At 39.8% G+C, this 461,373-nt stretch carries 408 protein-coding genes, 12 tRNA genes, 3 pseudogenes, 2 CRISPR repeat arrays, 1 riboswitch and 1 other annotated feature; of the genes and pseudogenes, 187 read left to right on the top strand and 236 right to left on the bottom strand.

The features are described 5' to 3' along the window. Positions 1 to 152: 152 nt before the first annotated feature. From ACHB7C_RS02115 to sapF, 6 genes are all read left to right on the top strand, one after another. Positions 153 to 758 (top strand): hypothetical protein, encoded by a 606-nt coding sequence (locus tag ACHB7C_RS02115; RefSeq protein WP_042844006.1) that lies wholly within the window; start codon positions 153 to 155, stop codon positions 756 to 758. A gap of 376 nt (positions 759 to 1,134) precedes the next feature. Continuing rightward, the gene (gene sapA, locus ACHB7C_RS02110) at positions 1,135 to 2,820 is read left to right on the top strand and encodes an ABC transporter substrate-binding protein SapA (RefSeq protein ID WP_048607026.1); all 1,686 of its coding nucleotides are present in this window, start codon (positions 1,135 to 1,137) and stop codon (positions 2,818 to 2,820) included. Then, positions 2,817 to 3,782: a putrescine export ABC transporter permease SapB gene (gene sapB, locus ACHB7C_RS02105; protein ID WP_042844008.1), complete on the top strand. Its 966-nt coding sequence runs from the start codon at positions 2,817 to 2,819 to the stop codon at positions 3,780 to 3,782. The genes sapA and sapB overlap by 4 nt, the downstream gene beginning before the upstream one ends. Then, the gene (gene sapC / locus ACHB7C_RS02100; RefSeq protein WP_042844010.1) at positions 3,769 to 4,659 is read left to right on the top strand and encodes a putrescine export ABC transporter permease SapC; all 891 of its coding nucleotides are present in this window, start codon (positions 3,769 to 3,771) and stop codon (positions 4,657 to 4,659) included. Before sapB ends, sapC begins: the two co-directional genes overlap by 14 nt. Beyond that, positions 4,659 to 5,654, top strand: a complete 996-nt coding sequence (gene sapD / locus ACHB7C_RS02095; protein WP_042844011.1) for a putrescine export ABC transporter ATP-binding protein SapD — start codon at positions 4,659 to 4,661, stop codon at positions 5,652 to 5,654. Before sapC ends, sapD begins: the two co-directional genes overlap by 1 nt. After that, positions 5,654 to 6,460 (top strand): putrescine export ABC transporter ATP-binding protein SapF, encoded by an 807-nt coding sequence (gene sapF, locus ACHB7C_RS02090; RefSeq protein WP_042844012.1) that lies wholly within the window; start codon positions 5,654 to 5,656, stop codon positions 6,458 to 6,460. The genes sapD and sapF overlap by 1 nt, the downstream gene beginning before the upstream one ends. Positions 6,461 to 6,481: 21 nt before the next feature. Here the strand turns inward: sapF and ACHB7C_RS02085 are convergent, their stop codons facing one another. Then, positions 6,482 to 7,348, bottom strand: coding sequence for a DUF817 domain-containing protein (locus ACHB7C_RS02085; RefSeq protein ID WP_048607024.1), 867 nt, complete (start codon positions 7,346 to 7,348; stop codon positions 6,482 to 6,484). Positions 7,349 to 7,640: 292 nt separating this feature from the next. Here ACHB7C_RS02085 and gstA point away from each other — a divergent pair, with 292 nt between their 5' ends. Beyond that, positions 7,641 to 8,246, top strand: coding sequence for a glutathione transferase GstA (gene gstA, locus ACHB7C_RS02080; RefSeq protein WP_042844014.1), 606 nt, complete (start codon positions 7,641 to 7,643; stop codon positions 8,244 to 8,246). A 55-nt stretch (positions 8,247 to 8,301) separates the two neighbouring features. On the opposite strand, the gene pdxY is transcribed toward gstA, so the two are convergent. The 4 genes from pdxY to anmK all read right to left on the bottom strand — a co-directional run bounded on the left by pdxY (position 8,302) and on the right by anmK (position 12,628). Further along, on the bottom strand, positions 8,302 to 9,165 hold the full coding sequence (gene pdxY / locus ACHB7C_RS02075) for a pyridoxal kinase PdxY (protein WP_129465839.1): 864 nt from the start codon (positions 9,163 to 9,165) through the stop codon (positions 8,302 to 8,304). Positions 9,166 to 9,398: 233 nt separating this feature from the next. Continuing rightward, positions 9,399 to 10,673 carry a tyrosine--tRNA ligase gene (gene tyrS / locus ACHB7C_RS02070; protein ID WP_042844016.1) on the bottom strand — a complete coding sequence of 425 codons (1,275 nt, stop codon included), beginning with the start codon at positions 10,671 to 10,673 and terminating at the stop codon, positions 9,399 to 9,401. Between the two features lie 160 nt (positions 10,674 to 10,833). Beyond that, positions 10,834 to 11,487 carry a pyridoxamine 5'-phosphate oxidase gene (gene pdxH, locus ACHB7C_RS02065; protein WP_042844017.1) on the bottom strand — a complete coding sequence of 218 codons (654 nt, stop codon included), beginning with the start codon at positions 11,485 to 11,487 and terminating at the stop codon, positions 10,834 to 10,836. Between the two features lie 19 nt (positions 11,488 to 11,506). Beyond that, the gene (gene anmK, locus ACHB7C_RS02060; protein ID WP_042844019.1) at positions 11,507 to 12,628 is read right to left on the bottom strand and encodes an anhydro-N-acetylmuramic acid kinase; all 1,122 of its coding nucleotides are present in this window, start codon (positions 12,626 to 12,628) and stop codon (positions 11,507 to 11,509) included. Positions 12,629 to 13,147: 519 nt separating this feature from the next. Here anmK and ACHB7C_RS02055 point away from each other — a divergent pair. Continuing rightward, complete coding sequence (locus tag ACHB7C_RS02055) at positions 13,148 to 13,615, top strand: glycine zipper 2TM domain-containing protein (protein WP_042844020.1); 468 nt, start codon at positions 13,148 to 13,150, stop codon at positions 13,613 to 13,615. A 483-nt stretch (positions 13,616 to 14,098) separates the two neighbouring features. On the opposite strand, the gene slyA is transcribed toward ACHB7C_RS02055, so the two are convergent. Further along, positions 14,099 to 14,533, bottom strand: a complete 435-nt coding sequence (slyA, locus tag ACHB7C_RS02050) for a transcriptional regulator SlyA (RefSeq protein ID WP_042844021.1) — start codon at positions 14,531 to 14,533, stop codon at positions 14,099 to 14,101. 538 nt (positions 14,534 to 15,071) lie between these two features. Continuing rightward, on the bottom strand, positions 15,072 to 15,311 hold the full coding sequence (locus ACHB7C_RS02045) for a DUF1289 domain-containing protein (protein WP_042844023.1): 240 nt from the start codon (positions 15,309 to 15,311) through the stop codon (positions 15,072 to 15,074). A gap of 176 nt (positions 15,312 to 15,487) precedes the next feature. Here ACHB7C_RS02045 and gloA point away from each other — a divergent pair, with 176 nt between their 5' ends. Together gloA and rnt are read left to right on the top strand one after the other, a co-directional pair. Beyond that, complete coding sequence (gloA, locus tag ACHB7C_RS02040; protein WP_129465838.1) at positions 15,488 to 15,895, top strand: lactoylglutathione lyase; 408 nt, start codon at positions 15,488 to 15,490, stop codon at positions 15,893 to 15,895. A 127-nt stretch (positions 15,896 to 16,022) separates the two neighbouring features. Then, positions 16,023 to 16,667 (top strand): ribonuclease T, encoded by a 645-nt coding sequence (gene rnt / locus ACHB7C_RS02035; RefSeq protein WP_042844024.1) that lies wholly within the window; start codon positions 16,023 to 16,025, stop codon positions 16,665 to 16,667. An 81-nt stretch (positions 16,668 to 16,748) separates the two neighbouring features. Here the strand turns inward: rnt and ACHB7C_RS02030 are convergent, their stop codons facing one another. Beyond that, positions 16,749 to 17,096, bottom strand: coding sequence for a Grx4 family monothiol glutaredoxin (locus ACHB7C_RS02030; RefSeq protein WP_042844025.1), 348 nt, complete (start codon positions 17,094 to 17,096; stop codon positions 16,749 to 16,751). A 470-nt stretch (positions 17,097 to 17,566) separates the two neighbouring features. On the opposite strand from ACHB7C_RS02030, the gene sodB reads away from it, so the two are divergent. Together sodB and purR are read left to right on the top strand one after the other, a co-directional pair. Beyond that, positions 17,567 to 18,145 carry a superoxide dismutase [Fe] gene (sodB, locus tag ACHB7C_RS02025; protein ID WP_042844026.1) on the top strand — a complete coding sequence of 193 codons (579 nt, stop codon included), beginning with the start codon at positions 17,567 to 17,569 and terminating at the stop codon, positions 18,143 to 18,145. A gap of 435 nt (positions 18,146 to 18,580) precedes the next feature. Continuing rightward, positions 18,581 to 19,606: an HTH-type transcriptional repressor PurR gene (gene purR, locus ACHB7C_RS02020; protein WP_042844027.1), complete on the top strand. Its 1,026-nt coding sequence runs from the start codon at positions 18,581 to 18,583 to the stop codon at positions 19,604 to 19,606. A 9-nt stretch (positions 19,607 to 19,615) separates the two neighbouring features. Here the strand turns inward: purR and punR are convergent, their stop codons facing one another. Further along, positions 19,616 to 20,521 carry a DNA-binding transcriptional activator PunR gene (punR, locus tag ACHB7C_RS02015; protein WP_042844028.1) on the bottom strand — a complete coding sequence of 302 codons (906 nt, stop codon included), beginning with the start codon at positions 20,519 to 20,521 and terminating at the stop codon, positions 19,616 to 19,618. A gap of 122 nt (positions 20,522 to 20,643) precedes the next feature. On the opposite strand from punR, the gene punC reads away from it, so the two are divergent. The 3 genes from punC (at position 20,644) to ACHB7C_RS02000 (ending at position 23,231) form a co-directional block, all read left to right on the top strand. Next, positions 20,644 to 21,867 carry a purine nucleoside transporter PunC gene (gene punC, locus ACHB7C_RS02010; RefSeq protein ID WP_048607018.1) on the top strand — a complete coding sequence of 408 codons (1,224 nt, stop codon included), beginning with the start codon at positions 20,644 to 20,646 and terminating at the stop codon, positions 21,865 to 21,867. A 308-nt stretch (positions 21,868 to 22,175) separates the two neighbouring features. Further along, positions 22,176 to 22,934 carry a helix-turn-helix transcriptional regulator gene (locus tag ACHB7C_RS02005; protein WP_395346254.1) on the top strand — a complete coding sequence of 253 codons (759 nt, stop codon included), beginning with the start codon at positions 22,176 to 22,178 and terminating at the stop codon, positions 22,932 to 22,934. 24 nt (positions 22,935 to 22,958) lie between these two features. Beyond that, positions 22,959 to 23,231, top strand: a complete 273-nt coding sequence (locus ACHB7C_RS02000) for a putative quinol monooxygenase (protein WP_048607016.1) — start codon at positions 22,959 to 22,961, stop codon at positions 23,229 to 23,231. Between the two features lie 229 nt (positions 23,232 to 23,460). Here the strand turns inward: ACHB7C_RS02000 and ACHB7C_RS01995 are convergent, their stop codons facing one another. Further along, positions 23,461 to 24,123, bottom strand: coding sequence for a riboflavin synthase (locus ACHB7C_RS01995; protein WP_042844031.1), 663 nt, complete (start codon positions 24,121 to 24,123; stop codon positions 23,461 to 23,463). Between the two features lie 283 nt (positions 24,124 to 24,406). Here ACHB7C_RS01995 and ACHB7C_RS01990 point away from each other — a divergent pair, with 283 nt between their 5' ends. From ACHB7C_RS01990 to ACHB7C_RS01965, 6 genes are all read left to right on the top strand, one after another. Beyond that, complete coding sequence (locus ACHB7C_RS01990; RefSeq protein WP_048607015.1) at positions 24,407 to 25,780, top strand: MATE family efflux transporter; 1,374 nt, start codon at positions 24,407 to 24,409, stop codon at positions 25,778 to 25,780. Between the two features lie 158 nt (positions 25,781 to 25,938). After that, positions 25,939 to 26,015: transfer RNA gene (locus ACHB7C_RS01985), tRNA-Val, on the top strand. Positions 26,016 to 26,047: 32 nt separating this feature from the next. After that, a tRNA-Val gene (locus ACHB7C_RS01980) sits at positions 26,048 to 26,124 on the top strand. Positions 26,125 to 26,156: 32 nt separating this feature from the next. Further along, a tRNA-Val gene (locus tag ACHB7C_RS01975) sits at positions 26,157 to 26,233 on the top strand. Between the two features lie 405 nt (positions 26,234 to 26,638). Beyond that, a complete protein-coding gene (gene pykF, locus ACHB7C_RS01970; RefSeq protein WP_042844034.1) occupies positions 26,639 to 28,051 on the top strand; it encodes a pyruvate kinase PykF in 1,413 nt (470 codons plus the stop codon). 421 nt (positions 28,052 to 28,472) lie between these two features. Further along, positions 28,473 to 28,709, top strand: a complete 237-nt coding sequence (locus ACHB7C_RS01965; protein WP_004263789.1) for a major outer membrane lipoprotein — start codon at positions 28,473 to 28,475, stop codon at positions 28,707 to 28,709. Between the two features lie 94 nt (positions 28,710 to 28,803). Here ACHB7C_RS01965 and ACHB7C_RS01960 read toward each other — a convergent pair whose 3' ends face one another. From ACHB7C_RS01960 to ACHB7C_RS01920, 9 genes are all read right to left on the bottom strand, one after another. Beyond that, a complete protein-coding gene (locus ACHB7C_RS01960) occupies positions 28,804 to 29,871 on the bottom strand; it encodes a L,D-transpeptidase family protein (RefSeq protein ID WP_048607013.1) in 1,068 nt (355 codons plus the stop codon). A gap of 237 nt (positions 29,872 to 30,108) precedes the next feature. Then, the gene (gene sufE, locus ACHB7C_RS01955; RefSeq protein WP_042844037.1) at positions 30,109 to 30,525 is read right to left on the bottom strand and encodes a cysteine desulfuration protein SufE; all 417 of its coding nucleotides are present in this window, start codon (positions 30,523 to 30,525) and stop codon (positions 30,109 to 30,111) included. 36 nt (positions 30,526 to 30,561) lie between these two features. After that, a complete protein-coding gene (gene sufS, locus ACHB7C_RS01950) occupies positions 30,562 to 31,800 on the bottom strand; it encodes a cysteine desulfurase SufS (protein ID WP_042844038.1) in 1,239 nt (412 codons plus the stop codon). 5 nt (positions 31,801 to 31,805) lie between these two features. Further along, on the bottom strand, positions 31,806 to 33,113 hold the full coding sequence (sufD, locus tag ACHB7C_RS01945; protein WP_042844039.1) for a Fe-S cluster assembly protein SufD: 1,308 nt from the start codon (positions 33,111 to 33,113) through the stop codon (positions 31,806 to 31,808). Beyond that, positions 33,088 to 33,834 (bottom strand): Fe-S cluster assembly ATPase SufC, encoded by a 747-nt coding sequence (gene sufC / locus ACHB7C_RS01940; protein WP_042844040.1) that lies wholly within the window; start codon positions 33,832 to 33,834, stop codon positions 33,088 to 33,090. The genes sufD and sufC overlap by 26 nt, the downstream gene beginning before the upstream one ends. A 46-nt stretch (positions 33,835 to 33,880) precedes the next feature. Continuing rightward, on the bottom strand, positions 33,881 to 35,380 hold the full coding sequence (gene sufB, locus ACHB7C_RS01935) for a Fe-S cluster assembly protein SufB (protein WP_042844041.1): 1,500 nt from the start codon (positions 35,378 to 35,380) through the stop codon (positions 33,881 to 33,883). Positions 35,381 to 35,396: 16 nt separating this feature from the next. Then, on the bottom strand, positions 35,397 to 35,765 hold the full coding sequence (gene sufA / locus ACHB7C_RS01930; protein WP_042844042.1) for a Fe-S cluster assembly scaffold SufA: 369 nt from the start codon (positions 35,763 to 35,765) through the stop codon (positions 35,397 to 35,399). A gap of 410 nt (positions 35,766 to 36,175) precedes the next feature. Further along, positions 36,176 to 36,592 (bottom strand): 1,4-dihydroxy-2-naphthoyl-CoA hydrolase, encoded by a 417-nt coding sequence (gene menI, locus ACHB7C_RS01925; protein WP_042844043.1) that lies wholly within the window; start codon positions 36,590 to 36,592, stop codon positions 36,176 to 36,178. Further along, positions 36,592 to 39,645 (bottom strand): FAD-binding and (Fe-S)-binding domain-containing protein, encoded by a 3,054-nt coding sequence (locus ACHB7C_RS01920; RefSeq protein WP_042844044.1) that lies wholly within the window; start codon positions 39,643 to 39,645, stop codon positions 36,592 to 36,594. Before ACHB7C_RS01920 ends, menI begins: the two co-directional genes overlap by 1 nt. Before the next feature lie 256 nt (positions 39,646 to 39,901). On the opposite strand from ACHB7C_RS01920, the gene ydiK reads away from it, so the two are divergent. Continuing rightward, a complete protein-coding gene (gene ydiK, locus ACHB7C_RS01915; protein ID WP_042844045.1) occupies positions 39,902 to 41,017 on the top strand; it encodes an AI-2E family transporter YdiK in 1,116 nt (371 codons plus the stop codon). Positions 41,018 to 41,724: 707 nt separating this feature from the next. Here ydiK and ppsA read toward each other — a convergent pair. Continuing rightward, complete coding sequence (gene ppsA / locus ACHB7C_RS01910; protein WP_042844046.1) at positions 41,725 to 44,103, bottom strand: phosphoenolpyruvate synthase; 2,379 nt, start codon at positions 44,101 to 44,103, stop codon at positions 41,725 to 41,727. A 295-nt stretch (positions 44,104 to 44,398) separates the two neighbouring features. Here ppsA and ACHB7C_RS01905 point away from each other — a divergent pair, with 295 nt between their 5' ends. The 5 genes from ACHB7C_RS01905 to ACHB7C_RS01885 all read left to right on the top strand — a co-directional run bounded on the left by ACHB7C_RS01905 (position 44,399) and on the right by ACHB7C_RS01885 (position 51,256). Continuing rightward, positions 44,399 to 45,220, top strand: a complete 822-nt coding sequence (locus ACHB7C_RS01905; RefSeq protein ID WP_269466240.1) for a pyruvate, water dikinase regulatory protein — start codon at positions 44,399 to 44,401, stop codon at positions 45,218 to 45,220. A 119-nt stretch (positions 45,221 to 45,339) separates the two neighbouring features. Continuing rightward, the gene (locus ACHB7C_RS01900) at positions 45,340 to 46,389 is read left to right on the top strand and encodes a 3-deoxy-7-phosphoheptulonate synthase (RefSeq protein ID WP_042844048.1); all 1,050 of its coding nucleotides are present in this window, start codon (positions 45,340 to 45,342) and stop codon (positions 46,387 to 46,389) included. A 531-nt stretch (positions 46,390 to 46,920) separates the two neighbouring features. After that, positions 46,921 to 49,080: a TonB-dependent hemoglobin/transferrin/lactoferrin family receptor gene (locus tag ACHB7C_RS01895; protein ID WP_395346246.1), complete on the top strand. Its 2,160-nt coding sequence runs from the start codon at positions 46,921 to 46,923 to the stop codon at positions 49,078 to 49,080. 128 nt (positions 49,081 to 49,208) lie between these two features. Then, entirely contained in the window at positions 49,209 to 50,258 is a 1,050-nt protein-coding gene (locus ACHB7C_RS01890; RefSeq protein WP_272677894.1) for a hemin-degrading factor, read from the top strand. A 626-nt stretch (positions 50,259 to 50,884) separates the two neighbouring features. Then, entirely contained in the window at positions 50,885 to 51,256 is a 372-nt protein-coding gene (locus ACHB7C_RS01885) for a helix-turn-helix domain-containing protein (protein WP_042844051.1), read from the top strand. Positions 51,257 to 51,334: 78 nt separating this feature from the next. On the opposite strand, the gene ACHB7C_RS01880 is transcribed toward ACHB7C_RS01885, so the two are convergent. From ACHB7C_RS01880 to btuC, 11 genes are all read right to left on the bottom strand, one after another. Beyond that, on the bottom strand, positions 51,335 to 52,351 hold the full coding sequence (locus ACHB7C_RS01880; protein ID WP_042844052.1) for a lipoate--protein ligase: 1,017 nt from the start codon (positions 52,349 to 52,351) through the stop codon (positions 51,335 to 51,337). A 65-nt stretch (positions 52,352 to 52,416) separates the two neighbouring features. Then, positions 52,417 to 52,905 (bottom strand): C40 family peptidase, encoded by a 489-nt coding sequence (locus ACHB7C_RS01875; protein WP_042844053.1) that lies wholly within the window; start codon positions 52,903 to 52,905, stop codon positions 52,417 to 52,419. A gap of 75 nt (positions 52,906 to 52,980) precedes the next feature. After that, a complete protein-coding gene (gene arnF / locus ACHB7C_RS01870; protein WP_166685394.1) occupies positions 52,981 to 53,400 on the bottom strand; it encodes a 4-amino-4-deoxy-L-arabinose-phosphoundecaprenol flippase subunit ArnF in 420 nt (139 codons plus the stop codon). Then, positions 53,397 to 53,744 carry a 4-amino-4-deoxy-L-arabinose-phosphoundecaprenol flippase subunit ArnE gene (gene arnE, locus ACHB7C_RS01865; protein WP_129465834.1) on the bottom strand — a complete coding sequence of 116 codons (348 nt, stop codon included), beginning with the start codon at positions 53,742 to 53,744 and terminating at the stop codon, positions 53,397 to 53,399. Before arnE ends, arnF begins: the two co-directional genes overlap by 4 nt. Beyond that, positions 53,741 to 55,399: a lipid IV(A) 4-amino-4-deoxy-L-arabinosyltransferase gene (gene arnT, locus ACHB7C_RS01860; protein WP_042844056.1), complete on the bottom strand. Its 1,659-nt coding sequence runs from the start codon at positions 55,397 to 55,399 to the stop codon at positions 53,741 to 53,743. Before arnT ends, arnE begins: the two co-directional genes overlap by 4 nt. A 7-nt stretch (positions 55,400 to 55,406) precedes the next feature. Beyond that, entirely contained in the window at positions 55,407 to 56,300 is an 894-nt protein-coding gene (gene arnD, locus ACHB7C_RS01855; protein ID WP_129465833.1) for a 4-deoxy-4-formamido-L-arabinose-phosphoundecaprenol deformylase, read from the bottom strand. After that, on the bottom strand, positions 56,300 to 58,285 hold the full coding sequence (gene arnA / locus ACHB7C_RS01850) for a bifunctional UDP-4-amino-4-deoxy-L-arabinose formyltransferase/UDP-glucuronic acid oxidase ArnA (protein WP_042844058.1): 1,986 nt from the start codon (positions 58,283 to 58,285) through the stop codon (positions 56,300 to 56,302). Before arnA ends, arnD begins: the two co-directional genes overlap by 1 nt. Further along, positions 58,285 to 59,277 carry an undecaprenyl-phosphate 4-deoxy-4-formamido-L-arabinose transferase gene (arnC, locus tag ACHB7C_RS01845; RefSeq protein ID WP_349488597.1) on the bottom strand — a complete coding sequence of 331 codons (993 nt, stop codon included), beginning with the start codon at positions 59,275 to 59,277 and terminating at the stop codon, positions 58,285 to 58,287. The genes arnA and arnC overlap by 1 nt, the downstream gene beginning before the upstream one ends. Further along, on the bottom strand, positions 59,277 to 60,422 hold the full coding sequence (gene arnB, locus ACHB7C_RS01840; protein WP_042844061.1) for a UDP-4-amino-4-deoxy-L-arabinose aminotransferase: 1,146 nt from the start codon (positions 60,420 to 60,422) through the stop codon (positions 59,277 to 59,279). The genes arnC and arnB overlap by 1 nt, the downstream gene beginning before the upstream one ends. Positions 60,423 to 60,550: 128 nt before the next feature. Next, on the bottom strand, positions 60,551 to 61,318 hold the full coding sequence (locus ACHB7C_RS01835; protein ID WP_166687187.1) for an ATP-binding cassette domain-containing protein: 768 nt from the start codon (positions 61,316 to 61,318) through the stop codon (positions 60,551 to 60,553). 5 nt (positions 61,319 to 61,323) lie between these two features. Continuing rightward, on the bottom strand, positions 61,324 to 62,325 hold the full coding sequence (gene btuC / locus ACHB7C_RS01830) for a vitamin B12 ABC transporter permease BtuC (protein ID WP_048606996.1): 1,002 nt from the start codon (positions 62,323 to 62,325) through the stop codon (positions 61,324 to 61,326). 115 nt (positions 62,326 to 62,440) lie between these two features. On the opposite strand from btuC, the gene ACHB7C_RS01825 reads away from it, so the two are divergent. After that, a complete protein-coding gene (locus ACHB7C_RS01825; protein ID WP_198861323.1) occupies positions 62,441 to 63,379 on the top strand; it encodes a RhoGAP domain-containing protein in 939 nt (312 codons plus the stop codon). A 76-nt stretch (positions 63,380 to 63,455) separates the two neighbouring features. On the opposite strand, the gene ihfA is transcribed toward ACHB7C_RS01825, so the two are convergent. The 12 genes from ihfA to fos form a co-directional block, all read right to left on the bottom strand. Next, positions 63,456 to 63,752 carry an integration host factor subunit alpha gene (gene ihfA, locus ACHB7C_RS01820; protein WP_004263721.1) on the bottom strand — a complete coding sequence of 99 codons (297 nt, stop codon included), beginning with the start codon at positions 63,750 to 63,752 and terminating at the stop codon, positions 63,456 to 63,458. A gap of 4 nt (positions 63,753 to 63,756) precedes the next feature. Next, entirely contained in the window at positions 63,757 to 66,144 is a 2,388-nt protein-coding gene (gene pheT, locus ACHB7C_RS01815) for a phenylalanine--tRNA ligase subunit beta (RefSeq protein ID WP_131679947.1), read from the bottom strand. Positions 66,145 to 66,158: 14 nt separating this feature from the next. Beyond that, positions 66,159 to 67,142, bottom strand: coding sequence for a phenylalanine--tRNA ligase subunit alpha (gene pheS, locus ACHB7C_RS01810; protein ID WP_048606990.1), 984 nt, complete (start codon positions 67,140 to 67,142; stop codon positions 66,159 to 66,161). 120 nt (positions 67,143 to 67,262) lie between these two features. Next, positions 67,263 to 67,394, bottom strand: a sequence feature (Phe leader region). An 88-nt stretch (positions 67,395 to 67,482) separates the two neighbouring features. Beyond that, a complete protein-coding gene (gene rplT / locus ACHB7C_RS01805; protein ID WP_004263714.1) occupies positions 67,483 to 67,839 on the bottom strand; it encodes a 50S ribosomal protein L20 in 357 nt (118 codons plus the stop codon). A 45-nt stretch (positions 67,840 to 67,884) separates the two neighbouring features. Next, positions 67,885 to 68,082: a 50S ribosomal protein L35 gene (rpmI, locus tag ACHB7C_RS01800; protein WP_004263702.1), complete on the bottom strand. Its 198-nt coding sequence runs from the start codon at positions 68,080 to 68,082 to the stop codon at positions 67,885 to 67,887. An 81-nt stretch (positions 68,083 to 68,163) separates the two neighbouring features. Further along, positions 68,164 to 68,703, bottom strand: coding sequence for a translation initiation factor IF-3 (gene infC, locus ACHB7C_RS01795; RefSeq protein WP_071548019.1), 540 nt, complete (start codon positions 68,701 to 68,703; stop codon positions 68,164 to 68,166). Positions 68,704 to 69,075: 372 nt separating this feature from the next. Beyond that, the gene (gene infC / locus ACHB7C_RS01790; RefSeq protein ID WP_071548018.1) at positions 69,076 to 69,615 is read right to left on the bottom strand and encodes a translation initiation factor IF-3; all 540 of its coding nucleotides are present in this window, start codon (positions 69,613 to 69,615) and stop codon (positions 69,076 to 69,078) included. A 3-nt stretch (positions 69,616 to 69,618) separates the two neighbouring features. Further along, positions 69,619 to 71,547, bottom strand: coding sequence for a threonine--tRNA ligase (thrS, locus tag ACHB7C_RS01785; protein ID WP_042844073.1), 1,929 nt, complete (start codon positions 71,545 to 71,547; stop codon positions 69,619 to 69,621). A 257-nt stretch (positions 71,548 to 71,804) separates the two neighbouring features. Then, positions 71,805 to 72,392, bottom strand: coding sequence for a hypothetical protein (locus ACHB7C_RS01780; protein WP_210831663.1), 588 nt, complete (start codon positions 72,390 to 72,392; stop codon positions 71,805 to 71,807). Positions 72,393 to 72,465: 73 nt separating this feature from the next. After that, positions 72,466 to 72,915: a methyltransferase family protein gene (locus ACHB7C_RS01775; protein ID WP_395346234.1), complete on the bottom strand. Its 450-nt coding sequence runs from the start codon at positions 72,913 to 72,915 to the stop codon at positions 72,466 to 72,468. A 100-nt stretch (positions 72,916 to 73,015) separates the two neighbouring features. Then, the gene (locus tag ACHB7C_RS01770) at positions 73,016 to 73,414 is read right to left on the bottom strand and encodes a hypothetical protein (protein ID WP_042844076.1); all 399 of its coding nucleotides are present in this window, start codon (positions 73,412 to 73,414) and stop codon (positions 73,016 to 73,018) included. Positions 73,415 to 73,519: 105 nt separating this feature from the next. Beyond that, the gene (fos, locus tag ACHB7C_RS01765; RefSeq protein WP_042844077.1) at positions 73,520 to 73,933 is read right to left on the bottom strand and encodes a fosfomycin resistance glutathione transferase; all 414 of its coding nucleotides are present in this window, start codon (positions 73,931 to 73,933) and stop codon (positions 73,520 to 73,522) included. Positions 73,934 to 74,387: 454 nt separating this feature from the next. Here fos and ACHB7C_RS01760 point away from each other — a divergent pair, with 454 nt between their 5' ends. Next, on the top strand, positions 74,388 to 75,092 hold the full coding sequence (locus ACHB7C_RS01760; protein ID WP_042844079.1) for a MarC family NAAT transporter: 705 nt from the start codon (positions 74,388 to 74,390) through the stop codon (positions 75,090 to 75,092). On the opposite strand, the gene ACHB7C_RS01755 is transcribed toward ACHB7C_RS01760, so the two are convergent. Next, positions 75,086 to 75,745, bottom strand: coding sequence for a transglycosylase SLT domain-containing protein (locus ACHB7C_RS01755; protein WP_166685391.1), 660 nt, complete (start codon positions 75,743 to 75,745; stop codon positions 75,086 to 75,088). The two genes, ACHB7C_RS01760 and ACHB7C_RS01755, sit on opposite strands and share 7 nt — an antisense overlap. 284 nt (positions 75,746 to 76,029) lie before the next feature. Here ACHB7C_RS01755 and ACHB7C_RS01750 point away from each other — a divergent pair, with 284 nt between their 5' ends. From ACHB7C_RS01750 to ACHB7C_RS01730, 5 genes are all read left to right on the top strand, one after another. Further along, on the top strand, positions 76,030 to 76,941 hold the full coding sequence (locus ACHB7C_RS01750) for a metal ABC transporter substrate-binding protein (RefSeq protein ID WP_071548016.1): 912 nt from the start codon (positions 76,030 to 76,032) through the stop codon (positions 76,939 to 76,941). 1 nt (position 76,942) lies between these two features. Further along, the gene (locus tag ACHB7C_RS01745; protein ID WP_042844082.1) at positions 76,943 to 77,833 is read left to right on the top strand and encodes a manganese/iron ABC transporter ATP-binding protein; all 891 of its coding nucleotides are present in this window, start codon (positions 76,943 to 76,945) and stop codon (positions 77,831 to 77,833) included. Next, complete coding sequence (locus ACHB7C_RS01740) at positions 77,830 to 78,720, top strand: metal ABC transporter permease (RefSeq protein WP_042844083.1); 891 nt, start codon at positions 77,830 to 77,832, stop codon at positions 78,718 to 78,720. Before ACHB7C_RS01745 ends, ACHB7C_RS01740 begins: the two co-directional genes overlap by 4 nt. Then, a complete protein-coding gene (locus ACHB7C_RS01735; protein ID WP_395346229.1) occupies positions 78,713 to 79,579 on the top strand; it encodes a metal ABC transporter permease in 867 nt (288 codons plus the stop codon). Before ACHB7C_RS01740 ends, ACHB7C_RS01735 begins: the two co-directional genes overlap by 8 nt. Before the next feature lie 362 nt (positions 79,580 to 79,941). Further along, positions 79,942 to 80,811 (top strand): fructosamine kinase family protein, encoded by an 870-nt coding sequence (locus ACHB7C_RS01730; RefSeq protein WP_042844086.1) that lies wholly within the window; start codon positions 79,942 to 79,944, stop codon positions 80,809 to 80,811. Positions 80,812 to 80,962: 151 nt separating this feature from the next. Here the strand turns inward: ACHB7C_RS01730 and ACHB7C_RS01725 are convergent, their stop codons facing one another. After that, entirely contained in the window at positions 80,963 to 81,502 is a 540-nt protein-coding gene (locus tag ACHB7C_RS01725) for a YniB family protein (protein WP_042844087.1), read from the bottom strand. Positions 81,503 to 81,784: 282 nt separating this feature from the next. On the opposite strand from ACHB7C_RS01725, the gene hxpB reads away from it, so the two are divergent. The 3 genes from hxpB (at position 81,785) to ACHB7C_RS01710 (ending at position 84,790) form a co-directional block, all read left to right on the top strand. Beyond that, on the top strand, positions 81,785 to 82,450 hold the full coding sequence (hxpB, locus tag ACHB7C_RS01720) for a hexitol phosphatase HxpB (protein ID WP_042844088.1): 666 nt from the start codon (positions 81,785 to 81,787) through the stop codon (positions 82,448 to 82,450). Between the two features lie 191 nt (positions 82,451 to 82,641). Further along, positions 82,642 to 83,217, top strand: a complete 576-nt coding sequence (locus ACHB7C_RS01715; RefSeq protein WP_042844089.1) for a metal-dependent hydrolase — start codon at positions 82,642 to 82,644, stop codon at positions 83,215 to 83,217. A gap of 181 nt (positions 83,218 to 83,398) precedes the next feature. Further along, the gene (locus ACHB7C_RS01710; protein WP_042844090.1) at positions 83,399 to 84,790 is read left to right on the top strand and encodes an L-cystine transporter; all 1,392 of its coding nucleotides are present in this window, start codon (positions 83,399 to 83,401) and stop codon (positions 84,788 to 84,790) included. 654 nt (positions 84,791 to 85,444) lie between these two features. Here the strand turns inward: ACHB7C_RS01710 and ACHB7C_RS01705 are convergent. The 7 genes from ACHB7C_RS01705 to ACHB7C_RS01675 form a co-directional block, all read right to left on the bottom strand. Next, a complete protein-coding gene (locus tag ACHB7C_RS01705) occupies positions 85,445 to 85,768 on the bottom strand; it encodes a helix-turn-helix domain-containing protein (protein WP_166685389.1) in 324 nt (107 codons plus the stop codon). 27 nt (positions 85,769 to 85,795) lie between these two features. Next, on the bottom strand, positions 85,796 to 86,101 hold the full coding sequence (locus ACHB7C_RS01700) for a hypothetical protein (RefSeq protein ID WP_166685388.1): 306 nt from the start codon (positions 86,099 to 86,101) through the stop codon (positions 85,796 to 85,798). 290 nt (positions 86,102 to 86,391) lie between these two features. Then, complete coding sequence (locus ACHB7C_RS01695) at positions 86,392 to 86,640, bottom strand: hypothetical protein (protein WP_166685387.1); 249 nt, start codon at positions 86,638 to 86,640, stop codon at positions 86,392 to 86,394. Between the two features lie 240 nt (positions 86,641 to 86,880). Beyond that, positions 86,881 to 87,369, bottom strand: a complete 489-nt coding sequence (locus ACHB7C_RS01690) for a hypothetical protein (RefSeq protein ID WP_166685386.1) — start codon at positions 87,367 to 87,369, stop codon at positions 86,881 to 86,883. Between the two features lie 131 nt (positions 87,370 to 87,500). Continuing rightward, positions 87,501 to 89,030: a DUF4041 domain-containing protein gene (locus ACHB7C_RS01685; protein ID WP_166685385.1), complete on the bottom strand. Its 1,530-nt coding sequence runs from the start codon at positions 89,028 to 89,030 to the stop codon at positions 87,501 to 87,503. 550 nt (positions 89,031 to 89,580) lie between these two features. Beyond that, a complete protein-coding gene (locus ACHB7C_RS01680; protein WP_166685382.1) occupies positions 89,581 to 89,916 on the bottom strand; it encodes a hypothetical protein in 336 nt (111 codons plus the stop codon). A 375-nt stretch (positions 89,917 to 90,291) separates the two neighbouring features. Continuing rightward, positions 90,292 to 90,471 carry a S24 family peptidase gene (locus tag ACHB7C_RS01675; protein ID WP_306804048.1) on the bottom strand — a complete coding sequence of 60 codons (180 nt, stop codon included), beginning with the start codon at positions 90,469 to 90,471 and terminating at the stop codon, positions 90,292 to 90,294. A gap of 65 nt (positions 90,472 to 90,536) precedes the next feature. Here ACHB7C_RS01675 and ACHB7C_RS01670 point away from each other — a divergent pair. Further along, positions 90,537 to 91,266: pseudogene (locus tag ACHB7C_RS01670) on the top strand (tyrosine-type recombinase/integrase); the annotation flags it as partial. Positions 91,267 to 91,506: 240 nt separating this feature from the next. Further along, positions 91,507 to 91,893, top strand: a complete 387-nt coding sequence (locus tag ACHB7C_RS01665) for a YkgJ family cysteine cluster protein (protein ID WP_042844092.1) — start codon at positions 91,507 to 91,509, stop codon at positions 91,891 to 91,893. Between the two features lie 94 nt (positions 91,894 to 91,987). Here the strand turns inward: ACHB7C_RS01665 and ACHB7C_RS01660 are convergent, their stop codons facing one another. Further along, positions 91,988 to 92,992 (bottom strand): LLM class flavin-dependent oxidoreductase, encoded by a 1,005-nt coding sequence (locus ACHB7C_RS01660; protein ID WP_042844093.1) that lies wholly within the window; start codon positions 92,990 to 92,992, stop codon positions 91,988 to 91,990. Between the two features lie 274 nt (positions 92,993 to 93,266). Here ACHB7C_RS01660 and ACHB7C_RS01655 point away from each other — a divergent pair, with 274 nt between their 5' ends. Beyond that, positions 93,267 to 93,590, top strand: coding sequence for a hypothetical protein (locus ACHB7C_RS01655; RefSeq protein WP_042844094.1), 324 nt, complete (start codon positions 93,267 to 93,269; stop codon positions 93,588 to 93,590). A 298-nt stretch (positions 93,591 to 93,888) separates the two neighbouring features. Beyond that, positions 93,889 to 94,077, top strand: a complete 189-nt coding sequence (locus ACHB7C_RS01650; RefSeq protein ID WP_042844096.1) for a YegP family protein — start codon at positions 93,889 to 93,891, stop codon at positions 94,075 to 94,077. Between the two features lie 61 nt (positions 94,078 to 94,138). Here ACHB7C_RS01650 and ACHB7C_RS01645 read toward each other — a convergent pair whose 3' ends face one another. Then, complete coding sequence (locus ACHB7C_RS01645) at positions 94,139 to 94,456, bottom strand: AzlD domain-containing protein (RefSeq protein ID WP_042844097.1); 318 nt, start codon at positions 94,454 to 94,456, stop codon at positions 94,139 to 94,141. 2 nt (positions 94,457 to 94,458) lie between these two features. Further along, the gene (locus ACHB7C_RS01640; protein WP_395346223.1) at positions 94,459 to 95,115 is read right to left on the bottom strand and encodes an AzlC family ABC transporter permease; all 657 of its coding nucleotides are present in this window, start codon (positions 95,113 to 95,115) and stop codon (positions 94,459 to 94,461) included. Between the two features lie 150 nt (positions 95,116 to 95,265). Here ACHB7C_RS01640 and ACHB7C_RS01635 point away from each other — a divergent pair, with 150 nt between their 5' ends. After that, positions 95,266 to 95,826: a helix-turn-helix domain-containing protein gene (locus ACHB7C_RS01635; RefSeq protein ID WP_395346221.1), complete on the top strand. Its 561-nt coding sequence runs from the start codon at positions 95,266 to 95,268 to the stop codon at positions 95,824 to 95,826. Between the two features lie 59 nt (positions 95,827 to 95,885). Continuing rightward, positions 95,886 to 96,062 (top strand): DUF2526 family protein, encoded by a 177-nt coding sequence (locus ACHB7C_RS01630; RefSeq protein ID WP_071548014.1) that lies wholly within the window; start codon positions 95,886 to 95,888, stop codon positions 96,060 to 96,062. Positions 96,063 to 96,179: 117 nt separating this feature from the next. Here ACHB7C_RS01630 and ACHB7C_RS01625 read toward each other — a convergent pair whose 3' ends face one another. The 6 genes from ACHB7C_RS01625 to dalD form a co-directional block, all read right to left on the bottom strand. Next, on the bottom strand, positions 96,180 to 97,364 hold the full coding sequence (locus ACHB7C_RS01625) for an amidohydrolase (RefSeq protein ID WP_048606980.1): 1,185 nt from the start codon (positions 97,362 to 97,364) through the stop codon (positions 96,180 to 96,182). 58 nt (positions 97,365 to 97,422) lie between these two features. After that, entirely contained in the window at positions 97,423 to 98,658 is a 1,236-nt protein-coding gene (locus ACHB7C_RS01620; RefSeq protein ID WP_166687144.1) for a Zn-dependent hydrolase, read from the bottom strand. An 8-nt stretch (positions 98,659 to 98,666) separates the two neighbouring features. Then, complete coding sequence (locus ACHB7C_RS01615) at positions 98,667 to 99,890, bottom strand: hypothetical protein (RefSeq protein WP_042844104.1); 1,224 nt, start codon at positions 99,888 to 99,890, stop codon at positions 98,667 to 98,669. Between the two features lie 637 nt (positions 99,891 to 100,527). Further along, on the bottom strand, positions 100,528 to 101,817 hold the full coding sequence (locus tag ACHB7C_RS01610) for an MFS transporter (protein ID WP_042844105.1): 1,290 nt from the start codon (positions 101,815 to 101,817) through the stop codon (positions 100,528 to 100,530). An 89-nt stretch (positions 101,818 to 101,906) separates the two neighbouring features. Continuing rightward, a complete protein-coding gene (gene xylB / locus ACHB7C_RS01605) occupies positions 101,907 to 103,376 on the bottom strand; it encodes a xylulokinase (RefSeq protein WP_198861318.1) in 1,470 nt (489 codons plus the stop codon). A gap of 11 nt (positions 103,377 to 103,387) precedes the next feature. Further along, positions 103,388 to 104,776 (bottom strand): D-arabinitol 4-dehydrogenase, encoded by a 1,389-nt coding sequence (gene dalD, locus ACHB7C_RS01600; protein ID WP_395346216.1) that lies wholly within the window; start codon positions 104,774 to 104,776, stop codon positions 103,388 to 103,390. Between the two features lie 176 nt (positions 104,777 to 104,952). Here dalD and ACHB7C_RS01595 point away from each other — a divergent pair, with 176 nt between their 5' ends. Continuing rightward, positions 104,953 to 105,903 (top strand): sugar-binding transcriptional regulator, encoded by a 951-nt coding sequence (locus ACHB7C_RS01595; RefSeq protein ID WP_042844108.1) that lies wholly within the window; start codon positions 104,953 to 104,955, stop codon positions 105,901 to 105,903. A 97-nt stretch (positions 105,904 to 106,000) separates the two neighbouring features. Here ACHB7C_RS01595 and crcB read toward each other — a convergent pair whose 3' ends face one another. Continuing rightward, positions 106,001 to 106,381, bottom strand: a complete 381-nt coding sequence (gene crcB / locus ACHB7C_RS01590) for a fluoride efflux transporter CrcB (protein ID WP_129465824.1) — start codon at positions 106,379 to 106,381, stop codon at positions 106,001 to 106,003. Positions 106,382 to 106,492: 111 nt separating this feature from the next. Beyond that, a riboswitch (Fluoride riboswitch) is annotated at positions 106,493 to 106,562 on the bottom strand. 117 nt (positions 106,563 to 106,679) lie between these two features. Then, positions 106,680 to 107,465, bottom strand: coding sequence for a helix-turn-helix transcriptional regulator (locus ACHB7C_RS01585; protein WP_198861317.1), 786 nt, complete (start codon positions 107,463 to 107,465; stop codon positions 106,680 to 106,682). Positions 107,466 to 107,563: 98 nt separating this feature from the next. On the opposite strand from ACHB7C_RS01585, the gene ACHB7C_RS01580 reads away from it, so the two are divergent. Next, the gene (locus ACHB7C_RS01580) at positions 107,564 to 108,976 is read left to right on the top strand and encodes an MFS transporter (RefSeq protein WP_395346214.1); all 1,413 of its coding nucleotides are present in this window, start codon (positions 107,564 to 107,566) and stop codon (positions 108,974 to 108,976) included. Positions 108,977 to 109,141: 165 nt separating this feature from the next. On the opposite strand, the gene ACHB7C_RS01575 is transcribed toward ACHB7C_RS01580, so the two are convergent. The 5 genes from ACHB7C_RS01575 to ACHB7C_RS01555 all read right to left on the bottom strand — a co-directional run bounded on the left by ACHB7C_RS01575 (position 109,142) and on the right by ACHB7C_RS01555 (position 114,458). Next, positions 109,142 to 110,104, bottom strand: coding sequence for a sugar-binding transcriptional regulator (locus tag ACHB7C_RS01575; protein ID WP_042844114.1), 963 nt, complete (start codon positions 110,102 to 110,104; stop codon positions 109,142 to 109,144). Between the two features lie 162 nt (positions 110,105 to 110,266). After that, positions 110,267 to 110,920 carry a dihydroxyacetone kinase subunit DhaL gene (gene dhaL, locus ACHB7C_RS01570; protein ID WP_042844115.1) on the bottom strand — a complete coding sequence of 218 codons (654 nt, stop codon included), beginning with the start codon at positions 110,918 to 110,920 and terminating at the stop codon, positions 110,267 to 110,269. Between the two features lie 11 nt (positions 110,921 to 110,931). Continuing rightward, on the bottom strand, positions 110,932 to 111,933 hold the full coding sequence (locus tag ACHB7C_RS01565) for a dihydroxyacetone kinase subunit DhaK (RefSeq protein ID WP_042844116.1): 1,002 nt from the start codon (positions 111,931 to 111,933) through the stop codon (positions 110,932 to 110,934). Between the two features lie 12 nt (positions 111,934 to 111,945). Continuing rightward, complete coding sequence (locus ACHB7C_RS01560; RefSeq protein WP_042844117.1) at positions 111,946 to 113,217, bottom strand: MFS transporter; 1,272 nt, start codon at positions 113,215 to 113,217, stop codon at positions 111,946 to 111,948. A 128-nt stretch (positions 113,218 to 113,345) separates the two neighbouring features. Then, positions 113,346 to 114,458, bottom strand: coding sequence for an alcohol dehydrogenase catalytic domain-containing protein (locus ACHB7C_RS01555; RefSeq protein WP_042844118.1), 1,113 nt, complete (start codon positions 114,456 to 114,458; stop codon positions 113,346 to 113,348). A 323-nt stretch (positions 114,459 to 114,781) separates the two neighbouring features. Here ACHB7C_RS01555 and rpiB point away from each other — a divergent pair, with 323 nt between their 5' ends. Then, positions 114,782 to 115,234 carry a ribose 5-phosphate isomerase B gene (gene rpiB, locus ACHB7C_RS01550; RefSeq protein ID WP_042844119.1) on the top strand — a complete coding sequence of 151 codons (453 nt, stop codon included), beginning with the start codon at positions 114,782 to 114,784 and terminating at the stop codon, positions 115,232 to 115,234. Positions 115,235 to 115,255: 21 nt separating this feature from the next. Then, positions 115,256 to 117,265 (top strand): transketolase, encoded by a 2,010-nt coding sequence (tkt, locus tag ACHB7C_RS01545; protein ID WP_395346210.1) that lies wholly within the window; start codon positions 115,256 to 115,258, stop codon positions 117,263 to 117,265. Positions 117,266 to 117,363: 98 nt separating this feature from the next. On the opposite strand, the gene ACHB7C_RS01540 is transcribed toward tkt, so the two are convergent. Beyond that, positions 117,364 to 118,128 (bottom strand): SDR family oxidoreductase, encoded by a 765-nt coding sequence (locus tag ACHB7C_RS01540; protein ID WP_395346579.1) that lies wholly within the window; start codon positions 118,126 to 118,128, stop codon positions 117,364 to 117,366. 493 nt (positions 118,129 to 118,621) lie between these two features. Here ACHB7C_RS01540 and fetA point away from each other — a divergent pair, with 493 nt between their 5' ends. Both fetA and fetB read left to right on the top strand, forming a co-directional pair. After that, the gene (gene fetA, locus ACHB7C_RS01535) at positions 118,622 to 119,272 is read left to right on the top strand and encodes an iron efflux ABC transporter ATP-binding subunit FetA (protein ID WP_042844123.1); all 651 of its coding nucleotides are present in this window, start codon (positions 118,622 to 118,624) and stop codon (positions 119,270 to 119,272) included. A gap of 12 nt (positions 119,273 to 119,284) precedes the next feature. Further along, on the top strand, positions 119,285 to 120,061 hold the full coding sequence (gene fetB / locus ACHB7C_RS01530) for an iron efflux ABC transporter permease subunit FetB (protein ID WP_042844124.1): 777 nt from the start codon (positions 119,285 to 119,287) through the stop codon (positions 120,059 to 120,061). Positions 120,062 to 120,126: 65 nt separating this feature from the next. Here the strand turns inward: fetB and ACHB7C_RS01525 are convergent, their stop codons facing one another. Continuing rightward, positions 120,127 to 121,155: a LacI family DNA-binding transcriptional regulator gene (locus ACHB7C_RS01525; RefSeq protein ID WP_042844126.1), complete on the bottom strand. Its 1,029-nt coding sequence runs from the start codon at positions 121,153 to 121,155 to the stop codon at positions 120,127 to 120,129. 237 nt (positions 121,156 to 121,392) lie between these two features. Between ACHB7C_RS01525 and ACHB7C_RS01520 the strand changes: the two genes are divergently transcribed. Both ACHB7C_RS01520 and ACHB7C_RS01515 read left to right on the top strand, forming a co-directional pair. Next, positions 121,393 to 122,121 (top strand): SDR family oxidoreductase, encoded by a 729-nt coding sequence (locus ACHB7C_RS01520; protein ID WP_042844127.1) that lies wholly within the window; start codon positions 121,393 to 121,395, stop codon positions 122,119 to 122,121. Between the two features lie 45 nt (positions 122,122 to 122,166). Beyond that, positions 122,167 to 123,795, top strand: coding sequence for an FGGY-family carbohydrate kinase (locus ACHB7C_RS01515; RefSeq protein WP_349483584.1), 1,629 nt, complete (start codon positions 122,167 to 122,169; stop codon positions 123,793 to 123,795). 117 nt (positions 123,796 to 123,912) lie between these two features. On the opposite strand, the gene ACHB7C_RS01510 is transcribed toward ACHB7C_RS01515, so the two are convergent. Continuing rightward, complete coding sequence (locus tag ACHB7C_RS01510; RefSeq protein WP_225832900.1) at positions 123,913 to 124,236, bottom strand: hypothetical protein; 324 nt, start codon at positions 124,234 to 124,236, stop codon at positions 123,913 to 123,915. A 1,122-nt stretch (positions 124,237 to 125,358) separates the two neighbouring features. On the opposite strand from ACHB7C_RS01510, the gene ACHB7C_RS01505 reads away from it, so the two are divergent. Then, entirely contained in the window at positions 125,359 to 125,649 is a 291-nt protein-coding gene (locus tag ACHB7C_RS01505) for a hypothetical protein (RefSeq protein ID WP_048606965.1), read from the top strand. 66 nt (positions 125,650 to 125,715) lie between these two features. Here ACHB7C_RS01505 and ACHB7C_RS01500 read toward each other — a convergent pair whose 3' ends face one another. After that, the gene (locus ACHB7C_RS01500; RefSeq protein WP_071548006.1) at positions 125,716 to 126,609 is read right to left on the bottom strand and encodes an endonuclease/exonuclease/phosphatase family protein; all 894 of its coding nucleotides are present in this window, start codon (positions 126,607 to 126,609) and stop codon (positions 125,716 to 125,718) included. Positions 126,610 to 126,862: 253 nt separating this feature from the next. Further along, positions 126,863 to 127,897 carry a LacI family DNA-binding transcriptional regulator gene (locus tag ACHB7C_RS01495; protein WP_042844132.1) on the bottom strand — a complete coding sequence of 345 codons (1,035 nt, stop codon included), beginning with the start codon at positions 127,895 to 127,897 and terminating at the stop codon, positions 126,863 to 126,865. Positions 127,898 to 128,127: 230 nt separating this feature from the next. On the opposite strand from ACHB7C_RS01495, the gene ACHB7C_RS01490 reads away from it, so the two are divergent. The 3 genes from ACHB7C_RS01490 to ACHB7C_RS01480 are packed head-to-tail and all read left to right on the top strand — an operon-like array spanning position 128,128 to position 130,151. After that, on the top strand, positions 128,128 to 128,574 hold the full coding sequence (locus tag ACHB7C_RS01490; RefSeq protein ID WP_042844133.1) for a PTS sugar transporter subunit IIA: 447 nt from the start codon (positions 128,128 to 128,130) through the stop codon (positions 128,572 to 128,574). Between the two features lie 21 nt (positions 128,575 to 128,595). Continuing rightward, positions 128,596 to 128,883: a PTS sugar transporter subunit IIB gene (locus ACHB7C_RS01485; RefSeq protein WP_042844135.1), complete on the top strand. Its 288-nt coding sequence runs from the start codon at positions 128,596 to 128,598 to the stop codon at positions 128,881 to 128,883. Between the two features lie 11 nt (positions 128,884 to 128,894). Continuing rightward, entirely contained in the window at positions 128,895 to 130,151 is a 1,257-nt protein-coding gene (locus ACHB7C_RS01480) for a PTS ascorbate transporter subunit IIC (protein WP_036958647.1), read from the top strand. 169 nt (positions 130,152 to 130,320) lie between these two features. Here ACHB7C_RS01480 and ACHB7C_RS01475 read toward each other — a convergent pair whose 3' ends face one another. From ACHB7C_RS01475 to ACHB7C_RS01465, 3 genes are all read right to left on the bottom strand, one after another. Continuing rightward, positions 130,321 to 130,770, bottom strand: a complete 450-nt coding sequence (locus tag ACHB7C_RS01475) for a GNAT family N-acetyltransferase (RefSeq protein WP_210831878.1) — start codon at positions 130,768 to 130,770, stop codon at positions 130,321 to 130,323. 186 nt (positions 130,771 to 130,956) lie between these two features. After that, positions 130,957 to 131,901, bottom strand: coding sequence for an SPFH domain-containing protein (locus ACHB7C_RS01470; RefSeq protein WP_042844138.1), 945 nt, complete (start codon positions 131,899 to 131,901; stop codon positions 130,957 to 130,959). A 261-nt stretch (positions 131,902 to 132,162) separates the two neighbouring features. After that, complete coding sequence (locus tag ACHB7C_RS01465; RefSeq protein WP_071548005.1) at positions 132,163 to 132,906, bottom strand: aspartate/glutamate racemase family protein; 744 nt, start codon at positions 132,904 to 132,906, stop codon at positions 132,163 to 132,165. A 121-nt stretch (positions 132,907 to 133,027) separates the two neighbouring features. On the opposite strand from ACHB7C_RS01465, the gene ACHB7C_RS01460 reads away from it, so the two are divergent. Then, on the top strand, positions 133,028 to 133,915 hold the full coding sequence (locus ACHB7C_RS01460) for a LysR substrate-binding domain-containing protein (protein ID WP_349483585.1): 888 nt from the start codon (positions 133,028 to 133,030) through the stop codon (positions 133,913 to 133,915). Between the two features lie 66 nt (positions 133,916 to 133,981). On the opposite strand, the gene ACHB7C_RS01455 is transcribed toward ACHB7C_RS01460, so the two are convergent. After that, the gene (locus ACHB7C_RS01455; RefSeq protein ID WP_042844141.1) at positions 133,982 to 135,265 is read right to left on the bottom strand and encodes a dicarboxylate/amino acid:cation symporter; all 1,284 of its coding nucleotides are present in this window, start codon (positions 135,263 to 135,265) and stop codon (positions 133,982 to 133,984) included. A gap of 826 nt (positions 135,266 to 136,091) precedes the next feature. Here ACHB7C_RS01455 and ACHB7C_RS01450 point away from each other — a divergent pair. From ACHB7C_RS01450 to ACHB7C_RS01430, 5 genes are all read left to right on the top strand, one after another. Beyond that, the gene (locus ACHB7C_RS01450) at positions 136,092 to 137,045 is read left to right on the top strand and encodes a 2-keto-3-deoxygluconate permease 1 (protein WP_042844142.1); all 954 of its coding nucleotides are present in this window, start codon (positions 136,092 to 136,094) and stop codon (positions 137,043 to 137,045) included. Between the two features lie 10 nt (positions 137,046 to 137,055). Next, positions 137,056 to 138,330, top strand: coding sequence for a four-carbon acid sugar kinase family protein (locus ACHB7C_RS01445; RefSeq protein WP_042844144.1), 1,275 nt, complete (start codon positions 137,056 to 137,058; stop codon positions 138,328 to 138,330). 16 nt (positions 138,331 to 138,346) lie between these two features. Continuing rightward, a complete protein-coding gene (locus tag ACHB7C_RS01440) occupies positions 138,347 to 139,303 on the top strand; it encodes a D-threonate 4-phosphate dehydrogenase (protein ID WP_042844362.1) in 957 nt (318 codons plus the stop codon). 3 nt (positions 139,304 to 139,306) lie between these two features. Further along, positions 139,307 to 140,077 carry a DeoR/GlpR family DNA-binding transcription regulator gene (locus tag ACHB7C_RS01435; RefSeq protein ID WP_395346200.1) on the top strand — a complete coding sequence of 257 codons (771 nt, stop codon included), beginning with the start codon at positions 139,307 to 139,309 and terminating at the stop codon, positions 140,075 to 140,077. Positions 140,078 to 140,243: 166 nt separating this feature from the next. Beyond that, entirely contained in the window at positions 140,244 to 140,675 is a 432-nt protein-coding gene (locus ACHB7C_RS01430; RefSeq protein WP_048606953.1) for a carboxymuconolactone decarboxylase family protein, read from the top strand. 79 nt (positions 140,676 to 140,754) lie between these two features. On the opposite strand, the gene map is transcribed toward ACHB7C_RS01430, so the two are convergent. Both map and ACHB7C_RS01420 read right to left on the bottom strand, forming a co-directional pair. After that, complete coding sequence (gene map / locus ACHB7C_RS01425; protein ID WP_042844148.1) at positions 140,755 to 141,525, bottom strand: type I methionyl aminopeptidase; 771 nt, start codon at positions 141,523 to 141,525, stop codon at positions 140,755 to 140,757. Beyond that, positions 141,518 to 141,724: a ParD-like family protein gene (locus ACHB7C_RS01420; protein WP_048606948.1), complete on the bottom strand. Its 207-nt coding sequence runs from the start codon at positions 141,722 to 141,724 to the stop codon at positions 141,518 to 141,520. Before ACHB7C_RS01420 ends, map begins: the two co-directional genes overlap by 8 nt. Before the next feature lie 302 nt (positions 141,725 to 142,026). Here ACHB7C_RS01420 and ACHB7C_RS01415 point away from each other — a divergent pair, with 302 nt between their 5' ends. Both ACHB7C_RS01415 and ACHB7C_RS01410 read left to right on the top strand, forming a co-directional pair. Continuing rightward, a complete protein-coding gene (locus tag ACHB7C_RS01415; protein ID WP_042844149.1) occupies positions 142,027 to 142,452 on the top strand; it encodes a universal stress protein in 426 nt (141 codons plus the stop codon). Positions 142,453 to 142,592: 140 nt separating this feature from the next. Further along, complete coding sequence (locus ACHB7C_RS01410) at positions 142,593 to 143,021, top strand: hypothetical protein (RefSeq protein WP_395346197.1); 429 nt, start codon at positions 142,593 to 142,595, stop codon at positions 143,019 to 143,021. Between the two features lie 5 nt (positions 143,022 to 143,026). Here the strand turns inward: ACHB7C_RS01410 and ACHB7C_RS01405 are convergent, their stop codons facing one another. Continuing rightward, positions 143,027 to 143,800, bottom strand: coding sequence for a nucleotidyltransferase domain-containing protein (locus ACHB7C_RS01405; protein WP_198861309.1), 774 nt, complete (start codon positions 143,798 to 143,800; stop codon positions 143,027 to 143,029). After that, positions 143,781 to 145,010, bottom strand: coding sequence for a nicotinamide mononucleotide deamidase-related protein YfaY (locus ACHB7C_RS01400; protein WP_166685375.1), 1,230 nt, complete (start codon positions 145,008 to 145,010; stop codon positions 143,781 to 143,783). The genes ACHB7C_RS01405 and ACHB7C_RS01400 overlap by 20 nt, the downstream gene beginning before the upstream one ends. A gap of 230 nt (positions 145,011 to 145,240) precedes the next feature. On the opposite strand from ACHB7C_RS01400, the gene ACHB7C_RS01395 reads away from it, so the two are divergent. Both ACHB7C_RS01395 and ACHB7C_RS01390 read left to right on the top strand, forming a co-directional pair. Further along, positions 145,241 to 145,786 (top strand): toxin-antitoxin system YwqK family antitoxin, encoded by a 546-nt coding sequence (locus tag ACHB7C_RS01395; protein ID WP_166685374.1) that lies wholly within the window; start codon positions 145,241 to 145,243, stop codon positions 145,784 to 145,786. 173 nt (positions 145,787 to 145,959) lie between these two features. Further along, positions 145,960 to 146,427, top strand: coding sequence for a YcxB family protein (locus ACHB7C_RS01390; protein ID WP_164975490.1), 468 nt, complete (start codon positions 145,960 to 145,962; stop codon positions 146,425 to 146,427). A gap of 66 nt (positions 146,428 to 146,493) precedes the next feature. On the opposite strand, the gene fabV is transcribed toward ACHB7C_RS01390, so the two are convergent. Next, positions 146,494 to 147,693 carry an enoyl-ACP reductase FabV gene (fabV, locus tag ACHB7C_RS01385; protein ID WP_042844155.1) on the bottom strand — a complete coding sequence of 400 codons (1,200 nt, stop codon included), beginning with the start codon at positions 147,691 to 147,693 and terminating at the stop codon, positions 146,494 to 146,496. A gap of 126 nt (positions 147,694 to 147,819) precedes the next feature. Beyond that, positions 147,820 to 148,134 carry a DUF1090 family protein gene (locus ACHB7C_RS01380; RefSeq protein ID WP_048606937.1) on the bottom strand — a complete coding sequence of 105 codons (315 nt, stop codon included), beginning with the start codon at positions 148,132 to 148,134 and terminating at the stop codon, positions 147,820 to 147,822. A gap of 163 nt (positions 148,135 to 148,297) precedes the next feature. Here ACHB7C_RS01380 and ACHB7C_RS01375 point away from each other — a divergent pair, with 163 nt between their 5' ends. After that, positions 148,298 to 148,852 carry an SMI1/KNR4 family protein gene (locus tag ACHB7C_RS01375; protein WP_210831934.1) on the top strand — a complete coding sequence of 185 codons (555 nt, stop codon included), beginning with the start codon at positions 148,298 to 148,300 and terminating at the stop codon, positions 148,850 to 148,852. Positions 148,853 to 148,885: 33 nt separating this feature from the next. On the opposite strand, the gene ACHB7C_RS01370 is transcribed toward ACHB7C_RS01375, so the two are convergent. The 16 genes from ACHB7C_RS01370 to ACHB7C_RS01295 all read right to left on the bottom strand — a co-directional run bounded on the left by ACHB7C_RS01370 (position 148,886) and on the right by ACHB7C_RS01295 (position 163,034). After that, entirely contained in the window at positions 148,886 to 149,446 is a 561-nt protein-coding gene (locus ACHB7C_RS01370; RefSeq protein WP_042844159.1) for a hypothetical protein, read from the bottom strand. Positions 149,447 to 149,567: 121 nt separating this feature from the next. Continuing rightward, the gene (locus tag ACHB7C_RS01365) at positions 149,568 to 149,720 is read right to left on the bottom strand and encodes a hypothetical protein (protein WP_042844161.1); all 153 of its coding nucleotides are present in this window, start codon (positions 149,718 to 149,720) and stop codon (positions 149,568 to 149,570) included. 270 nt (positions 149,721 to 149,990) lie between these two features. Continuing rightward, positions 149,991 to 150,077, bottom strand: a tRNA-Leu gene (locus ACHB7C_RS01360). Positions 150,078 to 150,209: 132 nt separating this feature from the next. Continuing rightward, positions 150,210 to 150,296 (bottom strand) — tRNA-Leu (locus tag ACHB7C_RS01355). A 6-nt stretch (positions 150,297 to 150,302) separates the two neighbouring features. Further along, positions 150,303 to 150,376 (bottom strand) — tRNA-Cys (locus ACHB7C_RS01350). 23 nt (positions 150,377 to 150,399) lie between these two features. Continuing rightward, positions 150,400 to 150,475: transfer RNA gene (locus ACHB7C_RS01345), tRNA-Gly, on the bottom strand. 166 nt (positions 150,476 to 150,641) lie between these two features. Then, positions 150,642 to 151,190, bottom strand: a complete 549-nt coding sequence (gene pgsA, locus ACHB7C_RS01340; protein WP_042844162.1) for a CDP-diacylglycerol--glycerol-3-phosphate 3-phosphatidyltransferase — start codon at positions 151,188 to 151,190, stop codon at positions 150,642 to 150,644. A 57-nt stretch (positions 151,191 to 151,247) separates the two neighbouring features. Beyond that, positions 151,248 to 153,080 carry an excinuclease ABC subunit UvrC gene (uvrC, locus tag ACHB7C_RS01335; protein ID WP_042844163.1) on the bottom strand — a complete coding sequence of 611 codons (1,833 nt, stop codon included), beginning with the start codon at positions 153,078 to 153,080 and terminating at the stop codon, positions 151,248 to 151,250. Next, positions 153,047 to 153,733, bottom strand: coding sequence for a LuxR C-terminal-related transcriptional regulator (locus ACHB7C_RS01330; protein ID WP_395346191.1), 687 nt, complete (start codon positions 153,731 to 153,733; stop codon positions 153,047 to 153,049). The genes uvrC and ACHB7C_RS01330 overlap by 34 nt, the downstream gene beginning before the upstream one ends. Before the next feature lie 202 nt (positions 153,734 to 153,935). Further along, entirely contained in the window at positions 153,936 to 155,168 is a 1,233-nt protein-coding gene (gene pepT / locus ACHB7C_RS01325; RefSeq protein ID WP_042844165.1) for a peptidase T, read from the bottom strand. Positions 155,169 to 155,231: 63 nt separating this feature from the next. Beyond that, the gene (locus tag ACHB7C_RS01320) at positions 155,232 to 156,785 is read right to left on the bottom strand and encodes an AbgT family transporter (RefSeq protein ID WP_042844166.1); all 1,554 of its coding nucleotides are present in this window, start codon (positions 156,783 to 156,785) and stop codon (positions 155,232 to 155,234) included. Between the two features lie 292 nt (positions 156,786 to 157,077). After that, positions 157,078 to 157,485 (bottom strand): phosphate-starvation-inducible protein PsiE, encoded by a 408-nt coding sequence (psiE, locus tag ACHB7C_RS01315; protein WP_370661220.1) that lies wholly within the window; start codon positions 157,483 to 157,485, stop codon positions 157,078 to 157,080. A 245-nt stretch (positions 157,486 to 157,730) separates the two neighbouring features. After that, positions 157,731 to 158,144, bottom strand: coding sequence for a GFA family protein (locus ACHB7C_RS01310; protein ID WP_042844168.1), 414 nt, complete (start codon positions 158,142 to 158,144; stop codon positions 157,731 to 157,733). Positions 158,145 to 158,241: 97 nt separating this feature from the next. Then, entirely contained in the window at positions 158,242 to 158,502 is a 261-nt protein-coding gene (locus tag ACHB7C_RS01305; RefSeq protein WP_042844169.1) for a hypothetical protein, read from the bottom strand. 171 nt (positions 158,503 to 158,673) lie between these two features. Further along, positions 158,674 to 160,161 carry a DUF3999 family protein gene (locus tag ACHB7C_RS01300; RefSeq protein WP_042844170.1) on the bottom strand — a complete coding sequence of 496 codons (1,488 nt, stop codon included), beginning with the start codon at positions 160,159 to 160,161 and terminating at the stop codon, positions 158,674 to 158,676. Further along, positions 160,158 to 163,034, bottom strand: a complete 2,877-nt coding sequence (locus tag ACHB7C_RS01295; protein WP_198861305.1) for a DUF2339 domain-containing protein — start codon at positions 163,032 to 163,034, stop codon at positions 160,158 to 160,160. The genes ACHB7C_RS01300 and ACHB7C_RS01295 overlap by 4 nt, the downstream gene beginning before the upstream one ends. Before the next feature lie 607 nt (positions 163,035 to 163,641). Here ACHB7C_RS01295 and ACHB7C_RS01290 point away from each other — a divergent pair. Together ACHB7C_RS01290 and glpX are read left to right on the top strand one after the other, a co-directional pair. Beyond that, entirely contained in the window at positions 163,642 to 164,565 is a 924-nt protein-coding gene (locus ACHB7C_RS01290; RefSeq protein ID WP_048606927.1) for an AEC family transporter, read from the top strand. A gap of 148 nt (positions 164,566 to 164,713) precedes the next feature. After that, positions 164,714 to 165,691, top strand: a complete 978-nt coding sequence (glpX, locus tag ACHB7C_RS01285) for a class II fructose-bisphosphatase (protein WP_395346575.1) — start codon at positions 164,714 to 164,716, stop codon at positions 165,689 to 165,691. Between the two features lie 47 nt (positions 165,692 to 165,738). Here glpX and dtpA read toward each other — a convergent pair whose 3' ends face one another. Next, positions 165,739 to 167,211 carry a dipeptide/tripeptide permease DtpA gene (dtpA, locus tag ACHB7C_RS01280; RefSeq protein ID WP_042844175.1) on the bottom strand — a complete coding sequence of 491 codons (1,473 nt, stop codon included), beginning with the start codon at positions 167,209 to 167,211 and terminating at the stop codon, positions 165,739 to 165,741. A 927-nt stretch (positions 167,212 to 168,138) separates the two neighbouring features. On the opposite strand from dtpA, the gene ACHB7C_RS01275 reads away from it, so the two are divergent. Then, entirely contained in the window at positions 168,139 to 169,167 is a 1,029-nt protein-coding gene (locus ACHB7C_RS01275) for an SEL1-like repeat protein (RefSeq protein ID WP_272692961.1), read from the top strand. 240 nt (positions 169,168 to 169,407) lie between these two features. Here the strand turns inward: ACHB7C_RS01275 and dpiA are convergent, their stop codons facing one another. After that, positions 169,408 to 170,088, bottom strand: coding sequence for a two-component response regulator DpiA (gene dpiA, locus ACHB7C_RS01270; RefSeq protein WP_042844177.1), 681 nt, complete (start codon positions 170,086 to 170,088; stop codon positions 169,408 to 169,410). Position 170,089: 1 nt separating this feature from the next. Further along, positions 170,090 to 171,718 (bottom strand): sensor histidine kinase DpiB, encoded by a 1,629-nt coding sequence (gene dpiB / locus ACHB7C_RS01265; RefSeq protein WP_048606926.1) that lies wholly within the window; start codon positions 171,716 to 171,718, stop codon positions 170,090 to 170,092. A 368-nt stretch (positions 171,719 to 172,086) separates the two neighbouring features. On the opposite strand from dpiB, the gene citC reads away from it, so the two are divergent. From citC to ACHB7C_RS01225, 8 genes are all read left to right on the top strand, one after another. Continuing rightward, complete coding sequence (citC, locus tag ACHB7C_RS01260; RefSeq protein WP_240133354.1) at positions 172,087 to 173,163, top strand: [citrate (pro-3S)-lyase] ligase; 1,077 nt, start codon at positions 172,087 to 172,089, stop codon at positions 173,161 to 173,163. Then, positions 173,160 to 173,456 (top strand): citrate lyase acyl carrier protein, encoded by a 297-nt coding sequence (gene citD, locus ACHB7C_RS01255; protein ID WP_042844180.1) that lies wholly within the window; start codon positions 173,160 to 173,162, stop codon positions 173,454 to 173,456. The genes citC and citD overlap by 4 nt, the downstream gene beginning before the upstream one ends. Beyond that, the gene (gene citE, locus ACHB7C_RS01250; protein WP_048606922.1) at positions 173,456 to 174,352 is read left to right on the top strand and encodes a citrate (pro-3S)-lyase subunit beta; all 897 of its coding nucleotides are present in this window, start codon (positions 173,456 to 173,458) and stop codon (positions 174,350 to 174,352) included. The genes citD and citE overlap by 1 nt, the downstream gene beginning before the upstream one ends. A 10-nt stretch (positions 174,353 to 174,362) precedes the next feature. Further along, positions 174,363 to 175,889 carry a citrate lyase subunit alpha gene (citF, locus tag ACHB7C_RS01245; protein ID WP_395346184.1) on the top strand — a complete coding sequence of 509 codons (1,527 nt, stop codon included), beginning with the start codon at positions 174,363 to 174,365 and terminating at the stop codon, positions 175,887 to 175,889. Positions 175,890 to 175,891: 2 nt separating this feature from the next. Next, a complete protein-coding gene (gene citX, locus ACHB7C_RS01240) occupies positions 175,892 to 176,431 on the top strand; it encodes a citrate lyase holo-[acyl-carrier protein] synthase (protein WP_042844183.1) in 540 nt (179 codons plus the stop codon). Continuing rightward, positions 176,418 to 177,350 carry a triphosphoribosyl-dephospho-CoA synthase CitG gene (citG, locus tag ACHB7C_RS01235; RefSeq protein ID WP_129465808.1) on the top strand — a complete coding sequence of 311 codons (933 nt, stop codon included), beginning with the start codon at positions 176,418 to 176,420 and terminating at the stop codon, positions 177,348 to 177,350. The genes citX and citG overlap by 14 nt, the downstream gene beginning before the upstream one ends. 205 nt (positions 177,351 to 177,555) lie before the next feature. After that, positions 177,556 to 178,989, top strand: coding sequence for an anion permease (locus ACHB7C_RS01230; protein ID WP_048606916.1), 1,434 nt, complete (start codon positions 177,556 to 177,558; stop codon positions 178,987 to 178,989). A gap of 500 nt (positions 178,990 to 179,489) precedes the next feature. Beyond that, on the top strand, positions 179,490 to 180,542 hold the full coding sequence (locus ACHB7C_RS01225; protein ID WP_166686068.1) for a 4-oxalomesaconate tautomerase: 1,053 nt from the start codon (positions 179,490 to 179,492) through the stop codon (positions 180,540 to 180,542). A gap of 45 nt (positions 180,543 to 180,587) precedes the next feature. Here the strand turns inward: ACHB7C_RS01225 and ACHB7C_RS01220 are convergent, their stop codons facing one another. From ACHB7C_RS01220 to ACHB7C_RS01205, 4 genes are all read right to left on the bottom strand, one after another. Next, the gene (locus tag ACHB7C_RS01220; protein WP_042844186.1) at positions 180,588 to 181,727 is read right to left on the bottom strand and encodes an AAA family ATPase; all 1,140 of its coding nucleotides are present in this window, start codon (positions 181,725 to 181,727) and stop codon (positions 180,588 to 180,590) included. Further along, on the bottom strand, positions 181,727 to 182,434 hold the full coding sequence (locus ACHB7C_RS01215; protein ID WP_071548838.1) for an RNA ligase family protein: 708 nt from the start codon (positions 182,432 to 182,434) through the stop codon (positions 181,727 to 181,729). Before ACHB7C_RS01215 ends, ACHB7C_RS01220 begins: the two co-directional genes overlap by 1 nt. Positions 182,435 to 182,661: 227 nt before the next feature. Beyond that, complete coding sequence (locus ACHB7C_RS01210; protein ID WP_042844187.1) at positions 182,662 to 183,480, bottom strand: VanW family protein; 819 nt, start codon at positions 183,478 to 183,480, stop codon at positions 182,662 to 182,664. Positions 183,481 to 183,745: 265 nt separating this feature from the next. Beyond that, entirely contained in the window at positions 183,746 to 185,062 is a 1,317-nt protein-coding gene (locus tag ACHB7C_RS01205; RefSeq protein WP_042844188.1) for a CitMHS family transporter, read from the bottom strand. Between the two features lie 594 nt (positions 185,063 to 185,656). Between ACHB7C_RS01205 and ACHB7C_RS01200 the strand changes: the two genes are divergently transcribed. After that, entirely contained in the window at positions 185,657 to 186,748 is a 1,092-nt protein-coding gene (locus ACHB7C_RS01200; protein WP_042844189.1) for an NADH:flavin oxidoreductase/NADH oxidase, read from the top strand. Positions 186,749 to 186,808: 60 nt separating this feature from the next. Here ACHB7C_RS01200 and ACHB7C_RS01195 read toward each other — a convergent pair whose 3' ends face one another. Together ACHB7C_RS01195 and ACHB7C_RS01190 are read right to left on the bottom strand one after the other, a co-directional pair. Then, positions 186,809 to 187,129: a hypothetical protein gene (locus tag ACHB7C_RS01195; protein ID WP_042844190.1), complete on the bottom strand. Its 321-nt coding sequence runs from the start codon at positions 187,127 to 187,129 to the stop codon at positions 186,809 to 186,811. Between the two features lie 236 nt (positions 187,130 to 187,365). Next, positions 187,366 to 188,238, bottom strand: a complete 873-nt coding sequence (locus tag ACHB7C_RS01190; protein WP_048606911.1) for a DMT family transporter — start codon at positions 188,236 to 188,238, stop codon at positions 187,366 to 187,368. Positions 188,239 to 188,581: 343 nt separating this feature from the next. Between ACHB7C_RS01190 and ACHB7C_RS01185 the strand changes: the two genes are divergently transcribed. Then, the gene (locus tag ACHB7C_RS01185; RefSeq protein ID WP_042844192.1) at positions 188,582 to 188,794 is read left to right on the top strand and encodes a hypothetical protein; all 213 of its coding nucleotides are present in this window, start codon (positions 188,582 to 188,584) and stop codon (positions 188,792 to 188,794) included. Between the two features lie 70 nt (positions 188,795 to 188,864). On the opposite strand, the gene ACHB7C_RS01180 is transcribed toward ACHB7C_RS01185, so the two are convergent. Next, entirely contained in the window at positions 188,865 to 190,337 is a 1,473-nt protein-coding gene (locus tag ACHB7C_RS01180) for an anion permease (RefSeq protein ID WP_042844193.1), read from the bottom strand. A gap of 687 nt (positions 190,338 to 191,024) precedes the next feature. On the opposite strand from ACHB7C_RS01180, the gene cutA reads away from it, so the two are divergent. Both cutA and ACHB7C_RS01170 read left to right on the top strand, forming a co-directional pair. Then, positions 191,025 to 191,375 (top strand): divalent-cation tolerance protein CutA, encoded by a 351-nt coding sequence (gene cutA, locus ACHB7C_RS01175; RefSeq protein ID WP_042844194.1) that lies wholly within the window; start codon positions 191,025 to 191,027, stop codon positions 191,373 to 191,375. Between the two features lie 350 nt (positions 191,376 to 191,725). Continuing rightward, positions 191,726 to 192,067 (top strand): carboxymuconolactone decarboxylase family protein, encoded by a 342-nt coding sequence (locus tag ACHB7C_RS01170; protein WP_042844196.1) that lies wholly within the window; start codon positions 191,726 to 191,728, stop codon positions 192,065 to 192,067. A 57-nt stretch (positions 192,068 to 192,124) separates the two neighbouring features. Here the strand turns inward: ACHB7C_RS01170 and ACHB7C_RS01165 are convergent, their stop codons facing one another. The 4 genes from ACHB7C_RS01165 to betI form a co-directional block, all read right to left on the bottom strand. Next, positions 192,125 to 194,386: a TonB-dependent receptor domain-containing protein gene (locus ACHB7C_RS01165; RefSeq protein WP_198861304.1), complete on the bottom strand. Its 2,262-nt coding sequence runs from the start codon at positions 194,384 to 194,386 to the stop codon at positions 192,125 to 192,127. 384 nt (positions 194,387 to 194,770) lie between these two features. Continuing rightward, entirely contained in the window at positions 194,771 to 196,450 is a 1,680-nt protein-coding gene (gene betA / locus ACHB7C_RS01160; protein WP_210855794.1) for a choline dehydrogenase, read from the bottom strand. A 39-nt stretch (positions 196,451 to 196,489) separates the two neighbouring features. After that, positions 196,490 to 197,968, bottom strand: a complete 1,479-nt coding sequence (gene betB / locus ACHB7C_RS01155; RefSeq protein ID WP_048606903.1) for a betaine-aldehyde dehydrogenase — start codon at positions 197,966 to 197,968, stop codon at positions 196,490 to 196,492. Positions 197,969 to 197,990: 22 nt separating this feature from the next. Next, positions 197,991 to 198,593, bottom strand: coding sequence for a transcriptional regulator BetI (gene betI / locus ACHB7C_RS01150; RefSeq protein WP_042844367.1), 603 nt, complete (start codon positions 198,591 to 198,593; stop codon positions 197,991 to 197,993). Positions 198,594 to 198,802: 209 nt separating this feature from the next. Here betI and ACHB7C_RS01145 point away from each other — a divergent pair, with 209 nt between their 5' ends. Beyond that, positions 198,803 to 200,845 (top strand): choline transporter, encoded by a 2,043-nt coding sequence (locus ACHB7C_RS01145; RefSeq protein ID WP_042844202.1) that lies wholly within the window; start codon positions 198,803 to 198,805, stop codon positions 200,843 to 200,845. Between the two features lie 54 nt (positions 200,846 to 200,899). On the opposite strand, the gene ACHB7C_RS01140 is transcribed toward ACHB7C_RS01145, so the two are convergent. Further along, entirely contained in the window at positions 200,900 to 201,256 is a 357-nt protein-coding gene (locus tag ACHB7C_RS01140; protein ID WP_272677871.1) for a hypothetical protein, read from the bottom strand. 502 nt (positions 201,257 to 201,758) lie between these two features. On the opposite strand from ACHB7C_RS01140, the gene ACHB7C_RS01135 reads away from it, so the two are divergent. Next, positions 201,759 to 202,679, top strand: a complete 921-nt coding sequence (locus tag ACHB7C_RS01135; RefSeq protein WP_129465796.1) for a chitinase — start codon at positions 201,759 to 201,761, stop codon at positions 202,677 to 202,679. A gap of 20 nt (positions 202,680 to 202,699) precedes the next feature. Here ACHB7C_RS01135 and kdgR read toward each other — a convergent pair whose 3' ends face one another. Next, positions 202,700 to 203,479 carry a DNA-binding transcriptional regulator KdgR gene (kdgR, locus tag ACHB7C_RS01130; RefSeq protein WP_198861303.1) on the bottom strand — a complete coding sequence of 260 codons (780 nt, stop codon included), beginning with the start codon at positions 203,477 to 203,479 and terminating at the stop codon, positions 202,700 to 202,702. Positions 203,480 to 203,705: 226 nt separating this feature from the next. On the opposite strand from kdgR, the gene ACHB7C_RS01125 reads away from it, so the two are divergent. The 3 genes from ACHB7C_RS01125 to ACHB7C_RS01115 all read left to right on the top strand — a co-directional run bounded on the left by ACHB7C_RS01125 (position 203,706) and on the right by ACHB7C_RS01115 (position 205,923). Further along, a complete protein-coding gene (locus tag ACHB7C_RS01125; RefSeq protein WP_042844206.1) occupies positions 203,706 to 204,659 on the top strand; it encodes a sugar kinase in 954 nt (317 codons plus the stop codon). Positions 204,660 to 204,661: 2 nt separating this feature from the next. Further along, on the top strand, positions 204,662 to 205,279 hold the full coding sequence (locus tag ACHB7C_RS01120; protein WP_131679929.1) for a bifunctional 4-hydroxy-2-oxoglutarate aldolase/2-dehydro-3-deoxy-phosphogluconate aldolase: 618 nt from the start codon (positions 204,662 to 204,664) through the stop codon (positions 205,277 to 205,279). 194 nt (positions 205,280 to 205,473) lie between these two features. Beyond that, positions 205,474 to 205,923 carry a GNAT family N-acetyltransferase gene (locus ACHB7C_RS01115; protein WP_166686061.1) on the top strand — a complete coding sequence of 150 codons (450 nt, stop codon included), beginning with the start codon at positions 205,474 to 205,476 and terminating at the stop codon, positions 205,921 to 205,923. 146 nt (positions 205,924 to 206,069) lie between these two features. On the opposite strand, the gene ACHB7C_RS01110 is transcribed toward ACHB7C_RS01115, so the two are convergent. Next, positions 206,070 to 206,363 (bottom strand): chaperone modulator CbpM, encoded by a 294-nt coding sequence (locus ACHB7C_RS01110; protein ID WP_042844210.1) that lies wholly within the window; start codon positions 206,361 to 206,363, stop codon positions 206,070 to 206,072. Then, positions 206,363 to 207,304, bottom strand: a complete 942-nt coding sequence (gene cbpA, locus ACHB7C_RS01105; protein WP_071548837.1) for a curved DNA-binding protein — start codon at positions 207,302 to 207,304, stop codon at positions 206,363 to 206,365. The genes ACHB7C_RS01110 and cbpA overlap by 1 nt, the downstream gene beginning before the upstream one ends. A gap of 259 nt (positions 207,305 to 207,563) precedes the next feature. On the opposite strand from cbpA, the gene ACHB7C_RS01100 reads away from it, so the two are divergent. Together ACHB7C_RS01100 and ACHB7C_RS01095 are read left to right on the top strand one after the other, a co-directional pair. Further along, positions 207,564 to 208,010, top strand: coding sequence for a GNAT family N-acetyltransferase (locus ACHB7C_RS01100; protein ID WP_272677869.1), 447 nt, complete (start codon positions 207,564 to 207,566; stop codon positions 208,008 to 208,010). A 137-nt stretch (positions 208,011 to 208,147) separates the two neighbouring features. Then, positions 208,148 to 208,867, top strand: a complete 720-nt coding sequence (locus ACHB7C_RS01095) for a DNA-binding protein (RefSeq protein WP_187550470.1) — start codon at positions 208,148 to 208,150, stop codon at positions 208,865 to 208,867. A 422-nt stretch (positions 208,868 to 209,289) separates the two neighbouring features. On the opposite strand, the gene ACHB7C_RS01090 is transcribed toward ACHB7C_RS01095, so the two are convergent. Both ACHB7C_RS01090 and ACHB7C_RS01085 read right to left on the bottom strand, forming a co-directional pair. After that, complete coding sequence (locus ACHB7C_RS01090) at positions 209,290 to 210,003, bottom strand: RNA polymerase sigma factor FliA (protein WP_042844212.1); 714 nt, start codon at positions 210,001 to 210,003, stop codon at positions 209,290 to 209,292. A gap of 449 nt (positions 210,004 to 210,452) precedes the next feature. Beyond that, complete coding sequence (locus tag ACHB7C_RS01085; protein WP_226693701.1) at positions 210,453 to 211,739, bottom strand: FliC/FljB family flagellin; 1,287 nt, start codon at positions 211,737 to 211,739, stop codon at positions 210,453 to 210,455. A 366-nt stretch (positions 211,740 to 212,105) separates the two neighbouring features. On the opposite strand from ACHB7C_RS01085, the gene fliD reads away from it, so the two are divergent. From fliD to fliT, 3 genes are read left to right on the top strand one after another with little or no spacing between them, the layout of a single operon-like run. Continuing rightward, positions 212,106 to 213,542, top strand: a complete 1,437-nt coding sequence (gene fliD / locus ACHB7C_RS01080) for a flagellar filament capping protein FliD (RefSeq protein ID WP_042844215.1) — start codon at positions 212,106 to 212,108, stop codon at positions 213,540 to 213,542. 18 nt (positions 213,543 to 213,560) lie between these two features. After that, positions 213,561 to 213,959 carry a flagellar export chaperone FliS gene (fliS, locus tag ACHB7C_RS01075; RefSeq protein WP_004909969.1) on the top strand — a complete coding sequence of 133 codons (399 nt, stop codon included), beginning with the start codon at positions 213,561 to 213,563 and terminating at the stop codon, positions 213,957 to 213,959. Next, positions 213,949 to 214,338: a flagellar protein FliT gene (gene fliT, locus ACHB7C_RS01070; RefSeq protein WP_042844217.1), complete on the top strand. Its 390-nt coding sequence runs from the start codon at positions 213,949 to 213,951 to the stop codon at positions 214,336 to 214,338. The genes fliS and fliT overlap by 11 nt, the downstream gene beginning before the upstream one ends. A 65-nt stretch (positions 214,339 to 214,403) precedes the next feature. Here the strand turns inward: fliT and def are convergent, their stop codons facing one another. After that, a complete protein-coding gene (gene def, locus ACHB7C_RS01065) occupies positions 214,404 to 214,913 on the bottom strand; it encodes a peptide deformylase (RefSeq protein WP_166685265.1) in 510 nt (169 codons plus the stop codon). Positions 214,914 to 215,650: 737 nt separating this feature from the next. Here def and ACHB7C_RS01060 point away from each other — a divergent pair. Continuing rightward, on the top strand, positions 215,651 to 216,103 hold the full coding sequence (locus ACHB7C_RS01060) for a DUF1097 domain-containing protein (RefSeq protein ID WP_166685264.1): 453 nt from the start codon (positions 215,651 to 215,653) through the stop codon (positions 216,101 to 216,103). Between the two features lie 447 nt (positions 216,104 to 216,550). Here the strand turns inward: ACHB7C_RS01060 and ACHB7C_RS01055 are convergent, their stop codons facing one another. From ACHB7C_RS01055 to ACHB7C_RS01045, 3 genes are all read right to left on the bottom strand, one after another. Then, positions 216,551 to 217,048 (bottom strand): hypothetical protein, encoded by a 498-nt coding sequence (locus ACHB7C_RS01055; protein WP_048606812.1) that lies wholly within the window; start codon positions 217,046 to 217,048, stop codon positions 216,551 to 216,553. Positions 217,049 to 217,156: 108 nt separating this feature from the next. After that, positions 217,157 to 217,516, bottom strand: a complete 360-nt coding sequence (locus tag ACHB7C_RS01050; RefSeq protein WP_042844222.1) for an MmcQ/YjbR family DNA-binding protein — start codon at positions 217,514 to 217,516, stop codon at positions 217,157 to 217,159. A gap of 431 nt (positions 217,517 to 217,947) precedes the next feature. Beyond that, entirely contained in the window at positions 217,948 to 218,265 is a 318-nt protein-coding gene (locus ACHB7C_RS01045) for a hypothetical protein (RefSeq protein ID WP_129465787.1), read from the bottom strand. Between the two features lie 556 nt (positions 218,266 to 218,821). Here ACHB7C_RS01045 and ACHB7C_RS01040 point away from each other — a divergent pair. After that, complete coding sequence (locus ACHB7C_RS01040) at positions 218,822 to 218,953, top strand: entericidin A/B family lipoprotein (RefSeq protein WP_048606810.1); 132 nt, start codon at positions 218,822 to 218,824, stop codon at positions 218,951 to 218,953. 240 nt (positions 218,954 to 219,193) lie between these two features. On the opposite strand, the pseudogene ACHB7C_RS01035 reads toward ACHB7C_RS01040, so the two are convergent. The 4 genes and pseudogenes from ACHB7C_RS01035 to fliE form a co-directional block, all read right to left on the bottom strand. Next, positions 219,194 to 219,316: pseudogene (locus ACHB7C_RS01035) on the bottom strand (cold-shock protein); the annotation flags it as partial. Positions 219,317 to 219,323: 7 nt separating this feature from the next. Further along, positions 219,324 to 219,536 (bottom strand): RNA chaperone/antiterminator CspA, encoded by a 213-nt coding sequence (gene cspA, locus ACHB7C_RS01030; protein WP_042844225.1) that lies wholly within the window; start codon positions 219,534 to 219,536, stop codon positions 219,324 to 219,326. A 347-nt stretch (positions 219,537 to 219,883) separates the two neighbouring features. Beyond that, positions 219,884 to 220,291, bottom strand: coding sequence for an ASCH domain-containing protein (locus ACHB7C_RS01025; RefSeq protein WP_131679924.1), 408 nt, complete (start codon positions 220,289 to 220,291; stop codon positions 219,884 to 219,886). A gap of 868 nt (positions 220,292 to 221,159) precedes the next feature. Beyond that, entirely contained in the window at positions 221,160 to 221,471 is a 312-nt protein-coding gene (gene fliE / locus ACHB7C_RS01020; protein ID WP_042844236.1) for a flagellar hook-basal body complex protein FliE, read from the bottom strand. 244 nt (positions 221,472 to 221,715) lie between these two features. On the opposite strand from fliE, the gene fliF reads away from it, so the two are divergent. The 13 genes from fliF to fliR all read left to right on the top strand — a co-directional run bounded on the left by fliF (position 221,716) and on the right by fliR (position 232,655). Then, on the top strand, positions 221,716 to 223,401 hold the full coding sequence (gene fliF, locus ACHB7C_RS01015) for a flagellar basal-body MS-ring/collar protein FliF (protein WP_042844238.1): 1,686 nt from the start codon (positions 221,716 to 221,718) through the stop codon (positions 223,399 to 223,401). After that, positions 223,398 to 224,390 (top strand): flagellar motor switch protein FliG, encoded by a 993-nt coding sequence (gene fliG / locus ACHB7C_RS01010; protein ID WP_042844239.1) that lies wholly within the window; start codon positions 223,398 to 223,400, stop codon positions 224,388 to 224,390. The genes fliF and fliG overlap by 4 nt, the downstream gene beginning before the upstream one ends. Continuing rightward, positions 224,383 to 225,102, top strand: a complete 720-nt coding sequence (gene fliH / locus ACHB7C_RS01005; RefSeq protein WP_042844240.1) for a flagellar assembly protein FliH — start codon at positions 224,383 to 224,385, stop codon at positions 225,100 to 225,102. The genes fliG and fliH overlap by 8 nt, the downstream gene beginning before the upstream one ends. Next, positions 225,099 to 226,463: a flagellar protein export ATPase FliI gene (gene fliI / locus ACHB7C_RS01000; RefSeq protein ID WP_048606797.1), complete on the top strand. Its 1,365-nt coding sequence runs from the start codon at positions 225,099 to 225,101 to the stop codon at positions 226,461 to 226,463. The genes fliH and fliI overlap by 4 nt, the downstream gene beginning before the upstream one ends. A gap of 11 nt (positions 226,464 to 226,474) precedes the next feature. Next, complete coding sequence (fliJ, locus tag ACHB7C_RS00995; protein ID WP_042844242.1) at positions 226,475 to 226,918, top strand: flagellar export protein FliJ; 444 nt, start codon at positions 226,475 to 226,477, stop codon at positions 226,916 to 226,918. Beyond that, a complete protein-coding gene (locus ACHB7C_RS00990) occupies positions 226,919 to 228,292 on the top strand; it encodes a flagellar hook-length control protein FliK (protein WP_210787180.1) in 1,374 nt (457 codons plus the stop codon). It abuts the gene before it with no gap. A gap of 164 nt (positions 228,293 to 228,456) precedes the next feature. Beyond that, positions 228,457 to 228,936: a flagellar basal body-associated protein FliL gene (fliL, locus tag ACHB7C_RS00985; protein WP_042844245.1), complete on the top strand. Its 480-nt coding sequence runs from the start codon at positions 228,457 to 228,459 to the stop codon at positions 228,934 to 228,936. 5 nt (positions 228,937 to 228,941) lie between these two features. Further along, positions 228,942 to 229,949, top strand: coding sequence for a flagellar motor switch protein FliM (gene fliM, locus ACHB7C_RS00980; protein ID WP_042844246.1), 1,008 nt, complete (start codon positions 228,942 to 228,944; stop codon positions 229,947 to 229,949). Beyond that, positions 229,942 to 230,358: a flagellar motor switch protein FliN gene (gene fliN / locus ACHB7C_RS00975; protein ID WP_042844248.1), complete on the top strand. Its 417-nt coding sequence runs from the start codon at positions 229,942 to 229,944 to the stop codon at positions 230,356 to 230,358. The genes fliM and fliN overlap by 8 nt, the downstream gene beginning before the upstream one ends. Positions 230,359 to 230,380: 22 nt before the next feature. Continuing rightward, entirely contained in the window at positions 230,381 to 230,839 is a 459-nt protein-coding gene (gene fliO / locus ACHB7C_RS00970; protein ID WP_198861297.1) for a flagellar biosynthetic protein FliO, read from the top strand. 36 nt (positions 230,840 to 230,875) lie between these two features. Continuing rightward, complete coding sequence (fliP, locus tag ACHB7C_RS00965) at positions 230,876 to 231,595, top strand: flagellar type III secretion system pore protein FliP (RefSeq protein WP_173424801.1); 720 nt, start codon at positions 230,876 to 230,878, stop codon at positions 231,593 to 231,595. Positions 231,596 to 231,603: 8 nt separating this feature from the next. Next, on the top strand, positions 231,604 to 231,873 hold the full coding sequence (fliQ, locus tag ACHB7C_RS00960; protein WP_042844250.1) for a flagellar biosynthesis protein FliQ: 270 nt from the start codon (positions 231,604 to 231,606) through the stop codon (positions 231,871 to 231,873). A 2-nt stretch (positions 231,874 to 231,875) separates the two neighbouring features. After that, on the top strand, positions 231,876 to 232,655 hold the full coding sequence (gene fliR, locus ACHB7C_RS00955; RefSeq protein ID WP_042844251.1) for a flagellar biosynthetic protein FliR: 780 nt from the start codon (positions 231,876 to 231,878) through the stop codon (positions 232,653 to 232,655). 379 nt (positions 232,656 to 233,034) lie between these two features. Next, positions 233,035 to 234,022: a CRISPR direct-repeat array (repeat unit 28 nt; unit sequence TTTCTAAGCTGCCTATACGGCAGTGAAC). A 130-nt stretch (positions 234,023 to 234,152) separates the two neighbouring features. Here the strand turns inward: fliR and cas6f are convergent. From cas6f to flgB, 17 genes are all read right to left on the bottom strand, one after another. Further along, positions 234,153 to 234,788, bottom strand: coding sequence for a type I-F CRISPR-associated endoribonuclease Cas6/Csy4 (cas6f, locus tag ACHB7C_RS00950; RefSeq protein ID WP_166685259.1), 636 nt, complete (start codon positions 234,786 to 234,788; stop codon positions 234,153 to 234,155). An 8-nt stretch (positions 234,789 to 234,796) separates the two neighbouring features. Further along, positions 234,797 to 235,819, bottom strand: a complete 1,023-nt coding sequence (gene csy3, locus ACHB7C_RS00945; protein ID WP_042844253.1) for a type I-F CRISPR-associated protein Csy3 — start codon at positions 235,817 to 235,819, stop codon at positions 234,797 to 234,799. Between the two features lie 3 nt (positions 235,820 to 235,822). Beyond that, the gene (gene csy2, locus ACHB7C_RS00940) at positions 235,823 to 236,767 is read right to left on the bottom strand and encodes a type I-F CRISPR-associated protein Csy2 (RefSeq protein WP_395346165.1); all 945 of its coding nucleotides are present in this window, start codon (positions 236,765 to 236,767) and stop codon (positions 235,823 to 235,825) included. Continuing rightward, positions 236,764 to 238,032, bottom strand: a complete 1,269-nt coding sequence (csy1, locus tag ACHB7C_RS00935) for a type I-F CRISPR-associated protein Csy1 (RefSeq protein WP_210855509.1) — start codon at positions 238,030 to 238,032, stop codon at positions 236,764 to 236,766. The genes csy2 and csy1 overlap by 4 nt, the downstream gene beginning before the upstream one ends. Before the next feature lie 27 nt (positions 238,033 to 238,059). Then, complete coding sequence (gene cas3f / locus ACHB7C_RS00930; RefSeq protein WP_395346163.1) at positions 238,060 to 241,539, bottom strand: type I-F CRISPR-associated helicase Cas3f; 3,480 nt, start codon at positions 241,537 to 241,539, stop codon at positions 238,060 to 238,062. Next, positions 241,536 to 242,510, bottom strand: a complete 975-nt coding sequence (gene cas1f, locus ACHB7C_RS00925) for a type I-F CRISPR-associated endonuclease Cas1f (protein ID WP_042844257.1) — start codon at positions 242,508 to 242,510, stop codon at positions 241,536 to 241,538. The genes cas3f and cas1f overlap by 4 nt, the downstream gene beginning before the upstream one ends. A 149-nt stretch (positions 242,511 to 242,659) precedes the next feature. Beyond that, positions 242,660 to 243,589: direct repeats of the CRISPR family, unit length 28 nt; unit sequence TTTCTAAGCTGCCTGTATGGCAGTGAAC. 269 nt (positions 243,590 to 243,858) lie between these two features. Then, positions 243,859 to 244,794, bottom strand: coding sequence for a flagellar hook-associated protein FlgL (flgL, locus tag ACHB7C_RS00920; RefSeq protein ID WP_042844258.1), 936 nt, complete (start codon positions 244,792 to 244,794; stop codon positions 243,859 to 243,861). 28 nt (positions 244,795 to 244,822) lie between these two features. Next, on the bottom strand, positions 244,823 to 246,466 hold the full coding sequence (gene flgK / locus ACHB7C_RS00915) for a flagellar hook-associated protein FlgK (RefSeq protein ID WP_272678816.1): 1,644 nt from the start codon (positions 246,464 to 246,466) through the stop codon (positions 244,823 to 244,825). A gap of 142 nt (positions 246,467 to 246,608) precedes the next feature. Beyond that, positions 246,609 to 247,589, bottom strand: a complete 981-nt coding sequence (flgJ, locus tag ACHB7C_RS00910; protein ID WP_048606792.1) for a flagellar assembly peptidoglycan hydrolase FlgJ — start codon at positions 247,587 to 247,589, stop codon at positions 246,609 to 246,611. Further along, positions 247,589 to 248,692, bottom strand: a complete 1,104-nt coding sequence (locus ACHB7C_RS00905; RefSeq protein WP_042844261.1) for a flagellar basal body P-ring protein FlgI — start codon at positions 248,690 to 248,692, stop codon at positions 247,589 to 247,591. Before ACHB7C_RS00905 ends, flgJ begins: the two co-directional genes overlap by 1 nt. A 33-nt stretch (positions 248,693 to 248,725) precedes the next feature. Further along, positions 248,726 to 249,508 (bottom strand): flagellar basal body L-ring protein FlgH, encoded by a 783-nt coding sequence (locus ACHB7C_RS00900; RefSeq protein WP_173424802.1) that lies wholly within the window; start codon positions 249,506 to 249,508, stop codon positions 248,726 to 248,728. Between the two features lie 81 nt (positions 249,509 to 249,589). Continuing rightward, complete coding sequence (flgG, locus tag ACHB7C_RS00895; RefSeq protein WP_042844262.1) at positions 249,590 to 250,372, bottom strand: flagellar basal-body rod protein FlgG; 783 nt, start codon at positions 250,370 to 250,372, stop codon at positions 249,590 to 249,592. Positions 250,373 to 250,390: 18 nt separating this feature from the next. Next, positions 250,391 to 251,146 (bottom strand): flagellar basal body rod protein FlgF, encoded by a 756-nt coding sequence (locus tag ACHB7C_RS00890; protein WP_042844263.1) that lies wholly within the window; start codon positions 251,144 to 251,146, stop codon positions 250,391 to 250,393. A gap of 15 nt (positions 251,147 to 251,161) precedes the next feature. Then, positions 251,162 to 252,382, bottom strand: coding sequence for a flagellar hook protein FlgE (gene flgE, locus ACHB7C_RS00885; protein WP_048606790.1), 1,221 nt, complete (start codon positions 252,380 to 252,382; stop codon positions 251,162 to 251,164). Between the two features lie 27 nt (positions 252,383 to 252,409). Beyond that, positions 252,410 to 253,267 (bottom strand): flagellar hook assembly protein FlgD, encoded by an 858-nt coding sequence (locus ACHB7C_RS00880; protein ID WP_048606788.1) that lies wholly within the window; start codon positions 253,265 to 253,267, stop codon positions 252,410 to 252,412. 12 nt (positions 253,268 to 253,279) lie between these two features. Beyond that, on the bottom strand, positions 253,280 to 253,684 hold the full coding sequence (flgC, locus tag ACHB7C_RS00875; RefSeq protein ID WP_042844266.1) for a flagellar basal body rod protein FlgC: 405 nt from the start codon (positions 253,682 to 253,684) through the stop codon (positions 253,280 to 253,282). A gap of 5 nt (positions 253,685 to 253,689) precedes the next feature. Next, positions 253,690 to 254,103 (bottom strand): flagellar basal body rod protein FlgB, encoded by a 414-nt coding sequence (gene flgB, locus ACHB7C_RS00870; RefSeq protein ID WP_042844268.1) that lies wholly within the window; start codon positions 254,101 to 254,103, stop codon positions 253,690 to 253,692. 208 nt (positions 254,104 to 254,311) lie between these two features. On the opposite strand from flgB, the gene flgA reads away from it, so the two are divergent. The 3 genes from flgA to ACHB7C_RS00855 all read left to right on the top strand — a co-directional run bounded on the left by flgA (position 254,312) and on the right by ACHB7C_RS00855 (position 256,013). After that, positions 254,312 to 254,980, top strand: coding sequence for a flagellar basal body P-ring formation chaperone FlgA (gene flgA, locus ACHB7C_RS00865; RefSeq protein WP_395346157.1), 669 nt, complete (start codon positions 254,312 to 254,314; stop codon positions 254,978 to 254,980). A gap of 280 nt (positions 254,981 to 255,260) precedes the next feature. Beyond that, positions 255,261 to 255,563 (top strand): flagellar biosynthesis anti-sigma factor FlgM, encoded by a 303-nt coding sequence (gene flgM, locus ACHB7C_RS00860; RefSeq protein ID WP_042844270.1) that lies wholly within the window; start codon positions 255,261 to 255,263, stop codon positions 255,561 to 255,563. A 9-nt stretch (positions 255,564 to 255,572) separates the two neighbouring features. Then, the gene (locus ACHB7C_RS00855; protein WP_042844271.1) at positions 255,573 to 256,013 is read left to right on the top strand and encodes a flagella synthesis protein FlgN; all 441 of its coding nucleotides are present in this window, start codon (positions 255,573 to 255,575) and stop codon (positions 256,011 to 256,013) included. 370 nt (positions 256,014 to 256,383) lie between these two features. On the opposite strand, the gene flhA is transcribed toward ACHB7C_RS00855, so the two are convergent. Continuing rightward, positions 256,384 to 258,483: a flagellar biosynthesis protein FlhA gene (gene flhA / locus ACHB7C_RS00850; protein WP_042844272.1), complete on the bottom strand. Its 2,100-nt coding sequence runs from the start codon at positions 258,481 to 258,483 to the stop codon at positions 256,384 to 256,386. Further along, positions 258,476 to 259,627 (bottom strand): flagellar biosynthesis protein FlhB, encoded by a 1,152-nt coding sequence (gene flhB / locus ACHB7C_RS00845; RefSeq protein WP_042844273.1) that lies wholly within the window; start codon positions 259,625 to 259,627, stop codon positions 258,476 to 258,478. The genes flhA and flhB overlap by 8 nt, the downstream gene beginning before the upstream one ends. A 198-nt stretch (positions 259,628 to 259,825) precedes the next feature. Here flhB and ACHB7C_RS00840 point away from each other — a divergent pair, with 198 nt between their 5' ends. The 3 genes from ACHB7C_RS00840 to ACHB7C_RS00830 are packed head-to-tail and all read left to right on the top strand — an operon-like array spanning position 259,826 to position 260,913. Continuing rightward, a complete protein-coding gene (locus ACHB7C_RS00840) occupies positions 259,826 to 260,032 on the top strand; it encodes a type II toxin-antitoxin system CcdA family antitoxin (RefSeq protein ID WP_316927704.1) in 207 nt (68 codons plus the stop codon). After that, positions 260,032 to 260,340 (top strand): CcdB family protein, encoded by a 309-nt coding sequence (locus tag ACHB7C_RS00835; RefSeq protein WP_048606785.1) that lies wholly within the window; start codon positions 260,032 to 260,034, stop codon positions 260,338 to 260,340. Before ACHB7C_RS00840 ends, ACHB7C_RS00835 begins: the two co-directional genes overlap by 1 nt. A 15-nt stretch (positions 260,341 to 260,355) precedes the next feature. Continuing rightward, the gene (locus ACHB7C_RS00830) at positions 260,356 to 260,913 is read left to right on the top strand and encodes a hypothetical protein (RefSeq protein ID WP_071547928.1); all 558 of its coding nucleotides are present in this window, start codon (positions 260,356 to 260,358) and stop codon (positions 260,911 to 260,913) included. Between the two features lie 20 nt (positions 260,914 to 260,933). On the opposite strand, the gene ACHB7C_RS00825 is transcribed toward ACHB7C_RS00830, so the two are convergent. The 13 genes from ACHB7C_RS00825 to flhD all read right to left on the bottom strand — a co-directional run bounded on the left by ACHB7C_RS00825 (position 260,934) and on the right by flhD (position 273,604). Continuing rightward, positions 260,934 to 261,233, bottom strand: coding sequence for a helix-turn-helix transcriptional regulator (locus tag ACHB7C_RS00825; RefSeq protein ID WP_042844276.1), 300 nt, complete (start codon positions 261,231 to 261,233; stop codon positions 260,934 to 260,936). Between the two features lie 216 nt (positions 261,234 to 261,449). Beyond that, positions 261,450 to 262,088: a protein phosphatase CheZ gene (locus ACHB7C_RS00820; protein ID WP_042844277.1), complete on the bottom strand. Its 639-nt coding sequence runs from the start codon at positions 262,086 to 262,088 to the stop codon at positions 261,450 to 261,452. A 24-nt stretch (positions 262,089 to 262,112) separates the two neighbouring features. Continuing rightward, entirely contained in the window at positions 262,113 to 262,505 is a 393-nt protein-coding gene (gene cheY / locus ACHB7C_RS00815; RefSeq protein ID WP_034782834.1) for a chemotaxis response regulator CheY, read from the bottom strand. Between the two features lie 39 nt (positions 262,506 to 262,544). Further along, the gene (locus ACHB7C_RS00810) at positions 262,545 to 263,612 is read right to left on the bottom strand and encodes a chemotaxis response regulator protein-glutamate methylesterase (protein ID WP_042844278.1); all 1,068 of its coding nucleotides are present in this window, start codon (positions 263,610 to 263,612) and stop codon (positions 262,545 to 262,547) included. After that, positions 263,612 to 264,448, bottom strand: a complete 837-nt coding sequence (locus tag ACHB7C_RS00805; RefSeq protein ID WP_042844279.1) for a CheR family methyltransferase — start codon at positions 264,446 to 264,448, stop codon at positions 263,612 to 263,614. Before ACHB7C_RS00805 ends, ACHB7C_RS00810 begins: the two co-directional genes overlap by 1 nt. Positions 264,449 to 264,598: 150 nt before the next feature. Beyond that, positions 264,599 to 266,167, bottom strand: a complete 1,569-nt coding sequence (locus ACHB7C_RS00800; RefSeq protein WP_395346152.1) for a methyl-accepting chemotaxis protein — start codon at positions 266,165 to 266,167, stop codon at positions 264,599 to 264,601. 116 nt (positions 266,168 to 266,283) lie between these two features. After that, entirely contained in the window at positions 266,284 to 267,969 is a 1,686-nt protein-coding gene (locus ACHB7C_RS00795) for a methyl-accepting chemotaxis protein (protein WP_131679911.1), read from the bottom strand. Positions 267,970 to 268,073: 104 nt separating this feature from the next. Continuing rightward, on the bottom strand, positions 268,074 to 268,571 hold the full coding sequence (gene cheW / locus ACHB7C_RS00790; RefSeq protein WP_042844283.1) for a chemotaxis protein CheW: 498 nt from the start codon (positions 268,569 to 268,571) through the stop codon (positions 268,074 to 268,076). A 16-nt stretch (positions 268,572 to 268,587) separates the two neighbouring features. Continuing rightward, positions 268,588 to 270,654, bottom strand: coding sequence for a chemotaxis protein CheA (cheA, locus tag ACHB7C_RS00785; RefSeq protein WP_210831755.1), 2,067 nt, complete (start codon positions 270,652 to 270,654; stop codon positions 268,588 to 268,590). A 103-nt stretch (positions 270,655 to 270,757) separates the two neighbouring features. Beyond that, entirely contained in the window at positions 270,758 to 271,675 is a 918-nt protein-coding gene (gene motB / locus ACHB7C_RS00780) for a flagellar motor protein MotB (RefSeq protein WP_042844285.1), read from the bottom strand. 7 nt (positions 271,676 to 271,682) lie between these two features. Further along, positions 271,683 to 272,570, bottom strand: coding sequence for a flagellar motor stator protein MotA (gene motA / locus ACHB7C_RS00775; protein ID WP_042844286.1), 888 nt, complete (start codon positions 272,568 to 272,570; stop codon positions 271,683 to 271,685). A gap of 96 nt (positions 272,571 to 272,666) precedes the next feature. Continuing rightward, positions 272,667 to 273,257, bottom strand: a complete 591-nt coding sequence (flhC, locus tag ACHB7C_RS00770; protein ID WP_042844287.1) for a flagellar transcriptional regulator FlhC — start codon at positions 273,255 to 273,257, stop codon at positions 272,667 to 272,669. Further along, complete coding sequence (gene flhD / locus ACHB7C_RS00765) at positions 273,254 to 273,604, bottom strand: flagellar transcriptional regulator FlhD (RefSeq protein ID WP_042844288.1); 351 nt, start codon at positions 273,602 to 273,604, stop codon at positions 273,254 to 273,256. Before flhD ends, flhC begins: the two co-directional genes overlap by 4 nt. A gap of 1,653 nt (positions 273,605 to 275,257) precedes the next feature. Here flhD and ACHB7C_RS00760 point away from each other — a divergent pair. After that, positions 275,258 to 275,686 (top strand): antitoxin HicB, encoded by a 429-nt coding sequence (locus tag ACHB7C_RS00760; RefSeq protein ID WP_042844289.1) that lies wholly within the window; start codon positions 275,258 to 275,260, stop codon positions 275,684 to 275,686. A 138-nt stretch (positions 275,687 to 275,824) separates the two neighbouring features. Here the strand turns inward: ACHB7C_RS00760 and ACHB7C_RS00755 are convergent, their stop codons facing one another. Continuing rightward, complete coding sequence (locus ACHB7C_RS00755) at positions 275,825 to 276,037, bottom strand: AAA family ATPase (RefSeq protein WP_129465768.1); 213 nt, start codon at positions 276,035 to 276,037, stop codon at positions 275,825 to 275,827. A gap of 92 nt (positions 276,038 to 276,129) precedes the next feature. Beyond that, a complete protein-coding gene (locus ACHB7C_RS00750; protein ID WP_042844291.1) occupies positions 276,130 to 276,486 on the bottom strand; it encodes a hypothetical protein in 357 nt (118 codons plus the stop codon). Between the two features lie 2,363 nt (positions 276,487 to 278,849). On the opposite strand from ACHB7C_RS00750, the gene ACHB7C_RS00745 reads away from it, so the two are divergent. Next, the gene (locus ACHB7C_RS00745) at positions 278,850 to 279,536 is read left to right on the top strand and encodes an outer membrane protein (RefSeq protein ID WP_166685249.1); all 687 of its coding nucleotides are present in this window, start codon (positions 278,850 to 278,852) and stop codon (positions 279,534 to 279,536) included. A gap of 271 nt (positions 279,537 to 279,807) precedes the next feature. Here ACHB7C_RS00745 and ACHB7C_RS00740 read toward each other — a convergent pair whose 3' ends face one another. After that, entirely contained in the window at positions 279,808 to 280,305 is a 498-nt protein-coding gene (locus ACHB7C_RS00740) for a hypothetical protein (RefSeq protein WP_349483602.1), read from the bottom strand. A 135-nt stretch (positions 280,306 to 280,440) separates the two neighbouring features. On the opposite strand from ACHB7C_RS00740, the gene ACHB7C_RS00735 reads away from it, so the two are divergent. After that, complete coding sequence (locus tag ACHB7C_RS00735; protein ID WP_395346145.1) at positions 280,441 to 280,977, top strand: hypothetical protein; 537 nt, start codon at positions 280,441 to 280,443, stop codon at positions 280,975 to 280,977. A gap of 15 nt (positions 280,978 to 280,992) precedes the next feature. Then, a complete protein-coding gene (locus ACHB7C_RS00730) occupies positions 280,993 to 281,454 on the top strand; it encodes a tyrosine-type recombinase/integrase (RefSeq protein ID WP_395346143.1) in 462 nt (153 codons plus the stop codon). Positions 281,455 to 281,468: 14 nt separating this feature from the next. Here the strand turns inward: ACHB7C_RS00730 and ACHB7C_RS00725 are convergent. Then, positions 281,469 to 281,544: transfer RNA gene (locus ACHB7C_RS00725), tRNA-Lys, on the bottom strand. Positions 281,545 to 281,798: 254 nt separating this feature from the next. Here ACHB7C_RS00725 and cycA point away from each other — a divergent pair. Next, entirely contained in the window at positions 281,799 to 283,199 is a 1,401-nt protein-coding gene (cycA, locus tag ACHB7C_RS00720) for a D-serine/D-alanine/glycine transporter (RefSeq protein ID WP_395346566.1), read from the top strand. Positions 283,200 to 283,293: 94 nt separating this feature from the next. Here the strand turns inward: cycA and putP are convergent, their stop codons facing one another. Beyond that, positions 283,294 to 284,778, bottom strand: a complete 1,485-nt coding sequence (gene putP, locus ACHB7C_RS00715) for a sodium/proline symporter PutP (RefSeq protein WP_042847939.1) — start codon at positions 284,776 to 284,778, stop codon at positions 283,294 to 283,296. Between the two features lie 500 nt (positions 284,779 to 285,278). Here putP and putA point away from each other — a divergent pair, with 500 nt between their 5' ends. Then, a complete protein-coding gene (putA, locus tag ACHB7C_RS00710) occupies positions 285,279 to 289,262 on the top strand; it encodes a trifunctional transcriptional regulator/proline dehydrogenase/L-glutamate gamma-semialdehyde dehydrogenase (protein ID WP_042847940.1) in 3,984 nt (1,327 codons plus the stop codon). A gap of 260 nt (positions 289,263 to 289,522) precedes the next feature. Here the strand turns inward: putA and fliZ are convergent, their stop codons facing one another. Further along, positions 289,523 to 290,038, bottom strand: coding sequence for a flagella biosynthesis regulatory protein FliZ (gene fliZ, locus ACHB7C_RS00705; protein WP_042847941.1), 516 nt, complete (start codon positions 290,036 to 290,038; stop codon positions 289,523 to 289,525). A gap of 1,019 nt (positions 290,039 to 291,057) precedes the next feature. Here fliZ and ACHB7C_RS00700 point away from each other — a divergent pair. Together ACHB7C_RS00700 and ACHB7C_RS00695 are read left to right on the top strand one after the other, a co-directional pair. Continuing rightward, positions 291,058 to 291,366 carry a DUF5339 domain-containing protein gene (locus ACHB7C_RS00700; protein WP_042847942.1) on the top strand — a complete coding sequence of 103 codons (309 nt, stop codon included), beginning with the start codon at positions 291,058 to 291,060 and terminating at the stop codon, positions 291,364 to 291,366. Positions 291,367 to 291,546: 180 nt separating this feature from the next. Beyond that, positions 291,547 to 292,242 carry a hypothetical protein gene (locus ACHB7C_RS00695; protein WP_131680685.1) on the top strand — a complete coding sequence of 232 codons (696 nt, stop codon included), beginning with the start codon at positions 291,547 to 291,549 and terminating at the stop codon, positions 292,240 to 292,242. A gap of 58 nt (positions 292,243 to 292,300) precedes the next feature. On the opposite strand, the gene mgtA is transcribed toward ACHB7C_RS00695, so the two are convergent. The 4 genes from mgtA to cspE all read right to left on the bottom strand — a co-directional run bounded on the left by mgtA (position 292,301) and on the right by cspE (position 296,787). Further along, the gene (mgtA, locus tag ACHB7C_RS00690) at positions 292,301 to 295,006 is read right to left on the bottom strand and encodes a magnesium-translocating P-type ATPase (protein WP_071547924.1); all 2,706 of its coding nucleotides are present in this window, start codon (positions 295,004 to 295,006) and stop codon (positions 292,301 to 292,303) included. Positions 295,007 to 295,154: 148 nt separating this feature from the next. Further along, entirely contained in the window at positions 295,155 to 295,853 is a 699-nt protein-coding gene (locus ACHB7C_RS00685; protein ID WP_042847948.1) for an MgtC family protein, read from the bottom strand. Positions 295,854 to 296,278: 425 nt separating this feature from the next. Then, positions 296,279 to 296,470, bottom strand: coding sequence for a protein DsrB (gene dsrB / locus ACHB7C_RS00680; protein ID WP_166686753.1), 192 nt, complete (start codon positions 296,468 to 296,470; stop codon positions 296,279 to 296,281). Between the two features lie 104 nt (positions 296,471 to 296,574). Next, positions 296,575 to 296,787, bottom strand: a complete 213-nt coding sequence (cspE, locus tag ACHB7C_RS00675; RefSeq protein WP_008911725.1) for a transcription antiterminator/RNA stability regulator CspE — start codon at positions 296,785 to 296,787, stop codon at positions 296,575 to 296,577. 480 nt (positions 296,788 to 297,267) lie between these two features. Between cspE and ACHB7C_RS00670 the strand changes: the two genes are divergently transcribed. From ACHB7C_RS00670 to ACHB7C_RS00640, 7 genes are all read left to right on the top strand, one after another. Beyond that, positions 297,268 to 297,771 (top strand): YlaC family protein, encoded by a 504-nt coding sequence (locus ACHB7C_RS00670; RefSeq protein WP_042847955.1) that lies wholly within the window; start codon positions 297,268 to 297,270, stop codon positions 297,769 to 297,771. 135 nt (positions 297,772 to 297,906) lie between these two features. Then, positions 297,907 to 297,982: transfer RNA gene (locus tag ACHB7C_RS00665), tRNA-Asn, on the top strand. A 336-nt stretch (positions 297,983 to 298,318) separates the two neighbouring features. Next, positions 298,319 to 298,394 (top strand) — tRNA-Asn (locus tag ACHB7C_RS00660). A gap of 600 nt (positions 298,395 to 298,994) precedes the next feature. Next, positions 298,995 to 299,070 (top strand) — tRNA-Asn (locus tag ACHB7C_RS00655). 191 nt (positions 299,071 to 299,261) lie between these two features. Beyond that, positions 299,262 to 300,311, top strand: coding sequence for a dihydroorotase (pyrC, locus tag ACHB7C_RS00650; RefSeq protein ID WP_129466686.1), 1,050 nt, complete (start codon positions 299,262 to 299,264; stop codon positions 300,309 to 300,311). Positions 300,312 to 300,528: 217 nt separating this feature from the next. Then, positions 300,529 to 300,783, top strand: coding sequence for a biofilm formation regulator BssS (gene bssS / locus ACHB7C_RS00645; RefSeq protein ID WP_042847959.1), 255 nt, complete (start codon positions 300,529 to 300,531; stop codon positions 300,781 to 300,783). A gap of 215 nt (positions 300,784 to 300,998) precedes the next feature. After that, positions 300,999 to 301,592 (top strand): LuxR C-terminal-related transcriptional regulator, encoded by a 594-nt coding sequence (locus ACHB7C_RS00640; RefSeq protein WP_042847961.1) that lies wholly within the window; start codon positions 300,999 to 301,001, stop codon positions 301,590 to 301,592. 35 nt (positions 301,593 to 301,627) lie between these two features. Here ACHB7C_RS00640 and ACHB7C_RS00635 read toward each other — a convergent pair whose 3' ends face one another. Continuing rightward, a complete protein-coding gene (locus ACHB7C_RS00635) occupies positions 301,628 to 302,671 on the bottom strand; it encodes a rhodanese-related sulfurtransferase (RefSeq protein WP_042847962.1) in 1,044 nt (347 codons plus the stop codon). 228 nt (positions 302,672 to 302,899) lie between these two features. Here ACHB7C_RS00635 and ACHB7C_RS00630 point away from each other — a divergent pair, with 228 nt between their 5' ends. Further along, positions 302,900 to 303,535: a DUF1007 family protein gene (locus tag ACHB7C_RS00630; protein WP_395346135.1), complete on the top strand. Its 636-nt coding sequence runs from the start codon at positions 302,900 to 302,902 to the stop codon at positions 303,533 to 303,535. A 35-nt stretch (positions 303,536 to 303,570) separates the two neighbouring features. After that, entirely contained in the window at positions 303,571 to 304,545 is a 975-nt protein-coding gene (locus ACHB7C_RS00625; protein WP_042848073.1) for a nickel/cobalt transporter, read from the top strand. Between the two features lie 155 nt (positions 304,546 to 304,700). Here the strand turns inward: ACHB7C_RS00625 and ttrA are convergent, their stop codons facing one another. Genes ttrA through ttrB form a run of 3 tightly spaced genes read right to left on the bottom strand, consistent with a single transcriptional unit; the run spans position 304,701 to position 309,533 of the window. Then, entirely contained in the window at positions 304,701 to 307,775 is a 3,075-nt protein-coding gene (gene ttrA, locus ACHB7C_RS00620; protein WP_071547922.1) for a tetrathionate reductase subunit TtrA, read from the bottom strand. Further along, positions 307,768 to 308,814, bottom strand: coding sequence for a tetrathionate reductase subunit TtrC (ttrC, locus tag ACHB7C_RS00615; protein WP_131680688.1), 1,047 nt, complete (start codon positions 308,812 to 308,814; stop codon positions 307,768 to 307,770). The genes ttrA and ttrC overlap by 8 nt, the downstream gene beginning before the upstream one ends. After that, positions 308,796 to 309,533, bottom strand: a complete 738-nt coding sequence (gene ttrB / locus ACHB7C_RS00610) for a tetrathionate reductase subunit TtrB (protein ID WP_042847974.1) — start codon at positions 309,531 to 309,533, stop codon at positions 308,796 to 308,798. The genes ttrC and ttrB overlap by 19 nt, the downstream gene beginning before the upstream one ends. 254 nt (positions 309,534 to 309,787) lie before the next feature. On the opposite strand from ttrB, the gene ttrS reads away from it, so the two are divergent. The 11 genes from ttrS to ACHB7C_RS00555 all read left to right on the top strand — a co-directional run bounded on the left by ttrS (position 309,788) and on the right by ACHB7C_RS00555 (position 322,079). Then, positions 309,788 to 311,545 (top strand): tetrathionate respiration histidine kinase TtrS, encoded by a 1,758-nt coding sequence (gene ttrS / locus ACHB7C_RS00605; protein WP_071547921.1) that lies wholly within the window; start codon positions 309,788 to 309,790, stop codon positions 311,543 to 311,545. A 126-nt stretch (positions 311,546 to 311,671) separates the two neighbouring features. Beyond that, positions 311,672 to 312,268: a tetrathionate respiration response regulator TtrR gene (ttrR, locus tag ACHB7C_RS00600; protein WP_048606760.1), complete on the top strand. Its 597-nt coding sequence runs from the start codon at positions 311,672 to 311,674 to the stop codon at positions 312,266 to 312,268. Positions 312,269 to 312,333: 65 nt separating this feature from the next. Further along, complete coding sequence (locus tag ACHB7C_RS00595) at positions 312,334 to 313,278, top strand: Kdo(2)-lipid IV(A) acyltransferase (RefSeq protein WP_042847977.1); 945 nt, start codon at positions 312,334 to 312,336, stop codon at positions 313,276 to 313,278. 141 nt (positions 313,279 to 313,419) lie between these two features. Beyond that, positions 313,420 to 314,646, top strand: coding sequence for a multidrug efflux MFS transporter MdtG (mdtG, locus tag ACHB7C_RS00590; RefSeq protein ID WP_217008172.1), 1,227 nt, complete (start codon positions 313,420 to 313,422; stop codon positions 314,644 to 314,646). A gap of 382 nt (positions 314,647 to 315,028) precedes the next feature. Continuing rightward, positions 315,029 to 316,558 (top strand): peptide MFS transporter, encoded by a 1,530-nt coding sequence (locus ACHB7C_RS00585; RefSeq protein ID WP_198861288.1) that lies wholly within the window; start codon positions 315,029 to 315,031, stop codon positions 316,556 to 316,558. 156 nt (positions 316,559 to 316,714) lie between these two features. Further along, on the top strand, positions 316,715 to 317,503 hold the full coding sequence (locus ACHB7C_RS00580; protein WP_129466689.1) for a PhzF family phenazine biosynthesis protein: 789 nt from the start codon (positions 316,715 to 316,717) through the stop codon (positions 317,501 to 317,503). 273 nt (positions 317,504 to 317,776) lie between these two features. Continuing rightward, positions 317,777 to 319,195: an FAD-binding oxidoreductase gene (locus ACHB7C_RS00575; RefSeq protein WP_042847981.1), complete on the top strand. Its 1,419-nt coding sequence runs from the start codon at positions 317,777 to 317,779 to the stop codon at positions 319,193 to 319,195. 106 nt (positions 319,196 to 319,301) lie between these two features. After that, complete coding sequence (locus ACHB7C_RS00570; protein ID WP_042847982.1) at positions 319,302 to 319,655, top strand: hypothetical protein; 354 nt, start codon at positions 319,302 to 319,304, stop codon at positions 319,653 to 319,655. 202 nt (positions 319,656 to 319,857) lie between these two features. Further along, on the top strand, positions 319,858 to 320,265 hold the full coding sequence (locus ACHB7C_RS00565; RefSeq protein ID WP_042847983.1) for an acyl-CoA thioesterase: 408 nt from the start codon (positions 319,858 to 319,860) through the stop codon (positions 320,263 to 320,265). A 588-nt stretch (positions 320,266 to 320,853) separates the two neighbouring features. Continuing rightward, entirely contained in the window at positions 320,854 to 321,423 is a 570-nt protein-coding gene (locus ACHB7C_RS00560) for a tetratricopeptide repeat protein (protein WP_042847984.1), read from the top strand. A gap of 218 nt (positions 321,424 to 321,641) precedes the next feature. Further along, positions 321,642 to 322,079, top strand: a complete 438-nt coding sequence (locus ACHB7C_RS00555) for a universal stress protein (RefSeq protein ID WP_042847987.1) — start codon at positions 321,642 to 321,644, stop codon at positions 322,077 to 322,079. Between the two features lie 205 nt (positions 322,080 to 322,284). Here ACHB7C_RS00555 and ACHB7C_RS00550 read toward each other — a convergent pair whose 3' ends face one another. Continuing rightward, positions 322,285 to 322,752 (bottom strand): GNAT family N-acetyltransferase, encoded by a 468-nt coding sequence (locus ACHB7C_RS00550; RefSeq protein WP_042847989.1) that lies wholly within the window; start codon positions 322,750 to 322,752, stop codon positions 322,285 to 322,287. Positions 322,753 to 322,882: 130 nt separating this feature from the next. Beyond that, positions 322,883 to 324,136, bottom strand: coding sequence for a bifunctional glucose-1-phosphatase/inositol phosphatase (agp, locus tag ACHB7C_RS00545; RefSeq protein WP_206226821.1), 1,254 nt, complete (start codon positions 324,134 to 324,136; stop codon positions 322,883 to 322,885). Between the two features lie 223 nt (positions 324,137 to 324,359). Here agp and ACHB7C_RS00540 point away from each other — a divergent pair, with 223 nt between their 5' ends. After that, a complete protein-coding gene (locus ACHB7C_RS00540; RefSeq protein WP_042847992.1) occupies positions 324,360 to 324,806 on the top strand; it encodes a GNAT family N-acetyltransferase in 447 nt (148 codons plus the stop codon). A 2-nt stretch (positions 324,807 to 324,808) separates the two neighbouring features. Then, complete coding sequence (locus ACHB7C_RS00535; RefSeq protein ID WP_080750926.1) at positions 324,809 to 325,354, top strand: GNAT family N-acetyltransferase; 546 nt, start codon at positions 324,809 to 324,811, stop codon at positions 325,352 to 325,354. Here the strand turns inward: ACHB7C_RS00535 and ACHB7C_RS00530 are convergent, their stop codons facing one another. The 6 genes from ACHB7C_RS00530 to ACHB7C_RS00505 all read right to left on the bottom strand — a co-directional run bounded on the left by ACHB7C_RS00530 (position 325,355) and on the right by ACHB7C_RS00505 (position 332,009). Then, entirely contained in the window at positions 325,355 to 325,813 is a 459-nt protein-coding gene (locus ACHB7C_RS00530) for a YbaK/EbsC family protein (RefSeq protein ID WP_042847995.1), read from the bottom strand. Between the two features lie 197 nt (positions 325,814 to 326,010). Further along, complete coding sequence (fdnI, locus tag ACHB7C_RS00525; RefSeq protein ID WP_198861286.1) at positions 326,011 to 326,667, bottom strand: formate dehydrogenase-N subunit gamma; 657 nt, start codon at positions 326,665 to 326,667, stop codon at positions 326,011 to 326,013. After that, the gene (fdxH, locus tag ACHB7C_RS00520) at positions 326,660 to 327,547 is read right to left on the bottom strand and encodes a formate dehydrogenase subunit beta (protein WP_164975524.1); all 888 of its coding nucleotides are present in this window, start codon (positions 327,545 to 327,547) and stop codon (positions 326,660 to 326,662) included. The genes fdnI and fdxH overlap by 8 nt, the downstream gene beginning before the upstream one ends. 11 nt (positions 327,548 to 327,558) lie before the next feature. After that, on the bottom strand, positions 327,559 to 330,606 hold the full coding sequence (gene fdnG, locus ACHB7C_RS00515) for a formate dehydrogenase-N subunit alpha (protein WP_395346124.1): 3,048 nt from the start codon (positions 330,604 to 330,606) through the stop codon (positions 327,559 to 327,561). Between the two features lie 736 nt (positions 330,607 to 331,342). After that, positions 331,343 to 331,666, bottom strand: coding sequence for a YnfA family protein (locus ACHB7C_RS00510; RefSeq protein ID WP_131680692.1), 324 nt, complete (start codon positions 331,664 to 331,666; stop codon positions 331,343 to 331,345). A 76-nt stretch (positions 331,667 to 331,742) separates the two neighbouring features. Next, positions 331,743 to 332,009, bottom strand: coding sequence for a DUF2798 domain-containing protein (locus ACHB7C_RS00505; protein ID WP_042848005.1), 267 nt, complete (start codon positions 332,007 to 332,009; stop codon positions 331,743 to 331,745). Positions 332,010 to 332,240: 231 nt separating this feature from the next. On the opposite strand from ACHB7C_RS00505, the gene ACHB7C_RS00500 reads away from it, so the two are divergent. Beyond that, positions 332,241 to 332,777: a dihydrofolate reductase family protein gene (locus ACHB7C_RS00500; protein WP_042848007.1), complete on the top strand. Its 537-nt coding sequence runs from the start codon at positions 332,241 to 332,243 to the stop codon at positions 332,775 to 332,777. After that, positions 332,774 to 333,355: a TetR/AcrR family transcriptional regulator gene (locus tag ACHB7C_RS00495; protein ID WP_052219432.1), complete on the top strand. Its 582-nt coding sequence runs from the start codon at positions 332,774 to 332,776 to the stop codon at positions 333,353 to 333,355. The genes ACHB7C_RS00500 and ACHB7C_RS00495 overlap by 4 nt, the downstream gene beginning before the upstream one ends. A gap of 8 nt (positions 333,356 to 333,363) precedes the next feature. Here the strand turns inward: ACHB7C_RS00495 and ACHB7C_RS00490 are convergent, their stop codons facing one another. After that, positions 333,364 to 333,654 carry a putative quinol monooxygenase gene (locus ACHB7C_RS00490; RefSeq protein ID WP_042848009.1) on the bottom strand — a complete coding sequence of 97 codons (291 nt, stop codon included), beginning with the start codon at positions 333,652 to 333,654 and terminating at the stop codon, positions 333,364 to 333,366. Positions 333,655 to 333,855: 201 nt separating this feature from the next. Further along, positions 333,856 to 334,422, bottom strand: coding sequence for an NAD(P)H-dependent oxidoreductase (locus ACHB7C_RS00485; protein WP_198861284.1), 567 nt, complete (start codon positions 334,420 to 334,422; stop codon positions 333,856 to 333,858). A gap of 172 nt (positions 334,423 to 334,594) precedes the next feature. Between ACHB7C_RS00485 and ACHB7C_RS00480 the strand changes: the two genes are divergently transcribed. Beyond that, positions 334,595 to 335,035: a hypothetical protein gene (locus ACHB7C_RS00480; protein ID WP_247606725.1), complete on the top strand. Its 441-nt coding sequence runs from the start codon at positions 334,595 to 334,597 to the stop codon at positions 335,033 to 335,035. A 67-nt stretch (positions 335,036 to 335,102) separates the two neighbouring features. On the opposite strand, the gene ACHB7C_RS00475 is transcribed toward ACHB7C_RS00480, so the two are convergent. The 22 genes from ACHB7C_RS00475 to ACHB7C_RS00370 all read right to left on the bottom strand — a co-directional run bounded on the left by ACHB7C_RS00475 (position 335,103) and on the right by ACHB7C_RS00370 (position 358,995). Beyond that, positions 335,103 to 335,531: a molybdopterin-binding protein gene (locus ACHB7C_RS00475; protein ID WP_131680695.1), complete on the bottom strand. Its 429-nt coding sequence runs from the start codon at positions 335,529 to 335,531 to the stop codon at positions 335,103 to 335,105. Positions 335,532 to 335,621: 90 nt separating this feature from the next. Continuing rightward, on the bottom strand, positions 335,622 to 336,140 hold the full coding sequence (locus ACHB7C_RS00470) for a hypothetical protein (protein ID WP_048606642.1): 519 nt from the start codon (positions 336,138 to 336,140) through the stop codon (positions 335,622 to 335,624). Positions 336,141 to 336,644: 504 nt separating this feature from the next. Then, positions 336,645 to 337,586 carry a hypothetical protein gene (locus tag ACHB7C_RS00465; protein WP_198861283.1) on the bottom strand — a complete coding sequence of 314 codons (942 nt, stop codon included), beginning with the start codon at positions 337,584 to 337,586 and terminating at the stop codon, positions 336,645 to 336,647. 21 nt (positions 337,587 to 337,607) lie between these two features. Then, the gene (locus tag ACHB7C_RS00460; protein ID WP_210831776.1) at positions 337,608 to 338,390 is read right to left on the bottom strand and encodes a hypothetical protein; all 783 of its coding nucleotides are present in this window, start codon (positions 338,388 to 338,390) and stop codon (positions 337,608 to 337,610) included. Between the two features lie 71 nt (positions 338,391 to 338,461). Continuing rightward, entirely contained in the window at positions 338,462 to 339,055 is a 594-nt protein-coding gene (locus ACHB7C_RS00455) for a DUF5462 family protein (RefSeq protein ID WP_198861281.1), read from the bottom strand. A 29-nt stretch (positions 339,056 to 339,084) separates the two neighbouring features. Continuing rightward, positions 339,085 to 339,801, bottom strand: a complete 717-nt coding sequence (locus ACHB7C_RS00450; protein ID WP_198861280.1) for a fimbria/pilus periplasmic chaperone — start codon at positions 339,799 to 339,801, stop codon at positions 339,085 to 339,087. Positions 339,802 to 339,895: 94 nt separating this feature from the next. Beyond that, the gene (locus tag ACHB7C_RS00445) at positions 339,896 to 342,343 is read right to left on the bottom strand and encodes a fimbria/pilus outer membrane usher protein (protein WP_395346117.1); all 2,448 of its coding nucleotides are present in this window, start codon (positions 342,341 to 342,343) and stop codon (positions 339,896 to 339,898) included. 10 nt (positions 342,344 to 342,353) lie between these two features. After that, positions 342,354 to 342,941, bottom strand: a complete 588-nt coding sequence (locus ACHB7C_RS00440) for a hypothetical protein (RefSeq protein WP_198861278.1) — start codon at positions 342,939 to 342,941, stop codon at positions 342,354 to 342,356. A 1,844-nt stretch (positions 342,942 to 344,785) separates the two neighbouring features. Continuing rightward, entirely contained in the window at positions 344,786 to 346,432 is a 1,647-nt protein-coding gene (locus ACHB7C_RS00435; protein ID WP_198861277.1) for a hypothetical protein, read from the bottom strand. 88 nt (positions 346,433 to 346,520) lie between these two features. Next, the gene (locus tag ACHB7C_RS00430) at positions 346,521 to 349,088 is read right to left on the bottom strand and encodes a fimbria/pilus outer membrane usher protein (protein ID WP_395346114.1); all 2,568 of its coding nucleotides are present in this window, start codon (positions 349,086 to 349,088) and stop codon (positions 346,521 to 346,523) included. Positions 349,089 to 349,272: 184 nt separating this feature from the next. Then, the gene (locus ACHB7C_RS00425; protein WP_198861275.1) at positions 349,273 to 350,103 is read right to left on the bottom strand and encodes a molecular chaperone; all 831 of its coding nucleotides are present in this window, start codon (positions 350,101 to 350,103) and stop codon (positions 349,273 to 349,275) included. Between the two features lies 1 nt (position 350,104). Further along, positions 350,105 to 350,842, bottom strand: a complete 738-nt coding sequence (locus tag ACHB7C_RS00420; protein ID WP_198861274.1) for a molecular chaperone — start codon at positions 350,840 to 350,842, stop codon at positions 350,105 to 350,107. A gap of 7 nt (positions 350,843 to 350,849) precedes the next feature. Next, the gene (locus ACHB7C_RS00415) at positions 350,850 to 351,434 is read right to left on the bottom strand and encodes a fimbrial protein (protein ID WP_198861273.1); all 585 of its coding nucleotides are present in this window, start codon (positions 351,432 to 351,434) and stop codon (positions 350,850 to 350,852) included. A gap of 12 nt (positions 351,435 to 351,446) precedes the next feature. Next, a complete protein-coding gene (locus ACHB7C_RS00410) occupies positions 351,447 to 352,001 on the bottom strand; it encodes a fimbrial protein (RefSeq protein WP_198861272.1) in 555 nt (184 codons plus the stop codon). A gap of 107 nt (positions 352,002 to 352,108) precedes the next feature. After that, a complete protein-coding gene (locus ACHB7C_RS00405) occupies positions 352,109 to 352,663 on the bottom strand; it encodes a fimbrial protein (RefSeq protein ID WP_395346111.1) in 555 nt (184 codons plus the stop codon). Positions 352,664 to 352,886: 223 nt separating this feature from the next. Then, on the bottom strand, positions 352,887 to 353,450 hold the full coding sequence (locus ACHB7C_RS00400; RefSeq protein WP_349483610.1) for a fimbrial protein: 564 nt from the start codon (positions 353,448 to 353,450) through the stop codon (positions 352,887 to 352,889). Between the two features lie 77 nt (positions 353,451 to 353,527). Then, positions 353,528 to 354,091, bottom strand: a complete 564-nt coding sequence (locus ACHB7C_RS00395) for a hypothetical protein (RefSeq protein ID WP_349483611.1) — start codon at positions 354,089 to 354,091, stop codon at positions 353,528 to 353,530. A gap of 107 nt (positions 354,092 to 354,198) precedes the next feature. Then, positions 354,199 to 354,921 carry a molecular chaperone gene (locus ACHB7C_RS00390; RefSeq protein ID WP_198861268.1) on the bottom strand — a complete coding sequence of 241 codons (723 nt, stop codon included), beginning with the start codon at positions 354,919 to 354,921 and terminating at the stop codon, positions 354,199 to 354,201. A gap of 66 nt (positions 354,922 to 354,987) precedes the next feature. Beyond that, a complete protein-coding gene (locus ACHB7C_RS00385; protein WP_349483612.1) occupies positions 354,988 to 355,539 on the bottom strand; it encodes a hypothetical protein in 552 nt (183 codons plus the stop codon). A gap of 290 nt (positions 355,540 to 355,829) precedes the next feature. Continuing rightward, positions 355,830 to 356,183: a helix-turn-helix domain-containing protein gene (locus ACHB7C_RS00380; protein WP_198861266.1), complete on the bottom strand. Its 354-nt coding sequence runs from the start codon at positions 356,181 to 356,183 to the stop codon at positions 355,830 to 355,832. Positions 356,184 to 357,798: 1,615 nt separating this feature from the next. Continuing rightward, on the bottom strand, positions 357,799 to 358,692 hold the full coding sequence (locus ACHB7C_RS00375; protein ID WP_210831985.1) for a pirin family protein: 894 nt from the start codon (positions 358,690 to 358,692) through the stop codon (positions 357,799 to 357,801). A gap of 27 nt (positions 358,693 to 358,719) precedes the next feature. Next, positions 358,720 to 358,995, bottom strand: a complete 276-nt coding sequence (locus ACHB7C_RS00370) for a GNAT family N-acetyltransferase (RefSeq protein WP_042848080.1) — start codon at positions 358,993 to 358,995, stop codon at positions 358,720 to 358,722. A 673-nt stretch (positions 358,996 to 359,668) separates the two neighbouring features. On the opposite strand from ACHB7C_RS00370, the gene ACHB7C_RS00365 reads away from it, so the two are divergent. The 27 genes from ACHB7C_RS00365 (at position 359,669) to ACHB7C_RS00235 (ending at position 393,765) form a co-directional block, all read left to right on the top strand. Beyond that, positions 359,669 to 360,562, top strand: a complete 894-nt coding sequence (locus ACHB7C_RS00365) for a hypothetical protein (RefSeq protein ID WP_166685827.1) — start codon at positions 359,669 to 359,671, stop codon at positions 360,560 to 360,562. A 934-nt stretch (positions 360,563 to 361,496) separates the two neighbouring features. Next, the gene (gene tssB / locus ACHB7C_RS00360) at positions 361,497 to 361,994 is read left to right on the top strand and encodes a type VI secretion system contractile sheath small subunit (RefSeq protein WP_042848028.1); all 498 of its coding nucleotides are present in this window, start codon (positions 361,497 to 361,499) and stop codon (positions 361,992 to 361,994) included. 19 nt (positions 361,995 to 362,013) lie between these two features. Next, on the top strand, positions 362,014 to 363,558 hold the full coding sequence (gene tssC / locus ACHB7C_RS00355; protein WP_198861264.1) for a type VI secretion system contractile sheath large subunit: 1,545 nt from the start codon (positions 362,014 to 362,016) through the stop codon (positions 363,556 to 363,558). A 22-nt stretch (positions 363,559 to 363,580) separates the two neighbouring features. Continuing rightward, a complete protein-coding gene (gene tssK / locus ACHB7C_RS00350; protein WP_048606638.1) occupies positions 363,581 to 364,918 on the top strand; it encodes a type VI secretion system baseplate subunit TssK in 1,338 nt (445 codons plus the stop codon). Next, entirely contained in the window at positions 364,915 to 365,574 is a 660-nt protein-coding gene (tssL, locus tag ACHB7C_RS00345; RefSeq protein WP_048606636.1) for a type VI secretion system protein TssL, short form, read from the top strand. Before tssK ends, tssL begins: the two co-directional genes overlap by 4 nt. A 2-nt stretch (positions 365,575 to 365,576) precedes the next feature. Beyond that, complete coding sequence (locus tag ACHB7C_RS00340; protein WP_042848034.1) at positions 365,577 to 367,313, top strand: OmpA family protein; 1,737 nt, start codon at positions 365,577 to 365,579, stop codon at positions 367,311 to 367,313. A gap of 2 nt (positions 367,314 to 367,315) precedes the next feature. Then, positions 367,316 to 367,807 (top strand): Hcp family type VI secretion system effector, encoded by a 492-nt coding sequence (locus tag ACHB7C_RS00335; protein WP_004912469.1) that lies wholly within the window; start codon positions 367,316 to 367,318, stop codon positions 367,805 to 367,807. Between the two features lie 184 nt (positions 367,808 to 367,991). Beyond that, positions 367,992 to 370,655, top strand: a complete 2,664-nt coding sequence (tssH, locus tag ACHB7C_RS00330; RefSeq protein WP_395346103.1) for a type VI secretion system ATPase TssH — start codon at positions 367,992 to 367,994, stop codon at positions 370,653 to 370,655. Further along, the gene (locus ACHB7C_RS00325; RefSeq protein WP_395346101.1) at positions 370,652 to 373,174 is read left to right on the top strand and encodes a type VI secretion system Vgr family protein; all 2,523 of its coding nucleotides are present in this window, start codon (positions 370,652 to 370,654) and stop codon (positions 373,172 to 373,174) included. The genes tssH and ACHB7C_RS00325 overlap by 4 nt, the downstream gene beginning before the upstream one ends. 40 nt (positions 373,175 to 373,214) lie before the next feature. Next, positions 373,215 to 374,876, top strand: coding sequence for a hypothetical protein (locus ACHB7C_RS00320; protein ID WP_071547916.1), 1,662 nt, complete (start codon positions 373,215 to 373,217; stop codon positions 374,874 to 374,876). Further along, positions 374,863 to 375,972 carry a T6SS immunity protein Tli4 family protein gene (locus tag ACHB7C_RS00315; protein ID WP_071547915.1) on the top strand — a complete coding sequence of 370 codons (1,110 nt, stop codon included), beginning with the start codon at positions 374,863 to 374,865 and terminating at the stop codon, positions 375,970 to 375,972. Before ACHB7C_RS00320 ends, ACHB7C_RS00315 begins: the two co-directional genes overlap by 14 nt. Before the next feature lie 190 nt (positions 375,973 to 376,162). After that, positions 376,163 to 376,387 (top strand): PAAR domain-containing protein, encoded by a 225-nt coding sequence (locus ACHB7C_RS00310; RefSeq protein WP_071547914.1) that lies wholly within the window; start codon positions 376,163 to 376,165, stop codon positions 376,385 to 376,387. Next, positions 376,366 to 376,839, top strand: a complete 474-nt coding sequence (locus tag ACHB7C_RS00305; RefSeq protein ID WP_369106875.1) for a hypothetical protein — start codon at positions 376,366 to 376,368, stop codon at positions 376,837 to 376,839. The genes ACHB7C_RS00310 and ACHB7C_RS00305 overlap by 22 nt, the downstream gene beginning before the upstream one ends. Before the next feature lie 150 nt (positions 376,840 to 376,989). Further along, complete coding sequence (locus ACHB7C_RS00300; protein WP_145927299.1) at positions 376,990 to 377,181, top strand: hypothetical protein; 192 nt, start codon at positions 376,990 to 376,992, stop codon at positions 377,179 to 377,181. A gap of 112 nt (positions 377,182 to 377,293) precedes the next feature. Then, positions 377,294 to 378,289, top strand: a complete 996-nt coding sequence (locus ACHB7C_RS00295) for a T6SS immunity protein Tli4 family protein (RefSeq protein WP_244058175.1) — start codon at positions 377,294 to 377,296, stop codon at positions 378,287 to 378,289. Between the two features lie 230 nt (positions 378,290 to 378,519). Continuing rightward, positions 378,520 to 378,816 (top strand): hypothetical protein, encoded by a 297-nt coding sequence (locus ACHB7C_RS00290; RefSeq protein ID WP_166685832.1) that lies wholly within the window; start codon positions 378,520 to 378,522, stop codon positions 378,814 to 378,816. A 61-nt stretch (positions 378,817 to 378,877) separates the two neighbouring features. Continuing rightward, a complete protein-coding gene (locus tag ACHB7C_RS00285; RefSeq protein WP_071547911.1) occupies positions 378,878 to 379,135 on the top strand; it encodes a PAAR domain-containing protein in 258 nt (85 codons plus the stop codon). A gap of 21 nt (positions 379,136 to 379,156) precedes the next feature. Next, complete coding sequence (locus tag ACHB7C_RS00280) at positions 379,157 to 380,239, top strand: hypothetical protein (protein ID WP_071547910.1); 1,083 nt, start codon at positions 379,157 to 379,159, stop codon at positions 380,237 to 380,239. A gap of 1 nt (position 380,240) precedes the next feature. Then, the gene (locus tag ACHB7C_RS00275) at positions 380,241 to 383,597 is read left to right on the top strand and encodes an ImcF-related family protein (RefSeq protein WP_395346095.1); all 3,357 of its coding nucleotides are present in this window, start codon (positions 380,241 to 380,243) and stop codon (positions 383,595 to 383,597) included. A gap of 304 nt (positions 383,598 to 383,901) precedes the next feature. Continuing rightward, entirely contained in the window at positions 383,902 to 385,626 is a 1,725-nt protein-coding gene (locus ACHB7C_RS00270) for a lipase family alpha/beta hydrolase (RefSeq protein WP_395346093.1), read from the top strand. Continuing rightward, complete coding sequence (locus tag ACHB7C_RS00265; protein WP_210789018.1) at positions 385,620 to 386,690, top strand: T6SS immunity protein Tli4 family protein; 1,071 nt, start codon at positions 385,620 to 385,622, stop codon at positions 386,688 to 386,690. Before ACHB7C_RS00270 ends, ACHB7C_RS00265 begins: the two co-directional genes overlap by 7 nt. 270 nt (positions 386,691 to 386,960) lie before the next feature. Continuing rightward, positions 386,961 to 388,571, top strand: coding sequence for a type VI secretion system protein TssA (tssA, locus tag ACHB7C_RS00260; protein ID WP_349483796.1), 1,611 nt, complete (start codon positions 386,961 to 386,963; stop codon positions 388,569 to 388,571). Positions 388,572 to 388,594: 23 nt separating this feature from the next. After that, complete coding sequence (gene tssF / locus ACHB7C_RS00255) at positions 388,595 to 390,346, top strand: type VI secretion system baseplate subunit TssF (RefSeq protein WP_048606626.1); 1,752 nt, start codon at positions 388,595 to 388,597, stop codon at positions 390,344 to 390,346. Then, entirely contained in the window at positions 390,322 to 391,413 is a 1,092-nt protein-coding gene (gene tssG / locus ACHB7C_RS00250) for a type VI secretion system baseplate subunit TssG (protein ID WP_048606625.1), read from the top strand. Before tssF ends, tssG begins: the two co-directional genes overlap by 25 nt. A 15-nt stretch (positions 391,414 to 391,428) precedes the next feature. Beyond that, the gene (gene tssJ / locus ACHB7C_RS00245; protein ID WP_042846428.1) at positions 391,429 to 391,968 is read left to right on the top strand and encodes a type VI secretion system lipoprotein TssJ; all 540 of its coding nucleotides are present in this window, start codon (positions 391,429 to 391,431) and stop codon (positions 391,966 to 391,968) included. Between the two features lies 1 nt (position 391,969). After that, a complete protein-coding gene (tssE, locus tag ACHB7C_RS00240) occupies positions 391,970 to 392,398 on the top strand; it encodes a type VI secretion system baseplate subunit TssE (RefSeq protein WP_042846429.1) in 429 nt (142 codons plus the stop codon). Between the two features lie 23 nt (positions 392,399 to 392,421). Then, positions 392,422 to 393,765: a VasL domain-containing protein gene (locus ACHB7C_RS00235; protein WP_131680705.1), complete on the top strand. Its 1,344-nt coding sequence runs from the start codon at positions 392,422 to 392,424 to the stop codon at positions 393,763 to 393,765. Between the two features lie 121 nt (positions 393,766 to 393,886). Here the strand turns inward: ACHB7C_RS00235 and ACHB7C_RS00230 are convergent. Together ACHB7C_RS00230 and ACHB7C_RS00225 are read right to left on the bottom strand one after the other, a co-directional pair. Then, positions 393,887 to 394,189 (bottom strand): annotated as a pseudogene (locus ACHB7C_RS00230) (Arm DNA-binding domain-containing protein); the annotation flags it as partial. Positions 394,190 to 394,352: 163 nt separating this feature from the next. Next, positions 394,353 to 394,440 (bottom strand) — tRNA-Ser (locus ACHB7C_RS00225). A 183-nt stretch (positions 394,441 to 394,623) separates the two neighbouring features. On the opposite strand from ACHB7C_RS00225, the gene tusE reads away from it, so the two are divergent. Beyond that, the gene (tusE, locus tag ACHB7C_RS00220; protein WP_395346562.1) at positions 394,624 to 394,953 is read left to right on the top strand and encodes a sulfurtransferase TusE; all 330 of its coding nucleotides are present in this window, start codon (positions 394,624 to 394,626) and stop codon (positions 394,951 to 394,953) included. A 7-nt stretch (positions 394,954 to 394,960) separates the two neighbouring features. Here tusE and ACHB7C_RS00215 read toward each other — a convergent pair whose 3' ends face one another. Next, entirely contained in the window at positions 394,961 to 395,239 is a 279-nt protein-coding gene (locus ACHB7C_RS00215) for an acylphosphatase (RefSeq protein ID WP_173424816.1), read from the bottom strand. Positions 395,240 to 395,457: 218 nt separating this feature from the next. Here ACHB7C_RS00215 and hspQ point away from each other — a divergent pair, with 218 nt between their 5' ends. Beyond that, positions 395,458 to 395,778, top strand: coding sequence for a heat shock protein HspQ (hspQ, locus tag ACHB7C_RS00210; protein ID WP_173424817.1), 321 nt, complete (start codon positions 395,458 to 395,460; stop codon positions 395,776 to 395,778). A 70-nt stretch (positions 395,779 to 395,848) separates the two neighbouring features. Here hspQ and ACHB7C_RS00205 read toward each other — a convergent pair whose 3' ends face one another. After that, complete coding sequence (locus ACHB7C_RS00205) at positions 395,849 to 396,262, bottom strand: CoA-binding protein (RefSeq protein ID WP_129466706.1); 414 nt, start codon at positions 396,260 to 396,262, stop codon at positions 395,849 to 395,851. 113 nt (positions 396,263 to 396,375) lie between these two features. On the opposite strand from ACHB7C_RS00205, the gene ACHB7C_RS00200 reads away from it, so the two are divergent. After that, positions 396,376 to 396,834 (top strand): methylglyoxal synthase, encoded by a 459-nt coding sequence (locus ACHB7C_RS00200; RefSeq protein ID WP_042846434.1) that lies wholly within the window; start codon positions 396,376 to 396,378, stop codon positions 396,832 to 396,834. Between the two features lie 30 nt (positions 396,835 to 396,864). Here the strand turns inward: ACHB7C_RS00200 and helD are convergent, their stop codons facing one another. Beyond that, positions 396,865 to 398,916: a DNA helicase IV gene (gene helD, locus ACHB7C_RS00195; protein ID WP_395346087.1), complete on the bottom strand. Its 2,052-nt coding sequence runs from the start codon at positions 398,914 to 398,916 to the stop codon at positions 396,865 to 396,867. A 123-nt stretch (positions 398,917 to 399,039) separates the two neighbouring features. On the opposite strand from helD, the gene yccS reads away from it, so the two are divergent. Continuing rightward, positions 399,040 to 401,187: a YccS family putative transporter gene (gene yccS, locus ACHB7C_RS00190; protein WP_210831818.1), complete on the top strand. Its 2,148-nt coding sequence runs from the start codon at positions 399,040 to 399,042 to the stop codon at positions 401,185 to 401,187. Positions 401,188 to 401,313: 126 nt separating this feature from the next. On the opposite strand, the gene ACHB7C_RS00185 is transcribed toward yccS, so the two are convergent. Beyond that, positions 401,314 to 401,928 (bottom strand): TfoX/Sxy family DNA transformation protein, encoded by a 615-nt coding sequence (locus ACHB7C_RS00185; protein ID WP_129466709.1) that lies wholly within the window; start codon positions 401,926 to 401,928, stop codon positions 401,314 to 401,316. Between the two features lie 236 nt (positions 401,929 to 402,164). On the opposite strand from ACHB7C_RS00185, the gene sulA reads away from it, so the two are divergent. Both sulA and ompA read left to right on the top strand, forming a co-directional pair. Then, positions 402,165 to 402,686, top strand: coding sequence for an SOS-induced cell division inhibitor SulA (gene sulA, locus ACHB7C_RS00180; RefSeq protein ID WP_042846437.1), 522 nt, complete (start codon positions 402,165 to 402,167; stop codon positions 402,684 to 402,686). 353 nt (positions 402,687 to 403,039) lie between these two features. Continuing rightward, the gene (gene ompA / locus ACHB7C_RS00175; protein WP_042846438.1) at positions 403,040 to 404,128 is read left to right on the top strand and encodes a porin OmpA; all 1,089 of its coding nucleotides are present in this window, start codon (positions 403,040 to 403,042) and stop codon (positions 404,126 to 404,128) included. Positions 404,129 to 404,311: 183 nt separating this feature from the next. On the opposite strand, the gene matP is transcribed toward ompA, so the two are convergent. Further along, complete coding sequence (matP, locus tag ACHB7C_RS00170; protein ID WP_042846439.1) at positions 404,312 to 404,779, bottom strand: macrodomain Ter protein MatP; 468 nt, start codon at positions 404,777 to 404,779, stop codon at positions 404,312 to 404,314. Positions 404,780 to 404,952: 173 nt separating this feature from the next. On the opposite strand from matP, the gene ACHB7C_RS00165 reads away from it, so the two are divergent. The 3 genes from ACHB7C_RS00165 to fabA all read left to right on the top strand — a co-directional run bounded on the left by ACHB7C_RS00165 (position 404,953) and on the right by fabA (position 407,688). Next, the gene (locus ACHB7C_RS00165; RefSeq protein ID WP_071547903.1) at positions 404,953 to 405,129 is read left to right on the top strand and encodes a GhoT/OrtT family toxin; all 177 of its coding nucleotides are present in this window, start codon (positions 404,953 to 404,955) and stop codon (positions 405,127 to 405,129) included. 207 nt (positions 405,130 to 405,336) lie between these two features. Next, the gene (locus ACHB7C_RS00160; protein ID WP_129466710.1) at positions 405,337 to 407,073 is read left to right on the top strand and encodes a Lon protease family protein; all 1,737 of its coding nucleotides are present in this window, start codon (positions 405,337 to 405,339) and stop codon (positions 407,071 to 407,073) included. 96 nt (positions 407,074 to 407,169) lie between these two features. Next, complete coding sequence (gene fabA / locus ACHB7C_RS00155; RefSeq protein WP_042846441.1) at positions 407,170 to 407,688, top strand: bifunctional 3-hydroxydecanoyl-ACP dehydratase/trans-2-decenoyl-ACP isomerase; 519 nt, start codon at positions 407,170 to 407,172, stop codon at positions 407,686 to 407,688. A gap of 145 nt (positions 407,689 to 407,833) precedes the next feature. On the opposite strand, the gene rmf is transcribed toward fabA, so the two are convergent. From rmf to rlmKL, 6 genes are all read right to left on the bottom strand, one after another. After that, positions 407,834 to 408,004 (bottom strand): ribosome modulation factor, encoded by a 171-nt coding sequence (gene rmf / locus ACHB7C_RS00150; protein ID WP_004909639.1) that lies wholly within the window; start codon positions 408,002 to 408,004, stop codon positions 407,834 to 407,836. 352 nt (positions 408,005 to 408,356) lie between these two features. Further along, positions 408,357 to 408,911 carry a membrane integrity-associated transporter subunit PqiC gene (gene pqiC, locus ACHB7C_RS00145; protein WP_042846443.1) on the bottom strand — a complete coding sequence of 185 codons (555 nt, stop codon included), beginning with the start codon at positions 408,909 to 408,911 and terminating at the stop codon, positions 408,357 to 408,359. After that, entirely contained in the window at positions 408,911 to 410,560 is a 1,650-nt protein-coding gene (gene pqiB / locus ACHB7C_RS00140; RefSeq protein ID WP_042846445.1) for an intermembrane transport protein PqiB, read from the bottom strand. Before pqiB ends, pqiC begins: the two co-directional genes overlap by 1 nt. Next, positions 410,557 to 411,837, bottom strand: a complete 1,281-nt coding sequence (gene pqiA / locus ACHB7C_RS00135) for a membrane integrity-associated transporter subunit PqiA (protein ID WP_071547901.1) — start codon at positions 411,835 to 411,837, stop codon at positions 410,557 to 410,559. Before pqiA ends, pqiB begins: the two co-directional genes overlap by 4 nt. 30 nt (positions 411,838 to 411,867) lie before the next feature. Beyond that, entirely contained in the window at positions 411,868 to 413,775 is a 1,908-nt protein-coding gene (locus ACHB7C_RS00130; protein WP_042846447.1) for an ABC transporter ATP-binding protein, read from the bottom strand. 12 nt (positions 413,776 to 413,787) lie between these two features. Continuing rightward, positions 413,788 to 415,896, bottom strand: a complete 2,109-nt coding sequence (rlmKL, locus tag ACHB7C_RS00125) for a bifunctional 23S rRNA (guanine(2069)-N(7))-methyltransferase RlmK/23S rRNA (guanine(2445)-N(2))-methyltransferase RlmL (protein WP_129466711.1) — start codon at positions 415,894 to 415,896, stop codon at positions 413,788 to 413,790. A 99-nt stretch (positions 415,897 to 415,995) separates the two neighbouring features. Between rlmKL and ACHB7C_RS00120 the strand changes: the two genes are divergently transcribed. Beyond that, on the top strand, positions 415,996 to 417,111 hold the full coding sequence (locus ACHB7C_RS00120) for a YcbX family protein (protein WP_071547899.1): 1,116 nt from the start codon (positions 415,996 to 415,998) through the stop codon (positions 417,109 to 417,111). A 136-nt stretch (positions 417,112 to 417,247) separates the two neighbouring features. Here the strand turns inward: ACHB7C_RS00120 and ACHB7C_RS00115 are convergent, their stop codons facing one another. The 3 genes from ACHB7C_RS00115 to pepN form a co-directional block, all read right to left on the bottom strand. Then, on the bottom strand, positions 417,248 to 417,793 hold the full coding sequence (locus tag ACHB7C_RS00115; RefSeq protein ID WP_042846450.1) for a cell division protein ZapC: 546 nt from the start codon (positions 417,791 to 417,793) through the stop codon (positions 417,248 to 417,250). A 281-nt stretch (positions 417,794 to 418,074) separates the two neighbouring features. Further along, on the bottom strand, positions 418,075 to 419,085 hold the full coding sequence (gene pyrD / locus ACHB7C_RS00110) for a quinone-dependent dihydroorotate dehydrogenase (protein WP_042846451.1): 1,011 nt from the start codon (positions 419,083 to 419,085) through the stop codon (positions 418,075 to 418,077). A 657-nt stretch (positions 419,086 to 419,742) separates the two neighbouring features. Beyond that, positions 419,743 to 422,361: an aminopeptidase N gene (gene pepN, locus ACHB7C_RS00105; protein ID WP_131680710.1), complete on the bottom strand. Its 2,619-nt coding sequence runs from the start codon at positions 422,359 to 422,361 to the stop codon at positions 419,743 to 419,745. 552 nt (positions 422,362 to 422,913) lie between these two features. Here pepN and pncB point away from each other — a divergent pair. From pncB to ACHB7C_RS00085, 4 genes are all read left to right on the top strand, one after another. Next, positions 422,914 to 424,119 (top strand): nicotinate phosphoribosyltransferase, encoded by a 1,206-nt coding sequence (gene pncB / locus ACHB7C_RS00100; RefSeq protein WP_042846454.1) that lies wholly within the window; start codon positions 422,914 to 422,916, stop codon positions 424,117 to 424,119. A 490-nt stretch (positions 424,120 to 424,609) separates the two neighbouring features. Then, positions 424,610 to 426,010: an asparagine--tRNA ligase gene (gene asnS / locus ACHB7C_RS00095; protein ID WP_071547897.1), complete on the top strand. Its 1,401-nt coding sequence runs from the start codon at positions 424,610 to 424,612 to the stop codon at positions 426,008 to 426,010. A gap of 571 nt (positions 426,011 to 426,581) precedes the next feature. After that, positions 426,582 to 427,709 (top strand): porin, encoded by a 1,128-nt coding sequence (locus ACHB7C_RS00090; protein WP_349483824.1) that lies wholly within the window; start codon positions 426,582 to 426,584, stop codon positions 427,707 to 427,709. A 408-nt stretch (positions 427,710 to 428,117) separates the two neighbouring features. Beyond that, positions 428,118 to 429,308, top strand: coding sequence for an amino acid aminotransferase (locus ACHB7C_RS00085; protein ID WP_042846458.1), 1,191 nt, complete (start codon positions 428,118 to 428,120; stop codon positions 429,306 to 429,308). A 132-nt stretch (positions 429,309 to 429,440) separates the two neighbouring features. Here the strand turns inward: ACHB7C_RS00085 and ACHB7C_RS00080 are convergent, their stop codons facing one another. The 9 genes from ACHB7C_RS00080 to cmoM form a co-directional block, all read right to left on the bottom strand. Beyond that, the gene (locus tag ACHB7C_RS00080; RefSeq protein WP_395346077.1) at positions 429,441 to 439,910 is read right to left on the bottom strand and encodes an anthrax toxin-like adenylyl cyclase domain-containing protein; all 10,470 of its coding nucleotides are present in this window, start codon (positions 439,908 to 439,910) and stop codon (positions 429,441 to 429,443) included. 225 nt (positions 439,911 to 440,135) lie between these two features. Further along, positions 440,136 to 440,780 (bottom strand): MBL fold metallo-hydrolase, encoded by a 645-nt coding sequence (locus tag ACHB7C_RS00075; RefSeq protein ID WP_395346075.1) that lies wholly within the window; start codon positions 440,778 to 440,780, stop codon positions 440,136 to 440,138. Positions 440,781 to 440,819: 39 nt separating this feature from the next. Next, positions 440,820 to 441,368 (bottom strand): YcbK family protein, encoded by a 549-nt coding sequence (locus tag ACHB7C_RS00070; RefSeq protein WP_042846461.1) that lies wholly within the window; start codon positions 441,366 to 441,368, stop codon positions 440,820 to 440,822. A gap of 366 nt (positions 441,369 to 441,734) precedes the next feature. Beyond that, complete coding sequence (ldtD, locus tag ACHB7C_RS00065) at positions 441,735 to 443,492, bottom strand: L,D-transpeptidase (protein WP_166685409.1); 1,758 nt, start codon at positions 443,490 to 443,492, stop codon at positions 441,735 to 441,737. A 391-nt stretch (positions 443,493 to 443,883) separates the two neighbouring features. Then, positions 443,884 to 444,795 (bottom strand): YadA C-terminal domain-containing protein, encoded by a 912-nt coding sequence (locus ACHB7C_RS00060; protein WP_395346072.1) that lies wholly within the window; start codon positions 444,793 to 444,795, stop codon positions 443,884 to 443,886. A gap of 717 nt (positions 444,796 to 445,512) precedes the next feature. Continuing rightward, positions 445,513 to 449,952: a chromosome partition protein MukB gene (gene mukB, locus ACHB7C_RS00055; RefSeq protein WP_395346070.1), complete on the bottom strand. Its 4,440-nt coding sequence runs from the start codon at positions 449,950 to 449,952 to the stop codon at positions 445,513 to 445,515. Further along, the gene (gene mukE / locus ACHB7C_RS00050; RefSeq protein WP_042846466.1) at positions 449,952 to 450,677 is read right to left on the bottom strand and encodes a chromosome partition protein MukE; all 726 of its coding nucleotides are present in this window, start codon (positions 450,675 to 450,677) and stop codon (positions 449,952 to 449,954) included. Before mukE ends, mukB begins: the two co-directional genes overlap by 1 nt. Beyond that, positions 450,658 to 451,983, bottom strand: coding sequence for a chromosome partition protein MukF (gene mukF, locus ACHB7C_RS00045; protein WP_042846467.1), 1,326 nt, complete (start codon positions 451,981 to 451,983; stop codon positions 450,658 to 450,660). The genes mukE and mukF overlap by 20 nt, the downstream gene beginning before the upstream one ends. Further along, positions 451,980 to 452,768: a tRNA uridine 5-oxyacetic acid(34) methyltransferase CmoM gene (cmoM, locus tag ACHB7C_RS00040; protein WP_048606597.1), complete on the bottom strand. Its 789-nt coding sequence runs from the start codon at positions 452,766 to 452,768 to the stop codon at positions 451,980 to 451,982. The genes mukF and cmoM overlap by 4 nt, the downstream gene beginning before the upstream one ends. Positions 452,769 to 453,124: 356 nt before the next feature. On the opposite strand from cmoM, the gene elyC reads away from it, so the two are divergent. After that, positions 453,125 to 453,952, top strand: coding sequence for an envelope biogenesis factor ElyC (gene elyC / locus ACHB7C_RS00035; RefSeq protein ID WP_042846469.1), 828 nt, complete (start codon positions 453,125 to 453,127; stop codon positions 453,950 to 453,952). A gap of 97 nt (positions 453,953 to 454,049) precedes the next feature. Here elyC and kdsB read toward each other — a convergent pair whose 3' ends face one another. From kdsB to ACHB7C_RS00005, 6 genes are all read right to left on the bottom strand, one after another. Further along, the gene (kdsB, locus tag ACHB7C_RS00030) at positions 454,050 to 454,796 is read right to left on the bottom strand and encodes a 3-deoxy-manno-octulosonate cytidylyltransferase (protein ID WP_042846470.1); all 747 of its coding nucleotides are present in this window, start codon (positions 454,794 to 454,796) and stop codon (positions 454,050 to 454,052) included. Positions 454,797 to 454,801: 5 nt separating this feature from the next. After that, a complete protein-coding gene (locus tag ACHB7C_RS00025; protein WP_042846471.1) occupies positions 454,802 to 454,981 on the bottom strand; it encodes a Trm112 family protein in 180 nt (59 codons plus the stop codon). Between the two features lie 152 nt (positions 454,982 to 455,133). Continuing rightward, a complete protein-coding gene (locus tag ACHB7C_RS00020) occupies positions 455,134 to 455,349 on the bottom strand; it encodes a cold-shock protein (RefSeq protein ID WP_004256206.1) in 216 nt (71 codons plus the stop codon). Positions 455,350 to 455,752: 403 nt separating this feature from the next. Continuing rightward, positions 455,753 to 456,751 carry a tetraacyldisaccharide 4'-kinase gene (lpxK, locus tag ACHB7C_RS00015; RefSeq protein WP_395346065.1) on the bottom strand — a complete coding sequence of 333 codons (999 nt, stop codon included), beginning with the start codon at positions 456,749 to 456,751 and terminating at the stop codon, positions 455,753 to 455,755. Continuing rightward, positions 456,748 to 458,493 (bottom strand): lipid A ABC transporter ATP-binding protein/permease MsbA, encoded by a 1,746-nt coding sequence (gene msbA, locus ACHB7C_RS00010; protein ID WP_042846473.1) that lies wholly within the window; start codon positions 458,491 to 458,493, stop codon positions 456,748 to 456,750. The genes lpxK and msbA overlap by 4 nt, the downstream gene beginning before the upstream one ends. A 36-nt stretch (positions 458,494 to 458,529) precedes the next feature. Further along, the gene (locus ACHB7C_RS00005; RefSeq protein WP_395346062.1) at positions 458,530 to 460,914 is read right to left on the bottom strand and encodes a DNA internalization-related competence protein ComEC/Rec2; all 2,385 of its coding nucleotides are present in this window, start codon (positions 460,912 to 460,914) and stop codon (positions 458,530 to 458,532) included. Positions 460,915 to 461,373: the final 459 nt, after the last annotated feature.

Raw genomic sequence — 461,373 nt, 5'->3', positions numbered from 1 at the left:
TCTTATCATTATAATTTTTTACTATTCTCAGAACACTCTTTAATAAATTAAATTATTTCTTTATTTTACAAATTGTCATATTTATCTACTGTGCGAAATGTATTTATGTGATATCTCTAGACCATAACTTTATTTACTAAAAGGAGACTATTATGAAAAATATAAACATTTTAGCTGTAACATTTTTTATTCTAGCTTTATCTCCTATCACCAATGCTGAGTCATTAATGAGAACTTTTTCTTATTGTGACTCATCCTTTTTTGAGAAAATTAAAGAAAGCCCTGCCTTACAAGATGTCTCTGACATTTTAAATAAATCACAGCTTAGTGATGGTAAGCAAATTTCTGTCAATATCAATTTTTCCCCGACAAATAAAGTCACTTTTAACCGTTTTATTGCTAGTCATAGTGATTTTGACAAATATGATGACTTTTCTTATATGGGAATGCGTGGACAGTATTATTTTTGGGGGTTCGAAACAACACAAAGCCTTGAAGAAGTGATCCGCCATACTACATCAAGGATTAGCATTATCAAGATTGGTAATAGTTATATATATTCCCCCATGATTAGGCATAATTTACAAGATCACTGGGTATTTAACGAAAATGCAGCTCAACGTTACAACCTTGACAAGAATGCCGCTGAAAAAATGCTGATTATTGAAAAGGATGAGCAAAGAGGTGTCGTTCGCTTTTTGTGTACCCTTCAAGGCAAAGTGACAAAAGATGATTTAAAATATGTTGGTTTAGAATAAATTCGCTTTTTATTACTGCCGTCTGTGCCAATTGACTGCTTATGTTTGGATAAAAAAAAGCCAGCACCCATGCTGGCTATCAAATAAAACACTGGAAGCAATGTGAGCAATGTCATGCCTTGTCTACATAAGCGTTTGCTTAATCGACAAAACGAATGATAATCGTTATCAATGTCGTTTGTAAAGCTTTTTAATGAGATTTTTTCTCATTAAGACATAGTTCAATGATAAACCTAATAATTTAAAGTTAGATTATTAGGTTTACTCCATTAATTACGCCTATTCATTCCTATTTTTTTGATTAAAATTTTGCTTATACCCAGAGCCCCTATTTTTACGCTACAATAGGCTCATTCAGGTTAACGATATCAGTGTTATGCGCCAACTAACTTTTTGGTTTTTACTTATCATTTCTTTATCTGCCCGTGCACTTGCTAACCAAGGGCATTACCCAGACATCGTGGCAAACGAGGTCCCAGCTGATATACGCCAAAAAGGTTTTATTTATTGTGTAAATGGCATCGTCACAACATTTAACCCTCAGTTGGTCAGCAGTGGGCTCATTGTCGACCCTCTTGGCGCACAAATTTATGACCGCCTATTAGATGTCGACCCTTTTACCTATCGTTTAATTCCCGAACTGGCATCACGTTGGGAGGTTCTTGATAACGGCGCAACTTACCGTTTACACCTACGTAAAGACGTAAAATTCCAAAATACGCCTTGGTTTTCACCGACCCGCAACATGAATGCAAATGACGTTGTGTTTAGCTTCGCCCGTATGTTTGAGGTAAATCATCCTTACCATTATATTAATGGTGGCCGTTACCCTTATTTTGATAGTTTGCAATTTGCGAGTAGCGTACAAAGTATACAAAAAATTAATAACTATACGGTTGAGTTCCGTTTGAACTCACCGGATGCCTCCTTCTTATGGCACTTAGCGACTCACTATGCCCCTATCCTGTCGGCTGAATATGCAGACTACCTTTCGAGTATTAACCGCCAAGAGTTGATTGACTGGCGTCCTGTTGGCACAGGGCCATTTAATTTAGATGACTACCAAGCTGGGCAATTTGTTCGTTTACTTAGAAATGACCAATATTGGAAAGGTCAACCTCGTATGGAAGAAGTCGTCGTCGATATGGGTGCCGGTGGAACTGGGCGTATTTCAAAATTACTCACAGGGGAATGCGACGTTTTAGCTTACCCCGCGGCAAGCCAACTAAAAGTGTTACGTGATGACCCACGCTTACGGATTTCCATGCGCTCGGGTATGAATATCGCTTATTTATCATTTAATACCAGTAAACCGCCATTAGATAAGCTAAAAGTACGCCAAGCTATTGCTTATGCGATCAATAATGAAAGGCTAATGCAGTCTATTTATTATGGTACCGCTGAAACAGCGGCATCAATCCTACCTAGGGCTTCGTGGGCATATGATAACCAAGCCAAAATAACAGATTACAATCCAGAACTCTCAAAGCAAATGCTACAAGAAATGGGGTTAGAAAACCTCAAGTTAGACTTATGGGTGCCAATTGCTTCACAATCATACAACCCCAGCCCATTGAAAATGGCTGAGCTTATCCAAGCTGATTTAGCACAAGTCGGAGTTATTATGAATATCCGTTCTGTTGAAGGCCGCTTTCAAGAAAACCAATTAATGGATAGGTCTCATGATATGACACTCGCAGGATGGACAACAGACAGTAATGACCCTGACAGTTTCTTTCGTCCTTTGCTTAGCTGTGCAGCAATAGGTTCACAGACCAACTTGAGCCACTGGTGCAACCCTTCATTTGATGAGATTTTGCATAAAGCATTGCTGACACAACAACTCGCTGCTCGTATCGATTATTACCATCAAGCGCAGCAAATTTTAGGGGAAGAACTTCCCGTTTTACCCCTAGCCTATTCTTTACGTTTACAAGCATATCGTTATGATATTAAGGGCTTAATGATCAGTGCCTTTGGTAACACATCCTTTGCTGGGGTGTATCGTGAAATGGAGCAAAAAATTAAAGTTGCACCTAAAAAGCCGAGTTCGCAACCATGATAATTTATTCTCTGCGTCGTTTTTTATTGCTACTAGTTACCGTATTCTTTTTATCATTAGTGAGCTTTAGCTTAAGTTATTTTACACCTAACGCGCCGTTAAGTGGTGCGTCACTCATTGATGCTTATATTTTCTATTTCGATGGTTTACTTCATTTTGATTTTGGTGTTTCTAGTATCAATGGTGAGCCCATAACCGAACAGCTAAAAGATACCTTCCCTGCAACAATGGAGCTGTGTATTTTAGCCTTTATCTTTGCATTAACCACAGGGATCCCGCTTGGAATTATAGCGGCTTTTTGGCGTAACAAACCTGCCGATATTGTTATCAGTATTTTTGCTTTATTGGGCTTTTCTGTGCCTGTCTTTGTACTAGCGCTTGTTTTAACTTTATTCTTCTCATTACATCTTGGGTGGCTCCCCGTCTCTGGTCGTATTGACCTTTTATATAATCTTAAACCGGTGACAGGGTTTGCTTTAATTGATGCATGGCTTTCAGATTCGCCCTATCGTAAGGATATGATAATTAACGTACTTGAGCATATGATGCTGCCAGTGCTAACCCTAGCACTCGCTCCCACGACAGAAGTTATACGTTTGGTGAGGAACAGTACCGAAGAAATTGCTAGTGAAAACTATATAAAAGCCGCAGCTATCCGCGGTCTCTCAAGAATTAAAATTATTCAGCGCCATATTTTTCACAATGCTATTCCACCTATCATCCCTAAACTTGGGTTACAGTTCTCAACAATGCTAACTCTCACAATGGTAACCGAGCTAGTCTTTAACTGGCCGGGGCTTGGCCGTTGGTTAGTCACTGCGATCCGTCAAGAAGACTATTCGGCGATTTCAGCCGGGGTAATGCTAATCGGTGCATTAGTCATTACAGTAAATGTACTTTCTGATATTTTAGGCGCTATGATGGACCCATTAAAGCATAAGGATTGGTATGTCCTCAGATAATTTTTATCGTGAACAAAAAATGCCATCCCCAACACGTGTGGTATGGAATTTATTTTCATCAGATGTTATTTCAATGGTGGGGTTTATTGGCGTCCTAATTTTGTTGGCTCTATGCTTTACAGGTTCTTATCTTGCTCCTTACGCATTAGATCAACAGTTTTTAGGTTATCAATTAACACCACCCTCTTGGTCGCACTACGGTGAGGTCGCATTCTTCTTCGGGACTGACGATCTTGGTCGCGATATTCTTAGCCGGCTATTAATCGGTACTAAATCAACTTTTGGCTCTGCTATTTTAGTGACCTTCATTGCGACAATTATCGGGTTGGTTTTAGGTTGTTTAGCCGGAATGACTCGTGGATTAAAATCGGCAGTGTTTAACCATATACTTGATACCCTATTGTCTATTCCCTCATTATTATTAGCCATTATTGTTGTGGCATTTATGGGGGCTAGTTTGCAAAATGCTATGCTAGCTATTTGTCTTGCATTGATTCCTCGAATGGTGAGAACTATTTATGTTGCAGTGCATGATGAATTAGATAAAGAATATATTGTCGCCGCACGCCTTGATGGGGCGTCAAATATTTTTATTTTATGGTATACCGTACTTCCTAACATCACACCAATTTTGGTTACTGAGCTGACTCGCGCGCTATCAATTGCCATATTAGACATTGCCGCTTTAGGCTTTCTTGATTTAGGTGCACAACTCCCTTCCTCTGAATGGGGGGCAATGCTTGGTGATACTTTAGAACTTATCTATGTCGCACCTTGGACCGTGATCCTTCCTGGTATTGCTATCATGATAAGCGTGCTCTTTGTTAACCTTTTAGGCGATGGGTTACACCGAGCGATTAATGCGGGAGTTGAATAATGCCACTATTAGACATCCGCAATTTAACCATCGAATTTATGACGGCGAATGGCCCTGTTAAAGCGGTTGACCGTGTATCCATGACTCTATCTGAAGGTGAAATACGCGGTTTAGTCGGCGAATCAGGTTCAGGTAAGAGCCTAATCGCCAAAGCAATTTGTGGGGTAACTAAAGATAATATTAGGGTAACAGCCGACCGCTTTCGTTTTCAAGATATCGACTTATTAAAACTCAGTCCTCGTAAACGCCGCCGGTTAATTGGCCATAATATTTCAATGATATTTCAAGAGCCCCAGTCTTGTCTCGACCCTGCGGCAGATATTGGTAAACAGCTAATTCAATCTATTCCCAGTTGGACCTATAAGGGCCGTTGGTGGCAACGCTTTAATTGGCGAAAACGCCGAGCGATAGAGTTATTACACCGGGTTGGTATTAAAGACCATAAAGATATTATGCGTAGCTATCCCTATGAACTCACTGACGGTGAATGCCAAAAAGTGATGATAGCTATCGCCATTGCTAACCAACCCCGTTTATTGATTGCGGATGAGCCGACCAACGCAATGGAGTCCACCACGCAAGCTCAAATATTTCGTTTACTTGATAAGTTAAATCAAAACAATAACATGGGTATTCTACTGATTAGCCATGATTTGGAAATGATGTCAAAATTAGTTGACCGTATTAATGTACTTTATTGTGGTCAAACCGTTGAAAGTGCAACTCCTGAAGATATGTTACAGCGCCCACGGCACCCATATACACAAGCCCTAATTCGTTCAATTCCTGATTTTGAAAGCCCAATTCCTCACAAAGGGCGGTTGAATACCTTACCCGGTGCAATTCCTTCACTGGAACATTTGCCTATTGGTTGCCGCCTTGGTCCACGTTGCCCTTATGCGCAGCGTACTTGTATCATTGCGCCTCAATTACGTAGTATTAAAGGCCATCTCGTTGCTTGTCACTATCCGTTAAACACCGAGGAACAGCCATAATGGAAACCTTACTTGAAGTACGTAACCTCACTAAGACTTTCCGTTTCCGTGAAGGGCTATTTCATCGCCATGAGTTACAAGCCGTAAAACCTGTCAGTTTTAACTTACAAGCGGGCCAAACCTTAGCCATTATTGGCGCCAACGGTTCAGGGAAGTCGACACTTGCACGTATGTTATCAGGTGTTGTCGAGCCCACTAGTGGCGATATTTTTATCCGTGGGCAGCACCTCAAATTTGGTGATTACAGTTACCGTTGTCAACGGGTTCGCATGATATTCCAAGACCCCAGCACCTCATTAAACCCAAGGCAGCGTATTGGCCAGACCCTTGAGCTTCCTTTAAAGCTAAACACTGATTTAACAGGAATTGAGCGTGAAAGGCGTATAATTCAAACACTTCGCCAAGTAGGTTTACTTGCTGACCATGCAGAATATTACCCTCATATGTTAGCATCAGGGCAGAAACAACGCATCGCATTGGCTAGAGCACTTATCCTACAGCCGGAAATTATTGTTGCGGATGAAGCATTGGCTTCTTTAGATATGTCGATGCGTTCGCAAATCATTAATCTAATGTTGGATTTACAAGCAAAGCAAGATATTGCTTTTATTTATGTCACCCAACATTTAGGCATGATGAAACATATTAGCGATAAAATGCTAGTGATGGATAAAGGAGAAGTTGTCGAGCGAGGCAATACTGCTGAAGTTTTAGCCGCCCCTCTGCATGATGTCACTCGCCGCCTAATTGAAAGCCATTTTGGTGAGCCTTTATCTATCGATGCATGGCGGCAAGATTTATCATAATTAATTCCGCTATTTGTGCTATTAGCGTGAGATTGTCACATTTGCCTTAATATGTTTGAGATGTACAACAATTGTGAAGGTAACAATCACTAACAGTGACCATGCTCCCCATTTGCCCGCATGCACCATTGACCAAGCACCAATTTGGTTTGGGTATTGCCAAACACCAAAAAATGTCCCAAAGTTTTCAGCTAACCAAATAAAAAAACCAATCAACATAAAAGCTAGTAATAAAGGCATTCTGCGTTCTTTATCTAATGGGGTATAAAAAACGACACTACGTGCATACAAGCCAAAAATAAAAGCTGTCAAATACCAACGGTAATCATCAATATAATGGTGGCTAAAAAAATTCACATAAATGGCAAGAGCAACAAGTGTCGCCATCCAATAAGGTGGGTAATGTTCAATTCTAACGTTAAAAAACCGCCAAGACTGAATGATATAGCTCCCTACCGCCGCATACATAAAACCAGTAAACAAAGGAACGCCCCAAAGCTTGGAATAAGCCTCATCGGGGTATTGCCATGAACCAATAGTTGCAGAGGTTTTAAATAACTCCATCATAAAACCGACTAAATGAAAAACACAGATTGCTTTTAATTCATCCCATGTTTCTAGTTTTGACCATACCAATAAAGCTTGAAATGTGACGGCAAAAATTAATAGGGCATCATAGCGAGGAAGCCCCATTACCCCTTTCGCTGGCACTAAAAACAAGGCCAAAAAGAAAAAACCAGCAAATAAACAAGAACGTGCATTGATGATACCAAAGAACCAGAACTCTAAAATAAAACGTTTAATCCCTTGGCTATTATTTGGCGTGTGCGCCATCAAAATTTTATCTAGCTTCCCTAAGATATTTAATTTTTGACACCCGTTGGTCATTTATTTACTCGCTAATTTCAATTGTGCGACTGTATTTTTATATACAAAGTAAGCTGTAGATTTTAGCAAAGCATAGCGAATACACCTAAGGCAACTATCTTAATTTTATGGCTTTTTTTCTTTTACCTTAACATTCTCATTTTTACTCTTGGGCCCTATTTTTGTTTAAATTTTAATTTTTGTATGTATCTCGCACCTGATGGCAATTCGTTAACAGAAAGTAATGATATACTTAAGTGATATGTGTTTATTTGCTATATGAATGCCCACTTAATAACTTAGGAGTTTTATCATGAAATTGTATTACGCTCCCGGTGCTTGCTCGCTGTCCCCTCATATTATTCTGCGTGAGACTGGATTAGACTTCAGTATTGAACGAGTTAATATCAAAGAGAAAAAAACAGAGAAAGGCGAGGATTATTTAGCAATAAACCCTAAAGGACAAGTTCCAACTTTAGTGCTAGATAATGGTGAGCAGTTAACAGAAGGTGCTGTTATTGTTCAATATATTGCTGATCAAAAACCTGATCGTAACCTAATCGCACTACCAGGGTCGATGAAACGTTATCACCAACTCGAAGCCCTTAATTTTATTTCGACAGAATTACATAAAAATTTCTCGCCGTTATTTACCCCCGGTACACCAGAAGAATATAAAGACACCGCTCGTGGCATATTATTTAATAAGTTTAAATATGTCGACAACGTACTATCAAAACAGGCTTTCTTTGCTGGTGATAGCTTTAGTGTTGCCGATGCTTATTTATTTACCGTTAGTGGTTGGGCGAAACATGTCGGGCTGGATTTAGCTAGCCTAACCCACCTACAAGATTACATGGCTAAAATTGCCAAACGCCCTAATGTCCAAGATGCATTAAAAGCTGAAGGACTGATTTAATCCGTAAGATAGCGCTCAACCAACGGGCGCTATCTATTTTATTAACTCATTAAATTTAATCTAACTGCGTCGCACAGAATTTATGTTCAGGATTGACCATTTTGTCTTGGGCTGCAACCAGTTGTAATTCGTATTCACCCATTTCTTTGGTTTTTATCATCACTTCGTATACTGCGGCTGCAACATGCTCAAGCCCTTTATCAAGAGGCTCCCCTTTCAATAAATTGACTAACATTAAACCACTCGTTAAGTCACCGACGCCTACTGGTTGTTTTTCACCAAAATCTACAAGTGGACGACTCACATGCCAGCTATGCTCTGCCGTCACTAAGATCATTTCAAAACGATCAGCCCGATAGCCTGCTCGGCTTAAATGCTTCACCAGCACAATTTTCGGCCCTTTGTGACATAATTCACGAGCGGCTTGTGCTGCTTCATCTACTGTTTTAATACTTCTACCAACTAAAGTTTCTAACTCAAGTAGATTTGGGGCGATGACATCGCTTACTGCTAATGCACGGTGACAAAGAAACTCAGCAACACCTGGTGCAACGATACAGCCTTTTTCAGGATGCCCCATGACAGGGTCACAAAAATAAAGTGCTTGTGGATTTGCCGCTTTAACTTTTTGTACAATCGCAAGGATATCATCCCCTTGCTCTGCGGAACCGATATAACCACTTAAAACCGCATCACAAACTTCTAATTTATGGATTTTTGCTAAGCCTTCAACGATATCGGTTAAGTGCTGAGCTGAAAAAACATTCCCTGTCCACTGTGGATATTGCGTGTGATTCGAAAACTGTACGGTATTAAGTGGCCACACATCTACGCCCATTCGGCACATAGGAAATGCAGCGGCACTGTTTCCTGCATGGCCGAAAACAACATGGGATTGAATTGATAATACGCTTTTCATTAAGAACCCAAAGAATTGTTATGTCGAATGAAGAGAAATCAGTGATTCGCCATTGCTAATATGAATATACTCCAAATAATTCGAGTTGCATGGAGGCGACAAGAGAAGAGAGTCCTATGAGTATACTTGACTCTATACTCGGCTAACTGGACACAATCAACACCTATGCAAATTGAAATATGACGAGTATAGCCTGGGGAACCCCAGGCTAATATTACAAAGGTTAGTCAGAGCTATTTCCAATTAATTAAACAGTCGTTTTTCTTACCACGACGGATTAAAGTATAACGACCAAATAAACGGTCTGCATCACTAAATACATACATAGGGTCTGTTTGTTTTTGACCGTTAATGGATACTGCATTAGAACTGATTGCAGTTCTTGCTTGTCCACGAGATGGCGTTAATTCTGAATCAACTAGAGCTTGTTGTAAGTCAGCTCCCGCATCTAGTGTAATACAAGGCATGCCGTCTTGTGCTAATTGCTCAAAATCAGCTTCTGTTAAATCAGATACCGCACCTGAGAACAAACTATCAGTAATACGTTTTGCTGCGGCTAACCCGCTTTCACCATGCACCAGTTTAGTCACTAACTCAGCTAAAACATATTGAGCACGAGGTGCTTTACCGCTATTTTTATCTTCTTCTTCCAATGCTTGAATTTCTTCTAATTCCATAAAAGTGAAGAATTTTAAGAAACGATAAACGTCAGCATCAGCGGTGTTAATCCAGAATTGATAGAATTTATATTGGCTAGTTTTCTTAGAATCTAACCATACTGCACCACCCTCGGTTTTACCAAATTTAGTACCGTCCGCTTTTGTAATTAGAGGAACTGTCATACCAAACACTTGATTTTGATGTAAGCGACGAGTTAAGTCGATACCGGAGGTAATGTTACCCCATTGGTCTGAACCCCCAATTTGCAGTTCAACACCCATCTCTTTATTCATATTGGCAAAGTCATAACCCTGTAGCAGGTTATAAGCAAACTCGGTGAACGAGATCCCTACATCATCACGGTTTAAACGTTGCTTAACAGATTCACGGTTGATCATTTGGTTAACGGAGAAATGTTTACCAATATCACGTAAGAATGTCAGCACATCCATTTTACCAAACCAATCATAATTGTTAGCAAGGCGTGCGCTGTTATCACCACAATCAAAACTTAAAAATGGTGATACTTGGTTGCGTATTTTTTCTACCCACTCTTGAACGGTTTCTGTGGTGTTTAATTTACGTTCAGTAGCTTTAAAGCTCGGATCGCCAATTAGGCCCGTTGCGCCACCCACCAACGCCACAGGCTTGTGCCCGGCTAGTTGGAATCGTTTTAAACACAGCAAAGGAACCAGATGTCCCAAGTGCAAGCTGTCAGCGGTAGGGTCGAAGCCGCAATAGAGGGAGATAGGCCCTTGCGCCAGTCTCTCTGCTAACGCATCCTCATCCGTTACCTGGGCAACGAGGCCCCGCTCTTGCAATTGTTTAATCAGGTTATTGCTAGACATCAATGACTCCATCGGTTGAATTTTGTCTATCTATTTAGGGTTAAAAAACCAACGATTTTGAGACTCATATCAAAAGCTCGTCAGTTTAATTTGTCAATTTTATTAAATGAGTCTATAGCATAAAGCGCATATCAATTAAGTGCCAGTTAAAAAACTATAATTAAGGGGCTAATCTGTCAATTTTCCAGCCATCCCCTTCGCGTTGATATAAAAAGCGGTCATGAAGGCGGTGAGCGCCCCCTTGCCAAAACTCAACGCTATTAAAAACCACTCGGAACCCACCCCAAAAACTGGGTAATGGAACCTCGCCATTTTTGAATTTTTGTTTTAGCTCTAAAAACTTGCCTTCTAAAATCCCTCGAGCAGAGATTTTAGATGATTGCGCAGAGGCCCACGCAGCAATTTGGCTGTCTTTAGGCCTACTATGAAAATACTTAACAACTTCAATTGGATTTAATCGCTCAGCGACACCCGTAAAATTGACTTGGCGCTCTAGCGGGTACCATGGAAAGTGCAAACTTATTTTGTTATTTTTTTCTAAATGTTGCGCCTTTCTGCTACCTAAATTGGTATAAAAAATTAAACCGTTATCATCAAAATGCTTTAACAATACAATACGTTGATAGGGCTGCCCTGTTTCATCAACTGTAGCAACCGACATTGCTGTTGGGTCACTTAAACGAGCCTCGCACGCTTGCTTCATCCACAATTCAAACAGTGTTAATGGGTTTGGTGTTAAATCATTACGTCTTAAACCACCTTTTGTGTATTCACGACGTACCGATGCGAGGTCTATTTCATCTAGCTCGTTCATTTTTATATCCTTAATACGGTTATTTTTTAGCGATATTTTTAGGGTATATCGCACCGAGAACAGTTTCTTCACTTGCCCCTGTTACAGAAGCAAGATTTCCTGATAAACCGGCTACAGTTCGAGCCGCTAACCACGCAAAAGCTAACGCTTCCATATCGTCACCACTTAACCCAAATTTATCACTGGGAGCGACCTCAATCCCCGGTAACAAAGCCGCTAAACGCTGCATTAGAAAGTGATTCTTTGCGCCACCACCACAAACAATTAAGCGCTCACAGCCGCCACATAATAAAACTTGGTCAGTAATCGATGTTGCCGTCAGCTCACAAAGCGTTGCTTGAACATCCTCAGCAGAAATTAATGGAAACTTATCTAAGTGTTTCTCTAACCATTGCATATTAAAATATTCACGCCCTGTGCTTTTAGGGGATGAGCGTCTAAAATATGGGTCGCTTAGCATGGATTTTAATAATGTGTTATCGACCTTGCCACTACTCGCCCATTGACCGTCTTTATCATATGCTTTCTGTTTATTACGCCAAGTCCATGTATCCATTAACATATTCCCAGGACCTGTATCGTAGCCTTTAACATAAGCACCGGGTAATAAAGCTGTCACATTCGCAATTCCACCAATATTTAATACAATGCGTTTCTCAGTAGGATGCCCTAATACAGCAAGGTGAAATGCAGGCACCAATGGTGCACCTTGCCCGCCATATGCCATGTCCCTACGACGAAAATCCCCAACAGTGGTAATCCCCGTTAAAGCGGCAACTCTGTTGTTATCACCTAATTGCATGGTAAAAGGCTGTTCACCATCAGGTTCATGCCAAACAGTTTGACCATGGCAGCCAATAGCGATGATATCTTCAGACGTTAAACTGGTTTGTACCAACAGCTGATTAATAGCATCTGCATACAATGACCCTAACTGCCGATCAATTTTGCCAACCTCTGACAATGTTGTTGTTTGCCCTTGGCAAATATTTAAAATTTTTTTCTTTAATTCAATTGGGAATGTGACACTCAAACTAGATTGTTCAGCAACAAACTTATCACTGATTGCTGCAAGCACCACATCAACACCGTCTAAACTCGTTCCCGACATGACACCTATGTAACGACCGGACTTAATCATTATGCTTGTTCCTTCAGTGTGCACATTAACTTGACTAAATATCACTATAAAAGATTGTGCTTTGATGAAGATTTTTGTCAACAATTCGATGCAATTTCTCGGGCAGCTTCGCAGGAATAATAAATAATCACCTTTAAGTTAAAAATAACTAGACAAACTAAATAAAAAAGGCACTTTTTAATATCACGATTTCTCTTTTTGTTTACAATGGTTCATAATAAAATTATAAACCAAGCACTAGTTACAGGGTCTTGACTAAGATGATAAGGCGTCCTATTTAGCTATAGATGCGAAATCATACTCATAACTTGACATCCCTTTAACAAACAGTGCCTTTGTCAGTGAAATAATCCTGAATTTGAGATATTTTACCTAGTGTTTACACTCTATTTAAACCAAAATAAGTAATCTAACCTTCGCTTTTTAATACCATTATTTTGATAATTGTTGTGTTTATGGTGAAAACAAATATACGATGCTATGTTAGTGCCACAGACAGCAAATCTCATAGGAGTTATTATGCTTAAGAAAGTTTTTGTAGGTGTTGTTGCAGTTGCAGCGTTATCAGGCTGTGTCAATACCAGTACGCTTTCTGGTGATACTATTTCAGCCAAGGATGCGAAACAGGTACAGACTGTAACCTATGGTACCGTTTTGAATGCCCGCCCTGTGACAATTCAAGCTGGTGAAGATGGTAACGTTATTGGCGCAATTGGTGGTGCTGTGCTCGGTGGTTTATTAGGTAACACTATTGGTGGTGGTACTGGTAATACACTAGCAACTGCAGCAGGCGCAATAGCAGGTGGCTTAGCAGGTCAGCAAGCACAAGGCGCATTGAATAAAAGCCAAGGGGTTCAGTTAGAAATTCGCTTAGATAGCGGCAAAAATATCGTGGTTGTTCAAAAACAAGACCCAAGCACTTTCCGTAACGGTCAACGCGTTATGATTGCAAATAGCGGCAATACAGTCACTGTATCTCCTCGCTAACTTTACTATTCTAAATTAAAATATGTTCACCGGCTCATGGTCGGTGAACATACTTAGTGTTAATTAACTAATATTTAGTTATTAATAACCTCTATTAATTAATTATTTTCCTATATTTTTATCTTTAATATCATGTGTAGTATTCTAGTTAGTCATCCCTCTAGTTATACATATAGATATTTCATTATTCAATGTGAAATAGTTATTTAAGTTATCATTTTTTAGTGAAGGTTTTATTGCTGAGTATTCTACAAGCCGTGTATCATCACTAACTAATGATTGCAGAATAATGTTAAAGAAATTATTTTAACTCAAACCATACACTACAAAAATAACTGCAATACAATATATATTTCACAGAAATAATTTGCCATCTATAAAGATCATTTTATTTAAAATCAATTTGAATAATTATTGTCTTTATAATAATCACCATAATAATAGTTGGTGTTATATTTATTCACATGCTAAATTATACCAAATTCAAGAGTCATTCTGTAACTGTATAATGTTTCTTTCAAGTTTAAGAAGTAACTGAGACAGTTGCTCAAGCTCTTCTTCACTAATATTATTCAATATTTCTAGCCGTGTATTATTAATTACTTGGTCTACTGTCTTAATAAATGGTTCAGACTCTTCTGTCAATTTTATTCTTTTAGCTCTCCTATCATTTGCACATATATGCCTAGAAATGAGTTTTTTTTCCTCTAATTGGTCAAGGGTTCTCACTAGTGATGGTTGTTCTATTCCTATTGCCTTTGCCAGTTGTATTTGCGATTGTTCCGGTGGTAACTGGCTAATATTATGTAATGTAACCCAATGTGTTTGCGTAAGTTTAAGGGGTTTTAAACGATGATCGATTAATGCTCTCCACATACGGACTACACGTGATAATTCTGTTCCAATTTGTGATTCCAATTTACCCTCCTTTATATAATTATAATGTCTAAAAAATATACCAGACTCATATTATTTTTTAAATTATATATTAATTTCCTTTTATATTTACAACTTTTTATTGATGCATAGGACAACAAATACCTATTTATAGTGATGACAAACTCTTCATGAGACGATGTACCTCTAACTAATACCTTGCGACTCATGCCTTTTCAAATTAGTAGGCTTAATAAAGCAACCTATCAATTATCTTATTAATAAGAATAGCCTTACTCTCCTTTCGGATCTATCTATTTTAACCCTTATAGTAATTACAACTAACAATAAAAAAAGCAATACCAAATAAATGGTTTAAAAACAAAAGTATATAGTTAATCTTAAAAATATGTTATTTATGGTTGTTTTTATAGAATCTATAGCTATTTTGAATAAATAAAATTTTATTGAAAGATAAACAACGAAATTAATTAAAATAAAATAATTAAAAAAGAACTAGTTACTTTAATTAACAAAGCAATTGATTGAATTATAAAAATAGATTCATTTGTATAACACTTTAAAAAAGCTGTTGTTGGGGATCGGGTAAATCTTTTGCAGTCGCCTGTTTACTCAGTGACCTTAAGTACCGTTGACGGCATAATCGAATAATATTTCGTTTTTCAGGATCAGAAAATTTTAACCAGTTAAAACGCTCATCTCGTGTACGATAACAACCTCGGCAGTAACCTTGTTCATTTACTTGGCAAATACCACGGCAAGGGCTTGGAATATCAAAGAACTCGAGTTGCTCAGCCATATAGGTATCCCCTTAAAAGAAAAAACACAATAAATGTATGATATACTATGAAAATAAGCATCACTGCCGTTCGATTAAAAAATATACTACAACCATTGTATTTATCAATATAGACACGTTATATTAATAAATACAACGATTCAGGTTTTTTCTGGAAATTTTAAGAGGTTTATAATATGCGCTTACTTCATACTATGTTGCGTGTTACAGATATGCAGCGTTCAATCGATTTTTACACCAAAGTACTGGGCATGCGCCTGTTAAGAACCAGTGAAAATACTGAGTATAAATATTCTCTTGCTTTTGTTGGTTATAGTGATGAAAGCGAAGGCGCAGTCATTGAGCTAACCTATAATTGGGGTGTTGATCACTACGATATGGGGAATGCTTATGGTCATATTGCACTAGGTGTCGATGACGTTGCAAAAACTTGTGATGATATCCGCAATGCAGGTGGTAATGTTACTCGTGAAGCCGGCCCTGTAAAAGGGGGAACAACTGTTATCGCATTTGTTGAAGACCCTGATGGCTATAAAATTGAATTAATTGAAAACAAAAGTGCAAGTAAAGGCTTAGGTCACTAATTGACCTTTCAATTACAAAATTAAGGCTGCCAATTGGCTGCCTTAATTTTCTTCTATGTTTACCTACAAATTTTTACTGGTTTTGGCATAATACGAGCCAATCAGAAACTTATAATCGAAAGTCCTAATGTCTGAAAAAAATAATCCTAATGCCCTGGTTAACCGTTTCAGGGGTTATTACCCTGTTGTTATTGATGTTGAAACCGGTGGGTTTAATGCCAAAACTGACGGGCTGTTAGAAATCGCCGCGATTACCTTAAAAATGGATAAAGACGGCTGGCTGTCTATGGATGAAACATTGCATTTTCATATAGAGCCATTTGAGGGTGCAAACCTTGAGCCATCTGCGCTCGCCTTTACTGGCATTGACCCTACTAATCCATTACGTGGGGCCGTAAGTGAATACGAAGCATTACACGCAATATTTAAAGTGATCCGCAAAGGAATGAAGAACACGGATTGTAACCGCGCAATTATTGTTGCTCATAATGCAAATTTTGATCACAGCTTTGTTATGAATGCCGCAGAACGCGCGAGTTTAAAACGTAACCCATTCCACCCATTTGCAACCTTCGATACTGCAGCATTAAGTGGTTTAGTGTACGGCCAAACTATTTTAGCAAAAGCATGTGTCGCTGCAGGTATTCCATTTGATGGGAAACAAGCCCACGGTGCTCTGTATGATACTAACCGTACTGCCCTATTGTTTTGTGAGATTGTCAACAAATGGAAAAAGCTTGGTGGCTGGCCTATCGTTGAGAACGAAGAGTAATTGAATTACATATAAAAAAACCGTATTTGCTAAAATACCACTACGTTAGCTAAATACGGTTTTTTGTTATCTATCGCAATATTATTCTGCGCTAGTTTCGTCTGTTGGGCGATATTTATCCGCAGTTTCTTTAATCAATGATTGAAGTTCACCGCGCTGGAACATTTCCATGATAATATCACAGCCCCCAACCAGTTCCCCATCAACCCACAGTTGAGGAAAAGTTGGCCAATTTGCATATTTTGGCAGTTCTGCACGAATATCTGGGTTTTGTAGGATATCAACATAAGCAAAGCGTTCACCACAAGAAGACAGAGCTTGGACTGCTTGAGCAGAAAAACCACAGCTCGGAAGTTTTGGAGAGCCTTTCATGTATAATAAAATTGGGTTTTCTTTGATTTGGCGCTCGATTCTTTCAATTGTCGTCATTTTTACTTCCTTAGAACAAAGATGCTGGTTTTGCAGTCAGCCGACAAGCATGATTTACTGCGACTTAATAGAATGCATTGACCATTATAATGTGAAACTTAATTGTTTCATACAATATGCCAGTTTTACAGGGGCATTACTATAACATCCAAAAAACCAAAAAGGCACCTTTTCTATCTTCTGCTCACCTAAGTCAAACAAATAACTCGCTATTGTTTAAATTCGAAAAACTGGCGTTCTTCCTCACAAATACCCATACAATATAAATAGTTAATGATTTTGTTTTTTGCTAACATATAAGTAACATGATTACCGTTACCCTTTGTAAGGTTTATCGTGTTATCATTAATATATTAAATACCATCTCGCCAATGAGCGAAATGTTGATAACAAATTGCCATCTTTTAATTAGCTCATTTTAAGAGCAAACACCCGAAGTATTTTATACAAAAGCAATCAAGGAGTACGCAATGTCTTTTGAACTACCCGCTCTACCGTATGCTAAAGATGCTTTAGAACCATATATCTCTGCTGAAACCTTAGAATATCACTATGGCAAGCACCACAACACTTATGTTGTTAACTTAAACAACCTCATCAAAGGCACTAACTTCGAAGGTAAATCTCTAGAAGAGATCATCAAAACTTCTGACGCTGGGGTTTTTAACAATGCTGCTCAAGTTTGGAACCACACATTCTATTGGCATTGTTTAGCGCCAAATGCAGGTGGAGAACCAACAGGCAAAGTTGCTGATGCGATTAATAAAGCATTCGGTTCTTTCGCTGAGTTTAAAGCGCAATTTACTGACGCTGCGACCAAAAACTTTGGCGCAGGTTGGACATGGCTAGTGAAAAAAACCGATGGTAGCTTAGCTATCGTTAATACATCTAATGCTGCAACGCCAATTTCTGGTGAAGATAAGCCTGTATTAACAGTTGATATTTGGGAGCATGCTTACTATATCGATTACCGTAACGCGCGTCCTAAATACTTAGAAAACTTCTGGGCGCTAGTCAATTGGAAGTTTGTTGAAGAAAATTTAGCGTAGTGATATCTGTTGATTTCTAAATAGCTAAGGGCGAGATATCTCGCCCTTATTTTTTACGCACATTGCTATGAGTAAAAATAAAATCAAAAAATATGTGCAGCAATAAAAATAATCATTGCTAATGAACCCAACGCAGCCAGTAATCCATATTTAACATCTGTATCCATGAGTTCCTCTCATCTAAACGTAATTGAATTAGCGAATAACCATATTAACACAAAGGTTATTAAGTATATATATCCAAAAAAACAAAACTCGTGCCTATATCACATGTTATAACATCAATTATTTCTTTCGTTTTTGCGCTAGATCAGACAAAATCGACAACAAATCGCTAAATTATTGCCAGCAAAGGATCAATGCATCAATATGCTGGTAATTTTTTAACAAGAATGCTTATAGAGACCTATTGTTGGTCAGGAGTTTTTTTCCCCCATGGCAACGATTAAAGATGTGGCGAAACGCGCTGGCGTATCTACCACAACCGTATCCCATGTTATTAATAAAACGCGCTTTGTGGCTGATGATACTAAGGCTGCGGTCTGGGCTGCAATTAAAGAGCTCAATTATTCACCAAGTGCGGTTGCCCGTAGTCTAAAAGTTAATCACACTAAGTCGATTGGTTTGCTGGCAACCTCCAGTGAAGCACCCTATTTTGCTGAGGTAATAGAATCAGTTGAAAATAGCTGCTATGAAAAAGGCTATACACTAATCCTCTGTAATTCCCATAATAATTTGGGTAAACAAAAAGCCTATCTACAAATGCTTGCGCAAAAACGCGTGGATGGTTTACTCGTTATGTGCTCTGAATACCCAGATACTTTAATCAGTATGTTAGAAGATTATCGTAATATTCCAATGGTCGTTATGGATTGGGGTACGTCACGAGGTGATTTTACTGACAGTATTATCGACAACTCATTCCATGGCGGCTACCTTGCAGGGCGTTATTTGATTGACCGTGGCCACCGTGATATCGGTGTCATTCCTGGTTCACTCGAAAGAAATACAGGCATTGGTCGTTTAACTGGTTTCCAAAAAGCGATGGAAGAGGCCAAAATTACGTTAAAAGATGAGTGGATCGTCCAAGGGGATTTTGAGCCTGAATCAGGCTACAAAGCAATGATGCAAATCCTTAGCCATAAACAGCGCCCTACCGCGGTCTTCTGTGGTGGTGATATTATGGCAATGGGAGCGATTTGCGCCGCAGATGAGATGGGCCTGCGTGTACCGCAAGATATTTCAGTGATTGGCTATGATAATGTGCGTAATGCGCGCTATTTTACCCCTGCTCTAACGACTATCCACCAGCCAAAAGAGCGTTTAGGGCAAATGGCCTTTACAATGTTACTCGATAGAATTGTGAATAAGCGCGAAGATGCGCAAACTATCGAGGTACATCCACGGCTGGTTGAACGCCGCTCTGTTGCTGATGGGCCATTTATTGATTACCGCCGATAACTTAGCAACCTAAGTTGAAAGCCATTCCGCGTTAAGTGTTTCAGTATCACCGAGGTAATCTAATAACCAACTTAACGCTGGAGATGTGTTTTTTTCAACCCAAGTTAGGCAGCAAGGGCTTGGTGGAAATGGTTGTACTAATGCCAATTCCACTAACTTCCCTTCCTCGCATAAAGGGGTTGCGCGGTGTTCGGGCACCATGCCCACACATAGCCCATTGACTAAACATGCCAAACCATTTTCCCAATAAGGCACAACAAGACGCCGCTGGTTATCAAGGGCCCATGTGTCTCTTTTGGGTAAATTACGGGAGGTATCTTCTAAGCATAAACTGGGGTATTCACGCATTTGTTCATCCACCAACTTACCTTCTATTTTGGCTAATGGGTGCTCAGGGCTCGCAACACACATCCAAGACATGAAACCCATATCACGAAAACTGTATCTTTCACCAATGGGGGAAGCACGTGTTGCGCCAATCGCCACATCAACACGACCATCAGCTAAAGCATCCCAAACACCATTAAACACTTCAGGGTGAATATACAGTTCAATATCAGGAAAATGACGATAGAAATCTAGAATGAGTTGTTCTGTGCGCTGCGGTTTGACAATGCAGTCAACTGCGATACTAAATTGACCACGCCAACCATTTGCGACTTGTTGGCATTGATGTCTGGTATCTGTCATTTTTTTGATAACAGAACGACTTTGTTTAATAAATATTGCCCCCGCCTCGGTAAGAACTACATCACGATGGCGACGTTCAAATAAAGGGACAGCAAGCCATTCCTCAATTTGTTTTACCGTATAGCTAATCGCAGATGGAACACGGTGCAACTCATCGGCAGCACCACTAAAACTTCCCGTACGAGCCACTGCATCAATGACTTCGAGCGCATGAGCTGACCACATAACATCTCCTTTCAAAAATTTTGATAGCAAGATCCAAATATTACCGTTTCACAACATAAAAAAATAGCCTATACAATAGAACTACTGTTAACATTTTTTTAAATATCAAATAAGTAATAATTATGACGAATACTGTGAAAAAAAATTCCCCTGGGTTTATGATTTACCTTGCAGGGTTAAGCATGCTGGGGTTTTTAGCGATTGATATGTATCTACCTGCTTTTGGGGCAATGCAAAACTCACTGCATACCACAGAAGGGGCTATCAGCGCTTCTCTCAGTATATTTTTAGCTGGTTTTGCTTTTGCTCAGCTTCTATGGGGACCATTATCAGACAAACTTGGTCGTAAACCTGTGCTTATCGTTGGGTTGGCTATTTTCATTTTAAGCAGCCTAGCTATTTTTTGGGTTGAAACTGCGACACAACTCTTAACTTTGCGTTTTCTACAAGCTGTCGGTGTCTGTTCTGCGGCCGTTTTATGGCAAGCTCTCGTTATTGACCGCTATGATGAAGCAAGCACGCAAAAAGTTTTTGCCTCTATTATGCCATTAGTCGCTTTATCCCCTGCTTTGGCGCCTTTATTAGGTGCTTGGGTTTTAGAACACCAAACTTGGGAAGCCATTTTTCTGATCCTCATGGCCGTAGGTATATTACTTTTATTACCAACGTTATTTTTGAAGAATGTTTCTGTCAAAAACATCACGGATGAAAAACAACCCAAAACTAAAGTCTCTTTTGCTAACTTGTTAAGTTCACCTATTTTTAGTGGTAATGTACTTGTTTATGCCTCTTGTAGTGCTGGCTTTTTCGCTTGGTTAACGGGCTCGCCATTTATTTTGCGGAATATGGGGTTTAACCCAGCAGATATAGGCTTAAGTTATATCCCTCAAACCTTAGCTTTCATTGTTGGTGGCTATGGCTGTCGTATTGTATTAGCAAAAGTTCGCGCTGAAACTTTATTCCCTCTATTATTGACGGGTTATGCAGTAAGCATGGCAATCTTATTCATTATAGCTATCTACAGTACTCCGTCACTAACTATGATTTTGATCCCATTTTGCTTTATGGCGGCGATGAATGGGGCTTCCTATCCAATCGCTGTTTCGAAAGCATTAAATGCATTCCCGAGTGCAAGTGGTAAAGCGGCGGCATTACAAAATGCCTTGCAATTAGGGTTATGTTTTTTAGCCAGCTTGCTCGTTTCTGCTCTTACTTTCGACCCACTTCTGGCAACAACGGGGGTAATGGCTGCAACCATCATTCCAATGACGATTGGTTATTTTATGCAACGTTGTTCCAGCAATAGTGAAAAAGCGCTAAAACATGCCGATTGCCAAGCCGATTGATAACAACATATGATTCACTTTAAACCATGCCGCAAGCTTAGCGGCATGGTTTTCGTTTATTAACCAATAAAAATACTCCCAACTTCTCACCGCGAATATTCAGTTATTCATGACAAATAATCTTATCTGTTATTTAGATACTCAAAGACTAAAAACTGTATCTACTTCATATATTTCTAATATTTAAAGCGTATTTCACTAAAATAGAGGGATTTTATTTTTTTATCTACTAAGATATAGATTTTCTATAGTTAATTTTCTTGTTAGAAAGCGTTATCATTGCCATATCAAATAATGAGTGCTCAAGAATGATGTTGAAACAGTATTATCCACCAGATGAATTAAAATCCTTTGTTAGTTCAATTTTGATCATTAAAGAATTTTCAGGAACAATTAAAATTTTTCCAGGAACTGGTGCTGAAATTTGGGTTTCATCAGATTCTTTTTGCATGTCAACAGAAAAACATTCAACAACAGACTCTTTCCAATTAATTATTCCTAGAGTCAATACATTCACGGCTAATCCTAACCATTCAAAAGTAATGGTGTTGCGTATACGCCATGATGCACTGCGCTTTTTACTTCCCCTTAGTACGTTTAATTACACTGATAGGCCTATGGCTCTGAGTGAAATATGGCAAGATCGCTGGTTTGAGTCCTTAGTCAACTCATCATTTAAAGAACTTTTAGATTGCTTCAATCGAACTAAAGCCAATAAAAAGCCTCATTTTATCGATGACATTTTAGAATTGCTGTATCGCAACCCTACAAAAAAAATAACAGAACTTGCTGAAGAAACAGGATTACATGTACGGGTTATTCAAAAAGAGTTTTTAAAAGAGTATGGCATTACCCCAAAACGTTATCAGATCAATTGCCGCTTAGAGCATGTTTTGAAGAGTATGGTAGTAGAACAAGATACATACCGATGGTTTGAAACAGGCTATTATGATCAGTCCCACTTTTATCGCGATTTTAAAAGATACTTTACTATGACCCCGTCGGCATTTTTAAAATCAGAGTATTCGCTTTTTTACAATACAAAAACTAAGTACCCATTAAGATAGTTCTTAATACATAAGGAGAAAGGAATGAGTATTGTTGTGTATGCCCAAATTACGACGGAAAAATCAGATGGGTATTTGACGCGAGAAATCGTTCGTGACTTAGCAAAATTAAGTCGCCGAGAGAAAGGATGCATTCAATATGATCTTATGGCTAAAGAAAATGGTTACATTGTTTTCGAAGAGTGGGAAAATACTCAAGCGCTAGAGATGCATAAAAATAGTCCACATTTCAAACGTCTAGTCGATGCAATTGAGCGTGATAACGCTAGTTTTTCAGTCAACTTCAGTGAAAAATAACTAGTTGACGTTTAAGGTTAGCCATTAATAAAAATTTCACCCTCTTTTATTAATTTTAACTTATTGTAATTAGCAGAATTGTAGAATTAGATTATTAAACACGCCCGATAAATTAATTCCCCCTTCGTAATTGACCTTGGCTATAGCACCATAAACCGCTGCTATAGCCTAATTAGATAAAGTAATCAAACCTAACTAACAGCTTAAGACCCCTTAAAGGTAATATTTACTAAGGCTCATTAGCTTCTATTGTTTCATTAGTTTGTTGTAAAAACTTTTCTTGTTCTTTTTGGTTCAAAACACGTTCAACCGTATCAACGATTGCCTGAGTCTGAGGATCGATTTCAATATTCACTTTGTCCCCTAAACGTTTTTGACCTAATGTAGTTCGCTCCAAAGTCTCTGGGATCAAATGCACACAAAAACGATTATTGATGACATCACCTACAGTTAAGCTGATACCATCTATGGCAACAAACCCTTTATGTAAAATATATTTCATCAATGATTTATCGTGAATCGCCAACCAAATTTGATGGTTATCTTCTGAGGTGAAAATTTTACTGATTTCTGCAGTTGTCATAATATGACCAGAAACAACATGCCCCCCAATTTCATCACCGTATTTAGCAGCACGTTCAATATTAACCACATCCCCTTCTTTTAGTGCGCCAAGGTTGGTTAAACGTAATGTTTCTTTAATGAGATCAAAGCTAACCTTTTCACCATCAATTTTTGTCACTGTAAGGCAACAGCCGTTATGTGCAACAGATGCCCCTGTTTCTAAGCCGACTAATAATTCAGGGGTAAATTTCATTACATGAGTACGAAAATTAGCTCTTTCAGTGATTTCTATAATAGGAGCTGTAGCTTGGACAATGCCTGTAAACATAATAAATCTCAGTGTAGTGAATTAATGACTTCAGTTTACATAAGAATTCTTAGAGATCTATCTTATTTGAGTGATAAGCGACAGACCAATTCACTGGCAAACTAGCGATATAACCAGCACCTAGGTTTAAAAATGCTTTTTTATTACATTCAATTATATCATTATTGGATTCTCTCTAGAAAAGGGATAGAATGAGCGGTTTTTATTAAAGCTTATACTTTAAGTAAATCATTTATTTTTCTAGTTTTTTTCCTATTACTCGTTTTATTATGAAGGTGTATGCGTGCAGAAATATTTTACAGAAGCGCGTAGCTTGCTGGCACTCGGTATTCCTATTGTTTTAGCTCAATTTTCACAAACTGCAATGGGGTTTGTGGATACTATTATGGCTGGAAGCGTTAGTGAAATAGAGATGTCCGCAGTTGCAGTTGGGGTTTCAATCTGGCTGCCCGCTATTCTTTTTGGGCAAGGGCTATTGATGGCATTGACGCCTATTGTCGCTCAAATGAATGGGTCAGGTCGCCGAAATTTAATTGGCGATCAGGTTCAGCAAGGTCTATGGCTTGCATTGTTCTTAGCGTTGGGCATTATGTGTTTGCTCTATAATAGCCAGTTAATCATTCATAACATGCCGCACATTGATGCTGAATTAGCCGATAAATCAGTGCGATTCTTACATGCAATCATGTGGGGAGCGCCAGGATACCTATTTTATCAAGTCTATCGTAGCCAATGTGAAGGTTTATCGAAAACGAAACCGGGGATGGTTATTGGTTTTCTTGGTTTGATGGTGAATATTCCTATCAATTATATCTTTATTTATGGGCACTTTGGAGCACCTGCACTAGGTGGTGTCGGTTGTGGTGTTGCGACAGCTACAGTGTATTGGGCTATGTGCATAATGATGAGATGGTATGTGAAACGAGCGCATTCTCAGCGTGATATTCGCCCTACTCTAGTTTTTACATCGCCAAATCCATTAATTTTAAAGCGCATCATTGTATTAGGTACTCCTATTGGTTTAGCTCTGTTCTTTGAAGTCACATTATTTGCTGTTGTTGCACTATTAGTTGCACCGTTAGGTGTCATAGCCGTTGCCGGTCACCAAGTTGCTCTTAATTTTAGCTCAGTGATGTTTATGTTCCCATTATCATTAGGGATCGCTGCAACAATCCGGGTTGGTTATAATTTAGGGCAAAAATCTACCGAGGCCGCTAAAGTTTCATCTTACACTAGCTTAGCGGTTGGCTTAATGGTGGCTTGTATTACTGCTATTTTAACTATCGTATTCCGTGAGCCAATTGCGATGATGTATAACAAAAACCCGGAAGTTGTGGCTTTAGCGTCTAGTTTGATGCTATATGCCGCAATTTATCAATTATCAGATTCCGTACAAGTTATTGGTGCTGGTATCCTACGGGGTTATAAAGATACACGTTCTATTTTCTTTATTACTTTTACTGCTTACTGGCTACTAGGATTACCTGCAGGCTATATCTTAGCCTTAACCGATATTGTTGCTCCAGCCATGGGGCCTAAAGGGTTTTGGATTGGTTTTATAATTGGCTTAAGCGCAGCAGCCATTGGTATGGCAACACGGATTATGTGGCTTCATAAACAATCTGAAGAGTTTATTTTAGTTCGTTCGACTCGCTAATTGACGGTTTTTTAAGCTTTTAACTGTACGGGAAGATGTATTTCGCATCAGATAGTTTTAAATACGAGCAAACTATCGCAAAAATACATTTTCCCCTTGCCAGATGCGCATCATAACGTTAATATTCGTTCCCGTTGTCAGCTAGATAATTTTTCAATGCGTCCGTAGCTCAGTTGGTTAGAGCACCACCTTGACATGGTGGGGGTCGGTAGTTCGAGTCTACTCGGACGCACCATTTCTAGTGAACAACGCTTGTTAATTTTCAATGCGTCCGTAGCTCAGTTGGTTAGAGCACCACCTTGACATGGTGGGGGTCGGTAGTTCGAGTCTACTCGGACGCACCATTTCAAGTTAACTCAAAGCATACTCTTTCAGTGCGTCCGTAGCTCAGTTGGTTAGAGCACCACCTTGACATGGTGGGGGTCGGTAGTTCGAGTCTACTCGGACGCACCATTTTGCTAACCTCCTCCTATTGATTCTAATATTTTCCTTGATTGTCTGTCGATCTTCCCTTACTTTGTTGCGCAACAAAATAAATCGCAAACTATTTACTGAGTATTTGATCTGAGTGACGACTTCTTTCAATTTAAGAAAATTTGATTTGTCTCACAGTTTTTTGTTGTCTATAATACTCATGCTGGCTGAAAGGTTTCAACAGCAATAAATCAGTGTGTTAGCTTTAATTGAATTTGTCATCTACACTATAATAAGAATCAAAATGAGATAAATTTTAGCGTAAAATGAATTAACCACCAGACTGTCGCCTATTCTTATAAATGAGTTGCGCAACACATTTTATCATGCGCACTAAGCATCGGCGACAATACCGATTTCCTTTATAACCTTAGATAGACTGCCATGAAAAAAACCAAAATTGTTTGTACTATCGGTCCAAAAACCGAATCAGAAGAAAAACTGACCCAACTCCTTGATGCTGGCATGAACGTTATGCGCCTCAACTTCTCTCACGGTGACTATGAAGAACATGGTCAACGTATCAACAATCTTCGCTCTGTGTGCGCAAAAACTGGTAAACAAGCAGCTATCCTGCTGGACACAAAAGGTCCTGAAATTCGTACCATGAAATTAGAAGGTGGTAACGACGTCTCTCTTGTTGCCGGTCAAACCTTTACTTTTACGACAGATACTTCCGTTATCGGCAATAAAGATAAAGTTGCTGTCACTTATGCAGGGTTAACTTCTGATTTAGAAGTAGGCAATACTGTATTAGTCGATGATGGCTTAATTGGCATGAAAGTCACTAGCATCACTGCTACTGAAGTTATTTGCGAAGTCTTAAATAACGGTGACCTCGGTGAGAAAAAAGGGGTTAATCTACCCGGCGTTTCAATTGGCTTACCCGCATTAGCCGAAAAAGATAAAGAAGACTTAGTTTTTGGTTGCCAACAAGGTGTGGATTTTGTAGCTGCCTCTTTTATCCGTAAACGTTCTGATGTAGAAGAAATTCGTGCTCACCTGAAAAAACACGGCGGCGAAAACATTCAAATTATCTCTAAAATTGAAAATCAAGAAGGTCTAAATAATTTTGATGAAATTTTAGAAGCATCTGATGGCATCATGGTTGCACGTGGTGATTTAGGGGTAGAGATCCCTGTTGAAGAAGTTATTTTCGCGCAAAAAATGATGATTGAGAAATGTGTTGCAGCACGTAAAGTGGTTATTACTGCGACCCAAATGTTAGACTCAATGATCAAAAACCCGCGCCCGACTCGTGCAGAAGCAGGGGATGTTGCAAACGCGATTTTAGATGGTACCGATGCAGTGATGCTATCAGGTGAAAGTGCAAAAGGTAAATATCCTGTAGAAGCTGTCACTATTATGGCAACGATTTGTGAGCGCACTGATAGTGTGATGCAAACTCGCATCGATAACCAAAAACCAAGCCAGCGTTTACGTGTTACTGAAGCGGTATGCCGTGGCGCAGTAGAAATGTCTGAAAAATTAGATGTTCCTCTGATTGTTGTTGCAACATACGGCGGTAAATCAGCAAAATCGGTTCGTAAATATTTCCCAACCGCACCTATTCTTGCATTAACAACTAACGAAGAAACTGCTCGTCAGTTATTATTAGTCAAAGGCGTGATCCCGATGATTGTTGGTGGGTTTACTTCTACTGACGACTTCTATCGTGAAGGTAAACGTGCAGCGTTAGAAAGTGGTTTAGCGGTTTCAGGTGATGCTGTTGTTATGGTATCCGGCGCATTAGTACAAAGCGGTACGACCAATACTTCATCTGTTCATGTGCTCTAAATAAACTCTCATAAGTTGTATGCAAAAAGGCCGATGGTAATTAATTTAACCATCGGCCTTCTTATTTAAAGTTAACATTTTGTGCTGTCCTGAAGTAACTATTTACTTATTTTGTACCCCCAAGTAAATATTCTCTTATCATTATTAGTGTAAAATCAAAAAAAGCCCTTAAATTGGTCAAATAACCGCCATCATTGTTCTTGATTTAAATTTTTCTTCTTTTTCCTAGTACTAATATTAAAGTATTTCTAGCAAAACTTTATATTTAGTACTAGCATAAGACTAAGTAAGTGCCATACCCTAATTTTCATTAGGTTGTTTTAAAGGGATATAGCAAGCTTTAAGATAACAGTCTTGGCTCTATTGTTTGGTGACTTGCTTTTTTATATTTTCAAGATAAATCAATCTAGAGGGTAAAATAATGATTCGTACTAAAATTGTACTGGGCTCTATCGTATTAGCTTCAGCATTACTAGCGGGTTGTTCTAACAGCACTGAAGTGCAAAAACTCTCTTCAGACGTACAAACTCTGAATGGTAAAGTTGATCAACTGAGCAACGACGTTCAGTCTCTGCGTTCTGACGTACAGACAGCTCAAGAAGAAGCAGCTCGCGCTAACCAGCGCTTGGACAACCAAGTTCGCACTTACAAAAAATAAGTTCGATTTGGTCGTTATTTAGTCGAAAAGACGCTTCTTTGAAGCTAGTAGCATTTATGAGGGCCTATGAAAATAGGCCCTTATTTTATTGAAATTATTGCGTTATTGCAGAAGAGCGGTACTTAGCCGGTAGCAATGCACCAACTTTACCATCATAGATAGGTTCAGGTTGTGAGATACTAAAGGGTTCAATAGGAACTAAACCTTGCTGTGTTTGGCTTTCAGTATCAGGAATACTATTGCCTTGATCATTATTGACCCTCACAGGCATACCAGAACGCCTTGCCAGTTCTTTTTCTACTAAGCCCTTGTCAACCCCTTCATTTTCTAAAAAACGCTTGAAATCGTCAGACAATTTGATTGGCATCGTTTGTGGGTCATCACTGCTTGTCCGAGATAACGGTTGATGTACTTCAATATAATAGCTTCCATCCGCTTCTTTAGAATATTTCACCGGTTGGTCAATAACTTGGACCCGTGTTCCTTTTGGTACCGTTTTGAATAATGCTTCAATATCATCAGGCCGTAAGCGAATGCATCCCGAACTAACTCTCATGCCAATACCAAAATCTGCATTAGTACCATGAATTAAATATTCACCTCGACCATAAGATAACCGTAACGCATATAGCCCCATCGGATTTTCTGGTCCCGCAGGAACTACCGCAGGCAAAGTTATCCCCTCTTTGGCATAATTTTTACGAATGTTTGCTGTTGGTGTCCATGTAGGGTCTTTAATTGATTGGCTGACAGATGTCACCATTTCAGGCGTGTCACGCCCCAATTGACCAATACCTATTGGGTAAACAATAACATTTTCACTATTCGCAGGGTAATAATATAAACGAAGCTCAGCGAGGTTAATGACAATCCCCGTTCTTGGTGTAGCGGGTAATAGCATTTGTGCGGGGATGATCAGTTCCTTGCCCGCTTCAGGAAGGTAAGGGTCTGTCCCAGGGTTTGCTTCTAACATACCCAATAAGCCTATTTGGTAATCACTGGCGATAGCTTCTAACGGGCGCCCATCATTTGGTACAACATACGTCAGGTTTTCCCCGATTAGGCGTGTATTACTGTCAGGTAATGGATACTCTTTTGCCTGAGCCGGAGCCAACAAGGCACTCATGACAAACAAACTTGCCGCCGTCAAAACTCTTTTCATACCTACTCCAAGGAAAATGGTGTTCTTACAATAATGCAATGATTATTGCTCATAATAGCAACTATCTTGCATATCTTTAATACTAAATAAATATTTTAGTTAATAATTAGCACTGAGCTAATCCATAATAATTAGTCTAATAATAATAACTTAATTAAATACATGAGTTTAGAGTAGCATAGAAAAGAAAAAAGATTGGCGAGGAGAAAGGGAGCAAACTGTACTCCCCTGATATTATTATGCTAATTGACCTGCACGAGCTAAAATTGAGCGGATCATGGCATTTAAGCCTTGTGTACGTGAAGGGGTTAAATGCTGCTCCAATGCTAATTGCTCAAAAAAAGACTTAACATCGAGCCCTAATATTTGTTGCGCGGTTTTGCCTTGAAAAAGAATAATGACAATTGCCACTAGCCCTTTAACTATTGCTGCATCGCTGTCACCAGCAAACATAATAGCCCCGTCCGATTGCTTTTGCATGTCAATCCAAACCTGACTTTGGCAACCTGCAATCAAATTATTATCACTTCTTTGTGCTTCAGTTAAGTCAGGTAAACGTCCACCAAGTTCAATCATATATAAATAGCGTTCTTCCCAATCCTGACAACGGGAAAAGTTACGTAATAACTTATGTTCATCGGGTAATGCGGGCATACTGATTTCCTTTACCAAAACAATCTGTTTTATGTGCTAGCCTAACAATTTTTTAATTCGCTGTAACGCACTGAATAAAGAATCGATTTCTTCTTTGGTCGTGTAAATCCCCACAGAAGCTCGGCACATAGCAGGAACATGATAGTGTTCCATTAATGGTAAAGCACAATGGTGCCCTGTACGTATCGCTATTCCATATCTATCAAGAAAAGACCCGACATCATAAGCATGGTGTTGCCCTAAATTAAATGCCAGTACCCCTTCCCGTTTATCATTACCATATAATGTGACTGACGGTATTTCTTGCAGTTTTTCCGATGCGTATGCCATCACTTGAGCTTCATGAGCAAATACATCCGCCAAATTTAGTGCATTCAAATAATCAAATGCCGCCCCTAAACCTATAATGGCACTAACATTCGGGGTACCTGCTTCAAAACGCCATGGGGCATCAGCAAATGTGATACCTTTGGTCAAGCTGACTTGGCGGATCATCGCCCCACCGCCTTCCCATGGTGGCATATTATCAAGGACCGCTTTTTTACCGTAAAGTACCCCAATCCCTGTCGGCCCATATAATTTATGGCCGGAAAAAACGTAAAAATCACAGTCTAAGGCTTGTACATCAACTTGCTGATGCATAGCACCCTGCGCACCATCAACAAGAATGGCAATCTCACTCCCTTTCGAAGCCGCAATAGCCCTTGCTTGTTTGATGATATCTTGTACAGGGTTAACCGTTCCTAATACATTGGAAATATGCGCAAAACTCAATAAACGAGTGCGAGCATCAATAAATTCATTGAGTGAATCTAGCTGCAACCTTCCATCATCAGAAATCGGAATAACACGGATCTCGAAACCGATTTCTTCAGCCAACATATACCAAGGAACAATATTCGCATGATGTTCCATTTCCGTGATAACTATATTATCCCCTTCATGGAAATACTTGCGGCCAAAGCTATTTGCAACAAGATTAATGCCTTCCGTGGTGCCTTTTACAAAGACAATTTCTTCATTTGATGCAGCATGGATAAAATTAGCCGCTTTTTGGCGCACTTCTTCCATCATCGTGGTTGCATTAGCACTGAGAGTATGAATTCCACGGTGTACCGCAGCATAGTGATGCAACGTGAACTCACTTTCTTTCTCAATAACTTGCAGCGGTTTCTGTGCACTAGCGGCAGTATCTAAATACACCAAAGGATGATTATTGATTAGTTGAGATAAGGCAGGAAAGTCCTGCCTTACTGAAGCTACATTGAACAGCATAGGTATTAAACCTCCGCTAAGCGCTGGCGGATGTTTGCCATCACAGCGTGTTTTAATTCTTCCGATTCAATAGATTCTGTTAATTCAGCAGCAAATGCGATAATAATCATATGTTTTGCTGCTTTGCCATCGATTCCCCTTGAACGCAGATAAAATAATTGCTCATCATCGATTCGACCAACTGTTGCACCGTGACCGCATTTTACATCATCAGCATAAATTTCAAGTTGTGGCTTAGTATCAATTTCTGCTTTTTCCCCTAACAATAATGTATTGTTAGTCATTTGACCGTCTGTTTTCAACGCATTTGGCGCAACTTTAATCATACCATTAAACACGGCCTTGCTATTGTCCATAGCAATGACTTTATGCCACTGCTGGCTGTTACAGTAGCCTTTGTTATGCTCAAGATAGGTTCGAGTATCTGCAATTTCACTGCCCTTCGGTAATAGCAAACTATTAAGTTCGAAATCGCTATTTTCCCCATCAAGACGTGCGCTAGTATGGTTACGGGTTAATGAGGCACCGAGTAAAAAACTACTGCTTTTTACTCTGCTATCGCGCCCAACAATAATATCATTGTGCGCAAAATGCTGGGCTTGTTCATTTTCTACATTCAATTTGAAATGGCTAAAATCAGCATTATCACCCACTTCAACGGTTAAACGACTTCCCGTCATGTGAGCTTGACCATTTAAGCTTACAAAATGTTCAATTACCTGTGCTTTACTATTGGCTTCTAAACTTAAGTGGTAACGATATTGGCTAAGATTTGTTGCTTGTGTACCTTGATTACCACTAGAGATATTCAATAAATAAAGTGGTTTTTCAGCAATTTTATTCGCCGATAAAGAAATTACCAACGGTTGCACCGCTAAACTTTCGGTTAAATGTAAAAAAATTTCACTATTAACTGGAGATGGCAGCAAATCTTGGTTATCGAGTAAAGCGACTTGGAATGGCCCCATATCGATAGAACTTAACGCAGAACTATAACGACCATCAACTAACACAATGCGGTATGCATCAATGTGTAGAGCTAAGGCTTCGCATTCCGCTGCAGCAACATCTGCTTCACTAAAACGATACTCCGTTTCTAATACACTATTTAATGGCGTGTAATGCCAGTCTTCATGACGAAATGTAGGTAAACCGACATGCTTTGCCATTTCCCAATGGGTTTTAGCATGTTGTGAGTTCGCCCCATGACGCTGTTCATATAATGTCGCAAAACGTGACATTGCGCGCTCATTGAGCGCAGCAACTTGAGCACGTTTCTCTGCTTTCTCACTGTTGGTCAATAAGCCAGCCATAACCTTGCTCCTCAAGTTTTTTCGCTAAACTGAAATCACCCGATTTGATGATTTTCCCTTGATAAAGCACATGGACAAAATCTGGCTTCACATAATCCAAAATACGCTGATAGTGAGTCACAATTATGAATGAGCGATCAGGCGAACGCAGAGAGTTAACCCCATTTGCCACAATTTTCAACGCATCGATATCCAAGCCTGAATCCGTTTCATCTAAGATACACAGTTGCGGCTCAAGTGCTGCCATTTGCAAGATATCATTACGTTTTTTCTCACCACCAGAGAAGCCTACATTCACTGAACGCGCCAGTAAGTCTTCGGGCATTTCCAATAGTTTGATTTTATCTTCGATAAAGTCTTGGAAATCAAAGCGATCTAAAGCTTCTTGCTGACGATATTCTCTTACCGCATTCACCGCCGTTTGTAGGAAAAACTGATTACTTACACCAGGAATTTCAACGGGATATTGAAAGGCTAAAAAGACGCCCTCACCTGCACGCTCTTCAGGGTCTAGCTCAAACAGGTCTTTACCTTTAAATGTCACTTCACCACTGTCAACTTCATATTCTTCACGGCCTGCGAGAGTGGCTGACAATGTACTTTTACCAGAACCATTCGGCCCCATGATGGCGTGGACTTCCCCTGGTTTTACTTCCAGAGATAACCCTTTTAAAATCTCATTCCCTTCTACACTCACGTGTAAGTTTTTAACACTTAACATATTCACATGCCTTTAGCGCTTAAGCGCAAATAAACTCATATTAGGATCAGCCAACGCTGTGTTCTAAGCTGATCGCCAGCAATTTTTGTGCTTCTACGGCAAATTCCAACGGAAGCTCCGAGAACACATCCTTACAGAAACCATTTACAATCATTGAAATGGCATCATCTTCGCTAATGCCACGTTGTAAACAGTAAAACAGCTGGTCTTCCCCTATACGTGAGGTTGTTGCTTCATGTTCTAATTGTGCCGTATTATTTTTTACTTCCACATAGGGAAAAGTATGTGCTCCGCATTGTGTCCCTATTAACATAGAGTCACACTGGGTAAAGTTACGCGCGTTATGAGCACTCGGTAAAATTTTCACTAATCCGCGATAACTGTTCTGACTTTTACCTGCTGAAATCCCCTTGGAAATAATTGTAGAACGCGTATTTTTCCCAATATGGATCATTTTCGTTCCAGTATCAGCTTGTTGATTACCATTGGTTAATGCAACGGAGAAAAATTCACCTACTGAGTTATCACCTTTGAGAATAACACTTGGGTATTTCCATGTAATAGCAGAACCGGTCTCAGACTGTGTCCATGACATTTTAGAATTTTCACCTTCGCATAATGCACGTTTAGTCACGAAGTTTAAAATCCCACCCGTTTCGCTATCACCACCAGAAAACCAATTTTGCACCGTTGAATACTTCACTTCTGCATCTTTGTGAATAATCACTTCAACCACAGCAGCATGGAGCTGGTAGCTATCACGGACAGGCGCTGAACACCCTTCGATATAACTCACGTAGCTCCCTTCATCAGCGATGAGAATAGTACGTTCAAATTGGCCTGTTTTCGCCGCATTAATCCTAAAATAGGTTGAAAGCTCCATAGGACAATGCACCCCTTTCGGGACATAAACAAACGTACCATCTGATGCAACCGCAGCATTGAGTGCCGCAAAAAAGTTGTCATGACTTGATACAACAGTACCTAGGTATTTTTGTACCAGTTCTGGATATTCTTGGATCGCTTCACTAAACGAACAAAAAATAACGCCATGTTTGGCAAGGTCATCACGATATGTCGTCGAAACGGAAACCGAGTCAAAAATAGCATCAACCGCGACGGCTTTCCCTTCACGAACCGGAACACCTAGTTGATTAAACGCTTCTTCAACTTCTGCCGTTAAATAACTATTGGTTTCAGCAACACCAGTACCTTGAGTTGCACCTGATTGAGAACCGCACGTATCATCACACGCACCACATGATGGTGCAGAGTAATAGCTATAATCTTGATAATCTAAGCTTGGATAATTCGCCTTAAGCCAATGTGGCTCCTCCATGCCTTTCCAATGATTAAAAGCATCGAGGCGGAATTGTAGCATCCACTCTGGTTCATTACGTTTTGCTGAAATGGCGCGGATCACATCTTCGTTGATCCCTTTTTCCATTTCATCCGTTGCGACTTCAGTAAAGAAGCCTTCTTTATAACGCTGGTCATCAAGCCAGCTTTGAACATCATCGCCAACTTCTACATTGCTCTGTGACATAATCTGACTTCACATGTTAAACGCCGAAGCTTTCACCACACCCACAGGCATGTTGTGCTTTCGGGTTATTGAATTTGAAAATTTGATTCAGCCCTTCTTGGACAAAATCAACGACTGTACCATCAATAAATGGCATTGCTTCTTTTGGCACATAAAGACGTGCGCCATCGAGTTCAAATAACAGGTGTTGGTCTGTTGGGTTTTCGATCATTTCAAATACATAACCGAAACCTGCGCAGCCAGACTGTTTTACGCCCAGTGAAAGCCCTTTCGTATTTGGGTTTTGCACCATCAATTTTTTGATTTGTTTTGCAGCGCTTTGTGTCAGGCTAACTCCCTGCCAACTGTTTTCATCAAATGAAAATGTCTCTACACCGTCAGTCATATTGACCCCACATTTCTTATGGCTTTTCAGCCTGTTATCAGGAGATTAACTCTGTCTACCCTATGGTAATGATTAGCTATTCTACTTCAACCATTTGTTTTAAGAGGTTATAGCTATTTTAGTTCTTTTTTTATTCATTATGAGCTTATCGAATCACCAATAATGTCTTTCTTATCACTTAACTTATTGAAATAAGAAAAATAAAATAGAACTATTTTTTTATTTGATTTTGTACTGAATAATACAATTAAATGACACAAATTAATAAAGATGTATTTATTATACAACTTTATTAATGCGATAAAAAACGAATTTACGGATAAAACAGCAGATAAAAACACTACTAATAGGAAGGTTATTGGTGGCTTTTAGCTACTCAAAGCCTACAAGCCACCTAAGCATAGCTGTGATTATTCAAATAATACCGCAGTCGTTAGACGGGAAGTACAACACAGTTTTCCTTGTTCATTGAATATTTCAATATTCCAAACTTGCTGGCGACGCCCTAAGTGAATAGGTTTGCAAATGCCTTTAACAACCCCCGAACGCGCTGCACGGACATGGTTTGCATTAATTTCTAGACCAACCACTCTTTGCTCACCTTCCGTACATAAATAACCCGCTATTGACCCTAAAGACTCAGCAAGCACCACTGAAGCGCCACCATGAAGTAAACCAAACGGTTGTTTAGTTCGCTCATCAACAGGCATTGTTCCCTCTAAATAATCATCACCAAATGCTGTGATCTCAATACCAATATGCCCTAACATGCACGTTTTTGACATTTCAGCTAATTGTTGCAAATTAAATTGACGTTTCCAAATCATTAAACTATCTCCAACAGTGCTTGAATCGGGTGTTTTATAACTGTATTTTCCATACGCTTCACTTGGCTACGGCAAGAATAACCGGGGCTTAAGCAACGCTCTTTTGGTAAAGAGGCCATCGCTCCTTTCCAAGATAAGTTATAAATTCCTTTGGAATTTTCAAGGTTTGCCACTTCATGACCGTAAGTTCCCGCCATTCCACAGCAACCCACACTGACATTATTCAGTTTGTGGCCAAAACGTGCAAATAAGCTTGCCCATTGGCTCGCACTATTTGGTAAAGCCGTTGATTCCGTACAATGCCCAAAAAAGTACCAAGGCTCAGCTGCATTTACTTTGGCATTTTGTGGTGCAGGTAAACTCACTAACCATTCATGAGCCAACATTACAGTAAACTGGCACTGTTCTTTTCCTAAAATTTCATGGTATTCATCGCGATAACATAAAACTAATGCAGGGTCGACGCCAACCATGGGTAACTTTAATTTTGCTACGCGATTTAAAAAGTCTGCGGTTCTACGTGCTGTTTTCGCAAATTTTGCCAAAAAACCCTTAATATGCTGCGCCTTACCATTCGGTGAAAATGGTAATAAAACAGGTTTATAGCCCAATTTTTCAATTAATCGCACAAAATCTGCGACCACTTTCGCATCGTAATAGCTGGTGAAAGGGTCTTGTACTACCAACACGTATTTTTCGCGCTGAGCAGCCCCCATACCTTCTAGTTGCTCGAGTGTTACTGACACCGCAGTATGCCCCAAAAGCTCTTGTTTCAATGTAGGCTGAGAAAATAAGGGTAAATCAACCATACCTATCGTGTGTTGGCTAAGCTTTTGCACTATTGGCTGACGTAAAAAGAAATTAAATACACCTGGTACCTTAGAGAATAATGGTGCACTGCTCTCTACGTTAGCAACAATATGATCACGCACAGGGCGTAAGTAGCGACCGTGATATAAGGCTAAAAATTTCGCTCTAAATGAAGGTACATCAATTTTGATTGGGCACTGTGTTGAGCAGGCTTTGCAAGCAAGGCACCCGGCCATTGATGCTTTTACTTCGTGAGAAAAATCGTAATCTCCTTGCTTTGCCCGCCAAGTATTACGCGTTTTCTCAATTAAACCGCGTAAGGAAGGTGAGTCTTGCTTAATGCCCTTTTCGAGGTAGTCCGGAGTCACTCCTTGATCTGCTAATAGCCTTAACCATTCTCGAACAAGTGTTGCACGACCTTTAGGTGAATGAATGCGCTGACCACTCACTTTCATCGACGGGCACATAGGGCTTTTAACATCAAAATTAAAACATAGCCCATTCCCATTACACTCCATGGCTCCCCGAAATTGCTCGCGAACCTGAACAGGGATTTGCCTATCATAAGTGCCTCGTTTGATATCATCGACCTGTTTCATTGGAGCATCAAGCCCTGCTGGAGGGCAAATCTTCCCAGGGTTCAAACGGTTGTCTGGGTCAAATGCCGCTTTGATGTTACGTAATTCGCTATACAGTACGTCCCCAAAAAACTCAGGGCTATATTGTGCGCGAAAACCTTTACCATGCTCTCCCCACAGCAACCCACCATATTTAGCTGTTAATGCAACAATTTCATCAGAAATTTGTTTCATCAATATTTCTTGTTGTGGATCACACATATCTAGAGCTGGCCGAACATGTAATACCCCCGCATCGACATGACCAAACATGCCATAATTCAGATTATGGCCATCGAGTAGCGCTCGGAACTCAACAATATAATCAGCTAGATGCTCTGGTGGTACACAAGTATCTTCTACAAATGGAATTGGTTTTGCCGCACCTTTACTATTACCTAACAAGCCAACTGCCTTTTTACGCATATTATAAATGCGAGTTATATCATCAAGGTCATGACAAGTTTGATAGCCAATCACACCCGCTTGATTATTTGCCATTAACTCATCAAGTCGTTGGCACAAACTGTCTGTCAGCTGGTTAATTTCACTTTCATCATCGCCACTAAATTCAACGATATTAAGACCTAACATTTCTTTATTAGGAATATCAGTAATTAATGCTTTTACAGAGTGCCAAACGATATCTTCACGGGCTAGATTCAGCACTTTAGAATCGACGGTTTCAACAGATAATGCTTTAGCATCAACCATAAAAGGGGCATTACGCAGTGCTGACTCAAAAGAGTCATATTTTACGTTAACCAGCCTGCGTACTTTTGGCAATGGCGTGATATCAAGGGTGGCTTCAGTAATAAACGCTAAAGACCCCTCTGAACCCGTCAAAATGCGGGTAAGGTCAAATTCAGTTAATTCATCATTAAAAACATGACGTAAGTCGTAGCCTGTCAGAAAACGATTTAACTTTGGGAACTTTTCTTCAATTAATGGCCGCTGTTCTAAGCAGCGTTCTAGTACCGTTTTATAAATACGCCCGACAATAGAATCCTCGGACGCAATCGATTGGGCGAGTTCGATAGGCATAGCACGAGTATCAATGCACTCCCCCCCTAATACCATGGCTTTAACACCTAAAACGTGGTCGGATGTTTTACCGTAGACTAATGAACCTTGCCCTGATGCATCGGTGTTGATCATTCCCCCCAAGGTTGCACGGTTACTGGTCGATAGCTCAGGAGAGAAGAAATAACCATAAGGTTTTAAAAATTGGTTTAACTGATCTTTGATTACGCCAGCTTCAACTTTGACCCAACCTTGCTCGGGGTTTATTTCTAAAATACGATTCATATAGCGGGACATATCCACGACAATCCCTTCTGTTAAGGATTGCCCGTTAGTCCCTGTACCACCACCTCTTGGCGTAAAGCTAAGTTCACGATATTTGGATTGCCCGGCTACGCGTGTAATAATTTGTACATCTGCACTAGAACGCGGGAAAACAACCGCTTGAGGCAATAGTTGATAAATACTGTTGTCTGTCGCCATGGATAACCGTTCAGCGTAGCTGGTACCGTTATCACCAGTAAAACCTTGTTCTTGTAGCTCATGCAAGAACTCAATGACTAATTGACTAAGATGAGGAGCTTCTGATATACGCGGGATCATTATTAACGATGACTCTTGTTGTTTAGTGTTCGCATTACTCGTTATGTACTATCTTTACTTTAAGTTGCACAATAGCGTCTCAGGTTTATGACTTATTACCTTCACAGCTAGTAAAAACGGTACAGCCGCTGATGACATTGTCATAATGAACCATATCACAATATTGTTTTTTTTAATCGTGAAAAATAATTTCGTTATTTTCACCTAAAAATTTGCCGTATAAGCAGAATTTTCATTTATTAAGGATCAATCATTAATGGAAAAATCGCAAAAACGTTTGGATCTCCCCAAACTTATTTTCGGCCTATTGTCCATCATCTTAATGATAGCCGCCTGTTTTTGGGTACTTAATCCCTTTATTCTTGGCTTTGTATGGGCAGGGATGATGGTTATTGCAACATGGCCACTATTATTACGGCTAGAAGCGCGCTTATGGCGTAAGCGTTGGCTAGCTGCATTAGTGATGGTTCTTCTTATATTACTGTTGTTTGTTATCCCATTAGGGGTTTTGATTGGAAGTATTATTGATAATAGCACTCCATTGATTGATTTAGCCAAGTCCCCTTCAAGCCTGACATTACCAGAGCTAGAATGGCTAAATACCATACCGATGGTAGGCGAAAAAATTTATTACGCATGGCATAGCCTTGTAGCGAGTGGTGGTAACGCCCTACTCGCAAAAATCCAACCTTACTTTGGTCAAGCCGCGGGGTGGTTCGCCACACAAGCGATCAGCGCAGGGCGCTTTGTGTTTCATCTAATCTTAATGTTACTGTTTAGCGGCTTACTTTACCTTAAAGGTGAATCTGTCATGTTAGGCATACGTCACTTTGCTGTGCGCCTTGCAGGCATGCGTGGTGATGCAGCTGTTTTATTAGCAGCTCAATCAATAAGAGCGGTGGCATTGGGCGTCGTCGTGACAGCGTTAATCCAAGCTATTGTCGGTGGGATTGGCCTTGCACTTTCTGGCATTGGTTATGCTGCAATCCTCACTGTTTTACTGTTTATCTGCTGTGTTGCTCAAATAGGGCCGCTGTTGATTATGGTGCCATCTGTTATATGGTTATTTTGGACTGGTGATACCACTTGGGGAATTATTCTCGCCATTTGGGCTGCGGTTGTGGCAACAATGGACGGTGTTCTTCGTCCTTGGTTGATTAAAATGGGTGCCGATTTGCCGATGGTACTAATCTTAGTTGGGGTTATCGGGGGTATCTTATCATTCGGGATGATAGGCCTATTTATCGGTCCCGTTGTATTAGCTGTTTCATATAGTTTATTAAAAGCATGGATGAATGAGGTAGCTATGCCTAATGAGAACTTAGCTGAAACAGAGAAATTTCTTGAAGATGTGTTCATGATTAAGAAATAGTTGCAATTAATTGAAACAGGCATGTTGTCGATATACATGTCTGCTTCATTAATGATTTCATTTCTCATTAATATTTAGAAACAATATTTAACATTCTAATGTTAGTATTTAGCCTAATTTATGTTAACATAATTCTATTGGAATAATTCTCTTAAGTAACAACAAGTAAGTTTATTATTGAGAGTGTTCTTAATGCTTGTATAATATGAATACTTTATTATCTAGCCATTGAATCAAACAAACATGAAAAGCCATGCTAACCCCTTAAAGCACGGTTTTATTAACCAAATTGCTGTGTGTAGTCTTTGCCTGTCAGCCCATGATAGGCTTTTTTTTTTATCTAGTTCCTCAATATGAAAATTATTCACATCAAAATTAAATCATCTGTTTTATAAGTATTGATAAGAATCAACTTCTGGTACCAAACATAAGTAAACATACTCCTTTAGCGTTATACATAACCCGCACTATTATTACTTTCATGAGCTTTATAATTAAAGTACATTTAATTACTCATTATACGCGTGATTGATTTGGAATAATTATGTTTATGTACGCAAAAAGAATTGCATAATCATTCAATCGAGTTATTTAGTATGAAATAACTCAATAATAACTATTAACTATTGTAATAATAGATAATTTAAATTAATAAAAAAAGCCGAAAGGTTTTCACCTCTCGACTTTCATTATTAGCTCAGTAATGATTACTGATTTTCAGCGATCGTTAACCAAGTTTGCACGACAGTGTCTGGGTTTAAAGATAAACTATCAATACCTTCATCAACTAACCACTGAGCGAAGTCTTGGTGATCTGAAGGACCTTGCCCACAAATACCAACATATTTATTTTGGCGTTTAGCTGCTTGTATTGCCATCGATAGCATTGCCTTAACCGCGTCGTTTCGCTCATCGAATAGCTCAGAAACAACACCAGAATCCCTATCAAGGCCTAATGTTAATTGAGTCATATCGTTTGAACCAATAGAGAACCCATCAAAGTGCTCAAGGAATTGGTCAGCCAGCAAAGCATTCGATGGTATTTCACACATCATAATCACTTTTAAGCCGTTCTCTCCGCGCTTAAGGTCATGTTTTGCCATCTCCGCAATGACAGCCTCAGCTTGTGCGACAGTACGCACAAACGGGATCATTACCTCAACGTTCGTGAGCCCCATAGTATTACGCACGCGCTTAACGGCTTCGCATTCCAACGCAAAACATGCACGGAAGCTATCAGAAACATAACGCCCTGCACCACGGAAACCAAGCATAGGGTTTTCTTCTTCAGGCTCATAAATATCCCCACCGACTAAATTGGCATATTCATTTGATTTGAAGTCTGATAAACGCACAATAACGCGTTTTGGCCAGAAGGCTGCTGCTAACGTTGAAATACCCTCGGTTAATTTGCCCACATAGAACTCGATTGGGTCGTCATAACCGGCCATCATTTCGCGGATTTCAGTTTGTAATTCAGGAGACTGTTCATCAAATTCTAACAATGCTCTTGGGTGAACACCAATCATGCGATTGATGATAAACTCCAGTCTCGCTAAACCAACACCTTCATTTGGCAAACAAGCAAAATCAAATGCACGGTCAGGATTACCCACATTCATCATGATTTTGACACCAAGGCTTGGCATTTCACTCACTTCAGAACTGTGAATTTCAAATTCCAACTTGCCTTGGTAAACAAAGCCAGTATCACCTTCCGAGCAGGAAACAGTGACTTCTTGACCTTCTTGTAAACGGTCAGTTGCATCACCACAACCAACGACAGCAGGTATCCCTAGCTCACGAGCGATGATAGCGGCATGGCAAGTACGCCCACCACGATTAGTGACAATCGCAGCAGCTTTTTTCATGATTGGCTCCCAGTCAGGGTCTGTCATGTCTGTAACTAAGACATCACCAGCCTGAATGCGATCCATCTCACTTAAATTATGAATCACTTTTACTACACCGGAACCAATGCGGTGACCAATAGCACGCCCTTCAACTAAAACCTGTCCTTGCTCTTTGAGTTGATAGCGTTCCATGACTTGTTGATTTGAACGCACTGTTTCTGGTCTTGCTTGGACAATATATAAACGCCCATTGTGGCCATCTTTAGCCCACTCAATATCCATTGGACGACCATAATGCTTTTCAATCTGTAAAGCTTGACGAGCGAGCTCTTCAACTTCATGGTCAGCCAGAGAGAAACGATTGCGTAGGGTTTCTGGCACATCTTCAATCTGAACTTGTTTACCGTGCTCTTTACTATCGGCATACACCATTTGTAGTTTTTTAGAGCCTAGAGTACGGCGTACAATCGCAGGGCGGTTATTTTTCAAGGTTGGTTTATGGACATAAAACTCATCCGGATTTACCGCCCCTTGTACCACCATTTCACCTAGACCATAAGCTGAGGTAATGAAAACTACCTGATCAAAACCAGATTCGGTATCAATAGTAAACATCACGCCCGAAGATGCTAAATCAGAACGTACCATTCTTTGCACACCCGCCGACAGAGCTACTCCACGGTGATCGTAACCTTGGTGAACACGATACGAAATAGCGCGGTCATTAAACAACGAAGCAAAAACATGTTTAATCGCCACTAATACAGCATCAATCCCTTGAACATTAAGGAATGTCTCCTGTTGCCCCGCAAATGAAGCATCAGGCATATCCTCTGCGGTTGCTGATGAGCGAACAGCAAATGATGCTTCTGCTTCCCCTTCTGAAAGTTGAGCGAACGCGTCACGAATATCTTGTTCCAACTCCTTCGTCAATGGCGTATCAATCACCCATTGACGGATCTGAGCACCTGCAACAGCCAGTTGGTTCACATCATCAATATCCGTTTCATCTAGCAGGTTATAAATGCGTTGATTTACACCGCTCTGCTCCAGAAAATCATTAAACGCCTGTGCGGTTGTCGCGAAACCGTTAGGTACGGATACACCCAGATCAGATAAGTTTGTGATCATTTCACCTAAGGAGGCATTTTTACCGCCAACCCGGTCAACATCATTCATCCCTAATTGGTTATACCAAAGTACATTACACGGAGTAAGGCCATTTGTGGACATTGAAAGTGATCCTTTTATAGCAATTTAGTGACAGAGTACAAATCGTAAAAAATCTCATTGGCGAAAATTCGCCTCGTGAAATAGACTAGCACAGACATTAATAGAAGATGGACTGGTGAATCGTTCCATCAAATAAGAAAAATGTTTTGTTCTAAAAATCGCTCAAATAATGGCTATACTTTCCCTTATAAACTAATTTTTAAACTTTAAACAAAGATAATATCTCTATAAAACTAGTGATAAATACAATAAAAGATAAATAACAATGAATAAATTAGATTCGATGAACAACCCAATACAAAGAACTGTTTTCTTTATTTCAGATGGTACAGCTATCACAGCTGAAACTCTGGGGCATGCTGTCCTTTCACAATTTCCACTAGCTTTTATTTCTTATACCCTGCCTTTCGTTACCACGCCGGCCCGCGCACAAGAAATAAAACAAAAAATTGATACCATATTTGAAGAAACACAACTTCGCCCATTAGTGTTCTATTCGATTATTTCCCCTGAAGTTAGGCAAATCATCACGCAAAGTTCTGGTTTTTGCCAAGATATTGTCCAAAGTTTAGTTGCTCCAATCCAAAAAGAAGTTGGCCTTGAACCAGAACCTAAGCTCAATCGTACGCACGGCTTGTCAATGCAAAATATGATCCAATACGATGCTCGTATTGCAGCCATTGAATATACACTCGCACATGATGATGGTATTTCTCTGCGTAATTTAGACCAAGCTCAAGTCATTCTTATCGGTGTTTCTCGCTGTGGCAAAACCCCTACCAGCTTATATTTAGCTATGCAATTTGGCATTCAAGCCGCCAATTATCCATTTACTGCTGATGATATGGACAATCTAAAGCTCCCCGTGGCTCTTCGCCCTTATACCCACAAATTATTTGGCTTAACGATTAGCCCTGAACGTTTAGCTGCTATCCGTGAAGAACGCCGTGAAAATAGCCGTTATGCATCGATAAGGCAGTGCCGTATTGAAATTGCTGAAGTCGAAGCATTATTTAGGCAGAATAAAATCAACTACTTAAATACAACTAACTACTCAGTGGAAGAAATTTCAGCAAAAGTGATTGATACAATGGGTTTACAGAGACGTATATTTTGATAAAAAATATAAAATATAATTGATACAAATTACTTTGTAGGTTGAAATTAAGCCATTTTCGTTTATTGTGATCTTTATCACTGATACGGCATCTGCCTATTAAAGTTTTGAGAACCAAAATGCAAAAAACTGATGAATTACGCACTGCAAGAGTGGACAGTTTAATTACACCACAAACTCTCGCTGATGAATTTCCTATTTCCCAAAAGGTTGCCAATAACGTGACAGCGTCACGTAAGCGCATAGAACAGATCTTATCGGGGGAAGACCCGCGTTTACTTGTTATCGTCGGTCCTTGCTCAATTCATGATATTGACGCGGCAATTGAATACGCGACAAAGCTGAATGTATTAAGGGAACGTCATCAAAACCGCTTAGAAATTGTTATGCGGACTTATTTTGAAAAACCGCGCACCGTTGTTGGCTGGAAAGGACTAATTTCTGACCCAAATTTAGATAACTCCTGCCAAGTCAATACAGGAATACGCCTCGCGCGAAAATTACTAATAGAAGTTAACCAGCTTGGTTTAGCAACAGCAACTGAGTTTCTCGACATGGTTACGGGCCAATATATTGCTGACCTTATTAGTTGGGGGGCTATTGGTGCGCGAACGACAGAAAGCCAAATTCACCGCGAAATGGCTTCTGCGCTCTCCTGCCCTGTTGGTTTTAAAAATGGTACAGATGGCAATATTAATATTGCTATTGATGCAATTAGAGCCGCAAAAGCACAACATATGTTTTTGTCCCCAGATAAAAACGGTCAAATGACCATCTACCAAACCAGCGGTAACCCACATGGCCATATTATTATGCGCGGGGGGAAACAACCGAATTATTCTGCTGGGGACTTAGCCGCAGCCTGCGATAAGCTTCGCAAATTTGAACTGCCAGAGCATTTAGTCGTCGACTTTAGTCATGGTAATTGCCAAAAAATTCACCGCCGTCAATTAGAAGTCGCTCGGGATATTGCAGAGCAAATAAAGGATGGCTCTACCGCGATAAGCGGTGTAATGGCTGAAAGCTTTTTAATTGAAGGCACACAGAAAGTCATCGCTGACCAAGCTTTAGTTTATGGTCAATCGATTACTGACCCATGCCTTGGCTGGGAAGATACTGAACAACTCATTGAAATCCTTTCTCAAGCGGTTGATTCTCGCTTCAAATAGCCTAGCTTAGTATCAAACATTTCCATCACGCCCTTTAGTTATATTCTAATTAAAGGGCTTTTTAATATAAAATAACAATAACACTCAATTAAATATAATTTATTTATATTAATAACTGTTTATTTAAATTAAAAGCACAGATTAAATCAAAAAACTCTTGACCACCCAAACCTTAACGATAATAATTCTCACTACAGCTCGTTTTATCTATTAGCTCACTGTAAAACAACGCCATTATTTCTATTAATGACTATAAAAGACGATAAACAATAGGTTAAGTCCCCATAAAAATTCGGGTATGTATTCATCTAAGGTGCTTACTAAATTGAAATGGAGCTCTTTGCTTATTGGCAATAAATAGTAAATATAACAATGGATTGTTTTATATCGCTATCAAATTTATCAACCAAAAGGCGGGGTTGATAATAAACGCTAATAAATAAAAACGTTATATAAAATACTTTTAGCATGCCACCCAGATAATCTATCCAGGCAGCCAGCGTAACCTAAAATATAAGGAAAGGACTTCCTATGCAGTTTAAACCGATGCCTGCATCTATATTCCAAGAAAAAAAATTCCCTATTTCAACACTCACCATCGCTATTACTTTAGCCGGGTTGAGCCATTCCGTATTAGCTCAAGATGTTATCCAAGTTTCAGCCTCCCCCTTCGGTTTTGAAGAAATTGCCGTGGCTGAGCAAGTTGATGTGATTGACGCCCAAGCGCCTGAACAACAATCTGCAACTTCTGCCTTGGATTTACTAAAAGGCCAACCCGGCGTATTTGTCTCTGGGTCTAATAGCACTTATGGCCAAGGCATTCAAATGCGAGGGTATGACTCTCGGGGGGTAAAAGTCACAATCGATAACATCACTCAAGATTTTAACTCAGGGTTATATGATGCCACTTTTATCGACCCGACTTTGATTAACAAAGTGTATATCCACAAAGGCTCCGCATCAGTTCATCATGGTGGAGGTGCTCTCGCTGGGGTGGTCGCATTCAAAACATTAAATGCCGCCGATATTTTAAAACCGGGGCAAAAATTAGGTGGGCGAGCGTTTAGCGGCATTAACCGTAATGACCATAGTTACTATGCAGGCGCAACTTTATTAGGTCGTTCTGAGTCATTTGACACATTGCTCAGTTACAGTCAGCGTAAAAAGCATATTATGGGTTCTCCCGAATTTGAGCTGGCACATAATGTTGAAAAAATCCATAACTGGATGCTCAAAACTACTTGGCTACCACACCCATCTTACAACCTAACATTACAGTTAAAAGAATATCGAAACGATAGCCTGAGCTTAAAACAACCGGCAAAACCCACGGAAAAAACTAAGTATCCGAACGCCCCCCATGAAAGGCAAAGCCACCAGCGGGATATTGCAATTAATCAGTATTTTAAGCCGCAAAACAGCTTAAATTGGCAAGCTGAATGGAGCGTTTATTATACCGACTTGTATTTAGACCAAACTGATACCATCAAAATTATCAAAAAGCCTGATGAATATGGCCCTGAGGAACGCAACCAATACACCTATGGGACTAAATTTTCTAATAGCGTCTCTTTACCGATGTATAACTGGGTAAACCACTATATTCAAAGTGGTTTTGAATATTACCAACAGAAACAAACATCAAATCAATATGCAATCAGCTATCCGCCATCAGAATTGTCTAACATGTCTGGCTGGCTGGTAAATGATATGACTTTGCATCATTTACCCATCACTTTCTCCGCAGGGACACGTTTCACCCAGTACCAAACTTCTAGAGAGAATTTCCCTGAAAACAAGCATACTAACTGGTCATCTCGCTTTGCTGTAAGTGCAACCCCTACTAGCTGGTTAAATCTTCATTCATCATACGCTGAAGCATACCGTACTCCAAGAATGTCGGAGCTTTATAACAATTCAAACCATTTCACTATTCCACTTTTTTTTGGCGCCTCTATTAAATCTGATTTCCGTCCATCACCAGATTTACAGCCTGAAACCAATAAAACATGGGAGACAGGTTTGAAACTCAGTTTTGACGAGCTTTATTTTAAAAATGACTCCCTTCAATTTGGTTCGACTTATTTTCACACTAAAGCAAAAAACTACATAACTGTCGATGGCGAGTACCCCTTATCCTTCAATCCAAGAGCTCGAGATGGTAATAAAGTTGGTCGAATGGAATACTTCCCGAAGAAAATATTTTTTATAAATATTCCATCCGCAACTATTCATGGATTTGACAGTTTTGTTCACTATAAAACACATTGGTTTGATATCGCTGTTAACCATAATCACACGATGGGAAGAGAAGATGGTACAAATTATTCTTTATCATCTATTCGCCCCCAAACGTTGACAGCCAGAATTAATGCTCCAGTTGCAACAACAGGAATTCAAATTGGCTGGATTGGTGAGTTTTCAGCCAAAACCAAGTTCCAAGGCAACGCTAAATATCAACGTCCCCATCACAAATCTGATAAAGGCTTAGATCGCTATCATAAAGAAGTCATTCAATACGCAGGATATGGAGTTCATGATTTTTATGTGAATTATCAAGCTGATGAATTCATTAAAGGGCTAAGTTCCACGCTTACTATGAAAAATGCCTTTGATAAACAGTATATCTCTTCCATGGGGGTCCCACAGGAAGGTAGGAATTTTTACTTTAACGTAAATTATAACTGGTAATTTAGTAACAAATAATAGTTAACAACCAATAAGTTATGTTATCAGCTAATTTCATAGCGCAAATTACTATGTCCTTATACGAAATTAGTTGATAACACTTTACTCTACTTAACCTTAAGGAAATTATTTTGAATTCAAATAGCTATAGTGATTACCAAAAAATACGAAAAGAGCATAAGGGTATATATGCGCGCGAAATAGCAGCACAACTAAATATTTCAGAAGCACAGCTTCTTCATTGCCGCGTTGGTCAAGATAACGTGCAAAGGTTATCTGGAAAAATGCCTGATATCTTGCAAAGTTTAGCATCCATCGGGGTGGCAAAAGGGGTTACCCGTAATGAGTACGCCGTTAATATTCAAATTGGTCAATATGATAATGCAAGGCTCAGCTCACATGCGGGTTTATTTCTCAATCCTCGAGCTCTTGACCTTAGAATGTTCTTTGCTCAATGGCGTTCAGCATTCTCATTAGTAGAAGAAACAACTGAAGGCCTACGTCATAGCATTCAGTTTTTTGACAAACATGGTGATGCCTTACACAAAGTTTTTACCACAAAGTCGACGAATCTCGATGCATGGCAAACATTGATTAAACAATATATTACATCAGAAAACCGCCCTCTCACCATCCATGAAGTCAAACCGTTTTCTGAACGGTCGATTGATCGTGAACTTGCACAAAAACTAGAACAAGAATGGCGCAATATGACAGATGTCCACCAATTTTTCACCATCTTAAAAAATAATAATCTAAGCAGACAGCAAGTCTTCCGCGTTGTTAGCCGTAAACTAGCATGGCAAGTCCCTCGCAGTGCATTATCAGGTTTACTGTCACTCGCCCACCAAGCACAAAATGAAATTATGCTTTTCGTTGGTAATCGTGGCTGTGTACAAATTTTCACTGGTAAAATCAGTGAAATAACATCATTAACCGTAGAAAATACCCAAACTCACTGGTTAAACATTATTGGTCCTAATTGCAAACTGCACATTATTGAAAATGGTATCGCTGAATGTTGGGTGACAAGAAAACCGACTAAAGATGGCTTTGTAACAAGCTTGGAGGTTTTTGATACCCAAGGCAATCAGATTATACAAATGTATGGTCAGCGTACTGAAGGCACACCTGAGCAAGATGAATGGTGTAAGCAAGTTTTAGCTTTACCCCATATTTAATAGGGGTAAATAACATGAAACATTGGCTTCTAATCGCCATTTTCCTTGATGTGACAGCCTCATGAAAACATAAAACTCAGTGGGAGTAGGTTTAGTTAAATACGCCAAAAGCTATGTCACAGACCCAGCATCTACAGCGTTTTGGCAAAAAAGAGGTAAAATTCATTAACGGAGTATTATGTTGATAATAAAACCAATCACCATAATTCTCCCTATAACTGCCAATCATTTAGTGTTTTTCTCTAAAAAAATCAACTCGGAATTTCCTGTTTATCGTTATAGAACTGTCTTTAAATGTAGTGCGATAATTTTTCAATTATTTACTTGGTTAATAAAATCGAACAGCTTGAACAATTAATTTGAATATATAGTAAATCCACCAGAATAACCTATCATAAAAATCAAAGTTAAAACACAACCCATTGATTTTTTATATATTTAAACATACAATGATGTATGTTTAAAATGTTAAATTTATCAACATCTATCGTAGTGATAGGTATTCTCATTAAAAAACCGCACGTTTAGCCTATCGATATATCGGAAAAACAGGAAGAATAGATCCTAATTTCGTGAGTTATTATTAGTTATTAATGAACAATAGCCTACTTGAGTAGGAGGTAAATATGTCAGAAAGTGTAGTCAATGATATTGTTAAGTGGCTAGAAAGCCAGTTGCAACGCAATGAAGGCATCAAAATCGACACAATAGCCGATAAAAGTGGTTATTCGAAATGGCATTTACAGCGTGTTTTCAAAGAAATGAAAGGATGCACGCTTGGCGAGTATGTGCGTAAACGCCGCTTGTTAGAAGCCGCTAAATCATTACGTGAAGGCAACTTACCTATTCTTGATATTGCGTTACAATATGGCTTCAGCTCACAAGCTACATTTACTCGTATATTTAAAAAACATTTTGATACAACGCCGGCAAAATTCCGCCAAACTGGTGAAATGCCGGAATGTAAAAGCTTTATGACTTGTAACTGTCATAGTTAATTATTTTATTCAATAAGTCCCTTTTCCTATTCGTTATTTTAATGTCTATGTCTGAGCCGACAACTGTCGGCTCTTTTTTTAACTTAACTCTAAAACCAACCAGTTTTCTAAATCAGCCAATTGTTCCTGTAATTGAGGCCATTTCTGCATCATTTGTTTACTTAATAAACGAATAGTCTCTGTTTGATAGACCTTACCAACTAGCTGTTCACTGAGCCACTCTAATGGCGAAGGGTCTAAGCTATCAGTAAAAAATTGACAACGGTTAATCACACCTTTTTCAATATCAAAATGAAATTCAATTCCCCCCCACGGGAATCGAGTATCAGAGTAATGTGAAAAGGCAGGCGCCTGCCCAAAATTCCATTCCCAGCTACTTTGTTTAGCAAAAGTTTCCTTGAAATTGGGTAGATCAGGTAACTTCTCAGGGGAAATATATTCGGGGTCAACCGTCTCACCGAAATGCTCGAAAAAGCTTTTAATAATGCCTTCGCATACTTTTTCGTGGGAAATATTAGGGACTAATTCAGATAAATTTGCGACCCGAGAGCGTACCGAGGTGATCCCCTTTGCTTGCAACTTTTTAGGGTCTGGGTTCAAATAGTTTGCTAGACGACTTAAATCAGCATTTATTAACAAGGTTCCATGATGAAAACCCCTGTCTTTTGTTTCACGATAAGCAGAGCCAGAGATTTTTCTTAGGCCATTTTCAGTGTCTAAAACCAAATCATTACGCCCAGAAATTTGTGCAGCGATACCCACTTGAGCTAAACCATCAACGATAATTTGTGTAGAAACTGTTTTATCGTATTCAGGTTTCCCCGCCATAAACGTAAAACATGTATTTCCCAGATCATGGAATACTGCGCCACCGCCACTACTACGACGTGCTAAGCGAACATTGTCCTCATCCATCCTTCTGGTATTACATTCTTTCCAAGGATTTTGAGCTCGACCAATAACCACCGTGTCCGCATTACGCCATAAAAACATAACACGTTGATCTGCTGACATTTGTCGAAAAATAGTTTCTTCAACCGCAAGGTTAAACCAAGGATCAAAAGATTCGGAGATAAGTAAACGTAACCTAGACATTAAAAACTACCCTTAAAACAAAAATTGCTTCTAAGATAGCATAATCACTGAAAAAAATAGCGAGTTTAGATGCGCCTTGCTTGCCAGAACACTTTTCGCCAATAAACGTTATCCATTGAGGAACGGATCACCCCTTTACTGGTTGAAGCATGAATAAAAGTATTATCGGTATCATAAATACCCACATGTAACCCATTTTCCCCTGAACCAGTCTTAAAGAAAACCAAATCCCCTGGCATCAAATCCGATTTATCAATTCGCGTCCCTAACTGAGTTTGGTCCACCGTCGTTCGGGGCAGCTGGATAGCAAAACGATCGTTAAAGGTGCGATAAACAAAACCTGAACAATCCACACCACTTTGGTTCATTCCACCATAGTGATAAGGCGTCCCATACCATTGTTCTAATTGGTCTTTTAACTGTGCTATTGTCATTATTGGGTCGGACAACTGTGTTTTTAGCGGCGGCGGCGGTGTCCTTTTAACTGTCGTTGATGAACAGCCGATTAAAACTAGACACAAAAGTAATGGTAGGTGTTGTATTTTTATAAGCATAAAGCACCTTATTCATCGTTCTTATTACAATATTTAACTGAGATTATAGTGCGTGAAGAATAAAAAATAAACAACTTAGATTTTACCCCCCTTATTATTATTTTTCATTTGTTTTGTTGGTCGGCTAATCAACCAAACGCCTAATAAAATAAAGGCAATTCCCGCTGCTTTTAACCATGTCGCAGGTTCATTAAACCAAGGTAACAAAACAGCGAGAATATAGACGAATACGTAACTAAGGCTGATAAGGGGGTAGGCTTTATTTAATGCGATATATTTTAATGCAAATAACCAACATAGCATCGATAATGCGTAGCAAACTAACCCTATAAAAATAATACTTAGGCTAACAAAATTTGCCAATAACCAATCTGCTTGTAACCAGTGCCAGCCAAGTGTAAATGAGGGTAACTCAACCACACCGGCTTTCAAGCTCAGTTGGGCCACAGTCACTAGTAGTGCACTGCCAAGTACCCATAAATATCCTTTATTCATACACTGATACTCATTAGCAAAATACCCAACATGATCGCTGCGACCCCTAGCCAATGACTAAGCCCTGTTTGTTCTTTATAGATAAACTGGCCAATCAAAGTAATTAATACAAAGTTAATACTTAGCATTGGGTAAGCAATACTGAGAGGCATGGTTTCCAATAACTTCAGCCAAAACAACATGCCAAGACCCAACATGAAAACCGCCAGCACCAGCCACCGAAGTGCTGATGCTGTTTTATTGGTTTTTTCACTCTGCCAATTTACCACTGCTTGTTTTTGAGCCACTTGCCCCATGCAAGTTAATACGCTAACAAGTAATAATAGTAATAGTTGAGCTATCATTGTTGATGATAAACCACAATCGCCATACGCGAATTTTTAATGACTTCATCTGGTTTAGGTATATCCGGTAACCCTTCTTTACGACCTAATAAAAAGACCACCGTTACCTGCCCTTCTTGACGTGCTTTTGCTAACCATTGTGCAAATTGGTCTGGTTTAACTAACCGATGTTGGCTGTCAGGGTATTTCAAACCGTAGGTCAACTCACCACTACTATTATATAAATAAATATTTGAGTTTTTAGTTTCCCAAGCAAGACCAGCCGCAACACCAACATTACTCGCCATTAAATAACGGCTATTCATCAACAAGTCATGGTTTTGATGAATAAAGTTTTGCGGCAATTTCGAATCAATGGTGTTGTTTGGTAAGGCACTACCAATACATAAGCTAACCGCCAATGAACATGACGCAGCCCAAAGCCAATATTTGGCATTAAGCACGGTGCAAAGGTAACCGATGATCGCCCAGATAGAGAAAGCAACGACACCTAAAACCATTTTTGACCATTCATCTGGTTCATATAACGGTTTCTTTATCACTGTGCTTATCACAATCACAGCAATCACTGCAGCAATGCCCAATACAATATTAATAATACCATTAACTTTTAGCGCTCTCATCGTGCCATTACGCACGCAATCAACCCCATACTTTGCCATTAAGAGAGCTAAAGGCGCCATAAACGGCAACATATAGGTTGGTAACTTACCGCGAGAAATACTAAAAAAGATAACTGGCACTATAAACCAACACAGTAAAAAGAACATATCAGGGCTAGATTTACGTTCTTTCCACCCTTTGATTATTGCGCCGGGTAGTAAACCTGCCCAAGGGATGGCACCGAGCAATATAATGGGGATATAATACCAAAAAGGTGCAATATGCTGAGCATCATCCGCAGTAAAACGTTTAATATGCTCTATCCAGAAAAAATAATTCCAATAATCAGGTTCTTGTTTAGCAATCGCCAATGCCCATGGAAGGCTAATAATGACCGCTGAAATTATCGCAAGTGGCCCATACTTTACTAATTCAAGAAAACGCCTTTGATACAGTGTGACTGGAAGCATGACGATCACGGGTATAGCAAGGGCTAAAAAACCCTTAGTCATAAATGCCATACCACAAGCTAACCCAAGGCAAACCCATGCCCCAAGTTTAGATTTGACTTCTCTGGCTTTCATCGCCCATAAACAACAAAACATACTCGCCGCTATCCATAAAGATAACATTGGGTCAAGTACACTGTATGTCCCGATGGAAAAAACTAAAAACATCGAGATGTAAATCAGGCTTGCAACATAAGCAACGTGGCTATTACGCCACATCATTTTTGCCATGCGATAAACCAGTAATGCACTAAGAAGAATACAAAAAACAGAACCGAAACGAACTGCAAAGTTAGTATCACCAAAGATCATTTGGCTGATATTGTTTATCCAATAACCTGCAACTGGTTTTTCAAAATAACGCACATCCAACATATAAGGGACAATCCAGTCCCCCCGCTGTAGCATCTCGCGGCTGATTTCTGCATAGCGTGTTTCATCGGGTTGCCAAAGTAAACGGCTGTTCAACGGCAATAAATAGGTCAGGATAAAAAAAAGAGCCAGCAGAGAGGCTCCTACTTTGCTCGCTCGGTTATTCAACATAGATTGCTTATACCTCTTCTTGGCAGCCTAGCCAGCCTTCACGCCCAGGGAATGGTGCTCTGACCACACGCCCTTTTGGCAATGAATTTAAATCCTCTGGCAGTAATTCACTCAATGTACAGAATTGGATTTCTTCTTGTGTGATTCGTTCCAATAATTGTAAAAATTGTTCCGATTTTGACATTCCTTCCACTTCTGTGTGGATAGTATAAACTGGAACGCCTTGATCTTCTTTAATTGCTTGAAGAATAAAATCATTAAATGCTTCATCACTCACGACAGTCCCTACGACTTCATCGTAAGTTGGTAATGTTACAGGAATTTGAACTGTCCCAAGAGAACCATCCGCCATAATCGGTCGAAATGGATATTTGCCACGACAATCACTATTGTAGTCAAAATTAAACGTTTGTTTAACTTCTAATACTCGCTCATCACCTCGCCAGCCAGCAACAGCCGAGCATGTTACACGTTGACCAATGGCACATTCTAATGCATCAACACCTAACTTCACTTGTTCGGTAAGTTGTGACTTACTCCATTTTGCAACTTTAGCTTGCCAACCTTGATGATCCCATGCATGTAGACCAACTTCATGGCCTTCATCCAACGTTTGTTTCATCAAGTAGCCTAAATCTTTAGCAATCTTTTTACCCGGCCAAGCGGTGCCTGCGAGTAAAATATCTAACCCATAAAGAGACGCTGCATTCGACCTGAGCATTTTCCACAGAAATTTAGGACGCAAAAGGCGCCATAAATGGCGCCCCATGTTATCTGGTCCTACACTGAAGAAAAAGCTGGCCTGAATGTTGTGCTGTTTAAGCACTTTGAGTAATTGTGGAACCCCTTTTAATGTACCTTGGTAGGTATCCACATCAATTCTCAAGCCAACTTTTTTCATTAGTCTTTATTACCTAGTTCTTCAACTGCACCTTGCAAGAAGAAATCTAATGTTTCTTCAATAGTATCTTTCATGTCGATAGTTGGAACCCAATCTAATAAGCGGCGTGCGTTTTCAACACTTGGCTTACGATGCTCGACATCTTGATAGCCTTGACCATAGTAGCTACTGCTTTCAATTTCACGGAAGCCAGCAAACGGAGGGAACTTATCGCGTTGTGGGTGATTTTCAAAGCTTTCTAACAACATTTCAGCCAGTTCACGAATACTTGCTTCGTTCGTAGGGTTACCAATGTTGATGATTTGGCCATCACATTTACCGTCTTTGTTTTCAATAATGCGGAACAACGCTTCGATACCATCTTTTATATCAGTAAAGCAACGTTTCTGCGCACCACCATCAACAAGTTTGATTGGCGAACCTTCAACTAAGTTTAAAATTAGCTGAGTAATCGCGCGTGAACTACCAATACGTGCAGAGTTTAGGCTATCTAAACGAGGTCCCATCCAGTTAAATGGACGGAATAAGGTAAATTTCAGACCTTCTTTTGCACCATATGCCCAAATTACTCGGTCAAGTAACTGTTTAGAGACAGAGTAAATCCAACGCTGCTTATTGATAGGACCGACGATCAAGCGTGATTCGTCTTCATCAAACTCTTTATCATCACACATACCATAAACTTCAGAAGTTGATGGGAAGATGATGCGCTTGTTGTATTTCACGCAATAGCGAACAACTTTTAAGTTTTCTTCAAAGTCTAATTCGAAAACACGCAGCGGATTACGGGTGTATTCGATTGGTGTTGCAATCGCAACCAATGGCAGAATAACGTCACATTTTTTAATGTGATATTCAATCCACTCAGTATGGATGCTTACATCACCTTCAATAAAGTGGAAACGAGGGTTACCAATAAAACGCTCAATTGCTGATGAACCGATATCCATACCATAGATATCGTAATTTCCATCTTTTAATAAACGTTCAGTTAAATGGTTACCAATAAAGCCATTTACACCCAAAATAAGAACACGAGTACGACGTTTAACTTGTGCAGTTGGTTTCGCACCTACACGAACATCAGTCACGATACCCATTTCGGTAGCAAGGCGGTTACCTTGCATATATAAACCTGCTTCACTTTGCCCACTAACAACTTCAATCGCACCTTGACCACAAGCAATACGCAGAGGGTCATTAGAAAGTACAGTCCCCGCAGCTTTACCTTGATTGTCATCTAGAACACGTGCACGCCAAATAACCATTTTGCGTGCGCCTAAATAAGTAAACGCGCCTGGATATGGCTCAGTCACCGCACGGATAAGACAATCAATTTCTTTTGCGCTACGGTTCCAGTCAATTTGACCATCTTCCGCTGTACGACGCCCAAAATACGTTGCTTGACTTTCGTCTTGAGCAACCGCTTTATAGGTACCCGCTTCGATTAGTGGTAGTGTTTTATCTAATAAAACTTCTGCCGCCTCACGAACTTTTGCATGTAAGGTTAAACCCGTATCAGTTTCAGTGATTACCACTTTTTCTTGCGCAATGATATCGCCAGCATCAGCTTTAGCCACCATCTTGTGCAAGGTTACACCCGTTTCATTTTCACCTTTTAATAGTGCCCAATTGATAGGCGCACGACCACGATATTTAGGCAGTAATGAACCATGTAAGTTAAAAGCCCCTTTAGGTGCAATTGACAGCAGTTCTTCACTTAGCATATCACGGTAGTAAAAAGAGAAAATCACATCAGGTTTCATTTCGCGAATACGTTCAATCCACAGTGGATGATTAACGTTTTCAGGTGCGAAAACAGGAAGCTCCATGTCAGCGCTTAAGCGTGCAACTGAAGAGTAAAAGTGGTTTTCATTTGGGTCATCAGTGTGAGTAAACACTGCTTGAATATCAAAACCCGCTTTTTCAAGCGCTTTTAGCCCTACGCAGCCAATATCATGATAGGCAAAAACAATAGCTTTCATTAGTCTTCTTCCTGATTTTTGTCGGATTTAAGGTCTGCTCCGACGACTTTTTGAATAAAATAACGAGGTCTCGCGCGCACATCATTGTAAATTCTACCGATGTATTCACCTAATAAACCCATAGCAACAAACTGCGCACCAATAAACATAAAGAGTACTGCAAACAGGGTAAATACGCCATCTGCTGCCCACTCTGCGCCAAAAATTAAACGTAGTGCAATCAATAAAACCGCCAGCAGGAAACCACCGACAGCAATAACACTACCCACAACGCTTAATAAACGCAGTGGCGCAGTAGTTAGGCAAGTCAACAAGTCATACATTAAGTTAATCAGCTTCATAAAGCTGTATTTAGAATCACCAAACTCACGTTCCGCATGCGCAACATCAATTTCAATCGTTCTACGCGCAAACGTATTCGCAAGAATAGGAATAAATGTACTTCTTTCATGACATTGCAACATAGCTTGAATGATATGGCGGCGGTAAGCACGTAACATGCAACCGTAATCCCCCATTGAACGCCCTGTTGCTTGAGTGATCATCGCATTAATCATCTTAGATGCCGTTTTACGGAACCAAGAATCTTGGCGATTAGCACGACGCGTGCCTACTACATCATAACCTTGCGACGCTGTTTGCACTAAACGTGGGATTTCCTCAGGTGGATTTTGTAAATCCGCATCCAAGGTAATAACTAAATCCCCATCTGCTTGATTAAAGCCCGCCATAATAGCAGAGTGCTGACCATAGTTACGATTAAGGATAATAGCAATCACATGGTTATCAAGGTTTTCTGCTGCATCCGTTAACATTTGTGCTGAGCGGTCACTACTACCATCATCGACCAAAATTAACTCATAAGATTGAGTCAGTTGTTTACATGATTTGATAGTACGTTCTAATAATTGTGGCAAGCTCTGTTCTTCATTATAGACAGGGATTACCACTGAGACTTTTTTTATCTCATCAAATTCATCTGCGTATGACACTATTTAGACTCCAAAAGAACTGCTTCTACTGCTTTTACAACCCGTTTAACATCATCATCCGTCATATCTGGAAACAGCGGTAACGAACATAATGTCGCACTATTCCATGTCGATTCAGGTAACGTTAATTCAGGATATTTTTCACGGTAATATTTTTGTGTATGGGCTGCGCGAAAATGTAGCCCCGTTCCAATATCGTGCTCTTTCAATTTTTCCATGAAAGTGTCACGGTCAATACCACATTCGTTTTTATCAACACGAACCATAAATAAATGATTAGCATGCAAATGAGGGTAATTAGGAACACTAAGCATCTGTAATGGAGAGTCTTTTAGCAATTCACGATACTGTGCTGTCAGTTCAGCTCGACGTTGATTTAATTGCTCAACACGAGATAACTGCACTACCGCTATTGCGGCATGGATATCCGATAAATTGTATTTAAAACCGGGTTCTACAACTTCAGCTTGTGGCTTGCGGCCTTGCATTTGCCTATCAAACGCATCAACCCCTAAACCATGAAATTTAAGTGTGCGTACGCGCTGAGCAAGTTCGTCGTCATCTGTTGCGACTAACCCCCCTTCTGCACAAGTAACATTTTTAATAGCATGGAATGAGAAAATAGACGTGCCTTTCTCGCCAATCCACTCATTTTTATAACGCGTACCAACAGCATGTGCAGCATCTTCAATCAATACAACGCCCGCTTTTTGCGCAATTAAACGCAACGCGTCTAAATCACAAGGAGCTCCTGCGTAATGTACAGGAATAATTGCTTTAGTTTTTGTTGTTAGCGCTTTTTCTACCGCTTCGGGTTGGATCATCAATGTATCGCGGTCAACATCAATCATTACAGGTGTAGCACCCAGTAATTCAATCATATTAATGGTTGAAACCCATGTTTGTGATGGTGTAATCACCTCATCACCTGGGCCGATACCTAATGCCATTAAGACAACATGCATACCCGCAGTAGCAGATGAAAGTGCTATCGCATGCTTACAACCATAGCGTTTACAGAAATCCTCTTCTAACTGGTGATTCTGTGGGCCTGTTGTAATCCAGCCTGAACGCAGAACTTTTTCAACTGCCTTGACCTCTTCATCACCAATTGCTGGTTTTGAAAATGGTAAGAAATTGCTCATATTGTTTATAGCCTAGTTTTCATTGTGAATAGAATATTCTAGTTAATTATACTTTAACCGAACCTCAACACTTGCGAATCTTGCTGTATTATCCCGCATAAAAATAAGTGATTAAATCAACTTTTCGATTAATCCGCTAATTTTATAATTTGCCACATTCTATTCGATGTGTTTTGACTTAGCTTAATTTCAGACATAAAAATGTCAGATAAATTTTTTTCGGTCATCACCTCATCAGGTTTTCCTATCGCCATTAGCCTTCCTTGTTTCATCAGCCAAATACCAGACGCATTTTTATAAGAATGGTTGAGGTCGTGTCCACTCATTATAACGGTTCCTAGGCAATCACAAAAATATTTAATCCATTTATCTAACGTTGCCTGTTGGATAATGTCTAAATTGCTCATTGGTTCATCAAATAATATGAATTTTCCCGCCAATGACTGTTCATCCCAAACCTGTAAAAATGCTGCGGTAAGTCTAACTCGTTGCCACTCACCTCCAGAAAGTTGTGTAATCCGTTTTCGAAGTAAGGGCATTAATTGAAAATCAGTACATAAACGTTCAAAAATACCTATTAGTCGCGAGTTTTTAGGTGAAAATAACTCAAGATATTGAAAAACTTTCAAGATAGGCATGGTATTGACGAACTGAGGAAAATACGCACGTTGGTTAGCTAATTGAGAAACACGATACTGTTGTAGATTAATACCATTAATGTGGATATCCCCCGCTACAGGCAAATAACCACTTATCGCACCTAATAACGAACTTTTCCCTGAGCCATTTGCGCCTAATAAATGAATTTGCTCACCGGGAAAAGCCTGAGCTGAAATATTAATTAACCGTTTATTAACGTTAATATTTTTAATATCAATTATTGGTTGATCATTCATCGTATTTACCGCCATTGTTGATGACGAATTAATAATACGATAAATATTGGTGCACCCAATGTGGCAGTGACCACACCAATTGGTATTTCTGCATTCGCGATTAATAAGCGAGAAAGTAAGTCTGCAACCAATAAGCCCAACCCGCCGGCAACCGCACAACCCAGTAATAATAAACGATTATCCGTGATACCACTTAACCGCAATATATGTGGAACAACTAAACCAATGAAACTAATAGCACCGGCAATGGCAACGCTAAGCCCAATCAAGACTCCACTAATAACAATTAAAATAATTCGCCATTTATGTATTGAGATACCTAACTGATAAGCTTGAACGGCCCCCAATGAAATATAATTCAACACATTCCCTTGAAAAAGAGCCCAAAATAAAAAGGGTAAACATGCAGCCACTAAGCCCATTTGGCGCCAATCAACCCCACTAAAACTCCCCATCATCCAATAGAGTAATTGGCGTAAATCCAAATTACTGCTCATATACACCATCCATGTCATACAAGCCCCACTAATCACACCAAGTGCAACCCCAACAAGCAATAAACTGGAATTATTCATGTCCTTACGACGAGCAAAGTAAAGCAATATAGAGGTAAACAGTAAAGCACCTATAATCGCGCTAACACTTAATAGCCAGTAATGTGTCATGCCTGACGATAGTAATACAGTCAATACTACAGCAACACCTGCGCCATTACTCACACCTAATAAGCCAGGTTCTGCTAATGGGTTTTCAAATAAGGCTTGCATTATTGCCCCTGTGACAGCAAGAGCTGCACCAATCACAATGACCGTAAGTGTGCGAGGAAAACGAATTTGCCAAACAAAAAGTTGTGCTGTGTCATTCATCCATTGGCTAGGCCAATACCAAATCTCCCCTGCACTAAGCGATAATATTGCAATGATAAAAAGGGAGAAAAACAAAAACACGATTAAACGTATGTCTGATTTATTTTGTTGTTTTTGTAATCCAAGCAAAGAATAAGTCATATATATATTTACTTATTTATTATTGAGTTAGAAAATTACCGTTTTTTATGCAAGATATATTATCACCATAGATTTAAATTAATTTTTAATTTTAACATAATCTCTATGGAAACCTATGAAAGTTAGAAACAATGCACTCAAATCATCACTGATAACAAATCCTCACGAAAATATGCGTCCCTCTAGTGAGAAGAAGAAAGGGTTTATAAATTCAATCAGAAAAATCAATGTTCTGTCTAGTATAAAAAACTATATCTTACACAAGTTTCAATCAAATACGGTCAAACACTATCCCACCTTCTCTACTGAAATGCCCCCAACCTCACCAATTTGTGAAAAAAACAAATTAGCTGCGAAAAAGATAGAGCAAGAAAACATAAAGGCTATCGGTTACTGTAAAGAGCTCACTAGCGATGAAAAAATGAATTATCTTCAGCTTAATAAACTGGGTAGCGCCATTTTAACTCACCCAAACTACAGTGAAACAATTGGTATTTTTCGCACATCAGCAAATGCGCTTGAACGTGATAAGTTAGTCTCACACCTGCTCGCAGGCAAACCACTTAAAGAATATCTTTTAAACAAAGATATTGTTGATATTAAAATTTATACTTCAGCTTACAAAAGGATTGCTGCTAATCTAATAGAAAAAAATATTCATTCATTAGAAACCCCTCCAGAATCCATTCATAAATTAGCCGATGCAATACAACAAAAATCTGCGTTATTAAAGGAAATTTCCACTCAAAACTCAACCAATCAGGACAAAAGAGAGCTACAGAAAGAACTAGATAAAAATGCTCAACATGCATTTTTATCTCTTGAAAAAACACCGTTAACACTACAATTAGTCATTCCTCTATTCGCTGAAATCACAAAAAATAAGGAAATAAATAAAATGGGTGCTTATAACTTAGCAACTTGTTTTGCACCTAGTTTGGTCACTAGATCAGATCTACCTCCTGATTCTCAGTTTAAATTAAATAGTGACGCACAAATTTACATAGAAGCTCTAATTAATCACGATTTAAAATTGCAATCCTATGATGTCTAATCAACTCTCAACTACTATCACAGTTTCCAAAAACAAAAGACCGCCTAGGCGGTCTTTTCTATATCAATTGATATGATTACTCTTTAGGTGTTGCTTTTTCCACGCGGCTTTTTAATTTTTGGCCTGGACGGAAAGTAACAACACGGCGTGCAGTAATTGGAATATCTTCCCCAGTTTTTGGGTTACGTCCGGGACGTTGATTTTTATCACGTAAATCAAAGTTACCGAATCCAGATAATTTTACTTGCTCACCATTTTCTAAGGAAAGGCGAACCTCTTCAAAGAAAGTTTCGACAAGGTCTTTAGCATCACGTTTGCTAACACCCAGTTTTTCAAACAAATTTTCTGACATTTCAGCTTTAGTAAGCGCCATAGGTTTAGTCCCTCAAGGAGGCTTGGAATCGCTGTTTTAACGCAGCAACACACAGATCAACGGTCGCGGTAATCTCTTCTTCTTCCATCGTACGTTGAGTATCTTGGAAGATAAGACTGATAGCTAGGCTCTTATAACCCTCTGCTATTCCCTCACCACAATACACATCAAATAAGTTTATGCCAACTATATGATTTATGCCAACTTTTTTACACTCTGCTAAAACTTCTGCAGCAGCTACATGTTCTGGCACGACCACAGCGATGTCACGGCGGTTCGACGGATAGCGTGAAATCGCCTTAGCTTCAGGGATGACACGTTGTGCTATCGCATCACTACGAACCTCAAACACCACCGTACGACCATTTAAATCGAGTTTACGTTCTAATTCTGGATGAACCACACCAATAAAGCCAATGTGTTCATTTTCCAGATAAATCCCAGCACTTTGACCTGGATGCAATGCAGGATGTGCCTCAGATTTAAATGTAATTTGATTTAGTTTCCCAGTCAATTCAAAAACAGCTTCAAGATCACCTTTTAAGTCAAAGAAGTCAACAACTTGTTTATCTAATGACCAATGTTCTTCAAATCTGTTACCTGTAATGACCCCCGCCAACATAGGTTCTTGGCGAATTCCATATTCTGCTTGATTATCAGGAATAAAGCGTAGACCTGTTTCAAATAAACGAATTCTATTTTGTTGACGATTTTGATTATAGACAACCGTTGTCAATAAACCAGTCCATAGAGACAAACGCATCGCCGACATATCCGCAGAAATTGGGTTCGGCAACATTAATGCATCTTGTTGTGGGTGCAATAATGCCTGAACTTTCGGGTCCACAAAGCTATACGTAATCGCTTCTTGATATCCACGGTCAACTAACATCGCTTTAAGACGTTTTAATGGTAAGTTAGCTTCTTTATGATTAGTCATAACCAGATCGGCGCGTAACGGCACATCAGGAATATTGTTGTAGCCATAAACACGTGCGACCTCTTCTACTAAGTCCTCTTCGATTTGCATATCGAAACGCCAGCTTGGTGCCACTACATCCCAACACCCTGCTGAAACCACGACTTGGCAACCTAAACGCGTTAAAATGTCGGTAACTAATTCATCTTCAATAACATGGCCAATCAAACGGTCTAATTTATTGCGCGTCAGCTTAATATTGGCTGCTTTTGGTAAGTGTTGCTCACTCGTAGCATCAATAATTTCGCCGACTTCACCACCACAAATTTCAACGATTAACGCTGTCGCACGTTCAATAGCTTTAAATTGTAGTTGTGGGTCAACACCACGCTCAAAGCGGTGAGAGGCATCAGTATGCAAGCCGTAATTACGTGCGCGACCTGTGATTGATAGAGGGTCGAAAAATGCACACTCTAGCAGGATATTTTTCGTCTCAGCATTAACACCTGAATGTTCACCACCAAAAATACCTGCAATTCCCAATGCTTTAGATTCATCAGCAATAACAAGTGTATCTGATTTCAATGTGGCTTCACTACCATCAAGAAGAACCAGTTTTTCCTCTTCTTTTGCCATACGTACAACAATAGCGCCATCTAAACGGTCTAAGTCATACGCATGCTGAGGTTGCCCTAGTTCTAGTAATACATAGTTGGTAATATCAACAACAGCATCGATAGAACGCACACCACCACGACGCAGCTTTTCTTTCATCCACATCGGTGTCGGTGCAGACACATCGATATTTTTGATTACACGGCCTAAAAAGCGCGGACAGGCCTTAGGAGCTTCAACACGGATAGGAAATGTGTCTTTGGTCGTAACAGGGGCCACATTGATAGCAGGCTCAGTTAGCGCTAATTTATTAATAACAGCAACATCACGAGCCACACCAAGAATACTTAAGCAATCTGCACGGTTTGGCGTAATGCTGATTTCAATTGCGTTATCATTAAGTTTTAAATATTCGCGGATGTCGGTTCCAACAACAGCGTCTAACGGTAATTCTATAATCCCGCTATGGTCATCAGAAATACCCAGTTCCGAATAAGAACACAGCATGCCTTCTGATGGCTCACCGCGTAATTTTGCCGCTTTGATTTTGAAATCACCCGGCAGTTCTGCGCCTACCGTTGCAACTGCAACTTTCAACCCTTGACGACAATTTGGAGCACCACAGACAATATCTAATAAGCGATCGCCACCAACATTCACTTTGGTAACACGTAATTTGTCTGCATTGGGATGTTGACCACATTCAACCACTTCACCAACAACAACACCGTGAAATTGACCAGCAACAGCTTCAACCCCATCAACTTCAAGACCAGCCATAGTGATTTGGTCTGATAATGCGTCACTATTGATCGCCGGGTTCACCCATTCGCGTAACCATAGTTCACTGAATTTCATGAGATAAACCCGCCTTATTTAAACTGTTTGAGGAAACGAAGATCATTTTCGAAGAATGCACGTAAGTCAGAAACACCATAACGCAACATTGTTAAGCGTTCCATTCCCATACCAAATGCAAAACCTGAGTAGACCTCTGGGTCAATCCCAACATTGCGAAGTACATTCGGGTGTACCATGCCACAACCTAACACTTCTAGCCATTTACCATTTTTTCCCATGACATCAACTTCAGCTGAAGGTTCTGTGAATGGGAAATATGATGGGCGAAAACGTACCTGTACTTCTTCTTCAAAAAAGTTATTCAGGAAGTCATGCAATGTGCCTTTTAAATTAGTAAAGCTGATGTCTTTATCAACAATCAGACCTTCTGTTTGGTGGAACATTGGAGTATGTGTTTGGTCATAGTCGTTACGATATACACGACCTGGTGCAATGATACGAATTGGAGGTTGTTGACCATTCATAGTACGAATTTGTACCCCAGAGGTTTGGGTACGTAACAAACGCTTAGCATCAAACCAAAAAGTATCATGATCTGCACGTGCTGGGTGGTGAGCAGGAATGTTTAGCGCATCAAAGTTATGATAGTCATCTTCAATTTCAGGGCCAGTCTCAACAGAGAAACCTAATTCACCAAAAAATTCTTCAATTCGCTGGATCGTGCGGGTCACTGGATGTAGTCCACCGTTTTCCATACGACGCCCAGGTAATGATACATCCACTTTTTCTGAAGCGAGACGCGCATTGAGGATCTCAGCTTGCATGGCATCTTTACGGGCATTTAGTGCATCTTGAACCTGTACTTTGGCTTCATTTATTACGGCCCCTGCTGCTGGACGTTCATCGGCAGGCAGATCACGCAACGTTTTCATCTGTAGTGTGAAGTGGCCGCTTTTGCCTAAAAATTCAACACGCACTGACTCCAACGTAGCAACATCTTGGGCCTGTTCAATGGCTGCTTTTGCCTGTGCAACCAACTCAGCGAGATGTGGCATTGTTTCCCCTTTATGACCACTCGGTCTTTTTGCTAGTTATTCACTAAATTATTAAACCCACATTCCATTTAAGATGGCGGGGTAGTTAACTGATTTTACTGTATTTAATCCTAAACCAGAAACAAAAAAGCCTCCCTAAGGAGGCTTTAGCGTAACTTTTCGTTTATTCTTTCTATCTTTACGCGCAAAAGCCCCCGAGAATCAGGTGCTAAAGTAAAAAAAGAAACGAAAAATAACAAAACACATGCAATGATTTCTCAAAAAAATGGGCTATTAAAGTATTAACACAAATAGTTATAAATGAAAAGAGGAAGTTACCTTCCTCTCTTCAAGCAAACAATTAAGCTAAAGCGCCTTTTGCTTTTTCAACTAAAGCAGTGAATGCTGCTTTATCGAAAACTGCGATGTCTGCTAAGATCTTACGGTCGATTTCAATCGAAGCTTTTTTCAAGCCATTGATGAAACGGCTATAAGACAGACCGTTCTGACGAGCCGCTGCGTTAATACGCGCGATCCACAGTTGACGGAACTGACGTTTACGTTGACGGCGGTCACGGTAAGCGTATTGACCAGCTTTGATTACCGCCTGAAACGCTACGCGGTAAACACGTGAACGTGCACCATAGTAACCTTTCGCCTGCTTCAGAATTTTTTTGTGACGTGCACGGGCGATTACACCACGTTTTGCGCGAGCCATAGCTATCTCCTATCGTCTTTTATCTTAATTAACTAAATTGTTTACTTATGCGTAAGGCAGGCAGGCTACTACCAGACCCAGATCGCCCTTAGATACCATTCCTTTCGGACGTAAATGGCGTTTACGCTTAGTTGACTTTTTAGTCAGGATATGACGAAGGTTTGCATGCTTGCGCTTAAAGCCACCGCCTGCAGTTTTTTTAAAGCGCTTTGCTGCGCCACGTACAGTTTTAATCTTTGGCATTTCTTTTATTTCCAACTTCGCATTGTGATAAACTACGAATTAATTAGGCGAATAACTTTCGCTATTACTTGCAAGGCCTAATTATTTCTTCTTCGGTGCCAACACCATAATCATCTGACGTCCTTCAATTCTTGAAGGGAATGACTCCACTGACGCCAGTTCTTCCAGATCAGCTTTGATGCGATTAAGCACTTCCAGACCAATCTGTTGGTGAGCCATTTCACGACCACGAAAACGCAGCGTAACTTTAGCTTTGTCACCATCTTCTAGAAAGCGAACCAGGTTGCGTAGTTTGACCTGATAATCACCTTCATCTGTACCAGGGCGGAATTTAATTTCCTTCACCTGAACAACTTTTTGTTTCTTTTTCTGTTCTTTTTGAGATTTGCTCTTCTCATAAAGGAATTTGCCGTAATCCATGATACGACAAACTGGCGGTTCAGCATTTGGGCTGATTTCCACAAGATCTACACCTGCTTCTTCAGCTTTTTCAAGCGCTTCGCGTGCGCTCATAATGCCTAACTGTTCACCGTCTAAACCTGTTAAACGGACTTCAGGAACACGGATTTCATCGTTAATACGATTTGGACGTGTTGTTGGGATTCTTTTTCCGCCTTTAATACTTCATTCCTCCAACTGGATAAAGAGATTTGCATACTCTCTAAAGCAATACGCAGAACTATTATTGCTTAATACAACATCTGCGTACAAGATTCTTTGGCTTGTCTGCTTATTATTTAAAAACTGACAAAGCGATTCGACCGCGGATTTTAATGCTTATTGCCCGATTACTCAAGTAAATCTTGAAATAAATCACGTTAACTTATTTAAAAATTTAGTTTTACCGTGTTTATTTCTATCAGTCAGTCTATTTTAATTAGTTATTAATTTAGCTTATTACTGAATAAGCACGACATTTGCTCACATTACTGACAATACAAGATAAGCAGTGCCCATAACGAGCACTGCTTAGCTATACCAATACTGGCTTAATTATTTTTTCTTTGGTGCCAATACCATGATCATCTGGCGCCCTTCAATTCTTGAAGGAAATGATTCCACTGACGCCAGTTCATCCAGATCAGCTTTGATGCGATTAAGCACTTCCAGACCAATCTGTTGGTGAGCCATTTCACGACCACGAAAACGTAGTGTGACTTTAGCCTTGTCACCTTCTTCCAAAAAGCGAATTAAACTACGTAATTTAACTTGGTAGTCGCCTTCGTCTGTTCCTGGACGGAATTTAATTTCCTTCACTTGAACAACTTTTTGTTTCTTTTTCTGTTCTTTCTGAGACTTACTCTTCTCATAAAGATACTTACCGTAGTCCATAATACGACAAACGGGTGGCTCAGCATTTGGGCTGATTTCGACTAAGTCGACACCTGCTTCTTCAGCCTTAAAGAGTGCTTCACGCACACTCATAACACCGAGTTGCTCACCGTCTAGACCTGTGACACGGATTTCTGTAGCACGGATCTCTTCGTTAATACGATTAGGACGTGCTGTTGGGAGTTTTTTTCCGCCTTTAATACCTTATTCCTCCATCTGATTGAGTTGACGACTGCGGATCTCTTCAAGCAGTTTAGTCATGAATTCGTTGACATCAAGGCTACCTAAATCTTTACCACGACGGGTACGTACAGCAACTTTGCCTGATTCAACTTCTTTATCACCACATACTAGCATGTAAGGGACTCGACGCAGCGTGTGTTCGCGGATTTTAAAGCCAATTTTCTCATTACGTAAATCTGCTTTCGCGCGAATGCCAACACTTTGCAGCTTGCTAACTAATTCTTGAACATAATCAGCTTGGCTATCCGTTATGTTCATTACAACCACTTGTTGTGGTGCTAACCATGTTGGGAAAAAGCCTGCGTATTCTTCTGTTAAAATACCAATAAAGCGCTCAAGTGAACCCAATACAGCACGGTGGATCATAACAGGAACGATACGTTCGTTATTTTCGCCTACATAGGAAGCGGTTAAACGGCCCGGCAAGAAGAAGTCTAACTGGACGGTACCGCATTGCCATGCGCGGTCAAGGCAGTCATACAGTGTAAATTCAATTTTAGGACCATAGAATGCGCCTTCGCCTGGTTGGTATTCGAATTCAATACCTTTTGATTTCAGAGCGTTAGCTAAGTCTTCTTCCGCTCTGTCCCACATCTCGTCAGTACCGATACGTTTTTCAGGGCGAGTTGATAGTTTCACAACAATCTTTTCAAAACCAAAAGTTGCGTAAACATCATAAATCATTTCAATACAGCTGGTTACTTCACTTAAAATTTGTTCTTCTGTACAGAAGATATGTGCATCATCTTGAGTAAAGCCACGCACACGCATCAAACCATGTAAAGCACCTGATGGCTCATTACGGTGACAGCTACCAAATTCTGCCATACGTAATGGTAAGTCACGATAAGATTTCAAACCTTGGTTAAAGATTTGTACGTGACCAGGGCAGTTCATTGGTTTTACACAATACTCACGGTTTTCTGATGAAGTCGTGAACATTGCATCTTTATAGTTATCCCAGTGACCTGTTTTTTCCCACAGTACGCGATCCATCATGAATGGACCTTTAACTTCTTGATAGTTATAAGCTTTCAGTTTCGTACGTACAAAAGTTTCCAGTTCACGGAAAATTGTCCAACCATCATTATGCCAGAACGCCATACCTGGCGCTTCTTCTTGCATATGATATAAATCTAATTGTTTACCGATTTTACGATGGTCACGCTTAGCGGCTTCTTCTAAACGCAATAAATAGGCTGCCAATTGTTTCTTATCAGCCCATGCGGTACCGTAGATACGCTGCAACATTTTATTGTCGCTGTTACCACGCCAATACGCGCCAGCCACTTTTTGCAATTTGAAGTGGTGACAAAAACGCATATTAGGTACATGTGGACCACGACACATATCAACATATTCTTCATGGTGATATAAACCAGGGCGATCATCTTGGCTAATATTTTGATCCAAGATTTCAACTTTATAGTCTTCGCCGCGGGCAACAAATGTCTCACGAGCTTCGCTCCAAGAAACACGTTTTTTCACCACATCATAATCTGTTTTGGCAAGCTCAAGCATACGCTTCTCTAGCTTTTCCAAATCTTCCTGCGTCAGCGTATGGTCTAAATCGACATCATAATAAAAACCGTTGTCGATAGTTGGACCGATTGCCATTTTGGTGTTTGGCCATAATTGCTTGATGGCATGACCTAACAAGTGAGCACAAGAGTGACGAATAATTTCGAGTCCGTCGTCATCTTTACTCGTAATAATTGACACATTAGCATCATGTTCAATCATTTCACACGCATCAACACGTTCGCCATTAATGCGACCGGCGATACACGCTTTTGCTAGACCCGCGCCAATATCGCGAGCCACGTCCATCACAGAAACAGGATGGTCAAACTGACGCTGACTTCCATCAGGAAGAGTAATAACAGGCATTAAAAAATCCTTATCAGCAGTGGTGACCCACACGCCAGATCACTTGCTTGATTATTCCAAAATTATAAATCAATACGTTACTAACGATTTCTCACTTCACTATGCGAGATATGTACACAATTCTAGTTAAATTAAGATAACATAAATTGATACATCGCGAGTAACTCAACTATCAATGATAACACAGACATAATTTATGGCGATAGCGCAAAGCCGTTTATTGTTCTTCTTCATAAGAAAAATCAATACCTTCCCGATTAAATGGCGAATAATCCATCCAAAGCAGGAAATAGTTTTTCTTTTTCTTTGAAATACACCCTATACCAAAGAGATCCACTAGGCGCCGTTAATTCTTCAATGATTAAGTTACCTTGTTTAAGAGTAATATATCGCTGAATTGATACCCATAACGTATACCCAAGATATACCACTCCAATCAAGGTAAGTATTTGTGCATTGATATTATCTAATCCCCATATTTGCCAAAGAATATAGCTACAAAATATAACTTGAATTAAAACCCTAATCATAAATGCATTGCTGAAAAATGACTGGGCGTGCTGTAATGTTGCAAAACAGGGGTTAGCTAATGTCTGCCTTTTCTCTTCAACAGGAATACCTTGGATATAAACCATCCAATCTGATGTATCACTGTTTTTTAGTATTACTCCCTTTTCTTTCATTGCATGTATTTTGAACGATACCAATACTGCCCATCCCACACCAATAACCAGTAAATATGCGATAAAAGTACTTACAGAAAAAAATGCAAGGAACAAACTAATAACAATCAAACACGCTAACTTACCTGAATTAATCCAAAATGGAGCCACTTGATAATTCATTAATTACCTTAGCCTGTGCGTTATAGAAAAATAGACTCAATCATAGATGAGAATAAGTCTCATTAATATGATTTTATAACCAACGCCTCGTTTGTTTGTGATAACTATCCCATTCTGCTTTAAAGGATTTAGCTAAAAAGTTTTCTTCTTGCGGAATTGTATATAAATCGGTTACTAGCCAGAATACTAAGCCAGAAACTAAGAAATATGGGGAATGTGTTAATAGAGCCAGTGCCAAACTCATGGAAGTAAAAGCCAGATACATGGGGTTGCGGGATAATCGATATGGGCCATTTGTGATGAGGTGCGTTGCCCGCACACTCGGATTAGGCGATGTTTTATGTTTATAAAAATAAAATAAACTTGTTGTCACCCAACTGACACTTTCTAGAGCAACTAAAATCCCTAAAACCCCCAGCCAGCCAGAAAAATACCAATCTAACGCACCTTGTTTAAAAAGAAAATAAACTGCAACGCCATTCGCAATTAGCCAATTCAACAATGGAAATTTTAGAATTTTCATTATGCTGCCTTAAACTCAAAAATAAGGTAATCAGCATATTATAAAACAATAGAAAGGCTTTGTATGGGATATTACCAAGCAAAATAACTAACCCAAAAAATTAATTATTAGGCCCTAAAGAGAATACACTTTTTAACCCTTCTAATTTGCTATACTCCTGCTGGCATACAAGGTCACGAACATCTGACGGCATTGCATCAATCCTTGCTTGGATATTCGTCAGTTGCTCATCTAAGCTATTCATACCCTTAATATCTACAATGTCTTGGTTAACTTTAAGGTAGCTTGCAAAGTTTTGCAGATTATCCTCTAAGCTATCACAGACATTATTGCTCACTAAACTTTTAGGTAAAATTGTACTAAGCGATGTTGGCAATAGTTGAGATATAGTTGGATAAATATTTTGTTTCCACTGCTGAGGGAAAACAATCAAAATCATTGCGGTAGCCAAAACCAACAACATTGACGCCCCTGCGAATGTCGCTATGAGTTTTTTCATACCTATTCCTATTTCTTTAATAATTCATTAAAAATAGGATATATCACTCTACGTAAAGCTATTTTTAAAATTAAAAATCATTTGTAAAGAAATTCTCAGGCTTATTTAATAAAATTTCATACCCTCATAAGGGGCTTCTTGGCAGCTTTTTAAACGTTGCAATAAGCCACCCACATGCAGTTCTAATTTGTGCCCATCAGGGTCAAGAAAATAAAATGATTTCCCCTCACTCTTATTTTCTTTCCAAACAATGACATTAGCCTGTTTTAGTTTGGCAACACAGATAGGAAAATCTGCCTCACTAACTGTAAAAGCATAATGAGTGTAATCTGTTTCGGTATGTGAAAAAGATAAGCGTGTTTTATCTAACGATAAACATAACCATAAATCCCCACAGGAGATATACGCTCCATTTTTCCAACTTGCATGTAGCTTCATACCAAGTAATGATTGATAAAAGAAGATGCTTTTCTCAACATCAGTCACTGCAATGGTTAAATGGTTAATTCCAACTAACATACTATTTTTCATCCTATATGAACGCTAAACGATTTCTTTTAATGAATTTACATAAACTACCAGTAAATAACATTGTAACCGTTACAATCTATAACACATCAACATTAAGACAACCTGTTAATAGATGCCCTTAACCTTTTTATGACCCCCATAAAAAGGTTTTTTTTTGCCTATTATAATTGAATACTTTTAGCTCATCCACATATGTCCATGTTATTGATAAAGTTAATTGAGTTATTCACAAAGGAAACTGAGGGTTATCCACAGTTAATGTGAACAACTTTTTCGTCCCAGTACTCATTTGTAGTTTACATAAATTCTTAATCGTATTTTGTTTTAATATTAAAACATTAATCTAGGTAGATATGCTAAGGTACAGATCTATAACAAATTTTGTTATCATCTAAGATAAGGGTACTCATCTATCTAAACTGGGAGCTTGTATTTAATCACTATGACAAATTTCCTCGAGCTATTTCAAGCTGTTGGTATTGGCCTTGTTTTATTGCTTCCACTCGCTAACCCTTTAACAGCGATTGCGGTCATGCTCAGTATTTCCGCAAATATGACCAAAGAGCAACGTGATCACCAATCGTTACTCGCTTCTATTTATGTATTCGCAATTATGACTATAGCCTTTTATGCAGGCCAATTAGTGATGAATACATTTGGTATATCAATACCTGGGCTTCGTATTGCAGGTGGGTTAATTGTTGCATTTATTGGTTTTGGTATGTTATTTCCCAGTAATGATTCAGGAGAAGACCAAACAGCAGCAGCTCTTGATGACCCTAATGTCCCTAAAAAACGCCAAGAGTCACCCAGTATTGCCTTTGTTCCATTAGCAATGCCAAGTACTGCGGGGCCAGGTACTATTGCGATGATCATCAGCTCAACGGCCTCATTGCAAGGGAATGTCAGCTTTGCTCCTTGGGTATTAAAAGTAGCGCCAGTACTCACCTTTTTAATTGCGAGTCTAATCGTGTGGATTGGTTTGAGAGGTGCGACATCAATTATGCGATGGTTAGGAAATAGCGGTATTGATGCAATAGCCCGTGTAATGGGTTTCTTATTAATCTGTATGGGAGTGCAATTTGTTATCAACGGTATTGTTGAGATTGTCGCGCAACTCCCACACTTATTGAAGGAATATCAGTAAGACATCGCTAATGCATTGTATGCATTTTTAACTTTCCACAAATAGCGCGGAGCTTGTGGTGCGGGATGCTTAGTTTGAACGTGTTGATAAAACTCTTCAGGTGATAAACTATTAATCATAGCTATTGCCCTACTTTTATCATTATCAAACGTTCTTAATAGTGCCCCTGCGCCATTCACATAAGCCACAACTGTTGCGTAATATAACGTTTGCGGGTGGCTAATACCTGCAAGCTGCTGCTCCCTCAAAATTCGAATATACGCAGTGCCTATATCAATATTTTTTTGAGGGTCTTTTAAATCGCTAGAACTAGGTTCACCGGACTTTCCTTGATAACGATAAGCGTCTCTCCCCGCAGTTGATGCTTTAATTTGCATCAAACCAATCGCATTTGATTTGCTTACAACTTCCGGCCTGAAATTCGACTCTACCTCAATGATGGCCCTAATTAAAGTTTCATCAATACTGTAGCGGGCTGCTGAGTCCCGAATAAATTCATCAAAAGGAGTGCGAGGGAATACACCATTTTGTGTCGTCGCTGGCAAGGTGTTAGGGTTATCCAACATTCGTTGCTTCGCCACTGGTCTATCTGGTTCACTAGAACAACCAGCAAGTAGCAGTAACAGAATAGCCCCGCTAATCATTTTCTTCACTATTATAATCCTCTGCTACTTAAGCCGATGGAAGAATAACTAATCCTAGGAAAAATAAAATTATTTTTACTTAACTTTTACTTCAGGACGTGTTTTAGTCATACAAAATAACAATAAAAACCAGCATTTCATAATGGGTATGTATGTTATTCCACAATATTTGTGTTTATTTACTCAAACGATATTGATTATCATTATCAGTTGAGTTATAAAATGTAATTGTTATAAACCTTAACAACTATATGCTAGAAAACGCTAAACCAATAATGTCAGGGTCAATTTTTATGAAGAAGAATTTATCTCGTTTATCTGCACCTCTAATAACAACCTTATTTGTGCTAACAGCAATTATATTTGCTAGCCAACCCGCCTTTGCGAAAAAGTTTAAAGTTGTTACTACTTTTACAATTATTCAAGACATAGCACAAAATGTAGCTGGTGATGCCGCAATTGTCGAGTCAATAACCAAACCGGGTGCTGAAATTCACGGATATCAGCCAACCCCTAAAGACATAATGAAAGCCTACGATGCGGATTTAATCCTATGGAATGGTATGAATTTAGAAGTTTGGTTCCAACGTTTCTTTGAAAACTTCAAAAATGTCCCTGCTGTCGTGGTAACCGAAGGGATTGAACCCATGCCAATCCGTGAGGGTGAATATAAAGATAACCCGAACCCTCATGCATGGATGTCACCCGCTAACGCTAAAATATATATAGAAAATATCCGTGAAGCCTTAGTGAAATATGATCCTGAAAATGCTGAAGTATATAATGCAAATGCCAAAAAATATGCGGCGCAAATTGCAGCACTTGACGCTCCGCTTCGCGAACGTTTAAACCGTATCCCAGAAAACGAACGTTGGTTGGTGTCAAGTGAAGGGGCATTTAGCTATTTAACTAAAGATTATGGCTTTAAAGAGGTTTATTTGTGGCCGATTAATGCTGAAGAGCAAGGTTCTCCACAGCAAGTTAAAAAAGTCATTGATACTGTACGCAAATATAAGATCCCTGTCGTATTTAGCGAAAGTACGATTTCTGATAAGCCAGCTCGTCAGGTCAGTAAAGAAACAGGGGCAAAATATGGCGGTGTATTATATGTAGACTCATTATCCACTGCTGATGGTCCTGTACCCACTTATATTGACCTGTTAAATACGACTGTAGACACGATAGCGAAAGGATTTTCACAGTAATATGAATCACTCTAATCAATTCGAACACCCGAATCTTATCGTCGATGATGCAACTGTAACCTATAACAATGGCCATACAGCTATCTATGACGCAAGCTTCAATATCTCAGGTGGCTCTATTTGTGCTCTCGTTGGCGTAAATGGGAGTGGTAAATCGACGCTGTTTAAAACGATTATGGGGCTAGTCACCCCATCTTCTGGCAGTGTAATGTTAAACGAACAACCCATCAAAGCTGCCTTAAAAGAAAACGTCATTGCTTATGTTCCACAAACAGAAGAAGTTGACTGGAATTTTCCCGTTTTAGTTTCAGATGTTGTGATGATGGGGCGTTACGGAAAAATGGGTTTTTTCCGTATTCCCAAACAAGCAGATAAAGATGCCGTAAAAATGGCGCTAGATAGAGTTGACCTTACAGGGCTTGAGCATCGTCAGATAGGCGAACTCTCCGGTGGTCAAAAGAAACGGGTTTTTCTCGCTCGGGCTCTCGCACAAGAAGGTAAAGTTCTATTACTTGATGAACCGTTTACCGGTGTTGATGTTAAAACAGAAAATGCCATTATCGACCTATTACGCAGTTTGCGGGATGAAGGGCACCTGATTTTAGTTTCAACCCATAATTTAGGGAGTGTTCCTGAATTTTGTGATCATGTGATTTTAATTAATCGCACTGTGTTGGCGAGTGGTCCGACCGAAACCACATTTACACAACGAAATTTACAACAAGCCTTTGGTGGGGTCTTGCGCCATATCAACTTGTCAGGTCAAGAACTTCATGACGACGATGACCCGCGTTCTGTTACTGTTATTACCGATGATGAAAGAGCTGCTGTCTTCTATGGTCATGACCATGATGCGCCAGTTCGAAAAAATCAAACTAAGGGTTCCGAATGATTGAAATGTTATTACAGCCCTTTCAATATGACTTTATGGTAAAAGCCATTTGGGTAAGCGCCATTGTCGGTGCAGTCTGTGCTTTTTTATCTGCATATTTGATGTTAAAGGGCTGGTCATTAATGGGAGACGCACTTTCCCACTCCGTTGTTCCAGGCGTGGCTGGTGCTTATGCGTTAGGTTTACCTTATGCTGCGGGGGCTTTCTTTACTGGTATCCTTGCGGCACTTGCCATGACATTAATAAAACATTTAACGCGGTTACGTGAAGATGCTGTCATAGGCTTTATTTTTTCCACATTTTTCGCTGCAGGTTTATTGATTGTTTCTTTAAACCCGACTTCAGTAAATGTGCAAAGTATTATTTTCGGTAATATTTTAGGCATTGCTGATGCTGATGTCTTACAAGTAGAAATTATTATCGGTGTTTCATTCATCGTTTTACTATGTCTATGGAAAGATTTATTAGCCGTCTTCTTCGATGAAAGCCATGCTCGTTCTATTGGGTTAAACCCGTTACGTCTGAAAATTATTTTCTTCACGTTATTAAGTGCTTGTACGGTCGCAGCATTACAAACTGTTGGCGCTATATTAGTTATTGCCATGGTAGTTACCCCAGGAGCAACCGCATATTTATTAACTGATCAGTTTAAGCGCTTACTTATAATTTCAGTTACCATTGGCACAGTCACGAGCGCAGTTGGTGCTTATATCAGCTATTTCCTTAATGGTGCTACTGGTGGTCTTATCGTCACATTACAAACCATTATTTTCCTGCTGGCATTCTTCTTTGCACCTAAACACGGTATTTTTGCTTCACGCCGTAAGGCAAGGAAAGAAGTCGCCCAGCTCCACCAATCACACCAACAAGGAGCATCTCATGAGTGATTTTATTGACGTATTGATGGCTCCGTTTGCATTTCCATTTATGCAAAAAGCACTCGTTACCGCAATAGTCACTGGGACCGTCTGTGCTATTCTCTCGTGTTTTTTGGTGTTAAAGGGCTGGTCACTAATGGGGGATGCTATTTCCCATGCTGTTTTGCCGGGTATTATTATCGCTTCAGTATTAGGTATCCCTCTCGCTATTGGGGCATTTGCTTCGGGTTTATTCTGTGCTGTTGCAACAGGTTATTTAAAAGAAAATAGCCGAATAAAAGAAGATACAGTTATGGGGATCGTTTTCTCAGGTATGTTTGCCATTGGTTTGGTTATGTTTGCCAAAATCGATACTGAGCAGCACCTCACACATATTCTTTTTGGTGATATTTTAGGGATAACCAATAGTGAGTTTAAACAGATTTTACTGTTTGCCGGAATCACCATCGCAATTATTTTACTGAAGCGTAAAGACTTTATGCTTTATTGTTTTGATCCAAACCAAGCCCGTGTGATTGGCCTACCCGTCAAGCTGATTCATTATGGTTTACTGTCTTTACTTGCATTAACCATTGTCGCTTCACTGCAAGCTGTTGGGATCATTCTGGTTATTGCCATGCTGATCTCACCGGGAATTATTGCGTTTGTTCTGTGTCGGAGCTTCGGGAAAATGCTCGTTGTCGCGATTATCGCTTCGGTAACATCAAGTGTGATAGGAACTATTCTAAGCTTCCATATCAACGCTACCACTGGGCCAACAATTGTAGTGACTCAAGCAGTTTATTTTGTAATTGCTCTGTTATATAGCAAATTAGTGTTAGCTCGAAAAAGAAACCAAACTAACCATCAAAGTATGCATACCGCATAATGCATTGAGAGAAAAAATAAAAGCTGAGCCGCTGTATGATAAGTTCAGCTTTTTCCTTTCTGAATAAAGATAACATACAAACACTTTGGCATACTGATATCCCTCCTCTTTTATTGATAAAATTATTAACTAACAACACCATTAAAATGGTTAATTATTTTCTCCAGCAGACCTCGAGGTTAATTAATAAAAAACAAGTAAACCGAACCGCCTCTACAATAACCTAGATTTAGGTTTTATACCTGATAATTATTCAGTTTTTTCGTGATACCCTCTTATTTTTAAACAATTATCACTGTTAATTCCTAAATTATCACTATAGTATTGTATTAATGAATACCAAAGCAGAGGCGAGGTGAGTCATGTGGCAAGCAATGTGTCGTTTATTAAGTGAACACTTAGGTGAGGCAGAGCTACGTAACAAAGTCATTCTCTCTGGTGGTGATATTCACCATACGCTACGAATTGACTACGGCGACCATACCGTGTTCATTAAGCAAAATCGGCGTGAATTTTTACCTTTGTTCAAGCAAGAAGCCGAACAACTTGAAATGCTCGCTAAAAGCCAAACCATAACTGTACCAAAGGTTTATGGTGTAGGTAGTAACAAACACCACAGCTTTCTTCTTCTCGAATATTTTCCTCTTAAACCCTTTGATAGCACCAACGCTTGGCACTTTGGTCAACAATTAGCAAGGTTACATCAATGGGAAGAGCAACCCAGCTATGGGTTTGATTTTGATACCATGCTAAGCACTGTGGTTCAGCCCAATGGTTGGGAAAAGCGCTGGAATTCATTCTTTGCAGAAAAGCGGATTGGCTTACAATTACAACTTGCCTCAGAAAAAGGGATGGTTTTTGCCGATATTCAGCAAATTGTCGATATTGTTAAACACAAGCTAGCAGGTCACCAACCCCAACCCTCTCTTTTACACGGCGATTTATGGCCTGCTAACTGCTCTATCACCCATCAAATTGATGGCGTACTTTATGACCCAGCATGTTATTGGGGAGATAGAGAATGTGATATTGCTATGCTCCCACTATATAAAGAATTACCAATACAAATTATTGATGGCTACCAAAGCGTTTGGCCACTTCCAAATGGTTTTTTAGATAGGCAACCCATTTACCAGTTGTATTATTTAATCAATCAAGCCCATATTTTTGGTAATGAACAAAGTTATCAATTAGCACGTACTATTGTAGATAACCTACTCAACGAAAAATAACTTTTTAGCAACTCTAATCACAAAGTATCAACCAGCCAAATAAGTTGCGTTATGAATTAGCGGTAAATACTGATATCTCGGGGAGCATACCTAAGTATGTGCCCCGAGTCGCTAAACACAGCCAACACTCTCATAACGTAAAATTTGAAAATCACCAGTTCAAGAAACGTAATAGAAAATACAAGGCAATTCCTAAAACAATAGGCCAAAAATAAAGAATAAAAAATTGTGTAAAAATAGTGTGCCGTGGAATAGTCACTTTTGCTTCGAGTTCTTCTTTGGAAATTTCTAACCCCTTCGCTTTTTCTATAATCACGTGGTCTTCTAAGCTTTCGCGAATAAATTTAATTTGCCGGTACATACGTAAACCTGAAGCACTAAGCGCTAGCCCAACAAAAATAAAGATAAAAATAATGATAAAACCGATATTGCTACCTGAAAAGCCATTCGCGACTTGAGGCACTGGTGAGTTATTCCAAAAGAAATTTAAAAACGGTGTCGTTTGACGTACCATTTCAGCCATTAATTTAATAAAGTCATTGGCAACCGCATTAATGCCTTCACCTGCAAGCCCTTTCATGCCAGCAAGTTTAATTAAAGACGCTAACGTCGAAATTAATGCTACCAGAAAAACAACCCACCCAAAAATACGTTTGCCGATCGCGACATAATTGGCATTGTGGTAATTCATTACTGCTTTTCCTCAGAGTTATTATTCTTGATAAACTTTCATGGCTAATAATAGCTGAAATAATGAAATGCCTCCAAATTTCAATTCATTATTGATAGTAATAATTCGACTTTCAGAATGTTCAACATACTAACATCCTGGGTTCAAGGCGATTTATCGCGCAGAATGCCTAATTATCTTGCCATAAAGCTGATAATACTGATGTCAATTAATACGAATATTAGCCCTTTGCTGGTACTATAGTTGGCTCGTTAATTAATACGACCTGAATGGAGTTTTGATATGTACCATAACCTTCCCATCCAATCGGTTATTTTTGATATGGATGGTTTATTGATCGACTCGGAACCTTTCTGGGCACAGGCTGAACTTGAAGTTTTTTCACAACTTGGTGTCGACGTTTCAATTGCAGATACCCTGCCTGATACACTGGGTTTACGTATTGACCATGTGGTTGAACTTTGGTACCACGCTTCCCCTTGGCAAGGATGTAGCCAAGAAGAAGCCAAACAACGAATTATTGACCGAGTTGTTGGCTTAGTTGAAGAAACTCGCCCCATTTTGCCAGGCGTACAACATGCGATGGAACTTTGCCGCTCGATGGATCTAAAAATTGCCCTCGCTTCGGCTTCCCCCCTGTACATGTTAGAAAAAGTGTTAAACTTACTGGATATTCGTGACTACTTTTCTGCCGTCGTTTCCGCAGCGGATTTACCGATGAGTAAACCACACCCAGAAGTTTACCTTAAAGCAGCCTCTGAATTATCAACTAAACCAATTAATTGTGTTTCATTGGAAGACTCTTTTAACGGTATGATTTCTGCGAAGGCTGCAAGAATGCGCTCTATTGTTGTGCCTGATAGCCAGCATTTTAATGACCCTCGCTTTGGCTTAGCCGATATCAAGCTCACCTCTTTGAATGAGTTAAAGGCTGAGCATTTACGTTAAGAATCAGTATGTTGATTAATTATCACTCACCCCTGCCTACTTAGGTAGGGGATTTGCTTAAAAATATAAAATCCTTTCCTTATTTGCTAATAAATAAGAGTTTTTTTACCTTTCTGCCTCTATCATATTCTTTTCAAACACTTTATACTGCCAATTAACTGTATAGATAAACAGATGGTATTTTATCCACCATGACTGCTGAAGGGCATCTGCTTTTTTCCGTCGCCTCTTTAATAATGGCCCATAAACTTCAACTCACCCCTGAGCTTGCTCAAGGTGATTGGCTACACATGGTTCCGGGTGCATTATTAGGCGCGTTATTGCCCGATATTGACCACCCTTCATCTCTTCCCGGCAGGTTGCTACGCATTTTTTCATTACCAATTTCTAAACTCTGCGGTCACCGGGGTTTTACTCATAGCTTAGTTGCATGGTTACTAGTAATGGCAGCTTGTTATCAATGGATGCCAGTAGAATGGCAAGTGCCAAATGACCTTATTCAAGCCTTTTTATTAGGTTACCTCAGCCACCTAATCGCCGATATGCTTACACCATCTGGTGTACCGTTTTTATGGCCATTACCTCAACGTTTTTGTTTTCCCATTATTCGAGGGAAAAATAGCAAACGAACAGAGCGTTTTATTGCTGTTATTTTGACGGTTTGTGCCTGTTTTTTGCCTATTGGATACCAACTGGATTTTTATAGCCAAATTGAGAATGTGATAAAATACATTCATTATCAGTTAGATACTCACTTTGCTATCTAAATTAAAGTTTTGTCATATACTGTAAGTATGAATAATACTATCTTATTACCATTTGATATAAGAAAAGTGCTTTTTCTATTGATAACATATAACCAGTTGTTTGAAGCAACTAAATCCTTATAACCATTAAGGATTAAAGGGCAAGTAACATACCTTATAAAAATATGATTTGGAGTTCGGAATGAATATTCCTCTAATTATTAATGTGCTCGGCTTTGTAGCACTGCTAATACTGTTGGCAAAACTGGGAGCTAAAGGCTGGAGCCTATCTAAAAAAGTGTTAGTAGGTCTGGTTTTTGGTGTCGCCTATGGCGTTATACTGCACCTAGTTTATGGCAGTGGTCATCAAACGGTAAAAGACTCCATTCTATGGTTTAATATTGTTGGTAATGGTTATGTTCAGCTATTACAAATGGTAATTATGCCATTAGTGTTTGCTTCAATTTTAAGCGCAGTAGCAAGGCTACATAAAGCGTCATCACTGGGTAAAATTAGTTTTTTAACCATTGGTACATTGTTGTTTACCACGGCTATTGCCGCATTAGTTGGTATTTTAATTGCTAACGTATTTGGTTTGACTGCTGAAGGCCTAGTCCAAGGCCAGTCAGAAACAGCTCGCCTATCCGCTATTGAAAGTAACTACATTGGTAAAGTCTCTGACTTAACTGTACCTCAGTTAATCTTATCCTTTATCCCTAAAAACCCATTCGCAGATTTAACCGGTGCTAATCCAACATCGATAATCAGTGTCGTTATCTTTGCTGCCTTTTTAGGGGTAGCCGCTTTACAACTGTTTAAAGATGACAAAGAGCGCGGTGAAAAAGCATTAGCAGCAATTGATGTATTACAAGCATGGGCGATGAAGTTAGTTCGCTTAGTGATGCGTTTAACCCCTTATGGTGTTATGGCGCTAATGATTAAAGTGGTTGCGAGTTCGAATCTTCACGACATTATTAACTTGGGTACTTTCGTTGTCGCATCCTATGTGGCACTAGCCATCATGTTTGTTGTACACGGTATATTGGTTACCTCTACCGGCTTAAACCCAATTAAATTCTTTAAGAAGGCAGGCCCTGTATTAACATTTGCATTTACGAGCCGTTCGAGCGCAGCAAGTATTCCATTAAATATTGAAACACAAACTCGTCGTTTCGGTATTCCTGAATCTATTGCCAGTTTCTCGGCCTCTTTTGGGGCAACCATTGGTCAAAATGGTTGTGCCGGTATTTACCCTGCTATGTTAGCCGTCATGGTGGCACCAACAATGGGGATTAACCCATTCGATCCCCTCTGGATCGCAACGTTAGTTGGTATTGTCACAATCAGTTCAGCAGGGGTTGCTGGTGTCGGTGGTGGCGCAACATTCGCAGCATTAATTGTGTTGCCAGCAATGGGGCTACCCGTCACTTTAGTCGCACTATTAATCTCTGTTGAACCATTAATTGATATGGGTCGTACCGCATTAAACGTCAGTGGTTCAATGACCGCCGGTACGGTGACGAGCCAACTTATGGGAGAAACGGATAAAACCGTATTTAACCAAGACGATGATGGCGAATTAAAACATGTCTAGTTTTTAAACATTCATCGATACAAAAACCTGCTTATTAGCAGGTTTTTTATTGCTGTAAATTTATGATTAATCACATTAACCCTGCATTTAGTAATAAAACACGGGCTTTTATACTGAAAATCATTGCCATCAACTAACATAACATTAGATAATAAAATCTGAGCAACGTTTTCTTGAGCTTCCTGCTTGTGTTGCGTCATCCCATGTTCTATGGGAATTCTATCAACATTTATTTGTGGTTTTTAATATGACTAATGTTCACAGCATGAAAAGTAATGCAACCGATTAATATTAAAGAAATAAATAATCAAAATACGTCCAAATTAACGCTTTCAAGTGATTCATTTAACCACATGATAGATCAAGATTATTTAAATAGTTTTGGGGAACTGCTTTTAACCTCTTGTTGAGTCTGATTAATAAAATTTCTTGATTTACATCCCATATTACTGCATATAAACTCAGCAAAAAGAAAACTTATATTGAAGAAACACTGGAAGAGATATTTAACTATGGTGATTGGCTTCCGGAAACCCAAGAAGCCGAAATGGAATATTTTGACAAGTGATCTAAGTGCGCCAACTACTCGAGCTGGCGCATCTTAATTATGGTAGGTTATCTATCCGTTAGTATTATCCCCCTAACCTCTAATTACTAATAAGTATTGGAAGAAGGGTCAATTATCATCTGAGTCTCGATATAATGCTTTTCTTTATCAATATCCACAAACTCATCAGTAGCTAAGCTTTCCTTATCTATCTGTTCGAAAAAGTCACCAATACTAATGTCCAGAGCCTTCAAAGCGGCTACTAACTCATCTATACCTATTTTGTTAACTCCTCGTTCATAACGATATAGTTGCTGTTCGCTTTTTATACCTACCAATTTAGCAAATTGAAAAGCGGTGAAACCAGCGTCACATCTTAACTTCTTAAGATTAAGTCCCACTTGGCTGGAAATTGAGTTAGTACTATTCATGTTATTCCCCTTGGTGTAATTAACATCTTACTGCAAATGCCTTAACATAATATTTACATATTTACGAAACAGATGGCAATATATTGCAATAATATTTTTACATTTTGCTTTTTCAGCAACACGTTTAGCTTCTTCTTGCTCTAATTGCTCTGCTTCTAGCTTAGCGAGTCTCTCTACTTCAGCTTGCTTTTGATTGTAGATAGAGTTAGATGGCATGTTTACACGAACATCGATCCAGTGACCATTCGGAATGTCATAAGGCTCTCCTGGTGTTAATTCAACTTTTCCATCAAAGCCTGGTATTGATTCTTCATCTTCTGTTGCATCACGCAAAAACTCAAGATAAAGCTTGAATCACTCATACTGTATGTTTTGTGGTAAATCATGCTGACGATAGGATGTATAAAGAACAATATCACCATCCTCATCGGGCTCGACAATACGGCCGTCAAATGGATGTGGTTTGCCTTTCTCAAGCACATCATAAAGCGCATACACAAGTGGAAGTTGGTTAATGCCGCATGGGATCGTAATACCAGCGTTAATGCCCCTCCAACTCGTATCAGAGTGTAGGCCAAGAACACCGTGTAACTGGTAAATACCTGTATGCAGTTTTTTGAGTATTACACCATCTGCGTCTTTGTTTGGGTCGATATGGTCAGCAAATACTCGAATATAGACGATGTCATTATTTCATTAGGGTGTGATATTTCAGACTCTTCATTACCTACCTGAATTGAAATTTCTTTTATATCCTGCTTAAAAATATTTTTATCTTCATCATATGTCCATAATGAGCTTTGTTTTACTTTTATTGCTTCACTATCATTTTTACCAATCATAGCATCTATCGCCGTTCCATCTTTATTCACATAAATAAAGATCACCCCTGAAGTATCCTTTTCATTACTACTAGTATACCAAAGCTCATAGAGGTCACTTTTTTATATTTAGCTATATCTATTTGCTACGTATTCGCTGGCAAGCACTGGGCAAATCCCAATAGCCAAAACAGTCAGTGACAATAAAAATAATTGAAGAATTCTTCTCATCTCACCCTCACATTCAGTTTTTTATCAGTCTAGTTTCTTAGTGCCGAAATTGGGAGAAAATTAACTGGCTATAACCTTTTTAACACTTTGATTGCACTCACTTGGTTTAATTTCAACCTTCATAGCCTCGTTGCTATCAATATAATATAGGTGTCTTATCCCCGATGAAAATACCACTCTCCATAAATTCATATTGGATTCATCTTGGCAATAATTTGCTGTAAGAATCTTCTTTGCATTATCTACGGCAATATCACTCTTAAACACCTCAATTGGAATGCCTTTAATCTCATATGTCATAACAATATAATCGTCATCTTGAGATACTTTTGTAACCATCGTATGACTATCAACTAAAAGTGGTAATCCTTTATTTTCATTTTCAATAATCTTCTCTTTTAATTCCCTAAAATCATTACTTTGCTTTTGTTTAAATTCTTTGATTTTATCTGTGGTTGTGCTTCCCTTTGTATTATTCCCTAAAGTATTAGCTGAAAAAACACCAACAAATGGAAAGAGTAAATACAGATAAAATTTACTGATTTTCATCCCTCTGCACCTATATTAGATTAATTTACCTCAATAGTAGCTTGAGGTTGGCACAATTCCTAGCAAACATTAGGTGTAAAAAAACCTGCAGAGGCAGGCTTGTAATATTTATTTCGACTTAGAGTAAAATTCTATACCATTAACGGATATTCGTCTTCTACCTTCTCCGCTAGAGTTTCTTCTTTATTTTGTCCATGCTTCGCAATTGATAATAACTTTTGAGTTTCTCTATATTCCTTTGCCACTGCATATTCATCAAAACTAGCGTCATACCCTAGAGCTCTAACTTTTTCCTCTATTGAGGATAGTGGGATATTAAAAAACTCTTTCCTATTATTCATCATATTGACACGATGGCTAACAAATTCTTGATGTAAGCTTGTCTCTAATGCAGGTGCATCATCGGAATAAATTAGGGCGTGAATATCGAATTTAAATGGCACCGATGCTGATCCTAATTCGTTCACCCTCTCTTCTGGCTCTAATCTACGCGTTAAACCAATTTTATAAACATCCTCACCAAATGCACCAATATTAGAGATGACATAAACATGTCCACTTCTAGTTAATTGGGCTTGTGATTTTGCTCTTTCCGATAGCGCTTGAGCCTCTGCTAATTTATTTTCCAATTCTGCTATTCTAGCCTCGATTTTTTCCTTTTCTTCTGCATTTGCCTTTTCTAGTTCTTTTCTTGCCTTATCCATTGCTTTTTGAAAATCTTTTTCTGCTTTCTGTTCTTCTTTTATTGCTTTTTCATATTCTCGCTGAGCTTTTTCCTCTTCACGCTGTAATTCTCTTTCTTCACGTAAGATATCTTTTTCATCCTGAATTTTTTGTTCTTTTTCATGTGCTAATAAAATTTCATCCAGTCTAATTGCGAGATATTCACCTGTAATTTTGATTCCGACTGTTTGCCCAAATTTATTTAAAGCCTCAAATGCATTTTCTACACGCTTAATTAATTGCTCAACATTACTGGCTTTAACTTTTGCTAAAGCAGCATCACACTCACTATTAAACGCCCTCACCAAAAGCTTTACATACTGCTTAGTCATACGTCGACCTTCAGTTTCACTGCCATTCACAGTCCAACCAGACTGGGTATAACAAGCTTGGTCATTCCGTATTAATTTTTTTTGTTTCTCTTTGTTTTTTACGATTGCTTCTTGATATGCCTTAGAGTCATGGTAGTCAAAACGAGGCTTATATATCCCATAATCTAACATTTCAACGCTATCATTCACTAATGTCAGTTTTTCGGTCAGAGCAACCAGTTGTTTGCGTTTTTCGTTATAATCCTCTTTTAAAAGAACTAACGCCTCTTTTTGCTCTTCAATAGCTCTTTGTGATTGGTACTCTTTACTTTCGATTTCATTAGTTTTTTCTTTAACCTCCTCGTCTATTGCTTTTCTTTTTTTTAAAACTTCAGCATCGACGGCTCTTCTCAATTTTTGTTCTTCTTTTTCTAAATTTTTTAATCTGTCTTTTTCCTCCTTTGAGGTCGCCTCTAGAATTTTTTTCGCTTCTTTTTCGGCGTCAATGATTGGTTTGTATCGTATTAATTGAGCTTCATAATTTTTCTTTTCTTTTTGCTTAATTACTAAAAGAATAATAAGCACAATAAATAAAAAACCTGCAATACCTATTGATACTAAATCCATTACCGAATCCTCAATATATTAGTTAAGCATATTTAACCATTTGTTTTAGGGAAGGCGTTACTGATTTTATTTACAGCAAAGCAAAAAACCTCAATCAAGAGGCGTAATGTGTGATCTAGATTACAAGCACAAGGACGGGCTAGATTATCCATTGAACATAACTGTGTTATTTATAGTCTAGTGTTAACGACAGAGCGACTATAGTCATAACGAAAGCTCCAATGCAGACAAGCACAATAAAGCATTCTATTGCCTTTTCAGTTTTATTTTCCTTCTCACTACTCCACTATTTAATTTAGGTTATGTTAGCTTAGCGGGAGTGCAAATTGAAGAAATCATTGTCAGTGCAATTAACTTTTATTATTTCTATGTAAAAGTCGTGATCTCCACCATTGAGTAGATACTCAACTACCTCTAATAAATCACCTGCTGATGATAAATGATAGAATCTATCAATTTCTGTTTCTGATATGCTTACTGGCTTAACCTTGAGATTTTTTGAATAAGAGTCGACTAAGTCAGGCGCCATTAACTATGCTTCCATACTAAATTACTGAAATTTATTTATGAAACCAAAGACTGATTTTTCTATAGCGCTATTTATGTTGTTAAACATATCCTTCAATGATGGATACTGTTTTGAAGGATTCACTATAAATTTCATTTGATCTTTAATAACCATGACCTCTGCATACGGTGCTACTTTGAAGTCACTACTATTAAATTCATCATCTATGATAACAATAAATAACTGACGATTTGGATCTGTCCTTTCACTTAAACGGCGAACAGAGAATCTTTTTTCTGAGGAATCATCAAAAAATGTGTTAACAAGTTCTGTTCCATGGCTAATTGTTTTTGTAGATCTGGTATGTTCAGTTCTCATATAGCCCCCTTGTTAGTTTAAATTAATGACATTTTGACTGGTAATTAAGCAATATGCTTAAAATAACTATGACCATATTAAAGTGTTTAAGCTAACTTAACAACCCCAGTTGTGAAGATAGACTACCCATAACACTTCGAATACTATCGCTCAAACTATCAAAAGAGACATAGCTAGACTCTTGCAATACTCTACGTAATCGACACTTATCACTTTTTCACTACATATTAGCCATGGGAAACCCATAAAAATTAGCACTGTACTTAGGTAACAACACTCACATAGCTTTGTGAATAATGTAAGTTACAACCCCAAATATTTGAAGGTCTTGCATGTCACCAATCAAAATAGGCGAATACTCAGGATTCATAGGCATTAACATAGAACGCTAGCAATCACTATGTCATCATCCCTTGCCACCAGTGCGCTATCGACAATAATAACATCACCATCATTAATGTTTGCATCAATCATCAAATTACCCTCGACGCGCAGCATATACGTACTGTCAGGATGCTTAATCAGCGTACTGTTAAGGTTTATCCTCTCTTCCATATAATCAGTAATATTATTTTTTTAGTTCAATTATTATTTACCTCTATGGATATCAATATGTCTTTTTAGAAATAGCTAGGATCATTGATGAAGTAAAAGCACTAGGGCACAACAGAATGGCACAAGTTGTGCGTTTTGTTCTTATCGATATTTTAAAGAAGCACAGCACATGGGCCATGTTCCTCCTGGTTATAATCCTGCTCAGGCCACCAAAAAACCAAGAAACAAGGTCAAGCGTGAGCGTTTATCATTTGAAGAATGGGAAGAAATTTATAAGCAATCCGCAAACCACCAACATTATTTACGTTGCGGGATGCTATTAGCGGTTATAACAGGACTACGGCTTGGCGACATTACAAAGATGAAATTCTCAGATATTTGGGATGGAATGTTACATGTACAACAAGAAAAAAAACAGGGACCAAGCTAGCAATACCGCTGTCATTGAAGTGTGATGCATTAAACCTAACGCTAGGTGATGTTATTTCTATCTGTCGAGATCTCGTTGTTAACCCATACCTACTACATTACAAACACACATCAGGTAATGCAAAAATTGGAGGGCAGGTATCAAATGCATCATTAACTACATCATTTAAGAATGCACGAAACAAATGTGGGCTGGAATGGGAAGATGGCGCTGCACCATCTTTCCATGAACTTAGATCATTATCTGAAAGATTGTACAGAGAACAAGGGATAGATACACAAAAATTACTTGGTCATCGAACCCAAATAATGACAGATAAATATAATGATGATCGTGGAAAAGAATGGCAAATTGTTGTAATTTAATCGACTCGGTTTCCATACTATTTTGGGGATAAATTTTGGTGGGGTTTTGGGGAAGTTTTTTAAAGCACTAAAAACAACCCCAAATGCAGTACCATTTCTTATGTGATTTCAACATTGCATATGTCTACCATCAATACATATTACTTCAATACAATGAATTACCAAGTTTAATTCAATATCTATATTTCGATTAACATTAACATTTCTAATCGTTTTAAATATTTGGAGTTTTATCTTTATATGACTAATGTCCATATACTAAAAACTGATCCTTCAGATAACCCCTGTATAAGCTGCGGTGCTTGTTGCGCCTATTTTCGTGTCTCATTTTATTGGGCTGAAGCCGAAAGCGGCGGCGGTGTTGTTCCCCAACATTTAACTGAGCAGATTACGCCGTTTATGAGCTGTATGCAGGGTACTAACCAAAAACAAAACACCCGTTGTACCGCCCTAGAAGGTACAATAGGTAAATGTGTATCTTGTTCCATTTATGCTCAAAGGCCTACGCCGTGTCGTGAATTTGAGCAATCTTGGCAGGATGGAATATATAATGAAGCCTGTGACAGAGCGCGAGCAGCGCATGGTTTACCGCCTTTAGAGCCTCACCACCCGCAAATCGCTTGCTAACCGTCAATGACCCAGAGTTCTCTGGGTTATCTTTTCTGGTTATGAATAAAAGTTGATTGCCCGCGCTCTTGCAAACAAATGCTATGAAGCTAATTTAAACAATTTCATTCATGACTTGCATAGCTAACTCGAAGGAATATAAACGTGCTTGATGATCGAAAATTTGACCATTTACCATGATTTCATCGGCTTGAGTTTGGCGTAAAATGGTTTGTAAACCGTAACCCACCTTAGTTTTATCCCCCACTAATGACATCCCCAATGCTTGTTGCACACCAAATTCCTCTGCTGGCGACCAAATGTTTTCCATACTTTCAACAGGGGCGGGAAGCTGCGATGGCTGACCTCGGCGTAACATAACGAAAGCTTGTTGCATCGACGTAAATAAAAACTCGGCCTCGCGCTGAGTGTCTGCCGCAATAATATTAATGCAGACCATGGCATAAGGTTTTGACAACCGTGATGATGGCTTAAAGTTAGCACGATAAACCTCAAGTGCTTGCAGCAGCAAGTCCGGTGCAAAATGTGAAGCAAACGCAAATGGCAACCCCATTTGAGCCGCTAACCTCGCACTGTATAAGCTTGAGCCGAGTAGCCATACGGGGATTTTCTCACCATACCCAGGAACCGGGCGTACCGCAGGCTCTGGGTTAGTTGCATCAAACCAACTCACGATTTGTGCTACATCTTGCGGGAAATTATCAATATCCGTATTCATATGACGACGTAATGCTTGCATTGTCCTTTGGTCACTTCCAGGAGCTCGCCCAATACCTAAATCAATTCGCTCAGGATACAACGTATTAAGTGTGCCAAATTGCTCGGCTATCACCAATGGTGAATGGTTCGGTAACATGACGCCCCCAGAACCAAGTCTCAAAGTGTGTGTATTCGCGGCAAGGTAGCCAATTAACACTGAAGTCGCTGCACTAGCTATCCCTGTCATATTATGGTGCTCTGCCAACCAATAACGGTGATAACCTAATTTTTCCGCTAATTTTGCGATATCAAGGGAATGAGCGAAAGCCTCCTTGGCTGTGGAACCTTGAATAATTGGTGCTAAATCAAGCAAAGAAAGGGGTGTTTTTTTATCAGACATATACGCTCACTTTGTTAGGGTTTTATTGATATAGAACCTAACTTACCATCGTAGACTATCCGATTTGATGTCTCCAGTGCTTAAGTTCCCATTAGCACAAGAGGTCTAAAAATGTAAAAAAAGTCTACTAACCCACTGTTTTCTCATGAATATGAATTAAGATTGAACAAAAAGTGCAGTAATTAAGGAGCTTCAGTCAGCGGAGGTAAAAGCGATTGCGGATGGAAATCAATTGGTTAACTATTGGTTCATCACCAATATAAAGGAAATCGCAATGAAAAAAATAACTACCAGTTTATTCGCCCTAACGTTAATGTCTATCGGCTTTGCTGCGACAGCAGCAAACATCGGCAATGGAGGGAATAACCACATGCCACGTCAACATATGGGAAATGGCAATCACCATAATATGGTTTATAACGTGGCGGAACAGACAACTACCCCAAATGAAACAATAAAAAAGCTGGCGGATAATACACCTAAAATTGAAGATGGCAAACGCTACATGGTTAAAGTAACCGTGATGGAAGTCCCTGAATTTAAGAACATAACTCCAATGCCGATGCCTAAAGCTAACAATACACCAGTAACCCAGTAGTAAGCTATATCAGTTAACTTACATGGCGTTATCGGCAAAACCTTTTTTATCGATAACTATAATCGACTAGCCTTATAAGATAGAAGCCGATATCTTAGCCACATAATAAAGAGTTCTATATATCCTACGATTGCCTCTGTTTATCAGGGGCTTTTTTTTGAACTTTTTCTGAATTTTATCCCCTCTTCTAGTAATAATACCTAATAGCGACTAACCTTATTTAAGCAGATATTTATTTGCTGCTTATGATTTATTCCTCGGTTTTCATATTTTTAACCACAAAAGTCAGGAGCCTACCATGGGGTATTATGAATTAAAAAAATCTACCAAAGATGTTGCTCAGCCTTATTATTTCGTTTTAAAAGCAGCTAACCATGAGATCATTGCGACAAGTGAAATGTATGCATCTAAACAATCTGCATTAAAAGGTATTGCGTCAGTACAAACCAATGGCCCTTCTGAGACGATTAAAGACTTAACCGCTTAATTGATAGCCCCTACTTTCTTTAGGTAGGGGCTTTATCGCGCTAATTACAATTAGTTGTATTCTAAATTAACCGAAGTAGCGCAGTGACAATTGCCGCAGACAAAACTATGACAATAAATGGTTTTTTATACCATGTAAGTACGCCTGCAACTAACACCCCTACTATTTTTTGCCAATCCGACAACTGTTCTCCTGAAAATAATGTAGAGGTTACGGCCACAGAAAACAAAATAATAATTGCTGCCGCTGAAAAAAGGGCTTTGCTATTTTCCGATAAAATCACCCGGCCTCTAAGTAATGCACCAGATGCGCGCATTAAATAAGTACCGACCGCTAGTAGTAAAACCCCGCAAAATATTAACCATGGGCTGTTTGTCATGACTATTTCCTTATATAAATAACTAGGCTCAATAATGCGAGTAAAACAGGTATCCCAGCAGGTAAGACGGGGGTTACCAAAACAGCAATAACGGCGCCCACAATGGCCGTAATCCGTAAGCGTTTATCCGTGAGCGCAGGCAATGAAAGCGCTAAAATAATCGCAGGAAACATAGCATCCATGCCATAGACATGTGTGTCACTGATTAAACTGCCTAATACTTCCCCAATCAGTACACCTATAGGCCAACAAAGTAAAATCCCGACCCCACACAGCCAAAATGCGGCGCATTTTTCTGTATTTGTTTCTTGTGCTAAGCCAAATACAACGCTTTCATCGTTCATGATGTGGTAACCCAATAGCGCTTTTGCCCCCTTGCCTGTTAGGTCACTAACCGCAAAACTAAAAGGAATATGCCTTGAATTAACCAGTAGACCCGCTAAGGCAGCTGAAATGGGGCTTCCCCCTGAAAAAATAACCCCAATAAATAAAAATTCAGAGGCTCCAGCAAGTACTAAAATAGATAACGTCAGAGGGACCCACCAATCAAAACCTTGAGAAAGGGCAAGTGCACCATATGAAATACCGACAATTAAGTCCGCAATACAAACGAGAGCGATATTTTTCACTGTGCTATTATTAAGTGTTGAAGTTAGCATTTCCCAATCGTTCGATATAAAATACATTTGTTCATTATGTCGATCTTTACTATAAAGTGCAATCAATACTCAGAAAAATTCAAGTTGCAGGTAGGTGACAAATGCGTAAGCCTCATCATCTGTAGCGAGTATTATAAATAGGATAAAAAATTGAACTTATCTTCGCCCCCCATTGAGTTGATCTCCAAAGCACTGGCTCGTGAAAGGCAAAAAAATGGGTTATCGTTGTCCGAGTTATCTCGTAAAGCAGGTATTGCGAAGTCGACCTTATCGCAATTGGAATCTGGTACTGGTAACCCAAGTATCGAAACCTTATGGGCGCTTTGTGTTGCGTTAGATATCCCTTTTGCTCGTTTAATTGAAGAAAAACAAGATGCTGTCACTGTGATACGCCACGGGGAAGCCCTTCCCGTCAGTGCGGAACATGCTAATTATTTAGCATTTTTATTATCATCTGCACCTAATGATTCACGACGTGATATTTATACTGTTATTGCCCAACCGGGTCGTGACCGTATTTCAGAACCACATATGCATGGTGTAAGTGAACATATCATTATTATGGCCGGTAGGGCTTTGGTTGGCCCATTAGATAACCCTGTCGAGTTAAAAGTTGGGGATTATATTCATTATCCAGGAGATGAGCCGCATATCATGCGAGCCTTAGAACCCAATACGATGGCCGTTATGGTCATAGAGAAACAAAATTGACATCATAAATACCTATAACACTCTAATAGCCATAGACTATATTAATTGGAGCTTAAAACATGCCCTACTATGATGAAATTATCGAAAAAGTTGACCGGCTCATTGGTGAAAACTCTGTTCACCATATGAATGAAATGCTAATGCAGTTATCCCATGACCCACAACTCAATGAAGACCAACGTTTTACACAACAACAGCGTCTAAGGGAGGCTATATTTGCCCATCATAATGTATAGCGACCAAATACTTAGCCGCTATACTGAGTGTTAATAAACAAAATAAATAGGCAACAAAGTCAAAGGAAGGCCCGGTATAGGTAGAATAACGAGCCCTAAGAGCATTAACATACTCAATTAAAATGCCTGCTGCTGTAAATAGGCCCATGCATATTGTGCATGTAACTCAGCCCCCGTCGCCATCGTATCTTCATCGATATTAAAACAGCCGTGGTGATGTGCCCATTGCGTATCCTTCTCAGCATTCCCGGTACCTAGCAACGCAAAACACCCCGGAATATCTTCAATGTAGAAGCTGAAGTCCTCGCCCCCTGGGGTTGGCCTTTCGTTGATCAATGCTTGCTCACCAAAGGCTTGCGAAATAACTGACTGAGCAAGCAGTGCGCTGCGCTCTTCATTGATCACAGGTAAAGTCCCATAAATATAATCGACTTGTGCTGTTGCACCATAAATCGCTGCAGTATGTTCTGCATAACGGCGGATAGCGGCTTCAATACGATTACGCGTTTCAATATCGAAACACCGTACCGTTCCGTCCAATACCGCATTTTCAGCGATAACATTAAAGCGAGTTCCCACTTCCATTTTACCAATCGTTACCACTGCTGAATCTAATGATGAGGTTTCACGAGAAACAATAGCTTGTAAATTCATCACAAAAGCCGAAGCAACAACCGCAGCGTCTATTGTCGCCTCTGGCATAGAACCGTGCCCACCTCGCCCTTTAAAGGTGACTTTTAATAAATCCGCAGACGCAAATGAACCGCCAACATTACAAGAAACTTTGCCTGATGGCGTCGTTGTCCAAATGTGCATACCAAACACGTTATCCACATTTTCGATAGCCCCTTGTTTGATCATCGCTAATGCACCCTGAGCAATCTCTTCCGCAGGTTGAAAAATCAAACGCACATTGCCGGCTAACTCTTCACGTACCTCGTATAGCGCTTTGGCTGCGGTTAACAACATGGCTGTGTGTGCATCATGACCGCAGGCATGCATTTTCCCTGCTGTAGTGGATTTATATTCTAACGAATCGTTTAATTCCAATACGGGTAACGCATCAATATCAGCACGTAATGCAACGGTTTTGCCTGGCTTCGCCCCCTTGATTTCAGCGATAACCCCTGTTGGCTCAGTTAAGCGATATTCTATGCCTATTTTGTCTAATTCTTCGGCAATACGTTTTGTTGTACGTACTTCTTCAAATGGCAATTCAGGATGAGCATGTAAATCACGTCGAAATGCAATCATTTCTTGAGTATGTTTTTTGATTGCGGCTGTAATAGTTTTGCTGATCATTTTTCTACCTTTTACCCCATCACAAAATAACGTTTTGCATGGCTTATATAATTAATAATTAACATTCTATGAGTGACTTAACGGTTTCAAACATCACATCAACACCGCGTGCAATTTGTGCATAATCAGTCCATTCATCCGGATGATGACTAAGCCCATTGCGACTTGGGACAAATATCAGTCCCGTTTGGGTGATCTGTGCAAAAATCATCGTATCATGCCCTGCACCACTGACCATGCTACGAAAACGTAGCTTTTGAGCGCTGGCATGTTCTTGCATTAGAGTATGAATCTCGCTATTTAGCTCAGTCGGTTGAACATATAATGGCTGAATAATGTCACTGCTTATTCCCGCTTCAGTACTTTCTTGCTCTGTTAAAGCCATAATTTGAGCGATGACTTTTCTAAGGGCTTCATCGTTTTTAGAACGAATATCAACACTGAAGGTGACTTCACTTGGGATCACGTTAGCCCCATTTGGTAAAACCGCCAACCGTCCCACTGTCGCGACAGTATTATCCCCCGCAGCTTCTGCAAGCTTAGGGATTTGGCTGATAATTCGGCTAGCGCAAACAAGGGCATCTGCGCGCATATTCATCGGTGTTGTGCCAGCATGCCCTGCTTTACCTGTGAGTTTTATTTCTAACTGGCTAATACCAACAATTGTTTCGACGATGCCAACATCTTCATTCGCCTGTTCTAATACGGGGCCTTGCTCAATATGTAATTCTAAAAAGGCTTTCACTTTTTTAGGGTCAAGCACAGCTTCTGACGCTTTGTCGGCATTAAAACCCGCAGCAGCCATTCGCTCAGCGGCACTTACCCCTTGCCTATCTTTTAATTGGTGCAATTCTTTGGTGCCAATTAGCCCCGTGATCACACTTGAAGCCATCAAACCACGGCCAAAACTGGTTCCTTCTTCTTCCACCAGCGCAATCACCTCTAATGGGTACTTTGGTGTTAAGTTTTGTTCGCGTATCCGAGCAACAACATCTAACCCCGTGACTATCCCCGCTGGTCCATCAAATGCACCACCGTGAGGAACTGAATCAAAGTGAGAACCAATAATAACTGCCGGTAAATCAGGCTGTTGACCTTCCAAACGCCCATAAATATTCCCGATCGCATCTTCGCGAACGTGTAAACCTAACGCGGTCATTTCCTGCTTTAAATAATCACGAGCTTGTTTATCTTGCTCGCTATAGCTCATCCGCGTTGTACCTTGACCTGGTGTCGCAGTATATTCTGCCAATTGTTCTAAATGGCGCTGAATTCTTGAAGTACTTGTTTCCATTGTTTTATTTACCCCGCTACTGGAACAATATACGCAACCATAATGCCCGCTAATACCACAGAAACCATAGTGACAGAAATAAAACCACCCACTAACATTGGCCCTAACATATGGCTAGTTAATACTTGGCGCTCTTTTTCATCTTTTGTTAATGCATTAATCGCTTCATTGGTAATGATGTAATCTGCAGGGAAACCATACAATGCAGTGAGCGCAACAGCAAAAGCCATTTCTTTAGTCACGCCTAGAATTTTGCCAACAATCCATGATGCGATAAACATTCCAATCACTGCAGCACAAATTAATACCACCATCGGATAAACTAGGCGTAATAACATATCTGGGGTGGCATGGTTTAATGTATCAAAAATAAACAACATTAACGCCATAATAGCAAAGCCAAAGCCATTAGCCTTTTGCAATGGCTGCCTTTCTAAAAAGCCTAATGAAGATGCAATTACACCGAATAATAAGCACAGTACAAAAGGGCTAATACTAACAAAAGGTGCGGCAAAACTGGACGCTAAATATGCTAAATACCCTACGAAAGCTAGACGTAAGAATTTGAAATAGCTTGTATTATAGTGGCTAGGAATTTTTTTAAACATACGAGGCATTTCGTCTTCAGAAACGAGTGTTTTGACTTCAACCTCTTTTGTTTCTCCAGTAGCTAATGTTTCTTTCCATTGACCATTACGGTATTTTTCCAGAACTCGGCGCCCTTCTTTTTTTAACATTATTGCGGTTAACGGATAACCCGCAAAACCTTGCATAACATAAATTAAAATAGCGAAAACCGATAAATCAACCAAACCAGCTTCCGCTGCACCTTTTGACATAATTAGTGAAGAGACAATACCACCAACTAATGGAGGTACAGCAACCAATACTGTATTTAAATCGAATAGCATTACGCCAATAATTAAGGTAAAAATGATAATCCCTAAAATACCCGCTAATGAAACTAAAATAGTTTTCCACTGACGCAATAATTCTTTTAAAGATAACAGTGTTCCCATATTGGTAATTAGCAAATACATTAAGGCAATTGCCACCACTTGAGGAATACCCGCAATACTGACAATATCTTTTGGGAAAATAGTCCAATAACCGATTAAAAATAATACCGCACACACGAAAACAGAAGGAACCCACGCTTTCGTTCTAACCGCAATAGCATCCCCGATATATAATATCCCCACAATCAGAAACAGAGCTAACATCTGTGACATAACTTTTTCCCCGCATTTATCTTTTTTTATTAGATTATTTTTTGGTGTTATAAGCTTTTAATTTATCTTTTAACTTTATTAAAAAATTTATTTTGTTTGATAAAACATCAGTATTAAGAGCAATTCGCTGCAAAAATACAAAATTGCAACAAAAATCATAATAACACCGAAAATACAGATGTATAGATAACAAAACAGGAATTAAGTAGGTTAGAATAAAGGTAATAATCTTGTTCAATAGTCAGATATAACAACAGAAAGCATCGTCTCCTTAATATCATCTTAATGATAGTTCAGATATTAATATTTAATCTCACTTATTAGCTTATTTATAACAAGATCGACTATAGACTAAATTTTAATCTATGAAATTATATTCTATTGCTTCAGGATGTATTTTCAATAAATCTCGCGATAACAGCAGAAACAGCCTTACAAATATGACTAATATTTCCATTTGCGTGGAATATTATACTTTATTTAACCGTTAATCTGTTTCTCTTTATATTGCCACTGTAAAGGAGGATATACCTTTCGCTTTTTTTGCCTTTTCTAATACCTTATTTACTCTCTAAATGAGAAAAGCCCTATAACCATAATATGGCCATAGGGCTCGATTTGAGTTTAATAAAATAAGTTAATTACTCGTTTGCTGCTCTACTACAGACTTAGTGGTTTTTACCTTACGATTATTTTCAAAACCCGGTTGTGGGACTTTAATAAAGAATGTCAGAACACCTGCAAAAATATACAACCCTGTATACGCCCAAACCACGCCAACAATATCAAAGAAAGGTAAGACCAAACTGGCGATCGCAGGCGCAGCAAAGTTACTTAACCCAGCCGAAAGATTATAAATAGAAACCGCTGCGCCTTTATGGTTAGGCTCAATACTTGGGAAAACCGCAGTCATAGGTACAAAGGCAGCGACAAAAATCCCTAATAAAATGGCAGGTATTAAAGCAATCGCAAAGTTATGCCCAAAATAGACCGGTAAGTAGTAAAACATCAGGCTTGAGATAGCCATGCCTAAACAGCCAAACCACCTGACTTGGCGTATCCAACCTATATGCTCCCCAACAATCCCCCAGAAAATATTAGTAAAAATAGTCACAAAGAAGAACACGGCCCAAATTTGTAACCATTCTGAGATGGTAAACCCTAAGCGGTCAACAAATAGCAATGGCATGATGATCGCAAAACCAAACAGAGAAATCGTGTTAATGATGCGAATCAAACTGGCCATAAAGATATCTTTATTGGTGAATAAAATGGTCGCAGCACGCGACAATTCCGCCATTTTATCCTTCATGGGTAAGTTTACTTTTGAACGGTCTACTGGAACATGGCGTAAGCTAAAATAAGCAATCGCACCACCAACTGCGACCCAGCCGATTGCCATCCATAATGTGCCAGTTTCCCCTATCATTGGAATAGAAAAACTAGGTAAATAGCTACCAATTACACCTATCCCAACAGAATACATCGCCCAAAACCACCCAGTTGCGGCAGCAAGGTGAGCTCGGGGGATCACCTGTACTAACATCATCATAAATGAGTAAATAAATAGCGGGTAAGCCAACCCACGAATACCGTAAAATAATAACATTAGAGTATAGCTTTTCAGGCCTAAACCAAAAGCCATAAATAAGGCATGCATCACTATCCACAGAATAAACCCAATCATCATCGCTTTAAGTGGAGTAATAATTTCAGCCACCACACCCGATGCCCATGCGGCAACCGCTGCCATTAAGCCATATACCGTAAATACCATAGCGGATTGCGTCGGTGTAAAACCTAAGTCAGTAATATGTTTGGATAAAAAAGCCATTTCAAAACCATCACCACTCATAAAAATAGCGATAGCGATGAACCCCCAGAACAAATGCTTAGGTAAACCAAGCCAATACTGCTTCTGTTCCATTGCAGTTTCCTCATTGTCATTTTGTTATTTTAATCAATCGCGAAGAGTTAACAGTAATGGCGGTGTGTAGGGAACACCGCCATACTGACTTACTGTGGCAGTAATTCCCTTGCTTGTTTTTGCTGTTGGTACAATAAACGGAATACATCAAGCCGTTGATGTAACCAAGTTTGGTATTGTTCTTGCGGTGAATAAGTGTCTAACACATCAGGTTTTTGGCATACTGTTTCGGTATCTCCGCCATCCGCCAGCCACGCTAGGCGTGCTGCACCTAACGCACCGGATGAACTTGCAGGGTGTGTAACAATCGGTATATCAATCACATCGGCAATTAATTGTGCCCAGATAGGGCTACGAGCTCCCCCGCCAGTTAAACTACAACGGCTAATTTGTGTGCCCGTTTCAGTTAGAACTTTCATGCCATCTGCAAGGGCAAACGTCACTCCTTCTATCACCGCATAACCAAGTTGAGCACGTGTTGTTTCATTCCTTAAGGCGAAAAAAGACCCCATTGCGTAAGGATCATTATGCGGTGTTCGTTCTCCAGAAAGGTAAGGTAAAAACACGGGAGATTGTTTTTTTTGCTGTTCAGTCAATTGGCCTACTTCATCCATCAATTGGTTTTCCGTTGTAGACAACAACTGGCAAAGCCAACGTAAACAGTTGGCGGCGCTTAGCATCACACTCATTTGATGCCAACGGTCTGGTAAAGCATGAGCAAATGCATGCACGCCTTGATGTGGTGCCGCCTGCAATTGATTGTTCACGACAAAAATGACACCTGACGTGCCAAGAGAGATTAATGCATCCCCTTCATTAACGGCACCAACTCCCACAGCGGAGGCGGCGTTATCCCCACCGCCTCCCGCCACAATAACATCTGCACTGAGCCCCCATTGGGAAGCTAAATCTGCACGAAGTACACTGCTTTTCTCTGCACCTTCCACTAAAGTAGGCATATGTTCGCGAGTTAAATTTGTTGCAGCCAATAGTTCATCAGACCAATCACGCTTTGCGACATCGAGCCATAGGGTTCCTGAAGCATCTGACATATCACTGATAAACTGTTCAGTCATTTTCCAGCGCAAATAGTCCTTTGGTAGCAATACCTTAGCAACTTGATTAAATACCTCAGGTTCATTACGTGCTACCCATAATAATTTGGGCGCAGTGAAACCGGGCATGACAAGGTTGGCACCTATTGTCAAAAACTCGGGGTGGTTTTCCATCAGCCATTCACATTCATTCGCGCTTCGGGTGTCATTCCATAAAATACAATCCCGTAGCACTTGATGATGATTATCAAGTAATACCGCACCATGCATTTGCCCAGATAAACCTATCGCTTTTACTGCTGCCCATGCTTCTGGTGCTTTTTGACGAAGTGTGGCTACCACCGAATTAGTCGCTTCCCACCAGCTATCTGGCGATTGTTCCGCCCACTGAGGGTGGGGCCTTTGCACGGTTAATGCCATATGGCTAGAGGAGACAATTTCTCCCTGCCCATTAATTAAAACTGCCTTCAATTCTGAAGTGCCGAGGTCTATTCCAAGGTACATCGACTTTCTCCTTACAGAGGTTGATGTGGTGATTTCAACCAGCGTTCAACATCTACCACTGTATTTTTCATTAATTCATGAAACTGCGTTGAATGCGCTAATGTGCTAAATAGCATTTCACTGGAAACGAATTTTTCCAATGCATCACTGGCATTCATCAAGGGTAGATAATATGCAGCATCAAGCACGCCATCTTGGTATTCATACGGTAATTTGCCTTGTGCCCAACGCTGTAAAAAGACAAAAAATAGTGCGGGAAGTACTGCTGTTGCTGCAGGAACTTGGCCTCGTTGATAGCATTCTTGTAGTGTTGGAGTGATAAAGCCTGGAATTTTTGATAAACCATCAGCGGCAACTCGCTGATTAGTATCTTTTATGTAAGGATTACTAAAACGAGCTAAAACGACATCGCGGTATTGCTCAAGATCTAGCGGGCTTGGTGATAACGAAGGGATGACATCTTGCGTTACATAGTTCCAAGCCATCTGTTTAATAGCCGCTTCACGGGTGCTATCATCAATAAAATTCAAACCAATGAGTGTTCCCGCCCAAGCAATACAGCTATGGCTTGCATTCAAAATACGGATTTTGGCTTCTTCCCACGGTAATACTGAATCCACCATTTCAACATCGACATTTTCTAGTGCTGGACGCCCATTAATAAAGTCATCTTCAATTACCCACTGAATGAATGCTTCCCCCATTACCGGAGCTTTGTCATCCCAGCCTGTATGTTGTTTTACACGTTCAGCCACATCTGGTGTTGGCCGAGGTGTTATCCTATCTACCATGGTATTTGGTGAGCGAGTACTTTCTTTTACCCACTGATATAATTCTGTTTCACCTTTTAATTGTAAAAAAGATAAAAAACCATGCCTGAAACGCTCACCGTTATGACGTAAATTATCACAGTTTAATAAGGTTACCGGCTCACCATGTGCGGCTAAGCGTGCCCGTAAAATATGGGTCAATGCACCATAAATAGTACACATTGCGCCTGCCAAATCAGCCTTGATATCTGGTTGCTCAGCATCCAGCTCATGCTGTGGAGTCAAATAATAACCTGCTTCTGTTACGGTAAATGCGATCACTCGAGTCGCTTTATCACAACCTTGTTCAACGAGTTGGCTTAAATTAGAGTCCCAATGAAGTATTTTACGCACCGAGGTAATTTTTTCGTACTGACGTTCCCCTTCAGGGGAAACCGTTTCGAGTGTGTATTCTCCATTTTGTTTAGCTAAGTTATCAAGCAATGTATTAGCATCATTGCGGATATTCCCTAATGCGATTGACCAACTATCATCACCTTGTTGAATTAAGCGGTGTAAGTACCAAGCTTGATGAGCACGATGAAATGACCCAGCACCGATGTGCATCCACACTGATTTTTGCTTTAACATTGTGACCCCTTAACTTAGAATAAATATTTGCTACAAGTTTGGGCATATGCCCGTTTGTTATATTTTAGTTTCAACTTGATCACAATTACTGCGATAATGCTCACAATATTGACTTTTGCCCTTTTAATAAGCAATTGCCCAGAATTACAATGTCGTAAAAAAGCAGGAGACAGTCCATGCAGAAAGAATTAAAAAAAATGGAGCAAGCAGCGCGTGCAGCATGGTTATATTTTGTGGCAGGCAAAACTCAACAAGAAATTGCTCATGAACTTGGTTTATCACGACAAGTAGCACAACGCCTTATTTCACTAGCCAAAGAACAAGGCATGGTCCATGTTCAGATCACTCACCCAATTACTGAGTGCCTTAAGCTCGCCAATGAAATTCAACAGAAATACCAACTAACACATTGTTGTGTGGTTCCATCAGGCCAGCTTGATACAGGCTCAACCCTCGATATGATTTCAGTGGCTGGCGCTGAATTAATGGAACAATTAATTGAACAAGACAACCCCCAAGTGATCGGTATTGGTTCAGGCCGAACATTACGAAGTATTATTGATGCCCTTCCTTACCTAGAAACCCCGCAACATCAATGTGTTTCATTGATTGGCGCTATCGCTCGGGACAGTTCGGCAACACGTTATGATATTCCACTGCGTTTTGCAGAAAAGCTGCAATGTCGCCATTATATCTTACCTGCCCCGCTATATGCAGATAGCCCAGAAGATAAGGCCATGTGGTGCCAACACCGTGTGTATAAGGAAGTAACAGAAAAAGCCTTAAATGCAGACATAACTTTTATTGGTATTGGTGAGGTGGGAAAAGGCTGCCCGCTGAATTCGGAAGGCTTTGTCACCGATGAACAACTGGAAATGTTACTTGAGAAAGGCGTAGCCGCTGAGCTATTAGGCCATTTTATTCAAGCCAATGGGGAAAGGCTATCGACAGCGTTAGATGACACACACACCAGCGTCCCTCTATTTGCACCACCGAATAAACCTGTTATTGCTTTTGCTGGGGGTTCCCATAAAACTCACGCGATACAAGCGGTATTAAATGGCGGTTGGGTCACAGGGTTAGTAACCGATGAAGCCACAGCTCATCATTTATTAGAAAATAATTAAAACAGAAACTCAGGCGATAATGCATCGCTTGAGTTTCTTCTTTTTTATAACGAATCATTCCATTAAAAAATGGTTTGTTCAGTTTATAAGGTTAATATTACCCCTGTGCTAACCAGTGATGACACAGCATACCGAGCAAAGTAAAGACCAACGCGCCAATAACATGGATGGCAATGGTGCTGATGGCAAAGCCAAATTTCCCCTCTTGAATTAAAACGAGCACTTCAAGTGAAAATGTGGAGAAAGTGGTGAATGCACCACAAAAGCCCGTCACAATAAATAACTTATAGGCGGGGCTAATATTGGCGTTGGCAAAATAAGAAATAGCAAAACCAATAACAAAGCCACCCACTAAGTTGACAACAACAGTACCAAGGGGAATATTGGGATAAAAGTGATTAAGTTTCAGGCTAACAAACCACCTTAACCACCCACCGAGAACAGAACCCAGCGCTATTGCAAATAAAGAGGCATACATAGAAACTTCCTTTAATGTCTGGCGGGATAAATGAAAGGAAAGTTTCCTATTAGATCATTCATGCCCTAAATTCAGGGCACATAATACCTACGTACCCTATCTTTTGAAAAGGTTAACGTAGGCATCATCAGCCCTACATGGGCGGTTTTGTAACAGGAGGAATGCCATCTCCCATAGTTCTACATAAAATCATAATGTTATTTATTATATTATGTGAACTCTTTTTAAAAACATACTCCTAAATAATTCAAGTTGCAACTCGTCAAGGCGAGAGATTAAAAAGAAGTAAGTATATGATTTATTTAGGAATATAAACTAATAGTCGATTCCCTTTTTCAATATCAAACGTCAGTGATGTGTAGTCATAATGTTCTAAATTTCCTTGATAAACCAATTCACGGACACCAGTACAAGGCTGATAAATCTCATGCTTATTCCATAATTGATTAAATAGCGCAGATTGCCCCACCAGCGTTTTTACTAATGTTTTGATATTAGGGTCATTTTTAGTCAAAGCATAATCACGACGAAAACTTGCGAGTAACTGTTTAGCGACTAACTGCCAATCCGCAAACCGTTCTTGATAGCGAAGGTCGGTGAATAATAAATAAAGAAAATTACATAAATACGGTTCAGCTTCGGAAAAATGAAAATAATCATCAGCACGTGAATTATAAGCCAGTACATCCCAATGCAAATTAAGCACATAACATAAATAGTTATCTGGAAAATCAGTGATCATTTTTGAAATTGCCGAAGGCACACAGTGTTCTGTATTTCCAGTCGCTATAGGTTCTCTGTTATGCGTAAGTAGATAAAGATGCTGGCGTTCAGCCGTATTTAAATTAAGTGCATTTGACAGGTTATCAAGAAATTGCGTTGAAACCCCTATCTCTCGGCCCTGTTCAAGCCATGTGTACCACGTCAAACCAACACCAGCGAGTGCGGCAACTTCTTCTCGGCGCAATCCTGGCGTTCGACGGCGAGTTGTGCGTGGTAAACCGACTGATTCAGGAGAGACACTTTCACGTTTTTGCTTTAAAAAATCAGCCAACTCAGGGCGGTTACGTTCTCTATTTTTCATAGCCTATTGCTTTTAGTAATAGTATAACTAGTTAAATTGTATCAGGATAATGCATTCATTATAGTCCCCATTTATTTGTCTGTCTAAATGGGAAAAATATGAACCGACACCAAAGTATTGCGCTATTTGTTTTATTACTGGCAGGTTTTGTGACAATTTTTGATTTGTTTGTTGTCAATGTAGCCATTGTAAGTATCCAGCAATCATTGAATGCCAATCTGACACAAATCACACTCATCATTGTCGGCTATGAATTAGCATTTGGGCTGCTGCTGATCACGGGGGGACGATTGGGCGATATTTATGGCAAAAAAAGCTTATATCGTGTCGGAATGACGCTGTTTACAATCACCTCTCTACTTTGCGCTTTAGCACCAACGGCATCTTTATTAGTCACTTCTCGGTTTCTACAAGGGTTATCTGCTGCCTTATTGTTCCCTCAAGTCTATTCCAGTATCCGCATTAATTTTAATGAGCAGACAGCTAAAAAAGCCTTTGGCTATCTGGGAATGAGTTTAGGATTGGCCGCTATTGCTGGGCAAGCTTTAGGGGGTTGGTTAATTACACTCGACCTGTTTGGCTTAGGCTGGCGGACAATTTTTCTAGTCAACCTCCCCATTGGTGCGGTAGCTGTTTTTTTATCGGGTTTTCTACTTGAAGGCCATCGAATGAAAGTGAATTTAGATTGGTATGGTGTATTCCTGTCCAGTAGCGGTATTTGTTGCGCATTATTTCCATTACTCATGCTACCCGTCTGGGGATGGTCAACGATAGGCACAGTATTACTCATTAGTGGGATTATGCTTCTTACCTTATTCGTCTATCAAGAAAAACGATTAGAAAAGCAAGGAAAAGCACCGTTATTTACCCTATCCATTTTAACCCATCGTGACTTTGTCATTGGGCTTTTGGTTGTCATGAGCGTGTACGCAACATCATCTGCTTTCCCTTTGATGCTATCGTTGCTACTGCAAAAAGGCATGGGCTTAACCCCTTTTTTATCCGGTTTAATATTTGTTCCTTCAAGTATTGGTTTTGTTATCTCATCAATTATAACGCCATATTGGACTCGTCGTTATGGTGACCGAGTCATATTTTGGGGGGCCATATTCTACGCAATAAGTTATGTGCTACTCCTGATAGCATTGTATGCTTTTTCATTAAACAGCCCAGTGGAATGGCTATCTCCAATATTATTCTTCATCGGCTTTACACAAGGCATGATTATGACGCCAATGTTAAATCTCGTGTTAGCAAAAGTCACCCCTGAGCTTGTCGGCCAAGCATCAGGTTTTACCGCAACACTACAACAAATTGGCGCGGCGATGGGGGCGACAAGTGTTTCGGTCATTATGCAATATGCATTGGCGGCTATGCCAAAACAATTACCATTTGAACAATTAAAATGGGCCATCAGTTGGGGGCTAGGGTTTAATGTATTGATGGCAATCTGTGCCGCTGTTTTGTTATTGATGATCACTGGGTGGTTGACCTTGCTGTATAAAAAATAGCTTGCAGCACGGTTTCGCTATCAACGTAGCTCTCGGCATGGTGGTTTGCTTTTACAGCATCACCATGCCGCTTAAAAAAGACAAAATCAATCACCCTTAGGAAGATTGTCATGTGCCATAGGCTCACCAACAGGGTTATTGCTTATTTAAGATAGGTGTCGTCCATTATTGGGACATTTTTAAAATCGTCCGCACATTGCTGGCACTAGTGGCGATAATATCAATCGCCCCAGTACGTAAGGCCCCCATGATCGCCATCGCTTTTGATGACTCAGATGCAATCGCAATTACACAGGGGATTTTTCTCAGCTCATCAATACTTAAACCAATCACCCGGTCATTCATGACAGTGTCTACATGTTGCCCTTGTGCATTAAAAAAATCATAACCCGCAATATCCCCAATAACCCCTTGATTTAAGCTGGCATCAACAATTTCACGAGGCGTAAACCAACCTAGCTTAACCATATAGCTGTCTTCATTCATGTCACCAATACCAATCAACGCTATATCCGCTTTACGGGCGCGATCTAAGGTTTCCTTGATGGTACCGTTTTTCATGAATGACTGTTTTAATTCGTTATTTTCAACATAGGCTGGTGCATATAAGGTTTCACTGGTTCCACCAAATTTTTTCGCTAATCGGCGGCTGATATGGTCTGCATTAATCGAATCACCAGGGCGATGAGTCCCGCCTATCCCACAGATAAAACGGCAATCTTTTTCAGGTACAGCTCCTCCGCTGTCTGCCACAACCGCCACATTGCGCCCTTGCCCTACAGTAACAATCATATTGTCGCGTAATGTGGTTGATAAATAATTGGCAACCAACGTTCCAACTTGATAGCGTTGCTCTTCTTCATCTGGATGGTCTAATGCGATTAATGCACGGGATATTGGAAAACGAGAGAGTAATTGTTGCTCTAACTGAGTACTAAAAATAGGATGATAGCGTACGTTGATCTCAACAATGCCTTCCTCTTTGGCACGCTTTAATAGGCGCCCCACCTTAATCCGCGATATACCAAACTTATTGGCGATCTCTTCCTGAGTAATTTCATCACGATAATACGCTATCGCAATTTCAGTGAGTAGCTCGATATCGGAAGATGTTTGTGATCTATCCATAAGATAGTGGTTTCCTCTTTATTGGTGTTAATCGCAACAAGGATAATAAGGTTTTAGTATAGCGTTTCTAGTGGCAATTAATAAGTAAGTTGTAAAATAGAGTGGATATATACGCCTAAACAACGGTGACGTATATATCCATATAATGACTAGGTTAGGTAATCAGGCATTAGCTAGAGCAGCTTGTTTTTCGACACTTTGAGCCAATTGACATAACAAGAGACAGCAAGAGGTTGCTCCCGCATCTAACACGCCTCTTGAACGCTCACCTAAACGGCTTGCACGACCAATTTTTGCCACTAAATCCAATGTGGAATCACGCCCTGCAATCGCAGCTTCTTGCATTGCGTCAAGCGCTTGTTTAAAGCTTTTACCTGATGTTGTCGCTTCTTCGAATGCTTGGGTCGCGGGGATCAACGTGTCCATTAAACACTTATCACCAACAGTGGCACTGCTGATATCTTGTAATTCAGATAACCCATTTTGTAGCATGGCGAGAAAATCTTGTTGCGTTAGCTCTGTTTTACCTGAAATGCTGTCAGACATGCCCATAAAGAAGCTACCATACAACGGCCCCATTGACCCGCCAATACCTTCCATCAACGCATCTGAAATTTCTTCAAACCCTTCACTCAATGATAGTTGACGACCTTCAATTGCCTTGGCACATAAATTGAAACCTTTTGCCATATTGATCCCATGGTCACCATCACCAATAGCACCATCAATTTCGCTCAGGTATTCACGGTTTGTCACAATAATATTCACTAAATCAAGGGTTACTTCACTGCCACAATCCGTTGATATAACTTGCATAACTGGCTCCTTTACTTAACCTGAGTTAAACCTAATGAATACGCAGGTACATCCATCAGTGTTTTTAATTCATCATCTACCTTCATTAAGGTTAGAGTAACGCCCATCATTTCTAATGAAGTAAAGTAATTACCTACGTAATTGCGAACAATGCGCACACCTTTCTCACTCAATTGTTTTTCAACTTCTGCGTAGTAAATATACAGTTCCATTACGGGAGTCGCGCCCAATCCAGAAACTAGCACCACGACTTCATCCCCTTGTTTTGCCTGCATATCATCTAAGATTGGCGTTAACATGGTTTGAGCCATTTGTGCAGCAGATTGAATTGGCATGATTTCAATACCCGGCTCACCATGGTGCCCAATGCCTAATTCCATCATGCCATCTTCAATATGAAAATTAGGATGCCCTACCGCTGGAATGGTGCAAGACGTTAGACCGACACCAATAGAATGGCAGTTATTAATAGCTTTTTGCGCTGCGCCAATCACGCCATCTAGGTCATAACCTTTACTGGCGGCGGCGGCACCAACTTTCCACATTAAAATTTCACCGGCTACACCACGACGCTTTTCTTTTTCGCTGGCGGGTGCTGAGGCAACATCATCGGTTGCCACCACCGTTTTAATTTTCATGCCCGCTTTTTCAGCTTTTTTCATCGCCATTTTGACGTTCATGTTATCGCCTGCATAGTTGCCATATAAGCAAGCAACACCAGCGCCACTGTCAGCCGCTTTAAAGGCATCTAAGAATGCGCCTGCGGTTGGTGAGGAAAAAATTTCGCCAATCGCCACCGCATCTAGCATATTTTCGCCAACATAACCTAAAAATGCAGGTTCATGACCAGAACCCCCGCCGGTGACAATCCCTACTTTTCCTGGTACTGGCGCTTGTGGATATTTTAAAACCCGAGCGTTCTCCGTTTGCGCAAAATATTCAGGGTGCGCTTTCAAATAGCCTTGAATCGCATCTTCAACAACAAGATCAGGTTCATTAATGATTCTATTCATAATTCCCTCAATTTACTTATTTTCTGGTGTTAGCTGCATCTTTGCTGACTGTTCAAGCAGTTCTTGCGGTACAGTGATAAATTTCATCAGTATCGCACTAAATAAATAAAGCCCTGAGAAGATCCAAATCACGCCCAATGCCCCAACACTACTAATGAATATCCCTACTAATGCTGGACCAACAAAGGTACTTAACCCAGCACCTAAGTTAAGTACTGACATTGCGGCACCTTTGTTTTCAGGAGCTAGCGTTGGCATGATAGCTGAAAGTGGCACATATCCTGCCAAGCATGCGCCAAACAAACCGGCGGCAATCATCATCAGGGTATAACTGTGACCGAAATAGTACGGTACGTAATAAAACATTAGGGTACAAATCATACAACCGACACAACCGAACCAAATCACAATATTGCGCCAACCAATTCGGTCACTCACAACACCAAAAATAAGGTTAAAGGCAATATTGACAGTCCAAAGTGCGGCATAGATATGTAACCATTCTGTTCGAGAAAAACCAAAGTCAGCGAGAAACATTGGCATGAAGATCACAAAACCATATGCCGCTGATGTGTTAATGGTTCTTACAATGCCCCCTAAACCGATTTTAGGGTTTTCAAATGCGATGGTAATTCCTTTAAATAAATAGCTGAGCGAAACTTTTTCTTTTGGTTTGTCTTGTACATCGCCCGCTTTATTGCGATTGAGCGCTATCGCTATAAATGCCCCAATAGTGACAAATATCAGCCCACTCCATAACGTCGCCATTTCACCGAGAATAGGTAATGCATAACTTGAATACATCACGCCTAATACACCTAGCCCGCCACTATAAACGAACCAGAAAATTCCGACGGCTGAACCTAATTTTTTAATAGGTGCTTCATACGCTACCCAAACTAAAAAACCATAAGCAAACATTGGATAACCAAACCCGCGTAAGGCATAAGTTGGGACCATGATAGATAAACTATTGCTTGGCAGCCCGACGGATAAGAAAATAACCGAGCCAATCACAAACATCACAAAGCCAAAAATCATCACTCGACGCGCCGTATAAATCTCAGCAAGCACCCCTGATAACCATGCGGCAACCGCTGCAAAAAAACCATATACACTAAAAAGTAATGAAGATTCTTCAATACTCATTCCACGGCTAATAATAAAAGGCGATAGCCAACCTTGTTCTAGCCCTTCCCCCATCATAAAGATAAGGACGCCAAAATAGCCAAGTAGTAACTTTGGTGAAAAACCCGTTACTTTAGACAATTTATTGATTATCATATCGTTAACCTCAGTGCTTGTTCGCTGGGTTAGGACCTGAATAACAAGCCTTGGTAGGGTGACATTTATTCAGGTCCAATTTTTATCGTTATTTTTTATTTCGCGTTTAATTTGAACCGGCTACAGCATTATAGGTTCGGGTCTAAGACCACTTTAATATGCGGGTCACCTTTCGCCATCATAGAAAAGCCTTCTGCGAATTTTTCTAATGGTAAGATATCAGTGACGACACCTTTTGTTGGGAAATCACCATTACCGATACCTTCAATGACTAACGGGTAGCAATATGGGCCTAGGTGAGAACCTAATAAGTCCAGTTCCTTACGGTCGCTAATAATGCTCCAATCAACGGTCACTGGGTCTTTAAATACAGAGAACTCGACAAATGTTCCAAGTTTACGGATCATTTTCAGCCCCTGTTCTACAGATTTTGGTGCGCCTGTCGCTTCAATGTAGATATCGCAACCGTAGCCTTCCGTCATGTCTTTAACGATTTTATCCACATCATCACGTTTCGGATTCAATACGATATCCGCGCCAAATTCTTTTGCTAGTTCAAGGCGTTTATCAAAGAGGTCTAAAACAACCAGTTTTCCAGCACCAGACTTTTTAATCGCACCAATCATTCCTAAGCCTAATGTTCCTGCGCCTGAAAGTACTACCACATCCCCCAATTTGACATTGGCGCGCTGCACTGCATGTAAGGAGCAAGCATAAGGCTCAATCAAAATGGCATCTTCAATTGGCATATCAACAGGAACATGGTAGTTAATCGCTTCTTTAGTGAATTTCATGTATTGAGCCATACCGCCATTCACATTTTTTTGGAAGCCATACAGGTCATGTTTTTCACACATCCAATATTCACCACGTTTACAAAAACGGCACTCCCAACATGGGACGATTTGTTCGGAAATAACACGGTCGCCCAATGCAAAACCTTCTACCTTTGAACCAAAACCAACAACATGACCAATAAACTCATGCCCTGGGATCATCGGCGCTTTAATATACGCAGGTTGTTCATCATCCCCCCAAAAACTTGGGGCACCTTCGAAGGCTTTCACATCACCTGCACAAATACCGCAAGCTTCTACACGCACTAGAATTTCTTCTTCACTAATTTTTGGCACATCCACCGTTTCTAAACGGTAATCTTTCGGTGCATAAGCAACCACGGCTTGCATTTTTTCTGGGATGCCTGCGCTCATCGTTGCTTTTGAATCACAGTGTTCACACATAGTTCTATCCTCGGCGGTTTATAAAATGAACATAAGTTCAATGAAGATACAAATTAACCATACCTTCTTTTCTTTATCCTTGCCCATAACCAGATTGTCAAAGTGTGATTTAGAGCAAATATTCTTATAAAATAGCTTTTAAACGACTACTTTTCGCTATTTATCGAAAAAAAATGTAATTTAAAGCCCTAGATCACAGAATCAAGCATACCAAAAATAAAAACATATGTTCACCTATTGATTATTTGTTCATAAGATCCTATTTTCTATTAAGTACAATTGAATAGTTAATGAACATTTGTTCAACCATAAGGATCTCTATCATGCTATCTATTGCCATTGGTGCTGATGACGCTGCATTTGAAATGAAAGATTTAATTAAAGCTCATTTAAAAGAGCTAAATATTGAAGTGACAGATTACTGCTTAAAGACTGGGGTTGAAGATGAAATGTACCCCGACGTTGCTCATGCCGTCGCCACCGCCATCACACAAGGTAAACACCAACGCGGAATTTTAATTTGTGGCACGGGTATTGGGATGTCTATCGTAGCCAATAAAGTTGCGGGGATACGTGCAGCGCTTTGCCATGATACTTACTCAGCAGAGCGGGCACAAAAAAGCAATGACGCGCAAATTATCACTTTCGGAGCACGGGTAATAGGCCCCGAATTAGCCAAAATAATCGTCGACACATGGCTAGCTTCCCATTATGAAGGGGGACGTTCAGCACCCAAAGTAGCCCGTATTAGTGAATATGAAAATGGGGAACGTTAGTTTTAATTTGGGAGTTTTGTTATGTGCACACAAACACAAAATAAATTAGCAAATGCAATCCGCTTTCTTTCAATCGATGCTGTACAACAGGCAAATTCGGGTCACCCAGGTGCCCCTATGGGGATGGCAGACATTGCTGAAGTATTATGGAGAGACTACTTACAACATAACCCAGCCGACCCCTGCTGGCCTAATCGCGACCGTTTTGTGTTATCAAATGGCCACGCCTCAATGTTGCTATACAGTTTGCTTCATTTAACGGGCTATGATGTTTCTATCGAGGACTTAAAGCAGTTTAGACAATTACATTCAAAAACGCCTGGTCATCCTGAATTAGGCTACACACCGGGAGTTGAAACCACCACAGGCCCTCTGGGACAAGGTATTGCTAATGCTGTAGGAATGGCTATCGCGGAAAAAACACTAGCGGCTACCTTTAACCGCTCAGGTTTCCCTGTTGTCGATCATTTTACTTATACTTTCCTCGGTGATGGCTGTTTGATGGAAGGGATTTCCCATGAGGTTTGCTCTTTAGCAGGGACTCTTAAGCTCAATAAGCTGATTGCTTTTTATGACGATAACCAGATCTCTATCGATGGTGATGTACAAGGCTGGTTCACCGATGATACCGCACAACGCTTTGAAGCCTATGGTTGGCATGTTATTAGAGCCATTGATGGGCATTCGCGTCCTGCAATTAAAGCCGCGATTGAGCAAGCCCATCAACAAACCTCTAAACCAACATTGATTATTTGTCGCACCACTATCGGATATGGCTCCCCCAATAAAGCGGGAACAGCGAGTTCACATGGTGCTCCCCTTGGGAACGATGAAATTGCATTAACGCGTCAACAATTAGGCTGGGAGTACCCACCTTTTGAAATCCCTGAAGAGATTTACCAACCATGGAATGCAATAGAGCGTGGTGCTGAACAGCAATTACGTTGGGAACAGGCTCTACGGGAATATGCCAAGCAATATCCCGAATTAGCCCTTCAATTAAACCAGCGCTTATCAAACCAACCCACCGGATCATTTAGTTCAGTTATCAATGAGTACATTCAGCACCTGAATAATAACCCAGCAGAAATTGCCACTCGTCAGGCTTCACAAAATGCTCTCAATATTATCGGCCCTGTTTTACCTGAGCTAATGGGTGGCTCGGCAGATTTAGCGCCGAGTAACCTGACTTACTGGTCAGGCTCAAAACCTATCAATGAATATCCTGCGGGTAATTATATTCATTATGGTGTACGGGAATTTGGCATGACTGCCATTGCCAATGGTATTGCATTACACGGAGGGTTTCGCCCTTACACCGCAACCTTTTTGATGTTCTGTGAATATGCTCAAAATGCGGTACGCATGGCCGCCTTAATGAAATTACCGCAAATTCTGATTTACACCCATGATTCGATTGGCTTAGGTGAAGATGGACCGACTCATCAACCGGTCGAACAATTAGCCGCATTGCGGGCTACTCCCAACCTTTCCGTATGGCGGCCCTGTTGCCAAGTAGAAACCGCAGTTGCTTGGCAACAAGCCATACTGCAACAAAATAAGCCGACGGCCTTAGTCCTTTCAAGGCAAAATCTCCATCAGCACTCACGTACCTCTGAGCAACTTACCTGTATCCAGCGTGGGGGGTATATTTTACGAAGTAATAGCCAATCACCTGAGTTATTGTTAATTGCGACGGGCTCTGAGGTCACCTTGGCGGTTGAAGCCTGGCAGGTTTTAACCGCACAGGGTTTTAACGTCAATGTTATATCAATGCCATCCACTGATACTTTTGATAAACAACCTGATGAATATAAACAACAGGTTTTACCTAATCATGTTCGTCAACGTATTGCCATTGAAGCTAGCATTGATGATTACTGGCGTAAATATGTTGGCTTGGATGGGTTAATAATGGGAATGAATAGCTTTGGCGAATCTGCACCTGCTAAGCAGTTATTTGACTATTTTGGTTTCACTGTTGAAAAGCTAATTAGTATGTCACTTTCATTATTACAGGCCGATAAATAATTAAAGCTAAGTTTTATTAAAATTCGTTATCCTACTTTGTAATTATTATTACAAGCCAAATAATAACATTATTATTTGGCTTATTTTTAATTAGATAATTATTGAATACTATATCCACCATCAATAACTAAATTATGTCCAGTGATCATATCAGATGCATCACTGGCTAAAAATAACGCACATGCCGCAATTTCTGACGGTTCAGCAAAACGTCTAGCAGGAATTTTTTCTTTCATTTCATCACCTTTCTCCCCTTCCCATGCTTTTTTACCTAATTCCGTCATCACAATAGTTGGAGAAATTGCATTAGTTTGTATCCCTTTAGGGCTCCACTCCAGCGCTAATACTTGAGTTAAGCCAATGATCGCTGCTTTACTGGCACAATATGCGGCATGCTGATCTAAAGCAATGACCCCTGCTTGGGAAGCCATATTAATTATCTTCCCTTTTCCTTGTTTAATCATGATATTACCAACTGCCTGACAAACAAGAAAGGTACCTTTTAAGTTTACATTCATGGTTAAGTCCCAATCAGACTCTGCTAAATCTTCCGCTGGAGCTAATGCCACAATCCCCGCACTATTTACAGCAATATCCAATGAGCCATAATGCTGTAAAACCTGTTGAACCATTTGTGAAACTGACTCAGAATTTGTGATATCACATTGAATACCTAAGCTATTTCCTAGCGTTTTAGCTACCTCAGTAACCTTTTCTGATTTATCAACTAAGGCAACTTTAGCCCCTTTCTCGGCATATAACTGAGCAATGGCGAGCCCAATACCTGCGGCTCCCCCTGTGATCACGGCCACTTTACCATCAAGAGAAAAGTTGGTGTTATATCCACTAAATTTTTTCATTATAATTCCTTAACATCATGATGTGATATTTAATAAAAATATAATATGAATACGATGGTGAAACTGAAACACCATGATATTCGATGAGAGTTAATTAATATTTAGTTTTACTAATATAATAGTGTTACAGGTTTAAATCTATATTTATAATTTATAAAAATGAGCCACTTCTCATATTATTAGAAATGAAAAATATGATTAAGAACATTTGTTCATAATTAAATTCAAACTGATTATTTGTTTATATTAACATGAGTATTTAATCCATTTTTTCGATAGCACAATGACAGATTATAAAACAATCATAGTCCCCTATTGATAGTCCTTTAACCACTATCTGCATAATACAGTATAAATTTAGCAATAACTGGCGCATAATATTAGTTATATCTAAATTGATATTGAACAACGTAAATGTACTGTCATCAGATAAAATAATGGAATGGGTATCATTCGCGTTAAACTGCGTATTTTAGTTAAATAGGTCATTGATAATATGGAACAAAACCATTTACTGCTACAGTTGAAGGATATTGGTTATACCATTGATGGGAAAACAATTCTCGATAATGTGCAGATTAACCTACAAGCAGGTGATTTCAAATTAATCACAGGGCCTTCCGGTTGTGGAAAAAGCACCTTATTAAAAATAGTGGCATCTTTAATTTCCCCCACTCAAGGTTCGATCACCTTCAAGGGAAAAGATATCAATACTATTTTACCAGAAACCTATCGCCAACAAGTTTCATACTGTACGCAAACGCCTGCTTTATTTGGCACAACAGTATATGATAATTTGGCATTTCCATACCAAATAAGAAAGTTACCTTTCAATAAAGATAAGATAATAAGTGACTTAAACTATTTCTCACTGCATGAAACTATTTTAGAAAAAGGTATCAATGAGCTTTCTGGTGGGGAAAAACAACGTATTTCTCTTATCCGTAACTTACAATTTTTACCGCAAATTTTGCTATTAGATGAAATAACCAGTGCCCTTGATGAAGAAAATAAAATCAAAGTAAATGAATTTATTCACCACCTTACCACTGATAAAAAAATCGGGGTGTTGTGGGTAACCCATGACCAAGATGAAATATCTCATACCAATGAGGTTATTACCCTTCCCATTCATCATGAAGAATAATAGGATATTACTGTGCACCAACCAGCCATCTCCAATGAATCACTAACATTTTCGGTCATGTTAGTTTTAGTGGCTATTTTTATTAGCCATAAAGAAAAACTTTCCCTAGAAAAAGATATAATTTGGAGTACCTGTCGAGCTATCATCCAGCTACTAATAGCGGGTTATATCTTAAAATACATCTTCAATGTTGATCATAAACTGCTCACCATCGCCTTAGTCATGTTTATTTGCGTTAATGCTGCGTGGAATGCCAAAAAAAGAAGTAAGTATATTGATAAAGTTTATGTTACGGCATTAATAGCGATTACATCTGGTACATTCCTAACGCTGCTTATCCTAATATTATCCAACGCAATAGAATTTACGCCTATGCAAGTCATCCCTATAACGGGCATGATAGCCGGGAATGCGATGATAGCCGTAGGATTATGCTTTAATAACCTTGGTCAACGTTTTGCCAGCCAACAGCAACAAATCCAAGAAATGCTGAGCTTGGGAGCAACACCGAAAGTGGCTTCTGCTTCCATAATCCGCGATAGTATTCGCGCATCATTAATCCCCACGGTTGATTCAGCTAAAACAGTTGGAATTGTTAGCCTTCCCGGCATGATGTCGGGGTTAATTTTTGCAGGCGTTGACCCACTGCAAGCGGTCAAATACCAAATTATGGTGACATTTATGCTACTGGGAACCGCCAGCCTTTCAACTATCTTGGCCGGTTATATGACTTATACCAAGTTTTATAATCAACGGCATCAACTCTTAGTCACAACACTCAATAAGTAATTCGCCATAGCCCGCCTGTAAGTTAATTTTGTGCAGGCGGTTTCAATCATCATTATTAGCGTGGATTAGCTTATTCCTACTGGCAAGACTTCAATCAGTTGAGCTTGGCTATTTTCGTTATCAATTAAATTAAAAATATGATTAAGCATAGTAGGCACATCTTGTTTAACCATTTCAATATCATTACCTAGCAATGCAACAAATGGGTCCCAGTCGAAACAACCTAAATTAGGTTGTTGTAACCCAGTATACCCTTTATGCCCTAACCAACGCATCACTCCTTCTAATGAAATTGTTGAATTAATAAATAAGCCACATTCCGCTATCTTTTGCGGGTCATTATTATGCTGCTTAAAGAAAACAGAGAGCGCTTTTTCTGCTTTTTCAGGCGCATAGCCACAAGCCAAAATATTTTCACTGGGGACATCTATGCTTAGCTCGCGATGGGCATCAATAAACCCGCGAATACGCTCGCGAGTATTATGATCATGCTCACGTCCACCAATAAAAATTAGAGCGGCGCCCTGTATAAGTGGCGTTTTTTGTTTGCGCAAAATACGTTGGGTTAGCGTTTTCGCCCCGAGATAATTGTCTGAAATGACCGAAGGCGCCAATGTGCCCGGCAAGTCTAAATTCAAAGTAGGCACGCCGGAGACTTGGCAGATTTCCGTAATTTTATCGGGGTTGGTTGCCCCTGTCGAAATCAACCAATCCACCTGATATGAAAGCATAGCGCGTGCCGCTTCAATTTCGAGTTTAGGATCACGTCGCGTACAGGTGATAATAGGAAATAGCCCTCTTTCACGTGCCATTTCCTCAAAATGCTCAACAATTGAACCGAAATAACGGTTGTCATATTTGGGTACTAACATGCCGATAATTTTAGACTTATTGCTGCGTAATAAGCTGGCCTGCTTATTTACAGAATAATTTTGTTCTTCCGCGATACGCATTACTTTCTGTGCAAGCTGTGCGCTAATCCGCCTTTTTTGCCAATTTCCATTGAGTACAGCACTCACCGCACTGGCTGAAACCCCCGCTAATTCTGCAAGGTCGTAGATCGTTGTTTTCTTATTTTGTCTGATCTTTGTCACAGATTCATATCTCCATTTTTTACTAGCTTGACACCAAAGTAGAAAAGTCGCAATACTGCTACATCGATTGAGCAGAACTGAAATTGATGAATTCTGAGCTGATATAAAACAAAAAAATATTATCAGTCTTTCATATGTAGCCACCTGTCCGTTCCTGTGACTCATTGTCATTTCATTGATTTCACAATGCTTTTTATTCTTATATTTCCGCTAAAATACCCAATTGGAGTAAAAATTATGGCTATTTCCATTGAAAACAAAGTCGCAGCAATCACAGGTGCCGCTTCTGGTATCGGTCTTGAGTGTGCTCGTACACTGATCAAAGCAGGCGCTAAAGTCGTTTTGATAGACCGTGCTGAAGAAAGATTGAATCAACTCGTGGCTGAACTTGGCGAAAACGCTATTCCATTAGTCATCGATTTGATGAACCCCAAACAAGTTGATGGGATGTTAGATGAAATCCTAAAAAAAGCAGGTCGTTTAGATATCTTCCATGCCAATGCGGGTGCCTATATTGGTGGGCCCGTTGCTGAAGGCGACCCCGATGTATGGGATAAGGTATTGAATTTAAATATTAATGCAGCTTTTCGTAGTGTTCGTGCCGTATTACCACATTTTATTGCTCAAAAGTCTGGCGATGTATTATTCACCAGTTCAATCGCTGGGGTCGTTCCTGTGATCTGGGAACCAATTTACACTGCATCAAAATTTGCCGTTCAAGCGTTTGTCCATTCTACGCGCCGCCAAGTCTCTGAGCATGGTGTGCGTGTTGGTGCAGTATTACCAGGCCCTGTTGTCACCGCACTACTCGACGATTGGCCGCAGGAAAAAATGGATGAGGCATTAGCTAATGGCAGTTTAATGCAACCGATTGAAGTGGCTGAAGCCGTTTTATTCATGTTGACGCGCCCCAAAAATGTCACTATCCGTGATTTAGTTATCGTTCCAAATAGCGTCGACCTCTAACCTACCAACTTGTCATAGATTACAGCACACATCTTGGAGGAAAAAATGAGTAATCCAACGACCTCATTAAATAATAATGACAATGTCGTTATTGGTATTGATGTTGGCACCGGTAGCGCGCGTGCCGGTGTTTTTGATATGGCTGGTAATATGCTAGCCTCAGCCAAACATGATATTTCACTTTTTCGCGATAGCGCTAATTTTGCGGAACAGTCGAGTAATGAAATATGGAAAGCAGTTTGTTACTGTGTCAAACAAGCGATCACCTCTTCTAATGTAAAACCACAACAAGTGGTTGGAGTCGGTTTTGATGCAACCTGCTCACTCGTCGTCATTGGACACGATAAGCACCCGATCACTGTTAGCCCGTCGAATGACCCTGAACGTAACATCATTGTGTGGATGGATCATCGAGCGACTGAACAAGCAGAGCGTATTAACCAGTTAAAACACCCAGTTTTAAATTATGTGGGCGGCAAAATTTCTCCAGAAATGGAAACACCAAAGATATTGTGGTTAAAAGAAAATTTACGCCAAACCTATGATAACGCATGGCAGTTTTTTGATTTAGCTGATTTTTTGACATGGAAATCAACGGGTTCACTGGCACGCTCAACCTGCACCGTCACCTGCAAATGGACCTACCTTGCCCATGAAAAACGTTGGGATGCTGATTATTTCCAACAAGCTGGTTTATCTGAACTGGTCGAAGAAAATTTCTCCCGCATTGGGCAACAAATCGTTGAGCCGGGCACGCCTTGTGGTTCAGGGTTAACAGAACAGGCCGCACAGCAAATGGGCTTACTCGCAGGCACTCCTGTTGCTGCCGGTATGATTGATGCTCATGCAGGAGGGATTGGGACTGTAGGTGTGAACGGTGATGCAACTGCAAATATGGCCTATGTATTTGGTACCTCTTCATGCACCATGACAACCACCAAAGAACCTGTTTTTATACCTGGGGTCTGGGGGCCTTATTATAGCGCTATGGTTCCTGGTATGTGGTTAAACGAAGGGGGGCAAAGTGCCGCTGGTGCTGCAATAGACCAACTGCTTTCATTACACCCAGCCTCAGCGCAAGCTCAAATAACAGCCAAAGGACAAGGGAAATCATTACCTGTCATGCTAGCAGATTTCGTTCTAGAAAAAGCTGATTCTCCTTCTCAATCCGTTGAACTAGCACAAAAAATACATGTTGTCCCAGAATTTCTAGGTAACCGAGCGCCTTTTGCCGATCCACATGCAAGAGCTGTGATTGCAGGTTTAACAATGGATAACAGCATGGAAAATTTACTGTCTTTCTATGTTGCCGGTGTTTGTGGTATTGGGTATGGTTTGAGGCAAATAATTGAAGCACAAGCTAAATCAGGTGCTTCAATCGAAAATATCGTTGTTAGTGGTGGAGCGGGTCAACACCCACTAATCCGCCAATTACTTGCAGACGCATGTGGTGTGCCAGTTATTTCAACCCGAGCAAGTGAACCTGTATTGCTGGGTTCCGCTATCCTAGGTGCTGTTGCAGGAAAAGTCTGTAATGATGTCGCACAGGCTATGAATAAGTTTAGTGCGATTGATTTAACTTACCACCCGAATAAGGCCTATAAAGCGCATCACGATATACGGTTTGCGTCTTTTTTACACTTACAGAAATGCGCTAGAGAGTTAAAAGGTTAAATAACTATTAGCTAGCCTTATCTAGCCTTATAATGAAGAAAGCCGCTTTATGGCTTTCTTCTCTCTGTTCCTGTTTATTTGTATGTTGAACGGATAAAAAGCCCTTACCGACTAATCTCAAAAGCAATATTTTTGCCATAATGCATTTACCATCTCCATCGGTAATAAGTCATAGTCCCCTTCAACCATTGGAATAGACATTGTGACTCTACCATCATTATAGGTATACGCTTTCACAATAAATTTTTTGTACCCTTCTAACTTAGCATTTTTTACGCGAAAAACTTCGCCACAAACATAGCCTAAGTCTCCCTTGTCTGCTGTTTGCCGAATAAAATTATATTTCACGCCTTTAAATGACGCAGATTCAGGATAAGACAAGTAATCTTCCACACTACTTTTTGCCATTTTTACCAAATCAGGTGTTGGAGCATAATTCATCGTTACTCCTAAAATAAAAGAGCACCCAGTTAACAATAAGATTGTGAGCAACTTTATGATATTCATGTTTTTAAGCTCTCATAAACGCAATGACACAGCCAATTGACCAAAATGACACAACAGTACTTCTCTCAAAAATACCTGAGTAGTTATTTTTAGCTAATTGTAAGTAAATAAGAATTAATTTAATAATAAATGGCGCCACCTACTTAAGAATACCTTATTAGATAGCCACATTTGTCCTAATCACTATTTTTTGTAATAGTAATAATCTACGTAAATAGACACAACTAGTTTCATATAGGTTATTCGTATTTATACTTTATTTTACCCATCACATGAGTAAGTATACCAGCATTAAGCTAAAAATATAAATAGTACCCGAAAGATTAACTGTTTCAATTTGTATTTTTTTCACAAAAAGCGTTTCTCTTTTATATGACAGAAACAATAATTGGACTTAATTGTTAATTATCATTTAATAATAATCACTTCAAATATATTATTAAACAATTCGAATTAAGAATTACTGTGTCTAATTGTTAATAAACTCATATAATGCGTATATAGACTCAGTATATGAGTAAATTATTTATTTATTTTATTATTGAGTAATTTTATAAATAAGATTATCTCTTCCAAGAAAAACACAAAAAAAATAAAAGTAAATATAAATCAATAGATTACAATCAAAAGGAAAGTTAGGTTATCTTCTTCTACTAGTTTCATAAGTAGCGTCATTACCTTTCCATTATCAATATTATTTTACATCCCATATTGCCCACAGCCCAAAAAAACAAAACAAAAAATATCGTAATAGATTGATTAATAATTAAAAATTATAGATAATGAGATTACAATGAGCATTTTGAAAGTGATAAAAAACAGATTAATACAATTATTTAACAAATAAACCATAAGAATATTTAACGATATCATTATGATTTAAATCTTGTATGTACCTCAAACATATCCCAATTCGTCTAGTTAAACTAACCCAAATTACAGAATATTCCTATAAAAACACCCTATTAAACTAATACATAAAATTTTCCGACTAAAAATGACAAATTTAAATTTCAAATTCAGGTAGCATTGCCTTCCAAAGAAAAAGGGTATGCCATGACACAAATTCAATTACTTTTGCTTGCAACCAACAATATAAAAAACAATACAGACCTAAGCCATTCTCAAGAATCTTATGTTTACCAATACTATTATGCTAATGTGGCTAATCAGTTTGGTTGTATTAAAAGCTATATTGCTGAGTTTATTAAACAAACCTCTTCCGCCTTAGATAATGACCCACAGTTATCGGAACAACGTCAACAAATATATTCAACCGTTGAACGTTATTTGGAAATAGCTGAAAAACGTTATATTCAGAGACAGAAATTGCTTCAGAAACAATGAAAGTACAGATGTAACAAAGGCCTGCAAATGAGGCCTTTACCGATACAACTCCGTTTACCTACCTATCTACTGCTCTTGTAACTCCAATTCCGCTATCACTGGCAGATGGTCACTGACACTTGACCATTGAAACTCTTCGCTATCCGTTGGTATTTGCATTTCATTTACATTCCACACTTGCCCTTTAAATGTAAAAATGTGGTCTATGTCAATCGCTGGATTAACTGCTGGCCAACTACGATAATCCGTCCCTTTTTTCTCAACGGGCTGCCACATATAACGGATTTCTTGAATAGGTTGTTCATTAGCCGTTGAGTTAAAGTCACCAGCTAATATTTTTATTGATGCAGCTATATTATCAAAACCAGTGTCTGTATCCCCAATGCTCGCATCTAAAATATGACGAACCTGCCCAATACGCACTGTTGGGTCTTTTTGCCAATCAAGATGAGTCCCCATTATAATAATTGGCGCATCAAAACCCGGTTTTGTTATCTGAGATAATAATACAACACGTTGCTCCGCATCGCCTGAAGGCAAGTTAATGACTTTTGATTTTTCAATTTTATATTTTGATAAAATTCCTACGCCATATTCACCACCATCAAAATCTAATGCTTTACCAAATGCAAAGTGCATCTTGTTAGCCTTAGCGATTTCCTCCAGTTGATTAACATGTTTACTGCGCGCCGTTTTGTTATCAATTTCGGTTAAAACAATGACATCTGCATCAATTCTCGCAATTGCTTTATTTAAAGCATCGAAATTTTTCACATCTGATGCCAACTCGTTCTTTCCGATATTATAAGTTGCAACTTTAATCGTAGGCTTATTCGCGGTATAGACCTTATTCGGCGTACCTCCGTCTTGCACCTTAAGTACTTCAGACCCCGTGGTTGTTGCTAATGCACCGCAAGAAACTAAAATTGCGGTAGAAATAACTGTTTTTAATAATTTCATTATATTTCCCCTGCTATTGTCTAAAGCTATAAAGAGGTCAATACCCGTCAAAAGTCTAAACTTAAGTACAGGTGAAATATGACCTACTAATATACTGTAGCAAGGAATAAGAATGATGCAGTGACCAAGTCGACAATCTTATTTTGAGAGGCAAAAAAACAATCTTTTTTAGAACAAAAAAGTGACTTCTTATAGAATTTCTTGTTTAAGAGACAGTTAAATAACAAAATAGTGTGACTAAATCGATCCCCCCCTATGCACTTTGCCTAGCTTCGAACTTATAAGGGAAAATGACTTCTTCTTGTCTCTGTGAAAGATCACCGTCAGTATCCGCTAACCATCTTTGCAACTTCTTGGCAGCTTCTCTCGCCATTTTGCTATAATCAATGCGTACCGAAGTCAAGGATGGGTGAATATGGTCGCAATTTGCGGACCCTTCAACACAAGCAACAGCCAACATTTTCGGCACTTTAATCAAGCGCCTTTGACATTCAAAAATAACCCCTAACGCAATCATTTCGTGGCTACAAATCACAGCCTCAAGTTCAGGCTGACGAGTTAGCATTTCGCTAATCGCCTGACGTCCAAAATCCATGGTAGCAACATAAGGAGTCGTAATGCTTTGATCTGCACTTTGGTTATATTCGAGCATGGCCTTATTCCAGCCACTTAGTTGCTGGCTTTGCATTTTATTATCCATTTGAGCCCCAATATAGCCTATCTTCTTATACCCTTTTTGTAACATATAATGTGTTAAAAAATTAACCGCTTCCCCTATATTACTTTTAATATTTAATGTAAATGGATGACTCCCTCCCCCAGCAACACTGATAACAGGTATATCTACATTTTTAAGGTAGGTGTATACCCCCTCTGAATTAATCGCACCAAAAATGATCAAGGCCGCAGGGTTACTCTGTAATAATGTAGATAAAACTTCAGATTCTTTTTTCTGCTGATAATCATGACTACCAATGACAACTTGATAATTATTTTTATTCAAAACCTCTTGTAATGATTGCAGAAATACTGAACTAGCATTATCACGTAACGACGGAATTAAAACGGCGACTGTTCGGCTTTGGCCTGACGCCAAAATACCCGCAGCTGAATTTGGAATATAACCCAGTTCTTCAACTGCCTCGTTGATTTTTTCACGTAATTTGTCTGAAACCAATTCAGGCGTACGAAGCGCTCGGGATACTGTCATTGACCCAACACCTGCATATTTTGCAACATCTTGCAGCGTGACTCGCCCTGTATTTTTTCTTTTTCGTGTTTTTTCCATAAAATACTTTTAATTAGCCTAAACTTATTATTAACCCGAGTAACTTACCATAGGTTGAATTTGTTAATCAGCCAACAAGTGTCCTGAATTAGTATTTGTTCGCTATTTTTATTCAAAATGATAGCGCTATCACGAAAATGAAAGTTTAAGCTAGATAGCGCTACCATAGATCACTACTATTCATTCAACCATTAAAAAAGATAAAAATTCAGCATACCAGGAGTAACTCTATGCTAACGACATTACTGACCCCTAACGTCATTCAGGTCGTCGAAAGCGCCACTGATTGGCAAGATGCGATAAAAATCGCCTGTAGCCCTTTGGTTAATAATAAATTCATCGAACCAAGATATATTGATGCCATTATTAAATCACATGAGAAAATTGGCCCTTATTATGTATTAGGACCTGGCATTGCGATGCCACACGCACGCCCAGAAGATGGCGTAAATCAATTATCACTAGGTTTAACTGTTATTAAACAAGGTGTTGAATTTGGCTCTGAAGGCAACGACCCAGTTAAGTTATTAATTGTTCTCGCAGCAACAGATAGCAACAGCCACATTGGCGCTATCGCAAAGTTGGCGGAGCTTTTTGATAATCAAGAAGATATAGACAGCATCATGCAATCAGAAAACGTAGATGACATTCTTAGCATCATCGCTAAATATGAATAATTAAATATTAAGGTAAATATTATGAAAATCACTGTTGTTTGTGGAAATGGTTTAGGCACAAGTTTGATGATGGAAATGAGCATCAAAAATATTTTGAAAGACTTACAAGTAAGTGCTGATGTAGATCACGTCGATTTAGGCTCAGCAAAAGGAACTGTAAGCGATATTTTTGTAGGAACAACTGACATTGCAGAGCAATTGGTTGCCCAACAAGTCGGTGGCGAAATCGTAGCGCTCGATAACATGATTGACAAAGTCGCGATGAAAGAACGCCTGTCTGTTGCTTTACAAAAACTTGGTGCAATGTAAGCGGAGGCACTATGTCATTTTTTCGTTTTCTGATGCAGGATGTTTTATCTGAACCTGCTATTTTAGTCGGTTTAATCGCCCTTATCGGTTTAATAGCGCAGAAAAAACCGGTGACTGAATGTATTAAAGGCACCATTAAAACCATCATGGGTTTTGTCATTTTAGGTGCAGGTGCTGGTCTAGTCGTAAGCTCATTAGGTGATTTTTCAGCTATTTTCCAACATGCATTTGGTATAAATGGTGTTGTACCGAATAACGAAGCAATTGTTTCCATTGCACAAAAAAGCTTCGGCCGTGAAATGGCAATGATTATGTTCTTTGCGATGTTAATCAATATTTTGATTGCTCGTTTGACGCCTTGGAAATTCATTTTCTTAACCGGTCATCATACCCTATTCATGTCAATGATGATTGCAGTGATCTTAGCTACAGCAGGAATGGAAGGAACCTTACTGGTTACTGTAGGCTCACTGATTGTTGGTTTCTGTATGGTCTTTTTCCCAGCAATCGCTCACCCCTACATGAAGAAAGTCACGGGCTCAGATGATGTTGCAATCGGCCATTTCTCGACAATTTCTTATGTATTGGCCGGCTTTATTGGTAGCAAATTCGGTAATAAAGAACACTCTACCGAAGATATGAATGTACCAAAAAGCTTATTATTCCTACGTGATACTCCAGTCGCCATTTCATTTACCATGTTCATTATCTTCATTATTACTTGCTTATTTGCAGGTGGTGATTTTGTACGTGAAGTCAGTGGCGGTAAAAATTGGTTCATGTTCTCATTGATGCAATCTATTACATTCGCTGCGGGCGTCTATATTATTCTGCAAGGTGTGCGTATGGTTATTGCCGAGATAGTTCCTGCATTTAAAGGGATTTCTGACAAATTAGTACCAAATGCAAAACCCGCTTTAGACTGCCCAGTAGTATTCCCATATGCCCCAAATGCTGTATTAGTAGGCTTTTTAAGTAGTTTTGCAGCAGGTGTTTTAGGCATGTTTGTATTGTATGCATTAAACATGACCGTCATTATTCCTGGTGTTGTCCCACATTTCTTCGTCGGTGCAGCCGCTGGGGTATTCGGTAACGCAACAGGCGGCCGTCGCGGGGCTATTTTAGGTGCGTTTGCTCAAGGCTTGTTGATTACTTTCTTACCTGTATTCCTATTACCTGTTCTGGGTGATATTGGTATTGCTAACACTACATTCAGTGATGCTGACTTTGGTGCAATCGGAATTTTATTAGGTATTATTGTTCGTTAAAACACATAAACTCCCCAATATTGTTATACTATTGGGGAGTCATTGATTAATCCAGAAACATTAAGCATCACAGCAACTCCTTGATTACGATATAGCACAACTATCAAATAACTATCACAAAAATACAAATTCGAGCTACCACCTTAGCGATAAAGCCTGACTTTAATGCCTATAGGTTCAAAGCATATATATGCTCACCATCAATAATCTCACCAGTAAAGCTGAACCCATGACTGCAATATATTTTTTTAGCAATCATATTTTCCTCATCTAACCCAAGAGAGATTTTTCGTATTTCTAAGCTATTTAAATACACCAAAATTGCAGAAAAAGACTGTTTTCCTAAACCTTTACCAAGGTATTTATAATCCAACATAAAACGACAAATAAAAGCATGAGTTGGCTGTTCATCAACTATTTTGTACATAAAAAAGCCAATTAATTTATCATCCCAATAAAGTGCTTTGGGGATATATTCCGGATAATAGTGAGACTCCGCTATTGAGTATGCATTGCAACATACGTGCTCTTCTAATACGGTAGCAATACCATTTTTATTTGATGTAAGTTCACATACATCCCAAAAATTGAGTTTTGTTATTTCTTCAATATGAACCATAGATATTTTACCTAATTTTTAATACCGCTAAATACCGGTTAATTTCTGTTGTTAAATAATCGGGGAAGCTTATTAGACAACAAGTCGTTGGTCGATTTCGCGTCAATTGTGCTCAGTAAAATAAAAAACCAGCCCTAAATGAATAGAGCTGGTTTCAATAATATAATTTTTGTTAATCAGTGTTGATTATTGGCTATTTCGCATATCCATAATCATTTTACCGTCATAATCTGCGCCAACAACAATGTTAGGCACTTCACCTTTATATTTATGTGCTTTAATTTGTTCAATTTCTAACTGTTTCCAGTTAATCATTTCACGGGTGATTGTGCGTTGTAATATCGCATTAGCCTCTGCTTCCTTCTGAGCCGCATATAATTTTGCATCAGCCTCTTGACGCATCGCAAAAGAACTTGCTTGCGCATTACGTTCCCTCGCTATCGCTTGCTGTTCCGCTGATTCCCTTTCAGCTTCAGCAATCACCACTTTTTTCTGTGCTAACTCACGCTCTTTTTCGGCTTCTGCTTTCGCTTGGTTGATCTGCTCTTGGCGCATTTTAGTGTTGACCACTTGTTCCTGAACAACTTCTGGTAGAGTAATATCTTGGATCATGATTTCTTTTATCGTATACCCATATGGGGATGCATACCCTTGAATTGCATCACGGATAGACTCTTGAAGCTTCCTTTGTGTATCAGCCGTATACAGGTCTTGTGCATTAGCGACGTCTTTACCAAATTCGAGAATGGTTGAGATAAGCTTTTGGCGTACATATTTATCCAATGCCTCACTTTCAGTACCACCGTTAATACGCAATACTGGTGCTTTAGCACCATCAAACTGTAGCATTACAGTAATATCGACAATCGATTTTAGCTTATCCTGTGAAGGCACTCTTAATTCCTTTAATGAAACACGAATGTCTTTCGTCGAATATGTATCGAAAGTAGTAAATGGGTTAATAGGGAAATGCAAACCTGCATCATAAGCGACAGGGTCTACTTTACCTAGAAATGTTCCCACTTTAACAGAACCGTCTTGCACAATTGTATATGAATTAATACCAATAATACCGATTACAAATAGCAATACTGCACCAACAACCAATTTAACCATTGATTTAAATTGCATGAGTTAATCCCTATCTAACAATATTAGTCATTATAATAAACCGACTATTGTCACTACTTATCGGACAACTACAAGTCTAATATTCCTAAAGTTAAAGGCTAACCCATCTATCCAACAAGATAAAACAGCTCAAATTACAGTCAATTAAAAATTGAATGCAAAAAAATCACAATTACATGTTATACAATGCATTATTATATATTTATTATTTAATAGTTTTTATGTTTATCAGATTACCCCAGTGATGGCGAATGATAATTTTCAATGAAATTCAATTAATTTATTTGTTTTTTCTTCATCTACCTCTCTTTTCTCATCGATAGTATACCAATTAATAGCTTCTTTTATTAATGCTTCTGTTGCATCAATAAAATCCTCAGGGTTATTTTTTGAAAGCTCTTCTAATATTAAAGGAATTTCAGTGCAACCCATGACAAACTTATCAATACCACGTGATTTTAGTTGGCTAATATAAGGATAGAGCAACTCTCTTGCTTTAGCTAAATCACCCGATTTATATAAAATAATACTCTGCATTATTTTATATTGATTAACCTCATCGGGAACAATACATTCAATATTGTTCACATTTAGTTTTTCTTGATATAATTTAGTATGAATGGTTGCTGTCGTCGCCAATAGTGCTACCTTTTTAACATTATCCTCAATTATTTTTTTACATGCTGCATCAATAATGCTGATAAAATTAATATTAATTTCTTTCTTTAAGTCCTCATACCAATAATGTGCCGTATTACATGGCATAATAATGCAAGATACACCTGCACTTTCAAGTATTTTAAGTGAGTGTATCATTGCTGGTAATGGTGATGGCCCATTATAAATAATATTTTCTGTTCTATCTGGAATATCAGGCAATGACACAATAATAATAGGAATATGTTCTTGGTCCTTACTTGCATGTGTATTATTGATTAATTTAATAAAAGCATCCGCGGTTGCTCCGGGTCCCATTCCCCCTAACATACCTAATATTTTTTTCATAAGCCCTCCATCAAATTAATGATATCATGACATATTGTTAGCATTAGGTAATTGCAGAGTTTCTATAAGTCATGCTAAATTTGCATAGTAGATTAATAACTAAAAACCATTAGAGGACACAATGATCAGTAATCTTGAAATTAAATGGTTGCACGATATTGTTGTACTAGAAGAATGTAGAAGTTTTACGTTAGCTGCAGAAAAAAGAAATATATCACAGTCTTCTTTCAGCCGAAGAATTCAATCAATTGAATCATCGGTTGGCTTTGAAATATTTGATAGAAATACCAACCCATTACAACTTACCACACAAGGAAAAAGCTTTATTGTTTATGCCAGAAATTTACTTGATGACATTTATTTTCAAATAAACCGAATTAAAGGTATAGATAATGACAAGCAAAAAATTAATATTTCGGCTGCGCATTCACTTTCAGTATTTTTACTTCCTGACTTTATTTCACAATTTTCAAAAAATGTAGATAAGATTTTTTTTGTAGAGTCAATAAATGTTGATGAAGCAGTACATAAACTCAAAGAAGGGCAAAGTGATTTTATATTATCATTTTATAACGAAGAGTTAATGTCATCACCATTCTTACACACGAAAATACTAGAAAGCCGGCTACATCTTGTCTCTCCCTGCGACGAAAAAAAACGCCCTATTTTCAATATTGATAGCTCAACATTGCCTTTAATGAAGTATACAGATGAAAGCTATATGGGGAGGCAAGTCAACCAATTAATCAATAAATCAGATAACCTTCCCTTTGAACTTTCTTTTGTTTCATCTATGAGCGATGTATTAAAACGCATGATACTAACAGGTAGCGGCGTTGGTTGGTTACCTGATTACTCAATTAAAAATGAACTTAAAAAAAATGAATTAGCTATTTTAGACCCAAAATTATCAGTCACTATGGGGGTTTATATCTATCGAACCGAAGCTAGGTTAAATATCTCATCAGAACGCTTTTGGCAGTTTATGAGAAACCAAACCGCGCAATAACTACCAATGCTTAAAGAAATAGCCCTTCTGATAAGAAGGGCGTTAACTAGATAATAGTGACCATCACTATAAAGTTGTGGGTGTTTTTTCGCTCATCACTATTTCAGACTCCTCATTTACACGCCCTTTTCTCTCTTCTAAACGTGATATAACCGCGGTAGAGATACTGTTACCAACAACATTTGTTGCCGTTCTTCCCATATCAAGAAATTGATCGATGGCAAGTAATAGTAAAATCCCAGCTTCAGGTAAACTAAACATAGGTAATGTCGCGGCAACAACCACAATAGATGCCCTTGCTACACCAGCCATACCTTTACTTGTTACCATTAAGGTTAACAAAATAAGTATTTGCTCTGTGATACTCAAGTCAATCCCATAGGCATTCGCAATAAACAATACGGCAAAAGACTGGTACATCATTGAACCATCAAGGTTGAAGGAATAACCAAGAGGCAATACAAAACTTGTCACTTTTTTAGGGACACCATACTGATTTAAAGCTTCCATTGTTTTTGGATAAGCTGATTCACTACTTGCAGTTGCGAAAGCGAGAGCGACAGGCTCACGAATTAATTTCCCCAAACTAAAGACAGATTTTCCTAAGAAAACATAGCCAGCAAAGAAAAGTACTGCCCACAATACCGCTAAAGCAATATAGAAAAGCCCAATTAATTTCCCATAGTCATAAAGTAAACCTAAACCTTCAACCGTCACGGCTGAAGCAATTGCAGCAAATACCGCAATCGGTGCAAAGCTCATCACATAATCGGTAATACGGAACATGATGCGAGATAAGTCTTCAATTAAAGTCACTATGGGGCTTTTTTTGTCTTTACAAATAAATGCAAGACCAGAGCCAAAAAAGATTGAGAAAACTAATATCTGTAAAATTTCATTGTTCGCCATTGCTTCCGCAAAGCTTTTAGGGAAAATATGTGTGATGAAAGCTTTCAGAGTAAACCCTGATGTATTTAAACCACTATCTACCGCAGCCGCTGGAACTGTTAAGTTTAAACCTACACCTAATTGGAATACATTGACAAAAACCATTCCAATTAATAATGAAATTACAGCTGCTGAAATAAACCATACCATCGCTTTAATTGTAATACTACCAACAGAAGAAGAGCCTCCCATTGATACAATCCCTGACACGATTGTTGCAAATACAAGTGGTGCAATAATCATTTTTATTAAACGTAAAAAAACATCAGTAATAATATTCATATAAGATGCGATATTTTTTGCTTCTTCTACTGATGCGGCATAATTATGAAACCCCCATCCTAATATAATACCTAGAATAATAGCTATCATAATTTGTTTCATGAGTTTGTGTCTGTTCATTCGTACCCCTATTTTATTTATTTAAAGTCATAGTTATCACCTATAACCTTTTATTGGATGCGACTCTTGAGCCTGAAATCGATAGTTACATTTTTTTAACTTAAAGAGAAATGCAAATGGGCGAAATACCATGCAAAAAATGCATAAGGCAACAATTTAATTTAACACACTGATATATAAGGCTTTAAATAGAATAGACCTTACAATAAACCTAACATTATATTTTAAAAATTATCCTTTTTATTTAAAAAATTTATTTTTTTCAATGTTGATAAAAATAATTCTGTATTAGATTAAATACTGTTTGAATAAAAATAAGTTTAAAGACCGCTATCTACTTAACTAAAGCAAGTATGACTTATATAATGTTTGATACTTCTGATCCTTTCTTGTGGTCCTTTCTTCTGCTGCATTTATTCATCTGGAAATTAGCCATAAAATAGAAGTGGTAATGCTAATTATTATAGTCAGTGAACAGTTAAATTTAGCAACGCTTATTATCTCACCTATTCAACTCCTCCTTTAAAATACGACTTTTATCCCGCTAAATTTGAACCAAGAAATGTTAGCTAATATGCCATCAATAAGCTTATGGGCATGATTGCAGTCATTAAATAGTCAAAATGATCGATTTCAATCAAAGTATCGGTGCACTCCATACGCCCTATTTCTGAAGTTATCTCACTATATTTAACGATAAAAAGGCTATTTATGAGTGAAAATGATACTTCTCCACTAAAAATCATTAATGAGATCTAGGTCACGGCTGTTTTATTTTGATTGAATATAATCATTATGACTAAAATAAATCATGGCGGAGAAAACCATGCAAATAAAAAAATCGATAGAACGTATACCTGGCGGCATGATGGTTGTGCCATTAGTCATCGGTGCTCTGATCAATACCTTTGCACCCCAGTCTCTCGAAATAGGAGGCTTTACCACTTCACTATTTAAAAATGGCGCTCCCGCACTGATAGGGGCGTTTTTACTGTGCATGGGGGCAGGCATTAGCTTCAAAGCAGCCCCTCAAGCCCTATTACAAGGCGGTACAATCACATTAACAAAATTAATTGTCGCTATCGCTCTCGGGCTCGGTGTCGATTACCTGTTTGGTATGGACGGCATCTTTGGTTTAACTGGCGTTGCAATTATTGCTGCTATGAGTAATTCAAATGGTGGCTTATACGCTGCGTTAGTGGGGGAATTTGGTAACAAACGGGATGTCGGTGCTATCTCAATTTTATCTCTCAATGATGGCCCTTTCTTTACCATGATCGCATTAGGTGCCGCAGGGATGGCAAATATTCCTTTAATGGCCTTAGTTGCAGTTCTCGTCCCACTGATTGTTGGTATGATTTTAGGTAACTTAGATCCGCATATGCGTGACTTCCTGACAAAAGGCGGGCCAATATTAATCCCTTTCTTTGCTTTCGCATTAGGTGCAGGGATCAACTTAGAAATGCTATTACAAGGGGGCTTAGCGGGAATTTTATTAGGTGCCCTCACCACATTTGTTGGAGGTTGGTTCAATATCAGAGCTGACCGTTTAGTTGGCGGCTCAGGTATTGCTGGCGCAGCCGCATCAAGTACCGCTGGCAATGCCGTTGCAACGCCACTGGCAATCGCCCAAGCAGACCCATCCCTTGAAGCAATTGCGCTATCTGCAGCCCCATTGATTGCAGCCTCGGTGATCACAACGGCCATTTTAACCCCAGTTCTGACGTCTTGGGTCGCTAAACGTCAACAAGCTAAACAGCCTCAAGCTGCCGAAGAGTGAGGAATTAGTCATGAAACTACTCGTTATTGCGGACGATTTTACAGGCGCCAATGATACTGGCGTCCAGTTTGCAAAAAAACAGGCTCGAACTGAGATATTACTCGATAGCACACAAAAACATTCGTGGTTTGCTGATGTCGTGGTGCTCAACACCGAAAGCCGTGCACTAAATGCAGAAACTGCCTCGGATAATCTCCGAGGTAGCTTAAAACCCTTTTTATCACAAACTGAAAAGCCTTTAATTTATAAGAAAATTGATTCAACATTCCGCGGTAATATCGGCATAGAAATTGAAACGGTTATGTCTGAAGCCAATCTTAAACTCGCTATTGTTGCCGCAGCTATTCCTGCTGCTGGACGAGTAACCTTAAACGGTGAGTGCTTAGTTAATGGAAAACCACTGATAGAAACTGAGTTCGCATCTGACCCAAAAACACCCGTAGTTTCATCACGTATACAAACGATAATTCATCAGCAAACTGCTCTTCCCGTGATCGAGATCTCTTTAGAACAAATACGTTCAGGGCAGTTCGCAACATGGCTACAAACACAAGCGCCTACACAAGCAACTATTATTGTTACCGATGCCGAAAATGAGCGTGATTTAACCTTAATCGCTGAGGCCGTTTCCTCATTAGTTGAACCTTGCCTATTAGTCGGAGCCGCTGGGTTTGCAAATGCCTTACCTGAAGATAATTTTATGAGTAAAAGGCGAGGATTACCGCTATTTATCGTTGCAGGCTCCATGAGTAGCGCGACCATTGAGCAAGTAAATTATGCACAAACACACTGTAATGCCAGCGTCATTGATATTGATGTAACACAGATCCTTGCATCCAATACACAAAATGACTACATGGCTGCACTCATTAAAGAAGTTAGTCATACATTAAACCAACAAAAACACACCATCATACGTAGTAGTCGAGATGTGCAAGATAGGCATCATATTGATGAGCTATGCATAACCTATGGCATGACGCGTAATGAATTGGGAAAAACAATCAGCGACTTTATTAGTTTGCTGACATTAAACACGCTGTCTGTTGCCAGCATCGGGGGACTTTTTTTAACTGGTGGTGATATCGCTATTGCGGTTGCCAATACTTTGGGAGCAAAAGGTTATCGAATCCAATCTGAGGTTATGCCATGTATACCTTGTGGCACCTTTATTGATAGTGAAATCGATGACTTGCCCGTCATAACAAAAGCGGGAGGGTTTGGCCAAATAACCACTTTATGCGAAGCCATCAAATATATTGAGGAAATTTATTGTGAAAAATAATGTCGTTGCTATTACTATGGGTGACCCTGCGGGAATTGGCCCTGAGATTATCGTTAAATCCCTTGCCGAAGGTGAATTAGCAGGAGCTCCCGCTGTTGTTATTGGTTGTGCAGCAACAATGCAACGTTTAATTACATCGGGTTTGGTTCCTCAAGTAAAACTTAATATCATAAACAATATCAATGAAGCCCAGTTTTCGGCCGATACTATCAATATCATTGATGAACCTTTAGCTGCCCCTGATGAACTTGTCGCGGGCAAAGTTCAAGCACAAGCCGGTGACTTAGCATTTCGCTGTATCAAACGAGCAACTGAGCTTGCGCTGGCTGGTGACGTTAAAGCAATTGCTACTGCGCCATTAAATAAAGAAGCTTTGCACCTTGCAGGGCATAATTATCCTGGGCATACCGAACTCCTTGCCCAGCTAACGAATACTAAAGATTATGCCATGGTGCTTTACACTGAAAAATTAAAAGTCATTCATGTCACAACCCATATCGCATTACGAAAATTTTTAGACACATTAAACAGCGAACGTGTTGTTACTGTGACTCGCATTGCATCGGATTTTTTAAAACGAGTTGGCATTGAAAAACCACGTATTGCTATTGCAGGGGTTAATCCCCATGCTGGAGAAAACGGTTTATTTGGTGACGAAGAAATCGTATATTTACAACCTGCTATAGAACAGGTAAGGTCTGAAGGCATCGATGCGTATGGTCCTTGTCCCCCAGACACTGTATTTTTACAAGCTTATCAAGGGCAGTACGATATGGTTGTTGCAATGTACCATGACCAAGGCCATATCCCATTAAAATTATTAGGTTTTTATGATGGTGTTAATATCACTGCTGGCCTTCCATTCTTACGCACATCTGCGGATCATGGAACCGCATTTGATATTGCTTGGACAGGCAAAGCAAACCCTGAAAGCATGGCTATTTCCCTTAAACTTGCAATGAATGTAGTGTAATCAATGAGCACAATGGATAGATTGGATTTAATACTTGAGTACCTTAAACAGCATAACCTTGTGACTGTTGATGAGCTTGTACAAGCATTATCTGTTTCTGCGGCCACTATCCGGCGTGATTTAATTAAACTAGATGAAACTGGGGTTATATCTCGCACTCATGGTGGGGTAACGCTAAATCGTTTTATTCCAGTGCAACCCACGACTGTCGAAAAAAACCAACGTAACCTAAGAGAAAAGCGGGCTATTGCAAAAGCAGCAGCCCGTTTAATTGAACCGGGAAACACTGTCCTTCTTGATGCTGGGACTACTATGCTTGAGCTAGCTCGCGAGCTAACGCATATGCCGCTGCGCGTTGTGACCGCCGACCTTCACATTGCCCTTTTCCTTTGCGAGTTTAAACAGATAGAAGTAACCATTATTGGTGGGCGTATTGATGATAGCAGCCAATCCTGCATCGGTGAGCATGGACGAAGCCTTCTTCGTAGTATCTACCCTGACATTGCATTTATTAGTTGCAACTCTTGGAGCTTGAGTAAAGGGATCACGACACCAACTGAAGAAAAAGTAGGTCTAAAACGTGATCTTATTAAAAATGCAACACAATCTGTTATGTTAGCGGATAGCAGCAAGTACGGGAAATGGTCATTATTTCGCGTTGCCCAAATGGATGAACTGACTCATATTATTACAGACAATCACCTTCCTCCCGATGTTCAACAGCAATTTAGTCACTCTTGTAGCGCTAAACTATTACTGGTCCCCAGTAATTAATCTGTTAAGCAGCCTATACAACCATCACTCCTCTTCGTCGGCGAATAAGTATATACTCACTTAAAATTAGTATAAAAATATGACTAAAAGCCCGACTAATAAAAGATTCATAAAAATATTTTTAATATTGTATTTATCTAATAACGGAACTTACGAGGAATTATCCATGAGTGCACTAAGACTGGCTTATCCGACATTATCCCCTGATGCCTATAAAGGGCTTATTGATTGTAAAAATGCACTCAATAAAAGTGGATTAGGCAAAGAACTTGTTGAACTTGTTTACTTAAGGGTTTCTCAAATCAATGGCTGCGCTTTTTGCCTAGATATGCATGCCAATTCCTTACGCTCTTCGGGGGTTAGCAATAAAAAAATTGACACGCTAGCAGGTTGGCAAGTTAGCCATCATTTCGACCCGAAAGAACGAGCCGCATTAGCTTGGACTGAAGCGGTTGTGAATATCGCCACAAGTGGTACATCGGATGAGCTATTTGAAACACTAAAAACCCATTTTACCGATGTACAAATTTCAGACCTTACTATAGCCATTGGGTTAATGAGTGCATTTAATCGCATAGCAATCGCACTAAGGCAATAATTAATAACAATCAGCCAGTTTGCCATCGATTACTGATCACAAACTGGTATTTTAGTTTTATCTAATAATTTATAAGGGGCTATTTTTCTTCATCTCGTAATGTCAGCACTTCATAACCGTCTTTAGTCACTAATACTGTATGCTCTGATTGCGCTGATAATTTTTTGTCTCGAGTCACTACCGTCCAACCATCTTTTTTGGTTTTAATTTTCATTCCACCTTGGTTAATCATCGGTTCTATCGTAAATGTCATGCCTTCTTTTAATTCAATTCCTTTACCGCGTACACCATAATGCAGCACTTGTGGATCTTCATGCATTTCACGCCCAATCCCATGTCCGCAATATTCCCTAACGACACTATACCCATGAGACTCCGCATAATGTTGGATTGCTGAACCAATATCACCCAATGTGGCACCTGGTTTAACTTGTTTAATTCCTTCCCACATCGCAGCATAAGTATCTTTAACTAGCTTACGTGCTAAAGGGGAGGCTTCTGGCATAACATACATTTTGCTAGAATCAGCAATAAAGCCATTTTTTTCTAATGTGATATCAACATTAATAATATCTTTTGCTTTTACTATTTCATCTGTTTTAGGAACGCCGTGGCAAACAACTTCATTCAATGAAGTATTCAAAACATACTGGTAACCATATTGCCCTTTACTTGCAGGACGTGCCTGCAATTCATTAACAATGTAACTCTCAACTTTGTCGTTAATTTCCATCGTCGAAATACCCGGAACCATAATAGAATCGAGCATCTTAAATACGCTAGCTAAGAGCCTTCCTGACTCACGCATGAGTTCAATTTCATCTGCTGTTTTAATTTTAATGTTATTCATGAACTTTTCCTTTTGATTCAATAGACTCTTTTTCTAGCATTTCGCTGATTAGCATAGTAAATGTTTTATGCGGATTTAATTCAGCTTGCATACCAACTTTGATCCAAAACTCTGCCTGTGAGTTAATTGAACGAGACATTACTTGGCTTGCATGACGTAAATAATCATGTAATTCATCTGAAATTTTAACAATCCCCAAAATACCCTCACAATACAAAATAGATACAAACCATATACGGATCATATAACATTGAATTAACCGATAAAAGAGCGATAACGGTCAATAGCACAAACCGCATTAAAATTTTTGATTGCGTATTGAGTAAGTTATTGAGATTGAATACTTCATCAAAGTATTTGCCTAATTAACATGCTAACCTTAGTTTTAGAGGCATATTTTATTCTATAATTAGCTATGTCTATTTTATCGGTTTACCGCCCTATTTTTGTAAAAATAAAGCTTAATGGTTGCATGTTCACAAGATGATAGCTGGAGAAAAAATGTACACTAAAATCTTAGTCCCCATTGATATTACAGAAAAAAGCTTAGCTCATTTAGTCATGCCTCATATTCAGCACCTATCTGAGTATGAAAAATCGCAAGTTCATTTTTTAGCGGTTATCCCTACCATTCCCTTTTATACAACAATGGGTTTTGGTTTTGCAGAAAAAGCCGATAGCGAACAAGAGAGCGTAACCAAAAAACTAGCAGAGATTATTAAAGAATTTAAAATTCCCGCTGATAAATATAGTGCACAAGTTCTGATGGGTACCCCAAGGGATGAAATCTTACGAGTTGCAGAAGAAATTAATGCAGATTTAATTGTTATCGGCTCACGTCGACCAAGTATGTCCACTTATTTCTTGGGGTCGACCGCCTCAATGGTTATTCAAAACTCTAAAGTTTCTGTTCTCACAGTACGATAAAACCCTTATCAAAAATAATAAAATGCGGCTCCAGCCAAGTTAGCTTACGTTTAATCATTTATCCTAAATATATTTAAAATAAACCTAGTTAACTTATAATCAATACAAATAAAACTTTATCTTTTTACTTAAGGGATTTAATGAAAAAGTATCTACTCGGGGTCAGTATTACTATAAATGTTATTTTAGCTATTGCTTTAATTACTACTATTATGATGTTTTTCAACATAAAAAGTAAAATTAATACCATGGTTGAACAGATAAAATCAGGGGAATATATTGAGCTGGTTAAGCAAAACTCACAACAACTCTTACCTGATTCACTAAAAGAACTGAGCACCATAGAAATCACTGACAACCCATGTGGGTATTTCTACCAAAAAGTTGACAGTACAGTAGAATATTTAAACAACAACCCTGACATAATTGGCGCTGAAACTTATGCAAGCCAGCTAACAAGCCTAAAAGGTGCAATCGATAAAATACCATCAGTTTTAAAAGAGAAAGCCTGTAGAAAAGGCATTTCAAGCTTCAATTACATAATTGAATCAATACAATCAGAAAAATAATAAGCTTAACCCGCTATATTTCTTTCATGATCTAACCAATTAATAAAGGCTATTAAATTATCTATAAATTGGTTAGCATCAGCTGAAGGATGTAAACTCTGAGTAAAAAAATAATCTAATCGACTTTTTTGCTCAGGGTATCTACCCGTAAATTTTTGCATATAATCCTTTAAACTACTTGGCCAATCCCGATCAGTATCTAACCTTAATACATCTGTTGAACGTATTAATTTCCTTGCAGCCGCTCTTTGTAATAACTTTAATTCATCGAAATTATTGCAAATTTTTATTTTCTGTATATAGCCATTTAGCACCTCAACAAAATCACCATTCACCGCTTCAGCAATCTGCCGTGAAGGCATAAAAGGATTAAATTGGGTAGACAAATCCGCCCCGCAAATACAACGGCATTGGTGCTTTATCCAATACCCCCAGCTATATAAATTATCTTTATCAATAACTTCAGAGTATAAACCTATATCAAAATCTATTTTACTAACGTTGCTGTACTGAGTGACTAATTGTAGTTGCATTTCAGTTAGCCCAGCATTCTCTTGTACAGTCGCTGGTTGCAATAAAATGACACAAAGGTCGAGATCCGATTGCTGAGGCGTTGCGCTTCCCCTCGCAACGCTTCCATATACATAAACACTATGTAATTTCGTTTTGAATAGCCAAGCGAGTTGCTCCACTGTTTCAGTAATTATTTCCTGAAATTCCGATTGGATTGGAACCTCTTCTAGCATTGGAATATAACCATTAAGATTTAACGTCATCATTTAGCTCATTATCCAGAACCAAAGTCTCAACTTGAACTAACCACTCATAATAACCAATAACTTCTCGAGCATTTAACCAGCGCGACAGCATATCTAACATTAACATGACGCTCACTTCTTGTTTTTCTTTTTGGCTATGATTATTAGGTAAGTAGTGTATCCGCTGTGCATAGCTTCCTGTTGGTGTTGATAGCGCTACATTTAAGTATTGGTCATGATAATCACCAATTGCGAGCCCAATCTGTACGGATTGTTGAGCTGCATTATCTTTGGCTTGTTGCAATAGGCTTATTAAGCTTTGTTCCGACTGCGGAACAATAACTTGACCATGATGCACTAAGATATTAGCCGCATTTAATGTCCAATTTAATAAACCTGCGCTAAATTGTTCACTCAGCGCTATTTGGAGCCCCCTATCTTGTAATTGTTTAGCAATTTTCTGAGCAAAACCTTCCGTCCCCTCAAAAATCATATTATCGCCAACACCTTGTTTAATCGTATGCCAGCATTTCTCCATTTGTTGGCGTCGTGATGCAGGCCCTGTCAGTTTTAATTCAATAATTGGCATTGAAGAACGATATCCAAGCACACAATCATCCGGTAAAGAGATACTATCAAACTGTTTTGCCAAACTACTTTCGCTACGCCCAAAACTAGTTAAACGCAAACAAACTGGCGGTTCCGGTAATGTAAATTTCTCACGTATTTGAGGTAAGATTTGTTCAGTAATCATGACCTTAAATTCTGAAGGAACCCCAGGCGTGAAAAAAAGCACACAATCATTTAGTTTTAATGAAAAACCACAAGCAGTTCCAACGGGGTTATCAATTAATTCTGCATTTTCAGGTAATAATGCCTGCTTGCGATTCGTTTCAGGCATGACTCGCCCTCTCGCAATAAAATAGTTTTCCATAACCGTAACCCACTGTGAGTGTTCTACCAGAGGAACTCCCACAGCTTTAGCCGCTGCTAATGCACTTAAATCATCGCTTGTTGGGCCGAGCCCTCCATTAACAATCAGAATGTCTGCATGTAAGCTGCGTTCAAGAAAAGTAGAGATTAAACTCTCTAAATCATCCCCAACTGTCGTTCTGCTAGATAAAGGAAGCCCTTGCTGAAAGAAATAATCCGCCAACCAAGCCGCATTTGTATCGATTATTTGCCCATGTAAAACTTCATCGCCGGTACTTAACATTTCAACAACTAACATCCATGACTCCCTTTTTTACAAAATCACTTAACTTCATTAAATTACCTTATAATCGTCCTGACTAAAATCAGTTATTTAAAAATGTTCAAATAAACGATAAAAACAAATGCTGGGCTTATAACTAAAAATGAATAAATTAAGATAATTCTCACAACACGCCGTTATAAAAAGGCTATAGTCATATAGTTATTTGAATCAATTATTTTTTCACAGCAAATAATAGGGTTTATATGTTAATGCTAAATCGTTTTAAATCAGTTGTATTATGTTCTCTAGTTTTATTTATCTCAGGGTGCCAACTCGCTACTTCCTCAAAATCAGAATCCAAATTTTCATCCTTAGATGAACTTAAAAATATTGAATTTCCGTCCACAAAAGCACCAAAAGGTATTTCGGATGGGCCATTTGGAATGGAATATGATAATGGTAAACCAGAATTCAAAACATGGATAAAAAAAGGATGTTTCGACAAATACATCAAAACCTATTATGAAAATGGGAATCCAGAATCTGACATTCAACTTAAAGATTGTTTAGTCAACGGAACTGTACGTAATTATCATAAGAATGGGCGTATTGATCTTGAGATGACGGTAAACAAAGGTAAATTATCAGGTCCATTTACAATTTTCCATGATACCGCAAGCAATAAACCTAATATTACAGGTACATTTAATAATGGTGTACTCGTAGGTACGGTAACAGAATTTGATGAAAACGGTACAGTCACTGGCAGAGCCGTCATTCGAAATGGCGAAGTTTTTATAGAACAATAATCACTTAGCTTATTTTTTGAAGAAACTAATCTGATTGTTTATTTTATATAAGCGATCAGATTTACACCACCCACAATTATCGTTACTATCCTCACTATAACCACTCTATAAAACAACCTAAAAACCTGATTATGATAGATCCAATTTCTGTAATACTTAATCGTGCAGATTATATGAAATTCAGTCGTTACAGCCATAAAAACCATTATTTCACTAAAGATAAGACCAATAATTTACCTTTTTTAGTTTTAGTCATGATTTTTGTCGTTGCCTGTGTTTTCACTTTTCGGTATTTTAATGCGACCTTACCAATTATATTCACTTCATTTTTACTAGCAGTACTGCTGTTTATCACTTTTGCATTACGTCTTGTTCAGGTCCTAAATAAAGCAATTCCTGATGATAATGGTTTTTTATTTACTGAACGAGAATATTGTATTGATGAAGAAGGTATACATGAGAAAAGTATCCATGGAACTTCTTTAATAAAATGGAGCGCTGTACAATTTATTAGAACCGATGGTGATTTATTATATCTGTACTTGGATAGAATCTACGCAATTATTATCCCCGCTCGTAGTTTCGCATCAGAACAAGCCAGCCAACAATTCATCCAATATGTGAAAAGTAAAATAGATTAATAGATAATATAAAACCCGCATTGATAAATGCGGGTTTTAATCACAGCTTTTATGATATTAAAGCAATTAAATGAGTTCTTTTACTTCAAAGTTAACTTCACCGCTTAAATCAGCATCATAATCAACACCATCTAAGCCGAAACCAAATAAGCGTAAAAATTCAGCTTTATACCCTTGGTAATCTGTTAATTCATTGATGTTATTATCATTAAGCTGCTGCCAAATTTCGCGACATGTACTTTGTACATCATCACGCAGCTCCCAATCATCTAAGCGCAAACGGTGCTTTTCATCTGTTTCAGGTGACGTGCCTGTAAACAATTTAGTTGCGAATAAACGTTGGATTTGTTCGATGCAGCCTTCATGTATCCCCTGCTCTTTCATGATCTTAAATACAATTGAGATATAAAGAGGCATCACAGGAATAGCTGAAGACGCTTGAGTAACGACAGATTTTAATACTGCGACGTACGCAGCCCCACCCTTCGCTTGCAATTTTTGGTTGATTGCATACGCAGCGCGGTCTAAATCTTCTTTAGCTTTACCTAACGTCCCATGCCAGTATATTGGCCAAGTCAAATCTGTACCGATATAAGAATAAGCCACAGACTGTGCATTGTCTGCCAGAACACCGGCTTCATCTAATGCGTTCATCCACAGTTCCCAGTCTTGCCCGCCCATCACCTTAACGGTATCAGCAATTTCTTGTTCATTTGCAGGTTCAACAACGGCTTCAATCAGCACATCTTTGTTGGTATCCAACGCAACTGATTTATACGGTTCACCGATAGGTTTTAACGCAGAACGTACCACTTCACCTGTCTCTGGCATTTTACGAACGGGTGATGCAAGTGAATAAACAACAAGGTCAATTTGGCCTAAATCTTGTTTGATTAAATCAATGACGGTTTGACGGCATTCATTCGAGAAGGCATCACCATTGATGCTTTTTGCATATAGCCCCTCTTCTTTTGCTGCTTTATCAAAACCGGCTGAGTTATACCAACCTGCAGAGCCTGTCTTACTTTCACTGCCTGGTTTTTCAAAAAAAACGCCGATAGTAGCCGCACCGCTGCCAAATGCAGCATTGATACGAGATGCTAGACCATAACCGGTGGATGCCCCAATAACTAGAACTTTTTTAGGGCCATTTTTCAGCTCGCCGCGTGATTTCACGTAGGCTATTTGCTCACGTACATTGGCTTCACAGCCTGCTGGATGAGCTGTAGTACAGATAAAACCACGAATTTTAGGTTTGATAATCATAATAATTTTTTCTTGGTAGCTAACAATCAGGTTCTAATATACCTGATATTATCCATTTACTTAAGACAGAGTGAGCATAAACATAGTGAACAGACCAGTTTATTTCTCATTTTGCCAATAATATGTCTATTTTAAGTCGTTCAAAGCTTCAAGAACACGCCTCAGTGAATCCAGTTCTCTCTCAAGCTCACTGGCTTTTCCTCTAGGATAATAATCATATCCCCTTGTTGCTCCTGAATAACTGTCATAACATTTATCACCCAGCTTATGGATTTTTTTCTTTATTTTATAAATTTTATGTTTATTACCATGAGATACAGCACTACGAAACTCTTTCTCTAATTTTATCAGTTTTTTCTCACAACTATAATAACTAGAACCCGCTTGTGACGATAAGGGTATCAACATGACAAATAATGTAAGTAATACGGCTTTTTTCATTATATTTTCTCAGTCTACTTAATAAAATATTTATCATTAGTCCATCACCTAATGATATTTTCATCTACAAGACTTTTCTTAGTTGGAAAACGATCGCAATTTATGTAAAAAATCCGGAAAATAACGCACTTTATATACCCATCAGATTAAGGAGTATTTCACTATGCCCCCAGAACAATTTCATGAACTGATTTGGGAAACTCTGCAGCAAATAAATAAAAAAGATTTTCACGTCGTTGCGGCACATTCACCGACTGAGGAAGCAATTCGTGATTTAGAGAATGTAACAGGCATTACGCTACCCGAAGATTTTTTGCGCTTTTCGCAACGTACTAATGGGCTATGTGTCTTAGCTCAAGAAGACGCTTGGCCAGAAGCAAAGCTGTTTGATGTTGGCCCTGCGTGGACATTTCATCGTGGTTTAGTCATTTTAGGCATCGAAACTGAAGAACTACCTGAGTGGGCAAGTATTAAAACTGCTTATAACAGTCTAAGGGAAATTTATGAGGTTACTGATGTCTTACCATTATTAAAAATCATTGGGGACGGCAACCATTACTGGGGAATTAAACAAGATGGTAGCTATGTTGAAGTCTTCGATGGGGAAGCAATTTCTTTAGAATGTCATTTCACTGATATCTACCACGCGGAGATTGAGTCACTTATTCAAAGGCAGAAAGATATGAGCGAGCTGATTAAAAAACGCAAAAGCAAATAAATCTAAGAAATTGCGTACTTGCTTAGAAGCCGCCTATTGCGGCTTATTTGGAATTAAACTATGAATAACCATAACTGAATAAATAATGTCCTTTTTGTCTTGTATCTTTCTGAAATGGGAGTTACTCACAATCCCGACCATAATTCGCATATCACCTTGTTCATATACTCGCTTAAATGGTGTCGTTTCATCATCTGAGATTTTATCTAAGAAAAACACGTCTCGCTTATAACGTTCAATGGTTTGTTTTGGCAAGCCATATGATTCAAACATTCTCTGGTTAATTTCATCATATTCATTAAGGATCACCATCTGGTCACGACTAGCATTTCCCTGTGCTGAAATTAACATCAATGTATTATTTTCCCGTGAAAATATTAATAGAAAGGGTTTATTATGAAATTCAGGAGAACCTACAACAGAGCATAGCGCCCCGCCTTCTTGAAACCCAGTGCACTGGGTTTCTTTTAACCGTAATTTTTTTAAATCACTTGGTTGTAGCCCCCACTGAAAACCATAAGGGGCACTCTGTTTATTTGTCATGCAACCAGAGGTTAATACAACCAAAATAGAAATCAAAATTCCCTTTATCATTGCTTGTAGCATCCTAATTAAATTATCTCATTGGATACTAACAAAAGTAGTCGATTAATCAAAAGGTAACCTTCCTTTTATCAAATAAAATAACCTCGCATAATAAAGGTAATTTACAACTTTATGCTTCTTTATTTTTTCGTTGTTTTGCCTCAGCCATTGCAATTTCTTTCAACCAGTCAGCTAATAGCGGCTTTGTTTTCACCGTATCTAATAGCGCTCGTTCGTGTTTAGTTAACCGTACAACGACAACTTCTGTTTTCATGTTAGACATAGTCAGGTCCTCTTTTAAAGTTAGAATACTGACATAAAACACTGGCGGAACGGTCTGACTTACGGTTTTTTACACCAATTTAGTGTTAATTTACATGGCATACCCATGTGCTTTCTTTTGGTGGGTGATATATGAGTGGGAAGCGAAAAATGGCTGGGCAGTTAAAGCATCACGTAACACTAACTTTGTTAAGCCAAAATTTAGATACAAAAAAACCACCTCAAGGTGGTTAAATGTTAAACTTAAAGAGTAACCTCAATTAAGTTTAGATGGTGCCCAGGGCGGGACTTGAACCCGCACAGCCTAAAGGCCGAGGGATTTTAAATCCCTTGTGTCTACCGATTTCACCACCTGGGCCAAATTGTCTTTCTTACAACATCTAGGTAAATTACTCATTTACCCACTAATCAATATATTGTGGTAGACAATATATATTGACCAGTTATAACTTAAAATAAAACACACCATTGAGGCTTGTTTACTTCAAGATGGTGCCCAGGGCGGGACTTGAACCCGCACAGCCTAAAGGCCGAGGGATTTTAAATCCCTTGTGTCTACCGATTTCACCACCTGGGCTAAATTTGGAGGCGCGTCCCGGAGTCGAACCGAGCTACACGGATTTGCAATCCGGTGCATAACCGCTTTGCTAACGCGCCTTATCCTAATTTCTTGCGAAATTTGGAGCGGGAAACGAGACTCGAACTCGCGACCCCGACCTTGGCAAGGTCGTGCTCTACCAACTGAGCTATTCCCGCTTAAAGCTTTACTTTTCAGCTTATGCTTTTCAAACTGGCTGATTTACTTATTTATTTTGGTAAACCATGTTGCCGTTCGATGCGATGCATTCTACTGATTTCACCTTTCGAGTCAATACAATTATTGAAATAATTGGATCGTTCGCTGTTTTTTCAATCATTTCGATCACGCTTCGCTCAAATCAGCCCAAGCAGCCTTTAAATATTGGAACATTGACCAAAATGTTAAGATAGCCGCGATGTACATTAATGCAATTGAAAGGTTTTCAATTAATGGCGTTGGACGCCACAATAGCCCCACTAGTGACATCATTTGTGCTGTCGTCTTAAATTTACCAATCCAAGAAACAGCCACACTGCTACGTTTACCAATTTCAGCCATCCATTCGCGTAAAGAAGAGATGATAATTTCACGAGCTATCATCGTTGCTGCAGGTAAAGTCACATACCAGACATCATAGCTTTCCGTGACTAATACTAATGCCGTAGCAACCATAACCTTATCAGCGACAGGGTCTAAAAACGCACCAAACTTGGTGGTTTGCTTCCATAGCCTTGCTAAAAAGCCATCAAACCAGTCAGTAACCGCCGCGATGACAAAAATAAGCGCGCATGCGAAAGGCCCCCAACTGACAGGGAGATAAAAAGCTAATACAAAGAATGGTATTAGGATGACGCGAAATAATGTCAGCCACGTTGGTATGTTTAATTTCATCACGCTCACTAACTTTTTGACCAAGTTGGATATTATGAATATGTTGCCCTAAGACACTCACTGTTTCAATGCATTATAGATCTTTTCTGCTAGTGCGTATGAGATCGAGGGCACTTTTGCGATTTCTTCTATACTTGCATTACGTAATGGCTGCAAGCCACCCATATATTTTAATAACATCTGTCGGCGTTTCGGCCCAACACCTTCAATCGATTCTAGTGCGCTGGTATTCTTTACTTTTGCCCGTCGCTGGCGATGCCCTGTAATTGCATGATTATGTGACTCATCACGAATATGTTGGATCACATGTAATGCTGGCGAATCCGGAGGTAATACAAACCCTTCCCCTTCCGGTTTTAAAAATAATGTTTCCAGCCCTGCTTTACGGTCGGTACCTTTAGCCACCCCGATTAATAACGGGTGGTTTTTATCCCAATCCACCTCAAGTGAAGCAAAAACATCTTTGGCTTGCCCAAGTTGCCCCTTTCCGCCATCAATAAAAATGATATCCGGTACTTTACTTTCATCAATATGTTTACCATACCGACGGGTCAACACTTGATGCATTGCGGCATAATCATCCCCAGGCGTGATCCCAGTAATATTATAGCGCCGATATTCTGATTTCACTGGCCCTGTTTTATCAAACACAACGCAAGAAGCGACCGTTTGCTCCCCCATGGTATGAGAGATATCAAAACATTCCATTCGGTTGATCGACGTTAAGTTAACAACTTTCCCAAGTGAATCCAGACGTTGCTGTATTGTTGAGTGTTGAGCTAACCGTGTAGAAAGCGCTATTGATGCATTCGTACGTGCTAATTTCAAATAACGCGCTCTTGCTCCACGTGGTTGGCTTTGAATATTAATTTTTCGCCCTGCTAGTTCAGACAATGATTGTGCTAATAGGTCTTTTTCTGTTAATGCGAAATCAAGCAGAATTTCACCTGGCAAGGTTCGATTTTCGCTGCCTTGTAGATAAAATTGCCCTAAAAATGTTTGGACGACCTCTTCAAGTTGAGTATCTGTTGGCACTTTAGGAAAATAGCTTCGGCTGCCAAGCACTTTACCTTGGCGGATAAAAAGAACATGGACACAAGCCAAACCCGATTCAAAAGAAACGCCGATGACATCGAGGTCATCACTATCACCAGAAACATATTGCTCTTCCGTCACTGCGCGCACCGCTTGAATTTGATCTCGAAAACGAGCAGCCTCTTCAAAACGCAATGCTTGGCTGGCTTGTTCCATTCGTTCAACTAACCCAGCTAGAACTTGTTTATCTTTTCCCGTTAAAAATAGGCGTACATAATCAACTTGTTGCTGATAATCTTCATCAGACACTAACCCTTTTACACAAGGGCCTAAGCAGCGACCAATTTGATATTGCAAACACGGCCTTGAGCGGTTTTTATAAACACTGTCCTCACATTGGCGAATAGGGAACAGTTTCTGCATTAAGGCTAATGTTTCCCTAACCGCGTAAGAACTTGGGAAGGGGCCAAAATACTCCCCTTTCGCATGTTTAGCGCCTCGATGCATTGAAATACGCGGGTGGGCTTCTTTGCTTAAAAAAAGATAAGGATATGATTTATCGTCTCGTAACAACACGTTATAACGAGGTTGGTATAATTTAATATAGTTATGTTCAAGGAGTAATGCTTCCGTTTCAGTATGGGTCACAGTGACATCAATAGAAGCAATATGCTTAACGAGCTGCTCTGTTTTACGGCTGCCCACATTTTCACGGAAGTAGCTTGATAAGCGTTTTTTAAGATCTTTCGCTTTACCAACATAGATAACAGTGCCCCCAGTGTCATACATTCGATAAACACCCGGTTGATTCGTTACTGTTTTTAAGAACGCTTTTGACTCGAACTGTTCTGCCACTCGGATAAACCCTGTTTTGCTGTAATTAAACCATAACCAATAGCTATATGTGTTAATTCTACATCACTACCGATATTAAGTTTACTAAACATTCTATATCGATAAGTATTTACTGTTTTTGGGCTTAGAGATAGAGCCTCCGCCACGACCTTAATCGGCATACCTTTGGTGATCATCAACATGATTTCGAGTTCACGTCCCGATAATAAATCACATAAATCTTTCTGGTGACTATAATCTAACCGGTGCAGAGCAAGGTCTTGGGCTATATCTGGAGAAATAATTCGGCGCTTTACATTAACCACCCGTATCGCCTCTATCAGGTCTTCTTCTGTGACATGAACACTCAACAAACCAAAAATACCTATATCTAATGCTTTTAAAAAAAAGGCATAATTATTTCTTACATTATAAATAATTATCCCAACATCTGGTTGAGTTCGTCGAAGTGTTTGTAATGTTTTCAATGAATCATATTGTAATTTAACACTACTGATTAAAATAATATTCGCTTTTTGGTTTCGATTCCATGTAATCACTTGCTGAATAGATGGAAATGAAGCGATAGTTTTGTAACGTGAATGCCGAGAAAATATAGCTTCAAAACCGCGAATAGTAATATTATTATTATCAATGATTATAATATTAATCAATTACTCCCCCTGTGTTTATTTAGAGATAACAGTTAGAATAATAAATTAAATAGTTACAAAGTCATATATTCTTTTTCATTTATCTTATTTTAAAGTTAAAAAAACTATAACTACAAAGTATTCACCAAGTAAATAATATTAACTATTCAATAAAAAAGGCCACTTTATAACATGGCCTTTTACGCATAATATCAATACTAAACTATTTTTGCCCAACTAAACGGCAAATAGTCTCTGATACCAAATAACTTTTCTCAAAAGAACTCACAGGTAAAAATTCAAAACAGGAGTGGAAATTGAGTGCCCCTGTGAAATAGTTTGGTGTTAAGATGCCTCGAGCCGATAAAGCAGAGCCATCAGTCCCTCCACGCATAGGGATTACATTTGCTTCAACACCTTGAATTTTCAGTGCATCAAAAATCAAATCGATAGCAGTACGGTCATCCCCTAGAGAATCACTTATATTGCTATAAACATCATCAATTCTAAATTCAATTTTAGCTTTAGGGTGACGGGCTCGGATCAACTCAATACTTTGTTCAATAAAACGCTTACGCGCTTCATAGCTATTGCGATCAAAATCACGAATAGCCATTTTGATTTTTGCGTTATCGGGGTTTGCTACTAAATCTGTCACATAGAAATACCCTTCGCGCTGTTCCGTATGTTCCGGTGTATCAAAACGATCAAAACAGCCAATAAAATCATGCGCAACACGAATAGGGTTTAATAATACATTCTTAGCTGACATAGGATGCGCAGTAATACCTTTAATTGATACCTCAATAGAGGCCGCATTAAAGGTTTCAAAAACAACTTCACCTAATGCACAACAATCAATAGTGTAAGCAAAATCTACCTGAAAACGGGATAAATCCATGATTTTCGAACCACGTAAACCGATTTCTTCATCAGGTACAAACGCGACATAAATATCCCCGCAATCAAAATCAGCATGTTGCAGTTTATTCATTAATTCCATCACAACGGTAATCGCTGCTTTGTTATCTGCACCAAGTACACTGGTTCCATCACTGAAAATAATATTTTCACCTACATAAGGTGCCGCTTCAGGATGCTCTGCCGTTTTGAACCAGATATTTTCATTGGCATTTAAACATAAGTCTTTCCCCTCATATTTTAATGTCTGTGGTTTAATCACGGGTGATAAGCCAACATCAACGGTATCTAAATGGGTGACGAAGCCGATTTTTGGCGCAGTAGGCTTATTGCCTGGTCGCATCGCATATAATATGGCGTGCTCATCAATATAAATATCTTTTAAGCCGTAACTTTCAAGTTCTTCCGCTAACAGTTTAGCTAATTCACGCTGCCCTTCTGTACTTGGTACAATAGTACTTGCTGCATCACTTTGGCTTTCAATTGCGAGGTAGCGATAAAAACGCTGCTCTAATTGTTTACCTAACTCATTCATTTTATATTCCTTAACTTTTTTATATCTACCCGACATATCAAGTATGTCGGGTATTAAGCCCGCTTATTGTGCAGGATGCCATGTATAACCACTGTCAAAACCGATTGGGATATCGAATGCCCAGAAAAGATATAACGTACTCGTCAGAATAATTAATAACCCGATGGTAAATGGGATCATCATAGAGCACAACGTCCCTATCCCTGCATTTTTATAGTATTTCTGGCAATACATCAGTATCAAAGGATAGAAAGGGAACATCGGTGTGCTTACGTTCATCGCTGAATCACTCACACGGAACGCAGCTTGAGTTAATTCTGGCGAAATTCCTACTGCCATAAGCATTGGTACTAATACTGGCGCCATAATTGCCCATTTAGATGTCGCTGATGTGATCATGATATTTAATATCGCGGTCAACAAAATAACACCAAAAACAGTCATGCCAGAAGGCATATCTAATGTCCGCAATAATTCAGCACCTGATAGTGCTAATAATGTACCTAAATTAGAATGCTGAAATGAATATAGGAATTGAGCGGCAAAAAAAGCAAAAACAATAAATGGGATCAATGATTTAGTAATGTTTTCCATTGCCTTAACGACATCTCTTGTTGATGTAAAAGATTTCGTCATATACCCATAAACAATCCCTGGTAACGCAAAGAAAATGAATAACAATGGCACAACGATTTGCATAATCGGGGCTTTCGGGCTGGTTAAACTGCCATCAGGGCCACGTAATGGAGAAGAATCTGGCCATAACAACGCAAATAAGCCAATACCTAAAGCAATCAGAACTAACCCTGAAATACGAAAAGCACGATGTTCAACTGCGGTAATCATCCCTAATTTTTTCTCAGAGTCAGTATCAACATCGCTTGAAGTAATCGGGCAATTTTTATTTAACCAAGGCTCAACAATTTTTTCAGTAATAAACCAACAGGTGAAAATAACACCAAATGTTCCACCCAAACTAAAAAAATAGTTACATAGCACATTAACGCTATAACCGGGGGCCAACATTTGTGCGGCATCCTGCGTAAAACTCTGCATAATTGGGTCAATAATAGAAGGCGTATAACTTGCAGTAAATCCACCAGCTAACCCCGCAAAGGCTGCTGCAATACCAGCTAATGGATGACGTCCACTGGCATAGAACATCATAGCAGCAACTGGCATTAGAATGACATAAGCAGAATCAGAGGCAATGTGAGAAACAATACCCACAAAGACCACGGTTGGAGTCAACATTCTTGGGGAAATAAACGATAGCATTTTTTTCAATGCCGTATTAATAAACCCACTACTTTCTGCAATGCCAATACCTAGTGTGGCAACAATTGTTATACCAAGCGGAGGGAAATTAATGAAGTTTTTAACTGCCGCTGTAATAAATAGTATTATTTCCTCATACTGAAACATATTAACAATAGAGATTTTATCTTTTGATATTGGGTGGTAATAATTGAAATCTACAAATGAAAGTAGATAAGATAAAAACCAACATATAATAAGGGCATAAACGAACAGCATGGTAACATCTGGCATAACATTACCGATCCGTTCGACACGGTTTAAAAACCCTTTTTTCTTAGAGAGTGTATTAGTTGTCATATTTACAAGTTACTTATGTTATTAGAATTGGGACTTTATAACAGTAAATAACCTATATTCAAAAGTAAAACACTTTCGTTATTAGTTTTTATAGGATAAACCAGATAAATTCAATTTCATTAATAACATTTAAGTTTATTAGTTTTTAGCTAATTTACCGTATCTTAAATTTTATTAATTTATAGTATGACATCCAATATATATTGCTTAAGTATCCACCAGAATCATCTATAGACAAAAAAGAAATCAAATCTACTCTTTTTTGCCTATGGATAAATTAGCTTAATTAATATTACTCTCGTTTTAGTTTTTCAGTGTTTGCAATAAAAAGGGCAATGACAAGAACCAGAATTGCACCAGCATGCAATAAAGTTGTCATTGGGTCACTATGATCGACAATGATAAGGCGAATGATTGCCGTTATACCGATATAGATAAAATACCTTAGTGGGAAGTGATAACCTGACATAAAATACTTGATTATTAAGGCAATAAACTCAAAATACAGAAAATATATGACAATGCCTTCTAATAATTCATACGCTGTTGCCCCATTGGTACTTCCAAACATCAATGAAGCCATCGTAACGGTTTCTTTTGCTAAAAAGAAAACAAGCACCGCGGCTAATGCTATCAAACCAAGGTTTAATATCCACTGCAGTACCCACGCGATATTGCTAGCGTGACGCATTCCTTTCATACTGTTCATTTATTTTCCCTCAAAACAACCTGCGGATGATTTCAATAATGCAATGCCCGACGACTAATGAGCAATATTTAAACTAACTTGCCGAGGCGAGCCCATGCCCTTAATTATAAATCAAATTTAATGCACACGCATAACATACAAATTAAATTTAACAAAAGAAATAGAAAACAAAATACGAAATGAGGCTTTTTGCCCTGTTGTTTATAGCATATAGTTTAATCCATAAGCTGTGCAACTTAATCCGATACCCCTCCCATTAGTTTTATGATGTCTTGCTCTGTAAGCATAGGGGTTTTTTCAACGAAATTATAATACTTTGGCTTACTTTCAATATAAATCTGCATACTCATTTGCGCATTTTTACTTTCTTCGAATAAAGCTGCGGACACATAATAAGTGGATGGGGAAATTAAGTGATAAAAAAGATGGGTACCGCAATGTTTACAAAATGCTCTTTCTCCCCAAGACGATGAAGCGAATACCGTTATTGCCTCCTTTCCTTCGATAGTTAAATTACTTCCCCCATCAATGCTGAAACCCGGGCCCCCGTTCCATTTTTGACACATACCACAATGACAAACACTAATTTGATCAACAGACTTAGACACGCTGATTGTTACAGCACCACATAAACATAAACCCTTGTACATGTTTTATCCTCATACTGATTGAGATTGTTTTTTTTCGTTATCAATACGGATTTTAGTGATTAGTTATCTTTAAAAACATCATAGATACTTATTTAACTTATATTTCAAACTGCCGTCCAGTAAATCGTTTATCATTCGTGATGCTACGCAACTGGGCACTATCTAACTCTTTAGTTTCACGTTCTGACTCAATATCAGCTTCGTTTTGAGTGATATTTAACACACTGTATTCATAAGCCGTTGTCTTATGTAATGCTAACTCCGTTAATACTGTGTTATCTGCTGCCTGAGCGAATATTGAAGTCCCCGTAAAAAAAATGATTGCAACAAATAGACGTGTTAGTAATGATTTTTTCATAATTCATCCTCCCTTTAACCACAGTTTTAGCGCAAATGCTTGTCAACGAATACAGATTTTAAGTAATTGTTCTCATGATAAGGTAAAGGGATGTCAGGTTTATTTTATTTAAATTTTATTAGCAAAAAGGGAGCAAAAGCTCCCCCTTTAAGTTAGTGAACAAAAAACTATTTAGAGTTCATCATTATTGGTTTTATTTGTCGAATTCACTTCTTTTAAAAGGTACCAGCAGAAGTACAATAACGCGAGTATCCCTAAAAATAATAAGACCCATAACGAAACTGTTATCCAATTAGAGGTATCATCGACTTGTTTGGCTACGGTTAACCTTTCAGCACCACCGAGCTCAATCACTTCATTATTAGGATATAACTGGGGATAATGCGACATTAACTCGTCAACACTATAAGCCTGCCCAACTAGTTGGTTATATGTTAATTTATCAAGCTCTGCTTGCTTATTCCCCCACACTAGCAAGTAAGGTGCAGCGCCTTGTAAATTAACGATAAGATTATACCCATCACGCTTACCGATAAGCCGCGGCGGCTGATCTTCCCAACTACCTTTAAGTGCAGATACTCTAACTTTATTAACCATTTCCCCATAAAGATTGATGCTTGGATTACTGACTAGTTCCCCATCTATTGTTTGGTTATAAGCAACAAGATTAGCTAATGGTTTCCAAACATCCCCTTTATCTGATGAATATTCAACCTTTAATGGAATAACTCGATTTGATTGCTGTAAATGAATTTGCAATTCACCTAATGGTTGGGTCGTGGGTAATTGATATATAATATGGTCTTTTGAAACCCCATCATTTGTCATTTCAAAATTGAATATTTCTTGTCGGCGAGTTGAGTTCAGTGTGTTAGATAGCGCCTTGACCTTCACTAACTCAGGTAGCGTTACATCTGGCGCACTGACAATAACGGCCATTAGATATGGCGCGCTTAGCGCTTTAGAATTGCCATTTAACAACTCAATATTATTACTCGCAATTGTTTCTGAATTTAATTTCAAATTCATGATAGGTTGATTAGTTGCGATATTTAACCATTTTTCTTTATCATCACTTGCAAAAACAAAGACTTTTCCTTGCCACTCTTCCTCCGTTTTTGCCCACTCCAATGTTAATTTTTGAACTGGCGTATTTTGGGCTTGGCTTTGATCTCGCGTTAATAAATAAGCATGATAAGCAGCATTATCTTTTAGTTGTATATTTGGTAATTCAATACGATCGACTTTACCTGGTACCGTCTCAACAAGCAGATGCTGCTTTTCTCTACGGATGTCCTCACGAGAATTTACATTATCCAGTTGAGTCACTAAGCGCTGAGGAGCAAATGAGACTTTATTGCTAGAAATAGACTTTTCAGCATCATAAAAAAGTACAGAAGGTATTTCATCCCCCGTACCATTAAATACCCGAACATCTTGCAATGTATTTGGATATGCTGAATTTATATAAGCACTTGTAGGAACTTCTAACCAATAAAATGGCTCTGATGTATCTGGAATATCAATTTCCATCCCTTGGTAAAAACTATAAGGCGTATTTTCTTTCGGTGTTCCAGCATTAAGGTAGCTAGAAAACAATGATGACAACAAGAAGACAGCAAATAGCCCTCCTAGCCTTTTACTTTTTATTTGTCTCATGATTGCGTCTCCTGTTCGACTTTCTCTTTTATATCCTTTGGCGGTAATGGTGAAAAATACCCAACAATTAATATCAATAATGCAACACCGATAAAGGAGATAGCGCGAGATATCCCCCCTTGTCCATGAATATCCACTAAGAATAATTTAGCGATAACACATGCGAAAATACTGGCCCCCATAAACCACCAGATACGACTTTTTTTCATCGCTGCAATAACAATGCAAAGCAATGCAGCAAGCGCCCAGCTAATGGATAAAACAGTTTGAATCAAACGAGAATCATAAAGCACCGCATAATTCCAACTTAGCCCAGCAAAATCAGCTACTGCGCGAATTAAAATACCGTTAAACCAAAATGCTGATAATAGAATAATTGAGACCAATAAACCTCGGATTATCCAATAATCTACCTCTGTAGCCTTACGTATTTTTTGCACAAAACCTTTTTGCATCAGAATAAGGGCAGCAATACTGAATAAGCCCGCCTCATCTAATGGATTAATTAATGGAATATAATTCCAGAATGTTAATTTGCCATCTTCTAAATTAGCGTAAGCAGATAATATAATTAACCCGATAGCAACAGGAAGCATCCAATACCAATACATTAACCCATTACGTTTCATTGGTGGCATTTTATTTTGCTGTAACCAATACAGGGCTAAGATAGTTAAGGTTATCGCCATCACATAAATAAAATAGCCCATCTCATGCATACCCCAAGGTAAAATAGAGACAAACCAATTTACTTGGGTCAAAATAAATACAAGGATTAACCACAAGTTAGCGCCATGGAGGGTCCATTGCATCCATTGATTACGAAGTTTATACGCATGAATAACAAACAAAATTGAGCTACCGAGTATCACCGCCCATATTAATGAGTTTTCCCCGCGCCCCATTGGGTTTTTATCATATAAGAAATCTAAACCAAGGTAATAGTAACCAGCAACCCATAAAATTGATTGGCAAAATAACAAAGGTATCCAGTTAATTCGAATAGCATATAGACGCCATAACCAGACGGAGATCACCACTAACACTAATATTATAAAGCCTTCAGACTCCCGACTCCACGATAAAATATCAGTAAATAGTGGTAACCAGCAGAGCCATGTAAGCAAACCTAAAAATAAAAAACCATAACTAAATAGGGCAAAGTTACTGTTTTCTTTGCGGCGAATATGAAATAACCCACCAGCACCAAAACAAGCTACCAATAATAATGGCACCATATAAGTACTGCTTCGGCTCCAATATACGTAAGGGTAGTCCATTAGTAACGTAATCGCACTGATTACAATTAATAATGAACCAACCGTAGCCATTTTTTTCTGCCCCTGTTGTAAACCAAGCCAGAGTAGTAATAACCCTTCTAATGACCAAACAATTGATGTCCATTCAAGTGTCAATGCCAATGGGATAGCCAGTGTTACAAAACCTGCACCAATAAGAATATTTGCTAAAGCCATATTCTTACCGACCTCTTTATAGCGCTTATGTACCTGCAACCCAGCAACCAAGTACAATAAACCAATTAACAGAGAAATAAATGCAGGCAATAAACCTACATCATCCGCAATAAAGAATTGAAGGGCAATACTGATTAATGGCGGTACAAACAACAATGTATTATCAACAATTAATTGCTTATCGTGCTCAAAGCGGAGTGAAAATAATTGTGTTAACGCATTAAATACTACTAAATTAGCAATGATAAATAATTGACAGGAGATGTAATAATCAGATTGGTAATTGCTCAAACCCCATAAAATAGCGACACCATAGGTCATCACCATACCAACTAAATTCAGAGGGCGCCAAGCTTGCCATACACTAATAATTAAAATCCCAATCGACAACATTAGGTAATAAGAAAACAAAATTACATGGCTACCCCCTCCCGTCGAAAGTAAAACAGGAGCCAAATAACCACCAAGAGAAGCAAGAATAGCCAAGCTAATCGTACGTTGTAATAATGCTAAGGCAATACTCGCTGCACAAATCAACAACATAAACACAAATGCCATGCTATAAGGCAACATGGTATATAACTTAAAGGCAGCAAAAATGGTGATATATAAACAGCCTACCCCTCCACCTTGAAGGATAAGCCCAAATAATGGTTTCTTATTACGTAATCGCCAGCCAATTCCTAATAAAACTAAACAACCTACCGCGCTAAAAATTAAGCGTATTTGGGGGGAAATAATCTCATTTTGCACACTGTAATTTAATAAATACGCGACCCCTAGGAATAATAATAGTATCCCTATTTTGGCAACTGGGTTCCCTTTTAGTAACCAACTAAAGAAATGCCCAAATATAGACTCATTATTTCCCGTCGTTTTTTGATTAAATTGACCCTGAGTAGATGTATCTACTTCCTGATCATTAAAACGATTTGGTTTAGTCGCTTTATTAAACCGATTTGGGTCCACCCCGCTACGTGCTTGAGAGCCTACAATTGCTGATTGCGTATATGCCGGCACTGGAATGGTTTGGTTTGTAGAATCAGCTGCTTTTTCAGATTGCTGATATGCAGTATCGCCGGATAAGGGTTTAAATGATGGTTCAGGCTCACTTACTGGACTAGATTGGATTGGTACGTTTGTAACTGCCTGTTCTAGCTCATCTGTTACCCCAAAAATGCCTTGTTGGTCATCAGACGAACTGGCAACATTTTTCGAAGGCGTAACATTCGATTGCTGATATTGGCCTAAACGAGTTTCTAGAGAGAAAACTTTCTGGTTTAATTCAGAAATTTGGTACTGCATACGGCCCGTTCGGCTGATTGCTATGATAGCCAATATTGGTGCTAACACAAGCAAACATACTAATACGACTCCTACTAGTATCCAAGTATCCACAAATAGGTTTCCTCAAAATAAATTTCACAATCTAAAATACAGCTAGAATAGGGTTTTGTGATTACCGCTAGTGTAGATAGCATTGATTATCTTGCCAACTCAATGTAATAAACTGTTACAAAATAACCCTTATACTACGTATTTAGTTGAAAAAATACGCTTCCTACCCTTTCAATCTCAGTTACTAATACCCCCATTGAAAGTTTTAGTAACTAAGAAAATCCTTAATCATCATTTAATGATGATTTGACATATTAAATTAACACTTACCTATTTATTTTTAGTTCCTCTAATTATAATTAGAGTTGCTCTAAATAACAAAATTAGTCTAATTATGATATTTATATCATGCTTCCATGCTTCAAATATTCATACAGAAAAACACCATCTTTAAACTATGGTAGTTATTTATTATTTTATCAATTATGATTTCCATCAATTATAAGTTTATCTATTGATGGAGGTTAAATATCTACCACTTCCAACGTGAAATGAGTTTATTTAAACCACAGTAATATGAGAGATATTCGATACCGCTTTAGTATGAACAGGCTCATAACTAATTATTTACACATCAAAATCTGACGAATAGTTTAAGGAAAATATAATGCTACTCCACATTATTCTAGCCGCCCTTGGTCCTATCGTTTTAGGGTTAGCTGTTGGTTGGTTATCAGGTAAATACGGTTTTATTAAAAGAGAATATTCACAAGCATTCGCTGACTTTGTTGTCAAAATAGCCTTACCATTTGCATTATTTTTAGCCGCCGCACAAGCACCACCCTCTGTACTCTTAAATATTGATTATTTGTTAGCATTGGCCGTCGGTTTAATCGCTACATACGTTATTGGTTTCATTTTCGGTAAGTTTATCTTCCGACACAATAAAAAAGATGCAGCAATGCAAGCGCTATCTGTTTCTTTTCCGGATATGGCTTATTGTGGACCACCAGTCTTACTAGCTACTGTCGGTTCATCAGGTTTAATTGCTATGGTGCTAGGAAACCTTATTTATACGGTGATTATTATTCCATTTACTTTGCTGATGATCAGTGGCTCGCAACAAGGGCATAGCGTGATTAAATCAATCGGTAAAGCTATTGCCCAACCTTTAGTATTCCTTCCTATTTTAGGCGCCTTGCTCGCTATTTTTGGTGTTAAGTTACCTGAAATCTTACAGAATTCAGTCAATGAGCTTGGTAAAACGGCAGGAGGTGTTGCTTTATTTTTCCTTGGTTTATTGCTATCCGGTATTAAGTTAACTATTAGCAAAGAAATTATATTTAACGTTTTTATTAAAAATTTTGTTCAAGCCGCGTTGATTTTGGCAACAGGTCTTGCAGTAGGTTTACAAGATGACCTCCTAAAAGCCGCCTTTATCATTGGCGTATTACCCACCGCCACTGCGGTTCCCGCCTTAGCAATCAGTAATCAAGCTTATACTGAAACCTCCGCAGGCACCGTGTTATTAAGTACACTTGCCGCTTTAATCTCCATTATCGGTGGAATCGCTATTGTTGAAATGCTTTAAATTGAGCGGCGGGTTTATATTCACCCGCCGCCCCTCAACTTTTCCCCGTTGATTTAATCACCAATTATTTGCCAGATAGATCACAAAAAACGTATCATATCCCTAAGTACTTTTCTTTTATGCACCTGGGATATTTATAAAAATGAAAATTAGTGATGAGTTAGCTGTTGCTATTGCTTCCGTCACCGAAGTTGCCGCTGTTGCTGCCTTCGATTGGGTTGGTAAACAAGATAAAAATGCAGCCGATAAAGCCGCTGTAGAAGCCATGAGAAATCGTCTTAATGAAATTGATTTTCATGGTAAAATTGTGATTGGTGAAGGTGAAATTGATGATGCTCCGATGCTTTATATCGGCGAGCAAGTAGGTAAAAAATCAGGCACCCAAGGGCTCGATATTGCGGTTGACCCCATTGATGGCACTCGTATGGTTGCGTGTAATGAACACAATGCCATAGCCGTACTGGCTGCTGCTCCAACAGGTTCATTACTCCAAGCACCAGACATGTACATGGAAAAACTCGTCGTTGGTGCCGCTGCAAAAGGGGCTGTTCATCTCGCTAATCCCCTCGAAAAAAATTTAGAATTCCTTTCCGCTGCATTGAATAAACCCATTTCAAACTTATCAGTCGCAGTATTAGATAAACCACGCCATCAGCATATCATCAAAACCATTCGTAATTTTGGTGCTAACGTGATTGCCATTCCTGATGGTGATGTATTGGCATCATTGCTGGCAATACTACCCGAGCATTCAATTGATATGATGTATGGCACTGGTGGCGCACCTGAAGGCATTATTAGTGCGGCCATCGCTCGTGCATTAGGCGGTGATATGCAAGCAAGATTGGTCCCTCGTGACAAAGCAAAGGGGGATAGCGAAGAAAATAAACTACTCGCCGCTCAAGAAGCCATTCGATGCCAGCAAATGGGCATTGAGATTGGGGAAATTTTATCATTAGAGCAAATGGTAAATACAGATGATGTGATTTTTGCCGCAACGGCAATTACGCCAACAGTGTTAATGGGCGGAATTTCAACAGATGCTTATAGCCGTTTTTCAAATACCCTTTTAGTTAACGGCCGTGACCGCTCATTAAAAATCATTAATAACCGCTTATTTAATTAGCCTTTCCATGATATTAAAAAAGGGCCTTTCGGCCCTTTTTTGAATCATTATTCTGCGCGTTCCAGCGTCATACGATTTAACAATGGTGCAGTTAACACCATGACTATCGCAATAGCCCCTGTCACTAAACCAATCTTCAAGAATACATCACTGTACACCGCTAATGACTCAAGCTTACTGGTCAGCTCCCCTTCTGGCGCTGCTGCCATAGAAGCGACATAACCCGCAATAAATGCAGCCGCTGAGTTAGTTAAGAACCACGCGCCCATAATAAAGCCCATTAAACGCTGTGGAACTAACTGAGCTACCATTGCCAGCCCAAGACCAGAGATCATCAGTTCACCAATGCTTTGAAAACCATAACAGATAATCAACCATTCAACAGAAACAATCCCCGCTTCGTTTGCAAATTTGGCGCCAAGCGGTAGTACTAAGAATGCCGCAGAGCATAACACCATACCAATCGCGAATTTATGCGGCATGGGTAAGTTATCACCCATTTTATTATAAATTGCGGCTAATATTGGGCTACCAATCATAATCCATAATGGGTTTAGTGCTTGATACTGTGCAGGTTCGATAGAAAAACCAAACACTTCATGCTCTACGTTATGTAATGCAAAGAAGTTGAGTGAGGTTGGCATTTGGCTATACAAAACAAAAAAGACAATTGCTTCGAGCATCAAGATCAGAGCCACCACCATGCGCCGACGTGCAATCCCCTGAAGAGCTAGCGTTTCTTTAATAAAGATAACCAAAATACCTAAAGAAATAACCGCTAATGCTGTACGCGCTACCCCTAGGTTATGCAATAACCAAGTTGAAATTGCAATCAAGGCAATAACACCCGCGACAGTTGCAACTAACCGTGAAATAATGACCGGAGCAAAGTCAGGTTTTGACCCATGTTGGGAAACCCACTTCTTACACATATAGAAGTTAATCAGCGTAATAATAAGGCCAACAACACTGAGTGAGAATGCAACATCCCAACCATAGTGTTTTGCTAACCACGGTGTTGCAAGCATAGAAAAGAATGAACCAATATTCACGGACATATAGTACATGGTAAATGCACCATCTAACCGCGGGTCATCTTTATCATAACAGGTTGATAACAGTGATGAAGGGTTCGCTTTAAAGAGGCCGTTACCAACGGCAATAGTCGCTAAACCTACATACACCATTGAGACATCATGCCCTGAGAAGGCAACAAACGCATACCCCGCAATCAACGTTAATGTTCCAAGAACAATAACCCGTTTTGTACCAAGTATTTTATCGCCTAACCAACCACCAATTGCAACAAAGCCGTAAACTAATGCCGCAAATGCAGAGAATAAAGTGATGGATTCAGTTTCTGACATACCAAGAACTTGGCTAAGATATATAGGTAGAATACCTTGTAAACCGTAGTAACCAAAACGTTCCCAGAGTTCGATGGAAAAGATGAGATAGAATGAGCGAGGTTGCTTAAACGCGTTAAGACTGACTTCCTCTTTGTTATTTGTTGTGGACACAAGTTACCTCTAGTACAACCTGTAGATATGCAAAAAAAACCACGGAACGCTCTATGCGCTCTCGCATTGTTATTACCCCAAGAATTCAACGTCGGAAAGATTCACTTTTGGTAGGAGGAGCATCATTCCTTGATCTCAAAACAAACAAAACTGTGTGCAAACTTGTTTCTGGATCTCAAGCATAAATTCAATGAGTTAAAGCACATTTGATTATTTATTCAACGTTGACTGGTAGATAACCCGCCAAGAACGCAATAATCAATTAAGCCATATACGCTATTTATGCACCAAAATTAAAGAATTAGCTAGTATTAATTACTGCATGGATAAAATCTTATCGTGATTTACTTCAATTTTTAACAAAATAGCGAAACTATCAACGCCCACTATTTAATCACTTGTATACTTAATGTTAAGAATATTATTCTACCATGAAACTATCGCACCACCGATTATTAACATTAGTGATATGAACGAAAAGCATAATTCAAATAAATAAAAACCAAGAATATATTGAGTGCAAGAAAATGGTTCGAGGGTTTAATGAGTGGGGAAAATACGTAAAATTTTGACAAAAAAAAGCCCAGTAACAAACTGGGCACAATGCATTCTACTCAAGGATCTTTTTACTAAATCAAACTATCACTACGTAGGTGCATTATTACATTACTTCGTGTAAAGAAATGAATGATGAGGGTAAATATATGAATGTTTACGCAAGCAAACAGTATATAGATACTAGTAAGACATGCTAATTTCAGAAAAAGTTCATATTTTTTCTCTTTTTTTATTTTTTCACTTTTTAGCAATATTTAACCATTTGATTTGATAATCATAATGTACAATTTGCTTTAACCCTTGCAGGTCTGAACAAAACCAAATAAGTTACCCGCTAAACTGTGACAAAACCAACATTGAGGTCGCCTTGTGAAAAAAAAACTTCTTCCTTTAATTATCATCGGCAGCCTCTTTGCACACTTAGCTTTTTCTGAGCCTACGCCAACCCCTCTAGATGAAAAAACATTATTAGGGTTAGCAAATGAAGGGCAAGCCGAAGCCCAATTCAATTTGGGCATGTTTTATCAATCCAATAAGCAATTTGAAAATGCAATAAATTGGTACCTCTTATCAGCCCAACAGGGGTTTACAAAAGCGCAAATTAACCTTGCGCTCATGTACCAACAAGGAACTGGCATCCCAAAAGATGAAAAACAAATGCTGCACTGGATGAAGATAGCCGCTGAAAACGGCGACCCTATTGGCCAGATGAATATGGCAGAATACACCTTATATGGTATCGATAAGGCTCTTGAGAAAAACCCAGCAGAAGCAGAAAAATGGTTAAAAAAAGCGGCCGAACAGCAATTTCCAGCGGCTATGTTAACCCTTGCTTACTGGTATGAAGAAGGTAAAGCAGTAACTAAAGACCCGCAGAAAGCACAAAAAATATACCTTGAACTTGCTGAGAAAAACCATCCACAAGCCCTCTACTTGCTTGGCTATCAATCCGCAACAGGTATGTATGACAAAGTCAATTACCCACAAGCTTTCCAATATTTTACTCGCGCAGCGGAGCAAGGCTTTTCCCCTGCTCAAAATAGTTTAGGTATGCTGTACCTAACCGGGCAAGGCACCGAAAAAGATCCCCAAGCGGCAATAAAATGGCTAACTTTGGCGGCCGAGCAAGGTGAGGTTTCCGCACAATTTAATATTGCGCTTATCTATGCTCGCGGTGATGGCATTAAAACTGACCAGACTAAAGCCTGTCACTGGTTTATCAAAGCGGCGCAGCAAAATAGTGCTGATGCCCAATATGCAGCAGGGGCATGCTACCAGTATGGGATGGGGGTTGAAGCCGATGATAAAAAAGCGCTACGTTGGTATAAGCTTGCCGCCGCTAAAGGTGATAAACGAGCTGCAAAAAAAGTATTAATTTTGGAAAACCAGCGCAAATAACTTAATGAGGATGCAATTTATGTGCAGCGATAATTGGATGGGGCGAACAAACGTTTTTATAGGCATTTCGCTTTACTCTCATAATGCAATTTAATCTACATGCCCCCCATTTAACTCCCTTTTATATCATGACGTTATCGTTACCCATTGAGCCAAAGTGGTGCTATATACAAGAAGTTCTGCATTGAATATATACCCCATGCAGAACTTTTATCGATATGCGCAGATTAATACAAACATTCACATTTTTCTACGGTAGACTCGCTGTGGTCGCCCCACTTTCCCGTATTCAATTTCAGCCTCAATTTTATTTTTTGCCAAACAATATTCCAAATAACGCCTTGCTGTTGTGCGGCTCAATTTTATTGTTTCAGCGATACTTTCAGCTGTATATTCTGCTTCTGAATCAGCAAATAGCGCTAATATTTTTTCTAATGTAATGATGTCAATCCCCGTCGGTAGCTCTTCTTTCGATTCACCACGCGCATAAGTATTAAACATATCATCAATTTTACTTTGGTTAGTTTTACTATTCGCTTGCAGAACAGATTTACGTTGAATATACCTATCTAATGTTTGCCCTAAACGCTCATAAGCGATAGGTTTCACTAAGTAGTCAAAAACCCCTAAGCGAATTGCCTCAGAGACCGTTTCCATGTCGCTTGCTGCGGTTGTGAAAACAATATCTGCGTTGTTTCTTTCTTGTATTAATTCATGAACCAAATCAATACCTTTACCATCAGGTAAATAGTTATCTAATAAAATTAGATCGGGTTTCATATATTCAATCATTTTCCTAGCTTCAGCTAGGTTCCCCGCAAGCCACACTTTGTCACATGCAGGGTACGTTTTTATATACTCGCCATGCATTTCTGCCAGAAGTAACTCATCTTCCACAATGAGGATTTTTATCTTAATCATTTTATATCTTCACTTTCGGAATAAAAATTGAGAATACTGTACCATGCGGTTGATTTTCTTCAATAATCACCGCGCCATTACAGCGCTTAACATAAGATGCAACTAAATAGAGCCCAATACCATGGCCATCTGTTGCATCTGTCTTGGTTGTCACTCCACGTTCAAACCATTTATTTTGAAGCTCTTCGGGGAAACCACAACCTTGATCCACAACTTCAATAACTATTTCCTTTCCTTCATCAGAAAGGTATAACTCGACCTGCTTATTCCCTTGGTTGCTTTTCAAACTTGCTTCAAAAGCATTATCCAATAAATTACCCAAGACAGCACAAAATTCAGTACTGTTTAATGAATCAGGTAAGTCGCGCAGTTGGCTACCCGCCGTAAACTTTAATTGTAACCCTAGCTCTTTGGCTCGATGATACTTACCAAATAATAAGCCAGCAACTTGCTTATCAAAAAATTGCCTGCGTAACGTATCAATCAATTGTTGTTGGGACTCTGATTCACCTTTAATTAGAGCCAAAGCTTGGTCATACTCTTTCATCTGCAATAAACCACTTAATGTTGACATCCAATTAAGGTGTTCATGGCGTAGTGTGCGTAAATTTTCAACATACTGACGCACTTGTGTTAACTGAGAATTTAAGGATTCAATATCATTTTGACTACGAAAGCTGATTACAGCCCCCACAAGTTGCTCACTATCACGAATAGCTACTCGATTTGCAATCACATTTAGCCCATTAAATTCACAAATCACATCATGCCGAGTTGTCGCAATATCGGTCATAAAAAAATCAGCGGGCGATATTCTTTCTGAAACGCGCATACCCGTTAGTTGCCCTAATGGCTCACTCAACATGAGCATTTTTCTAGCATTCGAATTGATATTGATAATCTGCCCTTGGGTATTAACAGCGATGACCCCTTCAAAAACGGCATCAAATATCCCTTTTTGTACTAACACTAATTGTGTAATTTCCTCTGGCTCCATGCCTAACATTTGTTTCTGTATTAGGCGTGAGAATGCCCAAGATAAAAACAATAAAATAATCAATATACCGAGAAACGTAGCGCCAGTTTGTACAAATAGTTCACTGCGGGAGGTGTCAATTTTATTGGTTAAATAACCAATAGAAACCACCCCGATAACTTTACCCTGCTCATCAAAAATGGGCGTTTTTGCTCGTACCGCATTTCCCATCGAACCTTCACCATTGATGAAGTAACTTTCGCCCCGCTCCAATGCACCTGGTTTGTTCCATTGCATTTTGTAGCCAATTTTCTGGCTGTTTGGGTGATATAGGCGAATCGAGTTTTCATCACCAATCACCACATAATCATAATTCGAATCTTGATTGAGTTTATCTGCAATAATTTTCAGTCTTGGGATATCTTTATTTTTTACAGATTGCACCACCCCTTCAATTGAAGCGATTAGCTTCGCTTGGCTCATCGCTAGAGACCTAATATTCGCAATCAACCGGCTTTCCGCAGTATCTGTAAAATATTTACCCAACCCAAACGTCAAAAAGACAGAGACAAGTAATAGAAGAAAGAATACTCGTACTGAAAACGAAATCGAGCTTACTTTTTTCAGTGAGGAGAATGCATATTCTTTTTTCATGTTAAATCTCGTTACACTATGAAAAGTAAAAAATTTGTTAAATACAAAGATAACAATATAACGGATAACTCAGGTTAAAGCCAAAGGTATAATACACATATTAATAATTAAACACATAAAAACCAAGCAATAAAAAACATATCCAATAATTAAAAACTTTAAAACCATTAAACAAATACAAACTCATTTAAGAAACATGAAATAGGTCAAGTATATTAAATACAGCTTCTTTAATATTAATATTGAAAAGGGAAATTAAATAATTACTTATATTAAGCGCACTAAAAAATTCTAAAAATAATTATTTAATTAACTTTAACATTAGCAACATTTTAAAAACATCTCTAAATGAGATGCAGGATACTATTATGTTCGAAAACATAACGTTTAATCAGGTAAAACGTCATGAGAACAGGAAACTTGCTGAAATTACTCAGTTTTTAAAGGAAAACGATTTAGAGCTTGATTCAAGTATCGACGTTTTTATTACTATAACCCGTAATGAAAAATTAATTGCATGCGGGGGATTAGCTAAAAACGTGATTAAATGCGTTGCAATTAGCGATGATGTTCGTGGCGAAGGCCTCGCATTAAAGTTAGCAACAGAACTTGTTAATCTCGCTTATGAAAATAACACAACACATTTATTTATTTATACCAAATTTCAGAACGAAAGCCTATTCCAACAATGTGGTTTTCATACTATTGCAACTGTCCCTGATGTCATGGTGCTGATGGAAAACAGTTGCTGTTATCTAAAACGCTATATTGAAAGCTTAAAAGCACAGCGTAAAGATGGGAAAAAAATTGGCGCCATTGTGATGAATGCCAATCCATTTACCCTTGGACACCGTTATTTGATAGAACAAGCGGCAAAAGCGTGCGATTGGCTACATTTATTTGTCGTCAAAGAAGATACCTCGCGCTTTTCTTATAAAGTTAGGCTTAATTTGATTGAGGCGGGCACAAAAGGGATAGACAATCTCACTATCCATAAAGGCTCTGAATATATTATTTCTCGAGCGACTTTCCCTTGCTACTTTATAAAAGATAAAACGGTTGCCAATAACTGTTATACCGAGATCGATATTAAGATTTTTCGTCAATATATCGCCCCAGCTCTTGGGATCACCCATCGATTTGTAGGTTCTGAGCCTTTTTGCCAAGTCACTAATCAATATAACCAAGACATGCGCTTCTGGCTGGAAACGGACGCTATGAATTATCCACCTATAGAACTCATTGAATTTCCGCGAATAGTCATCAATGGCACGGCGGTTTCCGCCTCGCAAGTTAGAAGACTGCTCGCTAAAAAAGATCTTGCGGCAATTAAAGCGATTGTGCCTGAAGCGACATATCAATATTTACAAGAAATGCTCGCTAACCAAGTAACAACCACAATAAACCGCACCGAAAGTTCTGAATTAGCCATAGGTGAAATATGAAGATTAAACACGCAGCAATAGCTGGCACGCTTGAATCAAGTGATGTCATGGTTCGCATAGAACCTTTAGAAGATACTCAAGAAGTTTCAGTGCAAGTAACCAGCAGTGTCGAAAAACAATTCGGTGATGCCATCACGCAGATCGTACAAGAAATGATACAGCGGCATGAAATCCAAGGTGCACAAATCATCGTTGATGATAAAGGTGCATTGGAATGCGTACTCAGAGCACGTCTTGAAGCATTATTCGCTCGCGCTTGTGATATCGACTACCTACCTTGGGAGGAAAAATAATGACTCCACAACAAAAATCACGGACACGCAGAAGCATGCTTTTTGTCCCTGGCTCAAACGCAGCGATGCTAAGCAACTCCTTTATTTATAAAGCAGATGCGCTGATGTTTGACCTTGAAGACTCCGTTACACTGCGTGAAAAAGACACAGCTCGACGTTTAGTTTACCACGCATTACAACACCCGCTTTATCAAGATATTGAAACTATTGTTCGTGTCAATGCATTGGATTCCGCATTTGGTGTCGCCGATCTTGAGGCCGTCGTTCGCGGTGGCGCCGATATTGTTCGCTTGCCAAAAACCGATACTGCGCAAGACGTTATTGATATTGAAAATGAAATTCTACGTATTGAAAAAAGTTGTGGTCGTGAGGAAGGCAGTACTGGATTACTGGCCGCCATTGAATCCCCTATGGGGATCACCCAAGCTGTTAATATTGCACATTCATCACAACGACTTATTGGCATCGCACTAGGTGCCGAGGACTATGTCCGCAATTTGCGCACCGAGCGGTCTCCTGACGGCGTTGAACTCCTCTATGCTCGGTGCGCCATTTTACAAGCCGCACGCTCAGCAGGTATCCAAGCTTTCGATACCGTTTATTCTGACGCTAATAATGAAGAAGGCTTTCTACGCGAAGCCGCTCACATTAAACAACTCGGCTTTGATGGCAAGTCATTGATAAATCCAAGACAAATTGAGTTACTTCATAACCTGTATGCACCTACTCAAAAAGAAGTCGACCATGCTCAACGTGTTGTTGAAGCAGCTGATTCAGCTGCCCTTGAAGGTAAAGGTGTTGTGTCTTTAAACGGAAAAATGGTCGATGGCCCAGTGATTGATAGAGCCCGTCTTGTATTATCACGCGCAGCATTATCAGGCATTCGGGAAGAGTGAGGCAAATAAAATGACAAATAATACTCAGCGTCAGGCTCGCGTATCAGCCTACCTACAACCAAATACGGATGAAACTCAGCAAGAATTCCAAGATATTGGCAAAATACAACAGCAGGTACAAAAACCGAGAAATCGCAAACTGTGCGATGATTTACAAGTTGCTATCCGTCGTTCTGGCCTCAAAGACGGTATGACGATTTCATTCCATCACGCATTTCGTGGTGGCGACCTTACCGTTAATATGGTGATGCAAGTGATTGCCGAAATGGGTTTTCGTAACCTTACCCTTGCTTCTAGTTCATTAAGTGCATGTCACTCCCCCTTAGTTGAACATATTCGCCACGGCGTTATTCGTAAAATTTATACCTCAGGTATTCGGGGGCCATTAGCTGAGGCTATTTCACGTGGAGAATTGGATGAGCCAGTACAAATCCATTCACATGGCGGACGAGCAAACTTAATACATAGCGGTGAGCTATCAATCGATGTAGCCTTTATTGGTGTTCCTTCTTGTGATGAGTACGGTAATTCCAATGGCTATACAGGAACTGCAAGCTGTGGTTCTTTAGGTTATGCCAAAATTGACGCAGAAACAGCTAAAAAAGTGGTCATGCTGACAGAAGAATTATTGGATTACCCACATAACCCATCCAGTATTAAACAAGATGAAGTTGACTACATTGTGAAAGTAAAACGCGTAGGCGACGCAGATAAAATTGGCGCCGATGCGACCCGTATGACATCTAACCCTCGGGAACTTCTCATTGCCCGTACCGCCGCGGATGTGATCGAAAAATCCGGTTATTTTAAAGATGGTTTTTCATTGCAAACAGGGACTGGCGGTGCATCTCTGGCAGTAACTCGTTTTCTTGAAGATAAAATGAGACGTCACAATATTACCGCAGGCTTTGCATTGGGCGGGATCACGTCAACCATTGTTGATTTACATGAGAAAGGCTTAATTCGCAAATTATTAGATGTACAAAGTTTTGATAAAGCCGCCGCAGAATCATTAGGCCGCAACCCTAATCATATTGAAATCAGTGCGAATCAATATGCTTGCTTTGATTCTAAAGGGGCCTCCGTTGATATGCTTGATGTGGTGGTACTCAGTGCGCTAGAAATCGATACTCGCTTTAATGTCAATGTATTAACCGGCTCTGACGGTGTCATTCGTGGAGCTTCAGGTGGTCATAGTGATACAGCGGTGGCCTCAAAACTCTCCATCATTGTGGCACCATTAGTTCGCGGGCGCATCCCAACCTTAGTTGATGAAGTATTAACTTGTGTTACTCCAGGCTCAAGCGTTGATATTCTCGTGACGGACCATGGTATTACAGTAAACCCAGCTCGTCCTGAATTAAAACAACAACTTGAAAGCCAAGGGATTAAAACTGTTTCAATGGACTGGTTAAGAGAACGAGCACAACTCTTAACTGGTACTCCTAATCCAATTGAATTTACCGATAAGGTCGTGGCCGTTGTTCGCTACCGCGATGGTTCGGTCATTGATATTGTTCATCAAGTGAAGGAGTAACTATGTTTTACCCACTGCCTGATACTCAAGAGCAATTTGAAATTTCCTTACCTGAACTGCTAGATAGCCGTGATGCCCGTCAGGCTCGTCAGCAACAATGGATTGGTCTCCATCAGGTAACCTTGATTTCATTTACTGTCGTTTTCCCGGGAGCGGTTAAAGATAACTCCCTTGTTAGACATGTTTTTAATCAAGGACTAAATGCGCTTAAACAAATTGCTTCACGCAGGCAGTGGGTGTTTTTATCACAACAATCATGGGCATTAAAAACAGGACCGGAATGTTTGGCTGCTGTTGATGTCGATGCAATTGAAATTAAAAAAGCGTTAATTGAAATTGAAGAGTTATCGCCAGTGGGACGGCTATGGGATTTTGACGTTTTTGATGCGAACGGACAGCAGTATTCTCGCTCACAATTAAACCTCTCTTCAAGGCGTTGTTTGGTTTGTGAGAATGAAGCTAAGGTGTGTGCTCGACATCGAACACACCCACTTGGTGAGATCCTTAACCGTATTGAGGAGTTAGCTAATGCAACACGCTAAACAGTTAAACTCTATCACTGAAGAACAAGTTCAGCATTACAGCCAATTAGCTTGGCAAGCTTTGCTCGCTGAAGTGAATTTAACCCCTAAACCGGGGTTAGTCGATAAACATAACACAGGTGCCCATAAAGATATGGCACTGACCGATTTTCACTTAAGTGCCAATGCAATTGCAAAATATTTCCCTTATTTTCTACTCGCAGGGGCTCAGCATAAAGATTTACCGATAGAAAACGTTTTAATCAATATCCGTAGTATTGGTATTAATTGTGAAACGGCCATGTTCCGTGCAACTCAAGGTGTAAATACGCATAAAGGCAGTATTTTTTCCCTAGGGTTGGTGTTAACTGCAATCGGCCGTTTAATTGCCTTACAGCAACCCGTGCTGCCTCAATATATTAGTCAGTTAGTGGCAGGAATGTGTGTTGGAATTACCGATGAATTAAAAAAACCAACTGATACCCCAACGGCAGGGCACCGCCTATATCAGCAATATGGGCTAACAGGTGCTCGAGGTGAAGCGCAAAATGGTTACGCGTTAGTCACTCAACATGCACTCCCTTACTATTTACAACAACTCGCAAAAGATAAAGCAGACGATATTGCCCTACTTGATACCTTAATTTTATTAATGAGCCTGAATGATGACACTAATATTGTTAATCGTGGAGGTATTCAAGGGTTAGAGTGGGTAAAACAACGCGCTACACAATTATTACATCAAGGGATTAATACCCACAATGATTTAATTTTTGTAAAAAATTTCGATAATGAATGTATTCAACAGAATGTCAGCCCCGGTGGCAGCGCAGACTTATTAATATTGACTTGGTTTTTTGCCCGATTAGCAAATCAACATCACGGTTTAACATTACAAAAATTCAACATTATTAATATAGGAAGAAATAAGAAAAATTAAATTAATTAAGTAAATAAAAACCAATTAAATATTTATTAATAAAAAACATCCGCTTTAGAATGAATTACTAATAAAACCAATTTATTATTTTCATTCAAGATGCAGCCATATTAAAAATTGTTATTTTAACAAATTCCTAATATTAAAGTTCATTCAATTTAATATTAAATAAATTTAATATTGATTTAATCAAGGAAATTGGCTTATGCAAAAAGAAAAAATATGGAAGCTATTTATATTAATAGCAATTCCAATTATCATTGCTTTAATACCAACACCAACTGGGCTCCCACATATTGCTTGGTTATTATTTGGTCTTTATCTTGCCGCCATTGTAGGGTTAGTATTAAAACCCTATTCAGAACCCGTTATTTTATTAGCCACTATTGCAGCAAGTGCTGTCATTATTGGTATTACAGGTACTAAAGATGTCAAAGCAAGTGAAGTGCTCAGCGGTTATGCGTCTGGGACCACATGGTTAGTATTTGCTGCATTTACACTGAGTGCCGCATTTGTAATTACCGGTCTCGGGAAACGTCTCTCGTATATATTAATAGGTAAGCTAGGCGGAACAACGCTTGGGTTAGGATATGTCACTGCTATTCTGGATTTAATTATTGCTCCTGCTACCCCATCGAATACTGCACGAGCTGGGGGAATTGTTTTTCCTATCATCAATAGTGTCGCGGTTGCTTTAGGGTCAGATCCAGAAAAAAGCCCTCGTAAAGCAGGTCACTATTTACTGGTTAACGTATATATGGTGACTAAAACCACCAGCTATATGTTTTTAACTGCCATGGCACCGAATGCTTTAGCATTAGCGATGATGACCGACATCATGGGGATCCATTTAAGTTGGGGTGGATGGGCACTCGCCGCTTCAGTTCCCGGCTTAATCATGCTGATTTTAACTCCCTTAATGATTTATAAGCTTTACCCACCAGAATTAAAAAAAGTAAATAACAAAGAGATCGCGGCAAAAGGCCTTGAAGAATTAGGCCCGATGACTATGCGTGAAAAATTACTCAGCATTGTATTTATTATTGCGCTTTGTGGCTGGATTTTTTCCGACTTAATCGGCGTAAGCGCATCCAGTGTTGCTATTGCCGTCATGGCATTAACCCTGATCCTTGGTGTTGTTACTTGGGATGATGTCTTAAAAAACAAAGGCGGCTGGAACACGCTGATTTGGTACGGTGGGATCATCAGTATGTCTGGCGTACTGACTAAAGCGGGTTTCTTTAAATGGCTAGCTGATACCATGAGCCAATACCTTTCTTTCGGCGACCAAGCCATGCTTGCCTTCTTCGTCATCATGTTTATCAGTGTCGCGATACGTTACTTATTTGCCTCTGGTGGTGCATATGTCGCCGCGATGGTTCCAGTATTCGCGACAGTCGGTATGGTAGCTGGTGCACCTCCAATGCTACTGGCTCTAGGCTTACTTTTCTCTAATGCCTACGGTGGTAGTGTAACTCACTATGGTGGTGCGGCTGCGCCTATCGTATTCGGGGCGGGTTATAACGATATTCGCTCTTGGTGGATTATTGGTGGCCTTGTCGCATTCATTAGCTTACTTGTTCATATGACTATCGGTTTAGGTTGGTGGGAAATTTTAATTAACACTGGGTTAATTTAATCCTCACTCCTTTATATAACGGTATGGGCACAATGATTATTGTGCCCAATTTAACTAAACATTATTTCTCACGCTTCTATGGTTATTTGCAGCCTTTAAGCTATCGCGTAAATATTTATCGTCTTCCCCTAAATAGTTCTCGTTGTGGCTAGGCGGCAAATGAAGGCATCCCAAGGCGCATACAAAGGTATGTGACTCGGGTAACTGAGTGTAGCCAACACCGCCACAGCGGGAAACATCAACGGGTTTACCCTAAATAGTTCTCGTTGTGGCTAGGCGGCAAATGAAGGCATCCCAAGGAGCATACAAAGGTATGTGACTTGGGTAACTGAGTGTAGCCAACACCGTCACAGCGGGAAACATCAACGGGTTTACCCTAAATAGTTCTCGTTGTGGCTAGGCGGCAAATGAAGGCATCCCAAGGCGCATACAAAGGTATGTGACTTGGGTAACTGAGTGTAGCCAACACCGCCACAGCGGGAAATATAACGGGTAAACAGATGAAAAAGATCCCTTGCACATTAATGCGTGGCGGCACCTCGAAAGGTGTATTCCTACTCGCAGATTCTCTTCCCAACGATATTCAACAGCGCGATAAACTCATTCTTGCATTGATGGGTTCTGGTCATGCTTTACAAATTGATGGCATTGGAGGTGGTAGCCCACAAACCAGTAAAGTCGCCATTATTGGCCCCTCTTCTCACCCTGACGCTGATATAGACTATTTATTTGCACAAGTTTCTATGATGGAAGCGATTGTCGATACTGCGCCGAACTGCGGTAATATCCTGTGTGCGGTTGGCCCTTTTGCCATTGAAAAAGGCTTAGTCCCTATTCATCATGACACGACCACGGTAAGAATTCGTAATGTGAATACCAATACCTTTATTAATTCAACAGTACAAACACCTAATGGCGAAGTGAATTACCTTGGTGAAACCTCAATTGCTGGTGTACCTGGGTATGCAGCACCTGTTGCGCTAACATTTTTAAATGCCTGCGGTACTAAAACTGGGAAACTTCTGCCAACTGGGCACTCAATTGATACCTTTGACGGTGTTGAGGTGAGTTGCATCGATATGGCAACGCCTGTGGTACTCATTGATGCCCCTCAGATGAATAAAACCGGTTATGAGACGGCTGAACAATTAGAAACAGATAGCGAATTTATGCAGAAATTGGAAGCTATTCGCATTAAAGCGGGGGCAGCAATGGGTTTAGGTGACGTGAGCAAAAAAGTGATCCCCAAACCTATTTTGGTCTCTCCTGCTATCCATGGTGGTACCATCAACGTACGCTATTTTATGCCTCATAAATGTCATGGTGCCCTTGCTGTAACCGGCGCTATTGCTATTGCCACCAGTACCCTTTTACCTGACAGTATCGTGAAACAATATATTGATTCTGTGGATATGAAAAATATCGCTATTGAGCATCTCAGTGGAATGTTTGAAGTCTCATTAACTCCAAAAAGTGACTTTCCTGAGGGGCTACAGGCATCAATTATCCGTACAGCAAGGAAGTTATTTGAAGGTGATGCGTTTATTCCATAATACAAAATGAGAACCTGCCTCTTACCTAGAGGCAGGTAAACCATGCTATATCTCCCCGAACAACTCAACAAACTCACTATTAATATAATAAGAAACTTGGTGCGCTTCATCGGGAGTGGGTAATTCCAACTTGCCTGCCATTCTTTCCATAATATTATCTGGAACAGCATATTGCCGTTGTTGATTTTGTTGCCGCCATTGCTTGAATGGCACTTCCAAGTAAACTAAATGAACTTTTGCTTGATAACGTTCAAATAGGCTGATCATACTGGCTCGCAAAGAAGCGCTTAACGAAGTCGCATTCCAAATAAAATCCGTTTTAGTGCGCAGTAAACCTTTAGCTTGCTCTTTCGCTTGTTGAGCCACCCACCCTTGTGCATTTTTATCTGCAGGGTTAATTTTATGTTCTCGGCGAATATCATCGAGGCAAATTATTTGAGTTTGTGGATAAAACTGTTTTACAAAGTGATCCTTCCCCATACCGGGTAAACCGCATAACATAATCACTTCGCTACCAAACTCCTCAAAAGGGAGGTAATCTGCCGTGCCCTTCTGGTAGTGAAAATATTGGAAACGGCCCGCTAAAGAGGCAAATGATTTAGGCTTATCCCAACAATCTTGCTCACGACAAAATAATTCAAACAGCTCAATTCTAGCGAGTAAATCAGCTTTATCTTCACAAGTTCGGCCTATTGCATCCGCTTTCGCCAACATACACAACAACGGCATTTCGACACGTAAAGAGGCGGCAAATAAAGTACGCTCAGGGTCTGGTTTTTCCATTATCCATAACGGTAAGCCGTGAAAACGCACTAATGCAGCAATATGTTCACGAATGGCAAAAGGTGTTTCTATTTGACGAAATAATATATTCCGTACAGATAACTCACCTTTTTTAGCGTGCCCCGGTGAATGAATTCGCCCCTCTTCATCTTCACGTGTGGTACTGCGCTTTTCTACGTCATGCAATAATGCCGCAGTCCAAACCACCTGCTGCTTAAACGGTGATAGTTGCTGATATTCAGGCAAACTTTCAAGCGCGGCTAACACCATTTGGGTATGAATAGCCACATTACCCTCTGCATGGTGTAAGCTATCTTGTGGTACATTTTGCATGTCGCGGATAAAATCAAATTGAGCTTCAAGCTGCGACCAATCGCGGTTTTTTGTCAATTGCCAGCTCATCATTGCCCTCCTTGATATTCAAAAGCCAGTTTGGCTCTTTGCCAATTACGCTTCCAGTGGATATCTGTTTTGACATGATTTTTACGCACATATTTAAATACATGCGACATAAAATCATCTACTGGGAAGGCTTGGCTATCACGGCTAACAATACCTTCCATGCTACATGCTTTGCCTATATGTGTATCATAGGCAATAAATTGGCTATCTTGGGATGCGGCTTCTATTAATCCACGGGTATATTCTTGCTCAGACATATTCTTATTCAATGATAAATCCAACTGAGGCACCGTAGGGAAATCAAATAATGCTGCATAAAATTGCACTTCTTCCCAACTAAGCCAATAACCCCCTTGCCTAACGGCAAACAGATAAAAATAGTCTTCAATATGCTGATACTCAATGGAATGCACAGCATAAAGATTTTCACCGAATAGTTCGATATCACCTAAATCATCTTTAATTAACTGCCAACGCTGACGTATCTGTTGGCTCCATGCAGATTGTGTTGGCGCGCCATGAGAGCGTGCAAACACACCATAGCGATTTAAACAATTGTTTTCGCCATCGAGTTTTTCTGTGTGAATTAATTGCCCAATATTTTGGATGTGCGACCACCAATCGCTATTGATGCGATCGTCACTAGTCGTACCGGGTGAGAACGGATAATGATACGTTCTACCATACTTTCTTGATTGCATATTCATCATGCTTTCTCTAAAGAATAGAAATCACAACAAATCTTTTGCAAGATTTGCTTCTTTTATTGTTGAGAAATCAAGTGTTGGTATTACATATCTAGTCCGAGTGTCGGCCTCATATTGATACTGCCTAGCGTTTTCTCTAGGCCTGTTTGTGTTATATTCAGTGAGATCCTAACTTAACTGTCAAGGAAAAAACTATCAATTTATTCCTAAACTCATAAAAAACGCAGTTATTCGATAACAATTCGGCTTTCATCAATAGGGTATTTCACTACGACTTTATTGCAGTACAAACAATTATCTTGCAAAGTGACTGGTTCTTGCCCTTTAGTCGTCACTTTTTGCCAAATTTCATTGTGGCGATAAATCACCCCTTTTTCACGGGTAAATTTATGGTTTTTCTCATAAATATGGTATTTCGCCTCTCGCGGATCACTGCATAACAACTCCCCTTCAAGTTGGTGCTCAGCAATATTAAAAACCAATTGAAATGCACTTTGAGTTGGGTTGTAAAAGACAAGGTCGATGTAATTATAAAAAATGGCAGCGCCTGAGCCAAACGGCAATACTCTGCCCTCATCAGGAAAAGGGTCAAAACTATGATTAGCACGCTCAACCACCTGTAATGGTGAGTGCAAAATCATCCAGTGTATTAGGTTGCTGAGCTGGCAAATTCCACCACCAATACCACTACGAGCTTCGCCAAATGATAATTCCATCCCCTCAAGAAACCCCCTACGCGCTGTGGGCTTTCCCACTAATCGACAAAAGGAAAAATACTCCCCAGGGTATATCGTAATACCATTCATGGCTTTAATGGCTATGCGCAAGTTAGTCACTTTGTTGTACTGCAAACGTAAATCCGACTCACCTAATTTGCGGATTAATTTGGATGTGTGCTTATTGTAGCGATATTCAAGACGTTCAGAAGATTTCGCTTTCGCATAATATTGAGAGGAAAATGCCCAATGCAGTCTTCGAGCTAGACGTTTTTGAGTCACACGCAGCCAATAGAGGATAGGATGATAAGAAGAAAGTGGCCGACGCATAACAAAACCTTATTGATAATAATTAACCAATAAATCATGTCATAACCGTAAATTTTACGACATAGTAACTATCTGATAATTCGCAATATAGCTATTCAATCACCTTGGTACCTGTACCGACTACAGATTACAAACCAAAAAATAAACTGGATGTATTCTAATCTGATGCTATTGCAACTAGGCGACAAAAAGTAACCCCTAGAACATACCAATGTATGACTAGGGGTTACTTTTAAAGCCAACAACACTGCGGCGCGAAAGCCAATTAGTAGAGACCGAGTACCGCACCAGCGCCAAGTAAAAATAGACTAAATAGCCAAATCCACCCAAATGAATAACGCAGGTGACGCCCCATATCAATCCCCGCTAGCCCCATGGCTAACCAAGCTGCCGGTGAAAATGGGCTAACAAAAGTCCCTGCATTATTACCAATAGCCATAGAGTAAACAACAGCAGATGGGTCTACCCCTACAGTGGCTGCAATTTGTTGAATTATCGGTAATAAAGCAAAATAATAAGCATCTGTACTGGTGAATATATCCATCGGCACACCCAAAATACCAACAAAGATATGCACTTTTGATACCCATTCCATTGGTAAAATAGCAGTTAAATCTTTTGCTATCGACTCAAGCATTCCCCCTTCAGATAAAATCCCCAAAAATGCTCCAGCTGCAAGTATAATCGCGACCATACCGAGTGCTTGTGGCGCATGAGCAGATAAGACCTTCATTTGGTCTCTAGGGTTAGGGAAGTTCACCATCAGTGCGATTGATAGTGCTATCATAAATACATATGGAGCTGATAATAAACCAAATGCCAGACACACCACCGATGCAACAATTAAACCACCATTAATTAATGGCTTTTTAGGCTTTTGGATAGTTTCATTGATTTCGCCAATTTCTTCACTCGCAGGTAATAATGAATCCATCTCATACGGCGTCGTCCCTTTCAACCGTGCGGAAGCTATGCGGCGTTTCTCGCGCAAACCCATAATAATAGCGAATACCACAGCGCCACCCATACCAATTAATTGAACAGGTATAAGTTGCTGCCATAAAGTTGATGCGTCAATTCCAGTGACTGCAGAGGCGCGCCCTAAAGGCCCTCCCCAAGGCACCATATTCATCACCCCCATGCTTGCACACATCAGTAATAACATTAAATATGGGCTCATACCTAGCTGTCGATATAAAGGTAATAATGCAGGGATAATAATTAAAAATGTTGCTGCTCCTGAGCCATCTAAATGGACAATACCCGCGATTAGGGTAGTCATAATACAAACAACAACAATATTTCCACGAGTCATTTTGACCATTATCCGAATTAATGGGTCAAAAATATGGAGATCTTTCATCAAGCTAAAAAACAAGATGGCAAATAAAAACATTGCAGCGACTTTCGAGACTTTATTAATCCCACTCTCGAAGAAAACTGAAATTTCCGCTACAGAATATCCTGCAAATAATGCACCAATAAATGGTATACAGGACATTGCGATAATAGGGCTCACTTTTCCCATCATGAGCAATGTCACGATAGATACAATGATTAAAATACCAATAATTGTTAACACATCGACTTCCTTCTTAGAATTATATTTTTCAGGTGAAATAAGCTTTAATTAACTAGCCTAATTATTTAATGCTATTTTACGACTATGCAAATTGCGTAATTAAATTGTCTATTTGATTCAATATCAGTATGTTGCTTATATAAACCATTAGAAACAAGTGCAAGGCTATTTTTATATTTTTGCTGCGATAACAACTTGTTCACACTAATTAAAATCACTATTTAAAATAAAAAACCAGTGTATTTTTCTATTACAACCATTAAAACCATAAGGTGAAATTAAAACCATTATATATTGGTGATTATTTATTTAATTTATAAGTGACAGAATTATAAATACCAAGATAATATATTTACTCTACTATTTTATTTTTTATGCTATTTTTTTAAGTATTTCAGCTATTTTTTAGCCATCAACACAGGGATTTATACTTTTTTTTATGTTTTTCAAAGATCCAAAAAACTACTTGCTTTTTAGTTTCAACTTTATGTAAAGGTAAGGTTGATTTGCAATATCACACCATCTCACAAAAAGACCAAAATAAACTAGGTATAATATAAGAATAACTAAAGTTATCTAAAAAGGAATGTTCCTATGAGTCATCTTTTTTCATCCGCATCAATAGGCCAAGTTTCACTAGAAAATAGAATTATCGTTCCACCTATGTGTCAATATTCAGCAGACAATGGGATGCCAACGCCGTGGCACAAGGCGCATTATATGAACCTCGCTTTGTCTGGTGCTTCATTAGTCATTATGGAAGCTAGTGCAGTTACGCCCGAAGGACGTATTACACACAAGGATTTAGGGCTGTGGAATGATGAACAAATGGCCGCCATGCAGCAAATGCTGGTAGATATTAGGCAATATTCGAATGCACGTTTAGGAGTGCAAATAGCCCATGCAGGTAGAAAAGCCTCTACTGATTTACCTTGGTTTGGTGGAAAAAGCCTTCAAGCAACTGACCCTCATGGGTGGCAAACCGTTGCACCATCCGCGCTTGCTTTTGGTGATAACTACCTACCACGTGAGTTAACTATTGAACAAATTATTGAAATCAAAAAACAATTTATTGATGCAGCAAAACGAGCAGAACAAGCTGGATTTGACGTCATTGAAATTCACGCAGCTCATGGGTATTTATTGCATGAATTCCTATCCCCAGTTTCAAATCAACGCCAAGATGAATATGGGGGGAGCTTCGAGAACCGAAGTCGCTTATTAGTGAATATTTTTCATGAAATTAGAGAAACAATTAGCCCAAATATTGCAGTTGGCGTACGGATTTCCGCAACTGACTGGCTTGAACACGGATGGAGCGTTCCCGAATCTATCGAGCTTACTGAAATATTAGAAGATTTAGGCTGTGACTATATCCATGTCTCCTCAGGTGGCCTATCTGCGGAACAACAAATTCCTTTAAGCCCTAATTACCAAGTTCCATTGGCTCAAGCAATTAATGAACATACTATGATGCCTGTTATTGCTGTTGGCCTTATTACAGAGCCATTACAAGCAGAGGCTATTCTGGCGACTCATCAAGCGGATTTTGTCGCTATTGGGCGGGGGATTTTATTTGAGCCACGCTGGCCATGGAGAGCTGCTTGTGAATTAAATCAGCAAGTTAATGTTGCGCCACAATATTTACGTTGTGCACCACATCAGTTTAAAAATTTATTTAAATAGAAATAAAAAACCCGCAGCACTTATACGATGAATAGCCATCAAACTGCGGGTTTAAAGCGACTAACGTGCGTTTTGCGAACACTGCTGAACAAATTCGATCATGGATTTTTGGAATTCAGGTTCTGCATCACCTGACTTAGCCAATTCACCATCAATACGTTTAAATTCAGCTAAGCCATATTTCTCAATTGTTTTGTCATAGGCACATCCGCATATCGCTGAAACAGCATTTGCTGTTTCGCCCTGTGGATTCCCTGACCCTGCAACACAAGTATTCACAAAGTTAGTTTTATATTCAGCAATTTCTGCCTTTTCATCAGAACATGCAGATAACACAGCTACTGCCCCAACCATACCCAATATTAATGCTAATTTTTTCATCTTATGCCCATTTTCTCATTAAGCGCTTGACCCAAGAAGACAACAATAAACAAATTATCGTCTTAGTACTTCGCTATTTTGGATAGATAATTTATATTTACAACACCATTAATCTTAATATACAAAATAAGAACTTCTAATTTAGATAAATATTCCTATCTATGATTGTTACTATTAATCATAGACGTTTTCCTATAAAAGATCTGCAATCATTAAGTTATTTTTATAATTTAATTTCACTTAGGTAGCGAATTTGAACAACGCCAACGATAATAAAATAAAGCACATAAAATCAATATACAACCCACGATTTGAATCAAAGGCATCCGTTCGTGATACCAAATAGCCGCAACAAATACTGTCATAACAGGCTCTAGGATCATAATAATTGCAGCATTTGCAGCTGTTGTGTTTTTCTGGCCAATAAGCTGTAAAATAAACCGTAAACTCGTCGCTATCACCACACTTGCAATAAACCACATCATCGTCGGTGCAGTAATACTGGCAGGCCACTCTTCCAAAAAGATGGATAGCACCAATCCTACAGTACCTGTGCAAGCTAATTGTATTGTCGTTAAAGGTAAAAGCGGCACGGTTCTGGTATATAAGCTGGTATAACAAAAATAAATAGCTTGGACGATAGCAGCACAAAGAAACCATAGTTGGCTCGCCTTAAATTCAAGTTGTGCCTTAAATAAAGTTAAGCACGCCAAACCCACTACAGCAACAGGAAGGGCTTGCCAAAAATAACGCACTGGCTTATTTTTTAAAATGACCCACGCAACTAAAGGAACAAATAGCATGGCTAGGCTCATAATGAATGCCCCTTCCCCTATCGAATCCGTTGTTGCCACTGCGTAGATCCATAACACCATATTCAATGCCATCCAACCGCCTGTCATTAATATTTTTGGCAGTTGTTGAAGAGTTACTTTATTTTTCTTTCCGCGACAAAATGGCAGTAAAATTATGGCGGCTAATAAGAAGCGGCTGCCAAGAAAGGCGAATATAGGCATTCCCTGTACAGCTTCGCGAGAAAAAACCCACCCCCAAGCTGCAATTATCGTGGTCAGCACTAAGAAAAATTCTGCCTTTCTTTGCGAATACATGTGTTCCTCTAAATAAATTCACCCTCAAGCACTTACATCATACTGGCTTTTGTAGGCAAACCAATCATATTTATTCGCTTTGTTAATTCATTTTCCAAATAAAAAAATACTTATCCAAAAAGCATAAATATGACCTTAGATGAGTAACCATTTCCTCTTAATGAAGCTAATTTAGCGCTTAAACTTCCTTTTCCCTTATTTATTTAACTGAAACCGAGTTTTATCGTAAAAAAGGAGGAAGTTTGTATAAAACCCCATCAATTTTTCTGACTTTACATATCTGAAATAATCACAGCAGACAAAATAAGCCACATATCATTACCTTAATAAAAGGCAAGTAATCATGATGATGCAAAAAAATGCCGACACTACCACCGATATAGTTAATAACGTTAAAAATGCCATTAATACTCGCAAATATGCACATGCTGATGAAATAAGCTTATTATGGCAACATGCAATGAAATCCCCCTATATGATCAGTTGGGGGCATGTGATGTTAATTGCGCTAATCGTCGCGGCTATCATTACTGTGATTAGCACATTATTTTTTTAAGTTAAAAACACCAATAAAAAATCGGGCTGTTCGCCCGATTTTTTATTCTAACTAGATAAATTTTTCACTATTACCAGTAACCTAAGAATTTCCACCAAATGCTACCGATAAAGAACCAAACGGCTAAATTTACAACACTCATGACAAAACCCGTTTTCCACCATTCGCCTAACGTCGCATAACCCGAACCAAAAATAATCGGCGCTGTCCCTGTACCATAATGCGTTAATGACATCATTAGTGAAGATGAGAAAGCTAACGTTAAAGCTAATAACATTGGCGGGGCACCAAGCGCTAAACCTGCGGAGAAAAATGCCGCATACATTGCTGTAATGTGCGCTGTGGTACTTGCAAAGAAGTAATGTGAATAAACATAAATTAAAACAAGGATTAGCATCCCCCACACCCAGCTTATTCCCATACTGTCAATCGTGCTACCAACAGTCACTGACATCCATTTAATTAAGCCTAGTTTGCCTAAGAAGGTCGCCATCATAACCAAAGCAGAGAACCATACTACCGTATCCCAAGCCCCTTTATTTTTCAGCACATCATCCCAATTAATAACCCCTGTTGCTAATAAAATACTCAAACCAATAAAAGCAGCAGTGGTAGCATTAACACTATAGGCTGGACCAAAAACCATGGCGGGCACACCAGCCCACATCAATAATAGCAGCCCGAAAACAGCAAGGGTTATTTTTTCGGGTAATGAAACCGCACCCAACTGTTTCAAACGCTCTTTAGCAAAATTCGGGGCATCAGGTGTTGAGGTAATTTCTGGTTTATACATAAAATAGATCACCAAAGGCATTAAGATTAATGACACAATGGCAGGTACAAATGCAGCTATTGCCCACATACCCCAAGTCAATTCATTACTTTGACTAGTTTCACTAATGATCAAACTTACTATCAATGGGTTTGGTGCAGTGGCAGTAATAAACATCGCAGAGGTAATGGGGTTAATATTGTAATTAACCAGCGATAAATAACGCCCTATTTTACTTGAGGTCCCATCTTCAGCTTTTGACCCAAAGCTATCCGAAATAGAACGCATAATGGGGTGAATAATCCCCCCGCCCCGAGCGGTATTACTTGGCGTTACTGGTGCAAGAATGGTTTCTGCAATTGCTAATGAATAAGCTATACCGAGTGTTTTTTTACCGAATAGGGAAATCACATAATAACCTATCCGAGCCCCAAGACCTGTCTTATTTAGGCTCATGGAAACCATAATAGAAATACCAATCAACCAAATTAAGTCATTGGAAAAACCACTTAATGCGTCAGCAATAGCGCCTTTGGTTGATTCTGGATTAGTGACTCCGGTTACAGCAACTAAAGAAATAGCCACAATAGAAACACCACCAATAGGTAATGCTTTACCTATAATGGCGGCAATTGTGCCAACAAATAATGCTAAAAGGTGCCAAGCATTTGGATTAACCCCTTCAGGTACAGGGATCAAGAACCAAATTATTAGCGTAATGGCAACTGCGATTAAGGTCGGTACAGGCTTTAAAGGTGTTAACTTATTCATAAGGTTATCCATGTACGTATAAAGATGGAAATACAGATTAATTTCAGTTATATATTCTGATTTTTATCATTATGTTAACAATACAGCTCAAAAACTTTGATCATTATCAGTGAGTAGCTTGGTTTTATTAAAAATAGCCAGACTATTTTGTAACAATAAGTAATATATAATTATAAGGTTATATTGACTCATTTTTAAAAAAAATAGAGGACCACACTCTTATTTTAAAGAGTGAACCTATACAGCGAATTAATAATTCTCACATTTGATGATGTCAATACAGTTAACTATTCATTGTAATCAGTAAATTATTTCGATATTACCTAATATACTAAAATTTCAATTTTATTTATGTTTTTTCCTCTATTTTTGCAGGCTGAATCGAATTAATAAAATAAAAATAGTAAATAGTGTTATTTTTTTTGAGTGGATAAAAATACCACACCACGCACAATTGATTAAAAAAAAACCAAAATGAACAGTAATAATACTTACACCGCCTAAAAACAAACCAGATAACCGAATTAAACCAATATGACTCTCTTTATTAAAAGTATTGTTACCTAACATAATAATTCCAATTAGAAATAACTATAAATATTATGCCTTGTTTCCATACACAGTGTGAATATTTAATCTAACATTAATAGTAGTTTCATTTCTAAATATGACTAATAAGGAAATTAAATGTCTACCATGAACACTTATACCACTAGTAATCATCAACCTTGCATTGTGCTATGTACAACGAATAGCCATGAAAGTGCAATTAAAATTGCACAACATATTTTAGCGAATCGCCTTGCAGCCTGTGTTTCACTATTACCAGAAGTGGTATCTATATATCTTTGGCAAGGTAACATTACACAAGATAAAGAAATTTTGCTTTTGATTAAGACAACACACGATAATCAGCTCAGTTTATTTAATGCAATAAAAGAAATTCACCCATACGAAACACCAGAACTTATTCGTCTTGACCCAAGCCAAGTCGAAGATAATTATTTACAATGGTTAATTAATTCCGTTAAAAAATAGCTATCTACATGAATTAATAAACATTATTTTATAGCTCAGCGGCTTATTTATTTTTTTACAAAATTATTTTACTGGTCGGGTATGGTTTATACATAATTAGTGGTATACCAATAGGCTCGCTTTATATTTATTTTCCCTCCTTAATGTTTGGAGGGTTTTTTTTACCTAAAATTCCAGAACACTTTTCTATACGCCTTAAACTCACCACTAAACCCAAAAACCCAACATAAGCTAAATTTAACATATTTTAATTCATTGTTTATATTTCACGCAAATACCAGTTGATCATTTACATGATTACATTATATTAAATTATATAATATAAATAACATAAATATAGTGAGGAAAAAATGTCAGACTTCAAACAAATAACAACTCATATCAGCCAAAATTTGCCTGAACTCGCTAAGCATATTCCTGATGTGATGAAAAATTTTTCTAACCTAGTTAGTTCAGGTAGCCAAGATGGTGCATTAGATAAAAAAACAAAGGAATTGATTGCTATCGGTATTGCTGTGGCAAATCGTTGTGATGGCTGTATTGGTTTTCACACCAAAATACTGGTTGATTTAGGTGTTACCGAACAAGAGTTAGCAGAAGCACTCGGTGTGGCCATTTTTATGGGGGGTGGGCCTTCTGCAATGTACGCAGCAGAGACCATGAGTGCATACAAGCAATTTACAAGTAAATAAATATATTAATGTTGTCTCTGAACCTACTGGCTCAGAGACAACTAAATTGATTGCAATTTAAAAAGTCGCTTCTAACCCAAGCCTGAAGGTTCTTCCTGGAATCGGCATATAAATAACGGTTCCTGGGTCAAATGCATAACGATTCGTCAAGTTATCAATATTAAAATTCACATGGATATTTTTCTGAATAGAGTATTTACCTAACAAATCAAATGTTGTCGTGGAATACAGCTTGGTAACAGGTGCTGCAGCTGTTCCAGCAAGCCATTCTTGTGGGTAATCTTTCCCTGAGTTATAACGTACACGTAAACCTGTTTGTAATTTTTGATCAAACATTTTTACCCCAACAATTCCGGTGACAACTTTCTTGGGTGGAATACGTGAAGGTGATAACCCCCATGCAAAACCAACCGAATTACAAGCAGATGGTAAACTCCCTAGCGCCATTTCATCCCGAGAGCAAAGTTCTGCATTGTTATAAAAAGTGGCATCAACGGAACCAAATGCATAATTTGAATTGTATTTTAATTCAACCTCATAACCTGAAAGATTAAACCTGTCATAGTTTTTGGTTATGACGTAAGGTGATGACCAATCCTCCAATTTAGGATTCACACCTTGTGAAAGATAATCTTTGATATCATTATTAAAATACGCCACCCGCAACTCGGCAACATCTTCATCGGCAATCAAGTTATTTTTTTCAAGGTTCATGCCAACCTCAAACGACTTGGCATGCTCAGGTTTTAGTGGGGAGTTAGGGCTATAAGAGTAAGTCTGACCGGATGCCGTTGTTTCAAATAAACTAGGTTCTCTATAACTATCTGAATATTTAGTATAAATATCCAATTCATTCGTCATATGAAAACGCAATTCACCGAATAAATCATTCTTTGGCCCGTAATGAAGGCTTTTCCCTTGAACATGGTCATCAACATCAAACGAGTGGATGCGCCAACCCGCCAGCACCGTGACCCAATCACCTTGGTACTCAACGTTAGTAAATGCGGATGTATTAATACCTTTCGCATTACGTGTTACCGGCGTCAGTTCGTCCCCCTCTAGTGTTCCGTCGGGTGTCCATATCGGCTGATAAGTCTTACTAAGTGGCTTTGATTTCTGCTGCATATATTCCACACCATATGTAATCCCGATGGGATACGCGGCAAGCTCGGAAGTATTTTCTAAATTAAATCCAAGCCGCTCATCGGTATAACGGTGTTTATATTGATCACCATAATGAGCATTTACATTATCCGATGTACCATTACGTTGCTTAAACTTACCTTTCGTCCACCATACTCCTAAATTCATATCAACCCATAAAGAATCAGGTTTATACGAGTAGTTTAATGACGCGGTATCTATATTTGCGGTTCCTAACGACCACTGTGGCATTTTATTATCATACTGATACCAATAAGCAGCTAAAACTTCGCCAGCTTGCTGTTCGTGGCGACGATAATTTAATTCAATACTAGAATATGGGTTAAGATAAATATTCGTCTTTAATAATGTTGACTGACTTTCATAACTCGTATTAACCACTTCTTGCCCGGGTTTTATCGGTGCATCTGTGGATGAATATTTATGATAACCATTTTTCCCTGCAAAAAAATTGCCTTGTTTTCTGTCACTATGCGCAATTAACACGTCAAACTTATCATTTCTATAGGCAATACCAGTGGTTATGGAACCATTATTAAAATGACTATTTTTAACCCCATTAGATAACCGATACTCTGACTCCCGCCCTTCCTCTGATGCTATAGAAGGCCGTCGGTTATTGTTATAAATATTTCCTTTAAATAAAAACCCGAACTGCTCTCCTTGGGGGATAATACTATTAGCAGATAACGTTTTTAATTTAACTGTTCCACCGATAGCACCGCCGGAGAATTTACTCATCGATGCTCCTTTTTCGATCTCTATGGTATCAACCAAATCCATATCAATATAGGTTCTATCGGTGCTACCTTGATAACCTCGCCATGTATTCGTCGATTGCAAACTACCATCGATAATAATAGGCACTCGGCCATTACCTTGTAGACCTCGAATACCAATATCTAAAGCACCTGCTTCATTTCTGGCATTATTTATTTGAAGAGAGGTCTCATTAGCAAATATATCCGAATTAGTTGTGCCTCTTACTACCGAAATATCTTTAGTCTCTATTCGCTTACTATTTGACTTTATTTTACTCGCAGTAACGAGAAGTTTATCTTTCTGCTGTGCTGTATTGGCTTCATCCGCTAAAACCGTCCCTGAAGAACATATAACAAGTAAGCTAATTATATTTTTATTTTGAAATATCATTTAAGTAATGCCTTCATTAATTAATGAATATTTAATACAAATGAAGAAATATCGTACAAGCAGCTTGAAAATATCCCCTGCTATACTTTAATTCGTCAATTAAAAGTGAGATGTAAGTGCAATTAGATAAATACAGCTAACACCAAAAACCTTATTTATTGAATGGTTAAGGGCGATTTTTTCCTCGTATTAATCAATTATCCTGAAATATACACCAATAATAACAATGATCAAGATCATAATGAATATCATTTGCATTCTCATTAATATAACTATTGTTTATTAATTCCTTTATGATTTCACCCCATAAAAAAAGCGGCTGATATAACTATCAACCGCTGTTGAATAACCAAAAACCGGGTTTAATAATATGCTAGTGCCTTATTACCCCCTTAAAGGCGTTTTTCTAACCGGCGTATTCCCCGCCACAAAATAATCCGCTTGACTGACAGGTAGTGGTGCCCGATTACGTATTTTATCTGCTATTTTTTCAGCAATCATAATCGTCGTTGCATTCAAATTACCGGTAATAATTAATGGCATTATTGATGCATCAATCACCCTTAACCCTTCAATACCGTGTACCTGCCCTGCACCATTAACAACTGCCATTTCATCATTACCCATTTTACAAGTACCACAGGGGTGAAATGCGGTTTCAGCGCGCTCTCGGACAAAAGCATCCAGTTCTTCATCGGTATTCACCTGTTTACCGGGGCTTATCTCTGCACCACGATATGGGTCGAGCGCTGGCTGAGCCATAATTTCACGGGTAATACGGATAGCTGCACGAAACTCTTCCCAGTCCTGTTCCGATGACATGTAGTTGAATAAAATACTCGGGTGTTGCCTAGGGTCTAATGATTTTAAACGTACTCGCCCACGGCTAGGAGAACGCATTGAGCCGACATGAGCTTGGAAACCGTGCATATTAACTGCATTACTACCATTATAATTAATTGCAACTGGTAAGAAATGAAACTGAATATTCGGCCACGTAAACTTATCACTAGTACGAATAAAACCGCCCGCTTCAAACTGATTACTGGCACCAATTCCCGTCCCTTTGAACAGCCACTGAGCACCAATCATCGGTTGATTATACCACTTTAATGCTGGGTATAATGAAACTGGCTGTTTGCATTCATACTGCAAATACATCTCAAGATGATCTTGTAAGTTTTGCCCAACACCGGGCAAAACATGTACTTTAGGGATATTAAACTCCGCCAATACATCTTCAGGACCAACCCCTGAGCGTTGTAATATTTGTGGCGATGCAATCGCCCCTGCACATAATAACACCTCTTTACGCGCTTTTATCACCGTTGCAGTTGTACTGTTACCTGGGTAATACTTCACACCAACCGCTTTTTTTCCTTCGAACTCAATAGTATCAGTGGTTGCATGAGTCACAATCGTTAAATTTTTTCGCCCTTTCGCTTGGTCTAAATAACCACGCCCCGTACTTGCTCGACGTCCTTGAGGGGTTACTGTGCGATCCATAGGACCAAACCCCTCCTGTTGATAGCCATTTAAATCATCAGTTTGCGGGTAGCCTGCTTGAACCCCAGCCTCAACCATTGCATGAAATAGCACATTATTGCCATTTTTAGGCGTAGCTACACTTACGGGCCCATCACCACCATGGTAATCATTTGGACCAATATCCCGCGTCTCCGCTTTTCTAAAATACGGTAAGCAATCTAAATAGCGCCAATCTTCTAGACCAGGAGCTTCAGCCCAGCCATCAAAGTCCATCGCATTTCCACGGATATAACACATCCCATTAATCAGTGATGAGCCGCCAAGCCCTTTTCCTCGACCACACTCCATACGGCGGTTATTCATATGTGGCTCGGGGTCAGTCTCATAGGCCCAATTATAACGTCGACCTTGTAATGGATACGCTAATGCCGCTGGCATTTGTGTGCGAAAGTCGAACCGATAATCCGGTCCTCCTGCTTCAAGGAGCAGCACAGTAACTTCAGGATCTTCTGTCAGGCGGGTAGCAAGAACGTTACCGGCTGAACCAGCACCGATAATAATATAGTCATAGACCATTGTTATCTCCTCTGTTTCAGTCAAATTAAAATGATGTGATTAAAAAACCGATGAAAACTCCCCAAGTTCAACTTGAATAGATTTGATTTGTGTATAATTTTGCAGCGTTATCACGCCATTTTCACGACCAACACCTGAATGTTTATAGCCACCAACGGGCATTTGTGCAGGAGATTCGCCCCATGTATTAACCCAGCAAATACCTGCTTCTAATTGATTAATTACACTATGCGCTCGCGTTAAATCTTGAGTGATAACCCCCGCAGCCAACCCATACACACTGTTGTTGGCACGAGCAATGACTTCCTCTTCCGATTGATAACCTAAAATACTCATTACTGGACCAAAAATTTCTTCCTGAGTAATTTGCATTTCATCATCACAATCTGTAAATACCGTAGGAGCAACATAAGCGCCATCAGCAAAGTGACCATCCACTAAACGCTGCCCACCACATAACAAACGAGCCCCTTGCTGCTTCCCTAATTCGATATAACGCAGTACATTTTCCATATGCGCAAAACTGACTAATGGCCCAAAATTCGTGTCCTCTTCAACAGGAGAACCGATTTTAATCCGCGCAACACGCTCAACAATTTTATGTTCAAATTGTGATTTAAGAGAATTAGGCACAAATACCCGTGTACCGTTCGTACAGACTTGGCCTGAGCTATAAAAATTAGCCATCATAGCGATATCAGCAGCTTTATCTAAATCTGCATCATCACAAATAATTAATGGTGACTTACCACCAAGCTCCATGGTGACTTCTTTCAATGATGAAGCAGATGCATTGGCCATGACTTTTTTACCCGTAGCTATCCCACCCGTAAATGAGATTTTAGCAATATCTGGATGCTCTGTTAGCCATTGGCCGACTTCCCCGCCTGCTCCAGTGACCACATTGAACACCCCAGCTGGTAAACCTGCTTCGGTATATATTTCAGCCAGTTTTAAAGCCGTTAACGAAGTCACTTCACTCGGTTTGAACACCATCGCGTTTCCAGCTGCAAGCGCTGGCGCCGACTTCCATAAAGCGATTTGAATTGGGTAATTCCATGCACCAATACCAGCAACAACACCTAATGGCTCACGACGGGTATAAACCAATGCGCTATCACGTAACGGAATTTGTTGCCCTTCCAGCATCGGTGCTAGCCCAGCATAATATTCAAGGACATCAGCCCCTGTCACAATATCGACATAACGAGTTTCAGATAACGGTTTACCGGTATCCAAGGTTTCAAGATAAGCCAGCTCATCATTACGTTCGCGTAAAATATCAACAGCGCGGCGTAAAATTCGTGAACGCTCCATCGCTGTCATTGCCGCCCACACCTTTTGGCCTTGTTTGGCGCTTTCTACTGCCCATTGAATATCTTCGAGGCTAGCAGATTGTAACTTGGCAATGACCTCCCCATTTGCGGGGTTGATTGCCGAAAATTGACTGCATTCTGGTTGTGAGCTATCGACGTAACCACCATGAATATAAAGCTTATGGATTGGTGGATGTTGCATATTATCTCCTTTGAATTGATATTTAGGTTTTTGTTACCTCTGCCCGATGAAGTTGCATATCGATATATTCATTAGTGATTTTCAGTGCCTCTAGGACTGGGAATACTTCATTACTTAAAGCACTCCGTAACCATAAACCATCAATTAGCGCCGCAAGCCCTTTTGCAGCCATCCGCGCATCGGATTTGCTTAATACCCGCCCAAATTCATAACTTAAATTCGAATAAAGCCGCCTATCATTCACCTGTTGTAGTCGGTTTAAGTTAGGCTGGTGCATACTACTAGCCCAAAATGCTAACCACGTTTTCATCGCGGCTTCGCTAGTCTGTGTTGGGTCAAAGTTACCTTCAACAATCGCCTGTATTCGCAATTTTGGCTCTGCATCCGGTAGCATTCTTAAGCGCATCGCAACTGCAAGCCCAAGTTGGTATTGAATATGGCGCATAGCCGCTTCAAGTAACCCGTTTTTATCTCGAAAATAATGGCTAATAATACCTGTAGACACCCCAGCTTTACGGGCGATTAACACAAAGCTAGCTTCTTGCATTCCAACTTCGTTAATCACAGCCAAAGTGGCCTGAATTAACTGCTGTTTACGTATCGACTTAATTCCTACCTTCGGCATAGTATTTAAACCTAAAAAATACACTGTTCCCTTTTATTAAACGTTTTTTTAATTGAATGTTCAATCAATATTCTCTATTGTATTTTACAATTAATTCACAATATATGCAGGAGGGATATGGAGGAAAACCAAATTCACACTAATTAATCAATTAGTTAGAGTGAAAAGTAATTTTAACCTGTTAAATAAATAAAAATGTGGAACTGCCGATGACAACTCAACATAGTTCGAAAAATCAGCAGAAAGACAAATTAAATTCTGTGGTTTTTTTCACTTCCGCTGGTCTTATTCTAGCGTTTTCTTTTTTTACAATTCTGATGACCGAAACAGCAAATCAGTGGATCGTCGCCACCTTAGGTTGGGTATCAAAAACCTTTGGTTGGTATTACCTATTAGCGGCAACCTTGTACATTGTTTTTGTTATTTTTATTGCAACATCACGCTTTGGGAATATCAAACTCGGTCCTGAGCAATCCAAACCTGAATTTAGCGTTCTTAGCTGGTCTGCAATGCTATTCGCTGCGGGGATTGGTATTGATTTAATGTTTTTCTCTGTAGCTGAACCCGTCACTCAATATATGCTTCCGCCAACAGGCGATGGAGAAACCTTAGAAGCAGCCCGTCAGTCGATGGTGTGGACACTATTCCACTATGGCCTAACGGGCTGGTCTATGTATGCATTAATGGGTATAGCTTTAGGGTACTTTAGCTATCGTTATAATTTACCTCTGACCATTCGGTCTGCACTTTACCCTATTTTTGGTAAACGCATTGAGGGGCCTATCGGCCATACCGTTGATATTGCTGCAGTACTGGGGACTATCTTTGGTATCGCAACGACACTTGGTATTGGGGTAGTACAACTCAATTATGGGCTAAAAGTGTTGTTTGACTTACCGCAAGGCTTAACGGTACAAACTGGCTTGATCTTTCTATCCGTTGTCATGGCGGTGATTTCAGCGACCTCAGGGGTTAATAAGGGTATCCGTATACTCTCCGAGCTCAATGTGCTTCTAGCTTTAGGCTTGATTTTATTCATATTATTTGTCGGTGATACTGAGTTCTTGCTCAATGCGTTAGTGCTCAATGTAGGGGATTACGTCAACCGCTTTATGGGGATGACACTCAATAGCTTCGCATTTGACCGCCCAACTGATTGGATGAATAGCTGGACATTGTTCTTCTGGGCTTGGTGGGTGGCATGGTCGCCATTCGTTGGGTTATTCCTCGCCCGCATCTCTCGTGGCCGAACGATCCGTCAATTTGTGATTGGTACTTTAATTATTCCTTTTGTTTTCACTTTATTGTGGCTATCCATTTTCGGAAATAGTGCTTTATATGAAATCATTCATGGCAATAGTGAGTTAGCACAAACTGTACTCGAAGCCCCTGAAAAAGGGTTTTATTCCCTACTTGAGCTCTATCCTGGCTTTGGTTTAACCGCCTCAATCGCCACCATCACAGGGTTACTTTTTTATGTTACTTCTGCGGATTCCGGCTCATTAGTATTAGGGAATTTCACCTCGAAACTCAGTGATATCAATAATGATGCACCTAATTGGTTGCGTATATTTTGGTCCGTCGCGATTGGCTTACTAACTCTAGGAATGCTAATGACTGATGGAGTTGCTGCCTTACAAAATACCACGGTGATCATGGGGCTACCTTTTAGCTTCGTCATTTTCTTCATTATGGCAGGGTTATATAAGTCATTAAAAGTCGAAGATTTTAGGCGCGTTAGCTCATTAAACACCAATGCACCCGCACCACTGTATGGCAATGGTACCCTCAATTGGAAACAACGTTTAGGCCGTGTGATGAACTTCCCCGGTACGACTTATACGCAACGGATGCTTGATTTAGTTTGTATCCCTGCGATGCAAGAAGTGGCGAAAGAGTTATCTTTAAGGGGAGCAAAAGTGGAGTTTAATACGATGCCACCAATTGCAGATGAACGGTTAGAACATTTAGAGCTGACCGTTGACCTTGATGATGAACAAAGCTTTATCTATCAAGTCTGGCCGCAACGCTATTCTGTTCCTGGCTTTACTTATCGCGCCCGCTCGGGGAAATCCCATTATTACCGTTTAGAAACCTTCTTATGGGAGGGTTCCCAAGGGAATGATTTAATGGATTATACCAAAGAGCAGGTAATTAGCGATATTCTCGACCAATATGAAAAACATATGAATTTCATTCACTTAAGCCGTGAAGCTCCAGGAGCAACATTGACTTTCCCTGAATCAAGTTAACTTAAAATCAATAAGGGAGCCTATTGCTCCCTTATTTCTCAGTAAACCTGCTTATCAGTAGCGCCCCGCTTGCTCCAACATTTTCTTCATTTGTTGTCGGTCATTCACCCAAGGCCTAGAGTTTGGGCACCCTGCTCCCGTAGGGTTGGCATCACAAGCATTAAACTGATGTAGTATTGAATTTTCATCCGCATTACGTTGGTCTAATAAAGCTTGATAACTTTGTTCCTCTGCTGGAAGTTTCTTCTTGGGATCAAAGACAAACTTTTGTTGTGCCTGTAATTTTTTAGCACCTTGGTAGTCTTGATTAAACTCGCGATCAGCGGGTGATTTTTCTTTAAAGGTAAAATCGCTGGCAAAGCCGTAAGTAGTGAAACTAAGAAAAATAGCAAAAATAATCTTTTTAAACATATGAATATCCTACTGTGCCTGTAAGTCAGTATTATATAACGCAGAATTATCACATCCAAAAACGATTAAAATAAAATATAATAAAATCTTATTATTCAATATGTTAATTATAATAAAACATCAAATCAATTGATTGATATAGATACTATTAGTAATGAACTATTAGCATGACATTAATCATGCATCAGAAATATAAATACAGTTCATCTTAATCATAACCATTTGTTTTTAAATAATTAACACTCACATGAAAGACCAATGGCGTGATGATATTAAATAAGCCAATATGCAAAAAAGGCTAACTACCGTCATTCAAATTAGCCAAATAATTTGTATCGAATTACCTCCATTATCATGATCATAATAGAACTGTAACTTATCAGATTACTAATAATTTTTAGTCTTGTTCCTAAGCCTATTTTCTATAAAAGTGACTTTGCCCTATTAGTTAGTATTGGGCACCAATTTCACTTTATCTAACTCATTAGACTAGGAATATACAATGAATAAAACCTATTTTGGTCCTTATATCGATGTCAGTGTCGATGCCACTTGGAACGATTGGCAAAACTACCCTGATGGCAGGCCAAATGCTAAATACAGCCAAGCTGCAATCCAATATGGGGTTGATATACTTTACCTTGGTTTTTTAACTGCGGACCGAAATAGACAAGCGGCATGGTCCGCCCAACCCACAATGCCAATAAGCTGGGCTAAACCCTTGTGTGACGAACTTATTGCTGGCGGGGTAAAAATTGCAGTGTCATTCGGAGGAGCCGCTAATCAAGATGTCTCATTGGTACAGACACAAGAAGAACTGATCAAAACCTATCAAGAAGCTATCGATAAACTAAACGCATCGCATATAGATTTAGACTTCGAAAATGGCCTCTATGATGCTGATAATGCATTTTCTGCTTTAAAAGTGATTGTCGACAATAACCCAAAAATCACCTTGAGCCTAACCCTACCCACCCTACCGACAGGGTTAACAAATACTGGATTAGCATTAGTGAAAAAATCTGTAGAAGCAGGTTTGGTCATGAAAGTTAATGGAATGGCAATGGATTATTATGACCCAAACATCATTAGCTTGGGCGATGCCGCTATCAAGGCTGCCATCAGTATTAAAAACCAATTAAAACCTTTCTACCCATCGGTAGAAGATAAGGAAATGTATAATTACGTTCAAATTACCCCGATGATTGGCCTAAATGATGACCATGCTATGTTCAGTTTCCATGATGCCGACATTCTAAGCGAATTCGCAAAAAAAATAGGTTTGAACCTCGTGTCGATGTGGAGCTTAACCCGTGACCGTCCTGGTAATAAACCCTACCCAGAAGCAACAAGCTCAGGTAACCCAGAACAAACCTATGATTTTCAATATACAGAACTATTTACTCAAAAACTTAACTCATAGATAACCCGTTATCACCAATATTATAGGTATTGGTGATAACCCATTTTTTCTGAAATATTGCGCCCCGCCGTTTTTAGTAATTCAACATAATCATCAATACATTGTTCATCAAAGCGGATCGTTGGAAATGAAATGGATAGCCCTGCAATCACATGCCCTAACCGGTCATATACTGGGACAGCGATACAACGTAAACCAAGCTCTTGTTCTTCCCTATCCTGCGCATAATGACATTCGCGAACAGTGGCTAATTCCGCCAGCAAATCATCCAACGTTAAAATCGTGGTATTGGTTTTTTTGGTAAATAATTCATCTTTTAATGCACAGCGAATAGCGTCTTCACTTTGCCAAGCCAATAAAATTTTACCTATCGCGGTACAATACAACGGGTTACGGCGACCGACCCGTGAATACATACGTAAATTATAACTAGAATCTATTTTGTGAATATAAATGATAGCGTCTTCATCTAATGCGCCTAAATGCACGGCCTCATTGGTGAGTCGGCCAATCTGGCGCATTTCTTTATCTGCAATTTCAATCAGGTCAACGTACTCGAGGGATTTCGCCCCTAATTCGAAAAGCTTCAATGTCAGTGAGTATTTATCTGCCTCACCTTCTTGCTCCACATACCCCAGCTGTTTCATGGTTTGTAAGAAACGAAATGTTGTCGCTTTTGACATCAGCAAACGCTGGGAAAGCTCCGATACACCGATTTCCTTTTGTTCACCAAGAGCGCTAAGTATGCTAAATACTTTGACTACAGCTGAAACGGCGTCCGTTTGAGTCGTCTTATCCATTGCTTTTCCATCATCCAATTCAATTGATAGCGATATTATAGCGAAACCAGCCAATACCACTCTAGGCTAAATAGCATAATAGGCAGGTCACAGAAAAACAAGAACAGTGATTCAATATTTTTAAAACAGCGTTTCATTTTTATTTGAAGTTATGAATAAAATGAGTTTTAATAGCTCTATCAGGTCAGTATTAGTTTACTAAGTCGTAATCGCGCAGGTGGTAAATATGAGTACACATCCGCAAGTTGCCGTCATTGGCGAATGCATGGTTGAATTACAAAAATCGGGTGAGCTTTACAGCCAAACTTTTGGTGGGGACACGCTAAATACCGCGTTATACCTCTCACGTTTAACTCAGAAACACGGAGTGACAACCCGATATATTACTGGTTTAGGGAAAGACCCATTTAGCCAACAAATGCTTACCCGCTGGCAGCAAGAAGGGATCAATACCGATGATGTGTTTATTTCTGATACACGGTTACCGGGTATGTATTTAATTGAAACCGCCCCCAATGGTGAACGCCGTTTTTTCTACTGGCGTGATAACGCAGCAGCAAAATTTTGGTTAGATGAAAATAGCAAAGCACACACACAGCAACAGCTTAATGCACAACAATTCATCTATTTAAGTGGCATTAGTTTAGCTATTTTACCTGACGCCACACGCCAATTGTTATTAGAAATTTTACAGCAAGCCAAACAGCATGGCGCAAAAATTGTATTTGATAATAACTACCGCCCAGCTCTTTGGCCTTCAAAACAAGCGGCACAGCAAGCTTACCAGCAAATTTTAAGCCTAACCGATATCGCTTTTTTGACCTTTGATGACGAACAATTGCTATACGGTGACAATCACGAAACCGATGCAATTCTTCGCACTCAACAATATGGCGTTAATGAAATCGTGATAAAACGCGGGGCTGATGCTTGTTTTGTGGTTATTGATAACCAACGCTTTGAAATTCCTGCAAATAAAATTAGCCATGTTGTTGATACAACTGCCGCAGGGGATTCCTTTAGTGCCGGCTACCTAGCTTGCCGCATTTTAGGTGGCAGCCCTTGCGATGCGGCAAAAACAGGTCATTTACTGGCTGGAAGCGTCATCCAACACCGGGGAGCGATTATTCCATCCGAGGCCATGCCAACCATTACTTTAGCCCCCATAGAAAAGGTTTAATCATGAATCAATTAATTGAAAAAATTAAGCAGCTGAAAGTTGTCCCTGTGATCACCATTAACCACGCAGAACATGGGGCGCCACTAGCTAAAGTGTTGGTGGAAAATGGCCTACCGTGCGCAGAAGTCACTTTCCGCACCCCAGCCGCGGTACAAGCTATCAAAAACATGCGCGCTGCCTACCCTGAGTTGCTGATCGCAGCAGGTACCGTATTAACCACACAGCAAGTTGACCAAGCCATTGAAGCAGGCGTGGACTTTATTGTCAGCCCAGGCTTTAACCCGAAAATTGTTGCCTACTGCCAACAAAAAAATGTGATTATCATTCCGGGCGTCAATAACCCAAGCTTGGTAGAGCAAGCCCTTGAGTTTAACCTCACCACCTTAAAATTCTTCCCTGCAGAAGCCTCTGGTGGGGTTGCGATGCTCAAAGCACTCGGCGCCGTTTACCCTGTTAAATTTATGCCAACAGGTGGTATCGGTATGAAAAATATTAAAGAATACACCGCATTACCGTCTGTATTAGTGTGCGGCGGTTCGTGGATGGTACCAAATGCATTAATTGACAGTGAAAACTGGGATGAACTTGCAAAATTAGTTGCTGAAGCAGCAAGTCTCTAATTAAAAAATAAAATCTCGTTGTCGTTATGTTGCCCTTGCCTAATGGTAAGGGTATTTTTTTGGCTATTACATATAAAAGCCATTAAACCAAGTCATTACTTTTATTTAATACCCATTTATTTCCCATAAAAACAGGAAAGTTTAGCTATTTAAAGCTAAACCTATAAGAATACATTTTATTATAGGGAATAAAGATGAGTACTATCGCTAATAACCTGACTTATAAAGTTAATGCGGCAATTTCCGTTGATAATTTTCGTTCGCTGATTAAGCAATCTCCACTAAATTCAATTGTCCCTACTGATGATACAAAACAACTTAGAAGCATGATAGAAAATGCCAATTTGTTAATTAGCGTTTGGTTAGACCAACGATTTATTGCTTATATTCGGGCCATAACTGATTTTAGTTTCTGCTGTTATATATCTGAAATGATAATCCACAATGACTACCAAAATAACGGGATTGGGACACAGTTAATTCAAATGATAGCAACTGAGCTTCCAACGAAATGCAGTATTATTTTCCTTTCTACTGAAGAGACTCAAGACTATTATCTCAAACAAGGGTTTAACCCCTTTACTCTTGCATGGCATACCCGAGTTCAAGACTTGTTAGATAAACAAAATATTAGCACCCCATAAAATGGGGCGGCTCATTATCATGATGAATCAATAAACAGCGTTTAATCAAGAGCTAAAATACTCACATAAATAACCACCACAAGCCTAATTTCACTGAACAAGGCTTATGGTGGTTAGTGACTAACTCATTGACAACACTAACTAAGCTAACCAATAAAACGCTGCAACTGTAAACGCAACATCTCATTTTCGCGCCGTAGCCTTTCATTTTGGTCCATCAGGCTCATTGCCATTGCGATGCCCGGCCAGTCAATCTCTAATTCATGATAAAGGCGTACCGCCCTTCTCACGACCACCACGGCTTGGTCGTCAAATAACCATTCATCTCTAATTTCAATAGGTTGTACAATCCCAAGCCCGACGATTTCCTGTAATTCATCTTCAGCAATCCCCGTATGAAAGCAGAAATCAATAACGGTTAATGTAGTTAACTGTTCCATTATTTACCTCCCCAATTTTTACGTGGGTCAAAATGCGTTTGAGCCTCCGCCAACTTCTGCCACAATGCTTTCGATTCCGCATCATTACTATCGGGCATTACAATTTTTATAATGGCGTATAAATCCCCTGCACTATCTTTATGTTTCAGCCCTTTACCTTTAAGTCGCAATTTTTGCCCCGCTTGGCTATTGGCGGGAACCGTAATAACAATCGGGTCCTTTAAGGTTGGTATAGTAACTTTAGTTCCGAGCGCCGCCTCCCAAGGGGCTAATGGCACAACCACTTCTAGGTCATAGCCTTTAATATCGAATAAGGGGTGTGGCGCAATACGGATGGTTATCCATAAGTCACCATTTTCACCGCCATTTTCTCCCGCGGTCCCTTGCCCTTTTAAGCGAATGCGTTGCCCATCAATTACCCCCGCAGGGATGGTCACATTGAGTGTTTTAGGGATTTCATTTTCGATAAAACCAAAAGCGTTGTAGACCGGTAAGTTATAACTGATAGTGCGTTTATGTGACTCTTGGCTTTCTTCAAGGAAAACGGCTAATTCAACCTCTAAGTCATGGCCACGATGGCTGCGTGCTTGCCTTGTACTGCCGCCACGTGCGCGTTGGGAAAACATCGATGAAAAAATATCATCAAAGCCCCCCGCATCAAACCCTTGTTGGGAATAGCCTTGGCTTTGTTGACCTTGGTGCCTTTGATTAAAATAAGGGTCATTTCGATGTTCCCACATTTCATCGTATTCGGCGCGTTTTTCTTTGTCACTTAATACCGCCCACGCTTCTGCTATCTCCTTAAAGCGGGCTTCGGCATCCGATTCTTTACTGACGTCGGGGTGATATTTTCGCGCTAAACGGCGATACGCGGTCTTAATGGTTTTTAAATCATCGGTGCGTTTTACACCCATGATGCTGTAATAATCCTTTAGTTCCATAGTCATATCTCGTTCACTTATCTGTTGAATAGAATTCATATGGTGTTTAGCTTTACTGCTTAAATGGGCTAAACATAACGACTTACCTTGAATTTAACTTAAGACATTTATATGGCAATTGGAATAGTAGAACAATGATAAATATTAAATATATTGGCAAATAATGAAGATGCAAATCGATAACATCCCACAAAAACAGGAAATTTTCGCTATTTAGAGCTAAACCTATAAGAGAGCTCACGTCTTGCAAGGGGAATTTATGGATGCCATCGCCAACCGATTGACCTATAAAATGAATTTTGCCATTAACATTGAGGATTTTATTCGCTTAATCCATCAGTCATCATTTAAAGAAACCGTACCTACCGATAACCTAACCAAATTAGATGCAATGCTAAATAATGCGGACTTATTAATTAGTGCATGGGATGAAGAGCAAGTTGTGGGTTTTGTAAGAGCGGTCACCGATTTTAGTTCTTGCTGCTATATCTGTGAGCTTACCATAGATACCAATTATCAAAAGCACGGTATCGACCGTCATTTAATGCGCCTTGCCGCTGAAGAACTGCCTTCTGAATGCAACCTTTTATTTTTTTCGACCGACAGTAACCTCACCGAGTACCTAAGACTGGGGTTTACTCAATCCCCAAGAGCGTGGCACACCACGGCAGAGAATTTTTTGGCTAAATTAATAGAAGGGGAATGATAAATAGACTATCTACATAGCCTTTCTTTTGCGTCGAGATCAGTAAATAGCGTATAATATTTCACTTATGTCACCTAGCCGCCTGTGTGGCGTAGTGAGTTTGCGATAGCGCGTACACCTTTTAGTCAGGATGCAATATGTATTATTTTTTAGCTGTCTTACTCCTTATCTTTAGTATTATCCTTTTAAGAATACGCGCCGTTAAAGCAGCAAATAAAAGCCAAGTTATTCCTTTTAAAACCTTTAGAGAATATGAAGGCATTGATGATTATGAAAAAGCGGTAAAACATGCTGTTTATGCCATATCGAAATGCCACACAGTCATGGATAAAATGAAATGTTATTTTGACCTGCGCGTTTTATCCTACGCTTTATATTCCGATTACGAACATGAAGAGAATATGGTCACCGCCCTTGAAGGACTACTGACTCAAAAATTCACATTTACGTATTCTTCTTTTATTATCCCCTACCCTGAACCCGTTGAAGAAACTGCCTTAGCGCGCTTTTATTTGACTCAAACACGAGCCCATTGCCCCCAAAATATTTGGGATTACCTGCTTGATGCTTCTGTCATGACCAATGAAGAAATTGACGCCATCAATACCCTCGAAAGTGCCCTTGAAGTACATCATACGTTAATGGGAACGATATTATATGATGAAAAAATAGGCTGTTATTTTGATGAGGACTACACTAAACCCGCAATTTACGATAATGATGTGTATACCGTGACTGAAGCACAATTAAACCAATGGTTAGATGAGGAGCTGGATTTGATGGCTTTTTATTGTGAGTCACTTTTAAAAGTGTGCATCGAATATATCAAAAAAGAGAATGGCATTATTCGCGTTTAGCTGCGAGATAACACAAAAATAAGCCGCAAGTCACCAAGGTGTTTTAAAAAATAGATTTATTTAACTCCAATGTATTAGCTAATTCATTAGCTAATACAGAAAACACTAAAAAAGTCAGTTTTCATTTAGGGTTTATAAAATTCCCCGATGCGGATGCCCTAAATAATTTGGATTGTGGTAGAAAACCAGTGAGGATATCTCGGGGAGCATACACAAGTATCGAAAACTCAGGGAATATCTAAAAAAACAGTTTCAATTTAGGGTTTATTAAAAATTCACCCGATGCGGATGCTCTAAATAATTTGTGTTGTGGGTAGAAGACCAGTGAGGATATCTCGGGGAGCATACACAAGTATGTGACCCGAGTAGCCGAGCGCAGTCGACACCCCCACAATGCGAAGTATGACGAGCATCGAGGCGCATCACTTAAGGCGACCACGGAGTCGTTTCACGGCCTGACTATGAAGTTGACTCACCCTAGACTCCCCCACATCCAACACCGCACCAATCTCTTTCAAATTCAGTTCTTCTTGGTAATACAGCGTTAGCACCATTTTCTCACGCTCAGGCAATTGCTCAATAGCCGCTGCAATTTGGTCGCGTAAACTGGAATCCAATAACAAACTCAATGGGTTGCCACCATCATCTTCATCCATTTGCGGCTCACAGCTTTCCCCGTGAACCTCATGCCACTCATCATAAGAAAACAACTGGCTATTATTCGTATCTAATAATGCTTGACGATACTCCGCAAGGTCGATATTCAGTGCTTTGGCGATTTCCGGCTCGGTAGCACTGCGCCCTAACGATTGCTCCAACGCACCAATAGCTTTGGTCATTTCACGCGCTTGGCGGCGCACACTACGCGGCACCCAATCACGGCTACGCAGCTCATCGAGCATCGAACCTCGAATACGTTGCACCGCATAGGTGGCAAACGACGCCCCTTGGGTAACATCGAAACGTTCCAATGCATGCAATAAACCAATGCCCCCCGCTTGAATTAAGTCGTCAATATCAACACTGGCAGGTAGTCTGACTTGCAGTTTCAGGGCTTCATGGCGTATTAGAGGGTAATAACGCTCCCATAGGCTATTTTTATTGATCACACCTTCGGCAGTATACAAATCACTCACAACCTGAATCACCCTTCAAGCTTTATAAAAGGTACTCATTATCAGTGTTGGATTTGAATTCAATCCGTAGAGTAAGGCAATAAATAGGGCTTTATTTGCCTTATCCTAAATAGGTCAAATTTGAATGATTACAATGTTAATTATTGTTTTAACACAATTTTTAGGGAATTTTACTGGTAATACAAGTGAGAGTGGTGGTTTTGTTGAGAAGCAATTTTTGAACCATTTTTAGCTTTTGGTGTTTTGGCTTTAAAAACATGTTTCTTTAGCCTATATAGTTCGTGCTATAGCTAGGCGGCAAATAAGTTTTACCGATGAGCGTACATAAGCACTTGATTCGGATGAACTTATGAAGCCAACAACGCTATGGTGCGAAATATGAAAGCTAATATGACGGGCATGAAAAAGGCCAGCAATGCTGGCCTTCAATATCATCCACCAATTACGAATTAACGTAACAGACTTAAAACACCTTGTGGAACTTGGTTAGCTTGTGCTAACACTGCAGTACCTGCTTGTTGCAGGATTTGACCACGGCTCATGTTAGAAACTTCAGTTGCGAAGTCAGCATCTTGAATACGGCTACGTGCTGCGCTCAGGTTGTTAACAGAGTTGTTCAGGTTGTTGATGGTAGATTGCATACGGTTTTGCACCGCACCTAAAGAAGAACGGAATGAGTCAACTTGTTTCAGAGCTTCATCAATTGCCGCTAATGGGGCATCATTGATTGTCATATTATTTTTCTCAGCACCATCAGCAACTTTAGCATCTGCTACTTTACCTGTTGCATCGAAATCACTTGTAGTTACTTCATAAAATTTACCATCTTTTTTCAGTAAATATGTATCTTTAACTACTTCTCCTGTAGTTGAATCAATCATTTTGAATAATTCTTCTCCAGAGTTTAATTTTGCTACTCCAGTGCCTTCAACAGCTTTAGTGATTTCCAAATCACTTGCATCACCACCTTTCTTAGTAGTACCTAATGTACTATCATCACCTGATGTTGGCGTTGTGATCTTACCCGTTGCTGGATCAAAGTCTCCTTTTTCTACGCTATAGAACTTACCATCAGCTTCAAGAATAAATTTATTCTCGTCAGATGTATCCTTAAATAATTTTTGAGTACTCTCCAAATCTACTTTTACTGCTGCAGTACCACCTAGACCACCTAATTTTTCAACTTTATCACCAACAACTCCATGCTTAGAAAGGTCTAAATCAGAGATTTTTAATACATCACTATCAATTTTTTTCAAATCAATACCAATAGTTTCACTATCATTAGCACCCACTTGAATTTTCATTGTAGAATCACTTTGCAATACTTTTACGCCGTTAAACTGAGTTTGTTCAGAGATACGGTTAATTTCCTTCATTCGTAAATTAACTTCATCTTGAATAGATTTTGCATCTGATTCTGAGTTAGTCCCGTTACGCGCCTGTACAGTCAACTCACGAATGCGTTGTAAGTTATCGTTGATTTCGTTAACTGCACCTTCCGCTGTTTGTGCGATAGAGATACCGTCGTTGGCATTACGTGCTGCTTGGGTTAAACCTTTCACGTTTGCAGTGAAACGGTTAGCGATCGCTTGGCCTGCTGCATCGTCTTTTGCGCTGTTGATGCGTGAACCGGAAGATAAACGCTCAATCGCAGTACCCAGTACGCCTTGTGAACGGTTTAAGTTGTTCTGAGTGGTCAGAGACAAAATGTTAGTGTTGATAACTTGTGCCATGATGTGATCCTTATTATTCAAATTAATGCGTTAAGCCAAAATGCTTAACTTGATGAATTTCGTCAGCAACTAGGTTATCGGCTACAAAAAAGTCCCCTTTAGGCTTTTTAGTGAAAATTTTTCTTCTCACGAGCAGAAATGGCTTTATAACCCGCTTTTTAGCCCTTAATTTTTTAGCAAACAAATTTTTTTTATTAATTTTCTTATTATTTAATTCCAATAGTAATAATTACCTACTTTTATCTTCTCAGTTCTTGCCATCACTCTTTTTCAGAATAGTCTAAAATTTTGCTCCATTTCGCCGATAACAGTCTAAATAGTTTTTATATTCAAGATTTATGTCGCCGACATAGCGTAGGAGAAAACATGGCAGGAATATCTACACTCGGTATCGGGTCAAACTTAGATTTAAATGTGCAAATGGATCAACTCGAAGCGATGGAACGCCGTCGTTTGGAACCACTGACGACACAAAAAGCCAGCTATGACGCACAAATCAGTGCCTTTGGTAAAATGCAATCGTCCTTAGAAAAACTAAAGAAAGCTGCGGAAGACTTAAAGAAATACGGCGATATCAGTACCACCAAAGTCAATGGCGAATATAAAGCCTTTGATGTGAAAACTGACGGTAAAGCCGTGGCAGGTGTACATGATGTTACCGTAGAACGTTTAGCAAAAGCACAAACTATCGCCACTAAAGGTCAAAAAGATAATAAAGAATTACTCGGTAACGGTGCTAAAGAACGTACTATTACCATCACCCAACCATCACAAAAAGAAGATAAAGATAAAATCGTTATCAAACTGGATAACGAACACACTTCACTGATTGAAATTGCAGACGCCATCAATAAAACCGATAAAGGCGTTTCGGCATCGGTTATTAAAGACAAAGACAATATCTACCACCTTGTCGTGACCTCTAAAAAAGAAGGCAGTGAAAACCGTATTAGCATCAATGTGGAAGGCGATGACAAACTAGCTGACATCCTGAATGTTGAGTCTGTGATAGATGAGAATGGGGTTGTCACCTTAAAAAATGCCGATACCATTGGTATGGAGCAAAAAGTTCCACCACAAACCGCATTACTGGAAATTGATGGTTTCAAATTAGAGTCACAAACCAATGAAGCCAAAGATTTATTTCCTGGTTTAACCTTAACGCTAAAAAAAGAAAGCGAAGACGGTAAAGCCGACCATCTGATTGTTTCGGAAGATATCGAACCCGCCAAAGGTAAAATTAAAGCGTGGGTGGATGCCTATAATGAATTCCAAACTTTAGCGAAAGAACTCACCAAATATACCCCTACAGAAAAAGGCACAGCACCGGATAAAAGCAACGGACCATTAATTGGTGATTCCACTTTACGCATGATCCAAAGCACCTTACGCACCCAAGTTCGCATGCCACAAGCCAGTGGAGACATCGATACTCTAAGCAAAATGGGGATTAAGCAAAAGCTGGATGGTACCTTAGAAATCGATAATAAAGTGCTGGATAAAGTCCTCAAAGAAAACCCATCGAGCGTCAAAGTATTTTTTGCTGGAGACGGTAAAGAAACTGGTTTTGGGACAGAAAACTTTAACTACTTAAAAGATACTTTAGACAGCAAAGAAGGCACGTTACACAACGCTACCGATGGTATTCAAAAGAAAAAGAAAAGCTTAGACAAACGTATTGAGCAAACTAATAAACAAATCGAAAACACCATGGACATGTACCGTCGTCAATTCCAAAACCTCGACAAAATGATGACGTCACTTAACAGCACCAGTAATTCATTAGGCCGATTATTAGGCTAATACTTTTAGGTTAAAAACATGTATCAAAGACACGCACAGCAAGCCTATCAGCAGGTTGATTTGGAAAGTGAAATTACCAATGCGACACCATACCAGTTGATCCAGATTCTGTTTAAAGGGGCGCTTAGTGCCCTGAAACGCGGTGAGATTTTTATGCAGCAGGGTAAGGTGGCGGAAAAAGGTAAAGAAATCTCAAAAGCTATCGACATCATTGACACAGGGTTAAAGCAGTCGTTAAATTATGAGGCTGGCGGCGAGCTTGCTGAAAATTTAGCAAGCTTGTATGAGTATATGACAATGCAGTTACTTCGCGCCAACCTCGAAAACAACGTGGCTTATGTCCAAGAAGTTTACCAATTACTCTCCGATATCGCTTCTGCATGGCAGCAAATCGGTGCAAATGTGGATGAAAGATAATCAGGTGGACAATAAAAATCCTATCGATTTACATGAAATATACCGTAATGTCTTAGTATTGAGTGAAGAGTTAGTTGCCTTAGCGCAATCCGGGGAATGGGAGACATTAGTCTCCCGCGAGACAGAATATGTCCTTGCGGTGGAAAACCTCACCCAGTTGACCCAAGCGTTCGAACAACAACAACCAATCACTGAAGAATTTATTCAGTTATTGCATAAAATTATTGAAAATGAACGTATTACTAAAGAATATTTACAGCAGCATTTAAATTTCTTAAGCAAAGAAATGAAACAATTAGACCAAAAACGGGTACTCAATAATAGCTACGGCCAATTTGATGAGCCAGATACCCCGATTGTCATTCGCCCCATGGAATAAAAACCAGTCCGTGTGTCAGGCCATTAGACCTGACACGCCATTTCGGATATAAATACCAAAAACGACTATTGTTGCTGTTTTAAACGCTGTTGTTTTTTCAGCTTTTTCAATAGCATATTACGTTTTAGTGGTGATAGGTGGTCGAGGAACACTTTGCCATGTAAGTGGTCAATTTCATGCTGCATCACAATCGCCAAGAACTCATCAGTATCGACTTCAAACGCTTTGCCATGCCTATCGAATGCTTTAACTTTAACACGCAGAGAACGCGCTACATCCGCATAAATTTCAGGGACTGACAAACACCCTTCTTGGTAGCTAGTTTCCCCTTCACTTTCCACAATTTCAGGGTTCACAAACACCATTGGTTGGTCGCGGTTTTCTGAAATATCTATCACCATAATCGACTTGGTTTCAGCAATTTGGGTTGCAGCAAGGCCAATTCCATTATCAGTGCTGTACATGGTATCGATTAAATCGTCAATTAAGGTTTGAACTGCGGCGAAATCCGTCACAGGGCTGCATTTAATACGCAGTCTCTCATCAGGGATTTCAATAATTTCTCTTACTGCCATGGTTTAAATCCTATTAATTCAGTCTTTATTCTCAATAATTAAATCTATTGCTCAGCTAAAGTTGCTATATCACCACAATGGCGGCCACAACCACTTAATAAATATAGTAAAAATAGATATTAAGAGTTAAATAGGCTGACACATTAAGTTATTTAGCTATTTTTAAAAGAATAAGTATAAAAAACATTATCGGCTTTTTTATTTACTAACAATATGCAAAAAATGACATCTAGATTGAACGCAATTTATTCAACACCCTATTAATGATAAAGAAAGTGAACAAATTGAGTTAAAATTCCCTGAAAAAACAAAGTATAGTGAAATTTGACAGAAAAATACCATGTTATTTAACAAACTGCATCAAAAATTGGCAAAAAGTGTCATTCTATACATCGTCCTGTTTACACTCTATCAATATTGGTTCACTTATCGCAGCGCTATCCCCTTTAAGCTAAGCTGATATTTTACACCATTGTGCGATGTAATCGATTGCAATTGATCTAAGCGTAAATAATCGCGGATACAAATTGCAACGCTTTATTTATCTCTATACAATGCTCGCCTTTACAAGGAGGCATCCTCCTCATTCAAGCAATAATCACCTTATTATTAATAAGTTAACTTGGTGCTATACCCATTAACAGCATCAGGCTATTAAAAAGAACACAAAGCTGAATCGAATCAACTTAAAGTCATACAACCTAGAGATATACTCTACATAACTTAAAGTGCATATTGTGAAATTACTATTTTGTCTTTCGTTAACCACCGCCATTCTCTCTGGTATTTGGGCTTGGGTCGCAGACTCTTTAGGGTTAATTAGCTGGGCTGGTTTTCTTGGCTGTACAGCTTATTTTGCTTATCCAAAAGATGGCGTTAAAGGGCTTGGTATTACTGCTTTAACGGTTAGTAGTGGCGTTATTTGGGGGTTAGTGATCCTCAATAGTAGCCATTATATTCAACATCTACCCAGTTATGTGGGTTATTTTATTACAGGCTTAGTTGCTTTTTTTATGTGTATTCAAGCCAAAAAACAGTGGCTAGCTTATATACCCGGTACCTTTGTGGGGACATGCACTATTTTTGCAACACAAGGCGCATGGTTAATTACCATTCAATCATTACTTGTTGGCATACTTTTTGGTTTTGCGATGAAAAAGAGTGGGCTTTGGATATCGGATAAATGGTAAAAAAAAACCGCCACTCTGGCGGTTTAAACATAAATATAACCAAGGGAATTTCAAACAAATTCAATATTACATTAAACAGGTATAACAGCAATACTTAACATAATGATTTAATTAGGAATTACCAACAATTCCCACTAAGTAACCCTACTTAAATCAAAATATTAAATAAACTAAATATTATTAATGAAGCAATTAAAAATCAGACTAAGACTCTTTTTTTGACTAAAAAAGATTATGACTTTGAGAAAAAACAACCCAATATCCATTGGGCTCATTTTTCAATATTTCATAATTAAGATTAATCTGCCTTAATTAATAACCATTAATGCTTTAACTGCCAATTAATAACATTAGTTTACTAATTTAATAACCATATGCCGCTTATATTTAAATTAAATTTATTATAAATAACGACCAATCAAGTTATTTTTAATATAACCCAAAGTATTAAGGTGTGAATGTTACAACCCCAATGGGGTTGTGTGTTGATTTAGTTGTCAGCCAAATACTAATGTTACCTATAGGTGTTGTGAACCTCTCACTTGTTTTATCGCAAGCCTCACTGTTTTGGCAATTTTGCTTTATCTTAGTGATGAGGTCTGCATTGAAACCATTTTTTTGCAGAAAATCAGCTTCAATATTCAGCTTTTCATTAAAATTCTGGAAACTGGGATTACGCCCATCAATCCCCGCGAATGTAGAAATAACTTTGACCAGCGCTCCTTTATCAAAGGTGAGTTCATTTGAATAGGACCATTGATTAAAAGGCTTCTGATTTTCAAACTTACAAGTTGTGATATTTTCTTTCGTTTCACAGTTACCATCTTTAACAAAGTTGATACTTTCCATTGACTGCCCCCAAGTTAAGCCAAATGGAGCATCAGGCTTGCTATCACAGCCAACTAATAAAGCTGTAAAAGCCATTGCGACTAAAATTTTTTTCATCATCATGCCTTTTTAGTGATCTATCGTTTGAAAGTAGTAAATGATACTAACAACTGGATACCATAACGCTAAAGAAAAAATACAGTAACAAGTTTACAAACCAACCCGCTATTTATAGGTTAATTTATAACTTTCATCGATCAACAAGGTAAGCTCGTGCTTATTAAAATCACTATTCAGGTGTACCGTCACCCAGTGCTCCTTGTTCATATGGTATGCAGGGTAAACACCTTTATTTAGCCTTAAAGAACCAACTAATTCAGGGGCAGCTTTCAGGTTTATAATGTCAATTATCTTACCCCCTCCACCTTCATATAATTTATTTGCTGGAATACTCATCATAACAGCAAACCACTTTGAGTTGTTTGTATGCCGAAAAACAAGGTATTTAGGTAGCTTAGCCCATGGGTGCTCAGGAGCTACACCATAATGGCTCTGTATATAATCAATGACCTCGTCTCTCTTCATGTTTTGCCCTCATCAACTCACTGCAACCATGTTAGATCAGTAAAAATGCAAATTAAAACCAATAAATACCTTGATGCTTTGGAAATAGGGTTATACAACTAGAATACCAATAAGTGCCTAATCTACAGATAAATACAGCTCTCACTTTCTAGATTACTTATTGAATTTTATTAATTATTTTTAAGAATATAGTCTAGTTAACTTTGATAACGTTACTCTTGCTGTTAAAAACTTACAAAAAGAAACATATTTTTAACTATATATTCATAAGCTAACTAAAGAAGCGGTATAGTGAACACCAATGTTAATCTCATTTAATACATTCCTTTCGGCTCCTACTCGGAGCCATTTTTTTCTTGATATAATCGTTAACCTAAGCAAACCCGATAGAACACTTCACATAGGACAAAATTAATTTTTTAGCCGTAATCTTATTCACAACTATCACCCCATCTCTTTTGAAAGTCATTCTCTGACATTATTTCACCTTCAAAATCAAATAATGGAAAAGAATACACGCATGAGCCCTGCTTACTTGCGGCCACTTGGACGATAAACCGTTTATATTTATAAGGGCTCCCATCCTTAAAAGTAAAAACTTCGCCGCAGACATGACCAATCACTTTATTTTTCATGCTAGTGCCGTTTGAATAAAACGTGACATTTTTAAAACTAGCCGCTTGAGGTTGATACATAAAATCAGCAACCATCGCTTTTGCGCCGTCAATAACGCTCGGGTTTTTACTCACATTCAGAGAAACGCCAAATATAAATGCAAGCAATACCAATAATAGAACACATAAGAAACGCAAAATCTTAGTTAGCACAGCAAATAACCATGAATGAAATACAGGCTCAAAATGTACTCTTTATAACCATCCAGAGCAATAAAAACGCGTATTCATCAGGCAATTACATTAATTGAGTGATTAGGTGACATGGATAAAACTCGCGTAAAGGATAAATGACCAAGCAACGTTAGCTCAAACCTTTACAAAATTATTCTGGTCATTTTTTAACCATAACTATACATTAATATTCTCAGCTGAAGAATGTTAAAAACACTGAGTACATAGAACCAAGCAATAAATTACTCTCGATAGCATACTAATAAGACAGTCTAGTGTATTTAAACCTTGATACCCTGCGATCCCTTAACCCTATTGCAGGGTTCTTTTTATTTCCTGAAATACTCATTTATTTACATCGGCAAAATAAGCGAAAAATGACACTGTTGATATTCTGCTATAATTAAACAAGCACTATCTGATGACTTGTGTTTTTTTACAACGAGAGGAAGAAGATATGTTAAAAAAGATCAGTTTATTCGTATGCTCAATCGCGGTTATATTCTCTTTAACAGCCTGTAATACCACCAAAGGCGTCGGTGAAGATGTCGAGGCCGGAGGCGAAGCGATACAAAGAGCGGCTCAATAGTGACCCAAGGCAGGCTGAATTAGCGTCACTAAAGGCTACTTAATGTAGCCTTTATAATATGAATAGGGTTATTATTTTATTAATTATCTGAAGATCATGCATATATATTATTGGAATTTAATCGCCATATAAGCCATATAATAAGTTATCGTAAAAACCTAACCTATTAATGTCAAAAAACCCCGCACTTGGCGAGGTTTTAAATATTGACCTAACTAGCAGCTAATTAGCTTGAGCTTTCATCGCACTTTTGCAAAAAATACATTTTGCACCATGTGGATTACTTATTGAAATATCAAACTGTGAAGTCCGATATTGTGAGCCGCTACAGCAAGGACATTTAAAATAAAAATAAATTTTTATTGTGCCCTTAAAGCGCAACTACATTTGCAGCAGCTGGACCTTTCATACCATTTTCAATGGTAAATGAAACTTGTTGGCCTTCAGCTAAAGATTTGAAGTTATCGCTCTGGATTGCAGAGAAGTGAACAAACACATCTTTACTGCCATCAGCAGGAGTAATAAAACCAAAACCTTTATCATCGTTAAACCATTTTACTGAACCAGTCATTGTATTAGACATAGAATTTCCTTTAATTTTTTAATTTTGCCATAAGGCATATGTGCGGTTTGTTTGGTATTTTTACTTATGGGAATTAATTAGAAGGAATTCGCAATGAAGAGGTATCTGAGATAGCGCTTAATGGTGAACATCTTAAAACTGACTAGCATAAATAGGCCTGTACTTCCAAACCAGTGAACGAATTAGACCACAAATATTTAGAGATAGCAAACTTTATTATACTAACCATTAAATAACTAGCTTTATAAGAGAAGTTTAATGACCAGGGTTTACGGCGCATAGGATAAATATGTTTATTTTATATTCCATCCAATAAAAACCCACAGTAAGCGGGCCTTGTAAGTTTTTTAAATGACTTCAATTAGCTCAAACTCTTCAGCAACTAGCTCCATATCATCAGAAAAACAGCCTTCTCGAGTAAAAAAGCCCTTATGACCCGCTCTCCAAAAATCTAAGCTTAAATCACCCTCACCTTCTTTCCTCGCAAACTCTTCAGTAACTTCATTAAACTTAATTAGTTTTAATGCTGTTGTCCGTATCACACATTTAGGCTCTTTAGCCCCATTAAGGATAATATTGATGCCACCAATTTTAATTAAATCTTCAGATAAATAGGATTTCAATGAACTACATGACGCGGTTTTACGCCCATTAACTACAAGAGCAACTAACTCATCAGCAAGTTCGGGGCTATCACCGAATGACCATACCGATGCATTTGGGTATTTAGTTTTTAATTTATCCAAAGTATTCATTATCAATCTCTCTATATTCTTTATTAGCCTGACAATATATATTTATTATGGTCACTTGTCATACTTGTGGCATATCACTAAACGCCCTATCTATTTCTTCATGAGGTTTTGGTAGATGGATAATAGAACGCAAATCTTTTGAAAAAGAAAGTCAGTGATAATGGAAACTTTAATGAAGGTTATGGAAATGGAGCGAGACTAATCACATGGCTAACGGACAAGCACGTGAAAGAGGCCCATTCAGGAAAAATTAAAAGGCATTAATAAAGATATAAACCGACAAATCACTCAGGCTGTTAACGCTGGGAGCCGTAAAAATGCCCTCGATAAGCTCACTAGAATGGTTGTGATGACAGCCAAAAATCAAAACGCTATCAAGCACAAGTAACCCACCGCACCAACACTAATGTATAAACATAATAATGGAAACCGCTTTTCCAACACTTTCAGCTAACGTGAAAGGATGTGTAGGGAATAATTGCCCGAAAAATTGAATAGCAACAAATGAAGCTTCCATAAATAACACCTATACAAATCAGAATGCAATCATTTAAACAGAATAAATAATTGTTATCAATCGATAAGTAATGGTTTCCCACATCCTGAGGTAAGCATGAATATTGATAAATACAAATTACGTGTAACCCAAAACGTAAGTACACCATGAACCCCATATTTTAATTGCCTAGCCATAACAATAAAATTAACTCTTCAACCTAAAGGAGAACTTGAATGGTTAATAATATATAGTGTGGATAACTGAAAATGATGCCAGCTAAATTGATATTTTGAATAGAAATGCCCCATCACTGCCCCAAGGAAGCAATGACAAGGCAATAAATTCATAATATTAAAGCAGGTAATTAAATCACACTGGCATTGACATAATTTCTTGGTATGCAGCCACCAGCTTATTTCTGACTTGTATGCCCATTTGGAGGCTTAAACTCGCTTTTTGCATATCAACCATCACATCATTCAAAGAAATATCTTGTTTTCCCAACGTAAAGTTTTCAACTTGCTTAGCAGAATCATTACGTGTTTTATTTATTTGATTCACAGAGGCGACCAGATGATCAGCAAAACCGACGGGTTCTATTATAGGTTTTGTTGGGTTCGTTGCCTGAGTTGCCACAACATTTAATTGTGATACAACTCCTTCAATCGCTTGAACTGTCATTTTATTCTCTTCTTATATAGTGTGAATTTTTGTCACAAATTTATTTAGCAAGCTTACCCTACCACACCCTTTTTAACTTGAAGCCGATAAATAACACCTAAATTATAGGCTGATTCCGTCATTAGAACCCTACAAAACAATAAATAATAGCAAAGTGAAAAAGTGACGTTACGAAGAGGGAAATAACATTGTTTCACCAAAAGTATTTTCATCCGTCTAGTAGTCTGCCAAGCAGGGAATATTTATGAGTGCCGCATCTAAAGACACGGGGGAGGCCAAAAAGGGTTTTGCCTCAATAGTTGATCGTATTAAAGCTGATCCTAAAATACCGTTAATGATTGCGGCGGCTGCAGCTGTTTCAATTATTGTTGCCCTACTTCTCTGGTTACGCAGTCCTGACTATCGCGTACTTCTTAGTAATCTTAGTGCTAAAGATGGTGGCGATATTGTCAGCCAATTAACTCAGATGAATGTGCCATATCAAATCGCTGATAATGGTAGCGCCATTTTAGTTCCTGCAGATAAAGTGCATGAATTACGTTTGAAGCTCGCCCAATCTGGTTTACCTAAAGGGGGGAATACTGGCTTTGAATTATTAGATAAAGAACAGTTTGGTATTAGCCAATTTAGTGAACAAATTAACTACCAGCGTGCTTTAGAGGGTGAATTATCTCGCACTATCGAATCGTTGAGCCCCGTGCAAAGTGCGCGTGTACATTTAGCAATCCCAAAACCGACACTATTTGTCCGTGAGCAAAAGTTGCCTACAGCTTCTGTCACGGTAGGTTTATTACCTGGAAGAATGCTCGACGAAGGGCAAATTAGCGCCATTGTGCATATGGTCTCAAGTAGCGTAACAGGATTAACTGCAAGTAATGTAATTATAGTCGACCAAGCGGGACGCTTGCTCACAAATAATGATAACAGCCAGCAATCAGCTAATAGCGCACAAATTAAGATGACCAAAGAGATGGAATCTCATCTCAAACAACGCATTGAAGATATTTTGTCACCATTAGTTGGGCGTGCCAATATTCATGCACAAGTCACCGCGCAAATGGATTTCTCCAAGGTTGAGCAAACCTCCGAAGAATATAAGCCGAACCAAACACCGGACAGCGCCGCTATTCGTTCCCGCCAGAACAGCCAAAGTATGCAAAACAATAATGGCGGCACGGGCGGTGTCCCGGGGGCATTGTCGAATCAACCAGTTAGCGCACCGAATGCGCCAATTGAAACTAACAAAGACAATAAAGACGCACAGCAAACCACCAATAACCGTAATAACACGACTAACTCGCAAAGCGATGAAACCACAAATTACGAAGTAGATCGCAAAATTAGCCATACTCAACGGCAAATTGGCGTCATTGATAGGCTCTCGGTCGCAGTTATTGTTAATTACCATTCACAAGAAGGCGAAAATGGGCCAGAAATGAAACCATTGCCGCCAGAGATGCTACAGCAAATTGAAGCGTTAACACGAGAAGCGATGGGCTTTTCTTCAGCACGAGGAGACTCAATCAACATCACTAACTCCTTATTTACTGATGATACGCCTGTTGAAGTAGAGCCATCATTACTGTCCAATCCACAGTTGATTACACAACTTTTGGATTACGGAAAAATATTGCTCATCACCCTCATTGCTTGGTTTATGTGGCGCTTCGGTATCAAACCTCAATGGGTTAAATATCGTAAAACACAACAAGCCCAAGTTGATGCTGAAATTTTTGTCGCAACTCAGGCAAAAGCACCGTTCGTGGTAGATGAAGAAATAAACGAAGACATGGATGAGCAAACACGCCGCCGTCTTACTCGCCAGCGTGTTAGTGCAGAGATCCAAAGCCAACGTATACGTGAAATGGCAGAGAAAGACCCACAAGTCGTGGCAATGGTTATCCGTCAGTGGTTAGGAAAATCCCTATGAGTTTAAGTGGAACAGAAAAAAGTGCCGTAATGTTAATGACACTCGGTGAAGATCAGGCTGCGGAAGTATTTAAGCATCTAAACCCTAAAGAAGTTCAACAATTGAGTATGGCGGTGTCTAACATGCGCCAAATCTCCAATAACGAACTTGCGGAAGTGCTAACTGAATTTGAAGAGTCAGCAATTCAATTCGCGGCCTTAAATATCAACACAAATGATTACCTGCGTTCGGTACTGGTCAAAGCGTTGGGTGAGGAACGCGCAGCTAGCTTACTTGAAGATATCTTTGAAAAACAAGAAACCACCTCAGGTATCGAAAGCCTCAACTACATGGAGCCACAAACCGTTGCCGATATTATCCGTGATGAACATCCACAGATTATCGCCACAATTTTAGTTCACTTGAAACGTAACCTCGCTGCGGACGTACTTGAATTATTTGAAGAGCGCCAACGCAATGACATTATGCTACGTATCGCTACTTTTGGTGGAGTGCAACCTGCAGCCCTAGCGGAACTGACCGAAGTCTTAAACAACTTATTGGACGGCCAAAACCTCAAACGCAGCAAAATGGGTGGCGTAAGAACAGCAGCAGAAATTATCAACTTAATGAAAAGCCAACAAGAAGAAAGCGTTATCGATGCAATGCGGGATTACGATGGCGAATTGGCTCAACGCATTATTGATGAAATGTTCCTGTTCGAAAACCTTATCGAAGTGGACAACCGCAGTATCCAACGTATTTTGCAAGAAGTGTCAACCGACTCACTGGTCATTGCCCTCAAAGGCAGCAATCAAGCCCTGCGCGACCACTTCCTCAACAATATGGCGGTTCGCGCTGCCGAAATTGTTCGCGACGACTTGGAATCGCGTTCACCGGTTCGCATGTCCCAAGTGGAAAACGAGCAAAAAGCGATCCTGCTTATCGTTCGTCGTTTAGTAGAAAAAGGCGAAATCGCCATCGGTGGTGGAGACGATGTGTATGTCTAATTCAACAACGCCTAACGACCAATGGCAGCCTTGGCAACTGCGTGAGCTTAACCAATGGGATCTTAATTCAACTTTAAATGAAGCTCCTGAGCCAGACGCACCAAAAGTGCCATGCTTAGAGCCGAAAGAAGTCTTAGAGCAAATCAACTTACTCGATAACATAAAAGAAGATGCGCAGCGTACAGGTTATCAACAAGGCTATGAACAAGGCCAAAAAGAGGGTTATCAAGCCGGGTTTGAACAAGGTTTACGTGCTGGTGAAGAGCAAGGGCGTGAGCAAGCACTTGCTTTGCAACAACCCGTCATTGAAACATGGCAAAAATTGTTATCTGAGTTCAATTATTCTCTTGATACCTTTGATACGGTTGTTACCACAAAGCTGCTACAAATTGCATTAACCGCTGCAAAACAAGTGTTGGGTCAATCTACTGTATGTGATGGTACTGCATTACTTGAGGAAATCAGTAACTTATTACAGCAAAAACCTATTTTTGCGGGTCAACCAGAATTACATGTTAACCCCAATCATTTTGAGTTGATTGAACAGCACCTTGGTTCACTCTTAAATCTGAATGGTTGGCGGTTAGTCGCAGACCCTAAGCTGCATATTGGGGGTTGTCGTGTGGTCGCTGAAGATGGCGAAATCGATATGACCGTCGCAACACGTTGGCAAGAATTGTGCCGTTTATATGCACCGGAGAGCTTTACATGACCGCACGTTTGGGACGCTGGATTGCCTCGCTTGACGATTTTGAATCGCGGATGAAAGGCATTCCGATGGTACGCCGTTATGGCCGCCTAACAAAAATTACGGGCTTAGTCATGGAAGCCGAGGGGATTAAAATGCCCTTAGGGGCAACCTGCTTTATTGAACGCTCCATTAATGGCGGTACAGACGAAGTTGTGTGTGAAGTCGTCGGTTTTAGTGGGCCTAGAATGTTGTTGATGCCATTAGCCGACCTCGAAGGTATCTCCCCAGGTGCTCGTGTCTATGCTCAATCAACGGGGGATGACGGGCAAACCAGCCGCTTACTCCCTATTGGTAATGAACTATTAGGGCGAGTGCTTGATGCACAAGGCACCCCATTAGATGGCAAAGGCCCACTCGAAGTTAAAACGCGAGCCCCATTAATCACACCCCCCATTAATCCTCTTGAACGCACACCAATCAGTAGTGTGCTCGATGTCGGTGTACGAGCAATCAACGCGTTATTGACTGTGGGTAGAGGGCAACGCATGGGCCTGTTTGCTGGCTCAGGCGTAGGGAAAAGTGTATTACTTGGCATGATGGCACGCTTTACCCAAGCCGATATCATCGTCGTTGGGCTGATTGGGGAACGTGGCCGTGAAGTTAAAGATTTTATTGAAAATATTTTAGGCACTGACGGTTTAAAACGTGCAGTGGTGGTTGCTGCACCTGCTGATGTTTCCCCCCTCTTACGTATGCAAGGTGCATCTTATGCCACGCGTATCGCCGAATATTTCCGCGATCAAGGCCTCAGCGTGTTGCTGATCATGGATTCCCTTACTCGCTACAGTATGGCTCAACGCGAAATCGCCTTAGCCGTCGGTGAACCACCAGCAACGAAAGGCTACCCCCCTTCTGTTTTTGCCAAGCTACCCGCACTCGTTGAGCGCGCAGGTAATGGCAAGAATGGCGGCTCGATCACCGCTTTTTATACCGTATTAACAGAAGGCGATGACCAGCAAGACCCGATCGCAGATTCTGCTCGCGCCATCCTTGATGGTCACATTGTGCTTTCTCGTTCTTTAGCAGAGTCAGGGCACTACCCAGCTATTGACATTGAAGCGTCCATTAGCCGTGCAATGACTGAACTGATCCCAAAAGAACATTACCGAAAAATTCAGCGTTTTAAACAACTCACCTCTAGCTATCAACGCAACCGCGATTTAATCAACGTGGGGGCTTATGCAATGGGAAGTGACCCAATGCTGGATACTGCAATTCAATATTACCCACGTATGTCTAAGTTTTTACAGCAAGATATTGATGAACGTTGTGATTACCAAACTGCTTGCGAGCAATTACAGCAAGTGGTACCTAGCGAGTAACGAGGGGATAAATGGCCAATAACAATGCCTTAACGACATTACTCAGTTTAGCCGTAGAAGCCTCCGAAGAGGCAGCAAAGGTGTTAGCGCAAGTACGCCAAACTCATACACAAATGGCGCAACAATTAACCATGCTGGAGAATTATCAAACCGAATATCGGCAAACATTAAACCAGACATTGCACAGCGGAATGGCCTCCGATAAATGGCAAAATTACCAGCAATTTCTCGTCACGTTAGAGCTAACCATTGAACAACAGCAGCAACAACTTAATTTGTGGGAACAAAAAGTGGATGAGGCTAATCGTCATTGGCAAGAAAAACAACAACGAGTCAATGCGTTTGATACTTTGATACAACGCGCTGAACACACCGAACATCAACGTCAAAATCGTATAGAGCAAAAACAAATGGATGAATTTGCCCAACGAGCGACTTTACGGAGACCACAATAAATGGACATCAACGCGACTATCGTACCTGTTGCACCGCCAGCAAAGACCATAAAAAGTGCTAATGAACAGCAAAATGGCCCCAAGGATGACGAAAACCAAGCTCCCGCATTACCATTTCAAGCGCTACTTGATAACCAACAACCCGCGCCCAAAAATACGGCTGTAAACACGGCCGTTGATGAACAAGCGCTGAATAAAGAAATTGTCGCCGATAAGTTAGCGGTTTCAGATAAAACAAGCGCGTCCCCGGCAAGCAAAACACCCACTCATGGTGAGAACACCCTTGAGCAGCTTAATTTCACCCGCAATCTTAGAGGTGACGGCGTACAAACCGCTCTACAATCTGAGCTGTTAGTCGGGGAGAATTCAAGCGAACAACCTTGGCTCAATAATTTAAAGTTATCGCTTTCTAGTCAAATACATCCATCAGCTAATGGGCAACTTGCCGCTGAGTCGCTCCCTAAGTTAGGCGCGTTTAACCAAAAGATGCAGCAACTAAATGGTGACCTTGAAGATATCACACTAACTAGTGACAAACTGCTAGATAAGAGCCAATTAGTGCTTGATGAACAAGAAGATAAACCGGCAATAACGGCGTTTATTAAAAACGAAAAGGATGAGCGTCGCGATCAGCCCCTTTTACCGTTAGATAATCAACGTGACGTTCGTAGTAAAAACCTGACAGCGGATTTTATGCCATTAAATAAAAAAGTGAGCGATAAAGAGCCGCAGTCTGGCCTACCCACTTTTTCGACTGATATGCTTGGTTCAAACGGGAAAGGTGCTTTTGTCACACAAAGCGAAACGAGTGCCTTTACCACGGCCACAACACACCAGACATCAACTCAACCAATTAGCATGATGCCAACAACCTCTGTCGCACAAGCCGCTGCAATGAACGCTCCGACCGCAGCGCCAACCTTGCATCTCACTAGCCAATTAGGCAGCGAAGCTTGGCAACAACAGTTAAGCCAACACATGTTATTTTTCTCCCGACAAGGTGTTTCTCAGGCGCAAATTCGCTTACATCCTGAAGAGTTAGGCTCACTCAATGTGCATTTACGCATTGAAGATAACCAAGCCGTCATGCACTTTGTTTCGCCTCACAGCCATGTTCGCGCCGCGATGGAGTCCATGATGCCTGTATTACGTAATGCGCTACAAGAAAGTGGCATTCACTTAGCTCAAGGCTCTGTGGGGCAAGATAACTTGGGTAACTCATCAGATAATCAACAGCACAACACGCATCAACATGATGGCCATATTCAAGCTACTCATGCAACGGCCGGTGCCGTTGGTATCAGTGAAGCGAATGCTTCTGTTGCCGCTCAAAAGTCGGTATCTAGGCAAGGTGGGATTAACACTTTTGCATAATAAGTAAACGAAATGCGGTAATTTCCTAGCTAAAGCGCCGAGTTACCGCCTTTTTGTTTCGTTTTTCACTCCTTTAACTCTTAGCAATCAAGCGATAATGCTAGAGATCATAAAGTAAAAAACCCATTTGGGTTTAGCATCCAAGAAACAGGAATTCAGCTAACATGTCGTCACGCAAAGAATCAAAAAGTTCTCATAAAGGGTTGATCATTCTGCTTGCCCTTATTGCCTTAGCAGGGGCTGGTTTTGGTGGTTACACCTGGTGGACGACACAGCAAAACACTCAAACGGCTAGTGAAGAAGAAAAACGTCCGAACATGCCACAACCCATTTTTATGGAGTTAGAGCCATTTACCGTGAATTTAGCCGGTGCTGATAATGGCCCTGATCGTGTGCTCTATATTCATATAACCTTGCGACTTGCAAATGAAAAATCTCGTAAACAACTTCATGAATATCTCCCTGAAGTACGTAGTCGCTTACTACTATTACTATCAGAACAAAAATCAAAAAATATTGAAGTTCATGAAGGCAAGTTGCAGCTAATGAAAGACATTAAGCAAACACTCACCCCTACCCTGATCCCGGGGGATACCGATCAGGATATTTCTGATGTGTTATTTACTACTTTTATTCTGCGGTAATATTCATGAGCGATAATATTTTATCTCAGGCTGAAATTGATGCGCTTCTTAATGATGATGCGCCTTCAAACGATACGCCGGTGCCAGAGAATCAAGGAAAAGATAATATTCGCCCTTACGACCCAAATACGCAACGTCGGGTCATCAGGGAGCGAATGCAGTCTCTTGAAATCATTAACGAACGTTTTGCGCGCCAATTCCGTATGGGGTTATTCAATATGTTACGCCGTAGTCCGGATATCACGGTGGGCGGAATTAAAATTGAACCTTATCACGAGTTTGCTCGTAACTTACCAGTACCAACCAACCTAAATTTAATTCACATGCCACCATTGCGGGGCACTGCGCTCTTTACCTTTGAGCCTGCTCTCGTTTATATCGCGGTTGATAATCTATTTGGGGGAGACGGTCGTTTTCCTGTTCGTCAGGAAGGTAAAGAATTTACCAATACTGAGCAACGGATTATTAACCGAATGTTGAAGTTAGCATTAGGGGCTTATCGCGATGCTTGGAGACCAATAGCGGATATAGAAGTAGAGTATGTACGCTCCGAAATCCAAGTTAAATTTACTAATATCACCACATCACCAAATGACATTGTGGTAACCACGCCATTTTTAGTTGAGATAGGCAATACGGTTGGTGAATTTAGTATTTGTATTCCCATTGCCATGATTGAACCATTGCGTGAGCGTTTAATTAACCCACCAATGGAACAAGGGCACCAAGAAAATGAAACTTGGGTGACAAATCTCGTCACACAAGTAAAACGTTCTGAACTTGAATTGGTTGCCAATTTTGTTGACATTCCAATGCGAATTTCTCGCTTACTGCAACTGCAAAAAGGGGATGTGCTCCCTATTGAGAAGCCTGACCGCCTCATTGTCAATGTTGATGGCGTTCCTGTACTAACCAGTCAATACGGAACTCAAAATGGCCAATATGCGTTGCGTGTAGAACATTTGATTAACCCTGTTTTAAACACTCTAGATGAGGAAAGTACCAATGAGTGAGGCGAAGAACTCTCCTGATGCATCAACCAATCACGCTAGTGAAGACCTATGGGCTGAAGCGCTGGAACAGCAAAAAAAAGCGGAATCCGCCTCAGCTGGTGCACAGGCTTTTGATAACCTTGATGGGCAGAATCCATTAAATCAGTTGTCCGACATCGATATGATTATGGATATCCCAGTTCGCCTATCCGTTGAGCTAGGGCGTACTAAAATGACCATCAAAAAACTACTCAGTTTGTCTCAAGGCTCTGTCGTTTCTCTCGATGGTTTAGCTGGCGAGCCATTAGACATTTTAATTAACGGTTATTTAATCGCTCAAGGGGAAGTCGTCGTCGTTTCAGATAATTATGGTATTCGCATTACAGATATTATTACGCCATCCGAACGTATGCGCCGCTTAAGCCGTTAATAGACAATATGAGTCACTGAAAATGGCAATAACCAACCAAGCTGAACAGGCACCAGCATCCGTGCCTTTTTTGTCAACTAGCGTTCCTTCCAGTGAATTGAATGCGCCAGCTATCGACCATAGTAATAGCTTAACGCAAATTTCAGGCTCATTGGGGGTCATTATTTTATTGATTCTGATTGGCGCTTGGTTGGTTAAAAAACTGGGTTTTGCCCCGAAGAAAATGGGGAAAGAGCAAATTGTGAAAGTGACAAGCAGTTGCTCATTAGGCAATAAAGAACGGGTTGTCGTGGTTGAAGTCAATAACGAGTGTTTAGTATTAGGTGTGACAGCTCAAAATATTAGCCTGTTACATCAATACCCTGCACAAGATAAAACCACTGTATCTTCAGTTATTGAGCCCCTTACGTTCCAATCCGTATTAAAGAAAAAACAAGATGCGGCGGATCATGCGGCATCAGTAACACCTTTGTATAAGTAATTGGAAGCACACATGTTACCACGTAAATCCCTACTGATGATTGCTGTGCTTCTATTTGCATTGCCAAGTTCTGCATCAGCAGCACTCCCTGCCGTTATCAGCCATAGTTTAGCCGATGGAGGCCAAACTTGGTCATTACCCGTTCAAACCTTACTATTTTTAACCCTGTTAGGCTTTATACCCGCCTTACTCTTAATGATGACCAGTTTTACACGCATCATTATTGTTCTCGGTTTATTACGAAATGCCTTAGGGACACCCTCTGCACCACCAAACCAAGTATTATTAGGTTTAGCGTTGTTTTTGACCTTTTTCGTTATGTCCCCCGTTGCCGACCAAGTTTATCGTGAAGCATACCAACCCTTTAGCGAAGATAAAATCAGCCTTGAAGTCGCACTAGAAAAAGGGACTGCCCCGTTAAGGACCTTTATGTTAGGGCAAACTCGCGAATCCGATTTAGCGCTTTTTGCTCGTATTGCCAAAGTGGGGGAGATTCAAGAGGCGAAGGATGTTCCTTTACGGATCCTCGTTCCCGCATTTATCACCAGTGAATTAAAAACGGCATTCCAAATCGGCTTTACCATTTTTATTCCATTTTTAATCATAGACTTGGTTGTTGCTAGCGTCTTAATGGCCTTAGGGATGATGATGGTTCCACCGGCAACCGTTTCACTTCCCTTTAAATTAATGCTGTTTGTATTAGTCGATGGCTGGCAATTATTACTTGGTTCATTATCGCAAAGCTTTTTTAATTAGGAGTAACGATGACACCTGAATCTGTCATGGCAATGGGCACTGAAGCAATGAAAATTGCCTTAATGCTAGCGGCTCCATTATTACTGGCGGCACTAGCCGCAGGGTTGATTATTAGCTTACTGCAAGCCGCAACACAGGTTAACGAAATGACCTTATCTTTTATCCCTAAAATTTTGTCAGTCATTTCAGTGATCATCATTGCGGGGCCTTGGATGCTCAACCTACTAACCGACTATATGCGAACGTTGCTTAGTAATTTACCCTTTATTATTGGCTAGCAATGTTAACCATTACCAGTGAAACGCTCACGCTCTGGTTGAGCCAAGGTTTTTACCCTTTCATACGCCTTTTGGCGCTGCTCGGAACAGCGCCCTTTTTTAATGAAAAACAAGCCATTACCAAGGTTCGAGTTGCCCTTGCTTTTTTTGTCGTGTTGATTGTTTCCCCGCAACTTCCCGTGGTAAATATTCCCCTATTTTCTGCAATGGGGTTATGGGTCATTGTGCAACAGATTGTGATTGGTGTGGCGATGGGTTTAACCATGCAAATCGCCTTTGCCGCGGTTCGCCATGCAGGAGAAGTCATTGGTTTGCAAATGGGGTTATCTTTCGCGACCTTTTTTGACCCAACCGGTGGGCCCAATATGCCTATTTTAGGGCGCATCTTCAATGTGATTACTATTTTATTGTTTCTCGCCTTCGATGGCCATTTATGGTTAATTTATATTATCGTCAATTCATTTGAATTGATCCCCATTCAAACAGCCCCACTGAATAGAGACGGTTTTTGGGTATTTGTTCAATTTGCCAATACCTTATTTATTAATGGGTTAATGTTAGCGCTGCCTTTTATTACATTGTTTTTAATTCTCAACCTTGCGCTCGGTATCCTAAACCGTATGACCCCACAACTGTCCGTATTTGTGGTGGGTTTCCCCCTCACCTTAACTATAGGTATCAGTATGCTAGGGGTAATTATCTCCATCCTTCCCCGATATACTGAACGCCTTATCCACCAAGCTTTTGAGCAATTGTCATTGATGTTTAATTTGTTTATTTGAGTCGTGATGTTTGTATTTTTTTAATTAAATGCAGGTTTATAAAATTATTTATAAAATCGAATGATGATTGAAAACCAATAACAATTTATTTCAAACTCAAAGCTCATAACCCCTCCTAGTTATCCCTATTATTATCTGATTACCCGGTCTATTTTTCAGGTATTTATCTCTAATCAAAATCTGCCTTTGTGGCAGTAATATAATACCCGTTCTATATTTCATTTCTAAGCTATCGAATGATAGATACGTATTATATTTGATATTAAATTTAACTTAAGATAAAGATGGTATAACTACTTATTTCACAAAAAACTAGCTTTAACTCACATTTATTTTTTTCACCAATTAGAGAATCTAGATATCTATTCTTTAATATTCTTCTCTAAACTGCCTATATGGCAGTAAACTTAAGTTGATAAATTAAGCTCTTTAATCCACTTTTCTAAGCTGCCTATACGGCAGTGAACACGCATTGGGCTACCGACTATACGCTTCATTTTTTCTAAGCTGCCTATACGGCAGTGAACAGATAACCCTTGCCCGTCAGGGAATTCCTTAATTTCTAAGCTGCCTATACGGCAGTGAACATGGAAAAAGCACGACAGCTTAATCCGAAAGTTTTCTAAGCTGCCTATACGGCAGTGAACGCAATCATAGCTATTGCATTACCTGCACTAAGTTTCTAAGCTGCCTATACGGCAGTGAACCATTCGTTTGAGATATTCGATATCGAATTTACTTTCTAAGCTGCCTATACGGCAGTGAACAATTTTGTTCGTCGGGATATGTATATCCGTAATTTCTAAGCTGCCTATACGGCAGTGAACCATTTTTGATGATAGCGAAATGATTTCATCAGTTTCTAAGCTGCCTATACGGCAGTGAACCAATAGGGTCTTTCATTGTTAATGGTACGACATTTCTAAGCTGCCTATACGGCAGTGAACGATTAACAAGCTTGATAAAGACGCTTCATTAGTTTCTAAGCTGCCTATACGGCAGTGAACAGTAATATCGATATTGTTCCTCGAATTACAGATTTCTAAGCTGCCTATACGGCAGTGAACTTAGAACGATTGTAGAGCTAGGCCGTAATGCTTTTCTAAGCTGCCTATACGGCAGTGAACTATCTATTACAAGGTAATTGGATAGAATAATATTTCTAAGCTGCCTATACGGCAGTGAACCTACATAATCTGATTTTTCAGCCTTACTGTTATTTCTAAGCTGCCTATACGGCAGTGAACTCCCTCGTGCGCTCTCCTGTTCCCACCTTACATTTCTAAGCTGCCTATACGGCAGTGAACGCCGCCCGCAGGCGGCTGGTGGATGGACGTTATTTCTAAGCTGCCTATACGGCAGTGAACTATGCAATTTAATATAATAATCATGCTATAACAATTAGTTAAGGGTATTTATTATAAAATACCCTTTAATTTATGAATATTTATAACATACTGATTTAAAAGTTATTTTTTAAAGAACAAAAAATAATGGTTAAAAATGAGGAACCGTTGCAACCAACGTTTGGTCATTTGAAAGCTGGCTTAAACCATAGCAATTAAACATCCCAGCTTGCATTTGTGTTGCTATCACTTTTTCAATAAAGAGTGGAAAAGGCCGGCTTCCTGTTTTCTCATTCTTTGCATGTAAACTTGTAACCCAAATAAACGGTAAACGGTTATTGGCTTTCGGCCGACTTTTAGATAACACTTCCAAGCACTGCGCCACTGACTGACCTGATTTTTCAGACCATAAACGTGCTTTTTGCTGCATATCGGCTTCTATCCGGTTTTGGCCTTTTACATGTCGTCGAATATAACTGACAGGAACACTTTGCTCTGGCACGGTTTGAATAGATTTAATATGAGCGTAATCCATTAACCTTGCTAACCACTTCGGTAAATTTAGCTGCTCAAGTTCCTCTGGTGTTTTAGCATGCAAACGGATTTTTCTACCTAAGCGAAAACCAACGCTACCATATTCAGGAAATGCAACAGCAATAGCGCTTTGGCCTTCAGCCGTTTGGTTATCTGCCAGCGCAATATGAATTTGCTGGTAAACTTTCTGCCACAAAAAATCCACTGAAACGGTTGAGTCAGGTAATAAAGTGACCTCCTGATAATAATTCATATTTCACCTTATTTATCACTTTCACCAAACACACCGCCACGCACTAAAACTGCCATCACATAATGCTCATCTTCAATACGTGATAATTTTTCACCGCGAGCCCATTTATCGAATAGGGTATAGAAGTCTTGGTTATCTTTTGGCGTTCGAAAAGCGGTACCTAAATTCGTCACTGCGCCATAAGGCTCAATTGCGATAGCCCCTGCACCACTTTCAGTTCCATACGCGGGGTACCACGTGTCAATGGAGCGCAAAGCATTACCAATTTTTTGTGAATGCATCGCAGCATGCCCATTCACATGATATAAAATTTTGCTTTTATCCCCTTTGCCTTTATCCATCACCAGCTCTTCACTTGGGTAAACTTCTTGTGCTTTGCCTAGTTGAGAGTAAGTGGTAATTTCTAATAATAATGCACCTTGAGGGTGAGCTAAAGCGGTAGCAATTTTCTCACCTAATTGAGCCACTTTTTCATCTTGAGTATCAAATTGGTGAATACTATATTGTGTGGCGTCAAAAACCCATTCCATTGATTGCCCTTTATTAAGTACTTTGACAACCACTTCGATATGTTCGGCACCTACTCGGTTACGCCATAAAAAGCGCCCATTAGCGACATTCTGCGCATAACGATAACCTAATTCACGAAAGCCTTCTTTTTCAATATAACCTTTTGCTGCTTGCACATAACCTTTTTTAAATAACACGTTATTACACGCAGAAGGTGTCTCAACTCCACCAAGTATTTTTAAGGTGAATTGATGAACTAAAGTATCTTGCTCAGTTCCTAACGCACAGGCATCGACTGTTTGTAAGTTGGCTTTTTCCACCTCAGAGTTTAGCTTTAAAGGATCATTTTTTACCGCACCTTTTAAGCGATTGGAAATAGTACCCCGTACCGATTTTTCTTGTAATGATAAAGGGGTAAAATGCGATTTATTTTCCCAACAAGTACCATAAAAATAACCATCAGATGGAACCAATTTTTTTTCAAATGCTAAAACAGATGCAACATCATTATTCTTCGCCATTACTTATTCTCCACTCGAAATAAATTTAGATGCCACTTGTTGGCATAAATAAAGGTTATTAGGTTCGTCATAACCGTATTGCCACAATATTTCATTAATATTGTTAGCGCGGTTTGCCAAAATAAACTCACCGAGCGTCACAACACTTTCTGCGAACCGGTGAGGTACGTCTAAATCTCGCTGATTTTTTGCCTGAGCAAGTGGCGAAACCCCTTGATATCCGGTAGCAATAGGTACAACCCAACCTGCCACTTTACGTTGAGCACGCCATTCAAATTGCGATTTCCCCTCATTTTCGTTGCCCCATTCGACGCAATTATTCTCTACCACCACATAGTCCAACAAAGCATCCATAGCATCTTGCCCATCTTCCATCGCTCGAATCATTAAATCCCTGCGTTCTATTAGCGCATAACCGGGCATTACGCTATTTAGCAGCCCCTGCCTTGATTCCCCGTCTACCTCATCTGATTGCAGAATATGTGCTGTTGGTTTATCTAATGAAAGAATGTCGCCACCAGCGAGCTTCATCGTCTGTATTAAGTCGTAAATGACCTCTAAAATAGGCGATTGTGTAGGGAGTGCTTTAGTCTTACCACCGTCATTCACGCCATATCTGATAAGTAATGACACGTCTAAATGACAACGGGCCTCTTCAATAAATGCGGAACGCGTACCGTCACTATTCAATGGGTTTGCAGTACCTACAATGGAGTTAACATAATCATTCGGCCCGCGATAGGTTTGTAAATCACACGCGTGACTAATAACAGCAATAGAATCAAACACAATATCCAAGTGGCCATCAGCCCGCAATTTACGCTCTAGGGCATGCATAAAACCGAGCCAAGCCGTCATGGCTGGAAAGCCAATGGTATAAGGGCTAGATAACGCATTGGCATTTTGTATTTTGATATGAGGAAGCTTGAGTATGTAGGTTGAGCTCATCGTAACAGCTCCTTATTAATGGCGATAACCTGCGCGATAGCCGCTAGCTCGTCGTTACCTAAAGCAATGGCTTTTTTCCCTAACACTTTTTTGTAATGACGCATAAACTGCTGAGCAATAAGAGTAATAATTCCCTCTAGCCATTCATCCGAGTTATTACGCTGCTGTTGGTCTGGAAACAGCCAAATTTGCTGTACTTTTGCTAATTGAGTGGGTAATTGAATGTTATTCTGTTCAAACCCACGCCTGACCTCCCACATGGTCAACATAATGTAGTCTACATATTCTTGGATACGCCTATCACGATATTCAATAAAACGGCTACCACGCTGCGCTTTCGGTAGGGAGATCAAACCATGAAATGCTTCTAACGTTTCTTTAACTTGCCAAGGGTTTACAGTATTGGTAAAGAAGTCATAAGTAGGTAAACGCCGCTTACGCTGAGCTATTTGGGGGGGTAATGACGGCAATAAATGGGCTTTCCCTGCATTTTGATTATTAAGCACGGAAATATTTTGGGGCTTAGTTCCCCCATAGCCAATAGTGGTTAACCCATAAATTTCTTTATAGCCAACCTGGCTAAATTCCCCCTTGCGTTTTAAATCACGCAGTGCCTTAGTTTGCTCAGAAAATCGAATTGTATCAATACGTTTGCGTAGTTCAAAAACCAAACCGGATGGGGTCAGTGGAGATAATAAATGGTATTCGTTATCCTCCAACCACACAGGAAAGTAAACTTGTTTTATTTTTGAGCTAGTGATCACGGTTTTATCTGCCACCACCATGGCAAGAAAACCATCCCTGAGTAAATGATACTCTTCATCCCCTTGATTAAGTATGTCTTTTGCTAACGGTGTTTCATCCTTAATATGGGCCAACAACGTTCGGTTATCTTGCAATTCAAGTGTGAGAAATTTATATACATCAAGCGCTGCCGCATTACCCAATGCATCCGTCTCAACCATGACATTCCCTGTTCGGAGCAAGCCATCATTTGTGTGCTCTGCACTCGCTAATATTGGGGTGACATACCCGTTTTTGTTTTTTCTAGAGCTTGGATGACTAAAGGTACAAGGATGCGTGGATAATGAAATTTGCCCCGCCCGCTTCGCAGCACTCGGCAACCACTGAGCCAATGATAAAATAGCATCACATTTCTGCTGCAGTTGCTGTATTTCCCCTTCACTCATCGACGCTTTTACATTTTTTTTAAGCCAACTTTCTTTACGCTCTGTAAAGAAAGCCTCTATTGCTGGATCTAACATAGTAAATGGTCCTTGTGACTTAAGTTTCTATTCAAAAACCTTAAATGTGCTGAGCCCCATTTGGTCGTTATAGTGGTAAAAAACTCCGCTACTTTTACGCGGTAAGAAACTAATTTCGCCATACCGTTTTGAAAGCTGCTCTGCTTGCTGATATTCATTTTCTCGGCTCGCCAATGATTGCTGATAGTCTCGGATGAGCCATAAGCGCTGTTTTAATGGTTCGGCAAGTGGTTGAAAACCAATTCCATATTCATCCTCCTTCGTGACCCAACCACTGTCTTTGTCGTACTCACAAAAGTGAAGTCTATTTTTTGCTGATAAGATTAAGGATACCCGTTTGGTCGGTTCACTTTCCCTAAATGACGCAAACTGCTGAGGAAGTGCCGTCATCCACCACCCCCCACTGGTATACCCCCATAGCGTGGTCGGGCGGTTTTTAGGAAGTACTGCGCTTGATAAAAATGTAGAGCGTGTTCTTACGGCTGCCTTAGCAGGCTTAGCGGTGGATACATCGCCCATCAGCCGTTCGATTGATGCATGTTCTAAACAGGCTAAATTAGTTGTTTGCTGAGTTTTCCAACCTGTAATAGGCTGTATTCTAGGAATGGCATCAACAGATTTAAGTAGCTGTGATTCATCCACCAGCTCAGATAGGTTATAAGTTGATAAGCTAAGGTTTAGATTGCGATTTTCATAACCTGGTTTGGAAAATGCATCTCGTTGATTATTCCCTTGAAAAGCGACCCAGTTATATTGCAGTAAAGCGATGTTAGGGCTCGCCACTTCACCCGCACGGTGCCGACGAACCCGCCCCGCCATCTGTACGATTGAGCGGTAAGATGAAGGTTCAATAACGGCCCAATCAAAGTCATGATCACGCCCGACTTCCTCCACCGGTGTTGCCACTAAAATAAAAATAAGATGTTTAGCTTTCCCATTTCGGTAGGCTTGGTCTAAATGCTGCCTAACAATAGGGTTTTGGAATGCTTCAGGCTGCTCTCCTTCTTTTTCCTTACGTTTCAATACGCCATCAAGGTGTTTTTCTTGCTCATGACGTAAAAGTAGTACCTGTTGGCTATGGTAGGCCATAGTACGAATTTCCACCTCTTCAGGCCATTGTGCCGCCAGTAAATAGTGAGTCAATGCAACACAAACTGGAATATTAGCAACACGCACAACCCCAAAGGAAACTTGCAACTGGGTTTCCCTCTCAGAATAGGCGTGAGCCTGATGCAATCTAAGAATAGCTTGCTGAATGTGTGCAAAATACTGAGTTTGTAAGTCTTTACCTTGTTCTTTTTGTATCGGCAAGATAAAGGCTTTTCGGCGAGCAACCAGCGCCCGCAATGCCTTTACACGTTTTTCTATAAAATTGTTATGGTACTGACGATAATGACTGACCGTTAATTCATCATCGGCTGTGGTAATGGTTGCGATTTGGCATGCATGTATGCATTTATCTTTTTTCTCATCATACTGCCCCTCATCCACCCAAACACAACCGACTTTTAAGGATTTTTGATGGCTAAGTGCATGAATATGCCAGCCTTGTTGGTAAGCATTAAAATAAAAAACAGCAAGTGTAGGGGGGATAGTGGCTGATGAAATCATAACTTTACGCCCCAAGGCCCCTGCGAGATAAATAAGCCGCCCAATAGCTACGGGGTCATTCCCTGTAAAATCATCAATTTCATCAATAACTAAGTCAGATGACATTAATCGAAGATAGGGAAGAATATAGCGACCACCTCGCAGGGTTTCCGTCGCCCCCATAATATGGTCAATGGTACAAGCTAAAATAGGGGCATAAAGCAAAGCTCTATCTTTAGGCCGCGTCAATACAGTAGCCAACTCTTCTTCTGGTAAACTACCTTGCCATTTTTCTTCTGACCAATTTAATTCAAGCCCTTCATCATCAAAAAGGCGGTCTTGGGACTCAGAACCAAATTCTGCTAATTGGAGCTCTTGTTGAATTGTTTTTTGTTTATCTTCTTGATGAAGGTCTAAAACGGCTTTAGAGCCAATTAATACTGCAAGGTTGTCATCTTTTATGCCTAAGCGAGTACGATACTCATCCCCTGTTTGCAATGTGAGAGCTCTGAGGCCCAACGCAAGAATAAACCGCAAGCTTTGTTTATCCTCCGATAACGCTTGCATAATTTTAGCGTTGGCAACCGTCTTACCGCAGCCCGTACTTGCCATATTGACAACAAAATACCCTTCCGTTTTATCTTGTTGCTGTTCTCGATATTGCTCAATGGTATTAACCACATCTTCCTGCCAACTAAATTGCCCTGAGGCATTTTTATGCTGTTTCAGTAAGTTAATATCACTCGCTACAGGGGGTTCTATGACAAAGAATGGCAAGTACTCCGTAATATTTGCCGCAATATTAGCCACATTAACCAAGTGTTCATCAAGCCGTTGCTTGTATGCAGTTTGCCCATTCACGCGCTGGGTATTGGCATATAACGCCATATTTGATTGCCATGTTGGGTCTGCCTCCTTTGAGGAGTAATTGTGATCTCCCAGCATCAAGCACAAGCGTGCTTGTTCAGCAACTAATCGCCAGCAACCATTGCTTAGCGCTTCATCAAATAACGGAAGTTGGTGTTTAAGGTGTTCTGCCGCTTGACTTAGGGCTTGACGCCAAACTTTTGACTCACTTAATAAGCCATGAGGGAATTCAAAGCATTGCTGAATGCGTTGCGCATATTCTGAAGCATCATAGAGATTTTGGTATCCCCATTGTTTATCAACAATATCTAATAATTGAGCTAATGAATTACAGGGTTGATCTGCATATTGTAGACGCTCTGTTTTATTAGCCAAAAAGGGTAACCTGTGATGGGAAACAATCAACCAAACCAGCAATGAAGCTGCATCAGGTAGCTGGTTTAGTGGTTTTTCCAGTTGATTTTTTCCCTTCATCCACGACTGTAATTGTTGCTCATGCCATGATGAAGTGATTAATGCATCCAACCAATTTTCGTCACTATTCGGTTCTTTCTGGCTTTTTACCAATGCACTAAATAGCAGTGACGATACCCATTCATGGCGCAGCGGGTCGCCTTTAAAACGCATGTTTGACGCGGGGTTTAATTTATCTTGAAACAATTGTGAGGCTTTTCCCCAGTCATGTAACAAAGCGGCTAAACGAACAAATCCATTAATTAACGGCAAATACTTCCAATCATTTCCTTGCTCACTACCCAGTAAGGATTTTTCTGTTCGGTTCACTGGAACATAACCTTGTTCATTGAATTTGTTTTTTCTTCCCACTACCCATAATAATTGGCTGCGAGAGCGAGAACGTATCCAATGGCAGCTTACAGCTGTATTGCGACTGGCGCTGCGGCGCAGTAATTTTTGTACTGTATGCAACCCTTCTTGGGTGATCAAGGTTTGCCATGTATTGTCACCAATTCGGTTAGCAAATGCATCTAGTACCCGCCGAGTCCGCTTTAACGCGTGCTTTTCACACTGAGAAATAAAGGTTACCATCATAGCTGAGTAACCTGTTGTTGTGCCTCGTTTTGTTGTAATGCCAAAGATTTAACTACATCGAACATAAAATCAAGGGATTGATGGTCAACAAATGATTGCAATATTTGCTGGCGAAACTCTTGCTCTGTTGCCCCCTCTTTACCGCAAATAAATGCCCACGGTAAAACAACCGCATCTTTAATTAAATCTGCGATATCAAAGACTAAAGCGCCACGACGAGTTTTACCATGCATTACTGCAAAACCATGGGGAATACCCAGTACCCATAGGCAACTTGCGGCTAACCCATAAGCCAGATAATTACCATGGTTTAAAAAAGAATTCGCTTTATCAACAGCTTGGTGTTGACGAGTGAAATTTTTTTGCCCTGTATTATTAGCTGCGTATTTATACAAGGTTTTAGTTAACTGAGCTTCTGTAAGCAGTAGTTCTTGTGTATCTTGAGCAGCGATAGTGCGATTATGGAAGGCCTTTAATGCGGATTGAATCGTGCTGTCTTGGTATACAAACCCTTCATTCTGTAATTCACGAGAGCTTTGCCAAACTTTCTGTAGGTATGTGATACGCGACTGTTGTAATACCTTAGCCGCGGCTAACCTTTTTTCATCATTAAACCAAAACGATAACCAGCTTTGTAAATATTCCGTTGGCCGATATTCGCCTTGTGGTGTCATCCATTCTACTTCTGTAGACATATACAGAGGTGTACCACCACCCCCACAAAACCCAACTAGCACCCCCGCTTGAGATAACATTCTCATTGCGGCTTGGGTAATTGATGTTCCTGTACCAAGTAACAAAACTGTTGTATTTGCAATAGGGATATTGAAATAGAGGTTTTCATTTTTTGCCTCTGTGAAATACAACACTCGACCATCTTTTTGCATCACTCGACAATGCTCTAAGTAATACATGTTAGCGCGCTTGGAATGTAAGATGGTTTTTAAGTCACTAGGTGAAAAGTCATCCATAAGCAGTTGAATTCTTCCTTAAATAATAAGTTTTTTGAATCAATCTTATTAGAATAAGCTTTAACCAATGAAACAAGCCTTAAATTATCACTAAAGCCAAATTTGCGAGGGGTTTCACAGAATATCCAGTAAAAATAACTCCTTGGCTGTTTTTTAGCTGCCTTTATGGCAGTGAACGATTAATTTAACTCGCAGAGATGCAATGAAGATTTCTAAGCTGCCTATACGGCAGTGAACAGAGAACATCCTGATCCCATTCATCAGCATGATTTCTAAGCTGCCTGCATGGCAGTGAACCTAAACTTAACACTCGGAGCCAAGTTATTTATTTTCTAAGCTGCCTGTATGGCAGTGAACACGGGTTGCTTGCGGCTGATGAAATTAATGATTTTCTAAGCTGCCTGTATGGCAGTGAACTTTAAGCCTATCTAGTGATGCATTTGCTTTAATTTCTAAGCTGCCTGTATGGCAGTGAACCATAAATGACGCAAATGGTGATTTAACCGTGTTTTCTAAGCTGCCTGTATGGCAGTGAACTATGCCGTATTCAGTAACTGCAAAGTAAACTGTTTCTAAGCTGCCTGTATGGCAGTGAACCGCCCACAATCGCTCGTCGCCACCTTCGAGAATTTCTAAGCTGCCTGTATGGCAGTGAACGAATGCGAGAGCCGTGCTATGCAGATAATGATTTTCTAAGCTGCCTGTATGGCAGTGAACTGTTCGTGATACTCGTCGACAATGGCGCAATGTTTTCTAAGCTGCCTGTATGGCAGTGAACAATCGTTTATGCTCGATAAGCAGCTTGTTGATTTTCTAAGCTGCCTGTATGGCAGTGAACACCTTAAACAAAGCGTAGACGACTTAGTTAGTTTTCTAAGCTGCCTGTATGGCAGTGAACATACAAAATTATCATATATTGTATTGTCATTCTTTTCTAAGCTGCCTGTATGGCAGTGAACCCAGCGAGGGCGGTAGGGTTAACTAGATAATATTTCTAAGCTGCCTGTATGGCAGTGAACAAAAATGCTCATTTATTGAGCGTTTTTTGTGTTTTCTAAGCTGCCTGTATGGCAGTGAACTATTAGTTAAATAAGATAAAACAAAGGAAAACAATGTACTAGCTTTATAAACGCCAAAATACCTTTGTTTTGGGAGGGTATCCTAACTTATTGTTTAATAATTAATTTTTTAAATAGCAAAAAATAAAGGTCAAACTAGGGTAAAACAAATCGGGATTTATGCAATATGCACAAACAAAAATAGTGCGTAAATAAAGGTACCTCAAAATAAAAAAAACCGCGCTCGAATCACTCCAAAGCGCGGTGAGTAAAATTAAACCTTTAATTTATTAACGGTTACCAAAAAGTGACATACTGTTTAAATCTTTAAAAATACTTTGGGATGCATCAAACATCGCCTTTTCTTTATAGTAATCCGTCGTAGTACCCGTCCAGTTGGTCTCAAGCAGCTCACTTTTACGAGCTGCATTTTGAATCGAACGGGTATCTGCCAAGAAATCTAATTTATCAATTTCTTGCAGTTGTAAGCCTTGTTTCGCTTCAATATTAGAAATTTGGTCAAGCGCTGCTTTAATTCCACGGTTAGCTTCATCCATCCCTGCTTGAGCGCGGTCTAAATCAGCTTGAGGCGCATCTTGTTGTGGAATTTTCAGCGCATCAATACCTGCATTCAACGCTTTGAAAACATTAACAACATTATCGCTGCCCGTCTCAAAAACTTGCGCACCCGTAAAATAGGTGGTCATTTCTCGGTCACTAGCGACATTTTGCATAATCGGTTTATCACCGCCGTGGTACAACACATTACCATCAGCGTCAATTTCAAACGGGGGCTTATCCGATTTAAAACCAGCAAAAATATAACGGCCATTACCATCCGTTGTATTACCTAATCCCACCAGTTGTTCTTTTAAACCTGTTAACTGTTCTGCCAGTGAATGACGGTCTTTATCACTTAAAGCACCTTGGTTAGAAGCTTGAATGATAGTGGTATCAATTTGTGTGGTCACATCCGTCATTTGAGTCAAAATACTCATCTGCAATGTCATGCCCGTTTTTGCAAACCCACGGCTTGCCACATATTGCTGGTTACGGTTTTCTGATTGGCTAATTCGCACCGCTTGTGATGAGGCTTGAGGGTCATCAGACGGTTTACTCACGCGCTTACCCGAGGCTAATTGGCTACCTGCATCCATCCAACGCGCCTGAGCATTATTCATGTCTTGCAGGCGTTGGTGATAAATCATATTTGTACTTAAACGCATCGCTAAACCCTTATTATATTGCTAAAACTTAGAATGCACGCATCAACGCATTAAACAAATCATCCACCGTTTTTAATACTTGCGCATTCGCATTAAAAAACTGCTGGATCTTCTGCATTTGAATACTTTCTTCATTCATATTCACGCCTGAGATAGCCTGCTCTTGGGCATAAAAGCTCTCAGTCATTTTATTTTGTGTTTCCGAATCAATTTGGGCTTGTTTAGTTTTACTACCGACATCATTGACTAAGGTTGCGTAGAAATCAGAGAAGGTCGAGCCGCCATCAATCAGTTTTTGGTCTTGTAATTTAACCAGCTCTTTAATATTTTCATTATCACCTGGGCCACTATCTTTACTCCCCGCGGCAGCAAAGCCCGATGCATCACTAATCAATGTTTGCATACCGTTGATAACACCGCTCACAGGCTTAACAAGGAAAGAATCACCTTTTGTTATGCCTTGGCTATTGCTTATTTTGACTTCTATACCATCAAATTTCAGTGTGCCTGCGGTTGAATCATCTACCGAAATTTTAGTGCCTTCAGGTAAACGAGTGACATTCCATTCGCTACCATCAAAACGCATTTCATAGTTATTGCCTGTCACCTTAGAGACATCGCTATAACTCAAATCGAAATCCGCTTTACCGCTGTTATGGGTATTGCTAACAACGCTGCCTTTACCAATCTCAAAAAAGTCTTTACCCGTATTACCATTGGCATCATAGCCTTTGCTATGAACTTCATTGAATTTCGTTGCAAAAACTAATGCTAATTTATTGAGTTTTTGATAAGCCGGGTCAATCACTTCCTGACGAGAACGCAAAATACCGCTTAGCTCTCCCCCACGAAATGACCCATCTGGGATTTCACGCGCTTGGCCATTTGCGCCCACAAAACCAATACTAAAACGGCTATCGTCTTTTGATGAAGGGACTGCTTCTAAACGGTTAGCTTTTTCGCCAGTCACCAGCGGTAAACCATTGGCAAACGTCACATTATAGTTGCCGTTTTGTTCAATGACCTTAACCCCAACTAACGAGTTAACTTCATTTACTAAGCGATCACGCACATCCAATAAATCATTAGGTTCAGAACCGCTGACTGAACGTACACGGGAGATCTGCTGGTTTAGACCGGCAATTTTTTCCGCATATGTATTGATATCTTTCACCTTATTTTCGATTTGGTGATTAATATCCCGCTCCATTTCTTGTAAACGGCGATCAGCGTCTTTAAATTGACTTACCAACGCATTTGAATTGCCCAAGAAAACGTCAATCAATGTTTTATCACTGGCGTCACTGGTTGCTGCATCTAATGAAGTGAAAAAACTACCGATATTACTGGAGATATCTTCAATATCATTAGTAAGCAAATCATCGACTTTATTACAGTTTTTAACGTACGCCTCATAATCACCGCTGCGAGCGCGTGATTGGCTGTACTGTGCATTGATAAATTCATCAAACTCACGGCGAACATGGCTGAAATAAGTGCCGTTACCAAAATAGCCATTAGGTGTCATCGTACCGGGATTCTCCCCGAAAACAGCACTTTGGCGGTGATAGTAACCTACACCTGCGTTCGCTAAGTTGTTAGAAATCACACTTAACCCGCCTTGTGCAGCGTTCACACCACTGAGCGCATTATTCATTACATTGTTCAGCATAAGCTTTTCCTGTTCTAGATGCTGACCCCTTTAATTGGCTGACACAATCAAAGTGATAAGCAACTCAAATTATTTACAGCATATTTGGTTATCGGAAATTCAGCGTAATTGTTTAGGCCAAACTCGCATTAATTCCGTGTTTTTAAAAAATATCGTTTAAGTCTATGGTATAGGCTTGCACTGCCCTTGATGCCGAGGTATTTGCTGTCGGTTGATGACCGCGAATTTGGTTAATCAAGGTGATCAGTTTGTCTGAATAACTTGGGTCAGTGGCGTAACCGGCTTGATGTAAGCGACGCGCAGCAATTTCAGGCGTCGGCGCTTTTTTCACATCTTTATAGCGCGGGTTTTCGGTTAATAGACTGATATAATCAGCAATCGCTTCTTCGTATGAACCATAGACTCGGAAGTCATCGCGCATTTTTATTGTTTTACCATTAATGACTTCGGTTGTCATGATATTAGTGACGGGTCCCTGCCAGTTTTTTCCAGCTTTAATACCAAATAAGTTATGGCTGGTTTTACCGTCACTTTTCAAAATTTCCCGCTGTCCCCAACCACTTTCTAATGCCGCCTGCGCTAAGACGAGAAAGTGTGAAATACCACTGTTTTGACTTGCAGCCTTTGCTGGTTCAATTAAGCGACGAATAAAATTACTGCTGTTAAGCGATAACGCTTTGATTTTTTGAAATGGTGCTGAAAGCGTATCCCCCGTAGGCGCAAAATGGCGCATCATCTGCTGCATATTAAATGGTGGCAATGTTTGGATGGCTTTTTCATCGAGCGGTAACATGCTATTGCTGAGCGCTACATTAGGCTCTATTTGCTCGCGCGTTAACTGTTGGTACATCATCTCACCAAAACCTAAGCCTTTTTGTGAAAGATCTTGGGCGATTTGCTGGTCATACATGCTGGTGAGCATACGCGTTTGGTCGCTGGAAAATAAACCATCTTGGGGTAATGCGTCACGCATACTTTTTAGCATCATTTGGACAAATGTTGCCTCAAGTTGCTGCGTGACTTGGCGCAGCCCTTGCTCTGGGTTTTTATTCAGTTCGCCTTTTAGCTGGCCTAGCGACTGTAAATCAAACGCGGCACCTTGCAATAGCTGCATATCACTCATTAGATGATCTCCAATTTTGCACGCAAGCAACCTGCACTTTCCATAGCTTGCAATATTGACATCAAATCGTTTGGCGTCGCACCTAAAGTATTTAAAGCCTGAATAACTTGGTTTAATTGCACACTCGCATTCACTTTTTGCAATGAACCACCTTGGTCGCGTATACCGACATTGGTGTTACGGGTTACGACCGTTTGCCCACCTGCAAATGGGGTATCAGGTTGGCTGACTTGTGTTTGTCTTTCAACGGTAACCGCTAAACTACCATGAGCCACCGCACAGCTTTCGAGTGTCACACTGCGGTTAATGACAACTGAACCGGTCCGTGAATTGAGGATCACTTTTGCTTCTGCCATTGGTGTCCGCACGTTAAGTTCCTGTACCCGAGACAAAAAGCGTACTTGGTCACGGTTGTTAGCCGGAACTAATAATTGAACCGTACGCGAGTCCAACGCGGAAGCTGAACCGACTCCCCCCATACGGTTTATTGCATCTGCAATATCTTGCGCTAATGTGAAGCTATCTTCGTTTAATTGCAGGTTAATTGCGCCACTTTGCCCAAAGTTACTTGGTAGTTCACGCTCAATCGTTGCCCCGCCAGTAATGCGTCCACCATTAAGTTGATTCACTTTAATGCTGCTACCACCACCGCTTGCGCCAGCTCCACCAACCAGAATATTTCCTTGCGCCATGGCATAGACTTGCCCATCAACACCTTTCAGTGGCGTCATCAATAATGTTCCACCCCGCAAGCTTTTTGCATTCCCCATTGAAGAAACAACGATATCCACAGACTGACCAGTACGCGCAAAAGGTGGTAATTTTGCGGTTACCATCACCGCTGCCACATTTTTCAATTGCATGTTAGTACCGGGGGGGACCGTAATCCCCATTTGCGACAACATGTTATTTAAACTTTGGGTTGTAAATGGGGTTTGCATGGTTTGGTCACCCGTGCCATCGAGCCCGACAACAAGTCCATAACCGATTAATGCGTTATCACGTACCCCTTGAACCGTGGTTAAATCTTTAATACGTTCACTGTGCGCTGCAAATACAAAACAGCAAAATAGCGATAGCAAAATTAATACTTTGTTTTTCATTGAGTTCTCTCGGCTATTCTCTCTTATGTTCAATTAATAAGGCGAAACATTTAAGAAAAAGCGTTGCAGCCAGCCCATGTTTTGCGATTCATTGATGTAACCATCACCCACATATTCAATACGTGCATCCGCCACCTGTGTGGAGCTTACATGGTTATCTGACCCAATGGTCCGTGGGTTAACCACGCCAGAGAAGCGGATCGACTCCGTCCCTTGGTTAATGGCAATACGCTTCTCACCGACGACATGTAAGTTACCGTTCGCCAGTAATTGGTCTACCGTCACGGTAATCGTCCCTTTAAAGGTGTTATTGGCATTCGCTCCGCCCTTACCACTAAAGTCACTATTACCTTTAATATCGAGTTCGGTATTCTTACCGCCAATCCAGCCTTGCATAAAGCCGGGCAGTATCGCAGCCAAGAAACCAGTTTTCCCAGTGCGATTCGCATTTGCAGACGAGTTTTTGCTAGCACTGACATTTTCTTGCAGATTGATAGTCAAAATATCGCCAACATTACGAGGGCGCCTATCTTCAAATAGGGGCTGATAGCCATAATACGCCGGCTGAGCACTTTGAAATATTGAGCCATTCGGTGCAGGTGCCGTCGGTGCACTTGGAATTGCCGTTGTCTGTGTGTCCACTAACGGACGTGATTTTATGTGTGCGCAGCCACTGGTAATCAAAACCAAAGCAATGACTAATCCCACCTGTTTGGTTGCGATTAAAGGCGTTTGCAACGCTATTTTTTGCTGTTGAGAAATCGTGCTGCTTTCAATCATCATGCTACTCTTTTGCTGCAGTGTACGTTCTACCATCACGAAGAGATCCCTCTCATAGGTAACTCACCATCGTGATTGCAAGTTACCTTTCTGTGTCTTTCCCGCTCAATAAACCAATTACAGCTGAGTTAAACGCTGTAGCATCTGGTCAGATGCGGATACTGCCTTACTATTAATTTCATAAGCACGTTGAGTTTGGATCATATTCACTAACTCTTCGGCAACATTGACGTTAGATGTCTCTAGCATATTTTGATAAATCAACCCTGCACCATTCGTTCCCGGAGCACTTTCATTAGGGGCACCTGAACTTGCCGTTTCCATATACAGGTTTTCACCCATACTTTCTAAACCTGCATCATTGATGAAAGTAGTTAAGGTGATTTGACCAATCTGTTGCGGCTGATTATCACCATAAACGGTGATAGAAACCGTACCATCACGGGCAATTGACATGCTGTTTGCGTTATCAGGGATCATAATCGCAGGGACAATTTGGTAACCGCTTGAGGTTACAAGCTGGCCATCTTGGTTGGGCTGCAATGCCCCATCGCGGGTATAGGCGTCGGTACCATCTGGCATTTGTACATGCAAGAAACCTTGGCCTCGAATAGCGATATCGTTGGTATTACCCGTTTTGTTTAACGCACCTTGTGCGTGAACTCGCATTGTGGCAACGGGACGAGCCCCCGTCCCCATTTGTAACCCTGACGGTAACGATGTTTGCTCAGAGCTCATCGCGCCAGGTTGGCGAATATTTTGATACATTAAATCTTCAAAAACGGCACGTTGGCGTTTAAAACCATTAGTACTGACGTTTGCCAAGTTATTAGAAATAACATCAAGGTTGGTTTGTTGAGCATCAAGCCCTGTTTTTGCAATCCATAATGAACGGATCATAATAATTCCTTACTGAATTTAGCTGACGGCAAGCAATTGGTTTGCCCGCTGTGCATTTTCATCAGCACTACGGACTACTTTCATTTGCATTTCAAAATGCCTTGCATTGGCAATCATGGAAACCATGGCTTCAGCAGCATTAACGTTACTTCCCTCAATCACACCAGCGGTAACGATAGCGCGCTCACTTTGTGGAAGCACATTGCCATTAGCCGCTTGGCCTTGAGGTGATAAATGAAATAACCCATCTTCCCCACGAAGTAGGTCTTGTGGCTGTGCTTCAACCACTTTTAAACGGCCAATCTGCCCTAGCATCGTTGGGGGGTCGGTCGCCAATAGCGCTGTCACTGTGCCGTCTGTGCCGATAGTTAATTCTGCATTCGGCGGAACATTAATAGGACCACCATCCCCTTGTAAACGACGCTCGCCAATCATTAACTCACCTTCACTCGAAACCTGAATATTACCGTTACGCGTGTAGGCTTCGCTGCCATCGGCAAGTTCAACAGCCAAAAAGTGCTTGTCATTTAACGCCACATCTGTTGACTTGCCTGTATAGTTCAGTGGCCCTTGGCTCATATCTGCACCGGGTGTTGAGGCAACGACCAGTGTCCTTGTTGGTTCGCTGTCCCCGTTAATGGGCACAGCACGCATTGCCGATAGTTGTGCTTTAAAGCCCGCCGTTGACACATTAGCAATGTTATTTGAAACAACCGCTTGGTTTTCAAGCGCATGACGCGCCCCACCCATGGCAGTATAAATGACGTGATCCATGCCCACCCTCTCGGTTTATCGTAAGTTAACCAATGTTTGTAACATTTGATCTTGCGTTTTGATGGTCTGCGCATTGGATTGATAATTACGCTGCATCACAATCATACTGATCAACTCTTGGCTCATGTCCACGTTAGAAGACTCCAGCGCACCACTGGTTAATTTGCCGTATTGCCCTACACCCGGGACACCATCCATTGGGTTACCTGAAGCATTTGAAGAAGCCCAAACGTTACCACCTTGAGAAACTAAACCATTCGGGTTAGCAAAAGCAGATAGCGCAACTTGCCCTACCACACGTTTTTGTTGGTTAGAATAATTCGCAGTAATTAAACCGTTATCTTCAATTTTAAACGTGGTGTATTCACCGGCAGGAAAGCCATCTACATCAATAGCACTGACCGAGGATTCACTGACTTTCTGTTGGCGAGTTTTACTCAGATCGACATTTAACGTTCCATTATCCGCCCCATTTAACCCGTTATAAGCAAAGGCAAATGTGGCTTTATCAGCGTCTTTTAGCTTGCCGTTGCCGTCAAACTCTAATTCACCTAATTTTTTAGCTTCTGTGTCGTTAGTATCTTTTGCATAAGCCGTCCAGTTATTGTCAGACTCTTTGACAAAATACACTGAAATTTCGTGAGTATTACCTTGACTATCAAATGCAGTCATTGTGGTACTGAAATTATAAGTTGCTGAATCATCAGGTTTTGTTATATCAAACTTTTTATCTTTAACTTTATCTTCTGAATTAAGGTTAACTGTCAGTTTGGCTAAGTCTGATTTTTTAGCATCCATCATATCGGTTGGAATGTTAATTCCCGCAGGAACACCACCACTTTGAATAGTGACATTACCGTCCTCATCAACACCTGCCGGATAACCTGTGACGATCATGCCTTGGTTGTTCACTAAGTTACCGCTTTTATCACGTAAAAACTGGCCATCACGGCTATAGTAAATATCGCCATTTTTGTCTTGCACACGGAAAAAACCATTGCCAGAAATAGCGACATCCGTTGGTCTATCCGTACGTGTGATAGGGCCATCTTTAAAATTTTGTGTTACTGCTGCAACATTAACACCCAGACCAACGCCTGATCCTGCGAACATATCGGCAAAAGAGGTTGTCGCCCCTTTAAAACCATTGGTCGCGGAGTTGGAAATATTATTACCAATTGAATCCAGCCCCGCTGATGCTGCATTTAAGCCACTGACTGCTTGTGAAAAAGACATATTTTCTCCATGAGTATTGGGGATAAATTAAGATGAAGGATAAACTTTGAAGATGCTGCTCAGGGGGACACTTTGCCCAATACCAACATCTAATAATGGTGCGTCAGAACCTGGGGTCACGCCGTTGACGCGGGTATAACCTAGTTTTGTGACTTCAACTTCGGCTCCGGCTCTGACGGCTTTCACATCAAAGTAATATTTCCCTTTTGTATCTGCCACTAGGTTTCCTTTGTTGTCGCGACCATCCCAAGCCATATCATAAATATCGGGTTTGACTTCGGTATCATAAGTAATGGTGCGTACCACCATTCTGTTTTTATCGCGAATAGTAATTTCAACGTTATCTGCCAATTTCGGCAAAAAGAAACCAAACGGAGATGAGATAAATTCGGACTGTGGTTCTTCGCTGCCGCCTTCATCACCCATCACACTTTTATCACTCAGTGCAAAGTTTGAAGGACTATCAGGGCTAATCCCCTCATCCGGTAATGGATTTGAAGGTTTAATGATTGAACTATCTTCGCCAGTGCTCTCTTTTTTAAGTGGCGCTAAAATAATTTCGTTGCGAGGAATAAGAACACCTTTGCCAACAAGCTGAGTGGCTTGTAATGATTGCCCTGAACCGATTTGTTGGGAAATACCACTAACGCTATCACTTAGCTTATTCATACTCTCAAGCGTTGCGATTTGTGCCAATTGACTGGTCAAGTCGGTATTTTCCATAGGGTTAGTAGGGTCTTGGTTTTGCATCTGTGTGACAATCATCTTTAAAAATGTGTCACGCATATCATCACTTTGACTTTTCTTTGGCACATTACTGGCAGCCGGCTCTGGACCGGCTGTAGTATTATCCAAAGAGTCGTACATTGTGGCGGCAATTCCCATTACAAACCTCCCTTACTGGCCTATTGTTAATGTCTTTTGCAATAACGTTTTTGCCGTATTCATCACTTCAAGGTTGGCTTGATAACTCCGAGAAGCCGAAATGGTGTTGATCATCTCCCCGACCATGTCGACATTTGGCATTTGCACATAACCTTTTTCATCAGCCAGTGGATGGCCAGGCTTATATTCCATACGCGGCGGTGCGGGGTCTTCAATGAGTTCACTCACACGCACACCACCCACTTCATTGCGCCCTTGTGGTGCCATTTGAAAGACCACTTGCTTTGCACGATACGGCTGCCCGTCCGGTCCTGCGACGCTTTCGGCGTTTGCCATGTTGCTTGCACTGACATTCAAACGCTGAGACTGCGCTGTTAATGCAGAAGCAGAAATATCAAAAATACTCAGTAACGCCATGCTTATTACCCTTGCTGTAGAACAGCCAACATACTTTTAACGCGGCTATTAATAAATGTGAGATCAGCCTGATATTTCAGGGTATTATCAGCGAATTGACTACGTTCAATATCCATATCTACCGTATTACCATCCATCGATGTCTGATAAGGAACACGGTATTTCAAGTCTAAATTTGGCGCTTTAATGCCTCGTCCTTCGATATGGCCTTTAGCTGTCACGGCAAGGGTGACGCCCTTTGAACCAACGACACCTTTGTCCATTGCTTGTTGAAGTTGACGATTAAAGTCAATATCACGTGCTTGATAGCCCGGAGTATCCGCATTTGCGATGTTTGAAGCCAAAACAGTCTGCCTTGCTTCGCGTATTGATAACGCCTGCTGCTGAAAAGCAAACGTGGCATTTAATTTATCAATCATGATGGCCCTCAATGGAAATAAAGCGACTCCTGAATCTGAACATTCGCTCATATAATTTAAAATTCGACCTGCATATCTTAGCCGTCTACTAAAAAATCTAATGGCAAGATAAAGGCAAAATAATTGACCTATTTGGCTCATTCATTATTAAAGACCTGCGTAAACTGCAATCGTGAAAAAGTTTGCTTACCAAGGAGGCTATCCCTACATGCGTTATCGTCAAAAGCTGTCATTTAGCATTATAATTAGTGTATTAGGGTTAACCATTAGCGTTGCTCAAGCCTCATTACCTCAAGATATCAATCACTATTTCCGCCAAATTCACGGTAAAAAAAACCAAGTTTCTATTGAGATCAAAACGCCGATTGAACGTTGGCCAAGCTGTGAGAAACCCCAAATCAGTCCACCTATTGGGGGCAGAAATATGGGAAATGTATCTATTCCAGTGCAGTGTGGTAAGAAAAAACAATTTATTCAGCTAATTGTGAATGTGACGGGGCAATATTTCGTTGCAACACGTAATATAAATCGTGGTGAATCTATTGAGTTTGTGGATATTGGCAGTAAAAAAGGCTTATTACATAAGCTTCCCGCTGGAGCGAGTACTGATAAAATGGCACTACGCGGCGCAATAGCACTCCGTAATATCCCTGCGGGGCAAACATTTACCAAATCGATGATCCGACTCCCTTGGGCAATAAAAGCAGGTCAAACCGTATTTGTCTTTGCTAATGGGGAAAATTTTTCAGTGAAATACGAAGGAAGAGCCATTAATAATGCCACCATTGGGCAAAATATTCGTGTAAGATTACTCAATGGTCAAGTAGTCAATGGGTTAGCACAAGAGAATGGCAGTGTTAATATCGCATTAAAATAAATGCCATCAAGACCGAATATGACGAGTCTGTACTTAATGTCAACTCACTCAAAATGAACCTTTATTCTAAATAGTTCAAGTCGCATCAAGGCGACAAGTGAATGAGTCGCTAGGAGCTTACATAAGTAAGTGACTAGTGCGAATGAGCGTAAGTTAACGCAGAGGCGGCTTGAAATATGACGAATAAAGGCAATATTTTGTAACACTATAAAGACTAAAGATCCCACAAAATACGCCGATAACTGACATATGATAAAAATCGGGAACAGGAAAACACATTATGGCTATTGAGCAAACACCTGCAATTTCTGCGCTAACTCAGGTAACAAACCGTGACCCACAAGATACGGCTACCCCGATGCGCGATAAAAAAATTTCGACAAATGAAATCATTAAAGAAAGTACATTTGTCCCGAGTGAGCTGCAAAAAAAATTATTACAGCCCCAAGCTAGCGATATTAACAGCGCTAAAGTTGAACAAATTAAACAAGCTATCAAAGATGGCACCTTGAAAATGGATGCAGAAAAGATTGCTGATGGCATTTTACGTGATGCACATGAGTGCATGTTATCAATGAAATAAATAACTACCATGACTGATGAACTATTAATCTTGCTAGAACAGCAACATGCTCATTTACAATCATTGCAAATCGTGATGAAAAATGAGGAACTACTATTAGGTTACCAGCGTGTTCCGCCTTCGCCTTTTCAGGAAACGACTGAACAAAAACGTTTCCTTGTTGCGGCGATAGGCCATGGGGAGACCCAGCGGCTACAACTCGAATCACAAGCAGAAATTACCGCGCCTTATGAAGGTAATACTGAATTAGCCAGTGTATGGGAAGCGATTAAAGTATTAACAACCAGCTTAAAAGAATTAAACTATCGCAACCACCAAATGCTGCAATTACATATAGAACTCAATGCTCAACGCCTAAACTTTGTAAAGAAACACAACAACCAATCCACTTATGGTGCTGATGGTTTAGAATCAAAACGCCCTGTTTTAGGTAAAAAAATTTCGATTTAAACTGTGTTCTTCCTAGTTCAAAAATCCTTTTTTATCATCTCAAAGCCTATCAGACAGCTTACTCAATGACCTGATATAGCTTCAACATTAAGTCGACTAAAGGAAACCTACCGCCATTTAACCGACCTGCTGGCTATCCCCTGATATGCAGCCCATCTAAGAAGCCTCTGATAAAGGCCTAATTCAGTTTCCCCTCATAAACAAATTGGTTCATTTTAATCAGCTATCAAATGCGAAAAGGCCACTCGAATAAGAGTGACCTTGCATACTTTCTTTACGCTTTAACGTGGGTTCAAATACACGCCTTCGGTATATGCCTTAAAACAATAACATACCTATCCTACTGGCCATATAGGTTGGCGCAACAGGGTTAGCTACCACTAATCATCGAAGTCATTCTAATCTTACGGTGGTCAGTCATTTCTAAATTAGACATCACCACTAACTGCGGCAAACTTCGGCGTAAGAAACGCGATAAAATTAGGCGTAAAGCATGGTTAACTAATAACACTGTAGGAGCCCCCATCGCTTCTTGGTGAGAAATTGCTTGTTCTGCTTGAGTTTGAATAAACTGCGCAAGGTTAGGCTCTAAGCCCCCACCATTTTTGGCCGCTTGCAATAAAATTTGTTCAAGCCCCGCATCTAAACCAATAACTTGAATTTCTTCTGCATTACCAAACCACTGTTGAGTAATAGCGCGGCCTAATGCAATTCTCACTTGCGAAGTTAAATAGTCCGTGTCTTTTTGCTCGCCATTTTCCCCCGCCATTTCTGCTAGTGTTTCAATAATGGTACGCATATCGCGGATCACTACGTCTTCCATTAATAAATTCTGTAGAACACGGTGCAAAATTGTTAATGAGATGGTATCGGGGATCAGGTCATCAGCCAGTTTTGGCATCTCTTTTTTCACTCGGTCATATAACATTTGTGCTTCTTGGCGACCAAATAACGTGCTTGAGTTTTGCAATAAAATTTGATTGAAATGCGTTGCTACCGCGGTACTCGCAGACACTACCGTATAGCCTTGAATTTGCGCTTGCTCACGTAAATCATCATCAATCCAAACGGCAGGTAAACCAAATGCAGGTTCTTTAGTCTCATCACCTTGCAATGACCCCGCCGCATTACCAGGGTCGATAGCAAGACTACGCCCCGGTTGTGCTTCACCACGCCCAACTTCAGCGCCTTTAATTAAAATACGGTATTCACATGGGGAAAGTGCTAGATTGTCACAAATATGGACAACAGGGGGCAAATAGCCTACTTCTTGAGCGAATTTCTTACGTAAACCACGAAGGCGACCCAGCAATTCACCTTGCTGCTCACTGTCAACGAGCGGTATCAATCGATACCCGACCTCCATCGCTAACAAGTCTTCTAATTGCACATCATCCCACGTTGCTTCAACAACTTTGTTCGCTTCTTGAAAATGTTGTGCTTGGTTGTTGTCCCCCGCGGCATTTTCCGGTTGCTGAGCTTTACGAACTAGATACCAACCCAATGCCGCTAACGCTGCAGTAAACAACAGGAAAACAAAGTTAGGCATTCCAGGTATTAAACCTATTAGCCCAAGGACCCCTGCACTGAGCCACATCACTCGCGGGTTATTGAAGAGTTGGTTGACCATCTGTTCACCCACATCTTCATCCGTTGCAACACGAGTGACGATAACCCCTGCCGCGGTCGAAATAATTAATGCCGGAATTTGGGCGACTAAACCATCACCGATGGTTAACAAGGTATAGGCACTGGTCGCATCCCCCAGAGACATATTATGTTGACCGACCCCAACAATTAAGCCTCCAATCACGTTAATCACCATAATCATGATCCCCGCGATAGCATCGCCACGGACGAACTTACTCGCCCCGTCCATTGAACCGTAAAAATCAGCTTCTTGGGTTACTTCGGCACGGCGTTTTTTCGCTTCGTCATCACTAATGATGCCAGCATTGAGGTCTGCGTCGATAGCCATTTGCTTACCCGGCATACCATCAAGTACGAAGCGTGCGCCCACTTCCGCAATGCGCCCCGCACCTTTAGTGATAACCATAAAGTTAATCAATACTAGGATGATAAATACCACAATACCGATAGCAAAATTACCGCCGACTAAAAAGTGGCCAAATGCTTCAACGACTCGCCCTGCTGCGTCTGGCCCTGTATGACCATCAAGTAAAATAATCCGCGTGGAAGCAATGTTAAGGGAAAGACGTAACAATGTGGCGAATAACAAGATGGTTGGAAACGCGGCAAAATCGAGGGTCCGTTTAGTGAACATCGCCACTAGCAATACCATGATGGAAAGTGCGATATTAAAAGTAAACAATAAATCCAATAAAAATGCCGGCAATGGCAGTACCATCATCGACAAAATCAATAAGATAAGAACCGGACCCGCAAGTATTTGCCACTGCGTTCCTTGTAAGTTTTTCGGCAATTTTAAAAGTGAAGCCAAATTAGCCATCTCGATTGTTATCTCCAGCAAAGTCCAGTGTTGGTGGCACTGGTAAATTTTTCGGTTTTTTCGGTCTGAGCCCACCTTCACGACGCCAGCGACGTAATTGGTAAACCCATGCTAAAACTTCTGCTACCGCAGCATATAAGGCAACAGGGATACTTTGTCCTATCTCTGCATGGCGATATAATGCACGTGCTAAGGGCGGTGCTTCTAACTGCAATATTCGGTGTTCTTCACCGATTTCTTTAATACGTTGAGCAAAAACCCCGGCACCTTTTGCTAATACTTTTGGCGCTCCCATTCTTTTATCATCATATTTTAGCGCCACCGCATAATGGGTTGGGTTGGTGACTATCACATCCGCATTGGGGACATCCGCCATCATCCTATTACGCGCGATAGCACGTTGCTGCTGGCGAATTTTGGCTTTTATCTGGGGGTCACCCTCTTGCTGTTTAAATTCATCTTTGATTTCTTGGCGGCTCATTCTTAATTTTTTCAAATGAGAGCGAAATTGGTAAAATACATCAAACGCCACCATTGGGATCAGTAAAAAGACAATTAAGTAGCCAGCAAAAATTACTTTTTGTAGTGCATTACTAAGGGCGGTAATCGGTGATTCCATCACTAAATGCAGCAATGATGGCCAACTTTCCCATAAAAATATAAAAGCCCCTAACCCAACAAATAACGATTTCAAAATTGCTTTAAATAGCTCAGATAATGCATTCATTGAAAAAATACGTTTTAACCCTTTCAACGGGTTAAGTTTTTTCAAATCAAACTTAATCAATTTGCTATTAAATACTAGCCCGCCCACCAGTGACGAAGCCGAAATCCCAACGAGCGCCAACCCACCAATCACCGGAAGTAAAGCAAATAATGCCTCACTAACGACCCTAGCTAAGTAGCTGATCATTAAGCCCGTATTTTGTAAATAATGCCCATCAAAAATAAACCCTTGACGAGCTATTTGTCTTAGTTGAGTTGCCAGATGCCCACCACTTAGCCACAGTAAGCTAATACCCGCTAACATCATCATTAACGAGCTCAATTCCTTTGAACGAACTATTTGCCCATCATCTTTGGCTTTCTGCTTTTTATGGGGAGTGGGTTCTTCTGTTTTTTCTACATCACTCTCGTCGGACACATCTGTTCCATCATTTTAAAATACGAGTTATCGCATAGCATGACAGAGTGTAAGAAAATCAATGGTGGAAAATAGACACACTTCGAGGGGGTTATTTGCCCATTGAGCAATAAGCCAGCAATCTTGCGAATAGCTTCGCAAACATGAGCGCTCACTGAAGATAATCCTATATTTCGTATTAATAAAGAATAAAAAAACATCAGTATCACTGTAGCGCCTGAGCTCTGCGAACAAGCAAGGCGGGCTAAACTCAACTTATCTGCAATACTAACTTGTGCCTTACAAGCTGAATTAAAACGCCTAGAAGCACAAAAGTGGAAAAATGAAAATATCGAAGGTTTTAATCAATTAAATAGGAACAATGAAGAATACGGATTACTCTCAGATAAATACAAGGTTTTTTAATGCAATATTGCCTCTATCAAAATCGAGAAGATACAGTCAAACACCCATATTTACTGGACATTCAAAGTAATATTATTGATATATTGAATACTCTTTTAGTCATCCCGTTATTCGATAGCAGGCTAGTTAAAAAACCATTACCTACTTGCCTTAACCCCCAGTTATTTAGCAACGGGCAGGTGTTTGTTTTAATGACACACCAAATGGCTTGCGTCCCTCATTCATTATTAGGGAAAGAAATCGTTGACTTGAACTGCCAACAAAACACGATTAAACACGCAATTGACTTACTTATTGATGGCTTTTAACAATAAAAGGTTATTATGGATATTTGTCATCTTGTTGCCCCTGATGTTCCCTTAGAAGATGCCCCTAAGCATGCGCAGCACATACTTAATTGGCTAAAGCAACAAGGCATTATTGACCCACATTTTCAACATATTGAATATGGTGAAGTCATTTATCGCCCAACGCCCGCCTATAAAGAGCCGATTCTCTATGTTGTCAATGATGAGATAGTACCGACTCAATTACCTGAAGAGACATTAAAAAACTATTTAACCATCGTCACCGAACGCACCGTATTCCACGCAGGGGGAAATGGTCTTGGTATTTATTGCCCACAATGCGCCAAAGAACAAAGTGAACATAGTAACGCATGGGGCGATACCGTTTCCGATTGGTACGAAGGGAGACCTGAAATTCTTGGGTGTTTTAATTGCAACTTCAATGCCCCACTTTCCGGTTGGAATTTTGACCCACAATGGGCTTTTGGAAATTTAGGTTTTAGCTTCCATAATTGGGACATACAAGACTGCTTTATCGACCAACTAGAACAGGTGCTCGGCAGCAAAATCATCACGGTATATCAGCATGATTAATATTCGCTGTACCTTTCAACTTATTTGACCGTGACGCTCAGTGAAAGGCGCATGCCTAATGCATCTGCATACTTTAGTAATGTGCCAAGCTTAGGGTCAAACTGCCCTTTTTCTAAACGTGAAATATTTTGCTTTTGCGTTTTCATTTTTTCAGCGATTTGGACTTGGGTTAAATTATTGGCAATGCGGGCTAATTTAAGCTGGTTAATCATCTCTTTGCGTATTTCTAATTCTATATAAGGTGATTCAATATCAGTCTCATTATGTTGTTCTGTTTCAGTGTCCCTGACTATAGTAGAGATTAAATCGTTATTTATCATTACAATACCCCCTATACTCTAAATAACTCAAGTTAGCGCTAGCCAATAAATGAACTCATCGATAAAGCCTCTATCAACAAAGTGACTAAGGTGAATGAATGTAGTCAACAGCGCAGCCGCTTGCAGCCTGATGAAGATATAATTCAACTAAATTGAAGCTACTCTAGCAGGATGACTATTAGGGTAGCTCCATAAACAAAGGCTTAAAATGTTCGGTTAGAAACCGAGTTCATCAAGAAGATCATCAACCTGTGACTGTGATGCCATTACGTTCACACCTTCTTTATTAATTTGAGGCCCATTGAGCAAACCTTCATTTTGCGTTTTGACGCGCATTTCTGGTGGCGTATTCTCCATCAACAAAGCCAGTAATTGTTTTTCCGCTTCTTCAACAACTTCCATCATTTTTTTGATGACTTGCCCTGTTAAATCTTGGAAATCTTGCGCCATCATAATTTCAAGTAGTTCAGCTTTAGTCGTTTCGCTGTCTTGGATCACTTGGCTTAAAAATGCCTCTGTTGATTGTCGCAATTGAGCCGGGACAGCATCATTTTCCGCTTCTTGCCATTGCTGTTGTAACGCTTGTGCGTTTTTATTCATATCAACTTGTAATGGCTTGATAACATCAATGCCATTTAACGTTTTTTCTGCTGCTTGCGCAGTCATTTGGGCAATATAACGTAACCTATCTTTACCATCAGGAATGCTGGCAACCGCCTGTTGAACACTTTTTTCAAGACCAAGCTCTCGCATGCTCTCTCTTAGCGTTCTCATTAAGGTACCAATCCGCGTAATGACTTGTTTTAAATCATCATTACCATTGCGATTGCTCCCGATACCACACTGTTCTGTCATGACAATCTCCTTTGGTATACGCGTTTATTGCAGACCCATTTTTTCAAAAACTTTATTTAATTTTTCTTCCAAGATAGCTGCGGTAAACGGCTTAACCACATAACCACTTGCTCCTGCTTGTGCGGCTGCAATAATATTTTCCTTTTTGGCTTCTGCGGTGACCATTAGAACTGGAATATGTTTCAGGGCATCATCACCACGGATAGTTTTAAGCAGTTCTAAACCATCCATATTTGGCATATTCCAATCTGCAACAACAAAATCGATATTGCCTGTGCGGATCTTCTCTAATGCATCAACGCCGTCTTCTGCTTCTTCTATTTTATTAAACCCGAGCTCTTTTAATAAGTTACGGACGATACGACGCATTGTAGAAAAATCATCGACAACCAAAAAACTGAGATCTTTAGCGGCCATAACCACTCCTTCAAAAAACAATTGTGAATTTCTGCATCGTTAAACCGACACAGAAGAAAGTCTTGCTAAAACGCTAGGGGCAATTTTAAGAATATCTTGCACCTCATCCGCCGCATCCATTTCTATCGCAGCACGCGGCATACCAAATACAACGCAACTACTTTCGTTTTGCGCATAAGTGATAGCCCCCTGCTGGCGTAAATTAAGTAGCCCTTTTGCCCCATCCATTCCCATTCCTGTCAGCAAAATGCCAATACATTTTCGGCCAACACACTGAGCAACAGAATCAAATAACACATCAACAGATGGGCGATGGCGGTTAACCGGCTCACTCTGTTGCAAAATGACTTGAAAACCTTTGCCTTTATCTGCAATTAGCATATGTGAGTCGCCAGGAGCAATGTACGCATGGCCTTTTTGCAGCAATTCGTTGTGCTCCGCTTCTTTGACTGTCAACACGCAAAGTTTATTTAGTCTTTCAGCAAACGAGCGAGTAAACCCTGCGGGCATATGCTGGGTGATCACTACGGGCGGGCACTCTTTAGGGAGCATTTCAAGAAATTGACGTATCGCCTCTGTCCCCCCAGTCGATGCACCAACCGCAATGACTCGGCTATTACAAACATATGGAGACAAAGCTTTAGCCTGTGAAATCGGCTCTGTAACTTTTTTCTCTGCACGCGTAAAACGACTGCGCTGTGTAATTTTTGACATCGCCGCTGCACGAATTTTTTCACCAATCACATCGCGATAACTGATCATCGTTTCACGGATACCAATTTGCGGTTTGGTGACAAAATCTACCGCGCCTAATTCCAGTGCTTTTAACGTCACTTCGGAACCTTTAGAGGTTAATGTCGAAACCATGACGACGGGCATTGGGTGTAAACGCATTAATTTTTCTAAGAAATCAATACCATCCATACGTGGCATTTCGACGTCTAGCGTAATGACATCAGGCTCATGTTGTTTAATTAAGTCACGTGCAACATAAGGATCTGGTGCGGTATCCACCACTACCATGTCTTCATGACTATTAATAATTTCGCGCATTAATTGACGCATCAGTGCTGAGTCATCCACACATAGCACTTTAATTTTTTTCATTACCCCCTCCTCGCAGCTTGCAAGCTGTAGACGGTTTGCCCTTTAATCACAAAACTTTGCGATAACTGAGATAAATTTTCTGAATGTCCAATAAATAACAAACCATCTGGCTTAAGCAATGGAACAAAACGCTCTAGCATTTTCATTTGCATTTCTTTATCAAAATAAATCATGACATTACGGCAAAAAATAGCGTCAAAACGATGCTGTAATTGCCAGTCATGGTCGCTAAGATTTAAGTAACGAAATTCAATCATTTGCCGTAATGCGGGTTTCACTCGGGCATAGCCATCAAACTCACCAACACCTTTCATAAAATAGCGCTGTCGCTGTAATGCACTTAGGTTCTTCAACTCTTCAATGCGGTATACACCCTGCTTAGCTCTTTCCAAGACTTCAGTGTCAATATCACTAGCAATCACTTTGGCATTAACAGCATTAGGCCCCAGAACATCACTCAGTGTCATGGCGATAGAGTAGGGTTCCTCACCAGTCGAAGAAGCTGCACACCAAACATTAATAGGGCTGTTTTTCCGTGTACGGATAAACTCCGCCAGCGTCACAAAATGATGCGGTTCGCGGAAAAAGGCCGTTAAATTGGTGGTTAAAGCATTTACAAAAGCTTGCCACTCTGGATGCTGAGGTTCACGCTCTAACATCCGCAAATAATCAGAAAAATTGCCGATATTACAATCCCTTAACCTCTTTAATAGCCGGTTATAGACCATATTTTTTTTATTCATGGTAAGGACAATGCCTGATTTTTTATGAATAAATCGACAAACCCGACTAAACTCGTCATCAGTCAGTGGTTCCACCTGTGGTACAAAAAGCATCGTACTTGTCGTCCTATTCAATAAAAACCCAGAAGCAGCCGGATATTCAGGCTGCTCTTGATGGCGGAGGAAATGAAAATTGTGTTTCACTTCCTCAGCCGAAAACCAATAAATTGATTCACTTAAAACTGTAAATTAAAACTCATCTACTCAACGTCGAATTCGCTGAGTCCCATTTTCGGGGAGTTCAAAGAACGCAACGGTATCAACTAAGTTGTTAGCCTGATCTTCTAAGGCGGCAGTAGCACTAGTAGATTGTTCCACTAAAGCTGCGTTTTGCTGGGTGACAAGATCCATTTGGCTTACAGCGGTAGCTACTTGCTCAATACCCCGACTTTGTTCATTTGAGGCTGAAGCAATATTTCCCATCAATTCAGTAACTTGGTTAACAGCTGCAACCAACTCACTCATTGTGGTACCCGCTTCATTCACTAATTGAGAGCCTTGGCTTACACGGCCCACGGACTCATCAATAAGAGTTTTAATTTCTTTGGCGGCTTCGGCACTGCGCTGGGCTAAGGCCCTAACCTCCCCTGCAACAACAGAGAAACCTCGCCCTTGTTCACCCGCTCGCGCAGCTTCAACAGCAGCATTTAGCGCTAAGATGTTAGTTTGGAAGGCAATACCATCAATCACACTAATAATGGCACTGATTTTTTGAGAGCTGTTTGCAATCGACGTCATGGTATCGATGACATCTTCTGTAATTTCGCCCCCTTTCGTTGCCGTCTTAGAAGCACTCACCGCCAATTCACTCGCCTGACGCGCGTTGTCTGCGTTTTGCTTAACCGTTGCTGTCAGCTCTTCCATACTAGCCGCCGTTTCTTCCAAAGATGCGGCTTGCTGCTCAGTACGTGAGGATAAATTATTATTGCCTAAAGCAATTTCGCGGATACCCGTATACATTTGGTCGGTATTTGCACGCAGCGCTGTCACTGATGTGACTAAAGACTCTTGCATTTGCTTTAACTTGCCAAAAACCTCGCCAATTTCATCACCCGTTTTCACTTCGATAGTTTGGTTTAATTTCCCATCTGCGACTAATGCAAAGTGTTCTCCCATACTTTTAAGAGGAGTGATTACCTTGCGTTTCATCCAATAGTGGGCAAATGCGATGACTACTATGATGATCACGATAACAGAGATAAATGAGCTCCAAGCGAAGGTGTTGTACATCCTTGCCGCAGATAAAGACTCTTCATTCTCGATTTTCAATAAATCGAGGTAATCGCGAATTCCTGCTTCAAGTTGTTCTTGGTTTTCTTGAGCGGGTAAGGCAATGTAAGCTGGAACATCTTTATTATCTAAATGCGTTTTTAACGCTTTTAATGTGATAACAAAAGCTTGGTACCTTTCATCCAGCGCCGCGAGGTTCTCTTCTTCACTAAGGATTGGCTGGTTTTTAAATTCGGTGTAATCTTTAGCCGCTTCCGCTAGTAAATTATCGAATGTCACCTGTGTTTCTTCTATCAGAGGCTCATGCCCCCCAACTTTATTCAGTAATGCAATTTGCGTCAGGCTGTTACGTGCCTGCATTAAGTGTTTATTCGTTTCTTCTAATAGTGCACGCTTATTTGACCCTAAATCGATGCGTTCCAATGAATTTAATTCACTAACAACTATTCCAACAGAAACCCCGCTAGACACGATCTGCATCCCACAAAATAAAATGAGAAGTAGATATAAACTCACTGAAATCCGGATATTTTTACCAAACATTGAAATCCCCACTTGTGCCAGCTAAGAGAACTGATCGCCTAATACATTGCCTTGTTTTCTAATGCACAGAAACGCTGCAAAACCGAAGCTTTGCAGCGTAAAACTGAGCTTAATCGTTAGAAAGTTTCCCAATTGTCATCATCTTTATGTTCCTTCGATGATATTTTTGTTAAATCCGGCGTCTTAACGATATTCGAAACCGTTCTTTCTGCCGGTTTAATATTACGTATTTCACTTTGTTTTAATGGTGGTAAGCGGAAGATAGAAATCAATTGCGACAGTTTCGCGACTTGTTCTTCCAATACATTGGCAGCAACTGCCGATTGCTCAACTAAAGACGCGTTTTGCTGTGTGACTTTATCCATTTCGGCTACGGCGATGCTGACTTGGGCAATCCCTTTGCTTTGCTCATCGGAAGCCGTTGCAATATGAGTCATAATGTCTGTCACACGGGTAACCGATTCGACAATTTTAGTCATTGTCTCACCTGCGTCTTCGGCTTGGCGTGCCCCGGTATCCGTTCTTGATACTGAATCTTCAATAAGCGTTTTAATTTCTTTTGCCGCATCCGCACTACGCTGAGCTAAGTTACGCACTTCATCGGCAACGACTGCAAACCCGCGCCCATGCTCACCCGCTCGTGCAGCTTCTACTGCTGCATTCAATGCTAAGATATTGGTTTGGAAGGCAATGCTGTCAATGACGGCGGTAATATCAGAAATTTTTTGCGAGCTATCCGCAATGTTCAACATGGTACTCACCACATTGGAAACAACCTTACCGCCCTCTTTCGCAATAACCGATGCTTGGCTAGCAAATTCACTGGCTTGATGTGCATACTCAGTGTTTTGTTTCACCGTTGCCGTCAGCTCACTCATACTGGCAGAAGTCTCTTCCAAGCAAGCTACTTGTTGCTCTGTTCGTGCAGATAAATCATTATTACCCGCAGCAATCTCAGTAGTGCCTTGGTAAATAGTTTCGCTACCATCCAATACGCCACGCACCGTATTAATCAACTCCTGCTGCATGTGCTGGACACCATTCGCCAACTCACCAATTTCATTGTTCGCCGTTGTGGTTATATTTGGCGTCAAATCCCCTGAAGCAAAGACTTGAATTCGTTGATTTAATAAACTGAGAGGTTCAATAATTCCCTTACGAACATAGCGATAACTGAAAAATCCAATAAAGGCTAACGCAATCGATAACGTCATCAACATATATAATGACTGGCGATAATTATTGTCTGCATTTACGACTTCGGCTTGAAAGTCAGAGGAGATATCAGCAAAATATGCGTTAAATTGCTCTTCAAATTTCACTTGATGCCCTGAGGTTCTATGGGCATAAAAGCCTTCTAAATCACCTTTTTCTGCATATTCACCTAGCTTAATTAGTGCATTTCGGTAGGTTTCATAAGTGCTAAAAAGCTGTTCAAATTTGGCTTTATCATAATCCGAACTTTGCATTAGCTTCTTATAACGGTCATAAGCACCATCCGCCGCTTTGAAGTTATTTTTCGCAGCCTTAATCAGCTCTTCATTGGTGGCATCGTCTTGAATTTTGCGCCCTTCTAATAAATAAGCGTTAATTGACCGATTTAAATTAGCTCGAGCTTGTAATAAATTAACCCAACTTTCTGTTAAGACTTGCCTTTGGCGTTGTAATGAATTCAAGTAATTTATACTGTCGCTGTTATCGCCCAGTTTGGTAAACATCAAACCACTGGATACCAGCTGCAGTAAAATAAAGATAAAAATGACGGACAAAAGTCCTGATACGATTTTAATTCGACTGTACATGACGTTTTACTAACATAATTTTGTTGTATTTTGGATATCGGTCATCAAGCCAAAAACTTTAGCCAATGACTTATTATTATTTGCACAAATAGTTAGGCTGAGAATTACTCAGCCATGCTGTCAATTAGTGCCATTTCATCGCTTGTTAGTAACTTTTCAATATCGACTAATATCAACATACGGTCATTAACTGTCCCAAGACCTGTTAAATATTGTGTCGATAAGGTCACTGCAAAATCAGGTGGCGGTGCGATTTGTTCTTCATTTAATACCAGCACATCAGAAACACCATCCACAACAATTCCAACGACTCGGTCTTTTAAATTCACCACAATGACAACGGTATTATCGTTATACACCACGTTTTCATGGGAGAATTTCACGCGTAAATCAATAATAGGGATAATCACACCACGTAAATTGGTCACGCCCTTAATAAAATCTGGTGTATTCGCGATACGAGTAACCTGCTCATAGCCACGAATTTCCTGCACTTTTAAAATTTCAATGCCGTACTCTTCTTCACCTAAAGTGAAAATAAGATAGCCTTCGCCGTTCTTTTCTTCTTCGTGTTTATTTAAATCATCATCTAACATAGACATGGTGTATGGCCTCTATTTAGTGCACGACAGGTTGAGAAACCTGTTGTTTCTTTTTAATCAAAATGCTGTTATTCATTCTTTGCAGCTCGGCCACATCTAAAATCAATGCAACAGAGCCATCGCCCATAATTGTTGCTGCAGAAATACCTGGGATCTTGCGATAATTACTTTCAATATTTTTCACCACCACTTGTTGTTGTCCTACTAGCTTGTCAACTAATAAGGCAAAGCGATGACCTGCATTTTGGATAATCAACACAATGCTGTTATCTAAATGGCGTTCAGCCCCGTCAATTGAAAAAACATTATGTAATTCAACGAGTGGTAAGTATTCTCCACGCACAAGCAACATTTTTTCTTCACCCGCTAAACGGTAAATATCTTCCTGACGTGGTTGTAATGTGCTGATGATGGCGCTTAACGGCACGATAAATACGTCTTCCGCAACTTTTACGGACATACCATCGAGAATAGCCAAAGTTAAGGGGAGTAAAATACGGATGATTGTCCCTTTACCTTCGGTGAAACCTATCTGAATACGCCCTCCCATGTCTTGAATGTTCCGCTTAACAACATCCATTCCAACACCCCGACCAGAGACATCCGTCACGACCTCAGCAGTTGAAAAACCGGGTGCCATAATCAGCATGGCTACTTCATCATTGCTCATCCCGTCATGCACATTCATGCCTTGAGACTTGGCTTTTGCCAAAATGCGTTCACGGTTTAACCCCGCACCATCATCACGAACTTCAATGCAAATATTGCCGCTCTGATGTGCCGCAGCCAACGTCAATGTGCCAGCTTCTGGTTTACCATTGGCTAACCGAACTTCTGGTTTTTCAATTCCGTGATCAAGACTATTGCGTACCAAATGATTTAGCGGGTCAACAATCCGCTCTATTAAGCTTTTATCTAGCTCCGTGGAGCTACCTTCCACTTTGAGTTCGATTTTTTTGCCTAATTTCGATGCAATATCGCGTACCATGCGAGGAAAACGGCTAAAGACATAATCCATTGGCATCATGCGAATAGACATAACAGATTCTTGTAATGCCCGTGAATTCCGCTCTAATTGCACAATCGAACTTAATAAATCGCTGTATTCGTTTTGGTCTACTTGCTGGCTATGTTGCGTCAACATAGATTGGATAATGACTAGCTCGCCAACTAAGTTAATCAGTTGGTCAACTTTTTCGACTGCAACACGAATACTGCTAGAGTCCCCTTTGGGTTTAGCTACAGCAGGTTTTTTCGATGTATTCGTTGTTACAGCAGTAGCCGGTGATGTGGCTACTGGCTTAGTTTCTTCCTTCGGCTCAACAACGTTGGCGTTGGCTTGGTTGTCAGGTTCACTAGCAGTGATTTTTTCAGGAGCAACAGCCTGGCAGTCGCTAAAAGAGACCGTTTGATGAGTAATTTGTGACTCGTCAACCACAAAACATAATACGCCACAAATATCATCAATATCTGTATTAGTTCCAAGCCAAGCCTGTAGGCTATCAGCGGTTTTTTCAGTGTGGTACAGATTGCCAAATAAACTTAATTCATCGGCAAGTAAATCAACTTCACTTTCTTTTAGTTGATTTAATGTGATCATAAAATAGTGTGAAAACTCGCCTTGTGACGTGGCCGTTTCAGCAATCTCAGTTTCAACTAATTGTTCCGTTTGCGGTTGTGCTGGCTCAGTGACCTCCTCAGCATGGTTTTCAACCCGGCTAAGGACCTCGCAAATCCGCTTAAATGTTTCCTCATCAGGTAAAGAATCATTTTTATACGCATCTAACTGTGACGCCATTACATCTTTTGCATCAAGAAATACGTCAATGATGTCAGGTGTGAGCGTTAACTCATCATGACGCGCTTTATCCAGCAAGTTTTCCAATGTATGAGTGGTGTTTTGCAACTGAGTGAAACCAAAGGTTGCAGCTCCTCCTTTTATTGAATGGGCACTGCGGAAAATGGCATTTAGCTGTTCGCTGTCCGGGTCAAAAGGATCAAGCTCAAGTAAATGTTGTTCCATATCCCTGAGCAACTCATCGGCTTCATCGAAAAATGTTTGATAAAACTCGGTAATATCCATGGTTTTTATCCAGTTTCGCTTAGGTTTCACTTAACGCTGTCTGCCGGTATGACCGGCAGACAACTAAACAAGTCATGTAATAAATTCAAATTACTATGATTTATCACGGTATTTTTACCGCAGATATTTCATCCACAATGGGGTCAGACGATATTTTTTGCGGTTTATTCAGCACATCGTTGATGGGTTTTGCCCCACTGTATTCACGTAATATTTGTTTTGCATCTTCATCATTTAACACGATAATGCTTATCCGGCGGTTAATAGGTGCAAGTCCATCTTCGGTATCTAAATGGATTGCAGATGCCATTCCTACAACTCGTAGTACCTTGTTTTCATCCATCCCTCCACGAATTAACTCACGACGAGAAGCGTTTGCTCGGTCAGATGACAGCTCCCAGTTACTATAATTTGCCCCATTAGCATAAGGTAAATCATCCGTATGACCGGAAATGCTGATACGGTTTGGGACATCATTCAGAAGCGGTGCAATCGCACGTAGGATATCGCGCATATAAGGCTCAACAGTGGCAGACCCCACTTTAAACATGGGTCGATTTTCACTATCAACAATTTGGATACGTAAACCATCATTAATCATATCAATGAGCAAATGTGGTTTTAATTCGTTCAAACGAGGGTCTTTTAAAATGGCTTGTTCAAGTGACTTTTTTAATTTTTCAAAGCGATAATTTGCGTCACCGTCAATAATATTGTTTGGTTCTGGCATCACATCCCCTTCGCGGAAAATAGGGTCTTTACCACCACCGGGAATTGGGTTTGTAGCATCCCCACTTTTTTTACCTGGGTTAATTGCGGTACTTAATGGGGTGCGAAAATACTCAGCAATCTGAGTCAGTTCCTGAGGACTTGAAATTGAGATCAGCCACATCACGAGAAAGAACGCCATCATTGCAGTCATAAAATCGGCATAAGCAATTTTCCATGAACCGCCATGACCACTTTGCCGATGTGAATTACGCTTTTTAACTCGGATAATATGAGGAGTATTGGCTGCCATCCTAATGCTACTCCTCAGTCGTTTCTTGTGTGCGAGCGCCTACTTTCACCTCACGAACTCTATCCTCAAGTTCAACAAAGGAAGGTCTATCTACGCTAAAGAGTACTTTACGACCAAACTCAACGGCGATTTGGGGCGCATAACCTTGTAATGCTGAAAGAAAGGTCACCTTAATGCACTCCATCATTTTCAGTTGTTCGCTACTACGCTGCCTAATCAGTGCTGCTAATGGCAGAATAAATCCGTAAGCGACTAAAATACCTAAAAATGTCCCAACCATTGCATGGGCAATTAAAGCGCCTAACTCTCCCGCAGGACGGTCGGCCGAGCCAAGCGCATTCACCACGCCTAAAACTGCAGCAACAATCCCGAATGCAGGCATCGAGTCTCCAACCATGTTTAAACCTGAAGCTGGGACTTCATTTTCTTGACGAAAGGTTTCTAATTCTTCATCCATTAACGCCTCAATTTCATGGCTTTGTAAGTTACTACTTACCATCAGACGCAAATAATCCACCACAAACATCATGGTTGTTTCATCTTTTAAAATACGAGGGTATTGGGAAAAAATTTCACTTTCTTGCGGGTTCTCAATATCTTTCTCAAGGGCAAGTAACCCTTGTTGACGTGATTTATTGAGTAATTGAAATAACAACGCCATTAAATCCATCGACATGGTTTTGTTATAAGAAGAACGGCGAAAGAGTTTTGGTAATACTTTGCACAAAGCGATGATAGATTTGCCACTGTTACCAACAACAAACGCACCTAAACCTGCGCCTAAAATAATGACAAATTCAGCTGGTTGATATAACGCACCTAAATGGCCACCGACCATTATATATCCGCCAATAACCGCTACTGTAACAATGAGATACCCGATGAGTATTAACACAATATTCCCTTTCACTCCGTTGGTTAACAGATGGCAGTCAAAGGGAATTTTGGAAATGACAGGCAAAAAGCTTTGCCTGTTGACCAATCAATCCAATTACATTACCGCTTTAGTAATGCCATCCTGTCGATATACCGTAATATCGGCTAGATGCTCGGAAAGTTTACGTTTTTTTATTGCTCTTGATGGCGGCTGGCATAAACTGCAAGTGAAACTGTTTTCAGGGATATGTGCATAAGTAATAAATGACCCATGGCAACAACTGCATTGTGAACTTTGCAACATGCCACTTTCAACAAAACGGACAAGCGTCCAAGCACGCGTTAAAGCTAACAAAGGTTCCTGATCAGGCTCTGGAATACATTGCTCAAGGTATAACCGATACGCTTTTAATATGGCATCAACCCCTTTGCATTGGCCACTTTTGAGTAAAAATTGATAAGCATTATAAAACATGGATGAATGAATATTTTGCTCCCATGTCATAAACCAATCTGTAGAAAAAGGTAGCATTCCTTTTGGTGGAGGGCAGCCTCTTAGCTCTTTGTACAAACGAACTAATCGGCCACGACTGATTTGAGTTTCGCTTTCTAACATTTGAAGACGAGCCCCTAAAGAGATTAACTCCATTGCTAAGCGAATATCATTCGCTTCTTTAACAATACTTTTCTCAGCTGCGGTACTCATCTTTTTCTCGCTATTTCATTGTCGCCTTCATTATGCGTTTGCAATAATCGGGTCGAAAGTAAGATACCTGTATGAATTTGTTGCAATTCATCCACCCTTGAATCACGAGTTAGCTTTTCTATCGTATCGCTATTCTCAAATCTAAACTGACAGATTAGCTGGTTTGTTTCTGCTAATTTGACTAATTGAGGAAGCGTGAGTTCTGCTAAAGTAGTTGCCATTGCATCAGAGATACCTAAACGGAACATCGCAGAGGCTTTCTCTTGAGAGATGAGTTTTTGGGCTAATAGCAAATATGAGAGGTTAATATCGTATATATGCTTCAGAAAATCTGTCGTCGAGCTCATTTTTTTTCCTTTACGAATATTTATCAACATCTGTGTGCAAAAAGAACAAATATGAATTTGAAAGTATTGTGTGTAGCCAAATTATTAAATATAAAAAGTAATTAAATTGGGTATATGTATTCCATTACTTTCCCATGTTGTCCATTGGTGAATACCCAGTTTGGAGTATAAAAACACAAAGTTTCAAACTTAAATTAAATACATTTCCTGAATACCTACAACAATAAAGAATGACTAGAAAGTTAGCATTTTCGGTAAAAGTCAGAATTTGCCGATGTCATTATTAGTCGTCAATTATTATGCACCACTAAATTAACTATTCAAGGTACTTATGTTTCTTTTTGTACCATTGGGGCGATTACCCATTAATTCATTAAATAATCTTTATTATTTCTTTATCTTCTTTCATCTTATCCCAAATATCTACAACATTTTGAATTAACCTAAGGTAAATGACAGGATTTTAATCAATCTGTTCACTCTCCTTATGCGATAACTAAGCAATAAAAACCAATCACAACATCAAAACCAACATATTGATCCAAATCAAAGTTTGGTATTGAGAAACTGAATTGTTGAAATTACATTTAAGTCAATATCGGCATAAGAGGAATAAAATTTAGTCATTAATTTTCAATACGTTTAATTGAAAAACGAACCATCATTCAAAATTATTCAATCGTATATAGATAAAAAATAATTATATTGTCATACATATTATCGTCACCCCACACAAATTTCATTAGAATCATTAAACATTGTCTATTATATAGTCACATCATAATATTAATAAAATTAATTAACTTTGTGAGTATTGCATATAATTAATCATTCATTTAACTTAAAATTCATTGTTATATATTTTTGCTTATTTTATATTTTCAGTAATCATCTTGTTATTACTTCATTAAAGTCTATTTTTGTATTAATTCAATTTTATTTTTCTATTTAAATAGTCGAATATTTATTTTTTTTAATAAAATGATCAACCTACGATAACTAATCTCTTTTATCATCTTGAGAAAAAATAGAGGTTTCAATTAAGAACATTCTGTTCAGGATATGTTTTTTGTATCATTTTAATATACTCAAAATATGATCAAAATAATTGCCGATAAACACATTTTTACTGGTAACAATACTTATTTTTTTAAATGACCCCCAACTGTACACTGCCCACCTAATAACTATGTGTTATTATTTACAAAGATTACTATATACTTTTATTTTAACAAATGGTGCTGACTAAAAACCAAATCTAAGTAAACCCCGTAATTCAATAACAACAACAATAAAAATAAATTAATTTTATTTAAAATAATTCAGTTAAAATAATGCTTATAAAAGATACAAATTTTGCTGCATTTTAAGCTTAAAAATATTGTTAAGTTTGTGACTTAATTCACATATATTTCTTGTCTTTCTTAATAGTTTCCGAATAAAACTATTCCGCTATTGATGCATTTGTGTTAAGGCGACCATATAAAAAATTATCGGCCTTCCCATCAGGTTTTTAGCTAGTCTGTTTTTCCTTGGCCTACCTTATAATGGTTAGAGATAAGCATACAAACTCGGAAGTCATGTGTTATCGCTTGTTTTACCCTCAAGCAAATGCAACACTTCCTCCCTCATTAAAAAAGCAAAAGGAAAGGTATGTTTACTTATCAAGCAACAGTCGAGTTTGTCGAGGAAGAAGGAGCATATGAAATCAGTTTTGCTGATTTTCCTGATCTTCAAGGTGTGAGCTATTGTAGAGAAGATGTTGAATTAGAAGCCCAAGAAATATTATTAGCCACTTTTGCAGAGTATATTGAAGGGAAAAAACGAATACCTACGCCAACTCAACCAACTGAGAATGCATTCACTGTCTACCTACCAATAACTTGCTGCCTAAAAATTGCCTTACATAATGCGATGCTAGATTCAAAAATTCAACGACTCGATATCGCCCGTAGGTTAAATATCAATGCGCAGCAGATAGAACGCTTACTCGATATCCATTATGCTTCTAAGCTCGATATTTTAGAGCAAGCTTTGTATTTATTAGGTTATGAAGCCTCAGTCACCGTCACCCCAAGGTAGTATTGAGACCATTCATATTGGCGTATTGAAATATAATTGTATGGTTTAACTGGTGGTTTTCACCACCAGAAAATCACTTATTTTAGTGATAAAAGAAAGGTTTATAACATACAGTTTTAAAAAACACTTAACAAAAAGTTAGTACCTATCAAAAACACCATAATCTGGTTTTTCACCTCTCATCACTGCTCTTTGTTGTTCATGTACAGCTTCTCTATCTATTCTTTTTTGTTCAGATGTGCGCTGATCTTTATGTGGCTTTGGCCATGTTGATTTATTCGCTTCAAAACTAGGATTAAATGTACACCCAGCAATCAAAAAAGAACAAAAAAGTGAAGAAATAAGTTTCATTAAGTCTATTTACCTAAGCGCGTATTAGAAGAAGCAAAACTTATCAGAATTAGAATATCACAACAAGCTTGAAAGGTAGGTGTAGCCTGTTATTAAGGCACTATAGGTAGTTGGGTAATAACTAGTTGGGTTTCACTTTGCTTATGGCACTCCACCCTATCCCCATCTTTATATATAAAATAATAACGCTTATTGTCACCTAGGGTTTTAATCAAAGAATCACCGTTTAAAAAATCGTAGATATTATATCTTGCATCTTCCTTGCGATACCGGATAGTCGGTCGCGATACAAAAAACTCGCTTCCCCATTTCAAAGTGGTAATTAAATAATTCGTATGTAGCACTGTCATTATTCCACGATCAGGGCAATCCAGTTGATAGGTTTTCATCGCATAAGTAGGTAAACTCATACTGTACAGTAATACAAAAATAGTGATTACCTTTGCCATTTTTACTCCGTAGGTTAGCTTATTGCTCGCATTTCAAGTTAAGCTAACTAGGTTCCTATCTACGTTGTTACAACACAAACATAAAAAACTGATATTCAATACAAGAAAAATGCGTAAAGATGAACTGTTTAAAGAACCATTCATTGTTAATACTATCGAGCCACTATCAGGGTTAGTTGTGTTAACAAACTCAATTCCTGTTGTCCCTATTTCAGGAAAATAATCCAAGGATTTCATCTGTCCCCATCTGGTCAGAGATATCGAATAGTGTGATCATTCCGACGAAGCTCTGTTCCCGTATACAGGTATGCTGTTGAAGTTGCAACAGGCGGCATAACCTCATCTATGTAACCTCTCGCTCCAATCGGGACCTTAAGCTCTAAGGCATAACTTTGCATAGCAACAGCAAATAATACTGCAATAGAGAGTATTCTTTTTGTCATATCATTATTTCTTCTAGTTAATGCATTATATGAAATGCTACATTTTAATTAATTAACTCAATATAAGTGTAATCACGATACAAACAAAGAAAACAGAGGCACTATTTTGTTACTAATTACCAAATCACAACCTAATAGAGTAAATATGATAATTCAGAAATATTCATGCGACCATTCACTTCACATCGAAACTTATCCTATTAATTAATAATACTTTTTTAATATTACTGTATTTTTTGACATTTCAAATACAGGAGTGAATGTAATCAACAATCCATACTTTCTATCTCAATAATTGGATTACACATACACAATAAATTACATATATAAACAAACTGAAAGCAAACCACTTTCTGCATCTAAAAGCATTAAAACGACAAAGCCCATCCTGTATGTTGAACAATATGCCCAACTTTTTGAGATACAGTTCAAGTTAAATCAGTTATTCCCATACAAGGATGAAGCTGAAACTCGAAATTTTCATGAAGAACCTTCTTAGGGGTTATTTTAGAAGGCTCAACGAAATTGGCTTTAGAAAATTGGGTCAATGAGCGCAGGGTAATGCAATGAAATCAGCCAAAAGACGGAGTAGATTAACTGGTTAGTAATGTAATTGGCGGTTATTTCCACCATATCCATTGCAGTCTGTTCTAACTACTCCTGTTGGCAACATAACCCATGCGTGCTGCTCATAGTATCCTTTAGGTGGAGAGTATCTGTTTATAATAGATTGGTAGGTTCTGTATGGCTTCGATAACATTTTGTATGATGTGTTCTCTCCAAAGGTTGTATGTCTTTAATGGTTTTTAACCTACTATATTTCTTAATTTATTTGACAATTTGCAATATAATCTCTCCCTATGAAAGTAATAAATCTACTCATGCCAAAAACAGAATCACTCGCTATGCTGCTTTTTAGCACATGGCTTCCGGCTATTATTGTTCCTGACTTACTAATTCTTGCCTTAATCAATAGCCATGCGTCAGAATACCTAACGGTTCCATTCATTTTCATACTCTCGTTATGCCTTTCTATTGTTAGGTTTGCTTTTTGTATGTCTGTAATCTTTCGTATTTTTTTGATGATAAAAGTAAGAATGACATTTTGGAGGGTTTCGGCGTTAATTCTAGTTGTTACTGAGCTACTTTATTTTATAATTTCGAATATCATCACTTACTGTTGACTCTCATGTTCCATGCTTACTCTGCCTCTTCAACATCTGTATAGCCAAATTTATTTGATGTACATATAGAGTTAGAGCAGAGAATTAAACACCTGTACTTTTAGTTAATAGATAGCCGTACACAGCTCTTGTGTTAATTGATAACGAGGGTAATTGATTCTGTGGCGGCGTATACGAAAAAAGGCCGCACGGCCGCACTAGGCGACCTTTTGAATGTAAACTGGTAAGGATTACTTACAGGTTGCATTGTCGCTATGGTGGTCCCCATAACGTAACACAAACCAGAATTGCCTTGATTGCTCATATATAACAATGAAAACCCTACTCGCTTAAATGCCATTACGTGCAAGATAGGAGGAGCTGGCAAATAGAGTTGTCATTGCCTAGATAGCAAAAAACCCGCCATTACTGACGGGTTGATAAAGTTAATACTTTTACTGCTAAAACTGTACACGATTTAAATGTAGTTAATAAATTGTACTTTACAAGGTGACTACAGTTGTTTTTTACAATAAAAAACCGCAATGCGAGGTCTTGAATTGGTTTAAAGCGACTAGGTATAGAATGTTCACTATTAGAAAATAATAATCTATCTTTATTTAAAGTAAATAATCAAAATAACACCCATACTATCTTGTTTAAATAAGTTGAACATATCATTCAAATAACCCTTCTTTACTAATATCCACAACCTGCAATAATCCCACCCCACATAGTAAACATTGGAAATTATCACATGGAAAAATTACTATCATTGTTAGTAATTGCTGTACTTGGAAGTTCAGCTGGAAATGCTTTAGCCTCTACGAATGACGAAGGCTACTACGGTGCCGCACGACTTTCTAAAGTATGGCAAAAAGCAGATAATATGGATACCAGTAGTAGACCGGGCATTGGTCAATTCGTCACGGGTGATGATAAAGATGATTTTTATAATGGTTCTTTAGCTGCGGGTTATCAATTTGGTAATGGCTGGCGTACTGAAGGTGAATATACTTTTAACAAAAAAGCAGAATATACAAGTGGATCAACGATATTTTCGACCAGCTTTAATCACCATAAAACAGAGTCCCAACGATTAATGTTAAATGCTTATCGTGATTATGAAATTTATCAGGGCATTTCCATTTATGGAACCGTTGGTGTTGGTATCGCAAAAGTAAAATCATCTGGGTGGCAAGGGAATGTTACACGTCAATATGCGAGTAATACAGATACAAACATAGCATATTCACTCGGCGCTGGAGTCAGCTACGAACCTATCAACAAACTTAATTTCGACTTAGGCTACCGTTATGTGGACCTTGGTAAAATTGAAAGTGGAATGAACCGTTTTACTAATGCTCGAGGCTTACAAGACGAGCAAATGAAAGCACACCTTAAATCCCAAGAGCTTGTATTTGGTGTAAGGTATTTATTCTAATCCTTTTATAGAACTATCTCATTGGTATTGTCTAAAATATAGCTAACGGAAGTTAGCTATATTTGGTTATAGCAGCAAAACTTATATACGTTGGTTTTATTCTAGCCCTAAATTATTCTTAATTAGTTAATTTTTTAAAATTCTCTCTCAGCAAGAAACGACAAGTCCTATTTCTATATAACAAAAAACCCCGCAATGCGCAGCCTTGAAATCAGTTGTTCGGAATAACCAAATAGAGGAATTAATAATAAAAATCAGATGATGATTAAGTTCATCGTTCCCACTGCCATTCCCAATACTTACTATCTACACCTATGGAGCCTAAACCCTGAAGTCTTTCCCTATTTCGGTCGATATTTATCTGCTTCATTCTACTCTCGATATTTTTCTTTTCATCGCTAGATAGATCGCTATAAATATACATACCCTCAAGCGAGCTATACTCACTATCTAAAGATTGGATTTTTCGTTTAGATGCTTCAGATTGCTCTTTTTCCTTCTTTCGCCTGTCATTCTCTTGCTTATCTCTTTCATATCTAAGATAACCCAATGAAGAGGCATATAAACCATCACTTTCACTTCTCGCAGCGGACCTGTTTTGTTGTTGCTCTAATTCAATCTCAAATTTTGTTTTGCTGTGCCCCATTGAGTAGGTACTTATGGCTTTACTGGAAGACTCTTTGATTTTTTTGGGGGCATTTTTTACTTCTATTGAGGGGGTGGAGCATCCAAGTAAAAATAAGTAAGGTAATGCTATTATTGCTTTCATATAGTCACTATAAGTTATCATCGGTATTAAATATTACTCCAAAAGACACTTTTAGCGCTCAAAAAAACCATAATCGTTTTACTTGTATTTAACAAAATCCAATCGTTAGACTTTGAAAGTAAAAAAAACACCGAAGTGAACTGCACACCAGACAAGAAGCTAGCTTTAGAACTGCACGACAAACTTAAAGCAGATGCTTGGAAAGTTGATAGGCTTGGGGAAGACCCTGAATATACATTTGATGAGGCTTGCTTGCGCTGGCTTAAAGATAAACAGCATAAGCGAACACTCAGAAATGATAAGTGCAAAATGCGATTCTGGCTTATTCACTTTAAAGGTAGAAAACTAAGCTCTATCACTAATAATGAATGCCAAGACTTGATAGCTAAGATGAAAAACAGGGGGTCACAAAAAGGATTTCCATCACAGTCATCAAAGTATTCACACTTGGCATTTATTCGCTCACTACTGAGAATAGCTGCTAATGAGTGGGGTTGGTTGAAAAGCGCTCCATATATTAAGGCCATACCACCACGACAGGTTAGGGTTAAGTGGCTGACTAGAGAACAGGCTACGGCGTTAATTGATAATGCCGTCGATTACCTAAAGCCAGTTATTACTTTTGCATTGGCTACTGGTCTGCGAAGGGGGAATATACTTAGCCTTGAATAGAGTCAGGTTGATTTAGTGAGAAAAGTTGCTTGGATTAACCCTGAGCAATCAAAAAACTATCGCGCTATAGGTGTTTCGCTCAATGACACTGCCTGTCAAATTATTCGGGATCAGATAGGCAGACATACTAAATATGTTTTTGTCAGAGAGCGTAAGCAAAATGGTGTTATTGATTTAGTGCCAATGACTGTGAACGCAAACAAGGCCTTTAATTCTGCCATGAAATTAGCAGGCCTTGAAGGGTTTCATTTTCATGATTTACGACACACTTGGGCGAGCTGGCTAATTCAAGCCGGTGTACCGTTATCAGCATTGCAAGAAATGGGGGGATGGGAAAGTATCGAAATGGTTCTTCGCTATGCTCATTTGGCACCCGACCATTTAGCTGAACACGCCAAACAAATTGATGCTGTTTTCAATGGCTGCGTCCCAAATACGTCCCATGCAGTCAGTATAAGTTCTGCGGCACGCTCATAACTCATTGAAAATATTGGTGGGTTGTGGGGGGCTCGAACCCCCGACCTAATGATTAAGAGTCACCTACTCTACCAACTGAGCTAACAACCCAATACGAAATATTTAACGCCCATCAATTGATACAGTCAATACTATTCTGCTATTTTTATTTCCTAAGTTAAATTTTAGTTGCGAATGTTAAATTTAGGATAATTATAGTTCGAATAAACATCACTCCGGTTCCAGTAAGGTAACTTTTCCTTACTCTAATTGAGATTTATGTCACAATATTTCATGCAAACATAACCACAAAATAAAAAAAGACTGTGGCTAACAATAACAAACCACTACGGACACTTTACAGTATGGAAGAAAATCCAACATCAACACCGAAGCAGCATAATGCTGACCGTAATCAATTAAAACGTAGCCTTAGTAACCGCCATATACAACTTATTGCAATTGGCGGCGCAATTGGAACCGGCCTATTTATGGGGTCAGGTAAAACTATCTCACTTGCTGGCCCGTCAATCATATTCGTATATATGATAATTGGTTTTGTGCTGTTTTTCGTTATGCGAGCGATGGGAGAGCTGCTGCTATCCAACCTTGATTATAAATCTTTTAGTGATTTTTCAACTGACTTAATTGGCCCATGGGCTGGCTTTTTTGTAGGTTGGACCTACTGGTTCTGCTGGGTTATCACAGGAATAGCGGATATTATTGCCATAACCTCCTATGTTAGTTTTTGGGCTCCGGAATTTCCAGAATGGGTAACCTCGTTTATCTGTGTGATCAGCCTACTCGCCTTAAACCTTGTTTCAGTCAGGCTATTTGGTGAATTAGAGTTTTGGTTTGCAATGATAAAAATTGTTGCCATTGTTGCCTTAATTGCCGTAGGTGGGACGTTGATCGCCATGAACTTCCAGTCACCAACTGGGCATATCGCATCCTTAAATAATATTTGGAATGATGGCGGTATGTTCCCGATGGGAATAAGCGGTTTTTTTGCTGGCTTCCAAATTGCTATTTTTGCTTTCGTTGGGATTGAATTAGTAGGAACGGCAGCAGCAGAAACTCGAGATCCCGAAAAATCATTACCAAAAGCCATTAATGCAATCCCAATCCGAATTATTGCATTTTATGTTTTGTCCTTGATTGTTATTATGGCAGTAACGCCATGGAGAACTATCTTGGCTGATAAAAGCCCATTTGTAGAAATGTTTGTCCTTATCAGCCTCCCTGCTGCTGCAAGCATTGTCAATTTTGTGGTGTTAACTTCTGCGGCTTCATCAGCCAACAGTGGTGTATTTTCCACCAGTCGAATGTTATTTGGGCTGTCTAAAGAAGGGGATGCCCCAAAACAATTCAGCCAATTATCAAAAAAAGCTGTACCTGCAACAGGCCTAATATTTACTTGCATCTGCCTGAGCTTCGGCATCATTCTGATCTACTTTATTCCTGATATCATGCATGCATTTACATTGGTTACCACTGTGTCTGCTATCCTATTTATGTTTATTTGGAGTATGATCTTATATAGCTATTTGAATTTCCGTAAGAAACGACCAGAGATGCATAAATCTTCACGTTATAAAATGCCTGCGGGTATTGTTATGTCATGGTTAAGCTTAGCCTTTTTCGCCTTTATGGTGGTGTTACTGGCATTCCAACACGATACAAGACAGGCTTTAATTGCAACACCAGTCTGGTTTATCGTTTTGGCTATTGGTTACCAAATAGCTAAACGTAGGAAAGTTAATTAACCTTTGCCCATTAATTACTAGGCTGTTGATTTGACAAACAAAAAAGCCGAGCAATTGAAATTGCTCGGCTTTTTATCTTATCGGTACACCTCAATTAATGAGATTTATATTCCGCTTCCGCTTCATCAAACCGTGCTTGTGCTGCCGCACTAGGCCCTTTAGTTACCATACTGACAACAATAATTGCTATTGTTGCAAACACAAAGCCTGGGATGATTTCATATAAATCGAACCATTTATATTTCATCCAAACTAATACGGTTACAGCACCCACCAACATACCTGCCAATGCGCCTGTACGAGTCATCCGCTTCCACATCACAGAGATTAATACTACTGGCCCAAATGCTGCACCAAATCCTGCCCATGCATTACTTACTAGCGCTAAAACTTTATTATTTGGGTCACGAGCAATATAAATAGCGATGGCTGCAACAACTAACACCATACCACGCCCGACCCAAACCAACTCTTTTTGGCTCGCTTTCTTCCGGAAAAATGGTTTATATAAATCTTCCGTTAACGCACTTGCACATACCAACAATTGGCAACTTAATGTGCTCATTACTGCCGCTAATATTGCAGATAACAAGATACCCGCTATCCATGGGTTAAACAGTATTCCGGTTAACTCCATGAAAATACGTTCACTATTATTCGACACTGAACCCGCTAAGCTTGGATTGTTTTCAAAATAAGCAATACCAAAGAAACCTACTGCAATAGTTCCCACTAAACATAAAACCATCCATGTCATACTAATACGACGTGCAGAACGAATAGTGCGATGGGAATCTGCAGCCATAAAACGCGCTAAAATGTGAGGCTGGCCAAAATAGCCTAACCCCCAGCCTAATAACGATAGGATGGCAACAAAGTTCATTCCTTTAAACATATCTAGGTATTCAGGGTTTTTCGCTTTTATAACTTCAATTGAAGTATCAATTCCACCTAATGAAAGGATCACCACGATAGGCGTCAGAATCAAAGCAAAAATCATTAATGACGCTTGAACGGTATCTGTCCAACTAACCGCCAAAAAACCCCCTAAAAAGGTATAAGCGATTGTCGCTAATGCACCTAACCACATGGCTTTTTCGTAGCTCATATTGAATGTGCTCTCAAACAGTAAACCGCCAGCAACAACGCCTGATGCACAGTAGATAGTAAAGAAAACTAAAATAACCACAGCGGAGATAATACGTAAAATTTTACTATTATCCTCAAAGCGGCTAGTGAAATAATCGGGTAAAGTTAAGGCATTGTTATTCTTTTCTGTTTGTACGCGTAAACGCCCAGCAACAAATAGCCAATTAAGGTAAGCCCCTAGGCTTAAACCAATTGCTATCCAGCTTTCAGAGATACCCGCCAAGAAAATAGCACCAGGTAACCCCATCAGCAACCAACCACTCATATCGGAAGCACCTGCAGATAATGCGGTGACAACACTCCCTAAGCTTCGGCCACCAAGAATATAATCATCAAAGTTTTTGGTCGAGCGATAGGCCAAGTAGCCGATTAATAACATGCCAGTAATGTATACGATGAACATAATGATCATCGGAGTGCTTACAGTCATCCGTTTTCTCCATTGAGTATTTTTAAAAATTGTTAGTTATCTTTATATAATTGCCTTTGATAACTTGTCACTTCATGGTGTTGCACTTTATTGCACTTTTTCATTTATCTCTATGAACACCAAATAGGCTGTGATTGTTTGCGTTGCACTAATTTTAATTTCTTAGCGACTCCATCCTAGACAGACTCCTATTAAATTAACAAGAAATTAACTATTTTTTATTCCATAAATAGAATCCATATCACAAATGTTAAAATTTAAAGTCGGATTTACAAATGAATGACTAACTAATACCACAACAATCCAAAGGTTATAACTATATGAAATATATACAAAATAAATAACCATAAATTGAGCAAATAATATTCACCATATAAAAACCAGATGTGTTTCACATTTCCCTCAGAAACCACGATTAACAATGTTGCACAAAGTTGCAACATTAGGATACTCTGATGTAACTTTTCGATTTAACCGACTCGTGAACTAGAGGAATTAAGATGAGTAGCACAACAACTATGGGTGTGAGACTTGATGAAGCAACTCGTGAACGCATTAAAAATGCCGCTCAACGTCTTGACCGCACATCACATTGGCTTATCAAACAAGCTATTTATAATTACCTAGAACAATTCGATAATGGCCAATTTCTTCCTGAGCTATCAGCCGATGTCGACGCAAAAGAAAACCAATCAACAGATGAAGACACAACGGTTGACTCTAGCTATCAGCCATTCTTAGATTTTGCAGAGCACATTTTACCACAATCTGTAAAACGCTCCGCAATTACTTCTGCCTATCGGGTTCCTGAAACACAAGCAGTACCGATGTTATTACAGCAAGCACAACTGCCCGTAGAACAAGCCGAAGCTGCTCATAAATTAGCCTATTCGATTGCCGAAAAATTACGTAACCAAAAAAATGGTGTCGGTCGTTCTGGCTTAGTTCAAGGTTTGCTACAGGAATTTTCCCTGTCCTCTCAAGAAGGTGTGGCATTAATGTGCCTAGCAGAAGCCCTACTTCGTATTCCAGATAAAGCAACCCGTGACGCCCTGATCCGCGATAAAATTAGTAATGGTAACTGGCAATCACACCTAGGCCAAAGTAGTTCAATGTTCGTTAATGCAGCAACATGGGGCCTTTTATTTACAGGTAAGTTGGTTTCTACCCACAACGAAGCAAAACTATCGACCTCTTTGAATCGGATCATTAGTAAAAGTGGTGAGCCTTTAGTCCGCAAAGGTGTTGATATGGCAATGCGCCTAATGGGGGAGCAATTCGTAACAGGAGAAACAATATCTCAAGCGCTAGCGAATGCACGCAAGCTTGAAGATAAAGGCTTCCGTTACTCTTACGATATGCTCGGAGAAGCTGCGTTAACAGAAAAAGATGCCCAAGATTATATGGTATCTTACCAGCAAGCGATCCACGCGATTGGTAAAGCATCAAATGGACGCGGTATCTATGAAGGTCCGGGTATTTCGATTAAATTATCGGCGCTACACCCGCGTTATAGCCGTGCCCAATACTCACGCGTCATAGATGAATTATACCCACGTCTCTTGTCTTTAGTATTACAAGCACACCAATATGATATTGGTATTAATATTGATGCAGAAGAAGCTGACCGTTTAGAAATTTCTTTAGATTTATTAGAAAAACTCTGTTTTGAACCACAATTGGCGGGCTGGAATGGTATCGGCTTTGTTATTCAGGCCTACCAAAAGCGTTGCCCTTTTGTCATTGACTCTATTATCAATTTAGCTGAGCGTAGCCAACGCCGTTTGATGATCCGTCTGGTTAAAGGGGCTTATTGGGATAGTGAAATTAAACGTGCTCAAATTGACGGTTTAGAGGGTTACCCTGTTTATACTCGTAAGGTATATACTGACGTCTCTTATCTGGCTTGCGCTCGTAAATTATTGTCTGTACCAAATTTAATTTACCCTCAATTTGCGACACACAATGCACATACTCTTGCGGCTATCTACCAAATTGCAGGTAAAAACTATTACCCAGGGCAATATGAATTCCAATGCCTCCACGGTATGGGTGAACCTTTATATGAACAAGTCGTAGGCAAAGTTGCTGATGGTAAACTTAATCGCCCTTGCCGAATTTATGCGCCTGTTGGCACCCATGAAACCTTACTTGCCTATTTAGTTCGCCGATTACTGGAAAATGGCGCGAACACTTCATTTGTCAACCGTATTGCTGACGCAACTATTCCACTGGATGAGCTAGTCGCAGACCCAGTAAAAGACATCCTTGAATTATCAAAAACAGAAGGCCAAATTGGGCTACCGCACCCCAAAATCCCATTACCTCGCGATTTATATGGTCAAGATCGTGTAAACTCTATGGGCCTTGACCTTTCTAATGAACATCGCTTGGCGTCTTTATCTAGCGCTCTACTCAGTGCAGCAATGCAGCAAAAAATTGCCCAGCCGCTACTCGGTGGGGATTTCCAACCATCCCAAGCAATACCTGAATCGACACCAATCATTAACCCTGCATGTAATAAAGATATTGTCGGGCAAGTTCGTGAAACTACTGAGCAAGAGGCGGAACATGCCTTAAATATTGCCGATGAAGCAGGAACCATTTGGTTCGCAACGCCCCCTTCTGAACGTGCAGCTATCTTATTACGCGCAGCCGATCTGATGGAACAGCAATTGCAACCATTATTGGATGTCTTAGTACGTGAAGCGGGTAAAACCTACAATAATGCAATCGCTGAAGTCAGAGAGGCGGTAGATTTCCTCAATTATTATGCGACCCAAGTCAAAAATGACTTTGATAATAATACCCATCGACCGTTAGGTCCGATTGTCTGTATCAGTCCTTGGAACTTCCCATTGGCGATATTTTCAGGGCAAATTGCGGCAGCCCTTGCTGCAGGTAATACTGTCCTCGCCAAACCTGCTGAACAAACTCCGCTAATTGGTGCCATTGCTGTATCAATACTTCATCAAGCGGGAATACCGAGAGATGTATTACAGTTTTTACCCGGTAAAGGGGAAACTATCGGTGCACAGTTGGTTGGTGATAAGCGTGTTCGTGGTGTCATGTTTACAGGTTCAACTGAGGTTGCAGGGCTACTACAACGTAATATTGCTGGGCGTTTAGATGCACAAGGTCGCCCTACTCCGCTCATTGCAGAGACCGGGGGCTTGAATGCTATGATTGTCGATTCTTCTGCGCTAACAGAGCAAGTTATTGCTGATGTAGTTGCTTCTGCATTTGATAGTGCGGGTCAACGCTGCTCCGCATTACGTATTTTATGCGTACAAGAAGATGTTGCCGATAGAACAATCCGCATGTTAAAAGGCGCAATGGAAGAATGCCGGATGGCTAACCCTGAGCACCTTTCTACTGATATTGGCCCAGTTATCGACCGCGAAGCAAAAGAAAATATTGAACAACATATTCAGCAAATGCGCAGTAAAGGGAAAGCCGTATTCCAAGCCGCTTTCGAAAACCCTGACGATCAACAAGAACAAACAGAAGGAACTTATGTTAAACCGACATTAATTGAACTAGATAATGTCAACGAGCTGAAAAAAGAAATTTTTGGCCCTGTTCTGCATGTTGTTCGCTTTAACCGTAATGAATTAGATGCCTTAGTAGACCAAATTAATGCAGCCGGTTATGGGTTAACTCTAGGTGTACACACTCGCATTGACGAAACAATTAACCAAGTTGTCTCTAAGGCTAAAGTCGGAAATTTATATGTTAACCGCAATATGGTCGGAGCGGTTGTTGGCGTTCAACCGTTTGGTGGAGAAGGCTTATCAGGCACAGGGCCTAAAGCTGGCGGTCCATTATACCTTTATCGTTTATTAAGTGAACGACCGGATAACGCAGTTTCAAATACATTAGAAAGACAAGATAATCATTTACCTATGGATGCAAGTGCTCGAGCAGATTTACTGTCATCTTTTGAGTCCTTTGCCCAATGGGTAGAAAAACAAAATAACATTATTGAACCTTCGGTAATTGAATTATTTACTCGCTATACACAAGCTGGAACCACCAGAGTGTTGCCAGGCCCAACAGGCGAAAGAAATACATATACCTTACGCCCACGTGGTTTAATTCTGTGTATTAGTGACAACGAAAAAGATTGTTTGATTCAGTTAGCCGCGGTTCTTTCCTCCGGTTGTCAGTCCTTATGGCCACAAAGCGAACTCCATCAAAAACTGTTTAAATCACTTCCTGAAAAAGTGAGAAAATCAATCTCATTGACTAAAAACTGGCAAGAAACGAAGGAGCCAATTGAAGGGGTGATTTATCACGGCGATAGTGATCAGTTAAAAGACGTTTGCGCAGCTATTGCACAACGTAAAGGGCCAATTATTTCAGTACAAGGATTTGAACGAGGTGAAACAAACTTGCTTATCGAACGCCTTGTTCATGAACGCTCCTTAAGTGTCAATACCGCAGCCGCGGGCGGTAACGCAAGCTTAATGACCATCGGCTAAAAAACAAAAGACCTAGTTTCACCGTACATGAGACTAGGTCTTTACTTTATAGTGCTATTCATTATTTACTTATCCCTTGAATATTCAGCCTTCCATATTTTTTATCAAATGAGAATAATGAATTTTGGGGCATTATTTCGAATAATAATTCATTTTATAACAATAGGTTAATACTATAAAAACGCAAAAGGTGCCCTACGGACACCAATTCATTAAATTATAACAATGAAAATAGCTATTATTTATGTATTTTCAATATGTTATTGAGTTTTTTCTGATTCCCAGAATAAATACTGCTCATACTTGCGCAAGGCAATATTATAGTTACTAAATGCAGAGTCTGTCATTTTTTCACTTAACTGTTCTTGAACCTTACTTGCAGTAAATTCTTTCATAGAAAAGTTAGATGAAGATAACAGCTCATCTAAGCGGCGTAAGCGAACAACATATTCGCGAACAGTACTATGGCTCATCTCAGTCTGTAAGAATAAATACTGTTTAAATGACATGATATCAAAATAATCAGTATTACTATTGCAATAAATCTCACTACAAAAGCGGCAAAGTGCAGTAAATTTACCTTGTAGTTCCCCCCAAGTACTTTCATCGACCAATTCAGTCATATCAGCGATAGCTTCTTTATTTAAGATGTCATCGTTGAAAACCAAAGAGATACGATCCAAAGTTTTGTGACAATGTGCACAATGAGTTTGACTATGTTTAAAATCTTTAATGTAACGACTCAGAGGCCGTTTCTTTACAATAGAAGCAGACATAATGGTAAAGCCCTGTGTGTAAGTCTAAATATAAAATTGTAACTAGATAAATCAAGCTACATACATTACATGCCCATAGCATTAATAGAATATCTGCTATGTTGCATAGTGATACGAGTAACCCCGCATCTCGCCCTCTTACTTTCTCTTTAGGAGAATGATCCTCCTGAGAATGTAGTGTAAGAAAATTTAATACCCTTTATTTGAAGCATTCTAACTTGTATTTCGCTCTTTGGCGAATTTCAACAGTGAGTCAATTTTGGTATGAATTTGATTTAGCGTCAACCTAATTAACCTAAATACCGTTAACTCTGTACACTTATTGTTAACCTACCAAATAGCGACATGAGCTGTTCAGACTGCCTAAAGGCAAAGACTTTACCTTATAATTTCATCTTCGTACAAAGAAAATTTGATTTAAAAATCAAACTTATACATATACAAAGGTTTTATTCGTAAATTTGTGAAGCAGCTCACTTTTCGTATCTATAGTTGCATCTTAAATGTACAGATATTAATTCTAAAAATATTTAATAAAGCCAATTCATCACTCACATGTAAACATTTAGTTACAATTGACCCTTGTTTTAATCAATAGATACCGCATATAACAAAGTATTATAATAAATATAAAAATGTTATATGACCCCATAAAGTTAAGTAAATATGCGTAACATTGGGGTAAGCATATTTTTCAATTCAAAATATGTTTACCCCAATAATATGTAAGCAACGTCATTTTCTTCGCTAAATTTTGAAATGTTTTATCTTAGTACCCAGTACTTACTTCGAATGCATGTCTCATGACAACAACTCAATACACTGATAAACAATGATTTTATCGCTATAAGAATAATAGCAATCTAAAATAAAAAATATCCCGATATTATTATCCAACCTTTCGCATATACCACTATATTGTTGAAGTATTATTTTAGGATTTGTTACGTTTGATATTAAAAACATCTCTTATATACTTCGTTTTGCTATATAAATAAATAAATTTAATAAGGTTGATTATGAAAAAGTTAATTTTAGCTTGTGGTATGGGTTTATTGGCACTGACGATCACTGCTTGTTCAGAGGAAGAGAAAAAAGGTGAAGTTGCTGGTGCAACTGAAACTTGTAATACTTACTTCGCTGAAGTTGATAGCTTAATTGCTAAAGCTTCAGAAAACCCTCAAGCAAAAGCACAGTTGGATGCAATGAAAGGTCAACTGGAAGAAGGTAAAAAGCAAGTTGCAGCACTACCTAAAGACCAGCAAGACAAAGCTTGCCAACAAGGTATTGATGCGATGAAACAAATGAAAACGGCTTTAGGTCTATAATAAAGAATTATTTAGATTAGTCAGTTTTCCAAAAAGAGCCCTATTGCGGCTCTTTTTTATTTCCTTAACTCCCTAGAAAATCATGCCTTCCTATACATTCACTTTTCCCATAGTTTTTTGCAAGCTTATCCCCCCTTAACTTTATAGAATTAAATTGATTTAATACATTAAGGAAAAATAATGAGCGTGCATTTAAACCAAGTTATCAAGTCACCCAAGCCATTTATCACTATAACAAAAGGTTGTAGTAAATTTAGCCATAAAATCAAAGAAGCTTTAAATATCAATAGTAAAAAAATAGAACTTAAATTTGAGGGTAATACGATTACGTTAAATGAAAGTAAAATAGTGAGAAAACTGAAATCTCAAATTGAAACGGCTGATAAATTAGAAAAATTTAAAATAAGCGAAAAGAAAATTCAAATCGGCAGCACTATCAATAGAGCTATTGATGAAACAAGGGAAGAATTATCGGATAAACTAAATAAAACAAAAGTCTCTCTTACCTCTAGCGATAAAAAAGAAATTTTTCATCGTGTTGCGAAAAAATGTGGCATTTCTGAGTCTGATATTGATACAAATGCATCTCAGCAATTTATTAAGCACCTTCTTTCTCAGCAAAAACAGATACAAAAAGTAATTACACATGATTTATTCCTTAACAAAGAACAGCCGAATGGAGATAACGCGGCTGTAACAAAATATGTAATTGGTACACTCAATGCCAGAGTTCAGGAAATTTTTTTCCCGGATATTAATTTTAAGAAAATCAAAGATTGCGCAGAATCTGAAACTAAGGAATTACTAGAAAATAAACTCAACCAAGCAAATAATGAGATTGTTACTTTATACTTTTCAATCGAAAAAAAAAGGTGATTTAGTTGGAGATAGGGAGAGCAGTCCTTGCCCTCCCTTTTTCTTATTTAACAACCTATTATAGCCAGGTCCCAAAACGTTTAATATAAAACTGCTTCATCAATTGAGCAACAACACAATAGCTCACCAATGTTAATACTAACCATGGGAAATACTCTATTGGTAATGGTTGTAACCCGATCATTTCACCAAATGAAGAGAATGGAATATATAAACCTAATGCCATAATTAGCCCTGTTGTTAATAACACAGGTAATGCCGCTGTACTTTGAATAAACGGAATTTTTTGTGTTCTTAGCATATGGACAACTAATGTTTGCGAGAGCAAACCCTCAACAAACCAACCTGACTGGAAAAGCGCTTCATGGGCAACACTATTTGCTTGGAACACATACCACATCAAGGCGAAAGTTGTGATATCAAAAATTGAAGAGGTTGGCCCAATCCAAATCATAAAACGCCCGATATTTTTCGCATCCCATTTACGAGGTCGTTTTAAAAACTCTTTATCCATTTTATCCCAAGGTAATGCTAGTTGGGAAATATCGTACAGTAAATTTTGAACGAGCAAGTGAATGGCTAGCATAGGAAGGAATGGAATAAATGCACTGGCAATTAATACCGAAAATACATTACCAAAGTTTGAACTTGCAGTCATATTTAAATATTTAATAATATTACCAAAAGTCTCTCTTCCTTTAATAACCCCCTGCTCTAACACCATTAAATCTTTTTCTAGCAAAATAATATCTGCTGATTCCTTGGCGATATCTGTTCCAGTATCAACAGAAATCCCCACATCGGCATCTCGTAAAGCAGGAGCGTCATTGATCCCATCACCCAAGAAACCGACAGTATGACCGTTTGCTTGTAACCTTTTTAAAATACGCGATTTTTGTAATGGCGTTAATTTACAAAAAACAGAAACTTGCTCTACTTTTTGACTTAATTCTTCATCAGATAATGCTTCAACTTCTAAACCTGACATGATTTCACTAATATTTAGCCCTACATCATGACAAATTTTTTCGGTAATAATGGCATTATCACCCGTCAGAACTTTAACAGTAACCCCATTTTCACGCAGTGCAGCAATTGCAGAAATAGCGCTTTCCTTTGCTGGGTCAAGGAATGTTAAAATACCTTGTAACTCCAACTGTTGCTCCGCTTGTGCAGATAAGGGCAAACTAGCTTCCGCATCATTTAACTGACGAGTCGCAAGTAACAACACACGAAAACCTTGCCTGTTATAGTCACTTACTAGCTCAGTTATTTTCGCCCTCGCCTGCTCATCAAGTAAATAAGACTGTCCATCCTGCTGATAATGTTGACATACTGCCAGCATTTCTTCGGCTGCCCCCTTGCATATTAACAAGGCCTCTCCTGAAGGGGTTCTAACCGTCACTGATAATTTACGTCTGATAAAATCAAACGGTAATTCATCAATTTTCTGAAATGCTTTTAGTTTTTCAACTTCACTGTTCCCTCTTCCTCGGCGAATTATCGCCTGATCCATCATGTTTTTAGTGCCGCTTTGATGGAAACTATTGAGCCACCCCAATTGCAAAATTTGACTATTTTTCTGCCCATTATTGTCTAAATAGTGCTCTAAAATAATTTTATCTTGCGTTAACGTCCCTGTTTTATCAGTACAAAGTACGTCCATGGCACCAAAGTTTTGAATAGCATTTAACCTTTTGACAATAACTTTGTGCTTTGACATTGCTATTGCGCCTTTAGCTAGATTCGAGCTAACGATCATCGGTAACATTTCTGGCGTTAACCCAACGGCAACTGCTAGTGAAAACAGCGTAGCTTCAAACCAATCTCCTTTTGTGAAGCCATTAATCAGTAGCACGATAGGTACCATGACTAACATAAAACGGATCAGTAACCAACTTACACTATTAACACCACGGTCGAATGACGTTTGCGCCCGACTACCAACAATGGATTTAGCTAATGACCCTAAATATGTGTTTGACCCTGTGGCAACAACAATTCCACGCGCTGTTCCACTGGTTACATTGGTCCCCATCAAACAAATATTGGATATTTCTAATAACTCGTTTTCTGTTGGTGAAACAGGTTCTAAACTTTTAGCAGAAATATCACCTAGAGTGTCATATTTTTCTACCGGTATAGATTCTCCGGTTAAGATAGCTTGGCTTATAAATAAGTCTCTCGATTCAACCAATTTTAAATCTGCAGGAACCATGTCACCGGCAGATAATAAAACAATATCACCGGGTACTAAGCATTTGATCGGCACTTCTTTTCGAGTAGAACGACCTGTTTTATTATCACGTCGAAATACGGTAGCAGTGGTACGTACTAATGATTTCAAGGCTTCAGCAGCTTTATTAGTTCGATACTCCTGCCAAAAACGAAGTAACCCACTCAGCAAAACCATTGTAATAATGATTATTACACCAGTTAAATCAGTCTCATCACCTTGTCGCTCAGGTATAAGATAGTCAGTAAAAAAACTCACTATTGCCAATATAATGAGTACGAATATGAATGGATTTTTAAAAGAAATGAGTAATTGCTTCCAAGCAGGAGGCGCTTTTTCATGAGCAACTTCATTTTCCCCTTCAGTAACAAGGCGGTCCATCGCCTCATTTTCTGTCAGACCTAATAAATTCGTTTGATATTCATTAAGTACTTGCTCAATATTTTTACTGGCCTGTTCGCCAACAATAAATTTTTGGCGAACAGGAGCAGCTTTAACGCTTTTGCGTTGATGTCTTATTTCAGTCATAGCGTTGTCTCTAATACAACAATTGCCTATTTTTACGCTACCTAACCAAAATAAAAACCTTTAATTATCCGTTAGATAGCTCCATTTTCTACTCCATGACGGAGGGTGATCGTCCATTTCGGCTCCTATAGTGAGTTAATTTCTAACATCAGGCGGGTAGCTCTGATGCCACTTTCCAATTGATAGCACTGACACTTTGCTCAAGGCTTATTCGGCATACCAATGCTTCGATTTCTTTCTGCTCGGCAGGTGTTGCTAAAAATTCAGCACACACTTCCAGTTGTTCAGGCTTTAAAGTGTCCGCGCTACTCAAAGACCGTAAACGAATATGTAAGCCATTAATGGCTTGCAAGATAAGTGTTCTTACTAGGATTTCATCGGTTTGATGACACATAACGCGAATTTTATAGCGCTGCTCTACATCAAGAGCTTGCTGCTGTGGTTGCTTATTGATCCGCGAAGCCGCTTCCCTTAGTAAAATATTGGCACATAAAATTAACAATGTGGCCATCAAGGCCAGTGAGTACTGGCCTAATCCACACAACACGCCGATCCCTGCTGAGCACCAAAGAGTTGCCGCGGTATTTAAGCCACGAATATTCATACCTTCACGCATAATGACGCCTGCGCCCAGAAAACCAATTCCTGAGACAACTTGCGCCGCGATACGGCCCGGGCTATCTGGTGATGTTGTCACCGAACTTAAAATAAATACCGCAGCACCTGTAGCCACTAAAGCATTGGTTCTAAGGCCAGCCATTCGTTGACGCCATTGGCGTTCAGCACCGATTAATGCGCCAAAGCACATTGCAGAAAGCAGATTTAAAATATCAGGAGAAAAAAGCATAGTAGCTCCTCCAAAAACAGCTTGGATAATGAGACTTACATGCTTAATAAAAAGCACATAGCCATATTTTGAGTAAATAAATTACCCTAAAAATTATTGGCTATTGCCTGGAGGGAATAGAGAGTAAATATATACCAACATGATACACACTCAACATAGCAGTAATACACTGACTAAACTAAATAGCAGAGAGTACTTTATTTATAATATAAGGGTGTGTGTGAAGAAAAATATCAGACACCGCCCGCCTTAGTGGCAAGCAGCGAAAAGAAAAGACGATTACTGGCTTGCCGTTAAATTAAGTTTTTATTCCAACTCTGACTGTCCAAGTAATAATCTCCTAAGTAAAAGATGGGTGGAGTATAGGTGGGGAAATTTATGATGTAAAGAACAAAGTGTTAATTTATTTTAAATAAAGTAAAACTCTACCCTTCAATTGGGACAACAAAAATCCCTTCATCACCATCTTTTTCATTAAAAAACCAAATACCTTCTGGGTAGTCCGGCAATGAAACTAAATACATGACGCCTTCATTGAAAGGTTCAATGAGTAAAATTTTACCTTCTCGGCGCTCTTGCCCATCGGTTTTTACATAAACACGGTCATTAATATTCATAACACTTAGTTTCCAATGAAATGATGTTAATCATAAATGTAATAAAAACGAAAAAGCCCGTCATTAGAAATGACGGGCTTTAGAAAATCAGTTAAGCAATAAGCTTAGATTGCAGTTACGTTAGCAGCTGCTGGGCCTTTTGCACCGTTTTCAATGGTGAATTCAACTTGCTGGCCTTCAGCCAGAGTTTTGAAACCAGCGCCCTGAATGGCAGAGAAGTGGACGAAAACGTCTTTGCTACCATCAGCAGGAGTGATGAAACCGAAGCCTTTAGACTCGTTGAACCACTTAACTTGACCTTTCATTTTGTCGGACATTTGACTTTTCCTATATAACATCAAAAAAACTTGCCTTTTTGGCATATACGGGCCAGAGTCAACTATTTAATCAGGAAAACACCAAGATGAAGCGTCACGGTCAAAGGCTATCTGTGATAACTTTCTTCTTTAGAACACACTAACTTAGTAATCATACATCAAATAGGACTGCTAAACAGGCCGATACTCATTAACTCATGACTTAAAGATAATAGCAACTATTTTATATGTTCAAACGCTAAAATTGTGCATTTTTTTCGAGTTCGTCACTTTTACAGGCTATAATGTTAATAAAAACACTGCATTTGGTTGATAGTTTACAAAAAAAATTTAATAAAAAGAGCCCCGTTTTATAAAAAGACAATCAAGAAATGCCCACCACAATGACAATCCCAGTAAATATTTTTCTTAACTGATATATAACAATCGAATCTGCTCGTGATACTCTCCTAGTATAGATATCTGACAGAGAGTTATCACATGGATATTATCAAACAAATACTCATTGAAGATTTAGATGCCATCAATAAACGCGAAAAACGTGATGGTAAGCCTTACTTTAATAGCCAGTTCCTTGGTAATCACCCTTACTTATGTATCGGTATGGTCGCCGCTTATATCCCTCTTGCTATTATTCTTTGGTACGCGCCATATTTTGGCCCTTATTGGACACTCGGTATTACTGTCTTATTTTTAGTTTTAGCCAGTGTTTTACTTTTTGATATTAAACCCGTTTATCACTTTGAAGATATCGGCGTATTAGATTTACGTGTTTGCTATAACGGTGAGTGGTTTGTCACTGAGCCAGTTTCAGATAACGCAGTGCGTAAAATACTTGATTCGAAAGAGGTTAGCCAAGCCATTAAGCAAGAAATATCACGTTTAATTGCCTTGAAAGGGGAAATTTCATTTTATGATATTTATCATGTCGTTTTCCCTGAAGTTTCTACGCCATTACAAGGTAAATTAGCAACACAAAATTAATGCATTATCAATTAGCTAGCGTAAAAGTTAGCCATAATGAACAGTGAGTGAGCAATTAGATTTTTTTTGTGTTTTTACCGTTGACAGCCTGAGTCGATCTCGTTAATATTCGCCTCGTTCTCAGGAACAAGCAATTCCTCCATAGTTCAGTCGGTAGAACGGCGGACTGTTAATCCGTATGTCGCTGGTTCAAGTCCAGCTGGAGGAGCCAAATTTAAGAAGCCCGCCTAGTGCGGGCTTTTTGTTATCCATACCTATCCTCTCTTTTTTATTTCATATCATTGTTGATGCAAATTATTGGTTCAACGAATAACTTCACTTTCGTTGTACTTATAGCTTATCAGTACTATCGGCAAAAAAATGGTTCGCCTTTTTATTCCTTTCTGTTATCTATGACTATCTTAACTTCCTGAATTTTGATACATATTGGGGTAGATAACCATCAAATTGCTTACTTAACACGCAGTTAATCATTTTTTTTATTTTTATGCTTTACAACTGAGTATAGGATGGGTAATATGCGCCTCGTTCTCAGGAACAAAGCAATTCCTCCATAGTTCAGTCGGTAGAACGGCGGACTGTTAATCCGTATGTCGCTGGTTCAAGTCCAGCTGGAGGAGCCAAATTTAAGAAGCCCGCCTAGTGCGGGCTTTTTGCTATCTATTCCTACTGAGTACCCACCACACACAAACTGGTTATATACCGTAAAGCCCCCATTATAAATTCCCCCGTATATTTTCACTCACTCTTTTTCAAGGAAAATTTGTTTTATCGCTTGTCGTAACCATTGATGTGCAGGGTCTCTATCTAAACGCAGATGCCAAACTTGGACAATAAATAGCGCTCTCAAAGCCAAAAGCGTATTAGCTGGCTTAATACTTCTGTTACCCGCGGTTTGCTAAATGGCGTTCGACAACCCGTGTTAGTTATCCCTCTTTAACGCTTCTAGGTCTTTTGACGACCAAATCGTGTTTACAAACTCAGTGATTAGCCACAAGTTAGTCACTGAAATAACAACCTAAAATTTAGCCACGAACAGATGATAGAGGTTTACCTTTTAACTCATTTACCTATCAGCATGAACCTCAATTCACTGTCACCAAATCATTTTCGATCAAACTTCCCTCAGTTCGCACAGATAACAGCCAAACGAACTTTTTTTTCGATATTCTCCTTTGACAATCCAGTAAGAGAAAGCTAATATCCTCTGCGTACCAAGGAGTTCCTCCATAGTTCAGTCGGTAGAACGGCGGACTGTTAATCCGTATGTCGCTGGTTCAAGTCCAGCTGGAGGAGCCAATCATTTAGAAAAGCCTGCTTAATCATTAAGCAGGCTTTTTGCTTTTGGTACATTAATCTCCCCCTCATCTATCTATGACATTAACCTTAATTGTGATTTCTCATAGCTATTTTTTGACTTTCCCTTTATCATTCTATCCCGGCTTGAGCACCCGCTCATCACCCCTCTCTACCCTTATGGAGCCGGTTTAATGACAACTGTAACTACCCTAACAATCCGCCGCCCTGATGATTGGCATGTTCATTTTCGCGATGATGATATGTTAAAAACGGTCGTTCCCTATACGAGTGAATTTTTTGGCCGTGCCATTGTCATGCCTAATCTTGTCCCCCCAGTGACGACAATTGAAGCGGCAAAAGCTTATCGTGAACGTATTATTCAAGCCGTTCCAGAAGGTCACCAATTTACCCCCTTGATGACATGTTACCTCACTGATAGCACTGACCCTGTTGAGCTGATTAAAGGCTTCCATGAAGGGGTATTTACGGCTTGTAAATTGTATCCTGCCAATGCGACAACTAATTCCAGCCATGGTGTCTCAGATATCAAAAAGATTTATCCCGTACTAGCGGCTATGGAACAAGCAGGTATGCCCTTGCTAATTCATGGGGAAGTAACCGCTAGCCATATTGATATTTTTGACCGTGAAGCGCTGTTTATAGATCACGTTATGCTACCTTTGCGCGCGCAGTTTCCACAATTAAAGGTTGTGTTTGAGCATATCACGACCAAAGAAGCTGCCCAATACGTCCAAGAAGCAAATGAATATACCGCAGCCACATTGACACCACAGCATTTAATGTTTAACCGTAATCACATGTTAGTCGGTGGTGTCAGGCCACATTTATTCTGCTTACCTATTTTAAAACGTAACGTTCACCAAGAAGCACTACGCTCAGCGGTAGCATCAGGCTGTGACCGTTTTTTCCTAGGTACCGATACGGCTCCACATGTGCAATCACGTAAAGAATCATCTTGTGGGTGTGCTGGCGTGTTTAATGCGCCAACTGCATTAGCCGCTTATGCCACTGTTTTTGAAGAGCTTGGTGCTCTAGCACACTTCGAAGCATTCTGTTCACTCAATGGCCCTAAGTTTTATAATTTACCTGTTAACGACGGGTTTATTACATTAACTAAAGAGCCCAATATTACTTGTGAATCAATTGATTGTTGTAATGACAAGCTGATCCCTTTCTTAGCAGGTGAGGACTCTCAGTGGACAATCGCACTTTCTAAATAATTAGCACTTATAGGAAGCTATTTGGGCTTCCTATATTACTTTTTATAGTCATACTCACCATTTTTGTGCATTTCCTGCCATTTATACAAAAAAAATTTTTAATTGCTTCCTTATTAGCGAAATCTCCTTATACTAAAAGTGGCTTCATTTCGAGAACATTGCTCTTAGTCAGTTATAGATATTTACTATTTATCACGCTGTTTGATTAGGAGGTTTCATGAATAGAAAAGATGATGTTATTCAAACTCACCCAGTTGTTGGCTGGGACATCAGCACAGTAGATTCCTACGATGCGATGATGTTGCGTTTGCACTACCTCCCTGAACAAGATAAAAACTCAGGAGATGCCATTGTGGATAAAACTATGTGGCTAACGACTGATGTTGCTAAGCAATTGATTAATATACTTCAAGCTGGCGTAGATAAGATAGAGTCAGGCGAATATATCGAACTTAATCTTAAAACACACTAGGGAAATGAATGGATATTTAAGAATTTAATATCCATTTTATTTTATATAATATTCACCAAACAAGTAGTTATATATTTATATATAACTACTTGTACCTTTTTAACTAAATAACAATTGTAAATAAAAACACTATTTACTATTTTTATTAATCCTCGGTTGACTTCACTAGCAATTCCCATTTATTGTAAGACTCTTTTCGAACAAGGATGTTCCCGATGCGAATATTAGTTATTGATGAATGTTATTACACTAGACTTGGCATTACTGAATATTTATCTAAAAATGAAAAATTAGAATTTATTAGTACAGGTTGTATTGAGGAAGCTATCAGGTTTATAAATGAATTCACGCCAAGTATTGTATTGGCTAATTTAACTTATTATTGTCATTACTCTAATTACTGTCCAGTATTACAAGATCTATTAAATAGAAAAAATAATATTAGGTTTTATATTTATATAAATGCCCCTTACCCACAAACAGCCAACCCATTGTTATTAAAGGATAACTATTTTATTCTATCCAAAAATATTATTACCCAAACCCTTGATAAAGTGATTCGAGAACACGAACAAATAGAACATATCACGAAGCTCGCTAATAATATAGATTCATCCATCTTCACTGCAAAAGAACAAAACATTATTAATAACTGGATGAATGAAACGCCTAATCATATTATCTCAAGGAAACTAGGGATTAGTAATAGCACGGTTTATTCACAGAAAAGACATATCACTTCGAAAGTATTTGTAAAAAACAGAATTGAATTATTTTTTATCTATAATGTATTTAAATATTTATATTAAGAGAGAGCCCTAATTAAAGGGCTTTCTTATTATCGTTATTCTTTATTTAATAAGCCATCTGATAAACGATGACGTGATTTATTAAAAATCTTATTGCTGACTTCACGGCCTGCACGGCGAGCACGTTGTTCTTGCTCTGGGAGTTTCATTTCCTCAGTACAAGAAACACTACAGCAACCCTCGTATTTTTCTGCACAGCTAGGGCATTGGATAAACAACAAGTGGCAGCCATCATTACTGCAATTAGTATGAGTATCACATGGTGCACCACATTGGTGGCATTGGGCTAAGGTATCATCCGTAATGCGCTCTCCCATACGGTTGTCGAACACAAAGTTTTTCCCTTTAAAACGTAATGGTAAACCTTGTTCCTTTGCTTTACGTGCATACTCAATAACACCACCTTCAACATGGTATACATTTTTAAAGCCATTATGCAGCATATATGCACTGGCTTTTTCACAGCGAATCCCCCCAGTGCAATACATGACAACATTTTTATCTTTTTGCTCTTGCAGCATTTCCACTGCCATCGGCAGTTGTTCCCTAAAAGTATCTGATGGAATTTCAATTGCATTATCAAAACGACCCACTTCATATTCGTAATGATTACGCATATCAACGAATACCGTGTTTGGATCGTCAATCATTTCATTCACTTCGTGAGCTTTCAGATATTGCCCTGTATTCGCTGGGTTAAAGGTTTCATCTTCGATGCCATCTGCCACCACGCGATCACGTACTTTCATGCGTAACACCCAGAAAGACTTACCGTCATCGTCAATCGCAATATTTAAACGCAGGTTATTTAGTGCGGTATCAGTGGAATATATCAGTTCGCGCAAAGCATCAACATTAGATTCAGGCACACTGATTTGTGCATTCACCCCTTCTTTCGCAATGTAGACACGCCCAAAAACACTCAGCGCTGTAAACTGTTGATACCATTCATTGCGAAACGCCACTGGGTCTTGAATATTAAAATATTTATAAAAAGAAATTGTGGTACGTGGCTCTGTTTCCGCCAACATGCGTTCTTTTAATATTTTATTTGAAATTTGGTTATGTAACACTGGCATGGTGTTCTTAATCCTATTTAACTCGTTGATAATTTTCTATTTATTCAGATTTCAGCTCATTGATTGAGGCTTTTTAATCTTGGTGGATATTATCGCTGTTATTATGTTAATAAAAAACCCTTTATTTGCAGGGGTATTGTAAATAAAACATCAACAGAAAGTTTTTAATGCCCGACCATTATTCGTTATGTTATAACATATTTATATTTGGCTAATTAGATTATCTTTATGAGACGTTTTTTTCCTTTATATCTATTAATACTGGCTATCTTTGCGCCACACGTTGCAGCGCATCCTCATAGTTTTATTGAGATGCAAATGTCCCTTGAAACCAAACAAAACAAATACTCAGGTATAAGCTATGTTTGGAAGATGGACCCGATGACATCGGCAGATATTGCCTATGAATTGAAAGGGGTTAAACCCGATGACCCACGCTGGAAACAACAAGAAGCCATTATTATGGCTAATATTTTAATGCAAAATTATTTCACTGATTTTTATTATCAAGACAAAAAGGTTAACTTTAAGCGTATCCCTGACAGCTACCATTTAGAAAGAGAGGGGTTTTCATTAGTATTTTTCTTTACAGCTTCATTTATGCAGCCACTACCTATTGCAGATTCACATATCAAAATACAAACTTATGACCCTAGCTTTTATGTCAGTATGACGTATCAAAATAAACAACAAATTACTCTGCCAATTGAATTAGCAGCCAATTGTGATATTGACTTACAAGAAGCCAATATCACTGATTCGATGCGGGCTTACGCATTTTCTTTAGATAAAAGTGATACCCCAGAAGAAGATTTAGCGCTTGGGAAACAGTTTGCACAGCGAGTTGATATTCGATGTCCTTAACCCCCTCATCCTCTGTATACAAAGCAACAAAAACTTTGCTAATCATTGTCTCGTTTAGTTTATTAGCTTTCGCCATTTGGCTAGCGTATCGCTATTGGGGAACATGGTTACAACTGAGTATTGGCTGGCAAAAACAGTTAAACCAAGGTTTATCGGATTTACTACAAGAAACCAGCTCACACCCACTGTATGCTGGAAGTTTGCTAATTGCCGTTAGCTTTTTATACGGTTTTTTACATGCTCTGGGACCTGGCCATGGAAAGCTCATTATCACAACCTATATAGCGACCCAAGGAACTCATTTAAAACAGAGTGTTATCATTAGTTTATTAGCATCGCTCTTACAAGGGGTCGTTGCTATTACGTTAGTTTCTGTCGTGTTAGTGTTATTTCAGCTATCCACCAAACATTTGAATCAGGTCAGCTTATATGCAGAACAATTAAGCTATTTATTTGTCATAATACTTGGCTGTTTTTTATGTATTACTGCTTTACGCCGTTACTGGCAAACACGCCTTTCTAGGGCATTATCACCACTAGTGATAAAAAACCTTAAGCCATTAACACAATCAACCAAGCGAATGATCCAGCCCAACACATTGACACCACACCCCGTATGTCACTGTGGCCATCAGCACGTCATCCAATCTCACCAAATTCAATCTAGTTTTAAAAGTAAAGTGTTGATTATTCTATCAATGGGGGCACGCCCTTGCTCTGGTGCCATTCTCGTATTATTGTTTTCTTATGTGATTGAAGTATACGCATGGGGAGTTATCGCGGCGCTAGCAATGGCGGTTGGTACAGCATTAACCATTTGTTTAATTGCTATTTTTGTTCATTTTATGCGTGATAAAGCTATTCGTTTATCGCGGTTAACAGGAAAACAGCTGTCCCCATATTGGGGAATAGCATTAAAAATTTTTGCCGGTGTTTTCTTTATACTGATGGGGGCTTTGATGCTACAAAGTGTCGGGCTGGAGCAATCTATTTCGCCACTTCTGCGTTAACCCAATAAAAAAGGGAGGGCTCCCCCTCCCAGGCATTTGCCGAAGTTACAGTGTGGTAATCTCACTGTGTTATGCGCAATGTCAACTGCTTAAAACAGATTGCTAATGATGAGACTATGCAGCCCCTCACACACTAGCAACCCTTACTACTTCTTTTAACCAATGAGCTCAATTCGAGCAGGTAAACCTTGACGTACAGAAGCACCCGATACCCAATCTAACCATGTATTGGCGACTTCCCTTGTTGGGTCTGCAAAACCTAAATCGTTTAGATTGATCCCTGAACCATTTGCAGCATTCATTGGCATCGGTTGGTCATCTAAATAATGCTGTTTCGCGCCCATTTCGGTATGACCATAGCCATGTTCAATTGCAAGTACTCCCGGCATCACGCCATCAAGCACACTCACTTGAGCTTCTGCTTGGCCACCCGGTGTGGTAATACGAATCCAATCTCCGTGTTTAACCCCCACTTTTGCGGCATCATCAGGGTGAATAGCAACAAGATTCGTAGGTTTAACATGACGTAAGCGTTCAATTACTGTTGTCGAACTACTCATCACATGGGATTTGAATGACATTAGTTTCAATGGCCATTCTTTTTCTGGGAACACCACATTCACATCGTCACCATTTGCCATACGCGGTGGGTAATATGTAGGGCAACCACTGTAACGTTCACCGGTGATCGCGTGGCGATTAACGGCCACAGTTGGGTTCCAAATTTGTAAGCCTTTTTTCCATTGCGGACCAGTTGCATCGCCATCCCATGCTTTTTCATATGGTGCGAAACGGCCACCTCGCGTAAAGATATAAGCAACACGGCGAACTTCTTCAGGTTTTAGCGTATTGGTGATCGCAGGTAAAATACGTTCTACCCCACTAATTTGGATATCTTCCGAAGCGGCTTCTGGTACTGGTTTTTCACCTAGCCACGCCATATTCGCAGCAACACGTAAATAATAATCTTCCGCTGTATTTAGTGAATGCAGGTTGCCATCCATATCTTCAATCACGTTGTCGCCAAAACCAGGTAACCCCAATTCTTTGGCAACTGCAATACAAAAGCTTTCCATCGATACGGGCTGACCATCTGCCGTTTTGGCGGTGCGTGACTCAACAATCGGCCAACGCGCTGTACTCGCTTTAACTTGAACCCCTGACCAAGGAGCGCTAAAACCCCAACTTTCAAAATTATGGGTATCCGGTACGATATAATCTGCCAGCGCAGTGGTTTCATTCATAAAGGCATCAATACCGATAATCAACGGAAGGTGTTTTGGATCTTTCAGTTTTTCTTCCATCACTTGGCGGATACCCGCGATTCCATACACCGGGTTGGTCATATTGGTGATCCAAGCTTTTAATGCATAAGGATAACCCATTAATGCTGATGCCAGTTGCTCAGTGAGTTGCCCTTTAGCAAACGGATACCAAGGTGCTTTTGCAGGATACGGATTTTCCCCTGCCGCAAGGCGCGCTTTGAACTCATCTGATTTTTCATACACTTCATTACTACGCGATAAAACAACGCCTTTTGGTTTTACTTTGCCTTTGTAGCTGGCAATTTTGTAACGTGGACCATCCATTTCACCGTTGAATTTACCGCCCCCAACGGACACACCACCTTTCAAGTTCAAGTTACCAATCAATGCGTTAAGCATAACGACTGACCATGCAGTGTAAAAGCCATTACCGCCCATCATGCCGCCATGAGAAATAACGGCAGCTTTTCTATCATATGACGTTAATGCTCTACCTAATGATTCAATGGTTTTCACTGGAACATGGCAGCGATCGCTATATTCTTGGAGTGTCATACGATTGGCCGCTTCTTTTAAGCATTGGAAGCTCGATTTTACGGTAACTTCACTGCCATCATGCAATGTCACTTGGCGAGTGACAAACAACTCTGCGGCTGGGACTTCACTGGCAAGTTTCAATTCACCAGACGTATCTTGGACGACATAAGCTTTTTCATCGTCGCCTTCGCCAGTAAGATAAGATGAAATTAATAATTTGCCTGCTAATGGGTGAGCATCATCAGTAATGACTAAATGCGTTGAGTTTGTCCAACTTTTCTCCCCCATCGCTTCCATTGATTTCTCACTAGGCACGCTAAGGTACTTGGCATTATAACGCTCATTTTCAATGATCCAGCGGATCATTCCCATGACTAACGCTGCATCAGTTCCGGGTTGTACTGGCACCCAGTGACCATGGTCATTAGCCAATGTGGTTGTCAGTGGTAGCGCAGGAGAAACCACCACATAGTTAAACGAGTCACGCAGACGTGCTGTCGCTAACTGGCGACCTTGGCGTTTAAATGGGTTACCTGACTGAGCTGGTGAGGTTCCAAGGAATAATGCAAAACGAACGTTATCCCAATCTGGTTTTACGTGCGCATTTTTGTTTAAGTCATCCATTAAAGCACCCGAACCGGCGCGATAAGCAAGACCGCAATAGGAACCGTGGGCACCGAAATTTTTACTGCCAAACGCGTTTTGAGCAAAGCGACGAATAAACCCATCACGCCCGTCGTCCCCTGCGTTAGTTACCAGCAGCTGGTTCGCTTTGGGGCCCAATTTTGGCTGTGCTGGGTCAAGTGGCGTTTCAAGGTCACGAATAGCTCTTAAACCATCAACATGGCCTTCACCAAATAAATCACCGCCTTCAACAACTTCTTTAATTAATTGCTCAAAACTGATGCGTTGCCACTTGCCCTCTCCACGTTTACCAACACGTTTCATTGGTTCTAAAATACGCAGTGGGCTAGTTAAACCTTCCATTAAGGTTGCCCCACGCGCACAAGCGGTTGACCGATGTTCTAGCCCTGATTCCCCGCTCATTTTATTAAATGCAGTTTTCAGCGGCATTCCATAAGGAAAATGCTCTTCGTGTGATAATGGGTGATAAGGGTTACCTGCGATACGTAATACTTCATTTTTAGCGGTATCGACACGGGCACGAATACCACATTGTGTCCAACAACCAAAGCATTGGGTCATTGCAACTACTTGTTCCGGGTTTTCTTGCCAGCCTTTAGTCGCCTGACCTTCTGGTCGCAAAGAGTTGCCATTAATGCGGTCAAGAGTGACTTTACCAGAAGTGCCGTTAACTAGCCCATCGACTGCGCGTTTGGCCACATCTCGGTAGCTTGCACCAAATAATGCGATACCACCAACTACCAAACCACCTTTAAGCCATTGACGTCTTGAGAATTTAGCCATGTTGCACTCTCCCCGCAAACCAGCGAACACCTTCACGAACAATAATTGTTAACGCAATCCATAAACCAAATGTTCCTACGATAGCCAATAGTCCATCGGTTCCCAGTGGGAAATGATATGGGTTAGCGATAATGTTATATTTTGGTACAGCTTGAACTTCCATTAGGAAAATCCAACGTAATGTCCAAGCAAAAGCCATCGATACTAATGCTAAAACGGTAATGTAAGGGACAGAGCGAACGGCTTTTACATTACTCGCAGACATTCCGAAAGCCACTAACCACAGTGCACATACCCCCATTAGCATCCACCAACCTGGGCTCGCCATGTCTATTTGTTGGCGTACAGCAATACCCGATGTGGTATCCCCTGAAAGCCATAGCGCAAAACAGACAGCAAATAGTAACAACGTAATCACTTGGAAGCGTGCTAAACGGTTTTGATATTGGGGCTCACGACGAGCACCGAGTCCAATCAATGCAGGCAGAACCTGTAATGCACTCAAGAACATAAGTACTGGCATCCACCAGCTGTTCCAGATTGGGCGAGCCGTTAATACAGATGCCTCACGACCGGTATAAAGTAGCAGGCCAATTGCCGATAATGCGGCAAGCAATGCCACCCAGCGCGTCGCTTTAAAGTGTTTTTTCCAAATCATTTTGACGATTAAAGCAACAAAGTATAAGCCGATAAATGTGGTAAATAAGGGTAATAATACAGAGCCCCACCACATCCAAGACCATAACGTTGGGTGTGCATAAAAATGCCACACTCTTGCGGTTTGGTGTAAATCTGCCGTTAGTGCAAGCGGTGCAGTGATCCCCATTGTGATAGCAATAAATACGGAAATCATTTCTAAGCGGCTGTTTTCACTTTTGTTTTGCCAATGTAAATAACAGGCATACAGCACCGCGCAAGAGGCGATTCCAATAAAGAAAAAGTATTGTACCGCCCAAGGAAGCCAAAAAAATTCTTGTGGCTGAGCCATCATTTCAGAAATATAAGTCACTTGGCCATTCATCAGAATACCTCCTGCCATAACGCGGGCTGCCCTTTACCTTGCAGCGGCTGAACAAACGCATCATCTAAACCGAGATAGAATACTTGCGGTAAGGTGCCACTTTCTGGCTTGAGTACTTTAATTTCTGCTTCATGCTCAGTCAGCATTTTACGAATAGTACTGTTAGGGTCTTTTAAATCACCGATAATGCGAGCCCCACCTACACAAGATTCAACACAAGCAGGTAATAAACCAACTTCTAAACGATGAGCGCAAAACGTACATTTATCTGCAGTTTGGGTTGAATGGTTGATAAAACGCGCATCATATGGGCAGGCTTGTACACAGTAAGCACACCCTACGCAACGTTCATTATCAACGACTACTATGCCGTCTTCCCGTTGGAAAGTTGCTTGAACAGGGCATACGGGTACGCAAGGAGGATTATCGCAGTGGTTACATAAGCGAGGTAGAAGTACATTGGTAAACCCTTCTTCGCCCTTAACCGCAACTTGATATTGGTTAACTGTGGTTCTAAATTGCCCTTGAGGGGTTTGGTTTTCAACAGAGCAGCTGACTGTGCAAGATTGGCAACCAATACAACGACGTAAATCAATCAACATTCCATATCGTTTTTCTGGATTGCCTTCTCTACGCGTAGGAGAAAAATTTAGGCCAGCTTCTGCAATGGGAATTAATGATGCTCCCGCAGTCACAGCCCCAATTTGTTGTAGAAATTTTCGTTTACTCAGATCCATAATAGGCTCCAGTACTGACATTGCTAATGCGAAAATAAAAGTTATTAATCAATATGTTATTTGTATTGCATGTGTTATTGACAATGAATACAGTCTCGTTAAGATAACCACTGAAATTGTTATTTCTCTTTAAAACTACTGTATTATCTTGATAAAACTTGTAATGCCATTGTAAGAAGAGAGGCACCACCGCCCTATTGTGGTTTACCACATACCCGTAGCTAAATTGATCTAACGCAACGAATAAGCCAAATATGTTAAAAAAAACATCTATACCGTTGTATCACATACTATTAATTACGCTGCTTATGTGGTCCTTACCGGCCATTTCTGCACAATGGACTATCGGGGTACTGGCTTTGCGTGGGCCCAGTACCACACAATCCCATTGGCAACCATTAATTGACACACTCAATGATTCTATTCAGGGGGAACGGTTTACTTTATTGCCGTTAAACCTTGATGAAATGAAAGAAGCTATTTCTAACCGCAAAATTGATTTTTTACTGACCAACCCCGCGCAGTTTATTCAATTAGATAATCGCTATCACTTGCGCTGGCTATTATCATTACGTTCTGATGTCGAACCAAATAGCACCACCCGTAATGTGATTGGCAGTTTGATACTGGTACGAAAAGAAAGTGATATTTCTGACGTAAAGCATTTGATTGGTAAAAAAGTCGGTGCCATTTCACCTGATGCCTTTGGTGGTTACTTATTAGGCTATAAGGTATTAAGAGATATGGGGTATGACGCGGCTAAAGACTTTCAAATGCAGTTTTTAGGGTTCCCTGCGGATGCCCTATTATATGCACTACGGGATGACTCATTGTCTGCTGCCATTGTCCCTGTCTGTTTATTAGAAAATATGCACAGTGAAGGGCTAATAGATAAAACCCAGTTTCGTCCGTTAATTCAGCATCCAAGTTCATTATCTTGTTTAACTAGTACCGAGCTATACCCAAACTGGTCTTTCGCCGCATTAAGCGATGTTCCAGACAATTTGGTCGATAAAGTCACTAAAACGTTACTTTCAACGGATAATACCACTATGCGTTGGGGGGCTCCTGCCTCCGTCACTCAAGTCGAAACTTTGCTCCGCGATGTGAATCAACATCCACAACAGCGGCAAATATGGCAAGATATCGTCAGTTGGACCATTCAAAACCAAATTACTATTAGCCTTGTTGCGTTGTTCTTTGTTTTACTAGGCGTAAATCACATTTGGATTGCCTTCTTAGTTAGGCGCCGAAGCCGGCAACTCGAAGTGGCGCACAACCGCTTACGAGAACAAGAAGCCAATTTACAAAAAGCTCAGCGATTAAATATTTTAGGCGAAATGGCATCGGGCTTTGCCCATGAACTGAACCAACCTTTATCTGCCATTCGTCATTATGCGCAAGGGTGTATCTTACGCCTTAGCAAGGAGTCAAATAACCACCCACTCATTAGTGCGTTAACTAAAATCGATGACCAAGCGCAACGTGGTGCAGACATTATTCGCAACTTACGTCTTTGGGCAGGGAAACCGGGTCAAGACCCAGCGGTAACATTAAACCAGCAATCAGTGAGGCAAGCCATTAATCATATCTGGCAACTTTTACGTGTAGATCAGCACTATCCAGATGCAAAATTACTATTACCAGAGACACCTGATGTCACCCTGACTTTGCCCGATACACTGCTTGAACAACTCCTTTCTAATTTAGTGAGCAACAGTTTACAAGCCGGAGCCACAACCCTGAGCTTTGGTTTTCACTTTGCACAAGACCGCTTTCTTCTGGTTTTACAAGATAACGCAGGAGGAATGCCGACCGAACAACTAGAACAAGGGATCATCCCATTTCATACCACTAAAAAAGAAGGTTTGGGGCTAGGGTTGGTGATCTGCCAGCGTTTGATCCAAAGCCAAGGCGGCGATATTCGCATTGAAAATAATATCACTGATGAAGGGTTAAATGGCCTACGAGTGACCTTAATTTTCAACTACTATAATAATTCAATAAATTAAGCATGTTTTGCCACACAATTGATAACATTAACTTTAAGTCTATGTGACAATAGCTTTATTAAGACAATCAACGCTCATCAGCTAATACTTTATTTTGTCCCCCTCTAAACTACGAGGTATAAATTGATGCCAGTTATTCATCTAGTGGATGATGACACCGATGTGACCGATGCTTGCCAATTTTTACTAGAAACCCTTGGCTATAGTGTCACCGTGTGGAATGACAGCGAAACATTTATTCAGAATGCAGCCCTTCATCAAGAAGGAGTGGTTTTGTTGGATATGCGTATGCCTAAACTGGATGGTCGGCAAGTTCATCGGTATCTTAGGGAGCAACAAAGCACGCTAGCGGTCATATTTCTGTCGGGTCATGGCGATATTCCAATGGCAGTGGAACAAGTTAAATTAGGGGCTGTCGATTTCCTGCAAAAACCGATAGATAGCCAACTACTGGCGAAAACCCTTGACCAAGCGCGGGCGCAAACAACAAAGGCAACTGAACGTTATTTATTAAAACAACGTTATGAGACGCTCACTCCCCGCGAGAAAGACATTTGCCACTACGTTTTGCAAGGTTTGATTAACCGTGAAATTGCCGAGGCAGCCTGCGTTTCTGTACGAACCGTTGAGGTTCATCGTTCGCGAGTAATGGAAAAAATGGCGGTACGTAACTTAGCTGAGTTAATGAGTACCATGCAGGCGGTTAACGCTTTAAACGAATAATTTGATATAATTTAACCTAGTCTTTTTATTCATTAACCATGACTAACTAAAATATTCGGATACTCATGATATTAGCCCCAAAATTTCAAAAACGTTTTCTTCACCCTCGTTACTGGTTAACATGGGTGGGTATTGGCATCTTATATCTGCTTGTTTTATTGCCTTATCCCGTTATTTATTGGCTGGGAACTCGTTTAGGTCTACTGTCGATGCGCTTTTTAAAGAAACGGGTTCAAGTTGCTGATCGCAATCTTGAGCTATGCTTTCCAGATATGAGCTTAAAAGAAAGGCAGCTCTGTATCGACAAAAATTTTGAATCAGTTGGTATGGGGCTTTTTGAAACCGGTATGGCATGGTTTTGGCCTGATTGGCGAGTCCAGCGTTGGGTTAAAGTTATTGGGGCTGAAAATGCAGCCGCAGCACGAGAAACAGGCCGAGGGATTATCGCCCTTGGTGTGCACTTCCTAACTCTTGAGATTGGTGCCCGGGCTTTTGGAATGCTAAACCCAGGGATCGGTGTGTATCGGGCTAATGACAATGATTTACTCGATTGGCTGCAAACTCGTGGCCGCTTGCGTTCTAACAAATACATGCTTGACCGCAAAGATATGAAAGGAATGGTGCGTGACTTAAAAAATGGGGAAATTCTCTGGTATGCCCCTGATCACGATTATGGCCCACGTAACAGTACTTTTGCACCATTATTTGCCGTAAAAAATGCCGCGACCACCAATGGTTCACAAATTATTTTGCGTCTTGCATCACCTTTAGTGGTGCCTTTTACGCCAAAGCGTTTACCGAATGCAAAAGGCTACGAATTAATCATCCAGCCAGCTATAGATAACTTCCCTATTGAAGATAACCTTGCGACGGCAACAAAAATGAATCAAATCATTGAAAAAGAAATCCTTAGAGCGCCTGAGCAATATATGTGGCTACACCGCCGTTTCAAGACGCGTCCCGAAGGAGAATCTTCTTTGTATGGGGATTTAGATAAAATACACCATTAACTTTTAGCTGTAGTTCATTACCTTAATTCATTCTTTCTCCTGAATAATTTGACCTACAGCTAGGTGACACTTTGAAGCCCCTTTAAAATTTCGTCGTATAAGGGGCAACTAAGTGAAGCCAGCAATACTGAAGGACAATGTATGACAGGAAAAACAGGCTATTGGAAACGAAATCTCTACGTTGTGTGGTTCGGGTGTTTTTTAACCGGTGCCGCCTTTAGCTTGATTATGCCTTTTCTCCCCCTTTACATCGAGCAACTCGGTGTCAAAGACCATGCTTCGTTGAACTTATGGACCGGCGCAGTTTTCAGTATTACCTTCTTATTTTCAGCCATTGCGGCACCATTTTGGGGGCGCTTGTCCGACCGTAAAGGGCGTAAATTAATGTTATTACGTTCTGCCTTAGGTATGGCTATCGTGATGGTATTAATTGGCTTTGCGCAAAATATCTGGCAACTACTGGCTTTAAGGGCATTACTGGGCCTGCTAGGTGGGTTTGTCCCCAATGCCAACGCACTGATCGCCACTCAAGTCCCAGTGAAAAAAAGTGGTTGGGCAATGGGGGTTCTCGCGACAGGTGCGGTCAGTGGGGCTCTGATTGGCCCACTGATTGGTGGCTTACTTGCTGACCAATATGGCCTACGCCCAGTATTTTTTATCACCGCCACCGTCTTATTCATTTGCTTTTTTGTCACTCTTTTCTATGTACGGGAACGTTTCACCCCTGTTTCACGTAAAGACGCACTGTCAGGTAAACAAGTTTTTGCTTCATTACGTAATAAAAACCTAGTGATTAGCTTGTTTTTCACCACCATGATTATCCAAGCCGCTATGGGGTCAATAAACCCTGTTATCACCCTCTATGTCCGTGACCTATCCCATTCTTTAGAAAACCTCGCGTTTGTCAGTGGGGTTATTGCCTCTATACCTGGCGTAGCAGCTTTAATTAGCGCTCCGATGCTAGGTAAGCTTAGTGACCGAATAGGCCCTGAAAAAGTTTTACTTGCGGCACTAGGTACCTCTATCTTCATTCTATTTCCTATGGGCCTTGTTGGGAGTTATTGGGAATTAGGCTTTCTGCGATTTATGCTCGGAGCCTTAAATGCGGCGCTCTTACCCGCAGTGCAAACCTTGATTATTTATAACATTTCTCACCAAGTTACCGGGCGAATTTTCAGCTATAACCAAGCACTGCGCGATGTCGGCAATGTGACAGGGCCTTTATTGGGGTCATTTGTTGCAGCAAGTTATGGTTTTAGGGCGGTATTTTTCTTCACATCCGCTTTGGTTCTCGTCAACTTAATCTATTCATGGTTAGTCATCAGGCGCCAGTCCGATGACTTACGCGCATCACCTTCAGACCCATAACTAACAAGCTATTTATTGCACAAAAACCCGATGATTTCTAAGCTTTACTGACTTACCGAGTGAAAATCTAACCAGAAATAATATAACCAATTGTTTTTAAACAACTTAATCGATTCAAAAATCTTTCTTTTATTGTCAACAAAAATCCTGTATCTTCCCCTACCTTATCGTGAAAAATGAGAGTTATATCGAATTTTCACCTTAAAATATGGCCTTTTACTATAAATTCATTCTGTATATAGGCGATTCTATAATAATGTATGTTAAAAATATGTTTCCGAACTGAAAGTTAACATATCAATAATAATTGACACTCAAGCGCTCGGCTTGGTGTTTTAAATCATGCACAACCTCTCAAGAGATAATTTATGGGAGTTCACAGATGAATAATTCTGCGACTAAAACAAAAACTTTTTTTGGGCATCCATACCCATTGAGTTCGCTTTTCCTCACAGAAATGTGGGAACGTTTTTCTTTTTATGGTGTTCGTCCGTTACTTATCCTGTTTATGAGTGCGGCATTATTACAAGGCGGAATGGAATTACCCATTGAACAAGCTTCCGCTATCGTCGGGATTTTTGCTGGCGGTGTATACATCACGTCATTACCCGGTGGCTGGTTAGCTGATAACTGGCTAGGGCAACGTCGTGCGGTATGGTATGGCTCATTAATTATTGCATTTGGGCACTTATCCATCGCAATGTCCGCCTTTTTAACCAATACTTTCTTTTTCGTAGGCTTATTACTGATTGTCTTGGGAACCGGGTTATTTAAAACCTGTATTACCGTTATGGTCGGTACCTTATATAAGAAAGAAGATACACGCCGTGATGGCGGTTTCTCTCTATTTTATATGGGGATTAACATGGGTTCATTCATAGCCCCATTAATCATAGGCCCATTACATGAAAAGTATGGCTGGCACATAGGTTTTGGCCTTGGTGGCGTAGGTATGTTAATTGCTTTGCTTATCTTCCGCTTCTACGCTATTCCACAAATGCGCCGTTATGATAAAGAAGTCGGCCTCGATTCCACATGGAACCGCCCTACTGTTCAACGCAAAAATGTCGGTAAGTGGGTTACATTATCGATGGTGCTGTTGGCTATTCTTGTCGTATTAATCAACAACGGAACGATCCCATTTAATGCTTCAATGATAGCCAAAAGCTCGGCTTATGTAATTTCCGCTTGTGTGGGTCTCTATTTCTTATTTATGTTTTTCTTTGGGGGCTTAAACAGCAGCGAACGTTCTCGCCTAATTGCCTGTTTAATTTTACTGGTCGCAGCGGCCTTCTTCTGGTCAGCATTTGAGCAAAAACCAACCTCTTTTAATATTTTTGCTCGTGACTATACTGACCGCCAAATGGGCAGTTTCGAAATCCCTACTATTTGGTTCCAATCAATTAACGCGTTATTTATCATTCTGTTAGCACCGGTATTTAGTTGGTTTTGGCCTTCGTTAGCTAAACGCAACATGAACCCAAGCAGCATGACTAAATTTGTGATTGGTATTTTATTTGCTGCTGCTGGCTTTGCTATCATGATGGTAGCCGCAAACCAAGTTCTCGCCACTCAAAGCGGTGTATCCCCATTTTGGTTAGTAGCGAGCATTTTACTGCTTACATTGGGTGAATTATGCTTAAGCCCTATTGGGCTTGCGACAATGACACTATTAGCGCCACAAAAAATGCGTGGGCAAGTCATGGGCTTATGGTTCTGTGCTAGTGCATTAGGTAACCTTGCTGCTGGTATCATGGGCGGTAATATCCGCAAAGACCAATTAGATTCTATGCCTGAGTTATTCTCTCATGTTTCTATTGCGCTGGTGATCTGTGCAATTGTTTTAGCTGCACTGATTATCCCTGTCAGAAAAATGTTGAAAAATGCCGATAAAAACGAAGCTAATGCTTAATCACAAGTATTAATCACCAAATCCCGTTAGCTAACAGAGCTAACGGGTTTCTCACGTTATAATACCATTCACCATAATTAGCTTATTATTTTTTAATAAAATAGACGCTATACTGCCCTTCTTTCATCCTCTTTTCGCCCATTAGGGAAGCCTAAAATGAGCCTTTCATTGCCAATTTATTATGTTGATGCCTTTACTGATACGCTTTTTCACGGTAACCCCGCCGCTATTGTTTTACTTGATGACTGGTTACCGGATGAAAAGTTAATTGCAATTGCAGCCGAAATTAATTTATCAGAAACCGCTTTTTTAGTCGGGCACCATATCCGCTGGTTTACACCAAAAGTTGAAGTTAAATTATGTGGTCATGCAACATTGGCCGCCGCTTTTGTACTTAACGAGGTATTAAAACAAAATAATAACCCTCTCACATTGACGTCTCTTTCAGGGGAATTAACTATCACACCAAGCTCTCGAGGATTTACCCTCGATTTCCCAGCCCTAAGTTCTATACAAAGTGAACCTACGCAATATCCACAATTAGAGGAGATCCTTGGTGTGGAACTTCAAGAGCTTTGGATAGCAAAAGACCGTTACTTATGTTTCCTTGAAAACGAGGAACAAGTCCAATCCTGCCAACCTAATTTGTTCAAATTATCGCAGCTTCCACTACCTGGATTAGTTATTACAGCTAAAAGTGCTGAACAGGGTTATGACTTCGTTTCTCGTTATTTTGCTCCTGCAAAAGGGGTCAATGAGGACCCAGTAACGGGTACCTCACATTGTGCAATAGCACCATTGTGGGCTAATCGGTTAAATAAATTGCAGTTAGTTGGTAAACAACTTTCAGCGCGAGGTGGTGTTATGCTTTGTGAACTCACGGCTAATCGCGTGAGATTAACAGGTAAAGCCACTTTATTCCTAACAGGAAAAATCCATATTTAACCTATAAATCAACAAATTAAAAATCATTTTATTTTTCCTTTTATCCAGTCAACTCGCCGATAACATCCTCAATGGATGTACAAAGTATCGGCTCCCCACCTCCTTGCAATAAACAATTAAATATTTTTTTAACATTTAATTAATAGTTTTAATTATTCATTAAATTAGTTTACACTTATAATTATTATTAAAAATATAATTACAATTATAAGTATTACTAATTGAAGCATTGATTAATTGTTAAAACTCATTCAATACAAGGAACTCAATAAGATGGCTATTACTAGAAGAAAATTTCTTATCGGTGGTGCAGTTGTTACCGTTGCTGCTGGTGCTGGAATTTTAACTCCAATGTTAACTCGTGAGGGTAGGTTTGTTCCCGGTAAACCAAGATATGGTTTTGTAGAAGGAACAGAAGGCGCGTTACCGCAGCAGGCTGACGTAGTTGTTATTGGTGCTGGAATTCTAGGAATTATGACCGCCATAAACCTTGTTGAGCGCGGTTTAAATGTTGTGGTAGTTGAAAAAGGGAATATCGCTGGGGAGCAGTCTTCACGCTTCTACGGCCAAGTGATTACCTATAAAATGCCTGATGAAACATTCTTACTCCATCACATTGCTAAACAACGTTGGAGAGAAATGAATGCTAAAGTCGGCGCAGATACCAGCTATCGCACACAAGGTCGCGTTGAAGTTCCCCTCGATGAAGAAGACTTAGTTAACGTCAGAGAGTGGATCGACAGTAGAAATAAAAACGTTGGTTCAGATATTCCTTTCAAAACACGTATCATTGAAGGCGCTGAGTTAAATCAACGTTTGAAAGGCGCACAATCAGACTGGAAAATAGCTGGCTTTGAAGAAGACTCTGGTAGCCTAGATGCAGAAATAGCCGCTTTTGTTATGGCTGATTATGCGAAAAAGATTGGGGTTAAAATTTACACCAACTGTGCAGCGCGTGGCTTAGAAACACAAGCTGGGGTCATTTCTGATGTTGTGACTGAAAAAGGGGCAATCAAAACTTCCCGTGTTGTTGTTGCTGGCGGAGTTTGGTCTAGACTATTTATGCAAAATCTAGGTGTTGATGTCCCAACCCTACCTGCATATCAATCACAGCAGTTGATCTCTGGCTCCGCAACAGCTCCTGGTGGTAACGTCGCTTTACCGGGTAATATTTTCTTCCGTGAACAAGCCGATGGCACCTACGCAACGTCACCTCGAGTGATCGTTGCCCCTGTTGTTAAAGATTCTTTCGTGTACGGTTATAAATATATCCCTCTGTTATCTATGCCTGATTTCCCTGTTCATATTTCCTTGAATGAACAATTGATTAATTCATTCACAGAGCCAACAAGCTGGAGATTGGATGAAGTTTCACCATTCGAAAAACACAGAAATATGACTGCATTACCAGACTTACCAGAATTAAATGCTTCATTTGAGAAACTAAAAACTGAATTCCCAGCCTTTAAAGATTCTAAACTTATTGACCAATGGAGTGGTGCAATGGCTATCGCGCCGGATGAGCACCCTATCATTTCTCAAGTCAAAGAGTACCCAGGTCTGGTAATTAATACGGCAACAGGCTGGGGTATGACAGAAAGCCCAGTTTCGTCAGAAATCACAGCCGACCTGTTACTCGGCAAAGAACCTATGTTAGATGTTAAGCCATTTAGCCTGTACAGATTTAGCTAATATTTAATTATCCCCCAAGAAAACCCTTATATTTTTTAAGGGTTTTCTTGTTGCCTATTCTAATTCTATTCACTAACATTCTAGACTTAATTCAAATGGAGTGATTATGAATAAGTTAATATTAGGGATAGCTATTGCACTGGTCAGTACTGTCGCATTTAGTGAAAAAAATTATACGGTTGAACAGCTAGAAAGTCTGATTGCTGCAAATAATAAACCGTCTATATTGGTACCTTCTTTAGATGGTTCAATCGCAAAAGATGACTTCCCTACCTGCAAATCAGGGCTGATAGAGTGGCTCGACGGTGTAAAAACATACCCAGTTACCATCGAAAAAGATATTGATGGCGAATTTTCAGCCACCATTTGGTCTGAATCGAAAGCTTTTCTTGTTTCCTGTGTCAAAAGCGGGGATAAAGCAAAGGCTATTCGTATGAGTGCCGAATATTCAGATAATTAGAGGTTACCCACCTCACAATAATCTTAAAGGCATATTAATAAAATAATAGGTCTTTAAGATTTCCTTATTATTTTTCTCATTAACAAAAAAAACGTCACTGGAACGATTCACTTCACATTTACAGATGAATTTATTTGTAATGAGTATTACACTTACCTTTTAACATTATTTATACACTAAGTAACAACTGTAAGGCTGAACCATGAGTTCCATTGCTGATGATGTCATCGCACAAAAAATTGAACAATCAATTTCCCGCGTCTCTAAAGTCGTGTTCCCAACCACCACTAACCACCATAGTACTTTGTTTGGCGGTACTGCACTCGCTTGGATGGATGAAGTTTCCTTTATTACTGCTACGCGTTTTAGTCGTAAACGCCTTGTCACCGTTTCAACAGAAAAAATCAACTTTACCCATCCAATTCCTTCGGGAACCATTGTAGAACTCGTTGGCAAAGTCATTCGAGTTGGTAGAACCAGTCTAACAGTCAATGTCTCTATCTTTTTAGAAGATATGTATTCTGAAGGTCGTGAAGAAGTGATCCATGGCCAGTTTAATTTCGTCGCTATTGATGACAACGGTAAGCCTACCCCACTATTTGGGGAATAACCCTTTAACCTCGTGAAGAAAGGCTTGTTTTTCTTTCGCTAAAAGGCGTAGATGTACCTACTTTTATTTACGCCTTTTTAATACCGCATATGTCACTCATTATGTGTTAATTACTTTCGAATACTTTTAATTATTGTCAGTGTCTATTTTTAAGTTAAAAATAACAGCTTTCTGGCATAATAATCTAAATATGTTTAATAAACTTAACCTCTTTCCCCACTTCTAATATATACAATATATTACTAGCATCTAAGTCAAAACATACTTATTAAGACAATTTAATTATTATTAGTATCTTGTTACAATAAACACATCACGTTACTAAAAGACCTTGTTTTTATACTCCAATAAGTTGTAATTACCATTAGATATTGATATTTTTTAGTTATAGTCGTAGAGTATCCAGAGATATTCATTACCTAAAAAATGCGTATATCCATTGAGTTTAACTTTATTGTATTATTGGTAGTAGCCTAGGTTTTTCTTTAAAAAGATGTTTCGCATTGTTAACTTTCAGCAATAAAAGATACAGATTACCATCGCTTTTTGATAATAAAAATGAACATTACACATATAAGATATAAAATTATGCTTAGAATTCTCTCACTTATTCTTTTATTTACCTTCTCCATAAACCATAGCGTCGCTGCGGTCCCTAAAGAGACAATTAAAAGAATTGAGCAAGAAGCTCAAAAAGGCGATATTAAAGCACAAGTTATGCTTGGCATCGGCTATTACCTTGGTAATGAACTCAAACAAGATTATGGAAAAGCCAAAAAATGGCTAACTATGGCATCAAATAAAGGTAACTCTGACGCACAACTATTTTTGGGCGATATGTATTTAAATGGAAACGGCGTTGAGGAAAACCTTGAAACAGCGATGGATTTATTTGAAAAATCAGCTAATAAAGGTAACGTTGAAGCTCAAAATTATATGGGGCAATTTTACTACCAAGGTATTGGTGTAAAGCAAAACTATATTACCGCCTTTGAATGGTTTAAAAAATCGGCTGATAAAAAGTTCCCACCTGCCCAATACCAAATTGGTAAAATGCTAAACAATGGTGAAGGCACTGAGATAGATGAAAAAGCCGCCGCGGATTATCTAGCACAAGCTTGTAAAGCAGGGTTGAAAGAAGCCTGTAACAAGAAATAATTTATACTGTTCACGAACTCCCTCTGGCTTGGCAAACTCAATACTCAAAATGAGGGTGCCGAGCCTTTTCCTTTTTCTTTTCCCCATAAAAAATGTATTGCGACTACTTGCTCACAACCTTTAACTTTAAAATTCGTTATTATTAATTTATGGATAATCAATATCAAAATATATGATAATGTTCTAAACTTATAATATAAAAGAAAAAAGGAGAATATATGTACAATACAATTTTAGTTCCGATCGATGTAACCGAAGACGCACTCACCAACCTATTAGTACCCCATGTTAATTCGCTACAGAAATTAAATAATGCGACGGTACACTTTCTTGCTGTAACTGCACCAATCTCTAACTATTTACGTTATGGTGGCACCATTTTACCAGGTGATTTTCCAGATGATGCAAAACAAGCTGAGCTTATCCTTGCTGAATTGAAAGAAAAAATTAAATTGTTCTCGGTTCCTGCAGATAAAGTGCATGCAAAAGCGACTATTGGCTCTGTTAAAGATGAAATTATTGCCGTTGCTGAAGATATCAACGCTGATATTATTTTACTCGGTTCACGTCGTCCGAGCATGTCAACCTACTTATTAGGCTCTAATGCCGCATCTGTAGTGCGTTATGCTAAGACAAGCGTATTAGTCGTCCGATAATAAAGACTAATAATATATATATAGCTAGGTCAGCTCATTTTACAAATGAAAAGTTTAGCTTTAATGATTGTTACAAAAAACAATAAAGGCATACACTTTATCAGACTATTTAAGACCTATTTAGGGTACATTAAAGGCTCATAAACATTTTCGTGATTTTTTTCACTCCCTGCTTTTATAGCAGGGATTTTTTTATGTCATTTACTTAGCTTTTATTTAAGCGAAAACGCTTGAAGGGTACCCCATCAAAATCTACGAGTGCCTCTTCAACAAAACCATAGCGCAAAATTGCTGATAATTTCAAGCGAGTTAAAGGTAAGTGGATCGTTACAGAGTCAACATTAAGTGACGTAAATGCTTTATTTATCATGCGCTCCACCAAGCATTTCCCTGCTCCCCAGAAATCAGGATGTAACACTAAAGCCAAATCCGCATCACCGGCTTCATTTTGTAAACCACCCCACCCTGCAAATTGCTCATCAATCATGATTGCCCACACACCATAGCCATGTTGACCCCAATGTTGCTCTTTGCCAGCAACCCAATCGCGACAAAATGCCTCATCAAATTGGTTATTACCCAGTGGCATATGTTTTAAAACTAATGGATGGGTATTCAATGCAATAATATCTGCGGTGCAGATTTGACTTAACTTACGAAACTCTATCAACATAGTTACCTAGTTATTACTCATATTATACAGTCAGCGAAAAATTGATTAGCGGTTTTGAACATAATTTAAATATCATATTAAAACAATAGCCCACTCAATAGAATGGGCTATTAGCATAGCAATTAACCCATTATTGCTCTAGTGCCATTGCCATGACTTTTTGGAAGTCTTCCCATGAGCAATATCCATTTTTATCAATAGGGCAACCTTTTAGCTCCAACGTGACATGTTGTGGTGGTGTTTGCAGAGACAAGTAAGCATTATCTCTCAGTTGATCAGCCGTTTGATAAACATATTCTACTTTCATAAAATCTTTATTAACCTGTTTATCAGTCCAACGCTGAAAGACTAATTTCCCACCAATCGGCGTATGTTCATACTGCTGAGGTAATTGATAAGGTTTAAAATCCATCGCTGACATCAACGACGCAATATTTGAATCGTGGCCGACTAAGAAAATAAATTTTGCAGTTTCGCCCTTATCAACTGACACAAAACCTTTATCAATGTAATTTAATATTGGGTGTGCAACATTCTTAGCAATCAATTTTGGTGTAAACAGCGTCTCTTGATAAGCATTTTTTAATGTGTTTAATTTTTGCCATTTTTCTGGCGAATTGACCATGCCCCAAGCGACTTCATCAGCAGGGAAACCTTCATAATATTGCAGGTCGATAGCATCTACAGCTGAATTGGCCATTTTTAATGGACCGCTAACCCCAGGCTCTTTATTTTCTTCAATAATAAAACTATTTTTCTGGCTATTTAAATTACATAATTTATCCGTTTTACATTTCTGGGAATCTTTAATGTTCAAAACGGTATCAAGCTCTTCATAGCCGGCTTTCAGCGATAAACCATTCAAATAATCATCCATTGCTGAGAGTGCTTTTTGTTTGAACTCTGGGCTTCCGTTGGTAATAATAGGGTTAAATACGGGGTCCATTTTACCAATTTCAGGTTGATGGTGGATATTCACTTTACAACCGGGGAAAGCACCCGCAGCGAAAAATTGGGCTGTCGCTATGGTTCTTTGTAGGCTGTTAGTATAAAGGTAAATATCCTCACTGCTGGTTGGGCATAGCTCATCCGCTAATAATTTGTTTTGGTCTATCCATTCCCGAAAATAATGCCCCATATACACTTCTAAAGCCCCACCTTTGGTGGTGAGATAACCACTATGTGCATCCCAAGCAGGCCATTTTTTATCGGTAATCTCAGTAAGAACGCCTGTGTTAACAATTGGTGTTCGTAAGTTATGGCGACTAAGCACTAAAACTTGGTCTAAAACCATATCAGTTTGGTTGTCTGTATTAGCTAGCGCTGGCGCGATAGGTGTGAATAATGCGGCAGATAAACAGAATGTTAGCAATTTATATTTCATTAAATATACCCCTAAGATCCAATCAAAAAATGAAAAAGTACCCTATAAAAAAGTCAGACGCCCAGACTTCACGCCCAATATTACGACTCATCTAATAATGAATTAGTTAGCTTTTTTTTCTGCGATAAATATCTCAAAAACAACCTTAACCAAAATTAAAAAGGTCATTGACATACCATATTGGATAATTAAGATCACCCCATAAATATAAGGAGTAAATATAATGATAGTCCAAACCGCCACACGTGCACACGATAATGAAATTATTCGTGTTTGGGAGTCATCTGTTAGAGCCACACATCACTTTTTACCCGAAGAAAAAATTGCTGAATTAAAAGTGGCAATTAAAGACATTTACTTACCTAATTTAGCTGTATTTGTCACATTTGATGACCTAGGCAATATGATTGGTTTTCTGGGCTGTGATGAGCATCGTCTCGAAATGCTGTTTATTTCGCCAGAAAACAGAGGCCAAGGTACGGGGAAAAAGCTACTGCAATATGCAATTGACACTCTGGGTATTACAGAGCTAGACGTTAACGAACAAAACCCTCAAGCCATTGGTTTTTATCAGCATATGGGTTTTACACAATATGCTCGTTCTGAATTAGATGGAGAAGGAAACCCATATCCTATTCTACATATGCGCCTTAACCCTGTGGCACAATAACCATGAAAATTATTGAGTTAGAAACCCCTCGCTTACTCCTAAGAATGTGGCAAGAAAAAGATAAACTGCCATTTACACTGATGAACAGCCACCCAGAGGTGATGCGTTATTTCCCTTCAGTGCTAAGCGAGCAGCAAAGTACCGAAATGCTGGCCACAATCATCGATAAGTTTTCCCAACAAGGCGGCTGGGGGTTATGGGCTGTTGAATTGAAGTCTACCAATGAATTCATTGGGTTTATTGGTTTAAACACCCCGGCTAAAACATTGCCTTTTTCTCCCTGCATTGAGATAGGCTGGCGTTTATTACCTGAATTCTGGCATCAAGGCTTGGCAACTGAAGGGGCAAAAGCGGTGATCCAATTAGCTTTCGAACAATTACAGATTGCCGAGCTAGTTGCATTTACTGCGGTACCTAATACACCATCAGAATTGGTAATGAAAAGACTAGGCATGATAAAACAACCAAATAATTTTTATCACCCAGCCTTACCTGATGGCCATTGGCTACAAGAACATGTACTTTACCGCATAACAGCTCACGATTGATTACTGGCAAATATCAACCCATGATGCTTTGACAAGTTCTAACAGACGAGTTGGTGAAATACGTATAGCACTATTCACTGACCCTGCAGCGGGTAGCACTTCGCTATATTGTTGTAGTGAAATATCACAGTAAATAACTAGGTCTCGGGGCAAGCCAAACGGGCAAACACCGCCAACCGGATGGCTTGTGGAGTCTACAACCTCATCCGCTCGTAACATTCTCGCTTTTGCCCCCAATACTTGTTTTACTTTTTGGTTATCAAGCCGCGCTTCCCCTGCACACACGACTAAAACGACCTCATTTTTAAGTTTAAGTGACAGTGTTTTTGCGATTTGGTTTGCTTCAACATTATGTACTATTGCCGCTTGTTGCACTGTTGCTGTTGGGGTGTCAGTTTCTATAATGTCAATATCGGGGGCATGTTGCGCTAAAAATGCCCTAACAGATTGTATACTCATATATTTTCTCGTTATCATTGGTGGCAAGTCACTTTGTCATATGACGATTTTTACCTTACTAAAATTTCGCCATCTTGCAACCTAATGGTTTTACATGAATTTAATTTTAACTATAAATAACATGGTAAAACCAATAAAAAAGCCACCACAATGTATAAACAAAGTGATGGCTTGATGTGACTTAATCTAACAATAAATTACTTTTTGCCTTCAGCTTCAGCTTTGGCTTCTTTCGCCTCAACATCACGATACCAGCGAGGGTGGTGTTTTCTCGCCCAGCGACGGCTAACCTTACCTTCTATCATGCCATTAATTGAGCCTTTCACCCAAAATGCCATATACATATGGATTAGAATCGCGTGGATTAGAATAATAGCGGAAAGTGCGTGGATCAAAATACTCCAACGAACCATCCACATAGGAAATAGATGAGCAAAATAAGGACGCCACATGATAATCCCAGTGATCAGTAGTACGAAAATCATACTCATGATACTCCAGAACATCATTTTTTGCCCCGCATTATACTTACCTACATCCGCCACCTCATGTTCATTACCTTTGAGAACTTCAACAATATTTTTAATCCATGGAAGGTCTTTCTTATCCGGAATATTGTATTTCACAAAACGAACAAACATGAACATCAATACGACGAATATCAGTACACCAAAGAATGGGTGTAAAATTCTTCCCATTTGTGGAGTACCAAAGGTTTCCGTCAACCATTTCAGTGTTGGGAAAAATAAGGCGATACCAGACAAAGCAACCAAAAAGAAGCTGATGACAACAGTCCAGTGACAGGCGCGGTCAATAAACTTTGTCCGCACAATCATTTTGCTTTTTTTACTCATGGTCATCTTTCTCCTCATCATCACTCACTTCTTTGTTCGGTCCAATTCCCACATAGTGGAAAATTAACCCTGCAAAGGTGGCTATAAAGCCCGCAACAGAAAGTGGTTTCAAGACGCTCTGCCACAGATTGATTGGAGTATCAATTTGTGGGTCTTTCGGTAAGTCATGATAAAGTTGCGGTTTATCAGCATGATGAAGAACATAAACAACGTGAGTTCCCCCCACGCCTTCAGGATCGTAAATCCCCGCTTGCGCATATCCTCGATTTTTTAATTTCGTGACACGCTCTTCGCCGTATTCCAGCATTTCCCTCTTCGTACCAAAGCGAATAGCACCTGTTGGGCAAGTTTTCACACAAGCGGGTTCTTGACCGACAGAAACTCTATCAACACATAAAGTACATTTATACACACGATTATCTTTAGGATTTAAGCGTGGTACATTAAAAGGACAACCCGCAATACAATAGCCACAACCAATACAGTGCTCCGATTGGAAATCAACAATCCCATTTGAATACTGAATGATCGCTCCCGCAGATGGGCACGATTTTAGGCAACCCGGGTCTGCACAGTGCATACAACCATCTTTACGGATTAACCATTCCAGCTTACCGTTTTCGCTTGTTTCACTAAAACGCATCACCGTCCACGATTTTGCACTAAGATCGGTTGGGTTATCATAAACCCCAACGCAATGCCCGACTTCATCGCGAATATCATTCCATTCAGAACATGCCACCTGACAAGCTTTACAGCCTATACAGGATGACACATCAATGAGCTTACAAACTTCAAATTTATCGTCACGCGCCTGTGGTGGAGGCGTAATACTATTGGTCGCGGAACGCTTAATAATGTCTTGAGATTGCATGGACATAGTTCCCTCCCTTACGCCTTCTCAATGTTAACTAAAAACGCTTTATACTCAGGTGTTTGAGAGTTAGCGTCCCCCACAGATGGCGTCAACGTATTGGTGATAAAACCTTTTTGCGTAGCCCCTTCAAAACCCCAGTGAATAGGTAACCCAACGGTTTCAATTGGTTTACCGTCCACCATCAGGGTTTGTAATCTCGGCGTTACCACCGCAACGGCTTTGATAAAACCACGTTTACTACTGACTTTGACCTTATCGCCTAACGCAATTCCTTTGGCTTTCGCTAATGTTTCGCTGATTTCAACAAATTGCTCTGGCTGAGCAATCGCATTCAAACGAGCATGCTTAGTCCATGTGTGGAAGTGCTCTGTTAAACGATAAGTGGTGCCGACATAAGGGAAATCTTTGTGGTCGCCAAGACGTTTTTTGTCCTCATCAAAGATCCGTGCCGCAGGGTTAGAAACCACATTCGGGTGTAATGGGTTAGTACCAAGAGGCGTTTCAAAAGGCTCATAGTGCTCAGGGAATGGCCCTTCTGCCATCTTATCGATAGCAAATAAACGCCCTAACCCTTCTGGTTGCATAATGAATGGACCTGTTCCGACTTCTGGTGCAGATGCATTAAAGTCAGGAATATCATTACCGACCCATTTTTTGCCATTCCATTCAATTAGCACACGGTCTTTATTCCACGGCTTACCTTTAGTATCACAAGATGCTCGGTTATAAATAACGCGACGATTCAACGGCCACGCCCATGCCCAACCTAATGTGTTACCAATGCCAGACGGGTCACTATTGTCGCGATTCGCCATCTGGTTGCCTTTTTCAGTCCAACTGCCCGTGTATATCCAGCAAGAAGATGCTGTTGTACCGTCAGCACGTAATAAGGCAAATGAGCTAAGAAGTTCACCTTTTTTCGCTTGTAAATTGCCGTCGGCATCGTACAGATCAGCCAGTGCAACTCCGTTATTTTCTTTTGCCACTTCTTCTGATTCAGGGTGGAATTGCTGTTTATAATTCCATTTCATCTGCATCAGAGGATCTTGGCCTTGACCGCCTTCTTTTTCATACAACTCACGAATTTTGTATAAAATTCCTGTCAAGATTTGGCCATCATTACGCGCTTCACCTGGAGCATCCGCTGCCTGCCAGTGCCATTGCAACCAACGACCAGAGTTCGCGATAGAGCCATCTTCTTCTGCAAAACACGTTGATGGTAGACGGAAAACTTCAGTTTGAATCGAAGCTGTATCGACATCATTCATTTCACCGTGGTTTTGCCAGAAATTAGCAGTTTCAGTGACTAACGGGTCGACAACAATCAAATATTTCAACTTACTGAGGCAGCTAACAACTTTGTTTTTATCTGGGAATGACGCTACAGGGTTAAATCCTTGACAAATATAACCCGTGACCTCATTACGGCTCATCATGTCAAAATACTTCATTACATCATAAGCTTGGTCCCATTTAGGTAACCAATCATAGCCCCACTGGTTGTCAGCTTGTGCAGAATCACCATAGAAAGACTTCATTAAACTGACGAAGAATTTCGGGTAGTTACTCCAAAAGTTAACTTGATTTGGTAAGGTTGCTTTTGGTGTATTAGCAGACAGATAGCTATCAATATTCAGGTGTTTTTCTGAAGGCAACGTCAAATAGCCGGGCAGACTGGTCGATAATAACCCTAGATCAGTTAAACCTTGAATATTTGAGTGGCCACGTAAGGCATTAACACCACCGCCAGCAACCCCCATGTTACCAAGTAGTAACTGGATCATTGCCATGGTACGAATATTTTGCGCACCAACCGTATGCTGTGTCCAACCTAAGGCGTATAAGAAAGTCCCTGCTTTATCTGAAGCACTCGTGGTTGCTAAGATTTCACAGACTTTTAAGAAATCAGCCTTTGATGTACCACAAATTTGCTCAACAATTTCAGGTGTATAGCGTGACACGTGCTTGTGAAGCAGATTCCACACACAACGAGGGTCTTGTAATGTGTCATCGCGTAACGCATGACCATTTTCATCAAATTTGTAGTTCCAGCTGGTTTTATCATAACTACGTGTATCTGCGTTATAGCCACTAAATAGGCCATCATCAAAGTCAAAATCATCTCGAACAATTAATGACGCATTAGTATAGTTTTGAACGTATTCAGCGTTTATTTTGTTATTTTCAATCAGGTACAACAAGACGCCCGATAAGAATGTAATATCGGTACCCGAACGAATCGGAACATAATGGTCTGCCACTGATGCCGTACGCGTAAAACGCGGGTCGACCACAATCAGTGTTGCATTGTTATTATTTTTCGCTTCAATTGCCCAGCGGAACCCAACAGGGTGTGCTTCCGCAGCGTTACCGCCCATTACGACGACGACATCGGCATTTTTGATATCAACCCAGTGGTTGGTCATCGCACCGCGACCAAATGTTGGAGCAAGACTTGCTACCGTTGGTCCGTGTCAGACACGTGCTTGGTTATCAACCGCCAGCATACCTAGCGATCTCGCGAATTTTTGGGTCAACATTCCTGTTTCGTTACTTGCAGCAGATGCACAAAGCATCCCTGTTGATAACCAACGGTTTACGGTTGTTCCCTCAGCGTTTTTCTCCATGAAATTTGCATCGCGGTCATCTTTCATTAAACGGGCAATACGTGTGAAAGCATCATCCCAGCTAATGCGTTGCCATTTATCAGAGCCTGGTGCTCTATATTCAGGATAACGTAAACGATTTTCGCTCTGGATATAGTCAAGCAGGCCAGCCCCTTTAGGGCATAAAGCACCACGGTTTACAGGGTGGTCGGAGTCACCTTCCACATGGAATATCGCGGACTTAGCATTCATGGCACCATCGCCCATGCTATATATTAGTAATCCACAACCGACAGAACAGTAAGTACAAGTGTTACGCGTCTCTTTAGAGCGTAGTAATTTATATTCACGTACATTAGCTATTGCCATTCCAGGCATAAAACCTAACGCAGCTACAGTTGTACCTGCCATCCCGCCAGCGCAGATTTTAAAAAACTTTCTGCGACTAACGTTCATTGCTAACCTCTTTATATTTTTTGTATAAATCGGTGAGAGAATAGCAGCCTAATATGATTAGATATTGCCTAAAATCAATGAAAGTGAAAATAAAAGTTTAATTAATATTAACTGAGTAGTTAAACATCAATTACAAATACTACCAATAGAGTAATTATTGTTAAATTGACTTAGATCAAATGTTACTTTTTGAAATATTTTAGTTAAATACATTTCATTGGCATTTTAAAAAATACAAATAAAAATAGAAGAAAATTAATTCAGGAAATACATCACAGCTGACCAAAAACTAAATTTATTTAATTTCATGAAAAATAAATTATCACCATATAAAACTGGTGGAAAAAACATTGACAAAAATAAGCATGAATCATTTAACATGCTTTAAAATCAATTAATTACAAAAACCCTCAAGCTTAGTCTAGCTTTTTACAAAACTAATATTTAATTGTTCTAATATGAAACAATAATGATAAAAAATACCGAACATCACCACAGATACTTAAATAATAATAAACAAAAAAATAACCGTCTTATAAATAAGCCACCAGATAAAAATAAAACTCAGTTTTACGACAACCTTATCTGTATTTTTGAAGTAACAGCACTAGGCTATCTATGGTTCTTGCAGGCTTATAGTTTAAATATGGAAAAAGTGAATTCATTGAGAACTCACTTGCGAAATAATAATGACGTTCTTTTGGGATATTACTTTATCTAAATAATAATCTGTTTTTTACTCCCAGCCACTAATAATGATACCAGCGCCAACAAGCACAACGAAAGCCCCAACCCAGTCAGTTACCAAAAGTGCGACCCCATCGACAACTTTTAGCCATACTAACGCTGTGACAATATATATCCCACCGTAAGATGCATAAATTCGGCCACTGGCTTCTGGATGTAATGTCAATAACCAGACAAATAGCATCAAACTTAAGGCTGTAGGGATTAATAGCCAAGGCCCTCCCTGTTTTTTCATCCAGAGATAAGGGAAATAACAGCCTGCAATTTCAGCTAGTGCAGTGATAAAAAACAAACCAATAATTTTTATCGACATAAGACCCCATTCAAAATTAGCGCTACTGATTTCCCTTCTATAATAGCAACTGACTGTATGAAAAAAACACATGCTTTTATGAGGATTTAACTAACATTAATGAGATTCGTCTCGCGATAGGTAATACAAAGAACACCGTTGGAAAGGCAATCATCCAAGAAATCCCCCAAGAGCTAACCCAAGATGGGAAAACTTCCGAAGTAAAACCTAGCGCTCTAACAGTACTAATAAGGGAAACGATCCCACTCATTACAAGGGATAAAAAGAAAGGAACTAGAAAGATCATCGCACGAGCAGGTAATTTGGGAATACCTAATACATAATTACGACTTTGATTTGGCATAAAAAACTCCAAGGTTACTGGCACACATAAGCATATAACTATTCGTGTGACCAAAAGTTATATGCGTTGGTTAACGTAAACGCTTACGAGTCTAATGACCAATCTCCGCTATTTTATAAGCAGCAAAAATTTTGTCAATTTAGCCCATCCCCTAAAAAGCATTTTACCCACTAGACTTGCACCATAGAACCAATTATTATACACCGTATAATTAATCAATGGGGAACAAATATGATTACGGGGCATGTATTTATTGCCACTAGTTTAGATGGCTACATCGCACGTAAAGATGGGCAAATAGATTGGCTTGGGTGCATTGATACTTCTAATGAGGATCATGGCTATGACCAATTTATCAATCAAATAGATGCGATTGTGATGGGAAGCGGCACCTTCGAAACACTAAGTCATATCACACCTTGGGTGTACAATCTTCCGGTTGTCGTACTTTCTTCTACATTAACCAACCAAGCCGTGCCTGAACATTTAGTGGGGAAAGTTCGTTTTAGTGATCAATCCCCTGAAAATGTGATGAAAATGCTGGAATTAGAAGGATGCCAACACGTCTATATCGATGGAGGGCAAGTGGTTCAATCATTTTTAAAAAGGGGTATGATTAGCGACCTAATTATAACTAAACTCCCCATTCTACTTGGGAGCGGGCGCCCATTATTTGGAGACCTCAATCACGATATTTTACTCAACCACCTGCATACACGCAGTTTCCCTTCCGGCTTTGTGCAATCTAAATATGAGGTTTTAAAGTGAAAGATAAAAAGCCTGGCCGCCCGCCAGCTAACCAGCAAACTATCTCTTTAGAGTTGATAGTGACTAAAGCTATTGAAATGTTAGATGATAATAAGGTTGATAACCTATCTATGCGCATGCTGGCCAAAAAGATAAACGTCAACCCGATGGCGCTCTATCATTACTTTTCAGATAAAGATGCCTTAATACAAGCTATTGCCAATAGGCTTTATCAAGATATTCAATTGCCTGACTTGCCTGACCTTTACCAACAAATCGAGTCGCTATTACTGCATTACAGGCAAAAAGTGACCCTTTATCCGCAAATCACCTTAGCTATTTTCAGTTCCCCAAATGCTTTTCCAGAACAAGCCAAAAGGATCACCGAAATACTCACCCAACAATTAATGAAACTTGGTTTATCTCAAATAGAAGCAACGAAATGGGGGCATATCCTAATAGATTATACTCATGGAGAAGCGCTATCAGTATCCCCTAAAAATCAAGCTCCCTCATTCACACCTGAAGCCATCCACACTGCTGAACTTAGTTACAGTGAGACTATTAAAATGTTACTTTTCAAGATAAATAGCAAATAATAGTGCTCCTAGGCAATTTTACTCATCAATTTCACATCTAACAGTTCGACCCTATCTTTTACCTGGCTAATGAACTCGTTAAAGTGCGGTGTATTATTATGCTTATCAACGGCTTTTTGACTCTGCCATACCTCAAAGAAAACAAATGTATTAGAGTTGTCATGAAGCTGATGCAATTCATATTGAAGGCAACCTTCTTCCTGATGGCTCGACTTAACAATTGACTCTGCCGCGGCTCTAACATAAGCAACTTCGTTTTCTTTTGCTATTACCGTTGCAATGATCCTAACTTCAGACATAAAACCACCCTATCATGAATGATAAAGTAATTAATTTATCACATAATTTCATTATTTATTCTTAAAGATAAACAATTACAAATAAAACAAAATTATATTTTATTTTATTACGGAATTTGCGTAACCTTAAAACATAACGTGATAATAGACTTAATCACGTTATATAGAATCAAAGTATAAATAAATTTAATATTAAAATAATTAAACTTCGTTCAATACTGTATTTATAAACGCCATGCGGTGTTCATTTCCTCCCTGGGTTACATAGTCACAATTCATCCATTTACTATTTTTTAAACCTACCGCTGTCATACAATGAAAAATAGCATCACTAACAGGGTCTCCCTCTTTAATAATAAATTTTGTAGCTTCTTCTGATGTCGTGACAACAGTAGTTTTGGGGATGTCTAGCAAAGGTAATAATTTTTTCTGCTGTTCGTTATAATACCAAGCAAAACCGTTAAGCATTACTTTATCAAAAAAGCCTTTTAAAATTGCAGGCATTCCCATCCACCAAACAGGAAATATGACAATAACTTGTGAGCTATTTTTCAACATTTCTTGGTATTTTCCAACTAAAGGATCAATATAGTTACCGGTGGAATAAAGTGCGAGCTCTTCTTCTGCTAACACAGGGTTAAACTTATCTCTATGCAGGTCAATTACCTGATAATCTTTCTTTTTTTCGGTTAACCCTTTGGTTATATTATCAAGTAAAAACTGGCAGAAGCTCCCTTTCCAAGGGTGTGCATATATAATTGTCACCATAAAATCTATCCTTTTATTAAAATATCAATATCTAATTTTTTATTATAACTTACTGTTAATTGGCTAAAATGACTAAGCTCAAATATATTATCTAGAATATTTAAATGTTTTTACAGTTGAAAATAATCGGTGTAGCATAACTAGACATACAGTATTCACTGGGGGTTTCATAATGAATGCGATTCAATTAGAAATTACGCCTCAAGAAACCAATCTCTCTTTTCTATCCAATAAAATTACCTTACCTATTGGTAGCGACAGTATTAATGGGTTTAAATTTCAACACTCACCAATAACACCTTATGAAGCAGAAATAGCCATTGAATTAATTGAAAACACGGTCATTCCCGCTAGAAAGCAACTCTTTATAAATAACCCTGTTCTGATTAATAGAGATAATAAACTAAAGGCCATTTGGCAACACACTGGTAATACAGAATATTTTTTAACTACCCAGCAGATTGAAAGTGCATTTAACGAGTTGGTTAATGTCATCAATGGTAGCCCTATTAACTCAACAACTTTACCAACAGACACCTCGTTTACTGCTTTCTTAATCATTATAAGGGAGCTGACACATCACTGGGAATTAGATGGCATTTACCTTAAATAAAAAAGGCGGTAAATATCATTTCTATTTACCCCCTTAATCATCTTTTGATAAATAGTTTATCAAACACTTATTTTTTCGTTGCAAGAATAATACTTGATGCTTTAATAATAGCAGTCACAGGGCTATTAACCATTAACCCCATCTCAGAGGTACTATTGTTTGTCACCACCGCAGATAACAAAGTACCTGCTTTTGTTCTTAAATTGACCACTGAATTCACACTGCCCTTTTCAATAGACTCGACAATGCCATTAAATTGGTTACGAGCAGAGAAATTATATTCATTCTCATCAGAAACAAGGACTACCCAAGGCGCTTTAATAACCGCAATTACAGGTTTCCCTTTTTCTAGACCTAGCTGTGCGGTACTATTTTTAGTAATAACCGCAGTAATGCTTTCCCCACTCGCTAAATCCAAAATAATTTCATCATTGACAGCACCAACACCAATGGATGCAACAACACCTGAAAGTTGGTTTCTTGCCGAAATAGTCATTATATATCCCCTATGAAATGGCTGCTTTATACTCTATTCAATCTGTATGTTAATACAAATTAAACAATCATGTTCATGCCTTAATCACACTTAACCATTAACAACAGGGTCATTTTTATCATATTCAGGGGAGGAATCATGGTCATCATGCTGAGGTCGATTTTTTATTTCTATATATTTTTTTTCACAATCGGTTAAAAATTGCAGCGAATCCGTTTTCCCTGTTTTCTGGTCAATTAAAAATAAACTAATTGTTTTTTGTTTTGGGGAGAAGATCTCAATAATTTTCCCGCTATCGTGGTAATAATCACCTTTATTAACAATGACTTTAAAATCTTTAACGGTCTTTATTTGCTGTTGTTGTTGGCTTTTTTCCAGTTTATAGCCTGCATATTCACCGGCTTCAAAATCACGAATATTGAATGCGCCATTGTAAGAAAACACTTTAACTGTCGGAGCCGCAGTCGGAAAAGCAAAAAAACCATTTCTATCTCTAGAAATCTGATTAATCGATTGGTCAATATTACATTCGTAAACTAACGTTGAATTAGAAGTCTGACAGCCTGATAACACAACTAAAGCCGTGAGCAAAATTCCTACTCTTTTCATATCATCCCTTATCTCTTCAATGTGTATAATTTAGCTCAGTATAAACATTGTTATCCTTAAGCTAAACATTCATATTGTAAGAATATACTGCTGAGATAAATCAAGCTCACTTTAATAGACAATTATTCAATTGTTCAGCTGTATGACCAAATTATCAGATCCTAACATTTCAAGCGTTCCAATTTAAAAGGGATTCCACCTTTCGGCTAAGAACCTACCGACACATGCTTAGCGGGTTCTGCCCTCTTGGCCAATTGATTACGGATTACCCAGTAAATAAAGTACAATCAAGTTGCTGTTGTTTTAATCAATAATTCAATAAATTTACTGAATTATTGAATTATTGAATTATTGAATTATTGATTAAAACAAAGCTCACATTCCAAATCCTGCGCGACAAGAGGTAATTATGAAAAACGGGGAGGAGCCCGCCCAGAAGTAGTGGGTGAGCACCTTATTTCATACGATGAAATTTAAAGGATTGCCTGCTCACCCAAATTAATTTTATAACTGCGCCATCGAAATGGTGATACTGGCGCTCCATGCACCCTGGCTCCCCGCGGGTACGACTAGGCTATCTGGCTTAAGGGCCATTCCGTAAATAAGGGCATAGGAAATAGTCTCTCTCGTACTAGTCCCAATCCCCAGTCCTGTTGTACACCTAGATGAAATATATCGTCCAGCCCATGTCGATGCCTGCATTGTCGTCCAAGGCTGTGGTGAATCAGCTAAAGCACTTTGTAAACCGTCATTTATCATCGTGCTTAAAACAGGTGCACTTTGCCTCCCCGTTATGTTGATGGTGGGGATGCCAGTGGTACCTAGAGGACTGTCCATCTGCAAAATGTCATTAGGCAAGAAGCAGGATGACTGACCAGGAATATATTCGCTCAAAGGGAGTGGGGCTGCTGCTGTAGAAATCGAAAGGGTATCCGTGCCAGTTGTCGTATTATGCGTATTGTACACAACTACACGTGCGTGGTCAGCTGATAAGGTCAACGTTCCTGTACCTGAATCTACCGTTGCTGGCAGTTCGATGGTTGCAAACCCCGTCGTAGGATCTACCGTCGGAACGATAACATTGCCGCCAGTTAGCAGGGCGACTTCCACTGGTACGTGTAAACCTGATTGAAGGACACCTGATTGCGCTACTGGAAGTTCAACTGACATCGGTAAATAAGCCATGGCTGCGCGCGCCCATACATTCGCAGATAAATCATACACATCATTACCCGAAGATGCTGTTGTATCCGCATCAGTTGGGTTTAAATTGAGATTTTCCCCACGGGGGTAGTCATACACGGAAAATACCCAGTTCGGATTATTTTGCGTAAAAGCCCCGAATAATGTTACCTCACCTACATCTGCCGGTGCGGTCGCTGCCACCGCAGTGCCTACCATTCCCATCGCAATCGCTATGGTCGATAATTTAATCAACATTCTCATCTTTTGTTTCTCCAAAATGACTTAGTTATAGGCAACTTGCACGGTGAATACACTCTTCCACATCGTCGGCGTGATAGCGTCTGTGAAACTTAATTCGCCTGCTGTGATACCTGAAGCATAACCCGCGATAACAGGGTTAGCTGAGTCTTGTCCATTATCTAAATATGAGCCATTGAGCTCTGTGTTAACATAGGTCGTACCAGTCGCCCCCGTAACATCGCCCAATTTCGTTTCTAATTTCGTTAACGCAGCATTATAAATTATCGGCACTGCTGTATCTGGTGATGCGATTTGGTTCGGCATCGGTTGGACTGTCAGAGTGCCTCCCGCAGGTGCGCCATTGGATGCCAACAATACTGGAGTGATGGTCAGCTTCAACGTGCCTTTAGTACCGTCATTTGCCTCTGCTTCCAGAGGAAGTGTGACCAAACCGCCCGTCGTCGTTGTGGTCACTGTTGCACCACCTTGCACATAACTAATGAGTGGGCTTAGGTTATTGAAAGGGATGCCTGGTGTGGTCGCATCCATGTACCCCTCCAGTAAATGAAGAGGGTTTTTGTGATTTTCCAATATGTCCCACGTATTCACGCCAGACGCATTTGTTGCAGCGCCTTGCTCTAAGTCAATACGGGTAATTAATGTTGGTAAAACCCAGTGCCACTCCGGCAATGCACCAATAATTACGCCACCAAATTTAATGTCATGATTAATCGAGCCTGAGCTCATCTCGTCCGCATTCGCGGCCCCCCCGAACAATGTCGTGGTCAGTGCTACACTAAGTAGCCCTAAACGATATAATTTCATAATTTTCTTCCTATAGGTTAAAAAATCAATTTATTGCTTGGCTCCTACCCGAAAGCAAACAGCCTGTTGACTTACTTCTCATTAGCGCTACCAGGAAGCCGATCCGTCTCACCCGGTGTCGGTAATACTTCAACTATTCGGATATCCGTCCGAATATCTCCACGATATACTGTTGGTACCATCAGACGGGGTAGGCCCCCAGTGTTAACCTTGACGTCACGAGCCGGTTTCCCCCAAGTTAACGTAACACCACGGTTATCCGCGTGCGTGGTTACGGGTACGACTTTCCCATCAATGCTCACCTGTAACGGTAACTGCCATTGCCCCAAGGTACGCGGATCATTCACCAGCTCAGCGGGGTGTTGCACCCAAACAATGTCATTCTCCCCCCGGCTTGAGCCAGAGACTAAATCGGCGCGCTCAATTAGCACCTGTGTAATGCTCGGCTGCGTTTCCTCAACGTCATAGCGAAACAAGGGGCGTCCCGATAAAGTAGGATTCAGCTCAGTCAACACACCACGCTGCATCACACTGCCATTAATCACCCCCAGCGTTTCGATGTTTTCCTCCACTGCACTCATAACCACCGAACTGAACATGAGAGACAACAACGCCCCCATCCATCCGCATCGACAAAATAGGTCTAGCTTTCGAAAATAGTCCATATAGCGCTCCTTTTGTTCTTCTGTGAGCGTTACGGGGTAGTCGAATTGGTGACTGGCCCAGTGCCTTTTATCTCATGAGTGCCCGCATACCCTAAGTCATCCAGTGCCACCACACTTTTCGCCATACTACCTACAGGCAATGTCACGGTTTCACCCGGTGCAAACATTGCTAGTTGTTTATGGGTCATGTCATCCAACGCCACTGGCACTTCTTTCGCATCTAACACATCTGCAATCGCAAAAATGTACGGAGTGGTATTCATTAATACCGGCTTACCGCCTTTGCTTATGAGCGACAAACCTGTTTCTGCATTTTTACGTCCCTCTACCAGATTGGCTGGTCGATACAATAGTTTGACTTTAGTCCGTAGGGCTACCGATAATCCGCCTTCTTTATTAACAGGTGGAATTTCTTGTAAATTCACCCAGTAAATCGATTCTTTATCTTCTGGCATCTCATCCAGCGCTTTAATCACACGCAGCACTTGTTTACCATCACCTGTGATTTTAAAAAATGGGGGCGTCACCACGAATGTTGGGCGAGTATCCGTTTCTTTGATATTCTCAATCCAAGTCTGCCCGCCGTAGGTTTTCTTCTCTGCATTTTTCACCACGATGGAGATAGCGTCTTTATTACCCTCAAAAATGTAACGCGTCTTGTCCATAGACAAAGCGGCCATCGAGGAGGCAGACATCGTCAATGAAAGCACTGCTAATAAACCCGTAAAGAGAGGTGTCAATTTCATAATGTGGTTACCCTTACTTTTAGAATGTTCTTTGTGTAAATATCAACGCATACGATCGGCTGACCGATTGAGAGCTATCGAACGCCCCTTCACGTTACAACGCCTCGCACGTCACTTCCTGTAAAACGGCAGATTCACTTAAAGCCTCTTCTGGTACCTGACAATCAGGGAACACAATGGTCCCTAGCGCATCTACACTGTTAATCAGCAGTACGCCATGCGCACCGACAAACCCCAGTGGTACGCCACTTTCTGACGTTGCCCAAAGCCCTGGTGACATCAATTCACCATCGACACGCCGCACTTGCAGTAGATAACGTTTAATTGTCACCGACTCAAAGGGGACGTATGTCACTGATGTTCCGGTTGGTTTGATTTTTTGGCTGGTGATGCTCAGTTCGGTATTTGCAGGTAACGTACTTGCATCCAACGTTAACGTATTGGTGCGATAGCTGTTCATTGGTACGATCAAATTACCATTGCGGTCAGTTTCATCTAGGCGCCCCATTAAACTGACGCCAGAAGCGTCTTTCACATTCACGACAGCCACTGTGTCAGAGATATTTTTACCGAAAATAACACTGTTATTGGCGGGTAAATACATCATCGACCCCGACAGTGAACCTGACCCCGTCGTGCCATAGTCAGTTCGGCTCATTTGGCCATTCAATTGGGCTAATGAACCGCTATAGGCGCTCCATAAGTTCGTTTGGCGACTCATCGAGCTGTCACTGCCCCAACTTTCGCTGGCTGAGACAGACCAACGGTCAGTTAGATTAGTTGAAGCCCCCGCAGAATAGCTGTTCCCTGTATTTTTCCCCGTCGACATCGATGCAAACGTATTGACGTTATTCCCAAACACCGAGAATGGAATAGATACTGACGTTGAAATACTGTATTGATCATCACGAGCAGTTTTGTAATAAGAAGCGGAGACCGATAAGTTGACCGCGCTCAAGCGGGTTGAAAAACTGCTATTTAGCCCTCTTTGTGACCCATCTTGGTTCCAATACCAACGTTCCCATCCCCCCACTGAAAAACTACTGCCTTGCCAAAGAGGCTGGCTAATACCAATGTTAAGATCTCTTTTTAATCGTTGACGCTCAGACAAACGGTCATACTCTAAATCGTTATATTCACCCAACGTATCGTACGACTGGCTCATTTGATTGGTCGTCAATCGAATCGACGTTCCCATATCAAAGGTTTTAGCGTAAGTTAACGTACTCTTTTGGCCTTGACGGTTCCCCCCACTGTAGCGTGATTGAGTACCCGATAAACCAGCTGAAACAGAGCCAATTCCCCATAGCGGAGTCGTAATGCTGCCCGTTACTCCAGTAAACTTATTGGCAACCAACGCCACTGTCCGCAACGAAAGATCACCAAAACCGTACCCATAATTAAATGCGGCAATGCCACCGGAAGGGGTTCCTTTAGCGTTATTGTTATCAGTCACCCCGAATGATACAGAGTACTCATGCTCCCCAGGAGAAAGCTGACCATTAATCAACGTAATGGGGAAAATTTGCTGCGTTTGTGAACCATCATTTTCCGTAACGGTCATAACCACATCGCCTCCGGTGAGTACCGTTACATCATTAATTTCAAACGGCCCTGGTGGCACCAACTCGCTGTACAACGTGGTATTGCCTTGTCGCAAGGTTACCCGCGCGGTACTAGTGGCAACCCCACTAAATACTGGCGTATACCCTGACATCTGCCGACGCATAGTATTATTACTACTCAGCGTCATGCCATAGGTCGATAAGCCACCTAAATCACCACTACTCACGGATGTTTTGCCTATCACGATATCTGACTGAAGCTCTAATAACGCCTTGGAGACGGTAAACATCGCTACGGATGAGTCATCTTGGCTTAATGAAGCACTACCCCGCGCCACCCACTCATCGATATTGGCCAGCAAGGAGGTTGAGCCGTAATAATTCACCCCATCACGGTACTTATTCGCATTGAGGTTGTAATTAAGTCGTAATGCATTATTGCCAAAGCCCCAATCCAGTGAGGTATCTTCCTTAGTCAACCCTGCTTGCGGGATTGTTAGTGTCAAAGTTTGTGATGCTGCATCAAAACTGACTTCGGTATTAGCTTGTTCACCAAGAGCATAACAACCCGAGTTTTCCTCGGAACCCGTCCGAAACGTTTGGATAAAAAAACCCGGCCGCAAATACACCTCAACACTCGCCAACCACGCAGGTGTAAAGCATAATTGGTGTTTCTCCTCAGGGGTCACGGTTAACAGCCTCTTCCCCTTCCCGAACCCATTAATACTCACATCGACGAAATAGCGCCCTGGATAATATTGCGCATTCGGGTCTAAGAAATCAGCGGATTTCGCGGTGTCTCCGCCTTGCAAAAAACTCCAATTAAGCTCATCATTCGCCCACCCCGCATGCGGCAAAAAAAATGCCACAGCCAACGCCATCCCCAAAGAAGAAAAACGCTGACAGGGCAAACGCGTGGGGATTAAAGAAATTTCCCCACAAGAGAAAGGCAATAGCACGTTCGTTTGAATGTTCATTATTACCCCATTATTGATAAACAAGGGTTAATGTGAGTGTGCCAGTAAACTTACCTGGCTTTGCCTCATCTGCATTAACGAGACTGGCTAGAAAATCAAACTGCCCACGCGCTGCAAATTCCACCGGATACTGTACTTCTCGGTGACTTTGCGTAATAAAACCAGGCCCATCCACTGCCGTAAAACGCGCCTCAGGATTGGTAGGTGTGACACGAACGCGAAGTGGCGAGACGCTGCCGTCATCGTACCGAGTAACCACCCCCTGTTCATCCAGCTGATGGTTACTTAAATCACCAAACGTGATGGTGGCAAAAACATTCGTTCGCGCATACACCTCGAAAGCGCTGCACCCAATGTCCCCCCCATCATATTCACTTAACATTAAAGAAAAGGTTTCAACAGGCGTCTCACGCAACCTGGGGTTTATCACCCCAAAATCAATCATCCCCGTTATGCCACGCTGCCCATTTGCCACGATAGAACCTTGACAACTGGAGGCCACAACAGTGGCGGTGATACGTGTCGTGGTTTCAGCCAACACAACTGTGGGCAGTAATAATCCCCCTGTTAGCATTAAAAAACGGTAAGTCGTTAACATGTTCCCTTCCCTTTAAGCGTTATGCTGTTATGCCGTCGAGCCTATCAACCATTATTCGCTGAGATGCGTTGCTATGTGAATTTAGTGTTGCTGTGTGTATTTAACGCCCTGATTGAATACACAACTAAGACACCATAATGGCGCCTCAGTGGTGGTGATATTTTTTTACTTTTAATTAAAACCGTACAATAAGATAGAAATAGAAAAGGATATTCTCGGGGTTTTCCCTTCCTATTTTATTATCAAAAAAATGAATTTTTGACGCCTCTGTTATTTTTAATCTAATTACCGATAAAAATTAAAAATTCAGGTTTGTTTTTTTAGCAACTAAACTACAAGAGTCCCCCATTACTAAACACCTACCTTCTTAACTCTTAATCCTTTCCTAGGTATTTCAAAATAAAAGTTATCACGAGTTACCTGGAATAAAACAGAGTTCCAATTGAAATTAAGTGAAATTAAAAAATAAAGTTATGTTCGGTTTTTTCTTATTGTTATGGATTAATTGCCATCAGTCAGCCCAATTCACAACCTTAATACGTTGAGTTAATTCTATTTTAAAAACAGACTCATTATTTGATATAACTCGTATGTATCAATACATTTATACAAAAGCAATCACAATATGAGTCACCAGATAACCCCATTTTAAAACTTAGTAAGTATCGCTATTTTCTTTCATACTTAATATAAACACACCCTAAATAATTGTAAAAATGTTTATACCATTTAAATTAGCCAATCCGATAGATAAAAACTATTGATAAAAAAACAACAATCGCTACAACCAATTAAAACACGTAAAAAGATATTAAATGAAAAACAATAAATCCATTACCTTACAAGTGGTTATCGCGTATTACGTGTATCAAGCTATTTGATAAGTTATATGCAACAAAAAAAACAAAACACGTAATCCGATAATTTACACATCTACGTTTTATTTGAATTTTTATTTAATATAACTCGGTCAATCAATAAATGAATATATAATTAAACATTAAAATCCAACCACCTAATTATGAAATAAAAAACAAATAACAAAAAAGAAAGAAAACCAATAAAACTACTGCATAAAGCCAAATTATAAGATAATTTCGTTTGCAAAAATAGATTTTCACCCCCCCGCACATACAATAAAAAATAACTTATTCATATCAATTTAATTAAATAACATCAAAAAAAAATGTTATAAAAAAGCAATTAAGATTAATAAAAGTAAATATAAAAAACACTCTCCCTTAATAAAAATAAATCACCCCTATTCTTAATATCCTTAACACCTAATTTTTCCATTTGCGTTAACACATAAAATAATATTAAAAATATAATCACACATCATTAATAATGTAATAAAATAATAACCATGAACCCCAAAAATAATAAAAAACGCTTTGCTCATCTCAATAATATATTCATCTGCCTATCGGTATCATACGTTATATTGGTTCTGTTTTTTAGCGTTACGTTATGCCGTAAGTCGGATTATGACCTATACTTTTACACATTAGAGACTCGTACCAGAGCTCCTAATCCCGTCTCGATGCCACTTTCTATCCACAGCAAATTCCCCTTGAGATGATACAGTGACGAGCTCGTTTATGACTTGAGGAGAGAATTAGAAGCCCCCGATATTTGTTATTAATCTTATCTGGTCATAAATGGCGATACGCTAAAGGTGACGAGGGTTTAGACAGCGTAATTTGCTTGTCTGTAGCTTGGGGAAACGAATAGTGGTTACTATTTTTGCGCAGAAAACAGCACAGCAAGGTGGTAGGTATTACAAATGCAATCGCCCCCAATATGGGGGCGATTGCATTTAACTTTGTTTCACTCCCTACATGTTAAGGCCAGATGACTCGGAGTTCTCCTGTCCCAGACGCCTCACCAGCTCGTGCATTCGGCTTCATGCACGCGAAGAACGAGAGCTTATAGTTATAATTATCTTTGTTGCCCACAGTGTCTCGGGTCCCACCTGGCACTTCGTATTCGGTGGACCCCATCGTTCCCCACCGTACCTGTCCAGCTTTTCCTGTCATACCGCACGTGACGGCACCAGAGTTATTGTTGATAGCGATGACATTTCCAATCACGATATTGGCTGCAGTAATCCTCAGGTCAGGCCCTAAATACGCATTCCCAGGGCGCGCGGCCCAAGTGGCGTTAGCATAAACTTTCGGACGGTACTCATCTTTTTCGGCTTCAGGTACGACATCGCAGCTGATGTTTAAATTATTCGGTCCTATAAATGGAATGGCGTCATCCCCTAAGTGCCCAGTCCCGGTGATCGTAGAGACATGGTTCTGTACTTGGCAGGTACGCGGTTTGGGTTTTACGATCACGCGACCAGCAGGGGCGATGTTCACGCGCCAGCCAGTAATTTCATCTACAATTTGAAATCCTGGCATTTCATATACCCCCGGCTTAACGTTGGGCCCCACTATGATGGTCGGTCGTCCTTTGATATCCATCAATTCAGGTGCTTTGTAATCCTTCGCCGATGCCAATGCCCCTACCTTATTTGGCCCAACCTTACCCACTCCCGTTGCGGATACTTTACTGCTTTGTTTACCCATCGTTTTTTGGCCGTTTAAGATACTGGGACAAGTGTGGTCTATTTGAAAACTTGTGGTTGTACTTGGATAGAAGGCCGGATGAGCGTACTGCCCTGACAGTATGTTTCCTACTGTTAAGAGGGAATTTGGGATCCCTTGCATAAACCAGTATTGCGTTGCCGCCTCCCCTTCGGGGAACGATTGCCTTGGGAAGTGTGAGCAGCCCGCATTACCATAACATTCGGTCACATACCATGCTGCATTCCCCTGCGCACCGACACCCCATCCGACCGGTTGCGTTTGGCGAAGATTTGACGCTAATTGTGCGACACTATACTCTGCGCATGCTATCGGTTTCCAATGCTTCGCTATCATTACTCGATAATTACCATCTGGTATCAGCACACGCGGCCCCGCTGGATCCAGGACACCGTTACTCTTCAGGGTCACCACAGTGCCCTGAAAGGGCGCTGCTACAGCGGGGGCCCCACTATACACGTTCTCCCCAGCCTGTACATGCCTAAAAGCCCCAGAAGTACCAACACTAATCCCCGCACAGTTGGAAGCTCCTTCCCCTGGCCCAACACATAACTGCGCATTGGAATGAGTCGGATCCCTCATTAATATTACGCTGGCCGAGCCAGCGGGAAGAGTGTGGCTAAGTGAGTTGTTGGCCGGATCCGGTCGTACGAGTTTCAAATCACTCGGGAAGGAATTTGTGTTATACGGCTTGTAGTCCCGGGTGACGATCTGGTATGTAAGATCAGTCGATGAAATTTTTGTGACGCTGACAGCCGGTAGCTGGGTATTGGATCCCACGTTTACTTCATAATCTGCGGCCAACGCATTCCCCCCAACCAAGGCCATAGCCCATATTAGCCACTGTTTATGATATGCTTTCACTTGTTTATTTTTATCGTCATATTGACTCATCATACATTTCTACCTTAATGACTTAACCTTTAATTTAGGTGCTCATACCCAATTATTGGTAAAATTTATTTTTCCCATCGAACCCAACGGGTTATTCACATTTAACGCTAATTTGACGAATATCGGTGAGTGCGTTCTCTGGCTGTGACGAAACCGTAAATGGTGCTGAACATTGCTGGTCTGGAGCACTGCCCCATTTGGCTTCAATGACGCCACTTTCAGGTAGGCCTGATAAATATACCTGCCCGTCATCACCAACTATTCCACTAATTGACTCTAAATCATTTTGCCCTTGATAGGAGGCAACCCCCCCGAATGGCACATAGCCATCGCCTTTTTGCAGTGAAACCAATAATTGATAACCAACGCGGGTGGCAAACTTGACCTTGACGACCGCCCCTTGGGTCGGGTAAATACTCTCGTTGGTCTTAACAATATCCACGCCTTCTGGAAGCGTTGTTGGGTCAATCCCTACACTATTAAATTGGTAAGGTGTGAGTTGCGTCATTACGCCATAACCCCAACGGTTAATATCACTGCGTCCGTCAGTTAATTTCAGCCCTTTAGCTTCAGGGGCTTCAACTAACGCCATGGTTTCACCTAACGTATTAGCAAAAACAGCCCCACGGCTATGCAGTAGTACCCCACCGCTTAGGCTGGTATTAAATGATTGCGAATCTTTGGAGTAGTTATAACCCGTGTTCACATACCCTTTGGTCCCTTGGTAACCCAAGTTTAGGTTGGTATTGCTAATTTGTTGTTGGTTACCCCAACTTTGCATTGCACTATACGAAACGTCACCGTTCAATAAACTGCCCCTCACCCCCGCGTTATGGGAGGTTCGCCCTTTGTTATCGTGAGTCATCGAATAGTTGGAATAAACGCTTTGGTAGCCTGGCGCATAACTAAAAATAGAGAACGGTACGCTAACATTTAAGCTTAACTGTTTGTTTTCCGGCCAGTTTCCTTGGTCATCTTTCATCCGGTCTATATTATAGTTAATTGAATAACCTACCCCTTTATAGGAGCTACTGAAGCCTACCGACCCCCCTATTAACGTTCGGTTAGTCCCCCAGAATTCATCTCGGTTAGCACGCAGATAAATACTGCCTAACGTGCCTATCGTTTGGCTTAACATGCCTTGGATACTACTACGTCGTTTTTGCATGCTCCATGGGTTAACATCGTCTTTTAGGCGATAGCCCTGAGTATTATATTCACTGAAACTAAAGTAGTTTTCGGTTGAATAGCGCAGTGCTACAAGGTCTACAGCCGTACCTGTGGCTAACACAGACTTAGAATAGCGTAAGCGATACGACTGCCCTGACTTACTGCCTACATCATCGAATTTCGATTCTGACAAGGTAACGTCAGCAGAGATAGCACCAAATGACCCTAATGAAACCCCAGTTCCCAACGTACCAGATTGGTAGTTTTGCGACCCCACGACCCCACCGAATAAGGTGAAATTCTGCATAAAACCATACGCTAGGGTCCCTAAAATAAACTTATCTTTACGGGAGCCTACCGTTGAGCCACCATTATATTCACCCGCGGCAACTTCGTAATTCCAACGCCCAGGGCGTAACATAACGGCAATAGAAGAATACGGGACAATAAATTTACGTTCGCTACCGTCGGACTCCGTCACCGTGACATCTAAGTCACCGGAAACACCTGCCTGTTGAATATCACGGATATCAAAAGGCCCCGGTGCAACATACGTTTCATACACAACGTTACCGTTCTGCCGAATAGTAACCCGCGCATTACTGTTGGCGACCCCACTAACAGCAGGGGCATAACCACGCATTTGTTGCGGTAGCATTTGCTCATTGGTACGTATAGATGCCCCTTTAAAAGGGATGCCGTCAAAAATATCATTCCCCGTGCTGTACTCACCAATAAAAATCGTCGATAGCAACGGAATAATATCGCGAGTCACATAAGTATTATTAAAATCCGTATTGGTGTATTTCTGGTTACCGGATTCGCTATGGCTATAATTAAAGTTTGTTTTGACTCGCCAAGCACCAAGCGATAATACCGAACGGACTGAGGCATAAAAGTTTTTGCTGCGCGTGTTGCCCGCATTTCCGCTAGTTTTCGTGGTCCCATAGCTCATGTTATAGTTATTACTTAATGCAGGGATACCGTCATCCCACAGATCAGGGGAAATATACCCACGGAAATTCGGGGTCATCGCGATTTGGGGAACGCTGATATCGACCTTTAATTGGGATAAGTCTAACCGAGTGCTTGCATTGGGAATATATTCGCGTATATCGTCAATTTCTGCGTCTTCTGCGACACCTTTAAATTTTTCAATTTGCGGTATATTTACCCCTATTGATTGTAAATACGCAGGGGTCAGTACGGCCGAAAGGTTACCGTCTGGTAAGCGACGAAATAATACTGACTTTTGTCCAATAACTTGGTTATTAATAATCACAGTGACCAAGTATTCCCCTTCAACTGCTCCCCCTTCTTTAGAAAATACAGAAAGGTCGACATTTTCGGCATCAACACCTAAAAAGCCAGATTCAAAGTAATCATCCCCATAGGCGGGTAAACAAGCCGTTATTAAAGCAAGAAATATAGGGCTAAACCGGAACGTACTTTGTTTGACCCTACTTTGTTTTGGTTGAATCGCGTTCATGATTGCCCCATATCCTTATTCAATTTTTTTAATTTAGAAATTTAGAAATTTAGAATGCAATAGCCCCGTAACGCTTAATGTAAGCATTACTTATTCGGTTATTTAATATTGCATTTGTAATTTAATTAACGATTATTTTTATTTCTTCATTTCTATTTATTCCTTCATTTCCATTAATGAAATTTTAATTTAGCTTCAGCTGTTTTTGGGATGTGCTCATACCTATTTCATTAATTAAGCTCCAAGTCACCTCAATATTATTTGTTAAGGTTGTTGGATACCGTTTTTGACTAAAAGGAGGGATCATCTCATATAATATGTCATCCTTGACCTTATTCCCTCCCATAGAAAGCGAGTTAAAAGTGATGTAATACGGTGTTGGGTTAGACGCAACGATATCTTTGCCTTGCAAGGTGAATTGCAGCTTGTCATTTATTTGTTCGTAAGTTAATTTCTCTATTCCTGCTGGCCGATAATACAGTTTTAATACATTGGTTAATGCAAAAGTAAGTGTGCTTGATTGTTCTGTTTCATCCTTACTGTTGACCGTTTTACTCGGAATGGCTTTTAGGCTTAACCCTAAAACTGATTCTCTGTCGGTTGGTAAGCTTGAGCTATCGACTAAACGTACACGTACAGTCAGCGTTTCCCCCCCTTTAAATAACTGTAACGGTGGGAGAACAATAAAAGGAACCTTACTTGGTTGTGCGTCACTCGCTGTTGTATTTTGTTTCTCCAATTGAACAATTTGGCTTTGTAACAAATAAGGTTCACCCATATTATTTGTCAACGTATAACCTGCACCACCTTTTCCCTCTTGGTTATAAAAAGCCCGAGTATTATTTAAGATAATGCCCTCTGCCGCATTTGGTGCAGCATAGGCACTACCCATCAATAAGGAAATACTGTTGATGCATAAAAAAAAGCCAACTAAATAGTTTTTTTGCAGACCATAACCACATAAAGCGGCTTTATTCCTTACATTAGAAGCACCACGGCTCTTTTTAGCTAGCATATTAATTTCCTATCGTACTAGTAAAGACTTTGGTCACATCACCAAGATCGGTAATCCCTTGCCATGTGACTGTGGTTGCAGTGCCAATTTCGTGCTTAAACGTTTTTTGCTCAAATGGCGCAACCATAGCCCCTACATTGTCCACCTCAACGACTTTGTTACCCACTTTTAACTCAGAAAACGTGACATGGTAAGGAGTAGGGTTATTGACTTTCACGCCACCAGCTACACGTTGAAATGTCAGTTTGCTCGGAGCCTCTGCGGGTAGCTCAGTTAGCCCTTCTGGACGATAAAATAATTTGATAATTAATTGCAGCCCGACGGTCATTTTCCCTGCCACCATGCCTTCAGAGTCCTGCTCATTTTTCCCTGAGCTCGGAATTGCCAAAAAGCTTAAGTAATACACAGACTCACGATCTTTCGGTAATGTTTTACCCGGTTGGCGAAGAATACGCAGCGCATTTTCACTATTCGCCTCTAAACGCGCAATTGGCGGGGTCAAGATAAAAGGTGAATTATTAGCATTCGAAGCGGTCTCATCTAATGTTGTTAATACATCAGATTTAACGAGGTAAGGTGCATCCCCGTTATTACGTACCGTTGTTAACGCACTCTTATCACCTTCGTTAAAAATAACGCGGGTTTGTAATACTTGCACTCCACCGGCAGCATTTGCCAAGCCCGTTGAAAATAAAGTTAATAACAGTATTGCGCGGATTTTTTTTAATAAAATAAACATATTACAGTTACTCATATAGAAATTGGTAAGTGATAGTGGCATTAACCGTGCCGGCTTTTAGCCCTGTCCCTTCTTGACATGTGCCGCATGAAAGTGCCGCTTCTAATTTTAAATCAGTTAATTTATTTGGCTGCCCAGCAACTGGGGTAAGGCTGATCACGCTACCATTAGCTAAAACAGCACCGTTCACTTTATCTTCTTTTAGTCGCACACCAAACCCCACTGAGCCTGTTGTGACATTATTCCTAAATAGCGTTGTCGTTCCCTGTGTAATCGTCGTGCCGACCACTCTCAATTTTGGGGTTATCCCAGGCCCCGCACAACTTTTCCCTGAAAACATAATAGAGAATTTTTGCGGAGTGACCCCACTATCGGCTGCCTTTACAATATCTTTCCATATTGTATCTGCGAAAATAATTGAGGGTTTTGAAATCGAAATATCGCAAGTTCCCCTTTGTAGGGTTAATTTGAAATTTAATGGAAGAGTCTGTGAACCCGCTAAGAGGGGGAAAGGGCTATAGCCTAAGCACAAACTCAATAATGCTGTAGTTAAAAAGCAGGTTGTATTTTTTTTAGTGTATTTTTGCATCATAAGTGCTCCCTGCTAGTTAGTGGAAAATTGAAAAACGATGGTGGCACTCACTTTCCCCATAGAGGCACCAGAAGAGGCGGTTGACCTAACTAAACCCGCGGTATATAAGTCTGTTCCTTTCATTATGTTATAAGTCGCATTAGGCTGGTACGCACCCGCTATATTAAAGAAATTGTCTAGGTTATAACTATGAGTTCGCCGGAGCATCACACCAAAATTTTTGGCACCCGTAGCGCTAGCTTCGGTATCTGAAAATATTTTATTCTCCCCCGATGCTATTGGGGTCGCTGATAGTCTCATTCTGACACCGCTCACTGAGGATGATTCACAATCAGATTTAATGGTAAATTTCACTAAGTCTGCGGTTGACCCAGGTTTGACGCTATCAATACTGACCGATTTAAACGTAAAATTATTCCCTTCAACAATAGAAAAATCACAACTTGGGGGCAATATGAGCCCAGAAAACTCTTGATTTATATTATCAACGGCATAAACAGACGACGACCCGATAGCAATACAAGCCACGGCGAATAATGCTTGTTTTATGTATGTTTGTATGGCCATTTATCACCTCTTATTAGCCCAATGACTGCATCTTATGACTTATCCATCTCGAACAATAAAACGATTAAAGCGGGGCAAAAAGCGAATTACGGTGTGCCCCTGAATAATTACTTAAATTCAGCAGAAAATGTAACTAAAGCCTCAACTGTACCTATTCTTGGGGTGAGATTCCCACTTGCCCTAACCATCCCAACAGTCCATTCTTTGGTAGACCCCGCCGCTGCCCCTCCTGTTGTCAAACCATGAGACACACTGCTATAGTTTAAAACCGCAGAGTCTTCATCATAAAAAGTCGCTGCGGTTACACCTGCTACCTTTGGCCTGATCATAAAACCATATTGATTTGATGTTGACGACGTAGTCCTAAAAATCATATTTTTACCAGTAAGGAAGGCACCTGATATTCTCACGACAGGCGTATTCGTTGTCGCACAGGTAATTTTGGTTGTTAGATCTTGAATTTCGGATGCTTTACCTGCCGCAAGGTTATCAATAGAGACTTTTGCAAATGTAAAACTCGCCCCTTGCGGAATAGAAATATCGCAGGTCCCCGCTGTGACTTCCCCTCCAAAATTAACAATTTGGCTAGCAGCCCCCCAAGCAGCCTGACTACTGATTAATGCACACGTGGCACCGATTAATGCCATATTCAATTTATTCATTCTATCCCTCTACTTCTCTCTTGTTTCCCATCATAAGCGGCATAAACAAACGATGGCCCGATAGCAATACAAGCCACAGCGAATAATGTTTGTTTTACATGTGTTTGCATGAACATGTATCACCCCTTATTAGCCCAATAACAGCATCTTATGACTTATCCATCTCGAACAATAAAACGACTAAAGCGGGGCAAAAAACGAATTTCGCTGTGCCCCGTAATAATTACTTAAATAAGGCAAGAAATGTCACTGAAGCTTGAACTGAGCCTATGCTTGGAGCAGTTGATCCTGCTGCCCTAACCATCCCTACAGTCCACTCCTTGGTAGAGCCTGCCACTGCCCCCCCCGTTGTTAAACCATGAGACGTAATAGCATTGTTTTTAATAGCGGTGTTTTCATCATAAAAAGTCGCAGCGGTTACCCCAGTAGTCTTTGGCCTGATCATAAAGCCATAATCTTTTGACTCTGACGACGCATCTCTAAATATCATCGTCTTTGCAGAAGGAGTACTAAGGACAGTCCCATAAATTCTCAGATCAGGCGTATTCGTTGTCGCACAATTAATTTTTGATGTTAGATCTTTAATTTCGGATGCTTTGCCTGCCGCAAGGCTATCAACAGAAACTTTAGCAAATGTAAAAGTCGCCCCTTGTACAATAGAAATATCGCAGGTCCCCGCTGTAACTTCCCCGTTAAATTTAACGATTTGGCTAGTAGCCCCCCAAGCAGCCTGACTACTGATTAATGCACACGTGGCACCGATTAATGCCATATTGAATTTATTCATTCTATCCCTCTAATTTTATATTCTTTTAAAATGCTTTCTTGCAGTGTATTTAAAACCCTGAACATTGCATGGATGTATTACTTAAATGCCACGGAGAATTTAACTGATGCCTCAACATCACCCGCTTTAGCGGATGCTGCCGTACCATCTGCTCTTACCAGGCCTATCATCCATTTTTTCTCAGTTTCTGTACCGGCACCGACAGTACCATAATCAGTGGTACTCGCTGGGCTTACCGCATCCGTTTCACTGTAAAAATTCGCTGCTGTTAGGCCAGTTTTATCTTCCCTAACCATAAAACCAAATCCCTGGGCAGAATTGGCTTTAGCATCAAAGAAAATCATTCCTTTTGTCGGTAGCACAGTTCCTGAGAGTTTAATTTCAGGTTTATTTGCAGTGGCACATTTAACCACGGTGGTTAACGGTTTAATTTCAGTCGCCTTTCCCTCAGCTGTTGCATCAATAGACTTAGATGAAAAAGACATCGGCATAGTTTCTTTAAATGAAATATCACAGGTACCAACCGTGATAGAGCTTTTAAATTGTGCCGTTGCATCACTGGCTGCTGATGCAGACCCCGTGGCTCCTAATATACAAATAACCGCAGCCAGAACTGGCTTTATTAAATTATGTTTACTCATACAACACCTCTATTGTTTTGTTTTAAAGTTTTTATTTATGGGCTCTTAATAAACCACCCTGCCTTAATCGTTATAATCAATACAATTAAATTGATAACTTATTTCGGCTATTTTATGGTTAACTTATAGTTATCTCGGCCGCCTAAGTCATTGTATATCTCTAACTCGGCTTCCCCATGGTTAGGAACTGACGGATAAGCTCTCTCGCCAAAGGGGGGAATTAAACTTTCGGGTTTCGCTTGGTCAAGCGTAATAGCTGTGTTATTTACTTTTAATTTTGAGAGAGACATATAATAAGGGCTATTATTAATTACTTTTATTCCCTTAGGTTGACTTTTAATAACTAAATTCTCTTTCGCAACTTGTGGTAAGACATTGAGTTTAGCTGGACGATAAAATAATTTAATAATTAAAACTGAGGCAACTTTTACTTGTCCCTCAACAACCACTTCATCACTCAGACCTTCACCTTTTTTCCCTGCCGGAATTGAGGTGGCTTTGAAATAGAAAACCGACTCCCTATCTTGCGGTAAATTAGGGTTATTGGCTAAAATAGCAATTGACTGTTTATTGTTTTTTTCAATTCTAAATAAGGATGGTGTCACCACAAATGGGGTTTTACCGCCTTCTTTTAATACTTCGGGTTCGACAACAGCTTGAACTAAATAAGGTGATGAGGCATTTTCTTTATTGACCACCACTATATTGGCTTTTTTATTTTCAGCTGAAAATATAATTCGGTTTCTCTCTAAATAGATACTGGCATTCGCCACCGAAGTAAAACTGCAAACCAATAGCGCCAAAAAATAGGCTATATATTTATTTCTCATCATCTCACCCTTTAAACATTATTAAATGGGATAAGGTTACCCCTATCCCATTACGGTCAATAAAACTTACTGAACAAATGCAACTTTGATTGGGCTTGACAGACCTTCAGCTTTAACTTTAGTTAAATCTGCAGTTGCAACGTTAACGTCATAATCTACTGATAATGGCGTTGCTGCTGGGATAGTGAATGTTTGTGAAGAAAGCGCAGCATTCTTAACGATAGCTGGTGCAGTAAAGCCTGTTTTTTCTTTAATTAAGAAACCAGTATAGGCATTAGCATCCCTGCCAACGAATAACGTTTGGTTTGCATCGTGTGTTGAAGTTTGGCCAGTGATCACTAAAGAACCTGTTTGATCAGCTGCTGAACCTGCACAATCAACTTTAACTGGTAAAATCGCACCATTTGGTACTGGAGTCATAACTGGAACAGCTTTTACATCAGCAACAGAATAAGTACCAACGTCCAAAGTCGCATTGTTATTATTCACTTCGATATTACAAGTAGAGTCAGAAATAGTTGCCAGTAAAGTAACATCAGCGTTATTAGCAGCTTGTGCACCCATAGAAACACCAGCGATAGCAGCAAGTAAAGCAGTAGCTAAAAATTTAGATTTCATATTAATCTCTCATTTATTGAATTGTATAAAACTTCCATTAAAAACCCGTCTATTTATAGAAACGGATTGGGTATATCACTAGCGACCAATAACAAGGGTTGTTTTGGGCATACCTTACTAGTTGGCCAATAGTGTTATTCTTTTTTATTACAATTTTACTTTTAAATAATAAAACCGTAATTTTTATTACTCTATTTTTCGATAGACACAGAGTCTCTTAAACTCATTTGGAAAAATGAGCCTATTTTTTAAAATATATTTTAAATACAGTAAAAATATTTTACCTAACGTTACCAGACCTTCCCATAGCTATGGCCATCTGAAGGATGAGCATGGTGAATACCGAGGTCACTATCGAAACTAATCAGCTCCGAGTCAGGATAACGCTGATGTAATTCCGCATTTAAATACTTATAAAATTTACCTAACGGGATATCTAGTACAATGAGCAATTCCAACACCTGCCCAAGGGACATTTTATTTATACCACGTTCATAACGTGATATTTGCTGTTGACTAATCTTCAGTAGCTTGGCTAATTCGCTTCCCGTCATCGAGTGTTCTAATCTTATTTTTCGAATAAATTTGGCTACAATATCATTTCCTGAAGCTGCTACATTTATTTTATTAGAGGTGATTATCATATATAGTACCTTTTTAGTAACGCGGATTAATTTATTATATTCCCTTCACACGTTCATCTAATTTAGATTGAGTTTAGTTTTTACTCATTAGGTAGTACTTCCTTTCGATGAAACAATATTAATGTTTAATTTGATTCAGGGATAATTGTTTAAATCATTTAGTTCTTGCCATTTGATAGCTAGCAACTATCAAATGAAGATAACCGATCGTTATATACAATCAATAAAGGCACGATATGTTAAACATTTTAATAATATATTAAATAACAATAAGTTATAATGTTGAAAATAAAAGAGGATTTATAGAGTAATACAATAGGAATAAGATAAACGAACCCAAAAACCCATAAAAGGAGTATATCTAAAGGCAATATGTATTCATAGCTCAAAGTTTAATATATATTATAAGTTTATTTTTAAAACTCTAATTTTTATCCTTTTTAACTAATTCATTAATAATAGGCATGATGTCAAAACAAAAAAATAAAATATAACCAATTGAATTAAAAGCATTTTTAATTAAATATATTTTTATTATTAAAAATAAAAATATATTACAAATTGTATATTTCATTAAGTATCTGAGTGTACAGTCACATATTATCCCATCTAAGATTATTCTTAATTAAATAGATAAAAACATAAAAATCCAGATCTTAAAGAATATTTCACTAAACCTACCTTGCAGGTAAGTATATTTACTAATTTAAATTGGCTGTATTCTATGTGGAGTAAAAAAAATGAAACATATCGTAATATTTCCTGTTCATTTAATGATCAAAAATAATACAGTGGGTAAATTATTGGCGAATATTACATAATTATTACAATAAAACTAAAATTAACATCCGCCCTATAACTGAGAAGAAATTAGTTAAAACCTACGAAAACTACAGCTTATATTTACATTATTTCTAATTACCTATCGTTTATTACCTATTTTAAAGGTAATTAGTGTAGAGAGCGTTGCTTCTTGGTGTTTTTCTGTTTATCGCGAGATCTAGGTTATCAAAAATCATATTCACTAATGAGGAGTGAACACTCTTAGGAAGAAGTTTTATAAGGACAGGTATTGGCTTTCAAGTCGGTGCTGTATTCACCCCGTCACCAATATGAATAACAGAGTGTGCTCAAAAATAGGGCAGATACCTGTCGGAACCCCTCACTTTCACATTGAATCGATGATTGATAGTAGAGGAGTAAAGGTCTTTTTCTATAGGCCTGATTGACTTAACCCGCTCATCCCCGAGTAAAAATATTAAATTGTCTATTCTATATGCGCCCTTATCACTACTCGGTAACCAGCGTTTCTTAGAAAGACTGTAGTATAAAGCATACATAAAATGGTAGGGGAACAGTTCTTACTCATGCCCCTTATCCCATCTCAGATACCTTCTGTCGTGAAAAGACTTCGTATCCCCCCTTCCCCAAAAAAGTATTGCAATGATTTGTTAAAAGAGAAGTCTATACGCAGAGGGGGTGTATCACACCTTATTAAAAGAAGGCATTAATATCTTATTAAAAATTGATTTTGTTGGTAATTATAGGGGACTTAAAAAAGCTGGAACAGTAGTGTAATCGCCTATACAACTTTATATACCGAAATAAATACCGTTCAAGGCATTAATGGGGACGGTGTTGGGCTGCGACCATCATTAAATACTTGGCCAAAACGAGGATGACCTTGGTTCCACGCCTCAACAGCCTCGATAATTTCAGCTTTAGTACGCCCAATAAAATTCCACCACATTAATATAGTTTCATTTAAAGGTTCGCCCCCAAGTAATAAGATGTGGCTATTTGAAGCAAACCGCACAACAACTTCAGAATTGTTTTTGCCTAAATACACTAATTGATTCGTACCTACGTGTTGCCCATCAACAATCACAGCTCCTTCAATAACAAAAATACCGTATTCAAATTCAGACTGTAACGTTAAGCTATGTTCAACACTTTTTTGAGCAATAATATCGACTCCAACTAAAGGAGAAAAGCTCAACGTCGGCGCTTTATAAGCCCCGTATTCACCCACTAACAAGTGGAATTGGGTTTGCCCTTCAAGCCAATTCGGTAAAATAGGATAATGATCAAAACGAGGTATTGTATCTTTAACGGCTTCCGGCAATGCTATCCATAACTGCACTGCATGGAGTTTATGGTTTGCTCCATAAGTGTCTTCTGAATGGCTGATCCCATATCCTGCTGTCATTAAATTAACTTGCCGCGGCCGAATAACTTGCTCATAACCTAAGCTATCGCGGTGTAATACTTCCCCTTCTATCATCCAAGTGAAAGTTTGTAAGCCAGTATGAGGATGAGGAGCCACCTTCATTCCTTCGGAATTCCCTTTAAAAACAGTAGGACCTGCATGATCAAGAAAACACCATGCGCCAATTAACCTACGTTCTCTTGTAGGTAAAACCCGAGCGACAGGGATGCCCCCAACATCTTTGGAACGCGCTGTAATCAACTGCAATTCTGTTTTCTTATCATTGGATTCAATAGTCATGACTACCTCATCGGTCATTAAAGAATATTATTGTCGAATATCATTATATTCAGGAGTTCTATCAAATATCGCTTTCGCAAACGGGCACAGCGGGATAACTTTGCGCCTTTCTTTTCTCATACGCTCTACGACTTTAGCAACAAGCAATTTTGCGATCCCCTGTCCTTTTAAGCTTTCATCAACCAATGTGTGATCAATAATCGCTAATTCGTCTCCTGTATATACAAAGGTTATCTCTGCGAGACGAGTTTGCTTATCATCAGATAAAATAAAAAAGCTGTTGTGGTCAGATTGGATATTCATCATAAATAGCTCTTCTTAAAAACCTAACGTTAATCCAGAGTAAGCGACATAACCTGAAAAGACAACTGCCCACCTTTGTTGATATGATCCAAATATTTTGAAGTGAACAGAGTCAAAAAATACATGACCAATAGCAAAACTGATGTCGGCTATGACTGTCTGAATATTTTATGACTCCATAATTTAATGTGTAAGGGATGACAGGGTATTTTTGTGTTTAACGACTAAATTCTAATGGAAGCCCACTCGTATTATTATGTATATAAATTAAGGATAGTATGCAACCTGTAGCTGTAGATGTTTTTTAATGGATAATATTCTTATTTTAGCCGATGGTAACTACCGTATTATTTTTCGCTACATCAACAAACTCAGTACATAACGGCGAAAATTCAGTGGTTATTAAATAGTTATTTTTACTTACCATTACTATTCATCAACGCTAATCAATGATAAGTCTATCATTACGTCTATTGACTGAATCCCCCTGTACATAAGTGCTTTCTATCATAACAGCTTCGAGTAAATTACCCGTTATCCGTTTAATTTATCCGCTAGTATTTTAACTTTTCAATATATCAATTAAACTAATACAAACATATAGAACAGAGAAATATAACAATATCTATCTTATTAATTGTACTACTTGACTACTCACTGACAGGAATATGTAATGAAAGTACCATGCTTAAAAATATTATTATCACTTTCAACAATTTATATATGTAGTTCTTATAGCGATGAAAATTTGAATGCTGGTTACGCTAAGCTACTTGCACTTTCATTGACAGATGACATTAGCGCTTCAACACTTCATGCTGAGGGGTTTAACTACGAAAAATATTCTTTACCATATGAATTCAAAGACCTTTATCTAATAGATGATTACTCTTTTTCTATGCAATTGAAAGGTAATTACCTTAAAGTTAAATCGTCACTAGTTAATATTGACTCTTTAGGCAATCTACGCGCCCGTTGGGATATTTTTAGTCTATCTGCATCACCAAAAGTTTCCTACCAAATAAACGAAAAGTTCAGCCTAGAAAATGAGCTAGAATTAGGTTATGCAAATATGAGCAATAATTCCACCTTTCATGGTAGTCAACAAATGAAAGACGTATTGCGCGATGAAGGGTTATTAGATTGGAACGTAAATTCATTTCATATAACACCTAAACTTGGCCTGAGAAACACAAATATCCTAGACAATAATGATGAATTGAATCTATATGGCCATATATCCTATATGTTTACTAATGGTTTTGGAAAGACAAAAGGCCTAAACGTCAATAGCAGTACCGGAACATGGTCGATTGGTGGTGAATATGTTATGACGGAACTCATCAGTATAAATGACATTAACTTCAATCTAATCTTATCCAATGATATCGGCGGGTTCTATGGAAAGGACTATAGAGAATTGTCATTTGGTTTTATAAATAATACCTCTGTCGCATTAGAAACCCCCATTAATATCTATGATAACCAAGTAAAAGTAAAAGCTGGGATAGGCTACCTATCAAGCGATAACGCACATGGTATAGCCTTAACCTTGGGAATAAGGTAGGCGTTATTTCAATACGATGATTTAAATCGATAAACGTTAGGTTTTGGCATTATTGACCATAACGTTAATTTATCAACCGTTTTCCAATAGGCGATAGCAAACGTTGGAACCATGTAATTATGCAAGGAGAGCACTATATATAGCACTCATTATATTGTTATTAAATGATCATTTAATAACCTAACTTTCATTCTATTCGAATTTCTATATAACCAAGAACATGACTAGGCTATTTTTGATGCCTGTTTTTTCTTGGTTCAATGAGATGCTTAGACCGCATAAATATGCATTTATTATTAATTTTAACGCAGATAATAAAACACCAACTAGAGTAAAAGTGAAGCTTACCCTTTAACTATATAAAGTAAAAACTTGTTCCTCCTCACCCTCACTCCAACACGACCTTTTAGATTACAACCCAGTTTTGCACTTGTAACCAAATAGCAGTGGCTATTCACCCTAGTTTTTAATACTCCATGTTTTGCTATGACTGTAATGCTGTTCTATAGAGCGTACTTCCTCAAGGTCCAAAAAGAGCAGTCATTTTTATTGAGTACTCATCTATTTCTTTTCATAAAATAATTTCTAATCAAAAAGAGGATAGTCACACACTAAACGAGTAAATATTCTTATGAATCACTTTGTAATACTTTGAAAAAAAATATTACAAAAAGATTTAAATGACACTTTTTAATTATAAGCATAAAAACAACACACGTTAGATGTTGATATTATTGACTTTTAAATTTACAACCAAGATAACCCCAAAAAAACGTAGATTTCCCGTCACATTTATTGATAAGAAAAGTTGATTTATTGAATCAGTGAAGATATAAAGAAAATAATTACATAAGTTAAATGAATGGAATTCAATTGCAACCATTTAACAATACACAATTCAATATATTCACTAAAACTGAAGGAAATTTCACTCATGTCAGATAGCTTTCAAAATGAAGTCCCCAAAGCACGGGTCAATATTAAATTAGAACTGCACACGGGCGGCGCTCAGAAGAAAGTGGAATTGCCACTTAAGTTATTAGCGATGGGTGATTACAGTAACGGACAAGATAACCGCGCGTTGTCTGAGCGTGAAAAAGTAAATATCAATAAAAATAACTTTGATAGCGTCCTTAGTGAATTTACACCAACAGTTAACTTAACGGTAAAAAATACCCTTGCTGGTGATGGAAGTGACGAAAGCGTAAACCTCTCTTTCAAAAATATGAAAGACTTCGAACCTGAGCAAGTGGCTCGTCAAATCCCCCAACTTCGAGCCATGTTAGCCATGCGTAATCTGCTACGCGACCTGAAATCTAACCTCCTCGATAACGCTACGTTCCGCCGTGAATTGGAAAATATCCTTAAGGACCCAGCACTCAGTGATGAACTACGTGAAGAGCTAGCACAACTTGCACCGAAGAAAGATTAATTTGGATTATTAAAGGATTATGCTGATGTCTGTAAAAAATGAATCAACCCAAGGTGCAATGACTGTACTTGATGAAACCTCGAATCAAGGCGTTTATGCTTCTTTATTTGAAAAAATCAATTTAACCCCTGTTGCTACAATCAGTGATATTAACGCATTCCAAGATAATACTGCGCTAGCTGATGCAACTGCGGATGAACGAGTCACGGTTGCCGTTCAAGTATTTTTAGACCGTTTAAAATCTTCTGGTCAAAAAGTGGAGCGTTTAGACCGCAACCTGCTTGACCATCATATTGCTGAACTCGATAAGCAAATCAGCCAGCAATTAGATGAAGTGATGCACCATCAAGACTTCCAAAAAGTTGAATCTACTTGGCGTGGTTTAAAATTCCTTGTTGATCGCACTGATTTTCGTCAAAACGTAAAAATTGAGCTACTGGATATTGCCAAGGATGACTTGCGCCAAGATTTCGAAGATAGCCCGGAAATTATCCAAAGTGGTCTTTACCACCATACCTATATTGCAGAATATGACACCCCAGGTGGTGAGCCTATTGCAGCGATAATCTCTAACTATGAGTTTGACCGTAGCGCGCAAGATATCGCCTTATTACGCAGCATCTCTAAAGTCTCCGCGTCTGCCCATATGCCATTTATTGGGTCTGTTGGACCAAAATTCTTTGGCAAAGAGACCATGGAAGAAGTGGCTGCTATCAAAGATATTGGTAACTACTTTGACCGTGCTGAATACATTAAATGGAAAGCTTTCCGTGATTCGGATGATGCCCGCTATATTGGTTTAACCATGCCTCGTGTATTAGGCCGTTTACCTTATGGCCCTGATACTGTACCTGTTCGCAGCTTCAATTACGTTGAAGAAGTCAAAGGGCCAGATCATGAGAAATATTTGTGGACTAATGCCACATTTGCTTTCGCTGCCAACATGGTTAAAAGCTTTATCAACAACGGTTGGTGTGTGCAAATTCGTGGTCCGCAAGCAGGTGGAGCAGTTAAAGATTTACCTATTCATTTATTTGATTTAGGTACAGGTAGTCAGGTGAAAATCCCATCAGAAGTGATGATCCCTGAAACGCGCGAATTTGAATTCGCTAATCTTGGCTTTATCCCACTGTCGTACTACAAAAACCGCGATTATTCGTGCTTTTTCTCGGCTAATTCCACCCAAAAGCCCGCGCTGTATGACACTGCCGATGCGACAGCAAACAGCCGAATCAACGCGCGTTTACCCTATATTTTCCTACTCTCTCGCATTGCCCATTACCTGAAACTGATCCAACGTGAAAACATTGGTACCACCAAAGATAGACGCCTCCTTGAACTTGAACTCAACAACTGGGTTCGTGGTTTAGTCACTGAAATGACCGACCCGGGTGATGATTTACAAGCTTCTCATCCACTTCGCGATGCAAAAGTGGTTGTTGAAGACATTGAAGATAACCCAGGCTTCTTCCGCGTGAAACTGTATGCCGTCCCACACTTCCAAGTCGAAGGCATGGATGTGGATTTATCGTTGGTTTCGCAGATGCCTAAAGCCAAAGCCTAACGATTAGTAAAGGTCATTCAGGATGAAAATCTACCGTCCCTTATGGACAGACGGGGCCTTTTTGGCCCCTCAACAATTTCAACAACAAGCTCGTTGGGACAGCCATGTCGCTGAAGTCGTTGCTCAAATGGGTATTGCCTCAACGTGGGGTGTGATTAGTACTGAATTTGATGACAGTGCTTTAACCCTATCTCGAGTTAGCGCACAAAAGATGATTGTGCGTTTTCACGATGGCACACTTATTGACACGACTCTGTCTGATGCTCTTCCTCCGGTATTATCCCTTAATGACTACGCAGATCGTCAGTCATTAGACATCGTGCTAGCGTTACCTTTAATGCTAGCAAATGGCGGCAACTTGGCCCCTGAAACGGGTACAGATCGCCCTCGTCGGTTTAGCCAAGAATGGGTTAAAGTTCAAGACCTACTCGGGCATGAGCAAACGGATATTGCAGTATTACGTCATGTGGCAACGCTACGTTTTGCCCATGATGAGAATGAAGCCTATATGACTTGCCCAGTTGCACGGCTGATCCGCAATGCACAAGGGGCATGGGAATTTGATAAGCGTTTTATTCCCCCCTTGCTCGCTTGTCAGGGAAGTCTTGAACTACGCACGTTACTCTCTGAATTTATGCACCGCTTAGTCGCTAAACGCCGTCGACTGATGGCTCTGCGCCGCGAAAGCAATGAGAAAATGGCAGACTTCGTGGTTGCTGATGTCTCATTATTTTGGCTATTAAATTCACTGAACAGCGCCGAACCTGTACTCAATGAACTTAGCACGGCATTACATCGTCATCCTGAATTACTCTATCGAGAACTCGCCCGTTTAGCAGGGAGCTTATTAACTTTCTCTTTAGAAAGTAAATTGGAAGATATTCCGCAATACAAACATGAGCAACCGGAGCAGGTTTTCCCTCCTCTTTTTACGCTATTAAACACCCTGCTTGAAGCCAGCTTACCTTCACGTGTTATCAGTATTGAATTAGTAAAAGAAGGTCCTTTCTGGACAGGGCAGCTTCATGATGGCCGCTTACGTGAAGAGGCGGATTTCTATTTATCCGTACGCTCATCTTTACCCGCTCACCTACTCATTGCTCAATTTCCTTTGCTGTGTAAAGCAGGTAGTCGGGATGATGTTGCTGATGTGGTCAATGTGGCACTCAATGGTATCCCATTAAAACCGCTCAGCCATGTGCCAACCGCGGTTCCACTTCGTTTAGAAAATCAATACTTTGCGCTAGATATTGAAACACCTGCGGGTCAAGCCATGCTTTCTTCAGGGCAATGTGCCTTTTACGTCCCGAGTACATTAGGTGATATTCAATTAGAGCTGTTTGCGGTACTTCGCTCATGAAAAATACAATGTCACACCACACTATTGACATGATTTTTGCTCAAACTTGGTTAATGGTTTGTCAACTTCATCAGGGCACTGCCATCTCTCAGGGTGATAATTTTTACCACCGAGTTTGTCAGCTGATTGATGAAACGCGTCAAAAATTACTTGAACATGGTTATCCAGAAACTGCCATTGAACATATGCAATATGCCCAATGCGCATTAATTGATGAAAGCGTGATGAATCGCCAGCATCAACAAGATGATGGATACAACACTTGGATACAATCACCGTTGCAAGCCCGTTACTTCAATACATTGGAAGCGGGAGATAAACTGTGGGATCGCCTACGCAGTATTTTAAATGAAACGGCACCTAACCCAGATGTTTTGCTCTGTTTTCATCGCGTGCTCACCCTCGGGTTTGTTGGAAAATTTCGCCAGCAAAATGCGCCAGAACGCGAGCGTATCGTTGCTCAACTCAATGTTCAACTTCCTGATTATCTGATTTCATCAGACTTACCTCTTGTCGTAAAACCTAAATTACGTTTTAGCCGCCGCCGACTCTACTGGTTTGGTTGGATTGGTGGAGCTCTTGTGCTCGCTGCAATGTGGTGGGGCTTCAGTGCATCGTTAGAACACTTACTACAACAATGGATGACACAAGGATAGGCATGCAAAACCCAACCAAACAGTGTCTGACACTTTTTGCGACAGGCCTTTTTCTGTGGTTACTCTGGGGGTTTTGGTCCCTAGGGCAAACTGTCACTATTTTTGTATCGGTCTTAGTGCTGGCTCTTACCGGTGGGATGTTATTTTGGCAGTATAAGCAGCGCCGCCAAATGCTTTCTACTGAGCATGATTATGCGGGTGCATTGCCTGCCGATAACTACTCGGGTCCTGTTATCCTCGTTTGTGGTCAGTCTGATGCCCTATTTTTGAGTGACCAATTACACCGAGAAACTCGCCAAGGTTGGTATATTCGGGTATCTGCCCCCACTGAATTAGTTAAATTAGTGACTGCATTGATGGAACATGCCCCATCATTATCAGGGCAGACATCATTACTGTATATCGTCCTGCCGGAACAACTTACTCAGCAAGAAACACTCACTCAAGCATTGCTCAATTGGCGTCGAGCCATTGGTGAAAGCAACCAAAAAATAGGGTCAAAACTGCCATTTTGGGTCACAGTGTATCTCACTATGCCTCGCCAAACAGGTACAGACCTACACGTGGATGGCGAACACACTCCATGGATGACTTTACTCAGCCACCAAAATGAGTTTCAGGTAGAACAAGAAGGTTCTATGTCAGCCCCCTACTCTGTCTGGTTGCCCGCCCATATTGGGCACTCAGAGCAAAGCCTGCAATTTTCCCTGTGGTTAGATACCTTACAGAGTTGGCTCAACCAAGTTTTAGTCCCACAGTTCACCGTGTCTCAAGCAGGAGCACCAAAGCAAACTCCTTCAGCATGGGCTATTCAATGGATAGATATCACCAGCCAACCTAACAACTTATGGCAGCAATTTATCCAAGAAAAAACCATGCTGCCGCTATATTCATCAATTCAAACCACTGATTTGCTGCCTTTACCCGATGTGATGTTACGACGCTTACGCCATGATATTAGCTTAAGCCGCACAGAGAAAACCCTTGGGGCTATCGGAATTATTTTCGGGGTCTTCTTGGTAGGCGCATTAATCGGAAGTTACTACCATAACCAACAACTCATTCGTCACATTGGCGAAGATGTTGCTCGTTTTTCGCAACTTTCGGATACCCCTCTTGCACCAAAACAGACCGCTTATCTGCAATTGCAAGATGATGCAACTGAATTGGCACGTTGGGAACGCGAAGGGATACCAACCTCTCACTCTTTAGCGTTATATCAGGGAAATAGAATATTACCCTACTTGCACACGCTATTAGGTAGTTGGGCTCCCCCACCGCCACCGACGCCTATCATTGTTCAAAGTGCCCCTGAAATGGTCACCCTTGATAGCCTATCGTTGTTTGATGTAGGGCAATACACCCTCAAAACGGATGCAACTAAAGTTTTAGTCGATGCCTTGCTCAATATTAAAGCCAAACCCGGTTGGTTAATTGTCGTCTCCGGCTATACCGATAACACCGGAAACCCAGCATTAAACCAAACACTCTCATTAAAACGCGCCGAATCGGTCAGAGATTGGATGATAGAAACCAGTGATATCAGCCCTGCTTGTTTTGCTGTTCGAGGGGACGGGCAAAATAACCCAGTTGCTGATAATCAAACCGCTGAAGGCCGAGCAAAAAATCGACGCGTTGAAATACGACTCATCCCTCAAGCAGATGCTTGCCAGGGCGCAGATAATCAAACCGTGTCACCGATGGACGATGACACACATTCGACACAAAAGGAGAAGTAACCATGGCTATTCCTGTTTATTTATGGCTAAAAGATGACGGCGGCGCGGATATCAAGGGCTCTGTCAATGTACAAGACCGTGAAGGCAGTATTGAAGTGGTCGCACAAGACCATAACCTGTATATCCCAACCGATAACAATACCGGTAAATTAACGGGTACACGTATCCATACGCCATTTATTTTCGTGAAAGAAATTGATGCATCAAGCCCTTATTTATACAAAGCGGTGACCACGGGTCAAACTTTGAAAGAAGCTGAATTCAAATGGTACCGCATTGATGATGCTGGGCAAGAAGTGGAATATTTCAATACCAAGCTTGAAAACGTCAAAGTGGTCAAAGTCGCGCCAAAAATGCACGACATCAAAGACCCTAACAAAGAGAAGCACAACCATCTCGAAGAGATTGAACTGCGCTACGAAAAAATCACTTGGACCTATAAAGACGGCAATATCATTCATTCCGATTCTTGGAATGAGCGTGCAACCGCTTAATTAAAACAAGCAGGCGTTTCGGCGTCTGCTTTTTTTGTACGTATTCGTACACCGATGACACACAACACACAATTTATCTTGATACCTAATGAACCTCGGTTAACGGTTAGGGGCGGTAGCATTTCTTGCTGTCTCTAACCGTTTTCACCCCAATATATTTTTACCCCAATACGAGAGAAAGAATATGGACAATTCATCCGTGATGCTATTACGCCGCCTAAACCCTTACTGTGCCAACGCATTAGAAGCGGCGGCTTCACTTTGCCAAACACGAGCGCATGCGGAAATTACCATTGAACATTGGTTGCTCAAATTATTGGAAATGGGGGAAAGCGATATCACGGTGTTAGCTCGCCGCTATGAATGGGATATGTCAGCCCTTTGGCAAAGTTTACTGACAGATATCGACAACTTACCACGCTCCATTCACACGCGCCCGTCTTTATCAAAACCGCTGCTGAATCTCATTCAACAAGCTTGGGTGATTGCATCATTGGATGAAGATATCGAACATATTCGCAGCGTGCATTTATTATCTGCCATGGCTCAGCAACCGTCACTGGTGCCCAATGATAATTTGTGGCCATTAATGACATTAAGTACCACCCAACTTCAACGCTTAAGACCGATGCTTGATGCCCAATCCGATGAGCGCCCTGAAATACAACAACTCGCCACACATAATCAATCCTTATCCCATGAAACGCCATCTGACGCTAACCATGTAGAAACGGCGAAAAGCTCAAATGTGATTGGCAATACACTGAACGAAGCACTACTGGCCGTACTGAATAAATTCACCGTCGATGTCACTGAAAAAGCACGCGAAGGCGCGATTGACCCTGTCTTTGGACGTGATGACGAAATTCGCCAAATGGTGGATATTCTTTCTCGCCGTCGTAAAAACAACCCAATTCTCGTCGGCGAGCCGGGTGTCGGGAAAACAGCCTTGGTGGAAGGCTTGGCCTTACGCATTGTCGAAGGGAATGTGCCCGTTAGCCTGCAAACCACCGCCTTGCGCACTTTAGATTTGGGGCTACTGCAAGCGGGCGCTGGCGTTAAAGGCGAATTTGAGCAGCGCCTAAAAAACGTGATTGAGGCCGTACAACAATCCCCTACCCCGATTTTACTGTTTATCGATGAAGCCCATACCATCATTGGCGCAGGCAACCAAGCCGGTGGCGCCGATGCGGCGAACTTACTCAAACCCGCGCTAGCTCGCGGTGAATTGAGAACCATTGCAGCGACAACATGGTCTGAATACAAACAATATTTTGAACGCGATGCCGCCTTAGAGCGCCGCTTCCAAGTGGTCAAAGTCGATGAGCCAGACGACGAAAAAGCCTGTTTAATGCTGCGGGGGCTAAAACCACGCTATGCCAAATACCACGGTGTTCATATCACAGATGATGCAGTGAAAGCAGCGGTGACTTTGTCTCGCCGTTACTTAACGGGTCGTCAACTCCCCGATAAAGCCGTGGATTTACTCGATACCGCCAGCGCCCGTATCCGCATGAGCCTCGACACGCTCCCTGAAGAGCTGACCCGTTTAAAAGCCAAGCGCAATGCCTTAGAACTTGAGCAGCAAGCCATTCTTGATGACTTGGCGATTGGCAACACCACCAATCAATCCCTTCTAAACGAATTAGTCACTCAAGATGCGCAAATAGCGATACAACTGGCTGAGTTAGAACAGCGTTTTGAGCAAGAAAAAAACCTTATCAGCGAACTCTTAGAACAGCGCCGTCAATCCCAAGATGTGAGTGACATTCAAACCCAATTAGAACAAGTGCAGCAAAGCGAACCACTGATCACCCCTGATGTGGATATCAGAACCGTTGCCACCGTCATCGCAGATTGGACAGGCGTGCCATTATCCAGCCTATTAAAAGACGAACAAACCGAGCTGCTAGAGTTAGAAGATTCGCTTGGCAAACGTGTCGTGGGTCAAGAAAGCCCATTGATGGGGCTTGGGCAACGACTGCGCGCCGCTCGCACGGGTCTCGCCTCAGAAAATGGCCCGCAAGGGGTATTTTTACTGGTTGGCCCAAGTGGCGTAGGGAAAACGGAAACGGCTTTGGCCTTGGCAGATGTCCTGTTTGGTGGCGAAAAATCCTTAATTACCATCAACATGTCCGAGTATCAAGAAGCCCACACTGTCAGCCAATTAAAAGGCTCTCCCCCAGGCTATGTAGGTTATGGTCAAGGCGGTATTTTAACGGAAGCCGTTCGCAAGCGCCCTTACAGCGTCGTGTTACTTGATGAAGTGGAAAAAGCGCACCGCGATGTGCTCAACCTGTTTTATCAAGTGTTTGACCGTGGTTTTATGCGCGATGGCGAAGGCCGTGAAATCGATTTTCGCAATACCGTGATTTTAATGACAGCAAACTTGGGCAGTGACTTGCTGATGCAACAACTCGAAGCGTTCCCTGAGTCTACCGACGGCGAACTGCAAGAATTGCTGCGCCCAACCTTGCGCGACCACTTCCAACCTGCATTATTAGCGCGTTTCCAAACCCTGATTTATCGCCCATTAGGCCCTGTCGCACTGCGCCAAATTGTTGAAATGAAACTGGGCAGCGTGATTAAGCGTCTCTACACCCATTACAAACTCGAAGGGATTGTCGATGAAGCGCTGTACGACACCCTCGTGAGTGCCTGTTTATTACCTGACACCGGCGCCCGCAACATTGATAGCCTGCTTAACCAACAAATTTTACCGGTACTGAGCCAACAATTACTCATGCGCCAATCGAACCACCAGCAAGCGCAAAGCCTGACTTTGGGTTATAGCGAAGAAGATGGGATCACCCTGAGTTTCAGTGATATTGAGGAGATAAATCCATGAGCCTACTCGATACAGCCAAAAACTTACTTCAAGGCCAAAACCGCTATCGCCTAGAAGTCCAAGGCTGCTCAGATTTACTGGACGTTGAACATTTTACGGGGCGTGAAGCGGCTAGCGACACCTATCGCTACCAAATTACGTTTACCTGTTCCGCCCAAGACCTTTCTGCTCAACAATTATTACGCCGTAATGCCAGCCTGACCTTTTGTGCACCGATAAATAACTTAATGGGGCTCGCCACTCAACCGAGCGTTGCCAAGCGCGTTCATGGCGTGGTTACAGATTTTCGTCGCCTCTCCGGCTCTGCGGATGAAGCGCGCTATCAGTTAGTTATCGAACCTTTTTTTGCGCTACTTCGTCATCAAATTCGCAGCCACCGTTTCTTTATCAACCAATCTGTGCCGCAAGTAGTTGAACAAATTTTGCGGGAACATAATTTCAAAGGCTGGGAATTCGAATTTCATCTCGAAAAAGCCTACCCAAAACGCGAACAAATCAACCAAATTAATGAAAGCGACCGCCAATTTATTGAGCGTTTATTGAGTGAAGTGGGGATTTTTTATCGCTTTAGTTTACAAGATGAAACACAAACAGAAGTTCTGCATTTTACGGACAGCCAACGCGGTTATGTGTATGACAAAACGCTGCCATTAAATAGTCCGTCGGGGCTGAGCGATAACCATGCCGACAGTGTTTGGGGATTATCTTTACGTCATCAAGTGGTTGAAAGCACTGTTTTTGCCAAAGACTATAACCACCGACTGGCAGAAGATACGTTAATCTCCGCCGTTGCCGATATGACCCGCGGTGATGGGGAGAAAACCAATTACGGCGATGTTTATCACTATAAAGGCCGCCACCTCACCCGTGGAGATAAAATTCGCCCTGAAACTGAAACCGCTAACTTCTGGGCAAGACTCGACCACGAGCGCTTTTTAGCTCGTCAGACTTTACTACGCGGAGAAAGTAGCGCAGCAGACCTGACGCCATTATTAGTGCTAAGTATTCAAGATAACCCGCTCAGTTCGACGTTACCCAGCGTATTCAAATCACCAATTCTAATTATTCGCCTACGCTTTACCGCCAGCCGAGATAAAGCGCTAACTGTTCGCTTTGACGCGGTGCCTTACACCGAAGCACTGTGTTGGCGCCCTGCTCTAAAACCGCGCCCTGTGATTGCCGGAACATTAATGGCACGCGTCACCAGCGCAAAAGACCACGATATTTATGCCCACCAAAATGAACACGGCTTTTATTGGGTGAAATTCGATGCAGACCGTGATGATAAAACCAAGGGCTATGAAAGTATGCCTGTGCGCTTGGCGAAACCTTACGCCGGCGATACGTATGGGATGCATTTCCCGCTGATTCAAGGGACTGAAGTCGCTATCGCCTTCCATGAGGGCGACCCAGACCGCCCTTACATTGCTCATGCACTGCATGACTCCCGCCACCCCGACCACGTGACGGATAAAAATAACACCCGTAATATGATCCGCACACCTACGAATAACAAACTGCGCATGGAAGATAAACGCGGGCAAGAGCATATTAAGCTCAGCACCGAATATGGCGGAAAAACCCAGTTAAATCTGGGGCATTTGGTGAATGCCGAACGCGAACAGCGTGGTGACGGTTTTGAGTTACGTACAGATAGCTGGGGCGCGATCCGTGCGGGTAAAGGGTTGTTTATTACCACCGATAAGCAGGATAAAGCCGGTGGGGATGTGTTGGCGATGGAAGAGGCGGTAGCACAGTTAAAACAAGCACAGCAGTTAACGGAATCTCTCAAAGAAGCCGCTAACGTTGCAAAAGCTGAGCTGGCTGATTTACAAACACAGAAAGAACTCCTGTCTGAAACACTCAATGAACTTCAGCAATCCGCTCTGCTGGTTTCCTCACCCGAAGGTATTGCACAGACCACCCCCAAAAGCATTCAAACCTCGGCAGGTGAAAATATCATCAGTACTGCCCGTAAAAATGCAGATTTTAGTATTGCCAAAAAGTTCACCGTGGCTGCTGGCGAAATTATCAGCCTATTCGCCCAAAAGCTCGGGATCAAAATCTTTGCCAATCAAGGCAAAATCGCGATTGAGGCTCAACATGATGAAATGTTCTTAGATGCCTTAAAGGATATAAGCATTAGCAGCCATGATGGCAAAGTCATCATCAAAGCCAAAAAGGAAATTATTTTAACCAGTGGTGGTGGCTATATTCGTATTGCAGAGGGCACGGTGGAATGTGCCGCACCCGATAAAATCATCGAACGCGGTGCTGTTTGGCAAAAATTTGGCGGGCAAAGCATCAATGAAGCGATGCAGTCATGGGAAAGCTCAGAGTTCGCGGTTAAGCCCCAATTGGTTAATTTAGGCGATTTAGGCAGTCCTCATCTACCAAAGCCTGTTGGTATTTATGCCGAAGGCACAAAGAGTACCAGTGCGAGTGATGCCCAAGGAAATTTATCTGAGCGTAAGGGTTTAGGGCTAGATCAATTAGGTATTAAACTTGATAGAGAATAGTGCCAAGTTAGTGGTTAAGGAATTCAATTTAAGGATTTTTATGACAGATAAATCAGCAACACCTACCGAATGCCAACACATTTCTTATCACTTACCTCAGTGGGATGAAAATGGAAAATGTAGTTGGATTGACATTCAATTACAGCACAAATCCCTAAATGCCGAAGCGAAGTGTATAGTTCCACCAACTAAAGTAATTCCTGTTATTTTTATCCCTGGGATTATGGGGACGAACCTTAAAGATAAGAAAAATAAATCTATTTGGCGAGCAGATTTGGAAAATGGAGCAGATACTTTATATTTACTCTGGAAAAGTAGTAATGAAAGACGCAATCTCTTGAATGTGAAAACAACCTTAGTTGATGACCAAGGCAAGATTAAACCAAGTAGCCACACGTTTTTTTCTGATGATGGAAATTTGTTTCCAAGTCGAGCTAAGCGGAATTGGGGAGAAGCACTTTACTTAAGTTATGGTGAGTTCTTAGATATATTCCAAACAACCTTAATCGATGATTGGCAAAAAGACATATTGAATATAGTACTCAAGCATAAGCCGACATCCGCACAAGAATATGTAAGTCGTAAAGGTATTCTCAGCAACCTTGAAGGTCAATTACTTGGAGAGACTCAAGACACTCCTTTAACGCACAAGGAGCTAACACACTTCAAACATTTTCTATTTCCTGTACATGTTTTTGGCTATAACTGGCTGGTTGATAATGCTGAATCAGCGGCTCAGTTGGTTAAATATATTGGTAAGGTAATAGAAACTTACAAGCATAAACACGGATATGGTTTAGCAATAGAAAAAGTTATTATTGTCACTCACTCCATGGGGGGATTAATTGCTCGCTATGCGATGAATCCACCGGAAGGCTCGTTTCAAGGGTGCCAAGATAAAGTGTTAGGTATTGTGCATGGTGTTATTCCTGATTTGGGGTCACCTGCCGCATATCGACGTATGAAAACTGGTGCTGGAAAAGAGGGAATTCCAGGTCTCGTATTGGGTAAAAATGCGGAGGAACTCATGCCAGTATTGGCATTTGCACCAGCACCTCTGCAATTATTACCATCACCTAAATACCCCCCGAATTGGCTTAAGTTTGATGATGGGATAAGCTATCCTAAGATTGCCCCTTTTGAAGAAATCTATTTAAGAAACGATGTTTGGTGGCGGTTATATGAACCTGATATCTTGGATAAAGATGAAACAATAAGTCAAAGTAACTGGGATGCATATGACAGCCTTATGGATACAACCGTCAGAAATTTTATGGAAAAACTGGATGAAGGAATATACCATCCAAATACCTATGTATTCTATGGTAAAGAAGTCAAATCTGATGGTTTTTTAACATGGGTAAAAGAAAATAAAATATATCAGAATCCTTATACAGGGCAACCCGTTATTCCTCAACATACAACACATGATCGCCAAATTGTTCAATTGCCAAATGGCGAATATTGTGAATACCTATTAACCCAATCTAATACTGCGGGTGATGGCACAGTGCCAATTGAATCTTTAAATGAAATAAAAAAACACTCTTTACTTAGAGGATGGTTAGCAACAAATGTTGACCACCAAGATGCTTATGCTGTCAGTGGTACAGCCCCTAAGAACTACAGTGAAGCAATCAAATTTACATTACAATCAATAATTAAAATGGTGCAAGAGGTAGATATTCGTGCAGCGGATTAACTTATTGGTCAGTGGCGTATTAGGTGTTATTTTCATTTTAGCGGGGATTATTTGGTATTTATTACCATACCCACTCCCTGAATTAACCGACAAGGAAAAAATGGTGGTAGATAATTTATTTGAAAAAACCAAAACCCAGTGCATTAGTCGTTATATCATTGATGTTCCTGAATCGTTTAATAATCAGCTAAAAGATAATATTTACATTGATAATTTTAAGATTGAAAGCCAGTTTATCTACCCGCCATCGTTTAAACAACGTATTGAATTACGTGAGGCAGAATTGCGGGAATGGAAAACTAGCGCAGAAAATGCGCCCATGCTAAAAGAGGTTATTCAATTACCGGATGGTAAAGGTGTTATTTTTGATCGAAATAAACCCGCTACAGATGATGCATATCGAGTATTAGAAGCACATATCTATCTTAATCATATTGCATTTATTATTACTACTGATATCCGAGATTTCTCCGATAAAAAATACACAAAAAGAAAGGCTGAATATTTAGCTCGAGGTGGAAGTGAATTCCTGTCAAATCAGAAACCATCTCGATTAGTCGCTATGCGCTCTCTTATCTCCCGGTTAAGTGGCCGATTAGATGATGAAATTCCAACCGAAAAAGGTACCTGTATTCCGAATGGTTTTATTTTAGATGACACTGAAAAACATCAACAACAAGTGACTATCCTCTACGAAAATGCAGATTTTTTCTTATCATTGGAATTTGATAATCGTTACTTAGGCTCAAGTGATACTCTATTAAACCGAGATAATGAGATTATACCGATGCTCTATCAACAAGGATATCAGACGATAAAAAAAGGTGATCTAACACCTAATGGTATACCATCACAAGAGTGGCTAGTGGCAAAAAAACAAGAAGTTTATTCTGATACTGAGAATAGGCGAATACCTAACCTGCCGTATTATGATTTTCAATTTTTTGCTAATGAAGCAACGGCAACAAACACAATTCCTAAGTTAAATATTGGCATGCATAATCAAGATAAGTTCACTTCATATAGTGGTGCACAAATGGTCGAAATTTGGGATCGAATTGTCGGTTCTCTACGTTACAAACCGAATGCGTTTTGATCTATACAAGAGGGATAATAAATACCTAAACAGTAAGCCCCTTTTCTGATACGAATCCGAAAGGGGGCGATAAAATAACGGCTAAAAAACACTGAGTATTCTGGTGGTTCTGATAAAAATGGTTTTCCATTATCAATGACTGAACTTTTGCGTAAAGATAATAACGTTATTTCCAAAAAGTAGGTTCACAATGAAAGGATTTGTCTGTCTTGGTGACAAAAATACCCATGGAGGCCATGTGCTCTCGGCTTCATCCACAATGTACATTGATGATAAACAAGTTGCACTCGTTGGAGATCTTGTTTCCTGCCCCAAACACGGAAATAACACCATCATAGAAGGGGCTGATTCTGCTTTTGATAATGGCATTGCCATCGTAGTGGATCAGTGCCTATGTGCATGTGGGTGTCGTTAGGTATTGTGCATGGTGTTATTCCTGATTTGGGGTCACCTGCCGCATATCGACGTATGAAAACTGGTGCTGGAAAAGAGGGAATTCCAGGTCTCGTATTGGGTAAAAATGCGGAGGAACTCATGCCAGTATTGGCATTTGCACCAGCACCTCTGCAATTATTACCATCACCTAAATACCCCCCGAATTGGCTTAAGTTTGATGATGGGATAAGCTATCCTAAGATTGCCCCTTTTGAAGAAATCTATTTAAGAAACGATGTTTGGTGGCGGTTATATGAACCTGATATCTTGGATAAAGATGAAACAATAAGTCAAAGTAACTGGGATGCATATGACAGCCTTATGGATACAACCGTCAGAAATTTTATGGAAAAACTGGATGAAGGAATATACCATCCAAATACCTATGTATTCTATGGTAAAGAAGTCAAATCTGATGGTTTTTTAACATGAGTAAAAGAAAATAAAATATATCAGAATCCTTATACAGGGCAACCCGTTATTCCTCAACATACAACACATGATCGCCAAATTGTTCAATTGCCAAATGGCGAATATTGTGAATACCTATTAACCCAATCTAATACTGCGGGTGATGGCACAGTGCCAATTGAATCTTTAAATGAAATAAAAAAACACTCTTTACTTAGAGGATGGTTAGCAACAAATGTTGACCACCAAGATGCTTATGCTGTCAGTGGTACAGCCCCTAAGAACTACAGTGAAGCAATCAAATTTACATTACAATCAATAATTAAAATGGTGCAAGAGGTAGATATCCGTGCAGCTGACTAAAAAAAACCTCTATTGGGGCGTTATTACACTTATCGTGATAATGGTACTTGTGGGGCTTATTCTTTTTACGGAACAGCAAGCCCATACTCAACTGACTGACAAGGAAAAAGTGGTGATTGATACCTTATTTGAAAAAACTAAACCCCAATGCATTGGCCGTTATATTATTGATGTCCCTGATTCATTCAATAATCGGCTACATGATAGTGTGTATATTGGTGATTTTAAAATTGAAAGCAAGCTTATTTATCCTCCGGCATTTCGGCAACGTATTGAATTACGTGAGGCAGAATTACGGGAATGGAAAACTAGCGCAGAAAATGCGCCCATGCTAAAAGAGGTTATTCAATTACCGGATGGTAAAGGTGTTATTTTTGATAGAAATAAGCCGACATCAGATGATGCATATCGAATTTTAGAAGCTCATGTGTATGTGGATCATATAGCCTTCATTATTACTGCAAATATTGTTGATTTATCAGCTCCTAAATACGAGAAAGAAAAAAAATCCTATATCAATATATCTGGATTTACAGAAGCACAAACAAATACAAAACAAACTAAATTAGCCGCGATGCAATCATTGATTTCTCGATTACAAGGTCGTTTAGATCACGAAATTCCAATGGAAAAAGGCGCTTGTATTCCGAATGGTTTTATTTTAGATGATAACGAAGTCCCGAAACAGGATATTTCTTTTGTTTACGATCTAGGCGAGTTTATTTTATCGGTTGAGTCGGATAATCGTTTTGCTGGCTCTAATGATACCTTACTTAGCCGAAGTACTGAGATAAACGCAGCCATACGCCAACAAAATAGAGAAACCATTAAAAAAGGGAATTTATCACCCAGTGATATTCCATCACAACAATGGCTTGTGAAGGGGAAGCAAGAAGTTTATTCGAAATCGGAAAATAAAAAGATACCCGATTTACCGTATTATTTTTTTACGTTTCATTCTAATGAAGCAACGGGTTCTTTAACTGTTCCTAAATTACACATTCTTATGAACAATAGAAATAAATTCACGACTTACAGTGATGCTCAAATGATCGAAATTTGGGATAGGATTGTCGGCTCTCTACGTTATAAACCCAATGCGTTTTAATATTGGCAACAATACTAATTAAGTAGTTTAGAAAAAATGTCAGTATCATTGATGACAGCTTACCTAAAATAATTTTCATCTATTCTAAGGTAACCATAAAGAAAGACCGTAAGCTTACAGCCCATTCAGCATTAAAGACAAATCATATAATGTATATCCGCCCATACCCTGCCCTACATGGGTGACAGTTCTGCATTAAACTCACTTTAATTTTACTTCAAAGAACTATTATGAACGCCTATTTAAAGTTATTTACCCTATCTTCTTTAGTTATCAGTATCGCCGCCATTTCAGGCTGTGCTCCTAAAACAATGACCACTGAGCGAAATAAAAACATTACATTAGCAAACCCTTTTGGTGGCTCTACTGAAGGGCAATGCTATAAAATAATGGCAGAAAATAAAGATTATTATGGTCGTTTAGATAAAGACGGTCACCCTTTAGTGATACCTGAAATTGCTGATAAAGATATTTCGGTTAGTTTGTCCTTATTGTCAGACAACGATTGCAAAGAACAAGGCCTTTAATATTACCTAGGCTACTTTTTTAATTTTATTAATAACAAAAATTTAATTCTAGTTGGTTACTATGAAAGGATTTGTCTGTCTTGGTGACAAAAATACCCATGGAGGCCATGTGCTCTCGGCTTCATCCACAATGTACATTGATGGTAAACAAGTTGCACTCGTTGGAGATCTTGTTTCCTGTCCCAAACACGGAAATAACACCATTATAGAAGGGGCTGATTCCGCTTTTGATAATGGTATTGCCATTGTAGTGGATCAGTGCCTATGTGCATGCGGGTGTCGGGTGATCAGCTCCGAGCCCACAACCCATACAAAATAAGCAGATAAGGATATCGAATCAATGTATTGGAAAATTCCTACCATTCCCGATAAAACATTATTAACCAAACCTAATTATAAAATTGTAGTCGTATTTTTTACAACGTTAGCCGCTGCAATTTATATGTATGGAGCCACATTACCAACTGAGCAAAAAACACGTTTATTTCTTTTTTCATTGCCAGTAGTCGCACTGCTATTTTTTCTATCTATAAGTTTTTTGTATATCCGCTACCAACACGCGGTTATAACATTTGATAATTGGGAAAAAGAGAAAGAAATCACCAAACAGGAATGGCAAGCATGGTGTCAATCTTCAATTAGCTCTATCGCGAATGTTATTTATACCCCTGATAAAGACGGCACTGACGTGTTTTTGAAAGAAGCGGAAGCCATTCCGATGTTTCCTGATAAACCACGTCGTTTATTCAATAATCTGCAACTTGATGAAAATTTTATTACAGCCATCGACCTTCAACTCGAAAAACAGTGCCCTAATTATCGTTTTTATCTAACAACAATTTATATTTTAGATAATAATAGCGATGACAGTGATGTTCTAATTTATAATCAATGGCATCTTAAGCCTATTAAACCATCTCTATATAAAGATATTTTCTCTATTTATGAGAATAAAATAAATGATACATTTCTAGTTATTACTATCCAGTCAGCATCACAATTTAGTGAATTTATTTCAGCTCAACTATTTTCTAACGATGATAAACTAATTAACTCAAGTCGTGCTCGTATTGAGATAGAAAGGATAATGGAGTTTGATAATCAAGATATTGACAATGATATCGTGAAATACATTGATTACAGTGGAATATCAAAAAAAGATAAATTCCAAACATGGATAACTGAGAGTCAGCAAGATATCGTAGATAACGTTCTCATCACCTACACTGAAAAAAATATTGAGTTTGATAAAACTATTCCAATTCGTTCTTTAGCATTATCTTATTCAACACCACACCCCAATGCATTTTTAACATACCTTTCACTCGTAACTGAAATATCATTAAAAACAAAAACAGACCAAGTCCTCATTCACTCAAATCCTCATGGTGCCAATTACGCGGTTTATATTCGTAGGTCTTAATATGAAAAATAAAATATCTGCAAATTTTCCTCGTGGAAAATTATTTGCGATCCTTTTAATCTTACTACTGAGCTTTTCAGTTATTCTATTAGTAATTCATCAATATCAACCATTTAACTTAACACCTTACTATATCGGAATATCGACATTCAGTGTCATTGCTTTATTCGGTATTTATTTTTATCCTATAAAAAATAAATTTTCACAAAAGCAAGAGCAAAAAGCATTTAAGCCACAGAATAGATCCGTCGATTTAAATACGCCAATTAAACACATAAGCTTATTGCATGATGAAATTATTCAAGCACTACGTAACCAATACGGCACTTTCTGGCATTCCAAGGTCTCTATTCAACTCCTCCTCGGCTCCCACTCCGCCGTCGAAAAACTTGCTCCTAGCCTGACGCAAGAAATCTGGCAAGAATGTGATGGCACCCTGCTTATCTACGGTGGCGATATCGGGAGTTCTATCGATTCAGAGCGACTAGAAACCCTCAAACACCTGCGCCGACGTCGTCCGCTCGATGGTGTGATTTGGGTGACGGAAAACAGCATTTCATCCCAGCTTTTAGACAGCAACATTCACTTTACCAACCTGAATGCGGCCACTGCCCACAATGCAGGGCGTGCAATCCAAAACCTCTTTCAAGAACTCGGCTGGCGTGCGCCTGTTTGGGTATGGAGTGTCAGTGACCAACCCTCCCTCAGCGCAGTTGAAACGCCCGCTATCCTCTGTATGACTGAGCAAAATATGCCTGCCGAGGCGCTATCGCCTAGCTTATTAAGCCTGATCCCCGCACTTGTGATCAACGGAACCCAAGCGTTACTGCGTGAACAGAAACACACCTATCTGCTTGCTTTAGCCCAATTTTTACAAAACGGTGGCAGCCAACAACTCGCGACCGCATTAGCGCCACTTAATACCCCATCACGTACGCTGCCTTTTTCCGGCATCGCATTTAGCCCGTCTATCAATCCGTTAAATCAGCAACGTTTGCCAAATAGTTGGCACCCCGATACCCGCTGGCAAAGCTGGTTAAACCTGCAATCTGAACTGGCATCCGGTTTACAGCCGGCCGCTTTAGGCTTTGATAAAAAACGTCTCGTTCAATACGGCGCAGCCACCGCCATGACCTTGTGGGGCATAGGCATGATTGTCTCTTACTTCGCCAATCGCCAACTCATCGAAGACAGCTACCAAAGTGCGAGTGTCGCCGCTAACCACCAATTACCGGAAACGGAACGCCTTCAAGCCCAATACGACTTTCAGCAAACTCTGGGGCTGTTAACGCATCGCGAACAGAGCTCCGTCCCTGTTTGGCTGCATTTTGGCTTGAATAGCAATCAGCCACTATTAGCCCATTTATGGCCGCTGTATCAACAAACGGTACTCCCTCCTCTGCAAGATAATCTCCGTCAGCAACTTGAGCAACGGTTACAAGCTTATGCACAATTATCGCCAAATAGTGATGAACGCCGCCAAGCCACCCAAAGTGCGTATCAAGATTTAAAAACTTACCTCATGATGAGTACGCCAGAGCGTATGGAGCCTGCTTTTTTCACCAATCACGTTCTGACTGCCCTTTCTGTCCCGCAAGGAATGAACGAAGGCGAATGGCACACTCTCGGCAAAGAGTTACTCATGTTCTATGCCCAACAGCTACCGACGCACCCTGAATGGCAATTAAACGCCAACAATAACCTGATTAATCAAAGCCGTACCTTACTCACGCGGCAAATTGGTCAACGCAGCGAAAGTGCCACACTGTATCAAGAAGTGTTACGACAAGCGCAACATCAGTTCCCCGATATGACCTTAGATGATATGACGGGCGATACCGATGCCCACTTTTTATTGACGACAGAAGAGTTTGTACCGGGTATTTTTACCCGCAAAGCGTGGGAAGAATCGATCCAACCCGCCATCAAAAAAGTGGTTGAATCGCGCCGTCATGAAATTGACTGGGTATTGAGTGATAGCCAGCATGAACTTAGCCAAGATATTTCGCCTGATGCGCTCAAACAGCAGCTTACTGAACGCTATTTTGCTGACTTTGCTAATAGCTGGTTAAACTTCCTCAATAGCCTGCAATGGCGCCATACTGAAAGCTTATCCGATACTATCGACCAATTATCCTTAATGAGCGATGTGCGCCAGTCCCCCGTCATTGCACTGCTAAATACCCTCGCCTACCAAGGGAAAACCGGGCGTCAGGCAGAAAAACTGGCCGACTCGTTTGTTAACTCGGCGAAAGAACTGCTCAACAAAGAACAAAAACCCGTGATTAGCCAAAAAGCCGATTTTACGGGACCATTGGAAGACACTTTTGGCCCGGTCCTGAACTTTGTTGACCCTCAAGCCGCCTCACAAACTGGCGATAATCTGAGTTTACAAGCCTATTTAACCCGTATTACTCGTGTGCGCTTAAAACTTCAGCAAGTGGTCAATGCCCCCGACCCGCAAGCCATGTCCCAAACCTTCGCCCAAAGTATTTTAGACGGTAAAAATGTCGATTTTGCCCAAACGCGTGACATGGGCAGTTTAATTGCCGCCAGTTTTGGGCAAGAGTGGCAACCTTTTGGCGATGCACTGTTAGTGGAGCCGATGACGCAGGCGTGGCAACAATTGCTCACCCCAACCGCTCAGGGGATCAATAGCGAATGGCAAAATGCCATTGTCAATGAATGGAACAACGCCTTTGGCGGACGCTACCCCTTGAAAGACACGCAAAGTGATATTTCTTTGCCTCTGATGGCGCAGTATCTTCGCCCTGATAACGGACGTATTCAACGTTTCTTAGAAACCCGTCTGCAAGGGGTTTTACGCAAAGAAGGTCATCACTGGGTACCGAATAGTGCTAATGCGCAAGGATTACGCTTTAACCCTGAGTTTATTCAGGCGATGAATACCTTGAGTGAGCTAGGCGATGTGGCCTTCGCCAATGGAGAGGCTCGCCTGTACTTCGAAATGCGCCCGGGAACCAGTAAACAGGTGATGCAGACGGTACTGGTGGTCGATAAGCAAAATCTCACTTACGATAACCAATTCCCTGAGTGGCAACGTTTTGTGTGGCCTGCCGACACTATCGCTTCAGGCGCCTCATTGACTTGGATGACCACCTCCACTGGCACCCGCCTCTATCGAGATCATCGAGGTGTTTGGGGGTTAATCCGCTTACTTGAAGCGGCTCAAGTTACCCCTTATGCAGGAAGCACCAGTAGCTATACCGTGTCGTGGACCACCTCCGATGGCAATACACTCAATTACCAGCTGCGCACCGAAATGGGCCAAGGCCCACTGGCGCTGTTAAAACTACGCAACTTTGTGCTACCTGAAAAAATCTTCTTGGATGACTAGATCATCATTGATAGTTATTTTCGGTTTGACGTTTTTCGTATATTAAAGACGCCCTCTAACATCACTCACTAAATAAAAATGGGTTTTTGTTGAAATATTTCATTCATTATGCAACCCAAAATGAACGATGACAGTTCAAAAACTGATATAAAACTTCAAGATAGATATTTGTAGAGTCTTAGAATCATTTTGATGATATTTAATGTGTAGTATTGAACATTAAACTCACCAGTTTGACATTGTCGCTCTTATCAGTACCAAAGAATCGAACATCGCAAAAGAAAACATCAAAGGAACATACGTCATGTCAGAGAAAAAGACTCCTGAAATCGGCGAATGCCAACACGTTTCATATTATCACCCTCAATGGGATGAAAAAGGAAAATGCCATTGGAAAGGGGTTGAACTTCAACACGAATCCCTTAATGCGGAAGCCAAATGCGTGGTTCCTCCAACCAAAATTATTCCAGTCATTTTTTTACCAGGGGTGATGGGCAGTAATTTAAAGTCATCCGGTGGTGAGATTAAAGAGGGAGAACAGATTTGGCGAGGGGATAATGATATTGAAGTCTATTTGGACTGGGCGAATTTGAAAGGAGTGAAGAGACGAGAGTTATTGGATCCTAAGACCACAACTGTCGATAATGACGGTGTTATTAATTCAAAAGTTTACTCGTTAATTACGGATGATGGTCAGGGGGATTGTGGAACCTTACTTCAACCGAGAAAAGAGCGGGGTTGGGGCGAAATTCTCAATTTTAGCTATGGGAATACATTGAGCGTGCTTCAAGGCGCGTTGTTAGATGATTGGCAAAAAGCTGCCAGACGGCGTGCTGATGGTAAAGCGGGTATCAGCGACAATCCGAAAGAAAATGGCATAGTGCGTCAGTTATGCAATATCCCATTAGGCACTGAGGATAAAAATGAAGATTACCTGACTGAAAAAGAAGCAGATCATTTTTTGAATTTTCTCTATCCTTTGCATGTGTTTGGCTATAACTGGTTGGAAGATAATGCCATCTCCGCGTCTAAACTGGTTGAATATATTGATAAAACCCTCCGATATTACCAAAGACAAGATGGACACGGCCATGGTCTCGCGATTGAAAAAGTGATTTTAGTCACCCACTCCATGGGGGGATTAGTGGCTCGTTATGCCATGAATCCACCAGATGATGCAGAATTTAAAGGTTGCCAGGATAAGGTGTTAGGCGTTGTTCATGGTGTGATTCCGGACTTAGGGTCACCCGCCGCTTATCGGCGAATGAAAGTCGGCGGAAAACAAGAAGGACTGGCAGGCATTGTTATGGGGAAATCGGCTGAAGAATTGATGCCAGTATTAGCACGCGCCCCTGCACCCTTGCAGTTATTACCTGCGCCAAATTACACCAGTAATGCCCATGGAATGGCGTGGTTTAGTGTTGAAAAAGGGAGTGCTGATGGCAGTGATTTAGTCTTACCCCAAAAAGGTGACCCGTTTGGGGAAATTTACCTGAATAAAACCTTATGGTGGCGGCTGTATGAGTCCGATATCATCGATAAAGCAGAGGTGGTTAGCCAAAATAACTGGAAAGAGTATTTCGACCTTATGAAAGATAAGGTTAAATCTTTTATTTCATCGTTAAATGTCGCTGGTTATCATCCCAATACCTATGCATTTTATGGGCACACAAGGCCGTCGGATGGCTCAGTGAAATGGCATATCACGTCAATCACGTACCCGAAAGATATGCATGACGGCGATAAAAAAATTCCCAATAACTACCGTGAAGTGCCTTTGCCGTTTAACCGCTCCCGTCTTTATGAATTAAAATCCTCAAAATCTGCGGGAGATGGTACGGTTCCTGCGGAGTCCTTTAAGACAATCCAACATCAAAATGGGCAGTCCATTAAAAGTGTGTTAGCAACGGATGTCGACCATCAAGGCGCTTATGAAGTCAAAAACCTCGAGGATATTCATCAACGCCCTGCACTGCAATTTACCCTGAGAGCCATCGCTAAAATGGTCCAAGAGGTACCCGCATGTTAATGAAGACCTCGTTGCGCTCAATCTGCTTTTCTTTAGGCCTAGTGCTTTTTACGCCAACGTTGTATGCAAATCCCATTGTTAAAAAGGACGCTGTTATGGTTGAACCGTTATTTTCAAAAACAAAACCGCAATGTGCGGGTATTTATGTGGTGGATGTTCCTGAGTCTTTTAATAATGGTACGCATAAAGCCACGTATGATGACTTTGATATCGAAAGTCAATTTATTTACCCGCCCGCATTCAAACAACGTATTGCATTGCGTGAAGAAGCGCTTAGGAATCAAAAAACCAGTCAGAAAAATGCCCCTGCGTTGAAAGAAGTCATTCAGCTTCCTGATAATCAAGGGGTGATATTTGATAAAAATAAATCAGGATCGCAAGATTCTTATCGAACGTTAGAAGCTCATGTGTATCTCAATCATATTGCTTTTATTATTACGATAAATATTAGAGATTTGTCTGCCGCTAGATACGCGGATGAAAGAAAATCTTATTTAGAAGCTGGTTTTACTGAAATGGAATTAAACGATAAACCCACTAAATTAGCGGCCATGCGCTCATTGATTTCGCGATTAAGCGGTCGATTAGATCATGATATTCCAGCCGATAAAGGGTGGTGTATTCCGAATGGGTTTATTGCGGATGATGGAGGGCAACATAAGATAGTGACTGGCTTTAGTTATAAAACCGTCGATTTTCAGTTTGATGTGAACACCTATAATACTTTTACCGCTAATGGTGATTCATTGTTTAAGCGCAGTGCTGCGATGAATGATGAAATAAAAAATTTCCACTTAAAAATCTTAAAAAAAGAAGCCTTAGAGGTTAATGGAATACCAACTGAAGCCTTATTTTTTAAAGGTATTCAGGAATATGATAAAAAAAGTTTACAAGTCTATGATTTTTTTCTCATTGGCAATGAAAAAATTGCAAGTAAAACCAAACCGATAGTAAAGCTTGAAATCGATAGTCAATATTTACAAACGCGCTATAGCGAAGCTCAAATGGTCGAGATTTGGGATCGGATTGTTGACTCTCTGCGTTATAAGCCTAATTCATTTTAATGTTACCCAGAGTGACAGTGATTATGTTGTTATCGCTTAAATTTCACCTAAAATTGTTTACTTTAGCCCCCGCCACTTAAGTACTAAAAGCACATAGGGTCTAATAAATGAGTCAAAAAATTACCTAAGTTTTTTCAACGCCAGATGGCAATACACTCAACTACCAGCTGCGCACCGAAATGGGTCAAGGCCCACTGGCGCTGTTAAAACTACGCAACTTTGTGCTACCTGAAAAAATCTTCTTGGATTAGACCCAATAGGACATCACCTATGCCTTTATTAACTGCCTTACGCACAGCCTGTTTTACCGGAAACCCGCTTGCTGCTAATCAATTAGTAGAACAACAAGTCGTGTTATGGGAACGCTGGCTATTGCCAATTACGGCTGAAAATCCGGTTGGGGAAGACCCCAGCTATGACGATGACTTCGAACGAATGAAAGAAGAAGTCAACAAGTTATCAGGCTCAGATACGGAGTTAATCTGTACGCTCGCCGAAAATCTCTTAACTCATGTATGTAAAGACGCACGCGTGATCACTTACTATGTTTGGGCGCGCTTACATCGAGAAGGTGAAACGGGCTTAGCTGATGGATTAGGATTACTGGCAGGATTACTCCATCGTTACCACGATGGCCTACTACCAAATCGCCCAAATAGCCGAAAATCAGCCATTGAATGGTTGGCAGGTCAGCGAGTTATCGACAGTTTATCCCTTTATCCTGAAGTTGATAGCAACGAATTTGCACGTATTGTGGCGCTACTGAGTTCGATTATGGATGAGTTTAGTGCATGGGATGAGGCAAACCGCCCTAATCTTGCACCACTACTACGCGCACTAGAAAATCGACTTGCGCAATCTGGCGGTGCGAATAGTGTTGTTCCACAAAATATTAAATCAACAGAAAGTATATCAACGAAGCAAACATCAACCGGTATCAGCCCTATCGCCCCTATTCAGTCTGGTCGAGAATTACTTGACCAAGCCAAAGTGCTCGCCAATTATCTGCGTAATCAGCCTAATGGTTGGTTATCGGGTCATCGGCTGATGAAATCCGTACGTTGGGATACGCTACACCAAGCTCCCCCACAAAATCAGCAAGGTTGTACTCGATTAGCCCCACCACGCTCAGATGCCAAAGCCCAGCTAAAACGTTTATATCTGCAACAAAATTGGCTCGAACTCACTGAACAAGCAGATCGATTGTTTGCAGAAGGGGTTAACCATTTTTGGTTAGATGTGCAATGGTACTTGCACCAAGCATTGAGTAAATCCCCTGCGCCATGGGATGGCTGGGCAGAAGTGATTGCCTCTGATTTAAAGCAGTTCTTACTTCGCTTACCAGGTTTAGAAAATCTCGCTTGGGAAGATGGCACACCTTTCGCAGATGAAGTCACCTTAGCGTGGATCAAACAGCATATTCTGGAAGAGAATATTCAGTCTCTCAATCACATCCCTGTTCAAGGCGCAAGTGATGATGATAACGACTCAATATTCGCGTTAGAACAAGAAGCGTTAACTCAAGCTGACACCGAAGGCGTTGAAGCCGCATTAGCATGGCTAATGTCACGCCCGAATATCCAAACTTCCCGTCAAAAATGGTTACTGCAATTAGTGATGGCAAGAGTGGCTGAACAATTTGCTCGTCATGATTTGGCACTGAATTTACTTCGTGAATTAGACCGTAGTGCTGAACAGATGCGCCTCGCGGATTGGGAACCTCATTCGCTGTTTGAAGTTAAAGCCCGCCAGTTGCAATTGTTACGAGGTAAAACGCAGCGTAATACGCCAGACAAAACTGAACTGCACCATCAAATGTCTGAGTTACTGGCTCAGCTAACTCGATTAGACCCTGTGCGAGCGTTAGTGCTCTATCCCTAAATTAATCAACGAGAACCATACTAATGGATGATTTAACCCTTCGCTATTATGATGCGGAGATGCGATATCTGCGTGAGGCAGCCAAAGAGTTCGCTCAAGCTCACCCCGATCGAGCAGCATTATTAGATTTAGACAAAGCGGGCATTCCTGACCCTTTTGTAGAACGGCTTTTTGAAGGTTTTGCCTTCTCCATGGGGCAATTGCGCCAAAAAATTGATGATGATTTACCCGAGTTAACAGAAGGATTAGTCAGCCTACTTTGGCCTCATTACCTACAAACCATTCCCTCACTTTCTGTGGTTGAACTCGCGCCGGATATTCATGATATGAAAATCTCATCAGTGATCCCCGCTAACTTTGAAGTACTTTCACGCCCTATTGGACCTAAAAAGACCGTCTGCCGCTATCGCACAACTCGAGACTTAACACTCAACCCCATTGTGCTATCAACGGTTAATTTAACCACAGAGCCTGATGGCCGTTCCGTAATTCGCTTGCAGTTCGATTGTGCGAAGCTTGCTGACTGGAAACAAATCTCACTTAATGCTCTCTCCTTTTATCTGGCTGGTGATGTTCCAACTACCTATGCACTACATTTAGCGCTGACTAAGCAAGTTGCAGCCACCTATATTCGGCTGCCATCGTCCCCTGACCGTATTCGTTTACCACTTTGGTTTTCCCCTGGTGGATTTGCTGAAGAAGACCAACTGTGGCCTAAAGGAGATAGCACCTTCAGCGGCTACCAACTATTACTGGAGTATTTTTCTTTTCGTGAAAAGTTTTTCTTCGTCAACTTAAACGGACTTGATGAGATTCAATTACCCGAAGGATTAAGTCATTTTGAGCTAGAAATTGTGCTTGATACGCTCTGGGACAGCGATATTCCATTAAGTACTGATAACCTAAAACTACACAGTGTCCCAGTGATCAACTTATTCAACATTGAAGCTGACCCACTTACTGTTAATGGGTTAGAAAGTGAATATTTACTGCGCCCTCGGCGCTTACAAGATGGACACACCGAAATTTATGCGGTCGATACAGTTCATGGTACGCGACGCGATGAACAAATTCACTATGTGCCATTCAGTAGTTTTCGCCACCGAGGCGGAATGCTCCGCCACAATGCCCCTGAACATTACTATCACACACGAATTAAACGTGGTGTCAGCGGCCTACATGATACATGGCTAATTTTAGGGGGAGAGCACGAGCAACCAACCGCATCTCTTGAAAGTGAAACGCTATCTCTACAATTAACCGGGACTAACGGGCAGCTCCCTCGCAAAGCGTTACAAAGTACATTGCTGGACAGAACTGAAGAGACCTTGCAGACACAGTTACGGGTTCGTAACTTATGCAAACCTACGCTACCTTGCTACCCCCCTGCTGAAGATAGATTTCATTGGCGCGTACTCAGCCACCTTGGTGCCAGCTTCCTGAATATGATGGATAACGTAGAGGTATTACGAGGAACGCTAGCACTTTATGACTGGCGGGAAGATGACCTGAACAGCCGCAAACTCGATGCCATGATCCACGTTGAGCAACACCTTATCGAACGCTTTGAAAAAGGCTTTTTACAGCGAGGTATTGCCATCGACATTACCCTCGATAGCCACGGCTTTAACGGTGAGGGCGACATTCATCTATTTGGCGAAATGCTCAACCGTTTTTTTGCCCTCTATACCGATGTACATCTGTTTAACCAATTGACTTTACATATTTTACCGACAGGAAATAGCCTTACATGGACCGAAAATCATCCTCAGTAAATCCGCTTTTTGATGCGCTTGGGGAGCGTCTTCCGCTGGTAAACTTCTATCGGTTTTGCCAGCTGCTAGAACAAAGTAATGCACAGAGCCCGCCGCTCGGTAGTACCCAAGACCCCAAAACAGACGCTATTCGTTTTCGCCCCCACCGTGGAATGGGCTTTCCCGTCACCGAAATTAAAGGGTTGGATATTGACGATAGATACCGCGATAGCACAACCCCTAGCATTCGAACCACTTTTTTAGGGTTATATGGTGTCACTTCTCCACTACCGACAACCTACCTTGATGATATTGCACAGCGACGAGAAGGAACCGAGTCTCTTACCGATTTTTTAGATATTTTTAACCACCGACTGACGACGCAGTTTTATCGTATTTGGCGAAAATACTCTTACCCCGCAACATTTTCAGCAGGGGGGAAAGACGAAACGTCACAATATTTATATGGATTAATTGGCTTAGGTATACCTGGCACGGCGCAACATATACAAGCGCCGTTATCCCGATTTCTCGCATTACTAGGTACGCTACGTTTTCCGACTCGTACCGCCGAAGGGGTTATATCTTTAGTCAAATTACTGGCGCCTGATACGCAAGTTAAAATCAAGTCCCATGACCCAAGACGCATCGAGCAAGTCACTCAAACAGGGTTATCCTGCAGAACACCGATGACATTAGCCAACAAACCCGTATTAGGTCAGTACGCCACCGATGTTAATAGCCAAATTTTGATTATCTTACAAACCAATAACCTTGAAGAAGCTCGGAACTGGTTGCCTGATGGGTTGCTGTATCAAGATTTAATGGCGCTATTGCATGTTTATCTCGGATCACGCGTCAATGCTCGCCTTAACTTAAAGTTACCAAGAAAGTTACTACCCAATGCAGCGTTAAGCACCCAATCACATCAAGGTGTTCAATTGGGTCGTACCGCAGCAATGGGAACACTCAGCCCACAAACTGTGCGCCAAGAACATATTATCACGTTAAATTTAGGGCGTTACCAACGATTAACGACGTCATCACAGAATACGTCTCCCCAACATTATGCTAATTATCGATTTTAATTTTGAGAATCATTTATGAAACAACTACCTTTATTACCATTTTGTGGCAAAACGTTAGTGCTCCTCTGCGCACTAAATCTATCGGGCTGTGGCCTTACTCAGATGGTCGGTGATGGTACTCGCAATGTTGCAAGCTCCATCTTTTATAAACAAGTGAAAGTCGTACACTTAGATTTTGTCGCACGTGAAGCATTAAATACCGATGATACTGGCGCATCGTTATCAACAATTATCCGTGTTTACCAACTAAAAAACTTTGAAAGCTTTGTAGAAAGCGACTATGCCACTCTTTTCGCTAAAGATAGCCAAGTACTCAAATCCTCGTTAGTCGCACAAAAAGACCTACGAATTCGCCCAGGAGAATCAATTTCGCTTGATATGCCTCTCGAAGAAGGGGCTGAATTTGTTGCTATCGCCGTGATGTTTCACGACCCAGACCTTATCACCGATAATTGGCGTGTGGTGATCCCCAAAAAACGCTTATTACCTGATGACCCACGTTTATTAACTCTCACGGATAACGCTATGACACTAAAACCACTGGGAGAAAAATAACATGTCCCAGCCTTCGTTATATGAAATGTTGACGGGGTATTTTGCTGGAGGATTAAATATTGATGATATTCCAGAACATGACCAAGTGATAGTTTCCGTCATGGACAATATCCGCCGTATTCTCAGCGCCAGAGCGGGGAGCATCGAACATATTCCGGATTATGGGCTTCCCGATATGAGTAAAATGATCCAAGGTCTCCCCGGCACTGCTCACAATATGATGACCATTTTATCGGCAACATTGCTCAAGTATGAGCCCCGCATCAAATCTCTCTCTTTAGTGTTATTACCGCAAAATAGCTTTGGGACACTCCATTATGCCCTTGAGGTTGAATTACACGAACAAGGTTTGATCCGCTATGGCACTGAATTTATGCCTGATGGTCGCATTTTATTGCATCATCTAAAAAAACAATTCGATACGATTTAAACCGACAATTGCTTGAGACAATTATGAACCCAGATTTAAATACATTACGCCTTGGCGGCGACCCTCGCACACTGGCTGATTTTGCAGCCCTTAAAGACGAATTAAACAAACGCTTCCACCCTGCACGCCCTGATGTTGACTGGGCTCGAGCCCATGGCTTATGTTTATCCTTATTTAATCAAAATGGTGCAGACCTACAAACTTGTGCATGGTTTACCCTGATCCGCCAGCATCAAAATGGCATAGCGGGATTAAATGAAGGGTTATCGTTGCTCCAGCATTTACTCAGTCACCACTGGCAAGGGCTTTGGCCCCAACAGACCCATGCTCGCGTCGAAATTATCGCCACATTAAGCCAACAATTGGTGACAGGATTACGTGCACATGCTCCCATTTATGCCGATCTTCCTGCCCTTTACCAAACTGAAACCAAGCTTAGTCAAATTGCACAACAGTTACAAACATTAGAGCTCAAACACCTGACTCAGCTAGAGCGCTTACAAAATTTACTTGCATCTCAGGCAAGGCAATTAGAGAGTACAGATGCTCCAGATAGCGGTTTTATTCCGCCTACACCACCGCAACTTCCGAAAACTTCGCCATCGACATTTCAAGCTCGTACTGCAGTCCCCCCAATTTCCATCAAAGCCAATGCCACCATCAGCACTCCAGCACCTACTCAACCTTCTTACCGCAAAGGCATTTGTGTCGGTCTAGCTTTAGGTATTGTACTCACAGGAGCGATATGTGCAGGAACCTTGTATGCATTACACCCACAAATCAATAATCATGCTTTAGCACAGGTACTCCCACAATTACCTGAATTTACACCAAATATTGCAGCAATAATTGAGCAGCAATTACAACCGAACCCAACTCAATCTAGCCGTATTTCTGCTGAAAAACTCAATGTGATTGATAACTACCTTGTGGAATTAGAGTCTATATCCCCTATTTGGGCTCAGCAATATGGGATTAGTATGGCGAATTACCTCACCAAACATTATGGGGAACGACAAGAAATAACAGCGTTTAACGATAAATGGCAGCAAAATATGCAAATTAATGCGTCATCTAACGATAAACTACAACAATGGTCTGAAGGTATGACGTTATTAAATAACCTAAGTACGCGCTTAGATAGCCTTGATGGGAAACCCCGCAGCTATATAACAGGCTCTGAGCTAAAAACGATTATTTTTAATGCACGTCAACATTTTAATCAAGGTATGCCACTTGAGGAAGAACTACGCCAGCTAGAGCAATTACAGGCGCAAGGCACCGTACCTGAATCAGAATATCAACGTATCGATACCCACTTTAAGCAACTACTGAATCGATATGCATTGATTCAACAAAATAAATAACACCACCAGCCCCGAAATTCTCGCTCTTAGTTAAAGAAAAAAGAAAGGGATTACATTGACTTTTTGAAAGTAAGTGGCATGGTTTGAGCTTTAAATAAGGGATGGATAAAGAAAGACATGTTTTAAAATATGTTTCAGTTTGGTTAATTGCGCCCGCTTTCTCTGCTTTTCTGGCTTCACTTGGATTAATACCATTGGCAACCTGTTTTCGTGCCTCATCTCTTTTCGCTCTTGCTTCATTGAGAGTGACAACAGGATAAATACCTAACGATATCATTTTGGTTTTTCCAGCGAATTGATAGCGATAACGCCAGCCTTTGGAACCGTTAGTTTCAGCTAATAAAGCTAGCCCGTTACCATCCGCCAGCGTGTCGGTTTTTTCTTTTAGCTTGGCACGCTTGATTGCCATATCTGTTAGCTTTATAAATCACCAATATTGTATAGGAAAATTGTAGAGGGAATTTCTATACAAAAACTAGGCAACAAATTGTAAGGATTTAGAAAGATGATAGTAGGCTTCGATAGTGTGAGATTTCGCTGGAATGCTTGATTTACTTGGGATTGGAAGACGTTGCTAGAAGTGAAGATGGCGGAGGAGGAGAGATTCGAACTCTCGGATGGTTGCCCATCGGCGGTTTTCAAGACCGCTGCCTTCAGCCGCTCGGCCACCCCTCCGCAATGACGAGCACTATAAACATCCTCTGATTGGATGTAAACCCCTAATTTAATCATTCGCTTTAAAAATATACGCATTTCATACTGTTGGGCGAAAATATCAACATTCTAACGACTTTACTTGGGTTATTTCTCTATTTTTGTTAAATTCATACTCTAATTTTATTTGGATTAAAAATGAGTATGTTGGTTTTTAACAATCAAGAAATTAAAACAGACCCGCAGGGCTACCTGCTTGATAGCCAACAATGGAGTGAAGACCTCATCCCTCTACTTGCGCAGCAGGAAGGTATTGAACTCACCAATGAGCATTTAGAAATTATCCGTTTTGTGAGAAATTTCTACTTGGAATTCAATACCTCACCGGCCATTCGTATGTTGGTGAAAGCGGTTTCTCAGAAATTTGGCGAAGAAAAAGGCAATAGCCGCTATTTATATCGGTTATTTCCTAAAGGGCCCGCAAAGCAAGCGACAAAACTCGCAGGCCTACCAAAGCCAGTAAAGTGCATTTAATTTCTTCCTAATAGCGGACGGAAAAGTCCGCTATTGGCTCAGTTTGCCAACTTTCAGTAAAGAAATGGTCGATATTAGCCCCCGGAGGCCCACCTGCTTTAAGCCATTCATCTACAAATTCAATATCTTGCTCTGAACCATAAATGGCCAGCCTAACACTGCCGTCATCTCGATTACACACAAAACCTTTTATGCCATTTTGGTTAGCCCAATGATAGGTTTGATAACGAAACCCAACGCCTTGAACACGCCCATAAATGTAAAAATTGCGACCTGATGCAGTCATATAAGCCTCCATTGTCAGAGCATAATATATAGATACCTTTTTTTAGCAGTTGTTTTTTATTCATTGAACAGATAATCTGCTAAATGAGGCACTGCTTTTCATAGTTGCGTATAAAGACAGTGTATTGCGTTATTGATAATTGTCCATACTTCGCTTGAAAACGCACAACACTGCCCATATATAAATTGAAGTACAAGCAAGGCTTTTAGGAGGTCGCTATGATGATCACCAGTAAATATGGAATCGGGCAACAAGTCAGGCACAAGCTTCTCGGCTACCTAGGTGTCGTTGTTGATGTAGATGCTGAATATTCGCTCGAACAACCACATGATGATGATATTGCCGCAAACAGCACACTACGCGATCTGCCTTGGTATCATGTTGTAATGGAAGATGACAACGGGGATGCTGTTCATACCTATTTGGCTGAAGCTCAAATCACTTACGAGACTGCTGATGACCACCCAGAACAACCTTCTATGGATGAACTGGCAGAATCAATAAGGTCTCAGTTATTAGCGCCACGTCTGCGTAACTAACGGCTTTATCATTCATGAACGCTCCGTAAAGCAGCTCACATGCTGCTTTACTTTTATCATCAATGAAAGGCTACTTTTCAAGCCCTAAAGCGGGTATTTCCTGTTTTGGGCATTTATCCATAACAAATTGTAACCCTGCCTGCAACGCAATACTTTTAGCTTCTTCGCTAATAACCCCTTGTTGCAACCATAATACTTTCGCTTTAACTTGCACTGCTTCTTTAGCGACACCAACAGCGGCTTCTGCATTGCGGAACACATCAACCATATCAATGGGTTGAGGTATATCACTAAGCTTTTCATACACTAACTGACCTAATAACTGTTGGCCAGCCAATTTAGGACTAACAGGAATAACGGTATAACCTTGATGTAAGAGATATTCCATGACTTCATAACTTGGCCTATTGGCTTTATCACTAGCCCCAACTAAAGCGATGGTATTGACACTCTTTAAAATTTCAGCAATTTCTTGATCTCTCATCAAAATATCTCCTAAAATCAGTAAACTATTCATTAGCATTATGGTATATGTTGTACTTCTTTGCTCACACAGTTTTAAAGATGCCTATCTCACATCTTATTTAAGGGAACCTCATGGAATCAACAACCCGTAAAATTGCTGCATCAAAAAATATCGCCTTGGTTGCCCATGACCACTGCAAACCCTCGTTATTATCTTGGACAAAAAAGAATAATGAGCGACTTAAAGCGCATAAATTATATGCCACAGGGACTACTGGTTCATTAATTAGCCAACATACAGGGTTACCCGTCACCAGTATGATGAGTGGCCCAATGGGCGGAGACCAACAAATTGGCGCGATGATTGCGGAAAAAAAAATCGACCTATTGATTTTTTTCTGGGACCCACTTAATGCTGTACCGCATGATCCTGATGTTAAAGCATTATTACGTTTAGCTACCGTATGGAATATTCCCGTAGCCACCAACCCAGCAACCGCTGATTTTTTAATCACATCACCTTATTTTGATGACAATATAGAAATCGTGATCCCTGACTACCAAAACTACCTAACAAAACGCACTAACTAGTTTACTGGGCATGTTCGCATGCCCATCCCCCTAAGGCTTTTTCTGTTTTGGGACACCTAATTGTTTAAGTTCTTCAACAAATTCTGATGGTAATTCGGGGTTATATAATAACCAAACTTGCTGTTTAGCCCTTGTTAAGGCCACATACAGTAACCGCCTTTCTTCTGCATGCTCAAAATCTTCAGGTTGTGGCAACAGTGCTTGCTCAATAATTGACTCCCTTGCCGGCGCAGGGAAACCATCCTTACCACTGTTTAAGCCACAAATAATCACATAATCTGCTTGCTGCCCTTTTGATGCATGTACCGTCATAAATTCAATCGTCAATTTTGGCCAACGGGTATGCGCTTTATTCAAAATTTCAGGTTTTAAATAATGATAACGTGCCAGTACTAATATCCTTTCATCATCAAGTACATAGCCGCTCATTTTATCCAATAACCGTTCCAATGCTTGTTCATATAGAAGAACAACTGATTTTTTACTACCTTTAGTTAAGCTATTTAATGGCTTATGAAGCTGAATTGGATTTTGTAAAATAAACCGATTCGCAATATCGCCAATACGTTCATTGAAGCGATAGGTTGTATCCAAAGCACAAAGCTCCCCTTCCCCAAAATTATTTTCAAATGAGGTGGTCAGGTCTAATTCAGCGCCACTAAAACGGTAAATAGCTTGCCAATCATCACCCACTGCAAACAACGTTGTTTGCTTATTTTGTTGACGTAACGCTTGAAGCAATTTGGCTCTAAGAGGTGAAATATCTTGGAATTCATCAACTAAAATATGTTTCCATGGGCTAATAAAGCGCCCTTTTTCTAAAATATTCACCGCCTGATGAATTAACCCAGAAAAATCAACCGCACCTTCCTCTTTTAGCGCACTTTTCCATGCTTTTAATAATGGTGCCATCAAACGAATGCGTTTTTGGAAAAGATCTTTAATTTCATCATTGACCTTATCTACCATATCCTTTTGGCTACCACCATGCATACGCATTAAGCTTAACCAACGTTCTAAACGCGCAGCAACTTTATGGCTTATTTTGTCATCATTCCAAAACTCACCATCGGGAATTTCCCATTGGAGCTCTTCAGCCAGCCACTCTCGCCAACCTTTCGCTTGAGCCTTTTTCGTTGAACATTGCTCTCGCCATTCTGTTAATAACAATGTTTGACGTTTTTGACTGTTGGTTTCGAGTTCACTGATAACCGGTGATTTTTTACTACCTTCCCGAATAATATGCAGAGCAAGCGCATGAAATGTTTTCGCTTCGATATCCTGCTGTAAACGTAGCTGAATGCGCTGATTCATTTCATCAGCAGCTTTGCGACCAAATGCCAGCAATAAAATTTGCTTTGGTTCTGCCAGCCCTCTTAGTATTAGCCAGCCTGCTCTGGCGACTAAAACCGACGTTTTCCCACTACCAGCACCTGCCAGCACTAACACATTATCTTCGCCGTTAATGACAGATAGTGATTGTGAGTAATTTAATGGTGAAGATTCAACTTGTTGGAAAAAATCGTGATAACGCACCAAAACAGACTCGCACCACTTTTCATTAATTTGCTTGCGACATTTTTCACTGTTATTCAACCACTTAAGGCAAAATTGATACTGAGATGCACAATTTTCAAACGATGGAATACGTACTAACGGTAAAGGAAGTGATGAAAAGTTCTGAGTAATTTTGTCTTTGATGCTGCTAACTTGACGTAAACCAAGCCAATGATCTTGTTTTATCAGTTGTTCAATGGTTTTCACCAATTCAGTCAATACTTGCGCACTGACTTGGCTCATTTCGGCACTCCATTGTTGCCATTTTTCATACAAATAATGGTAAAAACGTTGAGTTTGTTTCCACTCTGTACCGTGTAAACGCACAACTTGTTCGTTCACAATTTCAAATTCTAATTCCCCCCAAACAATGCCCCTCTTACAACGAAGGTCAATAAGTTCATTGAATGGGATAAGATATTGGTGGTTTTCACCACTGACTTCGATACCTGCGTTGAGTAAGCGAACCCGATTGTAGGGATGCTGAGCCAGACGCTGTCCAATCTGTGTTGATTTCAGTTCCATACGTCCTGCACCTGAAAAAAATCAATGACAAAATACGGTTGGCTTGATTCCAAACGGTTTTTTATTCCCTGCAAACACGCTATCCTATATAAACTAGAGCTTGTCTTACCTCTGAGGTACTTTGTGTTAACACTGCTTACCAGTTATCGCCGCGTGCTATATAACAGCCATATTTTATATTATATCCGAATCTTTATAGCCCTGACAGGCGCAACATTAGTGCCGTGGCTTTTAGGGCAAGACCCTAAAGTGACTATCCCACTGACATTAGGCGTGGTTGCCGCAGCCTTGACTGACTTAGATGATAGGCTAACTGGCAGAATAAAAAATTTAATTATTACCCTTTTTTGTTTTTTTGTTGCCTCAGTTTCAATTGAGTTACTCTTCCCATACCCACTATTTTTCTTTTTTGGCCTCGCTTTTTCGACTTGTGGGTTCATCTTACTTGGTGCTTTAGGGCAACGTTATGCCACCATTGCATTTGGCGCCTTACTGATAGCCATTTATACCATGCTAGGTGTACCCATTTTTGATACTTGGTATCAACAACCTGTGTTATTACTTACAGGGGCCATTTGGTATAATATTCTAACATTAATTGGCCATATTTTGTTTCCCGTCAGGCCATTACAAGATGCCATCACTCAATGCTACCAGCAACTTTCCGCCTACCTAGACGCAAAAGCTAACTTATTTGACCCTGATCTTGAAGATGATTATCAACAATCAGTTTATGATTTAGCTTTAGTAAACAGTAATTTAGTCAACACAATGAACCAAGCGAAAATTGCTTTATTGAGCCGACTTAAAGGTGATAGAGGCCAAAAAGGGACTCGTAATACGCTGCATTACTATTTTGTTGCACAAGATATCCATGAACGTGCTAGCTCGTCTCACATTCAGTATCAACAACTTAGTCGCACCTTACGCCATTATGATATCTTATTTCGTTTTCAACGCTTACTAACCATGCAAGCAAGAGCCTGCCAGCAAGTTGCTCAATCCGTATTGCTACGTAAACAATATCAACATAATCCACGCTTTGAACGAACTTTCAGCTACCTTGAAAACTCACTATTATTACTTAAGCAGCAATCCCCTGAATTACATGCAATAAAAGCACTGCATAATTTACTCAAAAATTTAAAGGGAATTGATGTTCAACTTAAAGGGCTAAGCCTTGAGCAAAGCTCATGGCAACAAAATAATAAACAAGTAGAACAATTGTCTGACGAATCATTATCAGGCTTTAATGATATTATTACACGGGTTAAGCATCATTTAACCCCAAAATCATCGTTGTTTCGCCATGCAGTTAGGATGTCAATACTTCTTTGTACTGGTTACGCGATTATCCAACTATTTGATATGGAAAGAGGGTATTGGATATTACTCACTAGTTTATTTGTCTGCCAACCTAACTACAGTGCCACTAAACGCCGTTTAGCACTGCGTATCATCGGGACTATCGTTGGTATCCTAATCGGGTTACCATTACTTAATTTAATCCCATCAATTGAAGGCCAGCTTACCCTTATTGTGATCTCTGGCTTACTGTTCTTTATGTTCCGTAGTAGCCAATATGCACAAGCTACCCTTTTTATCACTTTGTTAGTGCTTTTTTGCTTTAACTTATTAGGAGAAGGGTTTGATGTCGCATTACCTCGGATTATTGACACCCTTATCGGCTGTTTTATCGCACTACTTGCTGTAAGTTTTATTTGGCCTGATTGGAAATTTCGCCAACTTCCTCAGGTCATTCAAAAAACAATGGACAGTAATTGTAGGTACCTTGATGCCATTTTACTGCAATACTACCAAGGTAAAGATAATAGCCTTGAATACCGTGTTGCACGCCGTGATGCACATAATAATGATGCAGAATTTGCTTCTATTGTCTCCAATATGGCATCAGACCCCAAATCTTACCGGATCACCCAAGAACAAGCTTTCAGACTTTTATGTTTAAACCATACACTACTTAGCTATATTTCCGCGTTAGGTGCGCACCGTGAAAAAATCCATAATGAGGATAACTTGGCACTGTTAAATGATGCAATTTGCTATGTTGAATCTGCCTTGCAAACCAACATACTAAACTCTCAAATTATCGATGAAAAATCTGATAGGCTGCGCCAAAACTTATTACAGCGAATCGATAACATTGCAAAAAGTGACGATGAAAAAACATTACTCATCATGGAACAAACTAAGCTTTTACTTGAACTTGTACCTGAAATAAAGCAAATGATCCGAAAAATCAGTGCATAATAAACATACCGATGAGCGGGTATTAAAATATATAAATATCCTTTCTACCCGCTTATTCTTCTCATATTAGTATTGTCTGGTTTTGAGGTAGCCTGCTATAAGTTTCCTTTGATTTATATTAGGCAATCACCTCGATGCGAGTTCAAAACTGTTATACCAAGTAATCAATTCTTGCTTAGTATTCTTTGGCAATACAGCACTATGACAGCCTTCTATTGCCGCTGCTAGGCCAATTAATAATTTAATACTCGGGTCATGCCGCCCATGTTGCTTAAGTTTGATAAAACACGCTTTTGCGCCCATCGTACGTAAATCATCTACATGAGAAATTCCAATTTTCCCCAATGCCCTCTCAACTGACATATTCATATTTGGCAAATCTTTGATACGCATTGTGATGGACTGTTTTTGTTTTAATTCTTCAATTGCAGAACGATAAGCGAGTTCAATATATTGGAGACACAAGACTTCATCGCCCCAAATTTGTTCAGAAAGTTGGTAATATCGCATTTCCAAAGGTATGCCTTTCTTACTATAAACAAGCCGATTAAGCCCTGAAGCCTCAAAATGGCTTCTAGCTACTAGACACCCTCGTAAATAATATTTCCCATCCAGCACTAACCCTACAATGGCATTATCAACTAATAGGCAAAAACCGCCGAAGTGATTTTTACGCTTTAACTCTCCGAATTGACCTAACAAACGAGATAAATTAAAAAATTTTTCTTCTTCTAATAACATATACCTTAACTCCTTTTTGGGTATGTTTCATTTTTATCCTTGAGAGAATCAATTTTATAATTTCTTGCTTTACAAACAATTACACCTAGCCAATTTTGAGAGTTTCAATAAAAAATGCCAAGAAGAATGCAGCGGAAAACAACAAAGTTGCGAAGCGCTTTGAAAAAATAGGCTTGATATTGGATAAATATACAGTTACTGTATGTTCATACAGCATTGTAACGAGGTTAATAATTATGAGCATCTATTCTTGGAACAACACAACAGAACATTCTCTTAATAATTACGCACAGTCCATCCCATCCATTGAGCTTGCGAGTAACTCTACACAACAAGGTATGGTGAGCGAACTCGTTTACGATGAAAAACATCCAATCATGGACTATATTTTGCTTCCAATGCTCCGCCAGTTTGGGGCTCAATCACGTTGGTTGCTCTGGCTAAGCCCAAATAAAAAACTGAGTAAACACTGGTTAGAACAAGCAGGCATCCCTACGAATAAGGTCATGCAACTAAGTCACATGGAAACCATAACAACCATAGATGCAATGGAAAAAGCCTTAAAAAGTGGTAACTATAGTGTCGTTTTAGGCTGGTTGCCTGAACTGAACGAACAAGATTTTGTTCGTTTACAATATGCGGCTCAAGAAGGTCATTCTATTGGCTTTATTATGCGCCCACAAAAAACATATAATATGGTAAGTATGCAATCAGGACAGTCAAACCACCTAAAAATTCACTCAAATCATTATCACTAGCCAAGATTAAGAATTTTCTTACTAAATTTAACCTTTAGAAATATTTATCTCTAAAGTGAAATGAAAAGTATTGCAGATCAATTAGATAGACAAAAAACAATCATAATACAAAATATACATATCTCCCTGATTTATACACTAAAAAAATACTTTTTTTAACGTTTATTGCTCACTCTACTTGTATCTTTTTAAGTTCGTTGTAGACTTTAGCTTGTTAAGCTTATGGCATTATTTTTTACTTTTATTATTTTTTTGTAGATAATGTCAGCGAAACCTAGCAAGTAAATTGAACCAATGGCACATAATAAGGCTCAGCGAAGCCAAGCCAATATTGGATGATAACGAGGCGTAAAATGAAAAAAACAGCTATCGCAGTAGCAGTGGCAGTAGCAGCTTTTGCAACCGTTGCACAAGCAGCTCCAAAAGATAACACTTGGTATACCGGTGCTAAATTAGGTTGGTCTCACTATGAAGATACTAGCCTAAACCCAGCTAAAACTGGTACAGACTATGCAGGTTGGGGTACAGTTGGTAATTCAACTGACCGTGATACTATTGGTGCTGGTGCATATGCTGGTTACCAATACAACCAATATATGGGTTTTGAACTGGGTTATGACTGGTTCGGTAAAATGAAATACAAAGGCGCTGGTAACAGCGGTGACCTGAAATCTATGGGTGTTTCATTAACTACCAAATTAAGCTATCCAATCATGGATGACTTAGACGTTTACACTCGCTTAGGTGGTATGGTTTACCGTACTGAAGCTAAAGCTCACCAAAATGGCGAACGTTTCAAAGAAACTGATACTGGTGTTGCACCTGTATACGCATTGGGTCTTGAGTATGCAATCACTCCAGAGTGGGCAACTCGTTTAGACTACCAATGGGTTAGCAACTTAGGTGATAAAGACAATATCGGTACTCGTCCAGACAACGGCATGCTGAGCGTTGGTGTTGCATACCGCTTTGGTCAAGAAGATACTCCAGTTGTTGCTCCAGCTCCAGTTGTTGAGCCAGCTCCAGTTGTTGAAAACAAACGTTTCACACTACGTTCAGACGTTCTGTTTAACTTCAACAAAGCTAGCCTGAAACCAGAAGGTCAGCAAGCTCTGAACGAACTGTATAACGAACTGAGCAGCATCGATCCAACTCAAGGTCGCGTACTGGTAGTTGGTTTCACTGACCGTATCGGTTCACAAAACTACAACCTGCCACTGTCACAAAAACGTGCTCAGTCTGTAGTTGACTACTTAGTATCTAAAGGCGTTCCAGCAAGCGCAATCGCTGCTGAAGGTCGTGGTAAAGAAGATCCAGTAACTGGTAACAAATGTGACGCAGTTAAAGGCCGTGCAGCTCTGATCGAGTGCTTAGCGCCAGACCGTCGCGTTGAAATCGAAATTCAAGGTACAACTGAAGTTGTAACTCAACCAGGCGCTTAATTCTTAGCCCTAGTTTGAATTTTGAACTGAAAAAAAAACCCCAATTATTATTGGGGTTTTTTTATTCTTATAAAAACTAATATAACGAATATAGACCGTTTGTTATTTAGTGTTTAATCTACTTTTCGCTTCCCATTACACTTAATAGCAAGAACAACAACCATAAAGATCTTTTCAGATAGCCTAGCTGCCATCTCCTTTCGACGCCCCTAAAATCGCTTGTAGATCCTGCTTCAATGAGCTCATTTGGCTCTCGTATTTATCTTTATGCTCAGCATCTTCGATCAACTGGATAATCGTTTCAGAAAGTGTTTTATTACGTTTTACTGCTAAATTAGACAGACGCTGCCAAACCGAAAAGGTTAGATCTATCGATTTTTTGCGAGTATGTGGGTGCTCAGCATTGAAATGACGTTTACGCCTTGCACGAATGCTTTGTTTCATTCGGTTATCAAGCTCAGGATTCATATGTAATGAAATCCACTTGAGCACATCAATCGGTCTATTTTCCATTTTTAACAGCAAATCTATCGCTTCTTTTTCTGCGCTTCGTTCTATATAGCGGGTAATCGCTTCGCCACCTCGTGCTTTATTGACGAGGTACTCCCATTTCCAGCCACATTCAAGATTTTCAAGCTGCTGATATTTCATAATTTTTCCTGAAGAAAACCGAACCTATCTTTATATTAGCAATATTATAAACAAAATGCTCAAGCAGACGTTCGATTTAGTGAAATATTCGTTTCTGCAATAAAGAAAGTAACCTGTCTTTGTAAAAATAGTGTACAATCCGCCCCCATCTGTTAACAAATTAATAAAACTGCATGTCCACTTTTGAAAATATACTCGTCATCTATGGGATTGTCGGTGTATGCGCTATGCTATTCACCCTACTCGTCACAAAAGACCCTAATTGTTTTATGCGCTTACTTAGCGCCATATTAATTGGTTTCACTTGGCCAATGACATTACCTATTGTGTTTATGTTTTCGTTATTCTAGTCAATAATTCAACAATTCTTGCTGCAAGATTGCCTATCAAAGGCTAATATAGCAGGCTTGCCCACTGGGTAATTAACAGGCCTGAAAATTGTTTATAAAACAAACGATGTTATTTGGCAAATTATTAAATAAACCAAATTCAGGCACATGCGCCCAGCTCATTGGCAGGCATTTTATTTATAACCCTATTAATAGCAGATAATTATAGTGATCAGTCAAGAACTAACATGGCAAGGCCTCATTCCTAACTTATCGTCATTCCAGACGAAATTTGTATCCTCAGAAACGTTGTCCCCAACAACACTGTCAGACATTCAGCCTAGATTGTCCGATGGAATACAACATTTTGTCGATGAATTTGCCCAAACACGCTTTATGTTTATCAAGTCTGATGAAAGTGAGGAATACCTTAGCACTTACGCTAATGCAATTGGCCCATTGCTTGTAGATATCAACACTATTGATGGCGACTACCAATTATCTGAAGATAAACATTCCTTTCAATGGAAACATGGCATTAAAAGCCGTTTTTCATCTCGCACAGCGATTGCATACCGTAATTGGATAGAGCCAGAGCAACTATTTGGTCATGTAACCCCATCTTTGACCCTTGTCCCTGGCCTATTACATCAGCTTAATGGGGGCATATTAGTGATTGCAGCTAATGCACTCATTAGCCAACCTTTAATGTGGAATCGCTTAAAAGATATGGTTATTCGTCGGCAATTAGAATGGTTACCCTATTCTGATAGTCAACCTTTACCTATAGAAATCGAGCCACAACCTCTTGAACTTAAAGTTATTATTGTTGGTGATAGGCTTGCTTTAGAAGAGTTTGAATATACTTCACCAGAAATATTTGAAAGTGCAATTTATGGTGAATATGAGCCAGTCATGTTCTTTGAGGATGAACAACAATTAACATTATGGATGCGTTATATTAAATCCATCATTGATTCCAATAAATTACCAAATATCTCAGTTGATGGTTGGTTACCTTTGGTTCATCAAGCAACCCGCTATTGTGAAGATAAATTTACTCTTCCCCTTGATATTCCATGGCTTACAAGGCGCTTAATGGACGCGGTTCATTACCAAGAAAATAACTTATTAACTCAAAATTCATTTAATCAAGCGGTCGAAAACCGCCTATGGCGCCACAACTTCCTCATGGAAAGAACGCAAGATGATATTTTGCAAGAGCAAATCTTCGTTAAAACTGAAGGGGAAGTCATTGGGCAAGTGAATGGGTTATCCGTTTTACAATACCCTGGTCACCCTGAAGCGATTGGAGAACCCTCACGTATCACTTGTGTGGCTCATCTAGGTGATGGGGAATTTACCGACGTAGAACGTAAAGCTGAATTAGGTGGCAATATTCATGCAAAAGGCATGATGATTATGCAAGCCTATTTAAACTATGAGCTTAAATTAGAGCAACCACAGCCCTTCTCAGCCTCAATTGTCTTTGAGCAATCCTACGGTGAGGTTGATGGTGATAGCGCCTCACTGGCTGAGCTATGTGCGTTAATTAGTGCTTTATCATTACAACCAATTGATCAACAAATTGCTATTACAGGTGCAGTTGACCAATTTGGCTACGTCCAGCCGATTGGTGGCGTCAATGAAAAAATTGAAGGCTTCTTTGATATTTGTGCCAAACGGGGCTTAACCGGTGAGCAAGGTGTTATTATTCCAATGGCGAATATCCGTCATTTATGCACTAAAGCTGAAGTCGTTAGCGCGGTACAAGAAGGGCAATTCCACATTTGGCCTGTTGAACATGTCGCTCAAGCTATTACATTATTGACTAAGCAACCTTACTTTGAGCAGCAAGCTGAAGAAGAAAACGTACACCTGTTAGCTTTAATTCAAGAGCGTATTAACCAAGCAAACGCACCGGATAAAGCAAGGCTTCCTTGGTTCTTAAAATGGATGAGTTAAGTAAAGATTGCGTAAAAAATAGCAGATCGGAGTTGTTCAGCGTACAAGTGTAAGCTATCCTGTGCCCCTACATTTAATAAAGGCTATCTGAAGAACATGGTTGAGAAACGCGGATCCTACACAAAAGATGATTTAATTGCTTCTGGAAAAGGCGAGTTATTTGGGGAAAATGGTCCTCCACTCCCATCAGGAAACATGTTGATGATGGATCGTATCGTCAGCATGACTGAAGACGGTGGTACATATAATAAAGGCTATGTTGAAGCTGAGCTGGATATCAATCCAGACCTTTGGTTCTTTGATTGCCACTTTGTCAATGATCCTGTCATGCCAGGCTGCTTAGGGCTTGATGCAATGTGGCAATTAGTTGGTTTCTATCTGGGCTGGCTTGGCGGTGAAGGTAGAGGCCGTGCATTAGGTGTTGGCGAAGTAAAATTTACTGGCCAAGTCCTACCCACTGCAAAAAAAGTCACTTACCGTATTAGCTTTAAACGTGTAATTAACCGTAAGCTGATCATGGGGCTAGCAGATGGTGAAGTTTTAGTTGATGGTAAATCAATTTATACCGCAACGGACTTAAAAGTTGGCTTATTCAAAGATACAAGCGCATTCTAATTTTTAGAAGCCTAAGCTATGAGCTAATTAATGCAAACCTCCGCAATGGCGGAGGTTCTTAAATTGATTAGTATCTTTAAGTTAAAAACCCTAAATATAAAAAAATGACAGGTTATTTAACCTTAAAAATGAGATAAATTCTGGATTACACAACCGCTACGGTTCGATCCTCCATCGCCTTTCGCCAACCACCTAGCCAATGCGAACGAGCATCTACTGCTTGATATGGGCAGAGCTCTTTAGAACGCCCTGCTAAACCTGCTTGATAACCTCTTGATAAAGCTCTTTCTAAACGATCTCGCTTCTGTCTTTTCATGCCTTACTTCCCTCATCATTAAAAATGGAAAAGAAAACAGCACCTACTATTTATTAATAGGTACCTTATAGAAATAACGCCCACAGATAAGAAAATCAAGTAAAGATTTTCATATATTTGTCATAAATAGCATAAATGTGACTTAGATATGGCAATTAATATAATCATTTGATTTTACTATGAAATATTTTACTTTATTTATCATGACATTAGAGCATATAAGGTAACTATTATTAACTACATATAAGTTTATTAAATATATTTACTTATTGAAGATAAAAAAAATACACCTCAGAAATTTATATTTACCATATATATCTGAGGTGTATTTAATTAGTTAACTAGGTAATAACTAATACTTTGCAATTTCTTTAGCAATATTATCAGCAACTTGTTGCCAGCCTAGTGACAATGTACGAACCAAGTCCGGATACCCATCTTGTTGTTGGTCTAACTGCACATCAAAATTACGACGAATGACTTTATCACCATGGGAAAGCGTCCAAAAACCTTGAATAAGCACTTTTCCATCGTATCGACCATTAAATGCCGTCAAAGTGATATCCAGTGTATCTGGAGAATTCTGTAATGGCTGTAAAGACACTAGCTTATCCGGTAATGCGGCGGATAATTCACTCACCATTGATTGCCCGAGCTGTTGTTCCAATGGGCTAGCCCAAAGATGTGTGCTCGCATTTGTATAACTCACATCGGTTGTTTGGTAAGTAATACCGTTGGAAGTTAATACATCAGACAACATAATACGCTGTAGCCAAACTTGGCCTTTATCCATCACTGCCGCTGATTGTTCCTGAGGAGTTTTTATTGGCAATTGATAATACTTTTTTTCTGGCGTACTACTACACGCTGCCAACAATAAAACAAATACTGATAATAAATATCGCATTATTTTTTCACTCCTTTCGGCTCTACATCCTTAGTCGGCTCCGCTTCAAACACTAATGCATTACTCTTGTTGTTTAATGTACGTAAAAGCGGCTGAACTTCTCTCAATACTTGGTCTAAACGCTGCATGTTATCCACCATTTTATTATAAGCAGGTGAACCCGGTTGGAAACCTTGCATTGCACGGTTCATTTCTTGCAGTGTTTTTTGTAAGTCATGAGGCAAGTTTTGGAACTCTTTACTTCCCATGACTTTGTTTAATTCCACCAACATGGCATTGGCTTCTTTAACCACTTTTTGCCCTTCGGCTAATGTTTGTGTCGTTTGATTAAGCATTGGCTCAATTGGCATGTTATTGATCTTATCCAACACCGCGATAACTTTTTGTTGGATTTGCGCTAAGCCACCACTGGTCGTTGGGATAATTTTATATCCAGCCACTACCGTAGGCCCTTTATAAGGCTCAGCATTAGGGTCAAAATCTAAATCAACAAACAAGGCACCTGTTAAAAAGTTACCCGATTTTAACGATGCTCTTAATCCGTCTTTCATGGCCAATTTTAATTCATTTTTTAAATTAAAATTCGCACCAACATCTTTTGAAAAACGCTCTGGCTCGATATGAATTAGAACAGGAATTCTAAAGTCATTATCCAAAGATTGGTCAAGCCCCTCGGTATAGAAAGGCACTTGTGCCACTGTGCCTAAACGAATACCACGGAATTCCACTGGTGCCCCAGGCTGTAACCCACGAATAGAATCAGAGAAGAACAAGACAAAATCTTGGTATTCTGTATACAGTGAATTTTGAATACTGTTTTGGTTATCAAAGAGTCGGAACTCTGTATTTTCCTTAACACTCGTACCTGGAACCCACCCCGTAGGCACATCAAAACTCACACCACCTGTCAGTAATGTCGCAATAGACCCCATTTCAACATGAACACCTTGGGATGACATGTCGAATGCAATTCCACTGTCTTTCCAGAAACGCACATTGGAGCTGATCAGCTTATCATAAGGAGCATTGATAAATAATTGGTAGCGCATATCACGCTTGTCCATATCAAAATTACTAGTTTCAACTGACCCAACACGATAACCACGGAATAATACTGGGTCACCAGGGTTTAATTGCCCTGCTTTATCGCTGACTAATGCTACTCGTATCCCTTTTGCATCCGGTGATGCAAGAGGAGGTGTGTCCAATAAAGTAAATTCAAAGTTTTCTTTGGCCTCTACCCCAGGCTGAAGTTCAATATAAGCCCCTGAAAGTAAAGTACCTAACCCTGTCACACCATCACGCCCGATTGTAGGCTTAACAATCCAGAATGATGAATCAGCACGTAGTAAATCCTTCATGTCATTATTTAAGCGCGCTTTTATTAACACCCGACTAAAATTATCATCAAGAGTGACGCTTTCAACGACGCCAATATCGACGCTACGACTTTTAATTTTCGTTTTACCTGCTTCTATTCCCTCAGCATTGTAAGTGATTAGCGTCACTTCCGGGCCTTGGTTGCTAAAATGGTAAAATAATACCCAAGCACCAATTAAGACAGTTACTATTGGGATCACCCAAACTGGTGACCAACTTTTTAACTTACTAACTTTGGCATTGGCCTGTGATGTTTCTTGTGAGGTCACCCGACGACTCCTTCTTGTTCAACAGCATTCGTGTTTACTGCGTTTTTCCTTTCACAACGATCCCAAGTTAACCTTGGGTCAAACGTCATCGCTGCAAACATTGTGAGAATAACAACAACACCAAAGAAAATAATCCCCATTGCTGGCACGATACTCATCAACTGGCCCATTTGAACCAAAGAGGCTAAAATCGTGATCACAAATACATCAATCATTGACCAACGCCCCACATATTCCACTAGCTCATAAATAAAATGCATCCGATGAGGGTCTCGATTGCCATATCCTTGTGAATCAAGGCAAAGCCATGCAATACCAATCATTTTTAACGTAGGTACCATGATACTGGCAATAAAAATGACCATAGCAACAGGATAAGAACCATCCTCCCACAATAGAATAACCCCATCAATAATGGTTGAATTTAATGCGCTGCCCAGTGTATATGTCGTCATCATGGGTAACACATTAGCGGGAATATACAGCATGATTGAAGTAACGAGCAGTGCTAATGTCCACTGCAAACTTTGGTGTTTACGTACACTTCCACGGGAAAAACACCGTGGGCACTGTGATTGTTCCGCTGGTAAAATAGCCGTGCAAACAAGGCATAAACGTACGTTTTGCTTAATACCTGTTTGACCTACTTTTAATGGTAGCTCTAGTTTTGGCGGTGCTTCAATACGGTTCCAAAGCCAATGGCGGTCTAAACATTGAAATGCCCTTACCTGCAACATGCAAAACAAACAGTAAGGTAAAAAACTTAAGCCTATTCCGATATCACCATAAGCAATCAGTTTCACAAAGCTAACTAAAACCCCAGCTAAAAATATTTCCGCCATGCACCAAGCTTTCATTTGGAATAAAATGCGAGTGCTCACGACCTTTAATCCCTTAGGAATATGAACTTGCAACCCTAAGAGAATAATTGTGATCATGCAAAATGCTGGGATAATCAAAGAAAAAAACAAAAAAAATAACGCCAACCCACTATAGCGGGTAGCCGATATAATTTCGATTATCTGAAATAACGATATTTCATTTTCAATTCCTGCCGCCCCCATTTTCACAAAAGGGAACAAGCAAGCAACAAACAGCATAATTAATGCACTAAATGCATATGCTGCTGGTTGCTTATATGGATACCGCCACTTTGAGACTAATGTAGTCTCGCAGCGCGGACATGTTGCTTTGCTCCCTTGTTCCAACTCAGGGACTGCAACCAACATGTCACACTGAGGGCAAAGAACATGTTCATGAGACTCATGGGTACACAAAGTGTATTTGCTCCTCTAATTAAAGCTAACTTAGCCGTTTTTAAGTAATTCAAGCTCTTGCCAACGGTCAAAGGCCTGTTCTAATTCAGACTCTTTAGCCGCTAAATTAGTCAACGCTTTTTCAGTGACTTCATGAGGCTGATTAAAGAAATCAGCATCACCAATCGTAGCTTGTAAAGCCTCAATTTCAGCTTCAAGTTGCTCAAGTTTCGCAGGTAACTGTTCCAGCTCACGCAATAAATTATAGCTTAATTTATTTGCACGCTTTACAGCTTCTTTTGGTTTAGCCACCTTATCTTGGGCAGCTACTTTACTCGTTTGTTCAACTTTTAAACTCACGGTTTGTGCTCTTTGTTTCTGAGCATCAAAATACCCACCCACATACCGGTTGATGACACCGTTACCTTCAAAAATCCAGCACTCAGTTACACTGTTATCAACGAACTCTCGGTCATGGCTGACGAGCAAGACTGTACCTTGATAGCCATCAACAAGTTCTTCAAGTAACTCAAGCGTTTCTACATCCAAGTCATTTGTTGGTTCATCGAGAATTAATAAATTACTTGGTTTTAAGAATAAGCGAGCTAATAACAAGCGGTTACGTTCCCCACCTGAAAGAGCTCTAACCGGTGTCATTGCACGTTTAGGAGGGAACATAAAGTCCTGTAAATACCCTAATACGTGGCGTGGCTTACCGTTAACCATCACTTCTTGCTTGCCTTCTGCCAAGTTATCCATAACCGTTTTATCAGGGTCTAATGCAGCACGGTGCTGGTCAAAATACGCCACTTCCAATTTGGTTCCACAGTGCACACGCCCACTATTTGCCTGTAAATCGCCAAGCATTAAGCGCAATAACGTGGTTTTACCACAACCATTTGGCCCTACTAATGCGATTTTATCACCACGCATAACTTGAGCAGAAAAGTCTTTGACCAGGACTTTATTGTCAACTTGATAGTTAACATTTTCCATTTCAAAAACAATTTTCCCAGAGCGAGAAGCTTCACCGACTTGCATTTTCGCCGTGCCCATAACCTCACGGCGCTGTGAGCGTTCAACACGTAACGCTTTCAAGGCACGAACCCGCCCTTCGTTACGCGTACGTCTTGCTTTGATCCCTTGACGGATCCACGTCTCTTCTTGCGCTAATTTGCGGTCAAACTCTGCATTTTGCATCTCTTCAACACGCAAAGCTTCTTCTTTACTGACCAAGTAATCATCATAATTGCCCGGCCAAGACGCTAATTGTCCACGATCTAAATCGATAATACGGGTTGCCATATTGCGGATAAAAGAACGGTCGTGCGAAATGAAAACAATACTACCTTGGAAATCCTTTAAGAAAGTTTCCAACCAGAGGATCGTTTCAATATCTAAATGGTTAGTCGGCTCATCTAAAAACAAGACCCGCGGGTTGCTCACTAAAGCACGACCTAAAGCCGCTTTACGTAGCCAACCACCCGATAATGAGGATAGTTCTGCATCCGCAGGTAAACCGAGTTTTTTCAGCACATCACTGATACGAGAGTCTAATAACCATAAATTACGGTTATCTAACACTTCTTGTAATTCAGATAATTTATTTAAATTTTTCTCACTAGGGTCATGTTCAACCAATTTAGCGACATGATGATAATCTTTCAGGTATTGAGCTTGTTCAGCAACGCCTTCAGCAACAAAATCAAAAATAGTCCCTTCGATATTACGTGGTGGGTCTTGTTGTAAACGAGCAACAATTAAGTCCTGCTCATAAATAAGTTGCCCATCATCCAGTGGCTGTTCTTTGGTTAACACTCGCATAAGTGTTGATTTACCCGCGCCATTGCGCCCAACCAGACAAACGCGTTCGTTATCTTCAATGTGAATTTCAGTATTATCAAGTAACGGAGCATCACTAAAAGCAAGGTATGCACCCGATAAATTAATTAAAGCCATTGATTCTATCCTTTACTCTGCGTGGCGAATTAACCAGCAGTTATGTATTTGACGGTTACGAGCAAAATCTTCTGAAAGTGTTTTAGCAGTAATTTCCTGCGCTTGTAACCCTAATTCTTGCATCGCTTCAATATCCATTTTGAAACCGCGTTTGTTATTAGAGAACATCACAGTTCCACCACGACGCAGTAACCGTTTTAAATGTGTAATTAATTGCACATGGTCGCGTTGTACATCAAATGTACCATCCATGCGTTTTGAATTTGAAAATGTAGGGGGATCGATAAAGATCAGATCAAATTGCTCAGTACTATTGGCTAACCAACTCAAACAATCAGCTTGGATTAAGCGATGTTGGCGACCCGTTAACCCGTTTGCTTGCAGGTTTTTCTCTGCCCACTCAAGGTAAGTCCTCGACATATCAACGGAAGTCGTACTTTTTGCCCCACCTAAACCTGCGTGTACAGTTGCAGAGCCGGTGTAACAGAATAAGTTTAGGAAATCCGCGTCTTTACTCATTTGCCCTAACATTTTACGGGCAATACGATGGTCAAGGAATAACCCAGTATCAAGATAATCAGTTAAGTTAACCAACAGTTTTGCGTTGTATTCTTGCACTAAAAAGAAATCATCTTTTTGGGCTAATTTTTCATATTGCTGCTTGCCTTTTTGGCGTTGACGCGTTTTCAATACTAACTGATTAGAGGTAAGCTCAAGCACATTCATTGTCGCCGTGATCACATCAAATAACCGCTGGCGAGCCTTACGTTCATCCACGGTTTTTGGTGGTGCGTATTCTTGAATCACCACTTTGCTACCATAAATATCAACCGCCACGTTGTACTCGGGTAAATCCGCATCATAAATACGGTAACTATCAATACCTTGCTGTTTTGCCCACTTACTTAACTTTTTCAAATTTTTACGTAAGCGGTTAGCGAAATCAGGTGAAATTTCAGCCACGGTTTCTGATGGCGTAGCAGCTAATTGATAGTTCTTTTGCACACAGTCTAAAGGGCCATTTTTGGCTTTAAATTCACGTTCTGAACGCAATTGCAAGCAGCTAAGTAACTCAGGAGAAGCACTAAAAATCGATAAACGCCAACCTGGGAAACGGGCCTTCACGATACGCCCTAACTGGCTATGCAGTGCAATTAAGGCAGGCTCACTTTCTAAACGCTCACCATAAGGCGGGTTACTGATAATTGCCCCTACCGTATCAGTGTTAACTGGGTTTTCCAATGCAGCGGCATCACCTTGTTTAAAGGTGATTAAGTCTTGTAGCCCCGCACGGCGCGCGTTAGCACGCGCCATTTCTAGTACACGCTTATCGATATCAAAACCATAAAAACGTGATGTCGTTTCTTTCAAGCCTTGACGAAAACGCACTTGTGCTTCCGTCGTTAACTCGCGCCATAATTCAGCGTTAAATTTCGACCATGCATAAAAACCCCAATGGGTACGGTGTAAACCCGGGGCTTTGTCTGTTGCCATCATTGCGGCTTCAATTAACAAGGTTCCTGAACCGCACATTGGGTCAACTAATGGAGTCCCTTGCTGCCACCCTGAGCGATTAATAATAGCTGCTGCAAGGGTCTCTTTCAGCGGTGCTTGCCCAGCAAGGTCACGATAACCACGGATATGCAAAGAATCGCCGCTTAAATCAAGAGCAACACTGGCTCTTTCTTTATTCAAATAAACATTAATACGAATATCTGCTTGCTGGCGAGCAACATCCGGCCGTTGGTCTAATTTGCGCACGAAGCTATCAACAATTGCATCTTTCACCTTTAATGCACCATATTGGCTATTGCGGATCTCTTCGTTGGTGCCTGTAAAATGCACCACAAAAGTGTCATTAACTGAAAAAATCTCAGTCCAATCGATAGCTTGCACACCAAGGTATAAGTCTAAGTCACTGTAGACATCAAAATCATTCAGTGGCAATAAAATACGCGATGCCAAACGACTCCACAGCAGGCTTTGGTACATGCCTCGTTCATCGGCCTGAAAGTAGACACCCCCTTGCGCAATTTTGCACTGGCTAGCGCCAAGCGCTTCCAATTCCGTTTTCAGTAGTTCTTCTAGGCCACGAGCTGTGCTGGCAAACAGAGAATTCATAGTATTTATTACCGATTTTGATGAAAAATTGTTGCGCATTATAGCTAATCTTATGCAGTTGTCATAAAGTTGCTGCGCAACAATTATAAGGATTAAAAAATGATTACGCTTTCGCGCCTTTATACACACCCAGTTAAATCTATGCGAGGGGTACGTTTATCACATGCCTTCGCAGATACTAGCGGTTTGACTTTTGATCGTAATTTTATGGTAACCACGCTGGAAGGTAAATTTATTACGGCAAGAAAATACCCGCAAATGTTACTGTTTACACCCGTTATGCTTAACAATGGGTTACACCTACAAGCACCTAATGGCGAAAGTGCAACGGTATTGTATCAGGACTTTGATGATAAACAGAGCCCTACTGAGGTTTGGGGAAATCATTTTCATGCACTGATTGCTCCCCAGCAGGTAAATAGCTGGTTAAGTACCTTTTTTGATGAGCCAGTACAACTACGTTGGCTCAGCACTCAATTGTCTAGAAGAGTGAAAAATCATCAAGATGTTCCCGTATCTTTTGCTGATGGTTACCCTTTTCTACTCATTAATGAAGCATCCGTTCAAGAACTCCAAGGCCGTTGCCCTGCCAGTATTAAGCTAGAACAATTTCGTGGCAACCTAATTATTACTGGCGCTAAACCTTTTGAAGAAGATACTTGGAAAACCATTCAAATCGGTGATGTTATCTTTACTCTAGATAAACCATGCAGTCGTTGTATTTTAACCACTGTCAGCCCCGAGAAAGGGATAAAACACCCTAATAGTGAACCATTAGCCACGTTGCAAACCTTCCGTACTGATGAAAATGGTGACGTGGATTTTGGCCAAAATGTTATGGCTAAAAATACGGGGATTATTCGTGTTGGTGATACGCTAACAGTATTAGAAACCAAACCAGCTAAACAATATATAACGCAAAAAAGAGAAGCTGAAAGCCCAAGCCCAAGCTTAAATTCTACAGTCGACAATGTCAGTTTAATTTTTGAAGAAACAGAATATCAAGGTGATAACCAAAATGTGGTCCTCGAACAACTGGAATCTCACGGTTTATCCATTCCCTATTCCTGCCGAGCGGGTATTTGTGGACGCTGTAAAATTAAGCTTATTTCTGGTGAGGTCACACCGCTAAAACAAAGTGCAATTAAAGAAAACGGCTATATATTGTCCTGTAGCTGTATTCCAAAAACTTCGCTCAAATTAGCACTTAACTAAACGTTTATTATAGCTCATTAACACCATCAGCAATTTTATATTATGATGGTGTTAGAATACCTATAACTACATTAGTTATCTAAGTCGGACATTTAGTTTTTATTCATTTTCTTTTTATTTGATCACTGACGATCAACTAAATAACGTTGCCATATAACTGCCGCTTCGTCTTTGATGAATACTCAAGCATACGATCGTTCATGATCTTAATTGGATCACAAAACCTTAAAGTACGATCGGGTAATTCTAAAACTGGTTCAGCTAATAAACACAAGCTTGCTGAAGGGCCCGCTTCTGCAATAATAAATGAAAAATAACGACTGGTATTTTCTAAACACACCTGAATTATTTGCCCCTGTTTAGGCGCATTAATATAATGAAAAGAAGAAAAATACCAACTTTTCGGCATCTGTGGTTTTAGAAAACGAAAAGCAACCAAGCTATTTAAGACTAATTCCGCTCTTTCTTCTTGCGTAATATTTAGTCTCTTTGCTTGCTCATCAAATAAATAATATTCCCCTGCATCTTCAATGCTAAATGGCATTTCACTACGAGCAAATGCAGTTAACATTTTAGCGGGAAAACATGAACGAAATATCATGCCGTTGGCGAGATCTAACATCACCCTGTCATGGTCATGATCAAAATACCAACGCCAATGATCATCAGGTTTAATATTCATAAACGATCCTTCAGCGATTTATCGGTAAATATATAATAGGAACGATCATCATAATGATCTTCCCTAAATTTACTCTGCGGCAATTTTTATAGATTAAATTTTCACAAATTAAGCTTTCATAGATTAAGTCATGTCGTTTTAATTGCAACTGGATATTACATTGTCTAAACAACAAATTTACTGAAAATTGATATCAATTTGATATAAAAATAGCCACTATTAGCAATATAGTTTAAAAGGGGGAATAAAGAAACCCCCTTGTTAAGTAAATTTACAATTTATTAGATATGATTGACAATATCTTTAATTAATTTTGGTCCATGGTAAATAAAACCAGAATAAATTTGAATTAATGAAGCGCCTGCTTCCATTTTTTCACGCGCCGCTGTAAGCGAATCAATTCCACCCACACCAATTATTGGTAACTTACCATTTAATTCACGTGAAATAAGTTTAATAACTTGCGTACTTTTTAATTGTACAGGCCGCCCACTCAACCCACCCGTTTCATTGCAATGGTTTAACCCCTGAACGAGGGAGCGATCTAGCGTTGTATTTGTAGCAATCACCCCATCTATATTATGCCTCACTAAGCTATCTGTAACTTGAATAATTTCTTCTTCAGATAAATCAGGCGCTACTTTCACCGCAACTGGCACATATTTTTGATGTAATGATTGCAACTCAAGTTGCTTCGCTTTTATACCACTCAATAAATCATCGAGAGCCTCACCGTATTGTAATGTACGTAAGCCCGGTGTATTTGGTGAGGAAATATTAATCGCAATATAGCCTGCATGGGCATATACCTTATCCATGCAAATTAAATAATCATCTTTACCTTGTTCTACCGGTGTATCTTTATTCTTACCAATATTGATACCAATAATTCCACCGTAATTAGCCTTTTTGACATTCTCTACGAGGTTATCAACACCTTTATTATTAAAGCCCATTCGGTTGATTAAACCCTCAGCTTCAACGAGTCGGAATAACCTTGGCTTATCATTACCAGATTGAGGACGGGGAGTTACAGTCCCTATTTCAATAAACCCAAACCCCATTGCGCCAAACGCATCGATACATTCACCATCTTTATCGAGACCAGCAGCGAGGCCAAGGGGGTTTTTAAAAGAAAGCCCCATGCATTGAACTGGTTTGGTAGCAACAGATTGACGAATAAGGCATTGAAAAGGGGAATGGTTCAAACGTTGAAGCTGGCGAAAAGTCAATTCATGTGCTTTTTCGGGGTCGAACTGGAATAGTGCCTTTCGGGCAAGATGATATAGCATATCCAATAACCTATTTTCTGCTAGTGCGTTTCAATAAAATAGACATCATACCGCGCATGCTAAAACCCCCACCAAAGGGTTCTTGTTGAGTTTTAACTGTGCGAACTATTTTTCGTCGGATAAAACGCGCAATAGACTACCCTATTTAGGGGCAACTTTACTATGAAAAGATCAATATATTCTGTTTTGTGCCTCTAATAACAACAAATAATAAAGGGCTCTTTAATTCACTCAAACTCTGGGGAAACAACCACCCCATCAAAAATGCTTATATCGTATTGATTTATAATTAAATTATTCATCTAACTATTTGTTGGATGGAAAGCTTATAGCAACACACCAGCAGGGGGAAGAAACTATGTCATCACGACTGAAAATTATGAGTTACCACTCAACGTCTACCGAGCCCCTTATGACTAAAATAAGGGAAAACGCCCATCTAAGTTAAAAGCTTGCCGAGCTAAAAACCATATCATCGCTTAGTTTTTACAGTTCACATTATTAAACTGATAAACCATAGCAAAATCAAAAATTAAAAAGGGGAAGACGGTTAATCTTCCCCTTTAGTTCTAAACCAAAAGCCTATTTTTACTTTCTTATCGCCTCTGAGTAGCGCTCATTAGCCCATCATATAAAAATAGTGTAATGGCGTAATAATTAGCTTTCTAATGCTTTGGTGATTTTCTCAAATAAATCACCAGAAAGGTTATCTAGGGCTTTCAATTGTTCAAGCACTTTACGCATTTGAGCCTGACGCTTTTCGTCATAACGTTTTAAACGGATCAATGGTTCGATCAACCTTGATGCAACCTGCGGATTACGCGTGTTCAGATCAACCAAGATCTCATATAGGAACTGATAACCGCTGCTATCTTCCGCATGGAAATTAACTGGGTTCCCCGCGGCAAATGCCCCTACTAGCGACCTTACTCGATTTGGGTTACTCATGCTAAATGAACGGTGATTTAACAGCTCACGCACATGCGATAGCACCTCTTTCGATGGGTTTGCCCCTTGTAATGTAAACCACTTATCCATCACCAAGCCATCATGATGCCAGCGTTCATCAAAATCAGCCATTAGCTGTGCTTTACACGGTAACTGAGATTCATTCGCTGCCGTTAATGCAGCAAGAGAATCGGTCATATTATCCGCAGATTGGTATTGTTCTTGCACTAACTTATTCGCTAGTTCAATGTCATCACCCGCAGCCAAATATTGGAGGCAAATATTACGTAATGCACGTTTGGCAATGTCCTGATGATCAACGCGATAACCCGTGATATTGACCGAATGGTAAACAGCCAATAACTCATCCTGCATGTCTACCGCAAGTTTATGGTGGATAAAGTTCAGCACCTCGTGAATGGCGACAGGGTCAATAATGGCAAACAGTTCAGCAAGTTCGCTTTCTGATGGTAATGTCAAGATCAACGCTGCTAACGCAGGGTCAATTGATTCACTCAATAACACCGCTCTAAATGCATCAACGACAGATTCAGGTAAAACTAACTCTTCCCCTTTCTGATAGTTAGCGACATTAATTTTTACGTAGTTATTAATCAGTTGCTGAGCAGCATCCCAACGGGAAAACTCGTTATTGGCATATTGCATCAAGAATGCAAGTTGCTCATCGGTATAGTTATAATCCAGTTTTACTGGAGCAGAAAACTCCCGTAATAATGAAGGAACCGGACGGCTTGCCACTTCATCAAATACAAATGTTTGTGACTCTTGAGTAATATTTAAAACAGAGTTAACAGCACTACCATCACGTTTTAACGCAATCACGCTACCATCTTCAGCATATAGCTCAATATCTAAAGGGATATGTAATGGCAATTTTTCAGTTTGGTCAGCCGTTGGCGGCGTCATTTGCTTCACATGCAGGGTATACTGTTGTTTTTCTGCTGAATATTCATCTCGTACCGTAAGTATTGGTGTACCTGATTGGCTGTACCAACGGCGAAATAGTGATAAATCGACATTTGAAGCATCTTCCATTGCTTGTACAAAATCATCACAAGTTGCTGCACTACCATCATGGCGATGAATATAAAGTTGCATACCGGCTTGGAACATTTCTTCGCCCAACAGGGTATGGATCATACGGATCACTTCGGAGCCCTTTTCGTACACAGTCAACGTATAGAAATTATTCATTTCGATCACTTTGTCTGGGCGAATTGGGTGCGCCATTGGGCTTGAATCTTCAGCGAATTGGGCTGATCGCATCACTTTTACATTGTTAATGCGGTTAACAGAGCGGGAACCTAAGTCAGAACTAAATTCTTGGTCACGGAAAACCGTTAACCCTTCTTTTAAGCTTAACTGGAACCAATCACGACAAGTGATTCGGTTACCTGTCCAATTATGGAAATATTCATGCCCAATGACTGACTCGATATTGAGATAATCTTTATCTGTTGCTGTCTCGCTTTTAGCTAATACATATTTAGAATTAAAAACGTTAAGACCTTTATTTTCCATTGCACCCATATTGAAGAAATCAACAGCAACAATCATATAGATATCAAGGTCATACTCTAAGCCAAAACGCTCTTCATCCCACTTCATTGCATTTTTCAGAGACTGCATTGCCCAAGGTGCGCGGTCTAAATTGCCTTTATCAACAAACAGTTCTAACGCCACTTCGCGGCCACTGCGCGTAATAAACACATCTTTTAAAACATCAAAATCACCGGCAACGACGGCAAATAAATAACTTGGTTTTGGGAAGGGATCTTCCCATTTAACCCAATGACGCCCGCCTTCTAATTCACCTTCTGCAATACGGTTACCATTTGAAAGTAAATAAGGGTAGCGAGACTTATCCGCAGTAATTGTTGTGGTATAGCGCGCTAAAACATCTGGTCGGTCTTGGTAATACGTAATATGGCGGAAACCTTCTGCTTCGCATTGGGTACATAAAGCATCACCAGAAACATACAAACCTTCTAATGCAGTATTTTTTTCAGGGCTAATTTCATTCACAATACGCAAGGTAAAAGATTCTGGTAGTGCTTCAATCACTAACTTACCATCAACTTCGTGATAGTTTTCCCATGCTTTACCCTCTATTTCGAGACTAATTAACGATAAGTTTTCACCATTGAGCTCAAGCGTTGATGACTGCGCATTAAGGCGTTTTACCTGACTAGTTGCTGTCACAACCGTCTTTACAGGGTCAAGATTAAAATCGAGGTCAATCGCTGTAATGGTATAATCGGGGGATTGATAATCTTGACGGTATTTCGCTTGTCTTAACTGGGTCATATGTAACCTTTTTAATTTGTTATATCCGATATCGTACTGCTTGGTTACTTCATACAATACTATAAGACACAATAATGTGAATGGATTTGAGAAACATTTTCATCATAATGTGTTATCCATTTTAATATTGATGTTACCTTTCTATTTCTCACCCTAGCTAATTTTGTTACACAATCGTTTGTTTGTTGGTGCTATAGCACTATCAAATATTTTATAGCATGTTAGTATCTTTTCGTGATTAATGCTTTTGTATGTAATGACGAGATACGGTATGACTGAAATGTATTTACCTGATTTAACTACTTTACATAAAAGCGAATGCGTGAATTGAGCTTGCGAATGCTCTCTTAAAACAGACAGGTAGAATAACGCTTCTATCTTTTGGTAAAGTGGGTATACTTTTGCAACTTTAACGATTTAGCTAATTGCTACGTGCTGTTTTATTTTGTTTTTTTAATGGGGTGAATTTCAAGTTTAAACTCTGTGAGTTATCCCTATAAAAACAAACAGCCTTAGTTATAAAGATAAGCTCCGCGAGGATGTCTGCGTGCCATGAACTTAGACGCTACACCAATTATTACATCACTGCTTGATACCGACGCTTATAAGCTTCATATGCAGCAGGCCGTTTTCCACCGTTATCATCAGGTACCGGTTGTCGCTGAGTTTCGCTGCCGTAGTAGCGATATATTAGGTAGCTACGCTACTGAAATCAGGCAACAAATCCAGCAGATGGCAAAACTATCACTGACTGATGATGAATTAAATTTTCTCCGCCGCTTACCTTTTTTCCATGAAGACTATCTTACATGGCTAAAATCATTTCGTTTTAACCCACAACAAGTGGTTGTTAGTGTGACTGACGAAGGGCAACTGGCAATACGCATTAGTGGCCCTTGGCGCGAAGTGATTATGTGGGAAGTTCCTCTTCTTGCCCTAGTAAGTGAAATCGTGCAACGAGATAGGCACCCAAACATCACAACTGATGATGCGGTCCAACAACTGAAAAAACTGTTAGATGTTTTTTACCAACAAGCTGACGAGCACCAACTTGACCTATCCGGCTTTAAGCTGATGGACTTTGGGACGCGGCGCCGCTTCTCATACGGTGTCCAATCAGCCATTGTGGCTATGTTGAAACAGGAATTCCCTTACCTTGTTGGCACCAGTAATTACAAGCTCGCACATGAGCTAGATCTTGCACCAGTAGGAACCCAAGCCCACGAATGGTTCCAAGCGCACCAGCAAATCAGCCCTGAGTTAGCAAATAGCCAGCGTGAGGCTTTGCAAATTTGGTTAGATGAATACCCTAATCACCTCGGGGTTGCCTTAACGGACTGCATCACGATGGATGCTTTCCTACGTGATTTTGATGCTAATTTCGCCAAACGCTATCAAGGGTTACGCCATGATTCAGGGGACCCTATCGAATGGGGCGAAAAAGCAATCGCTCATTATGAGAAGTTAGGTATTGACCCAATGAGTAAAACTTTGGTGTTTTCAGACAGCCTAGATCTACAAAAAGCACTGGAGTTATACCGCTATTTCCACAAGCGGGTTAATCTTGTATTTGGTATTGGTACGCGCCTAACCTGTAATATTCCCCATGTTACGCCACTGAATATCGTGATTAAATTAGTGGAATGTAACGGTAAACCGGTTGCTAAGTTATCTGATAGCCCAGGTAAAACGATTTGCGAAGATGATGAGTTCGTTAACCAACTGAGAAAAGCGTTTGACCTCCCTAAAGCCTGCTAATCACGTAACAACCTTAAAGCTCTGAATAAGAATTGGCATTTTTCTTATCGGGGCTTTAAAACCCCTTTTTCTTTTATTCACTTACTATTACTATAGCTTTTAAGCTCGATAAATCCTCATCACTTAAACAGAAATATTTTATCGTGATTTTTTACTTGTTTCCTAATAAATGGCAAGTAACATAGAGCTTTGGCCCCTGAAACATGGGATTTCGTAAGTATACCCCTACTTTACTGTTTTATTTATCATACACTGGTTGTTTTGCGCTTTAACTAACAACACCGCAATGCAATTAAAAAATGAATTTAATACAGCTTGAATGGCATCCTAAATAATTCGAGTTGTAGAAAGACGGCAAACAAATTGGGCCCTAAGAGGATACATAAGTATGTGACTAGGGTCAGTTTGTGAAGCCAACGCATCTACAGCTCGAAGTATGACGGATTGAGATAGTAAAGTAGATATTGTTAATATGAAGAGAGTGAATTATATGATAGTAGCGCCTGTAGTCGACGTACTGCAAGGCCGAGTGGCGGTAGGCACAGAAGTCACCGTTCAAGGCTGGGTACGTACAAGGAGAGATTCAAAAGCGGGTTTTTCTTTCCTCGCCGTTTATGACGGTTCTTGCTTTAATCCGTTACAGGCTATCATCAATAATAACTTACCTAATTATAATGATGAAGTCCTGCACCTAACTACGGGTTGTTCTGTTCAGGTTACGGGCGTTATAAAAGAGTCTCAAGGCCAAGGGCAGTCCTTTGAACTTGATGCAACCGCAGTCAAGGTGGTTGGTTGGGTTGAAGACCCTGAAACTTACCCTATGGCAGCGAAACGCCATAGCGTTGAATTCTTACGTGAAGCCGCACACCTACGCCCTCGAACCAATTTAATCGGTGCGGTTGCACGCGTGCGCCATACCTTAGCACAAGCGATACATCGTTTCTTTGATGAGCAAGGTTACTTCTGGGTTTCAACCCCAATCATTACTGCCTCTGATACCGAAGGCGCAGGTGAAATGTTCCGTGTCTCCACACTGGATTACAATAACTTGCCGCGTAATGACAAGGGCGAAGTCGATTTCAGTGAAGACTTTTTTGGCCGTGAAGCATTCTTAACGGTTTCAGGCCAGTTAAATGGTGAAGCCTATGCAACTGCACTGAGCAAAGTGTACACTTTTGGCCCAACCTTCCGTGCTGAAAACTCCAATACCAGCCGCCACTTAGCTGAGTTCTGGATGGTTGAACCTGAAGTTGCTTTCGCTAACTTAGATGATGTTGCAGGCCTAGCAGAAAAAATGCTGAAATTCGCCTTTAAAGCCGCGCTTGAAGAACGCCGTGACGACTTAGAGTTTTTTGCTCAACGTGTCGATAAAGACGTTATCACTCGCTTAGAAAGCTTTGTTAACTCTGATTTTGCCCAAGTTGATTACACCGACGCGATCAAAATCCTTGAAACCTGTGGTCAGAAATTCGAAAACCCAGTTTACTGGGGTGTCGATATGTCATCTGAACATGAGCGCTACTTAGCTGAACAGCACTTTAAAGCGCCTGTGGTAGTAAAAAACTATCCGAAAGACATCAAAGCTTTCTATATGCGCTTAAATGAAGACGGTAAAACTGTTGCTGCAATGGACGTTCTCGCACCGGGTATTGGTGAAATCATCGGTGGTTCACAACGTGAAGAACGCCTTGATATGCTTGATGCACGCCTTGAAGAAATGGGCATGAATAAAGAAGATTACTGGTGGTATCGTGATCTGCGCCGTTATGGCACTGTGCCTCACTCTGGTTTCGGCCTTGGCTTTGAGCGTTTAGTGGCTTATGTCACTGGTGTTGGTAACGTGCGTGAGGTGATCCCATTCCCTCGTACGCCTAGAAACGCTGCATTCTAATTGCGTTTTTTTGGTGCAATAATGATGTAAAAAGCGGACTAAACATATTTTGGTCCGCTTTTTTGTTCAATAATGCTTTCATTGGCTAATCATTCCGATACGTTACATTAAATTACAGTAAAATATTAAGTAGATCACAACTTTCCCCTTAATACCTTATAATTATCCGTAAAGTAACGCACTGCCTGCTACCGCTAAGAATAATCTGCTTTTTTATTATATTTTTGCTTTTTGCTAATCATAAATCTTCAACTTAACTGGCCTAAGTTGCTCAAAAAAAGCTCAAATTATCTTTTGAAAAAGTTCCCTCTTTTTTGTAATATTTTTTAAACTGGTACGATGAGTGGTTATTTTTCACTCTATTTTTTACATTTTGAAACACCTTGTTACCATTTGTTTCAGAAACTTTGATTTTGTAGCACTTTGAGGGTGGATAAATTTATTTAGCAATGGAACACTGGTCGCCGACATAGACGACACTAATCTCTCATAAATAGTTCCAATTATTTTTTGAGAATTATTTTTGGCAGTGGCAGGTGTCCGAATAACACCAATGAGGGTAATAATAATGATGAAACGCAATATTCTTGCAATGGTTATCCCAGCTCTGTTAGCTGCTGGTGCAGCAAACGCAGCTGAAGTATACAACAAAGACGGCAACAAATTAGACGTTTACGGTAAAGTTGACGTTCGTCACTACTTCGCAAAAGGCGATAGCGGCCAAGACGGTGATGATTCACGTGTTCGTTTAGGTTTTAAAGGTGATACTCAAATCACTGACCAACTGTCAGGTTTCGGTCGTTTCGAGTGGGAAACTAAAACTAACAAATCTGAAACTAGCAACGAAAACAAAAACCGTTTAGCGTATGCTGGTCTAAAATTTGCTGATTTCGGTTCAATCGACTACGGCCGTAACTACGGTGTGGTTTATGACACGAACGCATGGACCGACGTATTCCCATTATGGGGTGCGGACACTATGGCTCAAACAGATAACTTCATGACTAGCCGTAACCGTAACCTATTAACTTACCGTAACAACAACATGTTCGGTTATGTTGATGGCCTGAGCTTTGCTCTGCAATATCAAGGTAAAAACGGTGACGATAACCTTTCTGGCGCTGGTATGTCTAAAGACAACGGTGACGGTTTCGGTTTCTCAACTGCTTATGACTTAGGTTGGGGCGTAACTCTGGGTGGTGGTTATTCATCATCTTCTCGCACACCAAACCAAAAAGCTGGTAGTGTTGTAGTTGATTCTAGCACCACTCCTGTTACTTCTGCATATAGTGCAACTGGTAAGCGTGCTGAAGCATGGAACGTTGGTGGTAAATTCGACGCTAACAATGTTTATTTAGCAGCTATGTACGGTCAAACTCAAAACATGACTCGTTATAGTGAATATAACCTGATTGCAAACAAAACTGAAAACATTGAGTTAGTTGCGCAATACCTGTTCGATTTCGGTTTAAAACCATCTATCGGTTATAACCAATCTAAAGGTAAAAACTTAGGTAATGGTTTTGATAACCAAGATTTAGTTAAATATATCTCTGTTGGTTCTTACTACTACTTCAACAAAAACATGTCTGCAGTTGTTGATTACAAAATCAACCTGTTAAAAGACAACGACTTTACTGAAGCTGCTGGTATCAACACTGATAACGTAGTTGGTTTAGGTTTAGTTTACCAATTCTAATTATCAGTTAACTGATAAACTAGAAAACGGTAACATGTTTTTGCAAGCAGCGCTTCGGCGCTGCTTTTTTTTGCCTTTAAACGCTGACTAAATTTTTATAAATCAAACCACTATATCGACAAGACAGACTGATTCACCAACTTTATAGATATTTATGGTTAGATTACATGCAATTCCTACCTAGCTCACAAGATCTCGCCAATTTATCGCAAAACGGTTGGCAAAACGCCTTTCTCACGTTACCCTGATAACTCGACTCGTTCGACTAAACCCGTTTTCAGCTATACCCTTTATTTCAAGCAGTATGGGCTTTTTACAAGCAAGGATAGCCAAAAGCATTCTCACTTAATGCCTTCATACGCTATGAACTGTATTGGGTAACCACAACAGAGCTTTGGAATCGACAACATGTTTGAAAAAATTACTTCTGCCCCCGCTGACCCAATTTTAGGTCTTGCTGATAGTTTCCGTGCTGATCCCCGTGACAATAAAATCAACTTAGGTATTGGCGTCTATAAAGACGAATCAGGGAAAACCCCTGTGCTTGATACCGTAAAAAAAGCAGAAAAATTCCTGCTAGACAACGAAAACACCAAAAACTATCTTGCGATTAGCGGAATGCCAGAATTCGGCCGTGTAACACAAGAACTGTTATTCGGTGCACAACATGAAATTGTCACCTCAAAACGTGCCCGTACTGCACAAGCCCCTGGGGGCACTGGTGCCCTGCGTATTGCAGCTGACTTTATTGCTAAACAAACCAATGCAAAACGTGTTTGGATCAGCAACCCAACATGGCCTAACCATAAAAATATTTTTGAAGCCGCTGGCTTAGAAGTATTAACTTACAATTATTATGATGCAGCAAAACATGGCATGGATTTCGACGGCATGCTAAGTAGCTTATCCACTGCGGTTGCAGGGGATGTTATTGTCCTACATGGTTGCTGCCATAACCCAACAGGGATTGACCCAACTGCTGAGCAATGGTCGAAGCTGGCTAACTTGTGTGCAGAAAAAGGCTTATTACCTGTTTTCGACTTCGCCTATCAAGGTTTTGCTAAAGGGTTAGATGAAGACGCTGAAGGCTTACGCATTTTCACCCAAAATAACCCAGAAATGATTGTCGCCAGCTCATACTCTAAAAACTTCGGTTTATATAATGAGCGTGTCGGTGCTTGCACCATTATCGCTAAAGACAGCGACAACGCAGAGCGCGCATTTAGCCAAGCAAAAGCGGTTATTCGTGCAAACTACTCTAACCCACCCGCTCACGGTGCAGCAGTGGTTACCACTATCCTTTCTGACGATACCTTAAAAGCAGAATGGGTCCAAGAACTAACAGCAATGCGTGAACGTATTAAACGTATGCGTCAGTTACTGGTTAAAACATTGGAAGAGAAAGGCGCTAAACAAGACTTTAGCTTCATTATCAACCAAAACGGTATGTTCTCCTTCAGTGGTCTCACAAAAGAGCAAGTAGAGCGTCTACGCAGTGAATTTGGCATCTACGCCGTAAGTTCTGGCCGTATTAATGTTGCAGGCTTAACACTGGAAAACATGGTTCCACTGTGTGAAGCCATCGTAAAAGTACTGTAAAACTCATAAAGTACACCCCAAGTTAGCCCCATATTTTATTGGGTTCTAATTTTGGGGTGTTTTTTTAGGAGTATGGTTCACTTTGAAGAGGAATCGCTCATATTAAAGCTTATTCCTCTAATCATTTGAAAGCTAATTAGCGGCTGATACGCTCGTCCCCTCTAATAAACGGTTCATAAACGGTAGAGGGTCCCAACGGTTGCGTAGGTGGGCTGACATATTCGTTGCCTCAAAAGTACTTTCGTATTCAAAACGTGACTCAGCATAAAGCTGAATAAGCTTATCTACCGTTTTCTCAGCTTGCCCATTCCATTCGTCCCCATCACACTTACGGAACTTTATATCTGTTACATCTGTCATCGACATTAAATGGTTGCTATGATAAATCTCCACTTTTCGACCAGTATATGATTCATAGACACTGAGTGTTTTTGATGGATCTATTTGCTGTACCATCACTGGGGTCACATAAAAATTAACCAAAACAACCTGATTACGACCAGCCAAATCCTCAATCTTCACTGTTGTATTGCTTTCATAACCATTAACAAGATAAGTATCATTACCTAACCCACCAGACAAGGTGTCGTTGCCCGCAACGGAGATCAATAAATCTTTATCAACTCCCCCGGCGAGAATATCATTACCTTGACCACCAAAGAGGACGTTATTGCCCCCTAAAGTCACTATCCTATTATCTCCTTTACCCCCCTGAATTATCCGACCATGCCCAGTATGGTCCAAAACAACTAAGTTTCCTTCCTTAGTCTTAATTAACCAATGAGTTCGAGCATAATTTGGGTTTAAAATAGTCGGGCCATTAGTAGGTACATGTAATGACTCTAATAAAGCATCTGGCGTTCCATTTAGTAAATGAGTTAATGTATCTGCTAGTTTCCAATGACCTTTTTGCCCTGTTTTTTCAGCGGTGGAATAACTATCTGCAAAGTATTTAGCTAAAGGCTCCATCCCATCTTTTGTTAATTCCTGCAACTTATGCGGCAATTTAGGGTACATGTAGACCTGACATACAGCGTCTTTATTTTCTTGTAGAGATGGCTGTTTTATTTTAATAATTTTGCCTGATTTTGATATATAAATACGATAAAGAGCACCATTATCCACACCTTCAGTAATGTTTTCACAGTCAAAATTCAGTAAATGAATATTATTTTTCCCTTCAAGATCCTCGATATAAACAACCCCTCTATATCGACAATCAATTAAATAGTTATCATCGCCCTCCTTACCCATTAAAGTGTCGTAACCAAAATCAGAGAGTAATAAATCGTCCCCATCTCCGCCCGAGAGAAAATTCATTCCTGAGCCAGCATACAGCACATTATTACCTGAAACAGCTGCTATCGTATCATCACCTTCCCCACCGATCAGCACACGACTAAACCCACTATGGTCAAGAATAATATCATTTCCTGCTTGGCCGTTTATCAGTAATTTTTTACCAAGGTACCCCATTGGAATATTAATGGTATCATCGCCATCGGTGCTGTTTGCAATGGGATTTGAAGGGGCGATGACACTATTTTCACTCTTCAGGTCGATACAAAACATATTACTGTACTTATCTTGAATAAGTACCGCATTATTCATACCCCCATCGAAATTCTGAAAACGAAAGCTAAGTGTTGTCTTTTCGAACCTATCTTTGAGCAAAAGCTTTTGCCCATTCATTTCTAGTTGGTAGCCATTTACCGTAGGTAATAAAATAATAACCTTATCTTGATCTGTAAAATGGCCTTTGACATTAGCAAAATCAAATACAATATCTTCATTGTTATCGTCAAGTTTATTTATTTGATAACTATCTTGGCCCAATGTGACTTTTATATGGCTCCCCGATGCTATATGGGAGAGGATATTGTTTTTTTCACTTCCAGTATAAGTTAAATTCTTAGCTTTACCTATTGATACTAACCTTCCCCATTTAGGTGAGTTATATACTCGTGTTTTATTAACTTCAATCTCATCTTTACTTTCATCAATATAAACACTTTTTTCACCTGAATATAGCGTTTTATCATTATTTTGAACATATAACACATTGAATAGTTTTCCACGTATAGTATGTTCAGGATTATTTTCTTTTGGGAGGTCAACTAATTGACTAATTAAGGCAAAACCATCGTTAGTATTTAAGTTATAACTATGATTGCGTTTACGAACCCCATCTATATCACGATATACATTATTTAATTTTATGGTGACTTCACTCTTAACCTTATCAAATACATATTTATCTGTCTTATAATCATCAACCTGTATTTTAAGGTAAAGGTCGTTACCCTTGATATACATATCCTTAATTTCATTTAATGAGTATTCAAGATCAACCCAACTCACTGACTCGCTATTCTCTTCAATAATAACATTAGCTTGAAATCCTTTATTTTCCCCCTGATAAATAGGGTTGATATAATGTTCTTTTTCAACTCGGAATGCTTTTTTATTATATGACATTTTTGTTTTATAAAGATCATTTACATGAGAAGCCCATTCGAACCGTTTAATAAAGTAACTATCAATCCCACTGCCACCAATGGCTTTCCCTTTTGTTAGCGCTAATCGGTCATCTCCACCATATCCATATAGCGTATCTTCCCCTAACCCGCCATTGATATTATTATTTTCATCATCGCCATGGATAATATCATTAGTATTATCAATAAGAGTAATATTTTCAATATTTTTAGCATCAACAACATCAATAAATTGATGTTGATATTTAAATTTAGATTTAGACTCCTCGCTGCAGAAATACGAAACCTTATTTATCCTTAAATCGATATAAACATGATAGCCATTAGGCAAATTATCAATAAATAAAGTGTCGCTTCCTGATTGGCCATCTAGAAACTTCGTTACTTTGCCATCATTTGACTCCAATGATGTTAAACTATTATCCCTTAAGTAAAAATAATCTGACTTTGATCCTGTAGCAAAATACTTTTCACCCGATAACACCTGAAGAGCATACATTCTGTCGTCTCTTCCAATAAGATAATCAACACCATTTGCGAGATTAAAACTACTCCCCTTAGTCTCATCAATATCTATAATATTCGCAATTATACCAGGTTTATTCTCAATATATTCATTGGTGTTATCTGCATATTTACGGATAGTGAAATTTTTTTGCGCAGCAACCTCGGTTTGTTTAGAATAAAAACTTAATTGTTCATAATCCGAAGCTGTAAGCTGCTTTTCTATACTCTGTGTTAAATTACTTTTTTGAATTCCATGTTTTTCTAAAAATTTATCAAATAATGGGTTTTTATAGTTTGTGTTAAAACAATAGCCCTCATTAGACGCTACTGTCCCAGTACGGACAACATCAGTAACCTCCTTGAGAACTTTGCTAAATACAACTCTATCTTCTTGCCCAGTAGCTCTTTTCACCCTACCATCGGCTTGCAAAGAATAATTTTTAATTAAAAAATCAGCTTCACTGAAAGTAAATGAAGGGGCTCCACGTTTGGTATAACGATAAACATAATCCGAAAAACTTAAACGTACCCCCCACCACATACCACCAAAATAATTATTATTAGTATCTACAAGATAATAACGTTCTTCTGATTTATAAGTCGGCTTTTCAATTATACTCAAGTGATGATCAAAACCTGCTGGGACAAACCTTTTTTCAAACAGGTCTATATCCATCTCTACATCTAATTTTTTAAATGCTTTTATATAATGCACAATCGCCATTTCTTGCTGGCTACGCAGGGTAGGTTCAAAACCAAATGCACCACGAAGCCCTTCTTCCAGTTCCCTATCCCAGCTAATATCAATTACCTCTTTGATATTTTCAACTGCGCGGGCACCTTGATATACCAAACCAGAAACCAGTAAAACGCCCCCAACAACAAGGCCCACTACGGGAATAGTAGAAGAGCCAATTATGACACCAATAACGGTGATGCCATTTAACACACAACTGGCAATAGAAAAAGTCGCATTAACAATCAGATCTTGCCGCTGTTTTGGATCAGAAACACGGTCAAGTTTAGATAAACTGTCATATGCTTGGTAAGCGTCAAACCCCATTCCGACTAAATTAAATATAATCACGGTTCCTGCTGCAATTCTGCCGCGGATTAACGATGTTGCCCCCCCTTTACTGGCTATATTTAATAAAATAGGTTGTACAATCATGTCTCCATAATTAGCAATTGCTGAACCACAAATAAGGTAAAATTGTTTTTCTAACTCAGCACATTCCTCATCCGTTAAATCAGGGTTATCTAATTTTTTCAAGATTAAATGTATACTAATTAATGTTTGTACTGCACCAACTCCCCCCATTACTTGGCCAAACCGATTACCTATTTGTTGAAAACGCGGTAACTTAGTTCCTAACGTTCTTAAGTTCTCAATCATCTCCGGTGTCAATTTAGACACATTAGGGTCGATGTTTCTTGCAATATACTTCAACTGCTTTTTCAATACCGCGCTGTCTCGAAAACCAGTGTTATTATCTGTGATAGGAATATGATCTACGTCGCCTAATTGCTGATGAAGAATCCTGAGCAAAACAAGGTCCGATTCATTTCCATCAACTAATGTTAATTCAGCCGCAAGCTTTTCGGGATGAAATCGCACTTTTTTCTGCCAACCATTTTTTTTTGTATGATCTGCAGTAATAAGTTGACCATCAATAGTCACCCCTAAGTTTTGTAACCTTGCCAAGGCAATTTTTTCACCATTAAAATTCACCCAACTGTTTTTATCAGCAATAGCGACAGAATTAATAAGTGCAGTTACGTTCTTTCTATACTGCTCATAATCATGAGGTATACGCTTGATACTGTTATCATCAAGTGCAATAACCTGCATATCTGCCGAATAAAACTTACCATTTTTATCACTTTTCTCTCCAAAGCCTGCCTGTTGGCCCCGAGTTATAGTCTCTCCATTAAGTAAACTTACATTTTCGTTAAAATAACTATTGACTTGCTTCGCAAATAATTTTGCTGCTAAAGGGCGTTGTTCATTACGAATACAGAGTTGTAAACCATTAGGATCAAGTAAGCGGTATTCATGAATGTTACCTCGGGTGGTATATTGAATAGTATATGTTGTGTTCTTACCTTGAAGGAATAAAAGTGAACGCCCCCGAGAATGGTAAGAATTATTATTGGCTGATATAACATATTCAATAGATTGCCTCGCTTGTTTCTCTCCCTTATTATCAAACCCATCTACAATATTATTTGAATAACGCTTTATTTCATTAAGTAACTCGGTTTCCCCCTCGGTTAGGGCTCCATTATAACGTTTCTGTTCTAGCTTAATTTGCCACTCAATAAGATTTCTCGCCGAGTTTTCATCCCCTAACTGAGACTCAACGGTATAAATTAACCCCATCTTTCGGTCAAAACCTGCTGCATCTCCTTTACGTCTTAATCTATCATAGTTAATCATATTCACTTGGCTATCAGCAGACCACTTACGCATCTGATTACACAGTTCATTATATTGCTGTAACCGCTGATGACGCTCAACTTGATGTTTATGTAATGCCCCTGCAAATGAGAGCCCTTTTAATGGTGCATTTTCCCCATCAAAATTGTCCTTGTTAAGCCTTAAAAATGAATTAAGGTCCTCGGACATTAATGAAAATGCATTTACATCTTTAGCTAACGCAGTGACTTTGCCTCGATCGAAACCATTAATAGCAGGAAATACCGCTTTTAATTGTAACCGTGTTTTTTCGCTCAAATGATGCAATACAGATGGGTCATCCTGTATCGCATGCAAAATAGTAAGTGTATCTTTAGCTTGCTGTTGTAAATCCACAGGCAGGCGGGCCTCAAATAAATTGTCCCAGTGAGCTTTATTTTCAATTTTATCGTTACTGAGGTAATGGTTAACTTTTGGAGCTATTAATGGATCATATAGTGCTATTTTCAGCTTATCTGCACTAAATTGGCCGTACGCATCGTCAAAGTAACTCACTAAATAAGGGTGTTCTGCCAAACGAACATGCTCCAAACTGATATCTTTTGACGCTATTTTCTCTATTAAAGATTGAACTTGTTGATGATGTTTTGTATCTAAATAGTTTTTTACCGTTGGTGTCTCTTGGTGCATTACCCCCACTAGTTGCTCGGCAGCAGTCCCCTTTCGCTGATCAAGCTCTATAAATAAGCTACTCGTAATTTTTATTTTTTGTTTATTTATAGCGTGGAGCGACATACTCTCCTCTGCTATAAATGGATATTTTTCCTTTACCTCCGTAAGAACCGAGAACAAGCCATCGATTGGTTTATTCTTTACCCCATCATTAGCGATAATAACCCACTTTACTGCTTTACCGCTTTCTAGTAGTGAAGGAATATTATTTTCCCCGTATTCTACCGCCCAGATTTTATTATCTGTGTCCGCTTGCAAAATTAGTGTGTTTTCTGGGTTTTTACCTGCTAACCGCTCTGCTTGCACCTTTCCCTTTAGGTCCTCAGTAGCGCGCACAATAACAGAAAATGTTGAGGTGTCCTTCTGCAAATGAGATTGTAAATGTGCTTGATGCGCTATACTATCTCGATTAACCGTAGGCCATATAGGTGTTGATTTAATCCCTAAGTCATTTAATTTTTTAGTGAAGTGTGAATGAAAATCGCTAGGTAACTCCTGATTATGCTGTTTTAATTCATCAACAAAAAGTTGATAAGCTTGAGGGTTATAGATTATTTTTTTTATTAGAGAAAAATCTAAATCTTTGAATGATGAAAGCCTAAATATTTTCATTGGGTCTGGTTCAACATAGTTATTTAATTGCGATAGTTTTAATTCTCCTCGACGTAGCTCATTAATAAAATATAATGTACTAGATTTTCCATTTATTTTTACTTGCCCTGTATTAAGATCATATTGATATATAAATTTATAACCCTTAGTACTATTTCTAATGGAATTACGTTCCCCCTCCACAACCATTTTATGCCCATAATTATAATTGGTTATACTTCGATTATATGCAACTATTGGCATATTCATCTTATTATTAGCAAATAGATTTGTAGCCTTTAATGCAAAGTTTTCATATATTCCTCCCCTACCTAAATTGCACCCCATTAGTACTAGTTTATCGGGGACCGTATTTTTCAATACTTTCTTTTTCAAATAGACCATCGCATCTGTATATTTCTTTGCACTCCTTTCTGCATATAAGGTAGGTTCTCCATCATCAAAATAAGAACCATGCCCAATGGTTATCCAGCGTACTTTCCCTGTAGTTATTTTTTTTAGAGAGCCATATAATACCTTATGTTTTCGACTACCTAAATCGTATTGAATCACTGTACTATTGTCGGGGTGTTTTGAGAGAGCTTTAGCTACCACATCCGCTGAAACTTTATCCCCTTGTAATTGAATAATAACGTTATGGTCATATGCTGTAGGGTTTGCCTGTTTATTATCCCTAGATTCAATGTTAATTGCCGTTAATTTATGATACACCTTAATAGGGTCACACCAGGTATTAATTGAGTGCGCCTTTGAAGCCAAGTCACCAGCTAGAGACGCATGATGGCTACCATTAAAATTATTTTCATGTATATCAGAAAAGTCATTATCTAATCCAACAACCGCTTTTCCGAATACGCCTTCCATATACCTACGCCTATTAACAATTAGCGCCTTATCTACTTTGTTATCCGTTGAGCCTTGCTCATGATTATCTGAACTCGGTATTATTTTATCTGAGATTTGTTCGTTGTTATCTGAGCTTGGTATTATTTTATCTGAGGTTTGTTCACTGTTATCTGAGTTTGGTATTATTCTATCTGAGTTTGGTATTATTCTATCTGAGGTTTGTTCACTGTTATCTGAGTTTGGTATTATTCTATCTGAGGTTTGTTCACTGTTATCTAAATTCTGATCTATCTTATCATTAAATATTGATATGCTTTTTTTTCTTTTAATCTCACCATGGTTTACAATATACCCTTCCGATTTTTTTCTTTTAGGTTCAAATAACCTACCGTTCTCACCTTCGCTCCATTTTCTATTTAATGGTGCTCGATAGCCTTGATTAATTAACAACTGCTGAAAATTAGACAACTGTTCGACATCATTAATAATGATGGCACCATGAGGGTTCATCTCAAAATAAGTATCAATAGGTTGAGTTGTTCCCGACAACTTATTTTTCCCTTTTAAACTCTCAGGTAAAAAGAAGGTAATAGGGAAGTTATCCTTCATCACACTCACGGGGTTTGCATCATCAGAACCATGATGAACTAATTCAAAGCCCTCAGTTCTCCCTAGCTCTCTATTAAGCTGCCTATTAACCTCTTTTATTCTATTATTGATAATGCCATTTTCTTTCCCTTCTTTCTTATTATATTCTGCCTCATTATTATACAGTCTCTTTTGGGCTGGCGTTAACTCCTCATAATTTACACTCGCTTTCCATTCTTGCCAATCAGGCATTTCCGTAACTTTAACATAATGCTCTAACTCTGAAATTGGGAAGATAATGCTAAAAATATCATAATCAGCCGTCATTGCCTTACCCGTTTTAGGATCACCTATCACAAGAAAAGGTTTAATTTCATTATTTTCTTGATAAGAAACCTGCCAAATATTACCTTTTCCTGAAGGGCTTTTTTTTAATAAAAAGGTATGTTCTTCCCCATCAATAGTTGAGCTAGTTTTCTTGTAATCCCCATCATCTGTATCAATTAGTGGCGTGATGGTTTTATAGTTAATTAATTCATTAATCCGTTCCGAACTAATTTCAAGGGGAACCGCTATTGCATGCTTTTTATCAATAGACTGTTGCACATAGTCATTATATTTGCTTTGCTCATCTCGACCCGATTTCTTAGAGAACTGCTGCAAAACTGGAATAAAACCACTGTGTGGGCCCCAGTCAGAACTTTTACCTTTAATTGTTAATCCCTTACTACTGTATATACCTGATTCGATTAAACTAGCCGATTTATGGTCAACAGGCCGAATACCAATGGTAATATTATATTTATCCGCAACTTTATTAATCGCTTTTTGGTGGTTTTCTGGGACCCCCGTAGCTATGGTTGGTTGGTCACCCATACGTGGAATAAGGTGCAAATTGACACTTTTATAATCTCTATCACCCTCTTGTTGAGGTGGTGAAAAAGCATTTATATCAAATTGTTTACTTACTAAGTAAACTTGATAATCATCTTGGCTAATAAATTTATCACTATTAATTTTTGATAATGCATTTACATTATCCTCAATTATTTTAGTAAGCTCACCGCTATTTAAAATATCAGTATAAATGAATGATGTCTTTCCGTTCAGTGTAACCTTTAGTTTAGCTATTTGATTTTTTTGATTAAATTCCACATAGGTTAATTTACATTTTTGATCACTACTAATGTATGCCAATTTTCTTTTTACTAATAGCGTATTTTCCGTAATTAGTTTATCTCGGTTATTTAATTCCTTCAGTTGAAATGGCCTTCCGATACTGTCACTAGGGTTAAATGAAAATGTTCTAATTTTATAATCATTATTCTTAACCTTACTAAACCTATATTTATCTGCATTAATTTTTACAAATGTATCGATATAAGAAATAAAACTGTCTTTTTTGTTAAATGTCATGACTCCAGTATCAGGATCAAAGAATTTATATGTCCACACCTTTGTTTTTTGATCATAAATTATGGATATCGCCATTGCATGGCTAGCTGAACAAAACTTAATTAACAGTGGTTGATTGCTTGTATTTATATGTGAGTAGATTTTTTCTTTAAAGCGACTCAATGTGGTTTCATTAGCTAAGTGTGTCGTAAAGTTCTTACTATCAACTACCTGAACACCTTTACCATTCCTATTGTCTTCTAACTCTAAATAATTATCTCTTTGAATAACCTCTGATATTGTATTAATGAATATTTTGGCATCATCAGTAGTAAAACTCGATGCTAGACTTTTCCCCCCAATGCTAAGTTTATCTTTTAGCTTTATAAAAAGCTCATCTGATGCGATATCTTTCCCTGCCTTTGTTTTGAAAAAATCACTATCAGCATCAGCCAAAAGCGCATCTGTATAAATTTTAATTTTTAATTTTTGTAACTCTGCCAAATAATTATAATAATTAGCCTCTCTACCATACATACTTTTGCTAACAGCATAATTTGTATTGACAATATCATTAATATATTTAACAAAACTACGCCCATTAATCTCTTCATATTTAAAGTTATAAATATAATTATAATGACGTACTGATTTTATATATGAAAGCTGTTTTTTAATTACATCTGATACATGCTCATTAAATAATGATTTAGCATGTAACTTCAAGGCATCATTTCTAGCTTTATCTAACGGGGGTAAATTATCATCATTTGAATTTATAATAGAATAAAGTTCATTTAATTGCTCGATATATTTACCCCCTTGATTATTCATGCTGTAAACTAAAAATTCATCCGTTAGCCCATAGCCATACCCTGAGAAACTAGAATGAGATATACCATTATTATTTATTAACTTAATAAACAAATCATGATTTTCAGTATCATTAACATAGTCATATAATACATATTGATTAAAATTAACATCTGTATTTTCTACTTTCATAATAATTCCCTTTAATTAATAATTAATGTATGTTATTGAAATTAATATTTAAAGTAACAAAGTAATTTATTAATAACCATATCAATATGAAACATTCGGATAAAATGTTTCGGATAGTAAAAAATTAACATAGGGTAATTATCAATGATAATTAACTATAAAAAACATACCCAATTCTTAGGGTATGTTTTTAAATTAGGAAGGAATGACTATTTTTGTTAATTATCAAACAGGTAATTCATCTTGTAAGAAAGGGTTGGTTTTGCGTTCAAAACCTAAATTAGACATTGGCCCATGCCCCGGTATAAACTGGTAATCGTCACCTAAAGGCAGTACTTTAGTTTTAATTGATGAGATTAAATCTTGGTGATTACCACGAGGGAAGTCACTGCGACCTACCCCACCCTTAAATAACACATCACCCATTGAAATTAGCTTATCATTGTGATTCACAAAAATAATATGACCGGGTGTATGCCCTGGGCAATGCAACACATCAAATAAAATGCCACCACAAGTGACTGTATCCCCTTCTTCTAGCCAATAGTCAGGCGTAAAATCAGGACATTCCCCTATATAAAACATGGCATTTTGCTCAGCAAGATTTTCAATCCAAAACGCGTCTTCTTTTTGTGGCCCATAAATAGGCACAGAGAAATGTTTGGAAAGTATCGCTGAAGCACCGATATGGTCAGAATGACCGTGGGTAAGCAGAATTTTAGTTAACTTTAGCCCTCGACTTTCAATGGCAGAAATAATTTTTTCTGCCTCACCGCCGGGGTCAACCACAACCGCTTCTAACGTATTTTCATCCCAAATAACCTGACAGTTTTGCATAAATGGTGTTACTGGGATAATAGTATATTTCATCGGGCAATTACTCCGTAATCTGTGTCACCTATGCACAGATTACCACGTTCTTGCTGGCCCTGTATCAATATGTATAAAATTGCTTCTAGGATAATAGCCAACACCACCCGCTTTCATTTTCAGCGCGGCTTTACGAATGTTACTTAACTGTAAACCTTCGATATGGAAATCCATCGCTTGCCCGCGAGTATGGTAACTTTTCTTCGCGACTCCCGAACTTTTACTACGCAATTTATTATTCGTTTCTAAAGAGCGATAACCCGAAATAAGTTGAACTGGTTTGTTAGTTCCCATCATCATTTGTAATAAATAAATTTGGTCAAATAATTTAGGATCAATGGTTTTGACTTTATCGCAGCGGTAATCACGGAAAAAATGATTTAAACGTGCAAGTTCAGATTTGTTATAACGTTGACCGTCAAAAAATTCTGTTTTTAAAGACTCCCCCGTATTAATATTTTGAAAGCGTAAAATACGTGGGCGTGGGGTGGTCATTGCAGCAAATACATGGCTTGGTAATAAACTAAGGCCGACTGTAGCAGCCCCAATTCCCAGCCATTTTCTGCGGGATTGGTCAATAATATCCATAGGTGATAGCTCAGACTCTAATAATTTCAGTAATAATCGATAAAATTTTGACAACCTATTGAGTCTAGCAAAACATTCTTAATTTTAATGTATATTTATGTAAAGATATGCATACTTTAAGGGAATTTGGTTGCTATATTCGTCAAAAATAGCGCTTTGTCACTAAATTCACATGTAATAAGCGAATTACTACGCTTACTTTGCTGCCTTGGCTGATATGAATCGCGATCAGCTCTCTATTATTTACTGCATGATAATAATTAAATGCCTAAAAGCAACGGACCTAATAAGAAATTATGGGAGTTAAACAGAAATACTCGCAAAAAAGGGGGAAATCCCCCTTTCATATTTAAGCTAACATGATGATTAATGCAAAATCTTTTTCAACATTGGCAAATAGTTATCTGCATTATTAATGCTGTTATCATATTGATATATATCCGCTCGATATTGTGGTTGCTGGTCTTTATCAACCCAAGCGGTTTGATAATAAAGAAATACTGGGATCCTATCCGGTATATTCACATAACGGGTCGAACCTTCCTTAAGTGCACCATCAATGCGCTTCCTTTCCCAGCCCGCATCACCTAATAAAATACTTGCAAGCTCACTAGCTTTATTAACTCGTACACACCCAGAACTTATTGCGCGTGCGTTGCGATTAAATAGACTATGATTCGGTGTATCATGCAAATAAATTGCATCAGAACTTGGCATGTTAAATTTATAGCGCCCTAATGAATTAGTAGGGCCAGGAGCTTGACGAATTCGATAAGGGAAATTGGCAGGCGTAATATTTTCCCAATCAATGGCATACGGGTCGATTTCATAGGAATCTGCACCCCACCCCGAATAAACAGTATACCCTTTACGGCTAAAATAACTTGGATCTTGCTTTCCTCTCGGGGCAATATCTTTACGTGCCATGCTAGTCGGCACACTCCAAGGAGGGTTAATCACCACATTATTCAGTGCACTGCTCATGATCGGTGTTTTTCGATCAGCACGTCCAACAATCACTTTTGAGTCTAAAATAACCTCATCATTCAAATAAAAATCTAAGGAATAGCCTGGTATATTGACTAAAATCCCAGTTCCTTGACTTGCTGGAATAATACGCAAACGCTGAATATTTAATGCCATTAACCCTGCTTTTTGTTTTGGCTTCATATTCAGCCAAACACGCGTACCTTTACCGACAACACCATCCGCTTCTAAGCCATACTGTAATTGGAATTTTTTTACCGCATCAACAAGGTCTTGGCTATACACCTTTGATGCCTTACTTATTGGTGTCTCAGCTGTTTTTGCTGGTTCACTGGTTTGTTCAACCGCTTGCTCAGCAACTTGCGCCATCGTTTCAGGGGCTTCAACTTCGCTGCTCTCCATTACTGTTTCACCTTCCAGTAACCCTTCACGTTGCAGAATTTGGCGCAAAATAACCACGTCATCATTTGATTGACCTGGTTTTAATGTTTTAGTCCCCACGATTTCCAAGTCATCTTCAGGCATCGCCAATAACTTCAGCATTTCTTTGCGCATTGGCAAATACATTGGGTGGTTAGGGGCTTGCGATTTCACCCAATCACTTAAGCGATTACCTGCAATTGCATCTAACCATGGTTTCATTTGTGCAGAAGTCGGGGCAATAATTTTATAGGGGCGGCTACTATATAACCAATATTGCCCACTGCCTTCAACCGAAGATAAATAGTGTAAATACCCCAACATTGCATCGGACAAAATAACGTCACGACCAAGTTCATTTAATTGGTTATTTTCCAGTATCGCGAGCCACTCAGCAAATTGAGGTTGTACCCCCGCGAGTGCTAATTCGGCCAACTGTTGTTGGAATTGACTAATTGCTGTTTCATCTTGCCACAATAGCTGCATTTGCCGCTCAGCATATAATTTAGCTAATTGTGAAGCAAAAACAGGTTTCACCCCCGAAGGAAGCGAGACTGTTATTTTAGCCAAACTTTCTGCTGGTGTAACTGCCGCGGTAGCTTGTACTTCCTCGACACTTTGCTGCATATTTTCTTCATTTGAAAACGCAGGTATGTGTAATGCCATTAACCCACATATTACTGAGACTTGCAGAGCTTTCACACTTCTCTTTGCCATACATCCACCTTAAGTTACAACATGGATAACAATAGTTTTTATTATTAACGATTTTATTATAGTAAATTCTGGATACTCAAAGTATTCACACATTATACATGGTTAACAGTGCAGCATATCAACTTAAGCATCATTAAGTCAGTATGAACAATATAGGCAGGAATGTTATAGGAAAAAACTAATTCTGTGTTTATTTCTTCTGATTATCAATAAACGTAAGGTAACGATATAAACGGCTAAAACAAATAAAAACCAAGTGTGTTACCGCTTTTTATGCCCCATTTGAATATTTATTCAATTAAAGAATAAAAGGCAAAAAAACATAACATATGCTTTTTTGCCTTAAGTTAGATTAAAAGTGTAACCATTAGGGATTAACTAATGATTCCTATTACCATTCAAAGTTAACAGCGGCATTATAAGTCACGCCTTTAAAGTCATCAGTATTTGTTGCTACACCCGCTTTTACTGCCACACTTTCATCAATACGATAACCTGAACCTAGTGCAAGAGCTGTATTAGATTCATAACCACCTAACGCCATAGATAGGTTAAAGTACCCAACATTATAAGGTTGGAATAACCCTGATAAAGCAGCTTGCGAAGCCAACCCACGCTTTAATTCGTTATCTAATGAATCAACACGCTTATCTAACGATGTGACTCTGCTATCTAGCTGATTTAATCTGTTATCAACATTTTTATTGATCTGAGATTGGCGGTTATTAACAGCTATTTGGCTATTGTTGAAAGCCATTTGGTTTTTATTAAAAACAGTTTGTTTATTATTGGTTAATTTTTGGTCACTATTAACTTTAGCTTGGTTTTGGTTAATAACATCTTGCTTATCATTAACGACTTTTTGATTTTCATTTACTAATTTTTGGTTGCTATTAACTTTAGCTTGATTTTGGTTAATAACGTCTTGTTTATCATTAACGACTTTTTGATTTTCATTTACTACTTTTTGTTCTTTATTAATATTAGCTTGCTCAACGTTAGTTATTGCTTGCTTAGAATTAATATCAGCTTGGATTTGATTCAAAACACCCTGATTTTGGTTAATTTGAATCTGACCATTATTATATTTTGCTTGTTCCGCTTTATGAGCTTGCAAATCTGCATTAACGTTATTTACATTGTTAGCAAGAATATTTTGATTTTCTGCTGTTAGTGCTGTACTTGCATGTCCATTATCGCTGCCAATATTGTTATTCCAACCGGCCCAGCTAACATCCGCAACAGATACGTTGCTCATCATGGTTGCAGAAACCATAACGGCTAATAAGGTTAATTTATTCATTTTTTGTATTCCAAATTTATTGATTGGCATTAATTGGCCATCAGAATACAAGCTAACACCATTACAGAGTATTTCATTTTACATCATTTTTTATATCTAATTAATATACACAGCAAGGTATACTCTTAATTATCTCTTTCCCATCCAACTTTCTTTTATACAAAATCATTAATAATTAATGCGCTTAAAGAGTAAAAATAAAATGAACTGGCTAACCTTGACACTCAGGTTACACTTTCATGTTATTTAACATTAAGAAAAACCAAAACAAACAAATTAATCAATTAAAACACTAATTCAGAGTTTTTTTAATGCTCCATCAGTATAGATGAGAAATAAATAGTTAAAAAATTTTTCAATCCGTTGTAAAACTGCCAAATACCCCTATATAGAAACAGTTAATTATCCTTATCCATATTAGTTATTATATCTATATAACTATAAGTGTTTTTCATACAAAGTTTTACCTAAATTAAATTCATTATGAGGGTTAGTTATACTTCATTAATTTTTGTTACATTCTATATGCGTTAATCGTTAAAATAGACTTTCCCTAAGCAGTTTCTCTCGCTATCACTATTAAGCACCCCATTAAAACACTGTGCTTTTATGTTTAAAACACAGATATCCCTTCTTCTAACTGAAGGGACATCAAATACAAAAAAGCCGATACTTATTACTAAGTATCGGCTTTAAATGCATTTAAGTTATCTATTACTACAAGGCCTGTTCTTGAACACTAACATTGTCTTGGCCAAAACCTTTTAAGCCAACCACATGCACATGCTCATGATTGCCTATCACCTTACGAACCAGCTTATAAGTTGTCCCTTTCTCAGGGCTTATATTCTCTGGTGCTGCAATTATTAACTGCATTTCTAACCTATCACACAATTCGAATAGGGTTGCTATCGATTTAGCATCTAATCGAGCGGCTTCATCTAAGAATAATAGACGACAAGGAATAATATCTTTTGCACGTAAACGACGGGATTCTTCTTCCCAGCTTTGTACCACCATCACCAGAATTGACATCCCTGTACCAATAGCTTCACCCGTTGATAGCGCACCACTCTCTGCTTTCAGCCAGCCATCTGAGCCACGGTTAACCTCAACATCTAGCTCTAAATAATTACGATAATCGAGTAATTCCTCACCAATGGTTTGCGGTAAACGCTGGCCAACATCCACTTGTGGGTTAAGGCGTTGATACAGTTTTGCCATCGCTTCAGAGAATGTCAGGCGCTGGCTAGTAAATAAGTCTTGATGCATTTCACTTTCTTCAGACAGGACACTGAGTAACAGCGCATGGCTTTCACGAATATTTACATTAAGACGAACGCCTTTCACTTGGCCAAACGCAACAGCTTGTAACCCTTGGTTTAACATGCGGATACGATTTTGTTCGCGTTGGATTGTTTTGCGAATAATATTCGCCACACTTTTCGAGCTAATCGCTAATTTTTGTTCACGAGCGGTTAATTCTTCCGTTAAACGACCCAACTCAATTTCCATTTGCTCAATCGCATCAATCGGGTCATCTGTACGAATAATATCTTGGCGAATTCGTTCGCGTAAGTGTTGATACACTGCAATAAAGAACTTAATTTTGCGTTCTGGGTATTTTGGATCTTCAGATAAACGTAGCACATCACGTAAATGTTCGTTATCTGCCACCGCAAGGCGTAGCGCCCCTAATGCTTTATCCGACATAGAGCGTAAACTGTCACCATCAGTATAAGCAAGTTCACGGCGGTGCAAACGGCGCTCAACACCATTGTCTTTCACCAAACGCATTACAGCACACCAACCTGCTTTCGCAGAAACCACTTGTTCACGTAATAGATAATAATCTTTTTCTAACTTACGTAGGCGTTTTTGTAAGTTATCCATTTCAGCTTCACATAAGGTTAGCTGTTTTTCTAACTGATTAATACGGCTACGGTTCTCCATCACTCGTTGGTGTAATTCATCACGACGAATGCGTGCACGCTCTTGTGCGTCAGGGTCAGCTTTTACACCAATCTCCTGCATTTCGGCTTCTAGCTCTTTCAGCATTTCTTGCTTAGTTTCAAAAGAGCTACGTAACGAAGCCAATACTTGATGGTATTGCGCACTCTGCGATTGCTGCTGACGTAGTTGCTCACGGGCTCGAGCTCGCTCGGTTTCTGCCTGTTCCAAACGCTGGCGCAATTTTTCATTCAAATCACTATTTTCACTAACCATCCCCGTAGAGTCACTGTAACTAAAGTGAGCCCGACGTTGAACCACTTCAACCAATGCAAAAGCCTGCTGTTTTGCATTCTGTTGAGTGTGCTTCGCGAGTTCGTAATCTTTGCGTAGCTGGTCATGTTGCTCAGGGTCACTGAGTAATACCGTTACAATCGGCTCTAATTTTTCTAATGTACTTCCATGTTTATTGAGGAAATGCGCCGCTTCTTCAGCTTCTGATAGTTCCTCATTGATTTCTTCAACCCTATCCACCAGCGTTTCATCAAGTAACAAGCCCATCTGCGGTAACAAACGGTTAAGTGCCGTTAAACTTTCTTTTCCTTGAGCAAATTGTTGGCGCTGTTGTTGGGTTTGTTCTTCAAATTGCGCTAAAGCTCTTTCTAGTTCTGTTCGTTTTTGATTAAGTGTACGGATTTCAGCTTCTGGGTCTGCCTCGAAAGCGACAGAAATGTGCTGACCGATAAAACGACTGAATGCTTGATGTGAACGTTGAATTTTTTGTACATCAAATGACAATGTCGCATAGCGTTCGGCGAGCTCATCACGCTCAGCTGATAATGACTCTAAATGGCTTTCACGCGCTGCTCGCCCAAATAAAGGAAGCTCAGGATAACGCGAATAACGCCACTGCCGCTCAGAAGAGCGAACTAATACGGCTTGTTCAAATTCTTGGGCATCAAAAACGCTATCATCAAAGGAAGAAGGGTCCCCTTCGATAAAATACACATCATCAGGGCAGTCTTGTAAAGTTTCTAACTGGCTACGAACAACTGATAAATCCTGTACGACAATACCATGACGAGCAGGACCATATAATGCTGAGAAATAAGCCGCATCTTCAATAGTAATGTCATCATAAATTTCAGACAGTAATACCCCGTTGAAACGTTCCGCCAATGCAAGCATCCGGCTATCTTCTGCACCACTTGGCTGACTTAAACGCTCTATTTGTTTCTCAAGGTCGCGCCGCTGCGCTGCAATCTCATCGCGCTCAACCGTGATTTCCCTTTCTTGTTCAAGCAACTGCTGCATAAATTCAGTTACAGCAGTACTCGATGCAAAAACTTCACCTGATTGTTCATTCAATTGAGTTAATGCTTCTTGAGCAATGATCCATGCAGGTGCTTTAGAAGATAACTGTTGGATACGCTGGCGAATTTGTTCCAATTCTTGGCGCATTTGCATGCGCCTTTCGCCACTTTCGTTTACACCAACACTTAATTCTTCTTGTTGCGCTTCTAACTCAGCCATTAACGCATCAAGTTCATCAGGCTCATAGCTTTGACCGTGGCGTTTACAAAACTCTGCCAACATACGCTCTGCATTCTGCTGGCTATTTAGGCGTTGTTGTAATTCAGAGAGTTGCATGCGTAACGGTTGTACACGTTCAGCTAAATGCTGTTGTGATGACCAATCCCGTAATAGAGCACGTGCTTGTTGGTATGCATCACTGCGACTTACCTCACCTACCATATTTTTAACTAATTGATAGGCTTGCTCAAATTGGCTATGTGCTGCATCAGCAACACTCATTTTTTGTTCAAGGGCCAATAACGACTCTGTCGCTTGCTGTTCCCGAGCCTCAAATGTATCTAACCATTCATCTGCATTATCAATTGATAATTCAGGAAGCTGACACAAATCACGAGCTCGAGTTAATGCATGTAACGCTTGTTGGTATTGGATAGCACGAGTTTGCTGTACATCTAATGCTTGTTGGTAGTCCGCTAATTGGTTTTTTAGCTCATCAACCTCTATCTCAGCGGCTTGGGCACGAGCTTCATATTCGTCTTGTGTTTCTGTTGCTTCTGCAACAACTTCGCTTTGCTCTTCAAGGCGATAAGTCAGCTCTTCAATATCAGCTTGATAACGGTCTATTTTTTCTTGCTGACGTAGCGCTGCTTGCACTAAATTCAAATGGTCATTGGCCGCTTGGTAATCAGCTTCCAATTCTGTTGAAGCGCTATTTTGCTCATTTAGTTCGCGTGCCATTTCTACACTACGAACTTGCTCTATACGCAGTTGTTTACGACTAGCGAATAACTCATTACGTGCAGCTAAAGCGGCATCTAAATGGATACGCCTTTCATTGGAATGACGCATATAATCCGCTGATACATAATCCGTTGCTTGGCTAATTAAATGTTTAAACAAGTCGCGGTCAGATTGTGTAACGCGAATGGCTTCCAACGTTAAGCGGTTTTCACGCAATGCAGCTTCCATATCTTGGAAGGCTTTACGAACGCCACCATTTTCAGGCAATAAGTAATCACGCAATGAACGCGTAATCGCGCTGGAAATCCCACCGTATAATGACGCTTCAATAAGCCGATAATATTTGCTTCGATCACTCGCTGAGCGTAAACGTTTTGGCAAGACACCTAATTCAAATAGAACCGAATGGTAATCTGTAATTGAGTTAAATTGCTTGAACAAAATCCCTTCTTGCTCTTCAAGGCGTTCTTTTAACTCATTCAGTGGGATCACTTTGGCTTGGCGACCATCAATCACTTCTGTCAATATTTCAGTCGGAACCGTTGCCAATGGAATGCCTTGCACCATGAAAGGCTTAATATCAACTTTTTTATCACGCCCAGCAACTTGCTGTAAGCGCACACCCACCATGACGCGCTGATGTTTAGAGTTTAAAACATCTAAAATGGCATAGCAGACTCCAGGACGTAATTTCCCATGTAACCCTTTGTCCCGTGACCCTGAGGTAGCACCGGCTTCGGTGGTATTACGGAAGTGGAGTAAGGTTAAATCTGGGATCATGGCAGTAATAAAAGCAGCCATCGTTGTCGATTTACCCGCACCATTACCACCAGATAAAGTGGTGACTAACTCGTCAAGGTCAAAAGTACGAGCAAAAAAACCGTTCCAATTCACCAGCGTCAGTGAGCGAAATTTTCCGCGTTCAATCATTATTCTTCATCCTCATCACTTTCTGCCGGTTCTTGACTATCTTCGACATTCTCTTCTTCACTGTCTTTTAGTGAGAGTTCACCTTCGAGAGAGATAGCTTCGCCATCACGGATCATACGTAACTGAGCGTCTTGCGGGTTATCACCACTGCGTACATCTGCACCGAAACGGAACACAGATTCACTAATAATAAATTTACTCGGGTCATTTTGCAGAAAATGCACCATCCCTAAACGACGTAGACGGTTTAATGATGTTCTTAATTTTTCCTGCAATTTTTGTTTATCAAGGTCAGAACCCGTGGAACGCTGATTAACAAATTTAAGCAGTTTATTTTCATCCGCTAAAGAGAGTAATTCTTCAAAAAGCTCTTGAGAGGTAAAGATACCTTGATTACTTAAACGCTCAGGGCTGAGGTAGAGATAACACAGAATTTTGCCAACCATCATATCCAATTCAGATAGGACTGAGCGTGGGATCAACGTGGTCGAACGCGGGCGTAAATAGAAAAACCCTTCAGGTGCACGAATTAGCTCAACATTATACCGTGAGTAAAATTGCTCCAATGCTTCCTGAAAATCCATCAAAAATGCGTGGTTATCAAGGTCATCAATACTAATATGCCGACCTGAACGCAATTGGCTGTCTAGCTCTGGGAAAATAGGGTTAGCTAATGCTTGAGCCAGTTTTACTGGCATAAATTGTTCAATATTTGTCGATGACATGTGCCTGTACCTTGGCTCCGTAATCATTAATAGCTTGCCATTCTGCCGGTAACCCCGCCAAATCAGCCTCTGCAATGCCTAGTCTTACCGCCTGATCAATAATAATTCGAGCGACATCAAAATGACGTTTTTGTGGATATTGCTGCAAGTACCCCTGCAATACACGACCAACGTCTAATGGACGCTGTTCTGTTTTATAGATGGCAAGTTCCACTTCCATTAACTCGGCTAGTTTATCATTGAGCTCACTAAACTCTTCAAATTCAAGCTCTGGAGGCAATTCACCCGTTACCTCTTCATCATGTAATGTGAGCTCTTCATCTCGCATATCGAATAACCGGTCTGCGTTGGTATAAGTAAGAGCCCAAGGGCTATCGAGATAATGTTGAACGGACTGACGTAACCGTTGTGAAAAGATCCTGTTTTTATCCATATCTATCGCTGTACGGATAAATTTATGGACGTGACGGTCATAGCCTATCCATAAATCGATAGATTGCTGCCCCCAACTGACGATACGGTCTAATTTATTTTGTAAGTCAAAAACCAGTCTATCCACCATTTCAGAAAAAGCAGGTGCATTCATATTCGCTTCTTGAATACGCAATAAATTGGCTTGTAGTTTATCCCCTGCGGCTTCTAACGTGTCTTGCAGCTCACGCAAAGTACCGGATGTTTCTGATAATAATTGCTCACAGTTTGCGATGGCCGCCTGCCAATCTTGGTTTAACAAGGCAGCAATATCTTCTTTAACGGTATTTTGCTGCTCATCCATGATACGTTGGGATAAATCGATGCTATCAAAAATTTCAGCGACTGAATATTTTAATGGAGCAAAAACATAACGATGCCAATAAAATTCATCACCGCCTTCTTCTGCTGCTTCAGCCGCTCTTTGCAGCTCACTGGCAACTATCGAAAGCTGCATGGAAAGTCTTAATGTGGAAAATTCTCGCTGGCGTATATAATAATCGCTGATGCCAATCCCCAATGGGGTCAGACGATAAATGGCATTGCCTTCAACAATATCACTGGCGAAACGGTTAAATATCTTTTGGCGCACCATATCATTGATGGCATTATTTGCCCTCACCGCCAAAGATTCCGTTGTCTGTTCAAAACCTTTGCAAACTTCACGAAAGGCGTCAACCAGTTCCCCTTCACTCATTTCGCCATTCACTCTTTCACTGTTTAATACTGCCACCGCCAGCAAAAATGCCAAACGCTCAGCAGGGAGTGAAATCGCAAAATCATTTTTTCGTGCCCAAGACACAAGTTCAGGGACGGTCTGGGAAAAATCACTCATAAATCGTCCTTTTGTATTTGTTTGCGTGCCATGACATGAATATAACGCCCCATACTAAGATAGGGTTCTTCACGACAATATTGTTGCTCTAACGCTAACAATGCAGGAAAATCTTTTTGCTGTAATTGCCTACTTTGCAGATAGTCATGGAAAACTCTGACGCCACTTTTAGCTAAGATGCCCATACCACACCCCCTTAACCACTCATCAACTTGCTGAGGAAATAAAGGTTTCTGTGGCGATAACGAGCGTTTACGACGCCGCTGAATATGCGGGGTTGCCAAATGAAAGTTCCCCAAAATCGCATTACGCATGACTAAGCCATTTGCATTATAGAACATGACAGAAAATACGCCTTCTGGTCTGATTATATCTGCCAGTTGTTCAATTGCATATTTTTGATCGCTAATCCATTCAAGAACAGCATGGAACAAAACAAGGTCAACGGGCTCATTAATATGTTGGGAAATATCTTGCACCGCGCAGTGAACAAAGCGAATGTTATCGCTAATCCCTTGTTCTTTTGCAAGCTCACTGGCTCGTTCCAACATTTCTTCGGATAAATCGCAAAGTATAACTTGATGGCCCATAGCAGCAAGTTTACGTGAAAAATGCCCTTCACCTCCACCTGCATCAAGTATTTTTAAGGTTTTCCCCTTAAATTGGCTATCTAATATATGCGTTAAATCTTGCCAAACCACCGCTTCACGTATTTTTCCTTTTGTCGTGCCGTAGATATTTTTTGCAAATTTATCGACAATATCATCAAAGTTGCGGTCTGCCATGTGCTATCCGGTTGCCTATCATTGTTCATTAACTAAGTTTTATGGGCCAATTAGTCGCAAAAACCGCCAATGTAGTCTATTTTCATCTTGAACTTAATGAAATTAAGCTAAATTGAGAATACTATCACTGAGTATTGTGCTTATCACACCAGATGTGGGCGACAATTGAAACATGAATTATAACAGATAATAGCGATATTTTTGCATTGTACTTTATTTTGCTCAGTGAATTTCATTTTGACATCATTGAAGGCGATTTTCGCTATTTTTATGTTGAAAAAGTGGTTATATGACGCTTTTTCAAGGGTAGTTCCACAACCAAAATTGATTGATAACCCTTAAGAATAGGCTTAGTTATGTTATTTTTTTTAAAAAAATATATTGGTTCCCTTTTGATGCCACTGCCATTATTGCTCATCATTGGGTTTATCGGGTTAATTTTACTCTGGTTCACTCGCTGGCAACGGTGCGGAAAAACATTTACTAGCCTGAGCTTAATACTCCTAGCAGTACTCGGATTACAGCCTGTTTCAGATAGCTTGCTCGCGCCTGTAGAAGGCCAATATAATAAGCGATATGAATTGATCACTGAAACACCACCGCAAAATATACAGTATATCGTGGTATTAGGAGGTGGGTTTACTTACAACCCAGATTGGAGCCCAAGCTCTAACTTATTGAATAACAGCCTACCAAGAGTAACTGAAGGCGTCCGATTATATTTAAAACACCCAGGCAGTAAGCTTATCTTTACTGGAGGGAAAGCGAGCAGCACCATAAGCAGTGCAGAAGTTGCGGCACAAGTAGCTCAGTCTTTAGGTGTACCCGCACAAGATACAATCCCTCTTACAGAGCCTAAAGATACCCAAGAAGAAGCCTTTGAGGTTGAGAAAATTATTGGGAAATCGCCTTTCTTATTAGTCACTTCAGCCAACCATTTGCCTCGGGCGATAACCATGTTTACAGACAGAGGCATGCAACCATTCCCTGCTCCCGCAAATCAACTTGTTATTACTAGCGGCATTAACCCATGGGAGAAATACATCCCTTCAGCATATTACTTCGGTCACAGTGAACGAGCGTGGTATGAATTTCTTGGGACGATTTGGTGGCACCTAAAGCCTGATAATACACAATCAATAGACTCCTCGTTGCCAACTCCAGAAGCAACCGTCGCCGAATGAAAACAAAAAGGTGTAACCTATACAGATTGCACCTTTTGTTGAATACCAAGAGAACAAACAAGATGCTACCTCTTGGGCTTACTGAATAATATTTTAATTACAATAGAAATTGCTTTCTGACAGCATCAAGATCTGCTTGGGTATCAACACCCGCCCCTGGTGTTGTTTTAGCTACATCCACATGAATTTTCTCACCATACCAAAGCACCCGAAGCTGCTCAAGCATCTCGATTTTTTCTAATGGACTAGCTTCCCAACTAACATAACGGCGGATAAACCCAGCGCGATAGGCGTAAATACCAATATGACGTAAAAACGTGTCACCAATGACATCATGACTTTTAGCAAAACCGTCTCTGTCCCAAGGAATAGTTGCACGAGAAAAGTACAACGCATAGCCACCTTGATCAGTAACCACTTTCACTGCATTGGGGTTAAACGCCTCATGAGCATCACGAATAGGCACGGCCAGCGTACCCATTCCAGCTTGACTTCCCTTAAGATTATTTGCTACTTGGCTAATAATTTCAGGTGGAATTAAAGGCTCATCCCCTTGCACATTCACAATAATTTCATCATCAGAAAAGCCGTAAGTATCGATAACTTCTGCTAACCGCTCAGTGCCAGACTGGTGCTCGGGGTTGGTCATACAAGCCTCACCCCCAGCTTCAATCACAGCTTTAGCCACATCAGGATGATCTGTCGCCACAATGACTCGACTAGCCCCTGATTTAATCGCTTGTTCCATCACCCTAACGACCATTGGCTTGCCATGAATATCAGCTAAAGGTTTACCCGGCAAACGGGTCGATGCATAACGAGCAGGAATAATAACCGTAAACATGGCGATTATTTTCCTTCATCTAATGAGACTTGGCGTGCTTCATTTTCGAGTAATACAGGGATGCCATCACGAATTGGATAGGCTAAGTGATCAAACTTGCAGATAAGCTCGAGGTTTTCTTTGTTATAGCTTAATTTGCCATGACATATAGGGCAGGCAATGATTTCAAGTAAACGGTGATCCATGTTTTCTCCCGAATGGATTTTAACTCACTTGGAGTCAGGATATCACATGCAGATATCACCGTTAACTTTAATCTTTCTGAATAAGATCTCCTGCGTGAGATGAGAGGATAAAAGCAGGAGAATTTGTTCTGTTAATTGTTTAGTAATTACTTCTAGTAAGCAATAACGTCTGCTGCCGTTATGCCATCCGAATTACGAGTAACAGAGAACTCAACGTTTTGACCTTCAAATAATGATTTGATTTTTTTATTAGCGATTGATTTTGTTGTCACAAATACATCATCTCCACCATTGAATGGTGAAATAAAACCGTAACCTTCTTTTGCGTCAAACCATTTAACTCGACCCATATGTAATTGAAAATTCATATTAAAACTCCTTTTGTTCTGAGAACAATATTTTTTTTATCTTTGTATCATTACTCTTTCTTGCGTCCCATTTATAAATTGCCGATCTATTAATACATCAAAGAGTAAATACACTTTTACCAATTTATGCACATAAATAATTGTGCATTTACTATAACGCCCGTAAATATAGATTTCAGATATCACTCATCCACTGTGAAGTTAACAGCCTAATTTGACATTATGATGACAAAACTTAGAAGTAACGACCCAATAATGTAGATTGTGCGAGGATATGAAGACTAACTAAAGAACGCGGCGTGAAATTCAAGCTAGTATAAAATCCAATTATTAATGTATTGCATCTAGATACATAATAAGTAGATCTATATCACATTGGCGATATTATTATCATAGTGAAACGTTAGTGGCAAGTTTTTTTGTTATTTGTGATAAGTTTTTTTATTTCGCTTAAAATTTTATCTGCACCACGATGTTGGAGCTGAGCTTGAACAGGAAGGAACCACCAGTTAGGTTGAGCAAATTCGCGGCATTTTACTGCATCTTTCTCCGTCATTAATAAAGACTGATGGGGTTTAACTAAAGACATTAACTGTTGTTTTTCATACGATTGGTGATCGGCAAAAGCTTGGCTTCCCTCTAATACAACCCCTTTACCCTGTAAAGAATTAAAAAAACGTGTGGGGTGACCAATTCCTGCCATTGCCACTACCGACTCTAGCTCCGTAACGGGTTGTTTTTTTAAGCTCACAAGGTTAATTGCGCTATCCCCCTCTAGGGTCATTAGCACTTCATTTCCTTGGGGATTACCACCATTAACTATAGATGCATTAACAGTTTTTAAACGCCCAATTCTTTCACGCATAGGCCCAGCAGGAAGCCACCAGCCATTACCAAAACGACGTTGCCCATCAATAACGACTATCTCATAGTCACGTTGCAGTGCGTAGTGTTGTAGCCCGTCATCGGTGATGATGACATCTAATTCGTATGCCTGAAGCAGGGCTTTAACTGCATCGCTACGCTTAGGGGCTACAGCAACAGGCGCCTTTGTGCGATGAAATATCAATACAGGTTCATCCCCTGCAACTTGTGTGGTAGTCGCCTCATTAAGTACTAATGGGTAATTCTCTGACTTACCGCCATAGCCCCTAGAAACGACCCCCACCCGATAACCTGCATTAGTTAATGATTCAACTAACCAAATGACTACGGGCGTTTTACCATTTCCACCCGCAGTTAGGTTCCCAACTACGACCACCGGAACCGGTGCTTTCCATGAACGAAATAGCCCAACTTTATATGCCATATGCCGAATTACTGTTATCAGCCCATAAAGGAAAGATAACGGCAATAACAAAATATATAGCCAAGATTTGCCAGACCAAATACGCTCTATCATTGTTTAAATTGGATTCTATGTAATTGAGAATACGCGCCATCTTGCGCTAATAAAGATGCATGATTACCACGCTCAATAATCTTGCCATCTTGTACCACTAAGATTTCATCGGCGTTCTCTATCGTTGATAACCTATGAGCAATCACTAAAGATGTCCTATTCTTTTGTAGTTCATCAAGTGCAGCTTGAATTGCACGTTCAGACTCAGTATCTAAAGCAGAGGTTGCTTCATCAAGAATAAGGATTGGGGCATCACGTAACAATGCGCGAGCTATCGCTATCCGCTGGCGCTGACCACCTGAAAGCATGACCCCATTTTCACCGATAACCGTATCTAAGCCTTTATCAAGCTTGGCAATAAAGTCCATTGCGTAAGCCATCTCTGCTGCTTTTTCAATTTGCTCACGGCTGTAGTTGCCATCTGTTGCATAGGCAATATTATTGGCTATCGTATCGTTAAATAAGTAAACATGCTGTGAAACTAAAGCAACTTGGTTCCGTAACGAAGCTAAGGTGTATTCGCGAATGTCATGACCATCTATCTGGATCGTTCCTTCATCAATGTCATAAAAACGCGTAATTAAATTAGCAATTGTAGACTTACCTGAACCTGAACGCCCGACCAGAGCAACTGATTTCCCCGCAGGTAACGTAAATGAAATATCGTCTAACGCAGGATGCTCTTTGGTTTCATAGGTAAAAGTAACATGTTCAAATTTGATGTCACCTTTTACCTCTTTTAATACTTTCGTCCCATTATCTTTTTCTTGTTCAGTATCTAAGATAGCAAACAAGGTTTGGCAAGCAGCCATACCGCGCTGAAATTGAGAGTTAACATTAGTGAGGGATTTTAAAGGCCGCATTAATGCAAACATAGATGAAAATACAACGGCAATGGTACCTGATGTTAATTCATCGCGAATTTCGGGAAAGCTCGCAGCGTACAATACAAATGCCAATGCGAATGAAGCAATAAGTTGAACAATCGGGTCTGAAATTGCTGATGCGGTTACCATTTTCATATTTTGGCGACGCATGTTATTGCTTACCTTGTTAAAACGCTCAGTTTCAACTTTCTGCCCACCAAAAATTAAAACTTCTTTATGCCCTTTTAACATTTGCTCTGCGCTAGCAGTAACATGCCCCATCCCCGTTTGCATATTTTTACTGATTTTACGAAAACGTTTAGAGACAATGCGAATAGTCACAGAAACAACTGGGGCAATAACAATTAATATCAGAGATAGTTGCCAGCTGTAATAAAACATCATGGCAAACAACCCGATAATATAGGCGCTTTCACGTATAATAGTAATTAATGCACCTGAGGAAGAGGAAGCAACCTGCTCTGAGTCATAAGTAATTCTCGATAATAATGTCCCTGTTGACTGCTGGTCAAAAAAGCTAACAGGCATTCCCATCATATGACCAAACAATTTACGGCGCATATTCATAACGACTTTGCCCGCGACCCATGAAACACAATAGGTTGAAACAAAGCTAGAACTACCACGAACGACCATAAGACCTAACACCGCAAGCGGAAGCCATTTTAAAACATCGTTGTCGGCTTTATCGAAGCCTTCATCTAACAAGGGTTTTAACAAAGAAATCATAAACGCATCACCTGCGGCGTTAATGATAAGTGCTATTGCTGCTACAATTAAACCCGCTTTAAAAGGCGCAATAATTGGCCACAAGCGGCGAAAAGTTTGTTTTGTCGAAAGGTCTTTATCATTCATACTTTTAATTACCAGACTTAATGTAAGCGCACTATTCTACTCGGGAAATAGCGGCAAGCCAAACCACAGATGATACCAACGGGGTTGAATTTCATAGCGATAACGTAAAATTTTAATATTTTCTTTTTTAAACCATAAAGTTATCTGACCATTCTCTGCTGTGTTTAACCATTTAACGCCACTACTTTTATACCTAGAATAGACTTTTTGTGATGGAATTTTCCACGCACTGTACCTTGCAGAAGAAACTAATGCCAATGATGGTTTAACATTCCTTAACAATAAGGCGGTTGAGGATGTGCTACTTCCATGGTGAGGCGCAAATAAAATGTTAGAATGAAGTCTTGATTTATACATTTCAACAATTGATCTTTCACCTTGTTTTTCTAAATCTCCCGTCAATAAGATTTTATGGTACCCATCAGTTAATTGAATAACACAAGAATCATTGTTATGCGATATTTTTGATGATTTTTCAGGCCACAACACTTCAAATGTTAAAATCCCCCATTGCCACTTTTGCCCTTTGAAGCAAGGAAGATGCTGAATACGCTGTCTTTTCTTTAACTTATTATATTCATTAGAGTAATTACCAAAACTACTACGTATGCTTATCCACGGGTATTGCTGACTTAAATCTTTAACGCCCCCAGTATGATCCAGATGATTATGACTGAGAATAACAGTTAACGGTGTAATATTATGATGTTTAAGAAAGGGGATAACCTGCTTTTTTGCACTGCTGCTCCCTTTCCATATATTTCCTGTATCATATAAGAATGCTAGATTATTTTGTTCTATAACGACTGCTAAACCGTGGCCAATATCGAGTACAGTTAAGCTCCAATCCTTTTTTGGTGATTTACTATTCCCTCTTTCAGTTAGTATTAATATGAGGACACAGCCGCATAGCCCTAAGTAATTTTTGTACCACCGGTAAAGGATCACTAAAGCAATAAGCCAACAGCTTACCAAAGCATAATAAGGCACATGACGTAATTCAAACCAAAAGCGGCTGAAGAATGGAATTGGCTTCACCCCCCATTCAATTACCTGATCAATAGCAAGTAAAATAACATTTTGTATCTCAGGAATTGGTAGTAAAAATAAGACAAATATAGCAGGAACTACTAACCAAGAAATAATAGGAACAAACCAAAGATTTGCAAAAAAACTCATTAGATTAATGCCATTAAACATTATAAGTTGCATGGGAATAAGTAGAATAAGTAAACCTATCTGTAAATGAGTTAATATAATAATTTTCCCTATTACTTTTTGTTGCGCAAGATGAGGAGATAAAGGTAAAACACTGGACCAATAGAGTATGGCTAAAACCGCAAAGCTCGATAGCCAAAAACTATCTGATAAAATTGATAACGGGTCTAATACTAAGATACCTGCAATGCTCCATAACGCCCATTGCCAAGAAAAATAATGAGATGTTTTTTTTCGAATATAAACCCATAACAATAAAGCAAAAAATGCCCGAGTTGCAGGGATTGCAAAATCAGAAACCCAAGCATAAAGAACAGCCAAACATACCCCCGACAATATTGGGATACTTTCATTTAAAAATGATATAGGTAATAAATATTGAATCCCCCTTACAATCAAATAACCAAATAAATAGGCTAAACCTATATGTAAACCAGATATCGCAATTAAATGAGTTAACCCTGTATTCTGTAATAGTAGAGAATGCTGTGGGGTCAATAGCCCCCTTTCCCCAAACATAAGCGCATAAATAACACCTGCATTATTTAATGGTGATATTTGCTGTGAATAATAGTTAATAAGCTTTTGTCTAATAGAACATTGAGAGTCTAATATTTTTTGTTGCTGACTCTTCAGTAAACCAATTTGCCTTTTTGCTAATAGATAACGCTGTTGATTAAAACCCCCTTCATTTAAAGAACTATGTAAAGGCTTAAGCTTTCCTACAATTTGCCATGACTGCCCCGCGCATAATGGCGCCTTAGTCTTCCATAAAGCATATAATGGAGGAAAAATAATTTTAGAGTTTATTCTATCAATACGTACCTTATGCTTATATTCTTTTCCTGCTAACGGAATACTTATAACGGTAAGGTCAATTTTGTGGTTTTTCTCAGATAGAAAATACATTTTGTTTTTAATATCAATATAATGCCAGTTTCCCCAAATAAACGATATGATAACCAATGAGATAAACTTCCCCACCTTATTAGTCATATAAAAGATTAAAAATAAAGTAATGATAAAAATACAAGTAATTGTAACGTTTAAACTTATAAGTTCAGGAATAAATAATAAAGGTAATACCCCAGTAATTACCGCTAATGCTGCCAATGATAATGATAGTGATTTTTTATATTTACCTAGCCAATAATGAATAGTGTGATTAATAGCCCAGTTCTTCCCCCCTCCCTGTCCTTTCATATTTGGCTCCTTTTACCCATAATCTAGAGCCCAATCTAAAACTTAACTATTTATTCAATAAGTAGTTAAGATAGGTTTTGAGTCGCGCTTCGTAATAAGTTATTCAGGAAAAATACAGTATTCATTAAAGTGGGAAGCGCCTCGCAATTTATTTCAATACTTATCAATACTTGTCGTGTTTAAGCCTACATCTACATTTATAATCCCATCTAGACCGATTGATTTCTTTTTCCATTTTTCAATGAGCGAAAGCTATGAGGTCAAGTATTTGATTCCCAGTGTTAGGTGTTGGGTGTTGGGTGTTGGGTGTTGGGTGTTGGGTGTTGGGTGTTGAGACTGTAATTTAAATTGTGTATTTGCCTACTTTTGATATGTTAACTCCAACTAAAAAGTAGGCAGATTATGGACGAGAAAAAACTTAAAGCACTTGCGGCTGAGTTCGCAAAAGGAATTAAAACC

This window comes from Providencia sp. 2024EL-00732, from assembly GCF_044006275.1.
Classification (GTDB): domain Bacteria; phylum Pseudomonadota; class Gammaproteobacteria; order Enterobacterales; family Enterobacteriaceae; genus Providencia; species Providencia huashanensis.
This window is presented reverse-complemented; position numbering and strand designations above follow the sequence as displayed.

What these genes read in the sequence shown, in the direction of transcription:
- ACHB7C_RS02115 (WP_042844006.1), top strand. Translation starts at nt 153, where the DNA reads ATGAAAAATATAAACATTTTAGCTGTAACATTTTTTATTCTAGCTTTA.
- sapA (WP_048607026.1), top strand. Translation starts at nt 1,135, where the DNA reads ATGCGCCAACTAACTTTTTGGTTTTTACTTATCATTTCTTTATCTGCC.
- sapB (WP_042844008.1), top strand. Translation starts at nt 2,817, where the DNA reads ATGATAATTTATTCTCTGCGTCGTTTTTTATTGCTACTAGTTACCGTA.
- sapC (WP_042844010.1), top strand. Translation starts at nt 3,769, where the DNA reads ATGTCCTCAGATAATTTTTATCGTGAACAAAAAATGCCATCCCCAACA.
- sapD (WP_042844011.1), top strand. Translation starts at nt 4,659, where the DNA reads ATGCCACTATTAGACATCCGCAATTTAACCATCGAATTTATGACGGCG.
- sapF (WP_042844012.1), top strand. Translation starts at nt 5,654, where the DNA reads ATGGAAACCTTACTTGAAGTACGTAACCTCACTAAGACTTTCCGTTTC.
- ACHB7C_RS02085 (WP_048607024.1), bottom strand. Translation starts at nt 7,348, where the DNA reads ATGACCAACGGGTGTCAAAAATTAAATATCTTAGGGAAGCTAGATAAA.
- gstA (WP_042844014.1), top strand. Translation starts at nt 7,641, where the DNA reads ATGAAATTGTATTACGCTCCCGGTGCTTGCTCGCTGTCCCCTCATATT.
- pdxY (WP_129465839.1), bottom strand. Translation starts at nt 9,165, where the DNA reads ATGAAAAGCGTATTATCAATTCAATCCCATGTTGTTTTCGGCCATGCA.
- tyrS (WP_042844016.1), bottom strand. Translation starts at nt 10,673, where the DNA reads ATGTCTAGCAATAACCTGATTAAACAATTGCAAGAGCGGGGCCTCGTT.
- pdxH (WP_042844017.1), bottom strand. Translation starts at nt 11,487, where the DNA reads ATGAACGAGCTAGATGAAATAGACCTCGCATCGGTACGTCGTGAATAC.
- anmK (WP_042844019.1), bottom strand. Translation starts at nt 12,628, where the DNA reads ATGATTAAGTCCGGTCGTTACATAGGTGTCATGTCGGGAACGAGTTTA.
- ACHB7C_RS02055 (WP_042844020.1), top strand. Translation starts at nt 13,148, where the DNA reads ATGCTTAAGAAAGTTTTTGTAGGTGTTGTTGCAGTTGCAGCGTTATCA.
- ACHB7C_RS02045 (WP_042844023.1), bottom strand. Translation starts at nt 15,311, where the DNA reads ATGGCTGAGCAACTCGAGTTCTTTGATATTCCAAGCCCTTGCCGTGGT.
- gloA (WP_129465838.1), top strand. Translation starts at nt 15,488, where the DNA reads ATGCGCTTACTTCATACTATGTTGCGTGTTACAGATATGCAGCGTTCA.
- rnt (WP_042844024.1), top strand. Translation starts at nt 16,023, where the DNA reads ATGTCTGAAAAAAATAATCCTAATGCCCTGGTTAACCGTTTCAGGGGT.
- ACHB7C_RS02030 (WP_042844025.1), bottom strand. Translation starts at nt 17,096, where the DNA reads ATGACGACAATTGAAAGAATCGAGCGCCAAATCAAAGAAAACCCAATT.
- sodB (WP_042844026.1), top strand. Translation starts at nt 17,567, where the DNA reads ATGTCTTTTGAACTACCCGCTCTACCGTATGCTAAAGATGCTTTAGAA.
- purR (WP_042844027.1), top strand. Translation starts at nt 18,581, where the DNA reads ATGGCAACGATTAAAGATGTGGCGAAACGCGCTGGCGTATCTACCACA.
- punR (WP_042844028.1), bottom strand. Translation starts at nt 20,521, where the DNA reads ATGTGGTCAGCTCATGCGCTCGAAGTCATTGATGCAGTGGCTCGTACG.
- punC (WP_048607018.1), top strand. Translation starts at nt 20,644, where the DNA reads ATGACGAATACTGTGAAAAAAAATTCCCCTGGGTTTATGATTTACCTT.
- ACHB7C_RS02005 (WP_395346254.1), top strand. Translation starts at nt 22,176, where the DNA reads ATGATGTTGAAACAGTATTATCCACCAGATGAATTAAAATCCTTTGTT.
- ACHB7C_RS02000 (WP_048607016.1), top strand. Translation starts at nt 22,959, where the DNA reads ATGAGTATTGTTGTGTATGCCCAAATTACGACGGAAAAATCAGATGGG.
- ACHB7C_RS01995 (WP_042844031.1), bottom strand. Translation starts at nt 24,123, where the DNA reads ATGTTTACAGGCATTGTCCAAGCTACAGCTCCTATTATAGAAATCACT.
- pykF (WP_042844034.1), top strand. Translation starts at nt 26,639, where the DNA reads ATGAAAAAAACCAAAATTGTTTGTACTATCGGTCCAAAAACCGAATCA.
- ACHB7C_RS01965 (WP_004263789.1), top strand. Translation starts at nt 28,473, where the DNA reads ATGATTCGTACTAAAATTGTACTGGGCTCTATCGTATTAGCTTCAGCA.
- ACHB7C_RS01960 (WP_048607013.1), bottom strand. Translation starts at nt 29,871, where the DNA reads ATGAAAAGAGTTTTGACGGCGGCAAGTTTGTTTGTCATGAGTGCCTTG.
- sufE (WP_042844037.1), bottom strand. Translation starts at nt 30,525, where the DNA reads ATGCCCGCATTACCCGATGAACATAAGTTATTACGTAACTTTTCCCGT.
- sufS (WP_042844038.1), bottom strand. Translation starts at nt 31,800, where the DNA reads ATGCTGTTCAATGTAGCTTCAGTAAGGCAGGACTTTCCTGCCTTATCT.
- sufD (WP_042844039.1), bottom strand. Translation starts at nt 33,113, where the DNA reads ATGGCTGGCTTATTGACCAACAGTGAGAAAGCAGAGAAACGTGCTCAA.
- sufC (WP_042844040.1), bottom strand. Translation starts at nt 33,834, where the DNA reads ATGTTAAGTGTTAAAAACTTACACGTGAGTGTAGAAGGGAATGAGATT.
- sufB (WP_042844041.1), bottom strand. Translation starts at nt 35,380, where the DNA reads ATGTCACAGAGCAATGTAGAAGTTGGCGATGATGTTCAAAGCTGGCTT.
- sufA (WP_042844042.1), bottom strand. Translation starts at nt 35,765, where the DNA reads ATGACTGACGGTGTAGAGACATTTTCATTTGATGAAAACAGTTGGCAG.
- menI (WP_042844043.1), bottom strand. Translation starts at nt 36,592, where the DNA reads ATGATTTGGAAACGTCAATTTAATTTGCAACAATTAGCTGAAATGTCA.
- ACHB7C_RS01920 (WP_042844044.1), bottom strand. Translation starts at nt 39,645, where the DNA reads ATGATCCCGCGTATATCAGAAGCTCCTCATCTTAGTCAATTAGTCATT.
- ydiK (WP_042844045.1), top strand. Translation starts at nt 39,902, where the DNA reads ATGGAAAAATCGCAAAAACGTTTGGATCTCCCCAAACTTATTTTCGGC.
- ppsA (WP_042844046.1), bottom strand. Translation starts at nt 44,103, where the DNA reads ATGTCCACAAATGGCCTTACTCCGTGTAATGTACTTTGGTATAACCAA.
- ACHB7C_RS01900 (WP_042844048.1), top strand. Translation starts at nt 45,340, where the DNA reads ATGCAAAAAACTGATGAATTACGCACTGCAAGAGTGGACAGTTTAATT.
- ACHB7C_RS01895 (WP_395346246.1), top strand. Translation starts at nt 46,921, where the DNA reads ATGCAGTTTAAACCGATGCCTGCATCTATATTCCAAGAAAAAAAATTC.
- ACHB7C_RS01885 (WP_042844051.1), top strand. Translation starts at nt 50,885, where the DNA reads ATGTCAGAAAGTGTAGTCAATGATATTGTTAAGTGGCTAGAAAGCCAG.
- ACHB7C_RS01880 (WP_042844052.1), bottom strand. Translation starts at nt 52,351, where the DNA reads ATGTCTAGGTTACGTTTACTTATCTCCGAATCTTTTGATCCTTGGTTT.
- ACHB7C_RS01875 (WP_042844053.1), bottom strand. Translation starts at nt 52,905, where the DNA reads ATGCTTATAAAAATACAACACCTACCATTACTTTTGTGTCTAGTTTTA.
- arnF (WP_166685394.1), bottom strand. Translation starts at nt 53,400, where the DNA reads ATGAATAAAGGATATTTATGGGTACTTGGCAGTGCACTACTAGTGACT.
- arnE (WP_129465834.1), bottom strand. Translation starts at nt 53,744, where the DNA reads ATGATAGCTCAACTATTACTATTATTACTTGTTAGCGTATTAACTTGC.
- arnT (WP_042844056.1), bottom strand. Translation starts at nt 55,399, where the DNA reads ATGTTGAATAACCGAGCGAGCAAAGTAGGAGCCTCTCTGCTGGCTCTT.
- arnD (WP_129465833.1), bottom strand. Translation starts at nt 56,300, where the DNA reads ATGAAAAAAGTTGGCTTGAGAATTGATGTGGATACCTACCAAGGTACA.
- arnA (WP_042844058.1), bottom strand. Translation starts at nt 58,285, where the DNA reads ATGAAAGCTATTGTTTTTGCCTATCATGATATTGGCTGCGTAGGGCTA.
- arnB (WP_042844061.1), bottom strand. Translation starts at nt 60,422, where the DNA reads ATGAGCAATTTCTTACCATTTTCAAAACCAGCAATTGGTGATGAAGAG.
- ACHB7C_RS01835 (WP_166687187.1), bottom strand. Translation starts at nt 61,318, where the DNA reads ATGAATGATCAACCAATAATTGATATTAAAAATATTAACGTTAATAAA.
- btuC (WP_048606996.1), bottom strand. Translation starts at nt 62,325, where the DNA reads ATGACTTATTCTTTGCTTGGATTACAAAAACAACAAAATAAATCAGAC.
- ACHB7C_RS01825 (WP_198861323.1), top strand. Translation starts at nt 62,441, where the DNA reads ATGAAAGTTAGAAACAATGCACTCAAATCATCACTGATAACAAATCCT.
- ihfA (WP_004263721.1), bottom strand. Translation starts at nt 63,752, where the DNA reads ATGGCGCTTACTAAAGCTGAAATGTCAGAAAATTTGTTTGAAAAACTG.
- pheT (WP_131679947.1), bottom strand. Translation starts at nt 66,144, where the DNA reads ATGAAATTCAGTGAACTATGGTTACGCGAATGGGTGAACCCGGCGATC.
- pheS (WP_048606990.1), bottom strand. Translation starts at nt 67,142, where the DNA reads ATGCCACATCTCGCTGAGTTGGTTGCACAGGCAAAAGCAGCCATTGAA.
- rplT (WP_004263714.1), bottom strand. Translation starts at nt 67,839, where the DNA reads ATGGCTCGCGCAAAACGTGGTGTAATCGCCCGTGCACGTCACAAAAAA.
- rpmI (WP_004263702.1), bottom strand. Translation starts at nt 68,082, where the DNA reads ATGCCAAAGATTAAAACTGTACGTGGCGCAGCAAAGCGCTTTAAAAAA.
- thrS (WP_042844073.1), bottom strand. Translation starts at nt 71,547, where the DNA reads ATGCCTGTTATTACTCTTCCTGATGGAAGTCAGCGTCAGTTTGACCAT.
- ACHB7C_RS01780 (WP_210831663.1), bottom strand. Translation starts at nt 72,392, where the DNA reads ATGAATTATCAAGTGGCTCCATTTTGGATTAATTCAGGTAAGTTAGCG.
- ACHB7C_RS01775 (WP_395346234.1), bottom strand. Translation starts at nt 72,915, where the DNA reads ATGAAAATTCTAAAATTTCCATTGTTGAATTGGCTAATTGCGAATGGC.
- ACHB7C_RS01770 (WP_042844076.1), bottom strand. Translation starts at nt 73,414, where the DNA reads ATGAAAAAACTCATAGCGACATTCGCAGGGGCGTCAATGTTGTTGGTT.
- fos (WP_042844077.1), bottom strand. Translation starts at nt 73,933, where the DNA reads ATGTTAGTTGGAATTAACCATTTAACCATTGCAGTGACTGATGTTGAG.
- ACHB7C_RS01760 (WP_042844079.1), top strand. Translation starts at nt 74,388, where the DNA reads ATGACAAATTTCCTCGAGCTATTTCAAGCTGTTGGTATTGGCCTTGTT.
- ACHB7C_RS01750 (WP_071548016.1), top strand. Translation starts at nt 76,030, where the DNA reads ATGAAGAAGAATTTATCTCGTTTATCTGCACCTCTAATAACAACCTTA.
- ACHB7C_RS01745 (WP_042844082.1), top strand. Translation starts at nt 76,943, where the DNA reads ATGAATCACTCTAATCAATTCGAACACCCGAATCTTATCGTCGATGAT.
- ACHB7C_RS01740 (WP_042844083.1), top strand. Translation starts at nt 77,830, where the DNA reads ATGATTGAAATGTTATTACAGCCCTTTCAATATGACTTTATGGTAAAA.
- ACHB7C_RS01735 (WP_395346229.1), top strand. Translation starts at nt 78,713, where the DNA reads ATGAGTGATTTTATTGACGTATTGATGGCTCCGTTTGCATTTCCATTT.
- ACHB7C_RS01730 (WP_042844086.1), top strand. Translation starts at nt 79,942, where the DNA reads ATGTGGCAAGCAATGTGTCGTTTATTAAGTGAACACTTAGGTGAGGCA.
- ACHB7C_RS01725 (WP_042844087.1), bottom strand. Translation starts at nt 81,502, where the DNA reads ATGAATTACCACAATGCCAATTATGTCGCGATCGGCAAACGTATTTTT.
- hxpB (WP_042844088.1), top strand. Translation starts at nt 81,785, where the DNA reads ATGTACCATAACCTTCCCATCCAATCGGTTATTTTTGATATGGATGGT.
- ACHB7C_RS01715 (WP_042844089.1), top strand. Translation starts at nt 82,642, where the DNA reads ATGACTGCTGAAGGGCATCTGCTTTTTTCCGTCGCCTCTTTAATAATG.
- ACHB7C_RS01710 (WP_042844090.1), top strand. Translation starts at nt 83,399, where the DNA reads ATGAATATTCCTCTAATTATTAATGTGCTCGGCTTTGTAGCACTGCTA.
- ACHB7C_RS01705 (WP_166685389.1), bottom strand. Translation starts at nt 85,768, where the DNA reads ATGAATAGTACTAACTCAATTTCCAGCCAAGTGGGACTTAATCTTAAG.
- ACHB7C_RS01690 (WP_166685386.1), bottom strand. Translation starts at nt 87,369, where the DNA reads ATGAAAATCAGTAAATTTTATCTGTATTTACTCTTTCCATTTGTTGGT.
- ACHB7C_RS01685 (WP_166685385.1), bottom strand. Translation starts at nt 89,030, where the DNA reads ATGGATTTAGTATCAATAGGTATTGCAGGTTTTTTATTTATTGTGCTT.
- ACHB7C_RS01680 (WP_166685382.1), bottom strand. Translation starts at nt 89,916, where the DNA reads ATGAGAACTGAACATACCAGATCTACAAAAACAATTAGCCATGGAACA.
- ACHB7C_RS01675 (WP_306804048.1), bottom strand. Translation starts at nt 90,471, where the DNA reads ATGGAAGAGAGGATAAACCTTAACAGTACGCTGATTAAGCATCCTGAC.
- ACHB7C_RS01665 (WP_042844092.1), top strand. Translation starts at nt 91,507, where the DNA reads ATGACTAATGTCCATATACTAAAAACTGATCCTTCAGATAACCCCTGT.
- ACHB7C_RS01660 (WP_042844093.1), bottom strand. Translation starts at nt 92,992, where the DNA reads ATGTCTGATAAAAAAACACCCCTTTCTTTGCTTGATTTAGCACCAATT.
- ACHB7C_RS01655 (WP_042844094.1), top strand. Translation starts at nt 93,267, where the DNA reads ATGAAAAAAATAACTACCAGTTTATTCGCCCTAACGTTAATGTCTATC.
- ACHB7C_RS01650 (WP_042844096.1), top strand. Translation starts at nt 93,889, where the DNA reads ATGGGGTATTATGAATTAAAAAAATCTACCAAAGATGTTGCTCAGCCT.
- ACHB7C_RS01645 (WP_042844097.1), bottom strand. Translation starts at nt 94,456, where the DNA reads ATGACAAACAGCCCATGGTTAATATTTTGCGGGGTTTTACTACTAGCG.
- ACHB7C_RS01640 (WP_395346223.1), bottom strand. Translation starts at nt 95,115, where the DNA reads ATGCTAACTTCAACACTTAATAATAGCACAGTGAAAAATATCGCTCTC.
- ACHB7C_RS01630 (WP_071548014.1), top strand. Translation starts at nt 95,886, where the DNA reads ATGCCCTACTATGATGAAATTATCGAAAAAGTTGACCGGCTCATTGGT.
- ACHB7C_RS01625 (WP_048606980.1), bottom strand. Translation starts at nt 97,364, where the DNA reads ATGATCAGCAAAACTATTACAGCCGCAATCAAAAAACATACTCAAGAA.
- ACHB7C_RS01620 (WP_166687144.1), bottom strand. Translation starts at nt 98,658, where the DNA reads ATGGAAACAAGTACTTCAAGAATTCAGCGCCATTTAGAACAATTGGCA.
- ACHB7C_RS01615 (WP_042844104.1), bottom strand. Translation starts at nt 99,890, where the DNA reads ATGTCACAGATGTTAGCTCTGTTTCTGATTGTGGGGATATTATATATC.
- ACHB7C_RS01610 (WP_042844105.1), bottom strand. Translation starts at nt 101,817, where the DNA reads ATGGAACAGAAGCAGTATTGGCTTGGTTTACCTAAGCATTTGTTCTGG.
- xylB (WP_198861318.1), bottom strand. Translation starts at nt 103,376, where the DNA reads ATGTACCTTGGAATAGACCTCGGCACTTCAGAATTGAAGGCAGTTTTA.
- dalD (WP_395346216.1), bottom strand. Translation starts at nt 104,776, where the DNA reads ATGTTAAAGCAAAAATCAGTGTGGATGCACATCGGTGCTGGGTCATTT.
- ACHB7C_RS01595 (WP_042844108.1), top strand. Translation starts at nt 104,953, where the DNA reads ATGCAGAAAGAATTAAAAAAAATGGAGCAAGCAGCGCGTGCAGCATGG.
- crcB (WP_129465824.1), bottom strand. Translation starts at nt 106,381, where the DNA reads ATGTATGCCTCTTTATTTGCAATAGCGCTGGGTTCTGTTCTCGGTGGG.
- ACHB7C_RS01585 (WP_198861317.1), bottom strand. Translation starts at nt 107,465, where the DNA reads ATGAAAAATAGAGAACGTAACCGCCCTGAGTTGGCTGATTTTTTAAAG.
- ACHB7C_RS01580 (WP_395346214.1), top strand. Translation starts at nt 107,564, where the DNA reads ATGAACCGACACCAAAGTATTGCGCTATTTGTTTTATTACTGGCAGGT.
- ACHB7C_RS01575 (WP_042844114.1), bottom strand. Translation starts at nt 110,104, where the DNA reads ATGGATAGATCACAAACATCTTCCGATATCGAGCTACTCACTGAAATT.
- dhaL (WP_042844115.1), bottom strand. Translation starts at nt 110,920, where the DNA reads ATGCAAGTTATATCAACGGATTGTGGCAGTGAAGTAACCCTTGATTTA.
- ACHB7C_RS01565 (WP_042844116.1), bottom strand. Translation starts at nt 111,933, where the DNA reads ATGAATAGAATCATTAATGAACCTGATCTTGTTGTTGAAGATGCGATT.
- ACHB7C_RS01560 (WP_042844117.1), bottom strand. Translation starts at nt 113,217, where the DNA reads ATGATAATCAATAAATTGTCTAAAGTAACGGGTTTTTCACCAAAGTTA.
- ACHB7C_RS01555 (WP_042844118.1), bottom strand. Translation starts at nt 114,458, where the DNA reads ATGTGTGAACACTGTGATTCAAAAGCAACGATGAGCGCAGGCATCCCA.
- rpiB (WP_042844119.1), top strand. Translation starts at nt 114,782, where the DNA reads ATGCTATCTATTGCCATTGGTGCTGATGACGCTGCATTTGAAATGAAA.
- tkt (WP_395346210.1), top strand. Translation starts at nt 115,256, where the DNA reads ATGTGCACACAAACACAAAATAAATTAGCAAATGCAATCCGCTTTCTT.
- fetA (WP_042844123.1), top strand. Translation starts at nt 118,622, where the DNA reads ATGGAACAAAACCATTTACTGCTACAGTTGAAGGATATTGGTTATACC.
- ACHB7C_RS01520 (WP_042844127.1), top strand. Translation starts at nt 121,393, where the DNA reads ATGGCTATTTCCATTGAAAACAAAGTCGCAGCAATCACAGGTGCCGCT.
- ACHB7C_RS01515 (WP_349483584.1), top strand. Translation starts at nt 122,167, where the DNA reads ATGAGTAATCCAACGACCTCATTAAATAATAATGACAATGTCGTTATT.
- ACHB7C_RS01510 (WP_225832900.1), bottom strand. Translation starts at nt 124,236, where the DNA reads ATGAATTATGCTCCAACACCTGATTTGGTAAAAATGGCAAAAAGTAGT.
- ACHB7C_RS01505 (WP_048606965.1), top strand. Translation starts at nt 125,359, where the DNA reads ATGACACAAATTCAATTACTTTTGCTTGCAACCAACAATATAAAAAAC.
- ACHB7C_RS01500 (WP_071548006.1), bottom strand. Translation starts at nt 126,609, where the DNA reads ATGAAATTATTAAAAACAGTTATTTCTACCGCAATTTTAGTTTCTTGC.
- ACHB7C_RS01495 (WP_042844132.1), bottom strand. Translation starts at nt 127,897, where the DNA reads ATGGAAAAAACACGAAAAAGAAAAAATACAGGGCGAGTCACGCTGCAA.
- ACHB7C_RS01490 (WP_042844133.1), top strand. Translation starts at nt 128,128, where the DNA reads ATGCTAACGACATTACTGACCCCTAACGTCATTCAGGTCGTCGAAAGC.
- ACHB7C_RS01485 (WP_042844135.1), top strand. Translation starts at nt 128,596, where the DNA reads ATGAAAATCACTGTTGTTTGTGGAAATGGTTTAGGCACAAGTTTGATG.
- ACHB7C_RS01480 (WP_036958647.1), top strand. Translation starts at nt 128,895, where the DNA reads ATGTCATTTTTTCGTTTTCTGATGCAGGATGTTTTATCTGAACCTGCT.
- ACHB7C_RS01475 (WP_210831878.1), bottom strand. Translation starts at nt 130,770, where the DNA reads ATGGTTCATATTGAAGAAATAACAAAACTCAATTTTTGGGATGTATGT.
- ACHB7C_RS01470 (WP_042844138.1), bottom strand. Translation starts at nt 131,901, where the DNA reads ATGCAATTTAAATCAATGGTTAAATTGGTTGTTGGTGCAGTATTGCTA.
- ACHB7C_RS01465 (WP_071548005.1), bottom strand. Translation starts at nt 132,906, where the DNA reads ATGAAAAAAATATTAGGTATGTTAGGGGGAATGGGACCCGGAGCAACC.
- ACHB7C_RS01460 (WP_349483585.1), top strand. Translation starts at nt 133,028, where the DNA reads ATGATCAGTAATCTTGAAATTAAATGGTTGCACGATATTGTTGTACTA.
- ACHB7C_RS01455 (WP_042844141.1), bottom strand. Translation starts at nt 135,265, where the DNA reads ATGAACAGACACAAACTCATGAAACAAATTATGATAGCTATTATTCTA.
- ACHB7C_RS01450 (WP_042844142.1), top strand. Translation starts at nt 136,092, where the DNA reads ATGCAAATAAAAAAATCGATAGAACGTATACCTGGCGGCATGATGGTT.
- ACHB7C_RS01445 (WP_042844144.1), top strand. Translation starts at nt 137,056, where the DNA reads ATGAAACTACTCGTTATTGCGGACGATTTTACAGGCGCCAATGATACT.
- ACHB7C_RS01440 (WP_042844362.1), top strand. Translation starts at nt 138,347, where the DNA reads ATGGGTGACCCTGCGGGAATTGGCCCTGAGATTATCGTTAAATCCCTT.
- ACHB7C_RS01435 (WP_395346200.1), top strand. Translation starts at nt 139,307, where the DNA reads ATGAGCACAATGGATAGATTGGATTTAATACTTGAGTACCTTAAACAG.
- ACHB7C_RS01430 (WP_048606953.1), top strand. Translation starts at nt 140,244, where the DNA reads ATGAGTGCACTAAGACTGGCTTATCCGACATTATCCCCTGATGCCTAT.
- map (WP_042844148.1), bottom strand. Translation starts at nt 141,525, where the DNA reads ATGAATAACATTAAAATTAAAACAGCAGATGAAATTGAACTCATGCGT.
- ACHB7C_RS01415 (WP_042844149.1), top strand. Translation starts at nt 142,027, where the DNA reads ATGTACACTAAAATCTTAGTCCCCATTGATATTACAGAAAAAAGCTTA.
- ACHB7C_RS01410 (WP_395346197.1), top strand. Translation starts at nt 142,593, where the DNA reads ATGAAAAAGTATCTACTCGGGGTCAGTATTACTATAAATGTTATTTTA.
- ACHB7C_RS01405 (WP_198861309.1), bottom strand. Translation starts at nt 143,800, where the DNA reads ATGATGACGTTAAATCTTAATGGTTATATTCCAATGCTAGAAGAGGTT.
- ACHB7C_RS01400 (WP_166685375.1), bottom strand. Translation starts at nt 145,010, where the DNA reads ATGTTAGTTGTTGAAATGTTAAGTACCGGCGATGAAGTTTTACATGGG.
- ACHB7C_RS01395 (WP_166685374.1), top strand. Translation starts at nt 145,241, where the DNA reads ATGTTAATGCTAAATCGTTTTAAATCAGTTGTATTATGTTCTCTAGTT.
- ACHB7C_RS01390 (WP_164975490.1), top strand. Translation starts at nt 145,960, where the DNA reads ATGAAATTCAGTCGTTACAGCCATAAAAACCATTATTTCACTAAAGAT.
- fabV (WP_042844155.1), bottom strand. Translation starts at nt 147,693, where the DNA reads ATGATTATCAAACCTAAAATTCGTGGTTTTATCTGTACTACAGCTCAT.
- ACHB7C_RS01380 (WP_048606937.1), bottom strand. Translation starts at nt 148,134, where the DNA reads ATGAAAAAAGCCGTATTACTTACATTATTTGTCATGTTGATACCCTTA.
- ACHB7C_RS01375 (WP_210831934.1), top strand. Translation starts at nt 148,298, where the DNA reads ATGCCCCCAGAACAATTTCATGAACTGATTTGGGAAACTCTGCAGCAA.
- ACHB7C_RS01370 (WP_042844159.1), bottom strand. Translation starts at nt 149,446, where the DNA reads ATGATAAAGGGAATTTTGATTTCTATTTTGGTTGTATTAACCTCTGGT.
- ACHB7C_RS01365 (WP_042844161.1), bottom strand. Translation starts at nt 149,720, where the DNA reads ATGTCTAACATGAAAACAGAAGTTGTCGTTGTACGGTTAACTAAACAC.
- pgsA (WP_042844162.1), bottom strand. Translation starts at nt 151,190, where the DNA reads ATGAAATTAAACATACCAACGTGGCTGACATTATTTCGCGTCATCCTA.
- pepT (WP_042844165.1), bottom strand. Translation starts at nt 155,168, where the DNA reads ATGAATGAGTTAGGTAAACAATTAGAGCAGCGTTTTTATCGCTACCTC.
- ACHB7C_RS01320 (WP_042844166.1), bottom strand. Translation starts at nt 156,785, where the DNA reads ATGACAACTAATACACTCTCTAAGAAAAAAGGGTTTTTAAACCGTGTC.
- psiE (WP_370661220.1), bottom strand. Translation starts at nt 157,485, where the DNA reads ATGAAAGGAATGCGTCACGCTAGCAATATCGCGTGGGTACTGCAGTGG.
- ACHB7C_RS01310 (WP_042844168.1), bottom strand. Translation starts at nt 158,144, where the DNA reads ATGTACAAGGGTTTATGTTTATGTGGTGCTGTAACAATCAGCGTGTCT.
- ACHB7C_RS01305 (WP_042844169.1), bottom strand. Translation starts at nt 158,502, where the DNA reads ATGAAAAAATCATTACTAACACGTCTATTTGTTGCAATCATTTTTTTT.
- ACHB7C_RS01300 (WP_042844170.1), bottom strand. Translation starts at nt 160,161, where the DNA reads ATGAGACAAATAAAAAGTAAAAGGCTAGGAGGGCTATTTGCTGTCTTC.
- ACHB7C_RS01290 (WP_048606927.1), top strand. Translation starts at nt 163,642, where the DNA reads ATGCTACTCCACATTATTCTAGCCGCCCTTGGTCCTATCGTTTTAGGG.
- dpiA (WP_042844177.1), bottom strand. Translation starts at nt 170,088, where the DNA reads ATGATTAAGATAAAAATCCTCATTGTGGAAGATGAGTTACTTCTGGCA.
- dpiB (WP_048606926.1), bottom strand. Translation starts at nt 171,718, where the DNA reads ATGAAAAAAGAATATGCATTCTCCTCACTGAAAAAAGTAAGCTCGATT.
- citC (WP_240133354.1), top strand. Translation starts at nt 172,087, where the DNA reads ATGTTCGAAAACATAACGTTTAATCAGGTAAAACGTCATGAGAACAGG.
- citD (WP_042844180.1), top strand. Translation starts at nt 173,160, where the DNA reads ATGAAGATTAAACACGCAGCAATAGCTGGCACGCTTGAATCAAGTGAT.
- citE (WP_048606922.1), top strand. Translation starts at nt 173,456, where the DNA reads ATGACTCCACAACAAAAATCACGGACACGCAGAAGCATGCTTTTTGTC.
- citF (WP_395346184.1), top strand. Translation starts at nt 174,363, where the DNA reads ATGACAAATAATACTCAGCGTCAGGCTCGCGTATCAGCCTACCTACAA.
- citX (WP_042844183.1), top strand. Translation starts at nt 175,892, where the DNA reads ATGTTTTACCCACTGCCTGATACTCAAGAGCAATTTGAAATTTCCTTA.
- citG (WP_129465808.1), top strand. Translation starts at nt 176,418, where the DNA reads ATGCAACACGCTAAACAGTTAAACTCTATCACTGAAGAACAAGTTCAG.
- ACHB7C_RS01230 (WP_048606916.1), top strand. Translation starts at nt 177,556, where the DNA reads ATGCAAAAAGAAAAAATATGGAAGCTATTTATATTAATAGCAATTCCA.
- ACHB7C_RS01225 (WP_166686068.1), top strand. Translation starts at nt 179,490, where the DNA reads ATGAAAAAGATCCCTTGCACATTAATGCGTGGCGGCACCTCGAAAGGT.
- ACHB7C_RS01220 (WP_042844186.1), bottom strand. Translation starts at nt 181,727, where the DNA reads ATGAGCTGGCAATTGACAAAAAACCGCGATTGGTCGCAGCTTGAAGCT.
- ACHB7C_RS01215 (WP_071548838.1), bottom strand. Translation starts at nt 182,434, where the DNA reads ATGAATATGCAATCAAGAAAGTATGGTAGAACGTATCATTATCCGTTC.
- ACHB7C_RS01210 (WP_042844187.1), bottom strand. Translation starts at nt 183,480, where the DNA reads ATGCGTCGGCCACTTTCTTCTTATCATCCTATCCTCTATTGGCTGCGT.
- ACHB7C_RS01200 (WP_042844189.1), top strand. Translation starts at nt 185,657, where the DNA reads ATGAGTCATCTTTTTTCATCCGCATCAATAGGCCAAGTTTCACTAGAA.
- ACHB7C_RS01195 (WP_042844190.1), bottom strand. Translation starts at nt 187,129, where the DNA reads ATGAAAAAATTAGCATTAATATTGGGTATGGTTGGGGCAGTAGCTGTG.
- ACHB7C_RS01190 (WP_048606911.1), bottom strand. Translation starts at nt 188,238, where the DNA reads ATGTATTCGCAAAGAAAGGCAGAATTTTTCTTAGTGCTGACCACGATA.
- ACHB7C_RS01185 (WP_042844192.1), top strand. Translation starts at nt 188,582, where the DNA reads ATGATGATGCAAAAAAATGCCGACACTACCACCGATATAGTTAATAAC.
- ACHB7C_RS01180 (WP_042844193.1), bottom strand. Translation starts at nt 190,337, where the DNA reads ATGAATAAGTTAACACCTTTAAAGCCTGTACCGACCTTAATCGCAGTT.
- cutA (WP_042844194.1), top strand. Translation starts at nt 191,025, where the DNA reads ATGTCTACCATGAACACTTATACCACTAGTAATCATCAACCTTGCATT.
- ACHB7C_RS01170 (WP_042844196.1), top strand. Translation starts at nt 191,726, where the DNA reads ATGTCAGACTTCAAACAAATAACAACTCATATCAGCCAAAATTTGCCT.
- ACHB7C_RS01165 (WP_198861304.1), bottom strand. Translation starts at nt 194,386, where the DNA reads ATGATATTTCAAAATAAAAATATAATTAGCTTACTTGTTATATGTTCT.
- betA (WP_210855794.1), bottom strand. Translation starts at nt 196,450, where the DNA reads ATGGTCTATGACTATATTATTATCGGTGCTGGTTCAGCCGGTAACGTT.
- betB (WP_048606903.1), bottom strand. Translation starts at nt 197,968, where the DNA reads ATGCAACATCCACCAATCCATAAGCTTTATATTCATGGTGGTTACGTC.
- betI (WP_042844367.1), bottom strand. Translation starts at nt 198,593, where the DNA reads ATGCCGAAGGTAGGAATTAAGTCGATACGTAAACAGCAGTTAATTCAG.
- ACHB7C_RS01145 (WP_042844202.1), top strand. Translation starts at nt 198,803, where the DNA reads ATGACAACTCAACATAGTTCGAAAAATCAGCAGAAAGACAAATTAAAT.
- ACHB7C_RS01140 (WP_272677871.1), bottom strand. Translation starts at nt 201,256, where the DNA reads ATGTTTAAAAAGATTATTTTTGCTATTTTTCTTAGTTTCACTACTTAC.
- ACHB7C_RS01135 (WP_129465796.1), top strand. Translation starts at nt 201,759, where the DNA reads ATGAATAAAACCTATTTTGGTCCTTATATCGATGTCAGTGTCGATGCC.
- kdgR (WP_198861303.1), bottom strand. Translation starts at nt 203,479, where the DNA reads ATGGATAAGACGACTCAAACGGACGCCGTTTCAGCTGTAGTCAAAGTA.
- ACHB7C_RS01125 (WP_042844206.1), top strand. Translation starts at nt 203,706, where the DNA reads ATGAGTACACATCCGCAAGTTGCCGTCATTGGCGAATGCATGGTTGAA.
- ACHB7C_RS01120 (WP_131679929.1), top strand. Translation starts at nt 204,662, where the DNA reads ATGAATCAATTAATTGAAAAAATTAAGCAGCTGAAAGTTGTCCCTGTG.
- ACHB7C_RS01115 (WP_166686061.1), top strand. Translation starts at nt 205,474, where the DNA reads ATGAGTACTATCGCTAATAACCTGACTTATAAAGTTAATGCGGCAATT.
- ACHB7C_RS01110 (WP_042844210.1), bottom strand. Translation starts at nt 206,363, where the DNA reads ATGGAACAGTTAACTACATTAACCGTTATTGATTTCTGCTTTCATACG.
- cbpA (WP_071548837.1), bottom strand. Translation starts at nt 207,304, where the DNA reads ATGGAACTAAAGGATTATTACAGCATCATGGGTGTAAAACGCACCGAT.
- ACHB7C_RS01100 (WP_272677869.1), top strand. Translation starts at nt 207,564, where the DNA reads ATGGATGCCATCGCCAACCGATTGACCTATAAAATGAATTTTGCCATT.
- ACHB7C_RS01095 (WP_187550470.1), top strand. Translation starts at nt 208,148, where the DNA reads ATGTATTATTTTTTAGCTGTCTTACTCCTTATCTTTAGTATTATCCTT.
- ACHB7C_RS01085 (WP_226693701.1), bottom strand. Translation starts at nt 211,739, where the DNA reads ATGGCACAAGTTATCAACACTAACATTTTGTCTCTGACCACTCAGAAC.
- fliD (WP_042844215.1), top strand. Translation starts at nt 212,106, where the DNA reads ATGGCAGGAATATCTACACTCGGTATCGGGTCAAACTTAGATTTAAAT.
- fliS (WP_004909969.1), top strand. Translation starts at nt 213,561, where the DNA reads ATGTATCAAAGACACGCACAGCAAGCCTATCAGCAGGTTGATTTGGAA.
- fliT (WP_042844217.1), top strand. Translation starts at nt 213,949, where the DNA reads ATGAAAGATAATCAGGTGGACAATAAAAATCCTATCGATTTACATGAA.
- def (WP_166685265.1), bottom strand. Translation starts at nt 214,913, where the DNA reads ATGGCAGTAAGAGAAATTATTGAAATCCCTGATGAGAGACTGCGTATT.
- ACHB7C_RS01055 (WP_048606812.1), bottom strand. Translation starts at nt 217,048, where the DNA reads ATGAAAAAAATTTTAGTCGCAATGGCTTTTACAGCTTTATTAGTTGGC.
- ACHB7C_RS01050 (WP_042844222.1), bottom strand. Translation starts at nt 217,516, where the DNA reads ATGAAGAGAGACGAGGTCATTGATTATATACAGAGCCATTATGGTGTA.
- ACHB7C_RS01040 (WP_048606810.1), top strand. Translation starts at nt 218,822, where the DNA reads ATGTTAAAAAAGATCAGTTTATTCGTATGCTCAATCGCGGTTATATTC.
- cspA (WP_042844225.1), bottom strand. Translation starts at nt 219,536, where the DNA reads ATGTCTAATACAATGACTGGTTCAGTAAAATGGTTTAACGATGATAAA.
- ACHB7C_RS01025 (WP_131679924.1), bottom strand. Translation starts at nt 220,291, where the DNA reads ATGAATACTTTGGATAAATTAAAAACTAAATACCCAAATGCATCGGTA.
- fliE (WP_042844236.1), bottom strand. Translation starts at nt 221,471, where the DNA reads ATGACAGTTCAAGCGATTGAAGGAGTTGTATCACAATTAAATGTTGTG.
- fliF (WP_042844238.1), top strand. Translation starts at nt 221,716, where the DNA reads ATGAGTGCCGCATCTAAAGACACGGGGGAGGCCAAAAAGGGTTTTGCC.
- fliG (WP_042844239.1), top strand. Translation starts at nt 223,398, where the DNA reads ATGAGTTTAAGTGGAACAGAAAAAAGTGCCGTAATGTTAATGACACTC.
- fliH (WP_042844240.1), top strand. Translation starts at nt 224,383, where the DNA reads ATGTCTAATTCAACAACGCCTAACGACCAATGGCAGCCTTGGCAACTG.
- fliI (WP_048606797.1), top strand. Translation starts at nt 225,099, where the DNA reads ATGACCGCACGTTTGGGACGCTGGATTGCCTCGCTTGACGATTTTGAA.
- fliJ (WP_042844242.1), top strand. Translation starts at nt 226,475, where the DNA reads ATGGCCAATAACAATGCCTTAACGACATTACTCAGTTTAGCCGTAGAA.
- ACHB7C_RS00990 (WP_210787180.1), top strand. Translation starts at nt 226,919, where the DNA reads ATGGACATCAACGCGACTATCGTACCTGTTGCACCGCCAGCAAAGACC.
- fliL (WP_042844245.1), top strand. Translation starts at nt 228,457, where the DNA reads ATGTCGTCACGCAAAGAATCAAAAAGTTCTCATAAAGGGTTGATCATT.
- fliM (WP_042844246.1), top strand. Translation starts at nt 228,942, where the DNA reads ATGAGCGATAATATTTTATCTCAGGCTGAAATTGATGCGCTTCTTAAT.
- fliN (WP_042844248.1), top strand. Translation starts at nt 229,942, where the DNA reads ATGAGTGAGGCGAAGAACTCTCCTGATGCATCAACCAATCACGCTAGT.
- fliO (WP_198861297.1), top strand. Translation starts at nt 230,381, where the DNA reads ATGGCAATAACCAACCAAGCTGAACAGGCACCAGCATCCGTGCCTTTT.
- fliP (WP_173424801.1), top strand. Translation starts at nt 230,876, where the DNA reads ATGATTGCTGTGCTTCTATTTGCATTGCCAAGTTCTGCATCAGCAGCA.
- fliQ (WP_042844250.1), top strand. Translation starts at nt 231,604, where the DNA reads ATGACACCTGAATCTGTCATGGCAATGGGCACTGAAGCAATGAAAATT.
- fliR (WP_042844251.1), top strand. Translation starts at nt 231,876, where the DNA reads ATGTTAACCATTACCAGTGAAACGCTCACGCTCTGGTTGAGCCAAGGT.
- cas6f (WP_166685259.1), bottom strand. Translation starts at nt 234,788, where the DNA reads ATGAATTATTATCAGGAGGTCACTTTATTACCTGACTCAACCGTTTCA.
- csy3 (WP_042844253.1), bottom strand. Translation starts at nt 235,819, where the DNA reads ATGGCGAAGAATAATGATGTTGCATCTGTTTTAGCATTTGAAAAAAAA.
- csy2 (WP_395346165.1), bottom strand. Translation starts at nt 236,767, where the DNA reads ATGAGCTCAACCTACATACTCAAGCTTCCTCATATCAAAATACAAAAT.
- csy1 (WP_210855509.1), bottom strand. Translation starts at nt 238,032, where the DNA reads ATGTTAGATCCAGCAATAGAGGCTTTCTTTACAGAGCGTAAAGAAAGT.
- cas3f (WP_395346163.1), bottom strand. Translation starts at nt 241,539, where the DNA reads ATGATGGTAACCTTTATTTCTCAGTGTGAAAAGCACGCGTTAAAGCGG.
- cas1f (WP_042844257.1), bottom strand. Translation starts at nt 242,510, where the DNA reads ATGGATGACTTTTCACCTAGTGACTTAAAAACCATCTTACATTCCAAG.
- flgL (WP_042844258.1), bottom strand. Translation starts at nt 244,794, where the DNA reads ATGCGTTTAAGTACAAATATGATTTATCACCAACGCCTGCAAGACATG.
- flgK (WP_272678816.1), bottom strand. Translation starts at nt 246,466, where the DNA reads ATGCTGAACAATGTAATGAATAATGCGCTCAGTGGTGTGAACGCTGCA.
- flgJ (WP_048606792.1), bottom strand. Translation starts at nt 247,589, where the DNA reads ATGAGTGATATGCAGCTATTGCAAGGTGCCGCGTTTGATTTACAGTCG.
- ACHB7C_RS00905 (WP_042844261.1), bottom strand. Translation starts at nt 248,692, where the DNA reads ATGAAAAACAAAGTATTAATTTTGCTATCGCTATTTTGCTGTTTTGTA.
- ACHB7C_RS00900 (WP_173424802.1), bottom strand. Translation starts at nt 249,508, where the DNA reads ATGGTAGAACGTACACTGCAGCAAAAGAGTAGCATGATGATTGAAAGC.
- flgG (WP_042844262.1), bottom strand. Translation starts at nt 250,372, where the DNA reads ATGATCCGTTCATTATGGATTGCAAAAACAGGGCTTGATGCTCAACAA.
- ACHB7C_RS00890 (WP_042844263.1), bottom strand. Translation starts at nt 251,146, where the DNA reads ATGGATCACGTCATTTATACTGCCATGGGTGGGGCGCGTCATGCGCTT.
- flgE (WP_048606790.1), bottom strand. Translation starts at nt 252,382, where the DNA reads ATGTCTTTTTCACAAGCAGTCAGTGGCTTAAATGCAGCATCAGCGGGG.
- ACHB7C_RS00880 (WP_048606788.1), bottom strand. Translation starts at nt 253,267, where the DNA reads ATGGGAATTGCCGCCACAATGTACGACTCTTTGGATAATACTACAGCC.
- flgC (WP_042844266.1), bottom strand. Translation starts at nt 253,684, where the DNA reads ATGGCGTTACTGAGTATTTTTGATATTTCTGCTTCTGCATTAACAGCG.
- flgB (WP_042844268.1), bottom strand. Translation starts at nt 254,103, where the DNA reads ATGATTGATAAATTAAATGCCACGTTTGCTTTTCAGCAGCAGGCGTTA.
- flgA (WP_395346157.1), top strand. Translation starts at nt 254,312, where the DNA reads ATGCGTTATCGTCAAAAGCTGTCATTTAGCATTATAATTAGTGTATTA.
- flgM (WP_042844270.1), top strand. Translation starts at nt 255,261, where the DNA reads ATGGCTATTGAGCAAACACCTGCAATTTCTGCGCTAACTCAGGTAACA.
- ACHB7C_RS00855 (WP_042844271.1), top strand. Translation starts at nt 255,573, where the DNA reads ATGACTGATGAACTATTAATCTTGCTAGAACAGCAACATGCTCATTTA.
- flhA (WP_042844272.1), bottom strand. Translation starts at nt 258,483, where the DNA reads ATGGCTAATTTGGCTTCACTTTTAAAATTGCCGAAAAACTTACAAGGA.
- ACHB7C_RS00835 (WP_048606785.1), top strand. Translation starts at nt 260,032, where the DNA reads ATGCAATATTGCCTCTATCAAAATCGAGAAGATACAGTCAAACACCCA.
- ACHB7C_RS00830 (WP_071547928.1), top strand. Translation starts at nt 260,356, where the DNA reads ATGGATATTTGTCATCTTGTTGCCCCTGATGTTCCCTTAGAAGATGCC.
- ACHB7C_RS00825 (WP_042844276.1), bottom strand. Translation starts at nt 261,233, where the DNA reads ATGATAAATAACGATTTAATCTCTACTATAGTCAGGGACACTGAAACA.
- ACHB7C_RS00820 (WP_042844277.1), bottom strand. Translation starts at nt 262,088, where the DNA reads ATGACAGAACAGTGTGGTATCGGGAGCAATCGCAATGGTAATGATGAT.
- cheY (WP_034782834.1), bottom strand. Translation starts at nt 262,505, where the DNA reads ATGGCCGCTAAAGATCTCAGTTTTTTGGTTGTCGATGATTTTTCTACA.
- ACHB7C_RS00810 (WP_042844278.1), bottom strand. Translation starts at nt 263,612, where the DNA reads ATGAAAAAAATTAAAGTGCTATGTGTGGATGACTCAGCACTGATGCGT.
- ACHB7C_RS00805 (WP_042844279.1), bottom strand. Translation starts at nt 264,448, where the DNA reads ATGCTTTTTGTACCACAGGTGGAACCACTGACTGATGACGAGTTTAGT.
- ACHB7C_RS00800 (WP_395346152.1), bottom strand. Translation starts at nt 266,167, where the DNA reads ATGTTTGGTAAAAATATCCGGATTTCAGTGAGTTTATATCTACTTCTC.
- ACHB7C_RS00795 (WP_131679911.1), bottom strand. Translation starts at nt 267,969, where the DNA reads ATGTACAGTCGAATTAAAATCGTATCAGGACTTTTGTCCGTCATTTTT.
- cheW (WP_042844283.1), bottom strand. Translation starts at nt 268,571, where the DNA reads ATGTCTATGTTAGATGATGATTTAAATAAACACGAAGAAGAAAAGAAC.
- cheA (WP_210831755.1), bottom strand. Translation starts at nt 270,654, where the DNA reads ATGGATATTACCGAGTTTTATCAAACATTTTTCGATGAAGCCGATGAG.
- motB (WP_042844285.1), bottom strand. Translation starts at nt 271,675, where the DNA reads ATGGCAGCCAATACTCCTCATATTATCCGAGTTAAAAAGCGTAATTCA.
- flhC (WP_042844287.1), bottom strand. Translation starts at nt 273,257, where the DNA reads ATGAGTACCGCAGCTGAGAAAAGTATTGTTAAAGAAGCGAATGATATT.
- flhD (WP_042844288.1), bottom strand. Translation starts at nt 273,604, where the DNA reads ATGAGCTCGACGACAGATTTTCTGAAGCATATATACGATATTAACCTC.
- ACHB7C_RS00760 (WP_042844289.1), top strand. Translation starts at nt 275,258, where the DNA reads ATGTTTACTTATCAAGCAACAGTCGAGTTTGTCGAGGAAGAAGGAGCA.
- ACHB7C_RS00755 (WP_129465768.1), bottom strand. Translation starts at nt 276,037, where the DNA reads ATGAAACTTATTTCTTCACTTTTTTGTTCTTTTTTGATTGCTGGGTGT.
- ACHB7C_RS00750 (WP_042844291.1), bottom strand. Translation starts at nt 276,486, where the DNA reads ATGGCAAAGGTAATCACTATTTTTGTATTACTGTACAGTATGAGTTTA.
- ACHB7C_RS00745 (WP_166685249.1), top strand. Translation starts at nt 278,850, where the DNA reads ATGGAAAAATTACTATCATTGTTAGTAATTGCTGTACTTGGAAGTTCA.
- ACHB7C_RS00740 (WP_349483602.1), bottom strand. Translation starts at nt 280,305, where the DNA reads ATGAAAGCAATAATAGCATTACCTTACTTATTTTTACTTGGATGCTCC.
- cycA (WP_395346566.1), top strand. Translation starts at nt 281,799, where the DNA reads ATGGAAGAAAATCCAACATCAACACCGAAGCAGCATAATGCTGACCGT.
- putP (WP_042847939.1), bottom strand. Translation starts at nt 284,778, where the DNA reads ATGACTGTAAGCACTCCGATGATCATTATGTTCATCGTATACATTACT.
- putA (WP_042847940.1), top strand. Translation starts at nt 285,279, where the DNA reads ATGAGTAGCACAACAACTATGGGTGTGAGACTTGATGAAGCAACTCGT.
- fliZ (WP_042847941.1), bottom strand. Translation starts at nt 290,038, where the DNA reads ATGTCTGCTTCTATTGTAAAGAAACGGCCTCTGAGTCGTTACATTAAA.
- ACHB7C_RS00700 (WP_042847942.1), top strand. Translation starts at nt 291,058, where the DNA reads ATGAAAAAGTTAATTTTAGCTTGTGGTATGGGTTTATTGGCACTGACG.
- ACHB7C_RS00695 (WP_131680685.1), top strand. Translation starts at nt 291,547, where the DNA reads ATGAGCGTGCATTTAAACCAAGTTATCAAGTCACCCAAGCCATTTATC.
- mgtA (WP_071547924.1), bottom strand. Translation starts at nt 295,006, where the DNA reads ATGACTGAAATAAGACATCAACGCAAAAGCGTTAAAGCTGCTCCTGTT.
- ACHB7C_RS00685 (WP_042847948.1), bottom strand. Translation starts at nt 295,853, where the DNA reads ATGCTTTTTTCTCCTGATATTTTAAATCTGCTTTCTGCAATGTGCTTT.
- dsrB (WP_166686753.1), bottom strand. Translation starts at nt 296,470, where the DNA reads ATGAATATTAATGACCGTGTTTATGTAAAAACCGATGGGCAAGAGCGC.
- cspE (WP_008911725.1), bottom strand. Translation starts at nt 296,787, where the DNA reads ATGTCCGACAAAATGAAAGGTCAAGTTAAGTGGTTCAACGAGTCTAAA.
- ACHB7C_RS00670 (WP_042847955.1), top strand. Translation starts at nt 297,268, where the DNA reads ATGGATATTATCAAACAAATACTCATTGAAGATTTAGATGCCATCAAT.
- pyrC (WP_129466686.1), top strand. Translation starts at nt 299,262, where the DNA reads ATGACAACTGTAACTACCCTAACAATCCGCCGCCCTGATGATTGGCAT.
- bssS (WP_042847959.1), top strand. Translation starts at nt 300,529, where the DNA reads ATGAATAGAAAAGATGATGTTATTCAAACTCACCCAGTTGTTGGCTGG.
- ACHB7C_RS00640 (WP_042847961.1), top strand. Translation starts at nt 300,999, where the DNA reads ATGCGAATATTAGTTATTGATGAATGTTATTACACTAGACTTGGCATT.
- ACHB7C_RS00635 (WP_042847962.1), bottom strand. Translation starts at nt 302,671, where the DNA reads ATGCCAGTGTTACATAACCAAATTTCAAATAAAATATTAAAAGAACGC.
- ACHB7C_RS00630 (WP_395346135.1), top strand. Translation starts at nt 302,900, where the DNA reads ATGAGACGTTTTTTTCCTTTATATCTATTAATACTGGCTATCTTTGCG.
- ttrA (WP_071547922.1), bottom strand. Translation starts at nt 307,775, where the DNA reads ATGGCTAAATTCTCAAGACGTCAATGGCTTAAAGGTGGTTTGGTAGTT.
- ttrC (WP_131680688.1), bottom strand. Translation starts at nt 308,814, where the DNA reads ATGGCAGGAGGTATTCTGATGAATGGCCAAGTGACTTATATTTCTGAA.
- ttrB (WP_042847974.1), bottom strand. Translation starts at nt 309,533, where the DNA reads ATGGATCTGAGTAAACGAAAATTTCTACAACAAATTGGGGCTGTGACT.
- ttrS (WP_071547921.1), top strand. Translation starts at nt 309,788, where the DNA reads ATGTTAAAAAAAACATCTATACCGTTGTATCACATACTATTAATTACG.
- ttrR (WP_048606760.1), top strand. Translation starts at nt 311,672, where the DNA reads ATGCCAGTTATTCATCTAGTGGATGATGACACCGATGTGACCGATGCT.
- ACHB7C_RS00595 (WP_042847977.1), top strand. Translation starts at nt 312,334, where the DNA reads ATGATATTAGCCCCAAAATTTCAAAAACGTTTTCTTCACCCTCGTTAC.
- mdtG (WP_217008172.1), top strand. Translation starts at nt 313,420, where the DNA reads ATGACAGGAAAAACAGGCTATTGGAAACGAAATCTCTACGTTGTGTGG.
- ACHB7C_RS00585 (WP_198861288.1), top strand. Translation starts at nt 315,029, where the DNA reads ATGAATAATTCTGCGACTAAAACAAAAACTTTTTTTGGGCATCCATAC.
- ACHB7C_RS00580 (WP_129466689.1), top strand. Translation starts at nt 316,715, where the DNA reads ATGAGCCTTTCATTGCCAATTTATTATGTTGATGCCTTTACTGATACG.
- ACHB7C_RS00575 (WP_042847981.1), top strand. Translation starts at nt 317,777, where the DNA reads ATGGCTATTACTAGAAGAAAATTTCTTATCGGTGGTGCAGTTGTTACC.
- ACHB7C_RS00570 (WP_042847982.1), top strand. Translation starts at nt 319,302, where the DNA reads ATGAATAAGTTAATATTAGGGATAGCTATTGCACTGGTCAGTACTGTC.
- ACHB7C_RS00565 (WP_042847983.1), top strand. Translation starts at nt 319,858, where the DNA reads ATGAGTTCCATTGCTGATGATGTCATCGCACAAAAAATTGAACAATCA.
- ACHB7C_RS00560 (WP_042847984.1), top strand. Translation starts at nt 320,854, where the DNA reads ATGCTTAGAATTCTCTCACTTATTCTTTTATTTACCTTCTCCATAAAC.
- ACHB7C_RS00555 (WP_042847987.1), top strand. Translation starts at nt 321,642, where the DNA reads ATGTACAATACAATTTTAGTTCCGATCGATGTAACCGAAGACGCACTC.
- ACHB7C_RS00550 (WP_042847989.1), bottom strand. Translation starts at nt 322,752, where the DNA reads ATGTTGATAGAGTTTCGTAAGTTAAGTCAAATCTGCACCGCAGATATT.
- agp (WP_206226821.1), bottom strand. Translation starts at nt 324,136, where the DNA reads ATGAAATATAAATTGCTAACATTCTGTTTATCTGCCGCATTATTCACA.
- ACHB7C_RS00540 (WP_042847992.1), top strand. Translation starts at nt 324,360, where the DNA reads ATGATAGTCCAAACCGCCACACGTGCACACGATAATGAAATTATTCGT.
- ACHB7C_RS00535 (WP_080750926.1), top strand. Translation starts at nt 324,809, where the DNA reads ATGAAAATTATTGAGTTAGAAACCCCTCGCTTACTCCTAAGAATGTGG.
- ACHB7C_RS00530 (WP_042847995.1), bottom strand. Translation starts at nt 325,813, where the DNA reads ATGAGTATACAATCTGTTAGGGCATTTTTAGCGCAACATGCCCCCGAT.
- fdnI (WP_198861286.1), bottom strand. Translation starts at nt 326,667, where the DNA reads ATGAGTAAAAAAAGCAAAATGATTGTGCGGACAAAGTTTATTGACCGC.
- fdxH (WP_164975524.1), bottom strand. Translation starts at nt 327,547, where the DNA reads ATGTCCATGCAATCTCAAGACATTATTAAGCGTTCCGCGACCAATAGT.
- ACHB7C_RS00510 (WP_131680692.1), bottom strand. Translation starts at nt 331,666, where the DNA reads ATGTCGATAAAAATTATTGGTTTGTTTTTTATCACTGCACTAGCTGAA.
- ACHB7C_RS00505 (WP_042848005.1), bottom strand. Translation starts at nt 332,009, where the DNA reads ATGCCAAATCAAAGTCGTAATTATGTATTAGGTATTCCCAAATTACCT.
- ACHB7C_RS00500 (WP_042848007.1), top strand. Translation starts at nt 332,241, where the DNA reads ATGATTACGGGGCATGTATTTATTGCCACTAGTTTAGATGGCTACATC.
- ACHB7C_RS00490 (WP_042848009.1), bottom strand. Translation starts at nt 333,654, where the DNA reads ATGTCTGAAGTTAGGATCATTGCAACGGTAATAGCAAAAGAAAACGAA.
- ACHB7C_RS00485 (WP_198861284.1), bottom strand. Translation starts at nt 334,422, where the DNA reads ATGGTGACAATTATATATGCACACCCTTGGAAAGGGAGCTTCTGCCAG.
- ACHB7C_RS00480 (WP_247606725.1), top strand. Translation starts at nt 334,595, where the DNA reads ATGAATGCGATTCAATTAGAAATTACGCCTCAAGAAACCAATCTCTCT.
- ACHB7C_RS00475 (WP_131680695.1), bottom strand. Translation starts at nt 335,531, where the DNA reads ATGACTATTTCGGCAAGAAACCAACTTTCAGGTGTTGTTGCATCCATT.
- ACHB7C_RS00470 (WP_048606642.1), bottom strand. Translation starts at nt 336,140, where the DNA reads ATGAAAAGAGTAGGAATTTTGCTCACGGCTTTAGTTGTGTTATCAGGC.
- ACHB7C_RS00465 (WP_198861283.1), bottom strand. Translation starts at nt 337,586, where the DNA reads ATGAGAATGTTGATTAAATTATCGACCATAGCGATTGCGATGGGAATG.
- ACHB7C_RS00460 (WP_210831776.1), bottom strand. Translation starts at nt 338,390, where the DNA reads ATGAAATTATATCGTTTAGGGCTACTTAGTGTAGCACTGACCACGACA.
- ACHB7C_RS00455 (WP_198861281.1), bottom strand. Translation starts at nt 339,055, where the DNA reads ATGGACTATTTTCGAAAGCTAGACCTATTTTGTCGATGCGGATGGATG.
- ACHB7C_RS00450 (WP_198861280.1), bottom strand. Translation starts at nt 339,801, where the DNA reads ATGAAATTGACACCTCTCTTTACGGGTTTATTAGCAGTGCTTTCATTG.
- ACHB7C_RS00445 (WP_395346117.1), bottom strand. Translation starts at nt 342,343, where the DNA reads ATGAACATTCAAACGAACGTGCTATTGCCTTTCTCTTGTGGGGAAATT.
- ACHB7C_RS00440 (WP_198861278.1), bottom strand. Translation starts at nt 342,941, where the DNA reads ATGTTAACGACTTACCGTTTTTTAATGCTAACAGGGGGATTATTACTG.
- ACHB7C_RS00435 (WP_198861277.1), bottom strand. Translation starts at nt 346,432, where the DNA reads ATGATGAGTCAATATGACGATAAAAATAAACAAGTGAAAGCATATCAT.
- ACHB7C_RS00430 (WP_395346114.1), bottom strand. Translation starts at nt 349,088, where the DNA reads ATGAACGCGATTCAACCAAAACAAAGTAGGGTCAAACAAAGTACGTTC.
- ACHB7C_RS00425 (WP_198861275.1), bottom strand. Translation starts at nt 350,103, where the DNA reads ATGCTAGCTAAAAAGAGCCGTGGTGCTTCTAATGTAAGGAATAAAGCC.
- ACHB7C_RS00420 (WP_198861274.1), bottom strand. Translation starts at nt 350,842, where the DNA reads ATGTTTATTTTATTAAAAAAAATCCGCGCAATACTGTTATTAACTTTA.
- ACHB7C_RS00415 (WP_198861273.1), bottom strand. Translation starts at nt 351,434, where the DNA reads ATGATGCAAAAATACACTAAAAAAAATACAACCTGCTTTTTAACTACA.
- ACHB7C_RS00410 (WP_198861272.1), bottom strand. Translation starts at nt 352,001, where the DNA reads ATGGCCATACAAACATACATAAAACAAGCATTATTCGCCGTGGCTTGT.
- ACHB7C_RS00405 (WP_395346111.1), bottom strand. Translation starts at nt 352,663, where the DNA reads ATGAATAAATTGAATATGGCATTAATCGGTGCCACGTGTGCATTAATC.
- ACHB7C_RS00400 (WP_349483610.1), bottom strand. Translation starts at nt 353,450, where the DNA reads ATGAATAAATTCAATATGGCATTAATCGGTGCCACGTGTGCATTAATC.
- ACHB7C_RS00395 (WP_349483611.1), bottom strand. Translation starts at nt 354,091, where the DNA reads ATGAGTAAACATAATTTAATAAAGCCAGTTCTGGCTGCGGTTATTTGT.
- ACHB7C_RS00390 (WP_198861268.1), bottom strand. Translation starts at nt 354,921, where the DNA reads ATGAGAAATAAATATATAGCCTATTTTTTGGCGCTATTGGTTTGCAGT.
- ACHB7C_RS00385 (WP_349483612.1), bottom strand. Translation starts at nt 355,539, where the DNA reads ATGAAATCTAAATTTTTAGCTACTGCTTTACTTGCTGCTATCGCTGGT.
- ACHB7C_RS00380 (WP_198861266.1), bottom strand. Translation starts at nt 356,183, where the DNA reads ATGATAATCACCTCTAATAAAATAAATGTAGCAGCTTCAGGAAATGAT.
- ACHB7C_RS00375 (WP_210831985.1), bottom strand. Translation starts at nt 358,692, where the DNA reads ATGACTATTGAATCCAATGATAAGAAAACAGAATTGCAGTTGATTACA.
- ACHB7C_RS00370 (WP_042848080.1), bottom strand. Translation starts at nt 358,995, where the DNA reads ATGAATATCCAATCTGACCACAACAGCTTTTTTATTTTATCTGATGAT.
- ACHB7C_RS00365 (WP_166685827.1), top strand. Translation starts at nt 359,669, where the DNA reads ATGAAAGTACCATGCTTAAAAATATTATTATCACTTTCAACAATTTAT.
- tssB (WP_042848028.1), top strand. Translation starts at nt 361,497, where the DNA reads ATGTCAGATAGCTTTCAAAATGAAGTCCCCAAAGCACGGGTCAATATT.
- tssC (WP_198861264.1), top strand. Translation starts at nt 362,014, where the DNA reads ATGCTGATGTCTGTAAAAAATGAATCAACCCAAGGTGCAATGACTGTA.
- tssK (WP_048606638.1), top strand. Translation starts at nt 363,581, where the DNA reads ATGAAAATCTACCGTCCCTTATGGACAGACGGGGCCTTTTTGGCCCCT.
- tssL (WP_048606636.1), top strand. Translation starts at nt 364,915, where the DNA reads ATGAAAAATACAATGTCACACCACACTATTGACATGATTTTTGCTCAA.
- ACHB7C_RS00340 (WP_042848034.1), top strand. Translation starts at nt 365,577, where the DNA reads ATGCAAAACCCAACCAAACAGTGTCTGACACTTTTTGCGACAGGCCTT.
- ACHB7C_RS00335 (WP_004912469.1), top strand. Translation starts at nt 367,316, where the DNA reads ATGGCTATTCCTGTTTATTTATGGCTAAAAGATGACGGCGGCGCGGAT.
- tssH (WP_395346103.1), top strand. Translation starts at nt 367,992, where the DNA reads ATGGACAATTCATCCGTGATGCTATTACGCCGCCTAAACCCTTACTGT.
- ACHB7C_RS00325 (WP_395346101.1), top strand. Translation starts at nt 370,652, where the DNA reads ATGAGCCTACTCGATACAGCCAAAAACTTACTTCAAGGCCAAAACCGC.
- ACHB7C_RS00320 (WP_071547916.1), top strand. Translation starts at nt 373,215, where the DNA reads ATGACAGATAAATCAGCAACACCTACCGAATGCCAACACATTTCTTAT.
- ACHB7C_RS00310 (WP_071547914.1), top strand. Translation starts at nt 376,163, where the DNA reads ATGAAAGGATTTGTCTGTCTTGGTGACAAAAATACCCATGGAGGCCAT.
- ACHB7C_RS00305 (WP_369106875.1), top strand. Translation starts at nt 376,366, where the DNA reads ATGTGCATGTGGGTGTCGTTAGGTATTGTGCATGGTGTTATTCCTGAT.
- ACHB7C_RS00290 (WP_166685832.1), top strand. Translation starts at nt 378,520, where the DNA reads ATGAACGCCTATTTAAAGTTATTTACCCTATCTTCTTTAGTTATCAGT.
- ACHB7C_RS00285 (WP_071547911.1), top strand. Translation starts at nt 378,878, where the DNA reads ATGAAAGGATTTGTCTGTCTTGGTGACAAAAATACCCATGGAGGCCAT.
- ACHB7C_RS00280 (WP_071547910.1), top strand. Translation starts at nt 379,157, where the DNA reads ATGTATTGGAAAATTCCTACCATTCCCGATAAAACATTATTAACCAAA.
- ACHB7C_RS00275 (WP_395346095.1), top strand. Translation starts at nt 380,241, where the DNA reads ATGAAAAATAAAATATCTGCAAATTTTCCTCGTGGAAAATTATTTGCG.
- ACHB7C_RS00270 (WP_395346093.1), top strand. Translation starts at nt 383,902, where the DNA reads ATGTCAGAGAAAAAGACTCCTGAAATCGGCGAATGCCAACACGTTTCA.
- ACHB7C_RS00265 (WP_210789018.1), top strand. Translation starts at nt 385,620, where the DNA reads ATGTTAATGAAGACCTCGTTGCGCTCAATCTGCTTTTCTTTAGGCCTA.
- tssA (WP_349483796.1), top strand. Translation starts at nt 386,961, where the DNA reads ATGCCTTTATTAACTGCCTTACGCACAGCCTGTTTTACCGGAAACCCG.
- tssF (WP_048606626.1), top strand. Translation starts at nt 388,595, where the DNA reads ATGGATGATTTAACCCTTCGCTATTATGATGCGGAGATGCGATATCTG.
- tssG (WP_048606625.1), top strand. Translation starts at nt 390,322, where the DNA reads ATGGACCGAAAATCATCCTCAGTAAATCCGCTTTTTGATGCGCTTGGG.
- tssJ (WP_042846428.1), top strand. Translation starts at nt 391,429, where the DNA reads ATGAAACAACTACCTTTATTACCATTTTGTGGCAAAACGTTAGTGCTC.
- tssE (WP_042846429.1), top strand. Translation starts at nt 391,970, where the DNA reads ATGTCCCAGCCTTCGTTATATGAAATGTTGACGGGGTATTTTGCTGGA.
- ACHB7C_RS00235 (WP_131680705.1), top strand. Translation starts at nt 392,422, where the DNA reads ATGAACCCAGATTTAAATACATTACGCCTTGGCGGCGACCCTCGCACA.
- tusE (WP_395346562.1), top strand. Translation starts at nt 394,624, where the DNA reads ATGTTGGTTTTTAACAATCAAGAAATTAAAACAGACCCGCAGGGCTAC.
- ACHB7C_RS00215 (WP_173424816.1), bottom strand. Translation starts at nt 395,239, where the DNA reads ATGACTGCATCAGGTCGCAATTTTTACATTTATGGGCGTGTTCAAGGC.
- hspQ (WP_173424817.1), top strand. Translation starts at nt 395,458, where the DNA reads ATGATGATCACCAGTAAATATGGAATCGGGCAACAAGTCAGGCACAAG.
- ACHB7C_RS00205 (WP_129466706.1), bottom strand. Translation starts at nt 396,262, where the DNA reads ATGAGAGATCAAGAAATTGCTGAAATTTTAAAGAGTGTCAATACCATC.
- ACHB7C_RS00200 (WP_042846434.1), top strand. Translation starts at nt 396,376, where the DNA reads ATGGAATCAACAACCCGTAAAATTGCTGCATCAAAAAATATCGCCTTG.
- helD (WP_395346087.1), bottom strand. Translation starts at nt 398,916, where the DNA reads ATGGAACTGAAATCAACACAGATTGGACAGCGTCTGGCTCAGCATCCC.
- ACHB7C_RS00185 (WP_129466709.1), bottom strand. Translation starts at nt 401,928, where the DNA reads ATGTTATTAGAAGAAGAAAAATTTTTTAATTTATCTCGTTTGTTAGGT.
- sulA (WP_042846437.1), top strand. Translation starts at nt 402,165, where the DNA reads ATGAGCATCTATTCTTGGAACAACACAACAGAACATTCTCTTAATAAT.
- ompA (WP_042846438.1), top strand. Translation starts at nt 403,040, where the DNA reads ATGAAAAAAACAGCTATCGCAGTAGCAGTGGCAGTAGCAGCTTTTGCA.
- matP (WP_042846439.1), bottom strand. Translation starts at nt 404,779, where the DNA reads ATGAAATATCAGCAGCTTGAAAATCTTGAATGTGGCTGGAAATGGGAG.
- ACHB7C_RS00165 (WP_071547903.1), top strand. Translation starts at nt 404,953, where the DNA reads ATGTCCACTTTTGAAAATATACTCGTCATCTATGGGATTGTCGGTGTA.
- fabA (WP_042846441.1), top strand. Translation starts at nt 407,170, where the DNA reads ATGGTTGAGAAACGCGGATCCTACACAAAAGATGATTTAATTGCTTCT.
- rmf (WP_004909639.1), bottom strand. Translation starts at nt 408,004, where the DNA reads ATGAAAAGACAGAAGCGAGATCGTTTAGAAAGAGCTTTATCAAGAGGT.
- pqiC (WP_042846443.1), bottom strand. Translation starts at nt 408,911, where the DNA reads ATGCGATATTTATTATCAGTATTTGTTTTATTGTTGGCAGCGTGTAGT.
- ACHB7C_RS00130 (WP_042846447.1), bottom strand. Translation starts at nt 413,775, where the DNA reads ATGGCTTTAATTAATTTATCGGGTGCATACCTTGCTTTTAGTGATGCT.
- rlmKL (WP_129466711.1), bottom strand. Translation starts at nt 415,896, where the DNA reads ATGAATTCTCTGTTTGCCAGCACAGCTCGTGGCCTAGAAGAACTACTG.
- ACHB7C_RS00120 (WP_071547899.1), top strand. Translation starts at nt 415,996, where the DNA reads ATGATTACGCTTTCGCGCCTTTATACACACCCAGTTAAATCTATGCGA.
- ACHB7C_RS00115 (WP_042846450.1), bottom strand. Translation starts at nt 417,793, where the DNA reads ATGAATATTAAACCTGATGATCATTGGCGTTGGTATTTTGATCATGAC.
- pyrD (WP_042846451.1), bottom strand. Translation starts at nt 419,085, where the DNA reads ATGCTATATCATCTTGCCCGAAAGGCACTATTCCAGTTCGACCCCGAA.
- pepN (WP_131680710.1), bottom strand. Translation starts at nt 422,361, where the DNA reads ATGACCCAGTTAAGACAAGCGAAATACCGTCAAGATTATCAATCCCCC.
- pncB (WP_042846454.1), top strand. Translation starts at nt 422,914, where the DNA reads ATGAACTTAGACGCTACACCAATTATTACATCACTGCTTGATACCGAC.
- asnS (WP_071547897.1), top strand. Translation starts at nt 424,610, where the DNA reads ATGATAGTAGCGCCTGTAGTCGACGTACTGCAAGGCCGAGTGGCGGTA.
- ACHB7C_RS00090 (WP_349483824.1), top strand. Translation starts at nt 426,582, where the DNA reads ATGAAACGCAATATTCTTGCAATGGTTATCCCAGCTCTGTTAGCTGCT.
- ACHB7C_RS00085 (WP_042846458.1), top strand. Translation starts at nt 428,118, where the DNA reads ATGTTTGAAAAAATTACTTCTGCCCCCGCTGACCCAATTTTAGGTCTT.
- ACHB7C_RS00080 (WP_395346077.1), bottom strand. Translation starts at nt 439,910, where the DNA reads ATGAAAGTAGAAAATACAGATGTTAATTTTAATCAATATGTATTATAT.
- ACHB7C_RS00075 (WP_395346075.1), bottom strand. Translation starts at nt 440,780, where the DNA reads ATGAAATATACTATTATCCCAGTAACACCATTTATGCAAAACTGTCAG.
- ACHB7C_RS00070 (WP_042846461.1), bottom strand. Translation starts at nt 441,368, where the DNA reads ATGGATATTATTGACCAATCCCGCAGAAAATGGCTGGGAATTGGGGCT.
- ldtD (WP_166685409.1), bottom strand. Translation starts at nt 443,492, where the DNA reads ATGGCAAAGAGAAGTGTGAAAGCTCTGCAAGTCTCAGTAATATGTGGG.
- ACHB7C_RS00060 (WP_395346072.1), bottom strand. Translation starts at nt 444,795, where the DNA reads ATGAATAAATTAACCTTATTAGCCGTTATGGTTTCTGCAACCATGATG.
- mukB (WP_395346070.1), bottom strand. Translation starts at nt 449,952, where the DNA reads ATGATTGAACGCGGAAAATTTCGCTCACTGACGCTGGTGAATTGGAAC.
- mukE (WP_042846466.1), bottom strand. Translation starts at nt 450,677, where the DNA reads ATGTCATCGACAAATATTGAACAATTTATGCCAGTAAAACTGGCTCAA.
- mukF (WP_042846467.1), bottom strand. Translation starts at nt 451,983, where the DNA reads ATGAGTGATTTTTCCCAGACCGTCCCTGAACTTGTGTCTTGGGCACGA.
- cmoM (WP_048606597.1), bottom strand. Translation starts at nt 452,768, where the DNA reads ATGGCAGACCGCAACTTTGATGATATTGTCGATAAATTTGCAAAAAAT.
- elyC (WP_042846469.1), top strand. Translation starts at nt 453,125, where the DNA reads ATGTTATTTTTTTTAAAAAAATATATTGGTTCCCTTTTGATGCCACTG.
- kdsB (WP_042846470.1), bottom strand. Translation starts at nt 454,796, where the DNA reads ATGTTTACGGTTATTATTCCTGCTCGTTATGCATCGACCCGTTTGCCG.
- ACHB7C_RS00025 (WP_042846471.1), bottom strand. Translation starts at nt 454,981, where the DNA reads ATGGATCACCGTTTACTTGAAATCATTGCCTGCCCTATATGTCATGGC.
- ACHB7C_RS00020 (WP_004256206.1), bottom strand. Translation starts at nt 455,349, where the DNA reads ATGAATTTTCAATTACATATGGGTCGAGTTAAATGGTTTGACGCAAAA.
- lpxK (WP_395346065.1), bottom strand. Translation starts at nt 456,751, where the DNA reads ATGATAGAGCGTATTTGGTCTGGCAAATCTTGGCTATATATTTTGTTA.
- msbA (WP_042846473.1), bottom strand. Translation starts at nt 458,493, where the DNA reads ATGAATGATAAAGACCTTTCGACAAAACAAACTTTTCGCCGCTTGTGG.
- ACHB7C_RS00005 (WP_395346062.1), bottom strand. Translation starts at nt 460,914, where the DNA reads ATGAAAGGACAGGGAGGGGGGAAGAACTGGGCTATTAATCACACTATT.